The 461,373-nt window shown below is 67.3% G+C and carries 312 protein-coding genes, 2 tRNA genes, 16 pseudogenes and 1 riboswitch (1 of these 331 cut by a window edge); of the genes and pseudogenes, 120 read left to right on the top strand and 210 right to left on the bottom strand.

Features of this window, described 5'->3' with window-relative positions:
• Positions 1–30,077 carry the 5' portion of a non-ribosomal peptide synthetase gene (locus tag G6N50_RS04865; protein ID WP_083095265.1) on the bottom strand. The gene continues 1,222 nt to the left of window position 1, outside the view, so only the first 30,077 of its 31,299 coding nucleotides appear in the window; the start codon lies at positions 30,075–30,077; its stop codon lies beyond the left edge, outside the window.
• Between the two features lie 53 nt (positions 30,078–30,130).
• The gene (locus G6N50_RS04860) at positions 30,131–30,358 is read right to left on the bottom strand and encodes an MbtH family protein (protein WP_083095266.1); all 228 of its coding nucleotides are present in this window, start codon (positions 30,356–30,358) and stop codon (positions 30,131–30,133) included.
• A 1,208-nt stretch (positions 30,359–31,566) separates the two neighbouring features.
• On the opposite strand from G6N50_RS04860, the gene G6N50_RS04855 reads away from it, so the two are divergent.
• Positions 31,567–32,355: a GAP family protein gene (locus G6N50_RS04855; protein ID WP_083095267.1), complete on the top strand. Its 789-nt coding sequence runs from the start codon at positions 31,567–31,569 to the stop codon at positions 32,353–32,355.
• 34 nt (positions 32,356–32,389) lie between these two features.
• On the opposite strand, the gene G6N50_RS04850 is transcribed toward G6N50_RS04855, so the two are convergent.
• On the bottom strand, positions 32,390–33,136 hold the full coding sequence (locus tag G6N50_RS04850; protein ID WP_083095268.1) for an ANTAR domain-containing protein: 747 nt from the start codon (positions 33,134–33,136) through the stop codon (positions 32,390–32,392).
• Between the two features lie 91 nt (positions 33,137–33,227).
• Complete coding sequence (locus G6N50_RS04845) at positions 33,228–33,686, bottom strand: hypothetical protein (protein ID WP_083095269.1); 459 nt, start codon at positions 33,684–33,686, stop codon at positions 33,228–33,230.
• A 207-nt stretch (positions 33,687–33,893) separates the two neighbouring features.
• Here G6N50_RS04845 and G6N50_RS04840 point away from each other — a divergent pair, with 207 nt between their 5' ends.
• The 4 genes from G6N50_RS04840 to G6N50_RS04825 all read left to right on the top strand — a co-directional run bounded on the left by G6N50_RS04840 (position 33,894) and on the right by G6N50_RS04825 (position 37,225).
• Positions 33,894–34,253, top strand: a complete 360-nt coding sequence (locus G6N50_RS04840; protein ID WP_083095270.1) for a hypothetical protein — start codon at positions 33,894–33,896, stop codon at positions 34,251–34,253.
• 228 nt (positions 34,254–34,481) lie between these two features.
• The gene (locus tag G6N50_RS04835; RefSeq protein WP_083095271.1) at positions 34,482–36,038 is read left to right on the top strand and encodes a succinic semialdehyde dehydrogenase; all 1,557 of its coding nucleotides are present in this window, start codon (positions 34,482–34,484) and stop codon (positions 36,036–36,038) included.
• 97 nt (positions 36,039–36,135) lie between these two features.
• Complete coding sequence (locus G6N50_RS04830) at positions 36,136–36,714, top strand: cyclic nucleotide-binding domain-containing protein (RefSeq protein ID WP_083095272.1); 579 nt, start codon at positions 36,136–36,138, stop codon at positions 36,712–36,714.
• 76 nt (positions 36,715–36,790) lie between these two features.
• Positions 36,791–37,225, top strand: a complete 435-nt coding sequence (locus G6N50_RS04825) for a DUF4383 domain-containing protein (RefSeq protein WP_083095273.1) — start codon at positions 36,791–36,793, stop codon at positions 37,223–37,225.
• Between the two features lie 26 nt (positions 37,226–37,251).
• Here the strand turns inward: G6N50_RS04825 and G6N50_RS04820 are convergent, their stop codons facing one another.
• Complete coding sequence (locus tag G6N50_RS04820) at positions 37,252–37,551, bottom strand: hypothetical protein (protein WP_083095274.1); 300 nt, start codon at positions 37,549–37,551, stop codon at positions 37,252–37,254.
• 315 nt (positions 37,552–37,866) lie between these two features.
• Here G6N50_RS04820 and G6N50_RS04815 point away from each other — a divergent pair, with 315 nt between their 5' ends.
• The gene (locus G6N50_RS04815) at positions 37,867–38,541 is read left to right on the top strand and encodes a DUF2510 domain-containing protein (RefSeq protein ID WP_083095275.1); all 675 of its coding nucleotides are present in this window, start codon (positions 37,867–37,869) and stop codon (positions 38,539–38,541) included.
• Between the two features lie 17 nt (positions 38,542–38,558).
• Here the strand turns inward: G6N50_RS04815 and G6N50_RS04810 are convergent, their stop codons facing one another.
• Together G6N50_RS04810 and G6N50_RS04805 are read right to left on the bottom strand one after the other, a co-directional pair.
• Positions 38,559–38,894, bottom strand: a complete 336-nt coding sequence (locus G6N50_RS04810; protein ID WP_232068886.1) for a hypothetical protein — start codon at positions 38,892–38,894, stop codon at positions 38,559–38,561.
• Between the two features lie 116 nt (positions 38,895–39,010).
• A complete protein-coding gene (locus tag G6N50_RS04805) occupies positions 39,011–39,979 on the bottom strand; it encodes a hypothetical protein (RefSeq protein ID WP_142275563.1) in 969 nt (322 codons plus the stop codon).
• A 299-nt stretch (positions 39,980–40,278) separates the two neighbouring features.
• Here G6N50_RS04805 and G6N50_RS29695 point away from each other — a divergent pair, with 299 nt between their 5' ends.
• The 6 genes and pseudogenes from G6N50_RS29695 to G6N50_RS29215 all read left to right on the top strand — a co-directional run bounded on the left by G6N50_RS29695 (position 40,279) and on the right by G6N50_RS29215 (position 43,035).
• Positions 40,279–40,407, top strand: coding sequence for a hypothetical protein (locus tag G6N50_RS29695; protein ID WP_264028746.1), 129 nt, complete (start codon positions 40,279–40,281; stop codon positions 40,405–40,407).
• Positions 40,408–40,539: 132 nt separating this feature from the next.
• Entirely contained in the window at positions 40,540–41,088 is a 549-nt protein-coding gene (locus tag G6N50_RS04800) for a helix-turn-helix domain-containing protein (RefSeq protein WP_232068885.1), read from the top strand.
• Entirely contained in the window at positions 41,085–41,312 is a 228-nt protein-coding gene (locus tag G6N50_RS29225) for a hypothetical protein (protein ID WP_232068884.1), read from the top strand. The genes G6N50_RS04800 and G6N50_RS29225 overlap by 4 nt, the downstream gene beginning before the upstream one ends.
• A gap of 192 nt (positions 41,313–41,504) precedes the next feature.
• Complete coding sequence (locus G6N50_RS04795; RefSeq protein ID WP_083100310.1) at positions 41,505–42,617, top strand: IS110 family RNA-guided transposase; 1,113 nt, start codon at positions 41,505–41,507, stop codon at positions 42,615–42,617.
• Positions 42,556–42,762: pseudogene (locus G6N50_RS29875) on the top strand (integrase core domain-containing protein); the annotation flags it as partial. The gene G6N50_RS04795 and the pseudogene G6N50_RS29875, both read left to right, overlap by 62 nt.
• A 57-nt stretch (positions 42,763–42,819) precedes the next feature.
• On the top strand, positions 42,820–43,035 hold the full coding sequence (locus tag G6N50_RS29215; protein WP_232068883.1) for a hypothetical protein: 216 nt from the start codon (positions 42,820–42,822) through the stop codon (positions 43,033–43,035).
• Between the two features lie 226 nt (positions 43,036–43,261).
• Here G6N50_RS29215 and G6N50_RS04785 read toward each other — a convergent pair whose 3' ends face one another.
• From G6N50_RS04785 to G6N50_RS04775, 3 genes are all read right to left on the bottom strand, one after another.
• Complete coding sequence (locus G6N50_RS04785) at positions 43,262–43,579, bottom strand: DUF732 domain-containing protein (protein ID WP_158086047.1); 318 nt, start codon at positions 43,577–43,579, stop codon at positions 43,262–43,264.
• A 1,353-nt stretch (positions 43,580–44,932) separates the two neighbouring features.
• Entirely contained in the window at positions 44,933–45,499 is a 567-nt protein-coding gene (locus G6N50_RS04780; protein ID WP_083093995.1) for a hypothetical protein, read from the bottom strand.
• Positions 45,500–46,268: 769 nt separating this feature from the next.
• Positions 46,269–46,748, bottom strand: coding sequence for a hypothetical protein (locus G6N50_RS04775; protein ID WP_142275465.1), 480 nt, complete (start codon positions 46,746–46,748; stop codon positions 46,269–46,271).
• A 1,143-nt stretch (positions 46,749–47,891) separates the two neighbouring features.
• On the opposite strand from G6N50_RS04775, the gene G6N50_RS04770 reads away from it, so the two are divergent.
• Positions 47,892–49,082 carry a hypothetical protein gene (locus tag G6N50_RS04770; RefSeq protein WP_142275466.1) on the top strand — a complete coding sequence of 397 codons (1,191 nt, stop codon included), beginning with the start codon at positions 47,892–47,894 and terminating at the stop codon, positions 49,080–49,082.
• Positions 49,083–49,120: 38 nt separating this feature from the next.
• Here the strand turns inward: G6N50_RS04770 and G6N50_RS29210 are convergent, their stop codons facing one another.
• Together G6N50_RS29210 and G6N50_RS04760 are read right to left on the bottom strand one after the other, a co-directional pair.
• Positions 49,121–49,786 carry a DUF6338 family protein gene (locus G6N50_RS29210; protein ID WP_264028757.1) on the bottom strand — a complete coding sequence of 222 codons (666 nt, stop codon included), beginning with the start codon at positions 49,784–49,786 and terminating at the stop codon, positions 49,121–49,123.
• A 501-nt stretch (positions 49,787–50,287) separates the two neighbouring features.
• Positions 50,288–51,016, bottom strand: a complete 729-nt coding sequence (locus G6N50_RS04760) for a S1 family peptidase (RefSeq protein ID WP_083093999.1) — start codon at positions 51,014–51,016, stop codon at positions 50,288–50,290.
• Positions 51,017–51,282: 266 nt separating this feature from the next.
• Between G6N50_RS04760 and G6N50_RS29205 the strand changes: the two are divergent.
• The 5 genes and pseudogenes from G6N50_RS29205 to G6N50_RS04740 all read left to right on the top strand — a co-directional run.
• Positions 51,283–51,582: pseudogene (locus tag G6N50_RS29205) on the top strand (transposase); the annotation flags it as partial.
• A 319-nt stretch (positions 51,583–51,901) separates the two neighbouring features.
• Complete coding sequence (locus G6N50_RS29200) at positions 51,902–52,357, top strand: IS110 family transposase (protein WP_232068882.1); 456 nt, start codon at positions 51,902–51,904, stop codon at positions 52,355–52,357.
• 129 nt (positions 52,358–52,486) lie between these two features.
• The gene (locus G6N50_RS29195) at positions 52,487–52,819 is read left to right on the top strand and encodes an IS110 family transposase (RefSeq protein WP_232068881.1); all 333 of its coding nucleotides are present in this window, start codon (positions 52,487–52,489) and stop codon (positions 52,817–52,819) included.
• A gap of 132 nt (positions 52,820–52,951) precedes the next feature.
• Positions 52,952–53,830: pseudogene (locus tag G6N50_RS04745) on the top strand (IS3 family transposase); the annotation flags it as partial.
• 468 nt (positions 53,831–54,298) lie between these two features.
• Positions 54,299–56,368: a DUF262 domain-containing protein gene (locus G6N50_RS04740; RefSeq protein ID WP_142275468.1), complete on the top strand. Its 2,070-nt coding sequence runs from the start codon at positions 54,299–54,301 to the stop codon at positions 56,366–56,368.
• A gap of 9 nt (positions 56,369–56,377) precedes the next feature.
• Here G6N50_RS04740 and G6N50_RS04735 read toward each other — a convergent pair whose 3' ends face one another.
• The 13 genes from G6N50_RS04735 to G6N50_RS04680 all read right to left on the bottom strand — a co-directional run bounded on the left by G6N50_RS04735 (position 56,378) and on the right by G6N50_RS04680 (position 85,763).
• Positions 56,378–61,372: a DEAD/DEAH box helicase gene (locus tag G6N50_RS04735; RefSeq protein WP_083094003.1), complete on the bottom strand. Its 4,995-nt coding sequence runs from the start codon at positions 61,370–61,372 to the stop codon at positions 56,378–56,380.
• On the bottom strand, positions 61,369–64,692 hold the full coding sequence (locus G6N50_RS04730) for a hypothetical protein (protein ID WP_083094004.1): 3,324 nt from the start codon (positions 64,690–64,692) through the stop codon (positions 61,369–61,371). Before G6N50_RS04730 ends, G6N50_RS04735 begins: the two co-directional genes overlap by 4 nt.
• A 102-nt stretch (positions 64,693–64,794) precedes the next feature.
• Positions 64,795–66,996, bottom strand: coding sequence for a 3'-5' exonuclease (locus G6N50_RS04725; RefSeq protein ID WP_083094005.1), 2,202 nt, complete (start codon positions 66,994–66,996; stop codon positions 64,795–64,797).
• Positions 66,996–73,334 carry a DEAD/DEAH box helicase gene (locus G6N50_RS04720; protein ID WP_083094006.1) on the bottom strand — a complete coding sequence of 2,113 codons (6,339 nt, stop codon included), beginning with the start codon at positions 73,332–73,334 and terminating at the stop codon, positions 66,996–66,998. The genes G6N50_RS04725 and G6N50_RS04720 overlap by 1 nt, the downstream gene beginning before the upstream one ends.
• 2 nt (positions 73,335–73,336) lie before the next feature.
• Entirely contained in the window at positions 73,337–77,998 is a 4,662-nt protein-coding gene (locus tag G6N50_RS04715; protein ID WP_083094007.1) for a DNA methyltransferase, read from the bottom strand.
• A 10-nt stretch (positions 77,999–78,008) separates the two neighbouring features.
• On the bottom strand, positions 78,009–80,876 hold the full coding sequence (locus G6N50_RS04710) for a helicase-related protein (RefSeq protein WP_083094156.1): 2,868 nt from the start codon (positions 80,874–80,876) through the stop codon (positions 78,009–78,011).
• Between the two features lie 996 nt (positions 80,877–81,872).
• Positions 81,873–82,181: a hypothetical protein gene (locus G6N50_RS04705; RefSeq protein ID WP_083094157.1), complete on the bottom strand. Its 309-nt coding sequence runs from the start codon at positions 82,179–82,181 to the stop codon at positions 81,873–81,875.
• A gap of 307 nt (positions 82,182–82,488) precedes the next feature.
• A complete protein-coding gene (locus G6N50_RS04700; protein ID WP_083094009.1) occupies positions 82,489–83,124 on the bottom strand; it encodes a hypothetical protein in 636 nt (211 codons plus the stop codon).
• A 107-nt stretch (positions 83,125–83,231) separates the two neighbouring features.
• Entirely contained in the window at positions 83,232–83,366 is a 135-nt protein-coding gene (locus tag G6N50_RS29690; protein ID WP_269473846.1) for a hypothetical protein, read from the bottom strand.
• Positions 83,363–83,632 carry a hypothetical protein gene (locus G6N50_RS04695; RefSeq protein WP_083094010.1) on the bottom strand — a complete coding sequence of 90 codons (270 nt, stop codon included), beginning with the start codon at positions 83,630–83,632 and terminating at the stop codon, positions 83,363–83,365. The genes G6N50_RS29690 and G6N50_RS04695 overlap by 4 nt, the downstream gene beginning before the upstream one ends.
• 474 nt (positions 83,633–84,106) lie before the next feature.
• On the bottom strand, positions 84,107–85,195 hold the full coding sequence (locus G6N50_RS04690; protein WP_083094011.1) for an AAA family ATPase: 1,089 nt from the start codon (positions 85,193–85,195) through the stop codon (positions 84,107–84,109).
• Entirely contained in the window at positions 85,192–85,554 is a 363-nt protein-coding gene (locus G6N50_RS04685; protein WP_083094012.1) for a hypothetical protein, read from the bottom strand. Before G6N50_RS04685 ends, G6N50_RS04690 begins: the two co-directional genes overlap by 4 nt.
• Complete coding sequence (locus tag G6N50_RS04680) at positions 85,554–85,763, bottom strand: helix-turn-helix domain-containing protein (RefSeq protein ID WP_197748053.1); 210 nt, start codon at positions 85,761–85,763, stop codon at positions 85,554–85,556. Before G6N50_RS04680 ends, G6N50_RS04685 begins: the two co-directional genes overlap by 1 nt.
• A 357-nt stretch (positions 85,764–86,120) precedes the next feature.
• Here G6N50_RS04680 and G6N50_RS04675 point away from each other — a divergent pair, with 357 nt between their 5' ends.
• Positions 86,121–87,263 (top strand): tyrosine-type recombinase/integrase, encoded by a 1,143-nt coding sequence (locus tag G6N50_RS04675; RefSeq protein WP_083094014.1) that lies wholly within the window; start codon positions 86,121–86,123, stop codon positions 87,261–87,263.
• 74 nt (positions 87,264–87,337) lie between these two features.
• Here G6N50_RS04675 and G6N50_RS04670 read toward each other — a convergent pair.
• The 10 genes from G6N50_RS04670 to G6N50_RS04625 form a co-directional block, all read right to left on the bottom strand.
• Positions 87,338–87,411: transfer RNA gene (locus G6N50_RS04670), tRNA-Pro, on the bottom strand.
• Positions 87,412–87,471: 60 nt separating this feature from the next.
• The gene (locus G6N50_RS04665) at positions 87,472–88,239 is read right to left on the bottom strand and encodes an IclR family transcriptional regulator (RefSeq protein ID WP_264028756.1); all 768 of its coding nucleotides are present in this window, start codon (positions 88,237–88,239) and stop codon (positions 87,472–87,474) included.
• The gene (locus tag G6N50_RS04660) at positions 88,236–89,066 is read right to left on the bottom strand and encodes a cyclase family protein (RefSeq protein ID WP_083094015.1); all 831 of its coding nucleotides are present in this window, start codon (positions 89,064–89,066) and stop codon (positions 88,236–88,238) included. Before G6N50_RS04660 ends, G6N50_RS04665 begins: the two co-directional genes overlap by 4 nt.
• Before the next feature lie 11 nt (positions 89,067–89,077).
• On the bottom strand, positions 89,078–89,878 hold the full coding sequence (locus G6N50_RS04655; RefSeq protein WP_083094016.1) for an SDR family NAD(P)-dependent oxidoreductase: 801 nt from the start codon (positions 89,876–89,878) through the stop codon (positions 89,078–89,080).
• A 269-nt stretch (positions 89,879–90,147) separates the two neighbouring features.
• Positions 90,148–91,548, bottom strand: a complete 1,401-nt coding sequence (der, locus tag G6N50_RS04650) for a ribosome biogenesis GTPase Der (RefSeq protein WP_083094017.1) — start codon at positions 91,546–91,548, stop codon at positions 90,148–90,150.
• Positions 91,545–92,228 (bottom strand): (d)CMP kinase, encoded by a 684-nt coding sequence (cmk, locus tag G6N50_RS04645; RefSeq protein WP_083094018.1) that lies wholly within the window; start codon positions 92,226–92,228, stop codon positions 91,545–91,547. Before cmk ends, der begins: the two co-directional genes overlap by 4 nt.
• A complete protein-coding gene (locus G6N50_RS04640; RefSeq protein ID WP_083094019.1) occupies positions 92,225–92,968 on the bottom strand; it encodes a pseudouridine synthase in 744 nt (247 codons plus the stop codon). Before G6N50_RS04640 ends, cmk begins: the two co-directional genes overlap by 4 nt.
• Positions 92,968–93,675, bottom strand: a complete 708-nt coding sequence (scpB, locus tag G6N50_RS04635; RefSeq protein ID WP_083094020.1) for an SMC-Scp complex subunit ScpB — start codon at positions 93,673–93,675, stop codon at positions 92,968–92,970. Before scpB ends, G6N50_RS04640 begins: the two co-directional genes overlap by 1 nt.
• Positions 93,676–94,491 (bottom strand): segregation/condensation protein A, encoded by an 816-nt coding sequence (locus tag G6N50_RS04630; protein WP_083094021.1) that lies wholly within the window; start codon positions 94,489–94,491, stop codon positions 93,676–93,678.
• Positions 94,488–95,351 carry a ParA family protein gene (locus G6N50_RS04625; protein WP_067908171.1) on the bottom strand — a complete coding sequence of 288 codons (864 nt, stop codon included), beginning with the start codon at positions 95,349–95,351 and terminating at the stop codon, positions 94,488–94,490. The genes G6N50_RS04630 and G6N50_RS04625 overlap by 4 nt, the downstream gene beginning before the upstream one ends.
• A 347-nt stretch (positions 95,352–95,698) precedes the next feature.
• On the opposite strand from G6N50_RS04625, the pseudogene G6N50_RS04620 reads away from it, so the two are divergent.
• Positions 95,699–96,190, top strand: a pseudogene (locus G6N50_RS04620) (hypothetical protein).
• A gap of 16 nt (positions 96,191–96,206) precedes the next feature.
• On the opposite strand, the gene xerD reads toward G6N50_RS04620, so the two are convergent.
• The 14 genes from xerD to G6N50_RS04550 all read right to left on the bottom strand — a co-directional run bounded on the left by xerD (position 96,207) and on the right by G6N50_RS04550 (position 109,891).
• Positions 96,207–97,151 carry a site-specific tyrosine recombinase XerD gene (gene xerD, locus G6N50_RS04615; protein ID WP_083094022.1) on the bottom strand — a complete coding sequence of 315 codons (945 nt, stop codon included), beginning with the start codon at positions 97,149–97,151 and terminating at the stop codon, positions 96,207–96,209.
• Positions 97,148–97,780: an NUDIX domain-containing protein gene (locus G6N50_RS04610; RefSeq protein WP_083094023.1), complete on the bottom strand. Its 633-nt coding sequence runs from the start codon at positions 97,778–97,780 to the stop codon at positions 97,148–97,150. Before G6N50_RS04610 ends, xerD begins: the two co-directional genes overlap by 4 nt.
• Entirely contained in the window at positions 97,773–99,524 is a 1,752-nt protein-coding gene (locus G6N50_RS04605; RefSeq protein ID WP_083094024.1) for a CTP synthase, read from the bottom strand. The genes G6N50_RS04610 and G6N50_RS04605 overlap by 8 nt, the downstream gene beginning before the upstream one ends.
• Before the next feature lie 122 nt (positions 99,525–99,646).
• The gene (locus tag G6N50_RS04600; protein WP_083094025.1) at positions 99,647–100,591 is read right to left on the bottom strand and encodes a copper transporter; all 945 of its coding nucleotides are present in this window, start codon (positions 100,589–100,591) and stop codon (positions 99,647–99,649) included.
• A 7-nt stretch (positions 100,592–100,598) separates the two neighbouring features.
• Complete coding sequence (gene steA / locus G6N50_RS04595; RefSeq protein ID WP_067828451.1) at positions 100,599–101,780, bottom strand: putative cytokinetic ring protein SteA; 1,182 nt, start codon at positions 101,778–101,780, stop codon at positions 100,599–100,601.
• 113 nt (positions 101,781–101,893) lie between these two features.
• On the bottom strand, positions 101,894–103,645 hold the full coding sequence (gene recN / locus G6N50_RS04590) for a DNA repair protein RecN (RefSeq protein WP_083094026.1): 1,752 nt from the start codon (positions 103,643–103,645) through the stop codon (positions 101,894–101,896).
• A gap of 25 nt (positions 103,646–103,670) precedes the next feature.
• Entirely contained in the window at positions 103,671–104,600 is a 930-nt protein-coding gene (locus tag G6N50_RS04585) for an NAD kinase (RefSeq protein ID WP_083094027.1), read from the bottom strand.
• Positions 104,597–105,406, bottom strand: coding sequence for a TlyA family RNA methyltransferase (locus G6N50_RS04580; protein ID WP_083094028.1), 810 nt, complete (start codon positions 105,404–105,406; stop codon positions 104,597–104,599). The genes G6N50_RS04585 and G6N50_RS04580 overlap by 4 nt, the downstream gene beginning before the upstream one ends.
• Before the next feature lie 8 nt (positions 105,407–105,414).
• Positions 105,415–105,600, bottom strand: coding sequence for a hypothetical protein (locus G6N50_RS04575; protein ID WP_083094029.1), 186 nt, complete (start codon positions 105,598–105,600; stop codon positions 105,415–105,417).
• Between the two features lie 23 nt (positions 105,601–105,623).
• A complete protein-coding gene (locus G6N50_RS04570; protein WP_083094030.1) occupies positions 105,624–106,649 on the bottom strand; it encodes an HAD-IIA family hydrolase in 1,026 nt (341 codons plus the stop codon).
• A gap of 1 nt (position 106,650) precedes the next feature.
• Complete coding sequence (locus tag G6N50_RS04565; RefSeq protein WP_142275469.1) at positions 106,651–107,451, bottom strand: tetratricopeptide repeat protein; 801 nt, start codon at positions 107,449–107,451, stop codon at positions 106,651–106,653.
• Positions 107,452–107,479: 28 nt separating this feature from the next.
• On the bottom strand, positions 107,480–107,842 hold the full coding sequence (locus tag G6N50_RS04560) for a DUF732 domain-containing protein (protein ID WP_179970093.1): 363 nt from the start codon (positions 107,840–107,842) through the stop codon (positions 107,480–107,482).
• A gap of 99 nt (positions 107,843–107,941) precedes the next feature.
• Positions 107,942–109,213, bottom strand: a complete 1,272-nt coding sequence (gene tyrS, locus G6N50_RS04555; RefSeq protein WP_142275470.1) for a tyrosine--tRNA ligase — start codon at positions 109,211–109,213, stop codon at positions 107,942–107,944.
• Positions 109,214–109,246: 33 nt separating this feature from the next.
• Complete coding sequence (locus G6N50_RS04550; protein ID WP_083094032.1) at positions 109,247–109,891, bottom strand: DNA-3-methyladenine glycosylase; 645 nt, start codon at positions 109,889–109,891, stop codon at positions 109,247–109,249.
• A gap of 108 nt (positions 109,892–109,999) precedes the next feature.
• Here G6N50_RS04550 and G6N50_RS04545 point away from each other — a divergent pair, with 108 nt between their 5' ends.
• The 4 genes from G6N50_RS04545 to G6N50_RS04530 all read left to right on the top strand — a co-directional run bounded on the left by G6N50_RS04545 (position 110,000) and on the right by G6N50_RS04530 (position 113,698).
• Entirely contained in the window at positions 110,000–111,277 is a 1,278-nt protein-coding gene (locus G6N50_RS04545; RefSeq protein ID WP_083094033.1) for an ammonium transporter, read from the top strand.
• 225 nt (positions 111,278–111,502) lie between these two features.
• Positions 111,503–112,267, top strand: a complete 765-nt coding sequence (locus tag G6N50_RS04540) for an ABC transporter ATP-binding protein (RefSeq protein WP_083094034.1) — start codon at positions 111,503–111,505, stop codon at positions 112,265–112,267.
• Positions 112,201–113,019 carry an ABC transporter permease gene (locus G6N50_RS04535; RefSeq protein WP_083094035.1) on the top strand — a complete coding sequence of 273 codons (819 nt, stop codon included), beginning with the start codon at positions 112,201–112,203 and terminating at the stop codon, positions 113,017–113,019. The genes G6N50_RS04540 and G6N50_RS04535 overlap by 67 nt, the downstream gene beginning before the upstream one ends.
• A gap of 55 nt (positions 113,020–113,074) precedes the next feature.
• Positions 113,075–113,698 (top strand): TetR/AcrR family transcriptional regulator, encoded by a 624-nt coding sequence (locus G6N50_RS04530; protein WP_083094036.1) that lies wholly within the window; start codon positions 113,075–113,077, stop codon positions 113,696–113,698.
• Here G6N50_RS04530 and G6N50_RS04525 read toward each other — a convergent pair.
• From G6N50_RS04525 to G6N50_RS04515, 3 genes are all read right to left on the bottom strand, one after another.
• A complete protein-coding gene (locus tag G6N50_RS04525) occupies positions 113,664–113,879 on the bottom strand; it encodes a Trm112 family protein (RefSeq protein WP_083094037.1) in 216 nt (71 codons plus the stop codon). The genes G6N50_RS04530 and G6N50_RS04525 overlap by 35 nt on opposite strands.
• A complete protein-coding gene (locus G6N50_RS04520; protein ID WP_142275471.1) occupies positions 113,876–116,902 on the bottom strand; it encodes an acyl-CoA synthetase in 3,027 nt (1,008 codons plus the stop codon). The genes G6N50_RS04525 and G6N50_RS04520 overlap by 4 nt, the downstream gene beginning before the upstream one ends.
• A gap of 212 nt (positions 116,903–117,114) precedes the next feature.
• Positions 117,115–118,635, bottom strand: coding sequence for an HNH endonuclease signature motif containing protein (locus tag G6N50_RS04515; protein ID WP_083094161.1), 1,521 nt, complete (start codon positions 118,633–118,635; stop codon positions 117,115–117,117).
• 137 nt (positions 118,636–118,772) lie between these two features.
• Here G6N50_RS04515 and G6N50_RS04510 point away from each other — a divergent pair, with 137 nt between their 5' ends.
• A complete protein-coding gene (locus tag G6N50_RS04510) occupies positions 118,773–119,513 on the top strand; it encodes an SDR family NAD(P)-dependent oxidoreductase (RefSeq protein WP_308204207.1) in 741 nt (246 codons plus the stop codon).
• 64 nt (positions 119,514–119,577) lie between these two features.
• On the opposite strand, the gene G6N50_RS04505 is transcribed toward G6N50_RS04510, so the two are convergent.
• The gene (locus G6N50_RS04505) at positions 119,578–119,838 is read right to left on the bottom strand and encodes a hypothetical protein (RefSeq protein WP_083094039.1); all 261 of its coding nucleotides are present in this window, start codon (positions 119,836–119,838) and stop codon (positions 119,578–119,580) included.
• 309 nt (positions 119,839–120,147) lie between these two features.
• Between G6N50_RS04505 and G6N50_RS29685 the strand changes: the two genes are divergently transcribed.
• The 9 genes from G6N50_RS29685 (at position 120,148) to G6N50_RS04465 (ending at position 129,756) form a co-directional block, all read left to right on the top strand.
• Positions 120,148–120,276 carry a hypothetical protein gene (locus G6N50_RS29685; protein WP_264028753.1) on the top strand — a complete coding sequence of 43 codons (129 nt, stop codon included), beginning with the start codon at positions 120,148–120,150 and terminating at the stop codon, positions 120,274–120,276.
• Between the two features lie 41 nt (positions 120,277–120,317).
• Complete coding sequence (locus tag G6N50_RS04500; protein WP_083094162.1) at positions 120,318–120,824, top strand: hypothetical protein; 507 nt, start codon at positions 120,318–120,320, stop codon at positions 120,822–120,824.
• A gap of 16 nt (positions 120,825–120,840) precedes the next feature.
• Complete coding sequence (locus G6N50_RS04495; protein ID WP_083094040.1) at positions 120,841–121,587, top strand: gluconate 2-dehydrogenase subunit 3 family protein; 747 nt, start codon at positions 120,841–120,843, stop codon at positions 121,585–121,587.
• Positions 121,587–123,284, top strand: coding sequence for a GMC family oxidoreductase (locus G6N50_RS04490; protein ID WP_083094041.1), 1,698 nt, complete (start codon positions 121,587–121,589; stop codon positions 123,282–123,284). Before G6N50_RS04495 ends, G6N50_RS04490 begins: the two co-directional genes overlap by 1 nt.
• Complete coding sequence (locus G6N50_RS04485) at positions 123,277–125,067, top strand: glycoside hydrolase family 15 protein (RefSeq protein ID WP_083094042.1); 1,791 nt, start codon at positions 123,277–123,279, stop codon at positions 125,065–125,067. The genes G6N50_RS04490 and G6N50_RS04485 overlap by 8 nt, the downstream gene beginning before the upstream one ends.
• Before the next feature lie 31 nt (positions 125,068–125,098).
• Positions 125,099–126,115 carry an SDR family oxidoreductase gene (locus tag G6N50_RS04480; RefSeq protein ID WP_083094043.1) on the top strand — a complete coding sequence of 339 codons (1,017 nt, stop codon included), beginning with the start codon at positions 125,099–125,101 and terminating at the stop codon, positions 126,113–126,115.
• The gene (locus tag G6N50_RS04475) at positions 126,103–127,218 is read left to right on the top strand and encodes an enolase C-terminal domain-like protein (RefSeq protein ID WP_083094163.1); all 1,116 of its coding nucleotides are present in this window, start codon (positions 126,103–126,105) and stop codon (positions 127,216–127,218) included. Before G6N50_RS04480 ends, G6N50_RS04475 begins: the two co-directional genes overlap by 13 nt.
• A 61-nt stretch (positions 127,219–127,279) precedes the next feature.
• On the top strand, positions 127,280–127,963 hold the full coding sequence (locus G6N50_RS04470) for a PAS and ANTAR domain-containing protein (protein WP_083094044.1): 684 nt from the start codon (positions 127,280–127,282) through the stop codon (positions 127,961–127,963).
• Positions 127,964–127,980: 17 nt separating this feature from the next.
• Positions 127,981–129,756, top strand: coding sequence for an ABC-F family ATP-binding cassette domain-containing protein (locus tag G6N50_RS04465; protein ID WP_083094045.1), 1,776 nt, complete (start codon positions 127,981–127,983; stop codon positions 129,754–129,756).
• Positions 129,757–129,796: 40 nt separating this feature from the next.
• Here G6N50_RS04465 and G6N50_RS04460 read toward each other — a convergent pair whose 3' ends face one another.
• From G6N50_RS04460 to G6N50_RS04380, 17 genes and pseudogenes are all read right to left on the bottom strand, one after another.
• The gene (locus tag G6N50_RS04460) at positions 129,797–130,858 is read right to left on the bottom strand and encodes a type III polyketide synthase (RefSeq protein WP_083094046.1); all 1,062 of its coding nucleotides are present in this window, start codon (positions 130,856–130,858) and stop codon (positions 129,797–129,799) included.
• A 157-nt stretch (positions 130,859–131,015) separates the two neighbouring features.
• On the bottom strand, positions 131,016–134,114 hold the full coding sequence (locus G6N50_RS04455) for a type I polyketide synthase (protein WP_083094047.1): 3,099 nt from the start codon (positions 134,112–134,114) through the stop codon (positions 131,016–131,018).
• Positions 134,115–134,116: 2 nt separating this feature from the next.
• Positions 134,117–140,479: an SDR family NAD(P)-dependent oxidoreductase gene (locus G6N50_RS04450; RefSeq protein ID WP_372509972.1), complete on the bottom strand. Its 6,363-nt coding sequence runs from the start codon at positions 140,477–140,479 to the stop codon at positions 134,117–134,119.
• 19 nt (positions 140,480–140,498) lie between these two features.
• Entirely contained in the window at positions 140,499–146,891 is a 6,393-nt protein-coding gene (locus G6N50_RS04445) for a type I polyketide synthase (RefSeq protein WP_083094049.1), read from the bottom strand.
• A 104-nt stretch (positions 146,892–146,995) separates the two neighbouring features.
• Positions 146,996–148,057: a type III polyketide synthase gene (locus tag G6N50_RS04440; protein ID WP_083094050.1), complete on the bottom strand. Its 1,062-nt coding sequence runs from the start codon at positions 148,055–148,057 to the stop codon at positions 146,996–146,998.
• A gap of 111 nt (positions 148,058–148,168) precedes the next feature.
• Complete coding sequence (gene argH, locus G6N50_RS04435; RefSeq protein ID WP_083094051.1) at positions 148,169–149,587, bottom strand: argininosuccinate lyase; 1,419 nt, start codon at positions 149,585–149,587, stop codon at positions 148,169–148,171.
• Positions 149,584–150,801 carry an argininosuccinate synthase gene (locus tag G6N50_RS04430; protein WP_083094052.1) on the bottom strand — a complete coding sequence of 406 codons (1,218 nt, stop codon included), beginning with the start codon at positions 150,799–150,801 and terminating at the stop codon, positions 149,584–149,586. Before G6N50_RS04430 ends, argH begins: the two co-directional genes overlap by 4 nt.
• Before the next feature lie 26 nt (positions 150,802–150,827).
• On the bottom strand, positions 150,828–151,322 hold the full coding sequence (locus G6N50_RS04425) for an arginine repressor (protein WP_083094053.1): 495 nt from the start codon (positions 151,320–151,322) through the stop codon (positions 150,828–150,830).
• A complete protein-coding gene (argF, locus tag G6N50_RS04420) occupies positions 151,319–152,245 on the bottom strand; it encodes an ornithine carbamoyltransferase (RefSeq protein WP_083094054.1) in 927 nt (308 codons plus the stop codon). Before argF ends, G6N50_RS04425 begins: the two co-directional genes overlap by 4 nt.
• Positions 152,242–153,435, bottom strand: coding sequence for an acetylornithine transaminase (locus tag G6N50_RS04415; RefSeq protein ID WP_083094055.1), 1,194 nt, complete (start codon positions 153,433–153,435; stop codon positions 152,242–152,244). The genes argF and G6N50_RS04415 overlap by 4 nt, the downstream gene beginning before the upstream one ends.
• Positions 153,432–154,319, bottom strand: a complete 888-nt coding sequence (gene argB, locus G6N50_RS04410) for an acetylglutamate kinase (RefSeq protein WP_083094056.1) — start codon at positions 154,317–154,319, stop codon at positions 153,432–153,434. Before argB ends, G6N50_RS04415 begins: the two co-directional genes overlap by 4 nt.
• Positions 154,316–155,530 carry a bifunctional glutamate N-acetyltransferase/amino-acid acetyltransferase ArgJ gene (argJ, locus tag G6N50_RS04405; RefSeq protein WP_083094057.1) on the bottom strand — a complete coding sequence of 405 codons (1,215 nt, stop codon included), beginning with the start codon at positions 155,528–155,530 and terminating at the stop codon, positions 154,316–154,318. Before argJ ends, argB begins: the two co-directional genes overlap by 4 nt.
• Positions 155,527–156,586, bottom strand: a pseudogene (argC, locus tag G6N50_RS04400) (N-acetyl-gamma-glutamyl-phosphate reductase). Before argC ends, argJ begins: the two are co-directional and overlap by 4 nt.
• 30 nt (positions 156,587–156,616) lie before the next feature.
• Positions 156,617–159,103 carry a phenylalanine--tRNA ligase subunit beta gene (pheT, locus tag G6N50_RS04395; RefSeq protein ID WP_083094059.1) on the bottom strand — a complete coding sequence of 829 codons (2,487 nt, stop codon included), beginning with the start codon at positions 159,101–159,103 and terminating at the stop codon, positions 156,617–156,619.
• A complete protein-coding gene (gene pheS / locus G6N50_RS04390; protein ID WP_083094060.1) occupies positions 159,103–160,146 on the bottom strand; it encodes a phenylalanine--tRNA ligase subunit alpha in 1,044 nt (347 codons plus the stop codon). Before pheS ends, pheT begins: the two co-directional genes overlap by 1 nt.
• Before the next feature lie 145 nt (positions 160,147–160,291).
• Positions 160,292–161,113, bottom strand: a complete 822-nt coding sequence (locus G6N50_RS04385; protein WP_083094061.1) for a rhomboid-like protein — start codon at positions 161,111–161,113, stop codon at positions 160,292–160,294.
• A 9-nt stretch (positions 161,114–161,122) separates the two neighbouring features.
• The gene (locus tag G6N50_RS04380; RefSeq protein ID WP_083094062.1) at positions 161,123–162,040 is read right to left on the bottom strand and encodes an adenylate/guanylate cyclase domain-containing protein; all 918 of its coding nucleotides are present in this window, start codon (positions 162,038–162,040) and stop codon (positions 161,123–161,125) included.
• A 223-nt stretch (positions 162,041–162,263) separates the two neighbouring features.
• Between G6N50_RS04380 and G6N50_RS04375 the strand changes: the two genes are divergently transcribed.
• Positions 162,264–163,331, top strand: a complete 1,068-nt coding sequence (locus G6N50_RS04375) for an oxygenase MpaB family protein (RefSeq protein ID WP_372509990.1) — start codon at positions 162,264–162,266, stop codon at positions 163,329–163,331.
• Here G6N50_RS04375 and G6N50_RS04370 read toward each other — a convergent pair.
• The 4 genes from G6N50_RS04370 to infC form a co-directional block, all read right to left on the bottom strand.
• The gene (locus tag G6N50_RS04370; RefSeq protein ID WP_083094063.1) at positions 163,318–164,118 is read right to left on the bottom strand and encodes a TrmH family RNA methyltransferase; all 801 of its coding nucleotides are present in this window, start codon (positions 164,116–164,118) and stop codon (positions 163,318–163,320) included. The two genes, G6N50_RS04375 and G6N50_RS04370, sit on opposite strands and share 14 nt — an antisense overlap.
• Positions 164,119–164,142: 24 nt before the next feature.
• Entirely contained in the window at positions 164,143–164,538 is a 396-nt protein-coding gene (gene rplT, locus G6N50_RS04365; protein ID WP_007776071.1) for a 50S ribosomal protein L20, read from the bottom strand.
• Between the two features lie 80 nt (positions 164,539–164,618).
• Positions 164,619–164,813, bottom strand: a complete 195-nt coding sequence (gene rpmI, locus G6N50_RS04360) for a 50S ribosomal protein L35 (protein WP_083094064.1) — start codon at positions 164,811–164,813, stop codon at positions 164,619–164,621.
• A 67-nt stretch (positions 164,814–164,880) separates the two neighbouring features.
• Positions 164,881–165,486 carry a translation initiation factor IF-3 gene (gene infC / locus G6N50_RS04355; RefSeq protein ID WP_083094165.1) on the bottom strand — a complete coding sequence of 202 codons (606 nt, stop codon included), beginning with the start codon at positions 165,484–165,486 and terminating at the stop codon, positions 164,881–164,883.
• Positions 165,487–165,923: 437 nt separating this feature from the next.
• Here infC and lysX point away from each other — a divergent pair, with 437 nt between their 5' ends.
• From lysX to G6N50_RS04340, 3 genes and pseudogenes are all read left to right on the top strand, one after another.
• Positions 165,924–169,304: a bifunctional lysylphosphatidylglycerol synthetase/lysine--tRNA ligase LysX gene (lysX, locus tag G6N50_RS04350; RefSeq protein WP_372509989.1), complete on the top strand. Its 3,381-nt coding sequence runs from the start codon at positions 165,924–165,926 to the stop codon at positions 169,302–169,304.
• A 67-nt stretch (positions 169,305–169,371) separates the two neighbouring features.
• On the top strand, positions 169,372–170,865 hold the full coding sequence (locus G6N50_RS04345; protein ID WP_142275473.1) for an alpha/beta hydrolase: 1,494 nt from the start codon (positions 169,372–169,374) through the stop codon (positions 170,863–170,865).
• Positions 170,866–170,907: 42 nt separating this feature from the next.
• Positions 170,908–171,288: pseudogene (locus G6N50_RS04340) on the top strand (DUF6653 family protein); the annotation flags it as partial.
• 57 nt (positions 171,289–171,345) lie between these two features.
• Here the strand turns inward: G6N50_RS04340 and G6N50_RS04335 are convergent.
• The 3 genes from G6N50_RS04335 to G6N50_RS04325 are packed head-to-tail and all read right to left on the bottom strand — an operon-like array spanning position 171,346 to position 176,076.
• Positions 171,346–173,205 carry a putative bifunctional diguanylate cyclase/phosphodiesterase gene (locus G6N50_RS04335; protein ID WP_083094067.1) on the bottom strand — a complete coding sequence of 620 codons (1,860 nt, stop codon included), beginning with the start codon at positions 173,203–173,205 and terminating at the stop codon, positions 171,346–171,348.
• A 5-nt stretch (positions 173,206–173,210) separates the two neighbouring features.
• Positions 173,211–175,328, bottom strand: a complete 2,118-nt coding sequence (locus G6N50_RS04330; protein WP_083094068.1) for an Rv1355c family protein — start codon at positions 175,326–175,328, stop codon at positions 173,211–173,213.
• Positions 175,329–175,359: 31 nt separating this feature from the next.
• Complete coding sequence (locus G6N50_RS04325) at positions 175,360–176,076, bottom strand: hypothetical protein (protein WP_083094069.1); 717 nt, start codon at positions 176,074–176,076, stop codon at positions 175,360–175,362.
• A 275-nt stretch (positions 176,077–176,351) separates the two neighbouring features.
• Between G6N50_RS04325 and G6N50_RS04320 the strand changes: the two genes are divergently transcribed.
• Positions 176,352–176,603 (top strand): hypothetical protein, encoded by a 252-nt coding sequence (locus tag G6N50_RS04320; RefSeq protein ID WP_083094070.1) that lies wholly within the window; start codon positions 176,352–176,354, stop codon positions 176,601–176,603.
• 6 nt (positions 176,604–176,609) lie between these two features.
• Here the strand turns inward: G6N50_RS04320 and uvrA are convergent, their stop codons facing one another.
• A complete protein-coding gene (uvrA, locus tag G6N50_RS04315; protein ID WP_083094071.1) occupies positions 176,610–179,522 on the bottom strand; it encodes an excinuclease ABC subunit UvrA in 2,913 nt (970 codons plus the stop codon).
• A gap of 110 nt (positions 179,523–179,632) precedes the next feature.
• On the opposite strand from uvrA, the gene G6N50_RS04310 reads away from it, so the two are divergent.
• Positions 179,633–180,310 carry an MBL fold metallo-hydrolase gene (locus tag G6N50_RS04310; protein ID WP_083094167.1) on the top strand — a complete coding sequence of 226 codons (678 nt, stop codon included), beginning with the start codon at positions 179,633–179,635 and terminating at the stop codon, positions 180,308–180,310.
• A 153-nt stretch (positions 180,311–180,463) separates the two neighbouring features.
• On the opposite strand, the gene G6N50_RS04305 is transcribed toward G6N50_RS04310, so the two are convergent.
• Complete coding sequence (locus G6N50_RS04305) at positions 180,464–180,907, bottom strand: universal stress protein (RefSeq protein ID WP_083094072.1); 444 nt, start codon at positions 180,905–180,907, stop codon at positions 180,464–180,466.
• 282 nt (positions 180,908–181,189) lie between these two features.
• Here G6N50_RS04305 and G6N50_RS04300 point away from each other — a divergent pair, with 282 nt between their 5' ends.
• Positions 181,190–182,773, top strand: coding sequence for a mannosyltransferase (locus G6N50_RS04300; protein ID WP_083094073.1), 1,584 nt, complete (start codon positions 181,190–181,192; stop codon positions 182,771–182,773).
• Positions 182,774–182,785: 12 nt separating this feature from the next.
• On the opposite strand, the gene G6N50_RS04295 is transcribed toward G6N50_RS04300, so the two are convergent.
• The 3 genes from G6N50_RS04295 to G6N50_RS04285 all read right to left on the bottom strand — a co-directional run bounded on the left by G6N50_RS04295 (position 182,786) and on the right by G6N50_RS04285 (position 188,703).
• Positions 182,786–184,204, bottom strand: a complete 1,419-nt coding sequence (locus tag G6N50_RS04295; protein ID WP_083094074.1) for an MFS transporter — start codon at positions 184,202–184,204, stop codon at positions 182,786–182,788.
• A 57-nt stretch (positions 184,205–184,261) separates the two neighbouring features.
• Entirely contained in the window at positions 184,262–186,421 is a 2,160-nt protein-coding gene (uvrB, locus tag G6N50_RS04290) for an excinuclease ABC subunit UvrB (protein WP_083094075.1), read from the bottom strand.
• A gap of 206 nt (positions 186,422–186,627) precedes the next feature.
• A complete protein-coding gene (locus G6N50_RS04285; protein WP_083094076.1) occupies positions 186,628–188,703 on the bottom strand; it encodes a serine/threonine-protein kinase in 2,076 nt (691 codons plus the stop codon).
• A 307-nt stretch (positions 188,704–189,010) separates the two neighbouring features.
• On the opposite strand from G6N50_RS04285, the gene G6N50_RS04280 reads away from it, so the two are divergent.
• The 5 genes and pseudogenes from G6N50_RS04280 to G6N50_RS30005 form a co-directional block, all read left to right on the top strand.
• Positions 189,011–191,758, top strand: a complete 2,748-nt coding sequence (locus G6N50_RS04280; RefSeq protein WP_179970092.1) for an FHA domain-containing protein — start codon at positions 189,011–189,013, stop codon at positions 191,756–191,758.
• Between the two features lie 96 nt (positions 191,759–191,854).
• A complete protein-coding gene (locus G6N50_RS04275; protein ID WP_083094077.1) occupies positions 191,855–192,295 on the top strand; it encodes a DUF402 domain-containing protein in 441 nt (146 codons plus the stop codon).
• A 36-nt stretch (positions 192,296–192,331) separates the two neighbouring features.
• Positions 192,332–193,222 carry a non-homologous end-joining DNA ligase gene (gene ligD / locus G6N50_RS04270; protein ID WP_083094078.1) on the top strand — a complete coding sequence of 297 codons (891 nt, stop codon included), beginning with the start codon at positions 192,332–192,334 and terminating at the stop codon, positions 193,220–193,222.
• Complete coding sequence (locus G6N50_RS04265) at positions 193,215–193,991, top strand: Fpg/Nei family DNA glycosylase (protein ID WP_083094079.1); 777 nt, start codon at positions 193,215–193,217, stop codon at positions 193,989–193,991. Before ligD ends, G6N50_RS04265 begins: the two co-directional genes overlap by 8 nt.
• Positions 193,992–194,292: 301 nt before the next feature.
• Positions 194,293–194,430, top strand: a pseudogene (locus G6N50_RS30005) (hypothetical protein); the annotation flags it as partial.
• On the opposite strand, the gene coaE reads toward G6N50_RS30005, so the two are convergent.
• The 3 genes from coaE to polA all read right to left on the bottom strand — a co-directional run bounded on the left by coaE (position 194,427) and on the right by polA (position 200,022).
• Positions 194,427–195,665, bottom strand: coding sequence for a dephospho-CoA kinase (coaE, locus tag G6N50_RS04255; RefSeq protein WP_083094081.1), 1,239 nt, complete (start codon positions 195,663–195,665; stop codon positions 194,427–194,429). The pseudogene G6N50_RS30005 and the gene coaE sit on opposite strands and share 4 nt — an antisense overlap.
• An 18-nt stretch (positions 195,666–195,683) precedes the next feature.
• Positions 195,684–197,123: a 30S ribosomal protein S1 gene (gene rpsA, locus G6N50_RS04250; protein ID WP_083094082.1), complete on the bottom strand. Its 1,440-nt coding sequence runs from the start codon at positions 197,121–197,123 to the stop codon at positions 195,684–195,686.
• Positions 197,124–197,361: 238 nt separating this feature from the next.
• Positions 197,362–200,022, bottom strand: a complete 2,661-nt coding sequence (gene polA / locus G6N50_RS04245; RefSeq protein WP_163650948.1) for a DNA polymerase I — start codon at positions 200,020–200,022, stop codon at positions 197,362–197,364.
• 164 nt (positions 200,023–200,186) lie between these two features.
• On the opposite strand from polA, the gene G6N50_RS04240 reads away from it, so the two are divergent.
• On the top strand, positions 200,187–200,669 hold the full coding sequence (locus G6N50_RS04240; RefSeq protein ID WP_083094084.1) for a Zn-ribbon domain-containing OB-fold protein: 483 nt from the start codon (positions 200,187–200,189) through the stop codon (positions 200,667–200,669).
• 8 nt (positions 200,670–200,677) lie between these two features.
• Positions 200,678–201,880: a lipid-transfer protein gene (locus tag G6N50_RS04235; protein WP_083094085.1), complete on the top strand. Its 1,203-nt coding sequence runs from the start codon at positions 200,678–200,680 to the stop codon at positions 201,878–201,880.
• 154 nt (positions 201,881–202,034) lie between these two features.
• Here G6N50_RS04235 and G6N50_RS04230 read toward each other — a convergent pair whose 3' ends face one another.
• A complete protein-coding gene (locus G6N50_RS04230; RefSeq protein ID WP_083094086.1) occupies positions 202,035–202,658 on the bottom strand; it encodes an ANTAR domain-containing response regulator in 624 nt (207 codons plus the stop codon).
• A gap of 112 nt (positions 202,659–202,770) precedes the next feature.
• Here G6N50_RS04230 and G6N50_RS04225 point away from each other — a divergent pair.
• The 7 genes and pseudogenes from G6N50_RS04225 (at position 202,771) to cydC (ending at position 211,741) form a co-directional block, all read left to right on the top strand.
• Positions 202,771–202,847 (top strand) — tRNA-Leu (locus G6N50_RS04225).
• Positions 202,848–203,695: 848 nt separating this feature from the next.
• On the top strand, positions 203,696–205,027 hold the full coding sequence (locus G6N50_RS04220) for an adenylate/guanylate cyclase domain-containing protein (RefSeq protein WP_083094088.1): 1,332 nt from the start codon (positions 203,696–203,698) through the stop codon (positions 205,025–205,027).
• 45 nt (positions 205,028–205,072) lie between these two features.
• The gene (locus G6N50_RS04215; protein WP_142275476.1) at positions 205,073–205,666 is read left to right on the top strand and encodes an HdeD family acid-resistance protein; all 594 of its coding nucleotides are present in this window, start codon (positions 205,073–205,075) and stop codon (positions 205,664–205,666) included.
• 88 nt (positions 205,667–205,754) lie between these two features.
• Positions 205,755–207,227, top strand: a complete 1,473-nt coding sequence (locus tag G6N50_RS04210; RefSeq protein WP_083094089.1) for a cytochrome ubiquinol oxidase subunit I — start codon at positions 205,755–205,757, stop codon at positions 207,225–207,227.
• 31 nt (positions 207,228–207,258) lie between these two features.
• Positions 207,259–208,299, top strand: a complete 1,041-nt coding sequence (cydB, locus tag G6N50_RS04205) for a cytochrome d ubiquinol oxidase subunit II (protein ID WP_083094090.1) — start codon at positions 207,259–207,261, stop codon at positions 208,297–208,299.
• 62 nt (positions 208,300–208,361) lie between these two features.
• Entirely contained in the window at positions 208,362–209,975 is a 1,614-nt protein-coding gene (gene cydD, locus G6N50_RS04200) for a thiol reductant ABC exporter subunit CydD (RefSeq protein ID WP_083094170.1), read from the top strand.
• Positions 209,962–211,741, top strand: a pseudogene (gene cydC / locus G6N50_RS04195) (thiol reductant ABC exporter subunit CydC). Before cydD ends, cydC begins: the two are co-directional and overlap by 14 nt.
• Here cydC and G6N50_RS30000 read toward each other — a convergent pair.
• From G6N50_RS30000 to G6N50_RS04145, 10 genes are all read right to left on the bottom strand, one after another.
• The gene (locus tag G6N50_RS30000; protein ID WP_083094171.1) at positions 211,675–213,075 is read right to left on the bottom strand and encodes a bifunctional lysylphosphatidylglycerol flippase/synthetase MprF; all 1,401 of its coding nucleotides are present in this window, start codon (positions 213,073–213,075) and stop codon (positions 211,675–211,677) included. The pseudogene cydC and the gene G6N50_RS30000 sit on opposite strands and share 67 nt — an antisense overlap.
• A 145-nt stretch (positions 213,076–213,220) precedes the next feature.
• Entirely contained in the window at positions 213,221–214,069 is an 849-nt protein-coding gene (locus tag G6N50_RS04185; RefSeq protein ID WP_142275478.1) for an acyl-CoA thioesterase II, read from the bottom strand.
• Between the two features lie 92 nt (positions 214,070–214,161).
• Positions 214,162–215,580: a pyruvate kinase gene (gene pyk, locus G6N50_RS04180; protein ID WP_083094093.1), complete on the bottom strand. Its 1,419-nt coding sequence runs from the start codon at positions 215,578–215,580 to the stop codon at positions 214,162–214,164.
• A 65-nt stretch (positions 215,581–215,645) separates the two neighbouring features.
• Complete coding sequence (locus G6N50_RS04175) at positions 215,646–215,999, bottom strand: DUF2752 domain-containing protein (protein WP_372509988.1); 354 nt, start codon at positions 215,997–215,999, stop codon at positions 215,646–215,648.
• 178 nt (positions 216,000–216,177) lie between these two features.
• Positions 216,178–217,542, bottom strand: a complete 1,365-nt coding sequence (locus G6N50_RS04170) for a prolipoprotein diacylglyceryl transferase (RefSeq protein WP_163650810.1) — start codon at positions 217,540–217,542, stop codon at positions 216,178–216,180.
• Positions 217,539–218,354 (bottom strand): tryptophan synthase subunit alpha, encoded by an 816-nt coding sequence (gene trpA / locus G6N50_RS04165; RefSeq protein WP_083094096.1) that lies wholly within the window; start codon positions 218,352–218,354, stop codon positions 217,539–217,541. The genes G6N50_RS04170 and trpA overlap by 4 nt, the downstream gene beginning before the upstream one ends.
• On the bottom strand, positions 218,351–219,613 hold the full coding sequence (trpB, locus tag G6N50_RS04160) for a tryptophan synthase subunit beta (RefSeq protein WP_179970091.1): 1,263 nt from the start codon (positions 219,611–219,613) through the stop codon (positions 218,351–218,353). Before trpB ends, trpA begins: the two co-directional genes overlap by 4 nt.
• 70 nt (positions 219,614–219,683) lie before the next feature.
• The gene (trpC, locus tag G6N50_RS04155; protein WP_067828672.1) at positions 219,684–220,502 is read right to left on the bottom strand and encodes an indole-3-glycerol phosphate synthase TrpC; all 819 of its coding nucleotides are present in this window, start codon (positions 220,500–220,502) and stop codon (positions 219,684–219,686) included.
• 113 nt (positions 220,503–220,615) lie between these two features.
• The gene (locus G6N50_RS04150) at positions 220,616–221,302 is read right to left on the bottom strand and encodes a TIGR02234 family membrane protein (RefSeq protein WP_083094098.1); all 687 of its coding nucleotides are present in this window, start codon (positions 221,300–221,302) and stop codon (positions 220,616–220,618) included.
• A complete protein-coding gene (locus tag G6N50_RS04145; RefSeq protein ID WP_083094099.1) occupies positions 221,295–222,827 on the bottom strand; it encodes an anthranilate synthase component I in 1,533 nt (510 codons plus the stop codon). Before G6N50_RS04145 ends, G6N50_RS04150 begins: the two co-directional genes overlap by 8 nt.
• Positions 222,828–222,921: 94 nt before the next feature.
• Here G6N50_RS04145 and G6N50_RS04140 point away from each other — a divergent pair, with 94 nt between their 5' ends.
• The gene (locus G6N50_RS04140) at positions 222,922–223,380 is read left to right on the top strand and encodes a peroxiredoxin (RefSeq protein WP_083094100.1); all 459 of its coding nucleotides are present in this window, start codon (positions 222,922–222,924) and stop codon (positions 223,378–223,380) included.
• A 3-nt stretch (positions 223,381–223,383) separates the two neighbouring features.
• On the opposite strand, the gene G6N50_RS04135 is transcribed toward G6N50_RS04140, so the two are convergent.
• From G6N50_RS04135 to hisD, 9 genes and pseudogenes are all read right to left on the bottom strand, one after another.
• Positions 223,384–224,475 (bottom strand): calcium:proton antiporter, encoded by a 1,092-nt coding sequence (locus tag G6N50_RS04135; RefSeq protein WP_083094101.1) that lies wholly within the window; start codon positions 224,473–224,475, stop codon positions 223,384–223,386.
• Between the two features lie 116 nt (positions 224,476–224,591).
• On the bottom strand, positions 224,592–224,939 hold the full coding sequence (gene hisI, locus G6N50_RS04130; RefSeq protein ID WP_083094102.1) for a phosphoribosyl-AMP cyclohydrolase: 348 nt from the start codon (positions 224,937–224,939) through the stop codon (positions 224,592–224,594).
• Positions 224,936–225,724, bottom strand: coding sequence for an imidazole glycerol phosphate synthase subunit HisF (gene hisF / locus G6N50_RS04125; RefSeq protein ID WP_083094103.1), 789 nt, complete (start codon positions 225,722–225,724; stop codon positions 224,936–224,938). Before hisF ends, hisI begins: the two co-directional genes overlap by 4 nt.
• A 1-nt stretch (position 225,725) precedes the next feature.
• A complete protein-coding gene (locus G6N50_RS04120) occupies positions 225,726–226,526 on the bottom strand; it encodes an inositol monophosphatase family protein (protein WP_083094104.1) in 801 nt (266 codons plus the stop codon).
• Positions 226,527–226,532: 6 nt separating this feature from the next.
• Positions 226,533–227,264 (bottom strand): bifunctional 1-(5-phosphoribosyl)-5-((5-phosphoribosylamino)methylideneamino)imidazole-4-carboxamide isomerase/phosphoribosylanthranilate isomerase PriA, encoded by a 732-nt coding sequence (gene priA / locus G6N50_RS04115; RefSeq protein ID WP_083094105.1) that lies wholly within the window; start codon positions 227,262–227,264, stop codon positions 226,533–226,535.
• Positions 227,265–227,346: 82 nt separating this feature from the next.
• Positions 227,347–227,979: an imidazole glycerol phosphate synthase subunit HisH gene (gene hisH, locus G6N50_RS04110; RefSeq protein ID WP_083094106.1), complete on the bottom strand. Its 633-nt coding sequence runs from the start codon at positions 227,977–227,979 to the stop codon at positions 227,347–227,349.
• The gene (hisB, locus tag G6N50_RS04105) at positions 227,976–228,596 is read right to left on the bottom strand and encodes an imidazoleglycerol-phosphate dehydratase HisB (RefSeq protein WP_083094107.1); all 621 of its coding nucleotides are present in this window, start codon (positions 228,594–228,596) and stop codon (positions 227,976–227,978) included. The genes hisH and hisB overlap by 4 nt, the downstream gene beginning before the upstream one ends.
• Positions 228,593–229,734: pseudogene (locus G6N50_RS04100) on the bottom strand (histidinol-phosphate transaminase). The gene hisB and the pseudogene G6N50_RS04100 overlap by 4 nt, the downstream one beginning before the upstream one ends.
• On the bottom strand, positions 229,731–231,077 hold the full coding sequence (gene hisD, locus G6N50_RS04095; RefSeq protein ID WP_083094109.1) for a histidinol dehydrogenase: 1,347 nt from the start codon (positions 231,075–231,077) through the stop codon (positions 229,731–229,733). The pseudogene G6N50_RS04100 and the gene hisD overlap by 4 nt, the downstream one beginning before the upstream one ends.
• Before the next feature lie 84 nt (positions 231,078–231,161).
• On the opposite strand from hisD, the gene G6N50_RS04090 reads away from it, so the two are divergent.
• On the top strand, positions 231,162–231,572 hold the full coding sequence (locus tag G6N50_RS04090; RefSeq protein WP_083094110.1) for a nitroreductase family deazaflavin-dependent oxidoreductase: 411 nt from the start codon (positions 231,162–231,164) through the stop codon (positions 231,570–231,572).
• Between the two features lie 89 nt (positions 231,573–231,661).
• On the opposite strand, the gene nadC is transcribed toward G6N50_RS04090, so the two are convergent.
• The 3 genes from nadC to nadA are packed head-to-tail and all read right to left on the bottom strand — an operon-like array spanning position 231,662 to position 235,148.
• Entirely contained in the window at positions 231,662–232,522 is an 861-nt protein-coding gene (gene nadC / locus G6N50_RS04085; RefSeq protein WP_083094111.1) for a carboxylating nicotinate-nucleotide diphosphorylase, read from the bottom strand.
• Positions 232,519–234,102 carry an L-aspartate oxidase gene (locus G6N50_RS04080; protein WP_083094112.1) on the bottom strand — a complete coding sequence of 528 codons (1,584 nt, stop codon included), beginning with the start codon at positions 234,100–234,102 and terminating at the stop codon, positions 232,519–232,521. The genes nadC and G6N50_RS04080 overlap by 4 nt, the downstream gene beginning before the upstream one ends.
• Positions 234,099–235,148: a quinolinate synthase NadA gene (nadA, locus tag G6N50_RS04075; RefSeq protein ID WP_083094113.1), complete on the bottom strand. Its 1,050-nt coding sequence runs from the start codon at positions 235,146–235,148 to the stop codon at positions 234,099–234,101. The genes G6N50_RS04080 and nadA overlap by 4 nt, the downstream gene beginning before the upstream one ends.
• A gap of 46 nt (positions 235,149–235,194) precedes the next feature.
• Here nadA and G6N50_RS04070 point away from each other — a divergent pair, with 46 nt between their 5' ends.
• Positions 235,195–235,920 (top strand): NUDIX hydrolase, encoded by a 726-nt coding sequence (locus tag G6N50_RS04070; protein WP_083094114.1) that lies wholly within the window; start codon positions 235,195–235,197, stop codon positions 235,918–235,920.
• 163 nt (positions 235,921–236,083) lie between these two features.
• Positions 236,084–237,424 carry a lipase family protein gene (locus tag G6N50_RS04065; RefSeq protein WP_083094172.1) on the top strand — a complete coding sequence of 447 codons (1,341 nt, stop codon included), beginning with the start codon at positions 236,084–236,086 and terminating at the stop codon, positions 237,422–237,424.
• Here the strand turns inward: G6N50_RS04065 and G6N50_RS04060 are convergent.
• From G6N50_RS04060 to bioB, 3 genes are read right to left on the bottom strand one after another with little or no spacing between them, the layout of a single operon-like run.
• Positions 237,419–238,087, bottom strand: coding sequence for a DUF2567 domain-containing protein (locus G6N50_RS04060; RefSeq protein ID WP_083094115.1), 669 nt, complete (start codon positions 238,085–238,087; stop codon positions 237,419–237,421). The two genes, G6N50_RS04065 and G6N50_RS04060, sit on opposite strands and share 6 nt — an antisense overlap.
• Positions 238,084–238,311: a biotin synthase auxiliary protein BsaP gene (gene bsaP, locus G6N50_RS04055; protein ID WP_067828719.1), complete on the bottom strand. Its 228-nt coding sequence runs from the start codon at positions 238,309–238,311 to the stop codon at positions 238,084–238,086. Before bsaP ends, G6N50_RS04060 begins: the two co-directional genes overlap by 4 nt.
• Positions 238,312–238,342: 31 nt before the next feature.
• Entirely contained in the window at positions 238,343–239,380 is a 1,038-nt protein-coding gene (gene bioB, locus G6N50_RS04050; protein WP_067828722.1) for a biotin synthase BioB, read from the bottom strand.
• 137 nt (positions 239,381–239,517) lie between these two features.
• Here bioB and G6N50_RS04045 point away from each other — a divergent pair, with 137 nt between their 5' ends.
• The 4 genes from G6N50_RS04045 (at position 239,518) to G6N50_RS04030 (ending at position 243,380) form a co-directional block, all read left to right on the top strand.
• Positions 239,518–239,706, top strand: a complete 189-nt coding sequence (locus tag G6N50_RS04045) for a hypothetical protein (protein WP_083094116.1) — start codon at positions 239,518–239,520, stop codon at positions 239,704–239,706.
• A 113-nt stretch (positions 239,707–239,819) separates the two neighbouring features.
• On the top strand, positions 239,820–241,652 hold the full coding sequence (locus G6N50_RS04040) for a hypothetical protein (protein WP_083094173.1): 1,833 nt from the start codon (positions 239,820–239,822) through the stop codon (positions 241,650–241,652).
• A 4-nt stretch (positions 241,653–241,656) separates the two neighbouring features.
• Complete coding sequence (locus tag G6N50_RS04035; RefSeq protein ID WP_083094117.1) at positions 241,657–242,019, top strand: hypothetical protein; 363 nt, start codon at positions 241,657–241,659, stop codon at positions 242,017–242,019.
• The gene (locus G6N50_RS04030; protein WP_083094118.1) at positions 242,016–243,380 is read left to right on the top strand and encodes a hypothetical protein; all 1,365 of its coding nucleotides are present in this window, start codon (positions 242,016–242,018) and stop codon (positions 243,378–243,380) included. Before G6N50_RS04035 ends, G6N50_RS04030 begins: the two co-directional genes overlap by 4 nt.
• Here the strand turns inward: G6N50_RS04030 and G6N50_RS04025 are convergent.
• From G6N50_RS04025 to G6N50_RS04010, 4 genes are read right to left on the bottom strand one after another with little or no spacing between them, the layout of a single operon-like run.
• The gene (locus G6N50_RS04025) at positions 243,377–243,889 is read right to left on the bottom strand and encodes a 2'-5' RNA ligase family protein (protein WP_083094119.1); all 513 of its coding nucleotides are present in this window, start codon (positions 243,887–243,889) and stop codon (positions 243,377–243,379) included. The two genes, G6N50_RS04030 and G6N50_RS04025, sit on opposite strands and share 4 nt — an antisense overlap.
• Positions 243,889–244,569, bottom strand: a complete 681-nt coding sequence (gene bioD, locus G6N50_RS04020; RefSeq protein WP_083094120.1) for a dethiobiotin synthase — start codon at positions 244,567–244,569, stop codon at positions 243,889–243,891. The genes G6N50_RS04025 and bioD overlap by 1 nt, the downstream gene beginning before the upstream one ends.
• Positions 244,570–244,578: 9 nt before the next feature.
• Positions 244,579–245,724: an 8-amino-7-oxononanoate synthase gene (locus tag G6N50_RS04015; RefSeq protein WP_083094121.1), complete on the bottom strand. Its 1,146-nt coding sequence runs from the start codon at positions 245,722–245,724 to the stop codon at positions 244,579–244,581.
• 6 nt (positions 245,725–245,730) lie between these two features.
• Positions 245,731–247,035, bottom strand: a complete 1,305-nt coding sequence (locus tag G6N50_RS04010; protein WP_083094122.1) for an adenosylmethionine--8-amino-7-oxononanoate transaminase — start codon at positions 247,033–247,035, stop codon at positions 245,731–245,733.
• A gap of 62 nt (positions 247,036–247,097) precedes the next feature.
• On the opposite strand from G6N50_RS04010, the gene G6N50_RS04005 reads away from it, so the two are divergent.
• From G6N50_RS04005 to G6N50_RS28795, 7 genes and pseudogenes are all read left to right on the top strand, one after another.
• A complete protein-coding gene (locus G6N50_RS04005) occupies positions 247,098–247,565 on the top strand; it encodes a hypothetical protein (RefSeq protein ID WP_083094123.1) in 468 nt (155 codons plus the stop codon).
• Between the two features lie 340 nt (positions 247,566–247,905).
• Positions 247,906–248,568 (top strand): annotated as a pseudogene (gene ripD / locus G6N50_RS04000) (NlpC/P60 family peptidoglycan-binding protein RipD); the annotation flags it as partial.
• A gap of 340 nt (positions 248,569–248,908) precedes the next feature.
• Positions 248,909–251,077, top strand: a complete 2,169-nt coding sequence (locus G6N50_RS03995; protein ID WP_083094125.1) for an acyltransferase family protein — start codon at positions 248,909–248,911, stop codon at positions 251,075–251,077.
• A gap of 62 nt (positions 251,078–251,139) precedes the next feature.
• Positions 251,140–253,341, top strand: coding sequence for a glycogen debranching protein GlgX (gene glgX, locus G6N50_RS03990; protein WP_083094126.1), 2,202 nt, complete (start codon positions 251,140–251,142; stop codon positions 253,339–253,341).
• Between the two features lie 3 nt (positions 253,342–253,344).
• Positions 253,345–255,645 (top strand): malto-oligosyltrehalose synthase, encoded by a 2,301-nt coding sequence (gene treY, locus G6N50_RS03985; RefSeq protein ID WP_083094127.1) that lies wholly within the window; start codon positions 253,345–253,347, stop codon positions 255,643–255,645.
• Positions 255,638–257,368, top strand: a complete 1,731-nt coding sequence (treZ, locus tag G6N50_RS03980; protein WP_083094128.1) for a malto-oligosyltrehalose trehalohydrolase — start codon at positions 255,638–255,640, stop codon at positions 257,366–257,368. Before treY ends, treZ begins: the two co-directional genes overlap by 8 nt.
• Before the next feature lie 57 nt (positions 257,369–257,425).
• Positions 257,426–257,602 (top strand): hypothetical protein, encoded by a 177-nt coding sequence (locus G6N50_RS28795; RefSeq protein WP_169926944.1) that lies wholly within the window; start codon positions 257,426–257,428, stop codon positions 257,600–257,602.
• An 8-nt stretch (positions 257,603–257,610) separates the two neighbouring features.
• Here G6N50_RS28795 and G6N50_RS03975 read toward each other — a convergent pair whose 3' ends face one another.
• Positions 257,611–258,939 (bottom strand): aminotransferase class I/II-fold pyridoxal phosphate-dependent enzyme, encoded by a 1,329-nt coding sequence (locus G6N50_RS03975; RefSeq protein ID WP_083094130.1) that lies wholly within the window; start codon positions 258,937–258,939, stop codon positions 257,611–257,613.
• A gap of 41 nt (positions 258,940–258,980) precedes the next feature.
• On the opposite strand from G6N50_RS03975, the gene G6N50_RS03970 reads away from it, so the two are divergent.
• Positions 258,981–259,652: a pyridoxamine 5'-phosphate oxidase family protein gene (locus G6N50_RS03970; RefSeq protein ID WP_083094131.1), complete on the top strand. Its 672-nt coding sequence runs from the start codon at positions 258,981–258,983 to the stop codon at positions 259,650–259,652.
• A gap of 27 nt (positions 259,653–259,679) precedes the next feature.
• Here G6N50_RS03970 and G6N50_RS03965 read toward each other — a convergent pair whose 3' ends face one another.
• The 4 genes from G6N50_RS03965 to G6N50_RS03950 all read right to left on the bottom strand — a co-directional run bounded on the left by G6N50_RS03965 (position 259,680) and on the right by G6N50_RS03950 (position 262,989).
• Positions 259,680–260,573 carry a phosphatase PAP2 family protein gene (locus tag G6N50_RS03965; protein ID WP_083094132.1) on the bottom strand — a complete coding sequence of 298 codons (894 nt, stop codon included), beginning with the start codon at positions 260,571–260,573 and terminating at the stop codon, positions 259,680–259,682.
• 18 nt (positions 260,574–260,591) lie between these two features.
• Positions 260,592–261,875, bottom strand: a complete 1,284-nt coding sequence (gene ilvA, locus G6N50_RS03960; protein ID WP_083094133.1) for a threonine ammonia-lyase — start codon at positions 261,873–261,875, stop codon at positions 260,592–260,594.
• A gap of 38 nt (positions 261,876–261,913) precedes the next feature.
• On the bottom strand, positions 261,914–262,351 hold the full coding sequence (locus tag G6N50_RS03955) for a nitroreductase family deazaflavin-dependent oxidoreductase (RefSeq protein WP_083094134.1): 438 nt from the start codon (positions 262,349–262,351) through the stop codon (positions 261,914–261,916).
• A gap of 80 nt (positions 262,352–262,431) precedes the next feature.
• On the bottom strand, positions 262,432–262,989 hold the full coding sequence (locus tag G6N50_RS03950; RefSeq protein WP_067908137.1) for a TetR/AcrR family transcriptional regulator: 558 nt from the start codon (positions 262,987–262,989) through the stop codon (positions 262,432–262,434).
• Positions 262,990–263,087: 98 nt separating this feature from the next.
• Between G6N50_RS03950 and G6N50_RS03945 the strand changes: the two genes are divergently transcribed.
• Both G6N50_RS03945 and G6N50_RS03940 read left to right on the top strand, forming a co-directional pair.
• A complete protein-coding gene (locus tag G6N50_RS03945; protein ID WP_083094135.1) occupies positions 263,088–263,495 on the top strand; it encodes a hypothetical protein in 408 nt (135 codons plus the stop codon).
• Positions 263,492–264,955: an FAD-dependent oxidoreductase gene (locus G6N50_RS03940; protein ID WP_083094136.1), complete on the top strand. Its 1,464-nt coding sequence runs from the start codon at positions 263,492–263,494 to the stop codon at positions 264,953–264,955. Before G6N50_RS03945 ends, G6N50_RS03940 begins: the two co-directional genes overlap by 4 nt.
• A 7-nt stretch (positions 264,956–264,962) precedes the next feature.
• Here the strand turns inward: G6N50_RS03940 and G6N50_RS03935 are convergent, their stop codons facing one another.
• The 9 genes and pseudogenes from G6N50_RS03935 to G6N50_RS03895 all read right to left on the bottom strand — a co-directional run bounded on the left by G6N50_RS03935 (position 264,963) and on the right by G6N50_RS03895 (position 276,675).
• Complete coding sequence (locus tag G6N50_RS03935; RefSeq protein ID WP_083094137.1) at positions 264,963–265,751, bottom strand: DUF6065 family protein; 789 nt, start codon at positions 265,749–265,751, stop codon at positions 264,963–264,965.
• Positions 265,752–265,870: 119 nt separating this feature from the next.
• Positions 265,871–267,772, bottom strand: coding sequence for a lysophospholipid acyltransferase (locus tag G6N50_RS03930; RefSeq protein WP_083094138.1), 1,902 nt, complete (start codon positions 267,770–267,772; stop codon positions 265,871–265,873).
• The gene (gene fadD11, locus G6N50_RS03925) at positions 267,769–269,595 is read right to left on the bottom strand and encodes a fatty acid--CoA ligase FadD11 (RefSeq protein WP_083094139.1); all 1,827 of its coding nucleotides are present in this window, start codon (positions 269,593–269,595) and stop codon (positions 267,769–267,771) included. Before fadD11 ends, G6N50_RS03930 begins: the two co-directional genes overlap by 4 nt.
• 100 nt (positions 269,596–269,695) lie before the next feature.
• Entirely contained in the window at positions 269,696–270,172 is a 477-nt protein-coding gene (locus G6N50_RS03920; RefSeq protein ID WP_083094140.1) for a VOC family protein, read from the bottom strand.
• Positions 270,169–270,563, bottom strand: a pseudogene (locus G6N50_RS03915) (MerR family transcriptional regulator). The gene G6N50_RS03920 and the pseudogene G6N50_RS03915 overlap by 4 nt, the downstream one beginning before the upstream one ends.
• A 139-nt stretch (positions 270,564–270,702) precedes the next feature.
• Complete coding sequence (dnaE, locus tag G6N50_RS03910; RefSeq protein ID WP_083094141.1) at positions 270,703–274,242, bottom strand: DNA polymerase III subunit alpha; 3,540 nt, start codon at positions 274,240–274,242, stop codon at positions 270,703–270,705.
• Between the two features lie 67 nt (positions 274,243–274,309).
• Positions 274,310–274,741 carry a type II toxin-antitoxin system Rv0910 family toxin gene (locus G6N50_RS03905; protein ID WP_083094142.1) on the bottom strand — a complete coding sequence of 144 codons (432 nt, stop codon included), beginning with the start codon at positions 274,739–274,741 and terminating at the stop codon, positions 274,310–274,312.
• A gap of 85 nt (positions 274,742–274,826) precedes the next feature.
• The gene (locus G6N50_RS03900; RefSeq protein ID WP_083094143.1) at positions 274,827–275,630 is read right to left on the bottom strand and encodes an SDR family NAD(P)-dependent oxidoreductase; all 804 of its coding nucleotides are present in this window, start codon (positions 275,628–275,630) and stop codon (positions 274,827–274,829) included.
• 4 nt (positions 275,631–275,634) lie between these two features.
• Complete coding sequence (locus tag G6N50_RS03895; protein ID WP_083094144.1) at positions 275,635–276,675, bottom strand: SDR family NAD(P)-dependent oxidoreductase; 1,041 nt, start codon at positions 276,673–276,675, stop codon at positions 275,635–275,637.
• Positions 276,676–276,959: 284 nt separating this feature from the next.
• On the opposite strand from G6N50_RS03895, the gene G6N50_RS03890 reads away from it, so the two are divergent.
• The gene (locus G6N50_RS03890) at positions 276,960–277,370 is read left to right on the top strand and encodes a group I truncated hemoglobin (protein ID WP_083094145.1); all 411 of its coding nucleotides are present in this window, start codon (positions 276,960–276,962) and stop codon (positions 277,368–277,370) included.
• 106 nt (positions 277,371–277,476) lie between these two features.
• A complete protein-coding gene (locus tag G6N50_RS03885; RefSeq protein ID WP_083094146.1) occupies positions 277,477–278,235 on the top strand; it encodes a methyltransferase domain-containing protein in 759 nt (252 codons plus the stop codon).
• A 1-nt stretch (position 278,236) separates the two neighbouring features.
• Here the strand turns inward: G6N50_RS03885 and G6N50_RS03880 are convergent, their stop codons facing one another.
• Positions 278,237–279,163 (bottom strand): RluA family pseudouridine synthase, encoded by a 927-nt coding sequence (locus tag G6N50_RS03880; protein ID WP_083094147.1) that lies wholly within the window; start codon positions 279,161–279,163, stop codon positions 278,237–278,239.
• Positions 279,156–279,794, bottom strand: a complete 639-nt coding sequence (gene lspA, locus G6N50_RS03875; protein WP_083094148.1) for a signal peptidase II — start codon at positions 279,792–279,794, stop codon at positions 279,156–279,158. Before lspA ends, G6N50_RS03880 begins: the two co-directional genes overlap by 8 nt.
• A 54-nt stretch (positions 279,795–279,848) precedes the next feature.
• On the opposite strand from lspA, the gene G6N50_RS03870 reads away from it, so the two are divergent.
• A complete protein-coding gene (locus G6N50_RS03870) occupies positions 279,849–280,808 on the top strand; it encodes an asparaginase (RefSeq protein WP_083094149.1) in 960 nt (319 codons plus the stop codon).
• Here G6N50_RS03870 and G6N50_RS03865 read toward each other — a convergent pair.
• Positions 280,770–282,170: a DNA polymerase IV gene (locus G6N50_RS03865; RefSeq protein ID WP_083094150.1), complete on the bottom strand. Its 1,401-nt coding sequence runs from the start codon at positions 282,168–282,170 to the stop codon at positions 280,770–280,772. The two genes, G6N50_RS03870 and G6N50_RS03865, sit on opposite strands and share 39 nt — an antisense overlap.
• A 51-nt stretch (positions 282,171–282,221) precedes the next feature.
• On the opposite strand from G6N50_RS03865, the gene G6N50_RS03860 reads away from it, so the two are divergent.
• Together G6N50_RS03860 and G6N50_RS03855 are read left to right on the top strand one after the other, a co-directional pair.
• Positions 282,222–282,785 (top strand): class I SAM-dependent methyltransferase, encoded by a 564-nt coding sequence (locus tag G6N50_RS03860; RefSeq protein ID WP_083094151.1) that lies wholly within the window; start codon positions 282,222–282,224, stop codon positions 282,783–282,785.
• Positions 282,785–283,300: a hypothetical protein gene (locus tag G6N50_RS03855; protein ID WP_179970135.1), complete on the top strand. Its 516-nt coding sequence runs from the start codon at positions 282,785–282,787 to the stop codon at positions 283,298–283,300. Before G6N50_RS03860 ends, G6N50_RS03855 begins: the two co-directional genes overlap by 1 nt.
• 89 nt (positions 283,301–283,389) lie before the next feature.
• Here G6N50_RS03855 and G6N50_RS03850 read toward each other — a convergent pair whose 3' ends face one another.
• From G6N50_RS03850 to G6N50_RS03810, 9 genes are all read right to left on the bottom strand, one after another.
• Positions 283,390–284,250 (bottom strand): DUF559 domain-containing protein, encoded by an 861-nt coding sequence (locus G6N50_RS03850; RefSeq protein ID WP_083094152.1) that lies wholly within the window; start codon positions 284,248–284,250, stop codon positions 283,390–283,392.
• Between the two features lie 94 nt (positions 284,251–284,344).
• Entirely contained in the window at positions 284,345–287,527 is a 3,183-nt protein-coding gene (gene ileS / locus G6N50_RS03845) for an isoleucine--tRNA ligase (RefSeq protein ID WP_083094153.1), read from the bottom strand.
• A 328-nt stretch (positions 287,528–287,855) separates the two neighbouring features.
• A complete protein-coding gene (locus G6N50_RS03840; RefSeq protein ID WP_083094175.1) occupies positions 287,856–288,104 on the bottom strand; it encodes an Rv1535 family protein in 249 nt (82 codons plus the stop codon).
• A gap of 286 nt (positions 288,105–288,390) precedes the next feature.
• Positions 288,391–288,560, bottom strand: a riboswitch (M-box (ykoK) riboswitch).
• Between the two features lie 184 nt (positions 288,561–288,744).
• Positions 288,745–289,869, bottom strand: coding sequence for an NAD(P)H-dependent flavin oxidoreductase (locus G6N50_RS03835; RefSeq protein WP_083094154.1), 1,125 nt, complete (start codon positions 289,867–289,869; stop codon positions 288,745–288,747).
• Between the two features lie 77 nt (positions 289,870–289,946).
• Positions 289,947–290,516 carry a carboxymuconolactone decarboxylase family protein gene (locus tag G6N50_RS03830; protein WP_083094155.1) on the bottom strand — a complete coding sequence of 190 codons (570 nt, stop codon included), beginning with the start codon at positions 290,514–290,516 and terminating at the stop codon, positions 289,947–289,949.
• A 120-nt stretch (positions 290,517–290,636) separates the two neighbouring features.
• Complete coding sequence (locus G6N50_RS03825) at positions 290,637–315,341, bottom strand: non-ribosomal peptide synthase/polyketide synthase (RefSeq protein ID WP_163650808.1); 24,705 nt, start codon at positions 315,339–315,341, stop codon at positions 290,637–290,639.
• 627 nt (positions 315,342–315,968) lie between these two features.
• Positions 315,969–323,618 (bottom strand): non-ribosomal peptide synthetase, encoded by a 7,650-nt coding sequence (locus G6N50_RS03820; protein ID WP_083097469.1) that lies wholly within the window; start codon positions 323,616–323,618, stop codon positions 315,969–315,971.
• The gene (locus G6N50_RS03815; RefSeq protein ID WP_163650807.1) at positions 323,615–333,853 is read right to left on the bottom strand and encodes a non-ribosomal peptide synthetase; all 10,239 of its coding nucleotides are present in this window, start codon (positions 333,851–333,853) and stop codon (positions 323,615–323,617) included. The genes G6N50_RS03820 and G6N50_RS03815 overlap by 4 nt, the downstream gene beginning before the upstream one ends.
• Before the next feature lie 43 nt (positions 333,854–333,896).
• Positions 333,897–334,127, bottom strand: a complete 231-nt coding sequence (locus G6N50_RS03810; RefSeq protein ID WP_083097474.1) for an MbtH family protein — start codon at positions 334,125–334,127, stop codon at positions 333,897–333,899.
• A gap of 871 nt (positions 334,128–334,998) precedes the next feature.
• Here G6N50_RS03810 and G6N50_RS03805 point away from each other — a divergent pair.
• The 8 genes from G6N50_RS03805 to G6N50_RS03770 all read left to right on the top strand — a co-directional run bounded on the left by G6N50_RS03805 (position 334,999) and on the right by G6N50_RS03770 (position 346,377).
• On the top strand, positions 334,999–335,418 hold the full coding sequence (locus G6N50_RS03805; protein WP_083097568.1) for an MmpS family protein: 420 nt from the start codon (positions 334,999–335,001) through the stop codon (positions 335,416–335,418).
• Complete coding sequence (locus G6N50_RS03800; protein ID WP_083097476.1) at positions 335,415–338,306, top strand: MMPL/RND family transporter; 2,892 nt, start codon at positions 335,415–335,417, stop codon at positions 338,304–338,306. Before G6N50_RS03805 ends, G6N50_RS03800 begins: the two co-directional genes overlap by 4 nt.
• A 102-nt stretch (positions 338,307–338,408) precedes the next feature.
• Positions 338,409–341,315: an MMPL/RND family transporter gene (locus G6N50_RS03795; RefSeq protein ID WP_083097478.1), complete on the top strand. Its 2,907-nt coding sequence runs from the start codon at positions 338,409–338,411 to the stop codon at positions 341,313–341,315.
• Positions 341,316–341,566: 251 nt separating this feature from the next.
• Positions 341,567–342,514 (top strand): ATP-binding cassette domain-containing protein, encoded by a 948-nt coding sequence (locus G6N50_RS03790; RefSeq protein ID WP_083097480.1) that lies wholly within the window; start codon positions 341,567–341,569, stop codon positions 342,512–342,514.
• Entirely contained in the window at positions 342,511–343,251 is a 741-nt protein-coding gene (locus tag G6N50_RS03785; protein WP_083097482.1) for an ABC transporter permease, read from the top strand. Before G6N50_RS03790 ends, G6N50_RS03785 begins: the two co-directional genes overlap by 4 nt.
• The gene (locus tag G6N50_RS03780) at positions 343,251–344,042 is read left to right on the top strand and encodes an ABC transporter permease (RefSeq protein ID WP_083097484.1); all 792 of its coding nucleotides are present in this window, start codon (positions 343,251–343,253) and stop codon (positions 344,040–344,042) included. Before G6N50_RS03785 ends, G6N50_RS03780 begins: the two co-directional genes overlap by 1 nt.
• Positions 344,039–344,992, top strand: a complete 954-nt coding sequence (locus G6N50_RS03775) for a glycosyltransferase family 2 protein (protein ID WP_264028655.1) — start codon at positions 344,039–344,041, stop codon at positions 344,990–344,992. The genes G6N50_RS03780 and G6N50_RS03775 overlap by 4 nt, the downstream gene beginning before the upstream one ends.
• A 401-nt stretch (positions 344,993–345,393) precedes the next feature.
• A complete protein-coding gene (locus G6N50_RS03770; protein WP_083097486.1) occupies positions 345,394–346,377 on the top strand; it encodes a glycosyltransferase family 2 protein in 984 nt (327 codons plus the stop codon).
• 12 nt (positions 346,378–346,389) lie between these two features.
• On the opposite strand, the gene G6N50_RS03765 is transcribed toward G6N50_RS03770, so the two are convergent.
• From G6N50_RS03765 to G6N50_RS03695, 15 genes are all read right to left on the bottom strand, one after another.
• A complete protein-coding gene (locus tag G6N50_RS03765) occupies positions 346,390–347,739 on the bottom strand; it encodes a class I adenylate-forming enzyme family protein (RefSeq protein ID WP_232068878.1) in 1,350 nt (449 codons plus the stop codon).
• Positions 347,740–347,766: 27 nt separating this feature from the next.
• Positions 347,767–348,000 (bottom strand): acyl carrier protein, encoded by a 234-nt coding sequence (locus G6N50_RS03760; protein ID WP_083097488.1) that lies wholly within the window; start codon positions 347,998–348,000, stop codon positions 347,767–347,769.
• A complete protein-coding gene (locus tag G6N50_RS03755) occupies positions 347,993–349,768 on the bottom strand; it encodes an HAD-IIIC family phosphatase (protein WP_083097490.1) in 1,776 nt (591 codons plus the stop codon). The genes G6N50_RS03760 and G6N50_RS03755 overlap by 8 nt, the downstream gene beginning before the upstream one ends.
• Positions 349,765–350,967, bottom strand: a complete 1,203-nt coding sequence (locus tag G6N50_RS03750) for an SDR family oxidoreductase (RefSeq protein ID WP_083097492.1) — start codon at positions 350,965–350,967, stop codon at positions 349,765–349,767. The genes G6N50_RS03755 and G6N50_RS03750 overlap by 4 nt, the downstream gene beginning before the upstream one ends.
• 85 nt (positions 350,968–351,052) lie before the next feature.
• A complete protein-coding gene (locus tag G6N50_RS03745) occupies positions 351,053–352,093 on the bottom strand; it encodes a 3-oxoacyl-ACP synthase III family protein (RefSeq protein ID WP_083097494.1) in 1,041 nt (346 codons plus the stop codon).
• Positions 352,094–352,154: 61 nt separating this feature from the next.
• Complete coding sequence (locus tag G6N50_RS03740; RefSeq protein WP_158086099.1) at positions 352,155–352,814, bottom strand: MBL fold metallo-hydrolase; 660 nt, start codon at positions 352,812–352,814, stop codon at positions 352,155–352,157.
• Between the two features lie 75 nt (positions 352,815–352,889).
• Positions 352,890–353,606, bottom strand: coding sequence for an SDR family NAD(P)-dependent oxidoreductase (locus tag G6N50_RS03735; RefSeq protein ID WP_083097498.1), 717 nt, complete (start codon positions 353,604–353,606; stop codon positions 352,890–352,892).
• A gap of 9 nt (positions 353,607–353,615) precedes the next feature.
• Positions 353,616–353,912, bottom strand: coding sequence for a hypothetical protein (locus G6N50_RS03730; RefSeq protein ID WP_083097500.1), 297 nt, complete (start codon positions 353,910–353,912; stop codon positions 353,616–353,618).
• Between the two features lie 101 nt (positions 353,913–354,013).
• Positions 354,014–354,592 (bottom strand): GNAT family N-acetyltransferase, encoded by a 579-nt coding sequence (locus tag G6N50_RS03725; RefSeq protein WP_232068877.1) that lies wholly within the window; start codon positions 354,590–354,592, stop codon positions 354,014–354,016.
• A 5-nt stretch (positions 354,593–354,597) separates the two neighbouring features.
• Positions 354,598–355,602 carry a class I SAM-dependent methyltransferase gene (locus tag G6N50_RS03720; protein WP_083097503.1) on the bottom strand — a complete coding sequence of 335 codons (1,005 nt, stop codon included), beginning with the start codon at positions 355,600–355,602 and terminating at the stop codon, positions 354,598–354,600.
• A 212-nt stretch (positions 355,603–355,814) separates the two neighbouring features.
• Positions 355,815–356,828, bottom strand: coding sequence for a sulfotransferase family protein (locus G6N50_RS03715; protein WP_142275670.1), 1,014 nt, complete (start codon positions 356,826–356,828; stop codon positions 355,815–355,817).
• 358 nt (positions 356,829–357,186) lie between these two features.
• Entirely contained in the window at positions 357,187–358,311 is a 1,125-nt protein-coding gene (locus tag G6N50_RS03710) for a DegT/DnrJ/EryC1/StrS family aminotransferase (RefSeq protein WP_142275671.1), read from the bottom strand.
• A gap of 44 nt (positions 358,312–358,355) precedes the next feature.
• Positions 358,356–358,790, bottom strand: coding sequence for a sugar 3,4-ketoisomerase (locus G6N50_RS03705; protein WP_083097505.1), 435 nt, complete (start codon positions 358,788–358,790; stop codon positions 358,356–358,358).
• A complete protein-coding gene (locus G6N50_RS03700; RefSeq protein WP_083097507.1) occupies positions 358,787–359,200 on the bottom strand; it encodes a sugar 3,4-ketoisomerase in 414 nt (137 codons plus the stop codon). The genes G6N50_RS03705 and G6N50_RS03700 overlap by 4 nt, the downstream gene beginning before the upstream one ends.
• Positions 359,201–359,461: 261 nt before the next feature.
• Positions 359,462–360,166 (bottom strand): hypothetical protein, encoded by a 705-nt coding sequence (locus G6N50_RS03695; protein ID WP_083097509.1) that lies wholly within the window; start codon positions 360,164–360,166, stop codon positions 359,462–359,464.
• Between the two features lie 424 nt (positions 360,167–360,590).
• Between G6N50_RS03695 and G6N50_RS03690 the strand changes: the two genes are divergently transcribed.
• The 6 genes from G6N50_RS03690 (at position 360,591) to G6N50_RS03665 (ending at position 369,138) form a co-directional block, all read left to right on the top strand.
• On the top strand, positions 360,591–362,822 hold the full coding sequence (locus tag G6N50_RS03690; RefSeq protein ID WP_083097578.1) for an acyltransferase family protein: 2,232 nt from the start codon (positions 360,591–360,593) through the stop codon (positions 362,820–362,822).
• Between the two features lie 585 nt (positions 362,823–363,407).
• On the top strand, positions 363,408–364,646 hold the full coding sequence (locus G6N50_RS03685; protein WP_083097511.1) for a glycosyltransferase: 1,239 nt from the start codon (positions 363,408–363,410) through the stop codon (positions 364,644–364,646).
• A 329-nt stretch (positions 364,647–364,975) separates the two neighbouring features.
• Entirely contained in the window at positions 364,976–366,040 is a 1,065-nt protein-coding gene (locus G6N50_RS03680; protein ID WP_232068875.1) for a glycosyltransferase, read from the top strand.
• A gap of 2 nt (positions 366,041–366,042) precedes the next feature.
• Positions 366,043–367,092, top strand: coding sequence for a polysaccharide pyruvyl transferase family protein (locus G6N50_RS03675; RefSeq protein WP_083097515.1), 1,050 nt, complete (start codon positions 366,043–366,045; stop codon positions 367,090–367,092).
• A gap of 143 nt (positions 367,093–367,235) precedes the next feature.
• Positions 367,236–367,766, top strand: coding sequence for an O-methyltransferase (locus tag G6N50_RS03670; RefSeq protein WP_232068874.1), 531 nt, complete (start codon positions 367,236–367,238; stop codon positions 367,764–367,766).
• A 115-nt stretch (positions 367,767–367,881) separates the two neighbouring features.
• Positions 367,882–369,138 (top strand): glycosyltransferase, encoded by a 1,257-nt coding sequence (locus tag G6N50_RS03665; RefSeq protein ID WP_083097520.1) that lies wholly within the window; start codon positions 367,882–367,884, stop codon positions 369,136–369,138.
• A 27-nt stretch (positions 369,139–369,165) separates the two neighbouring features.
• Here G6N50_RS03665 and G6N50_RS03660 read toward each other — a convergent pair whose 3' ends face one another.
• The 13 genes and pseudogenes from G6N50_RS03660 to mutA all read right to left on the bottom strand — a co-directional run bounded on the left by G6N50_RS03660 (position 369,166) and on the right by mutA (position 387,080).
• On the bottom strand, positions 369,166–369,969 hold the full coding sequence (locus tag G6N50_RS03660) for a class I SAM-dependent methyltransferase (protein WP_169926971.1): 804 nt from the start codon (positions 369,967–369,969) through the stop codon (positions 369,166–369,168).
• Between the two features lie 112 nt (positions 369,970–370,081).
• On the bottom strand, positions 370,082–370,888 hold the full coding sequence (locus G6N50_RS03655) for a TylF/MycF/NovP-related O-methyltransferase (protein ID WP_083097524.1): 807 nt from the start codon (positions 370,886–370,888) through the stop codon (positions 370,082–370,084).
• A 94-nt stretch (positions 370,889–370,982) separates the two neighbouring features.
• Positions 370,983–372,272 (bottom strand): glycosyltransferase, encoded by a 1,290-nt coding sequence (locus tag G6N50_RS03650; protein ID WP_083097526.1) that lies wholly within the window; start codon positions 372,270–372,272, stop codon positions 370,983–370,985.
• Between the two features lie 394 nt (positions 372,273–372,666).
• A complete protein-coding gene (locus G6N50_RS03645) occupies positions 372,667–373,944 on the bottom strand; it encodes a glycosyltransferase (RefSeq protein ID WP_083097580.1) in 1,278 nt (425 codons plus the stop codon).
• Between the two features lie 120 nt (positions 373,945–374,064).
• Positions 374,065–374,871: a TylF/MycF/NovP-related O-methyltransferase gene (locus G6N50_RS03640; RefSeq protein WP_083097582.1), complete on the bottom strand. Its 807-nt coding sequence runs from the start codon at positions 374,869–374,871 to the stop codon at positions 374,065–374,067.
• A gap of 284 nt (positions 374,872–375,155) precedes the next feature.
• A complete protein-coding gene (locus G6N50_RS03635) occupies positions 375,156–376,220 on the bottom strand; it encodes an NAD-dependent epimerase/dehydratase family protein (RefSeq protein WP_083097528.1) in 1,065 nt (354 codons plus the stop codon).
• A gap of 180 nt (positions 376,221–376,400) precedes the next feature.
• Positions 376,401–377,399, bottom strand: coding sequence for a sulfotransferase family protein (locus G6N50_RS03630; RefSeq protein WP_083097530.1), 999 nt, complete (start codon positions 377,397–377,399; stop codon positions 376,401–376,403).
• A gap of 428 nt (positions 377,400–377,827) precedes the next feature.
• Entirely contained in the window at positions 377,828–378,742 is a 915-nt protein-coding gene (locus G6N50_RS03625; RefSeq protein WP_083097584.1) for a sulfotransferase family protein, read from the bottom strand.
• A gap of 389 nt (positions 378,743–379,131) precedes the next feature.
• Entirely contained in the window at positions 379,132–380,304 is a 1,173-nt protein-coding gene (locus tag G6N50_RS03620) for an acyltransferase family protein (RefSeq protein ID WP_083097532.1), read from the bottom strand.
• A 221-nt stretch (positions 380,305–380,525) separates the two neighbouring features.
• Positions 380,526–381,812 carry an esterase/beta-lactamase LipL gene (lipL, locus tag G6N50_RS03615; protein WP_083097534.1) on the bottom strand — a complete coding sequence of 429 codons (1,287 nt, stop codon included), beginning with the start codon at positions 381,810–381,812 and terminating at the stop codon, positions 380,526–380,528.
• A gap of 51 nt (positions 381,813–381,863) precedes the next feature.
• Positions 381,864–382,846, bottom strand: a pseudogene (gene meaB, locus G6N50_RS03610) (methylmalonyl Co-A mutase-associated GTPase MeaB).
• A gap of 79 nt (positions 382,847–382,925) precedes the next feature.
• Complete coding sequence (gene scpA, locus G6N50_RS03605) at positions 382,926–385,196, bottom strand: methylmalonyl-CoA mutase (RefSeq protein ID WP_083097538.1); 2,271 nt, start codon at positions 385,194–385,196, stop codon at positions 382,926–382,928.
• 6 nt (positions 385,197–385,202) lie between these two features.
• A complete protein-coding gene (gene mutA / locus G6N50_RS03600) occupies positions 385,203–387,080 on the bottom strand; it encodes a methylmalonyl-CoA mutase small subunit (protein WP_083097540.1) in 1,878 nt (625 codons plus the stop codon).
• 182 nt (positions 387,081–387,262) lie between these two features.
• On the opposite strand from mutA, the gene G6N50_RS03595 reads away from it, so the two are divergent.
• Both G6N50_RS03595 and G6N50_RS03590 read left to right on the top strand, forming a co-directional pair.
• Positions 387,263–388,030 (top strand): TVP38/TMEM64 family protein, encoded by a 768-nt coding sequence (locus G6N50_RS03595; RefSeq protein WP_083097542.1) that lies wholly within the window; start codon positions 387,263–387,265, stop codon positions 388,028–388,030.
• Between the two features lie 48 nt (positions 388,031–388,078).
• The gene (locus G6N50_RS03590) at positions 388,079–389,074 is read left to right on the top strand and encodes a chymotrypsin family serine protease (protein ID WP_083097544.1); all 996 of its coding nucleotides are present in this window, start codon (positions 388,079–388,081) and stop codon (positions 389,072–389,074) included.
• A gap of 517 nt (positions 389,075–389,591) precedes the next feature.
• Here G6N50_RS03590 and G6N50_RS03585 read toward each other — a convergent pair.
• A pseudogene (locus G6N50_RS03585) lies at positions 389,592–391,053 on the bottom strand (sensor histidine kinase).
• Positions 391,050–391,784, bottom strand: a complete 735-nt coding sequence (locus tag G6N50_RS03580; protein WP_083097550.1) for a response regulator transcription factor — start codon at positions 391,782–391,784, stop codon at positions 391,050–391,052. Before G6N50_RS03580 ends, G6N50_RS03585 begins: the two are co-directional and overlap by 4 nt.
• 102 nt (positions 391,785–391,886) lie before the next feature.
• Here G6N50_RS03580 and G6N50_RS03575 point away from each other — a divergent pair, with 102 nt between their 5' ends.
• The 3 genes from G6N50_RS03575 (at position 391,887) to G6N50_RS03565 (ending at position 393,430) form a co-directional block, all read left to right on the top strand.
• Positions 391,887–392,240: a hypothetical protein gene (locus G6N50_RS03575; protein ID WP_163650806.1), complete on the top strand. Its 354-nt coding sequence runs from the start codon at positions 391,887–391,889 to the stop codon at positions 392,238–392,240.
• Between the two features lie 78 nt (positions 392,241–392,318).
• On the top strand, positions 392,319–392,936 hold the full coding sequence (locus G6N50_RS03570; protein ID WP_083097552.1) for a TetR/AcrR family transcriptional regulator: 618 nt from the start codon (positions 392,319–392,321) through the stop codon (positions 392,934–392,936).
• A gap of 77 nt (positions 392,937–393,013) precedes the next feature.
• Positions 393,014–393,430, top strand: a complete 417-nt coding sequence (locus G6N50_RS03565; RefSeq protein ID WP_083097587.1) for a nitroreductase family deazaflavin-dependent oxidoreductase — start codon at positions 393,014–393,016, stop codon at positions 393,428–393,430.
• Here the strand turns inward: G6N50_RS03565 and G6N50_RS03560 are convergent.
• From G6N50_RS03560 to G6N50_RS03550, 3 genes are read right to left on the bottom strand one after another with little or no spacing between them, the layout of a single operon-like run.
• Positions 393,427–393,783: a DoxX family protein gene (locus G6N50_RS03560; RefSeq protein ID WP_083097554.1), complete on the bottom strand. Its 357-nt coding sequence runs from the start codon at positions 393,781–393,783 to the stop codon at positions 393,427–393,429. The two genes, G6N50_RS03565 and G6N50_RS03560, sit on opposite strands and share 4 nt — an antisense overlap.
• A 9-nt stretch (positions 393,784–393,792) precedes the next feature.
• Complete coding sequence (locus G6N50_RS03555; protein WP_083097556.1) at positions 393,793–394,929, bottom strand: SPFH domain-containing protein; 1,137 nt, start codon at positions 394,927–394,929, stop codon at positions 393,793–393,795.
• A 44-nt stretch (positions 394,930–394,973) separates the two neighbouring features.
• A complete protein-coding gene (locus tag G6N50_RS03550) occupies positions 394,974–395,411 on the bottom strand; it encodes an NfeD family protein (protein ID WP_083097558.1) in 438 nt (145 codons plus the stop codon).
• 57 nt (positions 395,412–395,468) lie between these two features.
• Here G6N50_RS03550 and G6N50_RS03545 point away from each other — a divergent pair, with 57 nt between their 5' ends.
• Positions 395,469–396,413, top strand: a complete 945-nt coding sequence (locus tag G6N50_RS03545; RefSeq protein ID WP_083097589.1) for a hypothetical protein — start codon at positions 395,469–395,471, stop codon at positions 396,411–396,413.
• Here the strand turns inward: G6N50_RS03545 and G6N50_RS03540 are convergent.
• Genes G6N50_RS03540 through fabG1 form a run of 3 tightly spaced genes read right to left on the bottom strand, consistent with a single transcriptional unit; the run spans position 396,410 to position 399,063 of the window.
• Positions 396,410–397,450 (bottom strand): ferrochelatase, encoded by a 1,041-nt coding sequence (locus G6N50_RS03540; protein WP_083097560.1) that lies wholly within the window; start codon positions 397,448–397,450, stop codon positions 396,410–396,412. The two genes, G6N50_RS03545 and G6N50_RS03540, sit on opposite strands and share 4 nt — an antisense overlap.
• 6 nt (positions 397,451–397,456) lie before the next feature.
• Complete coding sequence (gene inhA / locus G6N50_RS03535) at positions 397,457–398,266, bottom strand: NADH-dependent enoyl-ACP reductase InhA (protein ID WP_083097562.1); 810 nt, start codon at positions 398,264–398,266, stop codon at positions 397,457–397,459.
• 29 nt (positions 398,267–398,295) lie between these two features.
• Positions 398,296–399,063 carry a 3-oxoacyl-ACP reductase FabG1 gene (fabG1, locus tag G6N50_RS03530; protein ID WP_083097564.1) on the bottom strand — a complete coding sequence of 256 codons (768 nt, stop codon included), beginning with the start codon at positions 399,061–399,063 and terminating at the stop codon, positions 398,296–398,298.
• 149 nt (positions 399,064–399,212) lie between these two features.
• Between fabG1 and G6N50_RS03525 the strand changes: the two genes are divergently transcribed.
• A complete protein-coding gene (locus tag G6N50_RS03525) occupies positions 399,213–400,052 on the top strand; it encodes a DUF559 domain-containing protein (RefSeq protein ID WP_083097566.1) in 840 nt (279 codons plus the stop codon).
• Positions 400,053–400,174: 122 nt separating this feature from the next.
• Here the strand turns inward: G6N50_RS03525 and G6N50_RS03520 are convergent, their stop codons facing one another.
• The 6 genes and pseudogenes from G6N50_RS03520 to G6N50_RS03495 form a co-directional block, all read right to left on the bottom strand.
• Positions 400,175–401,182 carry a VWA domain-containing protein gene (locus G6N50_RS03520; RefSeq protein WP_083098855.1) on the bottom strand — a complete coding sequence of 336 codons (1,008 nt, stop codon included), beginning with the start codon at positions 401,180–401,182 and terminating at the stop codon, positions 400,175–400,177.
• The gene (locus tag G6N50_RS03515; protein WP_083098856.1) at positions 401,179–402,129 is read right to left on the bottom strand and encodes a DUF58 domain-containing protein; all 951 of its coding nucleotides are present in this window, start codon (positions 402,127–402,129) and stop codon (positions 401,179–401,181) included. Before G6N50_RS03515 ends, G6N50_RS03520 begins: the two co-directional genes overlap by 4 nt.
• On the bottom strand, positions 402,126–403,253 hold the full coding sequence (moxR1, locus tag G6N50_RS03510) for a chaperone MoxR1 (RefSeq protein WP_083098858.1): 1,128 nt from the start codon (positions 403,251–403,253) through the stop codon (positions 402,126–402,128). Before moxR1 ends, G6N50_RS03515 begins: the two co-directional genes overlap by 4 nt.
• 161 nt (positions 403,254–403,414) lie before the next feature.
• Positions 403,415–404,152, bottom strand: a complete 738-nt coding sequence (gene ripB / locus G6N50_RS03505; protein WP_083098860.1) for an NlpC/P60 family peptidoglycan endopeptidase RipB — start codon at positions 404,150–404,152, stop codon at positions 403,415–403,417.
• A 25-nt stretch (positions 404,153–404,177) separates the two neighbouring features.
• Complete coding sequence (ripA, locus tag G6N50_RS03500) at positions 404,178–405,626, bottom strand: NlpC/P60 family peptidoglycan endopeptidase RipA (protein WP_083098861.1); 1,449 nt, start codon at positions 405,624–405,626, stop codon at positions 404,178–404,180.
• 250 nt (positions 405,627–405,876) lie between these two features.
• Positions 405,877–406,415: pseudogene (locus G6N50_RS03495) on the bottom strand (Rv1476 family membrane protein); the annotation flags it as partial.
• Between the two features lie 236 nt (positions 406,416–406,651).
• Between G6N50_RS03495 and G6N50_RS03490 the strand changes: the two are divergent.
• Together G6N50_RS03490 and G6N50_RS03485 are read left to right on the top strand one after the other, a co-directional pair.
• Positions 406,652–409,468, top strand: a complete 2,817-nt coding sequence (locus G6N50_RS03490) for an aconitate hydratase (protein ID WP_083098864.1) — start codon at positions 406,652–406,654, stop codon at positions 409,466–409,468.
• Positions 409,469–409,492: 24 nt separating this feature from the next.
• Entirely contained in the window at positions 409,493–410,074 is a 582-nt protein-coding gene (locus tag G6N50_RS03485) for a TetR/AcrR family transcriptional regulator (protein ID WP_083098866.1), read from the top strand.
• Between the two features lie 38 nt (positions 410,075–410,112).
• Here the strand turns inward: G6N50_RS03485 and G6N50_RS03480 are convergent, their stop codons facing one another.
• The 4 genes from G6N50_RS03480 to trxA form a co-directional block, all read right to left on the bottom strand.
• On the bottom strand, positions 410,113–410,310 hold the full coding sequence (locus G6N50_RS03480) for a helix-turn-helix domain-containing protein (RefSeq protein WP_083098928.1): 198 nt from the start codon (positions 410,308–410,310) through the stop codon (positions 410,113–410,115).
• Between the two features lie 116 nt (positions 410,311–410,426).
• Positions 410,427–412,064 carry an ABC-F family ATP-binding cassette domain-containing protein gene (locus G6N50_RS03475; protein WP_083098867.1) on the bottom strand — a complete coding sequence of 546 codons (1,638 nt, stop codon included), beginning with the start codon at positions 412,062–412,064 and terminating at the stop codon, positions 410,427–410,429.
• A gap of 24 nt (positions 412,065–412,088) precedes the next feature.
• Positions 412,089–412,898: an enoyl-CoA hydratase gene (locus G6N50_RS03470; RefSeq protein WP_083098869.1), complete on the bottom strand. Its 810-nt coding sequence runs from the start codon at positions 412,896–412,898 to the stop codon at positions 412,089–412,091.
• Positions 412,899–412,953: 55 nt separating this feature from the next.
• On the bottom strand, positions 412,954–413,307 hold the full coding sequence (trxA, locus tag G6N50_RS03465; protein ID WP_083098870.1) for a thioredoxin: 354 nt from the start codon (positions 413,305–413,307) through the stop codon (positions 412,954–412,956).
• 195 nt (positions 413,308–413,502) lie between these two features.
• Here trxA and G6N50_RS03460 point away from each other — a divergent pair, with 195 nt between their 5' ends.
• From G6N50_RS03460 to G6N50_RS03445, 3 genes are all read left to right on the top strand, one after another.
• Positions 413,503–415,329, top strand: a complete 1,827-nt coding sequence (locus G6N50_RS03460) for an acyl-CoA dehydrogenase (RefSeq protein ID WP_083098872.1) — start codon at positions 413,503–413,505, stop codon at positions 415,327–415,329.
• Positions 415,330–415,403: 74 nt separating this feature from the next.
• Positions 415,404–416,186 (top strand): DUF5666 domain-containing protein, encoded by a 783-nt coding sequence (locus G6N50_RS29870; protein ID WP_179970089.1) that lies wholly within the window; start codon positions 415,404–415,406, stop codon positions 416,184–416,186.
• Between the two features lie 129 nt (positions 416,187–416,315).
• On the top strand, positions 416,316–417,050 hold the full coding sequence (locus tag G6N50_RS03445; protein WP_083098877.1) for a DUF5666 domain-containing protein: 735 nt from the start codon (positions 416,316–416,318) through the stop codon (positions 417,048–417,050).
• 58 nt (positions 417,051–417,108) lie between these two features.
• On the opposite strand, the gene G6N50_RS03440 is transcribed toward G6N50_RS03445, so the two are convergent.
• The 7 genes from G6N50_RS03440 to G6N50_RS03410 are packed head-to-tail and all read right to left on the bottom strand — an operon-like array spanning position 417,109 to position 423,463.
• Positions 417,109–417,456, bottom strand: a complete 348-nt coding sequence (locus G6N50_RS03440; RefSeq protein ID WP_083098878.1) for a metal-sulfur cluster assembly factor — start codon at positions 417,454–417,456, stop codon at positions 417,109–417,111.
• Complete coding sequence (gene sufU / locus G6N50_RS03435) at positions 417,431–417,931, bottom strand: Fe-S cluster assembly sulfur transfer protein SufU (protein ID WP_120312420.1); 501 nt, start codon at positions 417,929–417,931, stop codon at positions 417,431–417,433. Before sufU ends, G6N50_RS03440 begins: the two co-directional genes overlap by 26 nt.
• Positions 417,928–419,190, bottom strand: coding sequence for a cysteine desulfurase (locus G6N50_RS03430; RefSeq protein ID WP_083098880.1), 1,263 nt, complete (start codon positions 419,188–419,190; stop codon positions 417,928–417,930). Before G6N50_RS03430 ends, sufU begins: the two co-directional genes overlap by 4 nt.
• A 1-nt stretch (position 419,191) precedes the next feature.
• Complete coding sequence (gene sufC, locus G6N50_RS03425; RefSeq protein ID WP_083098881.1) at positions 419,192–420,001, bottom strand: Fe-S cluster assembly ATPase SufC; 810 nt, start codon at positions 419,999–420,001, stop codon at positions 419,192–419,194.
• Positions 419,998–421,197: a Fe-S cluster assembly protein SufD gene (sufD, locus tag G6N50_RS03420; protein ID WP_083098883.1), complete on the bottom strand. Its 1,200-nt coding sequence runs from the start codon at positions 421,195–421,197 to the stop codon at positions 419,998–420,000. Before sufD ends, sufC begins: the two co-directional genes overlap by 4 nt.
• The gene (gene sufB, locus G6N50_RS03415; RefSeq protein ID WP_083098884.1) at positions 421,194–422,642 is read right to left on the bottom strand and encodes a Fe-S cluster assembly protein SufB; all 1,449 of its coding nucleotides are present in this window, start codon (positions 422,640–422,642) and stop codon (positions 421,194–421,196) included. Before sufB ends, sufD begins: the two co-directional genes overlap by 4 nt.
• Positions 422,639–423,463 (bottom strand): helix-turn-helix transcriptional regulator, encoded by an 825-nt coding sequence (locus G6N50_RS03410; protein WP_142275746.1) that lies wholly within the window; start codon positions 423,461–423,463, stop codon positions 422,639–422,641. Before G6N50_RS03410 ends, sufB begins: the two co-directional genes overlap by 4 nt.
• 108 nt (positions 423,464–423,571) lie before the next feature.
• On the opposite strand from G6N50_RS03410, the gene mptB reads away from it, so the two are divergent.
• The 4 genes from mptB (at position 423,572) to G6N50_RS03390 (ending at position 428,062) form a co-directional block, all read left to right on the top strand.
• Positions 423,572–425,278, top strand: a complete 1,707-nt coding sequence (mptB, locus tag G6N50_RS03405) for a polyprenol phosphomannose-dependent alpha 1,6 mannosyltransferase MptB (RefSeq protein ID WP_083098888.1) — start codon at positions 423,572–423,574, stop codon at positions 425,276–425,278.
• The gene (locus G6N50_RS03400) at positions 425,275–426,246 is read left to right on the top strand and encodes an ABC transporter ATP-binding protein (protein ID WP_142275747.1); all 972 of its coding nucleotides are present in this window, start codon (positions 425,275–425,277) and stop codon (positions 426,244–426,246) included. The genes mptB and G6N50_RS03400 overlap by 4 nt, the downstream gene beginning before the upstream one ends.
• Before the next feature lie 77 nt (positions 426,247–426,323).
• Entirely contained in the window at positions 426,324–427,034 is a 711-nt protein-coding gene (locus G6N50_RS03395; protein WP_232069041.1) for an ABC transporter permease, read from the top strand.
• Between the two features lie 86 nt (positions 427,035–427,120).
• Positions 427,121–428,062: a COX15/CtaA family protein gene (locus G6N50_RS03390; RefSeq protein WP_142275751.1), complete on the top strand. Its 942-nt coding sequence runs from the start codon at positions 427,121–427,123 to the stop codon at positions 428,060–428,062.
• On the opposite strand, the gene G6N50_RS03385 is transcribed toward G6N50_RS03390, so the two are convergent.
• Positions 428,012–428,686, bottom strand: a complete 675-nt coding sequence (locus G6N50_RS03385; RefSeq protein ID WP_083098894.1) for a hypothetical protein — start codon at positions 428,684–428,686, stop codon at positions 428,012–428,014. The two genes, G6N50_RS03390 and G6N50_RS03385, sit on opposite strands and share 51 nt — an antisense overlap.
• Positions 428,687–428,705: 19 nt before the next feature.
• Here G6N50_RS03385 and G6N50_RS03380 point away from each other — a divergent pair, with 19 nt between their 5' ends.
• The gene (locus G6N50_RS03380) at positions 428,706–429,680 is read left to right on the top strand and encodes a quinone oxidoreductase family protein (RefSeq protein ID WP_083098896.1); all 975 of its coding nucleotides are present in this window, start codon (positions 428,706–428,708) and stop codon (positions 429,678–429,680) included.
• A 123-nt stretch (positions 429,681–429,803) separates the two neighbouring features.
• On the opposite strand, the gene G6N50_RS03375 is transcribed toward G6N50_RS03380, so the two are convergent.
• Positions 429,804–430,730 (bottom strand): heme o synthase, encoded by a 927-nt coding sequence (locus G6N50_RS03375; RefSeq protein WP_083098897.1) that lies wholly within the window; start codon positions 430,728–430,730, stop codon positions 429,804–429,806.
• A 255-nt stretch (positions 430,731–430,985) separates the two neighbouring features.
• Between G6N50_RS03375 and tkt the strand changes: the two genes are divergently transcribed.
• The 7 genes from tkt to G6N50_RS03340 all read left to right on the top strand — a co-directional run bounded on the left by tkt (position 430,986) and on the right by G6N50_RS03340 (position 438,882).
• Positions 430,986–433,085, top strand: a complete 2,100-nt coding sequence (gene tkt, locus G6N50_RS03370) for a transketolase (protein WP_083098899.1) — start codon at positions 430,986–430,988, stop codon at positions 433,083–433,085.
• A gap of 16 nt (positions 433,086–433,101) precedes the next feature.
• Complete coding sequence (tal, locus tag G6N50_RS03365) at positions 433,102–434,223, top strand: transaldolase (RefSeq protein WP_083098900.1); 1,122 nt, start codon at positions 433,102–433,104, stop codon at positions 434,221–434,223.
• On the top strand, positions 434,220–435,764 hold the full coding sequence (zwf, locus tag G6N50_RS03360) for a glucose-6-phosphate dehydrogenase (protein WP_083098902.1): 1,545 nt from the start codon (positions 434,220–434,222) through the stop codon (positions 435,762–435,764). The genes tal and zwf overlap by 4 nt, the downstream gene beginning before the upstream one ends.
• A complete protein-coding gene (opcA, locus tag G6N50_RS03355; protein WP_083098929.1) occupies positions 435,761–436,672 on the top strand; it encodes a glucose-6-phosphate dehydrogenase assembly protein OpcA in 912 nt (303 codons plus the stop codon). Before zwf ends, opcA begins: the two co-directional genes overlap by 4 nt.
• Complete coding sequence (gene pgl, locus G6N50_RS03350) at positions 436,669–437,424, top strand: 6-phosphogluconolactonase (RefSeq protein ID WP_083098903.1); 756 nt, start codon at positions 436,669–436,671, stop codon at positions 437,422–437,424. The genes opcA and pgl overlap by 4 nt, the downstream gene beginning before the upstream one ends.
• Before the next feature lie 110 nt (positions 437,425–437,534).
• Positions 437,535–437,933, top strand: a complete 399-nt coding sequence (locus G6N50_RS03345) for an ATPase (protein ID WP_067836104.1) — start codon at positions 437,535–437,537, stop codon at positions 437,931–437,933.
• A 19-nt stretch (positions 437,934–437,952) separates the two neighbouring features.
• Positions 437,953–438,882: a histone deacetylase family protein gene (locus G6N50_RS03340; RefSeq protein WP_083098905.1), complete on the top strand. Its 930-nt coding sequence runs from the start codon at positions 437,953–437,955 to the stop codon at positions 438,880–438,882.
• A gap of 45 nt (positions 438,883–438,927) precedes the next feature.
• Here the strand turns inward: G6N50_RS03340 and G6N50_RS03335 are convergent, their stop codons facing one another.
• The 9 genes and pseudogenes from G6N50_RS03335 to G6N50_RS03295 all read right to left on the bottom strand — a co-directional run bounded on the left by G6N50_RS03335 (position 438,928) and on the right by G6N50_RS03295 (position 450,056).
• On the bottom strand, positions 438,928–439,719 hold the full coding sequence (locus G6N50_RS03335) for a bestrophin-like domain (protein WP_083098906.1): 792 nt from the start codon (positions 439,717–439,719) through the stop codon (positions 438,928–438,930).
• A 73-nt stretch (positions 439,720–439,792) separates the two neighbouring features.
• Positions 439,793–442,600, bottom strand: a complete 2,808-nt coding sequence (gene ppc / locus G6N50_RS03330) for a phosphoenolpyruvate carboxylase (protein WP_083098908.1) — start codon at positions 442,598–442,600, stop codon at positions 439,793–439,795.
• 52 nt (positions 442,601–442,652) lie between these two features.
• Positions 442,653–442,886 (bottom strand): preprotein translocase subunit SecG, encoded by a 234-nt coding sequence (secG, locus tag G6N50_RS03325; RefSeq protein WP_067132831.1) that lies wholly within the window; start codon positions 442,884–442,886, stop codon positions 442,653–442,655.
• A gap of 30 nt (positions 442,887–442,916) precedes the next feature.
• Positions 442,917–443,702, bottom strand: a complete 786-nt coding sequence (tpiA, locus tag G6N50_RS03320; RefSeq protein WP_083098909.1) for a triose-phosphate isomerase — start codon at positions 443,700–443,702, stop codon at positions 442,917–442,919.
• 14 nt (positions 443,703–443,716) lie between these two features.
• On the bottom strand, positions 443,717–444,946 hold the full coding sequence (locus tag G6N50_RS03315; protein ID WP_083098911.1) for a phosphoglycerate kinase: 1,230 nt from the start codon (positions 444,944–444,946) through the stop codon (positions 443,717–443,719).
• Positions 444,947–444,949: 3 nt separating this feature from the next.
• A complete protein-coding gene (gap, locus tag G6N50_RS03310; protein ID WP_083098912.1) occupies positions 444,950–445,969 on the bottom strand; it encodes a type I glyceraldehyde-3-phosphate dehydrogenase in 1,020 nt (339 codons plus the stop codon).
• A 124-nt stretch (positions 445,970–446,093) separates the two neighbouring features.
• The gene (locus G6N50_RS03305) at positions 446,094–447,518 is read right to left on the bottom strand and encodes a phytoene desaturase family protein (RefSeq protein ID WP_083098914.1); all 1,425 of its coding nucleotides are present in this window, start codon (positions 447,516–447,518) and stop codon (positions 446,094–446,096) included.
• A gap of 167 nt (positions 447,519–447,685) precedes the next feature.
• Positions 447,686–449,422: pseudogene (locus G6N50_RS03300) on the bottom strand (DUF3556 domain-containing protein); the annotation flags it as partial.
• A 148-nt stretch (positions 449,423–449,570) separates the two neighbouring features.
• Positions 449,571–450,056 (bottom strand): hypothetical protein, encoded by a 486-nt coding sequence (locus G6N50_RS03295; protein ID WP_232068873.1) that lies wholly within the window; start codon positions 450,054–450,056, stop codon positions 449,571–449,573.
• A 245-nt stretch (positions 450,057–450,301) separates the two neighbouring features.
• On the opposite strand from G6N50_RS03295, the gene G6N50_RS03290 reads away from it, so the two are divergent.
• The 4 genes and pseudogenes from G6N50_RS03290 (at position 450,302) to G6N50_RS03275 (ending at position 454,924) form a co-directional block, all read left to right on the top strand.
• On the top strand, positions 450,302–451,042 hold the full coding sequence (locus G6N50_RS03290; protein WP_232069040.1) for a lysophospholipid acyltransferase family protein: 741 nt from the start codon (positions 450,302–450,304) through the stop codon (positions 451,040–451,042).
• Between the two features lie 3 nt (positions 451,043–451,045).
• On the top strand, positions 451,046–452,677 hold the full coding sequence (gene fadD12 / locus G6N50_RS03285) for an acyl-CoA ligase FadD12 (RefSeq protein ID WP_083098917.1): 1,632 nt from the start codon (positions 451,046–451,048) through the stop codon (positions 452,675–452,677).
• The gene (locus G6N50_RS03280) at positions 452,677–453,948 is read left to right on the top strand and encodes an alpha/beta hydrolase (protein ID WP_083098918.1); all 1,272 of its coding nucleotides are present in this window, start codon (positions 452,677–452,679) and stop codon (positions 453,946–453,948) included. Before fadD12 ends, G6N50_RS03280 begins: the two co-directional genes overlap by 1 nt.
• 131 nt (positions 453,949–454,079) lie before the next feature.
• A pseudogene (locus G6N50_RS03275) lies at positions 454,080–454,924 on the top strand (hypothetical protein).
• 59 nt (positions 454,925–454,983) lie between these two features.
• Here G6N50_RS03275 and G6N50_RS03270 read toward each other — a convergent pair.
• From G6N50_RS03270 to uvrC, 5 genes are read right to left on the bottom strand one after another with little or no spacing between them, the layout of a single operon-like run.
• The gene (locus G6N50_RS03270) at positions 454,984–456,378 is read right to left on the bottom strand and encodes a WS/DGAT/MGAT family O-acyltransferase (RefSeq protein WP_083098920.1); all 1,395 of its coding nucleotides are present in this window, start codon (positions 456,376–456,378) and stop codon (positions 454,984–454,986) included.
• A gap of 53 nt (positions 456,379–456,431) precedes the next feature.
• The gene (gene whiA, locus G6N50_RS03265; protein WP_040631623.1) at positions 456,432–457,409 is read right to left on the bottom strand and encodes a DNA-binding protein WhiA; all 978 of its coding nucleotides are present in this window, start codon (positions 457,407–457,409) and stop codon (positions 456,432–456,434) included.
• Positions 457,406–458,470, bottom strand: coding sequence for a uridine diphosphate-N-acetylglucosamine-binding protein YvcK (gene yvcK, locus G6N50_RS03260; protein WP_142275752.1), 1,065 nt, complete (start codon positions 458,468–458,470; stop codon positions 457,406–457,408). The genes whiA and yvcK overlap by 4 nt, the downstream gene beginning before the upstream one ends.
• An 8-nt stretch (positions 458,471–458,478) precedes the next feature.
• Positions 458,479–459,399 (bottom strand): RNase adapter RapZ, encoded by a 921-nt coding sequence (gene rapZ, locus G6N50_RS03255; RefSeq protein WP_083098923.1) that lies wholly within the window; start codon positions 459,397–459,399, stop codon positions 458,479–458,481.
• Positions 459,396–461,351 carry an excinuclease ABC subunit UvrC gene (uvrC, locus tag G6N50_RS03250; RefSeq protein WP_083098925.1) on the bottom strand — a complete coding sequence of 652 codons (1,956 nt, stop codon included), beginning with the start codon at positions 461,349–461,351 and terminating at the stop codon, positions 459,396–459,398. Before uvrC ends, rapZ begins: the two co-directional genes overlap by 4 nt.
• Positions 461,352–461,373: the final 22 nt, after the last annotated feature.

Genomic DNA, 461,373 nt, shown 5'->3' with positions numbered 1-461,373 from the left:
GGCAGCCGCCCGGCCAGCGCGGTGCGCGCCTCGCCCGGGTCGGCCGTCCCGGTGATGTAGCCCACCAGGCGCTTGACGCCGGGCTGGTCCTCGCGGGCGATCACCACGGCCTGGTCGACGTCCTCGAGTGCGGCCAACGCGGCCTGGATTTCGCCGAGCTCGATGCGGTAGCCGCGGAGTTTGACCTGCTCGTCGGCGCGGCCGAAGTATTGCAGCTCACCGTCGCCGCCCCAGCGCACCAGGTCCCCGGTGCGATACATCCGCGCGCCCGGCCCGCCGAACGGGCAGGCCACGAACCGCGACGCCGTCAGCCCGGCCCGGCCGACATACCCGGCGGCCACGCCGTCGCCGGCCACATACAACTCACCGACGACACCGGCCGGCACCGGCCGCAGCCATTCGTCGAGGACGAACAGGGCCGCGCCGTCGACCGGCGACCCGATCGGCGGTGTCCCGGATCCGGGTGTCAGCGGCGCGCTGATCGCCACGCACATGGTGGTCTCGGTCGGGCCATAGGCGTTGACCATCACCCGTCCGGGCGCCCACCGGTCGACCACCTCGGCCGGACAGGCCTCGCCGGCCATCACCAGCGCCACCGAATCCAGCCCCTCGGGCGAGAGCATCGCCACCGCCGAGGGGGTCTGGGTCAACACGGTGACCCCTTCGTCGACCAGCAGGGTGTGGAAGTCCTGCGGTGAACGCGCCACCGACTCGGGCACCACGACGAGTCGCCCGCCGCGCAGCAGAGCGCCGAAGATCTCCCAGACCGACACGTCGAAGGCGTACGAGTGGCTCTGCGTCCACACCCCCACCCGCGGCAGGCCCGCGTCCAGCGACTCCAGCAGCTGGGTCACGTTGCGATGGGTGATCGCAACACCTTTGGGGACACCCGTGGTGCCCGAGGTGTAGATGACGTAGGCGAAGCCCTCGGCCGGGGGTGCCGGCAGCGGCGTGACGGGACGGTCCCCGATCCGCGGGTCCTCGATATCGATGACCGTCAGGTCGGAGCCGCTCAGCCGCGACCGCAGACCCTCGGTGGTGACGGCGGCGATCGGCGCGGCGTCGTCGAGCATGAAGCGGATCCGGGTGCCCGGTGCCGCCGGGTCGATCGGCAGGTAGGCCGCCCCGGTCTTGAGCACCGCCAGCATCGCGACGATCGCCTGCGCCGACCGCGAGAACAGCAGTGCCACCGACTCTCCCGGGCGCGCGCCCTGCTCGGCGAGCAGGTGAGCCAGCCGGGTGGCGGCCTGGTCGAGTTCCCGGTAGGTCAACGACATGCCGCTCCAGCTGACCGCCACCGCGTCGGGCCGGTCGGCGACCTGCGCGTCGAATATCGCGGGAATCGACGGCAGCACGGGCCGCGGCCGGCCCAGCACCGCGCGGTTGCCGATCTCGTCCAGCCGGGCGCGCTCCGGCGCGCCGAGCAGGTCCACCGACGAGAGCGGCCGACTTGGATCGGCGGTCATCGCGAGCAGCACCCGCTCCAACCGGTCGCTGAGCGCCTCGATGGTTGGCGTGTCGAAAACGCCGGTGTCGTACTCCACCCGCAGGCCGAGTTCCTCGCCGGACAGGGCGGCTTGCATCGTCAGCGGGTAGTGGTTGCGCTCGAACATGTTGACGTCGGAGATCGTCAGTTCGTAGTCGACCGCCATCGCCGAGGTGTCCAGCGGGTAGTTCTCGTACGCGAAGAGGGTGTCGAACAGCCGCTCCTGACCGGTGATCCGGTGGATCTCGCTGAGCGCCAGGTGCTGATGGTCGAGCGTCTCGGCGTGCCCGCGTTGCAGCTGGGCGAGCAGCTCGGTCGTGGTGGTCGCCGCCGTCATGCGGGCCCGCACCGGGACGGTGTTGATCATCAGGCCCACCATCGATTCGGCGCCGACGACCTCGGCCGGCCGGCCCGACACTGTAGTGCCGAAGGCGACGTCCTGCTGTCCGGTCAGCCAGGCCAGCAGCTGCGCCCACGCGGCCTGCAGCACGGTGCTGACCGTGGTGTGGCTGGAGCGGGCCAGCTCGCTGAGCGCCCGGGTGGTCTCCTCGGACAGCGCGAACGACTGGACGCCTCGACCGCCGAGCTCCAGTTGCTGCGGCGGCCCGACCAGCGTCGGGGTGTCGAAGCCGTCCAACACCTCGCCCCAGGCCGCGCGGGCGGCGTCCCGGTCGCGGTCGGCCAGCCAGTCGACGAACCTGCGATACGGCGCGGGTGCGGGCAGTCGCTGCCCGGTGTAAGCCGCGAACGTCTCGTTCAGCAGGATCGGCACCGACCAGCCGTCGAGCACGATGTGATGGATGGTCAGCACCAGCCGGTGCCGGTCGTCGCCCATGCGGACCAGCGCGGCGCGGACGGCCGGTTGGTCGGCCAGGTCGTAGACCGCGGCGCGCTCGGAGGCGCACAGCCGCTGGAGCTGTTCTTCGGGCCGACTGCCGTTGGTCTTGAGCTCGAGGTAACGCCAGGCCATGGCCGGATCCGCCGGGATGACCTGGACCGGCTCATCGAACTCGTCGCAGAATCGGGCCACCAGGTGCGGGTGCCGGCCGATCACGGTGTGCATCGCATCGCGCAGCCGGTCCGCGTCCAGCGGGCCGGTCAGGCTGAGGTCGAGCTGGACGACGTACAGGTGGTCCTCCAGCTGGCCCCTGCTGCCCCGCGTGGTGTCGGCGTGGAAGAGCAGCCCCTCCTGCAGCGGGGTCAGCGGCAGCACGTCGGCGATGCGCTGCCGCCGTTCGAGCTGGTCGATCTGCTGCTGGTTCAGGCGGGCAGGGACGATGTCCGACGGGGTCAGCCCGCCGCCGCCGTGACGGACGTGCGCGCAGATGCCGGCCAGGGCCTCGAACCACAACCGGCTCAGCCGGGCGACCTGCTCGCGGTCCAGCGCCGAGGCGGCCCACGTCCAGTTGGCGTGCAGCTGCGGACCGTCCGCGGTGTCCATGGTGCCGGCGTTGAGGTCCACGGTGTGCATCAGCGGCATGGGCACCGCCGTGCTGATGGCGGTGGCCGACGAGCCGTCCGGGCTGATGCGCCACAGCTCGTCGGAGAGCTCGGCCGCCGCGCCGCCCAACCGGCCCAGATAGTTGAACCCGATCGTCGGGTCGGCGCCGTCCAGGTCGACCTCGGTGTTCAGGTAGCGCAGCAAGCCGTAGGTGAGCGGATCCGGCAGCGCGCGCAGTTGCTCCTTGGCGTCCTTCACCAGGTCGCCCAGGATCGGTGCGCCGGCCGTGACCTGCGCCCAGGACAGCCCCCAGACGTTCAGTGCCACCGGGTATTTGGTGGTGAACCAGCCCACGGTGCGCGACAGGTCCACTCCAGCGGCCAGCTCCTCGTGGCGGCCGTGGCCTTCAACGTCGATGCCGATCGGCGAGCCGACTGCAACGTTGGGGCCCAGGAACTCGGCCCAGGCCAGGGCGAAGCCGACCAGCAGGATGTCGTTGACCCCGGCGTGGAATGCGGCCGGTGCCTCACCGAGCAGCGTGCGGGTGGTCTCGGCGTCCAGCGTCACCGACATGTTCTCGGCGGTCTCGTAGGTGTCGGCCTCGGGCCGCACCGCCGGTAGTGCCGGCGGCGTCGCGGCGACCCGCCGCCAGGCCTCGGCCTGCTCGAGCACGGCCGGCGACTGGGCGTGCTCGGCGAGCAGCGTGGCCCACCGGGCGAACGATGTCCCGCCCGCGGGCAGCGCGATCGGTTGCCCGTGATGGTGCTGGCCCCAGGCGATGTTGAGGTCTTCCAGCAGCACCCGCCAGGACACGCCGTCGACGGCCAGGTGGTGAACGATCAGCACCAGTTCGCGGGTGGCGGCCACCCACAGCGCGCTGAGCATCACCCCGGCGGTCGGGTTCAGCCGCGACCGCGCCTCGACGATCGCCGCGTCGGACAATTCGTCGACCGCGTGCATGCGCTGGGCCGCATCGACCGACCCCGGCTCGGGCACCTGAAGAGACCACTCGCCGGCGTCATCGTCGACCCGCAGCCGCAGCATGGCGTGCCGGTCCAGCAGGGCCTGCAACACCATCACCACGTCGGCCTCGGTGACGCCGGCGGGGGCCTGCAGCACCATCGTCTGGTTGAACTGGTCGACCGGGCCGTCGACGCTGCGCAGCCAGCGAATGATCGGGGTGGCGGAGATTTCGCCGACGCCCTCGTCGGCCGCGCCGTACTCACCGTCGGTCACGCCGGCCACAAGGGCCAGCCGGGCCACGGTCTGCTCGGTGAAGATGTCGCGCGTCCGCAGCACCAGGCCGGCCGCCCGCGCGCGGGTCACCACCTGCATCGAGGAAATGCTGTCGCCGCCGAGGTCGAAGAAGGAGTCGTCGATGCCGACCCGGTCGACGCCCAGGATCTGGGCGTAGATGCCGGCCAGGGTCTCCTCGACGGGCGTGCCGGGGGCGCGATACCGGTCGACGTCGCGGTATTCGGGTGCCGGCAGGGCCCGCGCGTCCAGCTTGCCGTTGGGCGTGAGCGGCAGGGCCTCGATCGCCACGACAGCGGCCGGGACCATGTAGGCGGGCAGGCGATCGGCCAGCCGGGCGCGGACCTCGACCGGGTCCGCTCCCCCAGTGATGTAGCCGACCAGGCGCTTGTCGCCGGGACGGTCCTCGCGGGCGATCACCGCGCCCTGCTCCACACCGTCCACGGCCGTCAGCGCCGAACGCACCTCGCCGAGCTCGATGCGGTAGCCGCGGATCTTGACCTGCTCGTCGGCGCGGCCCAGGTACCGCAGCTGACCGTCGGCGCCCCAGCGCACCAGGTCCCCGGTGCGATACATCCGCGAGCCGGGCGCCCCGAACGGGCAGGCCACGAACCGCGACGCGGTCAGCCCGGCCCGGCGCCAATAACCGACGCCGACGCCGCCGCCGGCCACATACAGCTCGCCGACCACGCCGTGCGGCACCGGCCGCAGGGACTCGTCCAGGACGAACACCCCCGCCGCGGGCACCGGCGAACCGATCGGCACCGTGGGCGATCCCGCTTGCAGCGGGGCGCTGACCGCCGCGTACACCGTCGCCTCGGTCGGGCCGTAGGCGTTGATCATCACGCGGCCGGGCGCCCACCGGTCGACCAGCTCGGTCGGGCACGCCTCGCCGGCCACTACCAGGGCCGCGGACTGCAGCCCCTCGGGCGACAGCACGTCCGCCGCGGACGGCGTCTGACTGATCACGGTGACCTCTTCGGCGACCAGCAACGCGTGGAAGTCGTCCGGCGACCGGACCACCGAGTCGGGGATGACCACCAGGCGCCCGCCCTGCAGCAGCGCGCCGAAGATCTCCCAGACCGAGACGTCGAAGGCCAGCGAGTGCCATTGCGACCACACGCCCTCGCGCGGCAGACCGGAGTCTCCGGATGCCAGCAGCGCGGCGACGTTGCGATGCGTGACCGCAACGCCTTTGGGGACACCGGTGGTGCCCGAGGTGTAGATCAGGTAGGCGATGTCGTCGGCGTTCGGCGTCGGCAACGCGGTGGACGGCTGGGTGTCGACGGCCGGATCGCCGACGTCGATGACGACGACGTGGTGTCCGTACAACCGCTCGGCCAGTTCGGCGGTGCTGATCGCGGCCATCGGCGCGGCGTCGGCGAGCATGAACCCGATCCGCTCCGCCGGCAGCCCCGGGTCGATCGGCAGGTACGCGGCCCCCGTCTTGAGCACCGCCAGCATGGCCACGATCGCCTCGGCCGACCGCGGGAACAGCAGCGCGACCCGCTCGCCGCGGCCGACGCCGAAGCCGGTCAGGCGGTGGGCCAGCCGGTTGGCGGCCTCGTCGAGTTCGCGGTAGGTCCACGAGCGGCCGTCGCATCGCAGCGCCACCGCGTCCGGGGTGCGCGCGACCTGCTCGGCGAACAACGCCGGGACCGACGCGTCGGTGGCCGGGGGCGCGGTCAGCACCGCGCGGTTGCCCAGGGCGTCCAGCCGGGCGTGCTCACGCCGGTCGAGCAGGTCGACGGTGGACAGCGCGCGGGTGGGATCGGCCGTCATCGCCTCCAGGACGCGCTGCAGCCGGTCGATCAGCGTGCGGATGGTGTCCGCGTCGAACACGTCGGTGCGGAACTCCACCCGCCCGCCGATCCCGGCGGGCTCGTTGTCCTCGGCCCAGCGTTCGGCCAGCGAGAAGGTCAGATCCATGCGGGCGACCTGGGTGTCCAGCGGCATCGACGTGACCTGGACGTCGCCCAGGGCCAGCCCGGCGCCGGGGTCGCTGTCCTGGCCGGCGAAGTTCTGCCAGGCCAGCATGACCTGGATCAGTGGGTGATGGGTCAGGCTCCGGGTCGGGTTGACCTTCTCCACCAGCACCTCGAACGGCACGTCCTGGTGCTCGAAGGCCTCCAGGCTGCGCGTGCGCACCCGGGTCAGCAGCTCGGTGAAGCTGGGGTCGCCGGCCAGGTCGACGCGCAGCACCAGGGTGTTGACGAAGAACCCGACCAGCTCGTCGAGAGCGGGGTCGCGCCGCCCGGCGATCGGGAAGCCGACCGCGACGTCGGTGCTGGCGCTGATCTTGGACAGCAGCACCGCCAGGGCGGCCTGCACCACCATGAAGCTGGTGGAGTTGTACTCCCGGGCCAGCCCGGCGACCTGCTGTTGCAGGTCGGCCGGCCAGTCCACCTCGACCGCGGCACCGCGCTGATCGGCGATCGGCGGGTAGGGCCGGTCGGTGGGGAGCTGCAACCGCTCGGGCATGCCGGCCAGCGCGTCCTGCCAGTAGGCCAGCTGCGCGGCGATGCGGCTGCCGCTGTCGGCGAGCTCGCCGAACTGGGCGCGCTGCCACAGCGTGTAGTCGACGTACTGCACGGCCAGCGGCTCCCAGTCCGGGGCCCGCCCGGCGCAGCGGCTGGCATACGCCATGCCCAGGTCGCGCACCAGCGGCCGCAGCGACCAGCCGTCGGCGGCGATGTGGTGCACCACGGCCACCAGCACGTACTCGTCGTCGGTGATGCGGAACAGCGAGGCGCGCAACGGGATCTGGGTGGCCAGGTCGAAGGTTTCGCCGGCAGCGGCGTCGATGGCCTCGCGCAGCCGGGTCGCCGACCAGCCGTGGGCGTTCACGGTCCGCCAGTCCAGATCGGCTTGCTCGACCGGGATCACCACCTGCTGGGGTGTTTCCTCGGTCGCGGCGAACACCGTGCGCAGGCTTTCGTGGCGGGCCACCACGTCGGCCAGCGCCGCGCCGAGCGCCGGCACGTCGAGGCGTCCGTGCATCCGCAACGCCGCCGCCATGTTGTAGACCGGGGACGGTCCCTGCAGCTGGTCCAGGAACCACAGCCGGCTCTGGGCGAAGGACAGCGGGATCACGGCCGGCCGCTCGCCCGCCACCAGCGGATCCAGCCGGCCGGTGTCCTCGCCGATGCGCGGGGCCAGCTGGGCGACGGTGGGCGACTCGAAGATCACGCGCACCGGGACGCCGACGTCCATGGCGCTGTTGACCGCCGCGATCACCCGCATCGCCGAGATGCTGTCGCCGCCGAGGTCGAAGAAGGAGTCGTCGACCCCGACGCGCTCGACGCCGAGCACGTGGGCGTAGATGCCGGCCAGGATCTCCTCGGTGGGGGTGGTCGGCGAGCGATACCCGGCCGCGGAGTACTCCGGTGCGGGCAGGGCGCGGATGTCGAGCTTGCCGTTGAGGGTCATCGGCAGCGCGTCGAGCACCACCACCGCCGCCGGGACCATGTAGGCCGGCAGGCGTTCGGCCAGCTGCGCGCGGGCCTCGGCCGGGTCCGCGGTGCCGGTGAGGTAGCCGACCAGGCGCTTGTCGCCGGGTCGGTCCTCGCGGGCGACGACGACCGCCTCGTCGACGCCGTCGAGCGCGGCCAGGGCCGAGCGCACCTCGCCGACCTCGATGCGGTAGCCGCGGATCTTGACCTGCTCGTCGGCGCGGCCGAAGTACTGCAGCTGCCCGTCGGGACCCCACCGCACCAGGTCCCCGGTGCGGTACATGCGCGCTCCGGGCTCACCGAACGGGCAGGCGAGGAATCGGGTCGCGGTCAGCCCGGCCCGGCGCGCGTAGCCGTAGCCGACGCCGCGGCCGGCGACATAGAGCTCGCCGACCACTCCGGCCGGCACCTGGCGCAGCCACCCGTCCAGGACGAACAACGCCGCGCCGGGCACCGCCGAGCCGATCGGCGGCGCGCCCGAGCCGGCGGCCAACGGTGTGCTCATCGACGAGAAGATCGTGGCTTCGGTCGGGCCGTAGACGTTGACCATCATCCGTCCGGGCGCCCAGCGGTCTACCAGCTCGGGCGGGCAGGGCTCGGCGCCGATAACCAGGGCCGCGGATTCCAGGCCCTGCGGTGACAGCATGCGCACCGCCGACGGGGTCTGGCTCAGCACGGTGACCTTCTCGGCGGCCAGCAGGGCGTGGAATTCCATGGGTGAGCGGGCCACCGAATCGGGCACCACGACGAGCCGCCCGCCGTGCAGCAGGGCGCCCCAAATCTCCCACACCGAGAAGTCGAAGGCATACGAGTGGAACTGGGTCCACACCTGGTCGGCCGAGAACTCCACCCCGACGGCCTGCGCGTCGAACAGCCGGGTCACGTTGTGGTGGCTGACCGCCACGCCCTTGGGCACACCGGTGGTGCCCGAGGTGTAGATGATGTGCGCGACGTGTTCCGGCGCCGGCGCGGGCACGGCCGTGCCGGGCTGGCGTGCCACCGCACGGTCGTCGATGTCGATGACGATCAGATCGTGGGCGTCTAGCTTGTCCGCCAGCGTCGCGACGGTGATCGCCGCCATCGGCGCGGAGTCGGTGAGCATGAAATCGATGCGCGCCGCCGGCAGCGCCGGGTCGATCGGCAGGTAGGCCGCACCGGTTTTCAGCACCGCCAGGATGGCCACGATCGCGTCGGCCGACTTCGGGAACAGCAGGGCCACGGACTCGCCCGGGCCGACCCCGCGGCCGATCAGCAAGTGCGCCAACCGGTTCGACTTCTCGTCGAGCTCCCGGTACGACATGGACCGACCCTCGAAGGTCACCGCGGCGGCCCGCGGGCTGCGCGCCGCCTGCGCGGCGAACAACGCGGGGATCGACGTGGCTTTTGAGGGCGTGCTGGGCCGGGTCAGCACGGCCCGGTCGCCCAAGTCGTCCAGCCGGTCGTGTTCAGCGGCGTCGAGCACGTCGATCGACGACAGCCGCCTCGCCGGGTCGGTGGTCATGGCGGTCAGCAGCTGCCGCAACCGCTCGATCAGCGTCCCGATTCGTGCCGCGTCGAAGACGTCGGTGTCGTATTCGACCTGGAGGCGCAGTTCCTTGCCGGGCTGGGCCTGCACAGTCAGCGGGTAGTGGGTGGATTCGCGGCTGGTGATGTCGGTGACGGCCAGCTCCTGGTCGGCCGACAGCGCGCTGGCGTCGATCGGATAGTTCTCGTACGCGAACAGAGTGTCGAACAGCTGGTCCTGGCCGGTGATGCGGTGAATCTCGTTGAGCGCCAGGTGCTGATGGTCGAGCGTGTGGTTGTACGCGCCCTGCAGTTGGTCGAGCAGTTCGGCGGTGGTGGTGGTCGCGGTGATGTTCGCCCGGACCGGCACGGTGTTGATCAGCAGGCCCACCATGGCGTCCGCGCCGACGACCTCTGCGGGACGGCCCGACACGGTGGTGCCGAAAACGACATCGCCGTGGCCGGTCAGCCCGCACAGCAGTTGCGCGAACGCGGCCTGCAGCACCGTGTTGACGGTGGTGTGGCAGGAGCGGGCCAGGTCGGTGGTGGCCTGGCTGAGCTCGGCCGGCAGCGTGTACGACTCGACGCTTTGCGCTCCGAACTCGGTCCGGTCCTGGGGGCCGACCAGGGTGGGGGTGTCGAAGCCGGCGAACACCTCGGCCCAGGCCGCGCGCGCGGCCTCGACGTCACGCTCGGCCAGCCAGGCGACGAAGCCGCGGTAGGGCGCCGCCGCCGGCAGGCGCTGCCCGTAGTAGGCGGCGAAGATCTCTCCGAGCAGGATCGGCATCGACCAGCCGTCGAGCACGATGTGGTGGTTGGTGAGCACCAGCCGGTACCGGTCGGCGGCGGTGCGGGCCAGCGCCACCCGGAAGGCGGGCTGCTCGGCGAGGTCGCCGCACACCGCGGCGCGCTCGGCGGCGCACAGCCGCCGAACCCGCGCGTCGGCGTCGGGGTCGCCGTCCAGTTCGAGGTACTGCCAGGACGCCGCGGGGTCGGCCGGGATGATCTGGACGGGCTCGTCGTACTGGTCGCAGAACCGTGCCACCAGGTTGGGATGCCGGCCGATCATCGTCTGCACCGCGTCGCGTAGGCGGTCGGGGTCCAGCGGGCCGGTGATGCTGATGTCCAGCTGTCCTGCGTAGAGGTCGTCGGTCGCCTGTGCGGTGTTGGCGTGGAAGAGCAACCCCTGCTGGACCGGGGTGAGCGCCAGCACGTCGGCGATGTGGTGTTGCCGCGCAAGCTGATCGATCTGCTGTTGGCTCAGGCGGGCGGGCGCGATGTCCGACGGCGTCAGACCGCCGCCGCCGTTGCGCACGTGGGCGCAGATTCCGGCCAGGGCCTCGAACCAGAGCCGGCCCAGCCGGTTGACCTGCTCGTCGTCCAGGGCCGAGGGCGCCCAGGTCCAGTTGGCGTGCAGCTGTGGTCCGGCGTCGGTGTCGATGGTGACGGCGTTCAACTCGACGGTGTGCATCAGCGGCATGGGTATGGCGGTCGCCGCGCGGGTGACCGACCAGCCGTCCGCGTCCGGCCGCCACATGTCGTCGGTGAGCTCGGCCGCACCGCCCTGGCGTCCCAGGTAGTTGAACCCGATCGTCGGGTCGGCGCCCTCGAGGTCGACGTCGGTGTTCAGGTAGCGCAGCAGCCCGTAGGTCAGCGGGTCCGGCAGGGCGCGCAGTTGTTCCTTGGCGTCTTTGAGCACCGCGCCCAGCGCGGTGCCGCCGGCGATCACCTGCGCCCAGGAAACACCTTGCACTGCAAGGGAAACCGGGTACTTGGTGGTGAACCAGCCCACGGTGTGGGAGAGGTCGACGTCGCGGCCCAGCTCCTCGTGGCGGCCGTGGCCCTCGACATCGATGCCGACCGGCGCGGCGGCGCCGCCGGCGAATTCGGCGCACGCCAGCCCGAACGCTATCAACAGGATGTCTTGCACCCCAGCGTGGTACGCCGCCGGCACGTCACCGAGCAGCATGCCGGTGGTCTCGCCGTCGAGTTCCATGGACAGGTGTCCGGCGGTGGCGAAGGTATCCACGTCGGGACGCAGCGCGGGAAGTGCGGGCGGCGTCGCGGCGACCTGCCGCCAGGCGTCGGCCTGCCTCACCACGTCGGGGTGGTGCGCGTGTTCAGCCAGCCGCGAGGCCCACCGGGCGAACGAGGTGCCCGCGGCGGGCAGCGTCACGGGCCGCCCGCTGTGATGCTGCGCCCAGGCGATGTTCAAGTCCTGCAACAGAATTCGCCAGGATACACCGTCGATGGACAGGTGGTGAACGATCACCACCAGTTGGCGGGTGGCGCTCGCCCACACCGCGCTGAGCATCACACCGGCGGCCGGGTTCAACCGTGACCGCGCCTCGATGACCGCCGCGTCGGACAGTTCGTCCACCGCATGCAGGCAGGCATGGGCATCCACCGAGCCCGGCTCGGGAACCGTCAGCGACCAGCCGGTGGCGGGGTCCTTGTCGACGATCAGCCGCAGCATGGCATGGCGATCCAGCACGGCCTGCAGCACCGCGACGACGTCGGGCTCGGTGACGGCGGCGGGGGCCTGCACCAGCATGGTCTGGTTGAACTGATCGACTTGGCCGCCGGCGTTTTCCACGTCCTGCAGCCAGCAGATGATCGGGGTGGCCTGCACCGGGCCGAGGCCCTCGTCGGCCACGGCGGCTTCGGCGTCGGCCACTTCGGCCACCCGGGCCAGCCGGGCCACGGTCTGCTCGACGAAGATGTCGCGCGTCTTGCACACCAGGCCGGCCGCCCGTGCGCGGGTCACCACTTGCATCGACGAAATGCTGTCGCCGCCAAGGTCGAAGAAGGAGTCGTCGACGCCGACGCGCTCGAGGCCGAGCACCTGGGCGTAGATTCCGGCCAGGATTTCTTCGATTGCGTTGTCGGGGGCGCGATACCGGTCGGCGTCCTGATAGTCCGGTGCGGGCAGGGCGCGGGTGTCGAGCTTGCCGTTGGCGGTGAGCGGCAGGGCCTGCATCACGATCACGGCGGTCGGGATCATGTAGCCCGGCAGCCGCTCGGCCAGCGCGGCGCGCACCGCAGCCGGGTCGGCGGTGCCGGTGACGTACCCGACGAGGCGCTTGTCCCCGGGGCGGTCCTCCCGGGCCACCACGACCGCCTGCTCGACGCCGTCGACCCAGGCCAGTGCCGTGCGCACCTCGCCGAGTTCGATGCGGTAGCCGCGGATCTTGACCTGCTCGTCGGCGCGGCCCAGGTAGTCCAGCTGCCCGTCGGTGCGCCAGCGCACCAGGTCACCGGTGCGGTACATGCGCGCCCCCGGCTCGCCGAAGGGGCAGGCCACGAAACGCGATGCGGTCAAGCCGGACCGCCGCCAGTAGCCGCAGGCGATGCCGGCGCCGGCGATATAGAGCTCGCCGACCACGCCCGGGGGCACCGGCCGCAGCCACTCGTCGAGCACGAACGACGCCGCGCCCGGCACCGGGGAGCCGATCGGCACCACACCGGGTGCCCCCGCTTCCAGCGGCGCGCTGATGGCGGCGTAGACCGTGGCTTCGGTCGGGCCGTAGGCGTTGATCATCGCCCGCCCCGGCGCCCACCGGTCGACCAGTTCGGACGGGCAGGCCTCACCGGCCACCACCAGCGTGACCGACTCCAGCCCCGACGGCGGGAGCGCGCCGGCCGCGGACGGGGTTTGGCTGAGCACGCTGACCTGTTCGGCCACCAGCAACGCGTGCAGGTCTTCCGGTGAGCGGGCCAGCGATTCGGGCACGACGACCAGTCGGCCGCCGTGCAGCAGGGCGCCGAAGATCTCCCACACCGAGACGTCGAAGGCCAGCGAATGCCATTGCGACCACACGCCCTCGCGCGGCAGTCCCGAATCCCCGGCCACCAGCAACTGGGTGACGTTGCGATGCGTCACCGCAACGCCTTTGGGGACACCGGTGGTGCCCGACGTGTAGATCAGGTAGGCGAGATCGTCGGGGCCCGGCGCCGGCAGTGCGGTAGCCGGCTGGGTGTCGATGGCGGGGGCCTCGATATCACCGACGTCGATGACCTCGACGTCGTGGCCGTGGAACCGGTCGGCCAGATCGGCGGTGGTGATCGCCGCGACCGGGGCGGCGTCGGTGAGCACGAAACCGATCCGCGACTCGGGCAGTGCCGGGTCGATCGGCAGGTAGGCCGCCCCCGATTTGAGCACCGCGAGGATGGCCACGATCGCCTCGGCCGACCGCGAAAGCAGCAGCGCCACAGTCTGTCCCGGGCCGGCGGCACCGGCCACCAGCAGATGCGCCAGCCGGTTCGACGCCTCGTCCAGCTCACGATAGGTCAGCGACCGGCCGTCGCACACCAGGGCAACTGCCTCGGGCGTGCGGGCTACCTGGGCGGCGAACAGCGCCGGGATCGACTCGGTGCGGGTTGCCGATCCGCTCAGCGCGGCCCGGTTTCCGACCTCGTCCAGCCAAGCGTGTTCGCTCTCGTCGAGCAGGTCGATCGACGAAACCGGTTGTGCGGGATCGTCGGTCATCGCCTCCAGCACCCGCTGCAATCGGTCGATCAGCGCCTCGATGGTGTCCGCGTCGAACACGTCGGTGCGGAATTCGAGGGTTCCGCCGATCCCGGCGGGCTCGTTGCCCTCGGCCCAGCGTTCGCCCAGTGAGAAGGTCAGGTCCATGCGGGCGGTCTGGGTGTCCACCGGCATCGGCGTGACGTCGACGTCGCCCAGGGACAGCCCCGCGGCCGGGCCGCCGTCCTGGCCGGCGAAGTTCTGCCAGGCCAGCATCACCTGCACCAGCGGGTGGTGGGTCAGGCTGCGGGTCGGGTTGAGCCGCTCGACGAGCACCTCGAAGGGCACGTCCTGGTGCTCGTAGGCGGCCAGGCTGCGCGTGCGCACCCGGTCCAGCACCTCGGCGAAGGTCGGGTCACCGGCGACGTCGACGCGCAGCACCAGGGTGTTGACGAAGAAGCCCACCAGCTCGTCGAGTGCGGGGTCGCGCCGCCCGGCGATCGGAAAGCCCACCGCCACATCGGGATTAGCGCTGAGCTTGGACAACAGCACCGTCAGCGCGGTCTGGATGACCATGAAGCTGGTGGCGTTGTGCCGGCGTGCCACCTCACCGACGCGCCGCTGCAGCTCGGTGGGCCAGTCGATTTCGACGGTGGCGCCGCGCTGGTCGGCCACCATCGGGTAGGGCCGATCGGTGGGCAGCTGCACTCGCTCGGGCATTCCGGCCAGCGCGTCCTGCCAGTAGGACAGCTGGGCGGCGATACGGCTGTCGCTATCGGTCAGGTCACCGAATTGCGCGCGCTGCCAAAGCGTGTAGTCGACGTACTGCACCGGCAACGGCGCCCAGTCCGGGGCCCGCCCGGCGCAGCGGCTGGCGTAGGCCACCCCCAGATCACGCACCAGCGGCGTGATGGACATGCCGTCGGCGGCGATGTGGTGCACGACTGCCACCAGCACATGCTGGTCGTCGGCCACGTGGAAAAGCTCTGCCCGCAAGGGGATTTGGGTGGCCAGGTCGAAGGTGTAGCGGGCCGTGTCGCCGATCGCCTCCTCCAGCTGGCTTGCCGACCAGCCGCTGGCGTCGACAACCTCCCAGCCGAAATCGGCCGCCTCCGCCGGTAAGACGACCTGCTGGGGTGTTCCCTCGGGCGCGGCGAACAGGGTGCGCAGGCTCTCGTGACGGGCGACCACATCGCCCAGCGCGGCCCCGAGTGCCTCGGCGTCGAGCCGACCGTCCAGCCGCAGCGCGGCCGACATGTTGTAGACCGGTGAGGGCCCTTGCAATTGGTCCAGGAACCACAACCGATTCTGCGCGAACGACAGCGGCACCACCGTAGGCCGCTCCCCCGCGATCAACGGCTCCAGCCCGCTTCCGCCCCCGCCGATCCGGGGCGCCAACTGGGCCACCGTGGGCGACTCGAACACGACGCGCACCGCCAGATCGGCACCCAGGCTCGCGTTGATCGCGGCGATCAGACGCATCGCCGAGATGCTGTCCCCGCCCAGATCGAAGAACGAGTCGTCGACTCCGACCCGCTCCACGTCGAGGATCTCGGCGAAGATGCCGGCCAGGATTTCTTCGGTGGGGGTCTCGGGGGCGCGGTACTCACCGGCGACGTAGTCGGGTGCCGGCAGGGCGCGGGTGTCGAGTTTGCCGTTGGCGGTCAACGGAAGTGCGTCGAGCGCCATCACCGCGGCGGGGACCATGTAGGCGGGCAGCCGTTCGGCCAGTGCGGTGCGCACCGACGTCGCGTCGGCGCTGCCGGTCAGGTAGCCGACCAGGCGCTTGTCGCCGGGGCGGTCCTCGCGGGCGATGACCACGGCCTGCTCGACGCCGTCGAGTCCGGCCAGCGCGGTTTGGATTTCGCCGAGTTCGATGCGGTATCCGCGAATCTTGACCTGCTCGTCGGCGCGGCCGAAGTACTGCAGCTGACCGTCGGCGGTCCAGCGCACCAGGTCGCCCGTGCGGTACATCCGCGTTCCGGCCCCGCCGAACGGGCAGGCCACAAACCGCGACGCGGTCAGCCCGGTCCGACCGAGATATCCCGCGGCCACACCGGATCCGGCCACATACAGCTCCCCGACCACACCTTCGGGCACCGGACGCAACGACTCGTCGAGTACGAACAGCGCCGCCCCGGGCACCGGGGACCCGATCGGCACCGGCCCGTGGGCCGCCGACCCCGGCGCCAGGGGCGCACTGATGGTCACACACATCGTCGTTTCGGTCGGCCCATAGGCGTTGACCATCACCCGTCCCGGCGCCCACCGGTCCACCACCTCGGCCGGGCAGGCCTCACCGGCCATCACCAGCGACACCGACTCCAGTCCCTCGGGCGAGAGCATTGCCACCGCCGACGGGGTCTGGGTCAACACGGTCACGCCCTGGGCGACCAACACCTCGTGCAGGTCTTGCGGTGAACGCGCCACCGACTCGGGCACCACGACCAGCCGCCCGCCGCGCAGCAGCGCGCCGAAGATCTCCCACACCGAGACGTCGAACGCCAGCGAGTGACTTTGCGACCACACCCCCGCGGACGGCAGGCCCGCATCCAGTGACCCCAGCAGCGCGGTGACGCTACGGTGCGTGATCGCAACGCCTTTGGGGACACCGGTGGTACCCGAGGTGTAGATCAGATAGGCGACACTGTCCGGCCGCGGCAGCGGCAGACCCGTGTCGGGCAAGGTGTCGAGGCGCCGATCGTTGACGTCGATGACGGGCACGCCCCGGCCCTCGAACCGCCCGGCCAGATCAGCGGTGCTGACCGCGACCACCGGCGTGGCGTCACCGAGCATGAACTCGATCCGGTTATCCGGGGAAGAAGGATCGATCGGCAGGTAAGCCGCCCCGGTCTTGAGCACCGCCACAATCGCCGCGACCGCCTCGGCCGACCGCGAAAACAGCAGCGCCACAGTCTGTCCCGGACCCGCACCGTGGGCCGCCAACAGGTGTGCCAACCGGTTCGACGCCTCGTCCAGCTCGCGGTAGGTCACCGACAAGCCCTCGCACACCAGCGCCACCGCCTCCGGCGCGCCGGCTACCCGCGCGGCGAACAACTCCGGCACCGACACCGGCGCACTCGCCGGCCCCGTCAAAACCGCCGTATTTCCAAGCTCTTTCAGACGCGCGTGCTCAGCCTCGTCGAGCAGGTCCACCGACGACAACGGGTGCGTGGGATCGGCCGTCATCGCCGTCAGCACCCGCTGTAGCCGCGCGATCAGCGTCTCGATGGTGGCCGCGTCGAACACGTCGGTGCGGAATTCCACCCGCCCGCCGATGCCGCCGGCCTCACCGTCCGCGGTCCAGCGCTCGGCGAGTGAGAACACCAGGTCCATACGGGCCGACTGGTCCTCCACCGGCACGGACTCGACCTCGAGGTCGCCCAGCGCCAGACCGGCGGCCGGGTCGTCATGCCCGCCGAAGTTCTGCCAGGCCAGCATCACCTGAACCAGCGGATGGTGTGTCAGGCTCCGGGTCGGGTTGACCCGCTCGACCAGCACCTCGAACGGCACGTCCTGGTGCTCGAACGCCGCCAGGCTGCTCGCCTGTACTCGCTCCAGCAGTTCGGTGCAGCTGGGGTCGCCGGTCAGGTCGACGCGCAGCACCAGCGTGTTGACGAAGAATCCGACCAGCTGGTCGAGGGCGGGGTCGCGTCGCCCGGCGATCGGGAAGCCCACCGCCACATCGGAACTCGCGGCGATCTTCGACAGCAACACGGCCAGGGCGGCCTGCACCACCATGAAGCTGGTCGCGTTGTGCTCGCGGGCCAGCCCGCGGACCTGCTCCTGCAGTTCCGCGGGCCAATCCACGACCACGTTGTCTCCGCGTTGGTCGGCCACCGGCGGGTAGGGCCGATCGGTGGGCAGCTGCAGCCGCTCGGGCATCCCGGCCAGCGCCTGCTCCCAGTAGGCCAGCTGCGTGCCGATGCGGCTGGTGCCGTCGTCGAGGTCACCGAACTGGGCACGCTGCCAGAGCGTGTAATCGATGTATTGGACCGGCAATTCGGCCCATCCGGGGGCCTGCCCGGCGCACCGGCTGGTGTAGGCCACACTCAGGTCGGCACCCAGCGGCGTGAGCGACAAACCATCCGCGGCGATGTGGTGCACGACGATGGCCAGCAGGTGCTCGTCCGCGGTTAGCTTGAAAAGCTTCGCCCGCATGGGGATTTCGCCCGATAAATCGAACGTGTAGCGGGTGGCGCCCTTGATGGCGTCGTCCAGCTGGTCTGGCGACCATGCCGCAGCATCGACGACCTCCCAGCCGAAGTCGGTGCGCTCGGCGGGCATCACGACCTGTTGGGGGGTTCCCTCGTGCGCCGGGAACAGGGTGCGCAGACTTTCGTGACGGCCCACCACGTCGGCCAGCGCCGCACCGAGGGCATCGGCATCGAGCTGTCCGCGCAGCCGCAACACAGCCGCCATGTTGTACAGGGGTGAGGGGCCCTGGAATTGGTCGACGAACCACAACCGGTTCTGCGCGAACGACAACGGGACGACCGCGGGCCGCTCACCGGCCACCAGCGGCTCCAGGCCGCCGGCGCTCTCGGCGATGCGCGGCGCCAACTGCGCGACCGTGGGTGCCTCGAAGACGACTCGCACCGGAAGGTCGCTTTCCAGCGCGGAATTGATGGCGGTGACCAGGCGCATGGTGGACAGCGAATCGCCGCCGAGGTCGAAGAAGGAGTCGTCGACCCCGACCCGCTCGACGCCCAAAACCTGGGCATAGATACCGGCCACGATTTCCTCGATCGCGGTGCTCGGGGCGCGGTAGTTGTCGACGGCCCGGTAGTCGGGCGCCGGCAGGGCGCGGGCGTCGAGCTTGCCGTTGACCGTGACGGGCAGCGCGTCGAGCACCACCACCGCGGCCGGGACCATGTAGGCCGGGAGGTGCTCGGCCAGCGCGGCGCGCGCCGCGCCGGGATCCGCCGACCCGGTGACGTATCCGACCAGGCGCAAGGCGGCGGGGCTGTCCTCGCGGGCGACGACGACGGCCTGCTCGACCCCGTCGAGCGCGGACAGCGCGGCCTGGATTTCGCCGAGTTCGATGCGGTAGCCGCGGATCTTGACCTGCTCGTCGGCGCGGCCGAAGTAGCGCAGCTGTCCGTCCCGGCCCCAGCAGACGAGGTCGCCGGTGCGGTACATGCGGGTGCCGGGTTCGCCGAACGGGCAGGCCATGAACCGCGACGCGGTCAGTCCGGGGCGACGCCAGTACCCGACGCCGACGCCCTGGCCGGCCAGGTACAGCTCGCCCACCACGCCGGCCGGCACCGGGCGCAGCCACTCGTCCAGCACGAAGAACGCCGCCCGGGTCACCGGCGAACCGATCGGGGGGAATCCCGACCCAGCCTGCAGCGGCCTGCTCTTGCAGGCCCACATCGTGGTCTCGGTCGGGCCGTAGACGTTGACCATCACCCGGTCCGGCGCCCACCGGTCGACCAGCTCGGGCGGGCAGGGTTCGGCGCCGATCACCAGCGACGTCCCGTCCAGGCCGTCGGTGGGCAGCAGCCCCACGGCCGAAGGGGTTTGGGTCAGCACCGTGACGCCCTCGCGGACCAGCAGAGCATGGAACTCTTCGGGTGAACGCGACACCGAATCGGGCACGACGACCAGCCGGCCGCCGTGCAGCAGCGCGCCCCAGATCTCCCACACCGAGAAGTCGAAGGCATACGAGTGGAACTGGGTCCACACCTGCTCGGCCGACAGGGCGAAACCGAGGCGCAGGTCGTCGAACAGCTGCGCGACGTTGTGTTGGGTTACCGCAACGCCTTTGGGCACGCCGGTGGTGCCGGAGGTGTAGATGATGTGGGCCAGGTCGGTGGGCGCCGGTGCGGGCGGCGCGGTGCTGGGCTGCGTCGCGACCGCGGGATCGGCGGCGTCGATGACGATCAGGTCGAAGCCATCGAACTTGCCGGCCAGGTCGGCGGTGGTGACCGCGGCCATCGGGGCGGCATCGGTCAGCATGAACTCGACGCGGGTGGCCGGCAGAGCGGGGTCGATCGGCAGGTACGCCGCCCCGGACTTGAGCACCGCAAGGATCGACACGATCGCCTCGGCCGACCGCGGAAACAGCAGCGCGACAAACTTTCCCGGGCCGGCCCCGCGGTCCACCAGCAGGTGCGCCAACCGGTTGGCGACCTCGTCGAGCTCCCGGTAGGTCATCGACCGGTCCTCGAATGTCAGCGCCACCGCGTCCGGGGTGCGGGCCGCCTGCGCGGCGAACAATCCCGCGACCGTTACGGGTTCCATCGGCTCGGCCAGGATGGCCTCGTTGCCCCACTTCGCCAGTTGGGCATGCTCGGTGGTGTCCAGCAGATCCACCGAGGACAGCCGCCGCTCGGGCTCGGCGGTGACGGCGGTCAAGAGCCGCTGCAGCCGCTCGATCATCGCCTGGACGGTGTCCGCGTTGTAGACGTCGGTGCGGTATTCGGCCGTCACGGCGATGCCGGCGCGCTGACCGGACTCAGTGAACCGTTCGGCCAGGGAGAACGTCAAGTCCATGCGGGCGGTGTCGGTGTGCAGAGGCATCGGGGTGACCTGCAGGTCGCCCAGGGCCAGCCCGGCCGCGGGGGTGCTGACCTCCCCGGGGAAGTTCTCCCAGCCCAACAGGACCTGGATCAACGGGTGGTGGGTCATGCTTCGGGTGGGGTTGAGCCGCTCCACCAGCAGTTCGAAGGGCACGTCCTGGTGCTCGAAGGCCGCCAGGCTGCGCCGGCGCACCTGGGCCAGCAGCTCGGCGAAGGTCGGGTCCCCGGCGACGTCGACGCGCAGCACCAGGGTGTTGACGAAGAATCCGATCAGCTCGTCGAGCGCGGGCTCGGGGCGCCCGGCGATCGGGAAGCCCACGGCCACATCGTCACTGGCGCTCATCTTGGACAGCAGCGCGGCGAACGCGGCCTGGATCACCATGAAGCTGGTCGCGTTGTGCTCGCGCGCCACCCGGCGCAGCTGCTGCTGTAGCTCGGCCGGCCAGTCCACCGCCAGCCGGGCGCCGCGGTGGTCGGCGACCGGCGGGTAGGGCCGGTCGGTGGGCAGCTGCAGGCATTCGGGCAACCCGGCCAGGGCGTCTGCCCAGAAGTCGAGCTGCGCGGCGATGCGGCTGCCGCTGTCTTCCACGTCGCCCAGATACGCGCGCTGCCAGAGCGTGTAGTCGACGTACTGCACCGCCAGCGGCGCCCAGTCGGGGGCGCGCCGCTCGCACCGGCTGGCGTATGCCACGCCCAGGTCACGTGCGAACGGCGTGATCGACCAGCCGTCGGCGGCGATGTGGTGCACCGCGACCACCAGCATGTGTTCGTCGTCGTCGATGGTGAAAAGCTCTGTGTGTAAAGGACTTTCGCTCGACAGGTCGAACGCGTACTGAGCCGCTGCCGCCATGCGCTCACGCACCTGGTCCTCCGGCCAGCCACGGGCATCGATGATCTGGCAGGCGAAGCCGATCTGCTCCGCGGGAACCACCACCTGCTGTGGGACTCCGTCGGCTGCCGCGAACACCGTGCGCAGGCTCTCGTGGCGGCCGACCACATCGGCCAGCGCCGCGGCCAGCGCGTCCGCGTCAAGCTCCCCGCGCAGCCGCAATGCAACGGTGACGTTGTAAATCGGTGAGGGCCCTTGGAATTGGTCGATGAACCACAGTCGCGTCTGGGCGAACGACAGCGGAATGACCGCGGGCCGCTCCCCCGCCACCAAGGGCTCCGGCCGATCGCCGTCGCCGCTTGCCAGGAGCGCCAGCTCGGCCGCGGTAGGCGCCTCGAACACGGCGCGCACGCTGAGATCCGAGTTCATGCTGGTGTTCACGGCGGCGATCAAGCGCATCGCCGACAGGGAATCGCCACCCAGGTCGAAGAACGAGTCGTCGACGCCCACCCGCTCCAGGCCGAGCACCTGGGCGTAGATGCCCACCAGGATCTCCTCGGCCGCGGTGGCCGGGGCGCGATAGCGGTCCACGTCCTGGTATTCCGGTTCCGGCAGGGCCTTGCGGTCGAGCTTGCCCGATGAGGTCATCGGGAATTCCTGCAGCGCCACGATGTGCGCCGGCACCATGTATTCCGGCAGCCACGCGCTCAGCCGCTCGCGCACCTCGCCGATCTTGGTGTTGGTGCGCGGGTCGTTGGCGTGGCTGGTGCGCCGCCGAATCCCGGTGGGCGGCAAGTAGAGATCCGTCAGGGGCGTGGTGTCGGCGGCATCGACGAATACGGCACTCAGAGTGCCGGATTGGGCGCCCCAGGTCACCGCGACGCGATATCCGAGCGACTCGCCGATGCGGTGCACCTCTTCGGCGACGGCGGTGTCGGAGACGGAGTCGGCTTGGGCGAGCGCGTCGGCCACGGGTTGCCCCTCGGCGAGCGCCGCTTCGACGCGGACGTCGGCGATGACGCCGGCGTGCGGGATGTCGGTGACGCGGACGACGGCGGGCCGTTGGGACGCCAACACGTCGCGCAGCCCTTCGGAGCCCGCGCATTCGGTCCACGACCAGGTGGGTGCGTCGGCGACGGAGCGCACGGGTGCCGGCGCTTTGCGGATGACGACGTCGTAGCGGTACCGGTTCAGCTCGTTGTCGGCGAATCCACGTTTGACTTGGATATCGACGCCACCGGCCGACGGGCAGTTGACAGCCCAGGTGGTGAAAAACTCAGGGGCCAAGAGCAATTCGGTCTCACCGAGCATGGCATGGCGCACTCGCTTGCGGAGTTCGGCGGCCTCGGTGGCGGCGGTGCCGCCGCGGGCCAGCGCGATCGCGGTCTGGAACGCGCCCTGCAGGCTGTGGTTGCGGACGTCACCGACGAACACGGCCCCGCCGGGGGCCAGCAGCTCCATGGCGTTATCGATGACCTCGGCCAGGTATCCCGCGTTGGGGAAGTACTGAACGACCGAGTTCAGGATGATCGTGTCGAAGTGACCGCGCGGCAGCCCGTCGGTGACGTGGGCCGGTTGGGTTCGCAGCTCAACCCGGTCGCGCCACGGCAACTGCAGCCGCTCCATCGAGCGGGCCAGGTTCTCGATCGCTACCGGCGAGAAATCGGTGGCCACATACTCATCGGACTGCGGGGCGATCTGCGACAGCAGCAACCCCGAGCCCGCACCGATCTCGAGGACACGCCGCGGCTGCAGGGCGGTGATCCGGTCCACGGTGGCGGCGCGCCACTCGACCATCTCCTCGCGCGGGATGGCGTCGCCGGTGTAGCTGCTGTTCCAGCCGCGGAAGTCCTCGCCGAAGCCGGACTCGAGGTCGGCGCCGTAGAGGTCGTCGTAAAGGTGCTGCCACTCTTCGACGTTGTCCTCGTCATGGTCGGCGCTGATGGTGTGGTCGAGCGTGACGTAGGCGACCAGGTGGGAACCGGTGCCGCCGTCGCGCACCGTGACGGCGGCCTGAGTGACCTGCGGGCAGGCCAGCAAGGTGTTCTCGATCTCGCCGAGCTCGATGCGCTGGCCGCGCAGCTTGATCTGGCTGTCGGCGCGACCGACGAAGTCCAAGTCACCCTCGCGCGTCCAGCGCACCAGGTCGCCGGTGCGGTACATCCGCTCACCTGGAGCGCCAAATGGGTTGGCCACGAATCGTTCCGCGGTCAGGTCCACCCGCCCCAGGTAGCCGTGCCCCAGTGCCGGCCCGCTCACATACAGGTCGCCCACCACGCCGACCGGAACCGGCTTCAGCCAGGCGTCGAGCACGACCGCGCACACCCCCGGAAGTGGGGTGCCGATGCGAACCGGGCCGTCGGCCGACAGCGGCGCGCTGGAGGTGACCCACACGGTGGTCTCGCTCGGGCCGTAGACGTTGAACATCCGCCGCCCGGGCGCCCAGGCCGCGACCAGTTCCTTGGGGCAGGCCTCGCCCCCGATCATCAGCTTGTCGAAGCCGGGCAGCCGGGCGCGATCCAGCGACGACAGCACCGTCGGGGTCAGGAATGCCGCGTTGACCCGCTGGCTCTGCAGCAAGGCGGTCAGCGGCTCGCCGGCGTACACCTGTGGCGGTGCCACCACCAGCGCGGCCCCCGACGCGGCGGCCATCGACATTTCGCCGACCGACGCGTCGAAGGTCGGCGAGGCCACCATCAACAGCCGCGTATCGGTGTCCAAGCCACACGACTTGCATTGCGCCGCAGCCCATCCCAGCAGACCGGCGTGGCTCACCAACACACCCTTGGGCGTGCCGGTGGAGCCCGATGTGAAGATCACGTAGGCGGAGTTGTGCGCGGTCAGGGGTGCCAGACGGTCGGCATTGGTGATCGCCGCGGCGCTGTGCGCGGACAGGTCCAGCCCGTCGATCCGCACGACCGGGCGCGACCCGGCGCCGGCGACCTCGTCGGTGCCACGCGTCAGCACGCACACCGCGTCAACGGAGTTCAGCACGGAGGCGACGCGGTCGACCGGATGGTCGAGGTCCACCGGGGCGTGGATGCCGCCGGCCTTGACCACTGCCCACCACGCGACCACGAGTTCGGTGCACCGGCCCATCGCCACGCCGACGGCGCGCTCGGGGCCGACGCCCGTGTCGATCAGCTTGCGCGCCAGCCGCGTCGACCATTCGTCGAGTTCGCGGTACGACAATTCCCGGTCACCGTCGACCACCGCGGTCGCATCCGGGGCGGTCGCCAGCGCGGTGGCCAACAGCTGCGGCGCCACCCCGATCGGCCCGGTGACACCGGCGCCCGACAACTGCGAGAGCACCAGCTCGCGCTCATTGCGAGCCAGCAGCTCGACCGTCGACAGGCGCTGGGTGGGATCGGTGGTCATCGCCACCAGTACGCGCTGGAATCGGTCCAGCAGCGAGGCGATTCCGGCGGTGTCGAACACCTCGGCGTCGTATTCGACGTGCAGGCCGAGCTCGCTGCCGGGCAGCGCCTCCACTGTCAGTGGGTAGTGGTTGTACTCGCGGTTGGTGATGTCGGCGATGGCCAGCCCGTCGGCGCCCAGCGTCATGCCGTCTTCGACAGGGTAGTTCTCGTACACGAACAGCGTGTCGAAGAGTTGGTCGTGACCGGTGACGCGGTGAATCTCGCTGAGCGCCAGGTGCTGATGCTCGAGCGCGTCGTTGTGGCTGTTCTGCAACTGGGCCAGCAGCTCCGCGGTGGTGGTCGTCGGGCTGATGTTGGCCCGGACCGGCACCGTGTTGATCAGCAATCCCACCATCGATTCGGCGTCGTCGACCTCCAGTTGGCCGACGCGGGACCGCGGGGTGCCGAAGACGACGTCGTGCTGACCGGTCAATGACGTCAGCACCACCGCCCAGGCGGCCTGCAGAACGGTGCTGACCGTGGTGTGGCAGGAGCGCGCCAGCTCGGTGAGCGCCTTGGTGGTTTGCTCAGGCACGCAAGACTTTTCGAAGCCGCGGCTGCCCTGTCCCAATCGGCCGTCCGGTGCGACCAGGCTGGGGGTTTCGAAGCCGTGCAGCACCTCACCCCAGGCCTCGCGGGCGGCATCGAGGTCGCGAGCGGCCAGCCAGGTGAGGAACGCCCGGTAGGAACCGGCGGCGGGCAGCCGCTCGCCGTAGTAACTGGTGAAGATCTCGCGCAGCAGGATCGGCAGCGACCAGCCGTCGAGCAGGATGTGGTGATTGGTCAGCAGGAACCGGTGCCGGCGGTCCGCGGTGCGGATCAGCGCCACCCGGAACGCCGGCTGGCCGGCGAGGTCGCGCACCGCGGTGCGCTCGGAAACGCACAGCTGCTCGATCAGCTGGCCTGCTTCGGCCTCGTCGGTGCCGCCGAGATCGAGATATCGCCATGCGACGACGGGATCGGCGGGGATGATCTGCACCGGCTCGTCGTATTGCTCGCAGAACAGGGCCGCCAGGTGCGGGTGCCGGTTGACGACGGTGTGCACCGCATCGCGCAGGCGGTCGGGTTCCAGCGGTCCGGTGAGCGTGAAATCCAGTTGCACCGCGTACATATCGTCGCTGCCCTGCGCGGTGCTGGAGTGGAACAGCAACCCCTGCTGCAGAGGGGTCAACGGCAGGATGTCGGCGATGTCGTGCTGCCGTTGCAGCTCGTCGATCTGCTGCTGGCTGAGGCGGGCCGGCGCGATGTCCGACGGGGTCAATCCGCCCCCACCGGCACGCACGTGCGCGCACACGCCGGCCAGCGCCTCGAACCACAGCCGGCTCAGCCGGGTGATCTGGCTTGCGTCGAGAACCGAAGTCGCCCAAGTCCATTCGGCATGCAGGTGTGGACCGGTGACGGTGTCGATAGTGCCGGCGTTGAGCTCGACGGTGTGCATCAGCGGCATGGGCACCGCCGCGGCGGCGCCGATCAGGGACAGTCCCTCCTGGCTGATCCGCCACCCCTCCCCCGCCGAATCGGACGCTGCGCCTTGACGTCCCAGGTAGTTGAAGGCGATCGACGGGTCGGGCCCGGTCAGCTCGACCTCGTTGTTGAGATAGCGCAGCAGCCCATAGGTCAGCGGATCCGGCAGGGCCCGCAGTTGCTCCTTGGCGTGTTTGATCACCGGGCCCAGCGCCGGGTCGCCGGCCGTCACCTGCGCCCAGCTCAGCCCGGCCACGCCCAGCGACACCGGGTACTTGGTGGTGAACCAGCCGACGGTGCGGGACAGGTCGACATCCGAGGCGAGTTCCTCGTGGCGCCCGTGGCCCTCGACGTCGATGCCGATCGAATCGGTTGCCTCACCCAGGAATTCGGCCCAGGCCAGGACGAACGCGATCAACAGGACGTCCTGGATGCCGGCGTGGAACGCGGTGGGCACGTCGCCGATCAGCGCCCCGGTGGTCTCGGCATCGAGCTGCAGCGACAAGCGCCCGGCGGAGGCGTAGGTATCCAGCTCGGGGTCGGCCGCGGGCAGGGCGGCGGGAGTCGCCGCCACCTTCTTCCAGGCGCCCAGCTGGCTCACGACGTTGGGGCGGTGGGCGTGGTCGGCCAGCAGCGTCGCCCACCGGGCGAAGGACGTGCCCGTCGGCGGCAGCTCCACCGGTTGCCCCGCGCTCTGCAGCGCCCAGGCAATGTTGAGGTCCTCCAACAGGATCCACCACGACACCGCGTCGACGGCCAGGTGGTGGATGATCACCGTCAGCTGGCCGGTGGACTCGACCCACAGGGCGCTCAGCATCGCCCCGGCGGCCGGGTTCAACCGCGACCGCGCTTCCAGCAACACCTTGTCGTTCAATTCATCCACCGATTGCAGGCAATCGGCGGCCCGCACCGACCCCGGCTCGGGCACCTGGAGAGACCAGCCGCCGGCTTCGTCGTCGTCGACTCGCAGCCGCAGCATGACGTGCCGATCCACCAAGGCTTGCAACACGATTGCCACGTCGGCCTCGGTCACCCCGGCGGGGGCCTGAACCATCACGGTCTGGTTGAACTCGTCGATCGGGCCGCCGGTGCTTTCGATGCCCTGCAGCCACCGCATGATGGGGGTGGCCAGCACCGGGCCGACACCCTCGTCGCTTTCACCGGCTGCCCCGTCCGCGACCCCGGCCACCCGGGCCAGCCGGGCCACGGTCTGTTCGACGAACACGTCTCGCGGCCGGCAGGTCAGGCCGGCGGCGCGCGCCCGCGCCACCACTTGCAGCGACAGGATGCTGTCGCCGCCGAGCTCGAAGAACGACTCGTCGACACCGACGCGGTCCACACCGAGCACCTCGGCGTAGATGCCGGCCAGGATCTCCTCGACCGCGTTGCCCGGGGCGCGATACTCGCGCGCGGTGTACTCGGGTGCCGGCAGCGCGCGGGTGTCCAGCTTGCCGTTGACCGTCAAGGGCAGCGCATCGAGCGCCACGACCGCGGTCGGCACCATGTGGGTCGGGAGTCGGTCGGCCAGCGCGGCGCGCGCCTCGGCCGGGTCGGCGGTCCCGGTGACGTAACCGACCAGACGTTTGTCGCCCGGACGGTCTTCGCGGACGATCGCCACGGCCTGGTCGACACCGTCGAGTGCGGCCAGCGCGGCCTGGACCTCGCCGAGTTCGATGCGGTACCCGCGGATTTTGACCTGCTCGTCGGCGCGGCCCAGATACTGCAGTTGGCCATCGGGGCCCCAGGACGCGAGGTCGCCGGTGCGGTACATGCGTGCGCCCGGCTCGCCGAACGGGCACGCCACGAACCGCGTCGCCGTCAGCCCGGATCGGCCGACATAGCCGCCGGCCACTCCGGTGCCGGCCACGTACAGCTCGCCGACCACTCCGGGTGGTAGCGGTCGCAGCCAGCCGTCGAGGACGAACAGGGCCGCGCCGGGCACCGGAGAACCGATGGGCGGCACGCCGGATCCCGCCGCCAGCGGCGCACTGATCGCGACACACATGGTGGTCTCGGTGGGGCCGTAGGCGTTGACCATCAGCCGTCCGGGCGCCCACTGGTCGACCACCTCGGCCGGGCAGGCCTCGCCGACCACCGCCAGTGACACGGACTCCAGGCCCTCGGGCGACAGCATCGCGACCGCCGACGGCGTCTGGGTCAGGACGCTGACTTCCTCGGCCACCAGGACGTCGTGGAGTTCTTCGGGCGATCGGGTTATGTCCTCAGGCACCACCACCACGCGTCCGCCGCGCAGCAGCGCGCCGAAGATCTCCCACACCGACACGTCGAATGCATACGAATGACACTGCGACCACACCCCTTCGGCCGGCAGACCCGCATCCAGCGAGCTCATCAGCTGAGTGACGTTGCGATGAGTTACCGCAACGCCTTTGGGCACACCGGTGGTCCCCGAGGTGTAGATCAGGTAGGCGATATCGGCAGGATTCGGCATGGGCAGTGCCGTGGCGGGCTGGGCATCGATGCGTGGATCGGCGGCGTCGATCACGGTCAGGCCGTGGCCGTCGAACCGTTCAGCCAGGTCCCCGGCCGTCACCGCGGCGACCGGCCGGGCATCGGCAAGCATGAATTCGATCCGCGCCTTGGGCGACGAGGGATCGACGGGCAGATACGCGGCCCCGGTCTTGAGCACCGCCAGGATCGACGCGACGGCCTCGGCCGACCTCGAAAACAGCAGCGCCACGGTCTGTCCCGGGCCCGCGCCATGGGTCAGCAGGCGATGCGCCATCCGGTTCGACGCCTCGTCCAGCTCCCGGTAGGTCACCGATACGCCCTCGCACACCAACGCGACGGCGTCGGGCACGCGGGCCACCTGCGTGGCGAACAACTCCGGCACCGACATCGGCGAATCCACCGGCTCGGTCAAAACCGCGGTGTTTCCAACCTCTTCCAGGCGGGCATGCTCATCTGCATGCAGCACGTCCAACGACGACAGGCGCCCTTCGGGATGGGCCACCATCGCCGCCAGGATCCGCTGCAGCCGCTCCCGCAGGTCCGCAACGTCGAAGTTCGAGAACGGTTGCCCGGTACCGACGGTGCTCAGGAACTGCTGGTCGCCGAATCCAAGGAAGAACAGCCCGAAGTGGCCCACCGGGCCATAGCTGGTGTATTTCGCCGTGGCCGGCACGCCGCCGAGACTGAGCGTGAGGCGGGCCGGGACGAAGTTGACGACGACGCGGTTGGGCGCCTGCCTCGGACCGCTGAAATCGCCTTCGCCGTCGAGCGTGCGTGTTGGAAATTGTTGGTGCCGCAACGCTTCTCGTGATCGTGTGTCGACGTGCTGGCAGAATTCGGCGAACGTCGTGTCCGGCGCGGCGTTCAACACAAGCGGCACAACTCCGGCAAGCATGCCGGGATGGGTCTTCGACTCCGGATCGACTCGCCGGCTGACCGGGAAGTCGAGCACGACCTCGTCCGAGCCGTCGGCGGACCAGCCGCGCACAAGAAGTGCGCAGGCGGCCGTCAGAACCGATGACCGACGGATGCCCAGCGCTTTGGACAGCTCTTTGAGCTTGCCGACAACCGACTGATCCAGTTGCACCGGCGGAGAGGGTGCATACGGGTCGCGGCCATCGTCGGCCGCGGTCGTCGGGTAGGCCGCCCCGTCGCCCTGGGGGCGGTGTGCGGTCCAATATTCTTGGTCCTCAGAGAATTTGGGCGATGCCGCGTATTCCAATTCGCCACTGACGAGGTCGTGCAGCGAGCCGAAGAAGGCGGGCGGAATCGGTTTCCCGGAGGCGAGCGCGGAGTAAATGGCCGCGATCCGCCGACCGATCAGCGCAATGCCCATCCCGTCGATGGCGATGTGGTGGAAGGTCGTGAACCAGTAGTACTCGTCGGGAGCTGTCCGGAATAAAGCGAATTTGATCATCGGGCCGGTGAGCGGCATCGGCGTGTTCTGAATCGATGCAGCCGTTTCACGAACTTCCCGCTCGGGATCACGTGACTCGGTCAGGTCGTAAAAGACGAGATCGACATCGTCGTATTCGACGACCCTCTGGAAGACCTGGCCATCGGCCTCGAAGAACGAAGCCCTTAGGCTCTCAGCCTCATTCACCACGTGTCGCATAGCTTGATGCAACAAATTGGTGTCTATTGCGCCTTCGATGTGTACGAGCACACCCAGCTGCCAGGCGGCGTCGAAATAACCCGTTTGCTGCGCCAGCCAGATGTCCAGCTGGCCTCGCGTCACCGGAAGTGCCCGGTCACCACGCTCCACTAACAGACCCCCACCAAAAGTTTGACCCCAGAATCCTTCATACCGACACCGGTCTACTGATCAGAAACCGACGCCCGGAGCGTGTCGCGCAAGCTTTTGGCCCGTATATCTGGCCAAGTTTCTTCGATGTATTGCAGGCAGCTGGCGCGGTTGGCTTCCCCAAAAACTACCCTCCAACCGGCGGGAATGTCGGTAAATGTCGGCCAAAGACTGTGTTGTTCTTCGTTATTGACTAAGACGAAAAAACGGCCATTGTCGTCATCGAACGGATTGAGCGGCAACGGATGGACCCCCTAACATCGAGACGCAGATTACAAGGTTACGCCGCACGCGCAGCACGAACTTGGTTGCGGCGCTTGAGGATTGAGCTGTCAGGCTCGGCCAGTATGTCAACGGGCCCAGGCGGCGGATTTTTGCACCGCTGGGCTCGGTCGTGAGGGGAAGCACCGCAACGCGGCAATCGCGGTACCCATCCCGACCCTTCGGCGACAGTCGCCGTTCACCCGGCTGTGCAGCCTTGGCGAACGGATTGCGCGACTCTCGCCGTCGCGACCCACGGTCGCGGGGTACCCACCCGCTCTTGCCCGAAACATGCGAATCCCGTTCTCACATAACCAATCAGCTTTCACACTAACTATTCCCCCGGATTTTTGCTACTTAGCGAAAGTAATGTGTCGCGCGGGCGGCCGGGTTCATCTCCACGTCCCGAACCCGCCACCGACCGCTCCCCACCTCCGAACACCGGCTGTCGCCGTTTGCCGTTGCCGCCAAGCGGAGTGATGCTTACGCAAACGCAAAATATTTGCCCGTGCTGCTGCCGCGGCCCCGACGCCGGCGATCGCAACGATGACGCAACCGGTTGAACTGGCCCAAGCGCGTGATTCATGCCCGTCTAGCTGCGTATCTCGAATTCACCACTGGCGCAGCAGGACTCCGGATCGGCCACGGCAACTACCATGCAAAAACGTACGGACGATTGCTAGCCCGAAGTCCAGCGTCATGCGATCGGCGATCGCCACTCAGCGCGATCCCGTAGCTGCGACCGGTTAAGCGTGGCCGGCGCAACCGGACCCCAAGATCCGTCCGCACATACGAATGCCGGCGAGCGGGATCCACCGTCGGCCCCACCCCGGCGCGATTTGCTAAGCGGGATCTGCCGTTTCGACACGCCCGCACGCAGGCAGTTTGTGATTGTTCTCACGCAGCTAAGGCATTGACGGCGTTCGCCGACGATGGGGCGTCGAGCCGGCCGGCTAACACTGGACTCCGAGAGCGTCCACCGCGGACGGGCGGTTTTCCGGCCTGCGGATCCAGTCTCTCACCAGGCCTGCAACGCGTCGCGCAGTGCTATTGAAAACTGTTGAACGAGATCATGATTAGGCACACACAGCTGATTCATAGCCGGCTTTGCCGAAAAGAATTTTCGCAGCGCTGATCCAGCTTTCGGGCGGCGTTTAGCCCCCAACGTTCGCGGGTAGAGCCGGGAACCATGTGGGGGTCAGTGCTGGGCTTGGGGATCTTGGCTGCGCTCAATCCGGTCCGTCTCGGTCTAGCCCTGCTGATGATTTCGCGTCCGCGGCCCGGGCCGAGCCTGCTCGCCTACTGGCTCGGCGGGTTGACGGTGTGCATACCCGAGCTGCTCATCCCGCTGATCCTGCTGAATTTCACGCCGATGTTCGGACATGTCGCGCACGGTTCGGCCGCCCAGTCGACGAGCTCGAACCTCGGGAAGATCCAAATCGGCCTTGGTGTGGTCGGCCTATCGATCGCCGCACTCATGACGGTGCGCTTCGTTACCCGGCGTTCCCAACCCGCACCCGACGACGACCGATCTCCCGCGTTGTCGACGGTCTCCGGGGCACCGATCGCGATGCCGCGGCTGCTGACCCGGGTGCGGGATGAGTCGACCGAGGACCCATCCCCGTTCCGGCGACTCCTCGCCCGCATGCACAACGCCTGGGACAGCGGCTCCTCATGGGTGGCATGGGTGATCGGCATCATCTCGGTGCCCATCGACGGCGTCCTTTTCATCGTCGCCATCATCGCGGCCTCGGGTGCCTCCGTCACCGCGCAGGCCAGCGCCTCCGTGGCGTTCATCCTCTTGATGTATGCCGTCGTCGAGGTCATCCTGGTCGGCTACGTCGCCACGCCGGCGAAAACTCAAGCCTTCTTGCTCGTGCTGCACAACTGGGTGCGGACCTATCACCGGCACATCCTGGTGGCCCTGTTCACGGTGGTCGGGATTTCCCAACTCGCCCAGGGCCTGCACGTCCTCTGACCGGCCGGCGAAGTCTGATCGGCCGGCGAACCGCTTAGCTCAAACGCGGCGGAAGGTCCGCGTGCACCAAGTTGCGGGCGATCTCCTCAACCCTGGTGTTCGTTTCCTGCGAGAGCCTGGTCAGCAGGCCGAAGGCCTCATCGGCGTCGATATTGAAGCGCTCCACGACCATGCCCTTGGCTTGGCCGATCATGTCTCGGGTCGCGATCGCGCGCATCAGTTGCTTGTTCTCCGTGGCCAACGCCCGCTGGCGCTGGAGGTGACGGCTGGTTTCCACGGCGCTCACGGCCTCGAGGGTGTGCAGCAGGTCTGCCGGATCCCAGGCGACACCGTGATCGATGTCGCGCGCCACCTCGTCGAGAAGTTGCCGGCTCTGCGCGACTTCCTCCACGCGGTGCACCACGCCGACCAGCTCGCCGTGATCGAGCAACGGAGAGTTGGTAGGACTCCACACCTTCGGCAGAAATTCGTCGGGCGCCGCGGGATCGGGAATGTCGTAGCGCTGCATCCGCATCGTGTGGGTGTGGCCGCTTTGCATCGCGGTCTCCAGCGACGACGCGAGCTTCGCCGTCCCGTCGGCGTGCGGATCCTTGGGATTGTCCGGGAAGGCGTCGAAGAGGTATTGCCCGGGAAGTTCGCCGTGCTGCCGCAGGGTGACGCGCTCGTAGTCCGTGCTGGCCGCGCGGATCCGCAGATCGCGATCGAGGAGCAGGCAACAACCGCCCGAAGCCCCCTGGACCATCTCTCGGGCGATCACATCGAACCGACCTTGGTTACGCACTGCCTATGCTCTTACCCCCTCGTCGCTGCGCCTAACCCGTCGAATCCGTTGAAGCTCAAGGCGGGCTGTGCCAGGTTCGTTTCACGCCGACCTAGTCACGCGAGACATGTTCGTCCCTCGTCGAACTCAACTCATGTAGCTCGGATTGACCGGATGCGGGTCCCCAGCCGACGTAGGTCAGATACAGTCCGAGCCCGCCGAGGATGGCGTAGATGGTGCGGTGCGCCCCCACGCCCGTCACCGAGCCGACGATCGACGAGAAAGCCCCGGGAAAGGCCAGCAGAGCGAACCCGCGCAGGGCCATCGACCAGCCCATGACCGAGATGATGACCGCCGCCGCGCTTTGCCAGTGTGGATGCAGGGCGATGACCACCAGACCGATCATCAGTATGGGCGCGGCCGTCGCCCACGGCCATATCCCGACATCAGAGAGCAGCGGCAACTCGGACGGCCTGCGCACCAATCCGGTGATGCAGACGATGGCGTAATACGGACCCAGCACCCGGGAGAAGATGCGCGTCGCGGTGTCGACCTTTGGCGAGAATTTCATCCGATTGCCTCCATCTGGTGCTGATCGTCCGACGAGGCACCGGCCGAGACTTTGTGTCGAGATGCTCGAATTTCCGTGATTGATGCAGTAATTCGACCATTTAGCAGAAACTCCCCGATAGGGACCGAAGTCCCCCATTAGACGACGGTCCGAGGAGGCGACGAAGGGTCCGACGCGGGAGGTCTTTGGCCCCTACCTCCCGTCGGAGTGCAGGACGACAGTGAGATCACCCGACTTCGTGGCAACCGGGAACAGGAGAAAGAAATGAATCGAGAAGCCTGCAAATTCTTCAGCGGAGCGTTCGCCGGAATTGCATACGCACACGCCGGCTACGCCATAGCCACATCGAGCGGCATCATCGACGAGCCGATCTTCCTGGGTAGGAAGTGGGGGGTCGGATTCATGTGGACCGAGGCCATTGTCTGCGCGGCGATAAGCGCGGCACTTGGGTATGCCGGCTGGCGCTCTCAGCCCGTGCAGCTCCGCGACGTGAGCGCCCCGGAAACGAATGGCCAGAGCACGCAAGCCGCGACCGCGGCACAGATGCCTCAGTCAACGTTGCGTTGACCGGCTCACCGGGCGGATGCACTCGAGAGCCGGATTCTTTATCGGCGCTTCGGTGGCAGCCTATTGCCCGCAACACAAAGACTCGATCGATCTTTCCCTGGTCTGGCTGCTGCCATTTCTCCCAATGATGTAAGCAGCGGTGCAGCGCGAGAGGCGGCGGAACAAGCCCGCCGGGAAGCACCATAGTCTGGTGTCCTGGACGCCTGCGATTCCTCGGGAGGTAACGAAATGCCCGCACCGTCAGCCGAAGTCTTCGACCGCCTGCGCCAGCTGGCCGCGATCAAGGACGCCGCAGCCCGCCAGACCAAGACGATCGACGAGGTCTTCACCGGCAAGCCGCTGACCACCATCCCCATCGCCACGGCCGAAGACGTCGAAGCCGCGTTCGCCGAAGCGCGCGCGGCCCAGGCCGACTGGGCGAACCGCCCGGTCACCGAGCGCGTCGAGATCATCAGCCGCTATCGCGACCTGGTCGTCCAGAATCGCGAGTTCCTGATGGATCTCCTGCAGGCGGAGGCGGGCAAGGCCCGCTGGGCCGCACAGGAGGAGATCGTCGACCTGGTGGCGAACGCGAATTACTACGCGCGCGTGTCGGAGGATCTGCTGAAGCCCCGCACGGTGCAGTCGCTGCTCCCGGGGATCGGCAAGACCACGGTGGGTTACCAGCCCAAGGGCGTGGTCGGGGTGATTTCGCCGTGGAACTATCCCATGACGCTGACGGCGTCCGACTCGGTGCCGGCCCTGCTGGCCGGCAACGCCGTGGTGCTCAAGCCGGACAGCCAGACGCCGTATTGCGCGCTGGCGTGTGCCGAGCTTCTGTACAAGGCCGGACTGCCGCGCGCGCTCTACGCGGTCGCGCCCGGGCCGGGCTCGGTGGTTGGCACAGCGATCATCGACAACTGCGACTACTTGATGTTCACCGGTTCGACGGCCACCGGCCGGCAGCTCGCGGAACACGCCGGCCGTCGGCTGATCGGATTCTCGGCCGAGCTCGGGGGCAAGAACGCGATGATCGTCACCCGGGGGGCGAACCTCGACAAAGCCGCCAAGGCGGCGACCCGCGCGTGCTTCTCCAACGCGGGCCAGCTATGCATCTCGATCGAGCGAATTTACGTCGAGAAGGACATCGCCGACGATTTCGCCGGCAAGTTCGGTGCCGCAGTGCGGAACATGAAGCTGGGCACCGCGTATGACTTCTCGGTCGACATGGGGAGCTTGATCTCCGCGGGCCAGCTGAACACCGTGACCGATCACGTGGACGACGCGAAAGCCAAGGGCGCCAAGGTGATTGCCGGCGGCAAGGCCCGGCCCGACATCGGGCCGCTGTTCTACGAGCCCACGGTGCTGACGGACGTCACGCCGGAAATGGAGTGCGCGGCCAACGAGACGTTCGGGCCCGTCGTCTCGATCTACCCCGTCGCCGACGTCGACGAAGCCGTCGAGAAGGCCAATGCCACCGAATACGGGCTCAACGCCAGCGTGTGGGCCGGCTCGTCGGCGGAAGGCCAGCAGATCGCCGCCCGGCTGCGGTCGGGGACGGTTAACGTCAACGAGGGCTACGCGTTCGCGTGGGGCAGCCTCAGCGCGCCGATGGGCGGCATGGGCCAGTCCGGCGTAGGCCGCCGGCACGGTCCCGAGGGCCTGCTGAAGTACACCGAATCGCAGACGATCGCGACGGCGCGCGTGTTCAATCTCGATCCGCCGCTTGGCATTCCGGGGACTCTCTGGCAGAAGTCGCTGTTGCCCATCGTGCGGACGGTGATGCGGCTTCCCGGCCGGAACTGACGCAGCCGGTCTAGACCGCATTTAGTTCTGTCGGCGACCCGGCTACCCGCGCTACGCTCTTCGATGTCAGGGGCACATCGCACGTCAGGGGTCCGCTATGAAGGCAGACGCGAAGCGATACGAGGAAGACGCTCGTCGGCTACGCCGGTACGTCACGTTCGAAAGCTTCTCGGATGCTGAACTTCAGCGCCTCGCCCGAGCAGCCCATCGAACGTCGACGTCGGCCCCGTTGCCGCTGATTCATGAGCAGACTCCGTCGGACTCGGTATACGTCCTGCTCAGCGGGGAGGTCGGCGTGTACGTCGGGCGAGACCGCGTCGCCGCGCTGGGGCCGGGCGAGGTGATCGGCGAGTCGGCGCTACACCGTGGGAGGCTGCGTTCCGCGACCGTGACGACGATGGGGCCGGCCGAGTTGTTACGTATCGAACGCGACGATCTCGCCGCGTTGCTCGACGAGATACCGGCACTTCGCCAAATCATCGACGCGTCTGTCGCGCGGCACGTCCCCGTCGACCTGCCGCCGAAGCCAAAACCGTCGCACGCCAGGTTGGGCGTCTCGGTCCGCACCGACCTGGTCGAGCGGTTCGAGCAGGCCGCTGACAGCGCCGGCGTGGACGTCGCGACCGCACTCGAAGATGCGCTCACCCACTGGATCGAACGGAACGGCACGGCGTAGTCACCGCCTTCATTGCCAATGACCTACTACAGAACGTAGTATTTGGGCCATCTTGCCGCGCACAAGGGGGTGCAATGTGAGGTGGAGTTTCGCCCAGATCGGGCTGCTGATCATCTGTGTTGTTCACGTCATTCAGGCGGTGGTCGGCTTCATCATCAATCCCAGCTTCGCGACCGGGCCCAACGCGCCGACCGTGCAGCTGTTAGGAATGGACTACAACGGCTGGCATGCCGTCGCGGGCGTCGCGCTATTCGCTCCCGGCCTGGTGTTTGCGATGCGCAAGTCGTGGGCCGTCCTGTACCTACTGCTGGCCGCGATAGCCGGCGCGCTGCCGGGCATTTGGGCCTTCTTCTCGCATCAGGTCGCGTTCGTGTTCACCTTCCCCAACAACGTCACCGACGCGGTGGTGCACCTGGTGACCGCCGCGATCATGGTGGCGGTGGCCGCCGTGCAGATCCGGATGGACGGCGGGCTTCGAAACTCGCTCGGTGATCTCCGAAAGGCGCCGTGAGAGTCAAGTCGTCGGGGTCCTCGCTGCTACTCGCTGCTACCGGGGGCACCAAGGCGCTCGCTTATTCGGGCCAGCGCCTCGTCGAAGATCTCCACCTTTTCGCCGCGCTTTTCGTTGGCAGGCTGGGCGGAGCCGCGGGCACCTTCGGCCGTCACCCGCGCCGCGCCCTGACGCCGCAACAGGCTGGAATTCTTCTCCCGCGCTTGCCGAAGCCGGCTCTGCAGGTTCTTCAGCGACTTCTCGTCCATGCGCGTCAGGGCCTCGGGATGACTCTCACCGATCAACGAGCTTTCCTGCGGGGTCAGGTTCACATGGTGGTTGCTCACTCCTAGATTCATAGCCCGCACCGGCCGCACCAACGCGGCGAACGCCGAACCGTCACGCCAGGGCCATCTCGAGTTCACGTCGCCGGACGCATTAGGCTTGGCGGTACGGCTTTTCGCAGTCCGGCTGCTGTCCTCGGGGCCTTCAGACCGTGCCGCTGCGGGTAGTCCTCCGGCGACGAAGGAGGTGGCGATGGCCAAGCATTCGGAGCGCGAGGATTGAACGGTTGCACATGACGGGCCACGGACCGGGATCCGTTTCGAGCGGTCACCGGGACAAAGTGGCCGGGATGTCTCCGTCGCGACGAAAATGGGCAGATGCCATCTGAACAGGCGCCGCTCCCGCCCAAATCAGCGCCGGGCTGGTACCCCGATCCCGCCGGGGTAGGCCACGGGCTGCAGCGGTACTTCGATGGCACCAGCTGGACCAGTGAGTGGGCGTTCTCCACCGAGCCGCCGAAAAAAGGCCTCTCCGCAAAGGCGGTCCTGGCCGTGGCGTCGCTGTGCGTCCTTGTTCTCCTCGTCGTCGTCGGCAAAAGCTGGATCTTCGACCCCACGAAGAACGGCCAATCGACTGCATCGAGCAGTTCGGCCACGGCGGCAGCGCCGACATCGACCGAGGCTGCTCCTGCCGGTCCCAAGAAGCCCGACGGAGTCACCTTCACCACCGCTCCTGGCCCGAACGGTGACGTGGTGGACGCCCGATTCGCGATTCGGGACAACTACACCGAGCAGCTGATCAGGGACGGTGCCCGGTTGGACACCATCGGCATTCTCAAATACGCAAGAGCGACCTACCCCGACGCGGCCGCGGTGAACGTGCAGGGCACGTTCCCGATGACCGACCCGTACGGCAACACCTCGACGCAGGTCGCCATCGACCTCACGTATTCGCGAGCGACGTTGGACAAGATCAACTTCGACGGCATCAGCAAAGCCAGCATCTGGGAGATCCGCGATTCCGGCAACGTTCTTCCGGCCTTTCAGCCGTAGGCCGGCGGTGTGTCGAATCACTTCGAGGAAGTCTGGGAATCCGCGAAGCGGATGGACGCCACCAAAGACACGGTGAGCAAAAACAGCAATGGCACGAACACCAATGGGTAGGCGGCGACTGCTGCCATGGCGATGAGCGCGCCCGGCACGATCAACGCCAACGCGGCCGTCGGATGCTTCTCGCTGAGGCTGACGATCCTCGCGGGCGCCGCGAATGCTACCGCGACCTGCTGATACCGATCGGGCCGATCTCCGTAGTACGAGCGGCGGGTCTCTAGGCCGCAACGCGTGCAGTTGCGCCCATAGGAGTAGCGGGTTTTCAGGCCGCAGCCCATGCAGGTGTGGATGGTCATCCGGCCCATGCTCTCATCGCGTCGAGCGGCCGTCGCGGGCGAGGGTTGCCCGCCCGCTGCTGGGATTTCTGCCTCAGTTTGCTCTTCGGTACCACGGGTCCGGAAGACCCACCTGGTCACCTGGCGCAGTTCTGCATCATCGGAAGCAACTTCTCGTATGGAGACGTGCCGCCCAGCGTGTTGCTGTTCGGGCTGGCGTTGTAGTTAAGGAAGGACAGCGGAACTTTGCAATCGGCACCTTGGCTGATCAGGTAATTGATTACCTGAATGTCCTGGTCGGTGGGACCCCACCCTGCAGCCCGCTGGACGATCCAGAACAGCAACGAGCCAACGAATACTCCGTCCTGGTATCCACCCGTGTAGCCCTTGGGCGTCAGGTCCGTGTGGAATGGCAACGGAAAGAGGTCGACAAGCTTATGCATGAGATAGCCGTCGTGCAGTTCATCATCGATCTTGAATCCGGCCGCCTGAAAGGTCTTGACTAAGGCAACAGGATCGCCGTTCTGGGAGGCGACGCCTTGAAATCCGTACAGGATGGCACTTGCGCCGTCCTGCAGGGTCGTCGCCTTCATGCCTGACTGCAGATACAGACCCACGATGCTGGTGTCGCGATCGACAATCGCAGTCACGAACCCTTTCGTGGACCAGGAGCCGGTGAGTTGGACGATCTGCGCGCGAGGGTCATTACTCAGGGGATTGGGCGCGCCCTGATTTACGGTGTGCGAGCAGTCAACTCTCACATTTGCACTGCCAGCCCCGTTCGCGCTGCAGTCGCTCACTTTGGTCTCGGCGGGCGGTCCGTCCGGCTTCGTCAACTGCATGATTGCAACGACGAGCGCCAAAATAGTTGCGATCGCTCCGATCCCCGCCCAGATCCCATGCGACAAAACCCAGCCAATACTTCGGCCCACCACGCCTTGCGGTGCCGGCGAGCCACCGGTTGGCAGGTCAGCCGGATCTGAAGAATTCCCCGAATTCGACGACATAACTTGGCGCTCCTCGAAAAGCAACGAATTGGCCACAGCTGTCTTTAGCGTGATGGACACGAGCATCAGATACCAGTGACCCAGCCTTGCGAAGATCATCCCGCACGACATTCACATCCGCAGGTCGTTCGCCAGAACAGGTCGACCCTCGCTCTCATGCACTCCGATCTGCGCTCGGGTGTGAGTAGCGCCGCCGTTTCCATCACTCAAGTTATTCGACGTCGTTGCCGCCGCAGCATCTCGCGGTGTGGAAAGTCGACGGGGTAGACGAGCACGGCGACGAGTAGTAATCCGAGGGCGAGCAAAAGTAGCTGCGCGCCTCCCAGCTGCTCGGGGATTTCTGCAGCTGGTGCGGAAACCACCGCCGGAAACCCCGGGCGGGCATACGCTTTTCAGTCATGACGAGGGGGAAGAAGGTCCTGTTTGTGCTGCTGCTCGCGTTCGCCGTCTCGACGACGTCCGTGAGCTGCCTACCGATTATCAACATACCCACCTGCCCAGCGGGCGGCGGCCCGGTCGGCTGCTGATCACAGCGGCTGGTGGCAAAACGATCTAACGTGCGTTGACCAACGGTCGGGCTGACAGTGTTTGATTCCAGGACATAGTTGGCAGCTGTCTCGCGACATAGTTGACACCTCTGCAAGCTGGGGAGGTCAGCCATGTCGAACGCGCAGCTCGTCATCACCGCTGTGGTACTGGAAGGACGCAGCAAAACCGAAGTCGCTCGCGACTACGGCGTCTCCCGGCAGTGGATCCAACAACTGTGCAAACGCTACGAGGCCGACGGCGACGCGGCCTACCTCCCGCGTTCACGGCGTCCGCACCACAGCCCTCAAGCCGTCACCGTAGAGGTCGAAGAGCGCATCGTACGGCTACGCAAGACCCTGACCAAACGCGGTCTAGATGCCGGCGCCGACACCATCGCCGCCCATCTCGCCACCAACCCCACTATCACGAATGTGCCTGCCGTCTCCACCATCTGGCGAATCTTAAAGCGTCGTGGCTTCGTCACACCCCAACCGCACAAACGGCCCCGCTCCTCCTGGAAGCGCTTCTGCGCCGACCTGCCCAACCAATGCTGGCAAGCCGACGTCACCGATTGGCACCTCGCCCACGGCGGCGGCGTGGAAATCCTCAACATCATCGATGACCACTCCCGTCTGGCCATCGCCAGCCTGGCCGCCGCAACATCAGTGGCCCCGACGTGACCGCAACCTTCACCACCGCCTTCACCACCTGGGGCCCACCCGCCTCGGTGCTCACCGACAACGGCGCCATCTTCACCGGAGCACCCCGACGCGGCGGCTGTACCGCCCTGGAAATCACCCTAGGCACACTGGGCATCACCTACCTGACCAGCCGGCCCTACCATCCACAGACCTGCGGAAAAGTCTGTGAAGACTTATCGACGACGCTGCACCGGTCGGCCTGACCCCGGCCAAGGTGTGACCAAGGTGTCCTGCGTTCGATTTGTCGGTCGACGCCGGTGCAGCGTCGCGGTGCGCACCGGCCAGACGGATCTGACCTGATAGGAGCTTGGACTAGAAGCCCCGTCACAGACCTGTCGCTCCGTCCGGCCGGTTCGCCCAACCGTCAGATTGGCCCTAACGGAGGAGCGAATTCCATGATCGCAACAGAAGTCGAGACTGTCATCGGTGGCGTTGACACGCATAAGCACACTCACTACGCCGCGGTCATCGACCAGCACGGTCGGTTGCTCGGTCATCAGGAGTTCCCTGCGACCGACGCTGGCTACCACGCGCTGCTGTCTTGGATGCGCACGCACGGAGCACTTGAGGCGATCGGCGTCGAAAGCACCGGATCATTCGGTGCAACGCTGACTCGCGCCCTGACGACCGCCGGCGAACGAGTCATCGAGGTAAACCGACCTAACCGCATCGCTCGACGAATGGACGGCAAGTCTGACCGTCTCGACGCCGAGCAGATCGCCCGTGCCGTACTCGGCCAAACCTCGACCGCGACACCAAAGTCCAAGTGCGGCATGGTCGAAGTGATCCGCACTTTACGTGTCACCCGCAGCAGCGCAGTCAAGGCCCGAACCCAAACTTTCAACACCTTGTTCGGGATCATGATCGGCGCCCCATCGCCGCTGCGCGACGAGCTCGTCACGCTGACCAAGCGAACCCTGATCAATCGTTGCCTCGGTCTTCGGCCCGAAACCACCGACTTCGCTCACCTGTGTGCTCACCCCGAGCGCCTGCTGATGGCCAGCATCAAGACCGCCCTTCGCGACCTGGCCCGCAGGTGGAAGGCTCTTGACGGCGAAATCAAAGCACTCAACAAACAAATTGAGGTCGTCGTTCGCGCCGCCGCACCTGATCTCGTTGAGCTCTTCGGCGTCGGTGTCGAGCTGGCCGGCCAGTTCCTCGTCACCACCGGAGACAATCCAGAACGCATCCACGACGAAGCCGCTTTCGCCAAACTCTGCGGCGTGGCACCACAGCCCGCCAGCAGCGGCCGCACGACCGGCCGACACCGGCTATCGCGCAGCGGCGACCGACAGGCCAACAGTGCCCTCTACATCGTTACGATCGTGCGACTGCGACACCACGAACCCACCCGCGCCTACGTAGAACGCCGCACCAACGAAGGACTCACCAAACGCGAGATCATCCGCTGCCTCAAGCGCTACATCGCCCGCGAAATCTACGCCAATCTCCCACGCCCACAGGCAACCTCAACGCCAGCAGCTGAACCCCACCAAACCGCCGCTTGACAAACATAGGAGCATCGAGCGCTTCCACCAAACTCAAAAGAAATGCCTAACTGCACATCCCGCGGCCACAATCGCTGAACTCCAACACCTTTGCGACCAATTCCGCGTCTACTACAACCAGCACCGACCACACCGTGCACTCCACAGACGCACTCCGACCCAGGCCTACACTCACCGCCCCAAAGCCACCCCAACCGGCTACGTGATCCCCGCCCACTGCCGCATACGCACCGACACCATCGACGCCGCCGGCGCCATCACCATCCGCTACAACAGCCGCCTGCACCACATTGGCCTGGGCAAGCGCCGCACCGGCACCAAAGTCACCGTGCTCATCGACGACCGCGACATCCGCGTCGTGCCGAGATCCTTCGCCACCAGATTCCTTGTTTCGGGGGCTGGCATAGCCGCCGCCTGACGCATGCCGTGGCCGGTCGCGTGGGGTCCGCCCCAGGAATCCCAGTTGATTTTGCGGATTGTGCTCATTGCGGTTGCTCCTAGTGAGAACACCGTTGGGCATACTGTGCCCAGCCCGTCCGCGTAGGGCGAGCCTGACGGGTGGGCGACGCCCAATGTCGGTGTCTGGTCGGCGTGGGCAGGCGGTGCCAAACCCAGCCCGGCGGCGATGCCCGCAAGTGCGTGTCTCAAGCTTTCGCTCCTGGGCAGTAGATCTTAATGGCGGCGTTGATGACGACATCGGTCTGCGCGGGAGACCCGTCGCCTGCGATTGTTCTGAGTTGTTCGCGTGTCGCTCCCGCATTCGCGTGAGCGCAGATGGCTTTGGCTGTGGCGACAGCTTGGCGAACACTGTCGGGCTGGATGCCGCCGCGACGCAACTCATTCATGAGGTACTGCGGTTGGCTTTCGCCGCAGTCCTCAGTGCATTGCGGTTCGGCGTGGGCTGCTGGTGGGCTCCCGGCCAGAACGATTCCTGCGGCCAATGCCGCGACAGCAATCTTCATCAAGACCTCGGTGGGTTGTAGATGCTGCGGCACTCCGGGGCTGGGCCTTCCCCACGTCGGTAGAGCTTCTTCGCCTTCGCAAATGAGGCAAAGCATTCGTGATTGACGTCCGTGTAAGGCACACACGCCACCCAGACACCGTCGTTGTGCGAACTCCACGACGTGTCGACATAGGCCGTTGTCTGGTTGGGGTCGGAGCACCCGGCTGGCTGGGCCGCTGCGTGCGGTGTGAAGGTAAGCAGGGAGAGGGCGGCTGCCGAAGCAGCTACCGCTCCCATTAGTGCGGCCCTCATCACCACGTTCCCGAGCGCAACGCGCCGGTATTGGGGTAATACTCTGCCCAATACCCACCGACTTTGCGACCTGGGGCAGCTAACCACTCACGCGTAATACCCTGTGTCAACTGGTCGCATTGGTGCCTATCTGAAACGCCAGGGCAACCTCCGTGGTAGTTCTGGTCATACCCACCAGTATGATTGGGATGAATATTCATTTCCTGGTAGCCAACTTTGATCCAAGCGTGTGGATTGCCATTGTGGTCAAAGCCGCCCTGGGCTGCAGTGGCTGGGGCTGCCGTAGCGATTGCGAGAGCCGCCGCGCCAGCGCCGATGATTGTTGCTATCTTCTTCACTCGTTTTCCTCCTAGTTATGTTGTTTCAGTAGTTCAGCACCAAGTGCGGTGCCCTAACGCAGTTCGACACGGGCGTCGGGTGGGCTTGCGCACCAGCTGCAACGGCCAGTGCCTCCACACGTCCAGGCAAGGGGTTCGCCCGTGATTGGATGCTGGACCGGAACGGTCATCACCATGCTGTGCCGCATTCGCTGGCGCGACAACGCCGGCCGGGGCTGCAGCCAGCGCAGCAATAGCGATGCCACGAGTGTTTTTTGCTTTCATTTTTCAGTACCTTTTCCCTCGGGGAGAGGGCATTTCTCCTGCCGCCGTAGCGATCAGCGTTTTCCTCATGGCCGTCTTTTTGGGTTTGGTCACGGTCAGTAACGGGCCTTGCGTCACCTGTCTGCACCATGGAGTCGATACGGCAAGGCTTTTAGCGGAGGCGCACCCCGTCGCGCTCCGCACCCAGCCATCTAATGGCTTCCCCCAAGAAACTGCTGTTTCGAGCAGAAACGTTTGCCGTGTCTAGCTTCTCGATCACACCCGACGTGATTGTCAGCAAAGTAACAGGTGGTATCTATCACTCGCACGAAAATCAGCAGATTTGCCCGTCCCCAACGGGTTAGTCGGCTCGGCTCGTATGTAGCTGTCACGATCGACGCCAGAATGAGATCAACCCCCGCCGATAGATCGATGGTAATCGGCGCCGCCCCTTCCGATTTGGGAGGGCGTGTCTGGGATTAGCACAGGTCGAACCCGACGATCTGCATGTAGGTCACTCTCTCTTGCTGCGTCTTTGCGTCGACGTCCATGGGCATCCCCACCTCCTCGTAGAAGGGATCGGTGGCCTGCTCGTAATGATGTGGATACCGAGCCAACACAGCGCACGCCTGGTAGACGTACTTGAGCACTGAGCCACCGGGCATCCACGCGGAAGGGTCGCCCATGTACGCACCGTGACTACCAGGAATCGTGGCGTAGGAGACGTGCTTCGGCCCCGATAGCGCCGCCGCCGCATCCAGCCCGGCCAGAAAACTCTTCTCACGGGCGGGATCGTGCGCCGGTGCTGACGCTGTCACCGTCACTGGCGGCGGGGCAGTAAAGGATAGTGCTGCCGTCGTGGTCCCGGCGGGGGTGGAGGTGGTCGGTGCGTTGCTCGATGAGGTGATCGTGGTGTTGGACTCCGGGTGCTGCCATGGCCGCCAAAGCAGCCCGACAACTGCGAATAACAGCAAGATCGCGACGACGGAGACGTCGGCCAGCCTCCGAAGCACCAAGTCGTTTTGCGGCTCGCCGCCTCCGGCCACGGCATGCTTGTCAGCATTGACAACGTCTCGTCTTTTTAGCCGACGCTGCGCAAGCGCACCTCGCCATCGCGACCCAGATGGATGCAAAGCAAGCGGAAAGCCCAACGATTATGGGGCGCTTCGCGATTGCCAAGTAGCCGGTCATCACTGCGATAGACCCGTCAGTTACCCATCCTGAACCCGCTCCCGGCTAGGTCGCATTCCCCATACGAGTCAGCATGTGTGCGGCCCGGAAGTATAGGAATCAAGCATTGCCACCCTTCGACCGTCGCTTCGGCACTCGACCCGTCGCTCTTCGGCACGGACGGATCGTGGAAGTAGCGGTTTGCGATGCGTATTGCTGTCGAGCAGTCGACATCACCTTTGAGCACAACCACTGGTTGTGTACGGCCGGGTACATCAGTAACCGTTCCGCATGTGGTGCCAGGCGGCGCGGCGGCGGCATTGGGCGCGAACCCAACAGTGCCCCAGAGCAATACGCCTAGGCCAGCGCACGCCAGCGTTGACGTCGTAACAAGGCAACTTCTGCGACCCGTCCGCGCGGACTGCTTCATCCGTGCGTAGCTAGCGACACGCGACATAACTCAACTCCGGTGTTGTCGTGCGGAAATCGTTCCCCATACCCGAGGCCATCAATGTATCCGCGTCGGCCGTCTGTGTAAGCGGTTTCGTTGGGACCGGTTCGCCTAGCCGACATCTAATACTTGGAATCGAATCAATCACCTTGGCAGAGGCCGGACGGGGCTAACCCATGACTGCCGCCTCCCATCTACCTCATTGGCCAGGTATCCGACCTGCCTGTGTTTTGGTCGGCGATTACCGCGGTGGTGTAGCGGAAGTCGGGAGGGGTAGCGCCGGTGAGCGTAACCGTCACCGGAGAGTAGGTCGGCGAGCCTTGCGCACAGTTCGGAACGCAGGTGACCTTAAATTCGATGCCGCTGCCGGTTGCGCCATCAGCTCCCCAGCTGCGCCAGACGAGGTTGTCGATTGCCCAGGTGTTGTCAGCGCAGGTCAAAATAATGTGTTCCGGCCTGACTTGCGGCTGACCGCAGTCAACCACCACTGGTGTGCCTTCATCGGCAACCGCGATAGGCAGGTCCCAACCGGCGGTCAGCAACGCGACCGACAGCAGAACCTCACCACCGAAAACTCCTCCTCGAAAACGGCGTGCTGATCGAGGGCTTCTTGTGCTCGACGCTGCCTTATGCCGCAAGAGAATTTTCACGGGTGATAAGACGATTGTCATCATTGCCCTGAGCACGCTGACGCGCTTGCGTTGGCCGGTAGCGGAATCGACGTAACTGAGCCGGGCTTCCCACCGTCCGTCTGGACGGTGCCGAATTGCTCCGCGACCATTTGCTGCCCGCTTTGCCATGGACTGATCTTACCGGCCAATTGGGGTAAGAATTGGGGTCAAAGCCTTTTCCAAGGCTATTTGCCAGAGGTGAAATACCCTCTGACCTGTTGTCGGGCTGACAGGATTTGAACCTGCGACCACTTGACCCCCAGGCTTAACGGCGGTATACGCAGGCGTCCGCGAATGTGTGCTATATCCCTTGCGGCACAGCGGATTACCGCACACAGACACAGCCGCGGACATCTACGGAAAGTCGCGGTCAATCGACCCTAATGGCGGTATGAATGGCGGTACGGACCGCGCTTTCATACCCGCCCGAGCCACGGTCGGCACTATGCTCACCGCGGCATTTGTGCGCGCTCGCCGACCTGCGTGGGGTGGACGCTCGGCTGGTCGCCGCCGCGGTGTCGTTCGATGCCCGCCGGCATCGCAGGTGCGCTCGACGTCGCCGCGGCCGCTCTGGACGTGATGTGAGCGGGCTGGCGCCGCGACCGCTCCCGCCGCATAGTCCAGCATGGTCGGGCCCTATCGCGGCGGTACCCCGCTGCCGAGCGGCCTCCGGTCGTTGGGCGAGACTTCGTCTGATTCAATCCCAGTATCGCGCACCAGTATTACCGCAGTTCAAAGGGTGTTTTTAGGAATCTGAACAGGTGCCATGCCCAATACGTGCTCAACTGATCTGAAGGGCTTGGCTACCGGATCGCGATACGAAAGGGTTAGCCATGACGGACACCGCCCATGACGACAACGCGACCACCTGGCGCGACCTCACCGATCAGCTGACCCCTACGCAGATTCGCCTTTCGAACAGATGACGCAATCGACTGGAACCGATCAGCGCTGACCCGCGTCCTACGGTGCTCGGCCCGCCCCTGCCGCTCCCCTGTGGCGGGCCGATCCATCGGTCCACCCCGTCAGCGGGCGGGCGCTCCAGTTGCGACGTGCGGACTTGATCACGACGGCCGTCGTTGCGTCGGGGCTTTATCGGTAGTTCGGCGGCGGCGACCGTGGCCTAGGTGCGACCATCGTTGATCGATGGCTGATGATTCGAAGAACAGCAAGCTTCCTGAGGAACGACAGTTTCAACTGGTGCTATGGGGCACATGCCTAGCGGCTTTGTTGTTCCTGTACTTGTTCGTAACACTGACGCTCTCAAAGGCGCGGCTCTCCCCGAGGGACATAACTGCGAACTGGTTTGCCGCCTGGGGCGCCTGGGCTGGCGGATTGGCCACTGGCGCAGCGTTTCTCATCGCGGCGTTCAGCATCTCGGTCGCAAGCGCACAAGCTCGAGCAGATCGACAAGAAGCCGCGCGCATCCGCGAAAACAATGACATGGCGCAGGCAAGGCTACTGGTGATCTTCAAAGTAGAGATGCCTGGCGGCCTTGAGTCGCTCGCAACGTTTAGAGTCGAAAACCGAAGCAAAGACTTGTTCTTCGATGTCACCGTGCCCTACGTCGATTCGCCAGACAACTCGGCCGCAGGCTTTGAACGGCGCACACCAGAACTGGTCGAGGCGGGGAACAGACTCCATGAATTCCTACCCTCTGGCGAGTTGCTCACGCCGTATCGAAGCAACACCGAACATGAGGCTTGGTTCACGTTGGTGACTGTTCACACAGCCAACTGGCGCGATATCAAGTTCGCCGTCGAGTACACGGATGCGGGTGGCCGACGATGGCGCCAGCACTTGGGCGGACAGATCGAACCGATATTCACCGCCGAGGCGATCCCTATCCGTGAGGCCGACCGGTTCCAGCCGAGCCAGCAGATCCGACGACTCACCCCCGTGGAGGCACGCCGACTTGGCGGTCAATTCGCCCGCGATTTACCGCCGCTCGAATCGGATGAGGAGTATCTGGAAGTTCTTGAGCCGATACGGGTGGCGCGTTGGAGTCGTATCCAACGGGTCGGAAATATCACCGAACGAACCCCGTCTGACAGCACCGGTCAGCCTCAGACGGCGGTGACTTTCACGCCGGCCGCACCTCCGTTTTGGGAGGACCACTTCAGGGCGAAAGTGGGCGAAGCCGGCATCACGATCGGGGGTGGGCAATCCGATGGCCGAAGCCAATCGATCTATTTACGATTGCCGGACGAGCATCCGCCCGCGGCGACCGTCGAACTCATTGATGCGGCAATCCAATACGCAAACGACCTATTCGAAGCGAATGAGCTAGCTGCTGCTCGACGAGCGCTGCAAGCCCGACGTGGCGGCCACACCTGAACGACGGACGTAGCTCAACGGGCCTATCAAGCGCGCTTCTAGGTATTCGTCGCCAAGTAAGCAATCTTTGCTACGCGGATTTCGTCCGCCGATACTGCGAGATAAGTCCAGCCCTTTCCAGGCTCCTTTAATTCACCGTTTGGGCTACCAATTTTCAACGGGCATAGCGAATTGTGCTCAAGCACGATCCAGTCCAGCTCAGAGTCCTTGTTAAAACCGTGTGTCTTCACTGCACCCATGACGCGCCCGCCCTCTTTTAGCTCGAGGAGGACACCGACCGCTTCGCCAACTTTGTCCCTCGCTTCTCCGATGAGAATTTCATACCAAACCGGGAAGGGAGTGACTGGGGCGCGGCGACGGAACAGCTGGAGTATCAAGTCCCAGATCGCCGCTATCCCCACCGCCACCGCCACGAACGCCACGATGAGTCCTACAACGCTGCCAAGATGATCGGGAGCATACTTCCCGGGACTCTCTGCCAACTTTTGCAGGTCGGGAAAGGGTCGTGGCTCAAATCCGTGGATCAGAAATAGAATTACAATCGCTGGCAGCGAAAATAGTACGCTCGCCGCGATTATTACACCAGTTTCCCGGAATGTGCTGTATGTCCGTGGTGGCCGACGCCGCTCGCGAAGTAATTCGAAAACCACACCCGGCGTGACAAAGCAAATGAAGATTATCAACGCGAGTAGAGATGTCGGCAATTCGCCCTCGCTAAATTGCTAGGTCTAAGTCGCGCTTACGCGGCGGGAGCTACTCGCCTTGTGTCGCTGGCTCCGTGGCGGGGGTCCCGGATGTGCTTGGCGGAGCAGTAGGGGCGCTGGACGGCGGATCTGTCAGCCCTGGCCCCGGCTCAAGCGTTGTGGTCGTGACTTTGGGCTGGATTGGACTTACCGCGGGGGTATAACCCCGCTGACCATCGGGATCAACTTGATACTGTGTGGTTTCGACTGGCTGTTGATACTGCGTGGTCTCTACTCGTTGTCCTACCTGCCCACTTGTCTCGTCGGCCATATTCATCCTCAGTCTTAAGGGTCGCGTGGGTCGCTTCCCCGGTGTACAACATCGTACCCACCACGCCCGCTGCAATCTGTTTGCTGGCTGAGAACTTCACCCCTGTGTAAAAAAATTCATGACGGGCACGGGGTCGCTTGGTGGCCGGGGCTGGTCCGATAATTATCGGTGGGGTGGCCTGGCTTGGAATCTCATCCTGTTCCGGTCTGCAATGCGGCTCGAAAAGTCAACTCGGCGATGACGACCCCGATGCCCGCTGGCGCTTCAGGGGGGTTGGGCTCGTTTGACGTTGGTTCACGTATTGGCGTAGTCATGTTCTTCACGACGACTCCCGCGAACTTCGCCTCACCTGTTCTCTTATCGATGAACATTAGTGGCCCACCCGAGAACCCACGATTGACGATCGTATCGACGTAGAAGAGGTCTATATCTTCGATTGTTGCCCTCCCTGCGATGACGCAACTCTTCACCAACGGCAGCGTCTGGAGATCCCCTTTCCCCTGCGTACCCCACCCGTGGGGGTATCCGATGACGAAGGCCGTCTGCGGGATAAACATGCCCCCGGTGACCAAAGGAATGTCGTCGCCAACATGGATGGGGTTCTGCATTCGGAACACCGCAAAATCGGCTTTCGATGCAACGTCTCTGCCCACTCGGATGAGCGTGGTTTGGTAAGCGAAACCCTTGTTGGTCCACGGGTGGCGTAGATAGACGACCTCTTCATGTTCGTCGTTACACAGATGTCTGGCTGTGATGAGGCGCTGATCAGCACCGGTTCCAATCACGAACGCTGTGCCTGGTCGTTCGCGCTCACCAGTGAATTGGAGGACTCGGCTGATGACGGACGTCGGAATCATGTCTAGCTGAGGCGTTGAAGTCATGCTTGTGATGATGCCCGCACCAGCGAGCGTTGCCTTCACAGGCGGACCTTCTTTTTAGTCGCGCCGAGATGAGTCCTTCTGCCTAGCGGAACCACTCGGTCGTGCCAACGGTCTCGCCACGCGCGGGGGGCTGGGGCGACTGGTCTCCGCGCCATCTTGCGGCGGTGCGCGTAGTTCTCGATGGCGAGATCGTCGCGCTCGAGAGCGAGGGCGTTCCGTCGTCCAGCCGTCTCCAACTGCGGTGGCCGCAGAACTGAACCGCCCCGGCATGTCCGGAGACTCCACTTCTTGGAAAGGATGGAATCATGCCAGCGAATTCGTCGAGGAGGTACCCGCCGGAGCTGCGTGAGCGGGCGGTGCGGATAGTCGTCGAGGTCCGCGAACAGCATGAGACCGAGTGGGCGGCCATGCGCGCGGTCTCGGAGCTGCTCGGGATCGGCACCACTGAGACAGTGCGCAAGTGGGTTCGCCGGGCAGAGATCGACGCTGGGTCGCGTCCCGGCGTATCGAGCGAAGAGTCCGCTGAACTCAAACGGTTGAAGCGGGAGAACGCAGAACTCAAGCGCGCCAACGCAATTCTGAAGTCGGCCTCGCTTTCTTTGCGTCAATGTCATCCTGATGAGGTCCGGTGGGGTTCGCTCGTTTCTTCGCTGCCCCAGTTTTGGCTGGTGGCCTTTCCGGCGATGTGCGGCCCCGCCGGGCCTGCTCTGAGCAGCGACGTGGCTTGATAGGAGCCTGCCTGCGCTCGATTGATGCGTGCCCGTGCTGCTCGGTGCAGAACCGCCTGCTGTCGGGAACAAGGGAGTTCTGCATGGTCGTGATTGGCGCGGATTCGCACAAACGCACCCACCGTGGTCGTGGTCGATGACGTCGGACGTCGCCTTGATGAGAAGACGGTGGCCGCGATCAGCGAAGGCGATTCTGTTGTTGGTCCAATGGGCCATGCAGTGGCCGGACGTGACCTTCGCGTTGGAGGACTGCCGGCGTCTGACCCGCCGCCTAAAGCGTGACCTGCTGTATGCCGGGCACCGGGTGGTGAGAGTTCCGACGCGGCTGATGGCCGGTGCCCGCCGTGGTGGCCGACAGCCCGGCAAGTCTGATCCCATCGACGCCCAGGCCGTCGCGGTGGCCGCGTTGCGGCATCCTGATCTACCGGTAGCAGCATTGGATGGACCGACACGCGAGGTCAAACTGATCGTGGATCATCGCCGCGATCTGGTCGCCGAGCGCACTCGTGTCCACAACCGATTGCGTTGGCATTTTCACGAACTGGACCCGACACTGCAGATACCCAGCCGCGGTCTGCGACGCTACTGCGTGCTCACCAAGCTGGCTACTGCCCTGGAGGGCAATCGCGGTGTGGTCGCCCGGCTGGCCTGAGAACTCGTCGATCGAGCTCGCCAGCTGACCGAACAGATCAACGCTTTGGAGGCGGAGTTGCGCCCACTGGTGCGCCGACTGGCGCCTACTCTGCTGGCTATCCCTGGCTGCGGAATCCTCAGTGCGGCCATGATCTTGGGCGAGACGGCAGGTGCGCACCGGTTCCGAAACAAAGATGCCTACGCTCGCTTCACGGGTACCGCTCCGATCCCCGTCTGGTCGGGCACCAGCAACGGAAAAGTGCGACTCAACCGCGGTGGCAACCGAACCATCAACTACGCGCTGCACATGATCGCTGTCACCCAGTCACGTGGATATGGGCCGGGCCGGGCTTATCTGGACAAACTCGCCGCCTCAGGCAAGGGCCCGCACCGAAGCGGTCCGGCTGCTGCGTCGCCGACTCTCGGATGCCGTGTTCAGCGCACTGCGCACCGACGAAAAGCGCTCTACGGCCCGAGCTGAATCCGCGGAGTCGGACCAGCCGGCGACCGCGGCTTGACATAGGAGCATCGCCGAGCTGGACCGGCCACACCACTAGTCTGCCGGTTCATCGCCGATCATCAGGGCCGCCGTGAGGGCCCTGATGGTTTGCGGTGGGGTGTCCAGTCGATCTGCGCTGTACTCATCGAACTCGGCGTCCAGATCGCCCCCTCGACCTACTACGACCAGGTCAACCGTGAGCCCAGCCGCTGCGACGTCCGTGATGAGGAACTCAAGCAGCACATCCGGCAGATCCACGCCGAGAACTACCGGATTTACGGCGCGCGCAAAGTGTGGCTGGCGCTCAACCGCACGGGCGTCGCGGTGGCCCGCTGCACTGTCGAGCGGCTGATGGCCGAGCTGGGCCTGACCGGGGCGGTGCGCGGCAAGGCTCGGCGCACCACGATCGCCGACCCGACGGCGGCCCGTCCAGCTGACCTCGTGGGCCGCCGCTTCGCCCCGCCAGCACCCAACCGACTGTGGGTGGCCGACCTGACGTATGTGTCGACCTGGTCGGGCGTTGCCTACGTAGCGTTTGTCACCGACGCCTACGCCCGGCAGATCCTGGGCTGGCGGGTCGCGGCGACGATGACCACCGCGACGGTGCTCGACTCCATCGAACAGGCCATCTGGACCCGGCAACGAGAAGGGATCTTCGATCTCAAAGATGTTGTGCATCATACGGATAGAGGGTCGCAGTACACCTCGATTCGGTTCACTGAGCGGCTCACCGAAGCGGGCATCCAGCCGTCAGTCGGCGCGGTCGGCAGCTCCTACGACAACGCCCTGGCCGAGACGATCAACGGCCTGTACAAGACCGAGCTGATCAAACCGCGAAAGCCCTGGCGCACCGTCGAGGAGGTCGAGCTGGCCACGGCGGAATGGGTGGACTGGTTCAACCACCGCGGACTCTGCGAGTACCGCGGCGACATTCCACCCGTCGACCTTGAGGCCGCCTACTACGCTCAACACCGGAGACCAGCCGCCGGCTGAGTCCTCAAATCACGAAGTCTCCGGACTCACCGGGGCGGTTCACACGGCACCGAGACTAGAGGTCACGCACTTGCCGCCGTCGAGACGCTCGATACCTACAGCCAGCTTTGGCCGCACTCCGATGACCGAACGCGGGACGCGATTGACTCGGTGCTCGGAACTGCTGCGGACGCGCTGCGGCGGCCGCCCAAACAAGCTGAACTTGCAGGTCAGGGGGTTAGGGCGGACGAGTTGGCCTGTGAGCCATCTGGGCGTTTGTACCGTCAAGCTGCTTTGGCTGTTCGACAAACAGCCTGTTCAGAACGTTGGTTGCGTTGGCCAACGAAAGCTGCCGCTAAATCTGCTGCGGACTGGTTGCCTACTGGCCAGGGTACGACCGACTGTCTGGACAGCCGCAGGCGCAACGCGCGCAAGCCAGTCGCGAGATTAGCGGCAAACTTGTTCGGTCGTCCGGCAGGATTACTCGTTGTGAAAGCCGTCGACGCCAACTTGCTGGACTTGTTGAAGAAGGCAACCCAGTTCGTGGTGCCGATCTACCAACGTGTCTACTCCTGGGACGATTCCGAGTGCGATCAGCTTTGGAGAGACATCGTTCGCGCAGGAAGCAGCGAAGTCATCGGCGCGCACTTCACCGGCTCGATCGTCTATGTCGAGAAGGATCAGGGAAACATCGCGCAAGCCGAGCCCGCCCTCATCATCGACGGCCAGCAGCGCACAACCACGGTGACTCTTTTGCTCGCGGCACTGGCAGCCCATCTCGACCTCCTGCCGATCGCCGAGCAGGAGCCGGTGGACAGCTTCGCACCGCGCAAGATTCGCGGCCTCTGGCTGACCAACGAGTACGAGAGCGGCGACAAGTTCTTCAAGTTGATTCTCTCCAAGGCCGATAAGGAAGCGCTCAAGGCGGTTGTCCGCAATGATCCGCTGCCGGCCGGAAATGCATCGCGGGTTCTCACCAACTTCCAATTTTTCGTTTCGAAGTTGAAGGATCCGGCAACGGACATTGTCGCCGTCTGCAAGGGCGTCTCAAAGCTCGTCGTGGTCGACGTACATCTTGCGCGTGGGGTCGACAATCCACAGCTGGTCTTCGAAGCGATGAACTCCACCGGCAAGAAATTGTCGCAGGCGGACCTTATTCGCAATTTCGTCCTCATGGACCTGGAGCCCAACCAGCAGACCAAACTCTATGAGGGTTATTGGTTCCCGATGGAGCAGGCCTTCAGAGGCGTCGACGAACGCCGCTTCGATGAGTTCGTGCGTCACTTCCTGACCGTGCGCACGGGAGCGATCCCACGGCTCGAAGACATCTACGACGCTTTCAAGGACTTCAGCTTTGCCCAGGCCGAGGTGGGAGTGAACCAAGAGGCCGTCGTCATGGACTTGAGTCGAAGCGCGAAATACTTCGTGGCAATGGCAATGGGCCAGGAGACGAACCCGAAACTGGCGACCCGATTCATCGAGATCGAGCAACTCAAAGCAACGGTGGCGTACCCGTTCCTACTGCGGGTGTATCAGGACTACGACAGCGGCAAGGTGTCCGACACTGAGTTCGCCCACATCCTCGACGTCGTCATCTCTTACCTGTTCCGTCGGACCATCTGCCGCATCCCGACAAATTCGCTTAACAAGACGTTCGTATCACTTGGCCTCCAGGTGAATCCGCTGAACTACGTCCAGAGCGTATTCGGACGATTCCTGACTCTCGACACCTACAAACGATTCCCCGATGACGAGGAGTTCGGGAAGTATCTATGCGAGGAAGATCTGTACCACCTCCAGCGTGCGCCCTACTTCCTCGCCAAGATGGAAAATGACAGCCATAAGGAGCCGATCAGCGTCGGCGATTACACCATCGAGCACGTCATGCCTCAGAACGAGAAGCTGTCGCAGTCATGGCAGGACATGATCGGCCCCGACTGGGTGAACGTGCAGGGCCGATGGCTTCATACTCTGGGCAATCTCACGCTGACCGGATACAACCCAGAACTGTCCGACCGGCCATTCCTCGAAAAGCGCGACATGGCAGGTGGATTCAAAGACAGCCATCTTCAACTCAACAAGAGCCTGGCCGCACTGGACACGTGGAACGAGGACGCCATCGTCGCCCGTGCCAAGGCGCTAGCCGATCAGGCCATCAAGCTGTGGAAGCGGCCGTCGCTACCGCCAGAGGTACTGGCCGACTACCGAAACCAGTTCAAGCAGGAGCAAGGGTTCGACTGGAGCCTCACCCATGAGATCCTGGCCAGGATTCCCCAGGGCAGGTGGACGGGCTACTACTATCTTGCCGAGGCCGTGGGCACATCCGCGCAGGCCGTCGCGAACCACGTATCCAAGTGTCCGACGTGTGTCAACGCCTACCGAGTGCTCACCTGGGATGGGCACGTCGCCGAGGGATTCGCCTGGACGGATCCAAACGACACCCGCAAACCCAAGGAAGTACTGGAGGCCGAAGGCGTTTCCTTCAGTACCGGCGCGGCCGACCCTGACGCCAAACTGGCTGCGGAGGACTTGCTCGCGCTCGTCGAATTGGGCGAGTAACTAGGCGGCTCAACTCGCTTTCACGGCACCGGCCAACAAAGCCAAGAGATCCGCCGTCGGCAGTACCGACCACCCCTCTGATCCAAGTTCGTCGCGATCCTCAGGTTCCAGACCGATCTCGGCCGCGATCAGACGATCGGGCCAGGCAACCGATATTGGCACACCGCCTGCACTCTCGAAACCTAGTTCCGGTCGAGGCGCTCCGGCCTCAGCAAGAGCCACCAGCAAGTCGCGTTCAGTGCCAAAAGCGTCCTTGTACAAGCCGATCCAGTCTCGTGGCAGGCATTCAGGGATCACTACCACCTTCTCGACGTGGACAGGAATGTCGATCTCGCCCCCGTTATTGATCAGCCGGCGCAAGACTTGCTCGGCGGCACCTCGCGACAAGTTGTCGTGGTCCCTTTGATTCTGGTAACTGCGCAGACAGCCGTAGCAGGAAGTCTCAGGGCCGCACTCGCATTCGCTCACTCGACGAAGAGCGGCGGCAAGAACCTGGCTGAGATTCTGTTCCACCTGCAGGACATGGCCTGCGCCACCCGGCACTGCGTCAAAGAGTGTGATCGACCAATGGTCAGCGCCAGCGGGCGTGAGCGAACCCCCGATATCCTCGCGGGCAATTTCGAGGGTCTCGGAGGCGGCTTCCACGATCGCGTACATGACTGACTGCCAAGCGGATTGGGTTGCGCGATATCCGAAGACATTCCCGTCGATCGACAATAAGTCGGTTTCGTAAACATGCCCTAGATCGAGGAGGCGCTGTGGCCCATTGCATGGCTGGTTCTTCAGCAAGTGACTATGCTTGGGCGGCCTTTGTGGATTCAGCACCCTGGGTGACCCGTGGCCGCACCAGTCGCACACCCAAAACCCCATCTTGCTGGGACCGTCGGCGAGGGCGATGAGCCTCCCGCGTGGACCGGCAGATACAGCGGCGGTTCCGCCGTTCATCTGGACGGTGTACGTGCGCGCCTCCGGCGGTTCCGCGAGGACATGGACAGCGCCGCTCCAGGAACGGCGGGGCGGTCGCGGGCCAGGTTTCTCAGGGTCCGGCGCCGCCACGAAGCCGAATTCGGGAATCGTGATCGTCCGCGCGGCACTTTGCGATACTTCGCCGCAGTGCTGGCACTGCTGTTCTGCTGATTCGATCCCATAGCGGAACCCGCCGCAACGCTTACAGACTTGGTACAGGTACTCCTGCAGTTCCCGCCCAGGAAGACGGTAGATGCCCCGTGAAGTCCAGAGATGACCGCCCGCAACGATTTCCGCTTCTGGGGCGTACTCATAGATAGCCTGTGACAGATCCCTGCTGAGATCCAGTAGTGCACCTGAAGTGGTGCCTCTGCCGAAGTTCGTCCGTAGCTCAACCGAGTCGACGGGGAAACCGTACTTCGGCAGCACATTGCGGTTGGCAAGGAATCCGAGTAGGTCGCGCTTACGGAGCGTGTTTCCCACCTTCTGATACCGCTGGGCGAGAGCATGTTTGCCTTCGTCGGAGGCTTTCTGTTCCAACTCCTTCATGGTGCCGACTTCGGTGCGTAGCTCGTCGCGAACACGGTCGATCAATTCGATCAGTACGCTGGCCCATTCTTCGCTCGCCAGGTTCAGCTCGGTAGCGACCTCGGTCGGCAGTATCCGTTCTAGTGCTTCCGTGACATCGTTGGGAACGGGCGTCAGAAATGTTTTCACCAGGTCTACAGAGGGTTCGTTTCCGTCCTGGTGAAGGAAGAACTCCCCCGCCTTCCGGTCGATTCGGCCGGTTGTTTCGAACAGCCAACGAAAGAATGCCGCGAGCGCCACCGAATGCGCATGCCTGCGGTCGATGCGGGTGTTCACGAGCGGTACGTAAGGGGCACGTACCTGGCCCGAGATCAGGATCTCAGGTTCGTTGAACCGCGTGAGGTCGTGTGAGCGTCGCATAGCGTAGGTGACTACAAGGGCGGCCGCGCCCGAACGACGCCCCGCTCGGCCGGCGCGCTGAAGATAGTTGGCGGTGCTCGGTGGCATGTTGCGCAACATCACTGCCTGCAGTTCTCCGACATCGACGCCGAGTTCGAAGGTGGTCGAACATGACAACGCGTTGATCTCACCTCGGACGAACTCATGTTGGATCTTCGCCGCTTCCGTATTGATCCACTGGGCGGTGTGCTCTTTGGTTTTCAACGGAACGGCGTTCATCGACCGGTACAGAGTCCGGTAGTGGTCGCGATCTTCATCCGGCGGTGGCGGTACGAATTCTTCAAGGGCTCCGTCGCACCCCAACGCAGGACACACTCCTCGGACAGAGAAAGGTGCTACGCGCCGACACACTCGGCACTGAAAGACGGGAGAGTCCTCATTCACCCAGGTGAGTTGTAAGCATTCATGGTCAAGCTGGTAGACCCGCCCCAGCCCTGTTTCGGTTGAGGATGTCAGCCAGTCCACTGGTGTCTCCGGGCGAGTGAGGTAACTCCACACCCCTTTGAGTAATTGTTCCACGTCCATCTCACGGCCGAGAGCCGCGAGGACGCGCCTGGCGTAGTCGACGCGCCGGTTCGTCCCTCTGCCGGGCAACCAGGACAAGACCTTTCGGATCGCTTCCGGACCCGATTCGCGCACGCGTATCGGACCGAGGCGAGGTGCGAAGATTTCGTCATTGGGAGGAACGTCCTCGGGCATGGTGACAGCGCCTTGCTGACGCAGTGTCCGCACAAGCTCCTGAAGAAACGACCAGGCTTCGTCCTCGGTTAGTCCCAGTTGCAGAAGTGGAGCAGGCGCGGGCCAGTGCGGGTCGCGGAACAGGCTGATACTGATGAGGCCGAGGCCTTCGAGCGACTGGCGGTCATCTGTCGCCAGAACCTCTGCCATCACCCACGGCGCCACGACGCGGCCGGCCTGTTGAGCGGTCATGCGGGCTGGGAAGTGTTTGACAGCCTGTGCTTTGGCGCGGGTTTTGAAGATGATGTCTTCCACTGCGACCGGCTCTTCGTCGGCGTGTGCCGCAATCATGCCCTGCGAAATTAGTCTGCGCCGTTGGAGTCGTGAGTAGGAGTCTTCGAGGTAAGGAGCAAAGTAGGCCGCTGCCTGGCGACTATCGCTGAATGCCAATAATTTCCGCCCCTCACCAGGCAACGTCGCGCCGTGCGGGCTATCCGCGACGGGGAGGTTCTGATAAAGAGCGGTGGTTATGACGGCACCGCTGGCGTCCGAACCTGTCTCGAAGACACGGACCGTGGCGGCCCCACGTGCACCGCATACCAAACACCCGGCGATCTCTTCACCGCGTTGCTTGAGCTTTCGCACTGAGCGCATGTCCGAGTTCCCACAGCCAGCGCAGGTCTGGGCGTCCTGGGTCGCCAAAGCACCGCAATTCGTGCATAGCTTTGCGGTGTCCGCCGAGATGTCATCGCCGTCGTCAACGGAGGCCGTTTCGTCCTCGTCGGTCAGACCGTCGTGGTCGCCGAGCACGAGCCAGATTCCTTTACTCATTGCCTTGCGAGGGCGCAGGTGTAGGACGCCCTCCTCCTGAGTGGGGGTGCCGTGGACGTGGACGGCGCCGCAACGCTTGCAAGAACCGATTTCGAATACCGGTGCATCGCAGTCCGGGCAGATCTCGTGGCGCGCGAGATGAACGTGCGGACCGCTTGGTGATAGGCAGGTGAAAGCGCCCTCCGTCGCCCGGAGGAACAGGTGGTAGCGCGCGGACAACGGAGTGGTTCCGTCGGCTTCGCGCAACGAACTGGCGAGGTCGACCATGGCGGCTAACCCTTCGCGGCTTCCATGGGATCTCCCGAAGGTTGCCGCCGCAACTCTGTCAAACGTCTGCGGGCCGTCTGCCAACGTTTCGCGCATCACCGCGAATGACTTTTCGTGCGATAAAGCTGTCGCCGCGGTGGTCTCAGCCGAGTCCGCCCGCACCCAGCCGGCCTCTCTCGCGGCTTCAAGAACCGCGTTTCCAGTTTCAGGTGCGTTGACAAGCGTCTCGTAATCGGCTGCAGACAGTGGGCCCCAGTAAGGACCGGGAGGGGCCTGCACCCTCTGGGCCATCACCACGTCCCGCCGAGCCGAATCGTCGGAACTCCATTCGAAGGGCTCACCGAACAGATTCGATGCGAATTTGGTGACCGCGCTCGGGTTGCTATCGCCGCCGACGGTGGCCGAGGTTGCGATGCACTGGATGGAACTGTTCGGCGCGACCCGGTCACGAACGCGCCGGAGCAGCATCGCGATCTCGGCGCCCTGTGTTCCGTCGTAGACGTGTGCTTCGTCGACGACAATGAAGCGCCACTTGGAATCAGCACCGCTCTGGAACAAGTCCATGTCGAGCGGCCGCAGTAGCAGGTATTCGAGCATGGCATAGTTGGTCAGCAGCAGATGCGGCGGGTTCTCCCGCATCTCCTGTCGGCTCAGAATCTCATTCGGCAACTCAGGCTCGTCGATATTCAACTCCGAGAAAAGCTCTCGTGCCCTCCGCGGGTCCGTCTCCGTCTCACCGGTATAGCGCCCGAAAGTGATCGCCGGATACTCGGCCAGTAGTTGCCGCAGCCTCTTCATCTGATCGTTGGCCAGTGCGTTCATCGGATAGAGCAGCAGCGCACGGACACCGAGTCCCAGCTCGCCTCTTTCCCGTTCTCGCACAAGGCTGTCCAGAATCGGGATCAGGAATGACTCGGTCTTACCTGAGCCTGTGCCGGTCGCCACTACGATGTTCCGGCCGTCGGCGACCCTTCTGATCGCCTGCTCCTGATGAACGTAGAGCGGGCGGTCGAGCGGGAGAGCCATACTTGTGAGCTCAGAAAATTCTTGTGTGATAACACCTTCCGATATGAGGTCCTGAATGGACTTTCCAGGCGCGTAGGGAGGGGTCGCCTCGAGATACGGCCCGCGATCGAGCATTTCGGTGTTGTCGATCGCTCCTCGAAGGGCGGCATCGATTTTCGGATCCCGCACGGCCAAAAGTGAGGAAAGGTAGCGCCGGTAGGTTCCCTTGATCGACTCTGAAGTCTCGACAGCGTCAATGCTGGAGTTCATTGTGAGATCCCCACCTCTTCGTCTACTCGTCGTCCGACCACCAATTCAGCGATGATCATGTCGATGGTGACCAGTTGCGGGGCCACCTCTGCAAGGGCCTCCCACGGCCGCTTTTCCCTGATGACCCAGCTGAGTGCTGCTTCGTGGCCACGCGAAGCATGGCGGGCCGCCAGCGCCAGAGCCATCGAGATTGCCGGCACGACACGCCAACCGCCTGTCGCCGAGTGATGGCAGCGGGCGTCGAAGACGGTCTGAGTCGCCGGGTCCCCGATGATCCGCACAAGCCTTTCGGCTTCATTGAGGACACTGCGAGCATGCTTCATCAGCCACTCAATGCGTGTATCACGACGCTGCCCGACGAACTCCATGGCGGCGAGCACCCGCGAATCTGCTGACAAAAGCCCTTGCGGCACGAGCCCAGCAGCGCGGATCAACTGCTCTCTGACAGCAGGCTCCCGGTCCAACAGTTCCGCCGACTCGTCTAGTCGACCGGCAGTGGGGTACGGGTCATGTCCGTCCAGAATTCCACCGACCGCATCACCGCAGATGCCGATGGCTGCCTCGATCTCCTCCTCCGACCACTGCGAGTCTGCCGCAGATAGCAATGCCGCCGGCAACGCACCACGTAGTGTCCACGGTGGGGCACTACTCTCATGCGCATCGGCCAAGTTCGCCCACGCGAGGCCAGAACGAATCATCAGGGCCGGAACAGCATTTGCCGGTATTTCGGAGCCTGATAGCGCGAGGAGCGCGGGGGCGGGACTCGCATAGATCCGGGCATCGATTTCCTTCGCCACTAAGGAGTTTCGTGGTCCGAGCCATAGTCCGGATAACAACGATCGCGCAGTCCACAACCGCGCGAAGTCTTCGATGCCTTCTGGCAGTTCGGCCTGACCAGCCAAGAATGCCGATACCGCAATCTCTTCCGGGTCACCCTGGTCGACCCATCCGTCCGCCTCGATCAAAGTTGAAGTCCCGGCCTGCGGCCACTCCGGCGCGGGAAGTGGCACCCACGGATCGTCGATACGTGCGACCACCCGCAGCGGACCGGCGTCTACCAATGAATCGGGCAATGCAGCACGGCCGTCAATGACCGGAATGGAAGTCGGATCTCGCCAGGGCGCGCGTGTGGGGAATACGTAGGCGGTGAGGCCGTCGACATCAACGCAGTCAACCAACCGAAGTTCGCCGCCCTCCAGGTAGATGCTGCTGAACAACGACCGAGGACGGACAGTAGCGATGACCAGCTCGCCGTCGGGGCTCAATGTCAGCGCGACCTGGGCTTGGCCTCGAAGGGTGTCGACAATCTCCGCCAAATTGAATCGGTAGACACCGGCCCGCCCGCCCTTTGACGCAACCGTCTGGACGATACGGTTGTTGACCATCACGTGCAGCAACGGCTCGGCCGCGGCACCTACATCGAGAATCAGCTCGCCGGGGCAATCGCGCACATCCTCGCGATACATGGGTAAGGGCCGAACAGATGGGCTGATCGCGGAGTCGGAAGCCTGGTAGGCAACGGTCATGTGAGGTGGAGACACGATGAGGGTCCGGGATTCCGACGGTGTACTGATACGAAGTCGCTGTTCGCGGTCGCGTTCGCTGAATTCAATCTGATCGCGCGGCAGTCTGATTCCGTCAGACGCCCGTACTTTTACTACGCATGGCTGCAGCCCTATGGCCACGAACCTGCGCCAAGCCGGCGTGAAGGAGAGCGAAAGGCCTTCGACCAAAGTGAATGATCTGGTGGCTCCGCGGCCCCACGGGCCGCGGACACGAATGGAGAATGTTCCGACCAGCGGCCGAGGAACACCTTTCCAGATGGTCTCCACATCGCCGGACCCGGTTATCCGTTCGCGCGAGATGACCGCACCGGCGCTGTCCTGCACCGTGATGTCCCAATCTGCATTGAGCATGTTGTCCGGAAGCACAACTCTGGGTAAGGCAGCGAGAACGGGAAGACCACTGGTTGTCCGAACCCCCTGAACCGGCGCGGCCGTTTCGATGCGCGCCGCTTGGAACAGGCGAACGGTGCGACGGCTGTTCCCAACCGAGATTGCAGTGGCCTCGGACAAGTCCACCTGAAGAAGGCAGTATCCCGACCACCGGGGCGGCAAAGCGCATTCTGCGACAACGTTGATCGAGCCAGATACCCGAAGCGAGTCCGGGTCACCTGGAAACAGCATCCACACCTTTTCAGCCGGCAGTGGTAGGCCTGCTGCAATCACCTCACAGTCATCCCCGAATACCAGCAACGGGTCGTTGTCGTCGACGACGAACATCGGGAACTGCAGGTGTTCGCGATCGGCAAGCGCCACCGATGCCGCACGGACCGGCCTGCTCACAGCAACATCGGTTTGTGGCGCCGGTTCGGTAGATCCTGGCCAGAGCGATTCAGTCGCAACACGCTGAATCTCGTCGTCTAGCGTCACTACCCAGACCGCTCTGCCGTCCGGCGCATCCCCGACGGGAGGAAGTCTCAAGAGCAGGCCCTGGCCGTATGGGTCGAGCACCAATCGCGGTCGGAGGACAACGCTCTGCCCATCAACAGAGCCTCGATCCGCAACAAGGTCGATTTTGTTCTGAACGTGCAACTTTCGGGCGACAGCCCAGAATCTCTCCGGCAACAAAACATCTTCGGCAGAGGCGCCGGCCGACACCGCGTCGAGCAGGTCGAAAGAGCGATCGACAACATCCACCGCGAACTCATCCGCGTAACGAAGAAACCTCTGGACCGGCATGTCGAGACTGCTAAACCCGGATGAGGCTGCTTTGGCTGCGGCCCAGGAAACGAAATCCTCCGGCGTCAACCCGGGTGTCCGACTCCGCTTCCACGACAGGATGCGGAAAAAGTCATCAAGACAATAGGTCGGCATGCCCGAATGAAGCAGGATTCGCCCAACATACCTCGACCCTGCGTCCTCGTCGCTGTCGAACGTGGGCATCTTGAGCGTCTGGAGGTTGTCAAGGAAGGCCTCGCCCCAGACCCGCTGAAAACCGGGGTCCGGCGATATGTTGATGACGTCGATCAGCTTCGGCCAGAAAGTCCCTTTCTCGTAATGCTCAGCGGCAACGCCCGCCGTGGCGAGCACATGTACCGCCGGCCAGCGCCGAAGGTATCGTTCACATTCCGGCCCTGGGCCCACCTGCTCGCAGACCCAACCGAGCGCGGCGAGTGCCTGTTCGCGGCGCGCCACCGGAATCTCGTCCAGCGTTTCCGCAGCGAGTGACGCCGCATCTGCCCGCGGCCGCCAGCTCCGCTCCCGGATGTCGAGCAATTCTCGTCTCGACACCTTCCTGACTTGCTGCGGCTCAGACATGGTCTTCGCGCCTCACGATCAACCACGGCATCATCGATCCTTCTCCCGTTTCACCAGCTCCGCACAAAAAACGTGGCACAGACCACCGGCAAAAGTGGCCATCTACGGCAACAATGCGCTCGGCTCCCCCACGTACATAACGACAAGTTCGTCCCGCGCTCGGGTGGCAGCCACGTAAAGCAGCGAACGCTCGCGTCGCAGGATGTCGGCGCGCTCCTCCTCTGGTACCGCATCGATTAGATAGCTTCGCGGCAGCGACTTCTCGCCGACTCCGACGAGCACCGCCTTAGCGAATTCCATACCCTTCGCGCGGTGCATGGTCATCACCACGGGGGTCTTAGGCGGGCCGGTTTTATCCCTGTCGACGAAGGCCACCGTCACGTCTCGGTCACCGAGTGCTCGAGGCAGGCTTTCGGCTTCCTTACGGGTCGGCACCAACAGTCCAATGCTCTCCGGGGCCGTACCGTCGTCGATCCAAGACTGTACGAGGTCGGCAACCTTCTGGTATTGGTCGGTCAGAGATTGCGCTTTGATGATGACGGGTTTGGGCCCGCGCCGAGCTGACCGGTAGCCGGTCGTGCTCTCGGGTTCTTCGTCGAGATCGGAGTACTGCTCGCCGGACAGGACGCCTAGCGCGTAGCGCAGGTTCTCCTGTGTGGTCCGGTAGTTCAGAGTCAGACGCCGGGACCGACCGACGATGTTGATTCCATAGCGGCTCAACGTGATTCGTTGGCCGTAGATGCGCTGGTGGGAATCCTCGGCAAGGAACAGGTCGTCAGGGCCAGCGGCGGCCAGCGCCCGCACCAACAGCAAGCGGCACGGAGTGAGATCCTGGGCCTCATCGACCAACACGTGATCCGCCGGCCGGTCGGCGCCGCCGTCAAGGACCTGCGCCGCGATCGCCGCTTTCTCGTCGAAATCGGTCGAACCTTCGGCCGCCGCACCCGCGCGGTAGGTCTCGATGATGTCCCACACCGAGTTTCGGCGTGTCCGATTGAGTGCCACACCACGGCCAGGCCGACGCACCTTTAGATACTGCTCTCGGGTGACGACGTGATTGGGCAGGACGACCGTCGCATACTCGGCCTCCAGGAAAGAAGCCGAACGCAGCGCGTCCGGTAGCTCACCGACATGCTGCTCGGCCGCGGAGTGCCAGGCTTGCGCCGGCGTCACCTTTAGCACCTCAGCGGTCCGTGGTCCCAGCGCCTCGGCGACCGGGCCGGGTTGTCCGTTGCCGCCGCCGAGTCCCGACGCGGTAGCCAGCACTCGGCGAGCGATGGTGTCGACGCCAGCCACGTAGACCCCGGGGCTGCCGAGGTCGTCCGCCACCACGATGTCGGCGTCGAGGATCCTGAGTTGCTCTGCGAGGCTCTGTGCCAGGGTCTGGTTGAAAGTGGTTAGTACGATCCGCGCTCCGGGGTTGCGGCGCTGCAGTTCTCGCGCGCGGTGCAGGAGCACGACGGTTTTTCCGGTGCCTGCGCCACCGGTCAGTCGGAAGGCACCGTTGGTGCGGTGGGTGGTGTAGTTGCGCTGCTCAGGATGTAGGAAGATGCGCCACGCCGCGAAGTCGGGATTCTCGATTGCCGCGCGCAGGTCGGCGTTGTCTTCGATGAACGCAAACTCCATCCGGGCAGCCGGGTGCTGCATCGCGGCGAGTACGGCGTCGTCGTTGGCGGTGTCCACGGAAACGGGTTCGGACAGTTGGTATTTCGCGCGTACATCGGCGAACGAGTCGCCGGTGTAGAGATCGATGAGTGCTCCGCCCTGCCATGACGCCGGGGCGGATTCGGCGTACTCGAGTACAGTGTCCTCGCCGAGGAGATCGAGCGCGCCCTCCGCGAAGGCGGCGTCGATACCGAGGTCGGTGAGGTCGTCGACGGTGTACTCACGCTGGCGCAGACTGTGTTCGGCGCGCTGAGACTCCATCGGTGAGCTTGGCGGCTCGACGATAGCTGCCGGGGGCGGGCTGAACTCGTCGACAGGGATGAGTTCGGCTACGCCGTTGCGGGGGTTGATGCTGATCTTGGATTTCTGGGCGACCGCGATCGCCTCGTCGTGCGGGTATGTCCCGGCGAAGACGTAGGAGGCGTCCTCCTGGCTGCCCTGCAGCTTGAAAAGGACTGCGCGGAAAGAAAGGTCCACGCGGCCGGTCCGGGCGCGCGGGTCGGCCGAATTGTTGATCGGTTCGATGTGCAGCCCTGGGGCGGTGTCGTCGGTGGCGAGTTTGGCCAGGAAACTGTAGGTAGCCTTCTGCAGGCTGCCGTCGAGTTTCTTGAGCCCGGGGCCGAGGATGATTTGGGGCACTAGGAACCTCCGTCCAGTAGAACCGCGCTCAGGTTGGGTACATCCGCGGCGCACACTGTCCAACCTGAGGAGGTGAGGTGGCGGCGTTCGTCGTCGTCCAGACCGAGATCGACGACGATTCTGCGGGTGGGCCAGGAGATCTCGACCGGTATGCCATCGACCTCCTCGCCGACGTCGGGTGCGGGGAGGGCCGTTTCGGCGAGCTTCCTGATCAGCTCTTGGCCGGCGGCGTCGGCCTGTTCGTAGGCGTCACGCCAAGCTCCCGCAAGTGAACCGGCCTCCAAACCTTCTGCGCGGACGGGCGTTGCCGGTTGCGATACGCCGTGGGCGGCATGGCGGCGGGTCGTGATGACAGGGGGCACCGACCGGAAGTTCAGCAGGTTCGACCAGCGCAGCCATTCTCGCCATCCGTCCCTGCTGTCGCTGTGCAGTGCCGCGTCGTTGTCGTCGATGACGATCGCGGCCTCGGCCGAGAACGGTTGTCCGGTCATACGAACCGCGAAGGCGAAACCACCAAACGCCCACACCGACGTGTTGCCCGACGGGTCCGCGACCGGCCCACCATCGAGCGATTGCACGGCCAGCGTCGTCAGTGGTTCAGTGTCGGTGGTGCGTGTGCCGGTCTGCATGGTGCTCATCAGGCCCATAGCTGGCAGCCAGTTCGCCAGCCGTTGACGGGCGTCACGTTGCGGTTGTTGGATCCACGCGACGAGCAGGTCGATCGCGGTTCTGAACACCAGATCGACCATCCCCCTGGATAGTTGGTCACCCGCGGTGGTCAGCAGTGTGGCCTGCATATCGGTACGCAACGCCGGCGACACGTGAGGTGTGTCGTTGACGTCGTCGTGGGTCACCGCGATGACCTGATAGCCGGCGTCGCGCAAGTTACGTCGTTTCTCCGCGTCGTCAGCGAGACGGTTATGGGCCGGGGAGGCGTGGTAGAGCCAACCGTCGGTGAACACCGCGGTCGGCGAGATCCCGCCCCCGGCGTAGGTGAGGATGAAGTCGGGTTGGCATCCCAGCACGTACTCCTGGGGCCGCAAGGTCCAGCGGTGGGCGGAGCCCAGCGCAATATCCCAGGCCACGCCGCTGTCGGTGGGTTTCTCGGTGATCGCCGCTCCAATCGCCTTCAGCCGTTTGGCGAGCGCGACGCGGAACCGCTTCTCCAGGTTGGATTCCGGGTCGTTGACACCGGGCTCTTCCATGGTGAGCATCCACGGCATCGAATCCGGAACTTCAACGTCCTCGCCGGGTTTGGGTTCACGACCGATGAGCAGGCCGGTGAGATGCCGTTCAGCCACCGAACGTGAGGTGTGGGTGACCTCAGGTGGTGCGGCGAAGGGCAGCAGGCAGCTTTCGCAGGCCAGTCGGCCGTCGTGGCGGCATTCGCAGTCCCGCAGGATTTTCCAGGCGCGGTGCAGCAGGTCCCACACCGTGGCCGGGTCGGTGAAGTCGCTGAGGTAGCCGGTGCCACCGGGAACAACGTCGTGCAGCAGCAAAGCTTGCTCGGTGTTGCCGCTGGGTGCGGGGTCGACGATGGTGATGATCTGCAGGTGGTCGGGATCGCCGCCGATCTGCTCCCGGAGCCCAAGCAAGACGGCGGCCGACAGCGACGGGATGGCGAACGCGTCGCCGAGGGTGATCGATTGCGGTAGGCGTAGCACCAGTCCCTCGGTCGTCAGGCGCCGCGCCAACGCTAAATCCGTGGTGGACTCCTCGTGGGTGGCCCGCCGCGAGCACCAGGGGCGGTGTTCACGGCGGTGGTTGACCCCGCTGGCGATGTCGAGCTTGCCGCACTCCGAGCACACCCGGAACAGGGCGGCGTCAACCTCGTCACCACTGATGAGCCGTTTCGCTCCGCCCCCAACACCCGCGCGGCCCAGGTTGACCCAGCGGATCGTCACGTTGCGCAAGTGCTTGGCGCCGAAACCGTGGGATTGGACGTACCAGTATTTGGTGACGTGGGCGTGGTCGATGTCGGCCAGGGGCTGCACAGTAAACCGCTCGCGCGCGCGTTCGTCGGAGCCATCATCGATGGTGGCTTCTTCGCGGCGGATGATCGCCGACACGCTGGTCAGTTCGGCGACCGGCAGGCGCTGGCTGACGTCGGCGATACCGTGGGAGCCGCACCGTGGGCACTGGGTGGGTGCATCGCCGCCGTCGGCGTCGATTTCCCGAACGTATCCGCACCGCGGGCAGCACACCCACGCGCGGACCTGTTCGCCTTCGGGGCCCAGATCGATCGCGTCGATGGCGATCGCGAATCCGTTGGAGTAGAAGGTGGATCCGGGGGCGAAGTCGCGCAGCGCCTGCGCTGAGCCTCGGGTGAGTTCGAACTCGGAGTGCTCGTACTCCTGGGTTTCGGGGTTCTGCCAGTTCACCGACACCGACAGCGTGACGGAGTCGTCGAGCAAGGTGTAGTTGGGCAGAAGTCCGCACGATTCCAGCGCGCTGATCCAGTATTCCGAGCGCAGGTTGGCCAGTTGCTTGCCGATGAGCCGAACCGACGCCTGCGCGGTACGCAACTCACGTTTGTCGTCGTCGGTGGCCGCCGGTGAGGTGGCCCGTTCCAGCAGGATCGGCAGCGCCTTCTCGGCGGCGGTCTTGCGGTGGGTCAGGGTTTCGATGCGCCGGTTCCACACCTGGCTGGCGACGTGGCAGCGCCAGGCGAACTCGCTGCTGCCGCCGTCGTCGGGGTTGGGTCGTGGGAAGCGGCGCAACCGGGCGACCACGTCGTCGTCCAGCGGCGGCATGCCGGACAGGAATTGGTCGACCAGTTCGTCGCAGCGGGTCTCGGCCTCAGCGATGAGTGCGCCGAGGTAACTCCCGGAGGTTGTGGTGCGCAACGCTTCCGGGGTGTTACGCGGGTGCGGGGCCCCAGGGCGGCGGGCGAGCACGTCGGCGACCGATGCGGTGAATTGGCGGCGAAGGATCTCCTCGGCGTCGAGGTAGGTGGCGGGCGGTCGGACTGCGCCGTTGATGATGCGCCCCGGGTGGTTGAACCGGGGCAGTTGGTCGCCGCGGCCGGTGACGAACGCCAGGGCCAGCGCATTGCCGGTCAACCGCCCTGCCCGGCCAACCCGCTGCAGGTAGGACGCCACCGAACGCGGCAGCGAGGACAGCATGACTGCCGACAGGTCGCCGATGTCGATGCCCATCTCGAGTGTCGGGGTGGCTACGAGCACGTTGGGCGCGTCGGGCGGCGGGTCAACTTGTTTGAATTGCGATTCGTAGAGCAGCCGGGTCTCGGCGGGAAGCAGGCTGGTGTGTTCTCGGGACACCACGCGGCGGATGTCGGTGGCCGCGTACATCTGTCGGTAGAAGTTGTCCTCGACGCGATGACGGCGCATGGTGCCCACACAGCGGGCCACCAGGCATGGCGCGGCGACGAGCTGGGCGATGGTCTCGGGATAGCTGTGCACCGTGTTTCGGCAGGTGTCGCAGATCAGCGCTAACCCGTCGGACCCGATCTCCGAGTTCTCAACCACTCGGGCGACGACCGCGCTGGCCGGCAGGTGAAACGTCTGCCCGCCGGAAGCGGTGACGACCTCGCCGAGGATCTCGCGGGCCCGCAGCCGGGCGAACACCAGCCGCGACAGCACCGTCGCCTCACCGGTCCCGACGCCGAGCACTTTGGCGGTCCAGGACGGGTACCAGCCCCGCGCGGCACTCACCGGCTCCAGGTCGGTGTCGCGCGCCGAACCGCCCAGCACGGGGAATCCCGGCGCGGAGTTGCCCCTCCCGAAGCCAGGCATACCCTGGTCACGGCGCCGACCGCCGGTGACCCACCACCGGTTGCCGTCCTCGCGCCGGAACTTGTCGAACCATTCGTGCTCGACGGCGCCGCGGCTGCGCATCCGTTCCAGCACACCGCGCACCCACGCGGTCAACACCGCGTCGTCGATGTCGTCGAAGCTCAGCTGAACCTCGGCGGCCAGCAGCGCTTCGGCGGCGCAGGCGCGCAGCACCGATGCCGCGACGTCGACGTGCGCGACGGCGCTGCCCGTGGTCTCCAGCGTGCGGCCGACGCCGGAGCGCAGGCCGAATTCGAGCTGGACGTCGAGCAGCAGGCGGCGGCGGACGAGGTTGCGGGTCTTCGCGGACACGGTGCGGGGCTGCCAGAACGCCGAAAACGCTTCGCGCTCTGCAAGTTCGGGAGGAAGTAGCCGGTAGCGGGCACCGGCGTCGTTGCCCGCGAGGTCGATCATCCGGTGAGCCAGCGAGGCGAGGTCGGTCTCGCCGCGGTCGAGTGCCTGCCGGGCCAGGGTGCGCAGGGTCAGCGCGTGGGAGCGCGCCTGCACGAATCCAGCGCGGTGGGCGGCGTCCTGCACGCTGTCGGTGAAGACCAGGGCGCGTTTCTCCGCCGGGTTGAGGTTGGGCGTGCCAAAGAGAGTGGACAGCGACACCGAGAGCATGGTGGCGATCGCCGAGCCGAGGAACCGGATGCCGTCGCGCTGCCGACATGACGGGCAGGTGTCGTTGACCGAATCGTCGCCGGCGGTATCAGAGCTGTGTACGAGCACCGGCAGCGCGGCGCCCTCGGCGAGTTTCTCCTCAGCGGGCATGGTGAAGGTGATGTGCCGTTCGGGCACCATCAGCCAGCCCAGCCGCGACGGCGCGTTGCGCTGCGACTCTTCGTCGGCGGGGTTGTACTTGTCGGCCTCGACCGGGGCGTGGATGAACGCGCGGAAGCGGTCGTCGTTGCGCAGTTTGCGTCGACGGATGGTGCTGTCGTCGGCGTCGAAGTCCCACCCCGTCGGGGCCAGGGTGACCGCCCAGCCCGAGCGGTTGCAGTGCCGGCAGTACAGGGCCGGCAGATAGGCGGCGGAGTGGTCGGTCTCGCCGACGTGGACGCCGTCGTCCTCCCAGATGAAGTGCGGTGAACCGGTCGCGGCTCGGGCGATGCGGGTGAGCTCGCGGATCCACAGATGCACGTCGACCGACAGCGCGCCGCGTCCGTGGCGAGCGCGCACATGGCTGAGGGTGTCGATGAGCGCGGTGGTAACCACGTGGCGGCGGGCGGTGTCGTCTGGGTCGTCGCGGCCGGGGTTGAACAGCCGATGGCTCAGGTCGTCGATTCCGGTTGCCGCCGAGGCATATTCGGCGAGTCGGCCGAACACCGGGTGCGCCTTGACCAGATCCAGCACCAACGCGCCGTCGTCGGTCATGGCCGCCGTCAGTGCGGTGTCGTCGCCCCCGTCGTGCAGCCCCCGCAGCATCGCCAGCGCGCGGACTGCCGGATCGGCTTGCGCAGGCACTGATTCGGCGAGGTCAGCGATGCGGGCCTCGTCCAGTTCGGCGGGCCGCCACCCGCCGGTTTGTAGCCGATCGGCCGCGTCACCTGCCCATTCGGCGACGGTGAACAGTGACTCGGTGATGACGGCGTCGGGGGTGAACATGTCGCCGAAGACGGTCGCGGCGAAATCCAACATGGCCGTCGGATCGCCGCCATCACCGAGCGTGGCCGACGTGGCAACCGGGGTGATACGGCCCAGCGGGCGCTGCCAGTCCTCGTCGGTGACAGCGGGATCGTTTGGCGTCCAATGGCTTTTCAGGGTGAGACCGAGGCGGCGCAGCAGCATCGACACGTCGGTGCCCTGCGCGCCGTCGTAGGTGTGAAACTCGTCGAGCACGAGGTACTGCAGGCTGTGCGCGCTCTGACGCCAGATGTCGGCGTCGGCGGAACGCAGCAGTAGTTGGTCGAGCATCTTGTAGTTAGTGAGCAAGATGTCGGGTGCGAGGTCGCGGATCACGGCGCGGTCGGTGATGAGCCCATCGGCCGTGACCTTGGTGCGCTGTGGGCCTGCCTCCCCGGTGTAGAGGGCGGCGGTCACCCCGGCCAGCGCGGCGTGTTCGGTGAGCAGGCTGGTCAACCGCAGGGCCTGATCGTTGGCCAGAGCATTCATCGGGTAGAGGATGAGCGCCTTCATACCGGTTACGCCTTCGCGTTTGGCGCGTTGGACGTGATCGAGGATCGGGTAGAGGAACGCCTCGGTCTTGCCGGATCCGGTGCCGGTGGTGACCAGGGTGGGCTGCGGGCGCGGCCGGTCAGCAGTCAGTCGGTAGCTGCTCAGACGGGCGAACGCCGCGGCTTGGTGACCATAGGGCGGGAAGCCCCCGTACCACTCGAGATGATCGCGCCAGCCTTCGGCAGCGGGCCGAAACGGTAACCGCACCCGTACGTACGGTCCACGGAACATCCCAGTCTCGGGGTGCTGCAGGAATTCGGCGAGCACGCGGCGCGCATCGGGGTCCGCAAGCGCGAACGTGGTACCCAGGTAGTCGAGGAGGCTGTGGGATATGGCGTCGGCCTGGGCCAGGGGAAGCAGTTCCGCCATAGTCAGCTCGAACCTGTTTTCCCGAGCCGTTGTTCGAATTCGGCGTAGGCGGCGCGCATGTCGGCCTCGCGGTCGAGGAACTGGAACGGTGGCTCGTAGGTGTAGGTGTTGCCGGCCTGGTTGGTGGCGGTGCGTTCGTCGACACTCAGACTGTCGCCTTCGGTGCGCCACAGTTTGAGGACCTCCTGCGGCGCAAGGCGGCCGTTGGCGTCGTACAGGTAGGTGTTCCGGTCATAGCCGTAGAGCACAGGGAACTGAGTGCGGTAGACCGTGCACAACTCATCGGCGGTCAGACCAAGCCCAAGGGCGACCAATGCGTCGATCTCTACGAGGGCTTGGCGACGATCGGCGGCGATGCGTAGCGGAGTGTCACGTGTCCACTCGGGCCCCACGTCACCGAGCGGGCGGCGGCGGGCGTGCTCGAAACCGCCGGCCCAGAAGTCGGATTGCATCGCCGTGTCGAAACATTCGACCCATAGGTCAGCAAAGGCATTAGTGACACAGTTAAGGCGAAGCGCCCGAAGCCTGAGCCATTGCTGCACGAGGGAATGCTCGACATAGGGCAGGCGATTAATGGTGAACAGTGGCACGCTCGACTTGGGTGCAACGCGCACCAGAAGGTCGGCAACCAGAGATGCTAACACCCCGGATACGAGCACCGTAGCTGCAGAATCTTCCGCTGCAGCCGAGTAGACCGATTGCTTGACGTGGGCCGGACCAGGTGGAATGAGTGCCGAAATCAGTGTTCTTTCACCGGTATTCGCTGCCATACTGCGCCACGAGACCCGATAGAAGTTCCGTGCCGAGACGAGATCGCCGTCAAGTTCCCACTTAGTGTAGGCGGCGTCATATCGGGCGCTGTCAGCAGCCGGCCGATATGTCGTCGCAGGTAAGGCGTGCGGATTGAGCCCTTCGAAGTCCGTCGTAGACCAATCGCGATTGCTTTGCATCGTCGAGTTCGGTGTCTTATACAACGGCGTAGCGACATGCATGTGCGGCCCTTGCAATATGACCTCATGCCATGAATCGGGTACACCCCATTGCTTCGTAAATAGGCCTCGTGCGAAATCTTCGGTTTCATTCCAGCCCATTGAGTACCGCAAGTCTAGGATTTTCAACCGTTCGGCATTGCAGAGCTTATTCAATACATGGGCCACCGACTGGTTGACTGAGTACACCATGCGAGTGTGTTCAATCGGCACATCCGGTGGTTCGAGTATGTCCTTCCACACGGAGAGAACCTGTGAATTGACGGACGTGAGCCGATTAGCGTGCGGACGGAAATCCCATTGGCCGTCAGAGTCTTTGAGACCTGGCGCAGGGCCGGAGCCATCGTGGTCGAATGACCGTACGACCGTGTCAGGATGGTAAAGTGATGCTGCCTGCAGAAAAGCAGGCAATCGCGGAATCCCATAAACATGAACGCCATACGAAACGTGGTTAGATATTTCGAACAGCTGCAGTTCATTAATGAACTGCCAGTGTCTGCGCAGACGCCGGTACGTAGTCTTTCGTAAGTGACCAGCCTTCTCGTCGGTGAAGTGTGTCTCAGGATGGATCAGGGATACAATGCCAAGCGAAGACATGTTTCGCCACGTGCATTCCATGAAGCACCGGTACAAATCGGGACGTAAGCCCACAAGACTTGGGTAATTACCAGCATCTGAGGCAAAGGCCCTCATGCCAACTGCCAAAGCGAGTTCGTCGACATAGAAGGGCCGCGCCGCCGGCCTCGCTAAAGTTTGTGCTTTTAGTGGCTTATAACGACTGGTTGCGATTTTGGTCTCCAGCGCCCACGCAACATCGAACTCTGCGAGAGCCGCGCTCTCGTCAAAATCCGGTCGCACCCACGGTGGGTTACCAACCTGTAGGTCGAATCCGCCTAGGGCGAATACCGGTGCAAGGTCGAGCTCCCAGTGAAAGAACCCATACCGGTCAGAGAGTCGCTCACACACCACCAGCCACGGGTGCGCTGCAAGCACCTCTGCGGGATCCTTTGCTTGCGCGAATGCGAGGTCATTGGCTTCTGCGACGTCGAGGTCGTGCCAGTCGTCGATGTCTGTGAGGCTGTGTTGGTCGGCGTCGCGGGCGCGCACCTTGAGTTCGATACCGAGCAGCTGCTGCAACGCATCAATCCACTGCTCGACGCTGGGCGGTCTGGCGAGTTGCCCATCCACAGTCGCGATCTCATCAGTCAACGGCCAGAACCACAACGCGCACCAGGCGTCCATCACGCGGCGGAGCCGACGGTAGGCGCCGCGCCCGTCGGCGAGCGACTCCTCGATCTGCTCGCGAGAGACCTTACCTCCGACAGGTAGGTCGTCGGCGCCCCAGACGTCAATGGGTCGTCGGATCTGAGACTCGGCGATGTGAAGGCGCCGCAGCGCCAGTTGCCAAACCCGGTCGGTGCGCCGCGCCAGCGCAGCAAGTGTGCCGATCTGTGTCTTGTTGAGCTTCGGCCGCAGCGCTTTCCGCCAATCCTGGACCCGTTCTAGCGCTTCCGGTGCGAGTTCCTTGGCTTCCTTCGCGTCGGCGGTGCTGCCCCAGCCGTCGGTAGGCAGCAGAAAGTGGTGCACACCGCCAGCGAGGTCGTCGCCGAGCGTAGAGAGCGGCTTGTCGACAGGAGTGGCTTGCAGCCAACCCTTTTCACGTAGCGAGGCAGCCGTGATCACGGCGCGTCGCGCTCCGACCAGCGAGTTACCGCGGCGCAGGTGCAGGCCGAACCACGGCGCTGAAAGGCCCTCGCCCATGGTCGCAAGCCACAGCGAGATCTCCGCAAACTCGACCGCTGTGGCATTGAGATCCACCCCGTAGACCTGATGCAGCGCGATATAGGCCTTGACCCGCTGCAGCTCGGTGGGATAGCGGTCGGGGTCGATGCGCTCACCGAGTTCGTCCTGGCGCCGTGACAGATACTCTTCGGCGAGTTGGCGCACCGCTTCGACGGCGAACGCTCCTGAACCCAAAGCGGGTTCGCACACCGTCAACTCGAGGATGTCACGGGCCGAGGTGCGCTGGCCGTCCTGGTCAAGCAGCTCGGCCAGAGCCTGGCCGACGACGAAGCGGGTCAGTACCTCCGGCGAGTAGTACGACGCCGACTGCTGGCGTTCCCGGCCGGCCAGCCGGTAGACGAAGGTGCCGCGTCGGTGTACGACGGGTTTGTTCTCTTTGGTGTCCTCGTCGAGGGTGCGCACGAAGTCGGTCTCGGAGATCCCTTCGATGCGGGTGGCCGGCACCACCCAGGATCCCTTGGACGCGTCACCGTTCTTGGCGACCTCGTAGAGGTCTTCGGTGGCGAAGAAGCCGGTGTAGCTCATCAAGCCCTCGTACACCGCGCCGAGCTGGTTGATGCCCAACTGCGCGTAGGAGATGAAGCCGCGGTCGCGGCTTCTGACCTCCTTGCTTAGCAGCAGGTGGCGGAACACCTGCTGCAGAGCGGCGTTTCCGAGCTTGGTCTCGTCGATGAGCGCGGTCGCCTCCGGTTTGAAGAGGTCGGCGCGCAAGGAACGGAATGTCAGGCCTTCGGCGGCGGCCGGATCGTCACCGCTGCCGTCGTGGCCGCGGTCCACCAACCCGAACAGCACATGCAGCGACTCGTAGAGGTGGGTGCCGCTGCGCCCGCGCGGGGTCACCAGCTCGGTGAGGGTCAGTTCGCGTAACCGGTCGAGGCTGTACCCGCGTTCGTAGGCGGGGTCGCCGACGGGCAGCACGCCGAGCTCGGGGGCGGCTTCGGCATAGAGGAGGAACAGGATTCGGTACAGGAACCGCAGCGACTGGCGCGCCAGTGGCTGGGCTTGCTCGGGCGGCAGCGCTGCCAGGTTCTGTTCCGCGCGGCGGGTCACCACCTCGTTGGCGATGATCTCGATGGACAGCCGCACACCCTCGCGCAGGTCCTCCGAGACGCCCACGGTGTGTTTGATCGACTCGTCGATCACCGTCGACCACCACAGGTTGCCTTCGGCGTCGGGGGCCAGCGAGTCAGCGGCCAGGCAGCTCAGCGCGTGGTCGATCTCACCGCCGCGTTTGTCGTCGTTGCGTTCGCCGATCAACTGCAGGTTGACCGCCAGATAGCGGCCTTCGAGCCACCGTTCCCGTTCGGTGATCAGCGCCAGTTCGCCGGCCAGTACCAGCGCGAACTGCGGTCCGTCGTCGGCGACGAAGAGATGGGAGAGCAGTCGCGCGGCCGAGACGATCTCCTCGTCGTCGGTGTGGAACGTGCGCAGCAGCGTCTTTTCGTCCTTGGCCAGCAGATCTTCGAGCGCCAAGGCGCCTCGGGCTTCGATGATGACCAGTGGCGCGGGGCCGGCGAGTCCGCGGGTGCGCACCGCGATCGCGGGGCCGGGTTCGTCGTCGCGGCCGCCGATACGGTGGGTCTCCCAGCGGACCGCGTTGTCGAATCCCAGAATCTTGCGCAGTCGGCCGTACAGCGGATCGAGGACATCAACTTCGGCGTTCTCAGCCAAGCCGATGAACGCGCGGCCGAGGTCGCCCCGGGCCTCGGTGTAGCGCGACCGCGGAGTGGGATGGCCCTGCTCACGTTCGGCGTCCCAGCCCTTACGGCGTTCAATCACCTTGGCTTGGAACGACTGGGAGCGTGCGTCGGTGGTGAAGTAGTGCTCGCTGAGGAAATCCTCGCCGAGGATCAGTGCGTCGGAAGTCGCCATCGTGGTTCTCTCAGTTTCCGCCGGTGAAGTGGGTGGGCACGACCACGATTAGTGGGCGTACCAGCCGACGGTCGGGGTTCATGTCCTGTGCCAGCGCCTGCTCGTCGTCGATGCGCCGCGTGCGCTGACGCAGTCCGCTGTGCTGGGTCATGCTCTGCGCCTGCTGTTTCCACTGCTGGGTGCGGTCCAGCCAGTCCTGAATCCGCTGAGCGGTGTCGGCGCGGATGGCCTCGGCGTGCTGCTCGGCCGCGGCGTCGGCAACCGTGACGGCGGTGGTCACCAGAGGTTGCAACCCTGCGGCGTCGGAGAAGTCTCCGGCGTTGATCGCGCTCAAGCTCAGCGTGTCGATGGCGGCGTGCGCGCTCGCATGCGGGGTGGCGAACCCGACTGCGGGTTGGTCTGGGTAGGGGAACTCGACGGTGTAGTAAGACGCGGCCACCACCTGTCCGCGCAGGTTGGACTGTGTGACCAGCACCAGCACCGTCGGCGAGGCCACCTCGCCGCGCACCGCGAAGATCTCGTCGCGGCTCAGTTCGGCCAGCGCCCGGTCGGCGGCCCACTCAATCACCGGATGCAACGGGGCAAGGAAGTGCGCCTCCGGCCAGCTGGACTGCGAGGTACCCGAGCGGGCCTGCACCAGTTCGTCGCGGCCACGTGCAGGGGTCAAGGCGAGCTTGAAGGATTCGACGACTTTGCGATCCCGTAGATAGGACTGGGGCAATACCTGCAGTCGCTGCCGCAGGTCGGGTGGCGGCACCAGCGAGGCGATCGAATGTAGTTGGTGGACTTGCCATTTGATGCCGTTAGGCGGGGCCTGATGCGGGGTCGTGACGAACTCCTCGACTGCATCGGCGAGGAACGCGAAATCGGTGTCGTAGACACCGTTGCCGTCTGGAGCGGGCGCAGCGACGGGTTCGGTGGCCGGCTGGCCGATGACCCCGGTGGACAGCCCAGCGAAGAAGGCGTCCATCCCGCCGGCCGTGCGAACCTCGTCGACGCTGCGCACCACCGCGTCGAGGTCCGCGCTGCCCTCGAGCACCCGGCGAACCGCCTCTTCCTCTGCCTTGACGTCGTAGGTGCCGATCAGCGACGCCGCGTCACCCAGGGCGGTGTGGGCCTCGTGTTCGCGTTCCACCAGGCGCGTCAGCACCCGGATGTCTCCGCTGAACCGATCGGTGGACGGGGTGAGCAGCAGCGCGGTGATCACCGGGCGGTGCCGCTGCCCGTACCGGTCGATGCGGCCGTTACGCTGCTCGATGCGGATCAGGCTCCATGGGATGTCGTAATGCACGAGGTGGTGGCAGTGGGTGTGCAGGTTCACGCCCTCGGAAGCGACGTCGCCGGTGACCAGTACCCGGATCGGGGAGGACTCAAGTTTGAACGACTCCACGATGTCCTGCTGATCCTTATCGCTGAGCCCCCCGTGCAGGACGGCCACCTGATCGGCGGCGAGCTGGAGGTCCCGCACCAGGGCTTTCGCCAGCCAGTGCAGGGTGGCCACCCGCTCGGCGAACACCACCACTCGGCGATCGCTGGTCCGTGCCACGCCGATCTCGCCGAGGTACTTCAGTAGCGCGTCGTACTTGGCTGACTTGGACCTGAGTGCTTTGTCGTTCAGTTCGGAGAGTCGTTGCAGAGCTTTGCGTTCCCGTGCCGCCTTGGGCTCGTGGTCGTCCAGGCGGCGCGTTCTTTCGCGGATCGACTCGGCCAGCGCGGCCGGCGAAGACAGGAACGCCTTGGCCAGTACCCATGGGAACAGCGCGCCGGTGCTGCCCGAGTAGGGCGACCCACCCGAGGTCGGCCACAGCCAGACGTCTTCGAGTTCGCGGGCAATGGCGTCTTCAGCGGCAGATGCCGGCACGGTGACGTTGCGAGGTGGCTGCCGTTCGGCCCAGTCCGAGCCCACCTCGGCGGCCACGTCGGGGTGATGGCGGTGTCGGCGGATCACCAGTTTGGCGACCTGGTCGAGGTCCAGTTCGCCTGCCGGGTTCACCGCGCTGGGGTCGAGCATGCGCACCAGCTCCGCGAACGACTCGGCCTTTCCGTTGTGTGGGGTTGCCGATGCCAGTAACAGCGCGTCGGTGCGTTCGGCCAACAACCGGGCCAGCCGGTTGTTCTGCGACGCGGTGTTGGTGACGTTGTGGGACTCGTCGACGACGACCGCATCCCACCACTGCTTCTGTAGGTGGGCGACGTAACGATCGCTCTTGAGGGTGTCGATCGAGATGATCACCCGCTTGTAGTAGGTGAACGGATTGCGGTTGCCGGGCAAGACCTGCCGGATCCGCTGGATGCCGGTCGAGTCCAGCCGCACGAACGGCAGCGCGAACCTGGTCCACAACTCCATTTGCATCTGCTCGAGCACATGTTTGGGCGTGACGATCAGGATCTGCTCGCCACGGCCGCGGCGTACCAGTTCGGCCAGGATCATGCCGATCTCAATGGTCTTGCCAAGCCCGACCGCGTCGGCCAGCAGGATCCGCGGGCGCAGCTTGTCCGGGTCGAGCGCCTTGCGTACCGCTTTGAACTGGTAGTCCAGCGGATCGCTCAAACCGCTGCGCGCGACGGAGAGGTCCGGATCGGAGGCCGCGATAGGCGTCTTGCGCAGTGTGGCCTCTAGCCACAGCCGCGACCGGCGGAAGTTCGACGACCTGTCTGCGACCAACCCGACGTTCGCCGGGTCCACGGTGACGACCTTTTCGATGCCGGTGGAGAAGGTGGCCTCGGTGTCACGCACCAACTCTGAAAGCCCGATGACGTGTACGAAGAAGCCGTCGGTGGCTTGCTCCACCTTGGTGACGAGCCATTCCGCGTCGCGCACCAGTACGACGGAGCCCGGAGCGGCGTTGAAGCCCTCAATGTCGGGGGCCGGCCTCATGACGGGGTGCTTCGCGAGCGTCACATCATTTCCGGGACTTGGTGTGCGTGTTTGTTGTGTCAGCTGTTTGGGAGAGTTGGGCGGGACTGCGCCTTGCGGTTTCGGTGCGCGATCGGCCTTCCTCGAATCGATTGGGGGAACAGTATCGCCGTCCGCTCCGACAACAGCTCGGATGGTGTCCTCGGATACACCGAAGAACTCCGCGGATTTCGTGACCATCTGGGCAACTACGCGGCGTCTCTGGTTGACGTCCGCGGTGGACACCGCCAAATCGAACTCTCTTCGGATCCGATTCCTTTGCCCGGAAGTCAGTAGCTCCTCGGGTAGCACCTCCGGCAGTTCGTTGTGAAGCAGGTGGTCAATGGTGTCGTAAGAGATCCCGTACTTCGCTGCCAGCTCAGCACAGGTGTTGCGCATCGCCCACTCAACGCCATGCTCGTCAACGGCATCCTGAACTGCCCGACGGATCGTTGAGCGCTGACCTGGTGACAGATGGTCGGCCTCTTCTTGCCGTGCGTCCCCCACGCGACCCCACGCTAGCCGTGCTGGTTCGCTGGCGCCCGAATTTGCCCCGCCGCGCTCTCGCATCAGCACCTTCCCACAGAGGTGATGCTCCTATTTCTGTCACGGGTCAAGCGGCGTCGATTTGGTGGGTGACGAGCCAGTTGCGGTACTAACGGCACTATTCCAGGGGGCGTGCCCAGTAGAAGGCAGCAGAGAGACACGGCAGTGGTGGAATGCCGAAATGCGTAGCGGACGCGTGCAGCCACATTGCGCAATGTCCGATGATCATCCGCTGGTACGACGACCCGTGGATTGGCACGTTCTGGCCGGCGCTGCGAATGTACCGCCTGATTATCCGGGAGACGGTGTACCCCGCCATCTCACCCGTCGCGGGAGGAGCGCGCGTGGGGACGATGGTCCCGAGTAAGCTCAAAGATCGAAATCGGGCGGTCCTCCAAACGGCGAAGGCCGGGGGGTCCCTTCTGTAGCGTTTCAGATTTGCGACTCGTCCCAAGGCTCGTCGGGTGTAGTGGCGATCGCCGACTTCGGCCCTGATGTCGACGAGCCTGCATCAGCGGCTAAGTCGATCGCCTGAATCCTGGCCGCAATACTCATCTGCTGCCGGATCAACGCCGCCAATGCCGGACCCGCTGTCTTCGGGTCGTCGATCGCCTGCGCAATCCGATTTCCCAACGCTACAAGCAGCTGGCGGCGATCGCCGCTCGCCGCAGCGGCAACAACCGACTTCGGCGCCGCCTTCCGCGGAGCCCGCTTCGCGGGCGCCTTCTCACCCGCCTTCACAGCGCGCAGCCTGCGCTCAGTCACGTTCGAAAGTCCCTTCTGCTCATTTGAAAAAATCCTGGCGGAGGGGGCGGTGCATATGCCATGGGGGGCGGCGTGACCCACCCCGGGGGAGCCTCCCCCTGGTCGACTTGTGGCCTGTCGCAACCGTGCGGTGCGGGTTGCAGGGTTTTGGTTCGATGACGGCAGCATGCCCCGGGACGCCTGATGTACAGCAGACAGTGTTGTGAAGCCCGATGGTTCGCTCGGTCGACACATCGCGTAGCCCTGCCATCCGGGTCGACATCATCGGCGCGGAATGCCTCGCTCATCGCGGAGTCTCGACGTTGGTCGTGGGGAAGGTGTTGTCATCAAGCGCTGTGGGGAGAGTCGCCGACGGCCCCTCTTCAGCGACGACGCACCACGTTCCCTCGACCAAGGTCGGGAAGCCGTGTTCCCTGAGCCAGTCGTTATGTTCACTTAGCCACGCTTCGAGTCGTCTCCGCCACGCGTATTCTTCCTCTACCTCTTGTAAGTAACGCTCGTGTTCGAATTGCTGCAGAAGGCCGCGGCGCCGCACAGCGAGGGCAAACACTATGCCCACCGCTGATGGTGCGACGCCGATGCCGCCCTGGGTTTCAGAGGCGAATTCTTCTCGCAGCCAGGCGAGGTTGTGCCAATCGTCAGAGGCGACGTCAGAGACGCCGCGGCTATGTGTCGCCGAGTCGACCTCAGAGCCGAGGACGAAACGTTCCTTCAGCCAAGCGAGGGCAACCGGCTCTGTCAATTGATGTGTGGCCAAGGCCTCAAGGCGCGGGTCGCACTCCGCTTCGAACAACAGTCGAGACTGCACGTGGGTTCGGCGGTGTTTGGCGTCATCGGCGGCTTCGGCGGCCTCCTTTGACTCCGCAAACCATGGTTCCGAGGGCGGTTCGAGGGAAGCGAAGGGGTTCGTTGGGGTCATGGGTGGTTCCTTTCAGTTGGGATGGAAGCTGATTGATGTTCAGGTGCACGTGAAGGGTGGACTCCGGCAGCAACATTCAGGTCGACCGATTAATCGAGGCGTATGGCTCACCGGTCGGGCTTGTCTCCGCAGTCGAGACAGACGCCGCGCCGACCGCGGGTGTTGTGTCCACAATTCGCGGCGCGCTCGGCTTCGTCGAGGTCACGGACAGCCGCCCGCCACTCGCCGACTTCAGCGGTCATGTGTGCTCGACCCGATCGGCGTCATCGTCGGTGCCCGTAGTCCTGGTCCGCGACCACCGACCGCGCGTGAAAGCCGGCTGGAGGTCGACGCGCACAACGCTGTGCACGCCTATGCACAGCGGGCCGCATGGAGTGAGTTCGGCTTCGGCCTGCCGTGCTTGCCCGGTGGTGTCCCAGTAGGTGCACTCGACCGCGATGGGCCCGGCATAGTTGCGGCGGTGGCAGACCAGCACGGCGTGGCCCGGTCGCGCGGTTGGCGGGCTCATCGGAGGTCTCGTTTCAATGCGGCGTACCAAGGGCAGCTGTCGTCGTGCTGCACGGCGCCGCGGAAGTGTCCGGGTGCGACCTCGACGACGGCCGAGACACTGTTGCAGTCCGGGCATTCGAGGGCTGCCCTGACGTCGATGCCCGGTTCGTGGCGACGGATTCGCACGCGCGCACGCCGACGCTCAGCTCGGTTCACTTGACACCGCCCGGACGGGCCACGGCGCCCGGCGCCCTGGGTCCGCGGGTGTCCCTTACGGGACACGCCCGCTGGGACACGTTGGGGCGCGCCGTGTCCCGGTGTGTCCCCGGCGCGATGGGGACACATCTGACCAGCGGAAATGTCGAACGGCCGATGCGCGGTTCGGGGACACGTTCGAGCGATGTGTCCCCGCGGAATCGGGGACACATCGACCTGCGGTTTTGGTGCTGGGACGGAGTGCTGCTTTCGAAGCTCGGGGGCACATGCGCAGCGATCACGTCAGTTCCTCTTGGACCGAACCGTCGGCCAGCGTCGCTGCTGCTTTCCGCGCCTTCACGGCGGCAGCCACTACGTCGTTGCGCACCTTGAACCCGCTTAGCCGCAGCGCGTCGCGCGCGCGGCGCGCTCCGGTGTCGACAGGCAGCAGAAGCTGGATCATGGCGTCGATGCACTCCCCGATTCGCCTGCGCTCGGCGTCGGGCATCGACTTCGGCCGGACGATGTGCCGTAGATGCGGGTCGTACTGGCGCAGTAGCAGCACTCGGTCGGGATGCGCATTGCCCCGCTGCCGTTCGAGGCCAAGGTTGACGAACATCTCGCCGTCCTCACCACCGGGTGCGGTGTCAAGAGTCCACACAGCGTCCACGTCGTCTGCCTTGGCGCTCGACCCCCGTGCGGTGGTCTTCACGCCGTGCCCGCGGTGGTCGAGCCGCACGACGGCGCGGCCGGCGCCTTTGAGTGGCGCCAGCGTGTGCCGATATAGCGCCCGATAGGTGTCGGCGCTGTTCTCCTCGCCGGCCACCACGCGGGCCACCGTGTCGATGACTATCAAGGCAGCATCGTGATAGTTGGCAACGTCGACAAGGTCCAGACCACCGGCGGGCCCATCAAGCGGTGGCATCGACGGAAACGACAGGAAGCGCAGGTTGCCCAGTTCGTCAGCCGTGTAACCCATGTCGCGTAGCCGTTCGATGAGGTCGAAATTGCTGTTCTCGTGGTCGACGTAGAGCACCCTGACCGGTGGCGATGGTCGGCAGCCCAGCGCAGGACGTCCTGTGGCGATTGCGGCGGCGACGTCGAGCATGAGCAAGCTCTTGCCGGCCTTCGCCGTCGACACGAGCGCGTAAGACTGCCCGCGAGCGATGAAGTCGGGGACCAGCCAGTCGACTTCCTCGCGCGCGCCGTCGAATGCTCGTTGCCAGTCGACGACCGGGTACCGCTTGTGGGCTGGCGTCGGGGCCGGGCCTGCCCCTCCAGCCGAGGCGCCGTCCCCAGGTGGGCCGGGGTGGTCGGACCTTTCGAAGTTGGCGACCGCGGCCATCTGCCGTGCCGAGACGAGGCCGGGATCGACGCGAGCGGTCACGCGAGGGCTCCGTCTGTCAGTGTGTACAGCAATTCGGCGAGCTCACGATCCTTGCCGCCGCGTCGCCAAAGTGCTTGCAGCACCTCATATTCAAGCAGTGGAACGTTGCCGGTGGCGAGGACGTGCAGCGCGGCATCTCGGCCGGCGTCGATCCGCTTGTCCGACAGCGGCGGTACGGTGCACCGGCACGGCCAGGGATCGCGGCAGCCACAATCGAGCGGGTTGAGGCGGCTCGCCGCGGCGTGGCGCCGGTGCCAGGTGGCGACTCCTCCGCCGCTATCCTCTGAGCAGTCCGCCGCTGTGGATTCTGATGAAGCCGCCTTGGTCTCCGACAGGCGGCTTTTTCTTTCGTAGATCATCAGGCCGGGGCGCCGTCGAGCAGGCTAGCAACGAACGCATCGACGTCAGCTTGCGGGATGAGCGCTCGCGCACCGACTTTCACGCGTCGCAGCGTGCCGCCGTCAATCAATCCGTACACGGTGCTGCGGCCGACGCTGAGTTGTCCGCAGACGTCACCGATGGTGCACAACTTGCGCTGAACGAGGGTTGGGGTCGCTTTCTTCAGCACAGGGACTTCCCTTCTGAAACGGGAACGCCGAGCAACAGACAAGACCATCTGGATCTTGTCCGTGCTCGGCTGCCGGTTCAGCAAGTCCCGGTTCGGGACTCAGCGGGTGGACCCCGGTTCGGGGGGTGCGCCGTTCGTCTCAGCTTCTACGATCTCGCCGGTCCGGGGTTCCCGGTGGGTACTGCGCCGGTCGAATCTGCCTGTCTAGCAGCGTGTCGCCTGTAAGCCTTGATTAGCGTTCGGAGTTCGGTAGCGGTCACTGTACCCGCCCGTCCCAATTTGTCGGTGCATGGCGTGGCTGCGCGTGTCCATCGCTATCCTGCGGTGTGCGACCACTTGACCTTGGAAGGACGGTTTATGGCTACGCGGCGTGCTGATGGCGAGGGTTCGTACCGGCAGCGACCCAACGGACTCTGGGAAGCGTCGACTCGCTACACCGCGGCCGACGGGGAGCGGAAACGGCTCAGCGTGTACGGGAAGACCCGCGCTGAGGCGCGCGGCAAGCTAAACGACGCGCGCAAGCGGATCGCTGAGGGCGCTCCCCCGCGCGACGACAAGCAGACGGTCGGGTCGTGGTTGGAGTCCTGGCGCACGACGGCGCTGCCGGCGTCGTCGCGCAAAGGAACCACTCAGGAGCTTTATGCGAATCTGTGTCGCAAGCACTTGGAAGGCGACGCCAAACTTGCCGCGCTGAGGCTCGACCAGATTCGGCCGACCCACATCGAATCGCTCGTAATGCGTCTGCGCGGCAGAGAGTTATCCGACAGCACCGTTCGACAGGTGTACACGGTGCTGCGGGCCGCGCTCGATATCGCTGTCCGCGACGGACTGCTGGCGGCCAATCCGACGGCGAAGGTGAAGCGTCCCGCTGTCACGCGGAAAGAAGCGCGCTATCTGTCCACCGAAGACGTGCGGCGACTCCTGAGCCATCTGGACGGGCTTCGGTACCGGCTAGCGGTGCTGGTCCTCGCGGCAACCGGAATGCGCCGCGGCGAAGTCGCCGGCCTGCGCTGGGCTGACGTCGACCTGACTAAGGGTGAGTTGACCGTGGCCGGCGTCGTCGTGCGCGTCTCTGGCGCGTTGGCGTGGACGGCGCCGAAGACTGATCGTTCGCGCCGGCGCATCCCGTTGACGACCGGGCTCATCGCCGAGTTGAAGAAGCACCGCAAGACGCAGATCGCCGAGCGCCTGAACGCTGGCGACCAGTGGGTCGAAACGGGCGCGGTGTTCGCCACCGAGCGCGGCGGGTGGCTCGACCCGCGCAACCTACTGCGCACTGTCGAAATTGCAGCGAGCAAGGCTGGGATCGAGAATGTCGGCGCGCACACGCTGCGCCACTCGGCGGCCGTCGGCTGGTTGGAGTCCGGCGTCCACATCAAAGCCGCGGCCGACTTGCTCGGACACGCGTCGATCAGCATCACAGGCGATCTGTACGGGCACACCAGCGATGACGCTGCGCGGGCCGCGGTGAAGGGACTCAGCGATGCGCTCGGACTGTGAAGGCGGTATGCAAAGGCGGTACGTAATAGAAAGAGGCACCTTCAGAACTCTCGGAAAGTGCCTCTGACCTGATGTCGGGCTGACAGGATTTGAACCTGCGACCACTTGACCCCCAGTCAAGTGCGCTACCAAACTGCGCCACAGCCCGCGCGCCGATGCGTGCACCGGCAGCAGGTCGAAAGCCTACCGTAAACGGCCCACCACCCCGCTAATCGACCTTCCCCGACGCGGCGCCCACCGTCTCGACCCAGTTCAGCAGGGCCGCGGCGAGTTCGGCCTCCCGGCCGTAGAACCGCTGCGCCGGCACGGGCACGCTCACCGCCATCATCTGGTCGGTCGGTCCGCCGAGCGCCGTGCCCACCGCGCAGATCCCTTCGGTCTGCTCCTCGCGGTCATAGGCGACGTCGTCGGCCTGAATCTGTTCCAGTTCGTCGCGCAGCGCGACCGGGGTCGTGATCGTGTTCGCGGTGAACGCAACCAGCCGGCTGGGCAACACCCGATCGCGCTCGGCGGGCGGCAGCTTGGCCAGCATGGCCTTCCCATTCGCGCAGCAGTGCAACGGGAACGATTCGCCCACGGCGCTGATCGCGCGCAGCCGGTGCGGTGAGACCACCTGGTCGACGAAGGTCGCGCGATCCCCGTCCAGGATCGACAGGTCGACGGTCTCCCCCAGCTCGCGGGACAGCTCCTCCAGGAACGGATGCATGTCGATCACCAGGCCGGCCCGCACGCTACCTGCCATCCGCGCGATCTCCGGCCCCAGCCGGTACCGTCCGCGCACGCCACGCGATGCCACCAGACCCTCGTCGTCGAGCGCGTTGAGGATGCGGCTGACGGTGGAGCGCGCCATGCCCAGCCCGTCACCGATCTCGGCCTGGCTGAGTCCACCGGGATGCGCCTGCAACAGCCGGAGCATCTCCGCCGCACGGGCGATGACCTGAATACCACCGCTGCGGGCATCAGATTCGGTTGTCACGCAACCTGTCCCGTCTCGATTCGGTAGTTGCCGGTAGGGTCCATGATCGCCACCAGACGCACGATGCAGCCGTCGCCGCCGACCCAGCGCCACGGGAAGGCGGCGAAGGTGACCCGCTTGCCGGTGACCTTGTCCAGCTCGCCGCCGACGTTCTCGAAGCCGTAGATGCCCCTCGACAGGATCGCCCGGTGACACGGTTCCCACTCCGGGAAGTCGTCGAGCACGCTGCGGCCGGTCTCCTGCTCGTATTCCTTTACCGCCCAAGGCAATAGGCCACCGGTGTGCTCGGCGGGTCCGTGCGGCCCGATCGACGTGGCCAGCGGATGATCGAGCGCCTGGGTGTCGGTGCCGACCGCCTTGACACCCTTGGCGGCGAACCACTCGCCGGCTTCCTTGTAGAAGCCCGGCGAGTAGGCGTAGTACGCGGCGCTGTCGGAGTACTTGTGGTGCCACCCGGTGTTGACGATGACGATGTCGCCGGGCCGGATCTGCGGACTGGCCTGCTCCAGGTCCTCGGCGGTGACGACGCCCCACTTGTCCTTCGGGATCGACACGACAACGCCGGTGCCGAAGAAGGCGCTAAGCGGGATTTCATGCAGGAACGGGGTGCCCTCGACGACGTGCGCGGGCGCATCGATGTGGGTGCCCGAATGCATTACGGTGGTGATCTTTTGGGTAAGCACGCGACTTCTGGCCATATTGTGCAGTCGCTCGATCTTGACGTCCTCGAAGTACGGCCAGGCCGGCACGCCGTGACCCCACGGGTGGGACAGATCGTAGAACTCCAACGTCGATTCGGCTTGGCCTAGTGGCCAGTTAAGGCTCATGTTGGTTCCTTTCAACACGCCGTGTATCCGCCGTCCAGGTACATCACCTGGCCGGTATAGAAGTTCGACGCGTCGCTGAGCAGATAGATCAGCGCGCCGACGAAGTCGTTGGGTTCGGCAAAGCGCCGCAACGGGATTCGTGCGAACATCGCCTCGCGGGTGGCGCGGCCCTTCTCGTCGTCGGTGTAGATCCATTCGGTCAGCTCGGAGCGGAAAACCGTTGGCGCGAGCGCATTTACCCGGATCCCGGCCGCACCCCATTCGGCGGCCAGGCTCTTGGCCAGCAGGTCGGTGGCCCCCTTCGACGGGCAGTACGCGCTGTAGCCGGCGGGATGGCCCAGCGCGCCGCGCACCGAGGACACCAGCACGACGCTGCCCCCACCGCGCTGCTTGAGCAGCACCCGTCCGGCCGCCTGACACACCAGCCAGGCGCCGCGCGCGTTGGCGTCCATTACCCGGTCGAAATCCTCGACGGCCATCTCGGTGATGGACGCGACGTGGTTCATGCCCGACGCGACCAGGACGCCATCGAGCCGGCCGTGCCGGGCGACGGCCGCCTCGACCATGGCCTGGGCGTCGGCGGGGGTATCCGGGCGGCGGCTGACCACCGCGGCATCGTTGAAGCCGGGCCCGTCGACCAGCCGGGCCAGTCCGTCCGCGTTGCCGCCGGCCAGGGTGAGGCGGGCTCCCGCGTCGGCCAGCGCCCGGGACGCAACGCTGCCCAGCGAGCCGGTCGCCCCGGTGATCAGGATCGACTTGTCTCGCACGCTGAAGCGCGCCGCGGTGTCCACTACTGCCTCCGCTATTTCCACAATGCGGTTATATCAACCCGTTATGCGAGAGACGTTAGGCGGGGCGGCCGCCCAATGTCAAGGCATTATCCTGTGATACAGCTTTCAGATTCCATATCGCGGGAACAGCTAGGCGGTCACTCGGGAAGCATGGTGTGACTCGCAAACTTGCTAGCGCATGCGCCAGCCGAATCGAGAAACACCGATTGGTTCCGGCGAGGCGAGGACCTTAAACCCCGGAGAGGCCGAGAACCCCCGGAGAGGCCGAGAATCCCGGAGAACCACGGCGCTCAGCGCCGCCTGGCGCCCCGCTTTTCACGCACCCGCACGTTGATCCGAATCGGCGATCCCTCAAACCCAAAGGTCTCACGCAGCCGGCGCTCCAGGAAACGCCGATACCCTGCCTCCAGAAAACCGGTGGTGAACAGCACGAACGTCGGGGGCCGGGCGGTGGCCTGGGTGGCGAACAGGATGCGCGGCTGCTTGCCACCGCGCACCGGGGGCGGCGTGGCCGCCACCACCTCTTTGAGCCACGAATTCAGCGGGCCGGTCGGAATCCGTGCGTCCCACGACGCCAATGCGGTCTCCATCGCGGGCACCAGCTTCTGCAACGCGCGGCCGGTCTTGGCCGAGATGTTGACCCGCGGCGCCCACCGCAGCTGCACCAGCTCGCGGTCGATCTCGCGCTCCAGCAGTTCGCGGCGGTCCTCGTCGACCAGATCCCACTTGTTGAAGGCCAGCACCAGGGCGCGGCCGGCCTCGATCACCATCGACAGCACCCGCTGGTCTTGCTCGGTGAGCGGTTCCGATCCATCGATCAGCACGACCACCACCTCGGCCGCGTCGATCGCCGAGCGCGTGCGCACCGAGGCGTAGAACTCGTGCCCGCTGGCCTGGCCGACCTTGCGCCGTAGACCTGCGGTGTCGACGAATCGCCACACCCTGTCGCCCAGCTCGATCAGCGAGTCCACCGGGTCCACGGTCGTCCCGGCGACATCGTGCACCACCGAGCGCTGATCCCCGGCCAGCTTGTTCAGCAGCGAGCTCTTGCCAACGTTGGGCTTGCCGACCAGCGCGACGCGCCGCGGGCCGCCGGGCGTGGGCGCGACCTCGGACACCTCGGGCAGCGCGGCCAGCACCGCGTCGAGCAGATCCGCGACGCCGCGGCCGTGCATTGCGCTGATCGCGTACGGTTCGCCGAGCCCCAGCGACCACAGCATCGCGGCGTCCGCTTCGGCCTTGTCGCTGTCAACCTTGTTGGCCGCCAAGAAGACTGGCTTGCCCGACCGCAGCAGGATCCGGGCGGCGGCCTCGTCGGCCGTGGTGGCGCCAACGACAGCGTCGACCACCAGGATCACCGCATCGGCGGTGCGCATGGCCACCGAGGCTTGATCGGCCACCAGTTGCTGCAATCCCTTGGCGTCGGGTTCCCATCCCCCGGTGTCCTGCACGATGAACCGGCGGCCGGTCCACAGCGCGTCGTAGGACACCCGGTCGCGGGTGACGCCGGGGACGTCCTGCACCACCGCCTCCCGTCGGCCCAGGATCCGGTTCACCAGTGTCGACTTGCCGACGTTGGGCCGGCCGACCACCGCCACCACGGGCGCCGGGCCGGCCTCCTGGAGTTCGTCCACACCGAGTTCGACGGAATCCCAGTCGCTTTCGTCGCTCCACGTGCCGTCTTGGCTCACCGCACCGCTCCGCTGCGCTGCTTGACCAGGTCCCGCAGGTGGGAAATCACCTGCGCCTCGGTCATTTCGCTGGTGTCGACGACCACGGCGTCCGGGGCCGCCCGCAGCGGTGACACCGCCCGGGTGGAATCCAGATGGTCGCGACGGCGGACGTCGGCCAGCACCGCCTCGTAGTCGTCGGTCAGCCCGGCCGCCACGTTCTGGTCGTTGCGCCGCCGCGCCCGCGTTTCGGCCGATGCGGTGAGGAAGATCTTCACGGGCGCATCGGGCAGGACAACGGTACCGATGTCCCGGCCCTCGACGACCACGCTGCCCGGGCCCTCGGCCATTTCGCGCTGCAGGCCGACCAGTTGGGTACGCACGGCGGGAACCGAGGACACCGCCGACACCGCGGCGGTGACCGGGTCGCCGCGGATCTCCGCCGAGACATCCTCTCCGCAGAGGAAATAACGGTCGCCGTCGGGGTGATAGTCGATCGACATCCGCACCGTCTCCGCCGTGTGCGCGACGGCCTCGGCGTCGGCCGGGTCGATGTCGCCGCGCAGCACGGCAAGCGTCACCATCCGATACATCCCGCCGGTGTCCAGGTAGCGCGCCCCCAACGCTTGAGCCAATCCCTTCGACACCGAGGACTTTCCGGTGCCCGCCGGGCCGTCGATGGCCACCACGACGTCAGTCACAGGCCCACCGCCTTGTACAGCTGGCCGACCTCGTGATGTGCCAGCGCCCGAATGGTGCCCGGCCGCTGCTTGCCCAGCGAGACCGGCCCGATGTCGGTGCGCACCAACGACTCCACCGGGAATCCCGCGGCGGCCAGCAGCCGTCGCACGATCCGTTTGCGCCCCTCGTGCAGCGTCACCCGCACCAGCGTCTTGCCCGGGATGGCGTCCACCACCGCGAACTCGTCGAGTTTGGCCACCCCGTCGTCCAATTCGATCCCGGCGCGCAGCTTCTTGCCCAGCCCCCGCGGCACCGATCCGGTCACCGTCGCCAAATATGTCTTGGGCACCTCGTGGGAAGGATGCATCAGCCGGTGCGCGAGCTCGCCATCGTTGGTCAGCAGGATCAGCCCTTCGGTGTCGGCGTCCAACCGCCCGACGTGAAACAGGTTCTTGTTGCCGCGAACCTTGCGCTCGACCAGATCGCCGATGCACGGCCGGCCGCGGTCGTCCGACATGGTGGAGTGCACACCGCGCGGCTTGTTCAGGGCCAGATACACCTGCGAGTCGTCGAGCACCACCCGGGCTCCGTCGACGCGGATCATCGCGGAGTCCGGGTCGACGCGGGTGCCCAGTTCGGTCACCACCTGCCCGTCGACCTCGACGCGGCCGTCGATGATCAACTTCTCGGCGGCCCGCCGCGACGCAATTCCGGCTTGGGACAACACCTTTTGCAGCCGGATCCCCTGAGCTTCGTCCATCAATCCTGGTCCACGTCGAACGTCAGCGACTGGTCGGACGATTGACCGCCGGAAAGTTTGATGAAACGTGGCTCGCTGTCCAGGGATTCGCTGAGGTCCTCGATCGTGTCGACGTCGGGGAGCAGCGGCGCGATGTCCGGCAGGTCGGCCAGCGACGTCAGGCCGAGCCGCTCCAAGAACAGGTCGGTGGTGGCGAACATCACCGCGCCGGTGTCCTCGTCGGCGCCGGCCTCGGTGATCAGGCCGCGCGCCAGCAGCGTGCGCATCACGGCGTCGACGTTGACCCCGCGGACCGCGCTCACCCGCGCGCGGGTCACGGGCTGGCGGTAGGCGACCACGGCCAGCGTCTCCAGCGCGGCCCGGGTGAGCTTGGATCGCGCGCCGTCCAGCAGCAGCTTCTCGACGTAGGGCGCGAACCGGGAGCGGGTGTACATCCGCCAGCCCTCGCTGTTCTGCCGCAGGTCGATGCCGCTGTCGCGGGCGGTGAGTTGTTCGGCCATCTCACCCAACTTGGTGACGATCCGGTACACCGGTTGCTGGGTGGCAGACGCCAGCGCCTCCGCGGTGACCGGGGTGTCGACCACCAGCAGCAGCGCCTCGAGCACGGAGCCGAGTTCCTCGGAATCCATGGGCGCGGCCTCGGCGATGTCCGGGATGCCCACGTCCAGATCCGTTTCCAGATCGACGTCCGGCAAATCTTCAGTCACTTATTCGTCCCGCACTTCTACCAAGGCTTCACTGGCCGGACGTTCGCCGGTCCACGAGATTTGGAGCACGCCAAGCGGCTCTGACTGGTCGAATGCTACCGCCCGCGACCGATACAGTTCGAGCAGCGCCAAGAAGCGCCCGACCACCTCCATCGACGCCTCACAGTCGGCGACCAGCTCGGAGAACGTGGCCCACGCGCCGCTGCCCCGCGCTTGAAGGATCGCCAGCAACTTCTTGGCCTGCTCGGGAACCGAGACCTGGACCTGGTGCAGGTGCCCGACGGACACGGTCGGGACGGGCCGCGGGCTGAACGCGATCGCGGCGATCTGGGCGAAGCGCTCGGCGTCGACGCCGATCATCACCTCGGGCAGCAGTTCGGTGAACCGGTCCTCCAGCGACACCGAGCGCGGGTAACTGCGCAGCGCGGTGGCCTCCAGTTCGGCGAACATCTCGGCGACGTGCTTGAACGCGCGGTACTGCAGCAGCCGGGCAAACAGGAGGTCGCGCACCTCCAGCAGCGCCAGGTCTTCGTCGTCGTCGACCTGTCCGGCGGGCAGCAGCCGGGCCGCCTTCAAGTCCAGCAGGGTCGCGGCAACCACCAGGAACGCGGTGGTCTCCTCCAGCTCCAGCTGCGGACCGATTTCGCGGGTGTAGGCGATGAAGTCATCGGTGACCTGGTGCAGCGCCACCTCGGTCACGTCGAGGCGATGGGCGAAGATCAGCTGCAGCAGCAGGTCGAACGGGCCCTCGAAATTGGTCAGGCGGACCTGGAAGCCGTTCTGCTGTGGCGCCTCACCGGTTTCGGTCGCGTTCACGCGCCGAATCGGTCGATGAACTCACGGGCCAGCGCGCGATAAGCGATGGCCCCGGTGGAGCGCGGGGCCCAGGTGGTGATGGGTTCGCCGGCAACGCTCGTCTCGGGGAATCGGACCGTTCGGGTGATAACGGTGTCGAACACCAGGTCACCGAACCGCTCCACCACCCGGGCCATCACCTCGCGCGAGTTGACCGTGCGGGGGTCGTACCGGGTGAGCAGGATCCCGCTGATCTCAAGCTTCGGGTTGAGCCGGTCGCGCACCTTGTCGACGGTGTCGGTGAGCAGCGCCAGGCCGCGTAGTGAGAAGTACTCGCACTCGGTGGGGATCACCACGCCGTCCGCGCAGGCCAGGCCGTTGACGGTGAGCAGCCCCAGCGACGGCTGGCAGTCGATCAGCACGTAGTCGTAGCGGTCCAGCACCGGGTGCAGCGCGCGGCCCAGCGTCTGTTCGCGTCCCACCTCGTTGACCAGCTGGATCTCGGCGGCCGACAGGTCGATGTTGCTGGGCACCAGGTCCATGTGCTTGACCCGGGTTTGCAGCAGCACGTCGTCGATGGACACGCGCGGCTCGACCAGGACGTTGTGGATGGTCTTGTCCAGCTCGTAGTGCGGGACACCCAGGCCCGCAGACAGCGCGCCCTGGGGATCCATGTCCACCAGCAGGACCCGGCGGCCGTATTCGGCCAGCGCGGCGCCGAGGTTGATGGTGGAGGTGGTCTTCCCGACGCCACCCTTTTGGTTGCACATGGCGACGACCTTGGCCGGGCCGTGCGAGGTGCGCGGCTGTGGCTCCGGGATCGCCCGCGGCGGCCGCCCGGTCAGACCGAGCTCGACGCCGCTGTCCGGCTGCTCGGTCATGGCGAGGGTGGTCGGGAGGTGAACATCGTCGGAAAGTCTAACGGGTTCGTCGCGCGAAACTCGGCGACCCGCAGGCAATTAACCAGCCAATATGGGCAAAAATCGGTGGTAGAACGCACATCCCGACAGCCTATTCACTTCAGTCACAGCAGCACCAATTTCTGAGGAGAGATGCGGACTCGAATCGCGCTAGCACCGGCGCTATCGCTTTCGTGAATGACCAATAGTCACCACAGCGGCCCCCACAAGGGATCGGCCACCGGCCTATCGTGACGTCTATAAACCTGAAGCGACGGATACCTCTACTGCGTTGGTCGGTCTGGCGCATGGCCGCCGGCGCTTAGGACATCGCCACCACCGGCCAGATCGATGACGGGCGGGAAGTGGCCGCCGTCGAGTACGCCCTGCAGAACGCGCGGGGCGGCGACATCGACGACATGCTGGCCAACATCGACAAGTTCGCCTACCAGAAATCGCTGCTGATCAACGTCGGCGACGAGAAAGGCTAGCTGCTCGACGCCGCCGTGCGGCGGGCCGATCCCGCGCTCGCGCTGGAACTGGGCACCTACGTCGGTTGCGGCGCGTTGCGCATCGCCCGGGCCGCCCCGAAGGCCAAGGTGTTCTCGGTCGAACTCGCCGAGGCCAACGCCGCCAATGCCCGCCGGATCTGGGCCTACGCCGGCGTCGCCGACAACGTCCGGGTGCCGGGCTCGCCGAAGTACCGCGAGTACATGCACCTGCAGCAGGGCAAGCGGTTCAAGACCGTGGCGCACAAGGCCCACCTCGAGTACCAGACGCTGCTGTCCGACCTGGTGCTGGAATCCGAGTACCTGGGCTGAGCGGGCCGGCGGGAAGCTACCGCGCCCGGGGGTGGGCTTCGGCCCACACCTCGCGCAGCGCGTGCACGGTGACCATGGTGTAGATCTGCGTCGTCGTCACCGAGGCGTGTCCCAGCAGCTCCTGCACCACCCGCACGTCGGCGCCGCCCTCCAGCAGGTGGGTGGCGAAGGAATGCCGCAGCATGTGCGGCGACACCCCCGAGGTGATCCCGGCGCGCTCGGCTGCGTCCTGCAGGACCTGCCAGGCGCTTTGCCGCGACAACCGCCCGCCGCGCACATTGAGGAAGATGCCCGGCGTTCCGCGCCCGCGCCGGGCCAGCTCCGAACGCCCCCGCACCAGGTAGGCGTCCAGCGCGGCGACGGCCGGACGCCCGATTGGCACCAGCCGCTGCTTGCCGCCCTTGCCGCGCAACAACACCGAGCGGGCGTGCGTGTCGACGTCGTCGACGTCGAGGCCGACGGCCTCGGAAATCCGTGCGCCGGTGGAGTACAGCAGCTCCAGCAGCGCCCGGTTGCGCAGCGTCAGCGGACCGTCGGCCGGGCTCTCGCCGCCGGCGCCCTCCAGCAGCGCCAGAACCTGGTCGATGGTCAGGCTTTTGGGCAGCCGGCGCCCGGGCGTCGGCGGGCGGACCGCGCGAGCCACGTCGAGTTCGGCCAGCCCTTCGGCGGCGGCGAAGCGATGCAGGCCGCGCACCGCGATCAGCGCCCGCGCCGCCGACACTGCGGACAGCGCGGCGGCCCCGGTGTCGGGATCCCCGCGGCGCAGCGCCACCAGGAATTCGCTCACGTCGTTCTCGCCCACCTTGGCCAGGTCGTGAATTCCCCGGTCCGACAGGTGTTTCGTGTAGCGGCGCAGGTCGCGGCGATACGAACTGAGAGTGTTCGCGGCGACGCCGCGCTCGATCGCGAGATGGTCAAAGTAGCCCTGCAACTGCGTGTCCAGCGTGAGTGCCGTTGTCATTGCGCGGCCCGCCCGCCTTTTCGCGCGGCGAACGCCGTCGGCCTGTCGACCCACGGGCTGTCCGCCGGCCGGGGGCGCGCGAACCCCTCGGTGACCGCATGAGCGGCCAGAATCCCGGCAATCGCAATGGAATTCACCACCTCGCCGCTGAACACCATCCGCGCCGCGTCGGCAACGGGGAACCAGCGCATGGTCATGTCGGCTTCCTCGTGATGCGCCTCGGGCCGATCCACCTCGCTGAGTCCGGTGGCCAGATAGATCCGCACCGACTCGTCGGAAAAGCCCGGGGCGGAGTTGAGATCGGCCAGCACCTGCCAGGTCGCCGCGCGCAGGCCGGCCTCCTCCTGGAGTTCGCGCGCGGCCGTCTGCTGCGGCGGCTCGCCGGCGATGTCGAGCAGTCCGGCGGGCAGCTCCCACAGCCGCCGGCCGAACGCATGCCGGTACTGGTAGATCAGCGGAAGGTTGTTCTCGGCATCCAGCGCCGCGATGGCGACCGCCCCGTAGTGCTCGACGACCTCACGCACCGCGGTGGCGCCGCCCGGCATCCGAACCCGGTCACTGCGTAACGCGAAAATCTTTCCGGTGTACAGCGTTTCGGATGACGCCGTCTCGAAGACGTGGTCAGCCACGGGTCGCGGGCTCTGGTATCGGCCGCGCAGCGCTGTCTCGGTGCTGGATGCCGTTCGATGACTGCTCCGGGATCTCCACCGGCAGCAGCTCGCCCGCCTTGTAGTCGATTGCCGCGCCCACGAATGCGACGAACAGCGGGTGCGGCCGGGTGGGCCGGCTCTTCAGCTCCGGGTGAGCCTGGGTGCCGACGATGAACGGGTGCACGTCCGGCGGGTATTCGACGAACTCCACCAGATGGCCGTCGGGAGACGTCCCGGAAAACCTCAGGCCGCTCTCCGCAATCTTGTCGCGGTAGGCGTTGTTGACCTCGTAGCGGTGGCGGTGCCGCTCGGAGACCTCCGTGGCGCCATAGGCCTGCGCCACAATCGAATCCGGCTCCAGCACCGCCGGATAGGCGCCCAGCCGCATGGTGCCGCCCAGGTCGGCTTCGCCGGCGACGATGTCGACCTGGTCGGCCATCGTGGAGATCACGGGATCCGGTGTATCGGGGTCGAATTCGGCCGAGTTCGCCTCGGCCAGACCGGCGGCGCGGGCGGCCTCGATCACGATGCATTGCAGCCCGAGGCACAGTCCCAGCACCGGCAGCCCCCGCGTGCGGGCGTGCCGGATCGCGCCGATCTTGCCCTCGATGCCGCGGATGCCGAACCCGCCGGGGATCAGCACGCCGTGCACGTCGCCCAGGGCCGACGCCGCACCGGCCGCGCTCTCGCAGTCGTCGGAGGCAACCCAGACCATCTCCACCTTGGCGTGGTGCTTGAACCCGCCGGCGCGCAGCGCCTCGGTGACCGACAAGTACGCGTCGGACAGCTCAACGTACTTGCCCACCAAGGCGATTCGCACGATCTCGTGCGGTTCGTGCACCCGGCGCAGCAGGTCGTCCCATTCGGTCCAGTCGACATCCCGGAACGGCAGGTTGAGCCGGCGCACCACATAGGCGTCGAGTTCCTCGCGGTGCAGCACCTTGGGGATGTCATAGATCGACGGCGCGTCCGGGGTGGAGATGACGCCGTCGATGTCGACGTCACACATCAGCGCGATCTTGTTCTTCAACGCCTCGGGAACGTCGCGGTCGGAGCGCAGGATCAGCGCGTCAGGGGTGATACCGATGCTGCGCAGCGCGGCCACCGAGTGCTGGGTGGGTTTGGTCTTGAGTTCCCCCGACGGGGCCAGGTAGGGCACCAGCGAGACGTGCAGGAAGAACACGTTCTCGCGGCCCAGGTCGTGACGCACCTGGCGGGCCGCCTCCAGGAAGGGCTGCGACTCGATGTCGCCGACGGTGCCGCCGATCTCGGTGATGACGACGTCGGGGCGGTTGCCCTGGGCGTCGGGCTGGGCCATCGACAGGATGCGCCCTTTGATCTCGTCGGTGATGTGCGGAATCACCTGGACCGTGTCGCCGAGGTATTCGCCGCGCCGCTCCTTGGCGATGACCGTCGAATACACCTGTCCCGTAGTGACATTCGCCGAGCCGGACAGATCGCGGTCCAGGAACCGCTCGTAATGGCCGACGTCGAGGTCGGTTTCGGCGCCGTCCTCGGTGACGAAGACCTCGCCGTGCTGGAACGGGTTCATGGTGCCCGGGTCGACGTTGAGGTACGGATCGAGCTTTTGCATCGTCACGTACAACCCGCGAGCCGTCAGGAGCTGACCAAGGCTGCTGGCGGTCAATCCCTTGCCCAACGAGGAAGCGACTCCCCCGCTGACGAAGAGGTGCTTGGTAACGGATTGCGGGTGCTTTCGCACAGGCGACCTCCGTGAAGACGGGCAGGGCGTGAAAAGTGTTCTAGCGAATAACTAGATGGGCCTGCCGACCCACGGAAACCCACCCTAACATCAGCCGCGCTGTGTCGCGGCTAACACGCCCGCTACTGGGGCACCGTGATTGACGTCGCCCCGTGACCGGTGCCGTACTGCCCGGCGTGACCGCCGTTGAGCAGGTCGTGCAGGCCCAGGACCGCGGTGATGCGACCGGGCGCGGCGTCGACGTCGTCGACGGTGCTGATCGCCGAGTTCATTCCGGCGTCGGCACGGGTGACGGCCACCGCCGCACCCCCGGTCGCCGAACCGTCGCGCCCGGCCAGCAGGGTGCCCGAGCCGTGCGGGGCCAGCGCCGCCGAGAACCGGGCCACGCTGACTCCCTTGTTGCCGGCGTCCTGGGGCAGCGACCCGCCCGTGACGACCAGAGCGGCGTTCGCCGCGCCCATGTGATCGGTTGCCTGGTAGGTGATGAAGCCGGTGTCGCGCAGCGCGGCCAGCACGGTGTTGCGCTGCGTGTCGTCCACCGGCGGGACCGCCGGGTTGGCGTTGGCCAACAGGGCGATGCCCATCAGGTCACCCGCCTGCGAACCCTGGTCGACGAGCTTGGTGCTCAGCTGCTGACCGGCGGGCAGCACCGACGAGTTCACCACCGTCTGCAGTTTCTCCGCCGAGTTGGCCTCGACGAACTCCTGCGTCAGCGACACCGTCCCGGTCACCGTCCCGCCGGCCTGACCGATGAACTTCGACACCGCGGCCACGTCGTCGTCCTTGGCGTCCGGGGTGCGGAACACCACCACCGACTTGCCGCCCAGCGCGTCGTGCACCATCCGGCCGACCAGTTGGGTGTCGAAATTGTTTGCCGCGCTGAGCTTTTCGTTCAGCACGTTCTTCTGGTCGTTGAGCCCGCTGATCTGGGTGTGCAGGTCCCGCTTTTCGTCACGCAGGCTGGATAGCAGGGTGTCGGACAGGAAGCCGGAACCGAGCACGACTCCCACGGCCAGCGCCAGGAAGACCGCGGCCAGCGACAGGGCATGTTGACGCAACGAGATCATGGCAGCCCTAGCTCACGAAGTGCTGAATCCAGAGGGTGAAGTGATTCCAGTAGTCGGTGACCCAGTGCAGCACCATGCCGTCGGTGCGCGACACCCACAGGGCGACGATGACCGCGATCAGCATGGTCAGCGCCAGCAGCGCGATGGCGCCCGCCGAGATGTGGTTGCGGTACAGGGTGGCCACGGCCTTGGCGTCCACCACCTTCTCCCCCACCCGCAGCCGGGTCAGGAAGGTCGACGGGTTGCTGTGCGCGCGGGTCCGGTCGAAGAACGTCTCGATGTTGGCGGTGTGGCCGGCCGTCACCAGCAGCGCGGCGCCGTGGTGGTCGGCCAGCAGCAGCGCCAGATCGATGGCCGAGCCCGCGGCCGGGAACGTCATCGCCCCGACGCCGAGATCCTGGATCCGTTCCAGGCCGGGCGCGTGCCCGTCGGCGTCGGCGGGCAACACGACCTGGGCACCGCACTTGAGCGCGTCGGTGCTGATCTGGTCGGGATCGCCGACAATGACCTGGGGGCGGTAGCCCGCCTTGCGCAACACGTCCGCGCCGCTGCCGACACCGATCAGCGCCGGCTGGTACTCCTTGATGAACGGCTTGAGAGACTTCAGGTCCTCCTCCGCGCTGGGCTCGTCGGCGACGATCACCACGTGCCGGCGGCGCAGGTCGACGTCGACGTCGGGGATGCCGATGCCGTCGATCAGCAGCGGGCTCTCGCTCTTGATGAACTCGATGGTGTTGCCGGCGAACGCCTCCAGATGCGCGGACAGTCCGCTCTTGGCCTCGCGCATCAGGTCGGCGATGTCATGGTCGGTGCGCTCGGTCCCGCGGACCAGCCTGCGGTCACCGGCGTACACCCCGCCCTCGTGCAGGCGGATCTTGGCGCCGTCCTTGACCTTCTTGAAGATGTCAGGTCCGGCCTCGTCGATCAGCGTCACCCCGTTGTTGACCAGCACCTCCGGTCCCATGTTCGGGTAGCGACCCGACACCGACGGCGACGCGTTGACGACCGCGGCGATGTCGGCCTCCACCAGCGCGTCCGCCGTGATGCGGTCCAGGTCCAGAACGTCGAGCACGACGATGTCGCCGGGGCAGACCCTGCGCAGCAAGCGGTCGATGTTCCGGTCAACGCGGGCGGTGCCGACGAGGCCCGGCCGGGCGGGGTTACGGGAGAGCAGGCCTGACATCTTCATGGGGGCGATTCTGTCCGCGATGCGTCGGCGAGGACGGGAGGCGCGCCGTAACATCAGCCTCAGAAGTTATCTAGAGTCCCATTAGTCACATCTGTATTAAGTGATGTCGGCGGTTAGATCTCATCCTTCTGCGCCGCATCCAGCAGCTCGCGGGCGTGCGCGCGGCCACTGTCGGATTCGCCCAGCCCGGCCAGCATCCGCGCCAACTCGGCCACCCGCTCGTCGTCGGCGACCCGCCGCACCACGCTGGTCCCCTTGGGCCCGGCGCCATGCACCACCAGGTGCACGTCGGCGTACGCCGCGACCTGCGGCAGATGCGTGACCACGATGACCTGGTGGGTGCGCGCCAGCCGCGCCAGCCGCCGGCCGATCTGCACCGCCGCCCGACCACCCACGCCCGCGTCGACCTCGTCGAACACCATGGTGGTGCCCGCCGCCGAGGCGGCCAGCACCACCTCCAGCGCCAGCATCACCCGGGACAGCTCGCCGCCGGAGGCGCTCTTGGCCAGCGGCAGCTGGTCCATTCCGCGGTGCGCGGCGAAGCCGAACTCGACCTGGTCGACGCCGTCGGCGCCGGCGCGGGCCAGCTCACCCGAGGGCAGCACGAGCGCGGCCGCGTCGTCGGCGGCCGAAGCGGTGTCGATGGCGACGTCGATGCCGAACTGCGCGTCGGCCATCGCCAGCCCGGACAGCTCGGCGGTGACCTCCTTGGCGAGCCGCTTGGCGGCCTTGCGCCGGATGTTGCTCAGATCGACCGCGGCCTCGGCCAATTCGCGCGCGAGCTCGTCGACGCGCGTCGCCAGCGCGGCCAGCCCTTCCTCCGAGACGTCGAGCTGGGCCAGTCGTTGCCGCGACTCGCGGGCCCAGGTGAGCACACCGTCGATGTCCGCGGCGTACTTGCGCGTCAGCGTGCGCAGCTCGGCCTGCCGGGACAGTTTGGATTCCAGCGCGCTGGCATCGACCGGCAGCTCCTCGAGGAAGCCACCCAGTTCGGCGGCCGCGTCGACGACCACGGTCAGCACCTCACCGAGCTGGCCGGCCAACGCCACCAGCTTGGCGTCGTCCGTCGATTCCAGTGCGGCCCTCGCCTTTCCCACACTGTCGGTCGCGCTGAACCCGGAGCCGTCCGCCTCATCCGAGGACAGGGCCGCGCGCGCGGTGGCCGCGGCTTCGCGCAGCGTGTCCAGCTCGGAGAGCCGCAGGATCTCGGCGACCAGGGCGTCGTCCTCGCCGGGTTGTGGGTCCACGGCGTCGATCTCGCCCAGCGCGAAGGTCAGGCGATCGGCCTCCAGCGCCAGTTCGCGCATCCGGTTGCGCCGGTCGAGCAGGTCGCGCCGCGCCGACAGCCAGGCGTCGCGCAGTTTGCAGTAGCGCTCCAGTGCCGGGCCGGCCTTCGCGAATCGGTCCAGCGCGCCGCATTGCTCCTCGGGCCGCATGAGCCGCAGCTGGTCGTTCTGCCCGTGCAGGGTCAGCAGCCCGGCGGTGAAGTCGCCCAGCGACTTGGCGGGCACGCTGCGGCCGCCCAGATAGGCCCGCGACGGCCCGTCCCGGCTGACCGAGCGCAGCGCGATCACGCTGCCGTCCTCGTCGCGCTCGGCGCCCGACGCGTCCAGCATCTCGTCCAGCTTGACCACCGTGGCCTCGTCGAGATCGGTTGTGGTGAAACGGCCTTCGACGACCGCCCGATCGGCCCCGGACCGCACCCGGGTCGCGTCGGCGCGCGCACCGCCCAGCAGGTGCAGGCCGGTCACCACCATGGTCTTGCCAGTGCCGGTCTCGCCGGTCAGCACGGTCAGGCCGCGGTCGAAGTCCCCGACGGCAGCGCTGATGGCACCGAGCGACTCGATGCGGATTTCCGTCAGCATTCAGTCAGCACCTGCGTTGGGGTCGTCAGTTCCCGCGCCACCCGGTCACCGGCAACCGGAATTTGCGTACCAACCGGTCGGTGAACGGCGCGCTGTCCAGGCGGGCCCATTTCACCGGTGTGTCGCAACGTTTTACCTCCAGCCGGCTGCCCGCCGGGATCAACATTTCGCGGCGACCGTCGCAGAACACCAGGGCGTCATGCCCGTCGGCCTCGATCTCGATCGCGATCGTGGCGTCCGGGCTGGTGACCATGGGGCGGCCGAACAGCGCGTGAGCGTTGTTGGGTACCACCAGGATTGCCTCGAGATCCGGCCACAACACCGGTCCGCCGGCGGAGAACGCGTAGGCGGTCGACCCGGTGGGCGTCGACACCAGGACCCCGTCGCAGCCGAACGCCGACACCGGGCGACCGTCGATCTCGAGGACCACCCCGAGCACGCCCAGCCGGGGACCCTTTTCCAGGCTGACTTCGTTGAGCGCCCAACCGTGTACGGAGACGTCGCCGCCGTGGCGCACGATCACGTCGAGCGTCAGGCGGTTCTCCACCCGATAGTCTTGTGCGACAACATGTTCCAGCACCCGGTCGATGGCTTCGGCTTCGGCCTCGGCCAGAAAGCCGATGCGGCCCAGGTTGACGCCCAGCACCGGAATGTTGGCGTTGCGGGCCAGTTCGGCGGCCCGTAGGAACGTGCCGTCGCCGCCCAGCGCCAGCACCAGTTCGCAGCCGTCGGCGGCCCGGGGGTCGGCGTTGACCACCTCGATTTCGACGCCCAGTGCGCGCATGTCGTCTGGGGCCAGGTGCAACGACCCCTTGTCGACCGCCTCGGCGGACAGCACACGAAGCCCGATGTCGTTGTCGCCCAGCACTTTCTGCACACGCCGCGCGGTCTCGGTGGCCTCGTCACGGCCGGTGTGGACCACCATCAACACGGTGCGGGGAGCGTGCTCGTTCACTGCGGCCCGCTTTCCACCGCGCGCCGCACCGCGGTCACCAGCTCATCGCCGGCCAGCGGCCGGTCGGTCTGGGCGCGTAGCCGCAGAAAGTATTCGACGTTGCCCGACGGCCCCGGCAGCGGGCTGGCGGTGACGCCGACGGTGTGCCAGCCCAGCTCGCCCGCGCGACCGGCGACCGCCAGCACGGCGTCGGCGCGCAGGCCCGGGTCGTGCACCACGCCCCCGGCGCCGACCAGGCCCTTGCCCACCTCAAACTGCGGCTTCACCATGGGAACGATATCCGCGTTCGGTGCGGCGCATCCAGCCAGCGCCGGCAACACCGTGGACAGCGAAATGAACGACAGGTCGGCCACCACGAGGTCGACTGGTCCGCCGATCGCCTCGGGCGTCAGGTCGCGGACGTTGGTCCGCTCGACGACGACCACCCGGGCGTCGCTGCGCAGCGACCACGCCAACTGCCCGTACCCCACGTCCACGGCGACCACTTCGGTGGCCCCGCGATCCAGCAGGACTTCGGTGAAGCCCCCGGTGGACGCGCCGGCATCCAGGCAGCGACGGCCCGCGACCGAGATCTCGAAGGCGTCCAGCGCCCCGATGAGTTTGTGCGCCCCGCGCGAGACCCAGCCGCGCTCGCCGTCCTCGGCGACGGTCAGGGCGGCGGTGACGGCGACGGCGGTGCCCGGCTTGCGCGCCGGCATCCCGTCGATGCTCACCTTCCCCGCGCCGATCAACTCCGCGGCCTGCTGACGAGACCGGGCCAGGCCGCGCCGGACCAGCTCGGCGTCAACGCGGGCGCGTCGCGACATCCGGGCACTCAGCCCTTCTCCGCCGACTCCAGCGCAGCCAGCAGCACGTCATGCGCCTCGGACAGGCGGCGTGCTATCTCTTCGAGCTCGTCGAGCGATGGCACCTTCTCGGGGTCTTCTCCGTCCCCGGGCTGAGGCAGCCGGGCGAGCAGGGTGTCGATTTCAGCGCGAATCTGATCGGGATCGATAGTCATCGCGTTACTACGCTAGTCACCCGTCAGTCGGTGTGCACCAAAGACCAGCGCTGCAGCGCGGCGCGGGCGTGGTCGTCGGCGGCCTCTATGCGCACCTCGCCGGCATTCCCGGCGCTCCAGACCGCGCCGGCCACCGCGCGCACGATCGACAGGCCGTCCCCGTCGTCCGGCCCGGCGCCGCTCACCGTGACCGCCCGGTCCGCGACGTCGACCCGCCAGCCCGGCTGCGGGCCGACCGCGAGCCGCTCGCCGTCGTCGTGCAGCGAGCGCAGGTCGTGGCCGATGTAGGTGGGGCGCTGGGCGGGCTTGGCGTACACCGCGTCCCGCGCGGAATTGACCCCGGTGAGCACCATCAGGCTGGGCAGCTCGGCGGCGTTGGCGCCCTCGATGTCGGTGTCGAGTCGGTCGCCGACCACCAACGGGGCGCGAAAGTCGCCGCGGGCCGCGGCATCTCGCAGCAGTCCGGGCGCCGGCTTGCCCGCGACCTGAGGCTCGCCGCCGGTGGCCGCCCGCAGCGCGGCCACGAACGATCCGTTGCCGGGCAGCAGCCCGCGCTCGGTGGGCAGGGTGAGGTCGACGTTGGCCGCCACCCACAGCGCGCCGGCCCGGATGGCCAGCGCCGCCTCGGCGAGCTCGGGCCAGCCGATGGTTTGGGACAGACCCTGCACAACCGCGGCCGGGTCGTCTTCGTAGCGGCGCACGGGGCGCAGCCCGACGGCGGTGATCTCGTTTGCCAGGGCCTCGGTGCCCACGATCAGCACCGGTGAGTCCGGCGCCAACTGCTCGGCCAGCAACCGCGCCGCGCTTTGCGCACTGGTGGCGATGTCGTCGGCGGTGGCGGTGAAGCCGAGGTCGGTCAGGTGCGCGGCGACCTCGTCGGCGCTGCGCGACGCGTTGTTGGTGACGAAATACGCGCGGCTGCGCACCTCGGCCAGCGCCTGCACCGCACCCTCGGTGGGCTGACGGCCGCGAAACGCCGTTCCGTCCAGGTCGATCAGCAGGCAGTCGTATTGCTGCGCAAGGGTTTCGGTGTGATTCGGGCCCGTCATGTCAGCCGAGTTCACTGACCCGATCCTCGGCGTCGGTGACACCGTCGACGTCGGCGGCCGCGGAGTGCAGGAACCATTGCAGCGCCTCGTCGTCGCGGCCGAGCGCCAGCAGCGTGTCCGCGTAGGCGTAGAACAGCCGCGCCGCCGTGCTGCCGGTGCGGCCGGGATCCAGTTGCGGCGTGGACAACACGGTGAGCGCCTGCGCCAGCTGACCGAGGTCCGCGCGCGCGCCGGCCGCGACGATGCGCAACTCGTCGGCGTCGTCGCCGCTGAGTTCGGCGGCCTCCGGCCCGCGCGCGAGTTCGATCGCCCGCTCCGGACGGCCAAGTCCGCGTTCGCAATCGGCGATCAGGGCCAACAGCGAGGACTTGCTGCCCATCCTGCGGGCCGCGCGAAATTCCGCCAGCGCCTGCGACCAGTCGCCGCAATGGTAGGCGGCGATGCCGACCGCTTCCCGGATGGTGGCGATCCGGCTGGACCGGGCGCGAGCCGCCCGGGCGTGGCGCAGGGCGGCCTCCGGGTCTTCGTCCAGCAGTTCGCCCGCGGCCACCAGGTGGCGCGCCACCGCGTCGGCGGTGGCGCGGTCCAGGGTGCTCAGTTCGCGGCGAACGTCGGGCGCCAGCTGCTTGGCCTCCACGCCGGGCGGTATCGGCGGCCCGTCCTGCGGCGCGCGATCGGCCTGGGCGTCCCGGCGCGCGGCGCCCTGCGGCTGGGCCGGCCGCGCACGACCCGGACCCGACCAGCCACTGGATGCCGGCCGCCCCCGCCGTTCGCCGCGGTGCCTTTGCCTGTCGTCGACCACGCTGCCGAGAATACGGGCAGCCCCGCGCCTAGCTTTGCGGCCGGTTGCTCAGCAGCGGCGCGATCACCGCCGGACAGTAGGTCGCGATCGCGACGATGGTGAACTTGCCGGCCATCTCGTAGGACATTCCGTTGCCCTCGGCCATCTTGGACGTCACCTCGTCGAACGACCCGCCGGGCTCGAACAGCATCGGGCACACCGACTGTCCCATCGCCGTGGTGCCGGTCGGCTGAGTGTAGGTGATCCCGGCGTTCGTCAGGGCCGACAGGAAGGCGTTGCCGACCATGTCGGCGCGGATCGGCGCCGACAGGACCGCGGCAAGCGCCACCAGGCCGGTGATCACCCCCAGAATCCGCAGGACGGTCAACCGCACACTCGTCGCGAAATTCACCGTGACAACAGTGGTCGCCCACGGTCACGTCAACAACACGGTGAGGTAAAGATCTGTGCACGCGCGCGTTTTGCGCGCGCGGTTCCGGCCCTGGCGGGGCTAGACCTTTTCGACCCCGGCGACGGTGCGTTTGCCGCGGCGCAGCACCAGCCATTTGCCGTGCAGGAAGTCGGACGGCTGCGGTGCCCATTCCTCGCTGTCGACGCGGATGTTGTTGACCGAGACGCCGCCTTCGCCGATGGTGCGCCGCGCGGCCTTCCGGCTCTCGGACAGCCCGCTGGCGACCAGCAGGTCGACGATCCCGTCCGGGCCACCGGGTTTGAGCTCGGCGACCGAGGTCTCGCGCAGCGCCGCCGCCAGCGTGGCCTCGTCCAGGCGGTCCAGTTCGCCCTGCCCGAACAGCGCGCGGCTGGCGTGCTCGACCGCTTCGGTGGCGCTCTCGCCGTGCACCAGCACGGTCAATTCGCGGGCCAGCCGCCGCTGGGCGGCGCGCTGCTGGGGACGCTCGGCCGTCGCCTGTTCCAGCTCGCCGAGCTCGTCGGCGGTCAAGAAGGTGAACCAGCGCAGGTACCGGATCACGTCGGCGTCGGCGGTGTTGAAGAAGTACTGGTACCAGGCGTACGGCGTGGTCAGCGCCGAGTCCAGCCACAGGCTGCCGCCGCCGGTGGACTTGCCGAACTTCGTGCCGTCGGTGGCCGTCACCAGCGGCACCGTCAGGGCATGCACGGAGGCGCCGAGCTGCTGGCGCACCAACCGGACCCCGGCGATGATGTTGCCCCACTGGTCGGAGCCGCCGATCTGCAGTGTGCAGCCGTAGCGCCGGTTCAACTCGACGTAATCGTTGGCCTGCAACAGCATGTAGCTGAACTCGGTGTAGGAGATGCCGTCGCCCTCGAGACGTCGCCGCACGGTGTCGCGGTCCAGCATGACGTTGACCGAGAAGTGCTTGCCGACGTCGCGCAGGAACTCGATGGCCGACATGGGGCCGGTCCAGTCCAGGTTGTTGACGACGACCGCGCCGGTGGGTGAGTCGTCGAAGTCGACGAAGCGGCGCAGCTGACCATCGATCCGCTCGGTCCACTCGGCGACGGTGTCCGCCTCGTTGAGTGTGCGCTCGCCGATGTCCCGCGGGTCGCCGATCATGCCGGTGGCCCCACCGGCGAGCACAATCGGGCGATGGCCGGCGCGCTGGAAGCGGCGCAGCGCCAGCAGCGGCACCAGGTGTCCGGCATGCAGGCTCGGCGCCGTGGGGTCGAAGCCGGCGTACACCGTCATCGGGCCGCGCCGGGCTTCGGCGGTCAGCGCATCGAGATCGGTGGACTGCGCGATCAGGCCGCGCCAGCCCAGCTCGTCGATGATCATGTCGCCCATGATCCAAGATCCTTTCACCCGAGATCGGTTCGGCTAGTCGCTGGCGCCCGGGGCCGCCGCGCGGGGGCTGCGGCGGTACGCCGACACCTCCGGGCGGCCGGGGAGCCACAACCGCCACGGCCGGTCGGCGGCCTGGCTGACACCGACCCGCGGGCCGTACGCCGCGGTCAGCGGTTCGTGCAGTTCGAGGGTCACCGCACCGTCGCCCGCGAAAAGGTCAATGCCGTTGTCGTCCATGGAGATTCCCATGGCGGCGCACAGGTTGCCCGGGCCGCGCGCCAGGGCCGCGGTGTGCACCAATTCACCGCGGCGGGCACGCGCGACATCGGTGCCGTCCTCGAGGGCCGCGGCGCGCAGCAGGACGGCGGCGGCGGTGCCGTCGGGTCCGCACGAGACGTTGGCGCAGACGTGGATGCCGTGGCTGCGGTAGGTGTAGAGCCGCCCGGGCGGCCCGAACATCACGAAGTTGCGGGCCCGCAGGCCCTTGTACGAGTGCGCGGCGGCGTCCGGCCACGGACCGTCGGGAACTCCCCCGTAGGCCTCGACCTCGACGACCGTCCCGCTGACACCCCGGGCGGTGAGGGTCGCGCCCAGCAACCGGCGTGCGGCCTCGACCGGGTCGACTAACAGCTGGGCCGCAGTCGTGCCTTCCCGAAATCGCCCTCGAGCCTCGGCCACATCAGATCCTGAATCCTCTTTTCTTAACCCAACGAACCTACCGGCAGGCCAAACGTGGCAGTATCCCGGTGTCCCGTGACCCCCGGGCCGCGAGAAGGAGCCCACCTCATGCATGCGATCGACCCCGCCGCCACGGCGTGGCTGCTGGCCAGCACCGCGCTGGTCTTGCTGATGACGCCCGGCCTGGCGATCTTCTACGGCGGCATGGTCCGCACCACCGGCGTGCTGAACATGATCATGATGAGCTTCATCTCCATACCGCTGGTGACGGTGGCTTGGTTGCTGGTCGGCTACACCATCGCGTTCTCCGAGGATGGGGTCAGCGGCCTCGCCGGCAATCTCAGGCATTTCGGCATGCTCGGCATCACCCCCGACACCATCCACGGCACCGTTCCCGAACTGCTCTTTGCCACCTTCCAGCTGACGTTCGCGATCGTCACCGCCGCCCTGGTCAGCGGTGCGATCGCCGACCGCGCCAAGTTCGCCGCCTGGATGGTGTTCGTCCCGGTATGGACGATTGCGGTGTATTCGATTGTCGCGCACTGGGTATGGGGGCCCGGCGGCTGGCTGGCCAAGCTGGGTGTGCTCGACTATGCGGGCGGGCTCGTCGTCGAGATCGTCTCCGGCTCCTCCGCCCTGGCGCTGGCGCTGGTGCTCGGGCCGCGCATCGGCTTCAAGAAGGACGCCATGCGGCCACACAATCTGCCGTTGCTGTTCGTTGGTCTCGGGCTGCTGTGGTTCGGCTGGTTCGGGTTCAACGCGGGTTCGGCCTTGGCCGCCAACGGAACCGCCGCGGCCATTTTCCTCAACACTTTGGTGGCCGGGTGTCTGGGCATGCTCGGCTGGCTCGCGGTCGAACAGATCCGCGACGGTCGGCCCACCACGTTCGGTGCGGCCTCGGGTGTGGTCGCCGGCCTGGTCGCCATCACCCCGTCGTGCGGGACCGTCAACACGCTCGGCGCGACGGTCGTCGGACTCGCGGCCGGCGTCGTGTGCGCTTTCGCCGTGGGCGCGAAATTGCGCTTCAACTATGACGATTCGCTCGACGTGGTGGGCGTGCATTTCGTCGGCGGCGTGGTGGGTGTGTCGTTGATCGGTTTGTTCGCCACGGCGGTCATGACGGCGGGCCCGCAGGGTCTGTTCTACGGGGGCGGTGCCGGCCAGCTGGGCAAGCAGGCGCTGGCGATCGGCGTCGTCGCGCTCTACGCGTTCGCCGTGACGTTCGTGCTGGGAAAGGTGATCGACCGGCTGATGGGCTTCCGGGTCAGCACCGAAGACGAGACCACCGGAGTCGACCTCACGCAGCACGCCGAAACCGCTTACGCCGAAGGCGTGCACGGGCATCTGCCGCAGCGCCGCCCTCCCATCGGCGAACGCTTCAATTAGGCCGTTGGGCACCTCTATGCCGTTGGGCACCCTTATGCCGTTGGGCACCTCCCGCGAGCCGTGACCTGACCACACGGCGATGCGAAGTCCGCTAGCGCCGGTGCCAGCGCTTGGGAACGTCACCACATAGGCCCCCGGGCGTCGCCGCCCAATGCCCCACCCGCGCGCCGCCGCCCGGAGATGCCGCCCTTGACATCCCCGCGCAGCGGGACGATTATTCATCGCATGATGAGTTCATCTCGTGATGAATTAATCGCCGGCCCACACGATCCGGCCGTGCACATCGATCGCCTGCGCGTGATCCGCGGCAAACTCACGGCTCTGCACGATTTCTCGGTGCGGATCGACAAGGGCAGCATCACCGGCCTGCTCGGCCCGTCCGGCTGCGGCAAGACCACCCTGATGCGGTGCATCGTCGGCACCCAGATCGTGACCTCGGGAACCGTCACCGTGCTCGGCCATCCGGCCGGGTCGCCGGCGCTGCACCGCCGGGTCGGGTACCTGCCGCAGGACCCGACCATCTACAACGACCTGCGGGTCGTCGACAACGTCCGCTACTTCGCCTCGCTGTACGGGTTCGACCGCCAGGCCGCCGAGGCAGCGGTCGAGCGGGTCGGGCTGTCCGATCACCGAACAGCCCTGTGCGCCAACCTTTCCGGCGGTCAGCGCATCCGGGTGTCGCTGGCGTGCGCGCTGGTCTGCCAGCCCGAACTGCTGGTGCTCGACGAGCCCACGGTAGGGCTGGACCCGGTGCTGCGCGCGGATCTGTGGGAGCAGTTCGCCGACCTCGCCCGCGCCGGGACCACGCTGCTGGTGTCCAGCCACGTGATGGACGAAGCCGACCACTGCGGCGATCTGCTGCTGATGCGCGACAGCCGGCTGGTCGCCCACACCAACCCGACCCAACTGCGAGAGGACACCGGATGCACGTCACTGGAAGACGCGTTTCTGTCCATCATCAAGCGCAGCACCATGCGCGAAGCCGGCTAGGGCTCAAGGGCTACACCGCGACCACTGCGCGGATCCTGCGTCAGCTGGCGGCCGACCACCGCAGCGTCGCGATGATCCTGCTCGTCCCGGTGCTGGTGATCACGTTGATGTACTTCATGTTTCAGAACGCCCCGCACCGGCCCGGCACACCGGCACCGTTCAACAATGCGTGCCTGATCCTGCTGGGCCTGTTCCCCCTGTTCGTGATGTTCATCATCACAGCGATCACGATGCAGCGCGAACGGGCATCCGGGACGCTGGAACGCATCCTGACCACTCCCCTGCGCCGCCTGGACCTGCTGATCGCCTACGGCACCGCCTTCTCCATCGCCGCTGCGGCGCAAGCCATCTTGGCGTGCATCGTGTCGTTCTGGCTGCTGGGTTTCGACACCGCGGGCAGCCCGATGTGGGTGTTCGTCATCGCGATCGTCAACGCCGTGCTGGGAGTCGGTTTGGGCCTGCTGTGTAGTGCGTTCGCCCGCACCGAGTTTCAGGCCGTGCAGTTCATCCCGCTGGTGATGGTGCCGCAACTGTTGCTGGCCGGCATCATCGTGCCGCGCGCGCTGATGCCACACTGGCTGCAATGGATCAGCAATGTGCTGCCGGCCAGCTACGCGCTGGAGGCCTTGCAGCAGGTGGGCGCGCACCCGGAACTGACGTTCATCGGGGTGCGCGACATCTTCGTGGTGCTGGGCTTCGCCCTGGCGGCGCTGTGCCTGGCCGCGGCGACGCTGCGGCGGCGGACGCCGTAGTGGCGATCGCAAGCTCGGCGCAGCCGGGCGCAGCGGGTCGCCGCGGAGGGGCCTGGTGACGACCACCAACGCCGGGCGCCGGCGGCGGGGGCGGCCGGCCGGGGTCTCCGACACCCGCAACCGCATCCTGGCCAGCGCGCGAGAGCTCTTCGCCAGCAAGGGGATTCGCAATACGTCGATTCGTGCGGTGGCCGCGGCCGCGGGAGTGGATTCGGCGCTGGTGCATCACTATTTCGGCACCAAGGAGAAGCTGTTCGCGGCGGCCGTGCACATCCCGATCGACCCGATGGACATCATCGGCCCGTTGCGCGAGGTGCCGGTCGAGGAGATCGGCTACCGGCTGCCCTCGATGTTGTTGCCGCTGTGGGATTCCGACCTGGGCACCGGGTTCATCGCCACCCTGCGGTCGGTGCTGGCCGGTTCGGAGGTCAACCTGTTCCGGACGTTCATCCAGGACGTGATCGCCGTCGAAGTCGGTCCGCGCGTGGACGATCCGCCGGGAAGCGGAATCATCCGCATCCAATTCGTCGCGTCGCAGCTGGTGGGCGTGGTGATGGCGCGCTACATCCTGCAACTGGAGCCGTTCGCGTCGCTGCCGCCGGACCAGATCGCGGAAACCATCGCGCCGAACCTACAGCACTACCTCACCGGGGATCTGCCGGACGGCCTTGTGCGATGAGCCGGGAGTGCTCGTCGTCGTCGACGTCGCGGGCCTCGTCGATGAGCAGCACCGGGATGCCGTCCTCGATGCGGTAGGCCCGCCGCAGCCGCGGGTTGTACAACAGTTCGTCGTCGACCAACAGCAGCGGGCCGCGATCGTCCGGGCACACCAGAATGCCCAACAGTGCATCGTCGATCATGACTGAGCTCCGCTCAGCTCGGAACGGACCCCGCTGGTCAGGCGGCGGTACTGACTTGTCTCGGCATCGAAATACCAGACGTGGCGTCCGGCCTTCGGTATCCCGGCGGCCCGCAAGGCGCTGACCGTCGGGCGGAACGTCGCGCTCAGGTTCATCTCCGGTGCCAGGCACACGATGTCGGGTCCCAGGCCGATGGGAATCTTGGCGAAGGCCTCGGTCAGGTCGGCCGCGGTGATGGAGGCCCCCGGCAACAAGGTCACCGCCGACACCGCCACCTCGTGGTCGCCCACCGGCACGTTGTAGGTCACCGCGAGGTCGACACCGTTGATGCATCCCAGCGCGTCGGTGACCGGCTCGGCGTAGACCAGACCGCGGACGGTGTGCACCACCGAGCCGCGCCGGCCCGCCAACCAGTAGTCGCCGTCGTCGTCGCGATAGAACAGGTACTCGGTCGATATCCAGGTGTCGCCGGCGGCGAAGACGCCGCGCTTGACCGAGGCGCTCGGATCGATCGGGCCGTTGGAGGCGGCGAGCAGGACCCCGACCTGTTTGGGTTCGGCGATCTGCACGAAGCCGCGCTCGTTCTCCAGGATCAGGTCGTGCTCGGCGTCGTAGGCGCCCAGCTCGATGCGCCCGGCGCCCGGCAGCGGGCGGCCCTTGCTGCCGACCTTGGCGCCCGACACATTGGCCAGCACCGCCTGCCCGTCGGTGGTGGCGAAGAATTCGACGACGTGGGCGGGCGCGAACGCGTCGACGACTCTCCCCCACAGCCCGGTCGGCATGCCGGAACCGATGAACAACCGCACCGGGTGATTGCCCTGCAGCACGAACGCCGGGTCGTCGACGATCTCACGCAGCATGGCCCAGGTGTAGGACACCACGGTGACGCCGTACTGGCGGACCTCCTGGACGAATCGGTCCCGGTCCAGGCCGCGCGACAGGGCGATGCGGGTGCCACCGACCACCGCACCGCCGAGACTGACCAGCAGCGCCGACTCGTGGTGCAGCGGCGTCAGGCAATAGACGGTGTCACGGCGGTCCAGGGCGGCCGTCGATGCGGTACCGAAGGCCGACACCGCCCAGCGGTAGTTGGTGATCTGCCTGGCCACCAGCTCGCCGCCGGCCGCGCTGAACGCGATGAACGCCAAATCCCGGGCCAGTCCCGGGTTGGGGCGGTACCACCCCGGCAGCTCCACGGCGTCCGGGTCGATCTTTTCCATGTCGATGACGTCGGAGTCCTCGGGCAGGTGCAGATCGCGCGACTCGCCGCCACCGAGCACCAGCACCTGCCGCAGCCCCTGGCGGTCGGAGCCCAATACCGCGTCGAGGTTGGCGGGGTCGGTCAGCAGTTCGGTGACTCCCCCGAGCCGCACCGATGCGGCGAGATCGGCGTCGGGTCGCATCACCACCGCGATCGCGCCGAGCCGGGACAGCGCGGCGATGGCCACCAGTGCGCTGGGCCGGGTCTCCATCAACACGCCGACCCGGTCGCCCTGCCGCACCCCGACGTCGATCAGTCCGCGAACAACGTTGTTGACACGCCGATTCACGGCCTCGTAGGTGTGCACCCGGCCGTCGAACAGGAGGAATTCGCCCTGCGGGGCGTCGTGCGCCTGTTCTTCAATGATGCGGCCCAGTGAGATTCGGGTGTGGTCGTTGATCTGGCCCAGGCGGACCAGGCGCGGCAGGGTCCGGGCCGTCTCGACGGCCAGGGTGCGTACGGACTTGTTGGCGGCGACGACGGTGTTGGCGGCGCCGCGCGCGATGCCCAGCGCCGCCTCGGAGGCCTCCCCCAGGCCGTGTGCGATCCGGGAGCTGAGCGCTACCCCGCTGTCGGTGTGCTCCGCGGGCTGGTCGGCCATCAAGTCGATGCTGGTGGGTTTGTCGCCGCCGGTGGACAGCCACTTCACCCATTCGGCGACAGTCGGCCAGCTATGTTGTGCCGCTTTGGATCCCACGACCAAGCCGAAATGTCCTGTGCGAATCGTGTATTCGTAGACTTCGGCGTTGGGCGCCGCCCGCCGGATGCCGCGCACCGACGCGGGCTGCCCGATGTCGTCCACCTCGCCGACGAAAGCCAGCACGGGACAGGTGATGTCGGTGAGCGTCACCATCTGGCCGTTGACGGCGAAGCCGCCGGTCATCATCCGGTTGTGGGCGATGAATTGTTTGAGCAGCTCCGAGATCGCCGGGCCCGACCAGGCGATCCACCCTTCGCGCTCGAGGAATCGGCGCTGCTGCTCGCGCGGCAGTAGCGCCTCGCGGTCGTGCAGCTGGCGCAGGAAGTCCACCCGCGCCTTCGCGGTCTTGAGCGGGTCGAGCATCTGAAAGCCGGTGCGCGCCATCCAGCTGGGGATGTCCAGCCGGCTGAAGACGTGGTCGGCCATGAAATTGGCCGCGGGCGCTGCGAAGTTCGCCGGGATGCCCATGGGCAGGGCGGCCAGGGTGTCCACCGGCGAACCGAAGGTGACGATGCTGGCAAGAGCCTTCGAACGCCGGTAGGCGGCGACCTGGTAGCACCACATACCGCCCTGGGAGTAACCGACCAGATGGATGTCGCTGCCGGTGACGTCCCTGACCGTGTCGATGGCCTGGCTGAGCGCGACAATGTGGTCGGCCAGCGTGCGCCGCATGCCGCCCTCGATCTTGTCGGGTTCGCCGAAGTCGATGACCCAGGGATCGATCCCGTGCGCGTGCAGGATCCCCACCGCGCCTTCCTCGCGGGTGACGTCCCACATGTCGGCCGACATCATCATCGGGTGCACCATCAGCACCGGCGGCCCGGCGGGCGACTGGCCGCGCCGGTTGTCCGGCGGGAAATACCGCCGGAGCTTGTACATCGGCACGCTCTCGACGGTCTGGGACGGCGACGGGACACTACCGGTTTCCAAGCCCCCCAGCCGCAAGACCTCCAGCCCGTTCTGTGCTGTGGCGATCAGCCGCTCGACCGGTCGTGTGACCATCGAAATATTGAGATCCACTGCTGCTCCCTGAGTCTTGACAGCTTGGACATCATGGCACATCAGGGCAGCTAGGAGGGCGGTGGTTATCCCGAATCGAGTATCAACCGCTGCACCCGTTGAGATCGATGGTGGACCCCGGCCCCGCGCCGTCCAGGGCGGCGGCATCCGCGGCCTCCTGGGTTAAGGCGTGCCGCGCCACCAGCGTTTTCCCGTCGCCGCTCTCCGCGATCGAGAGGCAGCTCGGTGGGAGGTGAGAACTGTCCTGAACCCCGTTAGAACGGCGGGGGGTCCTCGTCGGGCGGGTAGGTGGTGGTCCAGGTTCGAGCTGCCGGCGGGACAGCGCGGGCTGTGCGGGCCTCGCGATTGTGCTTGCGCTCGACCGCAATTCGCGCGGCCCGGTTTTGGGCGCGGGTGCGGGTGCGCAGCGGCATCATGGCGGTGCGCTCGGCGCACGCGTCGGGTTTCGGTCCGGTGGGTAGGGGCGGGTCGCCGGTCGGGGCGCACAGGCTGGGGAACAGCAGCGCGCTGCCCGGGGTGGTGACATAGGTGTGCCCGTCGGGCAGGGTCCAAATGACCGTGCCGTCGGGCAGTTGCTGATCGCGCCATCCCCAGAACGTCTTGACCAGGTGATGAGTGCGGCACAAGCACTTGAGGTTCGACGCGTGAGTGGGCCCGCCCGCGGCGTACGGGATCGTATGGTCGATGTCGCACTCGGTGGCCGGGCGGTCACAGCCGGGCGAGCGGCAGGTCAGGTCCCGGCACCGCACGAAATCGGCCAGTGCCTTCGAGGGCACATAGCCGGGCTCGGGGGCGGCATCACCTGGATGTGCCAGCGGGGTCAGTTTGGCCGAGGCTGCCAACTCGGCCACAAGCTCGGGGGCGATGAGTCCGTCGGCACCCACCTCTGACGCCGGCGTGGCGCCCGCCCCGTCCAAGCTGGACCGCTCGGCGATCACGTGGATCACCACCGGGCCTGGCGCGGGCCGTTTGCCGGCCGCGCAGTCCGGGCATCCGCAGCGACAGCCCAACCGGTCGGCTCCACCCGCCAGCGCCCCCAGCGCATCGGCGCGGCGCTGCTCACGGCTACGCGGATCGCGCTCGCATACCGTGGCGGCCAACGCATCGAGCCGTTTGTCCAGCGCGTGCGCGTCGGGGGCGAGCAGGCTGCCGTGAATTTCGGCGATACCCCCAACGCCGTCGGCGATCCACACCTGCCGGTCGGCTACGAACTTCTGACGTTGCCGCACCGCATCGACATCGGCCTTGGCCACGACCTTGTCCACTTGCGCGGCCAACCGTCCCCGAGTCATCGACGGCCAGCGCGCCACGTTGGCCGCCAACGCGGCATCCACCCTCGCCATTACCTCGGGGTCAACGATCAAATCAGTGCGGAACACGATCGTTTGGAACGTCGAGTACTCGATATCCCCGGCCACGAAGACCGCACCCACCTTCGGCAACCGCTCACGCATCGCGCGCGCATACCGCAACCGGCTCGCGGCCAGACCCTGACTCGTGCGCAGCGCCGCGGCCACCTCGGCGGCCACCGCCTCCTGCGTGTCGATCGCCCACTCCTCGGTCTCCGAGCACCGCGACAGCCGGTAGGCGAACAACTTCCCGATCGCCACCAACTGAGCGGCCGCGGCCCGGTTCTCCGCCCGCGCCGCCGCGCAGATCTCGCCAACCAACTCCGTGGACTCCGGCGTCCTCGACGGGTAACAGCGTTCGACAAGCTCGTCAAACCGGGCGATCACCTCCGGCGGAGATCCCGCATCCGATCCTGACTCGAACATGCGTTCGATCATGCCAGCGGCCACCGACATTGATTCTGTTCAACTGGTTCGGGTGAGGTCGCGTTCATCACCGGCGGTGCTTCGGGCATCGGCGCCGCACTGGCCACGAAGTTGGTCGCGGCGGCGCGGAGGTCTGGATCGCCGATCGCCAACTGGACGCGGCGCGGGAATTGGCGCAACGCCTCAACAGCGGCGCCGGGAAAGCGCACGCCCTCGAGCTCGACGTCCGCAGCTATCCCGCATTCGAGGAAGCCGTCGCCGAGGCGGTGCGGCAGTCCGGCCGGATCGATTACCTGTTCAACAACGCCGGCATCGGCGTCGGCGGTGAGGTCGACTCCTACACGCTCGACGACTGGAACGACGTGCTCGCCATGAATCTGCACGGCGTGGTGCACGGCATCCAGGCGGTGTATCCGCTCATGATCCGGCAGGGCTCGGGCCACATCGTGAACACGGCGTCGATGGCCGGCCTGCTTGCCGGTCCCGGTACCGCCAGCTATACGGCCTCCAAACACGCCGTCGTCGCCCTGTCGAAGGCGATGCGGATCGAGGCCGAGCGCCACAACGTCAAGGTGTCGGTGCTGTGCCCGGGCGCGATCCGGACCCCGATCCTCACCGGCGGCACCTACGGGCGGATGACCAATACCGGCGCCAGCGACGAGGACCTACTCAGGTTCTGGGAGCCGATGCGGCCGATGGCACCCGACAAATTCGCCGCCCGCGTCCTGCGTGCGGTGCTGCGAAACAAAGCGATCATCATCGTGCCGGCCTGGTGGAGGGCGCTGTGGTACCTGGACCGCCTGTCACCGACCATCTCAGCGCGGTTCGCAAGGCTCTCGCTCAAGCGCATACGTGAAATGCATTCCGCCCCATCGTAATCCGCGGAGGCCTGCGGGCGAGTATCTAGGTCCACCGGCTACACGATCGCCGGATCGCGCGAGCCTAGTGCCAGTTCGGATCCCAGGGACCGTTGTGCCAGTGGCCCTGATCGTGGGCTTCACCGTCGTACCAGTGGTCGCCGTGGCAACGGCCCTGATCCCAGTTGCCGCCCCAGCCCGGATCCCACCACTGGCCGGGGCACCAGTGGTACTGGGGAAAAGGCGCGGGATGGGCGTGGGCGACTGCAGCTGCCCCCGAACCAGCGAGCCCGAAACCGGCAGTCAAGAAGAGCGCTGACGCTGCGATGCGCACAATCTTTTTCATGATCGGCTATTTACCCACATAAGGGCGAAGCAATCCTGCTCAGCGGCAGCGACTTACCCACCGGACACTCCTAACGCTGAAAGCACGCTGAGAACCGGCCGCGAGCCCGTTTGCGCTGCAGGACGCCGGGTACACAGCCGATGCGCTTCGGTCGCGACGCGTCGTCGGGACTCCTTCGGTTGAAAGACACAGCTGGGCGCTTCCAGTTTTCTGGGCGGGTTTTTGGCGACCGGCACTGCACGGCAGTGCCGGGGCCGAGGCCTGCCAGACCGTGTTCGTTCCAACGCGAGGGCGAGGTGGCTCATGGGCATGATGGCGGCGGATTCGCTCGGCGAACAGTTCCGCGACATCTCCAGCACATTCATTCGGACACCCGGTGTCCGCGGCGCGCCACAGTTGGCCGCCCGGTTCGTCAACCACATCACACCCGGCCGGTGATCGCGCGGCCGCGCACGAGTGCGAGCGAGAAAGGGATGCACATGTTGTTGCTGGGTAACGGCGGACGGAGCAAAGACCGCACCGCCGGCGGCGACGGAATCGGCGAGGTCCAACATCTGGCCGGGCGAGCTCTGTATGACGTCGCACACGGTCGTTTCGAACGCTCACTGTCCGGACTGACGGCAGTGGCGGCACTGGTCACGACGGCCGAGATCTACTTCGAGCACTACAAAGCCAGCTTCGGTAACAAGTGGATGTGGAGCCCGATCGTGGTGACCCCGCCGGTGGTCGTCGCCGGAATCGGCGGGGTGTTCTCCCGACGCTGGGCCAAAGTCTGGCTGCCCATCACCGCGGGCATCTACACGGCCAACGGGCTGATGGGCGAATACCTGCACGCGCGTGGGGTCGCGCGCAAGCCGGGCGGGTGGAAGAACGCCTCCTACAACGTGCCGATGGGCCCGCCGATCGCGGCGCCGGGATTGATGTGCATGGTCGGCGGAATGGGGTTGCTGGCGTCGATCCTGCGCCGCGAACGGTTCCGGGATTAGGGGCTGGATTCCCGAGATGGCCGACACCTCACGCCCCGACCATTTGCCCAACCTGCGTCCCGACGGCAAGCCGCCGCACCCGTCCTGGCTGCCCAGGCAACGCCGCGGCATCACGCCGCAGATGATCGGGCGCTACCCCGATTACGACGTGCTGGAAACCGCCGACACGTGGGACGAGGCCACCAGAAAGGTGGTGCTGGCCCGGCTCGAACCACCGGGCCCACTGCGGTTTTTCACCCCCGAAGAGGAGCCGTGCCTGCGCGCGTTCTGCGACACGGTGCTCGCGCAAGACGTTGAGCCGCGGGTGCCGGTGGCCGAGTCCGTCGACTCCAAGCTCGCGGACGGGCGCCTCGACGGTTACCAGTACGCCGACATGCCCGACGACCGCGACACCTGGCGGCTGGTGCTGCGCGCGCTGAATGAGACGGCGTCGACCCACTACGGCGGATCCTCGTTCGCCGACGCCGACCTCATCACCCGCGAAGCGATCATCGACAAGTTCTCGCAAGGCGACCTGCAAGGCGGGGCGTGGGAGAGCCTGAACGTCAAGCGAGCGTGGTCGGTGTGCATGCGAATGACGTTGTCGGGCTTCTATTCCCACCCATGGGCGTGGAACGAGATCGGGTTCGGCGGCCCGGCCTACCCGCGCGGTTTCATGCGCCTCGGCGGCGCAACCGGGCCGGCCGCCGCGCGCGAACCCTACGAGACCCGCGGTGCCACCGACGAGGATCCGGTGCAGATCGTGCAGAACGGACAGGTGTGATGGGCGACTTCCTGCGGGGCCTGTTCAAGGGAGCGGTCGAACCCAAGGACAATGATTCGCGATTCCTGCTCGACGTGCACACGCGCGACCTGCCCGGCGAGAAGACGATGCGCCGCTACGCCGACGACGACGAGGTCGATCTGGTCGTGGTCGGCGCCGGGGCCGGCGGATCCGTGCTGGCGCAGCGGCTGGCGCGCGAGGGCTGGCGGGTCGTGATCCTCGAGGCCGGCCCGTTCTGGCACCCCGACGAGGACTGGGTGTCCGACGAGGCCGGCTCCCACGCGCTGTACTGGACACAGAAACGCATCATCGGCGGCGACGACCCGATCGAGCTGGGCAAGAACAATTCCGGGCGCGGCGTGGGCGGCTCCATGGTGCACTACGCCGGGTACACCCCGCGGTTTCACCCCAGCGATTTTCAGACCTACACCCTGGACGGGGTCGGGGCGGACTGGCCCATCCGCTACGAGGACATCCGCCGCCACTACGAGCGTGTCGAGCTGGAGCTGCCGGTGGCCGGCCAGAACTGGCCCTGGGGCGATCCGCATCGCTATCCCTTTGCCCCACATCCTATTTCAGGTGCGGCCGCCAAGATATGGCGGGGCGCGCTCAAGCTTGGCATCGAGATGCGTGTCGGGCCCGTCGGCATCGTCAACGGCACCTTCGGCAACCGCCCGCACTGCATCTACCGCGGCTACTGCCTGCAGGGCTGCAAGGTCAACGCCAAGGCCAGCCCGTACGTCACGCACCTGCCCGACGCGCTGGCCCACGCGGTGGAGATCCGCGCCAACTGCATGGCCGCCCGCGTCGAGCTCGACGAGAGCGGCGCGGCCCGCGGCGTGGTCTACTACGACGAGACGGGTGGCAAGGAGCGGCTGCAGCGCGCCAAGCTCGTTGCCATTGCCGGATATTCGATCGAGACGCCGCGTCTGCTGTTGAACTCGGTCAGCGACCGCTTCCCGAACGGGTTGGGCAACAACGACGATCAGGTCGGGCGCTACGTGATGGTGCAGGGCGCCACCCAGTCCGCCGGGCGGTGGTCCGAGGAGGTGCGGATGTATAAAGCGCCGCCCCCCGAGGTGACCTCCGAACAGTTCTACGAGACCGACCTTTCCCGTGGGTTCGCCCGCGGCTTCGCCATCCAGACGGTGTCGCCGATGCCCATCGGGTGGGCCGAACACGTTCTCGCGGAAGGGCATTGGGGCCGCGCCCTGCGGGAGTACATGCGCGACTACAACCACTGGGCGGCCGTCGGCGTGCTCAACGAGCTGTTGCCGCTGCCGGACAACCGCGTGACCCTGGCCGACGAGAAGGACCCGTACGGCATTCCGGTGGCCCGGTTCGACTACACGCTCTGCGACAACGACAAGGCCAACATGGCCTACTCCACCAAGGTGATCGGCGACATCCTGCACGCCGCCGACGCCCAGGACGTACTCACCATCGAGCGTTTCGCCCACCTGATCGGCGGCGCCCGCATGGGCACCAGTCCGGAGAATTCGGTCGTCGACTCCGATCAACGAGTGTGGGGCGTTCCGAACCTGTTCCTCGCTGACGGCTCGGTGTGTCCGACGCAGGGCTCGGCTAACCCCGCGCTGACGATCATGGCGCTGGCCTCGCGGCTGGCCGAGCGGCTGGCCGCCGGCAAGATCGATACCACCGCGGGACGGAGGTCGGAGGCGAGCGCCCGTGGCTGACCAGACGATTGACGTCGAGACGACCTTCGCGCCCCGGGTGCTGCGCGAGTACGCGCTGCTCGCCGACGGTGAACGCGGCGCGCTGGTCGGGCCGCAGGGCGACCTGGCCTGGATGTGCGCCCCGCACTGGGACTCCGACGCGGTCTTCGCCAACCTCATTGGCGGCGGGGGTGTTTACGCGATCACCCCGACCGATGTCCGGCACGTGTGGGGCGGCTATTACGAGCCCGGCACCCTGATCTGGCGCAACCGCTGGATCACCCGGGACGGCACCGTGGAATGCCGTGAGGCGCTGGCCTTTCCGGGCGACCGGGACCGGGTGGTGCTGCTGCGGCGCCTCACGGTGTGCCGCGGGACGGCGCGCGTACGGGTGCTGTTGGCGCCGAGTGCGGGCTTCGGCCGGCACGGCCTCGGCCAGCCCACCTCGGACGGCGGGGTGTGGAGCGGCCGCTCGGGCCGGTTGCGCTGGCGTTGGCTGGCCGGTTGCGACGTGCGCACCACCAAAGCCGCGCACGACAAAAGCGAACTGCTCACCTGTGAGATCACCCTCGAGGAGGGCCGGCAACACGACCTGGTGCTGGAGCTGTCCGAACGCACGCTGCCCGACCAGCCACCCGACCCCGACCTGGCCTGGGACGCCACCGCGGCCGCCTGGCAGCGCAGCGTGCCCCGGCTGAACTGCAGCATCGCCCCCCGCGACGGAAGCCACTCCTACGCGGTGCTGCGCGGGCTGACCAGCAGCGGCGGCGGCATGGTGGCCGCGGCCACGATGAGCCTGCCCGAACGCGCGCACACCAATCAAAACTACGACTACCGCTACGCCTGGATCCGCGATCAGGTGTACGCCGGCATGGCCGCCGCCGCCGTCGGCACCACCGAATTGCTGGACCGGGCGGTCGAATTCGTCGGCGCCCGGCTACTCGAGGACGGCCCGAACCTCAAGCCTGCCTACACCGTCACCGGCGGCGCCGTGCCCAGCGAGGAAACGCTCGACCTGCCCGGCTACCCCGGCGGCACCGACAAGGTCGGCAACTGGGTCAACCAGCAATTCCAGCTCGATGTCTTCGGCGAGGCGCTGCAGTTGCTGGCCAAGGCGGGCGCCGCCGACCGGCTCGACGCCGAGGGCTGGCGCGCCGCGCAGACGGCCATCAGGGCCATCGAAAAACGTTGGCGCGAACCGGATGCCGGCGTCTGGGAGGTCGACGACGAACACTGGACGCAGTCCCGCCTGGCCTGCGTGGCCGGGTTACGCGCCATCGCCCGGCTGGCCGGCGCCGGTCCCGAGGTGGCCACCTGCGCTTCGCTGGCCGATGCGATCCTGGCCGACACCGCGTCGAGCAGCCTGCACCCGCACGGCTATTGGCAACGCAGCCCGCGGCTGACCGGGGTCGACGCGTCGCTGCTGCTGCCGCCGGTGCGCGGCGCCGTTCCCGCCGACGACCCCCGCACCCGCGCCACCCTGGACGCCGTTCGCCGGGAACTCACCGACGACGGGTTCGTCTACCGCTTCCGGCACGACGAACGCGACCTCGGCGACGCCGAGGGCGCCTTCCTGCTCTGCGGATTCATGATGGCGTTGGCCGAAGACCAACTGGGCCACGGCCATTGCGCGATGCGCTGGTTCGAACGCAACCGCGCCGCGTGCGGCCCGCCCGGGCTGTTCTGCGAGGAGTACGACGTGCGGCAGCGCCAGCTGCGCGGCAACCTGCCGCAGGCGTTCGCGCACGCGCTGATGCTCGAATGCACGGCCACCCTCACCGACGACGCCGCCCACCATGAGTGACTACCGGATCCGAGCGAAAGGCAGTATTGCGATGACACAGACAGTGGTGATCACCGGAGCCAGCGCGGGCATCGGCCGCGCCACCGCCCAGCAGTTCGGCCGGCGCGGCGCCAACGTCGTCCTGCTCGCCCGCGGTGCCGCCGGGCTTGACGGCGCCGCCCGCGACGTCGAGGCCGGCGGCGGCAAGGCGCTGGCCATCGCGACCGACGTGGCCGACTACGCGGCCGTCGTCGCCGCCGCCGACGAGGCCGAAGCCGCGTTCGGTCCCATCGACGTCTGGGTCAACGTCGCGTTCACGTCCGTGTTCGCGCCGTTCAGCGAGATCAGCGCCGAGGAGTTCAAACGCGTGACCGAGGTGTCCTACCTCGGCTACGTGCACGGCACCATGGCGGCGCTGGCCAAGATGCGTCCCCGCAACCGCGGCACCATCGTGCAGGTGGGGTCGGCGCTCAGTCAGCGATCGATCCCGCTGCAGTCGGCCTACTGCGGCGCCAAACACGCCGTCAACGGCTTCACCGAATCGGTGCGCTGCGAGCTGTTCCACGAGGGCTCCAAGGTGCGGATCACCGTCGTGCAGATGCCCGCGGTCAACACCCCGCAATTCTCCTGGGTGCTGTCCCGGCTGCCCCGCCATCCCCAACCCGTGCCGCCGATCTATCAGCCCGAGGTCGCCGCCCGCGGCGTCCTGTATGCGGCCGATCATCCAGGGCGCAAACAATTTTGGGTCGGCGATTCCACCATGGTGACGCTGCTGGCGCAGAAGTTCGTCGCGCCGCTGCTGGACCGCTACCTCGGGCGCACCGGATACGACTCCCAGCAGACCGCGGAGCGCGTCGGCCCCGACCGGCCCCACAACCTGTGGCAGCCGCTGGACTCCGAGCCAGGCAGCGACCACGGCCCGCACGGCCAGTTCGACGACAAGTCGCACGCCCACAGCCCGCAACTGTGGGCGTCCCAGCATCCCGCCGTCAGCGGCGCCGGCGCGCTGAGCGCCGCCGGACTGGGCGCGTGGCTCGCGGCGCGGGCGGGCCGCCGGTGGACGCGATGACGCCCTCGGCGCGGATCGAGGCGGTCACCGCGCAAGTCTACGAAATCCCCACCGATACAACGGAAGCCGACGGCACCCTGTCCTGGTCGTCGACCACCCTGGTGTTGACCGAGGTCACGGCCGGCGGACGACGCGGAATCGGCTACACCTACGCCGACGGGGCATGCGCCAAGCTGATCGGCGGCAAGCTCGCCGGAGCGCTCACCGGACACAGCGCCGTGGACATTCCGGCACGGTGGGAGTCGATGGTCAGGGCGATGCGCAACAACGGGCGGCCCGGCCTGGCCGCCTGCGCGATCTCGGCGCTCGACACCGCGCTGTGGGACCTCAAGGGCAAGCTGCTGGGGCTACCGGTATGCCGATTGCTCGGCATGACGCGTGCCGAGGTACCGATTTACGGCAGCGGCGGCTTCACCACCTACGACGAGCGCACCACCCGCGCTCAACTCGAACGCTGGGTCGGCGAATGGCACATCCCCCGGGTGAAAATCAAGATCGGCGAGTCCTGGGGCTCCGACGTGGGCCGCGATCTGGATCGGATTACCCTGGCGCGCAAGGTGATCGGGCCTCACGTCGAACTGTACGTGGACGCCAACGGCGGCTACCGGCGCAAGCAGGCGATCCGGGTGGCGCACGCCATGGCCGACCACGGCGTCACGTGGTTCGAAGAACCCGTCTCCTCCGACGACCTGGACGGGCTTCGGGAGGTCCGTGACCAGGTCAGCCCGGACGTCACCGCCGGTGAGTACGGCTACGATCTGGCCTACTTCAACCGGATGCTCGCCGCCCAGGCGGTCGACTGCCTGCAGATCGACGTCACCCGCTGCGGGGGCATCACCGACTGGGTGCGCGCCGCGGCCGTGGCCGCCGCCTACAACGTGGACGTCTCCGGGCACTGCGCTCCCAACCTGCACGCCCACGTCGCCAGCACCATCCCGAATCTGCGGCACCTGGAGTACTTCCACGATCACCATCGCATCGAACAGACGCTGTTCGACGGCGCCCTGTCGCCGGAGGGCGGTGCGTTGCGGCCCGATCAACAACGGCCGGGTCTCGGCCTGGAATTCAAGCACCCGGACGCCGAGCGGTACCGGGTGGCGTGATGGGTATCCATGTGGACGAGCAACCCGGAGCTGTGGCCGTTGACTAGGAAGGCATTTCACGATGACGGTGAATTCCAAGGATGAAGCTGACCGCGAGACCCCGGTGTCGAACGTCATCGACGAGGAGGAACTCAGCGCGGTCGACCTGGTTCTCGGCCTCGGCGACCCGCAGAAGGTCGGCAGGTTCAGCTATCTTCTCGACGGCGACCGCTGGCAGTGGTCGGACGCCGTCGCGCGCATGCACGGCTACGCGCCCGGAACGGTGGAACCCACTACCGATCTGTTGCTGCAACACAAGCATCCCGAAGACCGCGAACACGTTGCGGCCGTCCTGGAACGAGTGTTGCAGGGAAAGCCGTTCAGCAGCCGGCACCGCATCGTCGATACCGGTGGGCGCACCCGCTGCGTTGTCGTCGTCGGCGACCGGATGCTCGACGACGACGGCGAGCTGATCGGCACGTCGGGGTTCTACGTCGACGTCACCGACTCGCTGCACTCCGACATAACCAAAGTGCTGGAGTCGGTGGCCAACGCCCGCGCACAGATCGAACAGGCCAAGGGCGTGTTGATGGCCGCCTACGGCATCTCCGCGGAAAAGGCGTTCGACATTCTGGTCTGGCGATCCCAGGAAGCCAACCTCAAGCTGCGCGACGTCGCCAGCCGCTTCCTGGACGCGCTGGTCCATCAGGCGGCATCGCCGGAGACCCGAAGCCAAATCGACCAGGCGCTGCTCACCCTCGACTAGGACGGTAGCTTTGCCCGGTGGCACACCTACTTGGAGCCGAGGCCGTACACCTCGAATATCCGACGCAGGTGGTCTTCGACTCGATCACGCTCGGGGTCAACGACGGCGCGCGCATCGGCATCGTCGGGCGAAACGGTGACGGCAAATCCAGCCTGCTGCGGCTGCTGACCGGCCAGCAGCGCCCCGATTCGGGCCGGGTCACCCGGCGCAGCGGGTTGCGGGTCGGCGCGCTGAGCCAAGCCGACACCCTGGACCCGGACCGCAGCGTGGGCTACACGCTGGTCGGCGACGCGGCCGAACACCAGTGGGCCGGTGACGCCCGGGTTCGCGACGTGGTCGCCGGCCTGGTCTCCGACATCGCCTGGGAGGCAGCGGTTTCCACACTGTCCGGAGGCCAACGCCGCCGGGTGCAGCTGGCCAGGCTGTTGGCCGGCGAATGGGACGTCATCGCGCTCGACGAGCCCACCAACCATCTGGACATCGAGGGCATCACCTGGCTGGCCGAGCACCTCAAAGGGCGCTGGGCGCGCAACACCGGCGGCCTGCTGCTGGTGACCCACGACCGCTGGTTCCTCGACGAAGTCGCCACCACGACATGGGAGGTGCACGACGGGATCGTCGAACCGTTCGACGGCGGCTACGCGGCGTACGTCCTGCAGCGCGTCGAGCGGGACCGGATGGCCGCTGCCACTGAGGCCAAGCGACAGAACCTGATGCGCAAGGAGCTGGCCTGGTTGCGTCGCGGCGCGCCGGCCCGCACCTCGAAGCCCAAGTTCCGCATCGAGGCCGCCAACCAGCTGATCGCCGACGTGCCGCCGCTGCGCAACACCGTCGAGCTGGCCAAGCTGGCCACCGCACGGCTGGGCAAGGACGTGATCGACCTGCTCGACGTGTCGGTGACGTTCGACGGCCGACCGGTGCTGCGCGATGTCGAGTGGCGGATCGCCCCCGGCGAGCGCACCGGCATCGTCGGCGCCAACGGCGCCGGGAAGTCGACCCTACTGGGGCTGATCGCCGGCACCGTCACGCCGGACACCGGACGCGTCAAGCGCGGCAAGACCGTTCAGCTGGCCGTGCTCGACCAGCAGGGCGACGCGCTGGCCGGCCTCAACGACGACCGGATCGCCGACGTGCTGGGCAGGCTGCGCGGTGGATACGAGGTCGAGGGTCGCGAGGTGACGCCCGCCCAGCTGCTGGAGCGGCTCGGGTTCGGCAAGGGCCACCTCTCCGCGCGGATCGGCGAACTCTCCGGCGGGCAGCGGCGGCGGCTGCAGCTGATGCTCACGCTGTTGTCCGAACCCAACGTGTTGCTGCTCGACGAGCCCACCAACGACGTCGACACCGACACGCTGACCGCGGTGGAGGATCTGCTCGACTCGTGGGCGGGCACGCTGATCGTCGTCTCGCACGACCGCTACCTGCTGGAGCGAGTCACCGATCAGCAATACGCGGTGCTCGACGGCCGGTTGCGGCATCTGCCCGGCGGGGTCGACGAGTATCTGCGGCTGGCCGCGCACCAGACCGCGCCGGCGGCCACCACGCCGGCGCCCGCCGAGCCGGAAGGGATGTCCGGGGCGCGGCGCCGGGCCGCCGAGAAGGAGCTGTCCGGCGTCGATCGCCAGCTCGCGCGCCTGTCCGGCCGAATCGAGGACAAACACAACGAACTCGCGGCACACGACCAGTCCGACCATGTCGGCGTCACGCGGCTCACCCAGGAGCTGCGTGCGCTCGAGGATGAGGTCGCCGCGACCGAGAGCCGCTGGCTGGAGCTCTCCGAGCTGCTCGACGAGTAATGACGTTGAGCGCCAACGGATCCGGGGTGCGGTTACCCGCTCAGTGCCAGCGCAGTAACACCAGTTCGGAGCCGAAACCGGGACCGATCGCGAGCATCAGCCCTGGGCTGCCGCCCGGCGGTGGTTTGGCGATGGTGTCCCGCAGGATGTGCAGCACCGACGCCGACGACAGGTTGGCGACTTCCCCGAGTGAGCGCCAGGTCAATTCCTGCGCCTCCGCGGGCAGGTCCAGGCTCTTGGCGATCGCGTTGATGACCTTGGGGCCACCGGGGTGAGTCACCCAGGCGCCGATGTCGTCCTTGGTCAGGCCGTGTCCGGCGAGGAAACTGTTCACGTCGTCGGCCACGTAGCGGTCGATGACCTTCGGCAGTTCAGGGGACATCACCAGCTGCATGCCGTCCGAGCCGATGTTCCAGCCCATGATGTGCAGCGATTCCGGGTATAGGCGGCTGCGTGAATCCAGGATGTCGGGCCCCGCGGAATTCAGCTGCTCGGCGCGACGGTCGCCGACGGCGACCACCGCGGCGGCGCCGTCACCGAACATCGCCGTCCCCACCAGTCCCGACACGGTCGGCCGGACCGTCGGGAAGGTGAGCGAACAGAGCTCGACCGACACCAGGGCGGCGACGCCGTCGGGCGCACCACGCAGGTAGTCGTGCAGCCGGCCCACGCCCGCGGCCCCGGCCGCGCAGCCCAGACCGAACAGCGGGACCCGGCGCACGTCCGGGCGCAGGCCGAGGCGCCCGACGATCCGGGCGTCGAGGGACGGCACCGCGATGCCGGTGACCGTCGTGGTCGCGATCATGTCGATGTCTTGCGGCTGCAGCCCGGCCTCGTCGAGAGCGCCCAGCAGTGCGTCGCAGCCCAGCTCCACGGCCTTGTCGATGAAGATCTCGTTGGTCGCGCCGAAGTCGGTCAGCGCGTGATACCGCTCCAGGGGCAACACGAAGTGGCGGCTGTTGACCTTGGCGGCGGCGTGCAGGCGCCGGACGACCTCTTCGTGTTCCTTCAGCGTGGGGAACTCGACGATCTGGTCGGTGATTTCGCGTTGGCTGTACCGATGCGGCGGCAACGCGCCGAATACACCCGCGATGACGCTCATGCTCTACCCTCTTGATTGCCAATTAGCAGAAACGCTCCCCGTGAACACGAAAGTTTATGCGGTGCGGTTCGGTCTTGCAAAAATTCTTCGTATTCAACATATGTCGTATTAGAGCGCCTCCGCGTTGGCGTAATCATTTCCGCCAGCGGGGAATTCATCATTCGGTGTCTTCCTCATCCGCCGAGCTTAGCGCCATTGCGATCAACGCATCGGGGCTCAACGAGTCGATGTCGTCGCCGCCCGCATTTGCGTCGGCGACGGGCGTTTCCGGGGCGCCGGCGAGCAATAAAAGTTTTTCCAGCAATCCCGTTCTTCGAAGCTCGCGCACCGGAATCTTGCGTAGGGTCGACCAGATTTCTTCCTCGTCGGATTCGGTGGGCTCGTCATGGAGCAGCTGCCGGCGAAGCTGATCGGCCAGCGCGGCCGGTGTCGGGTAGTCGAAGATTAACGTTCGCGACAACGCCAGTCCGGTATAGCTGGTGAGGCGGTTGCGCAGTTCGACCCCGATCATCGAGTCGAACCCGAGATCGATGAAGGCGCGGTCGTGGTCGATGGCGTGGCCGCCGGGGTGGCCCGACACCGCCGCCGCATGTTCGCAGACCAGATCGAGCAGCACCCGGCGCTGGTCGTCGGGCGTCAGTCCGTGCAGCCGGTGCGCCAGGTCGGGCGTTCGAGTGGCGGTGGCGGGCGGCGCCCCCGTCGTCCCGGCTTCCCCGCCTCCCAGCCAAAAGCTCTGCCGCGCAAAGCCATACGTCGGCAACTCGACCCGCCGGGCGTCCCGCCCGGTGAACACGCCGGCCCAGTCGAGGTCGAGGCCGCGGGTGAACAATTGGCCGGCGGCGCCCAGCACCGAGTCGGTCTCGGGGCGGTCCTTGGCCAGGGTGGGCACCGAGATGGCCTGCTCGGCGCTCAACGATTGGTCCACCGCCGCCGTCAACGCGGCACCCGGGCCCAGTTCCACGAAGATCGCGGCGCCGGCCGCCTCGGCGGCGCGCACGCCCTCGAAGAAGCGCACCGGCTGACGGACATGCGCCGCCCAGTACTGCGCCGACCCGTACCCGGCGCCGGCCAGCTGCCCGGTCACGTTCGACACCAGCCCGATCCGCGCCTGGCCCACCTCGATGTCGGCGACCGCGGCGGAAAGCTCTTCCACCATGGGCCGCATCAGCGGCGAATGGAACGCGTGTGACACCGCCAACCGATGCACGCGCCGACCGGCGCGAGCCAGGTGGTCCGCCAGCGCCTCCACCGGAGCCTGCGCGCCGGAAAGCACCACCGCGTTGGGGCCGTTGACCGCCGCGATGCTCACCCCGTCGTTCAGCAGCCGAGCCACTTCGGCCTCGGCGGCGCCGACCGCCACCATCACCCCGCCGGCCGGCAGCCCCGCCATCAACCGTCCGCGCGCCGCCACCACGCGCGACGCATCCGCCAGCGACAGCACACCGGCGACGCACGCCGCGGCGATCTCACCCACCGAGTGCCCCAGCACCAGATCCGGTGTCACACCGAAGGACTGCCACAACGACGCCAGTGCGATGCCCAGCACGAACAGCGCGGGTTGGGCAAACTCGGTGCTACGCAACAACTCCGGGTCCGTACCCCACATCACCTCGCGCAGCGGCAGCCGCAGATGAGCGTCCACGGCAGCGGCGGCGTCATCGAAGGCCCGGGCGAACGCGTCGAACCGGTCATACAGTTGCCGGCCCATCCCCAACGATTGCGACCCCTGGCCCGGGAACACGAAGACCGTCTTGCCCAGCGAGGCCGCGCGGTCCACGGCAACGCCGGGCCGTGACTCGCCCGTCGCGATGGCCGCCAGACCCGCTGCCAGCGCCGCACGATCGTCGCCCACCACCACAGCGCGGTGCTCGAAGCACGTGCGGGTGCTGACCAACGACCAGGCCACATCGAGGGTGCTGACGCCGTCGTTGTCGGCCACGTGGGCCGACAACCGTTGCGCCTGGTTGGCCAGCGCCTGTGCGGAACGGGCCGACAGCACCCACGGGACCGCCTCGTTCGGGTCGGCGGGCGATTGCGTTGGCGCCGTTGCCAACCGGGCGGGCGGCTGCTCGATGATCAGGTGTGCGTTGGTGCCGCCCATTCCGAACGAGGACACCCCGGCCCGCCGCGGATGATCTGCTCTCGGCCACGGCGCCAGGGTGGTGTTGAACTGCAGCCCAGGGTTTTTCGTGTCCACCTCGGGGCCGGTGTAGTTGAGGCTGGGCGGGATCTCGGCATGTTCGATCGCCAGCACGGCCTTGAGCAGGCCCGCGATTCCCGCGGCGCCGCCGGCATGGCCGATATTGGTCTTCACCGATCCCACCCGTACCGGATCGTGGGCGCGCCCTGCGAAAATCTCCCCCAGCGCCCGGGCTTCGATCTCGTCGCCGACCTTGGTGCCGGTGCCGTGCGCCTCGATGTAGTCGACGTCGCCGCCCGTGAGGCCCGCCTCGGCGAGCGCACGCCGGATCACGTCCGCCTCCCCGCGAGCCGATGGCACGGTCTGGGCGGTCGCGCTGTGCCCGGCGTTGCCCACGGCGCCGCCGCGAATGACCGCGCGGATGCGGTCGCCGTCTTCCAGCGCCGCCGGCAACGGCTTCAACAACACCAGGCCGCCGCCCTCACCGCGCACGTAGCCGTCGGCGCGCGGATCGAACGCGTAGGTGTGACCCGACACCGATACCGCGCCGAATTCGCGTTCGAGCATTGCGATTTCGTCGGCCAGGTTGAGATGTACCCCGCCGGCGACGGCCAGCGACGACTGCCCTGCGCGCAGGCTTTCGCAGCCGAGGTGCACCGCCGCCAGGGAGGACGACTGACCGGAGTCGACGGTCATGCTGGGTCCGTGCAGCCCGAAGGCGTACGAAATGCGGTTGGCGATCATCGCCCGGCTGATCCCGGTGAAGGTGTGGTGGTCCAGGTTCTCGGTGAGATCGCGCAGCGTCAATGCCGCGTAGTCATCCGTCATCGCCCCGAGGTACACCGAGACCCGTTCTCCCCGCAGCGTTTCCGGCACCACGAAGGCGTCTTCGAGCAATTCCCAGGCCAGCTCGAGGGCCAGGCGCTGCCGGGGATCCATCGCGCACGCCTCGCGTGGGGACAGGTTGAAGAAGTCGGCGTCGAATTCACCCCTGTCCGGAAAGGAGAACCGGGCTGCCTCACGCCCGTCGCCGATCAGGCGCCAGAACGCGCCCGGGCCGGCCGCGGCGGGGAACCTGCATGCCAGCCCGATGATCGCTACGTCTGTCGATGGCAAGGTCAGGGGCCGACTTCGTCGTCGAGGATGGCGAAAAGCTGACTGTCGGTGGCGGTGGCGATGTCGTCGTCGAACGCATCGTCGGGGTGTTCCAGGAACGGGGCGGGCGCCGGCGCCGTCACCGTGCTGAGCAGGCTTTCCAGCCGGCTGAGGATCGCCGCCTTGTCGCCGGCACCCAGATCGGGCGCCTTCAGCAGTGCTTGCAGTTCGGCGGCGATGTCGTCGAGGCGGGCCAGGCGATCGGACGGCGCGGCGGCCGCGGTGCCAGACGGCACGGAGGCGCTGGAGGCCAGCTGGGTGCCGAGGTGTTCGGCAAGCGCGGCCGGTGTGGGGTGGTCGAAAATCAGCGTGGGCGAAAGGGTAAGCCCGGTGGCGATTTTGAGCCGGTTGCGCAGTTCGACGGCGGTCAGCGAATCGAACCCGAGGTCGCCGAACGCATCGTCGGTGTTGACGTCGGCGGTGCTGTGGCCCAGTACCGTGGCCGCGTTGCTGCAGACGAGTTCCACCAGTTCGCCGTGCCGCTGCTCGGCGGTCATGCCCTCCAGCCGGGCCCGCAGGCCCGTCAGGGACACCATGTCGGTGTGCTCCAGGACCCGGCGGGCCGGGCGGGTGGCCAACTGGCCCAGCAGCGGGGGCAGCGTGGCGCTGTGGTGCGCCAGCGCTCCCCTGTCCAGCCGGGTGCCCACCACTATGGGGTTCTCGGTCAGCAACGCGACGTCCAGCAGTTCCAGCGCCTGGCGGGTGGACAACGCGCTCAGCCCGGCCCGGCTCATCCTGGCCTTGTCCGCCTCGCCCAGGTGTTGGGTCATCGTCGAGGTCTCTTCCCACATCCCCCAGGCCACCGACAGTCCCGGCAGTCCGTGCGCGTGGCGGTGCGCTGCCAGCGCGTCGAGGAAGCTGTTGGCCGCCGCATAGTTTCCCTGACCCGGCGCTCCGACGATTCCCGCCATCGACGAAAACATCATGAACGCCGACAGATCCAGCTCGCGGGTCAGCTCGTGCAGATTCCAGGCGCCGTCGACCTTGGCCCGCAACACCGCGTCGATGCGCGCCGGTGTCAATGACGCGATCACCGCATCGTCGAGCACGCCCGCGGCGTGGAACACCGAGCGCACCGGGTAGCGCGCCAGCAGCGCGGCGACCGCGTCCCGGTCGCCGACGTCGCAGGCCGCCACGTCCACCGATGCCCCCGCGCCACGCAATTCCGCGGCCAGCTCGGCCATTCCGTCGGCGTGTTCACCGCTGCGGCTGACCAGCACCACGTGCGGCACCCGATAGCGGTCGACGAGGTGCCGCGCCACCGCCGAACCCGCCATGCCGGTACCGCCGGTGATCAGCGCGGTGCCGCCGGCCAGCCCGCCGGGCCCGTCCGGCATGGTCAGCACGACCTTGCCGATGTGGCGCGCCTGGCTCACGAAACGGTAAGCGTCGGCCGCGCTGCGCGCGTCAAATGCCTTGACGGGCAACGGTGCCAGCACCCCGTCGGCGAACAACCGCATCAACTCCGCCAACATCTCGGCGATGCGGTCGGGGCCGGCCTCCATCAGATCGAACGCGCGATACGTCACCCCGGGGTGGGTCCGCGCGACGGTATCCGGGTCACGCAGATCGGTCTTGCCCATTTCGATGAAGCGACCGCCGGGCCCCAGCAGCCGCAGCGACGCGTCGTTGAACTCCCCCGCCAGCGAGTTGAGCACCACGTCCACGCCACCGGCGGCGAATTTCTGCTCGAAGTCCAGCGTGCGGGAATCCGCGATGTGCGCATCGTCAAACCCCATGGCGCGCAACGTGTCCCACTTTCCGCGGCTCGCCGTGGCGAAAACCTCCGCGCCCCAATGCCGGGCCAGCTGGACCGCGGCCATGCCCACGCCGCCGGTGGCGGCGTGCACCAGCACCCGCTGCCCGGCGCGCAATCCGGCCAGCACGGACAGCCCGTAATAGGCCGTCAGGAACACCACCGGCACGGCGGCGGCCTGGGTCATCGACCAGCCGTGCGGAACCCGGGTCACCAAGCGGCGATCGACGGCCGCCTGGGAGCCGGCCAGGCCGAAGATCCCCAGGACCGCATCCCCGACGGTCACATCGGTGACGCCGGCGCCGAGTTCGGTCACGATGCCCGCGCCCTCGGCGCCCAGCTGGGCGGCGCCCGGGTACATGCCCAGCGCCACCAACACATCGCGGAAGTTCACCCCGGCCGCGGCCACCGCCACCCGCACCTGACCGTCTTCCAGAGGCGCCGAAGGGCACTCCTGCACGGTCAGGTCCTCGAGCGTTCCGGCGTCACCGGCGGCCAGCCGCCACACCGACGGCGGGCCGGGCAGCCGCAGCAGGGGTCGCTGGGCGGCCGGTTTCAGTCGCGGGCTGTAGGCCACCCCGTCGCGCACCACCAATTGCGGCTCGCCACAACCGATCACCGTCGCGACGTCGAGCGTTCCGTCGCTATCGACCAGCACCACCCGGCCCGGGTGCTCGGCTTGCGCCGAACGCACCAATCCCCACACCGCCGCACCGGCCAGGTCCGCGACGTCTTCGCCGGCCAGACCCGCCGACCCGCGGGTCAGCACCACCAGGACCCCGCCCGCGGCACCGGTCAGCCAGGATTGCAGCACACCCAGCGCCTCGTGGGTCGCCGTCCGTACCGACATCACCGCGTCCGGATCCGCGGACGGTGACTCCCACACGGTGACGTTCTCGCCGATGTCGTTGCCCTCCAACGTGACCGGCGACCACACCACGTCGAGCAGCTCGCCGCTGCCGGAGCGGGCCGCCACGGCCGCAGTCAACTGGTCGGCCGAGACCGCGCGCGTCACCAGCTCGCGCACCGACAGCACCGGCAACCCCGACGAGTCGGCCAGCTCGACCGACACGGCGTCGGCACCGGCCGGCGCCAGCCTCACCCGGACCCGTGACGCGCCGGCCGCGTACAGGCTCACGCCCTGCCACGAGAACGGCAGGACGGTCTCGATCCGCTCGTCGGCCACCCCCAGCGCGTGCAGCGCCGCGTCCAGGACCACCGGATGGATGCCGAAGCCACCGGTCGAGACGCCGGCCGGCTGCGGGAGTTCGACCTCGGCGAAAGTCTCGGTCCCCCGCCGCCATACGGCCCGCAACCCCTGAAAGGCCGGTCCGTACCCATAGCCCCGGCCCGCCAGGCCGTCGTACGCGCCGGTCACGTCCACCACATCCGCACCCAGCGGCGGCCACATCGACAGGTCGGCGGCCGGTGCGGGTGCCTCGTCGCTCAGCACGCCCTCGGCGTGTAACACCCAATCGGATTGCGCGGCGCGCGAATACACGGCGACCGGCCGGCCACCCGTCTCGGCGGCCGCGTCCACCACGACCTGAAGCTGCACCACGCCGGTCGGCGGCACCGTCGGAACCACCAGTGGCGCCGACAGCGTCAATTCCTCGATCACCGAGCAGCCGACCTCGTCGCCGGCCCGCAACGCCAATTCCACGAAGCCGGCCCCGGGAAACAGCACCGTTCCAGCGACCGCGTGGTCGGCCAGCCAGGGCTGAGCGGCCAGCGACACCCGGCCCGTCAACACCACACCGCCGGAATCCGGCCGGTCCACCACCGCGCCCAACAGCGGATGCTCGGCCTCGGCCAGACCCAGACTGGCGATGTTGGCCGAACCCACCGAATCGCCAGACAGCCAGAACCGGCGTCGCACAAAGGCATACGTGGGCAGCTCGACCCGTCGGGCGTCAGAGACGGTGAAGGCCGCGGCCCACCGCACGTCGGCGCCGGCCGTGAACAGTTGCCCCGCCGCTCGCAGCAGCGAGTCGACTTCGGGCCGGCCCTTGGCCATCGTCACCACTGAGGACGCCCGGTCGGTCGTCAGGGATTGCTCCACCGCCGACGTCAACGCCGCGCCCGGACCCACCTCCAAAAACGCACCGGCGCCCAAGGATTCGGCCAGCCGCACACCGTCGACGAATCGAACCGGCTTGCGGACATGATCCACCCAGTAAGCGGCCGTTCCGTAGTCGGGGCCGGCGAGTTGCCCGGTCAGGTTGGACACCAAGGCGATCCGTGGTTCACCCGCCGACACGTCGGCGGCCACCGCCGCGAAGTCGTCCAGCATGGGCTCCATCAACTGGGAGTGAAACGCGTGCGAGACCGCCAGCGAGTGCACCCGCGCACCGCCGGCGGCCAGCCGGTCCGCGACCGCCGCCACCGCGGCCCGCTCACCGGAGAGCACCAGCGATCGCGGCCCGTTAACCGCCGCGATGCTCACGGAGCCGTTCAGCAATCCAGCCACCTCGTCCTCGGTCGCGGTCACCGCCACCATTACCCCCCCGGCCGGCAGCCCCGCCATCAACCGTCCCCGCGCCGCCACCAGCCGCGCCGCGTCGGGCAGCGACAGCGCCCCGGCCACGCACGCCGCGGCGATCTCGCCCACCGAATGGCCGACCACCACATCCGGTGTCACACCGAAGGACTGCCACAACGCGGCCAGCGCGATCTCCAGCACGAACAACGCCGGTTGGGCAAACTCCGTGCTCTGCAACAACTCCGCGTCGGTCCCCCACATCACCTCGCGCAACGGCAGCCGGGAATGAGCGTCCACCGCGGCGACGGCCTCATCGAAAGTCCGGGCGAACACCGGAAAACGTTCGTACATTCCGGCGCCCATCCCGAGGGACTGCGAGCCCTGGCCGGGGAAGACGAACACCCGCTTGCCAGCCGACCGGGTCCGGCCGACCACCACGGCGGGGTCCGGTCGTCCCGACGCCAGCCCGGCCAGCCCCGCCGTCAGCGCCTCGCGGTCGGCGCCGATCAGCACCGCGCGATGCTCGAAGGCCGCCCGGGTGGTCGCCAGCGACCAGCCCACGTCCACCGTCCGCACCCCCGCGTCGGCGTTCAGCCGGTCCAGCAGCCGTTGCGCCTGACCGGCCAACGCCTCGGGCGACCGAGCCGAAACCACCCACGGGATAACCGGATTGGTCACGGGCGGGGCCGGCTCGGCTTCGCTTTCGATTCGCGCGGGAGCCTGCTCCACGATCACGTGCGCGTTGGTGCCGCTGATCCCGAACGACGAGACGCCCGCCCGCCGTATCCCGCCGTGATCCGGCCACGGCCGCGGCTCGGTCAGCAACGCTACCGCGCCGGCCGACCAATCCACGTGCGGCGACGGCACGTCCACGTGCAGCGTCTTGGGCATCACCCCGTGCCGAATCGCCTGCACCATCTTGATCACCCCGGCCACCCCCGCCGCGGCCGACGTATGACCGATGTTGGACTTGATCGATCCCAACCACAGCGGGCGGTCCGCGGGGCGGTCCTGCCCGTAGGTCGCCAACAGCGCCTGCGCCTCGATGGGGTCCCCGAGCACCGTTCCGGTCCCATGGCCCTCGACCACGTCCACGTCCGCGGCCGTCAATCCGGCGTTGGCCAGCGCCGCCCGGATGACCCGCTGCTGTGACGGCCCGTTGGGCGCGGTCAAACCGTTCGACGCGCCATCCTGATTCACCGCCGTACCGCGCAGCACCGCCAGGACGGGGTGGCCCAGCCGCCGGGCATCGGCCAGCCGCTCCAGCACCAGGACACCCGCGCCCTCCGACCACGAAGTCCCGTCCGCCGCACCGGCGTACACCTTGCAGCGGCCATCGGGGGCCAGCGCACGCTGGCGGCTGAACTCGACGAACGCCGCGGGGGTGGCCATGACGGTCACGCCACCGGCCAGCGCCAGATCGCATTCGCCGGACCGCAACGACTGCGCGGCCAGATGCATGGAGACCAGCGAGGACGAGCACGCGGTGTCCACCGACACCGCCGGGCCTTCCAGCCCCAACACGTACGACACCCGGCCCGAAGTCACGCTCAGCGTCGAACCGGTGAGCCCGTAGCCCTCCAGCTCGCCCTTCACCTCGCCGCCGTAACCGGCGTGGATGACCCCGGCGAACACGCCGGTCGACGAACCGCGCAACGCGAATGGGTCAATGCCTGCCCGCTCCAACGCTTCCCAGCAGATCTCCAGCATCATCCGCTGCTGGGGATCCATGGCCAGCGCCTCGCTGGGCCCGATGCCGAAGAACCCGGCGTCGAAGTCACCTGCCTGCTGCAGGAAGCTGCCCTGCCGGGTGTACATCTTTCCCTTGGCGTCGGGGTCGGGGTCGTACAGCCCCTCGACGTCCCAGCCGCGGTCGGCCGGGAAGTCCGACACCGTGTCGCGGCCCTCAATCACCAAGTTCCACAGATCTTCCGGCGATTCGACTCCACCGGCGTAGCGGCACGCCATGCCCACCACCGCGACCGGCTCGGAAAGCCGGCCCTCCAGCTCCGCGACGCGCCGCCGGGTCCGCCGCAGATCCGCCGTGAGGCGTTTCAGGTAGTCGACGTGCTGCGTGGTGCCCGGCATCGTGGCTCCTTGTGGGGTGTCAGCGGCCGAGTTCGTCATCGAGGATCGCAAAGAGTTGGCTTTCGCTGGCGGCCTCGAGGTCGTCGTCGAGGTGTTCGGAATCGGTGAGGTCGGCCGGCGGAAGGGCGGCGAGCAGGCGGTGAATGCGGGCCCGCAGCACCGATTTGTCGTCGGAACTCCAGCTGGGCGCGCCGAGCAGGGCCTGCAGTTCGCGGGTGATGTCGTTGACACGCCCCATCAGGTCCGGCTGCTGATCGTCGCCGGACGCACCGGTCAGTTGGGTATCCAGGTGCGCGGCCAGCACCGTGGGCGTCGGATAGTCGAAGATCAGCGTCGGCGAAAGGGTAAGTCCCGTAGCATTTTTGAGCCGGTTACGCAGTTCGACCGCGGTCAGCGAATCGAAGCCGAGCTCCTGGAATGCGCGGCCGGCGTCGATGTCCGCCGGATTGGGCACGCCCAACACCATCGCCGCGTTGCCGCAGACCAGGTCGACCAGCTCGCGCTGTCGCGCCTCGGGACTCAGGCCGTGCAGGCGCGCCGACAGCCCGGTGGTCGACACCGTGACGTCGGTGTCGTCGATGACGCGCCGCGTCGGGCCGGTCACGAGTTCGCGCAGCAGCGGCGGCAGTGCGGCAATGTTGTCGGACAAGGCGGCCCGGTCCACCCGGGCGGCCACCAGCACAGGGCTGTCGACCAGCATCGCGGCGTCGAACGCCGCCAGCGCCTGCGCGGTGGACAACGGCGCCAGGCCGATCCTGCTCATCCGGGCCTTGTCCCGATCCCCGAGGTGCGCGGTCATCGCCGAGGCCTGTTCCCACAGACCCCAGGCCAGCGACAGGCCGGGAAGCCCGTGGGCGCGCCGCTCCGCGGCCAGCCCGTCGAGGAAACTGTTGGCCGCCGCATAGTTGGCCTGACCCGGGGTTCCCACGATCCCGGCCATCGACGAAAACACCACGAACGCAGACAAATCCAGGTGCCGGGTCAGCTCGTGCAGATTCCAGGCCCCGTCGACCTTGGCGCGCAATACCGCGTCCACCCGATCCGGCGTCAGCGAGGAGATCAACCCGTCGTCGAGAATGCCCGCGGCGTGGACGACTCCACGCAGCGGGTACTGCGCCGGTACCTCGGCCAGCATCGCCGATGCCGCCTCGCGATCGGCGACGTCACAGGCCACCACCGACACCTGCGCGCCGGCCTCTTGCAACGCGGCCACCAGGTCGGCGACCCCGGCGGCCTGGTTGCCGGACCGGCTGACCAGCACCACGTGCGCCACCCGGTAGCGGTCGACGAGATGGCGGGCCAGCGCCGAACCCGCCATCCCGGTGCCGCCGGTGATCACCACCGTGGACCCCGCCAGCCCACCGCCGCACCCGCTGAGCACCTCGCCGGGCCCCGACGGGATGGTCAGCGCGACCTTGCCGATGTGGCGTGCCTGGCTGACGTACCGATAGGCCGCCGAGGCGCACCGGACGTCAAAGGTCTTCAGCGGCAACGGTTTCAAGACCCCGTCCGTCAACAACCCCACGATCTCGGCCAGCATGGCCGCGGTCCGGTCGGCCCCGGCCTCCATCAGGTCGAACGCTTGATATCGGGCGCCCCGATACTGTTCGGCGACGGCATCCGGATCGCGCACGTCGGTCTTGCCCATCTCGATGAATCGACCCCCGGGAGCCAGCAGCCGTAACGACGCGTCGGTGAACTCGCCGGCCAGGGAATTGAGCACCACGTCGAACCCGGCCCCGCCGGTGGCCGCGATGAACTCAGCGAATCTCGGCTCGAACTCGGTCGTGCGCGAATCGCCGATGTGGTCGTCGTCGAACCCCATCGCGCGCAGGATGTCCCACTTGCCGCGGCTGGCGGTGACGAACACCTCGGCGCCCCAGTGCCGCGCCAGCTGCACCGCGGCCATGCCCACCCCGCCGGTGGCGGTGTGCACCAGGACCCGCTCGCCGGCGCGCACCCCACCGAGCACCGACAGCCCGTACAGCGCCGTCAGGAACACCACCGGCACGCCGGCGGCCGCAACCAACGACAGCCCCGGCGGCACCGGTGTCACCGCCCGCTGATCCACCACCGCTTCGGAACCGACGACGCCCAGCAACCCCATCACCGCGTCGCCGACGGCCAGGCCGGTCACGTCGGGCCCCACCTCGACGACCACGCCGGAGCCCTCGGCGCCCAGCCGGCCCCCGCCGGGATAGATCCGCAGCGCCACCAGGACATCGCGGAAGTTGACCCCGACCGCGGCGACCGCCACCCGCACCTGCCCGGCGGTCAATTCGGCTGGCGGGCAAGGGCTCACGACCAGATCCTCCAGCGTGCCCTCACCGCCGGCGTCCAACCGCCAGCCCGCCGGCGGCAACTCGATCGCCGAGCCGGTGCGCACCGGTCGCAGCCGCGCCGCATAAGCAACACCCTGACGGATCACCACCTGCGGCTCGCCACAATCGATGACCGCGTTGGCGTCGACGGAGCCGTCGGAGTCGATCAGCACCATCCGGCCCGGATGCTCGGCCTGCGCCGACCGCACCAGGCCCCACACCGCCGCGCCCGCCAGGTGCGCAACGTCTTCACCCGCAAGGGCGACCGCCCCCCGGGTCTGCACGGCCAGCACCCCGGCGCTGTCGTCGCGCAACCAGGACTGCAGCACCGCCAATGTCTCGGTGGTCGCGGCGTGCACAGACTTGACCACGTCGCCGCCGTGATCGCCCAGCTCCCACACCGTGACGTCGGCGCTGCCGTCGCCCAGCGCGATCGGCGACCACGTCACGTCCAGCAATCCCTCGGCGACAGAGCGCCGTGCGGGGGCCGCCGCAAGCTGTTCGGCCGCGACCGGGCGCATGGCCAACGATCGCACCGAGAGCACCGGCAGCCCGGTCCCGTCGGCCAATTCCACCGAGACCGCCCCGGGGCCGGCCGGCGCGATCCGCACCCGCGCCCGCAAAGCACCCGATGCGTGCAGCGACACACCTTGCCAGGAGAACGGCAAGACCGTCTGATCGTGCTCGGCGGCGACGCCGATCGCGTGCAGCGCGGCATCCAGCAGCACCGGATGCATGCCGAATCCGCCGTCCTGGGCGGCGGCGTCGTCGGGCACGGCGACTTCGGCGAAGATCTCGTCCCCACGCTGCCACATCGCCCGCAGACCCCGGAAGGCGCCGCCGTATTCGTAGCCCCGCTCCGCCAGCCGCACGTAAGCGTCGGTGACGTCGACCGCGGTCGCCCCGACGGGCGGCCAGATCGAGAAGTCCGCGGCCGGTGTCACCGCGCCCGGCCGCAACAGGCCCTCGGCATGCAACACCCACTCCGAATCCTGCTGCCCGCCAGCCGAGTACACCGACAACCGGCGGAGTCCGGATTCATCGGGTGCGCCGACCACCAGCTGCACCCGCACCGCCTCGCCCGCGGGCAGCAGCAACGGAGCCGACACAGTCAGCTCCTCGAGCACCCCGCATCCGACCTCATCGCCCGCGCGGATGGCCAACTCGACGAATCCCGCAGCCGGGAACAACACCGTCTCGCCCACCGCATGATCGGCCAGCCAGGGGTGGGCGGCCGTCGACAACCGGCCGGTCAGCACCACACCACCGGAGTCGGGCCGCGGCACCACCGCACCGAGTAGACCGTGCTCGGCACCGGCCAGCCCCAGCGTGGCGACATCGTGCAATCCCGTCGACCCGACCGGAAGCCAAAAGTGTTGCCGGACAAACCCGTATGTCGGCAGGTCGACGCGCCGGCCACCGCGGGCGGCCAGCGCGGCGCGCCAGTCCACAGCCACGCCCGCGACGTAGGCCTGGGCGGCCGAGAGCCAGAACCGGTCCAGGCCGCCGTCGTCGCGGCCCAGCGACGGGATAACGCAGGCGTGCTCGCTGTCGGGCATCGTTTCTTCGATGGCGGCCATCAGCACGGGATGCGGGCTCGATTCGATGTACACCCGATAGCCCGCGTCGCACGCGCTGCGCACCGCTCGCTCGAATTGCACGGTGTGCCGAATGCTTTGGAACCAGTAGTCGGCGTTCAACCCCGTGGTGTCCATCGGCTCGCCGGTGACGGTGGAGAAGAAGGCGACCGCGGACGACCGCGGCGCCAGGCCGTGCAGCGCGTCGGCGAGGGGCTCGCGAATCGCGTCTACCTGCGCGGAATGCGAGGCGTAGTCGACGTCGATTCTGCGGGCCCGGATGCCGTCGGCGTCGCACCGTCGCATCAGTTCCGCCAGCGCGTCCACCTCGCCGGACACCACCACCGCCGAAACACCGTTGACCGTGGCGATATTCAGTCGCTCGCCCCAGGCGGCGATGAGCTGCTCGGCGCGCGGCAGGCTGCAGGCCAACGAGACCATGCCGCCGCGGCCGGACAACCGCACCAGCAGCCGGCTGCGCAGCGCGACCACCCGGGCGGCGTCTTCCAGCGACAGGGCCCCCGCCACATAGGCCGCCGCGATTTCGCCCTGCGAATGACCGATCACCGCGTCGGGCAGCACGCCCACCGAGCGCCACAATTCGGCCAGCGACACCATCACCGCCCACAGCGCCGGCTGCACCACGTCCACCCGGTCCAATCCGGGAGCCCCCGGCACACCGCGGATGACGTCGATCAGCGACCAGTCGACGAATTCGGCGAGCGCCTTTTCGCAGCGTTGCAGGTTATCGGCGAACACCGTTGAACTGTCCAGCAATTGGGCGCCCATGCCGGCCCATTGCGAGCCCTGGCCGGGAAACACGAACACCGTCTTGCCCACCGGTTGTGCCCGGCCCACCACCAGGCCCGCGCCCTGCTCACCGGCCGCCAGCGCCGCCAGTCCCCGCAACAACTGCGCGCCGTCGGCGCCGACGACCACCGCCCGGTGCTCGAAGCGCGACCGCGTCGAGACCAGCGACCAGCCCACGTCCAGCACTCGCACGCCCGGATCGGCCTTCACGCGGGCCAGCAGCCGCGCCGCCTGGTTCGCCAGCGCCGGCCCCGAGCGGGCCGAGAGCACCCACGGCACCACCACGTCATCACCTGGGCGCGAGGCGGTTTCCGGCTCCGGGGAGTACTGCTCCACGATGACGTGCGCGTTGGTGCCGCTGATGCCGAACGACGAGACACCCGCGCGACGCGGCCGGTCCACCGCCGGCCAGGGCCGCTGGTCGGTCAGCAGCGAAACCGCGCCGGCCGACCAATCCACGTGCGGCGTCGGCTCATCCACGTGCAGCGTCTTGGGCATCACCCCGTGGCGGACCGCCTGCACCATCTTGATCACCCCGCCCACCCCCGCGGCGGCCGAGGTATGACCCATGTTCGATTTGATCGAGCCCAGCCACAGCGGCCGATCCGCCGGCCGGTCCTGCCCGTAGGTCGCCAAAACCGCTTGGGCCTCAATGGGATCGCCGAGCATGGTGCCCGTCCCGTGCCCTTCGACCAGATCGACGTCGGCCGTGCCCAGCCGCGCGTTGGCCAGCGCCGCCCGGATCACCCGTTGCTGCGACGGCCCGTTGGGCGTCGCCAGCCCGTTGGACGCGCCGTCCTGATTCACCGCGGACCCGCGCACCACCGCGAGCACGGGATGCCTGTGCCGCCGGGCATCGGCCAGCCGTTCCAGCACCAATACCCCGACGCCTTCGGAGAACCCGGTGCCGTCGGCGGCGCCCGCGTAAGCCTTGCACCGACCGTCGGCGGCCAGCGCGCGCTGCCGGCTGAACTCGATGAACATCGCCGGCGTGGCCATCACCGTCACGCCGCCGGCCAGCGCCAGATCGCACTCGCCGGACCGCAACGACTGCGCCGCCAGGTGCAGGGCCACCAACGACGACGAACACGCCGTGTCCACCGAGACGGCCGGGCCCTCGAAACCCAGCGAATAGGCCACCCGGCCCGAGGCCACGCTGAGCGTCGAGCCGCGCAGGCCGTATCGCTCCAGGTGTCCCGGCACCCGGCCCTGCCCCCCGTAGGAGCCGTGGAATATCCCGGCGAACACACCGGTCGGCGAGCCGCGCAGGGTGGCGGGGTCAATCCCGGCCCGCTCCAACGCCTCCCAGGACACCTCGAGCAGCAAGCGCTGCTGCGGGTCCATCGCCAGCGCCTCGCTGGGGGCGATCCCGAAAAACGCGGCGTCGAAATCGGCGACATCCGAGAGGAACCCGCCGCACCGCGCGTACGACTTGCCCACCGCGTCGGGATCCGCGTCGAACAGACCCGTCAGGTCCCAGCCGCGGTCCGCGGGAAACTCCGAGACCACATCGCGGCCGTCAACCACCATCTGCCACAACGCCTCTGGCGAGTTCACACCGCCCGGGTAGCGGCAGCCCATGCCGACCACCGCCACCGGTTCGGTCGCCGCGGCAAGGTACTGGCGGTTCTCGCGCTTGAGCCGCTCGTTTTCCTTCAGGGATTGGCGAAGAGCGTTGATCAGCTCTTCTGTGTTGCCGTTCATCGAACGCGGCCTCTCGTGTTACTCACAGCGCTACTTCCGCTTCCGCAAAATTCAAGCCCAAAAAGCGACGCTTTACGATAGGGACGGAAGTGCACGGGCGAGGATCAATGCCAACGCAACAGCACCAGCTCGGAACAGAATCCCGGACCCATCGCGAGCATCAGACCGGGGCTTCCACTCGGCGGCGGCTTGGCCATGGTGTCGCGCAGCACATGCAACACCGACGCCGACGAGAGGTTGCCGATCTCGCCGAGCGAACGCCAGGTGAGTTCGAGCGCCTCGGGCGGCAGGCTGAGCGCCGCGTTGATCGCCTCGATGACCTTGGGGCCACCCGGGTGGCTGACGAAGGCGCCGATGTCGGCCGTGGTCAAGCCGTGCGCTCCGAGGAACTGGGTGACGTCCGCTTCGAGGTATTGCTCGACGACGGCCGCGACGTCCTTGGACAGCACCAGCTCGAAGCCGGTGGCGCCCACGTCGAAGCCCATGGTGCGCAGCGAGTCCGGGTACAGATGGCTGCGCGAGTCGAGGATGCTGGGCCCGCCGGCCGCCAGCTGTTCGGCGCGTCGCTCGCCGACGGCCACCACCGCCGCGGCCCCGTCGGCGAACAGGGCACTGCCGACCAGCCCGGCCAGCGATGGCTTGTATCCCGGATAGGTCAGCGAGCACAGTTCGACGGAGATCAGGGCGGCCACGGCGTCCGGTGCGCCGCGCAGGTAGTCGTTCACCCGGGCCACCCCGGCGGCGCCGGCCACACAGCCCAGCCCGAACAGCGGCACCCGTCGGACGTCGTCGCGCAGGCCGAGCTGCGCGGCGATCCGGGCGTCCACCGACGGCACGGCGAGCCCGGTGACGGTGGTGGTGATGAGCACGTCGACGTCGTGCGGCCGCAGTCCCGCCTCGTCGAGCGCGCCGGACAGGGCTTCGCACCCCAGCTTCACGGCGTGCTCGGCGAAGATCCGGTTCGCCATGCCGAAGTCGGTCAGCGCGGAATAGTGCTCGAGCGGCAGCACCAGGTGACGGCTGCCGACCTTGGCGCTGGCGTGCAGCTGGCGGACGATGTCCTCGTAGCCCTCGAACTCCGGGATGCTGACGAAGAAGTCGGTGAGCTCACGCTGGGAGTATCGGTGCGGCGGTAGCGCACCGAAGACGCCGGCGACGACGCTCATTGTTCTCCCACCCCTTGGTGACGAGGACCCGGCGCGAAATGTTCAACCGGATCTCTTTGAGGCCGAAGTCTAGTCTGCTTGTCACGGCCCGTCAGGGAAACCAAGCTCATCTCAACCGTCGCCGCGCAGCTGGCTTTTGAGCCTATCGGCGCTGGCCAGGACGGTTTCGATCTGCTCGGCGACCCGAACCGGCGCGGTGCCGCCACGCGCGTCACGCGAGGACACCGAGCCCTCGATCGTCAAAACCTCACGGACTTCCGGCGTGAGATCGGGGCTGATCGCGGCCAATTCGTCGTCGGTCAGCTCGTCGAGTCCGACGGCCCGCTGCTCGGCGGCGCGCACCGCGGCCCCGGCGGCCTCGTGCGCCGACCGGAACGGCACCCCCTGGCGCACCAGCCATTCGGCGATATCGGTGGCCAGCGTGTAGCCGGCCGGAGCCAGCGCGGCCATCCGGTCGACGTCGAACGTCAGGCTGCCCACCAGCCCGGCCATCGCGGGCAGCACCAGCTCCAGCTGGGCGACCGAATCGAACACCGGTTCCTTGTCTTCCTGCAGGTCACGGTTGTAGGCCAGCGGCTGGGCCTTCAGCGTGGCCAGCAGGCCGGCAAGGTTCCCGATCAGGCGGCCGGACTTGCCGCGCGCCAGCTCGGCGATGTCGGGGTTCTTCTTCTGCGGCATGATCGAGCTGCCGGTCGACCACGAATCGTGCAGGGTGACGTAGCCGAATTCCGTCGAGCTCCACAGGATGATGTCCTCGGCCAGCCGGGACAGGTCGACCCCGATCATGGCGAACACGAAGGCGGCCTCCGCCGCGAAATCCCGGGATGCGGTCGCGTCGATGGAGTTGTCGGCGGCGGCGGCGAAACCCAGCTCCGCGGCGATCGCGTCGGGGTCCAGGCCCAGCGACGACCCGGCCAGCGCCCCCGAGCCGTACGGGGAGACCGCGGCGCGCCTATCGAAGTCGACGATCCGGTCGACGTCGCGCAGCAGCGGATGGGCGTGCGCCAGCAGATGGTGGGCCAGCAGCACCGGCTGGGCGGACTGCATGTGGGTCTTGCCCGGCATGATGGCGCCGGGGTGGGCGGCGGCCTGGGCGGCCAGCGCGCCGACGACGTCGAGCGCCCCGGCGGCGACCCGCCGCACCGCGTCGCGCAGCCACATCCGGAACAGGGTGGCCACCTGGTCGTTACGCGACCGCCCGGCCCGCAGCCGCCCGCCCAGGTCGGCGCCGACCCGGTCGATCAGTCCGCGTTCCAGCGCCCCGTGCACGTCCTCGTCGGTGACCAGCGGCGAGAAGCTGCCGTCGGCGACGTCGGAGGCCAGTTGGTCCAGGCCGGCCAGCAGCCCGTCGCGCTGCTCCTCGTCGAGCAACCCGGCGCGGAACAGGATCACGGTATGGGCCCGCGAGGCGACGATGTCGTAGGGGGCCAGCACCCAGTCGAAGTGGGTGGACTTGCTCAGCGCGACCAGCGCATCCGACGGGCCGTCGGCGAACCGCCCGCCCCACAAGGACCCCTCGCGAGTGCTCACGCTTCGGCCGGGCCCTCTACGGTCTGGTCGCGGCGGGAGGCGATCTTGGACGACAACCCGTGCACGTAGACGAAACCCTTTGCGGCCGACTGGTCGAAGCTGTCGCCCTCGTCGTAGGTGGCCAGGTTGAAGTCGTACAGGGATTCCGCGCTGCGCCGGCCGTTGACCGCAATGTGGCCGCCGTGCAACACCATTCGCACCTCACCGGTCACGTGCTCCTGGGTCTTGGCGACGAAGGTCTCCAGGGCCTCCCTGAGCGGTGAATACCACAGCCCGTCGTACACCAGCTCGGCCCACCGCTGGTCGGTGTGCCGCTTGAACCGGCCCAGTTCCCGCTCCAGCGTGACGTGTTCAAGTTCAGTGTGCGCGGTGATGAGCACCATCGCGCCGGGCGCCTCGTAGATCTCGCGGCTCTTGATGCCGACCAGCCGGTCCTCGACGACGTCGAGCCGGCCCACACCCTGGGCGCCCGCCCGGGTGTTGAGTTCCTCGATGGCAGCCAGCACCGACACCGACTTGCCGTCGATCGTCACCGGCACGCCGCGCTCGAACCCGACGATCACCTCGTCGGGAGTGCTCCAGTTCAGCGTGGGGTCCTCGGTATAGGCGTAGACGTCCTTGGTGGGGGCATTCCAAAGGTGTTCCAGGAAGCCGGTTTCCACCGCGCGGCCCCAGACGTTCTGGTCGATGGAGAACGGCGAACGCTTGGTCACGTTGATCGGGATGGCGTTTTCCTCGGCGAACGCGATCGCCTTCTCCCGCGTCCAGGCGTAGTCGCGGACCGGCGCCAGCACCTCGAGATCGGGCGCCAGCGAACCGAATCCGACCTCGAACCGGACCTGGTCGTTGCCCTTGCCGGTGCAGCCGTGCGCGACGATGGTGCCGCCGTGCTCGCGGGCAGCCGCCACCAGGTGCTTGACGATCAGCGGCCGGCTGATCGCCGACACCAGCGGGTAACGATCCATGTAGAGGGCGTTGGACAGGATGGTGGGCAGACAGTAGCCCTCGGCGAACTCGTCGCGGGCATCGACGACGACGGCTTCCACCGCGCCGCAGTCCAGGGCCCGCTGGCGAATGACCTCCATGTCTTCGCCGCCCTGGCCGAGGTCGATCGCCACCGCTACGACCTCACGGCCGGTCTCCTTGCCGATCCAGCTGATGGCCACCGAGGTGTCCAGACCGCCGGAATACGCCAGGATGACGCGTTCTGACATGAACCAATCTCCTTTAGTTGAAACGCTTACGTGAGTTTTTCCAGGGTGCTGGCCAACTCGGCGCCGGTCATCGGCTCGCGAGCGGCCACGAAGACGGTGTCATCGCCGGCGATGGTGCCGACGACGTACGGTAGCGCCGCGCGGTCGATCGCGCTGGCCAGATAGTTGGCGCCGCCGGGCGGGGTGCGCAGCACCGCGAGGTTGGCGCTGGCGTCGGCGGACACCAGCAGTTCGCCCAGCAGCCGGGACAGCCGGGCCGTGCCGCCCGACACCCCACGCACCGGGCTGCCGTCCTCGGGAACGATGTAGACCCCGACGCCCCCGTCGGCGCCGCGCAGCTTCACCGCACCCAGTTCTTCAAGGTCGCGCGAGAGCGTGGCCTGGGTGACGTCGATGCCCTCACCGGCCAGCCGTGCCGCCAGCTCGCTCTGGCTGCTGATCGACGCCGACGACAGGATCGCTACGATGCGGTCCTGGCGCCCGGCCCGGGTGGTTTCGGGCGTGGCCTTCGAGCGGGTCATCGCGACCGCTCCAGTAACCACACCAGCAGCGCTTTTTGGGCGTGCAACCGGTTTTCGGCCTCATCAAAGACCACGCTGGCCGGCCCGTCCATCACCTCGTCGGTGATCTCGTCGCCGCGGTGAGCCGGAAGACAGTGCAGCACAATGCCTTCCGGGTCGGCCAGGGACAGCAGGCGGGCGTTGATCTGGTAGGGCCGGAATGGGGTGAGGCGGTCCAGCCCGTCGTCCTCCTGCCCCATCGACGTCCAGGTGTCGGTGACCAGGACGTCGGCGCCGCGCGCGGCGGCGTCGGCGTCGGCGGTGACGGTGACCGAGGCGCCGGTGTCCTCGGCGCGCCGCCGGGCCGCGGTCACAAACGCCTCGGCGGGCGCGAAGCCGTCCGGGGCGGCGATGGTGACGTGGATGCCGGCGGTGACCCCACCGAGCATCAGCGAGTGGGCCATGTTGTTGGCGCCGTCGCCGAAATAGGCCATCCGCAAGCCGGTGAGCGCCCCCTTGCGCTCGGCGATGGTCTGCAGATCGGCGAGCACCTGGCAGGGATGGAATTCGTCGGACAGCGCGTTGACCACCGGCACCGTCGCCGTCGCGGCCATCGCTTCGAGGCGTTCCTGCCCGAAGGTCCGCCAGACGATGGCCTCGACGTAGCGCGACAGCACCCGCGCGGTGTCCTCCAGCGTTTCGTCGCGCCCCAGCTGGGTGCTGCGGGCGTCGACGACGACGGCGTGCCCGCCGAGCTGGGCGATGCCCACCTCGAACGAGAACCGGGTGCGGGTGGAGTTCTTGTCGAACAGGACCGCGACCCCGCGCGGGCCCTCCAGCGGGCGGGCGCGCAGCGGGTCCTTCTTCAGCTCGGCGGCCAGCTGCAGCACCTCGGCCTGCTCGGCGGGCGACAGGTCGTCGTCGCGCAGGAAATGGCGCGTCATGCCGCGACCCCGGCTGCTTCGTCGAGGATGCCCGGCAGGGCCGCAATGAAGGTATCGACCTGGGCTTCGGTGATGATCAGCGGCGGCGCCAGCCGGATGACGTCGGGTGCGGCCGCGTTCACCAGGAACCCCGCCCGGCGGGCCGCCGCCTCGGCGTCCTTGGCGCGCGGCGCGGTGAGCGCCACGCCGCAGAGCAGCCCGCGGCCGCGCACGTGATCGATCAGCGGGTGGGCGAGCGCCTCGATGCCGTGCCGCAGCGACTTGCCCAGCACCTCGGCGTGACGAACCAGGTTCTCCTCGGCGAGCACCCGCAGCACCGCGAGGGCCGCCGCGGCGCAGATCGGGTTGCCGCCGAACGTGCTGCCGTGCAGGCCGGGTGTCATCAGGTCGGCGGCCGGGCCGATGGCCAGGCAGGCGCCGATCGGCAGGCCGCCGCCCAGCCCCTTGGCCATGGTCACCACGTCCGGGGTGATGCCGTCATGCTGGTGGGCGAAAAACGTTCCGGTGCGGCCCATTCCGGTCTGCACCTCGTCGAGCACCAGCAGCGTGCCGTGCCGCGCGGTGATGTCGCGCGCGGCGGCCAGGTATCCCTCGGGCGGGACGACGACGCCGCTCTCCCCCATGATCGGTTCCAGAAAAACGGCGGCGGTGGCGTCATCGACCGCGGCGGCCAGGGCGGCGGTGTCGCCGTAGGGCACGTGCGTGACCTCGCCGGGCAGCGGCGCGAACGGCGCCTGCTTGCTCGGCTGACCGGTCAGCGCCAGCGAGCCCATGGTCCGCCCATGGAAAGCCTCTTGTGCGGCAACGAGTTTAGTGCGCCCGGTGAGCCGCGACAGCTTGAATGCCACCTCGTTGGCCTCGGTCCCGGAGTTGCAGAAGAACACCCGCGCCGGGGAATCGGCGCCCAGCAGGCTCACCAGTTCCTCGGCCAGCGCGAGGCCCGGTTCGGTGGCATACAGGTTGGAGGTGTGGCCCAGCGTCGACATCTGGTGGGTGACGGCCTCGATGATCGCGGGGTGGCGGTGGCCCAGGATGTTGACCGCGATGCCGCCGAGCAGGTCGAGGTAGGCCTTCCCGTCCACGTCGTTGACCACGGCGCCGTCGCCGCCGGCCAGGGCCATCGCGGGGGTGCCGTAGTTGTTCATCATCACGGCTTCCCACCGCCGCTTGACGTCATCCGTATTGGTCACGCGCTCACCACCTTGGTGCCGGTGCCCTCGTCGGTGAAAAGCTCGACCAGGACACAATGTTCGACCCGCCCGTCGATGACGTGCGCGCTGGGCACGCCCGCGGTCACGGCCCGCAGACAGGCTTCGACTTTGGGAATCATGCCCGCCTCCAGCGTGGGTAGCAGTTGCGACAAGGTGGCCGTGTCGATTTCGCTGACCAGCGAACCGCGGTCCGGCCAGCTGGTGTACAGGCCTTCGACATCGGTGAGCATCAACAGCTTCTCGGCGCGCAGCGCCTCGGCCAGCGCCGCGGCGGCAGTGTCGGCGTTGATGTTGTGCACCACGCCTTCGGCGTCCGGCGCCAACGTCGACACCACCGGAATGCGCCGCGCGGCAATCAGATCCAGGACCGCCGCGGTGTTCACCCGTTCGACGTCTCCCACCAGGCCGATGTCGGTGGCCACGCCGTCCACGGTGACGCTGCGCCGCACGGCGGTGAACAGCTGGGCGTCCTCGCCGGTGATGCCGACGGCGTAGGGTCCGTGCGCGTTGATCAGGTTGACCAGTTCGCGGCCGACCTGACCGAACAACACCATGCGCGCCACGTCGAGCACTTCCGGTGTGGTGACTCGGAATCCGCCCTTGAAGTCGCCCGGGATGCCGAGCCGGCGCAGCATCGCGGTGATCTGCGGGCCGCCGCCGTGCACGACGACGGGATGGACGCCGCAGTTACGCAGAAACGCCATGTCGGAGGCGAAGGCGTGCCGCAGCGTGTCGTCGGTCATGGCGTTGCCGCCGTACTTGATCACGACGATCTTGCCGTGCAGCTGCTTGAGCCAGGGCAGGGCTTCGGCGAGCACCTGCGCCTTGAGCGGGGTGGACAACCCCTCGGTGGCGGGCCTCATGAGCTGTAGGCCGAATTCTCTTCGACGTAGCCGTGCGACAGGTCGGTGGTCCGGACGGTGGCCCGGCCGTCGCCGAGCCGCAGATCGACCGCGATGTCGATGTCGGCCCCCGAGAGGTCCACCTCGCGCGCGCCCGCGGCTCCGGCACCGTCGACGAAGACCGCAAAACCGTTGAACGACACCGTGATCCGGTCGGGATCCAGGGCGATGGGCGCCATGCCGACGGCGGCGAGCACCCGGCCCCAGTTAGGGTCCGAGCCGAACACCGCCGTCTTGACCAGGGAGTCGCGGGCGATCGTCCGCGCGGCGACCAGCGCGTCGTCCTCGCAGGCCGCCCCCTGCACGGTGACGTTGACGCGCTTGGTGACGCCCTCGGCGTCGGCTTGCAGCTGGGCGCACAGGTCGTCGCACACCCGCAGCACCGCGTCGTCGAGGTCATCCTGGCTGGGCGCGATCCCGCTGGCCCCCGAACCCAGCAGCAGCACCGTGTCGTTGGTCGAGCAGGCGCCGTCGATGTCGAGCCGGTCGAAGGTGCGGGCGGTGGCGCGGCGCAGCGCCGAGTCCAACGCCGCCGCGTCGACGGCCGCGTCGGTGGTGAGCACGCAGAGCATCGTTGCCAGCGACGGCGCGAGCATGCCCGCGCCCTTGGCCATCCCGCCGACCGTCCAGTTGCCCGGATGGTGCAGCGCAACCTGTTTGGGCACGGTGTCGGTGGTCATGATCGCCTGCGCCGCCTCGTCGCCGCCGGACAGGCCACCGGCCATGTCCTGCACGATCGCGCGCACCCCTGCGAGCACCCTGTCCATCGGCAGCCGGTCACCGATCAGCCCGGTGGAGCACACCGCGACCTCGATGGCGCCGGTCTCGGTGCCCCAGTCCGACAGCGCGGCCGCGACGGCCTCGGCGGTGGCGTGGGTGTCCTGGAATCCGACCGGTCCGGTGCAGGCGTTGGCGCCGCCGGAGTTGAGGATCACTGCACGCAGCGCGCCGGTGGTCAGCACCTGCTGGCTCCACAGCACCGGCGCGGCTTTGACCTTGTTGCGGGTGAACACCCCGGCCGCGGCGTAGTCGGGTCCTTCGTTGAAAACCAGCGCCAGGTCGCGATTGCCCGAGGTTTTGATGCCGGCGGCGATGCCGGCGGCCCGGAATCCGGCCGGCGCCGTGACGCCCTGTTCGCGCAGCAACCGCGCTTGCGCGCCGGCGCGCGTCATGGCGCCACCCCGATCACCGAAAGGCCTTCTGTCTCCGGCCAGCCCAGCGCCAGGTTCATCGACTGCACGGCGGCGCCCGCGGTTCCCTTGACCAGGTTGTCGATCGCCGCGATCGCGACGAACGTGCTCGCCGCCTCGTCCACCGCGACGGCGATGTGTGCCGCGTTGCTGCCGATCACCGCCCCGGTGCGGGGCAGCTGCCCCTCGGGCAGCAGATAGATGAAAGGCTCTGTATGGTAAGCCTTTTCGTAGGCTTCCCGCAGCTGCGACAGCGGCGCCCGGGTGTGCGCGGTGCAGGTGGCCAGTATGCCGCGGGACGTCGGGATGAGCACCGGGGTGAACGACACGGTGACGTCGCGGCCGGTGACGGCGCCCAGGCCCTGGGCGATTTCGGGAGTGTGCCGGTGTGCCCCGGCGATGTTGTAGGCCCGCGCCGAGCCGATGACCTCCGAGCCCAGCAGGTCGGTCTTGGCGGCGCGGCCGGCCCCGGAGGTACCGCTGACGGCGACGACGGTGACGGCGGGCTCGATGAGGTCCTCGGCCACCGCGGGCAGCAACGCCAGCAGCGCCGCGGTCGGGTAGCAGCCCGGCACCGCGATCCGGCGGGCGCCGCGCAGCCGCTCGCGAGCGCCGGGCAGCTCGGGCAGCCCGTAGGGCCAGCTGCCGGCGTGCGGGGATCCGTAGAACCGCTCCCACGCGGCGGCGTCGGTGAGCCGGAAGTCGGCGCCGCAGTCGATGATCAGGGTGTCGGGGCCGAGCTGTTCGGCCAGCGCGGCCGAATGACCGTGCGGCAGGGCCAGGAACACCACGTCGTGGCCTGCGAGCACGTCGAGCTCGGTCGGCTCGACCACGCGCTGGGCCAGCGGCGTCAGGTGTGGGTGGTGCTCGCCGAGCGCGCTGCCGACGCTGGCGGCGGCTGTCACCGCGCCGATCGTGAGGCGCCCGTGCGCGCAGGCCGGGTGCCCGAGCAGCAGGCGCAGGATTTCACCGCCGGCGTAGCCGCTGGCACCGGCAACCGCCACCTTCATTCCGTCGGCCATTCCGCCGATTCTGCATGGTTATGCAGTGCTTTGCAAATCCATTCCACTAGGCGCGCAGCTCCGCGCCGACCGCCTCGGCGGCACGGCGGACCGCGGCGTCGCGAGCCGCGGTGGCGTCGTCCTCGGTGAGCGTGCGGTCCGGCGCCCGGAACCGCAGCGCGAAGGTCAGCGATTTGCGGTCCTCGCCGATCTGCGGGCCGGTGAACACGTCGAACAGCTGCAGGTTTTCGAGCAACTCCCCCGCACCCTCGCGGACGGCATCGGCCACCGCCTGAGCCGGAATGTCTGCGGCGACCACCAAACTGACGTCCTGGAAGACGGCCGGGAACGGCGACACCCGGGGCGCGGGCAGCGCCGCGGGTATGGGCAGCGCGTCGAGGTTGAGCTCGACGGCGCAGGTGCCCTTGGGCAGCCCGGAGCGCTCGATCACCGCGGGATGCAGCTGGCCGGCGTAGCCCACCGGGGTGTCGCCGACGAGGACTTCGGCGCACCGCCCCGGATGCCACGGCAGGTATTGCGCCGCCCGCAACCGCACGTCGATTCCGCTGGCGCGGGCGATGACGCGCACCGCCTCGAACGCGTCGGCGGCTTCGGCCCGGCGGCCGGGGCCCCAGGGCCCGCGGTGTTCACGCATGCCGCTCAGCACCGCCGCAACGTGTTGCGGTTGCCGTGGCAGTGACGCGTCGAGCACGGCGATCTCGTCGTCGGTGGGCCGGCGGTGCACGGGAATGAGCTCCACCGCGCGGGTGTGCTCCGTCGGCTGGACCACCTGCGCCAGCGCATACAGCGAGACGTCGACCAGACCGCGAGAGACGTTGCGCACCAGAGCTTCCAGCAACGCGGGGAGCAGCGTGGTGGCCAGCTGCGGACGGTCGGCCTCCAGCGGGTTGAGCACATTGGTGGTGGCGCGCCGCGGGTCGTCGGCCGGCAGGCCCCACAGGTCGAACACGCCCGCGGGCAGAAACGGGGTCGGCAGGATCTCGACGTAGCCGGACTGGGCCAGCGACCTGCCGATGGCGCGGCGGCGCTTCTGCACGGCGGACAGACCCCGGCCGGCGGGCGCCGCCGGCAACACAGACGGGATGGCCTGAAGCCCCTCGAGCCGCAGCACCTCTTCGACGAGGTCGGCGGGCTGCACCAGGTCGGGCCGCCAGCTGGGCGGGGTCACCGTCAGCGTGTCTCCACGCTCCGCCACCCCGGCGCCGATCTGGACGAGCCGCTTGGCGGTGGTGCCCGGGGCATAGCCCACCCCGGCGAGGCGATCCGGCAGGTCGACGGCGATGTCGATGGGCGGGAGTGACCAGTCATCGCGCGGCGGGTCGCCGCGCCAGTCGGTCAGACCGTCGGAGACCACCCCGCCGGCGATGTCGGCGAGGAGGGCGGCGCAGCGGTCCAGCGCGGCCACCGAGATGGCCGGATCGACTCCCCGTTCGTAGCGGCGGGCGGCTTCGCTGGGCAGGTGCAGTCTGCGCTGGGTGCGCGAGACCGCGGCGGGGTCCCAGACGGCGGCCTCGAGCAGCACGTCGGTCGAGTCGGCACGCACCTCGGTGCTCGCCGCGCCCATCACGCCGCCGATCGCGGTGGTCGCCGCGTCGTCGACGATGAGGACGTCGGCCGGCTCGAGCCTGCGCTCGATGTCGTCGAGGGTGACCACGGTCTCGCCGGGCCGGGCGAATCGCACGCCGAAGCTTCCCGTGATGCGGTTGCGGTCGTGGGCGTGCATGGGGTGACCGAGCTCGAGCATCACGTAGTTGGTCACGTCGACCGCCGGGGAGGTCGCGCGGATGCCGGACAACAGCAGCCGGCGCTGCAGCCACCACGGCGACACCGCCGCGGAGTCGATGCCGGTGACCGGGCGCAGCGCGAATCGCCGCACGCCGGTGTCGGGCTGCACGGTCAGCGGCCAGGCCTCGCCGTCGACCGGCAACGGTTTCACGTCCGCCGGGTCGACGTAATCCAGGTCGTAGGCGCAGGCGATCTCGCGGGCCAGGCCCCGCAGCGACATGCAGTAGCCGCGGTCCGGCGTGATCGCCAGGTGGAAGACCACGTCGTCGAGTCCGAGTACCGCGGCGCCGTCGGCTCCAGGGGCGGCGGTGCCCGGCGGCAGCACCAGGATCCCGGAGTGGTCGGCGCCCAAGCCGAGTTCTGCCGCCGAGCAGATCATGCCGTCGGAGTTGCGGCCGTAGGTCTTGCGGGCCGCGATGGTGAAGTTTCCGGGCAGCGTGGCGCCGGGCAGCGCCGCCACGATGAGGTCTCCGACGGCGAAGTTGGTCGCGCCGCAAACGATCTCGCGGTCTTTTCCGTCGCCGACGTCGACGTGGCAGAACCGGATCGGCTTTTTGAAGCCGCTGAGTTCTTCGATGGCGGTGACCCGGCCCACCTTCAGCGGACCCTCGACCGGGCCCAGGGTGGTGACCTCTTCGACCTCGTGGCCGATGCGCACCAGCGCCTGCTCGAGTTCGTCGGGGGTGACGTCCCAGTCCGGCGCGCCGGCCGCCACGATCTCACGTAGCCAGCTGTACGGAACGCGCATCAGGCACCCACCCCGAACGGCAGCGAGAACCGGATGTCGCCCTCGACCATGTCGCGCATGTCCGGAATCCCGTTGCGGAACTGCAGCGTTCGTTCCAGCCCCATGCCGAATGCGAAGCCGGAGTGGACGTCTGGGTCAATCCCCGCGGCGCGTAACACGTTTGGATGCACCATGCCGCAGCCACCCCACTCCACCCAGCCGGCACCGCCCTTCTTGCCGACGAACCACACGTCGACCTCGGCGGACGGCTCGGTGAACGGGAAGAAATGCGGACGGATCCGGGTGCGCGCCTCGGGGCCGAACTCGGCGCGCGCGAACGCGTCCAGCGTTCCCCGCAGATGGGCCATGGTCAGGCCGCGGTCCACCGCCAAACCCTCGACCTGATGGAAGACCGGCGTGTGGGTGGAGTCGAGTTCGTCGGTGCGAAACGTGCGGCCGATCGAGATGACGTAGACGGGCAGCTCGCGCGCGAGCAGGGTGCGCACCTGCACCGGCGAGGTGTGGGTACGCAGCAGTTGCCGGGAATCGTCGGGTGCGACGTAGAAGGTGTCCTGTTCGCTGCGCGCGGGGTGGTCGGCCGGGAAGTTGAGCGCGTCGAAGTTGAACTGCTCGGTCTCGACCTCGGGCCCCTCCGCCAGTTCCCAGCCCATGGCGATGAAGGTGTCGGCGATGTGTTCGGCCAGGATCGTGATCGGGTGCCGCGCGCCGATCGGCTGCCGGGTCGAGGGCAGCGTGACGTCGATGCCTTCGGCCACCAGCACGGCGGCGTCGCGGTCGGCGCGCAGCACCGCGAGCCGTTCGTCGTAGCCCTGCTGGGCTTCGGTGCGGGCCGCGTTGACCCGCTTCCCGGCATCGGCACGCTCGTCCTTGGGGACGCCGCCCAGCGCCTGGCGCGCCAGCGCCAGCGGTGAGCGGTCGCCGAGGTGCTCGGTCTTGACCCGCGCCAGTGCGTCGAGGTCGCCGGCCCGCGTGAAGGCCTCCCGGGCGGTGCTGACCGCTTGGGCCAGGGCTTCCGGCGACAGGTCCACGGGTTGATCACCCACGCGGCGACACTCTCCTTGCTGAGGGTTGGCTGCACTTGCCCAGCGGCAAGTGCTGATCATAGTGATTCGGCGCGTGGGGCCCGGCGGGCGCTTGGCAGTTGGGCGGCCGGGGGCCGACGAAGCACGGCGGTGGCCGTGGAGTGGCTTAGCCGGCGGCGACGGCCGGCTGCGGACCGGCCAGCGCGTCGTCGCCTCCGACCGGCATGGCCGGAAGGCTCCGACCGCGGGCGAACTTCGCCACCCGGTAGGCCACAAAGGCGCCCACGAGGCCGAACACCGGCGTCGCCGCCAGGGTCCCCCAGTGGTGGGCCAGCATCAGGAAGCCGAAGCCCGAGGACGCCGCCAGCATCAGGTACCGGGCCGGCGTCCAGTGGATCGGCTGCCGGAACCGGGCCGAGACCAGCACGCCCAAGATCACGGCGACGGTGTGGCCGGCATCGGTGAAGTCGCCGCCGATGATCGCCGAAGCGATGCCCGCCGCCACCCACCAGCCGACCCAGGCGGCCCGCCAGCGCGAGGGGATCACGGCAGTCATCGCGCCGAGCACCGCCAGCGCGCCGTAGCTCATGCCGACGTCGCTGGCCCGGGTGATCGACAGGGGCAGCCAGCCGAACTCGACCGACGCGGCGAGGGCCGCGGCCACCAGCAGTGTGGCGCCGATGTGGCCGACGACGAAGGCCACCACCAGCCGGATGGTGCGCAGATGCAGCTCGGCCAGCGCGAGCAGACAGGTCAGGAAGGGCAGCCAGAAGTAGAGCGGACCGGCGTCGACGACCAGCGCGCTGCCCAGCAGCGTGCCCACGTGGCCGTGGGCCAGGTTGTGCACGTTAGTGCTGGCACGCTGCACGATGACGTCATGCGCGTGTGGGCCCAGGGCCAGGATGGCGCAGCTGATGGCAAGCAGCAGCACCGCATACCCCACAGTGAATTGGACCCGGGCGAGCCGGGACACTATGCCCCCTACCATTGGCATCCATTATGGCTGCGGTTTCGCTTCGGCTGTGTCATCGGGGCCTGACAACTCCTTAAGAGTCTTGATGCGATATATCGCCAGATCGTCGGGAATGCCGGCGGGCTTCGGCCCGAAGACCGGCTTCCTCGTGCGTTTGGCCTCGACGCCCAACGCGTCCAACTCGCTTTGCGGTATCAGATCCAACGTTGAACTCGACACCATAATTCCACCCTTGGTGGCTCTTTCCATAACTCGTGCGGCGATGTTCACATCGACGCCGAGCCAGTCCGAGGCCAGGCGCTGCGGGCGCCCGGTGTGGATCCCGACCCGCATCCGGGGCGTGTAGCCGCCGACCTCGACCGATTTCACTGCCTCCTTGGCGGCCAGCACGGCCCGCACGGCGACCGTCGGATCGCCGAACACCGCCATGAGGCCGTCGCCCATCCGCTTGACGATGTGTCCGCCGGCGTCGAGCAGGGGTGGCTCGAGGGCCCGGGCCACCTGCCGGAGCAGCGCCAGCGCCGCGTCGTCGCCGGCCTTCAGCGACCACGTCGAGAAGCCGACCAGGTCGGTGAAGACCAGCGTTACCTCCGGATTGGCCGGCCGCCGGGAAACGCCTTCGGTCAGCGCCTGCCACACCTGCAGCACCCCGAGGCCGAACTCGCGCGACACCGCGTCGCGATCCCCCAGCAGCCGGTCGGCCGCGCGCGCCGCCGCGCGCGGACCGCCATCGCCCGCGGTGGACAGCGGATCGCCGAACTCGGGGTCGCCGGGCAGCAGCCGGCGCGCACGCCGAATGAAGGCAACCGCCCCGGGGCTGCGGTTGCGGCTGTGCAGCCATTCAGTCGCGGTGTGCACCGACAGTGGAGAACGTTGCGGAGCGGATTGCGCCTGCATCTCTTCGGGCTCGCCCGGGTCCAGATCGCGACGCGCGAGTTCCACCTGGCCAGGTTATTTGGTTTCGCCAGAGGCAGGCAACGACTGTTCAGGACAGGTTGGGCCAGATGTGTCGCATCTCGCACCAAACCGCCTGATCACGGTGGTGCCACACTGATGTGGAAGCTCGATAACACCCCTGCCGACACATCCCCGAAAACACAGACAACGCGCGTTGTCAAAGTTATCGTGAGCGCAATTGGAGCAGGAGGCCGCGATGACTGGCACTGTGAGCGCGTGCGGGACTGAGCCCGCCGATCCACTCGGACCAGATTCCCTGACCTGGAAGTATTTTGGCGATCTGCGCACCGGGATGATGGGGGTGTGGATCGGGGCGATCCAGAACATGTATCCCGAACTCGGCGCGGCCGTCGAGGAGCACTCGATCCTACTGCGGGAGCCGCTGCAGCGGGTGGCCCGGTCCGTGTACCCGATCATGGGTGTCGTCTACGACGGCGACCGCGCATCCCAGACCGGCCAGCAGATCACCAGCTACCACCACACCATCAAGGGAACCGACGCCACCGGGCGGCGCTATCACGCACTCAATCCCGAGACGTTCTACTGGGCGCACGCCACATTTTTCATGCTGATCGTCAAGGTGGCCGAATACTTCTGCGGCGGCCTGACCGAGGCCGAGAAGCGGCAGCTCTTCGCCGAGCACGTGCAGTGGTACCGGATGTACGGGATGAGCATGCGGCCGGTGCCCGAATCGTGGGAAGACTTCCAGGAGTACTGGGAGCGCACCGGCCGCGACACCCTGGAGATCAACCGGGCGACGCTGGACATCTTCCAGATGCGAATCCCGAAGCCGAAATTCGTGTTGATGCCGACACCGATCTGGGACCAGATATTCAAACCCCTGGTCGCCGGCCAGCGCTGGATCGCCGCGGGACTGTTCGAGCCCGCGGTGCGCGAGAAGGCCGGAATGCACTGGACACCCGGCGACGAGGTGTTGCTGCGCCTGTTCGGCAAGGTCGTCGAACTGGCCTTCCTGGCGGTCCCCGACGAAATCCGGCTGCACCCGCGCGCGCTGGCCGCCTACCGCCGCGCCGAGGGACGGCTGCCCAGCGACGCGCCGCTGGTCGAGGCCCCGCCGTTCATGGCGCCGCCGCGGGACCGCCGCGGGCTTCCGATGCATTACTTCCCCCCGCCGCCCAGGTCGCCGTTGGACCCCGCATTGCAACCCGCCCGAGCCCTGATGGAACGCGCCGGCTCTCTGGTGCACACGACGCTGTCGCTGGCCGGCTTGCGCGCCGGGCGGGGCCGCCCGAAACGGCCGGCTAGGGCCGCGTAGGCAGGTTCAGCGCCCGCGCGCTCTGATACAGACAGATGGCCGCGGCGGAGGCCACATTCAGGCTCTCCGCACCGCCGGCCATCGGGATGCGCATGCGGTGGTCGGCCGCCGCCGCGATTTCGCTTGGCAGGCCATGTGATTCGGGTCCGAACAGCCACGCCGTCGGCGCGCCGAGCAGTTCGGTAGCCTCGTCGAGCCGGGTCTCGCCGTCCACGGTGGTGGCGAGCAGCTGCAGGCCCGCGGCACGCAACGCGTCGACGGCGGCGAGCGTGTCCGGCGCGACGACCACCGGGACCGAGAAGATGCTGCCCGCCGATGCGCGCAGGCACTTGCCGTTGTACGGGTCGACGCTGTGGCCGCCGAGGATGACACCGGCCGCGCCCATCGCGTCGGCGAGGCGGATGAGGGTGCCCGCGTTGCCCGGTTCGCCGATTTCGACGGCGACCGCGACCAGCCGCGGCGAGCCGGCCAGCACGTCCCGAAGCCGCGTCTCCGGCGTTTCGCACACGGCGACCAGCCCCGCCGGGGTGACGGTGTCGGACAACGCTTTCGCGGCGCGCTCGGTGACGGGGTGGACCGGGCATCGCGCGGCATCCAGAGTCGCCAGCAGCGACGCGTGACGCTGCCGGGCGACTTCGGTGACGAAGACGTCGCGAATCAGGCCGCGGCGGGCGGCGGCCTCGACGAGGTTGGGGCCTTCGGCGAGGAAGCGGCCGGCCCGCCCGCGGCCGACGTGGCGATGCAACTTGACCGCCGCGGCGACCCTGGCCGAGCGTTCGGTCAGCACCTGCGCGGTCCGCAGCGTCGCCGGTTAGGCCGCTTCTCCCGAATCGGAGGGGGCGTTGACGTCCTCGGGCAGTGCCGCCCGTGCGATGTCGACCAGCGCCGTGAATGCGGCCGGGTCGGCAATCGCGATGTCGGACAGGTTCTTCCGGTCCACCTCCACACCGGCGGCCTTGAGGCCCTGGATCAGCCGGTTGTAGGTGATGTCGTTGGCGCGGGCGGCCGCGTTGATCCGCGAGATCCACAGCTTGCGGAACTCGCCCTTGCGCGCACGACGGTCGCGGTAGGCGTAGTTCAGTGAATGAAGTTGCTGCTCTTTGGCCTTACGGTAGAGCCGGGATCGCTGGCCGCGATAGCCCTTCGAGGCCTTCAGGATGCTGCGCCTCTTCTTGTGGGCGTTGACCGCCCGCTTCACGCGTGCCATCAGATGTTCCTACTCTCGTTCACAATTAATTGGTCGGGTCGCCGTGCCAGCTCGCGATGCGGGTCTGGCCGGCGCGGTGGTCAGCCGTTCAGCAGGCTGTTAACTCGCTTGGTGTCGTTGGCCGACACCGTGGTTCGGCCGTCGAGGCGCCGGGTCCGCTTGCTCGGCTTGTGTTCGAGCAGATGCCGGCGGTTGGTCTGCTGGCGGACGATCTTGCCGGTTCCGGTGCGCCGGAACCGCTTTGACGCCCCGCTGTGGGTCTTGGCTTTGGGCATGTTTCCTCTGTTCGTTGTGCTCGGGTGCTCGGTGAAGCACCCGGGCGCTCGGGAGTCTCGCGTTAGGTCAGTTCGACGAAGGTTCGGCTTCGGCGGCCGCATCGGAATCCGGCGCGCCGCCCCCGGGTCCTTCCGGATGCCGCGCCTTGGCGCGAGTCTTCGCGCCGCGATGCGGTGCCAGCACCATCGTCATGTTGCGGCCGTCCTGCTTGGCGGACGTTTCGACGAAACCGTATTCGGCCACGTCCGCACCCAGGCGCTGGAGCAACCGGTAGCCCAGCTCGGGCCGCGACTGCTCGCGTCCGCGGAACATGATGGTGACCTTCACCTTCGATCCCGCCTCCAGGAAGCGGATGACGTGACCCTTTTTGGTCTCGTAGTCGTGATCGTCGATCTTCGGTCGCAGCTTTTGTTCTTTGACGACGGTCTGCTGCTGGTTCCGGCGGGATTCGCGCGCCTTCTGCGCCGCTTCGTATTTGAACTTGCCGTAGTCCATGATCTTGCAGACCGGTGGTCTGGCGTTCGGGGCAACTTCGACAAGGTCGAGATCGGCGTCCGCAGCGACGCGCAGTGCGTCTTCGATGCGCACTATGCCTACCTGCTCTCCCCCTGGGCCGATCAATCTGACTTCAGGTACGCGAATGCGCTCGTTGACGCGGGTCTCAGTGCTGATGGGGCCTCCCTTGTTGGGCTTCTGGGTCCGGTGCGGCCGATGTCCGGCTCGGTCCGGGAACCAGCAGCGGAGACACCACACCACTAGCAAAAAAGCCCTGCACAAGCAGGGCCCAATGCCGACCGATCGCGGCTGGGAACTACCCGAGCCGCCCGCGTCACTCGCGGAACAGGCATCCGCGATGCCTGTGACCGGACCGCTGAACCTTGGCGGATCCGCACGGGGATCTCATCGGCTCGCGGTGGGAGTGGGACTCCACTTAACTGTTCCTGGCGTTCGCCGGGATGGTCGCAGGCGCCAGTTTAGCAGCCTTGAGGTGCCTTTTAGCACTTCGCCCGGACGGCCGCGCTGCAACGGGCCAACCCGGCCCGCAAAACATGTGCAAACTGGTGTCCGCCACACCTGGCGCTTCCGCAAGCATTTCACGGATTGAGGGCATATCCTCGCGGTCTGTGACACTCGCTACGCCTAATCCGGGGCCCAATTCGGGCCCTCGTTCGGGGCCGCGTCTGGGGCCGCGCGGACGGTCGAACTCGCGGTATCGCTGGGTGCCGGCGGCGGCCGGGTGGACCGTGGGCGTCATCGCCACCGTGTCACTGCTGGGCAGCGTGTCGCCGTTGATCAGGTACCTGATCAAGGTCCCCCGCGAGTTCATCAACGACTATCTGTTCAACTTCCCGGACACCAGCATCGCGTGGTCGTTCATCCTGGCTCTGCTGGCCGCGGCCCTGACCGCGCGTAAGCGCATCGCCTGGCTGCTTTTGCTGGCCAACATGATCCTGGCCGCGGCGCTGAACGCCGCCGACATCGCCGCGGGCGACAACACCCCCGCCGAGATCTTCGGCGAGAACCTCGGCTTCGCCGTGCACATCGTGGCGATCGTCCTGCTGCTGCTGGCCTATCGGGAGTTCTGGGCCAAGGTCCGCAAGGGCGCACTGGTCAAGGCGGCCGCGGTGCTGGTCGCCGGCGACGTGGTGGGGATCCTGGTGTCCTGGGGCCTGGTCGAGTTGTTCCCGGGAACCCTCACCCGCCAGGACCGCCTGCCGTATGTGGCCAACCGGGTGGTCGGCTTCGCGCTGGCGGATCCGGATCTGTTCACCGGCCGGCCGCACGTGTTCCTCAACGCGATCTTCGGGTTGTTCGGCGCGCTGGCGCTGATCTTGGCGACGATCGTGCTCTTCCAATCCCAGCGCGCGGAGAACGCGCTGACCGGCGAGGACGAATCGGCCATCCGCGGGCTGCTCGAGCTCTACGGCAGAAACGATTCCCTGGGCTACTTCGCCACCCGCCGGGACAAGTCGGTGGTCTTCGCCCAGAGCGGGCGCGCGGCCATCACCTACCGGGTCGAGATCGGCGTCTGCCTGGCCAGCGGCGACCCGATCGGTGATCCCCGGGCCTGGCCGCAGGCCGTCGACGCCTGGCTGGGCCTGTGCCAGGCCTACGGCTGGGCACCCGGCGTGATGGGCGCCAGCACCCAGGGTGCGCGGGCGTACCGCGAAGGCGGTCTGAACGCGCTCGAGCTCGGCGACGAGGCCATCCTGCGCACCTCCGATTTCAAGCTGTCCGGCCCCGATATGCGCGGGGTCCGCCAGGCCGTGACCCGGGCGCGCCGGGCGGGACTGACTGTGCGGATCCGGCGCCACCGCGACATCACCGCCGATGAGATGGCCGACACCATCGCCCGCGCCGACGCCTGGCGCGACACCCAGACCGAGCGCGGTTTTTCCATGGCGCTGGGCCGGCTCGGCGACCCCGCCGACGGGGATTGCCTGCTGGTCGAGGCGCTGGACCGCGACGGCAGCGTCGTGGCCATGCTGTCGCTGGTTCCGTGGGGCACCACCGGAGTTTCCCTGGACCTGATGCGCCGTTCACCGCAGTCCCCCAACGGCACCATCGAGCTGATGGTCAGCGACCTGGCGCTCAACGCCGAAACCCTTGGCATCACCCGTATTTCGCTGAACTTTGCGATGTTTCGCTCGGCGTTCGAACAGGGCGCCCAGCTGGGCGCCGGTCCCGTCGCCCGGCTGTGGCGGGGGCTGCTGCTGTTCTTCTCGCGGTGGTGGCAGCTGGAGACCCTGTACCGCTCCAACATGAAGTATCAGCCCGAGTGGGTGCCGCGCTACGCCTGCTACGAGGACGCCCGGCTCATTCCGCGGGTCGGCGTCGCCTCGGCGCTTGCCGAGGGGTTCCTGGTGTTGCCCTTCGGCCGCCGCAAAACGCACACCGGCCACTACCCCGCCGTCCCGGCGCGACTGGCGGAATCCGGACTCCTGCATCACGACGGCAGCACCCCGGACGTCAGCGGGTTGCGGGAGCGCCGGGAGTCCGCCGACGAGGAAGAGTCCAGATCGCGCCTGCCCGAACAGGTTCGGGTGCGCCTGGCCAAGCTGAAGACCTTGCAGCGCGACGGTGTCGACGCGTATCCGGTGGGGTCTCCGCCCAGCCACAGCGTCGCGACGGCGCAAGACGCGGACGACCGGGACACCATCACCGTCTCGGGACGGATATTGCGGATCCGCGACTACGGCGGGGTGCTGTTCGCCCACCTGCGCGACTGGTCGGGCGAAATGCAAGTGCTGCTGGACAATTCGCAGCTGCAGCGTCGACGAACCGCCGACTTCACCGCGGCCATCGACCTGGGGGACCTGGTCGAGGTGACCGGGCACATGGGCTTTTCCAAGAAGGGAAGCCGCTCGCTGATCGTGGCCGACTGGCGAATGATTGGTAAGTGCTTGCGGCCGTTGCCGAACAAGTGGAAGGGGCTGACCGATCCCGAGGCGCGGGTGCGGACCCGCTACGTCGACCTGGCCGTCAATCCCGAGTCGCGCGAGTTGATCAAGGCGCGCAGTGAGGTGTTGCGTTCGGTGCGGCAGACGCTGTTCGCCAAGGATTTCATCGAAGTCGAGACCCCGATCCTGCAGCAGATCCACGGCGGGGCCACCGCCCGGCCCTTCGTCACGCACATCAACACCTACGACCTGGACCTGTTCCTGCGCATCGCGCCGGAGCTCTACCTGAAGCGGCTGTGTGTCGGCGGCGTGGAGCGGGTCTTCGAACTGGGCCGGGCCTTCCGAAACGAGGGCGTCGACTTCAGCCACAACCCGGAATTCACCCTGCTGGAGGCCTACCAGGCCCACGCCGACTACAAGGTGTGGATCGACGGCTGCCGCGAGCTCATCCAGAACGCCGCCCAGGCCGCGCACGGCGAGCAGATCGTGATGCGGCACGGCGCGGGCGGCCCCGACGGCCGGCTGGAGCCGGTCGACATCTCCGGGGTCTGGGCGGTCAAGACCGTGCATGACGCCGTGTCCGAAGCGCTCGGCGAGCGCATCGACCCCGCGACGCCGCTGTCGGTCCTGCGCAAGCTGTCCGACGCCGCACACGTTCCCTATCGGGCGCACTGGGATGTCGGCGCGGTGGTGCTGGAACTGTACGAGCACCTGGTCGAGGACCGGACCGAGGAGCCGACGTTCTACATCGACTTTCCGACATCCGTGTCGCCGCTGACCCGGCCGCACCGCAGCGAACCCGGCGTCGCCGAGCGGTGGGACCTGGTGGCCTGGGGTGTGGAGCTGGCCACCGCCTACAGCGAGCTCACCGACCCGGTCGAGCAGCGTCGGCGCCTGCAGGAGCAGTCGCTGTTAGCTGCCGGCGGGGATCCCGAGGCGATGGAGCTCGACGAGGATTTCCTGCAGGCGATGGAGTACGCGATGCCGCCGACCGGCGGGCTGGGCATGGGCATCGATCGGCTCGTCATGCTCATAACGGGTCGCAGCATCCGCGAGACACTGCCATTTCCGCTGGCCAAGCCGCATTAGCGGAGGTCCGGAACGTCCAGCGAGCCCAGGGCGAACATTCGGTGAATACGTTCCAGGCCGGTTACCAATAGATCACAATGAGTCAGTGACAGACCCGACGGACAGCGCTCCCGCGCAGTTCCTGGCAAGTAGCCACACCTCGTTGATGCATGGCTGGGTGCCTACGACGATCCAGGTGCTCGCCGCGGTCGTGCTGACGTCGGCAATCGGCTGGCGGTCGCGCCGCTGGCGCACGGTGTGGATGCCGGCGACCGTGCTGGCCGGTGGGGCCGCGGCCTACCTGACGCACTGGTACGTCGTCGACCACGGGCTCTCCGACGATCCCGCCCCGGCGGCGCTGTGGCTCTGGGTCGCGCTGACGGGTATGGCGGCGGCGGTCCTGGTCCTGGGTTGGCGCACCGCGCGCCGCTGGCGCCGGGGTGCCGCGGTGCTGGCCGTGCCCCTGTGCCTGCTCAGCGCGGCGCTGGTGCTCAATCTCTGGGTCGGCTACTTCCCCACCGTGCAGTCCGCGTGGAACCAGCTGACGTCGGGCCCGCTGCCCGACCAGACCGACCGGGCCACCGTTACCGCGATGGCCGCCAGCCGAATCCGGCCATCGCACGGCACCGTCGTGCCGGTGGCGATTCCCTCGGACGGATCGCACTTCAAACACCGCGGTGAGCTCGTTTACCTGCCGCCCGAATGGTTCACCACCACCCCGCCCCCGCCGTTGCCGACCGTGATGATGATCGGTGGGCAATTCAACACACCCGCGGACTGGACGCGTGCGGGCAACGCGGTCAAGACGATCGACGACTTCGCGGCCGCGCACAACGGCAAGGCCCCGGTGCTGGTGTTCGTGGATTCCGGCGGCGCATTCAACAACGACACCGAGTGCGTGAACGGGGTGCGGGGCAACGCCGCCGATCATCTGACCAAAGATGTTGTGCCATTCATGGTTTCGGCTTTCGGGGTCAGCCCGCACCGGACGAACTGGGGCATCGCCGGCTGGTCCATGGGCGGAACCTGCGCCGTGGATTTGACGGTCATGCACCCCGATCTGTTCAGCGCGTTCGTCGACGTCGCCGGTGATTTCTTCCCGAACGCCGGCAACAAGGCCCAGACCATCGCCCGGCTGTTCGGTGGAAACGCCGACGCCTGGGCGGCATTCGATCCGACCACGGTGATCAACCGCCACGGGCCATACCGCGACGTGGCCGGCTGGTTCGCGATTTCGTCCGACGCGCCGCCGGCGCCGCGCCGTGACATTCAGTTGACCGACAACGGCGCCATCCGCCTCGCCGGACGCGACGCGGCCGCCAATCCCGGCAACCAGACCGCCGCCGCCTATTCACTGTGTGCGCTCGGCCGCGCCAACGGAATCGACTGCGCGGTGGTTCCGCAGCCCGGCAAGCACGACTGGCCATTCGCTGACCGCGTGTTCGCGGCCTCGCTGCCCTGGCTGGCCGGGCAGCTGGGCACGCCGGGAATCCCGCGGACGCCGTTGCCCGCCGCATCCGCGCCCGCCGCCGGCACCCCGGTGGTCGTCCCGGCCGAGCATTCCAACTCCGCCAAGCGATAGCGCCGGTGCTGTCCGTCGCGCGTCCGGCGGGCGGTCTTCGCGCGGCACTGCCATCCGTGGAGCGCGTGGACGCGGTGGGCCAGCACGCCGCTGATCCTGGTCCCGGTGTGGACGCGGGGACGGGCCCAGGCGGTGTGGATTGCGTTGTGGCTGGCCGTGAATCCCGTGGTATTCGGCGAGCCGGCGCAACATCGCGCGTGGTCGACGTGGGCCATGCTGGGCGAGGAGCTGTGGATCAGCCGCCGGCCCCGCGATGGGGCGATGCTGGTCAGCGCGATGACGTCGGCGGCCGCGGTGGGGGCGGTTTACGCTGCTCGACGGCATCGGCTGCGGCAGGCGTTGATCGCCGTCGCGGTGCAGATGGCCCTGACGCTGGTGTACTGGCAACAGATGGTTCGGTATCTCGAGCGCCACTCGGGGTAGACCGGCCTGTCTTGCCCTGCGCGGCAACGGCTTTCAGCGTCGCCGTTCTGCGTGCGGTCAGGGCTGCGTGGGGGTGATCCGGACCGGAACCGAGCCTTCGGCCAGGAGCCGCCTGGTCGCGTCGGCCGGAATGGGTTGGCAGAACAGGAAACCCTGTGCGCGCGAACACCCCTCGTTGAGGAGCACGCGCGCCGCACTCTCGGATTCGACGCCTTCGGCGACGACGTCGAGACCGAGCGCCTGGGACAGGCCGATGATCGCCCGCACGATCGCGAGGCCGTCAGCGGAGGTGGCGAGATCCGAGACGAACCCGCGGTCGATTTTCAACGTTCCCACCGGCAGCGTCCGCAGCAGACCCATCCCGCTGAAGCCGGTGCCGAAATCATCGATGGCGATGTTGATGCCAAGCTCCGTCAGTCCCAACAACGTGGCGCGCGTGTTCACCAGGTCTTGGATGAGCAGGCTTTCGGTGACTTCCAGTCCGATCGACGAGCCGTCGAGCCCGAACCTTTCCAGCGTGCCGGCAACGGTGTTGACCAAGTCGTGCGCGACGAGTTGGGCCGGCGAGACGTTGACACGCAACATGATGTCGCGCCCCACGCCCTGTGCCCGCCACTGGCCCAAGTGGGCACATGCCGCGTTCAGCATCCAGTTGCCGAGTTCCGCGGCGAGATTGATGGATTCGGCCACCGGCACGAATTCGTCCGGATGCAGCAGCCCCCGAGTGGGGTGGTGCCAGCGCACCAGCGCCTCGACCGCCAAGATCTTCCCCGTCGGCATGTCGACCTCGGGCAGGTAGGCGACGGTCAGCGCATCCGATTCGATACCGGCCTGCAAATGCAGCTCGATGTCGTTGCGCAGCTCGCGACGGGTGAGCATCTCGGCGGAGAACACCCCGATGCTGTCTCCGCCGCTGCCCTTGGCGGCGATCAGCGCTTCATCGGCACGCCGCAGCAGGTCCAGGCTCGAGTCCGTCCCGGGGACACCCGTTGCGACACCGACGCTTACGGTGCGGTTGAGGACCACACCGTCGATGGTCACGTGATCTTTTACCTGGCTTCTCAGCGTCTCGGCGAGCCGTCGGGCGGCGTCGAGGTCCATCGCCGATGCGGGAACGACCACGAACTTGTCGCCGCCGAGCCGGGCGATCATGCCTTTGCCTTGCATGGCTTCGGTAGTGCGGGTGGCGAAGTCACAGATGAATTGGTCACCGGCGGCATGGCCGAGGTAATCGTTGATCGCCTTGAGCCGGTCGAGATTGAACACCAGCACCGCGACCGGGCCGGGTTGCCCATGGATGAAGCGAGAATCCAGATGCGCCAACAGGGTTCGACGGTTGGGCAATGTGGTGAGATCATCGTGCTGAGCCTGATAGTGCAGCCGGTCCTCGACGATCAGGCGGGCCTGCACCTGGGCGAACATCGTGGCGACCACCGTGAGCGTGTTGAGCTCGTCCTGGGTCCAGGCCCGGTCGCCGTACTTGACGAAACCAAGCGCTCCGGTGGTGACGTCGCCGGATAACAGCGGAACCGATGACATGGAGATCGACGGAACTCCGCTCGCCTCCGAGATGGTGCGCTGGTAGTCCTCGTTCGCGGATTCGGGACGCAACACAATCGGTTCTTTGGCATGTTCACACATCGCGAAGATGGGGTCCGCGTCGGCGAAGTAAATCGTGTGCAGCGGGTCGGGGTCGGGTATGTCCGGGCGCGGTGGCCATTCGGCCACCAAGACCGTGGCGTGGATGCTGTGATCGTTGTACCGCAGGAAGCTCACGTCCACGTCGAGGATCGCCACCAGTTCGGCCAGGATCTTCGTACTGATGTCCGCGGCGGTTGCCGCGGTTGCCCCCATCAGCTTGGTCGCCACGGAGGTGACGATATTGGCCAGAGTCTTTGGCGCAGCGCCGTTTTCCATGCCCGCTACCTTTCCGCGCGCAGACTGGCGCTCAGCGGACGGCGCCTCGCCGGCACCGATGGCGGCGGGCCGGAAACGAGGCGCAGCACGAGGATCGCGTGTTCGCCGGGGCCGAGCCCGGCGCACGCCCGAAAGGCCTTCTGCAGCCTCTTCAGCTCGCCGGCATAAGCGGGTGACAAGGTCTGGAAGTCGTTGTCGTCGTGCGCATAGAGGAACACCGGCGACACCGGATGCACGCCAAAGCCGTTCCGTTCGGCGGCGATCCAGAAGGCCTCCAGCGCCGCGCCCCCGCGGGCGTAATCGGTGAGCGAGGAGCCCGCCACGGCGATGACCGCCAACGCGGCGCTGGTCGTCACCCGTTGGCGGGTGACGTCGCCCAGCACTCCACCGGCATCCCAGCGCGCCAACTCGGCCATGACGTCGGGACGCCGGACCAGTTCCAGGGCCGCCAACTCACCGGCATCCAATTCCAGGCCGCGGACGTCGATTCCCGTCTCCGGTGAGGGGTCGGCCGGGAAACGCAGCTCCGACACCATCTCCGTGTGCAGCCGGGGGGTGAGATAACGGATGCGGTCGGCTTCGGCCAATATGTTTGAGACGGTGGTGATTTGGTCACGATGGGTGATGAGTCTCAGCCGCGCGCCCGCACCGGCGGTGGTGGCCGCCAAGCTGTCGGCGACGGCCGGTGGCACCGCCACGGCGCGGCCCGGGTGACGATTGGTCTGCCGCGCCAGCATCGCCCGATATTGCTGCGCCAGTTCGGGGTCATCGCCATCACCCCACACCATCTCACCGTGAAGTGCGGTGAGCGGGTGGTCTTCACGAAAGCGGACCGGGCCCAGCGCGCCGTGCGCGGCCGCCGCGACGCGCGCGTTGAACATGGCCGCGCCCAGTGCGACCGCGCTGGCCCGAAATTCGACGTCCATGGTGGCCGAATCCTCGGCGGCCAGCAGCAGCTGAATCGAGTTGTCGTCCAAGGCGACCCGCCAAGGCTGGACATTGCCGCCGGACGGTGCGCGAATCGCCGCACTCGCAACGACTTCGGCGATCCCGGCCTTCGTCGCGTCCGCGACGGTTACCCCGGCCGCATCATCAGCCGGGGGCGGCTGGGCATCCTGCGGGGCGGGCGGGACGAGGCCGTCGAGAGCATCCGCGATGTCGATCTGAACCCGTCCGGACCGCAGCGGCTCGCCCAGTCCGATCCGGCGCACCGCCTCGGCCACGGCTGCCGCACCCACCCAGATGTCGGCGGCGAGCTGGGGCCACCCGCCCAACGTCTGTCCGACCTCGACCAGCGAGGCCGCCCCGCGCGCGGACAAATGCCGAGCGTCCAGGAGACGCAACAGGTATGGCAGCTTGTCCCGGGTCGACAACCCGCCCAGCGCCGTCGTGTCCATGTCCCCGAGCAACCCGTGCATCACCGACGGTTGTGGCTGCAGGTCGAAGCGCTCGACGTCGAGCAGCCCCCGATCGCTGGTGGCCATGAGCACCGGGATACCACGGTCGCGGGCCACCTCGCGCAGCAACACCTTGATGTCGAGCGAATCCGCTTGGTCGATCAGCACATCCAGACCGTCCAGGAACCCGTCGACGAGTTCGGCGGTCACCTCGGAGGTGACGACCTCCAGGCTCAGATACGGATCGAGTTCCGCGATTCGGCGTGCGGCGACGACGGCCTTGTTGAGGCCGAGATCGAGCACCGCGGCCGGGACGCGATTCAGGTTGGACAGCTCGAGCGTGTCACCGTCGGCCAACCGCAACGCTCCGCAAAGACCTTGCGCCGCCAGACAGTACGCGATCGCGTGACCCGAACTCAGCCCGACGATGCCGATGTGCAGACGTTGCAGCCGTTCCTGCTCGGCGGAGGTGATGAGGTGCCGGTTGCGGTCGAGCCGGGCAGCATTGAACGCCCGCGGGCCGACGATCCGCGCGACGGCGTTGCGCCACGGGTAGTACGCCCACCGCAAGCCCTCATCGGCGCCCGCGGCATCGGGGCCCAACCGGTCGATGAAGTCGATGCCCGGGGTCGCTCTGAGCCGTTCCAGTACGTCGCGGTCCGCGGCGACGTGGTCAGCGAGAATCACTGCACCGCTGGCCTCGTGGCGCTCATAGCTGTAACCCATCCAACTCCCAACGGCGTAGACCCGCGTTCACCTAAGCCGAGATGCGGCTGAGGATTTCGGCGTTTTCGGCGCACATCAGCTTAAATTGTCCCGGATCGGCATGTGTGGCAAGGGTGCGACGATCCCACCACATCACCTTGGTCCGATAGTCCTCGTTGGGATAGGCCGCTGCCGGCACCCGGTTGGCGACGACGCCTCCGGAGGACTGCCACTGCTCCAGCACGTGCGCCGCCGCGGTGGCCATGACGAACTGGGCACCCAACAGCGTCATCGTCGGCAACGCGGTGCGGGCCAGCACTGTGGACAATGCACGATTGCCGTATTCACGGGAATTGGCCCAGGCGCTTTTCACCTCTACGACGCCAAACGGAAGCCGGTTGGAAATCATATGGCGCAGCAGGGGAAGACCGGGGTTGCCTTTCCATTCCTCGAGGGCGTGGGAGTCCTCCGGCGTGCGCAACGGCCCCACGACGCGCGTACCGCCGACGACCCGCCCGCGTGGGTCGAGCGCGGCGAAAAACAGGGCCGTGTCGGCGCCATCCCGAATCTGGTCGAGGTCGAGCACCCAATCCAGTCCATGCCGCCGATAGCTGTTCAGCGCGCCGTTCAGGTACTGATTCCACAGATCGGGCTCCGCCGCCGGCGTGGACGCGGTGACCCAGCACCCCGACGCGTGATCACGCCAACCGAACCCGGTGTCCGACCACGGGCCGTCGATCCCGGTCTCCGTGAGTTGCGCAGCTTCCATATGTGACCTCCACCTATTCACCGTTACTAACGAGTAATTTCTCAAAACGCGTCGTAAACCGTGTGCTAATTTGACTCGCGGCAAATTAGCCAAAGGGATTGTGACATATAAGGACAATTTCGACTGCCGCCTGAGGGGAATGGTTCGCAAAAGCACTGTGTGCCGCATTTGATTTGGCGGGCGGGGGCCGCCGGTGCGTCGCGACGCGGATATCGACGGCGCCGTACTCGTGCGACCGCGGGAATTTCGATCAGCCGCCGCAGTACCGTGACTGCATGCACGACGAACCAGGCAGTCCCACCCCTACGGGGGCGGGCCCGGAATACGACGACGACGGTGTGCCGACGTTTGAGTCGGTGCGCGACCGGATCGAGGCCCGGTACGCGACGGCGCAGGGCGCCGCCGAACTCGACGCGGAATCACCCGAGGGCCGGTCGGTCGAGGAACAGTACGACGAGCGCCGGCGGGCCGCGGCCGAGCGGCTGGCCCAGATCCGGGAGTCGGTGCGGCCCGACGAGAAGGGTTGAACGAACTCAGGCGGTGGCTTTGCGCCGCCGGGTGGATCGTCGCGGCGCGCTGGATGCCGCCGGGCTACGACCGATCACCTCGGCGAGGAATTTGCCGGTGTAGCTCTCCGGCACCGCGGCGACGTCCTCCGGAGTGCCTTCCGCGACAACGGTTCCGCCCTCGGCGCCGCCTTCGGGTCCCATGTCGATGATCCAGTCCGAGGTCTTGATGACGTCCAGGTTGTGTTCGATGACGATGACCGTATTGCCTTTGTCGACAAGGCCGTTGATCACCTTCAGCAGTTTGCGGATGTCGTCGAAATGCAAACCAGTGGTGGGCTCGTCGAGGATGTAGATCGTCCGCCCGGTCGAGCGCTTCTGCAGTTCCGCGGCCAGCTTGACGCGCTGCGCCTCGCCACCGGACAGCGTCGGCGCCGGCTGGCCGAGCCGCACATACCCCAGCCCCACGTCGACCAGGGTGCGCAGGTAGCGGTGGATGCCGGTGATCGGCTCGAAGAAGTCCGCCGCCTCCTCGATGGACATGTCCAGCACCTCGGAGATGGTTTTGCCCTTGTAGTGCACCTCGAGGGTTTCCCGGTTGTAGCGGGCGCCGTGACAGACCTCGCACGGCACATACACGTCGGGCAGGAAGTTCATCTCGATCTTGATGGTGCCGTCGCCGGTGCACGCCTCGCAGCGGCCGCCCTTGACGTTGAACGAGAACCGGCCCGGTTGATAGCCACGCACTTTGGCCTCAGTGGTGGCGGCAAACAGGGTGCGGATCTTGTCGAACACCCCGGTGTAGGTGGCCGGATTGGACCGCGGCGTGCGGCCGATCGGTGATTGGTCCACCCGCACCAGCTTGTCCAGGTGGTCCAGCCCGGTGACCCGGGTGTGGCGGCCGGGGACTTGGCGGGCGCCGTTGAGCCGGTTGGCCAGGACCGCCGCCAGGATGTCGTTGACCAATGTCGATTTGCCGGATCCGGACACCCCGGTCACCGACGTGAGGACGCCGAGCGGGAACGAGATATCGATGCCGCGCAGGTTGTGCTCGCGGGCGCCGACGACGGTCAGCCGCCGCTTGTCGACGGGACGGCGCTTTGCCGGCATCTCGATGCTTTCCTTGCCAGACAGGTAGGCGCCGGTGATCGAGTTCTCATTCGCCAGCAGCTCGGCGTAGGTGCCGCTGTGCACGATCTCGCCCCCGTGCTCACCGGCGCGCGGGCCGATGTCGACGATCCAGTCGGCGTGCGCGATGGTGTCCTCGTCGTGTTCGACGACAATCAGCGTGTTGCCCAAACCCCTTAGCCGCGTGAGGGTTTCGATGAGCCGGCGGTTGTCTCGCTGATGCAGGCCGATGGACGGCTCGTCGAGCACGTAGAGCACGCCGACCAGACCGGACCCGATCTGGGTGGCCAGCCGAATGCGTTGCGCCTCACCGCCGGACAGCGTGGCCGCGGCGCGGGACAGCGACAGATACTCCAGCCCGACGTCGAGCAGAAAGCCGAGCCGCGACTGGATTTCCTTGAGCACCTGCCCGGCGATCGCCTTCTCGCGGGGGCCGAGGGTGAGCCCGTTCAGAAAGTCCGCGCAGTCCGAGATCGACAATTCGCAGACCTCGGCGATGGACATCGCGCCCCGACCGCCCGCGGCGAGCGTCACGGCCAGAATCTCCGGCTTGAGCCGGGTGCCCTCACACTCCGGGCAGGGCACGTCGCGCATGAACCCTTCGTAGCGTTCCTTCATCTGCTCGGACTCGGTCTGCGCCATCTTGCGCTGCAGGAACGCCAGCACGCCCTCGAAATCGGCGTAGTAGGAGCGGGTTCGGCCGTACCGGTTGCGGTACCGCACATGCACCTGGTGGTCGGAGCCCTCGAGAATCGCCTTGCGGGCCTTGGCCGGCAGCTTGCGCCACGGCGTGTCGACGTCGAAGCCCAGCTCGTCGCCGAGCCCGGCCATCATCCGGATGAAGTACTCCGCGGTGTGGCCCGTCGACCACGGCGCCACCGCGCCCTCGGCCAAGGTGCGCTCGGGGTCGGGCACCACCAGGTCGGGGTCGACCTCCTTGCGGATGCCCAGGCCGCTGCACTCGGGGCAGGCGCCGTAGGGCGAGTTGAACGAGAACGACCGCGGTTCCAAGTCGTCGACCGCCAGCGCGTGCCCGTTGGGGCAGGCCAACTTCTCGGAGAACCGCTGCTCGCGGTTGTGCGCGTCGTGTTCGTGGTCGACGAACTCGAGCACCACGATGCCGTCGGCCAGGTTCAGCGCGGTCTCCACCGAATCGGTGAGCCGCTGCTTGGCGGAGGCCTTGACCGTCAACCGGTCGACCACCACCTCGATGTCGTGCTTTTCCTGCTTTTTCAGCTTCGGCGGGTCGGTCAACGGGTGCACGACACCGTCGACCCGCACCCGGCTGTAGCCCTGGGCGTTGAGCTTCTCGAAAAGGTCGGCGAACTCGCCCTTGCGGGTGCGCACCACCGGGGCGAGCACCAGGAACCGGTTGCCCTCCGGCATCGCAAGCACCTGATCGACGATTTGCTGCGGGGTCTGCCGGGCGATCCGCTCGCCACAGATCGGGCAGTGCGGCGTGCCCGCCCGCGCGTAGAGCAGCCGCAGGTAGTCGTACACCTCGGTAATGGTGCCGACGGTCGATCGCGGGTTGCGGTTGGTGGACTTCTGGTCGATGGACACCGCCGGTGACAGGCCCTCGATGAAGTCGACGTCCGGCTTGTCCATCTGCCCGAGGAACTGGCGGGCGTAGGCGGACAGGGACTCCACGTAGCGGCGCTGCCCCTCGGCGAAGATCGTGTCGAAGGCCAGCGACGATTTACCCGAACCCGACAGCCCGGTGAAGACGATCAGCGCGTCGCGGGGCAAGTCGAGATCGACGCCGCGCAGGTTGTGCTCGCGGGCGCCCTTGATGATCAGACGGTCAGCCACGCTGCCCTCTCTCAGTGAATCTCTACGTGCTGCAGCCGTTGATGCGCACGGCGCATTCCATGCTATGTGCCCATACCGACAAGCAACGTTTGACCAGTAACGTGGCCGCTATGACTGCGTTGGACGACAACTACACCGGACACGTCGACCCCGGTACCGCGGCCCGCCGGACCCTACCCGGCGCCACGATCCTAAAGGCTTCGGTCGGCCCCATGGACAACAACGCATATCTGATCACTTGTTCCGCTACCGGGGAAACCCTGCTGATCGACGCCGCCAACGACGCGGACGTCCTGATCGACCTGATCCGGCAGCACGCGCCCAAGGTGTCGCTGATCGTGACCAGCCACCAGCACTTCGATCACTGGCAGGCGCTGGAGGCGGTGGCCGCCGCCACCGGCGCGCCGACCGCCGCCAACGAGATCGACGCGGAGCCGCTTCCGGTCAAACCGGACCGTTTGCTGTCCGGCGGTGACACCGTGCAGATCGGCGAGCTGACCTTCGACGTCATCCATTTGCGCGGGCACACCCCTGGATCGATCGCCCTGGCCCTGGACGGACCCGCGACCGGCGGGGTCACGCAGTTGTTCACCGGCGACTGCCTGTTCCCGGGCGGCGTCGGCAAGACTTGGCAACCCGGCGATTTCGCCCAGTTGATCGAGGATGTCAGCACCCGGGTGTTCGACGTGTATGACGATTCCACCGTCATCTATCCGGGGCACGGTGACGACACGGCGCTGGGCGCCGAGCGCCCCCACCTGGGCGAATGGCGCGAGCGGGGCTGGTAAACCCGACCCGCTGCGCCCGGCTACGCCGCGCTTGCGATCACCACAAGTTCGATGGTGGCGACCCGCTGCGCCCGGCTACGCCGCGCTTGCGATCACCACAAGTTCGATGGTGGCGACCCGCTGCGCCCGGCTACGCCGCGCTTGCGATCACCACTAGTTCGTGGTGTGCACGATCAGGACGTCGACCTTGGCCCGGCGCGAGACGTTGGCCGGCACCGAACCGAGCAGCCGGCCCGCGATCGTGCTCAGGCCGACGTTGCCGACCACGAGCAGATCGGCCTTCTCCTCCTCGGCGAGGTGCACCAGCGCGTCGACCGGAGCGCCGACGATGGGTCGCTCCTCGATGTTCTTCGCGCCGGCGGCGTGGGCGCGGTCCTTGGCGTCGCGCAGGATCGCGTAAATCGGCGCGGTGCCCGAAACCTTGTAGCTTTCGTCCCGCAGGACGTCAGCGGCCCGGGCGTCCTCGTGTTGGGGCAAGTATGCCGATGCCACGATCAGCTTGGTGTCCGGCCCGGCGATCTGCGCCGCCCTCTCCACCGCGCGCATCGACGAATCCGAGCCATCGGTTCCTACCACCACAGTCCGATAGGCGCCCATTTACCCTCCCAGTTTCGGTTGGTCAGCCAATCCAAGACAGTAGCGCGTTTGCTCGACGCTGAGGAGGCACATTAACGACACGGTGCGGCGTGGCGTCTCCCCCAATTTGCGGGTTCTGGCTGCGCCAACGGACAATATCGGCAATGGCAAATCAGTCAATTGCGCGCGGCCCACGCGGAAGGCATTGCATTACGCCGCTTTTCGTGAATGTCGGCACGAGTGAATGCGCCGGCCGCGATTTGTGATCCGCTCCCCGAACCGCGCCTTAAAGTAACAAGCATCATGTGCATGCCCACCCTCGAGCCCGCCCTCAAGCCACGCGCCGGGGGTGTCGGTGCCGGGACCGCGCCCAGCCGGGCGCCGGGCAGGTTGCTCGATCCGTGGGCCATCGCCGTGTTCGCCACCATAGTCAGCGCCGCCTGGGCCTGTCGGCCCTCGCTCTGGTTCGACGAAGGGGCGACGATATCGGCTTCCTCGAGCCGGACCTTGCCGGAGCTGTGGCGGTTGCTGGGCCACATCGATGCCGTCCACGGGGCGTATTACCTGCTGATGCACGGCTGGTTCGCGCTGTTCCCGCCCACCGAGTTCTGGTCGCGTTTCCCCAGTTCCCTGGCCGTCGGGGCCGCCGCGGCGGGGGTTACGGTGTTCACCAGGCAGTTCTCGACGCGGCCCACGGCGGTGTGCGCGGGCGTGATCTTCGCGATCCTGCCGCGCACGACCTGGGCGGGTATGGAGGCGCGACCCTACGCGTTCGTGGCGGCAGCAGCCGTCTGGCTGACGGTGTTGTTCGTTGTCACCGTCCGGCGTAACAGGCGGCGCGGGTGGGTTTGGTACGCGCTGGGATTGATGCTGTCGATACTGCTCAACCTCAACCTGGTGCTGTTGCTGCCGGTGTACGGCGCGATGCTGCCGCTGCTCGCCCCGAAGGGCGCCCGCAGATCGCCGGTGCTCTGGTGGTCGGGCAGCTCGACCGTCGCGGTCGGGGCCATGACGCCGTTCATCGTGTTTGCCCACAACCAGGTGTGGCAGGTCAACTGGATCTACCCCGTCAGCTGGCATTACGCGTTCGACATCATCCTGCGCCAGTACTTCGACCACGGCGTTGCCTTCGCGATCGCGAGCGGGGTCCTGATCATCGCGGCGGTGGTGGCCCGGCTGGCCGGCATTCCGGCTCCGGCCGGGGACGTGCGCCGGTTGTCGATCATCGCCGCGGCGTGGATGGTGCTTCCGACCGCCCTGGTCGTCGTGTATTCGGCCGTCGTCGAGCCCATCTACTACCCGCGCTACCTGATCTTCACCGCACCCGCGATGGCCGTCGTCCTGGCCCTCTGCATCGTGACGCTCGCCCGCCGACCGTGGCCCATCGCCGGCGCGGTCGTGCTGTTGGCCGTCGCCGCGGTGCCCAATTACCTGTTCGTCCAACGCTGGCCATATGCCAAGGAGGGTTGGGATTACAGCCAGGTCGCCGATCTGATCAGCAGCCACGCCGCCCCCGGCGACTGTCTCATGGTGGACAACACCGTGCCCTGGCGGCCCGGACCGATTCGTGCGCTACTGGCCACCCGCCCGGCGGCCTTCCGGTCGTTGATCGACGTCGAACGCGGCGCGTACGGCCCGAAGGTCGGATCGTTGTGGGACGGGCACGTCGCCGTGTGGCTCACGACGGCCAAAATCAACAAGTGCCCGGCGATCTGGACCATCACCAATAAAGACAACTCGCTGCCCGATCACCAATCGGGCCAATCGCTGCCGCCGGGAAGCGCATTCGGGCGCGCCCCGGCGTACCGATTCCCGGGCTACCTCGGCTTCCACATCGTCGAGCGTTGGCAGTTTCACTACTCGCAGGTCGTCAAGTCCACGCGCTGACCCGGACCGAGCTCAGTCGCCAACGCCGACCGCCTGGGCCTGCCAGGTGGCGCGCGTCGCCGCGTAAGACACCGCCACACCGGCGGCGCTCAATGCGGTGAACACCGTGAACAGCAGGTGTGCTGCCATCCCCTCGCCGCCGGTGGCGGTGTTGACCACGACGCCGGCCAATCCGGCCCCGATTGCCGCGGACGTCAGCTGGACGGTGTTGATCGCTGCGGAGGCGGCGCCGCCCTCGGCCGGGTCGGCGACGGACGCCATCGCGCGGGCCGACAGGTGCGGCCAGGCCATCCCGATCCCGATCCCGGCGACCAGCAGGGCCACCGCCCACAGCGCGGCGGTCCCGCCCGACCCGTCACCGCGCCTGGCCACGGCACCCAGTGCCAGGCCTGACGCGGCCACCAGCGGCGCCACCATGACCACCCGCCCGACCGTCCGCGGGTTCTCCAGCGATGCGCTGACGATCTCGCTGACGGTCCAGCCGAGTGCGAGCGCCGCCCCCAGGAAACCGGCCGCGATCGGCGTCAGGTGGGCCAACCGCTGCCCGAACAGCGGCACGTAGGTGTTCACCATCGCGGCGCCCATCAGCACGCCCATGGTGAGGTAGATCCACTTCAGGGGCCCGGACGAGAACACGCTCGGCGGCAAGATCGCCGCGTGCATGCGCCAATCGACGACCACGAACACGCCGACCAGCACGATGCCCAGTGCGAGCAGCCCAAACGTGGCGACGACGTTGCGCGGAATCTGCGCGACGCTGACTGCCAGCGCGGCCACCCCGATGATCAGCAGCGACCACACCGGCACCTTCATCCTCGGGATGCCTTTGGTCGGGTTGACGCGGGCCAGCGCGACCGGAACCAGCAAGGCCATCAGCACGGTCAGAACGGCCATCGCGACAAAAGCCCATCGCCAGATCCCGAACTGCGCGAACAGGCCGCCCGTCGTGGGCCCGACCACGGTCGCGACCCCCCACATGGCCGACACCAGCGCCGAGCCCCGCGTCCACAACCAGCGGGGCAGCGCGGAGTTGATGACCGCATAGCCCAGGCCGGCCAGCAAGCCCCCGGCCACCCCCTGCATGGCCCGCCCAGCAATCAAAACATGCATGGTGGGCGCGGCAGCGCAAACCAGGCTGGCGATGCCGAAGACGGCGAGTCCCATCAGATATGACGCCCGCGCCCCGATGCGGAGCAGCATCGGATTGACCATCGTGGCCGCGACCACGGACCCCACCAGATACAGGGTCGTCGCCCACGCATAGAGCCGGCTGCCGCCGATTTCGGCAATGGTGTTGGGCAACAAGCTGGTGGTCAGGAATTCATTCGTGGCGTAGAGCGCCACCCCACCGGCCAGCAGGATGGAAGTCCTCAGATACCTCGCGCCCAGCAGCTCACGCCAGCCGCCGGTGATAGTCGCCGCGTCGGTCACTCCTCCACCGTATGGGGTCGCGAGGCGATCAGAGCCGGAGATCGGTTGCCAGCAAACTCATTTCAGGCCGGCGGCGTCCATCCCCCGCAGTTCCTTCTTCAGGTCGGCGATCTCGTCCCGGAACCGCGCGGCCAGCTCGAACTGCAGGTCGCGCGCCGCGGCCATCATCTGCGCGGTGAGGTCCTTGATCAGGTCGGCCAGCTCGGCGCGCGGCATGCTGGCCGTATCGCGGCCCTCGAACACCCCGGCGCTGACGGCGCGACCCGGCTCACCCTGTGCGCGCCGGCCACGGGACGCGTTGCGCCCCGAGCCGCCGATCTCCACCGTCTCGCTGTCGTCGGCCTCGCGGTAGACCTGGTCGAGGATGTCGGCGATCTTCTTGCGCAGCGGCTGCGGGTCGATGCCGTGCTCCTCGTTGTACGCGATCTGCTTCGCCCGACGCCGTTCGGTCTCGTCGATTGCCTCTTTCATCGAATCGGTGATGGTGTCGGCGTACATGTGCACTTCACCGGAGACGTTGCGGGCGGCGCGGCCGATGGTTTGGATCAGGCTGCGCGATGACCGCAGGAAACCCTCCTTGTCGGCGTCCAGGATCGCGACGAGTGCCACTTCGGGAAGATCCAGGCCCTCGCGCAGCAGGTTGATGCCGACCAGCACGTCGTACTCGCCCAGCCGCAGCTGGCGCAGCAGCTCCACCCGGCGCAGGGTGTCGACCTCGGAGTGCAGGTAGCGCACGCGGATGCCCATCTCGAGCAGGTAGTCGGTGAGGTCCTCGGCCATCTTCTTGGTCAGCGTCGTGACCAGCACCCGTTGGTCGGCCTCGGTGCGCTTCCGGATCTCCCCGATCAGGTCGTCGATCTGTCCCTTGGTCGGTTTGACCACGACCTTCGGGTCCACCAAGCCGGTGGGCCGGATCACCTGTTCGACGAACTCGCCACCGGATTGACTGAGTTCGTAGGGGCCGGGGGTGGCCGACAGGTACACCGTCTGCCCGATCCGGTCGGCGAACTCCTCCCAGGTCAACGGGCGGTTATCGCACGCCGACGGCAACCGGAACCCGTATTCGACCAGGTTGCGTTTGCGCGACATGTCACCCTCGTACATGCCGCCGATCTGGGGCACGGTGACGTGTGACTCGTCGATGACCATCAGAAAGTCTTCGGGGAAGTAATCCAGCAGTGTCGCCGGCGGCGAGCCCGGACCCCGGCCGTCGATGTGGCGGGAGTAGTTCTCGATGCCCGAGCAGAACCCGACCTGGCGCATCATCTCGATGTCGTAATTGGTGCGCATCCGCAACCGCTGCGCCTCGAGCAGCTTGCCCTGGCCCTCCAGCTCGGCGAGCCGCTCCGCCAGCTCCGCCTCGATCGTCGAGATCGCGTGGGCCATCCGCTCGGGGCCGGCCACGTAGTGAGTGGCCGGGAAGATTCGCAGCGAGTCCACCTGACGGATCACGTCGCCGGTCAGCGGGTGCAGGTAGTACAGCGCCTCGATCTCGTCGCCGAAGAACTCGATCCGCACCGCCAGCTCTTCGTAGGACGGGATGATCTCCACCGTGTCGCCGCGCACCCGGAACGAGCCGCGGGTGAACGACAGGTCGTTGCGGGTGTACTGGACGTCGACCAGCAGCCGCAACAGCCCGTCCCGCGGCACCTCCATGCCCACCTGTAGCTCGACCGAGCGGTCCAGATACGACTGCGGCGTGCCCAGGCCGTAGATGCACGACACCGACGCCACCACGACCACGTCGCGGCGCGACAGCAGGCTCGACGTCGCCGAGTGCCGCAGCCGCTCCACGTCGTCGTTGATCGAGCTGTCCTTTTCGATGTAGGTGTCGGTCTGCGCGATGTACGCCTCGGGCTGGTAGTAGTCGTAGTACGAAACGAAGTATTCGACCGCGTTGTGCGGCAACATCTCTCGCAGCTCATTGGCCAGCTGGGCGGCCAGCGTCTTGTTAGGCGCCATCACCAGGGTGGGCCGCTGCAGCCGCTCGATGAGCCAGGCGGTGGTGGCCGACTTCCCGGTTCCGGTGGCACCGAGCAGCACCACGTCGCGCTCCCCCGCCCTGATCCGGCGTTCCAGCTCGTCGATGGCCGCCGGCTGGTCCCCGGCGGGGTCGTGCGGGCTGACCACCTCGAAGTCGCCGCCGACGCGCACGACGTCGTCGACGGCGCGGTACTCCGAATGCGCTACTACGGGATGTTCCGTGGCGAATGCCATGCCACCAGGGTAGAACCCATCACCGACAAGTGTCGTGGAGCTGGTCTTACCAGGTCAGGGCCGTGATACCGTGGCGCCCGGCCACATCCGTCACATCAGTACCTGTCCGGAAGGACAGAGCTTTTCCCAGACGTGCTGGCGCATGCGCTAGCGAGTTTGAAACTCGCCTCTTGGTAGCCGGAGAGACCGCCCCGCCAGGCCGCCGGCTATCCCGCCGGCCGCGTCCACGTCCGGGTGACCGGATCGCACTGCAGCAGGTAGCCGTCACTCGAGGTGCTCATGGCGAACACCGACGTGCCCGGCCGGTCGCATGAGCTGCCGGCGGCGTGCACGCCCATCGTGATCGGCGCCTTGGCCCAGCTGCTGCCCTCGCAGACGATCTGCTCGCTGTTGGTCGGGTCGTAGGCGACCTTGCCGACGTCGCTGCACAACCCGCCGAGCACCGGGGGCGCCGGGGCGGACGCGGTGGCCGAGGCGTTGATGATCTGGGCGGGATCGCCCAACGTCACCTTCGCGGGCGCATCGCCGACCCGGGTGGCCACCACGGGCACCCGCACCACCGCCCCCTGGGCGCCGCATTCGTTGCTCAGCGCGGTCTCGGTTTCCGTGCCGCGCAGCGTGCCGTCGGCCTGCGGCGCCAACGACCAAGCGATGGTCTCCTGCTGGGTGGCCCTGACCTGTCCATTGGGCTGGGTGCAGCCCACCCGCTGCTGTGCCGGAGCGCCCTGCCAATAGCCACCGACGAAGCGCAGCGTGTCGGTCTGGCCCCCGTCGGTGGTGTTCGCCACCTGATGGGTGGCATCGTCCAGCTGGGTCCCGGTGGCCGCACATCCGTTGGTGGTGCACACCGACCGGAAGGCCCACCAGCTGGTGGCGGCCCCGGCGTGCCGGATCGAGATGCCGTTGGTGGTGCGCTTGGTCTGGTCGTAGTCGAGCTTGTACGTCCCGTTCAGCACCGGTCCCCCCGCGGTGGGTGCGGCGCTGGGGGCCGGGACGGACGGTTTCGACGCGAGCGCGGGGTTGGCCGGCGGCGTGTCGGGCTGGAAGGAGTAGAGCAGCGACCAGGTCGCCGCGACTGCGATGAGCACGGCACACACCAGCGCGGTTGCCCACCGGGTTTTTGACGAAAACCGATGACTCAGAACGACAATGACGCCCCCGGGTCCGCGCCGGCGATGCGGCGGCGATACGGCGGCGCGCGGCCCAGCACCGCGACCGGCTTCGGGGACTCCGCCGAACGGCTCGCTGACGGCGGCGGCGAATGCGCGGCAGCGCTCGAATCGGTCCTCGGGCCGCTTGGAAAGGGCCCGGCAGAACACCTCGTCGAGCTCGGCCAGATCCGGACGAAAGTCGCTGAGCCGGGGCGGGTCCTCGTGCAGGTGCTGGCTGATCACCGCGATCGGATTCGAGTGCTGAAACGGCGGCGCCCCGGTGAGAAGGTGGAAAGCGGTTGCGGCCAAAGCGTATTGGTCCGCCCGGCCGTCGATGGGGGAACCCGTCAGCTGCTCGGGCGCGGCGTAGGCCACCGTTCCGACCGCGACGTTGGTTTCGGTGATCCCGCTGATGTCGCCCAGGTGGCGCGCCACACCGAAGTCCGCCAACAGGATTCGACGCTCCCCCTCTTCGGGGTGGGTGAGCAGGATATTGGCGGGCTTGACGTCACGGTGCAGCAGACCGCGGTCGTGGGCGTAGTCCAGCGCGCCCGCCACCGCTTGCACGATGGCGCACACCTCGTGGATCGGCATCCCCTCGGCGTAGTTCTCCTTGACCAGCCGCGAGGCATCCGTGCCCTCGACATAGTCCATCGAGATCCACAGATGCCCGTTGAACTCACCCCGGTCGTGCACACCGACGATGTGCGGGTGCCACAGCGTGGCCGCGAGATCGGCCTCCCGGTTGAACCTTTCGCGAAACTCGGGGTCGGTGGTCACCGCCTCGGCGAGGACCTTGATCACGTCGCGGCGCGGCAGCCGGGGATGCAGCGCCAGATACACCTCGGCCATGCCGCCGGCGCCCAGCTGCCGCAAAATCGTGTAGCCGGCGAATGACGCACCGTTGCCTACCGCGAGGCGTGACCCACTGGGCTCGCTGTGCTGTTGCGCCACAGCGGGTTCCATGCTCGGGGCGGAATCGACCGGTGGTATCCGGCGGAAGAGCTGCCCGATGGGCATGGCGGGCAACGAGTGAAAACCCGCGCGCAACGCCGCACGGGCTTGTCGCGGATTGCTCAGCAGTCGTCGCCCGGCGCCGATGCGTCGGGTAGTTCCCTTGTGCTCGTTCATCAATGCCTTGCCCCCTCGTTTCCCGGCACCGCCCAGGTGTCGCCGCAATGTGATGCGGATCGCACACCGCGGGCAGGCGCATCGCGATTGGGCCCTCTGCTCGTCTCGCCGTCCGCCGGCACAACGCTGTGCTCGGCGCGCGGACACAATCGAAGATTGCACTCCTCCCGTTCGAATAATGCCGCACCGCAGTAGGCGATTCGTCGCAGCAGGCTATGAAAGCGTTATGAGTGGCCGAATCGAAACAAAGCGAAGTCACAGCTGGGTCCAATAGAGCGCACTGCCTACGCGGGCCGATACTTGAGTAGTGACTCGACCCGCCCCGCCCATCCTGACAATTCGGCATGACGGGTCCCAACGATCCTTCGCGGCCGGCCACGAGGTGGTCGTCGGACGCGACGCGCAGGCCGATGTGCACATCGCCGATCCGCGAATCTCACGCGCGCATCTGATCCTGCGGTTCGATCAAGGCCGTTGGCTGGCAATCGACAATGGCTCGCTGAACGGGACCTACCTCAACGGCTACCGGATGCCCGTCGTCGACATTCACGACGGCCAGAGCATTCACATTGGGAACCCTCAGGGTCCCCGCCTGACCTTTGCGATCGGACCCCAGCAGGGGCATGCCGGCCATCCGCCCCGGCCCCGGCCAAGCCACGATTCCGGACCGCCGACCGTGGTGTGGTCCGCGCTTGCCGAGCAAACCAATCCGACACGGCCCCCGCAGGGCCGCCCCGGCAACCAGAACAGGGGCCCGGCCCGCGGCGGTCCGCAGGCGGCGCCGTCGCGCCCCGTGCCACCCCGGCAGCCGGCGAGACCGCCGAACGCACCGCCGCGACAGCCCGCGGTGCCGCCCCGCCAGGCGCCGCCGCCCCGCACGCCGCCACCGCCGGCGCCGCGAGGCACGCCACCCGAGCCGCTGACCGTTATCGACCCCGGCTCGCCGGCAAGGTTGCAGGTCACACCGCCCGCCCCGAGCGAAACCGGTGCACCGGCCCAGCCATCGCCAACGCCCGCAGCCGAATTCACCGTGATCGACGCCAAGACGGCCGACGTGTCGAACCTGGCGACACGTTTTGTGAAATTGCTCTCGCCGCGCGCGTCGTCGGCAGCGGGCACGGCCGGCGCCATGACGATCGGCCGTGCCGCCGAGAACGACATCGTCGTCTCCGACGTCCTGGCGTCACGCCAGCACGCCACCCTGGTGCCCACCCAGCTAGGCGCGGAGATCCGGGACAACAGCGTCAACGGAACGTTCGTCAACGGCACCCGGGTCGGGTCGGCCATCCTGTCCGAGAACGACATCGTCACCATCGGCAACGTCGACCTGGTGTTCCGCGACGGCACCCTGACCGAGCACGGCGACGCCGCCACCCGCACCGGCGGTCTCGAGGTGCGCAACGTCTCCTACGTCGTCGACAATGGCAAACAGCTGCTGGACGACATCTCGCTGACCGCGCGCCCCGGCACGCTGACCGCCGTGATCGGCGGCTCGGGCGCCGGGAAGAGCACGCTAGCCCGGCTCATCGCCGGCTACACCACCCCGACCTCGGGCTCGGTGACGTTCGAGGGCCACAACATTCACGCCGAGTACGCGTCGCTGCGCAGCAGGATCGGCATCGTGCCGCAAGACGACGTGGTGCATCGCCAGCTGACCATCAACCAGGCGCTGGGCTACGCCGCCGAGCTGCGGCTGCCGCCCGACACCGGCAAAGCGGACCGCGCGAGGGTCGTCGCCCAGGTGCTCGAGGAACTCGACCTGACCAAGCATGCCGACACCCGGGTCGAGAAGCTGTCCGGCGGGCAGCGCAAACGCGCCTCGGTGGCGCTCGAGCTGTTGACCGGGCCGTCGCTGCTGATCCTCGACGAGCCGACCTCGGGTTTGGATCCGGCGCTGGACTTGCAGGTCATGACGATGCTGCGCCAGCTGGCCGACGCCGGTCGTGTCGTGCTGGTGGTGACGCACTCGCTGTCCTACCTGGACGTGTGCGACCAGGTGTTGCTGATGGCCCCCGGGGGCAAGACGGCCTACTGCGGCTCGCCCGACCGGATCGGTGGGGCGATGGGCACCACCAACTGGGCGAAGATCTTCACCCAGGTCGGTGCCGACCCGGAGGAAGCCAACCGCCGCTTCCTGGAACAAAACGAGGCCCAGAAGCGGCCCCAGAAGTACCTGCCGGACAAGACAGACGCGCCGAGCAGCCTCGGCGAACCGGTGCACACCAGCGTGCGGCGCCAGATCTCGACGATCGCCCGCCGCCAGGTCCGGCTGGTGATCGCCGACCGCGCCTACTTCGTCTTTCTGGCGCTGCTGCCGTTCATCCTGGGCTCGCTGTCCCTGACGGTTCCGGGCAGCAATGGATTTCACGTTCCGGCGCCCAACGCGGGCACACCCGACGAGGCCGCGCAGATACTGGCCCTGCTGATGCCGGCCGCGGCATTCATGGGCACCGCCTTGACAATTCGCGACCTGGTCGGCGAGCGTGCCATCTTCCAGCGCGAGCAGGCGGTGGGCTTGTCCACCACCGCCTACCTGCTCGCCAAGAGCGCGGTGTTCTGCGGGTTCGCGATACTGCAGTCGGCGATCGTCACCGCGATCGTGGTGATCGGCAAGAGCGCCCCGACGCGCGGCGGTGTGCTGTTCGGCCACTCGACCGTCGGGGCCACCGTCGAACTGTTCGCCACCGTGGCGGCGACGTGCGTCGCCTCGGCCATTCTGGGCCTGGCGATTTCGTCGCTGGTTCGGTCCAGCGAGCAGATCATGCCACTGTTCGTGGTGACGGTGATGGCGCAGCTGGTGCTGTGCGGCGGGATGGTCCCGGTCACCGGCCGGCTCGGTTTGAACCAGTTGTCGTGGGCGATGCCGGCGCGCTGGGGCTACGCCGCGGCATCGTCGACGGTGGACCTGCGGCACCTGGTGCCCGATTCTCTGCTCTCCCAGGATCGGTTCTGGCAACACACCTCGAAGATCTGGCTGCTCGACATGGGCATGCTGGCCGCGCTGTCGCTCTTCTACGCCGGCTTCGTGCGATGGAAGATCCGGTTGCGCCGTTAAGGAATAGCCCGGCAGCGGTAGGGTGACCTCATTCACCCGCCCAAGCACGAGACGTTCCACCTGCTGGCCCGCACGAACACCGATCCCAAGGGCATCGTGCGGGCCGTCGACGAGTACGCGGTGCATCCGTGGGGCCTCTACGTCGCCCGCCCCACTCCCGGTCGCGCGCAGTTCCACTACCTCGAGTCGTGGCTGCTGCCGTCGCTGGGCTTGCGCGCCACGGTCTTTCACTTCAATCCCGGGCACGAGCGCGACCATGACCAGTATCTGGATGTGGGCGAATACCTACCCGGTCCCGACGTGTGGCATTCCGAAGACCATTACCTGGATATCGAAGTGCGCACCGGCGCCGGAGCGGAACTCACCGATGTCGACGAGCTGCTGGATGCCGTGCGCCACGGCCTGCTGAGTCCGGAGGCCGCCGAGCGGGCGGTCCGACGCGCCGTCGCCGCGGTCGACGGGTTGGCCCGCAACGGCTATGACCTGTCGCGGTGGCTGGCGCACCACGGCATCGAGCTGACGTGGCGCGAACGCTAGCAGTTTCCTCGATCCGACGGCGGGTATGCCCTTCGCATGCCCTCGAGCGGCGTCGAGATCACCCACCCGGACCGGGTCCTGTTTCCGGCCGATGGGACCACAAAGGCCGATCTGGTCGCCTACTACACCGAAGTGGCCGACACCATGCTGCCGCACCTGCGGGGCCGACCGCTCAACGTGCAGAGGTTTCCCCGCGGCATCGGTGAAACCGGGTTCCTCCAGCAGGATTACGCCGACGCGCTGCCGGAGTGGATGGGCCGTGTCCAGGTCACCAAAGAGGGCGGAACCGTGGTGCACGCGGTGGCAGAACGCCGGGAGGCGTTGCGGTGGCTGGCCAGTCAGAACGCCATCACGCTGCATGCGTGGCAGTCGCGGCGAGAGCATCTCGACAAGCCGGACCGGCTGGTCTTCGACCTCGACCCGTCCGACAGCGACTTCGCGGTGGTGCGGGCGACGGCTCGCGCCACCGCCGGGGTGCTGCACGACCTCGGGCTGGCACATTACCTTCAGACCACCGGATCGCGCGGGCTGCACGTCGTGGTGCCGCTGCGGGCCGACACCGACTTCGACAGCGCGCGCCAATTCGCCCGGGGCGTAGCCGAAGTGGTGGTCGCCGACGACCCCGGACACCGCACCGTAGAGGCGCGCAAGGACAAGCGCGGCGGGCGGGTGTATCTGGACATCATGCGAAACGCGTACGCGCAGACCGCGGTGGCACCGTATTCGGTGCGGGCCCGCGCGGGCGCCCCGGTGGCGACGCCGCTGGAGTGGGAGGAGCTGGACACTCGGCGACTGCGCGCCGACCGGTTCACCATCCGCGATATTTCCAAACGACTTGCCGGACAACCCGATCCGTGGGCAAACATGTCTCGGCATGCCCGCTCGCTGACGGGTCCGATGAAGCGGCTGGCGGCATCCCGTGCCTGAACTTCCCGACGTGGAAGGATTCCGGCGTCAGTTGGCGAACACACTGCCACGACGCCGGATTGAGCGGGTGCGGGTTCACGACCCGGGAATTCTGCGCAACGCCTCCGCCACCACGCTCACCCGTCGCCTCACCGGCCGCCGCTTCAGGGCACCGCGCCGGCACGGCAAATGGCTGATCCTGCCCACCGACGGTCCGGCGCTGGTGATTCACAGCGGCATGACCGGGCACCCGTACTTCGCCGCCGCGGGCGCCCAGCCGGAGAAGTATGAACGGCTGGTGGTGTCGCTCGACAAAGGCGAACTGCGCTACGCCGACCTGCGCAAGCTGCGCGGGGTGTGGTTGGCCGGCAACGAGGACGACCTCGCACAGATCACCGGCCCACAGGGGCCCGACGCGCTGGGGCTTGGCCTGCGAGACTTCCGCGACGCCCTCACTGGGCGGAAGGGTCGGCTGAAGCCGACGCTCACGGACCAGTCGGTGATCGCCGGGCTGGGCAATCTGCTGGCTGACGAAATCTGCTGGCGGGCCAGGATACGGCCCACCCGCACGGTTGCGGAATTGGACGACGACGACGTGAAGGGCTTGCATCGGGCGATGACGCAGGTGCTGGGCACCGCGGTGCGACACGGCCGGGTGCCGGGTTTGGCGCGCTGGCTCACCGGGGCGCGTGACGAACCGGACCCGCACTGCCCACGCTGCGGCACCCGCCTTCAACACTCCGCGGTGAATGGCCGCACGACGCTGTGGTGTCCACGCTGCCAGCCGTAACGCAAACCACCTGGTTCGAAAATAACGCTGGTTGTAATGTCAGCGACTATGAGCTGCACAGGCCGCAGGCTACTGCCGATCGTCGCGGTGATGGTCGTCGCCGCCGGCTTCCTGCCGAATCCGGCGCCGGCACGGGCGGATCTGCACAACATCACCTACCGCGCCCGGATCGACGCGCTGACGACCGGCAGCCAGGCCGCCTTCATCATCAACGGCGGCCAGACGAACACCACCAACCTGCCTTCCATGCCCGGCAACGTTTTCGAGGCCAACACCGTGCTACCCGACCCCGCGCAAGCCGGCCTGCGGATCGTGCTTCATTTCCCGTACGCGGCCAATGTGCACTGCGAGATCGACGCCGACGACAACGTTTTCGTCCAGTCCGACCAGATGGTCAGACCGGTGGCCGGTAACACCGATCCTAACAACGGGGCGCTAACCTGCGGCGCGCCGATGCCCTAGGGGCTTCCAGCCGGTCGAGTCGGCCCACTCCCAGGCCCGCCGGTAGGCGTCGAGCACCCACGGCTCTTTGACCTCGAGGTAGGCCGCGGTGTCTCCGCCACCGCTCTTTTCGGCGGCGCGCTTGACGTTCAGATAGTCGGCGCGGGCGTCGGGGTTGGCCGTCAGCCAGTCCACGAACAGCAGGGCGAACTGCTGGTTGGGCCAACCGTCAACGCGGATATGCACATTGGTGGGCCGACCGGGATCGGCCGAAGCGTGAATCCGCTTGAACCACAACGCCGGATCATCCTTGTGGTCGTAGCCGTCGACGGTACTGCGGGCATCGTCCTTGGCGACGTCTTCGGCGATGTGCTCGATGCGAGGGTAACCGGCGGACAGCAGCGGCTCGGCGAGTTCGTCGGCGACGGCCAGGGATTCGACGGTGATCTGCATGTCGATGACATCCTTGGCCGGAAGGTCCGGCACCGCCGTCGAGCCGATGTGGTCGACGCGCAACGCCCGGTGACCGCAGCTTGTCTTGAGGCGGTTGAGGATTCGCTGCGCCTGATCCGCCCAACTCGGGTCGGGCGGCACCAGCCGGGCCGGGGCCGGGGCGGTGCGCCGCGCGCTCAGGTTGCGCGCGAACGGCAGTATCCGGTTGTCCCACAGATCGTGGGCCCGTTGCACCAACTCCTCCGGGCTGCCGGAGTTGTCCACCCAGATGTCGGCGACGGCGCGGCGCTGCTCATCGCTGGCCTGCGCGGCGATCCTGGCGCGGGCGTCCTCTTCGGGCATGCCGCGTTGATCGACCAGCCGCCGCAGCCGCACCTCGACGTCGGCGTAGACGATGACGACGAGCGGGAACAGCGGCGCCATCCCGGACTCCACCAGCAGCGGAATGTCCTCGACCACAACGGAATCCTCGGGCACCGAGGCGATGATCTCCGAACGGCGATTGCCCACCAGCGGGTGGACAATCCCGTTTAGCGTCTTGCGTGCCTCGTCGTCGCGAAAAGCCTTGGCGGCCAATGCTGGTCGATCCAGCGATCCGTCCGGCAGCAGGATATCGCTGCCGAACGCCTCCACCAGCGCCGCCAGCCCCTCGGTGCCCGGCTGAACCACCTCGCGCGCGATGACGTCCCCGTCGACGATGACGGCGCCGCATTGCGCGAATGTGGACGACAGCGCCGACTTGCCGGCGCCGATGCCACCAGTCAGCCCGATCCGCAGCATGACGTGGTCAGGAAAACGTCACGCGTTGCCGGCGAGTTTCTCCCGCAGAGCGGCCAATTGGGCATCGCTGGCCAGCGATCCGCCCGCCTTCTCCTCACGCGCACCGCCGTTGCCCGGCGACTGCTCGGCGTGCCCGGCAGCCTCGGCCGCGGCGAACTTCTCCATCTGCGCGGTGTGCATCTTGTGCCGGCGCTCGGCCTCGGCGTAGCGGGCCTCCCACTCGGCGCGCTGCTTCTCGAAGCCCTCGAGCCATTCATTGGTCTCGGAGTCGAAGCCCTCGGGGAAGATGTAGTTGCCCTGCTCGTCGTAGCTGTCGGCCATGCCGTACTTCGCCGGGTCGAACTCGTCGGTGTAATCCTCGTTGGCCTGCTTGAGCGACAACGAGATCCGGCGACGCTCCAGGTCGATGTCGATCACCTTGACCATCGCGTCGTCGCCGACGGCGACCACCTGATCGGGGACCTCCACGTGGCGCTCGGCCAGCTCGGAGATGTGCACCAGGCCCTCGATGCCCTCCTCGACGCGCACGAACGCACCGAACGGAACCAGCTTGGTGACCTTGCCCGGCACGATCTGGCCGATGGCGTGGGTGCGGGCGAAGTGGCGCCACGGGTCTTCCTGAGTCGCCTTCAGCGACAACGAAACCCGTTCGCGGTCCATGTCGACGTCGAGCACCTCGACGGTGACCTCGTCGCCGACCTGCACGACCTCGGACGGGTGGTCGATGTGCTTCCAGGACAGCTCGGAGACGTGCACCAGGCCGTCCACACCGCCGAGGTCGACGAACGCGCCGAAGTTGACGATGGAGGAGACGACACCCTTGCGGATGGCGCCCTTCTGCAGCTGGTTGAGGAACTCGCTGCGCACCTCGGACTGGGTCTGCTCGAGCCAGGCGCGCCGTGACAGCACCACGTTGTTGCGGTTCTTGTCCAGCTCGATGATCTTGGCCTCGATCTCCTTGCCGATGTACGGCTGCAGATCGCGGACGCGGCGCATCTCGACCAGCGAGGCGGGCAGGAAGCCGCGCAACCCGATATCGAGGATCAGGCCACCCTTGACCACCTCGATGACGGTCCCCTTGACGGCCTCGTCCTTCTCCTTGAGCGCCTCGATGGTGCCCCAGGCGCGCTCGTACTGCGCGCGCTTCTTGGACAGGATCAGGCGGCCCTCTTTGTCCTCCTTGGTGAGAACCAGGGCTTCGACCTCATCACCGACGGAAACGACCTCGTTGGGGTCGACATCGTGCTTGATGGAGAGCTCGCGGGCGGGGATGACCCCTTCGGTCTTGTAGCCGATATCGAGGAGCACCTCGTCCCGGTCCACTTTGACGATCGTGCCCTCGACGATGTCGCCATCGTTGAAGTACTTGATCGTTTTGTCTATTGCGGCGAGAAAATCCTCGCTCGAGCCAATGTCGTTGACGGCTACTTGCGGCGAGGTGACGGCGGGACTCGGCATATTGTTGGGTTGCTCCGGACAGGTTGGGTCGTAGGGACAATTCTTGGATTTACCTGTCGAGGCTACTCGACTAGGCACACGCTGGCCAAACTCAGCGCCGTCGACTCTGGCATACCGGTTGCCGCGTGGGTGACGCCACGGCGACTTTCCGGTGACTTTTTGCCGCGCCGCCTCCCCCGGCGACCGTGTGAGCAGCCGATACACCCCCGCGGTGCGCGGCACCGGCCGGATCGCGACGCTAATGCGCGGCGGCGTCCCACGAGCGGCCGTAGCCCACCGACACCTCCAGCGGCACGTCGAGCGGGTAGGCGCCGCCCATCTTGTCGCGTGCCAGCGCTTCGAGCTGTTCCCGCTCGCCGGGCGCGACCTCGAACAGCAGCTCGTCGTGCACCTGCAGCAGCATCCGGGACGAAAGCCCGGCGTCTTTGATCGCCTTGTCGACTTCGAGCATCGCCACCTTGATGATGTCGGCCGCGCTGCCCTGGATCGGCGCGTTGAGCGCGGCCCGCTCGGCGGCCTCGCGCACCTGACGGTTGCTGCTGTCGAGTTCGGGGAGGTAGCGCCGACGCCCGAAGACCGTCGACGTATAGCCGTCCTTGCGGGCCTGGTCCACGACGTTCATCAGATAGTCGCGCACGCCGCCGAACCGGGCGAAGTAGGCCTCCATCTGCTCCTTGGCTTCCTCGGTGGAGATCTTCAGCTGCTGCGACAGCCCGTACGCGCTCAACCCGTACGCCAGCCCGTAGGACATGGCTTTGACCCGGCGGCGCAGCTCCGAGGTGACCTCCTCGATTGGCACGCCGAACGCCCGCGACGCGACGAACGAGTGCAGGTCCTCCCCGGTGTTGAACGCCTCGATCAGGCCCTCGTCCTTGGACAGGTGGGCCATGATCCGCATCTCGATCTGGCTGTAGTCGGCGGTCATCAGCTCGCTGTAGCCGTCGCCGACGACAAACGCGTCGCGGATCCGCCGGCCCGCCTCGGTGCGGATCGGGATGTTCTGCAGGTTCGGCTCGGTCGACGACAGCCGGCCCGTCGCCGCGATGGTTTGGTTGAACGTGGTGTGGATGCGCCCGTCCGAGGCCACCGAATTCAGCAATCCGTCGACGGTGACTTTGAGCCGGGTCGCGTCGCGGTGGGCCAGCAGATGCTGCAGGAACGGATGGCCGGTCTTGTCGAACAGCGACTGCAGGGCGTCCGCGTCGGTGGTGTAACCGGTCTTGGTGCGCTTGGTCTTCGGCATCTCCAGCTCGTCGAAAAGCACCGCCTGCAACTGTTTTGGCGAGCCAAGGTTGATTTGCTTGCCGATCACCGCGTACGCCGCCTCGGCCGCGTCGCGGATCTGATGGGCGAAATCGCTTTGCAACTCGCCCAGCAAGTCCAAATCGACTGCGATGCCGGCGTTTTCCATGCCTGCCAGCACCGCCTGCACCGGCAGCTCCATGCCGCCCAACAGCGACGTGGAGTTGATGCGGGCCAGCTCCTCGTCCAGCGCGTCGGCCAGATCCAGCACCGCCACAGCGCGCAGGATCAGCGTCTGCACCGCCTGGTCGTCGGTGCCCTCGGTGTCGTCGAGCAGCGAAAGCTGTTGTTGCTCAGGGTTTTCGGCGCGCAATTCGCGGCGCAGGTAGCGCAGCGAAAGGTCGTCGAGGGAGAAGCTGCGCTGACCGGGGCGCACCAGGTAGGCCGCCAGTGCGGTGTCGGAGGTGACGCCGGCCAGCGTCCAGCCCCGCCCGGCCAGGTCGTGCATCGCGAGCTTGGCTTCGTGCAGCGCCTTGGGCGGGCCGGGGTCGGCCAGCCACGACGCCAGCGCCGCTTCGTCTTCGGGATCCAGCGTCGCGGTGTCGATGTAGCGGCCCTCGCCGTCGGCGGACACGATGGCCAGCGCGGTGGCGTCGGCGTCGTAGGCCAGATGGGTACCGACGACGGCCAGGCCGAACCGCTTTCCCGAGCTGTGCTCGGCCAGCCACACCGCCAGCTCGCCGGCTTGCAGGGCCCCGCCGCGCACGTCGAAACCCTCGTCGACCTCGGGCTCCACCGCGGCAAGGGTCTCGAACAGGCGGTCCCGCAGCACCCGGAACTCCAGGTCATCGAAGAGCCGGTGGATCTGGTCGCGATCCCACGGCTGCAGCCGCAGCGTGTCCGGGGTTTGGGCCAGCGGCACGTCTTTGACGAGATCGGTCAGCTCGCGGTTGCGGATGACGCTGGCCAGATGCTCGCGCAGCGCGTCGCCGACCTTGCCGCGCACCGAGTCGACGTTGTCGACCAGCCCCTGCAGCGACCCGTATTCGCCGATCCACTTGGAGGCTGTCTTCTCCCCCACGCCCGGGATGCCGGGCAGGTTGTCGCTGGGGTCGCCGCGCAGGGCGGCGAAGTCGGGGTACTGCCGGGGCGTCAGCCCGTACTTCTCGACGACCGCATCCGGGGTGAAGCGGGTCAATTCGCTGACCCCCTTGCGGGGATACAGCACCGTCACACTGTCGCTGACCAACTGCAGCGAGTCGCGGTCTCCGGTGACCACCAGTACGCGGTAGCCCTCCTTTTCGGCCTGCGTGGCCAGGGTGGCGATGAGATCGTCGGCCTCGAAACCCTCCTCGGCGAGCACGGTGATGCCCAGCGCCGCCAGGACTTCCTTGGTGATGTCGATCTGGCCACGAAACTCGTCCGGCGTCGCCGACCGATTGGCCTTGTACTCCGGATAGCGCTCGGAGCGGAAGGTCTGCCGAGACACGTCGAACGCCGCGGCAATGTGGGTCGGGGCCTCGTCGCGCAGCAGGTTGATCAACATGGCGGTGAAGCCGTAGACCGCGTTGGTGGTCAGCCCGCTGCGGGTCTTGAAGTTCTCGGCGGGCAGCGCATAGAACGCCCGGAACGCCAGCGAGTTGCCGTCGAGCAGCATGAGCGTCGGCGCGGTCTGTCCCTCGCTGGGCTTGGTAGGGGTCTTCGTGGCGGGCACGGATCTCACTCTAGGCACCCGGTGTGACGAACCGGGCGGCCCAACCGTGCCACCAGCAGAACTGCAACACGTTTCAGTTTTGGGTTTGGGCTGGGTAGTCTGGCCCAGTGCCAGAGGTCACCAGTCAAGAACCCGCGATCGATGGATGGTTCGCCACCGATGACGCCGGAAATCCCCGTCTGATCGGCAGCAAGTGCCCCGAGTGCGGGACCTACGTCTTTCCGCCGCGGGAGAACAACTGCCCCAACCCGGCCTGCGCCAGCGACACCTTAGAGTCCGTCGCTTTGTCGACCCGCGGAACGCTGTGGAGCTACACCGAAAACCGGTACCCGCCACCTGCGCCCTACCCGGCGGCGGACCCGTTCGAGCCGTTCGCCATTGCCGCGGTGGAATTGGCCCATGAGGGCATCATCGTGCTCGGCAAGGTGGTCGAGGGCACGCTGGCAGCAGACCTGAAGGTCGGCATGGAGATGGAACTGACCACGATGCCACTGTTCACCGACGACGACGGCGTCGAGCGCATCGTGCACGCCTGGAGGCGCGCCGGCGACGATGCAGCGCGAAGCAATGAGGAGGAGTGGCGCAAATGAGGAGCCTCATGAGCACGCCCGAACCGCTCTACATCCTTGGGGCCGGGATGCACCCGTGGGGCAAATGGGGACGCGACTTCACCGAATACGGCGTGGTCGCCGCGCGCGCCGCGCTGGCCGAGGCGGGGCTGGACTGGCAGCAGATCCAGCTGGTCGCCGGCGCCGACACCATCCGCAACGGCTACCCGGGCTTCATCGCGGGGTCCACGTTCGCGCAGAAGCTGGGCTGGAACGGCGTGCCGGTCAGCTCCAGCTACGCCGCGTGTGCCAGCGGTTCGCAGGCGCTGCAGAGCGCCCGCGCCCACATCCTGGCCGGCTTCTGCGACGTCGCACTGGTGATCGGCGCCGACACCACGCCGAAGGGGGCGTTCGCCCCGGTCGGCGGTGAGCGCAAGAACGACCCGGACTGGCAGCGGTTCCACTTGATCGGCGCGATGAACCCGGTGTACTTCGCGCTGCTCGCGCGGCGCCGGATGGACCTGTACGGCGCGACGTCCGAGGACTTCGCTGCGGTGAAGGTGAAGAACTCCCAGCACGGTCTGCAGAATCCGAATGCCCGCTACCGCAAGGAATCTTCGGTCGAGGACGTGTTGGCCAGCCCGGTGGTGTCCGACCCGCTGCGGCAGCTCGACATCTGCGCCACCTCCGACGGCGCCGCGGCGCTGATCGTGGCCAGCGCCGAGTTCGCCCGCAGGCACCTGGGCTCGCTCGAGGGTGTGCCGTCGGTGCGCGCGGTCAGCACGGTCACGCCGCAGTACCCGCAGCACCTGCCCGAATTACCGGACATCGCAACGGATTCCACCGCGGTGGTGCCCGGGCCCGATCGGGTGTTCAAGGATCAGATCCTCGACGCGGCCTACGCCGAGGCGGGCATCGGGCCCGAGGACGTGAGCATGGCCGAGGTCTACGATCTGTCCACCGCGCTGGAGCTCGACTGGTACGAGCACCTGGGGTTGTGCCCCAAAGGTGAAGCCGAGCAGCTGTTGCGCAGCGGTGCGACCGCGATCGGCGGCCGGGTTCCGGTCAACCCGTCGGGCGGTCTGGCGTGCTTCGGTGAGGCGATTCCCGCGCAGGCGATCGCCCAGGTCTGCGAGTTGACCTGGCAGCTACGCGGTCAGGCCACCGGCCGGCAGGTGGAGAACGCGACCGTGGGCGTCACCGCCAACCAGGGCTTGTTCGGCCACGGCTCGTCGGTGATCGTCGCCCGCTAGGGCCTACGGCCTCACGCGATTACGGCCGTCTTGGCCGCCACTGTGACGCCGCGGCTTTGAGTGTGAAGCCACGGCGGCTGTCGTCGGCGTGTCGTCGCACTCAGTTCACACTCAACGCCGCGGGTTCACACTCGACCGGCTCAACGGTCGACGGCTAGGCGTCCTTCTGCGGGTCCAGGGTCTCCAGGACGACTTCGGCCACCCGCTTCATCGTGGTCCTGCGGTCCATCGCGGCCCGTTGAATCCACTTGAAGGCCTCGGGCTCGGTCATCCCCTGTTCGCTTTGCAGCAGGCCTTTCGCGCGCTCGACGAGCTTGCGGGTCTCCAGCCGGTCGGACAACGAGGCCACCTCGCGTTCGAGCTCGGCGATCTCACCGAAGCGGCTGACGGCCAATTCGATGGCCGGAATGAGGTCGCTGATGGTGAACGGCTTCACCAGATAGGCCATCGCCCCGGCGTCGCGCGCCCGCTCCACCAAATCGCGCTGGCTGAACGCGGTCAGCACGACGATCGGGGCGATGCGCTTGCTGGCTATCTCCGAGGCCGCGTCGATGCCGTCGCGGCGCGGCATCTTCACATCCATGATCACCAGATCCGGCTGATGGAGCTCGGCCAGCTCGACGGCTTCCTGTCCGTCGCCGGCCTCCCCGACGATCTCGTACCCCTCCTCTCGGAGCATCTCGGCGAGATCCATGCGGATGAGCGCTTCGTCTTCAGCGATCAGGACCCGGCGCGGCACAGCGGCGTCGGTATCGGTGTCGGTCGTGGGGCCTGTCATGACGCATATTGTGTCGTGAACGCCTCAGACCAGCGACCTCGGGGGCGGTGAGGCAGTTGAGCACTCCTGATCCTCTATGGTGGGAGGCTGCCTCTAAGGTAAGAGGCCGCACGCCCTCGTATCCCAACTGGCAGAGGAAACGGATTCAAAACCCGTCCAGTGTGAGTTCGAATCTCACCGAGGGCACCACGCACCCCTGAAGGTTGGCAAACGCCTGCCCTGTCGGGCCTACGGCGATACGGGACCTGATGCGTGTCACTTCGAAGCCGTGCGCGGTGTCCCGGCCCAGCATCCCGAGCGGCCATGTCGACGCCCCAGACGGACGTGTTTCGGTACCGAAGTTGACACACCAGGGGCACGGACAAACCCAGCGGTCTGCTATTCGCCTAAAACACGTTCTGACGGTATGGATTATCCCCTTTTAATAAACTGCACGCAATTAAGCTGCAACATCGCATTAGCAAAAGCGCAATAGATGCCGATGAATTCATCCAATTTTCCGGCACGCGCGCAGACCGCGACAAAAAAGCAGCCGGCAACGGCGTCCATCAAGTGGGTAAAAGAGCCCGACGCCCCGTCCATACCCCGACCCCGGGTGAACTCTCGAACCGAGCGAGGCCACCGCCCGACAGATGTAGCCGGATCAGTCGCTGAATGATCGGGTGATGCAGACCTGGTCTGACGCAGAGACATTCAGCCCCGTTGCATCGTTGCCGATGGAGTCGCCGGCGACCCGGAGTAGCCAACTCGGCTCGCTACAGGCGGCACTACAGCCGTCCATGAGCACGGCGGCGAGAGCCAGGATTAACGCAAGCAGGAATCTTTTAAGACCCGCCATCAGGCACCCCTTAGTCGAGGCGAACACGTATCCAGCAGCCCCGCCGAACACGTGTTAAATAACCAAATCGAACCATGCGCAAACCCGATTACAACCCGATAACAAAGTTGTTATCAGACTTGCGAACTTACGGAAGCGAAAACGGCAATTTGATGCCGCACTCGACAAAGTTCCCTGCCCAGCGGTTAGGCTTACTCCCGTGGCGGCCAAGAAGTGTGGTGCCCCACCGAGATGGCCAGACGGCTCGTCGAAGCGCCCGGACTGCGTGGCCGCGGCGCGCGCGCAGTCACGCGCCCGCAGTCAGCACTACGCCGACAGCGCGGCGCGCCGGGCCCGGATACTCACCATCGCCGCATGGCTGGCCGTGATGGTGAGCGTGAGCTTTGTCGTCGTGCAGATCGTCAGCGGAACGTGGTTGTGGCAGGTCAGCACGATCAACGTGGTCGGCGCCATGGTCTTCGCCGCGGTTCCCTGGTTGCAGCGATTCGGGGAACTCATTGCTCCGCTCACCTTTTTGGTCGCGGCCTACGTCTCGGTCTTCGCCAGCTGCCTGGACGTGGGTACCGGCGCGGGCGCTCAGTTCTTCTTCCTGGTGGGCGCCTGCATAGTCGTGCTGTTGCTGGGGATCGAACACATCGTGTTGGCATCTGCGCTGGCGGCCGTCGCCGCCGGCCTGATCATCGCCGTTGAGTTCCTGGTCCCCCGCAACACCGGATTGCAGCCCGCCTGGGTCCAGTCGACCGGCTTTGTCGTCACCGCGATCTCCAGCGTCGTGATGGTGGTTGTGACGCTGTGGTTCGCCCTGCGCGACACCGCCCGCGCCGAGGCGGTGATGGAATCCGAGTACCAGCGCTCTGAGGCGCTGCTGGCCAATATGTTGCCGGGCAGCATCGCCGAGCGTCTCAAGAGTGCCGAGCGAAACGTCATCGCCGACAAGTACGACGAGGCCTCCGTCCTGTTCGCCGACATCGTCGGTTTCACCGAACGCGCCAGCAGCACGGCGCCGGCAGACCTGGTGCGGTTCCTGGACCGGCTGTACAGCGCCTTCGACGAGCTGGTGGACAAACACGGCCTGGAGAAGATCAAGGTCAGCGGCGACTCCTACATGGTGGTCAGCGGGGTTCCGCGGGCACGGCCGGATCACGCCTTCGCTCTGGCCGACTTCGCGCTCGACATGTCCAATGTTGCAGCGGCACTTAGTGATCCGCACGGCCACGCCGTCCCGCTGCGGATAGGCATGGCGTGCGGACCTGTCGTCGCCGGCGTCGTGGGTTCGCGCCGCTTCTTCTACGACGTGTGGGGCGACGCCGTCAACGTCGCGTCGCGGATGGAGTCCACCGATTCAGTGGGCCGAATTCAGGTGCCCGAGGCGATGTACGAGCGCCTCAAACACGAATTCGTCCTGCAGGAGCGCGGCCGCATCGAAATAAAGGGCAAGGGCGTGATGCGCACCTGGTATCTCATCGGCCGCAAGGCGGGCGAAGAACCCACCGACCTGCGTTCCGAAGACCCACGCACGGTCCACGTCTGACCAAAGTCCCTGTACCGCGGCCCGCGTTTGTGCCAGACTTCGGCCATGACTATCTCCCCTGGCTCTCCTGGAACCCATCCCCATCCCGTTCCAAGCCTGCTGCCGCATCTGTGGAAATCCGCTCTGCTGTCGGGAATTCTGTCTCTTGCCCTCGGTGTCCTGGTGCTGGCGTGGCCGGGAATTTCCATCCTGGTCGCCGCCGTCGCCTTTGGTGTTTATCTGTTGATAACCGGTGTCGCGCAGGTCATCTTCGCGTTCTCGCTTCATGTCTCGGCGGGCAGCCGGGTCCTGCTGTTCATCAGTGGCGCGGCGTCGTTGATCCTGGCGTTGCTGGCGTTCCGCCATTTCGGTCAGGGATACGCAATCCTGCTGCTGGCCATCTGGATTGGCATCGGGTTCATCTTCCGCGGTGTCGCCACAACGATTTCGGCCGTCAGCGACCCACACCTGCCGGGGCGGGGCTGGAACATCTTCATCGGCGTCATCAGCCTGCTCGCCGGCATCGTCGTCCTGGCGTCACCGTTCCAATCGATCGTCACCCTCGCGATCGTGGTCGGCGCCTGGTTCGTGGTCATCGGGGTGTTCGAGATCATTTCGTCGTTCGGAATCCGCAAGGCGTCCAAAACCCTCACCAGCTGAGGAGGACGCCGGTAGCGCGGGCGCCGACTCATCTACTACACTCTGTCGTAGCCGTTGATCGGGCCTCCGCAGTCTCGGGAGATGACAGATGAATGTCGTCGATATTTCGCGGTGGCAGTTCGGTATCACTACCGTCTACCACTTCATCTTCGTGCCGCTCACGATCGGCTTGGCGCCGCTGCTCGCCATCATGCAAACGGTATGGGTGGCAACCGGTAACACCGCCTGGTACCGGCTGACCAAATTCTTCGGCAAGCTGTTTCTGATCAACTTCGCCATCGGCGTGGCGACCGGGATCGTCCAGGAATTTCAGTTCGGGATGAACTGGAGTGAGTACTCCAAGTTCGTCGGCGACATCTTCGGTGCGCCACTAGCGATGGAGGGGCTGTTCGCCTTCTTCTTCGAATCCACGTTCATCGGCCTGTGGATCTTCGGCTGGAGCCGGCTGCCGAAACTCATCCACCTGGCCTGCATCTGGATCGTGGCGTTCGGCGTCAACGCATCGGCGTTCTTCATCATCGCGGCGAACTCGTTCATGCAGCACCCGGTCGGCGCGCACTACAACCCGGCGACGCGGCGCGCCGAGCTGAACGACATCTTCGCCCTGCTGTCGAATAATACTGCGCAAGCGGCGTTTTCACACACCGTGATGGGAGCGCTGCTGGTTGCGGGCACCTTCGTCGCCGCGGTCAGCGCATGGTGGCTGGTGCGCTCAGGCAAGCCTGGGTCCACCACCCCCGAAGCACAAGCCGATGCCCGCACCATGTTTCGCCCCGCGGCCATCCTCGGATGCGGGGTGGTGCTGATCGCCACGGTCGGCTTGTTCTTCACCGGTGACCGGCAGGGCAAGCTGATGTTCGTCCAGCAGCCGATGAAGATGGCCTCGGCGGAGGCCTTGTGCCACACGCAGACCGACCCCGACTTCTCGGTGCTGACGATCGGCACGCACAACAACTGCGGCAGCGTCGCCGAAGTGATCAAGGTGCATTACGTGCTGCCGTTCCTGGCCGAAGGCAAACTCAGCGGCGTGACGCTGCGCGGGGTGGACGAGCTACAGCAGGAGTACCAGCAGCGCTTCGGAACCGACGACTACCGGCCCAACCTGTTCGTCACCTACTGGTCCTTCCGCGCGATGATCGGATTCCTGGCGATCCCGGTGTTGTTCGCCCTGACCGTGTTGTGGGTGACCCGTCGCGGGCGAACTCCCAAGAGCCGCTGGGTGTCCTGGTTCGCCCTGCTCACCATCCCCACGCCATTTCTGGCCAACATCTCGGGTTGGGTTTTCACCGAGATGGGCCGCCAGCCATGGGTGGTGGCACCCAATCCCAATGGGGACCAATTGATTCGGATGACGGTCCGCGAGGGGGTGTCGCATCACGTGCCCGGCATGGTCATCACGTCCCTGGTGACCTTCACGCTCGTCTACGCGGTGCTCGCGGTCCTCTGGTTCTTCCTGCTCAAGCGCTACGTCGTCGAGGGGCCGCTGGAGCACGACGCGGAACCGGCTCCCCCGCAGGCGCCCAGCGATGACGAGGTGGCACCGCTGTCGTTCGCCTACTAACGGCTAACCGACACCGAAAGGAGTTGACACGGTGGGACTGCAGGAGTTGTGGTTTTGCATCATCGGTGTGCTGTTCCTGGGTTTCTTCATCCTCGAGGGCTTCGACTTCGGTGTGGGCATGTTGATGGAGCCGTTCGCGCGCGTCGGCATCGGTGAGGCCGAACCGTTGCGCCGTACGGCCCTCAACACCATCGGACCGGTCTGGGATGGCAACGAGGTCTGGCTGATCGTCGGCGGCGCAGCCATGTTCGCCGCCTTCCCCGGCTGGTACGCGTCCGTGTTCTCGACGCTGTACCTGCCGCTGCTGGCGATCCTGTTCGGCATGATCGTGCGCGCCGTGGCGATCGAGTGGCGCGGCAAGATCGATGACACGAAATGGCGCGGCTGGGCCGATGTCGGCATCGCGGCGGGGTCGTGGCTGCCGGCCGTCTTGTGGGGTGTCGCGTTCGCGATCCTGGTGCGAGGGCTCCCGGTGGACGCCGACGGCCACATTCACCTGTCGATCACCGATGTGCTCAACGCGTACACGATCTTGGGCGGCCTGGCCACCGCCGGGTTGTTCCTGTTTTACGGAGCGGCGTTCGTCGCGCTGAAGACCTCCGGCGCCATCCGTGACGACGCGTACCGATTCGGGGTTTGGTTGTCGTTACCGGTCACCGGATTGGTTGCCGGCTTTGGACTTTGGACGCAACTGGCTTATGGCAAAGACTGGACATGGCTGGTGCTGGCCGCGGCGGTGCTGGCGCAGCTGGCGGCGGTGCTTCTGGTGTGGCGACGCGGGTCCGACGGCTGGGCGTTCACCTGCGTCGCGCTGGTGGTCGCGGCCGTGGTGATCCTGCTCTTCGGCTCGCTGTATCCCAACCTGGTGCCTTCGACGCTGAACAGGCAATGGAGCCTGACCATCTACAACGTCTCCTCCACCCACTACACCCTCAAGGTGATGACCTGGGTGACGGCGTTCATGGCCCCGCTCACGGTGGTGTACCAAGCCTGGTCGTATTGGATTTTCCGGCAACGGATCTCGGCCGACCGGATACCGGCGCCGATCGGTCTGGCAAGGCGCGCGTCCTGAGCGGTAGGGACCGCACCAGCCGTGCGCCACTGGACCCCAGACTGTGGCGAGTTTCGCCGGCACTGCGCCGCTATCTGGTCGCCGCGGTGGGCTGCGGTGTGCTGATCTCCGGCTGCGCGATCGGCTCGGCGATCGCGTTGGCGGGCATCGTCGCCCGCGTGGTCGGCGATCCGTCGGCCCGGAGTCTGCACGTCTGGCTGAGGCCGTTGTCAATCCTGTTGGCGCTCTGGATCGTCCGCGCGGTGACGCAGTGGCTTCAGGCCCGGCTGGGCCAGCGGGGCGCCAGCGCCGTCATCGCCGACCTGTCGGGTCAGGTGCTGGCGGCAGTGACCGCCAGGCAGCCCGGTGAGCTCGCCGCGCAACGCGACGCCGCCGCCGTCGTGGTCACCCGCGGACTGGACGGCTTGCGCCCCTACTTCACCGGCTACCTGCCGACGTTGCTGCTCGCCGCCGTCCTGACCCCGGCCACGGTCGCCGTGATCGCGGCATACGACGTGAAATCGGTGCTGGTCGTGGCGATCACGCTGCCACTGATACCGATCTTCATGGTGCTGATCGGGCTGGCTACCGCTGACCGATCGGCGGCGGCGCTTTCCGCGATGACGACCCTGCAGGCCCGGTTGCTGGACCTGATCGCCGGCATCCCCACGCTGCGGGCGCTGGGGCGCAGCTCGGGCCCGGAACACCGCATCGCCGAACTGGCTGCCGCGCACCGGCGCTCGACCATGGCGACATTGCGGATCGCGTTCTTGTCGGCGTTGGTGCTGGAATTGCTGGCCACGCTGGGAGTGGCGTTGATCGCCGTCGGGATAGGCCTTCGTCTGGTGTTCGGTGAGATGACTTTGACCGCCGGTTTGACGGTCCTGTTGCTGGCGCCGGACGTGTACTGGCCGCTGCGCCGCGTCGGCGTGGAATTCCATGCCTCTCAGGACGGCAAGACCGCCGCCGATGCGGCGTTCGCCCTGATCGGCGAGCCGACCGCGTCGAAGGCCAAAACCCGGACGGTCACCGCGCGCGGTGCGCGGATGCGCCTTGACCACCTGACCGTGCATGGCCGCGACGGCGAGGCGCCACGTGATCTCAGCGCGGTCATCGTGCCCGGCACGGTGACGGTACTGACAGGGCGTAACGGCGCCGGCAAGAGCACCACCCTGCAGGCGATTGCCGGCATCAGCGTGCCTTCGTCGGGCCGGGTCATCGTGGACGGCGTGGACGTCGCCGACCTGGAGCCGAACGGGTGGTGGGCGCAGCTGTCCTGGCTGCCGCAACGCCCAGTGCTGGTGCCGGGCACCGTCGACGACAACCTGATGCTGTTCGGGAACCTCGACGACGTCGAAAAGGCTTGTGCTGATTCCGGATTCGACGTGGTCTTGACGGGGCTGCCCGGTGGGGGCGCAACCGTGCTGGGGCGCGGCGGTGTCGGGTTGTCGCTGGGACAACGGCAACGGCTGGGCCTCGCCCGAGCGCTCGGCTCGACGGCCGGCGTGCTGTTGCTCGACGAGCCGACCGCACACCTGGACGCGGCCACCGAGCAACGCGTCCTGCGGGCCATCGTCGAGCGAGCCCGGGCCGGTGCGACGGTGATCGTCGTCGGCCACCGTGCGCCGGTCCTGGCCATCGGCGACCAGGTCGTCGAGGTGGTCGCCGAGCGGGGGATGCGGTATGCCCCGGCCTGATCCCGCGGCGATCGCAAGCGCGGCGAAGCCGGGCGCGGCGGGTCGCCGCCACGACCTGCTGCTGGCCGGCGCCGAGCTGCTGCGCCCGCGGTGGCCGCGGGTCCTGGCGGCGATTGCGCTCGGCGTGCTCTCGCTGGGCAGCGCGCTCGCCCTGGCCGGTGTGGCGGCGTGGTTGATCACGCGCGCCTGGCAGATGCCGCCCGTGCTGGACCTGTCGGTCGCGGCGGTCGCGGTCCGGCTGTTCGCGATCTCGCGGGCCGTGCTGCACTACTGCGAGCGACTGGCCACCCACGACACGGCCCTACGCGCGGCCGGCACCGCGCGGGTACAGATCTACCGACGGCTGGCGCGCGGTCCGGCGGCGGCCGCCGTCCGGCTGCACAGCGGTGAACTGGTGGCCCGGGTGGGTGCGGACGTCGACGAACTGGCCAACGTTCTGGTGCGGGCCCTGGTGCCGATCGGCGTCGCGGTGGTGCTGGCCCTGGCGGCGACCGCGGTCGTCGCCGCCATTTCACCGTCGGCGGCCGTGGTGCTGGCCATCTGCCTGCTGATCGCCGGCTTTGTCGCTCCCCGGCTTGCGGGCCGGGCCGCCGCGAACCAGGAAAACCTTGCGCGCCAGCATCATTCCGAACGCGACACGTCGGCGATGTTCGCTCTCGAACATGCCCCCGAACTCCGGGTCGCGGGCCTGCTCCCCAATATCATCGCGGAATCACAACGCCGTCAACGCGTTTGGGGCGACGCTCTGGATGCCGCCGCCAGACCGGCGGCCATTGCCGAGGCGATGCCCACCGCGGCGATCGGGGCCAGCGTGCTGGGCGCGGTGATGTCCGGGATCGGGTTGGCGCACGCGGTCGCGCCCACCACGCTGGCCGTGCTCATGCTGCTGCCACTGTCCGCCTTCGAGGCGATGACGCCGTTGCCGGCGGCCGCCGTCCAGTTGACGCGGTCACGGATCGCCGCGCGTCGATTGCTCGAACTGACCCCGCCCGAACCCGAACGGGCACCGACGAACGCGCCCGCACCGGCAGGCACCGGCAGGTTGTCCGCCGACGTCCGTTGCGGCCACGACGACGCGGCACCCTCAACCCCGATTGTGATGGACCTGCCGCCGGGCGCTCGACTGGCCATCACCGGCGCCAGCGGTTCGGGGAAGACGACCCTGCTGATGACGCTCGCCGGCCTGCTGCCGCCCCTGGGCGGGCGGATCACGCTGAACGGCAGCGCCCTGCACGAGTTCGATGAGGGCGATTTGCGCAGGGCTATCGGGTTTTTCGCCGAGGACGCACACATCTTTGCCACCACCGTCCGGGACAACCTGCTGGTCGCACGCGGGGATTGCTCAGACAACGAACTGACGACCGCACTGGACGCGGTCGGCCTGGGTGCGTGGCTCGCCGGTCTGCCCGACGGTTTGTCCACGGTGCTCACCGGTGGCGCGCAAGCCCTTTCGGCCGGCCAACGCAGAAGACTGTTGCTGGCCCGGGCGGTGATATCGCCCGCCCGGATCGTGCTGCTCGACGAGCCCACCGAACACCTCGACGTCAGCGACGCCGAAGCGGTCCTGCCGGATCTGCTGGCCCCGGATTCGCGGTTGATGTCCCCGGAGCGGACGGTGGTGGTGGCGACACACCACCTACCCGAGGGGATTGATGTTCGGGAACTGAAGATCGAGGAGAGTCGACAGGCTGCTGCGCACTCAGAGGTGCCGCCGGCGTGGCATGAACTCCAGCGACAACAGCACGAACAATAGCGGGACGATCTGAGTCATGGAGATCAGCGCGTAGCGCCGGGCGTCAAGGGCATGCCACTTACGCACGTACCGATACAACGACTCCAGGGCGATCAACGGGTCCAGAACGTGGGTCAACCCGTAGAAGATGCGCTGCATCCAACCGCGGTTCTTATCGTCGAAAATCTCGGGGAACGCGGCGAACGCCAGCGATACCCGCTGCGCCCCAACCTCTTTGCCGGCCATGATCATGTCGACGCTGAGCCGCTCATCGAGCCCGTTGGGAGCACCGCGCCGGCGCCATGGCACGTCGAGGGTGATGTCGCTACCGCCGCCCGCGGTGGCGTAGCGGTGAAACGCTTGGACCTTGCCCGTCGCATCCCTGGCGATGATGAGCTGTATTCCGGGGAATCGGCCTTCCAGAACGCCGTCGAGGTTCATGTGGAATCCGCGATCGGCGTCGGCCCCCTTGGATGACTCCCGCACCACCTCGGTCAGCTCGGCCAGCAGCTTGTCGTCGAGCTCCTGCTCGGACACGATTTCGGTTGTCACACCACAGTTGTGGGTGCGCTTCACCGCCTGACGCAGGTTACGGAACTTGCGGCCGACCATGTCGAAGCTGGACACGTCGACGACCACATCGCGGCCAATCGGTATGGGCCGCAACGATTGTCCCAACACGGTCGAGTCGTTCCACAGGTTGAGCCGGCGCTCGCCGCACCCCACCACGGCGATGCGCCATCCGTGCGCGTGGCAGGTGGCGGCGAAATCGGCGACCAGTTCTGGGAAATGCGCCTCATCCCCGATCGGGTCGCCGCTGACCACGGCGATTCCCATCCGCGTCCGGTAGGCCAGAGCCGCGGTTCCATCGGCGGTGAAGTGATAGCTCTTGCCGGTCTGCATGGCGAACGGCGCCAGCGCGTCGCCACCGGTTGCGTTGACCAGTTTCCACACGCGCGGCAGGTCGCCGGGCCGAGGATACGAGGTCGTCGGCCACATCAATGCCATGCCCGAACTGGCGATCACCAGGTCACCGAGCAGATCGAAGGACAACACATGCAGTCCCAATCCCGCCAGCACGAACAAGGCGGCGGCCACCGCGTGCATCGTCGTCACCGGGCGGCCCAGGAAAATGCCGCGGGCTATCCACGCCACCGCCACCAGAACCGTCAGCGACCAGGCCAACCGATCGGTGTAGTCCCAGTCCGGATGCCTGTGGTGCCGAGCGAGAATTTCGATGAACCAGCAAGCCGCAACGAACACCGCCAATGCGCCGAGCAGGCGGACCGCCAGTGAATCCACCGACACGACAACGCGTTCGCGCGCGCGGGGTCTTGCTACTGTGACGTCCACCACTGGCCCGTTCACATTCACCTCCCGATGCGCTGACAACAGCTTGGCGACTTTCACCACCGCCTCCGCACCGATTACCCGGCTACGTCAAAGTTACGCCCGATCGCGGCCGCACAGGACCCGAATGCGGGGGGATTATTCGCGGCTATCGGGTAACGATTTAGCGGCTCGAAGATGGGAAATACTTCAGGACGCCCTCTTGGACCACGGTGGCCAGCGGCTGCCCGGACCGGTCGAAGAAATGCCCGGTACCCAGCCCTCGCGAATCCGCCGCCACCGGCGACGATGTGGAGTACAACACCCAGTCGTTGAAGTTGACCTGCCGGTGAAACCAAATGGAATGATTCGCTGAAGCGGCGAATATGCGGTCGAATCCCCAGGAAAGACCGTGCGTCGTGATAACCGAGTCCAATACCGTCGTATCCGACGAATAGACCATTGTTGCCGTGTGCAACATCGGGTCGTCGGGCACTTCTCCCAGCGCCTTCACCCAGACCCGATTGTGCGGAAGCCGGTCGCCTTTCGTGCGCATCACCCACGCCGGATCGTTGGTGTAGCGCCATTCGATGGGCTGCAGGGCCTTGACGAAGTGAGGGACGGTCTCCTCGTAGCCGCGCAGCAGTTCGCCGATCGTGGGCTGGGTGTGCGGCTCGGCCACCTCCGGGGGCGCGATGCCGTGTTCCAGGCCGCGGCCACCTGCCATATAGGAGACCAGCGCCGAGCACAGCAGCGTGCCGTCCTGCATCGCATCCACCCGCCGATTGGCAAACCGGCGCTCGTCACGCAACCGCGTCACGCGGAACTCGATGTCCCTTGCGGTGTCTCCCCCGTTGATGAAGTGCACCGACAGCGCACTCGGCGGCAGGTCCTCGCGCAGGAGGCTGCGACTGCTCGCGACGAACGCCTGCGACATGAGCTGGCCACCGAAGGTTCGCATCGGGTTCTTGCTGGGATGCGACCCGATGAACAGGTCGTCGTCGACGCGATCGAGGTCGAGCGTCGCCAGCAGCTCCGCGAAATCGGGATGGGACTGTGGCGCGGCCGCTGCTACCGCATTCGGCTCTTCAGACTCACAGCCGGCCGGCACACGCTCTCCTCTAGTTAGACGTCGTCCTCCCCGATCCGGTGCACATGGATGAGGTTTGTTGACCCTACTGTGCCAGGTGGCGCGCCGGCGACGATGACCACCAGGTCGCCACGCCGGTAGCGGCCGAGTTCCAGTAGCGACTTGTCGACCTGGCGGATCATGCCGTCGGTAGAGGTCATCATCGGGACGATGAACGTTTCGGTGCCCCAGGTCATGGCCAACTGGCTACGCACCTCGGGCCAGGCGGTGAAGGCCAGCAGCGGCAGCGGAGTGTGCAGGCGGGCGAGGCGCTTGACCGTGTCGCCGGACTGGGTGAAAGCGACCAGCGCCTTGGCATCGAGCCGTTCGCCGATGTCGCGGGCCGCATACGAGATCACCCCGCGTTTGGTGCGGGGCACATGCGTCAGCGGCGGCGCGGCCGTGGAATTGTCCTCGACCGCGCAGATGATGCGGGACATGGTCCGAACGGCCGCCAGCGGATACTTCCCCACCGAGGTCTCCCCGGACAGCATCACCGCGTCGGCGCCGTCGAGGACCGCGTTCGCGACGTCGGAGGCCTCGGCCCGGGTCGGCCGTGAGCTCTCGATCATCGAATCGAGCATCTGGGTCGCCACGATCACCGGTTTCGCGTTCTCCCGGGCCATCTGGATGGCCCGCTTCTGCACCAGCGGGACCTCTTCCAGGGGTAGCTCGACGCCCAGGTCGCCCCGGGCCACCATGATCGCGTCGAAGGCCAGCACTATGGCTTCCAGATTGTCGACGGCCTCCGGCTTTTCCAGCTTCGCAATCACTGGCACGCGCCGCCCCACCCGGTCCATCACCTCGTGCACCAACTCGACGTCGGAGGGCGAACGCACGAAGGAGAGCGCGATCAGGTCGACGCCGAGTTCCAGCGCGAAGGTGAGATCCTCGACGTCCTTCTCCGACAAGGCCGGTGCGGACACGTTCATGCCGGGCAGCGAAATGCCCTTGTTGTTGCTCACCGGGCCGCCCTCGACGACCGTGCAGATGACGTCGTCACCCTCGATGCCGTCGATGGTCAGGCCGACCTTGCCGTCGTCGACCAGAATCCGGTCACCAACGGTGGCGTCCTCGGCCAGGTTTTTGTAGGTGGTCGACACCCGGTCGTGGTCGCCGTCGCAGTCGGCGACGGTGATCCGTACCGTTTCACCGTCGGCCCAGTAGGTGGGCCCGGTGGCGAAACGCCCCAGCCGGATCTTGGGGCCCTGCAAGTCGGCCAGCACGCCGACGGCACGGCCGGTGGCGTCGGACGCGGACCGGACGCGCTCGTACGCGGCTTTGTGGTCGGCGTAGTCGCCGTGGCTGAAGTTCAGCCGGGCAACGTCCATTCCGGCTTCAACCAGGGCCAGGATCGACTCATACGAATTTGTCGCAGGGCCAAGGGTGCAGACGATCTTTCCGCGTCTACTCACGCCGACCCAGCATAGTCGTGTGTAACCCCCACGGCCCGCACTTGCCGCCGCCGCGCGGTGTGCTCTTACCCACCAAGAACGGTGGGAAACAAGGGGAAGGCGGGCAGGTTACGCACGACGGTCCACGCGATCGTGGCGACCACGACCGTCAGCAACGCCGATCTGGACAGCAATACCTTGCCGCGGGCGCGGCGCAGCAGCACCCACGCTGCCAGCAGCGGGATTCCCACCAGCAGGAAAACGTTGTCGTGGATGGCCGCCGTCAGGCCGCCGTGCAACAGGTCATGCGTCATCCGCAATCCACCGCAAAACGGGCAATTCCAGCCCGTGAGCCACTTGAATGGGCACAGCGGATAGATCGAACTCGGGCTGTGCGGATCGGCCAGCGCTACGTAGCCGAGCGCGCCACCCAGCATCACGCCGGTACCGGCCGCGATGTAGAGGCGATGACGCCGCGTGCCGTGCGGATGAGACCGTCCCGGAACGTGCGCGGATGGATGAGGTTGCATCACCTGGTGGCTGACCTCGCGTTGGTCACGCTTTTCAGCATGCCAGATCCAGTGCGGCCCGCCCCGTGAAATCGGAGTAGCTCGGCGACTAGCGGCCCGACAGCCGGTTCCTCAGTCGCGAGCCCCATCGCCGACGGGTTTCCGGCTGAGCCGGAGTCGTCTTTGCGGTCTCTTCCGCGGAATTTGCGGGTTCGGGTTCAGCGGGCGCCTCCGAGTCCGCGTCGGACGTGTCGGCTGTTTCGGCGACGGGCTCGTCGTCCAAATCCTCGGTGGCTGGTTCGTCTTCCGCTTCGGCTTCGGGCTCTTCGGCTTCGGGCTCTTCCGCTTCAGGCTCTTCGGCTTCGGGCTCTTCGGCTTCGGGCTCTTCCGCTTCGGGCTCTTCGGCTTCGGGCTCTTCGGCTTCGGGCTCTTCGGCTTCGGGCTCTTCGGCTTCCGCGTCGAGGGCGGTAGTTTCGCCAGATTCCGCGGTCTCCGCCGAGCCGGCCGGGGCATCGGCCGCGGCGACGGCTGCAGCGCCCGCCGCAGTTGTCGCCGCGGTGACCGTCGCGGGCTCCTCGTCCGACTCGGCTTCGGCCGCTTCCTCTTCGAGGTTGCCGCGCAGGCTCTCGGGATCTTCGCGTCCCTTTGGCGCCGCCATGAGATACACCACGGCCCCGATGAACACGAATGTGGAGGTGAACGAGTTGATCCGGATGCCGGCGATGTGGGTGGCGGTGTCGTCGCGCAGCAACTCGACACAGAATCGTCCAACGCAGTAACCCGCCACGTATAGCGCGAACAGCCGCCCGTGGCCGAGTGTGAAGCGCCGGTCCGCGTAGATCAACACGACGAAAATCAGGACGTTCCAGAGCAATTCGTAGAGAAACGTCGGCTGCACAACGAATGCGATCTGTCCCGTCGAGACGCCGTCCAGCGAATGGGGGTCGATGTATCCCGAGGGGTCGCGACGGTAGAAGATCTCCAGACCCCACGGCAGGGTGGTTTCACGGCCGTAGAGCTCCTGGTTGAAATAGTTACCGAACCGGCCGATGGCCTGCGCCAGAATGATTCCCGGGGCCAGCGCATCGGCGAAGGCTGGCAGTGGAATCCCGCGCCGGCGGCAGCCGATCCATGCGCCGACGGCGCCGAGAGCCACCGCGCCCCAAATGCCCAAGCCGCCGTCCCAGATCCGCACGGCCGCCCCGAGTCCCGCGCCGCCGGGACCCCAATAGGTTCGCCAGTCGGTGGCCAGGTGGTAGAGCCGACCACCAATCAATCCGAAAGGCACGGTCCACAGCGCGATGTCGTAGATCACGCCGCGTTCGCCGCCGCGCGCCTCCCAGCGCCGGTCACCGATCAGCAGCGCGGCCACGATGCCGGCGATGATGAACAGCGCGTAGGCCCGAATGGGCAGCGGCCCGAGGTGCCACACACCCTGCGGTGGGCTCGGGAAATAGGCCAGGAGTTTCGTCATGAGGCATCCGGCCTCTCACGAACACCGGCGGCGAGTTCCTCAGTCAGTGCATGCAATGCAGTCAACCCCCCGTCCCCCAGTGCCGACACCAGCGCGGACCCCACAATGACCCCGTCGGCGTAGCTGCCGATCTGGGCGGCCTGCTCCCGTGACCGCACCCCCAGGCCGACCCCGACGGGTATGTCCGATAACTCTTTGACCCTGCTCACCAACTCGGGCGCGGCGTTGGACACCACGTCACGTGCCCCCGTGACGCCCATCGTCGAAGCCGCATAGACGAATCCGCGCGACGCCTCGACCGTCATCGCCAACCGTTGCGGTGTCGACGACGGCGCCACCAGGAATATCCGGTCCAACCGGTGCTCGTCGGATGCCGCCAGCCACTGCCCGGCTTCGTCAGGGATGAGATCGGGCGTGATCAGGCCGTACCCGCCCGCCGCTGCCAGATCCCGAGCGAACGCGTCAACCCCGTAGCGCAACACGGGGTTCCAGTAGGTCATCACCACGGCGCGTCCACCGGCCGCGCTGATCGCCTCGACCGCGGCGAGGGTGTCGCGGACGCGTACTCCTCCGCGCAACGCGAGCTCGGTGGCCTTGGCGATGGTCGGGCCGTCCATGCCCGGATCCGAATAGGGGACTCCGACTTCGATGATGTCGCAACCCGATTCGACCAGTGCGATCATTGCGTTCACGGACGTCGACACGTCGGGGTAACCGGTGGGCAGGTAGCCGATCAGCGCCGCGCGATTGTCGTTGCGGCAGCCGGCGAAGACCGACTCGAGCCTGCTCGCCTCGCTCTGTTTCACTGTCATCGATCGCTTGACCCCAGCAGCCCGAACCACTTCGCGGCCGTCTCGACGTCCTTGTCGCCGCGCCCGGACAGGTTCACCACGATGATCGCTCCCCGCCCCAATTCGGGGCCCAACTTCAGTGCGCCGGCCACGGCGTGCGCGGATTCGATGGCCGGAATGATCCCTTCCGTGCGGCACAGGATGCGGAACGCGTCCATCGCCTCCGAGTCGGTGATCGGACGGTACTCGGCACGCCCGGTCTCGCGCAGATACGCATGTTCTGGACCCACCCCCGGATAATCCAGACCCGCTGAGATGGAATGGGATTCGATGGTCTGCCCGTCCTCGTCCTGCAGCAGGTAGGAGAACGATCCCTGAAACGCTCCGGGCGATCCACCGCTGAAAGTCGCGGCGTGCCTTCCGGTTTCGACGCCATCGCCGGCGGCCTCGAATCCGACCAGCCGTACGTTTGGATCGTCGATGAACGGGTGAAAGATGCCGATGGCGTTGGACCCACCGCCGATACAGGCCACCACGGCGTCGGGCAACCGGCCCGCCTGGGCCTGGATCTGGACGCGCGCCTCGAGGCCGATGATCCGCTGAAAATCGCGCACCATGGCCGGGAAGGGATGCGGGCCGGCCGCGGTGCCGAAACAGTAGAACGTGTTGTCGGCGTTGGTAACCCAATCCCGAAACGCCTCATTGATAGCGTCTTTGAGCGTCCTGGAACCGCTCTCGACCGAGACGACCGTCGCTCCCAGCAACCGCATCCGGGCCACGTTGAGCGCCTGGCGCTCGGTGTCCACGGCGCCCATGTAGATCACGCACTCCAGGCCGAGCAAGGCACACGCGGTGGCGGTCGCCACGCCGTGCTGACCGGCCCCGGTCTCGGCGATCACTCGCTTCTTGCCCATGCGCTGGGCCAGCAATGCCTGACCGAGCACGTTGTTGATCTTGTGGGAACCGGTGTGGTTCAGGTCTTCTCGCTTGAGGAAGATCCGCGCGCCCGCCTGTTCGGACAGGCGGGGCGCCTCGTACAGGGGCGAGGGACGGCCGGCGTAGTGCGCTTGCAGGTAATCCAGGGTGTCCAGGAAATCCTGGTTGACGCGTTCCTTCTCATAGGCGGCGGTGACCTCTTCGATCACGGCCATCAACGCCTCGGCGACGTAGCGGCCGCCGTACACGCCGAAATGGCCACCGGCGTCGGGTTCGTGACGGGTGGGTTCGGCGATGGCTGCGCTCGGCAGCGGAAAGTCCGGGCGGGACAGGTCCACCATCACCAGGGCTCTACGCGCGGATGGCTCATCTGGTTCAACGTTTCAGCGCAGGGGCTTTTCAGCGGCGTAGTGACTAGCGAGCCGGTTTCGGACAGGACGGATGGGTGCCCGCGGTCACCAGGTCGGCAACCGCGGCGCGCGGGTCACCGCTTTTGACCAGACCCTCGCCGACCAGGACGGCGTCGGCACCCGCACCGGCGTACGCCAGCAGGTCCCCGGTGCCCCGCACACCGGATTCGGCGATCCTGATCACCTTGCTGGGCAGCCCGGGAGCGATGCGCGCGAAGCAATCCCGGTCCACCTCGAGCGTCGCCAGATCGCGGGCGTTGACGCCGATTACGTTGGCCCCGGCCTTGAGCGCCCGGTCGGCCTCTTCCTCGGTGTGCACCTCGACGAGCGCCGTCATGCCCAGCGATTCGGTGCGGTCCAGCATCGAGACCAGCGCCGACTGCTCCAGCGCGGCGACGATGAGCAGCAGCATGTCGGCGCCGTGCGCACGCGCTTCGTGGATCTGATAGGGCTGCACGACAAAGTCTTTGCGCAGAATCGGTATCGAGACCGCCGCGCGGACCGCGTCGAGGTCGTCCAGCGAGCCGTGGAAGCGTCGCTCCTCGGTCAACACGCTGATGATGCGGGCACCGCCGTCTTCGTAGGCGCGGGCCAGCTTGGCCGGATCGGCAATGGTCGCCAGGGAACCCGCCGACGGGCTGGCACGCTTGACTTCGGCGATGACGCCGATTCCGGGCTCGCGCAGGGCGGCCATCACGTCGCGTGGCGGTGGCGCGGCCGCCGCGGCGGCCTTGATCTCGGACAGACTGATGAGCGCTTCGCGCGCGGCGACGTCGGCCCGAACTCCCTCGAGGATGGAGTCAAGCACGGTTGCCGGACTCATGCCTGTCGTTTCCCTTCGCCCTGTCGCCCGCTGTCATGCCACGGCCACTTTGTCGTTCCACGGCCGATTGCGACGACGTGAATGAAGGGTAGCGGCCCATGGCTTGCGGCCCATCACCGACCCTCGGTGTCAGACTCACCTGCCCGATCGGTCGGGTCGCGTCCCTCGTCAAGCGCGTCCCAGATCATCCGCTCCGACATTCCCGGCGTCTCCGGCTCCTCCAGCATCGCCTCGTCGGCGCCTTTGCGTCGCGAAATGGACCGGCGCGTCGCCGGTGTCGTGTACTTTGTCGCGCTCGAGCGGGCCGCTGCCGAATCCGACGCGGATCGCATGAGTAGGACGGCGGCGACCAGCGTGCACGCCGCGGCGGCCACCGTCACGCCCGCGCCCCAATACCGGCGCTCGCTTCCGACCAGCGACATCACCGAGACGTGCGCCAGCTCGGCACCGCGGACCGCGACATCGGGCAGCGCCCACAGGCTGACCCCGAGGTAGCCCACCGCCAGGCTGACCACCGCAAGCAGGCCCGCCAGCGCGCGCAGCAGCCAGCCACGCACAGCGATGGCGGCGACGGCCGCGGCCAACAGGAGCAACGCCAGCGGCAGCAGCGCCGTCGACCACGTCGCGCCGGCCAGGGTCACCTGCTTGGGCGGCCCCAGCCCGTCGAACGACCGGATGACGACCCACGGCAGGCGCGAGGCCACCCACAACGTCCCCGCGGCAACCACCAAGACCGCCTGAGCGATCCGGATCAGCCACCGGCTGTTCGGCCGGCCGGTATCCGCGCCGGCCTCACTCATCGGTCGCGGGTTCGGTCAGCGTCTCGGCGGCGGCGATCGCGTTGAGCACCGCGCGGGCCTTGTTGGCCGCCTCGGTGTACTCGTAGGGACCGTTGGAGTCCGCCACGACCCCACCACCGGATTGCACGTAGGCGGTGCCGTTGCGCATCAGGGCGGTGCGGATGGCGATCGCGAAGTCGGCGTTGCCGGCGAAGTCCAGGTAGCCGACCACACCGCCGTACAGGCCGCGGCGCGTCTTCTCCACCTCTTCGATGAGCTCCATGGCCCGGACCTTCGGTGCACCCGACAGGGTGCCGGCCGGGAAACAGGCCGTCACCGCATCCAGCGCGGTCCGGCCCTCGTCGAGCGTGCCGGTCACCGTGGACACCAGGTGCATGACGTGGCTATAGCGTTCGATGTGGCTGTAGTCCTCGACGCGCACGGTGCCCGGCGCGCAGACCCGGCCCAGGTCGTTGCGGCCCAGATCGACCAGCATCAGGTGCTCGGCGCGTTCCTTCTCGTCGGCCAGCAACTCCTTTTCCAGCAACTGGTCCTCTTCGTCGGTGTCGCCCCGCCACCGGGTCCCGGCGATCGGATGGGTGGTCGCGACGCCGTCGGCAACGGTGACCAACGCCTCGGGACTGGATCCGACAATCGAAAAATCAGTTCCCCCAGTGCTATTGGGTACATGCAACAGGTACATGTAGGGGCTCGGGTTGGTGACCCGCAACATCCGGTAGACGTCGATCGGATCGACCGCGGTATCCATTTCGAAGCGTTGCGAGGGCACCACCTGGAAGGCTTCGCCCGCGGCGATCTGCTCGACGAGGTAGTCGACGATCTTTCCGTATTCCTCGACGCTGCGCTGCGCGCGGTAGCGCGGCTCGGGCCGCTCGAATGTGGCGACCGTGGACGACAACGGCTGACCCAGCGCAGCGGTCATCACGTCGAGCCGGGCGATCGCGTCGTCGTAGGCCTCATCGACCCGCTCGTCGGTCCCGTTCCAGTTCACGGCGTTGGCGATCAGCGTGATCGTGCCCTCGTGGTGATCGACCGCGGCCACATCGGTGGCCAGCAGCAGCAGCATGTCGGGCAGCCTGAGGTCGTCGACGGCCAGCTCGGGCAGCCGTTCCAGGCGCCGCACCATGTCGTAGGCGAAGAAACCGACCATGCCGCCCGACAGCGGCGGCAGCCCCTCGAGCGGACCGGTGGCCAGCAACTCCACCGTGGCCCGCAGGGCCCGAAGCGGGTCACCCCCGGTCGGTGCGTCCTGTGGCACCACACCCAGCCAGACGGCTTCACCGTCGCGCACGGTCAGCGCCGACGGCGCCCCCGCGCCGATGAACGACCACCGCGACCAGGAACGGCCGTGCTCGGCCGACTCCAGCAGAAACGTGCCGGGGCGGTCGGCGGCGAGTTTGCGGTAGGCCGACAGCGGCGTCTCACTGTCGGCCAACACCTTGCGGGTCACCGGAACCACCCGGTGCTCGGCTGCCAGCTGGCGGAAGTCCTCTCGTGAGGTCGTCGCGGCGAGGTGGGCGTGCACCGAACCATCCTCCCAGATGGGGGTCGCGGGTTCGCGGGCGTAACGCCCTGGCGGGTATCGAGGCGGTTTCCCGCCAGGGCGTTACGCTCGCGACATGAAACCTGGTGACACCGTCGCGGACTTCGAGTTGCCCGATCAGAGCGGGGCGCTGCGCAAGCTCAGCGAACTGCTTTCCAGCGGACCCGTCGTGCTGTTCTTCTACCCGGCCGCGATGACACCCGGCTGCACCAAGGAGGCGTGTCACTTCCGCGACCTGGCCGCCGAATTCGCCGCGGTCGGGGCCAACCGGGTCGGGATCAGCGCCGACGCCGTGTCCAAACAGGCCAAGTTCGCCGACATGCAGAAGTTCGACTACCCCCTGTTGTCGGACACCGACGGCGCCGTGGCCACCCAGTTCGGCGTCAAGCGCGGCCTGCTGGGCAAGCTGATGCCGGTTAAGCGCACGACGTTCGTCATCGACACCGACCGCACGGTGCTCGAGGTGATCTCCAGCGAGTTCAACATGGACAGCCACGCCGACAAGGCGCTGGCAACGCTGCGCGCCCGGGCGTGACCGTCAGGGGCTGATCGCCAGGAACACGTAGGCGGCCAGCATCACCAGGTGCACCTCACCCTGCAGGCGGGTGGCCCGGCCGGGAACCACCGTCAGCACACTGATCACGACGGTCAGGGCGAGCAACACCAGTTGGATGGCGCCGAGGCCGAGCACCAGCGGCCCTTTGAGCCAGATCGACGCCAGCGCGATCGCCGGGATGGTGAGGCCGATGCTGGCCATCGCCGAGCCGTACGCCAGGTTCAGGCTGATCTGGATGCGGCCCTGCCGCGCCGCGCGGACCGCCGCGATCGTCTCGGGCAGCAGCACCAGCGCCGCGATGATCACGCCGACGAACGACTGCGGGAAGCCGACCGCGGTCACCGCCTCCTCGACGGCCGGTGACTCCTCCTCAGCCAGGCCCACCACGGCCACCAGGGCGCCGATCATCAGCCCCAGGCTGGTCAGCGCCGCGCGGGTGGTCGGCGGTTCGGCATGGCTTTCGTCCGCGAAGAGGCCCTTCTGGCCTTTCTGCGCGACCGGCAGGAAGAAGTCGCGGTGCCGCACCGTCTGCGTGAACACGAACACCAGATAGAGCAGCAGCGAGGCGACCGCGGCGAAGGTGAGCTGCCCGGGTGAGAACTCCTTGCCGACGGTCGTGGTGGTGAACGCGGGCAACACCAAGCTCAGCGTCGCCAGGGTGGTCACGGTGGCAAGCGCGGCGCCGCTGCCTTCGGCGTTGAACAACGTCACGCCGTAGCGCCGGGAACCGAGCAGCAGCGACAATCCGGCGATTCCGTTGGTGGTGATCATCAGCGCGGCGAACGCCGTGTCCCTGGCCAGGGTCGCCGTCTCGTTACCCCCGGATGCCATCAGCTCGACGATCAGGGCCACTTCGATGACGGTCACCGCCGCCGCGAGCACCAACGACCCGAATGGCTCGCCGACCCGGGCCGCGACCACCTCCGCGTGGTGCACCGCGGCGACCACCGCACCGATGAGGAACAGCGCCGTCAGACCCACCAGCACGGGACCGAGCCGCTCGCCCCAGATCAATGCCAGCACGACGACGGAGAGCACCGGCACAACGACGTTCCAGGACAACCATTTCGACATTGACTGCCATTCTTGTCGAAGTCGTGCGCGTTCGCGTACGGAACGTGATCGCGGACACGACCGGCCGCGTGCCGCCGGCTCGCGCGCCGGCCGCGTTGGCGGGCTAGTGCGGCAGGTCAGCGCTCCGGTGGCAGCAACAGATCGGCGTCGAAGCAGCTGTGGTCGCCGGTGTGGCAGGCCCCACCGACCTGGTCGACCGTCAGCAGCACGGTATCGCCATCGCAGTCCAGTCGCACCGAGTGGACGTACTGGGTGTGACCGGACGTAGCCCCCTTGATCCACTGCTGGCCACGTGACCGCGAAAAGTAAGTCGCCTCACGGGTTTCCAGCGTTCGGGCCAGCGCCGCGTCGTCCATCCAGGCGACCATCAGCACGTCACCGGTGCCGCGCTCCTGCACGACGGCGGCGAACAGGCCGTCGGCGTTGCGCTTCAGCCGCGCGGCGATCTTGGGGTCGAGCGTCATCGCACGGTGATCCCTTCCGCGGCCATGGCGGCCTTCACCTGCCCGATGGTCAACTCCCGAAAGTGGAACACGCTGGCCGCCAGCACGGCATCGGCGCCCGCCGCGATCGCGGGCGCGAAGTGTTCGGCCGCACCGGCTCCGCCGCTGGCGATGACCGGCACCGTGACCGCCGAGCGCACCGCCTGCAGCATCTCCAAGTCGAATCCGGCCTTGGTGCCGTCGGCGTCCATCGAGTTCAGCAGGATCTCGCCCACCCCCAAATCGGCTCCGCGCGACGCCCATTCGACCGCGTCAAGCCCGGTGCCGCGGCGCCCGCCATGGGTGGTGACCTCCCAGCCCGACGCTGTGGGCACCGCGCCCGGGGGCACCGTGCGGGCATCGACGGACAGCACGATGCACTGGGAACCGAACTGCCGCGCCATCTCGGCCAGCAGCTCGGGCCGGGCGATCGCGGCGGTGTTGATGGAGACCTTGTCGGCGCCCGCCCGCAGCAATACGTCGACGTCGGCCACGGTGCGCACCCCGCCGCCGACGGTCAGCGGGATGAAGACCTGCTCCGCCGTGCGGCGCACCACATCGAGCATGGTGGTCCGCCCCGACGATGACGCGGTCACGTCGAGAAAGGTGAGCTCGTCCGCACCCTCGGCGTCATAGGCGGCCGCAAGTTCCACGGGATCGCCTGCGTCCCGAAGGTTTTCGAAATTGACTCCCTTGACCACCCGGCCGTTGTCGACGTCCAGGCACGGGATCACGCGCACGGCCAGGCCGCTGGGATTCGGGGCCATCTCAGTAGTCCTCCGGTCGGCCTGTGCTGCGCAGGATTTCGAGGATCTCGGCGTGTGCGGCGGGACCGGCCGCCAGCGCGGAATCCGACGCCGGAGTCCACGGCTCACCGGCCAGGTCGGTCACCACGCCGCCGGCAGCCTGGACCAGCGCGACGCCGGCGGCGTGGTCCCACACGTGACCGCCGAAACTTATTGCCGCACCGAGTATTCCGTCGGCGACGAATGCGAGGTCGAGCCCGGTGGAGCCGTGGATGCGCAATCGCGACGAGACCCGGCTGAGGTTCTCCAGCACCGCCATCCGGTAGCGTCCCGGGAACCGGCCCCGCGCGTCCGCGCTGAACGATCCGGCGCCGACGAGAGCGTCGGCCAGGTCGACCGAGGTCAGCGGGGGCTGCGGCACCCCGTTCTTACGCAACGGCCCCCCCGCCACCGCCGTGTAGCGCTGGTCGATGAACGGCAGCCAGGTCAGTCCGGCCACCGGGTCACCATGGTGCAACAGACCCAGCAGGATGCCGGCCATCGGCGACCCGGCCGCGTAGTTGAACGTGCCGTCGACCGGATCGAGCACCCACACCCAGGGCGAGTCGACCGCCGAACCGCCGAATTCCTCACCGTGCACCCCGATCCCGGTCGCCTCGACGAGCGCGGCGACCACCTGCCGCTCGATCGCGAGGTCCACGTCGGTGGCAAAGTCGTTGCCCTTCTTGCGGACCGCGGAATCGGCGCGGTGACCGGCAAGAAAGGGCTCGGCCGCGTCGTCGAGGATCGCCGACGCCTGCGCCACCAGCGTGTGCACGTCCATGCGGTGCTACTCCGCCACCGCGGCCAGCGCCTGCGGCAAGGTGAATCGCCCCGCGTAGAGGGCCTTGCCCACGATGGCGCCCTCGACCCCGCGGCCGGTGAGGGTGGCGATGGCGCGCAGGTCGTCGAGGCTGGACACGCCGCCGGAAGCGATCACCGGGGCGTTGGTGCGGTCGGCGACCGATGCCAGCAGGTCCAGGTTGGGACCGCCCAGCGTGCCGTCCTTGGTCACGTCGGTCACCACGAACCGCGAACACCCTTGCCCGTCAAGGCGTTCCAGTACCTCCCACAGGTCGCCGCCGTCGGTCTCCCAGCCCCGCCCGCGCAGCCGATGCGCACCGTCGACGATCTGCACGTCCAGACCCACGGCGACCTTGTCGCCGTGCTCGCCGATCGCCCGGGCGCACCACTGCGGGTTCTCGAGGGCCGCCGTGCCCAGGTTCACCCGGGCGCAGCCGGTGGCCAGGGCGGCGGCCAGCGAATCGTCGTCGCGGATCCCGCCGGACAGCTCCACCTGCACATCGAGCTTGCCGACTACCTCGGCCAGCAGTTCGCGGTTGGAGCCGCGCCCGAATGCCGCGTCCAGGTCGACCAGATGGATCCATTCGGCGCCGTCGCGCTGCCAGGTCAGCGCGGCGTCCAGCGCCGAGCCGTATTCGGTTTCACTGCCCGCCTTGCCCTGCACCAGGCGCACGGCGCGCCCGTCGACCACGTCGACCGCGGGCAACAAGATCAACACATTTCCTCCTGTGTGCCGGGGCTGCAACGGGTTACGTGCACTCCCGGTGGTTGCTTAGCAGAAAGCGCTTCCGCCTGGTCCTTCACAATCCCTGGACCCAATTGCTCAACACGGCCGCGCCGGCATCCCCGCTCTTTTCCGGGTGGAATTGAGTGGCCGACAGCGGCCCGTCCTCGACCGCGGCCAGAAACGGGCCCTCATGGGTGGCCCAAGTCAGCACCGCGTCGGGCGAACCCTCCCACTGCTGGGCGGCGTAGGAGTGCACGAAGTAGAACCGGGTGTCGGCATCGAGTCCCTTGAACAGCACAGTGCCGGGCCCGGATTCGACGACGTTCCAGCCCATGTGCGGAATGACCGGCGCCTGCAGTCGCGTCACGTACCCCGGCCACTGACCGCATCCCTCGGTTTCCACACTGAATTCGACGCCGCGGGCGAACAGGATCTGCATCCCGACGCAGACGCCCAGCACCGGGCGGCCGGCGGCGACCCGTTCGGTGATGATGCGGTCCCCGCCGATGTTGCGCAGCCCCGTCATGCAGGCCTCGTAGGCACCGACGCCGGGCACCACCAGTCCGTCGGCGGCGGCCGCGGCGCCCGCGTCGCCGGTCACCTCGACCGACGCGCCGACCCGCTCGAGCGCACGCTGCGCCGACCGCAGGTTGCCCGAGCCGTAATCGAGGACAACTACTTTTTTTGGGCGGTTAGATGCCGTCACAGAACCCCTTTGGTGGACGGCACGTCCGAGACCCGAGGGTCGGACTCGACCGCCTGACGCAGCGCGCGGGCAACCGCCTTGTACTGCGCTTCGGTGATGTGGTGCGGGTCGCGCCCGTACAGCACCCGCACGTGCAGCGCGATGCGCGCGTTCATGGCCAGCGATTCGAACACGTGCCGGTTGATGACGGTGTGATACGGCACCGAGTTGCCGGCAATAGTGGTGTGCTGCAAGTGATCCGGCTCCCCGCTGTGCACACAGTAGGGACGGCCGGACACGTCGACCGCCGCGTGGGCCAGCGTTTCGTCCATCGGGATGAAGGCGTCGCCGAACCGGCGGATGCCCCGTTTGTCGCCCAGGGCCTGGCCGAGCGCCTGACCCAGAGCGATCGCGGTGTCCTCGATGGTGTGGTGGCCCTCGATTTCGACGTCGCCCCTGGTGCGCACGGTCAGGTCGAAACTGGCGTGACTGCCCAGGGCCGTGAGCATGTGGTCGTAGAACGGCACACCGGTGTCGATGTCGACCTGGCCGGTGCCGTCGAGGTCGAGTTCGATGACGATGTCGGATTCCTTGGTGCGGCGCTCGATGCGCGCACGGCGGGTGGCGGTCGTTGTCACGGTGCTCCTACGGGGCTGGGGAAACGGAGGCCAATTGGGTGGCGGCGACCTGGGCGCTGGCGCGCAGGAAGGCGTCGTTCTCCTCGGCCAGCCCGGTCGTGGCGCGCAGGTAGCCGGGGATTCCGACGTCGCGGATCAACACCCCGGCGTCCAGATAGCGTTGCCAGGCGGCCGGTGCATCGGCGAATTCGCCGAACAGCACGAAGTTCGCGTCGCTTGGAATCACCCGAAAACCCATGCCGGCCAAGGCCGCTGAGACCCGCTCGCGTTCGGCGATCAGTGTCGCCACGCTGCCCAGCGTGTCATCGGCATGCCGCAGCGCGGCGCGTGCGGCGGCCTGGGTGAGCGACGACAGGTGATACGGCAACCGCACCAGCAGCATCGCGTCGATCATCGCCGGGGTAGCGATCAGGTAGCCCAGCCGGCCCCCGGCGAAGGCGAACGCCTTGCTCATGGTGCGCGAGACGATGAGCTTGGTCGGATACTCCCCCACCAGCTCGACCGCGCTGGGCTGCGAGGAGAATTCGCCGTAGGCCTCATCGACGATCAGGATGCCGGGCACCACGTCGAGCAGCCGCCGCAGGTCCGGCAGCGAAACGCTCTGCCCGGACGGGTTGTTCGGGCTGGCGATGAACACCACGTCGGGGTTGCGGTCGGTGATGGCGGCCACCGCGGTGTCGACGTCCAGGCTGAAGTCCTCGGCCCGGGCGGCGTGCAGCCATTCGGTGCGGGTGGCGTCGGAGATGATCGGGTGCATCGAGTAGGACGGAACGAACCCGATCGCGGTGCGTCCCGGCCCGCCGAACGCTTGCAGCAGCTGCTGCAGGATCTCGTTGGAACCGTTTGCTGCCCAGAGGTTTTCGACTCCGAGTTGGACCCCGGTCTGGGTGCTCAGGTAGGCGGCCAGGGCGGTGCGCAGGGCGACCGCGTCGCGGTCGGGGTAGCGGTGCAGGTCCGCGGCCGCCTCGCCCACCGAGCGCACCACGTCGTCCACCAGCGCCTGGCTGGGCGGGTGCGGGTTCTCGTTGGTGTTCAGCCGGACCGGGACTTCCAATTGCGGTGCGCCGTAGGGCGATTTGCCGCGCAGGTCGTCGCGCAGCGGCAGGTCATCGAGTGTGGGCTCGAATTGTCCGGTCATCGCTCGAACCTCCGCCGCACCGCTTCGCCGTGTGACGGCAGGTCTTCGGCCTCGGCCAGCGCGATCACGTGTCCGGACACGTCTTTCAGGGCCGCCTCGGTGTAGTCGACGACGTGGATGCCGCGCAGGAAGGTCTGCACGGACAGGCCGCTGGAATGCCGGGCGCTGCCCGCGGTCGGCAGCACGTGGTTTGATCCGGCGCAGTAGTCGCCGAGGCTGACCGGTGCATACGGGCCGACGAAAATGGCCCCGGCCGAACGGATTCGGCCCGCCACGGCGGCCGCATCGACGGTCTGGATCTCCAGATGCTCGGCCGCGTAGGCGTTGACGACCTTCACGCCGGCGTCCAGGTCGTCGACCAGGATGATCGCCGACTGGCGTCCACCGAGCGCGGCCGTCACCCGCTCGCGGTGCACCGTCGTCTGCAGCTGGGCGGCCAGCTCCGCGTCGGTGGCGGCGGCCAGGTCCGCGCTGGGGGTGACCAGCACGCTGCCCGCCATCTCGTCGTGCTCGGCCTGGCTGATCAGGTCGGCGGCCACGTGCGCCGGGTCGGCGGTGTGGTCGGCCAGGATGGCGATCTCCGTCGGCCCGGCTTCGGCGTCGATCCCGACCCGCGACCGGCACAGCCGCTTGGCGGCGGTGACGTAGATGTTGCCGGGCCCGGTGATCATGTCGACGGGTGCCAGCTCGGCGCCGTCGAGGTCGCTGCCGCCGTAGGCCAGCAGTGCCACCGCCTGCGCGCCGCCCACGGCCCACACCTCGTCGACCCCCAGCAGCCGGGCCGCGGCCAGGATCGTCGGGTGCGGCAGGCCGTCGAATTGGACCTGCGGTGGGCTGGCCACCACCAGCGAGGCGACGCCGGCGGCCTGGGCCGGCACCACGTTCATCACCACGCTGGACGGGTAGACGGCGTTGCCGCCCGGCACGTAGAGGCCCACCCGCTCGACCGGGACCCATCGCTCGGTGACCGTCGCGCCCGGGCCCAGGGTGGTCGTGACGTCGGCGCGACGCTGGTCGGCGTGCACCGCGCGGGTGCGTTCGATCATCACCCGCAGCGCGTCGGCCACGCCCGCGTCCAGTTCGGCCAGGGCCCTCTCCAGCGCGGCCTGGGGCACCCGGACGGCCGGCGGCCGGACCCCGTCGAAGGTGGCGCCGAACTCGCACGCGGCTTCGGCGCCGCGCTCGGCGACGGCCTGCACGATCGGCCGCACCTTGGGCAGCACCGTCTCCACGTCGGCGCCGCCGCGGGGCAACGCGGCCCGCAATCGGGCAGCCGTCAGCTCGGTGCCCCGCAGATCGATACGGGCCATCGGTGACGGTCGGGCGGCGCTCACGGTGTCCATTGTCCCAGAGGAACTCAAGTCAATATCCGACCGGTACAGTGCCGGTAAGCACACTCGTCCTCACCTCTGAGCAGGGAGCGCGCCATGTCCACCAAGGATCACCCGAATAACGCCCCGGGCATTCCGATGGTGTATCCGACCTGGTTCGAGAACATTCAGGTCAAATACCTCAACCCGGCGCTGAAACCGATCGCGCGCTACCTGCCCGGGACCGGGACCATCGAGCATCGCGGTCGCACGTCGGGCAAGCGATACAACACCATCGTGGCCACGTACCGCAAAGACAACACGCTGGCGATCGCGCTCGGACATGGGAAGACCGATTGGGTGAAGAACGTGCTGGCCGCCGGGGAGGCGGACCTGCGTTTTGCCCGCCATCGGGTGCACATCACCAATCCCCGGATTTTGCCGGCCGGATCGGACGGCGCGGGGCTGCCCAGGCTGGCGCGGCTGCAGCTGCGCCGCATGGCGGTGTTGGTCGCCGACATCGCCTGAGCCCGATCGCCTTCGGACGCCATTCCCACGGCCGTCGAGCGTGCGCTGGTGGCGGCGACACAAGAGAAGCCGCTCAGGCGCCGATGCCGCTACATATCGAGGCCGATGTCGAGCACCCGGACCGAATGGGTCAGCGCGCCGACGGCCAGATAGTCCACCCCGGTCCCGGCGTAGGCGGCCGCGTTCTCCAGGCTGAGCCCGCCCGAGGACTCCAGCAGCACGCCGGGTGCCCGCGCGTCGCGGCGCTGCACGGCCATCTGCGTCTGCCACACCGGGAAGTTGTCCAGCAGGATCAGTTCGGGCTTCTCGGGCAGCACCTCATCCAGCTGCTCGAGTGAATCCACTTCCACCTCGCACGGCAGGTCCGGCGCCGCGTCGCGCACCGCCCGCAGCGCGTCGACGACCGATCCCGCGGCCACCACGTGGTTGTCCTTGATCAGGGCCGCGTCGCCGAGCCCGAGGCGGTGGTTGACGCCGCCACCGACCCGCACCGCGTATTTCTGCAGCACGCGCAGGCCGGGCAGGGTTTTGCGGGTGTCGCGCACCTGGGCCTTGGTGCCGTGCACGGCGGCCACCCAGTGCGCGGTCGTGGTGGCGATCCCCGACAGATGGCAGATCAGGTTCAGCATGGTCCGCTCGGCGGTCAGCAGGCCGCGCGTCTCGGCCCGCAGGGTCAGTACCGACTCGCCCGGCTCCACGTGGGCCCCATCCTCGACGCGGTCGACCACCTCGTAGCCGCGGGCGCCGAGCACCTCGTCGAGCACCAGCAACGCGATGTCGATGCCGGCGATCACGCCGGGCTGGCGGGGCACCAGCGCGGCGGTCGCCACCGCCTCGGCGGGCACCGTCGCCAGGGTGGTGATGTCGGGCCCGTAGCGCAGGTCCTCGACCAGGCCGCGCCGAATGGTTTCCCGCGCGGCGGTCAGTTCACAGTCGGACATCGTGCTCATACGACCGCAGCCAAGCCCTCCACCAGCACCGCATTCTGGTCGTCGCCAACCAGGCGCAGCACGTTGCTGCGCCCCAGCTCGGACGCGGTCTGCGGATACTCCTCGCGATGGTGGCAGCCCCGGCTCTCGTTGCGGGCCAGGGCGGCGGCCGTGACCGCGCGGGCGGCGACGGCCAGCGCGACGTCCTCGAAGTCGCGGCGACCGGACAACGCCCGGGTCTTCGCCTGCGACAGCATGCTGGACAACCGGTTCAGTCCGGCGGCGTCGCGCACCACCGAAGCGTCCCGGCTCATCGCGCGTTGCAGTTCAGCGCGCTCCGGCGCGGTGTGGACGACCGGTTCGGGCGCGACCGCGTGAACACGTCCGGTCGCCGCCGCATGCGCGGCCGCCAATTTGCCGGCCCGCCCGCCGACCACCAGACCTTCCAGCAGGCTGTTGGAGGCCAGCCGGTTGGCGCCATGCAGTCCGGTGCGCGCGACCTCGCCCGCGGCGAACAACCCGGGCAGCTCGGTTTGGCCGTACACATCGGTGACGATGCCGCCGCAGCTGTAGTGCGCCCCGGGGACAACGGGAATGGGTTGCCGGACGGGATCGACGCCCGCGGCCCGGCAGGCGGCCGTCACGGTCGGGAACCGGCGGGCGAAGTCGCCGATGTGGCGCGCGTCGAGGAAGACGCAGGCGTCGCCGGTGGCCTTCAGCCGGGCGTCGATGGCCGCGGCGACGACGTCGCGCGGCGCCAGATCCCCCATCGGGTGAACGCCGGCGGTCACCGAATCACCTTGCCGATCAATCAGTCTCGCCCCCTCACCGCGGATGGCCTCGGTGACCAGCGGGCGCCGCCCACCGATGGCATCGGCGGCGAAGAGCATGGTGGGATGGAACTGGATGAACTCGAGATCGCTGACCGCGACGCCGGCCCACAGGCCCAGCGCGATGCCGTCGCCGGTGGAGCCCTCGGGGTTGGTGGTCGCGCCGTACAGGTGCCCGAGGCCGCCGGAGGCCAGGATCACCGAAGGCGCGCTGATAATTCCGTATCCGTCCGGGGTGCCCACCAGGACGCCGGTCACGGCCGCGTCGTCGTGCAGGATCCGCAGCGCCACATGGCCGGTGCGGATGTCCAGCCTGCGCGCCGCGTGATCGAGGGCCCGCTGCACCTCTGCACCGGTGGCGTCGCCACCGGCGTGCACGATGCGGCGCCGCGAGTGTCCACCTTCGCGCGTCAGCGCCCACCTGCCCGGGGCGGCTTCGTCGAATCGCGCTCCGTCACCGACCAATTCGGCGACGCCCGCGTAGCCGTCGGCGACGATGGAGTAGACCGCCTGGGGATCGCACAGACCCGCGCCCGCGACCACGGTGTCGGCGACATGGGCCTCCACCGAGTCGTCGTTGTCCGGCAGCACCACCGCGATGCCGCCCTGCGCGTAGTGCGTCGCGGTCGCCCCGCGAGCCTGATCGGCCTTGCTCAGCACGACGACCCCGCTGCCGGCGCGATGGGCGGCCAGCGCGGCGGCCAATCCCGCAACACCGGTGCCGATGACGACGACGTCGGCGCTGTGCGTCCACTGGGGACGGGCGATCATTCGCCACCGCCCGGCTGCCCGATCGCGATCATTCGCTGAACGCTGCGCCGGCCGGCGGCGGCGACGTCGGGGTCGACATGGACCTCGTCGGCACCGTCGACCAGGCAGCGCAGCAGGGCCGCCGGGGTGATCATCTTCATGAACTTGCAGGACGCGCGGTCGTTGACCGCGCGGAAGTCGACTTGCGGTGCGGCCCGGCGCAATTGATACAACATGCCGACCTCGGTGGCCACCAGGACCTTGCGTGCGTTGGTCTGGGTGGCGGCGTCCAGCATGCCGCCGGTGGACAGGATCTTCACCCGGTCCGGCGGAAAGGCCCCTTCGCCCGCGAGATACAGGGCCGAAGTGGCGCAACCGCATTCGGGGTGCACGAACAGCTCGGCGTCCGGATTCGCGCGGGCCTGGTCGTTGAGCTCGTCGCCGTTGATCCCGGCGTGCACATGGCATTCGCCGGCCCACACGTGCAGGTTCTCGCGACCCGTCATCCGGCGGACGTGGGCGCCGAGGAACTGATCCGGGCAGAACAACACCTCGCGGTCCGGGTCGATGGACTCGACGACCTCGACGGCGTTGGACGAGGTGCAGCAGATGTCGGTGAGCGCCTTCACCGCGGCCGTCGTGTTGACGTAGGAGACGACGACCGCGCCGGGGTGTTCGTCCTTCCAGGCGCGCAGTTCGTCGGCGGTGATGGAATCGGCCAGCGAGCATCCGGCGCGCTGATCCGGGATGAGCACGGTCTTGTCGGGACTCAGGATTTTGGCGGTCTCGGCCATGAAGTGCACCCCGCAGAACACGATGGTGTCCTCGGGCGCCTCGGCCGCGATCCGCGACAGCGCCAGGGAGTCGCCCACGTGGTCGGCGACGTCCTGGACCTCGGGCAACTGATAGTTGTGCGCCAGCACGGTGGCGCCGCGCAGCTTCGCCAGGCGGCGAACCTCGGCGGCCCATTGCTCATCACCGGCCACACCGGCGTAGCCGGTGGGTGAATTCGTGATGTCGGCGACCATGCTTTCGGCGAGCGTGTCCATGCGATTGATAACCGTCATGGCGGCTCCTTTCAGCCCAGGAGGTTTTCGACTTATAATCGAAAACATGGCCCATGGTAGCACCGCCCACGAAGTGCTCGCGGTCGTGTTCCAGGTTCGCGACGTGACCGGCCAGGTTACGAAGGGACACCACACGGCGAAACCGCAACTGAACGTGCTGTTATGGCAACGCGCCAAAAATCCGCAACAGGGCACGTGGTCGCTGCCCGGCGGGCAGCTGCGCAACGACGAGGACATGATCACCTCGGTCCGGCGCCAGCTCGCCGAGAAAGTCGATCTCAAGGAGCTGGCTCACCTGGAACAGCTCGCGGTGTTCTCCGACCCGCAGCGGGTGCCCGACACCCGCATGATCGCCTCCACCTTCCTGGGCCTGGTGCCCTCCCCCGCCAGCCCCGAGCTGCCGCCGGACACCCGCTGGCATCCGGTGAACTCCCTGCCCCCGATGGCCTTCGACCACGGTCAGATGGTCGACAACGCCCGCACCAGGCTGATCGCCAAACTGTCCTACACCAACATCGGCTTCGCCTTGGCACCAAGGGAATTCGCGCTTTCCACGCTGCGCGACATCTACGGCGCCGCGCTGGGGTATCAGGTCGACGCGACGAACCTACAGCGAGTCCTGGCGCGGCGCGGGGTCATCACGGCGACCGGCACCATCGCGCAATCCGGCCGCAGCGGCGGACGCCCGGCCGCGTTGTACCGGTTCACCGAGGCGGCGCTGCGCGTCACCGACGAGTTCGCCGCGCTCAAGCCGCCGGGGCTGGCAGGCTAGGCTTGGCGAACTGCGTCTTCGGGTAGACACGTAGGGCGACTCGTTTTTAGTGGCGCATCTGACCCGCCTGTTGTGACAAGAAATCGCTCACAGTGCGGCGATTACGTTTTGGTTACCTGCCGTTCGTGCGCGAGAATGCCGGGTGGCCACGAAGGGAGCCTCAATGGCTGAGCTCGGCAACCTGGCAGGCACGCAGGGCGCGGAATGGATCGCCCGCCCGCCGCACGAGGAACTGCAGCGCAAGGTGCGTCCGCTGCTGCCCTCGGACGACCCGTTCTACCAGCCGCCGCTGGGCTTCCAGCACGCCGAGCCGGGGACGGTGCTGCGTTCGCGCGACGTCGAGCTGGCGTTCCTCGGCCTGATTCCGCAGCCCGTCAAGGCCGTCCAGCTGCTGTACCGGACCATGGACATGCACGGCGAGCCGGAGGCCACCGCCACGACGGTGATCGTCCCCGCCGAAATCGCTTCGGGGCGGCCGTGCCCGCTGCTGTCGTACCAATGCGCGATCGACGCCGTCTCCTCGCGCTGTTTCCCGTCCTACGCGCTGCGGCGCAGGGCGAAGGCGCTGGGCGCCATCGGACAGTTCGAGTTCTTCCTGGTCGCCGCGGCCGTCGCCGAGGGGTGGGCCGTCTCGGTGCCCGACCATGAAGGTCTGCGCGGCCTGTGGGGCGCCCCGTACGAGCCCGGCTACCGCGTCCTGGACGGCATCCGGGCCGCGCGGAACTCGGAGCGTCTCGGGATTTCGGACTCCGCCCCCGTCGGGCTGTGGGGGTACTCCGGCGGCGGGCTGGCCAGCGCGTGGGCCGCGGAAATGTGCGCCAAGTACGCGCCCGAACTCGACATCGTCGGGGCGGTGCTGGGCTCACCCGTCGGGGACCTGGGCAACACCTTCCGCCGACTCAACGGCGGCTTCCTGTCGGGGCTTCCCGCACTGGTGGTGGCCGCGCTCGCGCACATCTATCCCGACCTGGACCGGCTGATCAGGGAGCACTCCAACGAGGAGGGGCGGGCCCTGCTCGACTCGCTGGAGAAGATGACGACGGTGGAGGCCGTCGTGCGGATGGCCGGCAAGAACATGGGCGACTACCTCGACCAGCCGCTCGAGCAGATCCTGTCCACCCCGGAGATCACCTACGTCTTCGACCACATCAAGCTGGGTGCCGCCGTCCCGACGCCGCCGGTGCTGATCGTCCAGGCCGTGCACGACTACCTGATCGACGTCCACGACATCGACGTGCTCGCCCACGCGTATTCGTCCGGCGGCGCGCAGGTCACCTACCACCGCGACGCCTTCAACGAGCACATGATGCTGCATCCGCTGTCGGCCCCGATGACGCTGCGCTGGCTGACAGATCGCTTCGAGGGCCGCCCGCTGACCGAGCACCTGGTGCGAACCACCTGGCCGACGATGTTCAACCCGATGACCTACGTCGGCATGGCCCGGCTGCTGAAGATCGCGGCCAAGGTCGTCACGGGCCGCAAGGTCGGCCGCCGTCCGCTATGACACGGGCGCTTCCGCGGCGCCGCCCTGCACCGGCAGCGCATCGGAGGGCCTAGGCTCGCGCGGAAGCGCACCCAGGTCGTCACGGGCGTCCGCGGCCGCACGCACCGCATAGACCAGGGCCGCGATACCGGCCGGCCACAACAGGCCCACCGCGATCTGCAGCGGACCCTGCGAGAAGAACACCGGCGGCGCCTGCGTGACGTACGCGACGGACGGGCTTTTCGTCAGCGGTACCGCATCGAAGTCCAGGGCGCCGTAGCTCAGCCGGACCAGCCCCGCGCCCACCGCGGCGGCCGCGGCGGCGGCCGCCGCCATGCCGCTCGACAGGGCGACGACCATTCCCGGCCCGCGGTGCTCACGCCACTGCCACACCCCCACCGACGCCACCACCGCCAGCACGGTCAGCAGCCCCAGCATCAGTGCCGGTGCGACGAAGAAGTGCTCGGACTCGTTGCCCAGGTAGTCATGAACCCGCTCGCCCGAGCGGGTGAGCGCCACCACGGCGCGAATCGGCGGCGCGATCCACGCCCACAGCCCGCCGATCACCAGGCCGGTCGCCGCCGATCCCAATGCCACGATCAGGAGCGCGCGGGTACGCGTCCGGCGCAAGGCGGCGTCCGGGGCGGAGGAATCCGCGGCGGCGGTCTTAGGTTGCTCGGTCAACGCTGCGTCTCCAGATCCGCGGAATCGGCCTCACCGTGCCTCGAGCAGCGCGCCCGCCAGCCGTCGGGGCGGACCTGAACCACCATCCGGCGGCCGCACGCCGCGCAGAACCGGGGAGGCTCCAGACCCAACTGAGCGGCTGTCGGCACTGCGGTGCCCCCTAATTCCCCGGTGTAGACGTTGTAGACGCCGGCGCTGACCACAGCGCCCAGATCGCCAACCACCAATCTCCAACCCTAGCCGCGGCCAGCCGGTCTACAAGCTGGCGTTGAGCCCCTTGAGGGGCATCTGCAGGTCGTCCAGCAACTCCAGGTCGGACTCAGCCGGACGGCCCAGGGTGGTCAGGTAGTTACCGACGATCACGGCGTTGATGCCGCCCAGGATGCCCTTCTTGGCACCCAGATCGCCCAGGGTGATCTCGCGGCCGCCGGCGAAGCGCAACATGGTGCGCGGCAGCGCCAGGCGGAATGCGGCCACCGACTTCAGCGCCTCGGTCGCCGGCATCACCTCCAGGTCGCCGAACGGGGTGCCCGGCCGCGGGTTGAGGAAGTTCAGCGGCACCTCGTCGGGGCCGAGTTCGGCCAGTTCGGCGGCGAATTCCGCCCGCTGCTCGAGCGTCTCGCCCATGCCGAGGATGCCGCCGCAGCAGACTTCCATGCCGGCGTCGCGGACCATCGACAGCGTCTCCCAACGCTCCTCCCAGCTGTGGGTGGTGACGACGTTGGTGAAGAACGAGCGCGCGGTCTCGAGGTTGTGGTTGTAGCGGTGCACACCCATCTCGGAAAGCTGCTCGACCTGCTCGGCCGTCAGCATGCCCAGCGAGCAGGCGATGTTGATCTCGACCTCGTTGCGGATCGCTTCAATGCCCGCCGCGACCTGGGCCAGCAGCCGCTCGTCGGGCCCGCGCACCGCGGCCACGATGCAGAATTCGGTGGCGCCGGACTTGGCGGTCTGTTTGGCCGCCTCAACCAGGCTGGGAATGTCCAGCCGGGCGCTGCGCACCGGCGACGCGAACAGGCCCGACTGCGAGCAGAAGTGGCAGTCCTCCGGGCAGCCGCCGGTCTTCAGGCTGATGATGCCCTCGACCTCGACCTCGGGACCGCACCAGCGCATTCGCACCTCGTGGGCCAGCGCCAGCAGCTCGTCGAGCCGGTCGTCGGGCAGCTGCAGCACCCGCAGCACCTGGTCCCGGCTCAATCCCTGGCCGCCCTCCAATACCTGCTGCCGGGCCACCGCCAAGATGTCCTCGTCGTTGCCGGTGTCGGCCGTCGGTCGAGTTGCCGCTTGAGTCACCAGGTGCTCCCCTGCCTCTTTTTCGTGCCCGCGCGTGGGGACACACCTGCCACGTAGTGATGGCAGCCCGAATGAAAAGGTGTTCAAAGAAGGGTAACGGCCGAAGGACACGGCCTGTCTATGGGTATACGACCACAGTGACTCCGCACGTCGAATTCCTGGCGCACCACTACCTCCTGCTGGCGGCGCCGGCGTTCCTGCCTGCGGTGATCGTCGTCGGGGTGGTCTTGTACATCGCGCTGCGCGACCGCCGTGAGGGCCGCGACGCCGCGGGTTCGCGCACCGACGCTTCCCGGTCCGACACGCCCGACAAAGAGCGTGATTGACGAGCCCTCGATCGGGGCATTAAACAAACGATCACGAACCTACTTGACAGTAATAAGCGGTTGACATCAATCGGATCCTCCGGGGCAGCCCGGCGCGGTTGGGAGGCACGACGATGCGGTCGAATGAACTGACGTTTATTGCCGAGGCACCGGCACGCGGTGCGGGGCTCAATCAGGTGATCGGGCTTTCGATCGCCGCGGTGGTGATCACCCTGCTGTTGCTGTGGGTGGGTCATGCCCACCGCACCCATCGCATCCAGTGGTTGACCCGCGCCGCCGACAAGATGGGCGAAAAATTCCACCGGCCCGGTTGGGTCGCTTTGCCGATTCTGGTCTTCACCACATCGATCATCTGCGCGTTGTTCGGGTTCATCTGGGACGTCAGCTGGCACATCGGCAACGGCCGCGACCCGGGCCCGTTGGCCAACCCGGCGCACTACTTCATCATCATCGGATTGTTCGGCATCTTCCTCGGCGGCATGACGGCGGTCGTGCTGCCGTTCGACAAGCCCGGCCCGGCGGCGGTGCGGATCACGCAGAACTGGCACGCACCGGTCGGCGGCGTGCTGATGGCCGGCTGCGGGCTGTACGCGATGATCGGCTTCCCGCTCGACGACATCTGGCACCGCATCTTCGGCCAGGATGTAACCCTCTGGGGCCCAACACATTTGATGATGATCGGCGGCGCCTGCTTTTCGCTGTTCGCGGTGCTGATGCTGGAGCGCGAGGGTGAGGCCGAGGAAGGCGAGGACGTCTACCACGGCGTCTTCATCACCTTCCTGCGCTACCTGTCCTTCGGCGGGTTGTTCATCGGCTTGTCGGTCTATCAGATCGAGTTCGACTTCGGCGTCCCGCAATTCCGCCTGGTGCTGCAGCCCATGCTGATCGCCGGCGCGGCGGCCCTGGCGGCGGTCGCCGCCCGCACCACCATGGGGCGAGGGGCGGCCGTCATCGCTGCCGTCTTCGCTATCGCCCTGCGCGGCGGTGTCGCCCTGCTGGTCGGCCCGATCCTCGGGGCCCCCATCAACTGGTTCCCGTTGTACCTCGGCCCCGCGCTGGCGGTCGAACTGGTCGCCTTGACCCCGATTTTCAAGCGCCCCATTGTGTTCGGCGCCGTCGCGGGCCTGGGCGTGGGCACCGTCGGACTGTGGCTGGAGTCGCTGTGGATCGCGACGGTCTACCACTACCCCTGGCCGATGCGCATGTGGGGCGAGGCCCTGGCCATGGCGGTGCCGGTGGCGGTGCTGATGGGTGTGTGCGGCGCACTGTTCGGAATGGTGCTCACCGGCCAACGCCTGCCAGCCCGCCGGGTCGGCATCTCCGTGGTGGCGTTGACGGTGCTGGTGATCGGCGGCGCGGTGGCCAACGGCCTCCATATCGTGGTGCCGGGCCAGAACAACGCCACCATCACGTTGACCGATCTGCCCAGTGCACCGGGGCAGCGCATGGTGTCGGCCGACGTCCAGTTACAACCCGCCGACATGGTCAGCGATCACCCGGACTGGTTGACGATCCTGTCATGGCAGGGGCGCATGAATAACGAGCGCGGCCTGGTCATCGACCGGCTCGCCAAGGTCGGGCCGGGGCACTACCGGTCCACTCAGCCGGTCCCGGTGTGGGGCGATTGGAAGACCCTGCTGCGGGTGCAGGACGGCCGCACGATGACTGCGGTGCCGATCTGGGAACCGGCGGACGCCGCCATTCCGGCCCCCGAGGTCCCCGCGCTGGCATCGAGCACGCGGCCGTTCGTCCTGGAAGTCACCATTCTGCAGCGCGAGCGCGACCAGGGCGCGCCGACCTGGTTGTTCACCGCCGGCGGCATCGTTGTGCTGTTCCTGACGCTGATGGTGATCGCCGGTTTGACGTGGGGTGCGGGCCGGCTCAATAACTCCATCGCCGAGCCCGAACCCGTCGAGGACAAGCGACCGATCCCCCGGGCGGCGTGAGCCCATGGCAGTTCGCGGCACTCTGCTTGCGGCGTGGGTGGCGGTGCTGGTCTGCGGCCTGGTCGGCTGCGGCGGTTCCACCGGTAAGTCCCCGGCCGCACCGTTGACGATCGACGTGACCATCGCCAACGGGCAGGTCACGCCGACCAACGCGACGCTGCAGGCCAAGGTGCATCAGCAGATCACCCTGCACGTGACCAGCGACGCCACCGACGAGCTGCACGTGCATTCGACGCCCGATCACAAGTTCCAGGTCGCGGCCGAGCCCAACCAGACGTTCGGATTCGCCGTCGACGTGCCCGGCAACGTCGCGGTGGAGCTGCACCATCTGGACCGCACCGTCGCCACCATCCAAGTGCAGCCGTGAGCTCCGCCGCCGCGGCGGTGGTGCTCGCGCACGGGCTCGGTGGGTCGGGTGACCTTCCGGTGCCCTACGCCTACGCGATGGTCGGGGCGGCCTGGGCACTGACATTCACGTTCGCCCTGGTGGCGTTCGCCTGGCGGCGGGCCCGGTTTGATCCGCTCAAGCCGGGCCGGCCCCTGCCGACCGCCCTGACGACGTTCGTCGACTCCCGGGTGACCCGCTGGTCGGCCGCCGCGCTGGCCCTGGCGGTTGCGGCGTGGGCGGTGGCCGCCGGAATCTGGGGTCCCCAATCGGAGTCCAACGCGCTGCTCGGCGCGTTCTACGTGCTGCTCTGGGTGGGGCTGGTGGCGCTGTCGCTGGTGATCGGGCCGGTGTGGCGGGTGATTTCGCCGATGCGCACGCTCTATCTGCTGTTGCGGCGCATCACCCCGGAGCAGCTCGGCCGGCCACGGCTGTCCTACCCCGAAGGCTGGGGCTATCGGCCCGCCGCGGCGGGACTGTTCGCCTTCGTCTGGATGGAGCTGGCCAGCCCGAACCCAGCGGCACTGCCCTGGGTCAGGACATGGATAGCCGGCTACGCCGTGCTGATGCTGGTCGGCGCGTGGCTGTGCGGACAGCGCTGGCTGGCCCGCGCCGATCCGTTCGGCGTGTACAGCATGGCCGTGTCCCGGCTCTCGCCGTTTCGACGCAACCCGCAGACCGGGAAGATCGTGGCCGGAAACCCGCTCGACCATCTGCCGTCGCTGCCGGTGCGGCCGGGCCTCGTGCTGCTGCTGGCGGTGCTGCTCGGGTCAACGGCCTTCGACAGTTTCTCGTCGTCGCCGACGTGGCGCGGGTTCTCCGATCAGCTCGCCCGCGAATTCGGCGCGCCCCCGGCGGCGGCCTCGTCGGCGCTGCGCACCGTCGGCCTGATGGTCTTCATTGGCGTTGTGGCAGTAACCTTTTCACTCGCGGCCCGCGCGACTGGAGGCGTCAGCCCCGAGCAGCGCCGCGCATTGCCCGGCGAGATGGCACATTCGCTGATACCGATCGTGGTGGGCTACATCTTCGCGCACTACCTGTCCTACCTGGTGGAGCGCGGCCAGCAGGCGGTGTTCGCGCTGGCCGACCCGTTCGGCCACGGGTGGAACCTGCTCGGCCTGGCACATCTGCACGTCGCCTACATCTTGTCCATGCATCCGCCCGTGCTGGCCGCGGTCAAGGTGACCTGCGTGGTCACCGGGCACATCGTCGCGGTGATCGCGGCCCACGACAAAGCCCTGCGGTTGCTGCCCGCCGGCCATCAGCTCACCGGGCAGCTGACGATGATGCTGGTGATGGTCGGCTACACCTTCACCGGCTTGTATCTGCTCTTCGGGGGCTAACCCGCGATCGGGTGCTCGACCTTCTTGTTGCCGTCCCAACGGCGCAAGCCCGCGAAGCTGCCGTCGATCTGGGCTGGCCGGCCCGCGATGCGCAGCGCCCGACCGAGTTGGGCGCCGCCGACGCGCCGCGCCATCGTGACGTGCGCGGTCCACTGACCAGGCAGGCTGTTGGGCATCGGGCCCGGGATAAAATGCGGGCCGCACACGCGATGCACCTGGGCGTGCAGCGCCAACAGCTCGCCGGTCGGCACCACCAGCCGCGCGAAAACCGGGCTGGCGCGGCCGAACAGCACCGGCGCACCGAGGAGGCAGCGCAGCGGCAGCCGCTCGCTCACCGGGCTCAGCAGTTCGTCGACGTCGGCGGCGATGCCTTCGGCCACGGCCAGCGTCACGTGGGGCCGGCTGGCCGGTGCCTGACTGGGAATTCCGGCCGCGGCCAACGCTTTCCAGATGCCCCGGATCGCCGCCTCGGTGTCGCGGTCGAAGACCAGCTCGATGGAGTGGACCATCAGCCGACCAGCGAGGCGACCCAGTCGCGGTCGAATGCCTGGGCACACAGCGTCGCGAACTCGGCGGCGCCCAGCGACGCCGCCCCGGCCGGCAGCGCGGCGCGCACCGCGGCGAGCCGGGCCAGCGCGGATCGATTCGTCGTCTCCACCACCCCCGGCCGCCGGGGCCAGCTGCCGATGACCAGTCCTGCACACGAAACCCATTGCACGGCAAGCGATTCCAGGGTAAGCGCGGTGTGGTTGAGGGTACCCAACGACGGACTAACCACGACCAGGACTTCGGCGGCCAGCGCGGCGGCGAGATCGCGTGCGGTGACACCGTTCTCGCCGAGTTCGACCAGCAGTCCCCCGGCGCCCTCGACCAGCGTCAGTCGCCCCGGCCGGTCCAGCTCCCCGATGAGCGCCAGCAGCTGCTCGCGGGTGGGCAGCGGCATTCCGGCCACCTCCGCGGCGGCCACCGGCGCCAGCGGCTGCGGATATCGGCCTAGCCCGGCCAGCTCGGTCACCCCGGACAGCCGGGCCACCTCGGCGAGGTCGTCGTCACCGTCGTCGGTGCCGGTCTGGACGGGTTTACACACCGCCACGTCGATACCGGCCTGACGGGCGTGACAGGCCAGCGCCGCGGTGACGACCGTCTTGCCGACCCCGGTGTCGGTGCCGGTGACGACGAGAACCGTCACCGGCGTGCCTCAACCAAGCCGGGCGAGCACATCGGTCAGCACCCGGCGCGCGACCTCCAGCTCGGCGCCGTCCAGCGACGCGCGCGCCGTCAGCCGCAGCCGCGACGTCCCGGCGGGCACGGTCGGGGGCCGGAAGCAGCCCACCCGCACACCGGCGTCCAGGCAGGCCGTCGCGGCGGCCACCGCCATGTCCGGGTCGCCCAGGATCACCGAGACCACCGCCGACTGCGGCGTTTCGGGCACGCCGCAGGCCTCGGCCAGGCTGGCGGCGTGGCGCAACACCGCGTCTGCCCGCCGGGGCTCGGCCCGCAGCACGGTCAGCGCGGCCCGCGCGGCGCCCACCGCCGCCGGGGCCAGGCCGGTGTCGAAGATGAACGTGCGCGCGGCGTCGATGAGATGCGCCCGCACCGAGGCCGGCCCGAGCACCGCACCGCCCTGACTGCCCAGCGCCTTTGACAGCGTGGTGGTCATGACCACGTCGGGTGCGCCGGCCAGCCCGGCCTCGTGCAGGAGCCCGCGCCCGCCGCCGCGCACCCCCAGACCGTGCGCCTCGTCGACAATGAGCAGGGCGCGGTGCCGACGGCACACCTCGTGCAATTCCTGCAGCGGTGCCAGCGCGCCGTCGGTGCTGAACACCGACTCGGTGAGGACGACCGCGCGCTCCTCGTCGCGCGCCCGCAGCGCCGCCTCGACGGCACCGACGTCGCGATGCGGCGTGACCGCCACCCGCGCCCGCGACAGCCGGCATGCGTCCACCAGCGAGGCGTGCGAGTACTCGTCGGAGACCAGCAGCGCACCCCGGCCCGACAGGCCGACGACGACCCCCAGGTTGGCCGCGTAGCCGGAGGAGAACAGCAGCCCCGAGGCCGCGCCGACGTACTCGGCCAGCTCGGACTCGAACTGCTGGTGCAACTCGGTGTCGCCGGTGACCAGTCGGGACCCGGTCGCCCCGGCGCCCCACATACGCAGCGCGGCGACCCCGCCGTCGATCACGTCCGGGTGTTGTGACAGGCCGAGGTAGTCGTTGGAGGCCAGGTCCAGCTCGGTGGCGACGGCGGGACGCGGCCGCAGTGAGCGGCGCAGCCCGGCCTCGCGGCGCTGCCGTTCCACCGCTTCCAGCCACGCCAGCGGAGACGTCTCGATCGGTGCCCTCATGGGCGATCAGCCTACGAGGCGGGCGACCTGCACCATCGCCGAGGTGATCTGCGAGATCTCAGCGGGCGTGCAGATGTAGGGCGGCATCGCGTAGACCAGGTTGCGAAACGGGCGCAGCCAGACGCCGTGATCCAGTGCCGCCGGAGTGGCGACGGCCAGGTCGACCGGGCGTTCGCATTCGATGACACCGATCGCGCCGCACACCCGCACGTCGCTCACGCCGGGCAGTGCCCGGGCCGGCTCGAGCCCGGCCGCCAGGCCGGCGCCGATCTCGGCGACCCGCGAGCGCCAGTCCTGGCCGAGCAGGACCTCCACGCTGGCCACCGACACCGCGCAGGCCAGCGCGTTGGCCATGAACGTGGGGCCGTGCATCAGCGCTCCGGCCTCACCGGAGCTGATGGTGTGGGCGATGCCGGTCGTGCACAAGGTGGCGGCCAGGGTGAGGTATCCCCCGGTCAGCGCCTTGCCGACGCACATGATGTCCGGGCTCACGCCGGCGTGGTCGGCGGCGAACAGCTCGCCGGTGCGGCCGAAGCCGGTGGCGATCTCGTCGAAAATCAGCAGCACCTCGTGGCGCCGGCAGATGTCGCGCAGGTCGCGCAGGTATCGCGGGTCGTGGAAGCGCATGCCGCCGGCGCCCTGGACGACGGGCTCGACGATGACCGCGGCCAGCTCGGCGGCGTGCCGGGCCAGCTGTTCCTCGAACGCCGCGCTGTAGCCGGGGTCGTAGTCGCGGGGCACCTGCGGCGCGAACACCTGCCGGGCCAGGATGTCGGCCCACAGCGAGTGCATGCCGCCGTCGGGGTCGCAGACGCTCATCGGCGTGAAGGTGTCGCCGTGGTAGCCGCCGCGCCAGGTCATCAGCCGGTGCTTGCCGGGCCGCCCGCGGCTGCGCCAGTACTGCAGCGCCATCTTGACGGCCACCTCGACCGACACCGATCCGGAGTCGCTGAAAAACACCGTCTCCAGCCCCGCCGGGGTGATGTCCACCAGCAGTTGGGCCAGCCGCGCCGCCGGTTCGTGGGTCAACCCGCCGAACATGACGTGGTTCATCACGCCGAGCTGCGCGGACAGGGCCGCGTCCAACACCGGGTGGCCGTGCCCGTGGATCGCGGTCCACCAGGAGCTCATGGCGTCGAGCGCCTCGATGGGCTTGCCGTCGCGGACCAGGGTGAGCCAGGCGCCGCGGGCGCCGACCGCCACCACGGGGGCGACGGATTCGGCGCCGATGGTGCTGTAGGGATGCCACAGGTGCGCGGCGTCGATCGCGCTGATCTGCTCGGGCGTCAGCCCGGCCTTGGCCGCTGGCATAGTGATCGAGGGTAAAGCAGCCGATTCGCGCAAAACTCCGACGTCGGGAAGCATGGGACATCATGGCCCCGCCGCAGCAGTCCGACAGCGCAGCACCGGGACCCGAGGCGGGGCCCGGCTGGTCCAGGGACACGCACTATCCGCTGGTGGAGTACGACGACGAGGCGCCCCGGGTGATTCGGGTGCGGGTGGCGCCCTGGGACATCGCCTGCACCGTCGCGCTGCTGATCCTGCTGGCGGTGCTGGCCACGGCGACGACCTGGCCGACGCGGCTTTTCGGCTTCCTGGCGAACGTCTGCGAAGACGAAACCTGCGGGCCGGTCCCCTACGGCCTGGACCTGTACATCCACCCGGTGGTGTGGGGCGGCATCGGTGCGGCCATGACCGCCGCCATCATCGGACCGGTCGTTTCCCTGCTGAAGGGCTGGTACATGTCCTTCTGGCCGGTGCTGGCGCTGGCGCTGGTCATGGTCAGCTCGGTGGCCGGCTCGATGCTGACCATGTTCAGCGAACGCTATTGGCTGCTCTGAACGCACCGCTGCCGCCGCCCTGGCGGACGTGCGATTTCGTAGCCGACTGAGACCGAAATCACAACTGCGCATACGGGATTCGGCGCGCCAGTCACCGTCCGGTCACGGTACGACAAAAAATCTCGCGCGGCCCTGGCGGCTAACAAGTTCTGTTGTCAAAGTGGCTTGTGTGACTGATGTGAATACAGCGGCTGACCGCTGATTCACCTCGCATGTGCCATGGACGGCGTTGTGCCCCAGCGTGGAGGCCTTCGCCCGGCCATGAACCGGGGGCGGACGCGCGAGGTCACCGCGCCGAGGCCCATTGAGCGCCTGGAGAGGCCAGGGAAAGGCCAGAAACATGAAACGCATCTACGCCTTCGCGATCGGTTTGGCCCTGTTGGGGGCGCCGATGGTGGTTCCCACCATCGCGACCGCCGACCCGGGCGCCAGGTCGATGGACTATCAGCAGGCCACCGACGTGGTGATCGCCCGCGGTCTGTCGCAGCGCGGTGTGCCGTTCTCCTGGGCCGGTGGCGGCATCAACGGGCCCACCCGCGGCACCGGCACCGGCATCAACACCGTGGGTTTCGACGCCTCGGGCCTGATGCAGTACGCCTACGCCGGCGCCGGCATCAAGCTGCCGCGGTCGTCGGGCGCGATCTACCGGGTCGGGCAGAAGATCACGCCGCAGCAGGCCCGCAAGGGTGACCTGATCTTCTACGGTCCCGAGGGCACCCAGAGCGTCGCGATGTACCTGGGCAACAACCAGATGCTCGAGGTCGGCGACGTCGTGCAGGTTTCGCCGGTGCGCGCCAACGGCATGACGCCGTACATGGTCCGGGTCCTGGGGGCCTCCGCGCCGGCGCAGCAGGCGCCGCTGCAGCAGGCGCCGCAGCAGCTCCCTAACCAACAGGCACCACTGCAGCAGGCACCCACGCAGCAAGCCCCGCTGCAACAGTCGCCCTACCAGCAGACGCCGCAACAGCTCCCCACCCAACAGGCACCACTGCAGCAGGCACCCACGCAGCAAGCCCCGCTGCAACAGTCGCCCTACCAGCAGACGCCGCAACAGCTCCCCACCCAACAGGCGCCGCTGCAGCAGGCACCAACGCAGCAGGCCCCGCTGCAGCAGTCGCCGTTCCAGCAAGCGCCCGTGCAGCAACTGCCCACCCAGCAGTCGCCGTTGCAGCCGACCGCCGCCGGCATCGGCAGGTAACTCCCGGCCGTTTTCCCGCCGTCCGACACACCCGCCACTCGCTCCCCCGCCGCCCGGCGCGGCTGCTCGGCAACCCGTCGAGCCGTCTCCCCGCCGCGAGCTGACGGGAGCGGGTGGCGGGTCTTCGGTAAATTGACTGTCGATCATGCAGACCCTGTCACCGTCTCCTGCGCCGGACGCCACCGCCGATCCGGACGGCGCGGGGATGCGTAAAACGGGGTCCCAGGGGTTCTATCGCTACGACCTGGACGGCCTGCGCGGCATCGCGATTGCTCTGGTCGCGGTGTTCCATATCTGGTTCGGCCGGGTCTCCGGCGGCGTGGACGTGTTCCTGGCGCTGTCCGGATTCTTCTTCGGCGGCAAGGTCATTCGCGCCGCCCTGAACCCGGGCGTGACGCTGTCGCCGGTGTCCGAGGTGATCCGGCTCATCCGACGGCTGGTTCCCGCCCTGGTCGTGGTGCTGGCCGGTTGCGCGGTGCTGACCATCCTGGTTCAGCCCGAGACGCGTTGGGAGACGTTCGCCGACCAGAGCCTGGCCAGCCTCGGCTACTACCAGAACTGGGAGCTGGCCAACACGGCGTCGGACTACCTGCGGGCGGGCGAGGCCGTCAGCCCGTTGCAGCACATCTGGTCGATGTCGGTGCAGGGCCAGTTCTACGTCAGCTTTTTGGTGTTGATCGCCGGCCTCGCCTACCTGTTCCGGCGCCCGCTGGGTGCCCGGCTGCGGACCTTGTTCCTGGGGGTGCTGACCGCGTTGACGGTGGCGTCGTTCGTCTACGCGATCATCGCGCACCAGCACAACCAGGCGGCCGCCTACTACGACAGCTTCGCGCGGGGCTGGGAGTTGTTGCTGGGCGCGCTGGTTGGCGCGCTGGTGACCCGCATCCACTGGCCCATGTGGTTGCGCACGGTGTTGGCCACGGTGGCGCTGGGCGCGGTGCTGTCCTGCGGGGCCCTGATCGACGGCGTGCAGCAGTTCCCCGGCCCGTGGGCCCTGGTGCCGGTCGGCGCCGCCATGCTGATGATCCTCGTCGGCGCCAACCTGCAGGGCGGTCGCGGCAGCGGTGACCGGTTGCCGCTGCCCAATCGGCTGTTGGCGACGCGCCCGCTGGTGGAGCTGGGCGCGATGGCGTACGCGCTATACCTGTGGCACTGGCCGTTGCTCATCTTTTGGCTGTCCTACAGCGGCCACAAGCACGCCAGCTTCGTCGAGGGCGCGGTGCTGCTGCTGGTGTCCGGGGTGCTGGCCTATCTGACCAACCGGCTCGTCGAGGATCCGCTGCGCTACCGCGCATCCTCGAAACCGGCGCCCGCGCCGACCGTTCCGCGGTTCACCCGCCTGGCCCGGCCGACGATGGCGCTGGGATCGGCCGTCGTGCTGCTGGGCGTGACGCTGACCGCGACCTCGTTCACCTGGCGTCAGCACGTCACGGTCCTGCGGTCGGCCGGCAAGGAACTCAGCGTCCTCAACCCGCAGGACTACCCCGGCGCGCGGGCCCTCACCGAACACGTGCGGGTGCCCGCGTTGCCCATGCGGCCCTCGGTCCTGGAGGTCAAGCAAGACCTGCCCGCCACGACCCGGGACGGGTGCATCAGTGACTTCGTCAACCCGACGGTGGTCAACTGCACCTACGGCGATGTGGCCGCCGACCGGACCGTCGCGCTGGCGGGTGGGTCACACGCCGAGCACTGGCTGCCCGCGCTGGACATCCTGGGCAAGCTGCACCACTTCAAGGTCGTGACGTACCTCAAGATGGGCTGCCCGCTGTCGACCGAGCAGGTCCCGCTGATCATGGGCAACAACGCCGCATACCCGCAGTGCCGGGAGTGGGTGGAGCAGACGATGACCAAACTGGTCACCGACCGGCCCGACTACGTCTTCACCACCACCACCCGGCCGTGGAACATCAAACCCGGGGACGTGATGCCCGCCACCTACATCGGGATCTGGCAAACGTTGTCCGACAACAACATTCCCATTCTCGGCATGCGGGACACGCCGTGGCTGGTGAAGAACGGCCAACCGTTCGACCCGGCGGACTGCCTTGCCAAACGGGGCGGCACCGCGCAGTCCTGCGCGATCAAGCGCTCCGACATGCTCTCCGACCGCAACCAGACGCTCGACTTCGTCGCGCAGTTCCCTCAGCTCAAGGTGCTCGACATGTCGGACGCGATCTGCCGCACCGACGTGTGCCGCCCGGTCGAGGGAAACATCCTGATCTATCACGGCGCCCATCACCTGACCCCCACCTACGTGCGGACCATGGCACCCGAATTGGGCCGCCAGATCGCCGAGGCCACCGGCTGGTGGTGACCCTTCTTACTACCTGACCGCTAACCCGCGTGAGCGCAACCGCTCGCGGATAAGGTCGATAGGTGTCAACCAACAGTCCCGCTTCAGCAGCAGGCGGTAACCACCAACCCAAGCTCGCCACCGTGTGGCCGGGAAACCCGTATCCACTGGGCGCCTCGTACGACGGCGCGGGAACCAACTTCTCGCTGTTCTCCGAAATCGCCGAGAAGGTCGAGCTGTGCCTGATCGACGGCCAAGGCAACGAGTCACGGATTCCCCTGGACGAGGTGGACGGCTTCGTCTGGCACGCCTATCTGCCCAACATCACCCCGGGCCAGCGCTACGGCTTTCGCGTCTACGGCCCCTTCGACCCGGCCGCCGGTCACCGCTGTGACCCCAGCAAGTTGTTGCTGGACCCGTACGGCAAGGCTTTTCATGGCGACTTCACCTTCAGCCAGGCGCTGTTCTCCTACGACATGAAGGCCGTCGACCCCGACGGGCCCAACGCCGATGGCGCCGACCCGGGGATTCCCCCGATGGTCGATTCGCTGGGCCACACCATGACCAGCGTGGTGAGCAACCCGTTCTTCGACTGGGGATCCGACCGCGCGCCGCTGACCCCCTATCACGAGACCGTCATCTACGAGGCGCACGTCAAGGGGATGACGCAAACCCATCCGGGCGTCCCAGGGGAGCTGCGGGGCACCTATGCCGGCCTGGCCCACCCGGTGATCATCGACCACCTCAAGTCGCTGCGGGTCACGGCCATCGAGCTGATGCCGGTGCACCAGTTCATGCACGATTCGCGGCTGCTGGACTTGGGCCTGCGAAACTACTGGGGCTACAACACTTTCGGGTTCTTCGCGCCGAACAACGAGTACGCCGCCAACCGCACGTCCAGCGTCGCCGAGTTCAAATCCATGGTGCGCAGCTTCCACGAAGCGGGCATCGAGGTGATCCTCGATGTGGTGTACAACCACACCGCCGAGGGCAACCACCTCGGCCCGACCATCAATTTCCGCGGCATCGACAACGCCGCGTACTACCGGCTCATGGACACCGACCTGCGGTTGTACAAGGACTACACCGGCACCGGCAACAGCCTGAACCCGCGCCACCCGCACGTGCTGCAGCTGATCATGGACTCGCTGCGCTACTGGGTGACCGAGATGCACGTGGACGGGTTCCGCTTCGACCTGGCCGCCACACTGGCCCGCGAACTGCACGACGTCGACCGATTGAGCGCGTTCTTCGATCTGGTGCAGCAGGATCCGATCGTCAGCCAGGTCAAATTGATCGCCGAACCCTGGGACGTCGGCGAGGGCGGCTACCAAGTCGGGAATTTCCCGGGTTTGTGGACCGAGTGGAACGGGAAGTATCGCGATACTGTGCGCGACTACTGGCGGGGCGAGCCCGCAACCCTGGGCGAGTTCGCTTCCCGGCTGACCGGGTCGTCGGACCTGTACGAGGTGACCGGTCGGCGTCCCAGCGCCAGCATCAACTTCGTCACCGCGCACGACGGGTTCACGCTCAACGACCTGGTGTCCTACAACGAGAAACACAACATGGCCAACGGGGAGGACAACCGGGATGGTGAAAGCCACAACCGATCGTGGAACTGTGGCGTCGAAGGCCCCACCGACGACCCCGACATCATCGAGCTGCGCTGCCGCCAGATGCGCAATTTCTGGGCGACCCTGATGCTCAGCCAGGGCACGCCGATGATCGCCCACGGTGACGAGTTCGGGCGCACGCAGAACGGCAACAACAACGTGTACTGCCAGGACTCCGAATTATCTTGGATGGATTGGTCTTTGGTTGACAAGAACGCCGACCTGCTGGCGTTCGCGCGCAAAGTGAGCACACTGCGCAGGCGGCATCCGGTGTTTCGTCGGCGCCGATTTTTCGAGGGCGAACCGATCCGAAGCGGCGACGAGGTGCGCGACATCGCCTGGTTGAATCCCAGTAGCCGCGAGATGACGCACGAGGACTGGGGCGAAAGCATCCACAAGTGCGTGGCGGTGTTCCTCAACGGCGACGCCATCACCGCGCCGAACGCCCGCGGCGAGCGGGTGGTCGACGACTCGTTCCTGTTGTGTTTCAACGCCGGTGAGGATCCGGTGCAGTTCGTGACGCCAAACAGCGACTATGCGAAAGAGTGGACCGTGGAACTGGACACCAACGAACCGACGGGTCGCAAAGAGGGGGCTGATCAGGTGGTGACCGCCGAAGAGAAGGTGTCACTGCCGTCACGCTCGCTGCTGGTCCTGCGTAAGACGCAGTGACGCATGGCCTTACCCGTCATCTCCACCTATCGGCTGCAACTGCGTGGTGAATCCAGTGGGTTCGCGTTCACCTTCGCCGACGCGGAAAACCTGTTGGACTACTTGAACGACTTCGGGGTGTCGCACCTGTACCTGTCCCCGATCATGACCGCGGCCGCCGGATCGAGTCACGGCTACGACGTCACCGACCCCACGACGGTCTCCCCCGAGATCGGCGGCGCCGACGGCCTGGCGCGGCTGTCGGCGGCGGCCCGAGAGCGCGGCATGGGGCTGGTCGTCGACATCGTGCCCAACCATGTGGGCATCGATGTGCCCCAGCAGAACCCGTGGTGGTGGGACGTGCTGCGCAACGGCCGTTCTTCGCCCTACGCAACGTATTTCGACATCGACTGGGACCTCGACGACGAGGGCCGCATCGTGCTGCCGGTGCTGGGCTCCGACGACGACGCCGCCGACCTCACCGTCGACGGGGACCTGTTGCGACTTGGCGATCTGGCGCTGCCGATCGCGCCCGGCACCGCGGGGGGCACCGGTCCCGAGGTGCACGACCGCCAGCACTACCGGCTGGTGGGCTGGCGAAACGGCGTGTGCGGCTACCGCCGCTTCTTCTCGATCACCTCGCTGGCCGGGTTGCGTCAGGAGGATCGCGCGGTCTTCGACGCCACCCACGCCGAAGTCGGCCGGTGGTTCGCCGAGGGACTCGTCGACGGCATCCGCATCGACCATCCCGACGGCCTGTCCGATCCGTGCGGGTACCTGGCCTGGCTGCGCGAGCTGACCGGTCCGGCGGCCTGGATCGTGATCGAGAAGATCCTGGCCGTCGACGAGGCGCTCGAGCCCACCCTGCCGGTCGACGGCACCACGGGTTATGACGCGTTGCGCGAAATCGGCGGCGTTCTGGTGGATCCGAAGGGCGCCCCCGCGCTGACCGCGCTGGTGGAATCCGCCGGGGTGGACTACCAGGCGATGCCGGAGATGCTGACGGAACTCAAGATTCGTTCGGCCACCGACACGCTGGTCAGCGAGCTGCGCAGGCTGCGCCGCAGCATCGTCGCGGCGGCCGGCGTCGATCACCCGCAGCTGCCCGAGGCAGTAGCCGCGCTGCTCACCCACATCGGGGTCTACCGCTGCGATTATCCCGGCCTGGTCGCGCTGCTGCCCACCGCGCTGGCCGAAACCGAGTCGGCCGCGCCGCAATTGGGTCCGGCGCTGCAGGTGCTGGCCGCGGCCCTGGCCCGCGGCGGGGAGCCGGCCACCCGGCTGCAGCAGCTCTGCGGGGCCGTCACCGCCAAGGCGGTCGAGGACTGCCTGTTCTACCGTGACGCCCGGCTGGTTTCGCTGAACGAGGTGGGCGGCGAGCCGCACCGCTTCGGTGTCGGTGCGGCCGAATTTCACCACAGTGCCGCCACTCGCGCCCGGCTGTGGTCGCAGACGATGACGACGCTGACCACTCATGACACCAAGCGCGGCGAGGACGTGCGGGCCCGGATCTCGGTGCTGTCGCAGGTGCCGTCGCTGTGGACCGAGTTCCTGGCCCGCTGGGAGATCGCCGCGCCCTCCCCCGATCCGGCAACCGGACAATTCCTGTGGCAGAATATCTTCGGCGTATGGCCGGTCGACGGCGAGGTCACCGCCGAGCTGCGCGACCGCCTGCACGGCTACACCGAGAAGGCCACCCGGGAAGCCGCCTGGCACACCTCGTGGAACGACCCGGACGCCGCGTTCGAGGAATCGGTGCACCGGTGGCTGGATACCGTGCTCGACGGCCCGGTCGCCGGCCAGCTGACCGAGCTTGTCGCCCAACTCAATCCGCATGCCGCCAGCGACTCGCTGGCCCAGAAGCTGCTGGCGCTGACGGTGCCCGGGATTCCGGATGTGTACCAGGGCACCGAACTGTGGGACGACAGCCTGGTCGACCCGGACAATCGCCGTGCCGTCGATTACGCCGCCCGGCGCGCCGCCCTGCGGGCGTTGGAACATCCGAAGATCCGGGTCGTCACCACGGCGCTGCGTGTGCGCCGTCAGCATCCGGACACCTTCCTGCACGGCGACTACGTCCCGGTACTGGCCAACGGCGATGCCAGCGATCACGTGCTGGCCTTCCGCCGGGGCGAGGACATCGTGGTGGCGGTGACCCGCTGGACGGTGCGACTAACCGAAAAAGGCTGGGGCAACACGGTTTTACCGCTCCCCAACGGGACCTGGAAGGACGCGCTCACCGGGGTGATCGCCGACGGTCCGACGTCGGCGGCCCAATTGTTCGCCGACCTGCCCGTCGTCCTGCTGGAGCGCCACCATGACTGAGTTCCGGGTCTGGGCACCCAAACCGGCGCTGGTTCGGCTCGACGTCGACGGCCGGGCGCACGCCATGACGCGCTCGGATGACGGCTGGTGGCACGCCACCGTGGACACCGGGCCGGACGCCCGCTACGGCTATCTGCTCGACGACGACCCCACAGTGTTGCCCGACCCGCGCTCGGCCCGTCAGCCCGAGGGTGTGCACGAGCGCTCGCAATTGTGGGATCCGGGCGCCGCGACGTGGACCGATTCGGCCTGGACCGGCCGCGCGGTCGAGGGCGCGGTGATCTACGAGCTGCACCCGGGTACGTTCACCGAGGCCGGCACCTTCGATTCCGCGATCGAGAAGCTGGACTATCTGGTCGATCTCGGCGTGGACTTCGTCGAGCTGATGCCGGTGAATTCCTTTGCCGGTACTCACGGTTGGGGATACGACGGTGTGCTGTGGTACAGCGTGCACGAGCCCTACGGTGGACCCGATGGCCTGGTGCGCTTCGTCGACGCCTGCCACGCCAAGGGTTTGGGCGTGCTGATCGACGCGGTCTTCAATCACCTCGGCCCGTCGGGCAACTACCTACCGCGATACGGGCCCTACCTGTCGTCGGCGAGCAACCCGTGGGGTGAAGGCATCAACATCGCCGACGCCGATTCCGACGAGGTGCGCCGCTACATCATCGGGTGCGCGCTGCGCTGGATGCGCGATTTCCATGCCGACGGCCTACGGCTGGACGCGGTCCACGCGCTGGTGGACACCACAGCGATCCACATCCTCGAGGAGCTGGCCACCGAAACGGATTGGCTGGCACAGCAGTTGGGGCGCCCGCTGTCGCTGATCGCCGAGAGCGACCTGAACGACCCTCGGCTGATCACCCCGCGCGATCGCGGTGGCTACGGTCTGACCGGGCAATGGGCCGACGACATTCATCACGCCATCCACACCGCGGTGTCCGGCGAGCGTCAGGGTTACTACGGCGACTTCGGCAGCCTGGCCACCCTGGCGCAGACGCTGCGCCACGGCTTCTTCCACGCCGCCACCTATTCGTCGTTCCGGCACCGCCGCCATGGGCGGCCGCTGGACACCAGCGAGAGATCCGGCATCCCCGCCACCCGGCTGGTGGCCTACACCTGCACGCACGATCAGGTCGGCAACCGGGCTCTGGGAGATCGCCCGTCGCAGAACCTGACCGGCGGCCAGCTGGCCATCAAGGCGGCGCTGGTGCTCGGATCTCCTTACACCACCATGCTTTTCATGGGCGAGGAATATTCGGCCTCGACCCCGTTCCAGTTCTTCAGCTCCCACCCCGAACCGGAACTGGCCCGGGCCACCGCCGAGGGGCGCAAGGCCGAGTTCGCCGAACACGGCTGGGACGCCAACGAGATCCCCGACCCGCAGGACCCCCGGACATTCGCGCGCTCCAAACTGAACTGGAGCGAGGTCGACACCGGCGAACACGCCCGGCTGCACCGCGTGTACCGCGATCTGATCGCGCTGCGCCGCGCCCACCCCGACATGGCCGATCCGTGGCTGGACCACCTCACGGTCGACTACGACGAGGACGAACGCTGGATCACCGTCTCGCGCGGCCGGTTACGCATCGTGTGCAACCTCGGCGCCGAGCCGGTGCGGATCCCGGTCAGCGGGGAGGTGGTGCTGGCCTGGGACGATCCGACGGTCGACGGCGACGGCACTGTGCTGCAAGGCCATTCGTTCGCCATCCTGTCGGCCTGAGCGGCCTGTGGATAACTGATTGGCGGCCCGACGGGCTTACCCCCGATGATGCCGACCATGAATCAATCTGAATTCGGTCACCCACTGCGGCGGATCTGCCTGCGCAAGCACGGTCGCCGCGCCGCGAACCCGGCGTCGGGCCCACGCACCGCGTGCCACGACCTGCCGCCGCATCCCAGCGTCGAGCTGTTGTGGCGCGGCCCGGGGCCGGGTACCGACGACGACGGCGCCTGAGCCGGCGGCTACACGATGGCCCGGCCGGCGGGGTGCACCGCCCGGGCGACCGCGTCGGCGAGCGGTTCGATCTCGTCGGGGGTCAGGTCGGAGATCGTGATGCGAATGCCGGCCGGCGTGTTCATCCGAAACCGGCTGCCCGGCGCCACCGCCCAGCCCGCGCCCAGCAGCCGGGAAACCGCGACCGCCTCGTCGGGAACCGGAACCCACACGTTGAGCCCGGAGCGCCCGTGCGCCGGCAGACCGCCTTCGGCCAGGGCGCCGCATAGCCGTTGACGACTGATGGCGTAGTGCCGCTCGGCCGTCGCGACCAGCTCGGCCGCCGCCCGGTCGGACCACAGGCCGACGGCGAGCCGCTGCAGGATGTGGCTCACCCAGCCCGGTCCGAGCCGCAACCGGCCGTGCACCCGCTCGACGGTGCGCTGGTCACCCGCGAGGACGGCCACCCGCAGATCCGCGCCGTAGGCCTTGGACGCCGAGCGCACGAACGCCCAATGGGTGGTGGCACCGGCCAGGGTGTGCAGCGACGCACCGGCAATGCCCGCGCAGTGGTCGTCTTCGACCAGCAGCAGATCGTCGGCCCGCCGCACCAGCAGCTCACGCAGCGCCTCGGCGCGATCCGCCGAAAGCGCTGCGCCCGTGGGGTTTTGCGCGCGGTTGGTGAGCACCAGCGCACGTACCCCGCTCCCCAGCGCCCTAGACAGGTCGGCGGTCAGCGGGCCGTCGTCGTCGACCCGCACTGGTACGGCCGAAAGCCCCAGTGCGGCAAGGAGATCGAGGAGATTGGCCCAGCCCGGATCCTCGACCGCGACGCGATCGCCCGGGCGCAGATGCGCGGTGAGCGCGCGTTCGATGCCGTCCAGCGCACCGCTGGTCACCGCCAGGTGATCGGCGGGGATCCCGTCCGCGGACAGCGCACGGCGGGCGAAGTCCCCCAGCGCCGGCGAAAGGGCGGGCTCGCCGTAGAGCACCGGCCGGCCCTCGCCCCACGCGGGCAGCGAGACGCGCGCGATGGGCAACATGTCCGCGCACGGGTTTCCGGTCGACAGGTCGCGGACGCCGGCGGGCACGTCGAGGCCGAGTAGCGAGCGCGGGGTGGTCGCCGGGCGCTGGCGCACCCGGGTGCCGCGCCGGCCGCCGGTTTCGACGGCCCCGCGGTGACGGAGCAGGCGGTAGGCCGCGGCCGCGGTGTTGGCGTTCACGCCGAGCTGGCCGGCCAGCTCCCGCACCGGCGGGAGCGCGTCACCGGGCTCCAGGGTGCCGGCCGAGATCGCCGCCTCGATGCTGGCGGCTATGGATTCCGCGCCCGTTCCGGTTATGCTGTTTTGTACTGGCACGCAACTGATTATGTTCTAGGACAAACTAAAGGGCAATTCCGATGGACACCGCATACCAGCCGACAGCACGCACCACCCCGACCCGCTACCGGGAGCGCGCTCGCTACGACCGCCGCGCCGTGCACGACATCCTCGACGAGGCGCTGATCTGCCATCTGGGATACCTCAACGCCGACCGGCCGGTGGTGTTGCCCACGACGCACGCCCGGCTCGACGAGACGCTCTACCTGCACGGTTCCACCGGCAGCGGCCCGCTGCTGGCGGCCAGGGCGGCCGAGGCATCGGGGGCGGGCCTTCCGGTCTGCGTCACCGTCACCCTGCTGGACGGCCTGGTGCTGGCACGGTCCGCGATGCACCACTCGGTCAACTTCCGCTCGGTCGTCGTGTTCGGTGAGGCGCGCGTCGTCGACGATCCGGCCGAGAAGTCACGGGGGCTGAACTGCCTGCTCGACCACATCGCGCCGGGGCGCGCCGCGGACTGCCGGGCCCCCGATGCCCGCGAGCTCGCCGCGACCGGGGTGCTCGCGCTCGACCTCGTCGAGGTCTCGGCGAAGGTGCGCAGCGGTCCCCCGGCCGACGATCCGGAGGACCTTCCGCTGCACCACTGGGCGGGCGTGGTGCCGCTGAGCCTGACGGCCGGAAGCCCGGTGCCGGCCGACGACCTGACTCCCGGCACTCCGGTGCCGGCGTACCTAGGGGAAAGCCGGCGCTGAACAACACGATGCTCACGGGGCATCGGGTCACCGGACGCCTGCACGCCGGGTGTTGTCCCACCAGGATCCAACGAGCATGACGGCGCCGGCCCAGGCCATGCCCAGCATCCAGCCGGACAGCACATCGCTGACGTAATGGACTCCCAGATAGACACGCGAGAACCCGACCACGGACGCCGCGCCGACCGCGATGGCCCACACCGTCACCCGTCCGGTCCACCAGGGGATCAGCCAGCGGGTCAACATCCACGCGGAGATGACCATGATCGCGGCGGTGCCCGTCGCGTGTCCCGAGGGAAACGAATAGCCGTCCGCGTCGACAAGGGCGAACGGCAGGGGCGGGCGGTTCCGGCCCACCAGGGCTTTGGCGGTGAAGAGCACCAGTGGAACTCCACCGCCACACACCACGGCGAGCACCACCGGCCGCCACGACCGGCACCGCCAGCCGGCCGCAACGGAAATCGGGAGGGCGAGCGTCACCAGAAACAGGGGCCCGCCCGCGACGGTGACCACCCGCAGGACCGTCGTCAGCCAGAGATCACGGTGGGTCGCAAGCCACCTGGTCATCGGGTGGTCGATGGCGGCGATGCCGTCGCCCTCGAGCACGTCATCGAGCACTTCGGTGAAGCCGACCGCCAGCGCCACGACCATGACCAGCCCGAAAAGCAGTGCGACACCGGCGACCTCGCTCGGGGGCAACCGACGGGCCAGTGCCCGCCCCCTGGCGCCGATCCGGTCGCGCACCCATGTCAGCACCTCGCCGATCACGGCGGCGTTGGACACCTTCTCCCAGAGCTCGCGTAACGGCCGGCCGCGCCGGGCAATCCAGATCGCCGCCGACGCGAGCAAGGCGAGCCAGGCCACCACCCCCGCGCTGACCAGGCCGAAACCGCCAGTGCCGGGTCCGTACGGCGGGTCCATGTATCGGGGCCCCGGGGTCTAGAGCAGCAGGTAGCGGTATGCCGGCGAGCCCGGTTTCAGGATCTCGACGTGCAACTCCGTCGCATGTATCCGGGCCAGCAGGCCGTCCAGGTCGGCCGAGGATCCCAACTGGATGCCGACCAGCGCCTCGCCGATCTCCCGGTTGTTGCGCTTGACGTACTCGAACAGGGTGATGTCGTCGTTCGGTCCGAGCACCGTGTCCAGGAAGCGGCGCAACGTGCCGGGCTCCTGCGGGAAGTCCACCAGGAAGTAGTGCTTGAGGCCGAGGTGGACCAGCGAACGCTCCAGCACCTCGCCGTAGCGCGACACGTCGTTGTTGCCGCCCGAAATCAGGCAGATCACCGTCGAACCGGGCTCAAGGTCGGTGTCCAGCAAGCCGGTGACCGCCAGCGCGCCGGCGGGCTCGGCGATGATGCCCTCGTTCTGATAGAGCTCGAGCATCGCGGTGCACACCGCTCCCTCGTCGACCGCGGTGATCGAGACCATGTCGCCGGCGGCCGCCAGTGCGGCGTAGGTCAGGTTTCCGGCGCGGCGCACCGCGGCGCCGTCGACGAACTGGTCGACGTGGTCGAGCGTCACCGGCTCCCCCGCGGCCAGCGCGGCCATCATCGCCGCGGCGCCGGCCGGCTCGATGCCCAGCACCGAGGTGTTGTTCGTCCGCTCGGCGAGATAGGTGGTGATGCCGGCGATGCAGCCGCCGCCGCCCACCGGGACCACCACCAGATCCGGCTCGGTATCGAGCTGATCGAGCAGTTCGACGGCGATGGTGCCCTGGCCCGCAATGGTGCGAGGATCGTCATAGGGCGGTACCAGGGTGGCGCCGGTGCTTTCCGCGTCGGCCAGTGCCGCCTCGGCGGCGAGGTCGTAGGTGCTGCCGCCGACGATCAGGTCGATGAAGTCGCCGCCGTGGTAGCGGATCCGGTCGCGCTTCTGCATGGGCGTCTTGGCCGGCACATAGACGCGGCCGTGTACCTGCAGCGTCCGGCATGCGTAGGCGAAACCCTGCGCATGATTGCCCGCCGACGAGCACACCACGCCGGCGGCCAGCTCCGCCTCGGACAGCTGGACCAGCAGGTTGTAGGCGCCGCGCAGCTTGTAGGAGCGCACGATCTGCAGGTCCTCGCGCTTGAGGTAGACCTGCGCGCCGGTGATCGCCGACAATCGGTCACTGAACTGCAATGGGGTCGGCGTGACCACCGTTGCGATCCGCTTGGCCGCGCTGTCGATGTCAGCCGCGGATACCGGCGCGACGGTCGGGCTCTGGCTCAATTCGGCGGACACTGATCAATGGTGCCACGACAGCCGGTCAACTCCGGAATTCAGCCGACCGGGGTCAGCACGAACACCGGGATCTGGCGGTCGGTCTTGGTCTGATACTCGGCGTAGTCCGGCCATGCGTCGACGGCACGCTCCCACCAGCTCGCCTTCTCGTCGCCGAAGACCTCCCGGGCGTCGTAATCGCGGGTCACCGAGCCGTCCTGCAGCTCGACGCGGGGGTTCTTCTTGATGTTGTGGTACCAGACCGGGTTCTTCGGCGCCCCTCCCAGCGAGGCGACGACCGCGTACTCGCCGTCATGCTCGACCCGCATCAGCGGCGTCTTGCGGAGTTTGCCGGTCTTGGCGCCGACCGTGGTCAGCAGAATGATCGGCTTGCCCTTCATGTCGGCGGCCTCGGCTCCCCCCGACTCGGCGTATTTGTCAGCTTGCTCGCGCGACCAGTCCCATGGGCTCGGGAGGTACTCCCCTTCTAACGGCATGCCCCAACTCTAGGCGCGGTCTTCGCCCCCGGGGCGCGGTTTCCGCCGCACGTCGCTTCGCCGCACGGGCCGCCGGGCAATCACGGCGCCGAGCCGGTGAGGTAGTGGGCCAGCACCGGGCGCAGCCATTCGGTCAACGTCGCGTCGTCCATCGAGGCCAGGGCGGGCACCCCAACGACGTTGCGCGCCATGGCAATTCCCAGCACCTGCGACCCCACCATCGCGGTCCGCTCGGCGGCGCGGTCGGGAGTGACGGCGGTCAGCGCCGGCGCCACCTTGTCGACGAAGACTTCCAGTAGCGCATCGGCGGCGACCCGGTTGGTTGCCGCCGCGCGCAGCAGCGGCAGAAACGATCCGCCCGGATCCCACACCCGGATGAGAAACGGCACCAGCACGTCGGCGATGCGTTCCGGGGCGACACCGGTGAGGTCGGGGAAGGTGATGTCGAGCCGCGAGACCGCGGCGAACAGATCGGCCTTGTTGCCGAAGTAGTGCATGACCAGCGCGGGATCGACGCCGGCCTCAGCCGCGATCGACCGGATGGTGGTCCGCTCGAAGCCATGAGTGGAGAACAGCGTGCGAGCAGCACTCAGGATCGTCGCGCGGGTGACTTTGCCGTCACGGGTCTTACCGGGCATGCCGAAGATTGTAGTTCAACGACTGTTGACATCGCCAGCAACCGGGCTTACGTTGATCTCAACAACTGTTGAATCGATGTGGTCGAGGAGGCCCCGTCATGATCGTCACCGTCATCCAGATCGGCCTGGACCCCGACGGGATCGACTACTCGTCAGCGGAGTTCGCCCAGTTCGCAGGCCTGTCGAAGGAGGTGCTGCGGGCCGCCAACGACGACAACGTCGCGGGGTTGCGCGCCGCGGGCTACCAGGTCGACAACTGCCTGATCGACTTCGGCACCGCCGGCGCCGAGAAGGCCGGCGAGTGGCTGCGCGCGAAGCGCTACGACGCGGTGCTGATCGGCGCCGGGATTCGCCTGGTCGCCCGCAACACGCTGCTGTTCGAGTTGATCGTCAACATCGCCCACACCACGCAACCCGGCTGCCGCTTCGTCTTCAACCGGGCCGCGCAAGCCACCCCCGGCGACATCCGTCGCTGGTACCCCGAACCGGAAGGAGCGATCCGATGAGTGCGACCGCTGTTCACGACGTCGACATCCTGGTGGTCGGAGCAGGCCCCACGGGCCTGACCGCCGCGGGCGACCTGGCCCGCGCCGGACGGTCGGTGACCGTGCTGGAGCGCTGGCCCGACGAAAACCCGACCAGCCGCGCGTTCGCCGTCATGCCCCGCACCCTGGAGGTCCTCGACGCGCGTGACGCCGCCGACGACCTGCTGGCGCTGGGGCAGCGCGGACCGGACGTGACACTGTTCGCGAAGGCCCGCCTCGACCTGACCCGGCTCGACTCGGCCTACCCGTTCGTCTTGATCACCCCGCAGACCAATGTCGATGCGGCACTGCGCCGATACGCCGTGGGCGAAGGGGCCGACCTCCAGCGTGGCGTCGAGGTGGTCGCGCTCCAGCAGGACGCCGACGGCGTCACGGTCACCGCGCGCCCCTTCGACGACGACGACCCCGCACACCGGCAGGCGTGGCGGGCCCGGTACGTGATCGGCGCCGACGGCGCGCACAGCACCGTCCGAACGTTGCTGGGCGTCGACTTTCCCGGCAAGACGGTGCTGACCTCGCTGATGCTGGCCGACGTCAAGCTGGCCCACGGCCCGTCTGACGGCGGGTTGGTGGTGGGCACCACCGGGGACGTGTTGGGGTTCTTGGCCCCCTACAACCGTCACGACGAGGACGGCTCGTGGTACCGGACCCTGGTATGGGATCGCGACCACCAGCTGCCCGATGACGCCCCCGTCGACGACGCCGAGATCATCGACGTCCTGGCCCGCGCCATGCGGACCGACTTCGGGGTGATCGAGATCGGCTGGAAGTCGCGCTTCCACAGCGACGAAAGGCAGGTCGCGCGGTACCGGCACGGGCGGGTGTTCTTGGCCGGCGACGCCGCGCACGTGCACTCACCGATGGGCGGCCAGGGCATGAACACCGGCATCCAGGACGCCGCGAACCTGGCCTGGAAGCTCGATGCCGTGCTCGGCGGTGCCGACGACCGCCTGCTGGACACTTACCAGCACGAGCGCCACCCGATCGGCAAACGGGTGCTGTTGCAGTCCGGGATGATCGCCCGCGGCGCGACGCTGCATCGGCGCCCGGCGATTTGGCTGCGTAATCTGTTGGCTCCCAACCTGCTTCGGATATCCGCGGTACAGGACTTCGTGGCCGGCAGTTTCGCGGGCACGGCGTTGCGCTACGGCCGGCGCGGACTGATCGGCACCCGCGCCGCCGCGATCCCCCTCGTCGACGAACGGTTGACGCACCTGCAGCGCGGCGGCGGCTTCGTCTTCATCCGGGAATATGGCGCCGCCCCTTTCGAGGCACCCGGGGTCCTGCAGGCCGAGCGGGCCGACCGCGGCCCGGCCGTGCTGGTGCGCCCCGACGGGTACATCGCGTGGGCCGGCGCGTCGGCTCAGGCGCCGGACCGGATCCGGAACATGGCCGCGGCGACCATCGTGCGCGCGCGGTGATGTCGCCCTAGTCCGTGTTCTCGGCCTGGGGCTCGGGTTGGTGCGCGACGAACGACCGGAGATGACGGCGGGTCTGGTGGTCTTCCGCGCCGGGCTCGCCGTCGCTGTGCCGGCCCCGCGCGTAGTCGCCTTGTTTTTCGTTCGCGGCGCCGGCCGCGGCTTCTGTTTCGCGGCCCAGTGCGGCGCGTGAACCGAGGAAGAACTCGTGCTTGCCGTGCAGCTCCTCGTCGGATTCGATGGGCCGAAGCTCGGGGGCGAATTCCTCCAGCTCGGCCCGGCGTTGCGGCACGATCATGCAGATCGGCTCGTCGACCTCGAACCGCACCGGCATGAACTCGCGGGTGAATTTCCAATTCATGCTGAAACTCGAACTGGACCAATCGGTTTCGACGATCCCTTCCAACGGCGAGATGGCGTCCTTGGGATAGTTGGCCGGCCCGCGCACCAGCAGGTTGTAGCCCGGCGGGGTGCGGAACAGCATCGGCAGGTGCCAGGTCAAGATGCCGAAGCCGAAGTGGCTCGACGGCAGGAACTGGCCGCTTTCGCGGGTGTCGGGCGCGATCATCAAGTTCGTGCGGTCGTTGCCGCCCATCCACGTCGCGGTGAAGGCGTTCCGGTTGCGCACCTCCCAGCCGCTCTGGTTGGCGATCATCATCGGCAGACACCGGTGCGGCCGGCCTTCCCGCATCTCCGTCATCCACGTCCGGCCGATCGGCGCGGGGCTGATCGGCGGCGCGATGTCATGGGTGACGTAGGCGATCAGTGGGCGGGACTGCCCACCGGATTTCTCACTCATCAGATCCTCGCTTCACCGGCCCCCATCGAACACCGCCGACCATCACCGACGTCGCCACCGCACTATCGCGACCAAACGTTAACGGTTCGTGAACCCGGCCGCCCGCCGCGAACCGGCGATCAGCGCGTTCTGGCCAGTTCCGCAATGGTATTCACCCGCCGGATCGCGGTGGCGATCTCGTCGGCGAACTCACGTCGCCGGCGGGCCATCTCCGGCTCCCCGAAGCCGTCGACCAGCTCACGATGCCGCGCCAGCCGCAGCGCGGTCTTGAACAGCTCCATCGACCGCGATTCGGCGCTGGCGATCCTGCGCTGCAGCTCCCACTGCTTGCCGACCTGCAGGCACTCGGTGAGGAAGGCGTTTTCGTCGAAGGATTCGTCCTCGTAGGCGGCAAGCCGGTCCGCGACGATGTGATAGGCGTCCAGGAACGGCCGCAACACCAGATGCGCCAGCAGCAGATCGGCCCGTTCCAGCAGCCCCCGCACGAAGACGGCACTGGTCGCCTTGCTGGTGTCCACGGGGTTGGCCGCCGGTCCGATCAGGCGGACTTCGTCGGCGAGGTCTTTCTCGAATTGCGCTCGTGCGGAGAACAAGAACTCGAATTTCAGCAATTCCCGCAGTTCGAGCGCCTCGTCGCGCACGGTCGCCGGCAGCACCGATCCGTCCGCGGCCTTTTCGGCGTCCTCGGCCGCGGCCAGCAACGCCGTCTCGGCGATGGCGCGGTCGACCAGGATGTGGATGGCGGTGTTGCGGTAAAAGGCCGCGACCAGATGTTGGTCGGTGCCGATGCCCCACACCGCCTCCGTTCCGGCGTCGTAGACGCTGACCACGCCGGAGGCGACGAGCTGGTGCAGGGTCCAGCGGATCGTGGAGCGATTGGTCAGGTCGGCCGCCCCGGCCACCGCCCAGTTTCGCGCGGCGATGTAGCTCGCCAGCGGTTGCACCGTGGCCAGCACCTCGCTGATGGACAGGGAGCGGTCGGCGCCCAACAGCGCCAGGCTGACCACCGCGGTCGGGGTGACCGCCGTCGCGCGATTGATGCGGTGCTCGACGTCCAGCGCGATGCGTTCGATCTCGGTCCCGACGCCCGACTCCTCGGACCGCAACTCCTCGAGGCGCTTGCGCAGCGGCAGCGGCTCGCCGAAGTCCAAGTAGGCCCGGCCCAGCCGGGTGCCCTGCTGGCGCGCGAGCCGGATCAGGAAGCGAAAATCCTCGGGCCGTTTCACCGCGCCGTAGGCCTCGGTGGTCATGGCCTCCACCTCGTGCAGCTGGTCGTACACGATCGAGGTGGGCACCAAATACACTTCGGGGCCGTCGATTTCGTCGACCGCGTCGGCGATGTAGCGCAGGATCCCGAACACCGGGGGCCGTAACTTGCCGGTCCTGGTCCGGCCCCCCTCGATGGACCAGGTCATATTCGCGTGGGTTTGCACCAGCTGCGCGGCATAAGCGCGCAGGACGAAGCGGTAGATCGGAATGACCTTGGTCTGCCGCCGGATGAAGATGGTCCCGGTGCGCTTGGCCCAGGCGCCCATCGGGAAGAAGTTTAGATTGGCGCCGCCGAAGGTCAGCGCGGGTGAGAGCCGGCTGGCCTGGATGACCTCGGGCAGCAACAGGCCATCCAGGTAGGAGCGATGCGAAAAGGCAAACGCCAGTGTGGCTTTGCGATCCAGCTTGCGCAGCTGGGCGATCTGATCCTCGTCGGTCAGCACGTCGTAGGCGCGCATCAGCCAGCGGCTGAAGCCGCGCCAGGCGGCCATGGCCGACTCGTCGAGCGAGGGTGCCATCTCGCGCAGGTAGCAGGCGGCCTCGGCGCGCACGCTGTCCGGCTCGCGGCCGAGCTCGTGGGCCAGCTTTTTCAGCCGCTCGTCATACCATGGCGCGCCCAGCAATTCGACGACCTCGGCCGGGTCCGTCGACAACGGTGACGTCGACTCCTCGACGATTCCGCTGCGCTGCAACAGCTTTCGCACCCCGACCCGGCCGATTTCTCGGGCGGTCCCCGCCGGTCCCCCGCTCATGCCGGTTGCACCGTGGCGGCTTCGGAGGGCTCGTGCACCTCCGGATGCGGTTCGGGCGTGTAGAGCTGCTCGATCTCGTCGGCGTATTTCGCCATGATCGGCTTGCGTTTGAGCTTCATCGTCAGCGTGATCTCGTCGCCGCCGGGCTCCCACAACGTGGGCAGGATGCGAAACCGTTTGATCTGTTCCACCCGGGAGAGTCTGTCGTTGCCCGCGGCCACCCCGGCCGCAATCCGCGCGACCACCTCCGGGTCGGCCGCCAGCGCAGCCGGCGAGGCGTCGGGCAAGCCGCGCTGGGCCGCGTACGGGCCGACCGAGTCGGCGTCGAAGACCATCAGCGCGGTGTTGTACGGCCGCCCATCGCCGATGGTGATCATCACCCCGACCATCGGGCACGCGGCCAGGATGGCGTTCTCGATGTTGGCCGGGGACATGTTCTTTCCGGCCGCATTGATGATCAGCTCCTTCTTGCGGTCCACCACGCGCAGATAGCCTTCGGCGTCCGCCTCCAGGATGTCGCCGGTGTGCAGCCAGCCCTCGGCGTCGATCGCCTCGGCGGTCTTCGCCGGCTCCTTGCGGTAGCCCCTCATCACCAGCGGACCGCGCACCAGAAACTCGCCGTCGTCGGCGATCTTGCCTTCGAGCCCGGGCAACAGTTTGCCGACCGAACCCAGCCGCGCGTCGCCTGGATGACTCACGGCCGCAACGCAGCTCAGCTCCGACATCCCCCACACCTCGGCGATCGGAATGCCGATGCCGGCGAAGAAGGCCAGCGTCTCCTTGGGGATGGGCGCCGCGCCGGAGACCGCCCAGCGCAGTTCGCCGAACCCGAGCCGCTCGCGCAGCTTCGACAACACCAGCTCGTCGGCGTGAGCCCATTCGGCGGCCAGCTCATCCGGGATCCGGCCACCGGCCACCAGCGCGTCGGCGCGCCTGGCCGCCACCGACATCGCCCACTGCAACGCCTGCCGCTTGACGTCGTCGGCCTCGTTGGCGACGGTGAATTCGATTCCCGCCTTGAGCTTTTCCCAGACCCGCGGCACCGCGGCCCAGACCGTGGGGCGCACGTCGGGCAGCGCGGCGGCGATGGCGCGGGGATCGTCGACGACGGTGACCTGAGCGCCGAACACCTCCAGGGCGTAGAGCCCCATCACCCGGTCGGCCATGTGCGCCGTCGGCAGATACGAGGTGACCCGGTCACCGAACTCCGAAGGAAGCACGGCGTTGAGGGCTTGGGACTCGAACAGCAGGTTCGCGTGGGTCATCTCCACACCCTTGGGGTTACCGGTGGTTCCCGAGGTGTAGACGAGCGTGACGATATCGTCGGGTTGTACTGCCCGCCAGGTCGATTCGAAGTCGAAGTCGTCTGCGGCCGCCGCGTACAGCTGCTCGACCGAAAGTGTGCCCGGCGGTGCGCCGTCGATGCAGACGATATGCTCGATCGGCACCCCACTGGCGCGGATCCGCTCCACGTACTGCTCCTCGCAGATCGCGACCTTGGTGCCCGCGTTGCCGAACAGGTACGTCAGCTGCTCGGCCGGCAACGTGTTGTACACCGAAAACGATGTCGCCCCAAGGTGTTGCGCACCGATCTCGAGCGGATAGAACTCGATCCGGTTGGCCATCATCAGCGAGACGGCGTCGCCGCGCCGAACCCCCAGCCCCGCCAGGCCCGCGGCGACCTTGCGCACCTGGTCGGCGCACTCGCGCCACGTCAGCGTCCGGGTTGCGCCGGGTGTGCGCAGCACGACCGCGTCGGGGTCGATCGCGGCGTTGCGCTGAAACGCCTCGCACAAGGTGGCCGGATCCTGGGCCGTCGTCATTTCCGTCCTCCTCGGCGCCACATCAGCACTGTTTTCGTGAGCCTACGTCCGGGCATCCGGGGCAGGGAACATATCGCGTGACTTCCCCGGCGGGGCCGATCTACGCCCCGGGACGCCAGAGCTGCACCGTGCTCGTCGCGCCGCCGGGCAGTTCCAGCAGCTCGATCGGCGTGCCGTCGGGGTCACGGATGAAGAACATCCGCACTCCGCCGATGTCGACGGGCGGGTCGGCCCGGACGCCGGGGTGGTCGCGCGCCACGGTTTCGTAGGCGGCGTCGAGATCGTCGACGCGAAACGAGATGTTGGTGTAGCCCAGGTGCGGGCCGCTCGGGCACTCGGGCACCGCGCCCAACGACAACAGCTCCACCATCGCCGCCCCGATCAGCCCGCCGACCATCCGTCCCCGCTGGGCGGCACCGCCGGTGACCGAATCCAGTCCGGCGCCCTCGAGTTCGATGTCGAACACCACGTCCATGCCCAGCACGGCGGTGTAGAAGGCCAGCGACGCCTCGATGTCGGAGACACCGATGCAGATGTGGGAGAAGTTCTGTACGGCGATGGGGTGCTGCTGGGTCATGCGGTCTCCTTGTCGGCGTGGGGTGGGTGAATGCCACAGGTGCAGGCGTCGATTGAGGGACAGGTGCAGCGCATCCCCCACTCGATGACGGCCCGGGCCAGCGACTCCATCTGCGCGTCGATCTCGGCCAGTTTGGCCTCGGCCAGGGCGCGGCTGACCGGGCGTCCGGGGGCGTCGTCGGCGAACAGCAGCTGGATCTCTTCCAGCGAGAACCCGGCCGCCTTGCACGGCGCATCACCTCGAGACGGGCCAGAACCGAGTCGTCATAGCGGCGCCGGCCGCCCATCCGCGCCGGCTCCGGCACCAGGCCGATCTGCTCGTAGTAGCGCAACGCGGTCGCGGCCACCCCGGCCCGTCGGGCCACCTCCCCGATGGTCAGGCTCGGCGCCATCGCACCTCCCGCGAATTTGATGCTTGACTTCGAGCCAACTCTAAATCCTTTAGCCGTTCGAACGTGAAGTTAGCTTCACGTTCGAACGCGAGCGTGCGGATAGCTTCACACTCGCGGAGAGCGGCGAAGCGCGGTGGGGCTAGCCGCCGAGGCAGCCGGGGCCGAGCAGCGCCTTGAGGTCTCCCATCAGCGCCGGCGACGGCGTAACCCGAAGGGAGGCATCGAGTTCCAGCGTGGTGATGCGGTCCCCGCTGATCAGCCGCAGATGCACCTGGGAGGTGCCGGGGTGGCGAGCCAGCACCTGCTTGAGCGCGGTGACCTTGTCGATGGTGCACTGCCGGGTCGGCAGGCTGACCGCCAGCGGCCGGTTCGACTGGGCGTTGGAAAAGTCGGGCACCACAAGCTCATTGGCGATCAGCGCGACGCGGTCGTCGCGCAGCGAGACCTTCGCCTTGATCAGCACCACGACGTCGTCGGCGATGTCGGCCCCGTGCACGGAGTACGCCTGCGGGAAGAACATCACCTCGATGCCACCGGTGAGATCCTCCAATTGGGCCGACGCCCACGGCATTCCGTTCTTGTTGACCCGGCGGTTGACCGACGCGAGGATGCCGCCCACCCGCACCTGGGTGTCGTTGGGGACATCGCCGTCGAGGATGGCCGGGATCTGGGTGTCCACCTGGGTGGTCAGCAGATGCGCCACCTGGTTGAGCGGATGCCCGGATACATACAGTCCCAACATCTCCCGCTCCAGGGCGAGTTTGTGCTTGTCCTCCCACTCGTCGTCGGGCACCTTGATGTTGAACACAGAGTCGGTGACGCTGCCGTCACTGCCGCCGCCGAACAGGTCGAACTGGCCCATCGCCTCGGCCTTCTTGGTGCCCAGCACCGAATCGACCGCGTCGGTGTGCACCAGGAACAGGCCCTTGCGGGCGTGGCCCAGCGAGTCGAAGGCGCCGGCCTTGATCAACGATTCGGTGACCTTCTTGTTGCAGGCCGCGACGTCGATCTTGTTCAGGTAATCCGAGAAGTCGGTGAACTTGCCCTTGCCGTTGCGGGTGCCGATCAGCGAGCCGACCACGTTGGCACCGACATTGCGCACCGCACCCAGCCCGAAGCGGATGTCCTTGCCGACCGAGGCGAAGTTCACCAGCGACTCGTTGACGTCCGGCGGCAGCACCGTGATGCCCAGCTTGCGACAGTCGGCCAGGTAGACCGCGGCCTTGTCCTTGTCGTCGCCCACCGACGTCAGCAGGCCGGCCATGTATTCGGCGGGATAGTTGGCCTTCAGGTAGGCGGTCCAATACGAGACCAGGCCGTAGCCCGCCGCGTGTGACTTGTTGAAGGCGTACCCGGCGAACGGAAGGATGGTGTCCCACAACGCTTTCACCGCTTTTTCGGAGAAGCCGTTGGCGGTCATGCCCTCGTAGAAGCCCTTGTACTCGGCCTCGAGCACCTCGAGCTTCTTCTTACCCATCGCCTTGCGCAGCGCGTCGGCCTTGCCCATCGTGTAGGAGGCGACCTTCTGGGCGATGAGCATGATCTGCTCTTGGTAGACGATCAGGCCGTGTGTCTCGGCGAGGATCTCGCGCAGCGGCTCCTCGAGCTCCGGGTGGATCGGCTTGACCGCCTGACGGCCGTTCTTGCGGTCGGCGTAGTCGTTGTGGGCGTTCATGCCCATCGGGCCGGGACGGTACAGCGCCAGCACCGCGACGATGTCGTTGAACTCGGTGGGCTGCATGCGGCGCAACAGATCTCGCATCGGCCCGCCGTCGAGCTGGAACACGCCCAGGGTGTCGCCGCGGCCGAGCAGCTCGTAGGTGGGTTTGTCGTCCAGCGGCACCGACTCCAGGTCGAGGTCGATGCCCCTGTTGGTCTTGATGTTCTCCAGCGCGTCGCCGATGATCGTCAGGTTCCGCAGGCCCAGGAAGTCCATCTTCAACAGGCCGATGGCCTCACACGACGGGTAGTCCCAGCCGGTGATGACGGCCCCGTCCTGGGGCCGCTTCCACAGCGGGATGGCCTCGGTCAGCGGCTCGCTGCTCATGATCACCGCGCAGGCGTGCACACCGGCGTTGCGGATCAGGCCCTCCAGGCCGCGGGCCGTCTGGTAGATGGTGCGCACGTCGGGGTCGGTTTCGATCAGACCGCGGACCTCGGCGGCCTCCTTGAACCGCTCATGGCCCGGGTCGGTGATGCCCGACAGCGGAATGTCTTTGGCCATGATGGGCGGCGGCAGCGCCTTGGTGATCCGGTCGGCGATCGCGAAGCCGGGCTGGCCGTAGTGGATGCGCGCCGAATCCTTCAGCGCCGCTTTGGTTTTAATGGTGCCGAAGGTGATCACCTGGGCGACGCGGTCCGAACCCCACTTCTCGGCGGCGTAGCGCACCATCTCGCCGCGACGACGGTCGTCGAAGTCGATATCGATGTCGGGTGCCGACGGGCGTTCCGGGTTGAGGAAGCGCTCGAACAGCAGGCCGTGCGGAATCGGGTCGATGTTGGTGATGCCCAGCGCGTAGGCCACCAGCGAGCCCGCCGCCGAGCCACGCCCCGGCCCCACCCGGATGTCGACCGATCGCGCGTAGTTGATCAGGTCGGCGACGATCAGGAAGTACGACGGAAAGCCCTTGTCGCAGATGACCTTGATCTCGTACTCGGCCCGGTCGATGTAGTCCTGCCCGACGCCGGACGGGAAGCGGCGCTGCAGCCCCGCCAGCACCTCGTGGTGCAGCCAGCTGGCCTGGTCGTGGCCCTCGGGCACCGGGAAGATCGGCATCCGGTCGCGTGGCGCCCAGACCTCGTCGTAGGACTGCACCCGTTCGGCGATCAGCAGGGTGGAATCACAGGCGCCGGGCACCTCGCCGTCCCAGATCTGGCGCATCTCGGCGGCCGACTTCAGGTAGTAGCCGTCGCCGTCGAACTTGAACCGGTTGGGGTCCGAGAGCGTCTTGCCGGTCTGCACGCACAGCAGCGCCTCGTGGTTGTGGGCGGCGTCGCGGGTGACGTAGTGGCAGTCGTTGGTGGCCAGCGGCGGGATGCCCAGCTTGCGGCCGATCTCGAGCAGCCCCTCGCGGACCCGTTGCTCGATGGACAGGCCGTGGTCCATCAGCTCCAGGAAGTAGTTGTCGGCGCCGAAGATCTCGCGCCACTTGGCGGCCGACTCCAGCGCCTCGCGCTCATGCCCCAGCCGCAGGCGGGTCTGCACCTCGCCCGACGGGCAGCCGGTGGTGGCGATGATGCCCTCGGCGTGTTCGGCGATGATCTCGGCGTCCATCCGCGACCACTTGCCGAGCTGGCCCTCGAACGACGCCAGCGAGGACAGCTTGAACAGGTTGCGCAGGCCGGCGGCGGTCTCGGCCACCATCGTCATGTGCGTGTAGGAGCCGCTGCCCGACACGTCGTCGGACTTCTGGCCGGGATCGCCCCACAGGATGCGCCGGGTGTCGAAGCGCGAGGCCGGCGCGATGTAGGCCTCGACACCGATGATCGGCTTGATCCCGGCCTTGGTCGCCGCGTTGTAGAACTCGCTGGCGCCGAACATGTTTCCGTGGTCGGTCATCCCGACTGCGGGCATTTGCAGCCGGTCCACCTCGGCCAGCATCGGCGCGATCTTCGCGGCACCGTCCAACATCGAGTACTCGGTGTGGTTATGCAGGTGCACGAAGGACGACTGGTTCATAGGGACGCCAGTCTATGACCGCAGGGCGACACTTCCCCGGCGTGTCGCGCGAGTGTGTCTGGGCGAATTATCCGTAGAGCTCGACGAAGTTCTCCAGCGACTTCTGGACGTCGCCTTTGACGGCGCGCGCGGCCGCCGAGCCCACCGGACCGAACAACGCCCGTCCGCCCAGTTCGAGGCGCAGACCCAGCGTCGATCCGTTGTCGGTGGCCCGCACGGTGAGCGTGACGGCGTATTTGGCCCCGCCCTTGCCGGAGCCCGACATCGCCACCTCGTGCGGCGGGTCCCACGTGGTCACCGTCCACGTCACCCGGTTGCGGAAGCCCTTGGCCCGCGCCACGCCGATGACCTGGGTGCCCTCGGCGATCTCGTCGGGCAGGTCGCTGCGCCATCCCTCGTGCATGATCAGCCAGTCGCCCAGGTCCGACAGGTCGGAGACGCGTTCCCACATGTCCTGTGGGGTCATCGGGACGTCGGCGGTCAGGTCCACAGCTGCCATGCGATTCCTCCTCGCTCCCCCGCGAACGCCACGCTGGCGTGACGCTCGGCGCTCAATGCCACGCTGGCGTGACGCTGGGCAAACGTCAGTTCTTGGGCCCGCCGCGGAGTCGGTTGCCGATCCGGATGCCGGGCAGCAGCAGGCTGCGCGGCGCGAACCGGCCGCCGGTGCTGACCACCTTGGGCACCACGCCGGGCACCACGGTCCGCCGGCCGGACAGCATGCCGCCGATGGCCGCCTCGGCCACGTCGCGCGGCGAGACCTGCGCGATGGGAATGCTGAACCGCTCGGCGTTGGCGATCTCGGCCCACTCCGTCGGCACCGGCCCCGGGCACAGGCAGGTGACCGACACCCCCGTTCCGTGCAACTCCTCGTGCACCGCTTCGGAGAACGTCTGCACGAACGCCTTGGTCGCCGAATACACCGCCATGTAGGGAACCGGCTGGAACCCCGCGATCGACGCGATGTTCATCACCGCGCCCGCGCCGCGCTCGACCATGCCGGGCAGGACCGCGTGGGTGAGTTCCATCAGCGCCAGCGCGTTGAGGGTGACCTCTTCGCTCTCGCGTTCCACCGGCAGCTCGTGAAACACCCCGCTGGTGCCGAAACCTGCGCTGTTGCACAGGCCGGCGATGGGTTCGTTGCGCAGCCGGGTCGTCAGCTGGGCGCGGCCCTTGCTGTCGCTGAGGTCCAGCGGCAACACCTCGACGGCGACCGAGTACTCATGGCCCACCTCGTTGGCCAGGTCGTCGAGGCGGTCGCGGCGCCGCGCGACCAGCAGCAGCGGGAAGCCGCGGCGGGCCAATCCGCGAGCGAGTTCGGCGCCGATGCCGGACGAGGCCCCGGTGATGACGACGGTGGTCTGGATGGCAGGTTTTGGAAGGCTCATGGTGTTACCAATGTATCCCTCGGGTCGCCCGCACAAACGTTTCGCTGCGTCTATCGAATTGTGTTGTATCGGTTGATGATTCATCGCCCTTTGCGGCGTCGGAGTCGCCGAACATGGCAAACGCCCTGTTGCGCACCCGGTCCATCACCGCAGGGTTGACCGCATCGGCGACCGCGGCGAACTGCCCGAACGGTGAGCTGGCCCGGCGGGGCCGGTGCACGATCGCGTCGGTGATCACCCCGGCCGCCTGCTCGGGCGTCAGCGCCGGGAACTTGTCGTAAAGCGTGGTCGGGCTGATCATCGGCGTGCGCACCAGCGCCATGTGCACCGTGGTGAACCGCACGTCGTCGTTCACGGTTTCGGCCTGCAACGCGTCGCACAAACTGTCCAGGGCGGCCTTGCTGGCGATGTAGGCCCCGAAGCGTGGCGCGCGGGTCTGCACGCCGACCGAGGACACGTTGATCACGTGCCCGTATCCCCGCTCCCGCATCCCGGGGATGAACTTGAGGATCAGCTGCACGGCGCCCAGGTAGTTCAGCTGCATGGTCCGCTGGTAGTCGTGAATCCGGTCATAGGACAACTCGAGTGAGCGCCGGATCGAGCGTCCCGCGTTGTTGATCAAGATGTCGACACCGCCGAGATCGTCGAGCACCCGATCGGCCATCCCCGCGATGGCGTCCATCTCGGACAAGTCGCACGGGTAGACGTGGGCCGTCCCGCCATTGCCGCGGATCTCCTCGGCGACCTTTTCCAGGTTCTCCCGGGTGCGCGCGACCAGCGCCACCGTGCCGCCGGCTTCCGCGATCTTCTTCGCGGCGGCCTCGCCGATGCCGGAGGATCCCCCGGTGATCAGGGCGGTCTTGCCTGCGACGGCGTCCTCGAGGGTGCGGCCCTGCACGGCGTCGAGCAGATTCCTCAGATAGAACGGCCGATACCGGCCGGCCGAGTTGGGGGTGTTGACGATGTGGGACACCGCCGCCAGTGGCTTTTCCACCAGGTTCCCGATCGAGTTCTCCACCAAGTTCGTTATGTCACCAAGATTCATCGGCTTTCGCTCCTGATGATGTGAGCCCCCCGACCGCAATTGGCCTGCCCGTTGACCACGACCGCCTTACGGGGCTGCGCGAGTGATGTGACGTGCATCATTAAGCCAACCTAGGACATCGGGCGACCACCTCGGTGCAGATTGCGGTCATGTAACCCGTCGCGCACCCTCACGGCCAGCCGAGAACCACCGTCAGCAATGGGCAATCCGCCTGTTACACAGGGCAATCCGGGTGTGATCGCGCACTAACTGACGAGCAACGCCGAGATGTTCCAATCGTGCTTATGAAAATTCTGGCGCGCTTCCGCAAGTCCGCACCGGCACCCATCTACGACCGGATCGGTGGGCACGAGGCGATCGAAGTCGTGGTCGAGGACTTCTACGTTCGGGTGCTTGCCGACGATCAACTGTCCGGCTTTTTCACCGGCACGAACATGAACCGCCTCAAGGGCAAACAGGTGGAGTTCTTCGCCGCCGCCCTGGGCGGCCCGGAGCCCTATATCGGCGCGCCGATGAAGCAGGTGCACCAGGGTCGCGGGATCACGATGCACCACTTCAGTTTGGTGGCCGGGCATTTGGCCGACGCGCTGGCCGCCGCCGGCGTGCCGTCCGAGACGGTGACCGAGATACTCGGCGCGATCGCGCCGTTGGCCCCCGAGATCGCCACGAGCGACGCCGGCAAGGTCAAGGTCTGACGCCAGGGGCCGGAGTACTGGGAGCATCAGGGCGAGGTCAAGCTCGAATTCAACCGGCACGAAATTTCTGTGCCATTCGTCGTGAACGGTGCCTAGCATGCCTGACATGCGGCGCACATTTGACGACCTGATCGCCGAGGCGGACGCCGCCCCGGTCGAGGGCTGGGACTTCTCGTGGCTGGACGGCCGGGCGACCGAGGAACGCCCGTCGTGGGGCTACCAGCGCTTGCTGAGCGGCAGGTTGGCGACGGTGTCGGCAGCGCTCGACATCCATACCGGCGGCGGTGAGGTGCTCTCCGGGGCGGGACCGTTCCCGCCCACCATGGCGGCCATCGAGACGTGGCCCCCGAACGCGGCGCTGGCCACCCGGCGCCTGCATCCGCTCGGCGTGGTGGTCGTCGCGACTCGCGACGAGCCGCCGCTGCCGTTCGCCGATGAGGCGTTCGACCTGGTGACCACGCGGCATCCGATCTCCGTCTGGTGGACCGAGATCCTGCGGGTGCTCCGGCCGGGCGGTACCTATTTCGCGCAGCACATCGGGCCCGCCACGATGGGCGAGCTGGTCGAGTTCTTCATCGGCCCGCAGCCGCAGAAGTGGGCCGAGTTCCACCCGGACGCGGTGCGCGCGCAGGCCGAGGCCGCCGGGCTGCAGATCGTGGACGTGCGGATGGAGCGTATGCGGGCCGAGTTTTTCGACGTCGGCGCCGTCGTGTACTTCCTGCGCAAGGTGATCTGGACGGTGCCCGACTTCACCGTGGCGCGCTACCGCGACCGGCTGGCCGAGCTGCACCAGCGCATCGAAAGGGGCGGGCCGTTCGTCGCGCACTCGGTGCGGCTACTGGTCGAGGCCCGCAAGCCCGGGTGAGTCAGCCCTCGTCGCGCAACACATCCAGCGCGTGTTGCAGATCGGCCGGGTAGGGGCTGACGATCTCGATCCGCCTGCCGTCGGCCGGATGGGCGAACGACAGCGAGCGGGCATGCAGCCATTGGCGTTCCAGGCCAAGCTTTTTCGCGAGCTTGGGGTCGGCGCCGTAGACGAGGTCACCGCAGCACGGGTGGTGCAGCGCGGCGAAATGCACCCGGATCTGGTGGGTGCGGCCGGTTTCCAGGTGCACGTCGAGCAGGCTGGCCGCGTGAAACGCCTCCACGGTGTCGTAGTGGGTGAGGCTGTGCCGGCCTTCCTTGGTGACGGCGAACTTCCATTCGCCGCCGCGGTGACGTCCGATCGGCGCGTCGATGGTCCCGCTGGACGGGTCCGGGTGTCCTTGCACCAGCGCGTGATAGCGCTTGTCGACGGTGCGCTGCTTGAACGCGCGCTTGAGCACCGTGTAGGCGCGCTCGGAGAGCGCCACCACCATCACCCCGGAGGTGCCGACGTCGAGCCGGTGCACGATGCCCTGCCGCTCGGGCACGCCCGACGTGGTGATTCGGTAACCGGCCGCGGCCAGGCCACCGAGCACGGTCGGCCCCGTCCAGCCGACCGACGCGTGCGCCGCCACCGCCGCCGGCTTGTCGACCGCGACGATGTCGTCGTCGGAATACAGGATCGTCATGCCCTCGATGTCGACGGGCGTGTTGACGATCGGCGCCGGCGCCTCGGGCAGGCGCACCTGCAGCCAGGCGCCGCCGGTCAGCCGGTCGGATTTGCCGGCCGGGACGCCGTCGAGTTCCACCCCGCCGTCCTCGGCGAGCGCGGCCGCCGCGCTGCGCGACAGCCCCAGCAGCCGCGCGATCCCGGCGTCGACGCGCATGCCCGCCAGCCCCTCCGGGACGGGCATCGAGCGCTCACTCACCCGCGCGGTCTCCGGCGTCGCCGCCCTCGTCCTTACGCGCGGTGCGCCGACCAACTGAGTCAAAGTCGAACCCGAAGATCGACAGCACCACCAGCAGGATGGCCCCGCCGACCACCGAGGGATCGGCGACGTTGAACACCGGCCACCAGCCGACTGACAGAAAGTCCACGACGTGCCCGCGAAGCGGTCCGGGGGCGCGGAAGAAGCGATCGACCAGATTGCCCATGGCGCCGCCGAGGATCATGCCCAGGCCCACCGCCCACCAGGGGGACACCAGTCGCCGGCCCATCCAGAAGATGCCCACCACCACACCGGTCGCGATCAGCGTCAGCATCCAGGTGTATCCGGTCGCCATCGAGAACGCCGCACCCGAATTGCGCACCAGGGTCCAGGTCACTGTGTCGCCGATGATCGGCACCGGCTGACCGGGCGGCAGCAGTTTGACGGCGAGGACCTTGGTGACAACGTCGAGGGCCAGGACGATCGCCGCGATCGACAGCAGCAGCCGCAGCCGTCTCGGGGCGGGTTTGGGCGCCGCGACGGTTTCAGGCTCCCGCTCGACCGGGGCGCCCTCACCAGCCTCTTCGGCTGAGGTCACCGGCTCAGTCGAGTTCGTTGGTTCTTCAGGCACGTCCCCATCATCCCCTACCGTCCCGCGCAGGCTAGCCGTGTTCGCGCGGCGGCGATGCGCAATGATGCCAGCATGGCCCGCCTCACCGTGATCGCCACCGGAGGCACGATATCGACCGGCACCGGCGCCGACGGGGTGCACCGGCCCTCCTACAACGGGGCGGACCTGACGGCGCCCTTTCGCGCGGAACACGACGTCGACGTCGTTGACCTGCTGGCGGTCGACAGCTCGGAGCTGACGCTGGCCGACTGGGACCGGATCCGCGACGCGGTGACGTCCGCGGTCGACGGCGGCGCCGACGGTGTGGTCGTCCTGCATGGCACCGACACCATGGAGGAAACCGCGCTGTGGCTCGACCTCACCTACGCGGGCCAGGCCCCAGTCGTGCTGACCGGCGCCATGCGCAGCGCCGACGCCCCCGACGCGGACGGCCCGGCCAATGTGCGCGACGCCCTGACCGTGGCGGCCAGCCCGGCCGCCCGTGACCTGGGCGTGGTGATGTGCTTCGCCGGCCGGGTGCTGCAACCGCTGGGCATGAGCAAGGTGGCCACCGAGGACCTGAGCGGCTTCACCGGCCGACTGCTCGGCACCGTGGCCGGCGACCTGACGCTGGCGGCTCCGAAGACGCGCCCGTACCTCGGCGACCTGCGGGCCACCACCGCGCCGCGCGTCGACATCGTCGCGGCGTACCTGGGCAGCGACGCGGTGGCGCTCGATGCGTGCGTGGCCGCCGGCGCGCGGGCCGTGGTGCTCGAGGCGCTGGGTTCGGGAAACGCCGGGCTCCCGGTGGTCGACGCGGTCCGCCGGCACTGCGGCAACGGGGTCGTCGTCGCGGTGTCCACCCGGGTACCCGGCGGACGGGTCGCCGCCGGCTACGGCCCCGGGCACGACATGGCGGCCGCCGGGGCGGTGCTGGTGCCGCGGCTGCGACCGTCGCAGGCGCGCGTCCTGCTGATCGCCGCGCTGGCCGCGAAGCTACCGGTCGCCGACGTCATCGCCCGGTGGGGCGGATAGCGCCTCGGCCTGCAGCACCCCGGCGTAGTCGGGCCAATCCAGGGAATCGACCGGGTTGGCGCGGACCAGGCCGCCGTCGTCGGCGGGAAACGTGCGGGCCGGACCGGGGCCGGAGCTCCGGGTTTCGAACCGGGCGGTGACCACGCCGTGGCCCGCGCCCTGCACCCAGCCGTGCCCGAGCTCGCGGTGGGCCAAATCGTCGCCCACCCGCCACCCGACATCGTTGGGCCCCGGGGCGAACATGGCCTCGGTCGCGGTTTCGACGGACGGTGAATCCGGTTGCGGCGCCGGCAGTTCCAGGTCCGGAAACAGCGACTCCTGACGGACATCGCTCAACCCCGAAAAGCCCACGCCGAGAAGGCGAATGGGCCCGATTTCGCGCGGATCGAGCAGCAGCCGCCGGGCCAGACCGAGCAGGGCGGCGACCTCGGTGGTCGCATACGGCAGCGTCGCCGACCGGGTCAGCGTGCTCATGTCGGACTTCTTCAGCTTGACCGTGACGGTGCGGGCGCCGCGGCCGTCGCGCAGCAGGCGGTGATGGGCGTGCTCGGCGATCGGCTCGATCGCCTCACGCAACTGCTCCAGGCTGGTCAGGTCGACGGCGAAAGTGGATTCGGAGCTGATCTGCTTGGCCTCGGCGCGCTCGGCGACCGGGCGGTCGTCGATGCCGCGGGCCAGCCGGTGCAGCGCCGGCCCGATCGTGGCGCCCAGGATGTTGGCCGCCTCGGCCTCGGTCAGCGCGGCCAGATCGCCGATGGTCTCGATGCCGAGCCGGTGCAGCCTCTCCTCGGCGACCGGGCCGATCCCCCACAGCCGGCGCACCGGCAACCCGCCCAACAGGGCGCGCTCCTCGGCGCGGCGCACCACCCGAATCCCGTCGGGTTTGGCCAGGCCGGAGGCGATCTTGGCGATCTGCTTACCCGAGCCGGCGCCCACCGAGGCGATCAGCCCGGTGTCGTCCCGAACCCGTCGCCGCAGGTCCTCGCAGAACGCCTCGACGTCCTCGGCGGGCGCCCCGGCGAGTTGGGCCGGCTCGCCGAACCCCTCGTCGAAGGACAACTGCTCGACGACCGGCATCACGGCGCGAATGGTGTCGAACACGCGCCTGCTGGCCAACCCGTACACCACGCCGCGCGGCGGCAGCACCACCGCACTGACGCCGACCAGCCGGCGGGCCTGATGCATGGGCATGGCCGAGCGCGCCCCGAACACGCGGGCCTCGTAGCTGGCCCCGGCCACCACGCCGCGCCCGCCCAGACCGCCGACCAGAACCGGACGCCCGCGCAGCGTCGGGCGGGTGAGTTGCTCGACGGAGGCGAAGAACGCATCCATGTCCAGGTGCAGCACCCACCGCGACTCCACACGGTCGATGCTAGGGCCCACCGAAGGGCCAGTTGGACTAACGTTTCGGCCATGACCATGAACCTCGCGCACCGCCGGATCTGCAGCTCGGAGCGCTGGGCCAAGTCGGTCAAGGACGACCTGTTGCCCTGGGCGCTCGCCGATGTGGACCTGGGCGACAACACGCTCGAGATCGGGCCCGGTTACGGCGCGATCCTGCGGGTGCTCGTGGACAAGACGCCGCGGCTCACCTCGGTGGAGATCGACACGCCGATGGCCGAGCGCCTGCAGCGGCTTTACGGCGACCGGGCGCGCATCATCAACGGCGACGCCACCGCCACGGGGTTGCCGTCCGACGAGTTCAGCTCGGTGGTGTCGTTCACCATGCTGCACCACGTCCCGACTGCCGAGCTGCAGGACAAGTTGTTCGCCGAGGCGTTCCGGGTGCTTCGCCCCGGCGGTGTGTTCGCCGGCAGCGACAGCGTGACCTCGCTGCGGTTCCGGATCCTGCATTTTCGAGACACCTGCAATACGGTCTCGCCGGATACCCTGCCGGATCGGTTGCGCGCGGCGGGGTTTGGCGACGTCGAGGTCGAGGCTCGCGGTGGCAGGCTGCGCTGGCGCGCGGTCAAATGATGGACATCGGGCCCGCCGACGCCGCCGCTGTGCCCGGGGACGCGCCGCCCCCGACGCGATGGGCGCGGCTGCGCCATCAATGGGACGAGCGCTTGCAACCCGGCGAGCAGGCCACGTTGCTGGCCTGGGCATCGTTCACCCTCACCTTCGCCGGCCTGCGCGGGCTGACCCACTGGATCCGGGCCGGCCATGGGCCTTCCGGTGGCGGTATGTCGTTGGGCGGCAGGCACTTCCATCATTACAACATCGGCATCGGGATGCTGGCGACGGTGGCCGGTGTGGGGCTGCGCGGAACCGACAAGCAACGGCGGCATCCCGCTGCGGCGGTGGCTTACGGCGCCGCCAACGCGATGATCGTCGACGAGCTGGCGCTGCTGCTGGACCTCAAGGATGTGTACTGGGCCTCCGATGGCCGCGAGAGCGTCGACGTCGCGGTCGGAGTCATCGCCACCGGCGCGACCGTGGTGGCGGGCATGCCGTTCTGGCCGCATGCCCACCGGGCGCTGCGGTCCTAGACCGCTGCGGTCCTAGACCGCCTCCTCCGCGAGGCTGTAAGTGGCAACCGCTCTTCTCGAGAAACATGTCGCCAGTTGCAGTCTCGCGGTCAAAGCGGGCAGCCGGCGGCTGCCAAAGCACGCCGGGTTCGGTCCACGACGACCTCCGGTCGGTGACGCAACAGGTCGGCGCTGACCCGGATCAAGCGCCACCCCCGTCGCTCCAGTTCGGCGGTGCGGTCGATGTCATCGGCGCGGATGCGCGGATCTGTCCAGTGCTGCGCGCCGTCGTATTCCACCCCGACCAGCCACTCCTCCCAGCCCATATCGATCCTGGCCAACACCGCGCCCCAGACGTTGCGCACCTCGATCTGGGTCTGCGGCCTGGGCAGCCCCCCGCGCATCAGCACTAGCCGTGTCCTGGTCTCTTGCGGCGATTCGGCGCCCGCGTCGATGAGCGGCAGCACGCGCCGCAACTGCTTCATGCCGCGGGCGCCACGGCGGGAGTGCACCAACGGATATACGTCTTCGGCGGTAACACCCGTGGCTCGCGCCAGGGCGTCGATCCGAATCGTCGCGATCGTCAATCCCGGCCGCCGCCCCAGGTCGAACGCCGTACGCGCGGGCGAGGTGACCGGCACTCCGTAGACCGCTGTAACCTCGTCCTCGGTCAAAGTCTCGTTGCGGGTGATGATCAACGACGGCGGACGGGTGCGATCGCATACCAATTCTGCGGGCGTGTGGGGATCGATCCACTCGGCGCCGAGCAGTGCTGCTGCGGAGCAGCCTGCCACTACGGCTTCTCTCCCGGACCATAGCCACGCGGCGATCGCGCGATCCCGGGCAGTCAGCTCACTGCCGCGCCGTTGATACACATTGCGGTAGATCCGGCTGCAGGCGCCCCGAAGCTCACGTTCCGTATACGCTCCCGCGCGTACGGCTTCAGTGCCGACGAAGGGTTCTGCGCTCACGGCAGCAGGGTGCCACGCGACCCTGACATCTCGCGACACTGCAACTACCGACAGCTTTACTCGGGAAACACGTCGTGGAATACAGTTTCGCGCGTCAAACCTTGGCGATCCGCACCCGCACGCCGTCACCGATTTCGGCACCGTCGGCCGGCTCGCCGAATTCGAAGCTGGTGGCCAGGATTTCGCCCGCGATGAGGTCGCGGTGGGTGCGCGCCCAGTCAGCCCGGTCGCGCGGGACCGCCATCACCACGCTGATGCGATCGGAGACGTCCAGCCCGGTCGACTTGCGCAGCTCCTGCAATTCGCGGATCCGGTCTTTGGCCCAGCCTTCGGCCTCGAGTTCGGGGGTCACCGTGCCGTCCAGCACCACCAGGCCCGCCCCGTCGGGCAGGGCCGCGGTGAATTCCGGGTCGGCCGCGACCAGTCGTGAGCTGTATTCCTCGGGTTGCAGCACCGCGGGTCCGGCGGTCAGGGTGCCGTCCGGGTTGACGACGCCCTCCCCCGCCTTGACGGCCTTGATGGCCGCCTGCACGTCCTTGCCCAGCCGCGGCCCGGCGACCCGCGCATTCACGGTGAGCTCGAAGCGGCCGTAGGTGTCGATCGCGTCGGTGAGCTCGACGCTCTTGACGTTGAGTTCATCGGCGATCAGGTCGACGAACGGCTCCAGTCGCTGCGGATTGTCCACCGCCACCGTCAGTTTCGGCAGCGGCAACCGCACCCGAAGTTTCTTGGCCTTGCGCAACGAGGACGCGGCCGAACAGACTTCGCGGACCTGATCCATCGCGGCGACCAGGTCGGGGTCGGCGGGCACGTCGCCGGCCTGCGGCCAGTCGGTCAGGTGCACCGACCGCTGAAAAGTCAGGCCGCGCCAGACGATCTCGGTCACCGACGGAAGCAGCGGCGCGGCCAGCCGCGCCGTCACTTCCAGCACGGTGTGCAAGGTGTCGATGGCATCGACATCTTCCTCCCAGAACCGTGAACGCGACCGTCGCACATACCAATTGGTCAGCGCCTCGGTGAACTGGCGCAGCTGCTCGCACGCCCGGGAGATGTCACAGCTGTCCATTTCGCGGGTCAGGTCGTCGCGCAGCTGGGCGAGCTTGGCCAGGATGTAGCGGTCCAGCACCTGCGTCGAATCCGTGCGCCAGGTACCGACTTTCGGCGCGTAGAGGGCCAGGAAGCTGTAGGCGTTCCAGAACGGCAGCAGCACCTGGCGCACACCCTCGCGAATGCCCTGCTCGGTGACGATGAGATTGCCCCCGCGCAGGATCGGCGAGGCCATCAGGAACCAGCGCATGGCGTCGGAGCCGTCGCGGTCGAACACCTCGGACACATCGGGATAGTTGCGCAGCGACTTGCTCATCTTCTGGCCGTCGGAGCCCAGCACGATGCCATGTGCCACACAGGTTTTGAAGGCGGGCCGGTCGAACAGCGCGGTGGCCAGCACGTGCAGGGTGTAGAACCAGCCGCGGGTCTGCCCGATGTACTCGACGATGAAGTCGCCCGGGTAGTGCCCATCCTCTCCCGGCGCTCCGCCCGCGAACCACTCCTCGTTCTCAAACGGGTAGTGCACCTGGGCATACGGCATGGATCCCGAGTCGAACCACACGTCGAGCACGTCGGGGATGCGCCGCATCGTGCTGGCCCCGGTCGGGTCGTCGGGGTTGGGCCGGGTCAGCTCGTCGATGAAGGGGCGGTGCAGATTGGTGGGCCGCACCCCGAAGTCGCGTTCGAGTTCGTCGAGGCTGCCGTAGGCGTCGATTCTCGGGTACGCGGGGTCGTCGGACTTCCACACCGGAATCGGCGTGCCCCAGTAGCGGTTTCGTGAGATCGACCAGTCGCGGGCGCCCTGCAGCCACTTGCCGAACTGGCCGTCCTTGACGTGCTCGGGGTACCAGGTGATCTGCTGGTTGAGTTCGACCATGCGGTCCCGGAATTCGGTGACCGCCACGAACCACGACGACACCGCCCGGTAGATCAGCGGATTGCGGCAGCGCCAGCAGTGTGGATAGGGGTGCTCGTAGGTTTCGTGGCGCAGCAGCACCGCCCCGTTGGCCGCGGCGGGTCCGCTGCCGTTCTTCAGGTCGCGGATGATGTGCGGGTTGGCGTCAAAGACGTGCTGCCCCCGGTAATCCGGCACGCTGGCGTCGAATCGCCCCTTGGCGTCGACCGGCGTGACCGGCACGATGCCGACCCGGTCGGTGGTCGCCATGTCGTCCTCGCCGTAGGCCGGCGCCATGTGCACGATGCCGGTGCCGTCCTCGGTGGTGACGAACTCGCCGGGCAGCACCTGAAACGCGTTCTCGGTATCCATGAAATACGGGAACGGTGGCAGGTACCGGGTGCCGAGCAGGTCCGCGCCGCGGTAAGTGCCCAGGATCTCGGGTTCTTCGCCCAACTCGCGGGCGTAGGCGGCCAGCCGCGGCTGGGCCAGCACGAACCGATGCTGGCCGGCCTGGACCTCGACGTAGGTCACGTCGGGGTTGACGGCGACGGCGAGGTTGGACGGCAGGGTCCACGGTGTCGTGGTCCACACCAGCAGGTGGGCCCCGTCCAACCGGCCGCCGGTCACCTGGAAGCCCACCGTGAGCGCGGGGTCCTGACGGCTCTGATACACGTCGTCGTCCATCCGCAGTTCGTGGTTGGACAGCGGGGTTTCGTCGCGCCAGCAGTAGGGCAACACCCGGTAGCCCTCGTAGGCCAGGCCCTTGTCCCAGAGCTGTTTGAACGCCCAGATCACCGACTCCATGTAGGGCAGATCCAGCGTCTTGTAGTCGTTGTCGAAGTCGACCCAGCGCGCCTGGCGGGTGACGTAGGCCTGCCACTCGTCGGTGTAGCGCAGCACCGATGCGCGGCAGGCGTCGTTGAACGCGGCGATGCCCATGTCGTCGATCTGGGACTTGTCGGTGATGCCCAGCTGGCGCTCGACTTCGAGTTCGGCCGGCAGCCCGTGGGTGTCCCAGCCGAAGCGGCGCTCCACCTTGTAGCCGCGCATGGTGCGGTAGCGCGGCACGATGTCCTTGACGTAGCCGGTGAGCAGGTGCCCGTAGTGCGGCAGCCCGTTGGCGAACGGCGGCCCGTCGTAGAACACGTATTCCGGTGCGCCGTCCCGGCGGGCGATGCTGGCGCGGAAGGTGTCGTCGCGGGTCCAGTAGTCCAGCACCTCGAGCTCGAGGGCGGGAAAGTCGGGCGCCCCGCCGGCCGGCTTGGGGTAGGCCTGGACGGCGTCCGCGAGCTGAGCGTCGCGGTCAGCCTCGGGGCCGGATGTGTCGGTCACGATGCGCGTTTGTCTCCTGTGCCACGGTGCAAACCGGGGACGACGACGCGCTGGCTGCGCGAGCGCCGCGGTACCACCCCGCTTGCCGCGCTTTCGCGTGGCCACTCGATGACGGCTGTGACGGGCCTACCCGTTCGGGTCTACTGGGCCGGGACGGCTGTTCTTCCGAAGGCTCCCCGGTGATGGCCGGATCGACGCCAGTAAGACGATTCTACGAAGACCCGCAAATCCGGACGCACTCCAAGGGGTCGCCAAGGCGCAGAACTACGTCTGCGACCGAGCGACCCCTTGGAGCAGGAGTTGCTCGACGTCCATCGGAGTTCGGCTTTCAGGCCCGGACTTCGAGGACGCCCACGCGCCACAGCGCGGCGTACACGTGCCGCAGCGGGACGCTCAGCAGGCGAGCGGCGCCGTCGACCAGCGGGTCGCCACCGGCGCCGAACGGCGGGTTGTCGGTCCGGCGGGCCGTGGCCACGCGAGCCTGGGCGGGGGCCGGAATGGTGTCGCCGTCACGCACCACGGTCAGCGTGCGGGCGGGCGGCACGGTTACCACTTCGTCGGAGAAAGCTACGGTCATCATCGCCTCCTAGCGGGGAGATCCAACGGGGGACTTCATGGACTGACGTGTCCCATCCCGGGTCGGTTCCGATATCAGAACGCTTGGGCGATAACCACTTAGCGTTGCGACGACTCAGCCGAGGAGGTCGCGCCGGAGACCGGTTGGGGACGAAACACGGTTCGGACTTCGATCCGGACTATCGCTAGAACTCATGTGTCCCTCACCTCCTCGCGGTCACGACGCATGCGCGGGTCGCATGCAATCTATGCGCAGCAGAGGAGCAGAATCCGACGACCGTCGGAGATCCGCACCCCTCTCGTCAGAGATTCGGCACTACACGACGTGTCCGGTAGTCCGGAAGCCACCTGGGCTCAACCCTTAAGCCGGGAGGAGCTGTCCTGACCCGGGGCGTCTTTCGACGTTCGGGGTCAGTGGCCTGTATTCGTGTAGACGCCTCACCTAACGAGGTGCCAACCCGACCGATCATGCACGACGGGTATGACACGGTCAAATCCCCGGATCGCGTGTCGGAGATTCTGTACGCATTCGTTAGGGGCGCACACAGCATTCGGCCAGGTTCGCGAGGCTGAACTGGGCATGTGACCCGGCAGCGGCCGAAAGATTGTCAGGGCCGAACGGTTGCCGAGCGGCCCACGGATCACTTCTCGACCAGGCCGTCGAGCCGGCCGATGGTATCGATGAACTCTTCGACCATGTCGAGCACAACAGCGCGGGTCGGGCGGACCCGGTCGAGCGAGCCCACCACCTGTCCGACGAAGTAGGTGGCCAACTCGCGCGCCTTGGCACCCTGGTGGGCGGCCGCGGAGTTGATGCGCACCTGCGGCTCGGCGATCAGCGCGGTCTGCAGCGGCATGCCCAGCGGATCCGGGTTTTCCGGGCGCTCCCACTCGTCGGTCCAGGCGGTGCGCAGCATCCGCGCCGGCTTGCCCGTCATCGAGCGCGACCGCACCGTGTCCGACGAGCTGGCGGCCAGGAACTTCTCCTTGACCACGGGCACCGTCTCGGCCTCTTCGGTGGTAAGCCACACCGAGCCGCACCAGACGCCCTCGGCGCCCAGGGCCAGCGCCGCGGCGATCTGGCGGCCGCGGGCGATTCCGCCGGCGGCCAGGACGGGCACCGGCGCCACGGCGTCGACGACCTCGGGGACCAGGACCATGGTCGCCACCTCGCCGGTGTGGCCGCCCGCCTCGGTGCCTTGCGCGACGATCAGGTCGACGCCCGCGGCGGCGTGCCGCTGCGCGTGCCGGGTGGTCCCGGCCAGCGCCGCGACCAGCACGTCCTGATCGTGCGCGCGTTGGACGAGGTCCGGCGGGGGCGGCCCGAGCGCGCTGGCGATCAGCCGGATGTTGTTGGAGAACGCCACGTCGAGCAGCGGCTCGTAACCCTTGGGCGAGATGTTCAGGCCGCCGAGGGGTCGGCGCGGTTCCTCGGCGGCCGCCGCGATCCCGTACCGGGCCAGGAGGTCGTCGACGAACGCGCGATGCTCGTCGGGCAGCAGGGTGCGGGCCTGTGCGGTGTCGATGCCACCTTGCTCGGCGCCCACGTACTTGGGCGGCAGCAGCAGGTCCACGCCGTAGGGCTTGCCGCCGGTCTGCTCCTCGATCCAGGTCAGCTCGCTCTGCAGGCGCTGCGGGCTGTGCGCGGTAGCACCCAGGATCCCGAAGCCGCCCGCGTTGGTCACCGCCGCCACCACATCGCGGCAGTGGCTGAAGGCGCAGATCGGGAATTCGACTCCGAGCATCTCGGCGGCCCTGGTTCGCATTGACCGACGCTAAGAGTTATTGATTGCTAAGTCAATCGGCCACGGGGCGTGGGCAACTCGGGGTGTGAGCGCCGACGCTAAGAGCGGGGCGATCGGCCGTCCGGCGGCCAGCTCGACACGCCCTCCTCCAACGGCACCTCCAGGCTCTGCAGGATCGAGGCGATCATCCGCCAGGCGCCGATGACCGTGACGAGTTCGACGAGAACCGTTGTGTCACCTGCGAATTCGTGTTCGCATGCCGCCCAGCTCGCGGCGCTGACCGCGCCGTCGCGGACCACGTCGTCGGTGGCCGCGAGCACGGCCCGCTCGATGGACCCGAACCCGGCATGGTTCTGCCAATCCCGCACGCCCAGCAGATCCTCGGCCGGAACGCCGAGCCGGGATGCGACGCGCCAGTGCTGTGTCCATTCGTATTCGCAGGCGGTGAGCCAGCCGATCCGCATGATCACCAGCTCGCGTAGCCGCGGGTCGAGCACCCCGTGCCAGAGCATGGTGGCGAGCAAGTCGTTGATGCCGCGCGCCAGCGGCGGATGGTTGAGCAGCACCTGGAAGATGCTGAGTTCGGCCATGTAGTTGGGGACGGCCGCTTCGTCGGCGGCGGCCCGGGCTTCCTCGAGTGGCAGTTGGGGCAGGCGCGCTGTTGTCATCGGCTGAGCACTCCTTTGCGCTGGCGGGACCGTCGCGTTCTACCGTCATGGTAGTCAGCGGACGTCGCAGCGACCCGGCTTGTCGATCTCGCGGTGAAATCTATTACTGCTGAATGGATTTCACAGCAGACCGAGCAGCTGCAAGTCGGTGACGTACTTGACGATCACCGACGCGTCGATCTGCGGGATGTCGTTATCGGGGCCGATTTTGGCGTCCTGCACCGCGGCACGGAAGCGCTCCGTCGGCGCCAGGCACCCGCGGGCCGGGTCCGCCGGCGGCACGTGCTGGGCGTTGCGTAACTGCAGCAGCTGCAGCACCGACTGATGGCGCTGCCGTTCGGGCAGGGCGCGCAGGGCGGTCTCCATTCGTTGCAGCCAGTCCCCGAAGTCGTCGACGCGCTCGATCGGGTAGCGCGCCTCGATCAGCCAGTCGACGTACTCGTCGAGCCCGATCCCGTCGTCGTGCGGGTTCATCACGTGGTACGTCTCGAACCCATCCATCACCTGGGCGCCCAGCGTGGTGATCGCCTCGGCGACGAACTCGACGGGCAGGGCGTCGAAGTGCGCGCGTTGCCGGTCGCCGTGCGCGTCCAGCTCATAGAACGAGCGCGGCGCGACGCCGCTGGCCACCACGCTGTGCACCATCCGGGTGAACGTGTCCGACAGGTTCAGCTGGCCGCGGTAGGTGGTGTCGGCCAGGATCATGTCGCAGCGGAACACCGAAACCGGCAGGCCGCACAGGTCGTTCGCCTCGCGCAGCAGCACCTCGCCCGCCCACTTGCTGTTGCCGTAGCCGTTGCCGTAGCCGCCGTCGACCGTGCGGGTCGCGCCGACGGTCCGGACGTCGGCGTGCTCGGTGAACGCCGACGGCTCGATCTGGTCACCGACGTTGGCCGTCGACACGTAGGTGTAGGGCTTGAGTTTGGTGGTGAGCGCCAGCCGGATCAGCTCCGCGGTACCCGCGACGTTGGGGGTGAACAGCTCGCTGTAGGGCAGCACGCCGTTGACGACGGCCGCCGAGTCCACGATCAGGTCGACGGTGTCGGCCAGCCGCTGCCAGGTTTTTTCGTCCACACCGAGGTTGGGCCGTCCCTTGTCGCCGGCGACGACCTCGAGATGGTCCTCGGCCAGTTCGTGGAAGTACCGCAGCAGCGCCGGATCGCCGCTGTCGAAGGTCTTTTCGAGCCGGCGCCGCGCATCCTCATCCGAGGTGGCCCGCACCAGGCAGATCAATTTGCCGTCGGCCAGTTCCAGCCGTTCGAGCCACTGCAGGACCAGGTAACGGCCCAGGAATCCGGTCGCCCCGGTCAGCAGGACCGTGCGTACCTCGCCGCGCGGGCCCGGCAGTCCCTGCGCGGCCGACAGTGCCGGGGCGTCGATGAACTTGTCCAGCGTGAGATCGCTGGCGTACACCTCGGTCGCGTCACGGCCGTGCACGGACGCAAAATCTGCCCGAAGGTCTTCTGCCGCAACGTAATCACCGTTCAGCTGCTGACTGAGGCTGCGCACCGACGGCGCCTCGAAGACGGCGCGTACCGGCAGGTGGATATCGAGGGCGTTGTAGATCGCCGCGACCAGGCGCATCGCCGACAGCGAGTCGCCGCCCAGGTCGAAGAACGATTCCTGGACGCCCACCCGCTCCAAGCCCAGCACCTGGGCGTACAGCCACGCCAGGATCTCCTCGACCGCGGTGGCCGGGGCGAGGTAGTCGTCGGTGCCCTGGTAGTCGGGCGCCGGCAGCGCGCGGGTGTCCAGTTTGCCGCCGGGCGTCAACGGCAGCGCCGGCAGCACCACCACCGCGGCCGGCACCATGTAGGCGGGCAGCCGCTCGGCCAGCAGGGTGCGAAGCTCGGCCGGGTTGGCCGTTCCAATGATGTACCCCACCAGCCGCTTGTCGCCCGGGCGATCCTCGCGGGCGATCACCAACGCCTGCTCCACCCCGGCCAGCCCGGCCAGCGCGGCCTGGATCTCGCCGAGTTCGATGCGGTACCCGCGGATCTTGACCTGTTCGTCGGCGCGACCGACGTAGCGCAGTTGCCCGTCCGGACCCCACCACGCCAGGTCCCCGGTGCGGTACATGCGCGCACCGGTTCCGCCGAACGGGCACGCCACGAACCGCGCGGCGGTCAGGCCGGGCCGGCCCAGGTAGCCGGTCGACACGCCGGAACCGGCGACGTACAACTCGCCGACCACTCCCGCGGGCACCGGTTGCAGGCATCCGTCGAGCACGAACAGCGCGGCGCCGGACACCGGTGAACCGATCGGCGGTGCCTCGGGCCCGGGGGTGAGCGGCGCACTGATGGCCGCGACGATCGTGATCTCGGTGGGGCCGTAGACGTTGACCATCACACGGCCTGCCGCCCAGCGGTCCACCACGTCGACCGGGCATGCTTCGCCCGCGACGGCCAACACCGCCGAGCCCAGGCCCTCGGTGGAGAGCATCGCCACCTCGGACGGTGTCTGGGTCAGCATGTCGACGTTCTCCGCAACGAGCAAGGCGTGCAACTCTTTCGGCGAGCGCACCACCTCGTCGGGTACCACCAGCACCCGTCCGCCGTGCAGCAGCGCCCCGAAGATCTCCCATACCGAGAAGTCGAACGCCAGCGAATGACACTGGCTCCACACCTTGCCCGGCGCCGCCGGCAGCCCGGCAGCGCCCAGCGAGGCGAACAACCGGGTGGCGTTGTGGTGGCTGACCGCCACGCCCTTGGGAACCCCGGTGGTGCCCGAGGTGTAGATCGTGTAGGCGACGTCGTGCGGTCCCGGTGCCGGCGGCGCCGCAGTGGGCCGGTCCCGGATTGAGGGGTCCTCGATATCGATGACGATCGGTCCGGAATCGTCTATCCGAGAACGCAACTCGGCGGTGGTGAGCACCGCGGCCGGCGCGGCATCGGCGAGCATGAAGTCGATCCGGGCCGCGGGCAGGCCCGGGTCGATCGGCACATACGCGGCACCCGTCTTGAGCACCGCCAGGATCGCGGCCACCGCGCGGGCCGAGCGTTCGACGAGCAGGGCCACGCACTGCCCCGGTCCCGCCCCGTGCTCAACGAGCGAGTGCGCCAATCGGTTCGCGGATTCGTCGAGTTGGCGGTAGGTCCACGACTGTCCCGCGTAAGTGATCGCCACCGCCTCCGGGGTGCGTGCGACGTGGCCGGCGAACACCTCCGGGATCGACGCGGGTGTGCGCGACGGGCGCGTCAGCGCCGCCCGGTTGCCGATGGCATCCAGACGCGCATGCTCGCCGGCGCCGAGCACATCGATCGACGACAGTCTGCGGGTCGGGTCGGCGGTGATGGCCGTCAGCACCCGATGCAGCCGGCTGATCAGGGTTTCGATCGTCGCGGCGTCGAACGCGTCGGTGCGGAACTCGACCGCTCCGCCGATCCCGGCGGGCTGGCCGTCGGAGGTCCAGCGTTCGGCCAGCGACCACGCGAGATCCATTCGGGCGGTGCGCGTGTCGACGGGCAGCGGCGTGACGCGCACGTCACCGAGGCTCAGGTCGGCGGAATCGGTGTTCTGCCAGGCCAACATGACCTGCACCAGCGGATGGTGCGCCAGGCTGCGGGTGGGGTTGAGCCGTTCCACCAGCAGCTCGAAGGGCACGTCCTGATGTTCGTAGGCGGCCAGGCTGCGCGCGCGCACGTGCGCCAACACCTCGGCGATGGTGGGGTCACCGGCCAGGTCGACCCGCAGCACCAGGGTGTTGACGAAGAAACCCACCACGTCATTCAGGGCCGGATCGCGCCGCCCGGCGATCGGAAAGCCCACCGCCACATCTGAACTCGCGGTGATCTTGGCCAGCAGCACCGCCAGCGCGGCCTGCACCACCATGAAGCTGGTCGCGTTGTGCGCGCCGGCCACCGCACGCACCCGCTGCTGCAATTCCGCGGACCAATCCACCGCCACGCTGGCCCCGCCGAAATCGGCCACCAACGGATACGGCCGATCGGTGGGCAACTCCAGTCGCTCGGGCATTCCGGCCAGGGTGTGTTCCCAATACCGCAACTGCCCGGCGATCAGACTGTGCGGATCCTGCAACTCGCCGAATTGCGCACGCTGCCACAGCGTGTAGTCGACATACTGCACCGGCAACGGCGTCCACTCCGGTGCGTGCCCGGCCACGCGGCCGGCATACGCCTCCCCCAGGTCGCGCACCAGCGGGGTCAGCGACCAGCCATCGGCGGCGATGTGATGAAGCACGGCCACCAACAGGTACTCGTTGTCGTTGAGCCGGAAAAGCAGTGCCCGCAGGGGAAGCTCGGTGGCCAGGTCGAAGCGGTGGCCCACCGCGGTGTCGACGGCCTTGCCCAGCCGGGTGGGTGACCACCCGCGCGCATCGGTGATCTGCCAACCGAAGTCGGCGTCGTCGGCCTCGACCACCAGCTGCGCAGGGATGCCGTCGTGCGACGGGAACAGCGTGCGCAGGCTTTCGTGGCGGGCCACGACGTCGCCCAGCGCGGCGCCGAACGCCTCGCCATCCAGACGCCCGTGCAGCTGTAAGGCGATGGCCATGTTGTGCACCGGTGACGGCCCGTGCAGTTGGCCCATGAACCACAACCGCGACTGGGCGAACGACAACGGCACCACCGCCGGGCGCGGGCCGGCCACCAGCGGCAGGCGCCCTCCCCCGTCGTTACCCAGCCGCGCCGCCAAGCGGCGAATGGTGGGCGCTTCGAACAAAGCCCGAACACCAAGGTGAACATCGAGACTGGAGTTGATCTCCGCGACCAGCCGCATGGCCGACAGCGAATCTCCGCCGAGGTCGAAGAAGGAGTCGTCGATGCCGACGCGGTGGACGTCCAGGACGTGGGCGTAGATGTCGGCCATGGACCGCTCGACGTCGGTGGCCGGTGCGCTGTACTGATCGGCGCCGTGGTAATCCGGTGCGGGCAGGGCGCGGGTGTCGAGTTTGCCGTTGGCGGTCAGCGGCAATGCCTCGATGACCATCACCGCGGCCGGAACCATGTAGGCCGGTAACCGCTCGGCCAGCCGGGCGCGGACCTCGCCCCCATCGGCGGACCCGGTGAGATAGCCGACGAGACGCTTCTCGCCGGGCCGGTCCTCGCGCGCGATCACCACCGCCTGCGTTACCCCGTCCAATTCGGCGAGCGCGCTTTGTATTTCGCCCAGCTCGATGCGGTAGCCGCGGATCTTGACCTGCTCATCGGCGCGACCGACGTACTGCAGCTGCCCATCCGGGCCCCAGCGCACCAGGTCCCCGGTGCGATACATGCGCGCCCCGGCCCCACCGAACGGGCAGGCCACGAACCGCGATGCGGTCAGAGCGGGCCGGCCGAGATACCCGGCGGCCACCCCGGCGCCGGCCACATACAGCTCGCCCATCACGCCCGCGGGGACCGGGCGCAGCCACGCGTCCAGCACGAAGAAGCCGAGATGCGCCAATGGTTTCCCGATGGGGCTGACGTGGCCGTCGATGTCGGCGTCGACGATCTCCCGGAACGAGGCGTGCACCGTCGTCTCGGTGATGCCGTACATGTTGATCAAGCGGGGCCGTCGCGGGTGGTTGTGCAGCCACTTGCCCAGGCGTTGCGGAACCAGCGCCTCGCCGCCGAATACCACGGTGTGCGGGTTGAGCCGCCGTTCCGACCGTGACGCCTCGGCGCCCTGCAGCGCGAAGAACGCCGACGGGGTTTGGCTGAGCACGCTCACGTCCTCGGCAATCAGCAAGGCCCGCAGGTCTTCCGGTGAGCGCACCACGTCGTCGGGCACGACGAGCAGCCGTCCGCCGCCCAGCAGCGCACCGAAGATCTCCCACACCGAGAAGTCGAACGCCAGTGAATGGCACTGGCTCCACACCCCGGTCACCGAGGCCAGCCGACCGTGCACTGCGGTCAGCAGTTCGGTGACGTTGCGATGGGTGACCGCCACGCCCTTCGGGGTTCCGGTCGTCCCGGAGGTGTAGATGACATAGGCGATGTTCGCGGGAGCGGGTGCCCGCAAGGCGTTGCCGGGCCGAGTCCGCACGGCGGGATCGTCGATGTCGATGATCGCGAAGTCGAACCCGTCCAGCCGCGACCGCAGGGCCGCGGTGGTGATTGCGGCGGTGGGCGCGGCGTCGGCGAGCATGAACCCGACCCGATTCTGCGGCACGGCCGGGTCGATCGGCAGGTAAGCCGCCCCGGACTTCAGCACCGCAAGGATCGCGACCACCGCTTGCGCCGAGCGGTCCATCAGCAGCGCCACGCAGTCCCCCGGCCCCACACCGTCGTCAATAAGCAGGTGCGCCAACCGGTTCGCGCCCTCGTCGAGCTCGCGATAGGTCATCGAGCGTCCGTCAAACGTCAGCGCCACCGCCTGCGGGCTGCGCTCCATTTGGTCGGCGAACAACGCCGGGATCGACGACGTGTCGATGCGCGGGCGGGACAACACCGCGCGGTTGCCGATCGCATCGAGGCGCGCGTGTTCGTCGGCGCCGAGCACATCGATCGACGACAGACTGCGGGTCGGGTCGGCGGTGATGGCCTCCAGTACCCACCGCAGACGCTCGATCAGCGTCTTGATGGTGGCGGTGTCGAAGACGTCGGTACGGAATTCCACCGCCCCGCCTATCCCCGCGGGCAGGCCGTCGGAGGTCCAGCGTTCGGCCAGCGACCAGGCCAAGTCCGTTCGGGCGGTACGGGTATCGACCGGGAGCGCGGTGACCCGCAGATCACCGAGGCTCAGGTCGGTCGGCTCGGTGTTCTGCCAGGCCAGCATCACCTGCACCAGCGGATGATGCGCCAGGCTGCGGGCGGGGTTGAGCCGTTCCACGAGTGCCTCGAAGGGCACATCCTGGTGCTCATAAGCGGCCAGGCTGCGCGCGCGCACGTGCGCCAACACCTCGGCGATGGTGGGGTCACCGGCCAGGTCGACCCGCAGCACCAGGGTGTTGACGAAGAAACCCACCACGTCATTCAGGGCCGGATCGCGCCGCCCGGCGATCGGGAAGCCCACCGCCAGATCCGAACTCGCGGTGATCTTGGCCAGCAGCACCGCCAGCGCGGCCTGCACCACCATGAAGCTGGTCGCGTTGTGCGCGCCGGCCAGCGCGCGGACACGCTGCTGCAGCTCGGCGGGCCAAACCACGGCCACGCTGGCCCCGCGGTAATCGGCCACCAACGGATACGGCCGATCGGTGGGCAACTCCAGCCGCTCGGGCAGCCCGGCCAGCGCCCGTTCCCAGTACGCCAGCTGGCCCGCGATCGGGCTGTCCGGGTCTTCCAGATCGCCGAATTGCGCTCGCTGCCACAGCGTGTAGTCGACATACTGCACCGGCAGCGGCGCCCACTCCGGGGCGTCCCCGGCCGCACGACTGGCATAGGCCACCGCCAGATCGCGCACCAGCGGGGTCAGCGAACCCCCGTCGGCGGCGATGTGATGCACCACGGCCACCAGCACGTGTTCCTCGTCGTCGAGACGGAAAAGCTGGGCACGCAACGGAATTTCGGTGGCCAGGTCGAACGTGTGGCGCGCCGTGTCGCGGATGGCGTCTTCCAGCCGGGCGTGCGGCCAGCCGGTGGCGTCGATGGCCCGCCATGTCACGGCGGCCCGCTCGGGCGCCACCACGACCTGCCGGGGTATGCCATCGACGGCGGCGAACACCGTCCGCAGGCTTTCGTGGCGCGCCACGACGTCGCGCAGTGCGGCCCCCAAGGCGGTGGCATCCAGGCGTCCGCTCAGCCGCAACGCCGCCGCCATGTTGTACACCGGTGACGCGCCGTGCAACTGGTCGATGAACCACAACCGGGATTGGGCGAACGAGAGCGGCACCACCGCCGGCCGCTCGCGCGCCACCACGCCGCCGTGCCGGGCCCCGCCCGCGCCGACGCGTGCCGCCAGCTCGCCAATGGTGGGTGCCTCGAACAACATCCGCACCCCGAGGTGGGCGTCCAGGGTCGCGTTGATCGTGGCGATCACCCGCATTGCCGACAGCGAGTCGCCGCCCAGATCGAAGAACGAATCGTCGGCACCGACCTGCTCCAGCCCCAGCACCCGGGCGTAGATGCCGGCCAGGATCTCCTCGGTCGGGGTGCCCGGGGCCCGATACGCACCGGCGGTGTATTCGGGTGCGGGTAGGGCGCGGGTATCGAGTTTGCCGTTGGGGGTCAACGGCAATGCCTCGATGGCGACCACGGCGGCCGGGACCATGTAGGCGGGCAGCCGCTCGGCCAACCGGGCGCGGACCTCGGCCGGGTCGGCAACGCCGGTGAGATAGGCGACAAGTCGCTTGTCTTGAGGCCGGTGCTCGCGGGCGATCACCACCGCCTGCGTCACGCCGTCCAATTCGGCTATCGCGCTCTGTATTTCGCCGAGCTCGATGCGGTGGCCGCGGATCTTGACCTGCTCATCGGCGCGACCGACGTAGTGCAGCTGGCCGTCCGGGGCCCAGCGCACCATATCCCCGGTGCGATACATGCGCGCCCCGGCCCCGCCGAACGGGCAGGCCACGAACCTCGACGCGGTCAGGCCGGCCCGGCGCGCGTAACCGACGGCAACACCGCGGCCGGCCACGTACAGCTCGCCGACCACTCCGGCGGGCACCGGCCGCAGCCACGCGTCCAGCACGAACAGGGCCGCACCGGATACCGGCGACCCGATCGGTGGTGCTCCCCCGACCGCGGCCAGCGGCGGACTGATGACCGCGTCCACCGTGGTCTCGGTCGGGCCGTAGGCGTTGATCATCACGCGCCGCGGGGCCCACCGGTCGGCGAGTGCGGCCGGGCAGGGCTCGCCGCCGAGGATCAGCGCGGTGTCCAGATCCTGCGGTGACAGCGCGGCCAGCGCCGATGGGGTTTGGCTGAGCACGCTGACCTTTTCGGCGATCAGCAAGGCGTGCATTTCGTCCGGTGAGCGTGTCACCGGCTCGGGCACGATGACCAGGCGACCACCGCCGGCCAGGGCTCCCCAGATTTCCTGGATCGAGACGTCGAAGCCGTACGAATGGCACTGCGACCACACGCCCGCTTCGGGCAGCGGCGCGTGCAGCGATTCCAGGAGTTGGGTGACGTTCTGGTGGGTGACGGCGACGCCTTTGGGGACACCGGTGGTGCCCGAGGTGTAGATGACGTAGGCGATGTTGTCCGGGGCGGGCGCCGGCAGCGCGGTGCTGGGGTAGCCGTGCGCGGCGGTGTCGTCGACCTCGATAACCGGCAGGCCGAGTCCGGTGAGTCGCGACCGCATGTCTGTCGTGCTCAGTGCGACGGGCGGTGCGGCGTCATCGAGCATGAACTCCACCCGCGCCGCCGGCAGCGCCGGATCGATCGGCAGGTACGCCGCCCCGGCCTTCAAGACCGCCAGCATGGCCACGATGGCCTCGGGCGAGCGGGAAAACAGCAGCGCCACACAGTGTCCCGGGCCGGTGCCATGCTCGAGCAACAGGTGCGCCAAGCGGTTGGACGCCTGGTCGAGTTCGCGATACGTCATCGAGCGGTCCTCGAAGGTCACCGCGACCGCGTCGGGCGTGCGGGTCACCTGGATGGCGAACAGCGCCGGCAACGACGCCGGTGCGGCCGTCGGCTCGGCCAAGGCCGCCCGGTTTCCCCAGTACGCAAGCTGCGCATGCTCGGGACCGTCGACCGCGTCAAGTGATAACAGCGGTCGGGCCGGGTCGGCGGCCATCACCACCAGGAGCCGGTGCAACCGGGCGGTCAGCTCGTCGACTTCGGCGGCGTCGAACACGTCGGTATCGAATTCGACACGCAGGCTTAGCTCGTCGCCCGGAACGGCCTGCAGCGACAGCGGGTAATGGTTGTACTCGTGACTGGTGAATCCGGTGGCGGTCAAGTCACGGGCGGATGACAACGTCGCGGCATCGATCGGATAGTTCTCATACACCAGCAAGCTGTCGAACAACTGGTCGTGCCCGGTGACCCGGTGAATCTCGTTGAGCGACAGGTGCTGGTGTTCCAGGGTGTCGTTGTGGGCGCGTTGCAGCTGGTCCAGCAATTCGGCGACGGTGGTTGCCGGGGTGGCACGGGCGCGCACCGGCACGGTGTTGATGAGCAGGCCCACTATGGATTCCGCGCCAGGCAGATCGGCCGGCCGGCCCGAGACGGCGGTGCCGAAGGCGACGTCGCGTTGACCGGTCTGCCACATCAGCAGCTGCGCCCATGCGGCCTGCAGCACGGTGTTGACGGTGGTGTGGCAGAAACGCGCGAGTTTGCTTAGCGCACGGGTGGTTTCGGCGGTCAGTCGCAGTGCGGCCACGCCGCGCGGCCCGAGCTCGTTGCGGCTCGGCGGGCCCACCATCGTCGGGGCGTCGAACCCATCGAGCGCGTCGCGCCACGCCAGGCGGGCGGCGGGCACGTCTCGATCGGCCAGCCAGCTGACAAAGCTGCGGTAGGGCAGCACCGCGGGCAGCCGCGACCCGTAATAGCAGGCGAAGATTTCTTGCAGCAGGACCGGGAGCGACCAGCCGTCCATCACGATGTGGTGGACGGTGAGGACGAACCGGTATTCGTCGTCCGCGGTGCGGAGCAGCGCGGCCCGCAACGGCGGTTCGTCGCCGAGGTTTCGCGCCGCGACTCGTTCGGCGGCGCAGAGCCGTTGGACCCTCCGCTCGATGTCGCCGTCGTGGATCTCGATGTACTGACAGGCCAGGTCGGCGGCGGCGGGGATGATCTGCACCGGATCGCCGAAGTCGGAACAGAACCGGGCCGCGAGGTTGGGGTGGCGGGTGATGACGGTATGCACGGCTCGATGCAGTCGGTGCGAGTCGAGGGCACCGCGCAGCGTGATGTCGAGCTGCACCGCGTACACATCGGCGTCGCCGTGGGTGGCCGTCGCATGGAACAGCAGCCCCTGCTGCAGCGGGGTCAGCGGCAGGATATCGGCGACGTCGTATCGCCGTTCGAGTTGGTCGATCTGCGGCTGGCTCAGCCGGGCGGGGGTGATGTCGGACGGGGTCAGGCCGCCGCCACCGCGGCGCACGTGCGCGCAGATTCCGGCCAGTGCCTCAAACCACAACCGGCTCAACTGCGTTACCTGGTCGTGGGTCAGCGCCGAGGACGCCCATGTCCAGTTCGCCCGCAGCCGCGGCCCGTCCTCGGTGTCCATGGTGGCGGCGTTGAGCTCGATCGTGTGTGGTAGCGGCAGCTCCAGCGCCGCTGCGGCGACGGCGAACGACGCGTTGTTCGGGCTCAGCTGCCACAATTCGTCGGACAACTCGCCGACGCCGGCACCAAGCCGGCCCAGATAGTTGAATCCGATGACCGGATCCGAATTAGTCAGGGCCACTTCGGGATTCAGGTAGCACAGCAATCCGTAGGTCACACCGTCCGGCAGGGCGCGTAATTGTTCCTTGGTCTGCTTGATGACCGCACCCAGCGCGGCCGCACCGGCCACCACCCGTTCCCAGTCCAGCCCGGAAACGGCCAGGGCCACCGGGTGCTTGGCGGTGAACCAGCCCACCGTGCGCGACAGATTCACGTACGGACCCAACTCCTCGCTGCGCCCGTGACCCTCGATGTCGATGCCCAGGGGTGCTGCCGTCCCGAGGAATTCGGCGAAGGCCATCCCGAACGCGATCAGCAGGATGTCCTGCACCCCGGCGTGAAACGCGGCGGGCACCTCCCCCAGCAACAGCCGGGTCGTCTCGGCGTCCAGCGACGCGGACAACTGCCCGGCCGTCGCGTACGTGTCGTCGGGCTGCACCGCAGGCAGGAGCGGCGGAGTCTGCGCGATCCGCCGCCACGTATCTGCCTGGCCGAGCACCGCCGGATTCTGGGCGTGGTCGGCCAGCAGCGACGACCAGCGGGCGAACGAGGTTCCCTCCGCGGGCAGCTCGATGGGCTGGCCGCTGCGATGCTGCGCCCAGGCGATGTTGACGTCCTCGATCAAGGTCCGCCACGAGACGGAATCGACGGCCAAGTGGTGAATGATCAGCACCAGTTCGTTTGTCGCACTTGCCCATATCGCGCTCAAAAGCGCTCCGGCGCCGGGGTTGAGCCGGGACCGGGCCCGCGTCAGCGCCGCATCGGAGAGCACGTCGACGGTCCGCATGCAGGCGCGGGCGTCCACCGCGCCCACCTGGGGTACGTGCAGGGACCAGCCGCCGTCGCCGTCGTCGTCGACGCAGAGCCGCAGCATGGGATGCCGATCCAGCAATGCCTGCAGCACGGCCTGCACGTCGGCTTGGCCCACCCCGGCCGGAGCCGCCAGCACCATGGTCTGGTTGAACTGCTCGATGGGGCCGTCCATGTCGTGCAGCCACCGCATGATCGGGGTGGCCACGACGGGCCCGACTCCGTCGTCGGCCGCCTCGTCCTCGGCGGTGGTCAGCGTGACGATTCGGGCCAGCCGGGCCACCGTCTGCTCGACGAAAACATCACGCGGCCGGCATATTACGCCCGCGGCGCGGGCCCGGGCCACCACCTGCATGGACAAGATGCTGTCCCCGCCCAGATCGAAGAACGAATCGTCCACCCCGACCCGCTCGAGCCCGAGGACTTGGGCGTAGATGCCGGCCAGGATCTCCTCGATCGCGTCGGCCGGAGCCCGGTACTCGTTGCCGCCGAAATCCGGGGCGGGCAGGGCGCGGGTGTCGAGTTTGCCGTTGACCGTCAGGGGCAGCGCGTCGAGCGCCACGACCGCGGCCGGCACCATGTAGGCCGGCAACCGCTCGGCGAGGCGCGACCGTACCTGGGACGGCTCGGCCGTCCCGGTGACGTAGCCCACCAGTCGCACCGCGCCGGGCTGCTCCTCGCGGACGATCACCGCCGCCTGCTCGACACCGCCCAATTCGGTGAGCGCGGAATGTATTTCGCCGAGCTCGATGCGGTGGCCGCGGATCTTGACCTGTTCGTCCGCGCGCCCGAGGTATTCCAGCTGCTCGTCCGCGCCCCACCGGACCAGGTCGCCGGTGCGATACATCCGCGCACCGGCCCCGCCGTACGGGCAGGCGACGAACCGCGATGCCGTCAAACCGGCCCGGCCCGAATAGCCGGCGGCGACCCCACGGCCCGCGATGTACAACTCCCCCACCACGCCGGGCGGCACCTTACGCAAACATCGATCCAGCACGAACAGCGCGGCGCCGGGCACCGGCGAACCGATCGGCACCACCGCGGCACCCGCGCTGAGCGGCGCGGTCATCGCCGCATACATCGTGGTCTCGGTCGGGCCGTATTGGTTGATCATCACCCGCCCCGGCGCCCACCGATCCATCACCTCGACCGGGCACGGCTCGCCGCCGACGATCAGCGCCACCGGTTCCAGCCCGTCGGACGGCAGCGCCGCCACCGCGGACGGGGTCTGGCTCAAGACGTCGACGTTTTCGGCAATCAGCAAGGCGTGCAGGTCTTCCGGTGAGCGAACCACCTCGTCAGGGACGACGACGACGCGGCCGCCGCGCAGCAGCGCACCGAAGAGCTCCCAGACGGAGAAGTCGAAAGCCAGGGAATGGCAGTGGCTCCAGACCCGGCCCAGGCCCAGTTCTGCGTCCAGCGACTCCAGCAGCTGGGTGACGTTGTGGTGGGTGACCGCGACCCCTTTGGGGGTGCCCGTGGTCCCCGAGGTGTAGATGAGGTACGCGATGTTGTCCGCGGTCGGCGCCGGCAACCCGGTCGTGGGTTGGCTGCGCACGGCGGGGTCGTCGACCTCGATGACCGGGCCGGAGATGTGCGGACCCGCGCGCAGGCCGGCCGTGCTGATCGTTGCGATTGGCGCGGCGTCGGTGAGCATGAATTCGATGCGGGCCGACGGCAGGGCGGGGTCGATCGGCACGTACGCAGCGCCGGTCTTGAGCACCGCCAGGATCGCCACGATCGCCTCGGCCGACCGCGGGATCGCCACCGCCACCCGCCGGCCCGGGGCCGCGCCGTGGCCGACGAGCAAGTGCGCCAACTGGTTCGACGACGCCTGTACCTCGCGGTAGGTCCATGACCGGCGCCCGCAGGTGATCGCCACCGCCCCCGGCTCGCGACTCACCTGTGCGTCGAACAATGCGGGGATCGACACGGGGCCAGTCGCGGGCTGGGTCAACACCGCGCGGTTGCCGATCGCATCGAGGCGGGTGTGCTCGGCCTCGGCGAGGACGTCGAGCGTGGAAAGCGGTTGCGCCGGGTCGGCGGCCATGGCGGACAGCACCCGTTGCAATCGCGCAACCATGGTCTCGATGGTGGCCGCGTCGTAGACGTCGGTGCGGAATTCCACAGTTCCGGCGATGCCGGCGGGCCGGCCGTTTTCGTCCCGGCGTTCGGCCAGCGACCAGACCAGGTCCATGCGGGCGACCCGGGTGTCCAGCGGCAGCGGCGTGACCTGTACATCACCCAGGCTCAGGTCGACGGGATCGTTGTTCTGCCAGGCCAACATCACCTGGACCAGCGGGTGGTGGGCGAGGTCGCGGGTGGGGTTGAGCCGTTCGACGAGCACCTCGAAGGGCACGTCCTGGTGTTCGTAGGCCGCCAGGCTCCGTTGCCGTACCTGGGCCAGCAGGTCCGCGATGCGGGGGTCGCCGCTCAGGTCGACCCGCAGGATCAGGGTGTTGACGAAGAATCCGACCACATCGTCCAGGGCCGGGTCGCGCCGGCCCGCGATCGGGAACCCTACCGCGACATCGGAATTCGCGCTCATGGTGGACAGCAGCACCGCAAGGGCGGCCTGGACGACCATGAAACTGGTCGCGTTGTGCGCGCGCGCCAGGCGGGCCACGTGTTGCTGAAGTTCGGCCGGCCACTGCACGGCCACGCTCGCTCCGCGGTAGTCGGCGACCAGCGGGTACGGCCGATCCGTTGGCAGCTCAACGTGTTCGGGTAATCCGGACAGGGCCTGTTCCCAATAGGTGAGCTGTCTGGCGATGGGGCTGTCCGGATCCTCGAGGTCGCCGAACCGGGCGCGTTGCCACAGGGTGTAGTCGGCGTATTGCACCGGCAGTGGCGCCCACTGCGGCGGCCGCCCGGACGACCTGCTGGCATAGGCGGCCCCCAGGTCGCGCACCAGCGGGGTCAGTGACCACCCATCGGCGGCGATGTGGTGGACCACCGCCACCAAGACATGTTCATCGTCGCCGGTGTGGAAAAGCCATGCCCGCAAGGGTATTTCGTGTGCGAGATCGAAGGTGTAGCGCGCTGCCTCCTGGGTGGCCTCCGCCAGCCAGGACGCGGGCCACCGCGTGGCGTCGACGACCTGCCAGCTCACCTCGCTACGTTCGGGCGGGACAACCACTTGTTGGGGTGTTCCTTCGGGCGCGAGGAACAGGGTTCGCAGGCTTTCGTGGCGGGTCACCACGTCGTGCAGGGCGGCGCCCATCGCGTCGGTATCCAAGTGCCCGCTCAGCCGCAGGGCGACTGCCATGTTGTAGACGGGCGACGGACCCTGGAATTGATCGATGAACCACAACCGAGATTGGGCGAACGACAACGGCACCAGCGCCGGCCGTTCGGCCGCGGTCAAACCGGTCGCGCGCCCGGCAACCGCCTCCATGCGGGGCGCCAGCTGGGCGACGGTAGGCGCCTCGAACAGGGCTCGGACGGTGAGGCCGCCGTCCAGTTCGGCGTTGATCGCGGTGATGAGCCGCATTGCCGACAGTGAGTCGCCGCCGAGGTCGAAGAAGGAGTCGTCGACCCCGACGCGCTCGACACCCAGGACCTGGGCGTAGCTGCCGGCCAGGATCTCCTCGATCGCGTTTTCCGGAGCGCGGTGACCATCACCCCCGCGGTAGTCGGGCGCGGGCAGGGCGCGGGCGTCGAGCTTGCCGTTGACGGTCAATGGCAGCGCGTCGAGCACCACCACCGCGGACGGCACCATGTACGTGGGGAGCCGCTGACCCAACCGGGCCCGAACGTCGGCCGGGTCAGCGGCTCCGGTCACATAGCCGACGAGGCGCTTCTCGCCCGGTCGGTCTTCGCGGACGACGACCGCGACTTGCTCCACGTCGTCCAATTCGGTTAGCGCAGTGCGGATTTCCCCCAGCTCGATGCGATGTCCACGCACCTTGACCTGTTCGTCGGCGCGCCCCAGATAATGCAATCGACCGTCGGCGTCCCAGCGGACCAGGTCTCCGGTCCGGTACATGCGTTGGCCCGGGATTCCGAAGGGGCACGCCACGAACCGTGACGCCGACAGCCCCGCCTGGCCGAGATAGCCGACCCCCACCCCGGCGCCGGCCACATACAGCTCCCCCATCACGCCCACCGGTACCGGGCGCAGCCATGCATCGAGCACACACAGGGCGGCGCCCGATACGGGCGAGCCGATGGGTGGCACGCCCGTTCCCGCCTTCAGCGGTGAACTGTGCGACACCCACATGGTGGTTTCGGTCGGGCCGTAGACGTTGACCATCACCCGGCCCGGTGCCCAGCGGTCCACCAACTCCGGCGGACACGGCTCGGCACCGATCACCAACGCCGTGCCCTCCAGCCCCTCGGTGGGCAACAGACCGACCGCCGAGGGGGTTTGGGTCAACACCGTGACGCCCTCACCCACCAGCAGGGCGTGGAACTCCTCGGGCGAACGCGACACCGCATCGGGCACCACCACCAGGCACCCGCCGTGCAGCAGTGCCCCCCAGATCTCCCACACCGAGAAGTCGAACGCATACGAATGGAACTGGGTCCACACCTGCTCGCCCGACAACGCGAAACCGAGCCGCAAATCGTCGAAGAGTTGTGCGACGTTGTGTTGGGTGACCGCAACACCTTTGGGCACCCCGGTGGTGCCCGACGTGTAAATGATGTGCGCCAGATCAGACGGCGCCGGTGGCGCCAACGCCGTACTCGGCTGGGTCGCGATCGCCGGGTCGGCCACATCGATCACACTCAGCTCGAACCCCTCGAACCGCCCCGCCAGATCGGCGGTGGTGATCGCGACCCTCGGCGCGGCATCGCGCACCATGAACTCCACCCGCGCCGCGGGCAGTGCCGGGTCGATCGGCAGATACGCCGCCCCAGACTTCAGCACCGCCAGGATCGCCACGATCGCCTCGGCCGACCGCGAAAACAACAGCGCCACAACCCCACCCCGGCCCACCCCGCGACCGGCCAGCACACGCGCCAACCGGTTGGCCGCCTCATCGAGCTCCCGGTACGTCAACGACCGGCCCTCACACCGCACCGCCACCGCGCCCGGGGTCCGGGCCACCTGCGCGGCGAACAACCCCACAACCGACACCGGCCGCACCGACCGACCCAACGCCGAACCGTTACCCCACTCGCCCAGCCGGGCGCGCTCATTCTCATCGAGCACCTCGATCGACGAGAGTCGGCGGGTCGGATCGTTGGTCATCGCCACCAACACCCGGCGCAATCGTTCGGTCAGGGTGTGGATGCTGTCCGGGTCGAACACGTCGGTGCGAAACTCCACCGTTCCGGCGATCCCGGCGGGCCGGCCGTCGGCAGTCCAGCGGCCGGACAACGAAAACGTCAAATCCATCCGGGCGGTGCGGGTGTCGACGGGCTCCCTGGTGACTTGCAGCTCACCGAGAGTCAACTCCGTGTGGTCGTTGCCCTGCCAGGCGAGCATGACCTGGACCAGCGGGTGGTGTGCCAGGGAGCGGGTGGGGTGGAGCCGTTCGACGAGTACCTCGAAGGGCACGTCTTGGTGTTCGTAGGCCGCCAGGCTGCCCTGTCGCACCCGGGCCAACAGCTCGGCAACACTGGGATCACCGCCCAGATCCACCCGCAACACCAGGGTATTGACGAAAAAACCCACCACATCATCGAGCGCGGGATCACTGCGCCCCGCGATCGGAAAGCCCACCGCCACATCCGAACTCGCACCAAGCTTGGCCAACAACACCGCCAACGCCGCCTGCACCACCATGAACTCAGTCGCATTGTGCGCCCGCGCCACCGCCCGCACCCGCTGCTGCAACTGCGCCGACCACTCAATGTCCACACTGGCCCCGCGATAATCGGCCACCAACGGATACGGCCGATCCGTCGGCAACTCCACCCGCTCGGGCAACCCCGCCAAAGCCTCCTGCCAATAAGCCAGCTGCCCCGCAATCGGACTATCCGGATCCTCCAGATCACCAAACTGGACCCGCTGCCACAACGTGTAGTCCACGTACTGCACCGCCAACGGCGCCCACCCCGGTGCCCGACCCGCACACCGGCTGGCATACGCCACCCCCAAATCACGCACCAACGGCGTCAGCGACCAACCATCCGCAGCAATATGATGGACCACCGCCACCAACACATGCTCGTCATCGCCGAGACGGAATAGCTTTGTTTGTATGGGTATTTCGCTTCCCAGGTCGAATTGGTAGCTCGCTTCGGCATGCATCGCCTCCTCTATCCGTGCCGGTGACCAACCGGCTGCATCAATCACGTCCCCCCCGACAGCTGCCCGCTCAGCGGGTATCACCACCTGGTGCGGTATCCCCTCGGACACGGTGAATACCGTGCGCAAACTCTCATGGCGGGCCACCACGTCGACGAGTGCGGCACTCAGCGCGGGCACGTCCAGTCGGCCGCGGATCCGCAGCGCCGCCGGCATGTTGTACATCGGCGAGGGCCCCTGCAACTGGTCGATGAACCACAACCGGGACTGCCCGAATGACAACGGCACCGCCGCCGGTCGCGGACCTGCCAGCACCCGCGAAGGCCGATCCGCACCACCGCCGAGTCGCGGTGCCAACTCGGCCACGGTGGGCGCCTCGAACAGCGCCCGCACCGAAATACCCTTGGAAAGCGTGGTATTCACTGCGGCAATCACGCGCATCGCCGACAGCGAATCGCCGCCAAGATCGAAGAAGGAGTCGTCCACACCGACGCGCTCCACGCCCAGCACCTGGGCGTAGATGCCGGCCAGGATCTCCTCGATGGCGCTCACCGGGGCTCGGTAGCGATCGGCGTCCTGGTATTCCGGCGCCGGCAAAGCCCGGGTGTCCAGCTTGCCGTTGACGGTCAAGGGCAACGCGTCGAGCACCACCACCGCCGACGGCACCATGTACGTGGGGAGCCGCCGACCCAACCGGGCCCGAATGTCGGCCGGGTCAGCGGCTCCGGTCACATAGCCGACAAGACGCTTCTCGCCGGCAAGATCTTCGCGGGCGATCACCGCCGCGTGTTCCACGCCGTCCAATTCGCTTAGCGCGGCGCGGACTTCCCCCAATTCGATGCGATACCCACGCACCTTGACCTGTTCGTCGGCGCGGCCCATGTACTGCAGTTGGCCGTCGGAGCCCCAGCGGACCAGGTCCCCGGTGCGATACATCCGCGCCCCCGGCCCACCGAACGGACACGCCACAAACCGCGACGCCGACAGCCCCGCACGGCCCACATAACCGGTCGCCAAACCACCACCGGCCACATACAGCTCACCGACCACACCGGCCGGCACCGTACGCAACCAACCATCGAGCACAAAAAAGGCCAGGTTCGCCAGCGGCACCCCAATCGGGCTGACGTTGCCGTCCACGTCCCCATCGACGATCTCGCGAAACGACGCGTGCACCGTCGTCTCGGTGATGCCGTACATGTTGATCATCCGGGGCAGGCCCGGGTGACGGTGCAACCACGTCGACAACCGGTGCGGCTCAAGCGCCTCACCACCAAAGACGACCGTCTGCAACTTCAGCTGCTCACCCAGCTCGGGCGCCAACGCATCCGCACTCTGCAACGCATAAAACGCCGACGGCGTCTGACTCAACACACTGACCTGCTCACGCACCAACAACGCATGCAGGTCTTCCGGCGATCGGACGACGTCGTCGGGCACGATAACCAGACGCCCGCCCCTCAGCAGTGCGCCGAAGATCTCCCACACCGAGAAGTCGAAAGCCAGGGAATGGCACTGGGTCCAGACCCCGCCCAGATTCAGGTGGGCATCGATCGCATCCAGGAGTTGGGTGACGTTACGGTGGGTGACCGCCACTCCCTTGGGAATGCCGGTCGAGCCGGAGGTGTAGATGAGGTACGCGATGCTGTCCGCGGCCGGCACCGGCAGGCCGGTGGTGGGTTGGGTGCGCACGGCCGGGTCGTCGATGTCGACGATCACCCCGTCGAAGCCATCCAGCCGCTCGCGCACCTCGGCGCTGGTCACCGCCGCGATCGGCGCGGCATCACCGAGCACGAACTCCAACCGCGCCGCCGGCACACCCGGATCGATCGGCACATAGGCCGCCCCGGTCTTGAGCACCGCCAGGATCGCCATCACCGCTTCTGCCGAGCGTGGGATCACCACCGCCACCCGCTGCCCCGGCCCGGCGCCCCGCTCGGTCAGCAAGTGCGCCAACCGATTTGTGGACTCGTACAGCTCGCGGTAGGTAAACGATCGCTCGCCGGAGGTGATCGCCACGGCGCCCGGAGCGCAGGCCACCTGCGCGGCGAACAACGCCGGAATCGACACCAAAGCCATTGGCGGCGCGGTGGTTATCGCTCGGTTGCCGGCCGCGTCGAGCCATTCCCGTTCCGCCTCGGCGAGCAGGTCGATCGACGAAAGCCGTTGTGCGGGTTCGTCGGTCATGGCGGTCAGCACCCGATGAAACCGCTCGATCAGCGTTTCGATGCTCGCGGCGTCGAACACGTCGGCGCGGAATTCCACCGCTCCGCCGATCCCGGCGGGCCGGCCGTCCTCGGTCCAGCGTTCGGCGAGTGAGAACACCAGATCCATCCGGGCGACCCGGGTGTCCAGCGGCAGCGGAGTGACCTGCACGTCACCCAATTCCAGCCCGGCGGCGGGGCCGTCGTGCTGCCAGGGCAGGTTCTGCCAGGCCAACACCACCTGGACCAGCGGGTGATGCGCCAGGCTGCGGCTGGGGTGGAGCCGTTCGACGAGTACCTCGAAGGGCACGTCTTGGTGTTCGTAGGCCGCCAGGCTGCCCTGTCGCACCCGGGCCAACAGCTCGGCAACACTGGGATCACCGCCCAGATCCACCCGCAACACCAGGGTATTGACGAAAAAACCCACCACATCATCGAGCGCGGGATCACTGCGCCCCGCGATCGGAAAGCCCACCGCCACATCCGAACTCGCACCAAGCTTGGCCAACAACACCGCCAACGCCGCCTGCACCACCATGAACTCAGTCGCATTGTGCGCCCGCGCCACCGCCCGCACCCGCTGCTGCAACTGCGCCGACCACTCAATGTCCACACTGGCCCCGCGATAATCGGCCACCAACGGATACGGCCGATCCGTCGGCAACTCCACCCGCTCGGGCAACCCCGCCAAAGCCTCCTGCCAATAAGCCAGCTGCCCCGCAATCGGACTATCCGGATCCTCCAGATCACCAAACTGGACCCGCTGCCACAACGTGTAGTCCACGTACTGCACCGCCAACGGCGCCCACCCCGGTGCCCGACCCGCACACCGGCTGGCATACGCCACCCCCAAATCACGCACCAACGGCGTCAGCGACCAACCATCCGCAGCAATATGATGAGCCACCGCCACCAACACGTGGTCGTCGTCGGCGATGCGCAAAAGCATTGTCCGCAAGGGGGTTTCGCTGGACAAGTCGAATCGGTGCCGCGCCGCGGTATTGATGGCTTCACTGAGCCGGTGTATCGGCCAGTCACCGGCATCGATGACCGGCCAGGTGACGTCGACGCGCTCGGGCGGGATAATCACTTGCCGCGGTGTCCCCTGGTGTGCGGGGAATACCGTTCGCAGGCTTTCGTGGCGGGTCACCACGTCGTGCAGCGCGGCGCCCATCGCGTCGGTGTCCAAACGCCCACTCAGCCGCAGGGCGACCGCCATGTTGTGCACGGGAGATGGCCCGTGCAACTGGTCGAGGAACCAGAGCCGCGATTGGGCAAACGACAACGGCACGACGGCCGGCCGGTCGGCGGCCACCACCCGCGCGAGCTTGCTCCCCCCTCCGCACACACGCGGTGCCAACTCGGCGACGGTGGGCGCCTCGAACAGCACCCGCACTCCCAGATGGGCATCGAGGCCGGTGTTGACGGCGGAGACAAGCCGCATTGCCGACAGTGAGTCGCCGCCGAGGTCGAAGAAGGAGTCGTCGACCCCGACGCGCTCGACACCCAGGACCCGGGCGTAGATGCCGGCCAGGATCTCCTCGATGGCGTTTTCCGGAGCGCGGTAACCATCACCGCCCCGGTAGTCGGGCGCGGGCAGGGCCCGGGTGTCCAACTTGCCGTTGACGGTCAATGGCAGTGCGTCGAGCACCACCACCGCGGACGGCACCATGTACGTGGGGAGCCGCTGACCCAACCGGGCCCGAACGTCGGCCGGGTCAGCGGCTCCGGTCACATAGCCGACGAGATGCTTCTCGCCGACACGATCTTCACGAACCAGCACCGCCGCTTGTTCAACGCCATCCAAATCGGCGAGCGCGGTGCGGATTTCGCCGAGTTCGATGCGGTAGCCGCGGACTTTGACCTGTTCGTCGGCGCGGCCGAGGTAGCGCAGTTGTCCGTCGGGGCCCCAGCAGACCAGGTCGCCGGTGCGATACATGCGGGCGCCCGGTTCGCCGAACGGACACGCCATGAACCGTGACGCGGTCAGCCCGGGACGCCGCCAATACCCCACACCGACGCCCTGGCCGGCCAGATACAGCTCGCCGACCACCCCGGCAGGCACCGGGCGCAGCCACTCGTCGAGCACAAAGAACGCCGCCCGGGTCACCGGTGAGCCGATCGGCGGGAATCCCGACCCGGCCCGCAGTGGTGCGCTCTTGCAGGCCCACATGGTGGTTTCGGTCGGGCCGTAGACGTTGACCATCACCCGGCCCGGTGCCCAGCGGTCCACCAACTCCGGCGGACACGGCTCGGCACCGATCACCAACGCCGTGCCCTCCAGCCCCTCGGTGGGCAACAGACCAACCGCCGAAGGGGTTTGGGTCAACACCGTGACGCCCTCACCCACCAGCAGGGCGTGGAACTCCTCGGGCGAACGCGACACCGCATCGGGCACCACCACCAGGCACCCGCCGTGCAGCAGTGCCCCCCAGATCTCCCACACCGAGAAGTCGAACGCATACGAATGGAACTGGGTCCACACCTGCTCGCCCGACAACGCGAAACCGAGCCGCAAATCGTCGAAGAGTTGTGCGACGTTGTGTTGGGTGACCGCAACACCTTTGGGCACCCCGGTGGTGCCCGAGGTGTAAATGATGTGCGCCAGATCAGACGGCGCCGGCAGCTCCAACGCCGTACTCGGCTGGGTCGCGATCGCCGGGTCGGCCACATCGATCACACTCAGCTCGAACCCCTCGAACCGCCCCGCCAGATCGGCGGTGGTGATCGCGACCCTCGGCGCGGCATCGCGCACCATGAACTCCACCCGCGCCGCGGGCAGTGCCGGGTCGATCGGCAGATACGCCGCCCCAGACTTCAGCACCGCCAGGATCGCCACGATCGCCTCGGCCGACCGCGAAAACAACAGCGCCACAACCCCACCCCGGCCCACCCCGCGACCGGCCAGCACACGCGCCAACCGGTTGGCCGCCTCATCGAGCTCTTGGTACGTCAACGACCGGCCCTCACACCGCACCGCCACCGCGCCCGGGGTCCGGGCCACCTGCGCGGCGAACAACCCCACAACCGACACCGGCCGCACCGACCGACCCAACGCCGAACCGTTGTTACCCCACTCGCCCAGCCGGGCGCGCTCATTCTCATCGACCACCTCGATCGAGGAGAGCCGTCGGCGCGGATCGTCGGTCATCGCCACCAACACCCGCTGCAGCCGCACCGCCAAGTCGGAGGCGTTCAGGCCCGACCAGGGTTCCCACACGCCCGCGGTGCTCAGGAAAAGCTCATCACCGTCGGTGGTGAAGATGAGTCCGAAGCCGTCCGCCTGACCGGAATTCGTGTAGGACGCCGAGGCCGTGACAGCACCGAAGGGCAGGGTGAAGGCCGACGGAATGAAGTTGACGCTGACCCTTTCGGGCGATTTGGTCAGGCCGCGAACCTTGCGCTCCAGGGCGTGCACCGGGAATCGCTGGTGCGCCACCGCCTCTTCGATTCGCCTCTCCACGTGTTTGCAGAAATCGGTGACTGACGATCGCGGTGAGGCGGTGAACACCAGCGGCACGACGCCGGCGACCATGCCGGGAAGCGTCTTCAACTCCGGGCGTACTCGCCGGCTGACGGGGAAATCGAGCACCACTTCTGAGCCCTCGGCGCACCAGCCACGCACCAGCAGCGCGCAGGCCGCGGTAATGACCGACGTCTGGGAGACGCCCCAGACGTCGGAGAACCGGTGAACCCGCCGCACGATCGTGGGGTCCAGCGCCACCGGAGCGGACGGCCACGGGTCACGCTCCGCGGCGCTGCCGGGCACGCGGTGGTGGCTCCCGCGTTCCGGGGGCAGGTTGGCCATCCAGTAGGCCTCGTCGTCCCGGTAATCACTGGAGGCCTCGTAGTGCGATTCGCAGTCGATCAGCTCCTGCAGCGAGCCGAAGACGGCCGTCGGGACGGGTCCGGCGGAGACGATCGCGGAGTAGATGGAGGCGATGCGGTGACCGACCAGCCCAACCCCGGTGCCGTCGATCACGATGTGGTGGCAGCACGCGAACAGGAAAAATTCGTCTCGCCGGGTCTGGAAGAGGACGAACCTGAACAGCGGTCCGGTGAGCGGCATGGGCGTCCGCTGGATGGCCAGCGCTCGATCACGGGCTTCTTGCACGGGATCGGGCAAGTCGCTTAGGTTGTGGAACGCCAGCTCGATGTTCGGGTCGTCGATCGGTCGCTGGAAGACCTGGCCGTCGATCTCGAAGAAGGCGACCCTGGTCGGTTCTGCTTCGCGCACGGCTTGCCGGATCGCCCACTGCAGGGCGTCGCGCTGGACGGTGCCGCCGATCCGGACGAACAACCCAAGCTGCCACTCCGTGTCGGAGTGACCCGTTTCCTGCGCCAGCCAGATGTCCAGCTGCCCGCGCGTCAGCGGAAGTGCTTGATTCTCAAGCTCCATCCGACTCCCCAACCACAGGGTGTTCCTTTCAACCCCCCGGTTGATTTAGGCCGCTCGCGCAGACACCACCAGGCCGCAGCCTGGTCGGCTTCTGTTTGATGTAGCCCGGGCGCTCGGTGCGGTCGGCCTCGAGGCGCCCTACCCGGCATGGGGCGGAGCGTCGACGAAGACCGACCGCAACCTCGTTGCGGCTCGTCGTTGGCCGAGGCGACCGAGCCAGCAAGCGCGCCACCGAACGGTCGGCGCTCGCCCACTCCGAAGACCCCGTAGTCAACATGAGTGCAACAGTTCGGAACGTTAGTAGACGACCACCCCGCAGGTCTAGGGTTATTCAAACTTAATGTTCTATGAATCGCCCATTAGTATAGATATGTACTCAGTAACGACGTTCTATACGTACTAAAAGTACTGATCAGTAACATTACGGCTGCACACAGTATGGATCGATTCGGATGGACTTCAACGCTCGATAGCCTGCACCCCGGTATCGACCGTTATCGCCGGGTTATAGGCGGCAACCACGGCCAGCCATCGAGCAAATCGAGCGAATAATGCCTTCCGCGCATTTACGAACGCGGCGCGGTCCTGTGTGGACCGCGCCGCGTGTTCGTAACTCGTCGAGAGGGCTTACAACAAACCGAGCAGTTGCAGGTCGGTGACGTACTTGACGATCACCGGCGCGCTCACGTGCGGGATGTCGTTGTCGGGGCCGACTTTCGCTTCCTGCACCGCGGCACGGAATCGATCCGTCGGCGCGAAGGCGCCGCGAGCCGGCTCGGCGGGCTGCAGGTTCTTCGGGTCCCGCAGCAGCAGTAACAGCATCTGCAGCACCGAGTTCTGCCGCTGCCGTTCCGGCAGGCCACGCAGTCCGGTCTCGAAGCGTTGCAGCCACTCACCGAAGTCGTCGACGCGCTCGATCGGGTAACCCGCCTCGATCAGCCAGTCGACGTACTCGTCGAGCCCGATCCCGTCGTCGTGCGGGTTCATCACGTGGTACGTCTCGAACCCGTCCATCACCTGGGCGCCCAGTTTGGCGATCGCCTCGGCGACGAACTCGACGGGCAGGCCGTCGAAGTGCGCGCTCTGCCGGTTGCCTTCGGCGTCGAGCCGGTAGAACGACGCGGGGGCGGTGCCGGTGGCCACGATGCTCAGGATCATCCGGGTGAAGATGTCCGCCACGTTGAGCTGGCCGGCGTAGGTGGTGTCGGCCAGGATCATGTCGGAGCGGAACACCGAGACCGGCAGGCCGCACAGGTCGTGTGCCTCACGCAGCAGGACCTCGCCCGCCCACTTGCTGTTGCCATATCCGTTGGCGTAGCCGCCGTCGATGACGCGGGTGGCGCTGATGACCCGGATGTCGGCGTCCTCGGTGAACTCCGACGGCTCGATCTGGCGGCCCACGTCCGAAGTCGACACGTACGCGTATGGCTTCTTCTTCGTGGTGAGCGCCAGCCGGATCAGCTCCGCGGTGCCCCCCACGTTGGGGGTGAACAGCTCGTTGTAGGGCAGGACGCCGTTGACGACGGCCGCCGAGTCGACGATCAGGTCGACGGTGTCGGCCAGCTGCTGCCAGGTCTCCCCGGCGAGGCCGAGGTTGGCCTGGCCCTTGTCGCCGGCGACGACCTGCAGGTGCTCTTCGGCCAGTTCCTGGAAGTGCCGCAGCAGTTCCGGGTCACCGCTGTCGAAGGTCTTCTCCAGCCGGCGCCACGCGTCCTCGTCGGACTTGGCCCGCACCAGGCAGACCAGCTTGCCGTCGACCTGCTCCATCCGCTCGAGCCATTCCAGCACCAGGTAGCGGCCCAGGAAACCGGTCGCCCCGGTCAGCAGGACGGTCCGCACCTCGGGGCTCGGTCCGGGCAGCGTCGGCGCGGTCGACAACGTCGTCGCGTCGATGAACTTGTCCAGGGTGAGGTCGCGAGCGTACACCTCCTTGGCGTCGGCGCCGTGCACCGCCGCGAAGCCGGGGCCCGCGGCGCCCTCGGTGTCCGCACCGCTGGTGATCCGGTGGCTCAGGGCACGCACCGACTGCGAGTCGAACAGGGTGCGCACCGACAGGGCGCCATCGAGAGCGGTGTTGATCTCGGCGATCACCCGCATGGCGGACAACGAGTCCCCGCCCAGCTCGAAGAAGGAGTCCTCGACCGAGACGCGTTCCATTCCGAGGACCCGGGCGAAGATGTCGGCGACGATCTCCTCGGTGGAGTCGGACGGCGCTATGTACTCGCCGCCGCGCTTCTGGTATTCCGGTGCCGGCAGGGCGCGCTTGTCGAGCTTGCCGTTGACCGTCAGCGGCAGCGCGTCCAGCACCACCACCGCGGCCGGCACCATGTAGGCCGGCAGCCGGTCGGCCAGCTGGATGCGGATCCCGACCGGGTCGGCGGTTCCGGTGATGTAGCCGACCAGGCGCTTGTCGCCGGGGCGGTCCTCGCGGGCGATCACCACCGCCTGCTCGACGCCGTCCAGCGCGGCAAGGGCCGACTGCACCTCACCGAGTTCGATGCGGTAGCCGCGCAGCTTGACCTGCTCGTCGGCCCGGCCCAGGTATTCGAGCTGACCGTCGCGGCCCCACCGGACCAGGTCGCCGGTGCGGTACATCCGCCCACCGGGGCTGCCGAACGGGCAGGCGACGAAGCGTCCCGCCGTCAGGCCCGGTCGGCGCGAGTAGCCCGTGGCCACCCCATGACCGGCGATGTACAACTCGCCGACGACGCCCTCGGGTGCCGGGCGCAGCCACCGGTCCAGCACGAACAGCGCGGCACGCGGCACCGGCGAACCGATCGGCGCGGATCCCGCACCGCTCTGCAGCGGCGAGCTCATCGCCGCGTAGACCGTGGCCTCGGTCGGGCCGTAGGCGTTGATCATCACCCGTCCGGGCGCCCACCGGTCGACCACCTCGACCGGGCACGCTTCCCCGGCCACCACCAGCGCCGCCGACTCCAGACCCTCCGGCGAGAGCATGCCCAGCGCCGACGGGGTCTGGCTCAACACGGTGACCTGCTCGGCGACCAGCAGCGCGTGCAGCTCGTCCGGCGCGGCCGCGACCGACTCGGGCACCACCACCAGGCGCCCGCCGTGCAGCAGTGCGCCCCAGATTTCGTGCACCGAGACGTCGAACACCAGTGAGTGCCACTGCGCCCACACCCCCGCCTCCGGCAGGTCGGCGTGCAGCGTGTCGACCAGCTGTGCGACGTTTTCGTGGGTCACCGCCACGCCCTTGGGGACGCCGGTGGTGCCCGAGGTGTAGATGAGGTAGGCGATGTTGTCCGACGACGGCGTCGGCAGCGCCGTGCTGGGCTGGGTGGCCAGCGCCGGGTCGTCGACGTCGATGACCGTCGGGCTGTACCCGGCCAGCCGCTCCCGCAGACCCGCGGTGGTGACCACGGCGACGGGCTCGGCGTCGGTGAGCAGGAACTCGATCCGCGCGGCCGGCAGCGCCGGGTCGATCGGCAGGTACGCCGCCCCGGTCTTGAGCACCGCGAGGATCGAGACGATCGCGTCGGCGGACCGGCTGAATAGCAGCGCGACCCGCTCGCCCGGACCGGCGCCCTCCTCGGTCAGCAGGTGCGCCATCCGGTTGGCGGCCTCGTCGAGCTCGCGATACGTCATCGTGCGGCCGTCGAAGGTCAGCGCCGGGGCGCCGGGCGTGCTGGCCACCTGCGCGGCGAACATCGCCGGGATCGACTTCCCGGTGGCCGGCTGGCTCAACACCGCGCGGTTGCCCCGCTCGTCGAGCCACACCTGCTCGCGCTCGTCGACGACGTCCAGGGACCTCAGCCGTCGGGTGGGGTCGGCGGTCATCTCCGACAGCACCCGCTGGAACCGCTCGGTCAGCTTCTCGATGCCGGTCGCGTCGAACACGTCGGTGTCGAACTCCACGCGGAGGCCGAGTTCACGGCCCGGAAGCGCCATCACCGACAGCGGGTAGTGGTTGTACTCGCGGTTGGTGACATCGGTGATGGCCAGCTCGTGGAAGCCCATCGGCACGCTGGTGTCGATCGGGTAGTTCTCGTACAGGAACAAGGTGTCGAACAGCGCGTCATGACCGGTCACGTGGTGGATGTCGCTCAGCGCCAGGTGCTCGTGCTCGAGGGTGTCGTTGTGGTGCTGTTGCAGCTGGCCCAGCACGTCGGCAACGGTGGTCTCCGCGGTGATGCTGGCCCGCACCGGAACGGTGTTGATCAGCAGACCCACCATGGACTCCGCACCGGCCAGGTCGGCCGGCCGGCCCGACACCGCGGTGCCGAACGCGACATCGTGCTGGCCGGTCAGGCGCATCAGCAGCTGGGCCCAGGCGGCCTGCAGCACGGTGTTGACGGTGGTGTGGCACGAGCGGGCCAGCTCGCCGACGGCGCGCGTGGTCTCCGCGGACAGCCGATAGGACTCCACGGCCCGCCGGCCGAGCCGCATCCGGCCGGCCGGGCCCACCAGGGTGGGGGTCTCGAATCCGTCGAGGACCTGGCGCCACGCCGCTTGCGCGGAGGCGCGATCCTGGCCGGCCAGCCAGGTCAGGTAGCTGCGGTAGGTCGCCGGTGCGGGCAACTGGTCCCCGTAGTAGTTGGCGAGGATCTCCCGCAGCAGGATGGGCAGCGACCAGCCGTCCATCACGATGTGGTGGTTGGTGAGCACGAACCGGTACCGGTTGTCCGCGGTGCGGATCAGCGCGGCCCGGAATGCCGGCCGGTTGGCCAGATCGCTCACCGCGGCGCGCTCGGCGGCGCACAGCTCTTCGACCCGCTGCTCGGGGTCGAGATCCTCGGCGCCCAGCTGGATGTACCGCCACGCCATGACCGGGTCGGCCGGGATGACCTGGACGGGCTCGCCGAACTGCGCGCAGAACCGGGCCGCCAGGTTCGGGTGGCGGTTGATCACGTTGTGCACCGCGTCGTGCAGCCGGTGCGAGTCCAGCTCACCGGTCACCGTGATACCGAGCTGCACCGCATAGACATCGTCGCCCGGGTCTTGGGCGTAGCTCGCGTGGAACAGCAAACCCTGCTGCAGCGGGGTCAGCGGCAGGATGTCGGCGACCTGATGCTCCTTGCTCAGCTCGTCGATCTGCCGCTGGTTCAGGCGCGCGGGCGCGATGTCGGACGGGGTCAACCCGCCGCCGCCGGCCTGCACGTGGGCGCAGATGCCGGTCAGCGCCTCGAACCACAACTGGCTGAGCCGGTTGATCTGCTCGCGGTCCATCGCCGAGGCCGCCCACGTCCAGTTGGCGTGCAGGTGGGGACCTTCCTCGGTGTCCATGGTTCCGGCGTTGAGGTCGACGGTGTGCATGAGCGGCATCGCCACCGCCGCGGCCGCGCCGCTCAGCGACAGGCTGTCGGGGCTCAGCCGCCACAGCTCACCGGGCAGGTCTGCGGCCGCGCCCAGCCGTCCCAGGTAGTTGAACCCGATCACCGGGTCGGATCCACCCAGATCGATGTCGGGGTTCAGGTAGCGCAGCAGGCCGTAGGTCAGTCCGTCCGGCAGGGCGCGCAGCTGCTCCTTGGTGGCCTTGACCACCGCGCCCAGCGCGTCGTCGCCGGCGACCACGTTGGCCCAGTCCAGCCCGTCGAGTGTCAGCGCCACCGGGTATTTGGTGGTGAACCAGCCCACGGTGCGCGACAGGTCGACGCGCGGATCCAGCTCTTCCTGACGGCCGTGGCCCTCGACGTCGATGCCGATCGGCTTGCCGCTACCCAGGAACTGTGTCCAGGCCATCCCGAACGCGATCAACAGGATGTCCTGCACCCCGGCGTTGAACGCCGCGGGCACCGCGCCCAGCAGCAGGCGGGTCGTCTCGACGTCCAGCGAGACCGACAACTGCTCGGCGGTCTGATAGGTGTCTTCCTCGGGGCGCACCGCCGGCAGCACGGCCGGGGTCGCCACCACCTCGCGCCATGCGTCGGCCTGCTCGACCACCGCCGGGCTCAGCGCGTGCTCGGCCAGCAGCGAGGACCATCGGGCGAACGAGGTGCCGCCCGTGGGCAGCGCCACCGGCTGGCCGCTGTGATGCTGCGCCCAGGCGATGTTGAGGTCTTCGATCAGGGTCCGCCACGACACGCCGTCGACGGCGACGTGGTGGATGATCAACGCCAATTGGCTTGACTCGCCTGCCCAGACGGCGCTCACCATCACCCCCGCGCCCGGGTTCAGCCGTGACCGGGCCGCCACCAGTGTCGCGTCGGACAGCTCGTCGACCGACTGCAGGCAGTCGCCGGCCTGCACCGAGCCAGCCTCGGGCGCTTCCAGCGACCAGCCGCCGTTGCCGTCGTCCTCCACGCGCAGCCGCAGCATGGGGTGCCGGTCCAGCAAGGCCTGCAGCACGACGACCACGTCGTCTTTGCCGACGCCCGCGGGCGCCGCCAGCACCATCGTCTGGTTGAAGTCGTCGATCGGCCCCTGCACGGTTTGCAGCCAGTGCATGATCGGGGTGGCCAGCACCGGCCCGATCCCCTCGTCGACCAGGTCGTCCTCGTCCGCGCCGTCGGTGGCCACCCGGGCCAGCCGGGCGACCGTCTGCTCGACGAAGACGTCGCGCGGGCGGCACATCACGCCGGCCGCCCGGGCCCGCGCCACCACCTGCATCGACAGGATGCTGTCGCCGCCGAGGTCGAAGAAGGAGTCGTCCACACCGACGCGCTCCACGCCCAGCACCTGGGCGTAGATGCCGGTCAGGATCTCCTCGGTGTGGTTGCTGGGGGCGCGGTATTGGCCGCCGCGCTTGTGGTACTCGGGCGCGGGCAGGGCGCGCTTGTCCAGCTTGCCGTTGACCGTCAGCGGCAGGGTCTCCAGCACGACGACCGCGGCCGGGACCATGTAGGCCGGCAGCCGCTTGCCCAGCTGGGTGCGCAGCTCGGTCGGGTCGGCGGTGCCGGTGATGTAACCCACCAGGCGCTTGTCGCCGGGGCGGTCCTCGCGGGCGATCACCGCCGCCTGGTCGACGCCGTCCAGCGCGGCGAGGGCCGACTGGATCTCGCCGAGTTCGATGCGGTAGCCGCGGATCTTGACCTGCTCGTCGGCGCGGCCCAGGTACTGCAGCTGACCGTCGGCGCCCCAGCGGACCAGGTCCCCGGTGCGGTACATCCGCGCCCCCGGCCCGCCGAACGGGCAGGCCACGAAGCGCGACGCCGTCAGCCCGGCCCGGCGGGCATACCCGGTGGCGACGCCACGGCCGGCCACATACAGCTCACCGACCACGCCTTCCGGCGCGGGCCGCAGCCACTTGTCCAGCACGAACAGCGCCGCGCCGGGAACCGGCGACCCGATCGGCGGTGCCCCCGAGTCGCCCGCGAGCGGCGTGCTCATCGCGGCGTACACGGTGGCCTCGGTCGGGCCGTAGGCGTTGATCATCACCCGTCCGGGCGCCCACCGGTCGACCACTTCGGCCGGGCAGGCTTCACCGGCCACCACCAGCGCCGTGTCGTCCAAGCCCTCCGGCGAGAGCATGCTCACCGCGGACGGGGTCTGGCTCAGGACGTTGACCTGCTCGGCGATCAGCAGGGCGTGCAGGTCATCGGGCGAACCCGCGACGGACTCGGGCACGACCACCAGGCGTCCGCCGGACAGCAGCGCGCCCCAGATCTCCCAGACGGAGACGTCGAAGACCAGCGAGTGCCACTGTGACCAGACCTTCCCCGGCCCGGTCGGCAGATCGGCGTGCAGCGTGCGGACGAACTCGGTCACGTTGCGGTGGGTGACCGCGACGCCCTTGGGGTTTCCCGTGGTGCCCGAGGTGTAGATCATGTAGGCGATGTCGTCGGGCCGCGGCCCCGGCAGCGCGCTGCTGGGCTGGGTGTCCGCATCGGCTTCGTCGACGTCGATGACGGGCAGGTCGAACCCGTCCAGCCGGGTGCGCAGGCTGGCCGTGGTCACCACCGCGATCGGGGTGGCGTCGCTGAGCATGAATTCCATCCGCGCCGACGGCAGCGCGGGATCGATCGGCAGGTACGCCGCCCCGGTCTTCAGGACCGCGAGGATCGAGATGATCGCCTCGGCGGAGCGGGAAAACAGCAGCGCAACGCATTCGCCCGGGCGGGCGCCCTGCTCGGCCAACAGGTGCGCCAGCCGGTTCGCGGCCTGATCCAGGTCGCGGTAGGTCATCGAGCGATCGCCGAAGCTCAGCGCGACAGCCTGGGGTGCGCGCGCCACCTGGGTGGCGAACACCTCGGGGATCGACGCCGCAGCCTTGATCGGCTTGGTCAGCACCGCACGGTTGCCCCACTCGTCGAGTCGATCGTGCTCGCCGCCATCCAGCAGATCGATCGACAACAATCGCCGTCCCGCACCGACGGTCATGACTGCTCCTCCAAGTCCACGGTCATGGCTTCCAACACCCGCTTAAACCGCTCTACGAGCTTCTCGATCCTTGCCTCGCCGAAAACGTCGGTATCGAACTCGACGCGAAGGCCTATTTCGTGGCCCGGCACAGCTTGAACCGAAAGCGGGTAGTGGTTGTATTCCCGATTCGTGAATCCATTAATAGTTAACTCGTCCACGGCCGATAGCGCGGCGGTATCGATGGGATAGTTCTCGTACACGAACATTGTGTCGAAAATTTGGTCATGTCCCGTTACACGATGGATATCGTTCAGTGCTAAATGCTGGTGATCGAGCGTGTTTGTGTAGGTGCGTTGTAGCTGTTCAAGCAGGTCGGCGATGGTGGTTTCGGCGCCGATGGTCGCCCGCACCGGCACGGTGTTGATCAAAAGGCCAACCATGGCGTCGGATCCGGTCAATTCGGTCGGCCGACCAGAAACTGCTGTGCCGAACGCCACATCGTGCTGTCCGGTAAGCCACATCAACAGCTGCGCCCAGGCCGCTTGCAGCACGGTGCTAACGGTGGTGCGGCACGAACGGGCCAATTCGCCCAACAGGCGACTGGTCTCCGCGGACACGTGGAACTCGGCGACGCCGCGCGGGCCGAGCCCCATGCGGCCCGTCGGGCCCACCAGCGTCGGGGTTTCGAAACCCTCGAGCACCTCGCGCCACGCCTCCTGAGCGGCAGCTCGATCCTGGTCGGACAGCCAGGTGATGAAGCTGCGGTACGGCACCGGCGCGGGGAGCCGCACACCGAAGTAGCTGGCGAAGATCTCCTGCAGCAGGACCGGCTTGGACCAGCCGTCGAGCACGATGTGGTGGTTGGTGAGCACGAATCGGTAGTTGTTCTCCGCGGTGCGGATCAGCAGGCCCCGGAACGGGGGCTGCCCGGCCAGGTCACAGACGGCGACACGTTCCGCGGTGGACAACCGCTCGATTTGCTCGTCGATGTCGCCGTCGGCGTTCAGCTCGACGTATTGCCAGGCCAGTTCCGGATCGGTCGACATGATCTGCACCGGCTCCCCGAAGTCCTCGGAGAAGCTGGCCACCACGTTGGGATGGCGGCTGATGACGGTGTGCACCGCCTCGCGCAGCCGGTCCGGATCGACGGCGCCGGTCACGGAGATGTCGAGCTGCACTGCGTAGAGGTCTTCGCCGCCCTGGGCGGTGCCGGTGTGGAACAGCAGTCCCTGCTGCAGCGGGGTCAGCGGCAACACGTCGGCGACTTGGTACCGCTGCTGCAGTTCGTCGAGGTCGCGCTGGCTCATGCGGGCGGGCGCGATGTCGGAGGGGGTCAGGCCGCCGCCGCCGTTGCGCACGTGCGCGGTGATGCCGGCCAGCGCGTCGAACCACAGCTCGCTGAGTCGGCTGATCTGCTTCTCGTCGAGGGCCGAGAGCGCCCACGTCCAGTTCGCCTGCAGGTGCGGGCCGTCGGCGGTGTCCATGGTGCCGGCGTTGAGTTCCACCGTGTGCGGCAGCGGCAGCGCCACCGCGCCGGCCGCACCGGCCAACGCGAAGCTGTCCTGGTCCAGCTGCCACAGATCGGCCGACAAATCGGCGGCCCCACCGCCGAGCCGGCCCAGGTAGTTGAACCCGATGACCGGATCCGAAACATCCAGTCCCGCTTCGGGATTCAGGTAGCGCAGCATCCCGTAGGTGACACCGTCCGGTAGGGCGCGTAGTTGTTCCTTGGCGTCCTTGACCAGACCGCCTAGGGCCTCGTCACCGCCGACCACCTGGCCCCAGGACAGTCCACCGATCCGCAACGACACCGGGTACTTCGCGGTGAACCAGCCGACCGTGCGCGACAGGTCCACCTGCGGGCCCAGCTCTTCGTTGCGACCGTGGCCTTCCACGTCGATGGCGATCGGCGCGCCGGTGCCCACGAACTGGGTCCAGGCCAAACCGAACGCGATCAGCAGAATGTCCTGCACGCCGGCGTGGAACGCCGCGGGCACCTCGCTGAGCAGCAGCCGGGTGGTCTCGACGTCCAGCGACGCCGAGTACTGCCCGGCCGTCACGTAGGTGTCCTCGGGCTGCGCCTGCGGCAAAACGGCCGGGACGGTGGCCACCTGCCGCCACTCCTCCAGCCGCTCGACCACCTCGGGGCGGCGCGCGTACTCATCCAGCAGCGACGACCATCGAGCGAACGACGTGCCGCCCACCGGCAGTGCCACCGGCTGGCCGCTGTGGTGCTGCGCCCAGGCGATGTTGAGGTCTTCGATCAGCGTGCGCCACGACACGCCGTCGACGGCCAGGTGGTGAATGATCAACGCCAATTGGTTTGTCGCGCTTGCCCATACGGCACGCATCAGCACACCGTCGGCGAGATTCAGCCGCGACCGGGCGTCGACCAGCGCCGCTTCGGACAGCACGTCGACCGACTCCAGGCAGTCGCCCGCCTGCACCGAGCCAGCCTCGGGCACGTCGAGCGACCAACCGCCGATGCCGTCGTCCTCGACGCGCAGCCGCAGCATCGCGTGCCGATCCAGCAGGGCCTGCAGCACCACCGGCACGTCGTCGAGGGTGACCTCCGCGGGTGCCGCCAGCACCATGGTCTGGTTGAACTGCTCGACGGGGCCGTCCATGTTCTGCAGCCAGCGCATGATCGGGGTGGCCACCACGGGTCCGAGGCCCTCGTCGACCACGTTGTCGTCGTCGCTGGCGACCGTGGCGACGCGCGCCAGCCGGGCGACCGTCTGTTCGACGAAGACGTCCCGCGGGCGGCACACCACTCCGGCGGCCCGGGCACGGGCCACCACCTGCATCGACAGGATGCTGTCGCCGCCGAGGTCGAAGAAGGAGTCGTCGACACCGACGCGCTCCACGCCCAGCACCTGGGCGTAGATGCCGGCCAGGATCTCCTCGATGGCGCTCACCGGGGCCCGGTAGCGATCGGCGTCCTGGTATTCCGGCGCCGGCAGGGCCCGGGTGTCCAGCTTGCCGTTGACGGTCAAGGGCAACGCGTCGAGCACCACCACCGCCGACGGCACCATGTAGCCCGGCAATCGCTCGCCGAGCTGGGCCCGAACCTCGGCCGGGTCGGCCGTTCCGGTCACGTAGCCCACCAGCCGCTTGTCGCCGGGCCGGTCCTCGCGGGCGATCACCGCCGCGTGCTCGACCCCGGACAGCGCGGCGAGGGCGGCCTGGATTTCGCCGAGCTCGATGCGGTAGCCGCGGATCTTGACCTGTTCGTCGGCGCGGCCCATGTACTGCAGTTGGCCGTCGGAGCCCCAGCGGACCAGGTCCCCGGTGCGATACATCCGCGCCCCCGGCCCACCGAACGGACACGCCACAAACCGCGACGCCGACAGCCCCGCACGGCCCACATAACCGGTCGCCAAACCACCACCGGCCACATACAGCTCACCGACCACACCGGCCGGCACCGGACGCAACCAACCATCGAGCACAAAGAAGGCCAGGTTCGCCAGCGGCACCCCGATCGGGCTGACGTTGCCGTCCACGTCCCCATCGACGATCTCGCGAAACGACGCGTGCACCGTCGTCTCGGTGATGCCGTACATGTTGATCATCCGGGGCAGGCCCGGGTGACGGTGCAACCACGTCGACAACCGGTGCGGCTCAAGCGCCTCACCACCAAAGACGACCGTCTGCAACTTCAGCTGCTCACCCAGCTCGGGCGCCAACGCATCCGCACTCTGCAACGCATAAAACGCCGACGGCGTCTGACTCAACACACTGACCTGCTCACGCACCAACAACGCATGCAGGTCTTCGGCCGAGCGCACCACCGCATCCGGCACCACCACCAGGCGTCCGCCATACAGCAAGGAGCCGAAGACTTCCCACACCGAGAAGTCAAACGCCAGCGAATGACATTGGGTCCACACCTGGCCCAACCCGAGCTGAGCATCCAGTGTCTCCAGCAACAACGTCACGTTGTGGTGCGGGATGGCCACGCCCTTGGGGGTTCCGGTGGTCCCCGAGGTGTAGATGATGTACGCGATGTTCTCCGGGGCCGGCATCGGCAGGGCCGTCGTCGGTTGGCTGCGCACGGCCGGGTCGTCGATGTCGACGATCACCCCGTCGAAGCCATCCAGCCGCTCGCGCACCTCGGCGCTGGTCACCGCCGCGATCGGCGCGGCATCACCGAGCACGAACTCCAACCGCGCCGCCGGCACACCCGGATCGAGCGGCACATAGGCCGCCCCGGTCTTGAGCACCGCGAAGATCGCCACGATCGCTTCGGCCGAGCGTGGGATCACCACCGCCACCCGCTGCCCCGGCCCGGCGCCCCGCTCGGTCAGCAAGTGCGCCAACCGATTTGCCGACTCTTCGACCTCGCGGTAGGTCCAGGACCGCTCGCCGCAGGTGATCGCCACCGCGTCGGCGGCGCGGGCCACCTGCGCGGCGAACAACGCCGGAATCGACGACTGCGCGCGCGGCCGCCGCGCCAACATCGCGCGGTTGCCCCAGGCGTCGAGCCGCTCGCGCTCGGCGGCGTCGAGCAGATCGATCGACGAAAGCCGTTGTGCAGCATCGGTGGTCATGGCCGCCATCACCTGGCGCAGCCGCTCGATCAGCGTTTCGATGCCGGACGCGTCGAAGACCTCGGTGTCGTATTCGACGCGCAGGCTCAGTTCGTGTCCGGGCGTGGCCACCACGGAGAGCGGGTAGTGGTTGAACTCGCGGCTGCTGAACTCGGTGACGGCCAGCTCATGAACGCCCAGCAGTGCACCGGCATCGATCGGGTAGTTCTCGTAGAGGAAGAGCGTGTCGAAGAGTTGGTCGTGTCCGGTGACGCGGTGAATCTCGTTGAGCGCCAAGTGTTCGTGCTCGAGGGTCTCGGCGTGGACGCGTTGCAGCTGGCCCAGCAGGTCGACGACGGTGGTGGCGGCGGTGATGTTGGCGCGCACCGGCACGGTGTTGATCAACAAGCCGACCATGGCGTCCGCGCCGGGCAGCTCGGTGGGCCGGCCCGAGACCGCGGTTCCGAAGGCGACGTCGTGCTGGCCGGTCAGCCAGGTCAGCAGTTGGGCCCAGGCACCCTGCAGCACGGTGCTCACGGTGGTGCGGCTGGCGCGGGCCAGTTCGCTCAGGGCGCGGGTGGTGTCCGCCGAAACCGTGTAGGTGGCCACCGCGCGCCGTCCGATCTTGCCCGGCGGGGCCACCAGCGTGGGTGCTTCGAATCCGGCGAGCGCCTCCCGCCAGGCGGCCTGGGCGCCGGCGCGGTCCTGGGCGGCCAGCCACATCAGGTAGCTGCGGTACGACGGGGGCGCGGGCAGCCGTTCGCCGTAGTAGCCGGCGAACACTTCCCGCATCAGCACCGGCAGCGACCAGCCGTCGATGACGATGTGGTGGATGGTGAGCACGAACCGGTGCCGGTCGGGGGCGGTGCGGATCAACGCGGCCCTAAAGGCGGGTTGGCCGGCCAGGTCGCAGACGGCGGTGCGTTCGGCCGCGGCCAGCTGCTCGACCTGTTGGTCGATGTCACCGCCGGTCAACTCGACGTAGTTCCACGCCATCACCGGCTCGGCCGGGATGATCTGCACCGGCTCCCCGAATTCGTCGAGGAATCGTGCAGCCAGGTTGGGGTGGCGGTTGACGACGGTCTGCACCGCGTCGCGAAGCCGTTGCGCGTCAAGGGAACCGTTCACGGTGATGCCCAGCTGCACGGCGTAGAGGTCTTCGAGTTCCTGCGCGAAGCTGCTGTGGAAGAGCAGCCCCTGCTGGACGGGGCTGAGCGGCAGCACGTCGGCGATCCGGTGCTGCCGGCAGAGCTCGTCGATCTGCTGCTGGTCCAGGCGGGCGGGGGCGATATCGGACGGGGTCAGCCCGCCGCCACCGTTGCGCACGTGCGCGCAGATACCGGCCAGGGCCTCAAACCACAACTGGCTCAACCGGTTTACTTGCTCCTCGGTCAGCGCCGACGGCGCCCACCTCCAGTTGGCGTGCAGATTCGGGCCGGCCGCGGTGTCCATGGTGCCGGCGTTGAGTTCCACGGTGTGCGCCAACGGCATTGCCACCGCCGTCGCCACGGCCGCCGACGACAGGCTGTCCTCGCTGACCCGCCACAGCTCCTCGGAGAGATCGGCTCCTGCGGCCAGCCGGCCCAGGTAGTTGAACCCGATCGCCGGGTCTGCGCCGTCCAGGTCGACTTCGGTGTTCAGGTAACGCAACAACCCGTAGGTCAGGCCGTCGGGCAGGGCGCGCAGTTGCTCCTTGGCGTCCTTGATCACCGCACCCAGTGCGGTCTCGCCGGCGACCACCTGCGACCAGGTCAGCGTGCCGTTGATCTTCAGCGCTGCAGGGTATTTCGTGGTGAACCAGCCGACGGTGCGCGACAGGTCCACGTGGGAGGCCACCTCTTCCTGGCGACCGTGTCCTTCGATGTCGATGCCGATCGGCGCGGCTTCACCCAGGAATTCGGTGAACGCCAGCCCGAACGCGATCAACAGGATGTCTTGCACCCCAGCGTGAAACGCCGCGGGCACCTCCCCCAACAGCAGCCGGGTCGTGTCGACGTCCAGTGCCGCCGACAGCTGTCCGGCCGTCGCGTAGGTGTCCTCGGGCTGGACCGCCGGCAGCGCCGCCGGGGTGGCGGCCACCTGCCGCCACGCGTCGGCCTGCGCGGCCACCGCCGGACTCTGCGCGTATTCGGCCAACAGCGAAGACCAACGGGCAAAAGACGTTCCAGGTGCCTGCAATGCCACCGGCTGGGCGTTGTGGTGCTGCACCCAGGCGATGTTGAGGTCCTCGATCAACGTCCGCCACGACACGCCGTCGACGGCCAGGTGGTGGATGACCAACGCCAATTGGTTTGTCGTACTTGCCCATACCGCGCTCAGCAGCTTCCCCTCGGCGACGCTGAGCCGGCCGCGGGCCTCGATGAGCGCCGCGTCGGACAACGCGTCGACCACTTCAAGGCAGTCGGCGGCCTGCACCGAGCCCACCTCGGGGGCCTCGAGGGCCCAGTCGCCGGCGCCGTCGTCCTGCACGCGCAGCCGCAGCATGGGATGGCGATCCAGTACCGCCTGCAGCACCACGGCCACGTCGGCTTCGCTCACGCCGGCCGGCGCGGCCAGCACCATGGTCTGGTTGAATTCGTCGATCGGGCCGTCGATGGTCTGCAGCCAACGCATGATCGGGGTGGCCACCACCGGGCCGATCCCCTCGTCGGCCACACCGAACTCGCCGTCGGCAGCCACCTCGGACACCCGCGCCAGGCGGGCCACGGTCTGCTCGACGAAAATGTCTCGCGGTCGGCAGATCACGCCCGCCGCGCGGGCCCGGGACACCACCTGCATCGACAGGATGCTGTCGCCGCCCAGGTCGAAGAAGGAGTCGTCGACGCCGACCCGCTCCACCCCCAGCACCTGGGCGTAGATGTCGGCCAGGATCTCCTCGATCGCGTCGGCCGGTGCCCGGTACTCACTCGCGGCGTATTCGGGCGAGGGCAGGGCGCGCTTGTCCAGCTTGCCGTTGCCGGTCAGCGGCAGGGCGTCGAGCACCATCACCGCGGTCGGGACCATGTAGGGCGGAAGCTTGTCGGCCAGCGCGGTGCGCAGTGCGGCCGGGTCGGCGGTGCCGGTGACGTAGCCGACCAGCCGCTTGTCGCCTGGGCGGTCTTCGCGGGCGATCACCGCGGCCTGGTCCACCCCGTCCAGGCCGGCCAGAACCGCCTGAATTTCACCGAGTTCGATGCGGTAGCCGCGAATCTTGACCTGCTCGTCGGCGCGGCCCAGGTATTGCAGCTGCCCGTCGGGGCCCCAGCACACCAGGTCTCCGGTGCGGTACATCCGCGATCCCGGACCACCAAAGGGGTTGGCCACGAACCGCGATGCCGACAGCCCGGGCCGGCGCACATATCCGTGCCCGACGCCGCGACCCGCCAGGTACAACTCGCCGACCACACCGGCGGGCACCGGCTGCAGCCACTTGTCGAGCACGAACATCGCCGCGCCGGCTATCGGGGAGCCGATCGGCACCACCGGGGAGCCGGGCGTCAGGGGGGTGCTGATCGACGCGCACACCGTGGTCTCGGTCGGGCCGTAGGCGTCGAGCATCACCCGCCCGGGCGCCGCCCACCGATCCACCACGTCGGTCGGGCAGGCCTCACCGGCCACCACCAGCGCGGTGGACTCCAGACCCTCGGCCGACAGCATCGCCACGGCCGACGGGGTCTGGGTCAGCACGCTGACCTTTTCCGCGACCAGCAAGGCGTGCAGGTCCTCCGGGGAGGACGCCACCGATTCGGGCACCACCAGCAGCCGCCTGCCGCGCAGCAGGGCGCCGAAGATCTCCCACACCGAGAAGTCGAAGGCCGCGGAGTGGCACTGCGTCCAGACCCGCCCGGGAGGCAGGCCCGCGTCGAGCGACTCGATCAGCCACGTGACGTTAAGATGAGGAATCGCAACGCCTTTGGGGGTTCCAGTGGTCCCGGAGGTATAGATGATGTACGCGGTGTGCTCCGGTGCCGGCAGCGGCAGGGCGGTGTTGGGCTGGGTGTCGATAGCCGGGTCGTGCACATCGACGATCAGGACGTCATGGGTGTGCAGCCGCGAGCTGAGCTCCGCCGTGGTGATCACCGCGCGGGGTGCCGCGTCGGCGATCACGAAATCCATCCGCGACGACGCGTGTGCCGGGTCGATCGGCACATAGGCCGCCCCGGTCTTGAGCACCGCCAGCATCGAGACGATGGCGTCGGCGCACCGCGGGAACATCACCGCGACGCAGTCGCCGGGGCCGATACCATGGCCGGCGAGCAGATGGCCCAGCCGGTTGGAGGCCTCGTCGAGTTCCGCGAAGGTGAGGGACTTGGCGTCGCAGGTCACCGCCACGGCCTCGGGCGTGGCCTGCACGTGTTCGGCGAATGCCGCCGGGATCGAGACGGGGGCGGGGACCGGCTCGTGCAGTGCCGGCCGGTTGCTCCATTCGTCGATCAGGGCGGGCTCGTCGGGGGTCAGCAGGTCGATCGACGACAGCGGCCGCTCCGGGTCGGCTGTCATCTCTTCCAAGATCTGCTGCAACCGGCCGGCCAGGTCGGCGACGCCGAAGCTGGCGAACGGTTGGCCCGGGCCCGCGGTGCTGAGGTGCAGCTGGTCGCCGGCTCCGAGGAAGAACAGCCCGAAGTGCCCGACCGGCCCGTGGTTGGTGTACGACGCGGTCGCGGGAGCGCCGGCGAGGTCCAGCGTCAGCCGGGACGGGATGAAGTTGATCCCGACGCGATTCGGCGCCTGGCGCAGGCCATCGCCCTCGAGGGTGTGCACCGGAAAGCGCTGATGCTGCAGAAGTTCGCGGATGCGCTTGTCGACGTGCTTGCAGAAATCGGCGACGGTCGACTGCGGCTCCGTCGTCAGGACCAGCGGCACCACACCGGCGAGCATCGCGGGCAGCGTCTTGGACTCGGGACGCACGCGCCGGCTGACCGGGAAGTCGAGCGCCACCTCCGAGCCGCTACCCGACCAGCCGCGCACCAGGAGCGCGCACGCGGCCGTGGTGACCGAAAACCGACGGATGGCCAGCTTCTTGGACAGCTCCTTGATCCTGTTGGCAACCGAGGGGTCCAACTGGACTGACGCGGACGGCGAGTAGTGATCGCGCTCTCCGGCCGCCTCGGGCAGACGATCGACCGGTCCGCTCTCCGGCGGCAGGTGCTCGCTCCAATAGGCCTTGTCTTCTGCGTAGTCGTCGGAGGCTTCGTATCCCGACTCGAGATCGATCAAGTCCTGCACCGAGCCGAAGTAGGCGTCGGGAATCGGCTTTCCGGCCACCATCGCCGAGTAAATGGTGGCAACCCGGCGGCAGACCAGGGCCATGCCCAGGCCGTCGATCGCTATGTGGTGGCAGCAACCAAACAGATAGAATTCCTCGTGCTCAGTTTGAAAGAGCACGAATTTGAACATTTGTCCGTTCAGCGGCATCGGCGTGCGCTGAATGGCGGAAGACTTCTCCCGGGCTTCCTGCACCGGGTCGGGTGCTGCCCTGAGGTCTTCGAACGTCAGCTCGACGTGCGGGTAGTCGACCGGCTTCTGCACAACCTGGCCGTCGACCTCGAAAAACGAGACCCTGCCGGGCTCCGCCTCGGCGACCGCCTGGGTGATCGCCTGCTCCAGGGCATCACGATGCACCGTGCCGTCGATTTTGACCAGAAGACCGAGCTGCCATTGCGTGCCGGCGAATCCGGCCTCTTGGGACAACCAGATGTCGAGCTGTCCACGCGTTAACGGCAGTGCTCGATCTTCCTCCATCGACTCCCCCAAGTCTTCGCCACCCGCCCCATACCCCGACTTGTTACTGGTCAAAACCCTTACCCGTTGCGAGCTTGTCCCGCAGGCTCTTTGGCCGAATGTCCGGCCAGTGCTGTTCGATGTACTCCAAGCACGCGGCTCGGTCGGCTTCCCCGTAAACCACTTTCCAGCCGGCTGGAACATCGGCGAAGGCCGGCCACAAGCTGTGTTGTTCCTCGTCGTTCACCAGGACGAAAAAGCTGCCGTTGTCGTCGTCGAATGGATTGATGCTCACAATTCTCCAGGGTGCATAAATGGACATGAGTGGAACAGGTCCAAACCATAGTTGAGCCCCAGAGCGCTCGCCCGTGGTTTGGACAAAGTTCCCGTTGTGACCTAGAAGGCTGTTGAAACGGTCATTCGATTGGTGCGGAGGGGCCCCGATGCCCCTCTATTCGCCTCGGTGACCTGCATCAATGGCGTTAGCTGCGAGACGTCATTACTGAGCAGGCATCGCCCTTCAGGCCGATGAAGTTATGGTGCTTGTCGCTCCACAGCTTAGCCGAACTGGCGGGGGGCCGGAAAATCACCAAGGGGCGAAACCCGTCAAGATCCTGCTATGACTCGGTCGGGTCGCCCACCCGGTGACACCGGCCATCCGCTGTGCTTAGGTAAGTGGACGGCCCCCTGCGAAGAAGAGAAGCGGGCGAGGAGCATTCCGTCGGCTCAGCAAAATACCGTTTACGCACGCGGTTAGGCATTACGATCCCGCATCGCGTTGTCAAAGGACTGATACAGAAGCGACTGCCGTGGTTTACTCGACAAGACTTGGTCGCGCTCCCTCGAGGGTGGGGCTCGTATGAGGTGCCGGAGGCTCGGCTGGTCTGCCACGGGCACCACATTCGAAGCGCTGCAGTCTGGCGTGCCGCGATCGGTGTGTAGTTGCATGTTCGGGCCGCCGGGTCCGCGCGGGCATTGGCACGGCTGAAGGGGGTGTAGTGGTCGATTCGGACTTACGGGCCCGGCCCGACGACACCATCGGGGAAGGACGAGACATTAGCCAACGCGGTTTCCTGGGCTTACGTCGGCGATCCTCGGCTGAACCCACGCAGCAAAGCGGCGCGCGAACGACTCGTACGAAGAGGGGACCCGGGCTTCTCGGTGTCCTGGGTCGGCTGTGGATCCCGCTGGTCATCGTGGGCGTCGTCGTCGCGGGCGGCATGACGGTCTCGCGGCTGCATGGCATTTTCGGCTCCGAGAAGCGCCCGTCGTATGCCGACACCCGACAGCAAGACACCAAACCGTTCAACCCCAAGCACATCCAGTACGAGGTGTTCGGGCCCGCCGGGTCGACGGCCGACATCAGCTACTTTGACGCCAACGGCGAGCCGAACCACATCAACGGCATCGAGCTGCCGTGGACGTTCGAGATTTCGACGACGTTGCCGTCGATCGTGGGAAATGTGGTCGCTCAGGGCAACAGCGATAGCCTCGGCTGCCGCATCGTGGTGGACGGTGTCGTCAAAGCCGAGAGGATCTCGCACGAGTTGAACGCATTCACCTACTGCGTCTTGACCGCCACATGAGCGCGCCGCAACTGGAGACCCAGTCTGCGCCGCGACCACGGGTGGCGCGGATCATCCATCGCCTGTCCGTTCCCATCATTTTGGGCTGGCTCGCGATCGCGGTCCTCATCAGCGTCGGCGTTCCGTCGCTGGAGAAGGTCGAGGCGGAGCATGCGGTATCGCTGAGCCCATTGGGCGCACCGTCCTTCAAGGCCATGGAGCGCCTGGGCCAGGACTTCAAGGAGACCAACACCGGCGCGTTGGCGATGATCCTGCTGGAGGGCCAGCAGCAACTCGGCGACGACGCGCACGAGTACTACGACCGCTTGGTCAAGCTTTTAGAAGGCGATCAGAAACATGTGCAGCACGTCCAGAATTTCTGGGGTGATCCGCTAACCCGCGGCGCCGCGCAGAGCCAGGACGGCAAGGCCGCATTTGTTCAGGTGAACCTGAACGGCAACGCAGGCGCGGCCGCCGGCGACGAATCCGTGAAGGCCGTTCGAAAGATCGTGCAGGAGGCTTCGCCCCCACCGGGGCTGAAGGTCTACGTGACCGGGCCGGCGCCCATCGTCGCGGACATGAACATTGCCGGTCAGAAGACCATCATGCTGGTGACGCTCGCCAGCCTTGCCGTGATCTTCCTGACGTTGTTGCTCGTTTATCGGTCGATTGTCACGGTCGTTCTGTTGTTGTTGATCGTCGGCCTGGAATTGGTGATCGCGCGTGGAATGGTCGCGCTACTCGGCCACCTCGGGCTGGTCGGTCTGACGACTTTCGCCGTCAACCTATTGGTCGCCGCCGTCATCGCGACGGGAACCGACTACGGCATTTTCTTCGTCGGCCGATATCAGGAGGCGCGGCAGGCGGGTGAAGGCCGGGAGGAGGCCTTCTACACCACGTTCAACGGGGTCGCCAAGGTGGTGTTGGCGTCTGGATTGACCATCGCCGGCGCGGTGCTCTGCCTCAGCTTCACCCGGCTGCCCTATTTCCAGCCGCTCGGTATCCCTTGTGCCGTCGGCATCCTGATCGCGGTGCTCGTCGCGATAACGCTGGGACCGGCGCTGCTTGCCGCCGGCGCCCGGTTCGGGTTGTTCGAGCCACGGCGGACCCTCTCCGCCCGCAGATGGCGACGCATCGGTACGGCGATCGTCCGATGGCCGGGACCCATTCTCGTTGCCTCGCTGGCCGTCGCACTGATCGGGCTATTGGCCTTGCCGAACTATCGACCCAGCTACGACGACTATAAATTCATTCCGCAGAACATCCCCGCGAACGTGGGGTATGCGGCGGCGGCACGCCACTTTCCCGGCCAGCGCATGCAGATGCCCGAGATTTTGTTGATCGAGACCGATCATGATCTGCGCAATCCGACCGACATGCTGGTCCTCAACAAACTCGCCAAGGGTGTCCTGGCGGTTCCCGGAATCGCCTCCGTGCAGACCGTGACCCGCCCTGAGGGTACGCCGCTGCAGCACACCACGATTCCGTGGATCATCAGCATGAGCCAGGCAAGCCAGATGCAGAACATGGCTTTCCAAAAAGACCGCATGAACGACATGCTCACCCAGGCCAATGAGCTGGGGAAGATGATCGGCATCATGCAGCACATGCTCGACCTGATGCGGGAGCTCGTCGCCACCACGCACCACATGGTCAAGACAACGCATGAAATGCAGGACATCACATCGGATTTGCGCGATAAGGTGTCGGATTTCGAGGATTTCTGGCGTCCGATCCGAAGCTACTTCTATTGGGAAAAGCACTGCTACGACATTCCGATCTGCTTCTCCCTGCGGTCCATCTTCGACGCGATCGACGGCGTCGACGAGATCACCGACAAACTGGGCGACCTGGTGAAGAACCTGGACGAGCTGGATGCCCTGCTGCCGCAATTGGTCATGCAGATCCCGCCCATGATCGAAACCATGTCCGGCATGCGCACCATGATGCTGACCATGCACAGCACCATGTCGGGCGTCATGGGCCAAATGGATTCGAGCTCAAAGGATCCGAGCATCATGGGGCAGGCTTTCGATGCCTCCAGGAACGACGACTCGTTCTACCTGCCGCCGGGCATCATCAACGGCTCCGAATCCTTCAAGCGTGTCGAGAAGATCTTCATGTCGCCGGACGGAAGGGACGTCCGTCTGCTCATCTCGCAACGGGGTGACCCGGCGACACCCGAAGGCCTCTCCAGGGTCGAACAGATCAAGACGGCTGCCGAGGAATCGCTCAAGGGCACTCCCCTGGAAAACGCCAAGATCTATCTGACCGGCACCGCGGCGATCACCAAAGATCTGGTGGACGGATCCAAATTCGACCTCTTGATCGCGGGCGTCTCCGCAATCTGCCTCATTTTCATCATCATGCTGATCATGACGCGGAGCTTTATCGCCGCGATGGTCATCGTTGGCACCGTTCTGCTTTCGCTCGGCGCGTCCTTCGGGCTGTCCGTGCTGGTGTGGCAGTACTTGCTGCACATGCAGCTGCACTGGACGGTGCTATCCACTTCGGTCATCGTGCTGTTGGCGGTGGGTTCTGACTACAACTTGCTGCTGGTCTCCCGCATGAGAGAGGAATTGGGGGCCGGGCTCCACACGGGCATCATCCGCGCGATGGGCGGCACCGGAAAGGTCGTGACGAACGCCGGTCTGGTGTTCGCCTTCACCATGGCCTCGATGGTGGTCAGCGACCTGCGCAGCATCGGCCAGGTGGGCACGACGATCGGCCTGGGCTTGCTGTTCGACACGTTGATCGTGCGGGCGTTCATGACGCCGGCCGTCGCCGCGTTGCTGGGACGTTGGTTCTGGTGGCCACAGCGAGTGCGCCCCCGCCCGGCCAGCACGATGCTGCGGCCCACCGGACCCCGCCCGTTGGTGCGTTCACTGCTCCTGAAGCAGCCGCAATAAGTGCGGCATGCCACTTCAGGAGGGAACAGCGACCGTGGGGAACACTGTGACACAGGGCAATAGCGTCAGCTGCGTCGTCGTCACCTGCCTGCCGAGGGCCTCATGACCACGCAACATACCCAGCCTTCCCGCTTGGCGCGGAATATCCGCCGGTTTTCGGTGCTCATCATCCTCGGCTGGGTGGCGCTGACCCTGCTGGTGACGTTCGGGGTGCCACGGCTTGAGGTTGTGGGTCAACAGCATTCGGTGCCATTGGCCCCTCAGGACGCGCCGGCGGTTCAGGCCATGCAGCGCATGGGACACGACTTCAAGGAATCCGATTCGGACAGCTTCGCGATGCTGGTCCTCGAGGGGCAGCAGCAGCTTGGCGACCAGGCACACGCTTACTACGACAAACTTGTTGCTGAATTAAAGGCCGACACAAAGCATATCGAGCATGTGCAGGACCTGTGGGGCGATCGCCTCACAGCGGCCGGCGCGCAGAGCCCGGACGGCAAGGCCGTCTATGTGCAGTTGAATCTGGCGGGCAACCAAGGCACCACCCTGGGCCAGGAATCGGTGGCGTCAATCCGGGACATCATCGCGCGCACGCCACCGCCCCCCGGGATCAAGGCCTACGTCACCGGCCCCTCGGCGCTGTTCTCCGATATGCAGCTCGCCGGTGACCGATCCATTCTGAAAATGACCATGATCGGCGCGTTGATCATCTTCATCGTGCTGCTCCTCGTATACCGCTCGATCACCACCGTGATTCTGCTATTGCTCACCGTCGGGATCGAGGTCTTTGCCGCGCGAGGCGTCATCGCCTTTATCGCCAATAACAATTGGATGGCATTGTCGACGTTCGCCGTCAACCTGCTGGTGGCCCTGGCGATGGCAGCCGGCACCGACTATGCGATCTTCTTCTTCGGTCGCTATCAAGAGGCGCGGCAGGCCGGCGAAGACCGGCACACGGCGTACTTCACCACCTATCGCAGCGTCGCTCCCGTCGTGTTGGGTTCCGGTTTGACCATCGCCGGCGCGATGCTGTGCCTGAGCTTCACCCGTATGCCCATCTTCCAGACCATGGGCATGCCCTGCTCCGTCGGCATGCTCATCTCTGTGCTGATCGCCCTGACGCTGGTTCCGGCGGTGCTGACCATCGGAAGCGGCTTCGGGTTGTTCGACCCGAAACGCACCATCGGATTCGGTCGGTGGCGCCGGATCGGCACGGCGATCGCCCGCTGGCCCGCGCCCATTCTGTGCGCGACGATCGCAGTCGCCCTGGTCGGCCTGGTGACCTTGCCCGGCTACGAGACGAGCTACAACAACCGCCTTTACATGCCCGACAACGTGCCCGCCAACGTCGGCTACGCGGCCGCAGACCGCCACTTCAACCAATCGCGCATGATGCCCGAGATTTTGATGATCGAAGCCGATCACGACATGCGGAACTCGGCAGATTTCCTGGTGCTGCACCGACTTGCCAAGGCAGTCTTCGGAGTTCACGGCATCTCTCGCGTGCAGGGCATCACGCGGCCCGAGGGAACGCCGATCCAGCACACCTCGATCCCGTTCCTGCTGAGCATGCAGCAGGCGACCATGCATCAAGACATCCAGTACATGAAGGCGCGCATGGACGACATGCTCGTCCAAGCGGACATGATGGCCAAGCAAATCGAGATCATGAAGCGCCTCTACTCGCTGCAGAAGCGCCTCACCGAAATCACGCACGATTCGATCCAGAAGACCAAAGAAATGGCCGCCGTTCTTTATGAGTTGAACGGCAAGATGGCCGATTTCGAGGATTTCTTCCGGCCACTGCGTAGCTACTTCTACTGGGAAAAGCACTGCTACGACATCCCGATCTGCTGGTCGCTGCGGCAGATCTTCGAAATCCTCGACGGTGTCGACACGCTCAGCGACAAGATGGTGACCCTGCTCCAAGATCTCGATCACATGGACAAGCTGATGCCCCAGCTGCTCGAGCAGTATCCGCCGATGATCGCGATGTCCGAGGACATGCGGAACATGATGCTGACGAACCACAGCACCATGTCCGGGATCATCGGCCAGATGGATAGCAACGACAAGGACGCCACCGCCATGGGGCAGGCGTTCGACGACTCCAAGAATGACGACTCGTTCTATCTGCCGCCCGAAATCTTCGACAACGCGGACTTCAAGAAGGCGATGAGCCAGTTCCTGTCGCCGGACGGCAAGGCCGCTCGCTTCATCATCTCGCACCGCGGCGACCCCGCCACCTCCGAAAGCCTCGACCGCATCGCCAAGATCCGGGGAGCGGCCGAAGAAGCGCTCAAGAACACGCCGCTGGAATCGTCGCGCATCTTCCTGGCCGGTACCGCGTCGACATTCAAGGACTTCCGGGACGGCTCCACCTACGACCTCTTCATCGCGGGCGTTGGTGCGCTGTGTCTGATTTTCATCATCATGCTCATCCTCACCCGAAGTTTTATCGCCGCCTTGGTGATCATCGGCACGGTGACGCTTTCATTGGGCGCCTCGTTCGGGCTCTCGGTGCTGATCTGGCAGTACATCTTTGGCATCAAGTTGTACTGGATGGTGCTGCCCATGTCCGTGATCGTCTTGTTGGCGGTCGGATCGGACTACAACCTGCTGCTGGTATCCCGAATGAAAGAGGAACTGGCCGGCGGCATCAATACGGGCATCATCCGCGCGATGGGCGGTACCGGAAAGGTCGTGACGAATGCCGGCCTGGTGTTCGCATTCACCATGGCCTCGATGGTGTTCAGTGACCTGCGCATCATCGGCCAGGTGGGTACCACCATCGGTCTGGGCCTGATCTTCGACACCTTGATCGTGCGTTCGTTCATGACACCCACCATCGCCGCCCTGCTCGGACGCTGGTTCTGGTGGCCGCAATTGGTGCGGCCGCGGCCGGCCAGCCTGCTACTTCGCTCCGTGGGTACGCGCCCGGCGGTGCGTACCCTGCTCCACCACGACGACGACGCGGACGCCCCCACGGCCGAGATCCCGATCCACAGATAGACCTCTAGGTGCTGCTGGTCGATTCAAGCCCCGGATAGCGTGGCGGCCAGCGGCCGCCCCGAAGAAGCGCGGCGAGAAAGATTGGACGCCAATGATTTTGCTTGGAACACTCCGAACTCCCCCGCTGCAAATGGCATTGGTCCGCGCCGGCGGAGTTCACGGTGACCATAAGGAAAGGCCTGCGCTATCCTCCATATCGCTATCCACCTATACCGCCACCTGGCCGCTACGCCTCATGAAATACTCCTAGGGTGAGCCCACTGGCGATTGAGGTTGTCGGCCTCACAAAGACATTCGGGCGAAACACGGTCGCTCTCAATGGCGTGGACTTCTCGGTTCCGGCCGGAACCGTGTGCGGGGTGCTGGGCCACAACGGCGCCGGCAAGACCACCACGATCAACATCCTGTCCACACTGATCCGCCCCACCTCGGGCCGCGCCAGCGTCGCCGGACACGACATCCTCCGCCAGCCCGCCGAGGTGCGTGCCAGCATCGGGATGGCCGGGCAGTTCACCGGGATGGACCCGATGCTGACGGGGCGGGAAAACCTTGTCTTGTTCGGCAGGCTGCGCGGACTGAATCGCAAGCGGGCGAAGGCACGCGCCGACGAGCTGCTCGAACAGTTCGACCTCGTCGCCGCCGCCGATCGGCGGCTGTCGACCTATTCCGGAGGCATGTTCCGGCGCGTCGACCTGGCTAGTGCCCTGGTGGTACCGCCGCAGGTGCTTTTCCTCGACGAGCCGACCACCGGGCTGGACCCACGCAGCCGCCGCGACGTCTGGGCCCTGGTGAGTTCGCTTGCCGCGCAAGGCATCACCGTGCTGCTGACCACGCAGTACCTGGAAGAGGCCGACGTGCTCAGCGACTCGATCGTCGTCATCGATCACGGGCAGGTGATCGCCAGCGGCACCGCCGAGGAGCTCAAGCGTGCGGTGGGTACCAGCTACTGCCAGGTGACCCCGGCCAACCCCGCCGACCTGCCTCAGGTTGCGGCGGCGTTGAACGGGCTCGACGGGGTGGACATCGACGGCGATACGAATTCGGTGTCGGTGTTCGCGCCCGACGGGGTCGCCACGCTGGTCGACGTGTTCCGACGGGTCGACGCGCTGGGCCTCGAACTGGCCGACATTTCGCTGCGCAAGCCGTCGCTCGACGAAGCTTTCCTGCACCTGACCGAGCGGACCGTCTCGCGGTCATGAGCGCTTTGACCGCCCTCACCGAGCGTTCGCTGATGTCGGCGGCCCGCGACGGTGAGATGATTTTCGAAATCCTCTCGCCGGCAGCATATTTGGCGGGGTTCAGTGTGGCGCTGCACGGCCTGGTCGACACCGGCCGCATCAGTTATACCCAGTATTTCGTACCCGCGGTGGTCGCCCAGTCGATGATCTTCGTCGGGTTGCTCACCGCGGACCGCGCGGCGCGTGACCACGTGTCCGGGTTCGGCGAGCGGATGCGGACGCTTCCCGTCGCCGCGGCAGCCACGGTGACCGCCCGCACGGTGGCCACCCAGATGCGCGCCGTGCTCTCCCTGGTGGTGGCGCTGATTGCCGGCTACGCCTTCGGTTTTCGGATCACCGGCGGACTCGGTTACGCGGCGGCCTTTTTGGTAATTTCCTTGCTGCTGTGCCTTGCCGTGGGCCTGGGTGCCGACGCGCTGGGATCGCGCGCCAATAGTGTCCAAGGGGCCAGCCACCTCTTGTTCGTCCCCCAGTTGCTGCTGTTCATGCTGTCCACCGGCATCGCCCCCGAAAAGACCTTCCCGGAGTGGTTGCGCCCCTACGTCCGCAACCAGCCGGTCTCACAGTTCGCCGAAACCCTGCGCGGCCTGGCCACCGGCCACGTGATCCTCAGCAATCTGGCGGCCACCCTGGCCTGGTGTCTGGGAATGGTGCTGGTCTTCGGCGCGATAACGTTGCGGATGCAGAGGCGCGGCTAGTGTCGCATCGCCTCGAGCCACAGGGTTCCCTGCTGACCCAAAGCTGGGTGCAGGCCGGCCGACTCCTGCTGCGGTGGCGGCGTGACCAAGCGGTGCTGCTGGGATCGCTGCTGTTACCCGTCTTCCTGCTGGTCATCTACAAAATCGTGCTGGGCGAGCAGGTGCACAAGGTCACCGGTGCGGACGCCGTTTACGGCATAGTCCCCATGTGCGCGGTGATATCGGCGCTCTTCGGATCCCTGGGCAACTCGGTGGGCATCACCATGGATCGCGAGTCGCGCGTCCTCAGTCGGATGTGGGTGCTGCCGATCCACCGGGCGAGCGCGGTCACCGGTTGGGTTATGGCAGAGGTAGTGCGCGCATTCATCGGCACCATCCTGATCACTGTGCTCGGGCTGGCAATGGGGCTGCGCTTCATGCAGGGCTGGCCCGCGGCACTGCTTTTCGTTTTGATCCCGTCGATCGTGGTGACCGGTTTCACCGCCCTGGTGATGGCGATGGCCATCCGCAACAACGGCCGGACTGCGATGACCTGGGTTTTGGGCGTTACCTTCGCGCTGGCGTTCGTGAATCCCGGTGCCACACCCCTCAAGCTGTTTCCGGCTTGGGCTCAGCCCTTGATCCGCATGCAACCGATCTCGCCACCCATCGAGACCATGCGGTCCCTCGCCCACGGCGGCCCGATCGCGGCGCCTCTAGTGATCACGTTGATCTGGGCGGTCGGGCTACTCGCGGTGTTCATCCCGGTCGCCGTTCGCGGCTACCGATTGGCAGCCGAGGCCAACGCGTGACCCAGCCGGCCACACCACTGGTCTCGGTGTGTGTCCCGATGTACAACAACAGCGCGACGATCGAGCGTTGCCTGCGCAGCATCCTGGATCAGGACGGCGTCGAGTTCGAGATCGTCATCGTCGACGACCAGTCGACCGACGATGGCGCAGCCATTGCCGATAAATTGGTCCGCGCGGGAGATCGACTGATACGCAACGAGTCTCGGCTGGGTCTGAACGGAAACCACAACAAATGCCTGGAAGTCGCCCGTGGCGACTATATCCAATTCCTGCACGGCGATGACTGGTTGCTTCCGGGAGCCCTGCGGACGCTCGCCCACTGTTTCGAGGATCGCGAGGTGGCGCTGGCCTTCGCGCCCCGGCAGGTGCAAACCGACGACCTCCCCTGGAGTGAGCGACGGCGGGCCCCGAGCAAACTCCATGTCTACTTTGCCAAGCTCCGCGAACACAACCGCGGATCGTCGTTGGTGCTACAGATCGTGGCCTTGTGGGGCGCGAGCGCGAATTTGATCGGTGAACCCAGCTGCGTGATGTTCCGGCGCTGCCTGGCACTGCAGGCGGGAGGCCTGCGGGACGACGTCTATCAAACGGTCGACTTGGACTTCTGGCTGCGGCTCATGCTGCGGGGAGCGGTTTGCTTTGTGCCACAGGAACTCTCGGTAAGGCATCACACCGGTAGCACCGAGTCGTCGAATATCACCAAGGCTCAACGGCACTGGCTCGACCAGCTACGCATTCTCACTTGGATGATTGTGGATCCGGCGTCTACCTTTGGCGTCCGCGCCGCTGCGACGCCGTGGTGGTTACTTGTGTGGCTGGGGCTGCTCTTCAAGGTGACGGTGTTCGGGCCCCAGCGAACCTCGCGCCTGAAGACCTTGCTAGCGGCACCCGTTAGCGAGTTCGTGCGGGCGAGACGGTTTCGTGCCGAGCTGCGGCCTGTACCGAGGTGAGCCACCGTACTGGATGAGCACGATCGCGGACCCGCCACGCTCCAAGCGACATGTGCTGCTCGCCTGTTCAGGGAATCGTCGAAAGCTGGAACCGCCGTACTGAATAGTCGACGACGGCTGCAAGCACCGGTGTACGCTCACCGCGTGCCTGTCCTGATGATGGTTGGCGGCAGTAGGTCGATGCGCTCGGCGCCGCCTGGGACCATCAGAGATCGACGAATTCTGTCAAGGAGAACCGGCTCGGCCGTTCCACGAGACGCGATGGCTGAGTGTCTGCGTTCAGCGGACGTGCATGCCGTGCCGGCGCCGCGGCGTGGAGACTCGACACAGGTTGTCAGCGAACTTCTTCCAGAAGAAACACCCTGCAAGAACGTCTACGTCTGGGAAGGGATGTCACCACATTGCCTGACGATGTGTCGACTGCACTATCGGTGAACTTTCACGCCGAGGATTCGTCGGCGACGCCGCTTATTTCGGTGTGCGTGCCGATGTACAACAACGGTGCGACCATCGAGCGTTGTTTACGCAGTATCCTGGATCAGGATGCGAAGTACGAACTCATCATCGTCGACGACAATTCCCCGGACGACAGCGTCGCCATTGCCGAAAAAATGCTGAGACCGGGAGACCGGCTGATACGGAACGAATCGAACCTCGGCGCCCATAGAAACCACGTCAAACTATTAGAACTCGCGCGCGGCAGCTACATCCAATACGTACACGGCGATGACTACTTGCTTCCGGGAGCACTGCGGACACTCGTCGCCTATTTCGACGATCCGACTGTCGGACTGGTTTTCGCGCCTCGACGTGTACTGACTGACGACCTCGTCTGGCTACGTCAATGTGGCACGCTGCATACCCGCTTTCGAAAGCTCGAAGAGCATAACCGCGGCTCCTCGCTGGTCTTGCAGATGACGCTGCAAGGCTTAGGCACCAATTGGATCGGAGAGCCGACCAATGTGATGTTTCGGCGCCAATTGGCAATCGATGCGGGCGGGATCCGCGATGACATCGCCCATCTCTCCGACCTTGATCTCTGGTTACGTTTGCTACTCAGGTCGACAGCTTGTTTTGTCCCGCAGGAACTTTCGGTACGGGAGCACACACCGTTTACCGGAGAAGCCTTCGCAGCAAGAACCTGGTGGCTAGACCGCCTGCGTCTCCTCACATGGGTGATCGTGGATCCCGCATCGCCAGCAGTCATTCGCTTCATCGCAGCGGTGTGGTGGTCGCCCGTATGGGTGCTGCGATTCCTGGAAGTCGTGCTCTACGGGCCGGACCGACGCTCGCGCATAAAAACGTTGATGCTCGCGCCGTTCCGCGAATTCGCCCGGGCCTGGCGTTTGCGCGCCAACCTAAATCCGGTCGGATCTCAGCCGTAGAATATTTGTCGCTTACTGGCGCACTTTCTTAAACCTTGCCGAATACATTTCGGCCTCCATCAACACCACCTTGGCCGGCACCTTATAGTCCGTGAGCTTAGACAGGCATGCCAGACGGATCCTGGCTCGCAGCTCAGGCAACGGTTCGGGCTCGCTCAGCGCAACATGCGCCACCACGATCTGGCCCAGCAGCGTGTGTTTCTCCCCCTTCACCACCACATCGGTCACGTTGGGCAATTGCAGGATGACGTCTTCTACCTCGGCCGGGTAGACCTTTTGCCCCGCCACATTTATAAGGTCGGTGACGCGACCCAAGATTTTAAACCATTCGCCATCGACTTCCACGCGGTCCTGTGTGTTGAACCACCCCTCATCGTCGAAGCCCGAGGGCGCGTTCAGGTATCCCAACATTCGGAACTCCGAGCGGATCCACAGAATGCCGTCGCGCACTTGCGTCTCGAAGCCCTGGCCACCGATCCTTAACCAAAGCGAGCCATCGGGGCGTGACTGAGAGCGCAGCACACCCACCTCCGACAGCCCGTAGGTTTGTTGCAACTCCGCATTCGGGAAACGCTCACGGATGCGATCAAGCGTCGCCTGAGGCATGGTCTCTGTGCCATAGGTGATCCGTTTCAATGAACTCAAGTCGTAACGCGCCGGCAAGTCGGTCGCGGCCAGCATGGTCAGAAAAGACGGCGTGGTAGGCAGCAAGTCGACTTTGTACTTCTCGATTGCCGCACAAATGGTCGGCAAGAGACGGTCCTCGGTGGTGACTACTGTGCCCAGGCTGCTGGTGATGGCGAGAATGGTGTTAATGCCGCCAAAGTGGTCAAGTAGAAGAAATGGTACGGCCACCACCGGCACGCGCTGCATCTTGAACCTGTCCGTGACGCGCCAGAAGTCGTATAGCATGCCTTTAGGCTTGCCGGTAGATCCGGATGAGAACAGCACCAAGCCTGGGCTTTCCGTCTGGCGGAACTCAGACATCAGCGGATTGATGACCTCCACGGAATGCGTCTCCATCTCCCAGGTGATGCCGTCCGGCGCGAAGGCGATCCGTCGGGTACAGCCCGAAATGCCCAGAACCTCACTCTCTTCGATCACCGAGCCGCGAGTCATGGGCACAACGGTGGCTCGGAGCCGCGCTAATGCCAGCAGCATGCACACGACCTCTGGCGCGTAGTCAGCCAATACCACCACGGTGTCGTGGTAGCCGACACCGGCCTTCTGAAGCTGGGACTCCAGCACGGAGATTCGGTCCACCATCTGGCCATAGCTGAACGGCGTTCCGTGGTGGATAAAAGCGGTTTTATTGCGTGCGCTGGCGAAGCGCTCGATGAGCCAGTCCATGCCGACCTCCACGATGGATCTTTAGAGGGGCTTTCGCACTCAGGCGACCTGCTCTTGCAGCACCAGCGACAGGAGCTTGAACGAGGTGGCGTTGGCTGCATCTTCATCCGGAAAGGACACCCCGAACTCTTCTTCGAGCGCGAGCACCAAGCTCATCTGGCGCAGCGAGTTCCAGCTCTCAATGCTGTCCATACTGGCGTCCTCGCTGATCGTGGACGGATCTACCTCCAAAACCGCGGCCATCACTTCCTTGATCTTTGTCGGGTCAACCATTGATCAACTTCACCCAATCGCTATCTGCCAGCCGGACGCTGTCCAGCTGGGCTTCGTAACGGCGCGCACCGTCGTCGGATTCTTCCACTTTTGAGAGGCCGAGCCGGTCAAAAAAGTCCGCCACTTGCGCGTTTTTTGCGGAGGGCAGGTACCTGGCCGTCAACCCGTGATTGCCGCGCTCTCGTATATCGTCCAGTACTGCGGGCCATACAGCAAACTCAACGCCGCGCCCTATCACGCGGCAGCTCATCAAGAAGGCGTCGATAATCGCGTGCTCGGCTGCGAAGTCCACGACGATCACGCCCGTTATGCCACAGTCTCCAAACCGATCACGGACGTCGAACGAGTACACCGTGCTGTCCGGGCGGTCCATCAGCGTCACAATTTCGCCTGGCGTATAACGGCGCGTCGTCAGATTGAACTGGTTGGACTTCTGCGTCAGCTCAGCGATGCGGGCGATCTGCTCGCGCGCGTCGCGGTAGATATGCACCTTCAGGTCGAGCGATCGTAGGTAATCCTCTTGACTCGCAAAGGTTTCCTGCCCGGTAGCCGCCAAGGCGAGCTGTTTATATTGCTGGGTTCTACTCTTGCTCTCGGCGCTCAACCCGCCGGCCAAGCAGAGCGAGGCTATGTCCCGCAGCATCGCGGGGTAGTCGCTCAGCTTCTTCGGCACTTGAAACACCTTGACTTGCGGCAACTGCGTGCGCACAGCTTCTAATTCGAAATCGGAGTCGTCGACGAAGATGAAGCTCTCCTGGCCAAGGTTCAGCTCTTCGGCAAGGGCTCGCAGGCTCGCGACCTTCGGGTCCCAATTCACTTTTTTGGCAGCAAAGTGCTCATCCTTCAGGACTGCGTTAGGGTGCTTCGCAAACACCTCGTCGGCGTCTTCAACGTTGTTCTTGGTGCACAGGCAGAGCAAGATGCCTCGGGATTCGAGCTGGCGAAGTTGCTGCTGCACAGTCCAGTAGACATTGCCTGGATAGTCGTATGGATCGAGCGCGATTCCGTTCAGGCCGTCTTCGCCGACGATACCGCCCCAAAGCGTGTTGTCACAGTCCAGTGCCAGCACCTTGTAGAAGTATGAACCGAAGCCGCGTGTGGCGAGTGCAAAGCGGCGCGCGAACTCATCAAAGAAGGTTGGCGTGTACGGGGCCTTGCCCGCGTAGTAGAAGCGCGCATCTAATGCGACCTTCTCGCCCAAATAACTCACAATCCCCACGGTGTCGAGAAACTGTGCGTTTGCGTGCGCGTCCGCCAGCGCCTTCATTGCGCCGTTGAATTCGAGCAGCAGGTCAGCTGCGGCTCCATACGGCATGTGGTTCCATAGGTGAGCACCAGCGAGCGTCAATCGGCCCACCGATGCTGCTTGACCTAATGCAAGCTGGAGCTTCGACAGCCACGTCTGCATCCTTGCCTGCCGCTCATCGGCGGCGAGCGCGTCAAGTTGAGATTCCCACGCGGCGTAAAGATTATCGAAGAAAGGGATTATCAGTAGCTGGTCAACGTCCTGCGCGACAAAATCCGCCACGTCATTTAGCAGGTCATCGTAAGAACCGTTGATGACCTCAAGCCGCACGTCCTCGAGGTAGGCATGGCGGCGGAGATAATTACCCAGCAGGTCTACCGAAATATTGGCGGCGATTCCGAGCTTGATCGTACGGCCTTTGTGTTCTGCTTTATCAAGCGTGGACAACGCCTTCAGCACGTCGGTCATTGGTGCGTTGGAGTTGCGCAGGATCTCCAAGGCTTCGGCATGCGCGTCACTCACGACATCGTTCCCCCGCCGTTCACCCTCAGGCTTTGGCCGGTGATGTAAGAAGCCTGGTCAGACAACAAGAAAGCAACTGCTCCCGCGATGTCGCCCGGTGTACCCAAGCGGCGCAAGGGTTTTAGGCGCGCGGTCATCAATTGCTGCTTTTCAGAGATGCCGCTGATGAACCGGGTATCTGTCATGCCCGGCGACACACAGTTGACTGTTATACCCTTCGGGCCAAATTCCGCCGCAAGGTAGCGCGCCATCGTCGCAAGCGCGCCCTTGCCGGTGGCATAGGCTGTCCAGCCACTGACCGGTGTGCCGTCGATCGATTCCGATGTTATGCAGACAATGCGCCCTCCCCCGTTGGCCACCATGGGCGGCGTCACGGCTTGGATCGCTAGGAAGGCGCTCTTGACTTGTACATCAAGGTGCTCTTGCATATCGGCCCAGCACATTTCAGTTAGCGGTTTGGCGATGATGCGCGGCGAGGCGGCGTTGATCAACGCACTCACGCCGCCGAATTGCTCTCTCGCAGCATCTTTTAAGCGCGCACACCCCTCTACGGTCGAGACATCCGCCTGTACTGCTAGGGCGCGTGTCTTTGCAGGTTCGATTGCGTTCAACTGACGTACCAGCGCATCCGCGCGATTGCGGTTATTTAAATAATTGACGACGACCGAGTACCCGCCGGCGCCGAGGTGTTTGCAAATCGCACTGCCAATGCCCCCAGCCCCGCCAGTGACGATGGCTACCTTGAGCGCGGACTTAGGCGCTACAACCGTGGCTTTGGGCGCTTCAAGCAGCTTGACTTTGCCCTGACCTTGTAAGACAGTCTGGCCATGTTGGTTGGTGATCTGCATTTGCAGCTCTAGCAAGCGGTCACGTGCGTGCTTGCGTACTACGGTGCAGGCCACCGTAAGCGTGTCGGCCAGGCGCACTGGCAAGTTGAAGTCGAATGACTGCGATACCCACAGCGCACCGGGACCCGGGAGCTTGGTGCCGATAACGGTCGAGATGAACGAAGCGCCCAGCATGCCGTGGACGACGATCTCTTTGAACGGCGTGTGATTCGCGTACTCGGCGTCAACGTGCAGCGGGTTATTGTCACCCGTTAGCTCAACAAACCTGAGGATGTCGGCCTCGGTGATGGTTTTGACAAGGGAGGCAGTATCGCCTTCCTTGACGTCATCAAAATCAGTGAACACGGTCATGGCAATCCTCGGTCGATGATCACATCGCCCGAACCCAAAGAACGGACGCAGTTCAACACGGCGGCGGCCAAGCGCTCAGTCCACTTCACTGTGGCATCTCCAGAGTCCAATCCCATACGCTCGCTGCGAAGTTGAACCCTGCGCCCACGCCTGCCAACACCACGCGCTGGCCTCGCCGCATCTTGCCTTTCGTTACTGCTTCACTCAATGCGATGGCGAGCGATGCTGAGCCGGTGTTGCCCACTTCGGCTACGTTGGCATATGTCTTCTCCAAGCCGAATCCCATTTTTTTCACGAGGTATTCGATCAACCGCAGGTTGGCCTGGTGAAAGATTACGAAGTCAATGTCGCTGACTTCGTAACTTGACTTAGCGATCGCCTTCCGAATAGTGGGCGGAAGATGTGTGATGGCCTGCTTCCACGTGGCGATACCGTTCATCTCCATCAAGTCCACCGTGCGATCGAACGGGCGGCCGTTCGTGGGAAACATCGAGCCCCCGCCGCGCTGGCGCACTGCATCGAAATTAGAGCTGTCGGTATGGAAAGCGGAGTGGCGAATACCGCCCTCCGCCACTCGGCTTAGTACAGCTGCACCGGCGCCGTCACTGAGGTATATCGCGGTGTTGACGTCGCTGCCGTCGATGTAGCGGCTGAGCATTTCGACGCCGATGACGAGCGCGTAGCGCAAGGTGTCGTCCACCCTGATGCGGTCAGACGCTGCGGTCAACCCGGTAACAAAGCCCGAGCAGTTGGCTTGCACATCGTAGATTTGTGCATGCTCGGCCTCTAGCTGTTGCTGCACTTTGGCTGAGACCGGAGGGTAGATGTAGTCACCGGAAAAGGTGCAGCAAATGATGATATCGAGCTGCTCAGCGGTGATTTGCGCCATAGCCATCGCGCGCTTGGCAGCCTCCACCGCGAAGCTCCAGGCGGTATCGTCCGGGGCGGCAATACGGCGCTGACGGATGCCCGTTTTTTCTTCGATCCAGGCGGGTGTGACGGCTTGTGCCGGGTCCAGCTTCTGGCACAGTTCGTCGTTAGCGACCACTCGCGCAGGCAGGTGATGGCCCACGCCGATGATGGACACGGCGGGCAGGGACACGGCTGAAGTTGACACGTCGATCATGGCGTAAGAGCTTGCAACCCTCTCAATGACAGGCCTGCGCTACGTCGGCATACGGAGCGGATCAATCGGGCTCCGCCATGAACTCACGCAGCGGATGGTTGTTTTCGCGAATGTTTTTCAGCGTGGCGCTGCCTCCGTGCCCCGGTAGTACGAGTACCTCGCCTCCCACGCGGCTGAACAGGCGGCGCAGCGAGCGGCGAAGCGTCGGCGAGTCTTCGCCGGGCAATTGAGACAGACCGACACGTTTGGCATAGAGCGAGTCTCCCGAGAACAAAAATCCGTCCACTTCGATCACGGCGCTGCCCGGCGTATGACCTGGCGCTGAGTGAAACAGGAAAGATCGCCCCGCGCACTCCAGACGTGAATCCTCGCCCTCCAACAGCTGAAATTCCGGCAGCTTGATGCGCTGTTCGACCTTGAAGGCAGCCATCAAGAAGTTGGACATCTTGGCCGCTTTCACATCGGCCGCGTGCAGATATACAGGGATGTGATGGTGCGATTGCAACTCAGCCGCTCCGCCCACGTGGTCGAAGTGACCGTGGGTGCACAACACGGCCTCGGGGACCCAGCCGGCATCATTCAGCATCTGCTTCAACGAAGCAGAATCCAGGCCGGGGTCGACGACCACGCAGTGACCTGGGGTTCCCGAAGCCAAGAGGTAGGTATTGGAAGGAAAGCCCTGATTCGCGACAACACGCAGGGTGTCGGTATCAATGGTCATTTCTCTGTCATGCTGCCTCGGCGCAGCCATTCGACATGCTCCCCGTCAATCGTGTTCGAGCGCGACGCAACCATCTCAATGCACCCCGCCCAAGTACACCGTTTGTGCGGTGATGCACTCGCTGCCGGGTCCGCAGAAGAAATCGAGCACATGCGCCACATCTTGACGTGTGGCCATGCGCGCAAGCGGCAGAGCGGCGATCACGGCATCGACCTTATCGCGAGGCAGCTGCCTCAACATGTCAGTTTCGAAGGCCGTGATGCCCATCGTGTTGCAAGTGATGTTCGTTGTGGCCAGTTCCTTCGCCATGACGTTGGCGAGGGTGGTGATTGCAGCCTTAGTCGCAGCATAGACCGAGTCGCCCATGGGCTCGAGGCTCACAGCCATCGAGCTGACGCCGACGATGCGGCCCCATTTACCTTTGCGCATGAGCTTCGCAGCCTCGCGCGAAACCAGGAACGCACCTACGAGGTTGGTGTCCACCATCGCTCTGGCTGAAGCGGCCGGCAATATCATCGCGTACTGCGAAGTCAGCACAGCGGCGTTGTTGACGCAGATATCCAGCTTGCCGAAGCGTTTGCGGATTTGTTCGAAACCACCGCTGACTGAACCCGGATCGCCTACGTCCACCGCCACGTCGAAGCGGCGGTCCGACCTAGGCACGTCATCGACATGACGACTGAAGCCCACTACCTGGGCCCCCCGCTGCTCGAAGTGATCGGCAATCACCGCGCCTAGGCCCCGGCGTGCGCCAGTCACCAGCACCACCTTGTCGTCGTACCGCACTGACATCGTCGTTGCTCAATCGCCCAGCAGTTCGAGCATGTAGGCAGTCAGGGTCGATACGCTGACAAAAGGAACCGGATCGCGCTCCATAGCCTTATCGTCGGTCAGACTCACGGGCTGGCTGAACTCATCGGCGGACAGGGTCTCGATATCGACCATGACCGACACCAACTCCAGTGAATTCAAGAGCGCATCGGGACCGAAGAGGGGCGTGTCAGGGCCGATGTCGATCTGCTCGTCGGGGGCACGCTCCTTGTTCAGCGTTTGCAGGGCCTGAAAGATGATGCTTTCGACTGCGTCTTGCTTGCTCATACTTGGACTCCATGGATCTCATGTTCTTACCGGTGAACTGCCCACACTGCCCAGCCGGGGCCCGGAGCGAGGACTTCCAGGAAGGCGCTACCAAGTGCAACTCAGTTCGTCTTCCTCGCCGCCTTGATAAAGACGTCCATCTTGGGTTTCGCTCTTACTCGGTACTCCTCGGCCAGCAAACCGAAAATTACCGCGTCCTGGAACTTGCCATTAATGAAATAGTGATTTCGCAACCGTCCCTCTTCGGTCATACCCATGAATTTCTGCCACTTGATCATGAGCACGTTGTCGGACGCGACGGACCCATGTACTCGTTGTAACCCCAGCTTGACGAAGGCCAACTCGTAGACGAGCTTCATAGCCTCGACCGCTACCGGCACCCCGCGGACTGCCTCTTCATCCCCGATCAAGAAGCGTCCGGGCTCAGCACGCCCGTGAGTGATGTCGATGCCGGTTAGTGAGACCATACCTACGGGACGACCATCTTTTAGCTCAATGACGAAGTTATATTCCGAGTCTGGTCGCGTGGAGATCCATTTCGCTTGTTGCTCCAGGCACTGCGGAGCGGCATTCAAGTTGGCCGCGCGCGCACTTTGACGCCACGCAAGTGTGAGCGATGCATCGTCCACGGATAATGGCCGCAGGGTGACGAACTCGCCCTCAAGGATGACATCGGCCATGGGGCTCAGCGCTCCGGAGTACACACCATGGCCATCGCGCCCGGCACGGGCACACCCCGATTCGGGGCTGGGTAGGCGTTGGCGAAGTAGTAGTGCTCCACGTGGAGGCCTGCGTCTGCGGCCTGAACCAGTACCTCCTCGGCATTTCTGTAGAGGTAGATGTGGTCGGCATTGGCCGCATTGAGCGCGGCCGTGATGAAGAGCTTGCCGTCGGAGTTAGTCATGTTTTTCAGGGCTCGCATCAGGGCCACAGGGTCTTCGAGGTGTTCGAGCACCTCCACACAGATCACGTGGCCCAGTTGGTCTTCTGGCGGATGCTCGATGACGTCGCGCAAGTTCGTGTTGTAGCGACCTAGCAGCCCAAAGGCCTCGAGGTGAGCGCGGGTGAAGCGCACCGAGACCGGGCTCAAATCGTAGCCAAAGCCTTCCGCGGCCGGCACCGTCTGCAAGGCGATGCGCGAGTATACGCCGGTGCCGATGCCGACCTCGGCGAAACGCGGGTGGGCCTGCTTAGCCATCGATGGCAAGAAGAACCGATGAAAGTACTGTAATTGCAGATAGTGATGGGACCACAGGTAGTGAGACAGCAGGAGTCCCGGCAGGTATTGCGTCTGCATGTATTCGTCGTTCAGGTAAACCTCCTGCGCAGCTTCGGCGAAAGTCTTGGCAGGGTATTCGCGCTCCTTTTCGAAGCGACGTTGGCGGCGCATTGAGTCCACCGCGAAGGCTGCGTAACCCTTGACCGCATCGCCCATCGCGGCAGGGTCGGGGTAGACGTGAGCTAAGAGCTGCTCGAAGGCGGCGTCCCACACGGGGCCGAACTCGGCGCTCGCGCGCTCAATACTGCCGCGCGCGAAACGGGCCTGATCCTCGATAAGGGCCTGTGCGGCCTGGGTGTACTCGCGGGTCATCGGTTGAATCCCGTCCTCATCGATTCCAATCAGGCTGTTGCCCTTGGGCTCAGCGAGAGCCGGGCTCGTTGGGTCGTTGGCATCGTATAGCGTCTTCACGCTGGAAAGGCCGGCTATGTTGATCCCCCGCGTGGTCCATCATGTCAAATCAAGCGGCGCTTCTCGAAGAATCCGGCCGATGCACTCATCACCGCCGGGCCGCGTTGTCTAATCGACCCCGATCGCAGCCTCACCGTGTCACAACGCCTTCCAGAGCCGTCCTCGCCGAGGCGCGAACGGTGTTGCCGCCTCGTGAGACGATGTACCGGCTGTCAGCGAACACTGCCGCGACGGCGTACTTCGACACTCACCCCGCGAACACCGCGGCGACGCCGCAGCTCGATGATCACGTTACGACGCGGCAAGAGTCGGAGCAGTACGGCGTTAGGAGGGGGCATATGGTCCCGGAAATCCTCGCTGAAATCGTTGAATGCCGTCCGGAAAGCATGTTCGCTCGCGCGATACGCATCGTAGACACGATCTAGTGCAGACTCTTTCCAGGGCTCGTCCCGTGCGGCCGATTGCGTCACTTCATACACAGTGGACACCCAGTCTGTGCCGAATGGCTCGGCTACTGGGCCGTAGGCTCGATTGCGATGGAGATTTTTCGTGAGAAAGTTGTCCACTGCGCACTCATCCCGGTTAGCGAGGTTGATTTTAAGTGCGGCGGAAATGCGTTTTACTTCGCGACGCCAGTCCTGGAGGAGATTGGCGTACTCGACAAACACGCGCGGCATTCCACGCGTGTTCCTCTCGGCCAGCAGGTTGTACTTGAGCCACATGGCGCTCGGAAGTGCATTCGGAAGCTCAGGCGAAACTCTACGGCTCGCCGCAACCGAGGCGATGACCTCTTGGGGATGCCGTAAGGCGATCACGGCCGCGATGTCGAATCCTGTCTGACGCGCTGCGTCGAACCACATCTCTGACAATGCAGTTATGTAGAGGTCTTTGATGACCACGAGCGACGAGTACGGCAGCGTGGTGAGAAACGCCTTGACTTCCTCGATGAAGGCAGTCTTCTCTTCGACATCGAGTGCGCCCTCTTCCTGCAGACGCAGTGACGGGTCAGCGTCAGTGCTGTAGTGGCGACGCAGCATGCGGCCGTTGAGATGATGGGTTTCGCGCGGCTCCCAATAGCCACGCGGATTGAAGGAGTCGGCTAACTCGAGCTGCCCCGGCAGCGCACCGCCGCACAGCGAGAGAACCCGCGTGAGCGCCGACGTTCCAGACCGAGGCATGCCCAGAACGAAGAGAGCGACCGGTCGGCGCGCGGTCCCAGTCGGCATAACAGGGATGGTCACGAGTACGTCCGTGCAAGCGAAATCGCATGCGAGGCTATGATGCGAGACCGACCGTGGAACGCTTCAAAAGGTATTTCGCGCAGAACGAACGGCACAGCGCAAAACGGTGGGACGTGCGCAAGTGTGGCCGCGTGGATTTGATCGAACTTCAAACCCGCCCAACAAGACGAATGAGACAGTGCGGCACGGCATGAAGCAGTGGGTCGACGCATGCTCATCGGTGAATTATGTTACGCGAGCGTCAGATACAAACGCAAGAGAGGGCCTTCGTTTAGGAGCGACCGGAACGTCACGCCCGCAATGCATTACGCGTAAAGTGCGAGATCAAAGCGCCTTGTCTTTGTCAGACTGAAGACGAAAACGATCTGCAGGCGTCGACCACGCGGGAAACATCCTCGTCCGATAGATGAGGACCTATAGGGAGGCTGAGGTGAGTCCGCGCCGCTTCTTCCGTGATGGGAAAGGCCCCCTCTCCAAGTTCTAGTTGAGCAAACGCACCCGATCTGTGCGGCGGGATCGGATAATGGACCAAAGTCTGAATCCCTCTGGCAGCCAGATGCTTTTGCAATTCATCACGAGATGCATGGTCGACGACGTAGAGATGCCAGACGTGCTCCCGGTCGGGGCCGACTTCGGGCAAACGGAGGCCGGGGACATCGGCGAGCTCGTCGCTGTAACGCGCTGCGATCGCTTGACGGCGAGCATTCCATCTATCGAGATGCTGCAATTTGATGCGCAGCGTCGCGGACTGAATCTCGTCGAGTCGCGAGTTTGCCCCCAGAAGGTCGTGTACATATTTTTGGCTGCTGCCATAGTTGCCGAGTGACCTAACACGAGCAGCGATTGTTGCATCGTCGGTGGTCACCGCACCCCCATCACCAAGGGCCCCAAGGTTTTTGCCGGGGTAGAAACTCCAGGCCACTGCATTGCTGTGAGCGCCGATGCGCCGACCACCATAGCGTGCCCCATGCGCCTGTGCCGCATCCTCTACTACCGCCAGCCCGTGTTTCTTCGCCGCTTCCAGCAGCTCTGAGAGGTCTGCCGGCTGGCCAAAGAGGTGCACCGGGACAAGCGCACGAGTACGGGAAGTAATCGCGTCCGCTACCCGAGCCGGATCAATGTTCCATTGGCCAACAACCGGCTCCACGCCTATCGGACGCGCGCCGGTGCGCGCCACCGCGATCCATGTCGCGACAAAAGTGTGTGCCGGAACGATGACTTCATCGCCGGCGCCAATTCCGAGCGCTTGTAGGGCAAGGGTAATAGCGTCCAAGCCATTGCCAACCCCAACCGCATGTTGGGCGCCGGTGAAGGCGGCGAACTCGTGTTCAAAAGCACTTGTCTCATCGCCGAGTACGTACCAGCCGCTGCGCACGACGCGGTCCACAGCTTCCAGCAATGGCGCTTCGAGCTCGCGCGTCGCCGCGCGAACATCGAGAAAGGGCACGGCAGCAGGAGCGTTAGTCATGGGGTTTCCTTGCTTGAACATTCGAGGCACATTCGATGCGCCGCTCAACCGACGTCCCTCCCGTTCCCCGGACTACGGGCGGCGGACAAAAAGTCTTCGTAGTCGCGGATGTAGTCGCCTTCGTCGTAAGGAAGCGAGGCGAACACCAGACATATCGCTCCGGTGCAGAACCCGGTGATCTCTCTCCAAATCATGCTTGGTAGGTAGAGGCCATAATACGAACGGTCGAGCGAAACCGTTCGCTGGTTCTCGCCGTCATCAAGGGTGACCGCAAACGAACCCGAGGCCGCAACGATGAGCTGTTGCAGCTCTCGATGCGCGTGACCCCCACGCTCGGCTCCGCCGGGGACGTCGTACAGGTAGTAAACGCGTTTGATCGCGAAAGGCACGTGGACCCCACCATAGAGGGGCGAGAGGTTGCCGCTGGAACTTTCGATCCTTTCAAGATCTACCAGCTTGCATTCGTCAACGCGGCTCATTGGGTGTTCCGGAGTCGCAGAAAGTCTTCGTAATCCCGCACGTAATCCCCGGGCTCGTAGGGAACAGAGGCAAGGACGAGTGCCACCGAATTTGTTGAGAAGTTGATCATTTCTCGCCAGATGAGATTTGGTACCAACAACGCGTGGTAGGAGCGATTCAAGGTATACCGAACTTGATGAGATCCATCGTCCAGCATGACTTCAAAACTCCCAGAGAGCGCAACGATCAGCTCTTGACCAGTTCGATAAGCGTGCCCCCCTCGGAGCGAACCGCCTGGGACGTCGTAGATCCAGAAAGCTCTCTCTATCTCGAACGGCAGATGGCTGCTCGATTCGATGAAGGTGAGGTTTCCGCGCGGATCGTGGATCTTGGGTAGGTCGATCAATTTGCAGTCGTGAGCGCTGATCATGGGCGACCTGGGAGGAGTGCGTCCAATCCGCGGGCAGAAGCGGGAGCAAGTGTTGCGCGGGGGCACCCGTCAGGGGTGCAGCCTAGACTGCATAAGCTGCCCAACGTTCGCCTTTGCAGTTCGCCCGCTTTTGCCCCACAGCGTTGAGGCGAAATCATTTGCGCTACGTCCTCCCGCAAAGCGACCGACTTGTGCCGTGATACCGCGAGCTCAAGAAATAAGCTTCGAAATAAGGGGGTTCCGCAAATCCACTTCCGTCCGCTATCTACGCGAAAAAATGAAAGCGTGGTTCTCAAAATTTTGAAGCCTGTCGAACCTGCCGCAATTCTTTTTGTACTTCAGCTTAAAGCCAAGCTGCGCAGCCTTTGACTCGAGCTCGGCGTCGGTAATACCCCATTGCCAGATACCTGGGAAGTCACGCCATGTCCTATCCATTTCCGGGTGCATCTCATCGATTTTTTGGAAGAGGTTGGCGTACTCCTCGACACGGCGGCTATGAGGAACATTACGAAAATATTCTTTCTCACCCAAATCCAACAATCTGACTGTCTTTCTAGAGCCTGTCCATTGTTGGTTGTAAATCAATAATGAGTTCGCCTTTTCGGCGTACATCTCCAGGACGGCGTCCCAGTCGGGCGAAACCTGGTGCAGCAGTACGTCAAACAGAAAAACGGCATCCACATCACCGACTTTGTCGGCGACCGCTTGATCGCCGAAATTACCGCTGATCAAACGCAGTTGCGGATATGACTTCGCTCGCGCGCTGACAGTCGGTGTCACATTCAGGTCAACCAGTGCCGCGTCCTTTATCTGATGCTTGTCGAGCGCATGGAACGTATATGCACCCTCCACTCTCCAAACAGCTCCCAAATCCGCGAATGATTCGATGCGAAGGGACGTGAATGCTCGATCTATAAGTTCGATTTTGTCTTTATTAACTACCCGTCGAGCAAGTTGAAACACTATCTAGCCTCCCAAAACGATCGCCTACTGGTAGATAGACGCAATACGTCTCATCCGAGCGGCCGCATTGCACTAACCACGGGCTCACCCTACAGGCCAAGTGGTGCGATCTCCGGCTTTTGGTTCAACGGGTCCTGCGCATGGTGGATGCGAGAGCGCAGCCTGCACATCGTCGACGTACAAGCGATTCTTTTTCTACGCGTTGAAAGCAGAGACCGAGATCGCACGGGTTGACCGGCGCCCGGCTCGCGCACGTACGCGGGTTCGCTCGCCATCCCGGACACATTGGGCCATTCGGTGCTGTCGCTGTACTGCTGCTGGTAAGCGGCCTGGACACCCCAGACGCGCCCACGAGTGCCAGTAAACGATAACGGACGGCTGTCGACTCCCCTTGGGGCACAATACGCAGACGACCAGAAGGGTGAGCATGGCCTCCACAGACGACGACACCTATGAGCAAGCTCCACCACTGACCGCCGCCACACAATCTCCCGCAATCGAGTCGGGGTCGGTTGCTGGCGATGCCGCGGCTGGTGATCAACGCCCGCAGAAGGGATTTCGCCCAGACATCGAGGGCTTACGTGCTGTTGCGGTGTTGGCCGTTGTCCTCTTTCATTGCAGTGCGCCTGGAGTCGGCGGCGGGTTCGTCGGTGTGGACGTGTTCTTCGTCATCTCGGGCTTCTTGATTACCGGGATGCTCTGGCGCGAGGCGAGCACCGCCGGGACCGTCCGACTGCTCCGCTTCTATGGGGCGCGGGCCCGCCGGCTACTGCCGGCGTCGGCCACGGTCGGCGTCGTTACTGCGATTGCCTCGGCTGTGCTGTTATCCCCGCTAGAGGTCAAGGACGTTATCCGTGACGGCATTGCGAGCGCGCTCTATGTCGGCAACTATCGATTCGCGCTGCAAGGTATCGACTACTTTCACATAAGTAACCTGTCGCTCTCGCCCTTCCAGCATTACTGGTCTCTGGGCGTCGAGGAGCAGTTCTACATCCTTTGGCCAGCGTTGATTATCGGTACGGCCTGGCTCATCCGGCGTTCGCGCCAGCGCGCCGGGGCCGCACACGCCGCGTCCTCGGTAACTCCGTACGTGGTGACTCTTGCCCTCGTCGCCGCCGTATCGTTTGCCATGTCGTGGGTTACTACCCAGACGGCGCCTCCTGTGGCGTTCTTTTCGTTGCACACCCGGGCGTGGGAGTTGGCCATGGGCGGTCTGGTGGCCCTCACGACCGCGAGATGGCGGCGACTACCGGCATTCCCAGCCGTGATCGTGGGATGGGTGGGCCTAGCCTTAATCTTGTTCGCCTGCAACCAATTAGACGGGACCACGCCCTATCCGGGTAGCGCCGCGCTGCTGCCAGTGCTCGGCACCACGTTGGTGATCGGCGCCGGCTGTGCCGCAGCTTCTCGAGGATGCGGCCGCGTCCTGGCGTTGCGACCGATGCGAGCGATCGGCCGGTTGTCGTATTCGTGGTATCTGTGGCACTGGCCGGTGCTGTTGCTCGCAACGCCGTTGCTGGGCCGTCCGTTGGGCCCGATAGATGGCCTGGCAGCGGTTCTCGTCTCCTTGGGGCTGGCTGTGCTCACACTGCGCCTCATCGAGAATCCGTTCCGGTACGCCGCTTCGTTCCGCCAGTCGGCCGGCCGCAGTCTTGCGCTGGGCGGTGTCGCCACCGCGGTGGCGGTCTGTGTGGGCGTGGTGTTGCTGATGGTCATTCCGACCCCGGTCGGCCACGGCCCGGCGGCCCCGGCCCTGCGGCTGACCGCAGGGCCTCCACCCACAGGTCGAAACATTGAGCCCTATGACGCAGCGGTTCAGCAGGTTTTTGCGCAAGTTCAGGCTGCCGTGTCGGCATCCGTCAACCTGAGGGCCGTGCCGTCAAACCTCGATCCGTCGCTCGTAGGCGCAACACACGAAAAAGCACCGGCCGGCTTAGAGAACTGCCTTCGCAACCTGTTAGAAGTCGACCAGCCTGAGTGTGCGACGGGCGACACTGCTTCGAAGACCACGGTGGCCCTGGTCGGCGACTCGAATGCCTACAGTTGGAGTCCGGCGTTCCAGCAGGTCGCCTCGGAGCGGCACTGGCGGCTGGAGGTCCTGACCAAGGGCGCCTGCCCCATGCTGGACCTGCCCATCCAGATTTTCGGTCAACGAAACTACACCGAGTGCGAGCAGTGGCGTAGTCGTATCATCGCCCGGTTGCGGAGCGAGCATCCGCGGCTGGTGGTGCTAGGTATGTTGCGCCACGGCGGCACGGGTTCTCCGCCCTACGGCCCGGCGTGGACGGACAGCTTGAAGCGCCTGGTGGAGCAGCTGCGGGAAACCGGCGCGGACGTGTTGGTGGTCGGGCCAACCCCGGATCTGCACTCGAAGGTGCCCGACTGCCTGTCCGTCCACCTCGACGACGCGACGGCTTGCTCGTCGGCAAGGTCGACGGCGGTTAATCAAACTGGGATCGCAGCTGAGAGCACCGCCTCCATAGCCGGCGGTGGGCAATACGCCGAAGTCACCGAATTGTTCTGCGCTGCCAACCGTTGCCCGCCCATTGTGGGCAACACTCTTGTATACGAGGACGAATTCCATCTGACGCCCGAATACGCCCGGCTCATGGCGCCGGCCATGGGTGCGCTGGCCGACCGCACACTTGCCCTTGGCTGACACGCTGCGCTCTTGAGCGGGTCGGACCGCGGGCAGGGCATGGGGGTTCTGTCCAGTCGGGGCACCGACTTGGTCGCGTGCCGCCGACGTGGGTGCTCTGTCGCGGGTTAGCCGGCCAAATTTCTGCCGAGGGACGTTCTGCAAAGGCTGAATAGACCGCTGTCGGTAGGCGCGCAGAATGCTTTTTCCCCGGTATCGCGAGCTAGTTCACGAGGTTGACAATAACCACCGCCGCCGTGGCGTGAACCGGCGGCGAGTGGCATCGCATTCGCGTCTTGTCCGGGGCGGCCACGATGCGCGACGTCGTTGCGCGCCAAGGTGCGCAGTGCTCGCCCGGATTCTCGGATTCAGTATGGAGTAGTTGCATCAAGTGACTTGGCCGGTGTCAAGAAAAATCACGTTGGGCCAGTATCCGCACCGCGGTCCTTAACCCACGGCGCGCGACTCATCCCTCCGTAGTACGCGACTTATACACCCGAAAACGCCACGAACCAGCTGACGAATTAGAAATACTCGAGTAGAGATACTCGAGTAGAGATACCGTCTCCGCCATCGCCTACGCAGTGATCACGGAAAGGACTCGTCGTGAAGTTCGCCCTAGCCAGCTATGGAACTCGCGGCGATGCCGAACCCTGCACCGCGATCGGCCGCGAACTGCAGCGCCGGGGGCATGACGTGCGCATGGCCGTCCCGCCCAACCTGGTGCCCCTCGTCGAGTCGGCCGGACTGTCCGCGGTCGCGTACGGGCCGGATCAGCAGGACGGCTTTTGGGACACCGACTTCCTCGGCAAGTTCTGGGACTTCCCGGAGGTCAGAAGGCGGTGGCGGAAAGCCCAAGATTTGCTGGCCGAGTCCTGGGCGGAGATGAGTGCAACCCTGACATCGCTCTGCGACGGCGCCCACCTGGTGTTTACCGGCCCGGGTTTCCCGGGGGTCGCGGCGAACGTGGCCGAATACCTCAACGTCCCGTTGGCCACGATGCATTACTTCCCGATGCGACCCAACGGCCAACTCTCGCCCAATCTGCCGGCGCCGCTGGTGCGCACGGCAATGACGGCACTGGATTGGACGCAGTGGCGGGTGACCAAGAAGGCCGAAGACTCACAGCGCCGTGAATTCGGCCTGCCGCAGGCGAAAGGACCTGCGCCCCAACGGATGGCAGCCCGCGGCGCACTCGAGATCCAAGCCTACGACGAGGTGTGTTTCCCGGGGCTGGCCCACGAATGGGCGGATTGGAATGGCCAACGGCCGTTTGTCGGGACGCTGACGATGGAGTTGACGACGGACGCCGACGACGACGTCTCGTCGTGGATCGCGGCTGGAACGCCCCCGATCTGTTTCGGCTTCGGCAGCACGGCGGTAGCGTCTCCGGCCGACACGATCAACATGATCGCAAAGGCTTGCACGCAGCTGGGCGAGCGGGCGCTGGTGTGCTCGGGCAAAACCGACTTCAGCGCTGCCGCACAGTTCGACCACGTCAAGGTGGTGGGCCCGGTGAATTACGCAACGGTCTTTCCCGCCTGCCGTGCGGTTGTGCACCACAGCGGCGCGGGCACCACGGCCGCCGGCCTGCGCGCCGGCGTCCCCACGTTGAGCCTCTGGAGTTTGAGCGATCAAAAGATCTGGGCCGGCCAGATCCAACGATTGAAAGTTGGCCTGGCCCGGCCCTTTTCGGAGACGACCCAGGAATCGCTGATCGCCGACCTGGCACAGATCCTCACTCCGGAATACGCCACCCGCGCCCGCGCGATCTCAGCGCGAATGACCAGACCTGCCGAAAGCGTTGAGAACGCCGCCAACCTCTTGGAGAAGTTCGCCGGGTAAGCTGCGCGGACTGGTTGCCGAAGACAGTCTTTACAAACGGTAATCCAGATTTCACAACGCATTACGGAAGCCGAAGTACGCTCACCTCAATTGCTGGTTCCCCTGCACTTCAAACCCGGCGCACCTCAACGCTTGCTCGATGTGCGGTCAGATTCCGCCATGGCTATAATTGACCAAAGCGTCAGTAACGTACCTCGTCGCATCCCCCTGGGTCGCCCGGTACGTAACCGCTGTGGGAACGGCATCGTTTCGCAAATATTTTGTTCGCTGCTCAACGGCAGGGTGCCGTTCGACCGCGGCGCAGCCGCCGCGCAACAGAGAGGCTCCCAGTGACCGCACGGCAAACAACCGGCCGGCCCAGGGTCAGCGTGGTGTCGACCACCCACAACCAGCAGGCCTACGTCCGCGACGCATTGGACAGCTTCCTCGCCCAGCAGACCGAATTTCCGGTGGAGGTCATCGTTGCCGACGACGCCTCGACCGACGCCACACCACACATAATCCAGGGCTACGCCGACCGCCACCCGCACCTGTTCCGGCCGATCCTGCGGTCCACCAACCTCGGCCTCAACGCGAACCTGACCGGCGCCCTATCGGCCGCACGTGGTGAATACATCGCGCTGTGCGAGGGGGACGACTACTGGGTCGACCCGCTGAAACTAAGCAAACAAGTGGCGTTACTCGACCAGAACCCGGACACGGCAGTGTGTTTCCATCCGGTTCAGGTCGTCTGGACTGACGACCGCGCCGAGGACGAGAAGCTTGTGCACGCCATGTACCGCAAGTTCGAAGAGGTGTTCATGCCGAAATTTCCGCCGCCTTTTCGGGCCGGCGACCTCAGCCTCGAGACGTTGCTCTCCCGCAACTTCATCCAGACCAATTCGGTGATGTACCGCCGCCTCCCCCGCTACGACGACATTCCGACCGACGTCATGCCCCTGGACTGGTACCTGCACGTCCGTCACGCCGCCGAAGGCGAAATCGCCATGCTGCCGGAGACCATGGCCGTCTACCGTCGCCACCCGCGCGGCATGTGGTACAAGTCCGTCACCGACCCCGCAACATTCTGGCGGACGCAAGGTCTCGCGCACGCGGCGACTTTGGACGCCATGCTCGAGGTCGTCTCCGGCGACCCACTGCGCGAAGAGATCGTGGCCAAAAACGCCAACTGGGTGCTCCGCGCGATCGCCAAACAGGTTCCAGATCCCGAAGGCCAAGCACTCCTGGTGCAAACCACCGCCGAGTACCCGCGGATCGCCACGCTGGCCCTGCAGAACCGCTGGACCAAAACGCCCGGCGGCCGCCTCAAGAAGTTGCGACGCAAGCTCACCGGCCGTGCCGCTGCCACCGAAACCGGCGCGGGACGCGGAGATGACGAGCGGCTGAGCGCCTGACGATGACCGCCACCAAAGATCCGACGGTCGCTTACCTCGGCTGGCACGGGCTGGGCAATCTCGGCGACGACGCGATCTATGACGCGGTTCGGGGCCAGCTGGTCGGGGCGACCTTCCTCGATCTACCGCGCCTTCCGCACCAGTTGATGTATGCAACCGCAACGGCCGCAATGGGTTTGAACCGATCGCTGCGGCGCAGCCGGCAAGTCGTGGGTGGCGGCACGCTCGTCGGACGGAGCCAGTGGCGGCTGCTGGTCAATCGCGGTTTGGCGCTCACCAAAGACAAGGGGAGCTACGCGATCGGTGTTGGCGTCGAAGATCCGGTCTTCGGCGGACGCAATAGCGGCTCGGGCAAAAACGAGCTCCAGCGCTGGGCGCCGATACTCTCCAAATTCCGTACCGTGTCCGTGCGGGGGCCGCGAAGCGCTGAGCTGTTGTGCGATATCGGGCTGAACGTCGAGGTATCCGGCGACCCGGCGCTGCTTCTCCCCCGACCCGACGTCACTCCCGAAGACGGCCTGATCGGAGTGAATCTCGGCTTCGGCGACGACCTTTGGGGACACGACCCGGTGCAGCTGGCGGACGAGATAGCCGTCGCCGCCAAGCACCTGTCATCGCACGGCTACCGCCTCGTCGGGATACTGATGAATCCGGAAGACAGACGCTGGACCGAACTGGCGCTGCGAGATATTCCGGGCGCACAGCTGGTGGTCCCGACCGACGCCGGTGCTGCCGCGAGAGAACTGGCCCGCTGTTCTGCGGCCATCGTCACGCGACTTCACGCGAGCGTTTTGGCGTCTCTGTCCGATACACCTGTCGTTTCGCTTGAGTATCAACCGAAGTGCCGGGACTTCGCGCTCGCTATCGATGATGAACGGTCACTGATTCGAACCGATGAAGTCAGTAGCGCCGCCGTGGTCGACCGGGTACTCGACGCGATCGCGAACTCATCGGACATCCGACGCAGGAAGCGCGCCGCGGTCGCGGGCCTGAAACAACGCCTTCACAACGAGTACGGCGCTCTCGCAGCGGAGTTGGGTCTCGCGTCGTGATGCCGCTACGAAAAGCGTTGAAAATCAATTGGGTCAAACGCGGCGGCCGCATCGCGGACCTCCCCCGACGATTACCACCCGCGGCGCGCAAAGCCGAGATCGAATCATCGGCGCTGTCAACAAACAAGATTGGTGCCCTGCCCTTGGCTGAGGCCTACGGCCAGCCGGGTGCCACCCGGAAACCCAAACAGGTCCGGGCCGCGTCGTGGCAGGGCGACCTGTACGCCTACCTGGTGGGGTGGCACGACCCCGGGGTCGTGGTGGAGTTCGGATCGGCGTTCGGGGTGTCCGGGATGTACTTGTCCTCGGCGCTTCGGCGGGGCCGGATGTATTCGTTCGAGATCAACCCGGCCTGGGCCGACATCGCGGAACGAAACATCAGTTCCGTCACCGACCGCTACACGCTGACCCGGGGTGCCTTCGAAGACCACGTGGACGACATTCCCGCCCCGATCGACGTGGCCCTGGTGGACGGCATCCACACCCATGATTTCGTGACGCGGCAATGGCAGATCCTCAAGCCGCGAATGGCGCCGGGAGGGTGGGTGCTGTTCGATGACATCGACTTCAACCCCGGTATGCGTCAAGCCTGGCTGGAGATATGTGCCGCGCCCGGCTTGGTGGGGGCGGTCGAGGTGTCAAAACGATTGGGCCTCATCGAGTTGGCCTCTTAGCGGCATCCGGCGCCGCGCCGTTGTGCGCATCGGCCCCGTGCCGCGGCCAGGGCCGGCGATAAGGGTCGATATCCTTGACGTCGCCAACGCTCGGCGACTGTAGGTTAGGACCCTGATGAAGTTTGCCCTGGCGAGTTACGGAACTCGCGGCGACATCGAACCGTCTGCTGCCGTTGGCCTCGAACTGCTGCGCCGGGGGCATGAAGTTCGCATGGCCGTCCCGCCCGAACTCGTCGGCTTCGTCGAGTCAGCCGGGCTGACTGCCGTTCCGTACGGGCCGAAAGTCCAGGAGTTCTTGCACGAGGAATTCCTTCGCAACATGTGGACGGACTTCTTCCGCAATCCGGTCGGGCTGGTGCTCAAAGTTTGGGATCCCCTGATCAAGTACTGGGGCGACGTGAGCGCCACCTTGAAGTCGCTGGCGGACGACGCCGACCTGCTTTCCACGGGCCTGAATTTCGAGCAGGCCGCGGCCAACGTCGCCGAGTATTACGGCATTCCTCTGGCCTCGCTGCATCACTTCCCCATGCGCGCCAACGGCCGGCTCGTGCCGAGTGTGCCTGCGCCGCTGATGCGCTCCACGATGACGACGATCGAATGGCTGTTTTGGCGCGCGACGAAGGACGTCGACAACGCACAGCGCGGTGAACTCGGCCTGCCGAAGGCAACGCATCGCTCGCAGCGACGAATCGCCGAACGCCGATCGCTGGAAATCCAGGCGTACGACGAGATCTTCTTTCCCGGACTGGCGGCCGAATGGGCTCGCTGGGGTGACCGGCGCCCGTTCGTCGGGGCGCTGACCATGGAGTTGCCGACGAACGCCGATGAGGACGTCGCATCGTGGATCGCCTCGGGAACACCGCCGATTTGCTTCGGATCGGGCAGCATCGCGCTCGAATCTGCGGCCGACACGGTCAACATGATCGGCGCGGCCTGCGCACAGTTGGGCGAGCGGGCGCTAATTTGCTTCGGCGGCACCGACTTCAGCGACGTGCCGAGTTTCGACCACGTCAAAGCGGTCGGTGTGGTGAACTACGCGGCGATCTTTCCCGCCTGCCGGGTGATCGTTCACCACGGTGGTTCGGGCACCACGGCGGCAAGCCTGCGCGCGGGAATCCCGACCCTGGCCCTGTGGAGCTCGGCCGATCAACCGTATTGGGCCGCTGCGATCAAACGGCTGAAATTGGGTACGGCCCGGCGTTTTTCGGCCACCTCCGAGAAAACTCTGGTCGCGGACCTGCGCCAGATCCTCGCCCCGGAATACGCCATCCAAGCCCGGGAGTTCGCCGCTCGGATGACCAAACCCGCCGCAGCCATCGAGCGCACCGCCGACCTGTTGGAAACCGCAGTCCGGCGCAAAGTGGCTGACTGAGGCGGGTTTACGTGTCGCCGGCGGCTATCAGCGCGCCGGTTTGATCAGCAGGCCCTGCCCGGTGGGCAGCGAGCAGATCTTCACGCCCAGCTCGCGGGCGACCTCGTCCATGGCGGCGAGTTGCTCGCCACGTCCCCGATTCGCATAGTCGTCCAGCAGCACAAATGCCCCAGGTGTCAGGCGCGGCCAAAAGAAGCGCAGCGCAGCGACTTCGGGAGGAGCGCAGTTCATGTCGATGTGCAGGTATGCCACCGACGGCGCCTCCACCTGCTCGAGCGTTTCCGGCACCGCGCCTACGATGATGCGCTTGTTCTGCCACTGCGCGAAATTGGCGCGGACGCTGTCAACGCCGTTGGCGTACATCCCGTTGCGCAGGTGCCCCTCGCTCGTCTCCAGCGCGCCGGCCTTGCGTTCGTTCTCGGTAACGAACCGCGGGTCGATTCCGGCGAACGTGTCGAGCAGGTAGAACGTCTTGCCCAAGCGATCCCAGTCCAGGTACTCCATGATGGCGCTGCTCAAAAAGCCGTAACTCACACCGCACTCGACGAAATCACCCTCCAGCTGGCTGGCACTCGCGGCAGCCCACAGCCCGACGTGCACGCGCCACTGCCACTGGTACCAATCCTCGTTGCCCAAAGATTTGGCACCCCGCTGGTAGGCGCGCTGGAAATCGGGATCATCAAGGAAGCCGTGAAAGTTGTTGAACGTGATCAGCGCGTCGTTGGCGTAGACGTCCGGCAGCAGCGTGCGCGCGAGCCAGTATTCGGTGCGCACCCACCACATCCTGAGGCGAGTGCCTGTTGTCAGCCCTGTTGCCACGGCGGCAACCATAACATCGGCGCACACAGCGTCCGCGGAGAACGCGATGGTTGCGCCGTGATCGTGTTTCGACCATCCCTCCCAGGAGGGCAAACCATTTCGGACACTTAGGGTTTCAGCTATCTCACGACTTGCGCCACAGCACGCCGGTGCCGTCGATCTCGATGATCTCGTCGGTCACGCCGTGTTGTGTGCGGTAGTCGGTCACGGCCTGCGCGCACGCCTTGATCGCGTGGTAGTCGTCGACGATGCAAAACCCTCCGGGTGACAGCCGCGGGTAGAGCGCGTCGAGCGCCTGGATCGTCGATTCATAAAGGTCGCCGTCCAGCCGCAACACCGAGATGTGATCGATCGGGGCGTCCTGCAGGGTGTCCTTGAACCACCCCGGGAGGAAACGAACCTGATCGTCGAGCAACCCGTAGCGCTCGAAATTCGCCTTGACATGTTCCTGCGGCACGCCCAGGATGCGCGCGTGGCGGTGCAGCCTAATCCCTTTGTCCGCCTTGTAATTGACGGTGTCCGGGGGCGGCACGCCGGCGAAGGAATCGCACAGCCACACGGCCCGCTTCTCGTCCCCGTGGGCCGCCAGCACGGCGCGCATCAGGATCGAGGCGCCACCGCGCCACACACCGCACTCGACCAGGTCGCCGGGGACGTCCTCTTCCAGAACCTTTTCCACGCAGTTCTGCAAACTGGTCAACCGCTGCATGCCGATCATCGTCAGGGCGTCCGCCGGCCAGTCCAGACCGAGATCGCGAGCTTGCCTGTTGAACGGACGTTTCCGCACGAGCATCAGGTTGCGGGTATTGAAGAGGGGACGGCCCAGCCGGTACAACCCCACCGGCACCAGCTCGTCGCTGCCATACCTGGTGAGGTCGCGCCGGAGCAGGTCGAGGTATGCAAACCGCGTGTCGTGATCGGTCACGGCCAAAACTGCCCCTAACTCCGCATCTCAGTGGTACCGCTAGAGAGCCTAGACTCCCATCGACGCCGTCAAAGCGTTTCGCAGTGTATCCGTCCCCGGCTCAGCGACTGCGCTCTGCTGGAAAACCGGGAACGCATCGCCCCGCGCGGGCGAACTCCTCCAGCAAATCGACTGCGTGACCCGCGCTCTCGGCGGGTTTGCTCATCCTGGTGGAAAGCTCACGCGCACGAGTGAGGTACTCCGGCGCGAGGATCTTCCGCAGATCCGACACCAGCGTTTCGGGCGTCGAGGCCGCGAACCGCCGGGACGTGCCCACCTTGAGGTGTTTGACGTGAGACCCCCACATCGGCTGATCGCCCGCCGTCCAGAGGATCAGCGTGGGAACGCCGGCGCGCAGGCCTGCCGCCGTGGTGCCCGATCCGCCGTGATGCACGACGGCACGGCAGGAGGGGAAGATCTTCGTGTAGTTGACCACGCCGACGACCTTGACGTGTTCCAACTGGGGGACGTCGGTGAAGTCGCTCCAGCCCGAGCAGATCAACGCCCGCTCCCCCAACTCCGCGCAGGCGGCGCCGATCATCCGGACCGTGTCGGCGGGGGTTTCGGCGACCGGCATGCTGCCGAAACCGAAACAGATCGGCGGCGTTCCCTGGGCGATCCACGCCAAGACCTCGTCGTCGCAGTCCGTGGTCAGTTCCATGGTCAGGGAACCCACGAACGGCCGCTGGCTGCCCCACTTCTTCTTCCATTCGTCAGCAAGACCGGGGAAGCACACGTCGTCATACGCCTGGATTTCCAGCGAGCCACGTTCGGCGATCCGTCGCGGTGAGGCAACCGTGGCGGTCGCTAGGCCGAGCTCACGGCGCTGCCGATCCTCGGCCTTCTTGTTCATCCGCCAGCACATCCAGTCGTATATCGACATTCCGGTGCGGACCAGGGGCGCGGGCACTCTGGGCAGCAGCTCGCCGTTGGGGCGCATCGGGATGTAATGCAGCGTGGCCATCGGAATGTCGTAATAGTCCGCGACGTTGATGGCCAAGTCCTGGTAAAGCTGGCCGGTGAACAGCAAATCGGCACCCGCGCCCACCGACATCAGTGCCGCGCTCATTTCCTGCCAGTTCCGCAGCACCGGTTCCCAGGCTTCGCGCATCAAGCTGATCGGTCCCTTGCGGAAATTTTTCCAGAAGTCCCGGATGAATTCGTCGCTCCAAAAGTCGTGCATGTCTGGGCCATAGCCGATCGCCGGAAGGCCGGCCGACTCGGCCAGTTCGACGAGATTGGGCGGAACGGCCATGCGTACCGAATGACCCCTGCGCATCAGTTCACGACCGATGGTGAGGCAAGGTTCGATATCCCCACGCGTTCCATAGCTTGCCACAGCAAATTTCATCGCGAGTGTTACCTTAATCAATCTCCGACGGCGTCGACAACGTTGGCCGCGGCGTTTCCGCTCGGTGATCCGCGGCTCGCCGTTGGCGCTGCAATCTGCTCAGAGACATCTTCTGTAGTTGTTTCGCAACGGATTTGGCAGCCCGAGGCCAAACTTGCCCGTAAGAGTGCATCGGTGTTATCAGCGGCGACAAAGCCAACCTCACCGGCCCTCCCCCCGACCGTATAAGTATGACAACCCTGGTTCGGTATAGCTGTACTCCAAGGCGTCGTCGCTGATCTTACGTGAGTCTGCCAGACGATCGAAATCGTGTCTGCGAAAGCGGCAACTCGGCCGGCATGCCCTATTCGATAACTAAATCGGCTATTTTCCCTGCGCAATGGTTATAGCGAACCTAGCTGGATCGGGTATGACTGCGCGAGTTGACGAAGTTCTCCACGACATCGGCTGCTTTGACCACGCTGTCGGCCGGCTTGGTCATCCGGGCCGCGATCTCGCGGGCGCGCTGAGCGTAATCCGGGGCCAGGATCCGGCGCAGGTCCGATACCAGTGATTCGCGGTCGGTTGCCGAAAACCGCCGTGTGGTACCGACTTTCAGCCGTTTGAGCTGGGCACCCCAGATTGTCTGATTAGCGTCCATCGACAAGATCAGCGTGGGAACTCCGGCGCGCAGGCTCGCGGCCGTGGTGCCCGAGCCACCGTGGTGAACCACCGCGCGGCAGACGGGAAATATGGCCGCGTAGTTCACCGGACCCACCACCTTGACGTGATCGGCAAGGGGGACGCCGCTGAAGTCGCTGCGGCCGGCGGCAATCAACGCCCGCTCGCCCAGCTGCGCGGAGGCCGTGCTGATCATCTCGACTGTTTCGGCCGGAGATTCGACCGGCATACTGCCGAAACCGAAGCAGATCGGCGGTGTTCCGCTGCGAATCCACCACATCACTTCGTCGTCGGCTTCCGTGGTCAGCTCCATCGTCAGCGTGCCGACAAAGGGCCGCAAGCCATCCCATCTCGCCCACTCGGCCGCCAGACCCGGAAAGCAAACCTCGTCGTAGGCCTGAATTTCCAGCGAGCCGCGGTCGGCGATCCGCCGCGGTGACGGTCCCGTCGCCTTCGGCAGCCCCAATTCTCGGCGCTGGCTGTCTTCGACCTTCTTATTCAGGCGCCAACAGAACCAGTCGAACCCCGTCATCGCCGAGCGGGCCAGTGGCGCTGGCAGGATCGAAACGACCTGGCCGTTGGGCCGCATGGGAACGTGATGCAGGGTGGCCAACGGAAGGTCGTAGTACTCGGCGACGTTGGCGGCCGGCTCCTGGTAGCTCTGGCCGGCGAACACCAGGTCGGCTCCATCGGCCAGCGACAGCAGCGTGGTGTTCATCTGCGCCCAGCACTGGTCGCTGAGATCCCACATCTCGCGCCACATGCCGCGCATCTCCTGGATCTTCCAGAACCCGCGGAAGAATGCCGTCCAGAAGTCGCGGTACACGTCGAGCCAGGCCTGCGATTCCAGCCCGTACGGCACCGCCGTCAGCCCGGCGGCCTCGGTGAAGCTGACCGAGTCGGGCGGGACGGCCATGACCATGTCATGGCCCCGGCGTTGCAGTTCGCGTGCGACAACCAGGGAAGGCTCGATATCACCGCGCGTTCCATAGCTGGCCAGCACACATTTCATCGCGAATCCATGCCCTTCGGTTGCGCCTTCCATGGTGGTGAACCACCGATATCACTGTAAATATCGACGCATCTCCACAGCACCGGTTTGCGCGACTGCATAACTAGAGGCGGGTGCGCCTCACGGCTTGCGCCACAGCACGCCGGTGCCGTCGATCTCCTGGATCTCTGCGGTCACCCCATGTTGCGTACGGTAGTCCGTCACCGCCCGACGACATGCATCGATGGCGTGATAGTCGTCGACAATGCAAAAGCCGCCGGACGACAGCCGCGGATAGAGCGCATCGAGCGCCTGAATCGTCGATTCGTAGAGATCGCCGTCCAGCCGCAGCACGGAAATGCGTTCGATCGGGGCGTCCTGCAGGGTGTCCTTGAACCAACCGGGCACAAAGCGAACCTGATCGTCGAGCAATCCATACCGCTCGAAATTCGCTTTCACTTGCGCCTGAGGAATTGCCAGAACACCGGCGGCACGATGCAAGTTGATGCCCTTGTCCGCCTGGTAGTTCGCGGCATCCGGTGGCGGCACCCCTTCGAACGAATCGCACAGCCACACCGACCGCGTCTTGTCGCCGTACGCGGACAGCACGGCGCGCATCAAGATGGACGCCCCTCCCCGCCACACGCCGCACTCGACGAGATCACCCGGGACGTCGTCTTTCAGGATCGTCTCCACGCACTGCTGCAAGCTGGTCAGCCGCTGCATGCCGATCATCGTCAAGGCATCCGCCGGCCAGTCCAGGCCGAGGTCACGCGCGTTTTTGTTGAATGGACGCTTGCGCACAAGCATCAGGTTGCGGGTTTTGAAAAGTGGACGGCCCAGGCGGTACAAGCCAACCGGTATCAGCTCGTCGCTGCCGTATTGGGTGAGGTTGCGTCGTAGTAACTCGAGGTACGCGGATCGGGTGTCCAGAAATGGTGATCGCATGTCACGATCGGTGACGGTCAAAGCTGCCCCTTAGTTCAGAGAAGTACTGGCATTGATGTCCCCGACAGCGTCGGGGACATCAATGCGTCGCGCATTTGTCCCACTAACTCGCCTGACCGGCCTCCTTGGCGTGCCCCCCGCTCCTACCGGTGCCTCATACGTGCCCTACCCGAGTAGTGCCACCCATCATAGGCTTAACGGGGCGTTATCTTTACCAACGAATTCGCGGGACCCCACGCTTCAACGGCGTACGACGTGTTCAACGACGGGACGGCCCGCGTCGTTCACCGGGCCGACACTTCGGCCTGCCCGCCGATCCACTCGAGTAGGGCGCCCAGACCGTCGTCGAGCGTGGAATTCGGATGCCAGCCGAGCTCGGTTTGCGCCGGCTCGATGTCGCAACTCGCTGCGCGAACGTCGCCGTCGCGGAATTTCGGGACGACGACGGGTTCGGGCGCGTCACACATCGCGGCGATCTTGTTGGCCAGCTCATGGATGGTGGTGGCGTTTCCGGACCCGATGTCCAGGCAGCGCGGCTGGGTTGCGGGCCGCTGGATGGCCGCGAACAGCGCGTCGACGACGGCGTCGATGTAGACGAAGTCGCGCACGATCCGGCCGTCCTCGTAGACCTCCAGCGCAAGCCCCTGACGCGCCAACCGCGCGAACAGCGCGACGATCCCGGTATACGAGTTGGTCAGGGACTGGCCGGGGCCGTAGACATTCTGCAGTCGCAGCACGCTGAGGTTGGTGTCGTGCGCCGCCGTCCAGGCGCCCAGCAGGTGCTCCTGGGCGAGCTTGGTCGCCGCGTAGACGTTGGTGGGCCGGGGCTCTGTCCGGTCGGCGCGGCTGGGCAGCGGCACCGCCTGCCCGCCCGCCGGTCCCTGCGGATCCCACACGCCCGCCACGAGCTGCGCGTGGCTGCGGGGTTTCGGATAGAAAACCTGCGCGCCGGACTGCCACGCGCCCTCGCCGTACACCGCCCTGGACGACGCCAGGACCAGTTGTTCGGGCACGATTCCCGAGCGGCTCAAGGCGTCGAGAAGCTGGGTGGTTCCCACCACGTTCACCGAACCGTGGCGGGTCGCCTCGGAGAGCGATTGTGCGGTTCCGGTCTCGGCCGCCAGATGCACGACCTGGGAAGGGCGGAACAGCCGCAACACCGCGTCCCAATCGGGTGCATGCGTGACGTCGCCGGTGAAAAGCCGCACGGCCGGCGGCAGCTCGAGCGGCCGATTCCCGCCGTGCACCTGCGGATGCAAGACGTCCATGACGGCGACGTCGTAGCCGTTCTCGACGAGACGGTGTGAGAGCGCCGACCCGATGAATCCTGCCCCACCACTGATGAGCACGGACGCTGACAAGAATCGACGCCTTTCTTTCGTGTACTCCGGATTTAAGCGACCGGCACGCATCGCCGCGCGGTCCGGTCGATCATATCGGGGACTTCCCGCGGCATCAGAGAATTCTGCGAAGCGGCTCGACCGGCGCGCGGAACCCGCACGACGTGCGCGACCGCGGCCCGCGGCGAACTAGGCCCAAGTCCCCTTGTGCCGATGCGCCATTGCGATGGCCTCCATCACCGGCCGAGCGACGACGGGCCGGAAGATGCGGAAGAGCACGCTGTTCGATAAACCGTGAAAGTCCTCGAAAGCCTTGCGGAAATCCCGCTCACTCGCGCGGTAGGACGCGAAAACGCGGTCCAGCGTTGAAATGTCGAGAGGGTCGTCCTGGGCTGCCTCGCGCAGCCCATCGTAGACCAGGGAGATCCAATCCGCGCCAAAGAGATCCGTCACCGGCCCGCAGTGCCGCTGCCGATGCAGACCGGGAGTAAGGAACGCTTCGACGGCGTCCTCGTCCTGGGTGTCCAGTTCGATCGGCAGCTCGGTGGAAATTCGCTTCATTTCGCGACGCCAGTCATCGAGGAGGTTCGCGTAGTCGACGAAGACGCGCGGCACGTCGCGAGTGTTTCGTTCTGCGAGGATGTTGCATTTCAACCACAACGCACTCGCGAGCGCGGGAGAGACGTGCCAGGACTTCACGATCGACGAAATGACCTCTTGCGGATGGCGTACCGCGATGACCGACGCGACGTCGAATCCAGCCTGACGTGCCGCTTTGAACCACAGGTCAGACAGCGTGGTGATCCTGGGCTCCTTGATCACCACGAGCGGCGCCGCAGGCAGACTGGACAAATACGCGGCGATCTTCGCGGTGCACGCCTCGCTCTCGTCGCGAGCGACTGCACCATTGTCCAAAAAGCGCAATGACGGGTCGTACCAATTGGTTCCGAGCCGGCGCAGGATCGTTTCGTTGAGCGAGATGGCTGCCCGCGGCTCCCAATAACCGAGCGGATTGTTCGCGTCGGCGCCCAGCAGCCCAGCCGGGAGGGTGCCTCCGGATAGCGAGAGAACCCGGGTGAGCGCCGAAGTCCCGGACCGTTGCGGCCCCAGCACGAACAGCACGACCGGGCGAGTGCCGACGGAGCTGGCGGTGTCTTCGGTTGGTTTGCTCGTGCGGGCCAATTTCATCGCGAATCCACACCTTTCACTCGTCGTGCGCCTGGCCGACTTCCGGAATTCGGTTGTTGTCTATGCCGTTCCGGTTTGCTGCAAGGCCTCTCGACGGGAGGGCAGCAATCCACCGGAGCCAGCGTCTTCACGTACGCTGCGAAGTCCGAGGCTGAATCTCAGCGCTCTCAACATCTTTGGCGAAAGAGGAGATACTTGAACCGAACTCCCCATGCGGAGTCAGGTCTGACTTGCGACCGCCAACTTCGCCCCCGGTTTCATCGGATATTGTGCCCGTCAGAACTATAACCGGACCCGATGGATCAGCACACAGATTTTACGAATTTGTTTCGCTTACTTAATGTTTGGATGGACGCCGCGGGGGTGCATATCTCACTCCAGGCCAACGTTTCACGGAGAGGACGTCGCTGACCAGCGCGAAACGGCGTCTAGGCCCAGGCTCCCCTGCGCCTGTGCACCATCGCGGCGATCTCCAGGATCGGCTTCACGAGGAACGGCCTGAACACCCGGCGAACCACGCTGTTGGTTCGACTGTGGAATTCCGTGAAGGCCAACCGGAAATCCCGCTCGCTGGCCTGATACGACTCGAACACCCGATCCAGTGTCGATGCGTTCAAAGGGTCGTCCTGGGCGGCCCCGCGCAGCGCTTCGTAGACCGCGGAGATCCAGTCCGTGCCGAAATGATCTGCCACCGGGCCGCAGGATCTCTGGCGACGAAGATCCGGAGTGAGAAACTCCTCGATTGCACCCTCTTCGGCGGTGTCCAGATCGATTTCGAGCGTCGTCGCAATGCGCTTCATCTCGCGGTGCCAGTCGTCGAGCAGGTTCGCGTAGTCGACGAATACCCGCGGTATGCCGCGGGTGTGCCGCTCGGCGAGCAGGTTGTATTTGAGCCATAGGGCGCTCGAGAGCTCCGGTGAGGTCTGCACGTACTTGGCCGCCGAGGCGATCACCTCTTGCGGGTGGCGCACCGCAATCACTGCGGCGACGTCGAAGCCGACCTGGCGCGCCGCCTCGAACCACAGTTCGGACAGCGCGGTGATCCGCGGTTCCTTGATGACCACCAGCGGCGCGGCCGGCAGCGTGCCCAGGTAAGCGCCGATCTCCGCGATGCAGGCGGCCTTCTCCCCGGCGCCGAACGCACACTCTTCCTGCAGGCGCATAGTCGGGTCGTACCAATTGCTGTCGTGGCGTCGCAAAATCGTCTCGTTGAGCATGATCGCCGCGCGCGGCTCCCAATAGCCGCGCGGGTTGTTCCCGTCGGCGCCGCACATCCCGGCCGGCAGGGTGCTCCCGCAGAGCGACAGGACCCGGGTGAGCGCCGATGTCCCCGACCGTGCCATGCCCATCACGAACAGCGCGACGGGGCGAACTTCGCATCGGGAGCGGGCGGCAGGCGCCGGAAAATCGCCGCCAGTGGCGACGCTATCGGCGGACTTGGTCGTGGGGGCAGGCGTCATCGCGAAACCCATACCTTTCAGTTCGCGTCTGTCAGGCCCCCGGGATCTGGTCATTATGCATGACTTTGCAATTTCTCGCGCGGTGTTCAATTACTCCCCTTTGGCCACCACGCGACCGGTCACGAAGCGTCTTCGGCCACGTAAATCAGTGCGCCAAAGACGCCGAATAGGCGGCGCTTTTCCCGGGTTCGGCGCCGGGATTCTTAGATCAGCGGCGAATCACACGAGCCGGGCACCGCAGTGCAAACGCAGCCCAAGAACTCGTCAGGCGCTCATTCGGCCGAGACGGCGTCCGCGGCGGGTTGTTCCCCGATATCCGCGGCACCCCATCCGCGCGCTTTGCGCTTGAAGCGCGATTTGAGCGACAGCGCACGCTTTTCCACCAGGAACCAGCTGAGTGCGGCCAGCGGGAGGGTCGCGGCGGCGGCGACGAACGCGAACGCCAGCGGATGCAAGAAGGCGAGCCCGCAGATCACCAGCAACTGCTGCATCGGCCACGCGTAGATGTAGACGCCATAGGAAAGGTCGGTGCGCAACCGCAAGCGCTCGTTGTGGATCAGCGCGCCCGAAACGACGACGGCGTAAGCCAGCGGAAGCGCGGCCAGTATCCGGTAGTTGGGCACCAGCAGGCCGGCCGCCACGACGATGACGGCGCTCAAGGCCACGAGTGACCATCGAGCGGGAATTTTGTCCCGAAACTCGTGCAGCACTGCACCCGCAGCGAACACCAGCGCGAACCGCGTCACCATCTGCGGGAACGTCGGCACCGCGTCGACCGGGTAGGAGACCAGCACCGCGGCGACAAGAAAGAGTGTGAACACCACAGGAGCGGGCCACCGGCGATTGAAGAGGCCGGCTATGCCGGCAATGGCGACGGCGATGTAGCAGAACAATTCGAAGATGAGCGTCCACAGCACCCCGTCCCACACGCCCGGGAAGGGGACATTCTTCGGCGTTCCATCGATGCCGGCGTGGTACACGTTCAATACGGCGTTGTTCAGTACATAGGTAATCGGCGCGGGAGACAGCAATAGCCGCACGGCAGAACCTTTTTGGATCAGCACGCCGATTGGGGCGATGACGAACGCGACCACCACCAGGCAGACCCACAGGCCCGGAAAGATCCGAAGGCCACGGGCGACGAAGTACTCGCGGAGGCGCGGGTTGCGCACCCAGCTCGACGTGATGAGGAAGCCCGAGATGACGAAGAACCCGTCCACCCACCCCTGTGTGAGCAACTGGTCGACCGGAGTATGCAGCTTGCGGCCGGTCAGCGGCCAGGAGTGTTCCAGGATGACGCCCGACGCCAGCACCAAGCGCCAAACGTTCAGCGCATTATGTCGCGGGTCGAATACCTGCGCGAGCCTCGGACTTGCCGCACCTCGCCACTGTGGCCGGCGGCCGGCGGTGGCATCGCGGCCGGAAACTTCGGGGTTCGCACTCATGTGGGGGTTCCGATGCGTTCGACCAGGCGACCTGAGTTTGCCGTTCTCCTGGATGCCGATATCGCCGTCCGGCCATCAGCGCGCCCCCAACGCGCCGATCACCGACCGTGCTTTCTCCGGCAACGCCGCGAGCATGCACGGAATTCGACGGGGCAAACATCGGGTCAGAGTACATCGTCCACAAAACACCCCCGCGGGGGTGCGGCCGACGACGAAGGTGGCTAGCCGGCGACGGCCCCCGGCTCGTAGAACGGTGCCCCGTATTCGGTGACCGGTTGAAAGCCGCGTTCGCGTGCCTTCTCGGCGGCCTTGCGAATCAGCGCATAGATGCCGACGAACGCCGCGTGATCGGTCATCACGAATGGTGTCAGCAGCCGGTTGTGCACCAGCGAGAAGGCGACCCCGCTCGCCGGGTCGGTCCAGCCGAGCGAACCACCGAGCCCGACATGGCCGAAGCCGGGCATCACGTTGCCGATGGGCAGGCTGTGGTAGCCCAGATGGAACGCCAACGGCACGAACAGGTTTCGGTCCGGGCGCAGGCTGCGTCGGCCGGTCAGGCCGGCGACCAGCTCGCGGGACAGGAACCGGGTGCCGTCGACCTCGCCGCCGTTGGCGATGGCGCCGTACATCCGTGCCAGGCCGCGGGCCGTCGTCACCCCGTTGGCCGCTGGGATCTCGGCGTCCAGCAATGGGGTGTCGCCCTGAACCGCGGCGATCATGCCCGGGAAGTACATGGACCGGAATCCGCCGGAGAGCTCGTTGACGACCTTGCGCGTCACGCAGTTGACGAGCGAATTGCTCACGATGTTCTGCGGGGCGACGATCTGGGCGACACGCGTCGGCGCCCCGGCCGGCGGGCGTCCCAAATACAACCCATCGGTGCCCAACGGCTCGGCGAGCTCCTCGCGGATCAGCGTGCCCATGCCTTTGCCGGTCACGGCCCGGCCGATGCCCGACATCAGCCAGCCGAAAGTCAGCGCGTGATACGCCGACTTGCCCAGCAGCCGCCCGGGAGCCGCCGCGGCCAGCTTCTCCTCCATCACAACGTGATCGAGCAGTTCGTCCTTGGTGGCGCCCCGCAGGCCCGACAGGCCGGCAGCATGCCGCATGACGTCGCGCACGGTCATGTCGGCCTTGCCGTTGGCCGCGAACGCCGGCCAGTACTCGGCGACGGGGGCGTCGTAGTCGATCAGCCCCCGATCGGCGAGCCGGTGAATGACTGTGGCGGCCATCCCTTTCGTTGCCGAGAACACCATCGTCGCGCTGTCGGCCGACCACGGCGTATGGCCACCCCGATCTGACCAACCCGTCCAGACGTCGACAACGGGCTGGCCGTCGAGATACACGGCCAGCGCCCCACCACCGAACCGGCGGGCCGGGAACATGCTGGCGAAACTACGAACGACGCAACCGAAGTGTGAGTCCGCCGCGCCGGACACACGATGACCTGCGTCAGGGTCATCGTGGACACGGACCGCGCGTCGATCGACTCGGGTATCCACCGTCACACTTTGAATTTACTTCGATTTCACAACCGGCAGGAGCGGAATCCCGATTATTTACCTATCCGTTAGCCTGACGCGGCCGTCAATATTTGCTGGGCCGCCAGCGCGGGAGTTAGCTCCCCCGCCTTGACCTTTCGCTCCACGTCAGCACGGATCTTGCGCACCGCGGGGCTGGACATCAGCCGGTCCAGCACCGTGTCGCGCACCATCTGCCAGGTCCAGTCGACCAACTGGGCCCGGCGGCGCGCCTCGAACTCCCCCGCCTCGCTGAGCACCTGCCGGTGACGTTCGATGGTGTCCCACAATTCCTTGAGGCCGGTCCCCTCGGCCGCGCTCATGGTGAGGACGGGCGGCCGCCACAGCGTTTCACGCGGATGTATCAACCTGATCGCCCCGGACAGCTCACGCGCGGCCGACCGGGCCTCGGCGACGTGATCCCCGTCGGCCTTGTTCACCACGACGATGTCGGCCAGCTCCAGCACACCCTTTTTGATGCCCTGCAACTGATCTCCGCCGCGCGCCAGCGTCAGCAGTACGAAGGTGTCGACCATGTTGGCCACCGTCACCTCGGACTGACCGACCCCCACGGTCTCGATCAGGATCACGTCGAAGCCGGCCGCCTCCAGCAGCACCGCCGTTTCGCGGGTGGCCTTGGCCACCCCGCCCAGGGTGCCCGACGTGGGCGACGGCCGAATGTATGCATCCGGATGCATAGCCAGGCGCGACATCCGGGTCTTGTCACCGAGGATCGAGCCGCCGGTGCGGGTGGACGACGGGTCGACGGCCAACACCGCCACCCGATGGCCCAGTTCGATCAGATGCATGCCGAGGGCCTCGATGCTGGTGGACTTTCCCACCCCGGGGATCCCGGTGATGCCGACGCGATGCGCCTTACCCGAATCCGGCGTCAACTCCAACAGCAGCCGCTGCGCCTTCTCGTGATGGTCGGCGCGGGTGGACTCCAGCAGCGTGATGGCCCGCGGCAGCGCCGTGCGATCACCGTTGCGGATCGCCTCGGCCAATTGTTCCGGGTTCATCTTTCCCACACCGCGAGACTGCAACTGGCGACGCATTTCCCGAGTAACACCGTCGGTAGTTGCAGTGTCGCGGCGATCATTACAGGTCGTAACCCAGCCGCTCGGCGAGCTTGTGCAGCAAACCGATTGCGGCGTCGGCGATCACCGTCCCGGGCGGGAAGATGGCAGCGGCCCCGGCCTTATACAGCTCGTCGAAGTCGCCCGGCGGAATGACGCCCCCGACCACGATCATGATGTCGGGCCGCCCCACTGCGGCCATCGCCTCGCGCAGCGCGGGCACCAGCGTCAGATGGCCGGCGGCGAGCGAGGACACCCCGACCACGTGCACGTCGTTGTCGGCGGCCTGGCGGGCCACCTCCTCGGGGGTGGAGAACAGCGAACCGACGTCCACGTCGAAACCGATGTCGGCGAACGCCGTCGCGATCACCTTCTGACCGCGGTCGTGGCCGTCCTGGCCCATCTTCGCGACCAGAATTCTGGGGCGGCGACCGTCGGCTTCCGCGAACTTCTCGACAAGTTCGGTGGCGTCCGAGAAGGAAGTCATGTTTCCGCCCCCCCGTGCTTCGTCGCGGTAGACCCCGGCGATGGTACGGATCTCCGCCTGGTGACGGCCATACACCTTCTCCAGCGCGTCGGAGATCTCGCCGACGGTGGCCTTGGCGCGGGCCGCGTCGATGGCCAGCGCCAGCAGGTTGTTGCCCAGCCCGTCTCGATCCCCCTTGCCGGCTCCGCCGGATTGCGCGGCCGCCGCACGCGAAAGTTCCGCCAGCGCCGCGTCCACCGCCGCCTGGTCACGGCTTTCCCGCAGCTCCTTGAGCTTGGCCAGCTGCTCGGCGCGCACCCGGCTGTTCTCGACCTTGAGGACCTCGACCTCTTGGTCCTCTTCGACCTGGTACTTGTTGATCCCGATCACCGGCTGGATCCCGGAGTCGATGCGGGCCTGAGTGCGGGCCGCCGCCTCCTCGATGCGCAGCTTGGGGATGCCGTCGCTGATGGCCTGCGCCATGCCGCCGTGCTCGGTGACCTCGGCGATGTGGGCGCGGGCGCGTTGCGCGAGCTGATGAGTCAGCCATTCGACGTAGTACGAGCCGCCCCACGGGTCGATCGGCCGCGTGGTGCCCGACTCCTGCTGCAACACCAGCTGGGTGTTGCGGGCGATGCGGGCCGAGAAGTCGGTGGGCAGCGCCAGCGCCTCGTCGAGCGCGTTGGTGTGCAGCGACTGCGTGTGCCCCTGCGTCGCGGCCATCGCCTCGATGCAGGTGCGGGCGACGTTGTTGAAGGCGTCCTGCGCGGTTAGCGACCAGCCCGAGGTCTGCGAATGTGTGCGCAGCGACAGCGATTTGGCGTTCTTCGGGCCGAACTGAGAAACCAGCTCGCTCCACAGCAGCCGGCCCGCCCGCAACTTGGCGACTTCCATGAAGAAGTTCATCCCGATGCCCCAGAAGAACGACAGCCGGGGCGCGAACTTGTCGATGTCCAACTCGGCGTCCAGCCCGGCCTTGATGTAGTCGACCCCGTCGGCAAGCGTGTAGGCCAACTCCAAATCCGCTGTGGCCCCGGCCTCCTGGATGTGGTAGCCGGAGATCGAGATCGAGTTGAACTTCGGCATTTTCGCGCTGGTGTAGGCGAAGATGTCGGAGATGATGCGCATCGACGGCTTGGGCGGATAGATGTAGGTGTTGCGCACCATGAACTCTTTGAGGATGTCGTTCTGAATGGTGCCGGCCAGCTTCTCCGGCGGAACACCCTGCTCCTCGGCGGCCACCACGTACAGCGCCAGGATCGGCAGCACCGCGCCGTTCATGGTCATCGAGACCGACACCGTCGACAGGTCGATGCCGTCGAACAGCTGTCGCATGTCGAGGATGGAATCAATTGCCACGCCAGCCATTCCGACGTCACCCTGCACGCGCGGGTGGTCGGAGTCATACCCGCGGTGGGTGGCCAGGTCGAAGGCCACCGACAGACCCTTCTGGCCCGCGGCCAGGTTGCGCCGGTAGAACGCGTTGGACTCCGCGGCGGTGGAGAACCCGGCGTATTGCCGAATGGTCCACGGCTGATTGACATACATCGTCGGGTAGGGCCCGCGCACGAACGGCGGTTCGCCGGGGAAGCTGTGCAGTGGATACCCGTCGGCTTCCACGGCCGCGCGGTCCGCGCCGATGTAGACCGGTTTGACGTCGATGTCTTCCGGTGTCTGCCATTGCAGTTGCTCGGGTGTGTACGAATGCGCGGCCGCGGCGGCGGCCACGTGTTCTTCGACCGCGGCTTCGGTCGCCGGTGCAACAGTCCGCTCGCTGTGCAGCGGCACATCGGCGAAGCTGCCAACAGCAGGTGCAGTGGTCGTCATCAGTAACTACGCCCCCAGCCTCGTGAGCAGATCCGACAGAGCTTGGACCGCATTGATTTTCGCGGTCAGGAATTGGTCCGGTTGGTGCTCGGCGTCGGCCACGGCCTTTTCCGGCCCGGCCAGATAGACGCGTGATATGCCGGCGCGCTGCGCGGCCTGCACGACGCCCGAGGCCTCGTCCTGGTATCGCTTGTCGGTGCCGCAGATGACCGCCACGGTCGGCGACCCCGCGTCCGTCACCGCCGACGCGACACCGTCGGCGTCGATCGTCCCGGGGTTGATCGCCTCGATGCCACCGGAGGCCAGCAGGTTCGAGGCGAACGTTGCGCGAATGTTGTTCTCGGCCAACGGGCCCAGCGGCAGCAACAGCACCTGCGGGCGCGATCCGGTGCGGGCCAGGTAGGCGTCCGAGCGGTCCCGCAACGCCTCGAACTCCGCGGCGTAACGCACCAGGTTTCCGGCGGCGAGCGGCGAATACGCCGAGTCGCTTTGCGGCAGCGGCGCTTCGGTGAGGTTCGGGAATTCGTTGACACCGGTGATCGCCGTCCGGCGGTGCGCGATGTCGTCACGACGGCGGGCGGCCACCTCGGCGATCTGGCCGGCGATGAAGTCGCGGGCCTCGGTGAATCCGCCGTGCGCCTCGATGGCCTGGAACTGCTCCCAAGCCTGCTCGGCCAGGCGGCCGGTCAGGTCCTCCACGAACCACGAACCACCGGCCGGGTCCAGGACGCGACCCACATGCGACTCCTCGAGCAGCAGCAGCTGCGTGTTGCGCGCGATGCGGCGAGCGAAACTCGTTGCTATGTCCGGGAATCCGCCGTCGATCGCGACGTCGAACGGGAAGACCAGCAGGGAGTCGGCGCCACCGACCCCGGCGCCGAAGGCGGCCAGGGTGCAGCGCAGCATGTTCACCCACGGGTCGCGCTGGGTCATCATCGGCAGCGAGGTCTCGGCGTGGATGACGGCCGCACCGCCATCCGGCTCGCCGACAACCTCGGCGACCCGCGCCCACAGGTTGCGCGCCGCGCGGAACTTGGCGATCGTCATGAACTGGTCGTCATCGGCGGCGAACCGGAAGCTGATCTGCCGCAACGCCTCACCGATCGACAACCCCGATTCGGTGAGCACCCGCAGGTAACTCACCGCGGCCGCGACGCTGGCCGCGAGCTCCCACGTCGCGTTGGCACCGAGGTTGTGGAAGGCGGGCCCGTCGACGGTGATCGCGCGCACGCCGGTGTTTCCGGCGGCCCGCTTGGCCACCGCGATCACGTCCTGGACGTTCGGCGCGGGCCGCTCACTCAGCGCCGCGCTCAGCGGGTCGCCGCTCAGGTCGATCGACACGGTGGCGCGCTGGTCGGGTTCCACCCCCTCGGCCATCCCCAGCACCACGTCGCTGGCCGCCGGGTAGTCGGCGCCGGCTTCGAGGATCAGCGGCGCCATGCTCAGATAGACGCCCTCGAGCGCCTCTTCCAGCTGGTCGGGCGCCACGCCCGATTCCCCGATCCGCAGGACCAGGGCGCTGGCCCCATTGTTGAGCGCGTCCAGCACCGCGGAGTTGACGTCTTTTGCCGCGACGCCGGGCACGGGGGTGGCCGGGAAGGCCTCGGCGACCTTCCAGCCGGACTGGACGTCGCGCAGCGCGTCGCCGCCGCGAACATAGGGCCACTCGCCGGGCAGCGGCGGTTCCGGCACTTCGTCGAGTGCGGTGTAGAGCGCGCGGATCGCGATCCCGTCATACGTCGGGGTTTCCAGCAGCCGCTCGGGCGCGTCCCCCAACTGCTCGGGGTCCTTCCGGGTGCTTTTCGCCAGCACACCGGCGACCGCACTGCGCCAACGCCCGCGAACCTGTTCTAGGTCTGCGCGTTCGGGTACATCAATGGACACCGATTGCTCCCTTTTCCCAGCATTTGGGGCTACAGCTCTGGGGATACCACTTAGCTACTGAGGCTAATTGATGACCGCTGGTCGCCAAAAACCGCCAGGTGCGGCCAGTCGTGTGCGATCCACGATGAAACGCCAGCCTCGGGAAACGCCTTATTCATCCGCGCCCCGTACCCTAGGAAGCCGTGACGGGTTCCGCCACCAGCAAAATCACCGAAACGCTTCGCGATCTCGGCGGCGCGATCGGCGTCGCCGCCCGAGGCGTGTCGCGGTCGCGGATCGTCTGGACAGTGGTGGGCATCACAGCGCTGTTGGTGCTGGCATCGTTGCTCCCGCTGCCCTCGCCGGTGCAGATGCGCGACTGGGCGCAGTCCGTCGGGCCGTGGTTTCCGCTGGCGTTCTTGATCGCTCACATCGTCGCGACGGTGGTGCCCTTTCCGCGCACGGCGTTCACCCTGGCGGCCGGGCTGCTGTTCGGTCCGCTGCTGGGCGTCGCCATCGCGGTGGTGGCCAGCACCGCGAGCGCGATGATCGCCATGCTGCTGGTGCGCGCGGCCGGGTGGCGGCTGAACCGCCTGGTGCGCCACCGGTCGATCGACACGGTGGAAGAGCGCCTGCGGCAACGCGGGTGGCTGGCCATCGTGTCGCTGCGGCTGATTCCCGCGGTGCCGTTCTCGGTGCTCAACTACGCGGCGGGCGCGTCGAGCGTGCGGGTGCTGCCCTACGCGGTGGCAACGCTGGCCGGGTTGCTGCCCGGCACCACCGCCGTGGTGGTTCTCGGCGACGCGCTGGCGGGTCACGTCAGCGCACTGCTGTATCTGGTGTCGGGCGTCACGAGCGCGCTGGGGCTAACCGGGCTGATCGTCGAGATTCGCCACTTTCGACGGCACCATCGCCGTGCTCGCCGCCCCCTTGACGGCGAGCCCTCCCCGGAGCCGGCCACCATCAGCTGATCACCAACTTCGGTCAGACCGCCGCGCGGCGCGCCAAAGATCGATCTAATGGTCAGGATGTATGCGGTGGAGGTGGCGAGCTGGGGGGCCTCGTACTCGCCGGCCCGGACCGTCGCGCTGCCGCTGAGCGCCCTGGCGTTGGCGGTGATTGCGGTGATGGGTTTCGTACCCGGCCGCGGCGAGCGGCGCCCTAAGCCCGAGAAGAGCGCCTCCGCCGCAACGGACGTGCCGCCACAGCGGGCCAAAATTCACACCTCGTTGCTCGTCGTTGCCGTGGTGTGCAGCATCGCCGCCCTCGTGGCGGCCGTCTGCCTGTTTCCCAGGACCGCCTCCGCACCGGCGCAGCAGCCGGCACCGCCGCAGCCCGTCCTGGTGCCGATCGATCTGCCCGCCGCCAGCGCCGTGGGTCCGGGCGCCGGGATCTACGTCGACTACGCCGACGGCTCGGGTGGAATGGGTTGCACCGCAGGGTTTTTGGTGCACACCAGCGCCGGCAAGACCGCGATCCTCACCGCAGGGCATTGCAACCGCCCCGGGGGACCCAGCAAGGTGACGATGAACCTCGGCGGCGTCCTTCCCTACGCGACGCTGGGCACGTTCAGCCAGACGGTCAGCGAAGGTGTGCACAACGAACAGCACGACATCGGCCTGATCACGCTGGACGGCGACAACATTCCCCAGTCCCCCGCGGTCGCCTCGACGCTGCCGGTCACCGGTGTCGCCACCAACCTGCAGATTGGTCAGCAGTTGTGCAAATTCGGCATGGGCTCCGGCGCGGACTCCTGCGGGCAGATCGTGAGGATCACGGGCAGCAAAGTCGTGTTCTTGGCGAGCGGCCAGTGCGGCGATTCGGGCGGCCCGGTGTATCTGTACGAAAAGGACGGCACCGTCAGCGCCGTCGGCATCCTCATCCGCGGCGGTGACCCCGTCATCCCCAAAGCCGGGTGCGCGGCGCGGGCCAAGTTCTCCGTCGCCGAGTTGGTGCGGCCCTGGCTGGACAAGTGGCGCCTGACGGCCGTGACCGCGCCGTCTTCCCCGCGCTGACGCGCGATCACTGAGCGCCCCGAGGCGCAGGTTCCTTTCATCTTCAGGTCGGCTTCAGGCTGCCTGTCTACCGTCGCGGCATCGCCTCCGAGTCGGCCACGAGGGGGGCAGGGACCGGTAAATGCGGTGCGAGAAGGTCGATTTCGCGCCTGCCGGGTGAAGGAACCGTCAACAGAGAGGATGGATTGCCCAGTGAAGATCAGGCAAGTGATCGCTGGTTCGTTGATCGCGGGAACCCTCGGGGTGGCCGCGGCCGGGATCGGTGCCGCGGTGGCGAGCGCGGATCCGCCGCCCCCGCCGCCGTGGCCGGGACAACCCTGGGGACCGGGGCCGGGTGGACCAGGCGGGCCAGGCGGGCCAGGCGGGCCGCCCCCTCCGCCGGGTGGACCGCTTGCACCGCCGCCGCCGGGCGGTCCGGGTGGACCGTTCCGTCCGCCGCCACCGCCGGGATTCTGATCCGGCCGTGCGTTAGCGTGCCGAGCGGTGGCCGCCTCACCCGGGTGGCCGCCGCTCGGTTTCATGTTCGCGGCAGCGTGAGCCGGAATCGAGCGCCGCCCCGATGCGGCAGGCACGCCAGGTCGCCGCCGTGGGCACGCGCCAGCGCCCGCGCGATCGCCAGGCCCAACCCGGCGCCGCCGTGGTCGCGGGCACGGCCGGGGTCCAGGCGCACCAGTCGCTCGAAGACGTTGTCCCGCTGGTCATCCGGGATGCCCGGGCCGGTGTCGGTGAGGGTGATTTCCGCGACACCCTCGGGCGCGCGAAGGTCGACGGTGATGGCTCCCCCGGCCGGTGTGTACCGGCGGGCGTTGTCGAGCAGGTTCGACACGATCTGCGCCAGCCGGGTCGCGTCGGCATTCAGGTGCAGCGTGGCCAAACCGGTGCGGCTGACGCTGACCTGCGGCGCCAGCATGGCCGCCCGGTCGGCTTCGCAGTCGAGCACGGCGGCCACGTCGACGTCGTGCAGCTCGAGCGCGAGCCCCGCGTCGATGCGGCTCAGGTCCAACATGTCGGAGACGAGCCGCCCGGCGCGGCTGGCGTCGGAGAGCAACAGGCTCGCCCGGCGGTATTGCCCGTCGTCTTGGTGTTCGGAGGCGCCGTGCGCGAGCTGCTCGGCGGCGACCTGAATGCCGGCGATCGGGGTGCGCAACTCGTGGGCGGCGTCGACGAGAAATCGCCGGGTTGCCGTCTCCGCGCGCTGCGCGGCGTCGGCGGCGTGGCGTGCCCGCTGCTCGGACAATTCCAGCGCGTCCAGCATGCCGTCGAAAGCCCTTGCGGCACAGCCGAGTTCGGTGTCGGTGCGGTCCGGGCGCAGACGCCGCCCGCGGTCGCCGGTGGTGATGGCGTTGGCCAGGGCGGTAAGCCGATCCAGCGGCCGCAGCGCCGCCCGGCTGACCGCGATCAGCAGCAGCGCCGCGAGCAGCAGGGTCACCAGGCCAGCTCCGATCATCAAGCCGCGCAGCTGATGAGCGACCTGTGTGGTTTGCGTGGTGTCGGCGACCAGGATCACCCGGCTGCCATTCGGCAGCGGGTGCACGACGGCCGTCGCGGTGGCGTCCGGCGGAGGACCGGGCGGCGGCGGAAGTGCGTACGGCGGTGGCGGATACGGCGCGGGTGGCGGTGGCGGATACGGCGGGGTGGCGGATAGGGCGGGGTGGCGGATCGACCGCCCCGTCGCTCAGCTCAGGACTGATCCCGCGGTCACCGTAGGCGGTGCCGTCGGCGGTGACGACGAGCGCCCGGATCCCGCCGCCGTTGAGCTCGGCGGCGAGCAGATCGGGTGAGGTGTGCGCGGCGCTCAGCGCGTCCGCGCGCGATGTCGCGGCCAGCAGCCGGTCGTGCAGATTGCGTTGGGCGAGAACGCCCATGGTGATATCGATGGTGACGCCGAGCACCACCAGCAGAACGGCGAGCAGCGCCAGCACCACCAGCGTCACGCGCCGCTGCAGCGACGGCGTCGGCGTGGACGACGCGGCCGTCATGACCGCTCGGCTTGCAGGCGGTAGCCGATGCCCCGCGCGGTGTGCAGGATCCGCGGCCCGTGCGCCTCGAGCTTGCGCCGCAGCCCGCTGACATGAACCTGCACCAGGTTGGGGTCGTACGCGTCGTAACCCCACACGCCGTTGAGGATCTGGCCCGCGCTGACGATCCGGCCGCGCTGCTCCACCAGAAAAGCCAGCACGCGCAGCTCGGTTGCGGTCAGGTCCAGCCGGTGGCCGCCGCGCGCGGCCACGCCCGCGCCGAGGTCCAGCGTGACGTCGCCCACCTGAATCACCTGGGACAGCCGTCCGCGACGGCGCAGCAGCGCGCCGACCCGCGACATCAGTTCGGCCAACTCGAACGGCTTGATGACGTAATCGTCGGCCCCGCCGTCAAGTCCGCGCAGCCGATCCGGCAGCCCGTCGCGGGCGGTGATCAGGACGATCCCGATGTCACCCCATTCGCGGATGACGTCGATGAGCGCGAACCCGTCGCGTCCGGGCAGCATCACGTCGAGCACCACCAGGTCGGGCCGCATCCCGTCGAGAACCTCTTCCAGGCCGTCGCCGTCGCAGCGGGCATCGGTGTGATAGCCGGCATCGGCGAGCGCTTCGCTGACCATCTCACGGATGGTCTCGGAGTCTTCAACGACCAGTACCCGCGGCGTGCCGATGCTGAACTGATCGGACCGGCGCGCGGGCGAACAACCGTCGGCATGCCGCGAATCCGTCATACCCCCTATTGTCGGCACCGGTTCTGAGATGAACCTGAAGCCCGTCGAGGGCCGGCCGATTTCTTAAGGCCCACTTCAGCTCCGGCTCCTAGCGTCCGAAACATGACCACGAACGACGAAATCAACACCAACCCACCCGAGCCGCCGGTGACCTACCAGGCACCCGAACGGCGCCGTCACTCCACCGGCGTGGTGATCGGCGCCGGGGTGGCGGGTGCGCTGCTCGGCGCGGTCGGCACCGTCGCGGCGATCGCCTTCGCCTGGATCGTCAGCGTCGGGCCGCCCCCGCCCCCGCCGCCCGGCCCGCCGCCGATGATGGGCGCGTCGTTCCACGGGCCCCCGCCTCCCCCGATGGCCGGACCCATGCCGGGTGGATTCGGATTTGCTCCGCCGCCCGGGCCGCCGGGACCCCCGCGTGACTTCGTGCCGCCGCTGCCGCCCCCGCCGCACTCCTGAGGTCGGGGCGACCGGTGATCATCGCCCGTCGACCGGGACCCTGCCGCCGCTTGTAAACATCTGTTTATAATTGTAAACGTGCATTCACCACCGCCGGACGACCGCACGGCCCGGGCGCGGATCCGCGACGAAGCGCTGCGACTGTTCGCCGAGCGCGGCCCCGACGCGGTCACCCTGCGCGACATCGCGAACGCGGCCGGCGTTTCACCGGCCCTGCTCATCAGGCATTACGGCTCGAAAGACGGGCTCGTCGAGATCGTCGACAATCACGTCGTCACCACCTTCGAAGCGCTGCTGACGAGGATGACCGAGCAGACCGCGGTGGTCGGACTCGAGCCCACTGCAATGCCGAGCCTCCTCGACGGCCTGGCCGCCTACCTGCCACCCGACTCGCCGATCCCGGCATACCTGAGCCGGCTGCTGATCAACGGACGGAAAGCCGGGTCGGCACTGTTCGACACACTATTCCGCCTCAGCCAAACCACTCTCGACGCTATGGTCGCGGCCGGCACCGCCGGCCCCGGCATGGATGCAGCGGTGCGGGCGGCGTTTTTGCTTGTCAACGACCTCGCGGTGCTGACGCTGCGGCCCCGCCTGACCGAGGTGCTCGGAGTGGATCCGCTCTCGGATGAGGGAATGCGGCGGTGGGCCGGCGAAGTGTTCTCGATCTATCGCGACGGGCTTATCGGCCGGTGAAAGAAATGGAGGTAAAGGTGTCCAACACAACCTTTTTCGTCAATACCAGCGCACGCGTGCTGCGGTCGCGACGCCTGATGCGCGCACCGATCTGGATCTATAAGGCCCGCGCCGGCGCGCTGTTCGGCTCGCGGCTCCTGATGCTCGAGCACATCGGCCGCAAATCCGGTGAACCGCGCTATGTGGTGCTGGAAGTTCTCGATCACCCTTCGCCGGGCACCTACGTCGTCGCGTCGGGCTTCGGCCGAAAGGCGCAGTGGTTCCGCAACATTGAGGCCAACCCGCGGGTGCGCGTCTACGCGGGCAGCCACGCGCCCCGGCGTGCCACGGCGCGGGTCCTCGACCAACAGGAGGCCGACCGTGCGCTGGCCGCCTACCTGAGCCGTCATCGCAAAGCCTGGGACAAGATGCGGCCGGTGCTCGAGGAGACGCTCGGCGTCCCGATCACCGAGACCGATACCCCGCTGCCGCTGGTCGAGTTGCGCCTCGACTAGTTCTCGTCGGGTCCCTTGATCGTCATCCCGGCGACCAGCGCCAAGAACAGTGCCGCCGGAAGGCCGTTGATGACTTTGTCGCGCACCCGGACATGCGCACCGACCGCCAACACGAAGTACAACGTGAGCATCGCCGTCGTCACCCGGGCCAGGGCGGGAAAACGATAGACCGACAACAAGCCGACCGCGGCGGCCGCTTTCACCGCCGGCAGCGCGGGCCGGACGTTCTCCGGCAGCCCCACGTCATCGAGCACCTTCTTGATGGGAGCCACCTGAACGCCGCACAACACCGCGTCGACGGCGTGGAACGCGGCGAGCGCCGTGTACGTCTTCGGGGAAGTCAACACACTCATTCCGCAATCCTAGGGAGTCAGCTCCCCGGTCGAGCCATCCGCCGGCTTGCCGGCGATGGCCTCGGCTTTGGCCACCGCCCGGGCGACCGAGGGATCTGTTTCGGTGGAGAACCAATCCGCGACCTCGGCGTCGTCACCGTCGGTGGCATGCCTGGGCGCATCGTCAACCGGAGACGGCTCGAACCGGAACACGCCGTCCTCGCCGGGCGCGCCCAGCAGCCGCGTGAACCCTTGCAACGCGGCGCTGAAATCGCTGGGCACCACCCACACCTTGTTCGCGTCGCCACGCGCCATCTCGGGCAGTGTCTGCAAGTACTGGTAGGCCAGCATTTCCGGAGTGGGACGGCCGGCCTTGATCGCGGCGAACGTCTTTTCAATGGCCTTGGCCTGCCCCTGCGCCCGCAGGTAGGCGGCTGCTCGCTCACCCTGGGCGCGCAGTACCCGCGACTGGCGGTCGGCTTCGGCAGTCAGGATCGCCGCCTGTTTGGCGCCTTCGGCCGCGAGGATCTGCGCAGCCTTTTGTCCCTCCGCCTGCATGATCGCCGCTTGGCGGGTGCCTTCGGCGGTCAGGATCATCGCGCGCTTTTCCCGGTCCGCCTTCATCTGCTTTTCCATCGAGGCCTGGATCGAGGGCGGCGGATCGATGCTGCGCAACTCCACCCGCGCGACCCGCAAGCCCCAGCGGTTGGTCGCCTCGTCGAGCACGCCGCGCAACTGGCCGTTGATCATGTCGCGCGAGGTCAGCGTCTGCTCCAGGGTCATGCCGCCGACGACGTTGCGCAGCGTGGTGGTGGTGAGCTGCTCGACGCCCACGATGTAGTTGCTGATCTCGTAGACGGCCGCCTGGGGAACGGTGACCTGGAAGTAGACCACGGTGTCGATGTTGAGGGTCAAGTTGTCCTCGGTGATCACCGGTTGCGGCGGGAACGACACCACCCGCTCACGCAGGTCCACCCTGGCGCGGACACGATCGATGAAGGGCACCAACAACGTCAGTTGCCCGCTGACCGTGCGACTGTATCGTCCCAGCCGTTCGATCACCGCGGCCTCTGCCTGAGGGATCAGCGCCACCGACTTCGCCACCACGACGATGGCGAAGATCACCAAGACGGCCAGCAGCACCAAACCAGCAACCGCACCTTGCATCGGAATTCCTCTCTATCCCAGTCCTTGGCAGCTTCGTCTCGCCGCTAAAGACTGCTCTTGAAGACCACGGCGGTCGCGCCGTCGATCTGCATGACGGTGACCGGCTCGCCGGGTTCGTAGACATCGGCGTCGTTGAGCGGGCGCGCGGACCACACCTGGCCGTCGAGTTTGACCTGACCCTCGTCACGCGCGACCCGTTCGAGCACCAGCGCGGTTTTGCCCTGCAGCGCCTCGATGCCCAGGCGCGGCGCCGCGATCGGCGTCAGCCGGCGCTTCAGCGGCGGGCGAACCAGCACCAGCAGCAGCACCGAGACGACCAGGAACACCGCCCCGTTCGTCCACACCGGAAAGTCGGTCAGCCAACTGGTGAGCGCCGCGGCCAGGGCGCCGCCACCGAGCATCACCAAAAACAAATGGCCGGTGAGTGCCTCCGCACCGGCCAGCACCAGCGCGAATATTAGCCAAAGCACCGCGGCGTGCATGCGGCAAGAATACGCGTGATCCGCCTTTGCCGGGCGAAACAACTACACTGCGTGATCGTGTGGTGTCCCAGTGTTTCGCTGTCCCTGTGGGCCAATGCCTGGCTCGCCGGAAAGGCCGCGCCCGACGACGTCCTGGACGCGTTATCCGTTTGGGCGCCAAAGCAATCGGTGACCGCGTATGATGCCGTCGCCGCGGGCCACACCGGGCTGCCCTGGCCCGACGTGCACGACGCCGGAACGGTCACGCTGCTGCAGACAATGCGTGCCGCGATCGGCCGGCCGGCGCCGACGTCCGCCGGTGCCGGGTTGATGCGCGGGACGATCAGCGTGGTTTTGCCGGTGCCGGGCGACGTGCGCGGGCTGGCGCCCGGAACGCAGTTCGGGCGGGACGCCCTGGCCGCCGGCGAGGCGGTCATCATCGCCAACCCCCGCAACCCGGGCACCGCCGTCGGCCTGGTGCCCGAATTCTCCTACGAGGATGACGAGGACGCGCCCGAGGACTACGAGACACGGCTGGCGGAGTTGTGCGCGCTGACGTGGACGGTGTACTCGCTGCCCGGCGCTCCGGAGCTGGACCATTACGAGCTCGGCGACGCCGAATACACGCTGCGGTCGGCGGTGCGCTCGGCCGCCGACGCGCTGGGCGCCATCGGGCTGGGTGCCGCGGCGGCCGACGTCGACGATCCGCGTGGACTGGTCGAGCAACTACTGGAATCCGCACGGCAACACCGTATTCCCGACCATGCGCCGACGCGCGCGCTGCGGGTGCTGGAAAACGCCGCGCACGTCGACGCCATCATCGCGGTCAGCGCGGGGCTGAGTCGATCCGACTCGCCGGAGCGTTTCACCGCGCCCGTCGCCGCCGGACTGGAACCGCTCGGCACGCAGTCATCCTCGGAGGCTCGCATCGCCAGCGACGCGCTGCGACCGCTGACCGCCGTTGTGCGTTCGGCGCGGATGGCGGCCGTGACCGCGATCCTGCATTCGGCGTGGGGCGACTAATCCTGGTGGCGGCCGGCCGCGCAATGCGGCGGGCGGCACGGCGCGCCGTTGACGCTGGCCAGGCAACCGGGCACCGGGTCTGACCCGGCGACCCGCTCGGGCGTCCGGTCGTAGCGCAGTTCGTCGATCAGGTCCGCGGCCATCTGCGCAAAACGCAGGTGGGCGTTGGGCGTCGAGGCCCGCACCATGGTGATGCCGGCCGCCTCGGCCTGGGCCGCCAACTCATTGTCCAGATCCCACACCACCTCGATGTGGTCGGCGACGAACCCGATCGGGCAGACGATGACGGCCGTGGTGCCGGCCTCCGCCAGGGTGGCCAGGTGGTCGGCGACGTCGGGTTCCAGCCACGGCACCTGGGGCGGTCCCGACCGGGACTGCCACGCCAGGTCGTACTCGGAGTATCCGGCGGCAGCCGCCACAAGGCTTGCGGCGTAGGCGACTTGGCGGCTGTACAGCCGCGGGCCCAGGCGCTCGTCGGCGGCCACCGGAATGGAATGCGCAGTGAACACCAGCCGCGCACCGGCCTGCTGTTCGGCCGTCAGCGCACCCGATGCCGCCCCGATGGTGTCGGCGAAGATCTGCACGAACCGCGGGTGGTCGAAATAGGGCCGCAGCTTGACCAATTCGGGCGCATCCGGCCCGGCCGCCGCGCGGGCCCGGGCGATGTCCTCGACGTACTGCGTGCAGCTGGAATAGCCGCTCCAGGCCGACGTGGTGAATACCGCGGCCCGACGAATTCCGTTGTCCCGCATCGTCGCTACGGTGTCTTCGACGTATGGCCCCCAGTTGCGGTTGCCGAAATAGACCGGCACGCCCAGGCCGCGATCATGCAGCTCGGCTTCCAGCTGTGCTATCAACGCACGGTTGATGCCGTTGATCGGTGACACCCCGCCGAAATGCAGGTAGTGCTCGGCGACCTCGTCGAGACGTTCCGGCGGCACGTTACGGCCCCGGGTGACGTTCTCCAAGAACGGCCGAACCTGTTCGGGGCCCTCCGGCCCGCCGAAGGACAGCAGCAGGACGGCATCGAATTCCATTGCCGTCTACAACAATTGGGTGCTTGCGCCACCGTCGGCGAAGATGATCGTTCCCGTCGTCGCCGGCAGCCAATCCGAGAGCAATGCGCACACCGTCTTGGCGACCGGCGTCGGGTCCTTCATGTTCCAGCCGATGGGAGCGCGCTGGTCCCAGCCCTCTTCGAGCAGCTGCATCTGCGCGCCGGCCTCTTCGCCGAGTGCGCCTCCGACGATCGCGCTCATGGCCAGCGTCCGGATCGGGCCCGCGGCAACGAGATTGGAGCGCACACCGAACTTGCCCGCCTCGCGCGCCACGAACCGGTTGACCGATTCCAGCGCGCTCTTGGCCACCGTCATCCAGTTGTAGGCCGGCATCGCCCGACTGGGGTCGAAGTCCATACCCACGATGGAGCCGCCCGGGTTCATGATCGGCAGCGTCGCCTTGGCCAGCGAGGCATACGAATACGCCGAGATGTGAATCCCTTTGGAGACATCCTCATACGGTGCGTCGAAGAACGGGTTGATGCCCATCCCCGTCTGCGGCATGAAACCGATCGAGTGCACCACACCGTCGAGCTTGTTGCCCGCGCCGATCTCGGCGGTCACCCGCTCGGCCAGCGAGTCTAGGTGCTCCTGGTTCTGCACGTCGAGTTCGATCAGCGGCGCCTTCTCCGGCAGCCGGTCCGCGATGCGCTGAATCAGACGCAACCGGTCGAACCCGGTCAGCACCAACTGCGCGCCCGCCTCCTGGGCCGCCTTGGCGATGTGAAACGCGATCGACGAATCGGTGATGATCCCCGAGATCAGGATCCGTTTGCCGTCGAGCAGTCCTGCCATGTCCGTCCTTAATCAAGTCGTGGTTGAACTCAGTGACCCATGCCCATGCCGCCGTCGACCGGGATGACCGCGCCGGCAATGTAAGTCGCGTCCTCGGACGCCAAGAAGCTGACCGCCCCGGCCACCTCGGCGGCGGTGCCGACCCGTTTGGCCGGGATGAATTCCAGCGCCCCCGCCTGGATCCGCTCGTCCAGCGCGCGGGTCATCTCGGTGTCGATGTAGCCGGGGGCCACCACATTCGCGGTCACCCCGGCCTTGGACAGCTCCCGGGAAATCGAGCGGGCCATGCCGATCAGGCCGGCCTTGGCCGCGGCGTAGTTGGCCTGGTTGCCGATGCCCCACATGCCGGACACCGACCCGATGAAGATGATGCGGCCGAACCGCTTGCGCTGCATGCTGCGCGACGCGCGCTGGGCCACCCGGAACGCCCCGGTGAGATTCGCGTTGATGACCTCCTCGAAGCGGTCCTCGGTCATCCGGATGAGGAAGGCGTCTTTGGAGATGCCGGCGTTGGACACCAGCACCTCGACCGGGCCCTGGTGCTCCTCGACCTCTTTGAAGGCGCGGTCGACGGCGTCGTTGTCGGTGACGTCGCACTCGACGCCGAACAGCCCCTCGGGCGCCCCGGATCCGCGGTGCGTGACGGCCACCTTGTGGCCGTCGGCGGCCAGCCGCTGCGCGATCGCCAGCCCGATCCCCCGGTTTCCGCCGGTGACCAGGACTGAACGGGATACGAATGCCGGTTTGCCGCTGCTGGTGGGGGGCTCGGCGGCTTGCTCGGTGGCTGTGTCAGTCACCCGGTCAACTTATCGCCTCGGCTCGCAGGCTCGGACACCTCCCCCATTTCGCACCACGAGCGTAAGCGGGCTGCGATTTTCGGACCGGATTTCCACAGTGGGCTTACGCTCGCGGAGATTTTGTCGGTGTGGCTGAGCACACTTCGCCCATGACAGGCCCTTTTCTGGGCAGCGAGGCCCTGGCTGTCGGCGCATTGACTCCCCATGAGCTGCGCAGCCGGTACACAGCGCTGCACAAAGATGTGTACGTGCGTAGAGATGCCGAGCTGAATGCCGTGCTGCGGGCGAAGGCATGCTGGCTGCGGTCTCGGCGGCGCGGCATACTCGCCGGGCTTTCCGCCTCAGCGCTGCACGGCTCGAAGTGGATCGACCCGGCATTGCCCGCCGCGATCATCGACACCAACCGCTGCCCCGCCGCGGGCGTGCAAGTCTGGGAAGAGCGGATCGAGGCCGACGAGATCACCATCGTCGACGGCATGCGAGTCACGACGCCGGCCCGCACGGCGCTCGACTTGGCCAGGAGATGCCGGCCGAGTGCCGCGGTCGCTGCGGTCGACGCCCTTGCGCAAGCGACCGATCTGAAAATGGCCGACGTCGAGTCTTTGGCCGACCGGTACCGCGGACGGCGAGGCATGAAGGCCGCTCGTGCCGCTCTCGAACTGGTCGACGGTGGGGCTCAGTCGCCCAAGGAAACATGGCTGCGCCTGCTACTACTGCGGGCCGGCTTTCCCCGCCCGCAGACGCAGATTGTCGTGCGCAACGAATGGGGTTGGGCCGAGGCCTATTTGGACATGGGCTGGGAGGACATCAAGGTTGCCGTCGAGTACGACGGCGATCAGCATCGAGCCAGTCGCTATCAGTACGTCAAGGACATCCGCCGGCTCGAGATGCTGGAGCGCCACGGGTGGATCGTCGTCCGGGTCATCGCGGAAGACCATCCCGACGACATCATCCGCCGGGTTCACGACGCACGCGCTGCGCGAGCGTAAGCACACTGCGAAAATCTGGGTCGAAAATCGCAGTGTGCTTACGCTCGCGGGGAGGGGGCGGGCGGGAGAAGCCGGAGGGGGCGGGCGGGAGAAGCCGGAGGGGGCTGGCGGGATGCGCCCGGTCAGGTCGGTAGGCGGCGGTTGATCAGCAACGCGGCCAGCGCCGCCAGCGCCAACACCACCGCACCCAGCCGCACCCAGCCCACGCTGGCGTCGCCCTTGATCGTCTCGTAGCCGATCTGCTGCTGCAGCGTCGCGTACACGGATTTCAGTTCCTGCAATGACGCCGCGTTGTAGGCGTTCCCGCCGGAAAGCTGGGCCACCTTCTTCAGCGTCTCGTCGTCGACGGGCACCGGCTGGCGCTGATCGTTGATCTCGACGAAGCCGTACGGCGTGCCGAAAGAGATGGTCGAGATCGGCACGCCCTGGTCCTTCGCGGTGCGCGCGGCGGTGAAGGCGCCCTTCGGGTTGTCCGGGTTGGTCGGCATCGTCTCCTTGCCATCGGAGAACAACACGATGCGCGCCGGCGGCGGCTTGTCGCCGCCCCCGATCACGGCGCCCACCGTCGCGATGGCCTGCAGGGCGGTGAAAATGCCCTCCCCGGTGGCGGTGCGGTCGGCGAACTGCAGCTTGTCCAGCGCGGTCTTGGTCGATTCCCGGTTGGTGGTCGGCGAGACCAACACCGTCGCGGTCCCCGCGTAAGCGATCAGCCCGAGGTTGATGCCCGGCGTCAGTTCGTTGGCGAACTGCTTGGCGGCCTCTTGCGCGGCCGCCATCCGGTTGGGCTGCACGTCGGTGGCGCGCATGGACTGCGAGACATCGATGACCAGCATCACCACCGCGCGGTTGCGGGGAATGCGCACGTCGTTGGTCGGGCCCGCCATCGCGATGGTGAACAGCACCAGCGACGCGACGAGCAGGATTGCCGGAACGTGGCGCCAGGTCGAAGGCCGTTTCGGGGCGACGCTTTCCAGCAGCTCCATGTTGGCGAATCGCAGCATGCGTCGCTGCCGCGCCAGCTGCATCAGGATGTAGAGCGCGGCCAGCCCGAACACCACGAGCAGGAACAGGAAGAACCACGAATGTTCGAAGCCCGACAACGACATTGGGCCGAGGAGCGGCAGTGTCACTGCCGCCCTGCCAATGCGCCGCGCCGGCGGGATTCGACGAACCGCACGATGTCGGCGATCCAGTCCCGGTCGGTGCGCAGCGTCAGGATCGGGGCCCCGCAACTGCGGATGGTGCGCGCCACATCGGCGCGGTGCGCCGCGGCGGCCTTGGCGAAATCATCACGCAGCTGCGCGTCGATGGTGAACTCGCGGGTGACGCCGGACTCGGCGTCCTGCAGCACTACGTCGCCGATGTCGGGCAGCTCGACGTCGCGCGGGTCAAGCACCTCGATGGCCAGCACCTCGTGCCGGGCGGCGACCGCCCGCAGCGGCCGCATCCAGTTGATCGGCCCGAGAAAGTCGCTGATGATCACCGCCATGCCGCGGCGGCGTTCCGGACGGCGCAACGCGTCGATCGCCGTCGCCAGATCCCCGCGCACCCCGACCGGAGCCCGGGGCGTGGTGGCGATGGTGCGCAACAGCGTCTGCTCGTGCTGACGGCCGGAGCGGGCGGGCACTCGAGAAATGGTGGCGCCGGTGGAGACGATCGCGCCCAGCCGGTTGCCGCCGCCGCTGTTGAGGAACGTGATCGCGGCCGCGGCCGCGACGGCCAGGTCCCGCTTCTCGCACCCCACCGTGCCGAAGTCCAGGCTGGCCGACATGTCGACCACGAGCCAGGTTTCCAGCTCGCGGTCGGCGATCATCTGCCGGACGTGCGGGTGCATCGTGCGCGCGGTGACGGCCCAGTCCATCCGCCGCACGTCGTCGCCGGGTTGATACTCGCGCGACTCCCCCGGCTCCGAGCCCGGGCCCGGGATCAGTCCGAGGTGGTCGCCGTGCAGGACGCCATCGAGCTTGCGTTTGACCGTGAGCTCGAGCTGCCGCAGCGCCGCCGACAGCTTCGGGTCGTCGATCTGCCCGCGCTCAAACGATGGCGGATGACGCACCGCCGGCTTGTCATCGGTCACCGACCGCTGGCCGCCACGGTCTGCATCACCGGGGGAACGGAATGACCTTGCTGCGGAACGGCATTCACCTGCGGCAGGGCCACCGTCTGCAGGATCCGGTTGATGACGATCTCCGGGGAGATCTCGTCGGCGAGCGCGTCGTAGGTGAGTATCAACCGGTGCCGCAGCACGTCGGGGATGACCTCGACGACGTCCTGCGGGATGACGTAATCGCGGCCGCGCACCAGCGCCAGCGAACGGGCGCCGGCGATGATGCCCAGCGAGGCGCGTGGGGACGCGCCGAACGAGACCCAGGTCTTGACGTCGTTCATGCCGAGTTGTTCGGGGTTACGGGTGGCGGTGACGACCCGCACCACGTAGTCCACGAGCGCGTGGTGGACGAAGACGTTGGACGCGATGTCCTGCAACCGCAGCAGATCCTCGGTGTTCAGGATCTGCTTGGGCACCGGCGGCTTGACGCCCATCCGGTAGATGATCTCGCGCTCCTCCTCCGGTGAGGGGTAGCCGACGTTGATCTTGAACAGGAAGCGGTCGCGCTGGGCTTCGGGCAGCGGGTAGACGCCCTCGTGCTCGATCGGGTTTTGCGTCGCCATGACCAGGAACGGGTTGGGCAGCGAGAAGGTCTTGCCGCCGATCGACACGTGGCGTTCCTGCATGACCTCGAGCAGCGCCGACTGCACCTTGGCCGGCGCACGGTTGATCTCGTCGGCGAGCAGGAAGTTGACCACCACGGGGCCGAGTTCGGTGTCGAACTCCTCCTTGCCCTGCCGGTAGATGCGGGTACCGATGATGTCGGTGGGCACCAGGTCGGGCGTGAACTGGATACGGGCGAACGTCCCGCCAACCACCTTGGCGAACGTCTCGACGGCCAGCGTCTTGGCCACCCCGGGGACACCCTCGAGCAGCACGTGTCCCTTGGACAACAGGCCGACCAGCATGCGCTCCACCAGCTGGTCCTGGCCGACGATGATGCGTTTGACCTCGAAGATGGCGCGTTCCAGGGTCTGAACCTCGGCGGCCAGTCCATTGCCGCCACCCGCCGGCGCTTCGTGAGCCGGGACGGATTGCCCGCCCGGACCCGAGTAACCGCTGGCGCCTGGCGGCGGCCCACCTGCTGCTGTCATGAACTGCTACCTTCCACCGCTCTACCAATCGGACACGACTGCTGGCACGACCAATGTCGTGGGGCAGCGACGTGCCCGCGTCCAACTATTCCAGGCCCGCCGAGTTCCGTCGACGCTGGTGCACCCGCCGCGGGCCCGCGCCCGCCCGACCGCACCCGGCGTCAGTACTCGATGATCCTGGTCAGGAACGGCGTCATGCCGGGCTTACGCACCGGGCTGACCGTCACCTTGGCGGCGCTGCCCGATGCCTCCAGCATCTGGCCGTTGCCCAGGTACATCGTGACGTGCTGGCTGCCGCCCGGGCCGTAGAAGATCAGGTCGCCGCGCCTGGCCTGATCCGGTGGGATGTGGCGCCCGGCGTTGTATTGGTCACCGGAGAACCGCGGGATCAGCACGCCGACCCCGGCGAAGCCGTAGCGCATCAGACCAGAACAGTCGAAACCGGTGATGTTGGCGCCGTCGCCGACGCCCTTGCTGGGACCGTCCAGCGAGCCACCACCCCACGAGTACGGCACGCCCATTTGCGATCCCATCCGCTTGATCACGTATTCGATCGCCTGCCGGCCGTAGACCCGCGGGATCTTGCCGCCGGGGTTGGTGGGCGTGGCGGCGGTGGGAGCCGGGTCGCCACCGATGTTGATCCCGAGTCCGCCGAGGAACTGCCTACCCAGGTCGAATGTGGTCTGGGTGGCCTGGGCGGTGGCCTGCAGCGAGGCGTTGGCGACGGCGAGCGGATCTCCCGGCGCGCCGGCACTGATCTGGGCCGGCAGAGTGGGATCCCACGCGCCGGGGTCGGCGGTGGCGGGGGCGGGGGCGTAATAGGCCACAGAAAACATCAGCCCGGTCACCACAGCGGTGATCCAGGCGAAGTTGATGAGACGAAACCGATTGCGGCGCATGGCTCCTCGTTCAATGCTCACTCGATCACCACTCGATGTATCGGACCACGTAGGGCGTCATGCCGCTGGTGCGCACTGGAGCGACACGGACCTTCAACCCGATGTCCGGGGCCTCGAGCATCTGGCCGTCGCCGAGGTAGATCGTCACGTGCTGGGACCCGCCCGGTCCGTAGAAGATGACGTCGCCGCGGCGCATCTGCGAGGACGGGATCTTGCGGCCCAGGTTGTACTGCGAACCCGAGTAGTGCGGCAGCTTGATGCCCACCCCGGCGAACGAGTACAGGACCAGACCCGAACAGTCGAAGCCGGTGATGCCGGCCCCGGAGTCGATGCCCTTGCTCGGGCCAGCCGCGTTGCCGCCGCCCCAGGAGTAGGGCACGCCGATCTGCGACATGCCGCGCCGGATCACGTACTCGGAGGCCTGCCGCCCGTACACCCGGGGAATGCGTCCCCCGACCCCACCCGGGGCCGCGTTGGTGATGCCGGTGTCGTCGGGCTTGAGGATGCCCATCTGCTGCAGGAAGTTGCGGCCCAGGCCGGCGGTGACCTGTGTCGAGGTGGCCGAGATGCCCAGCACCTGGTTGATCACCGCGATGGGGTCGCCGGGGACGTTGGCGCTCGGGATCATCGGCAACGTGGGGTCCCAGGCGCCATCCCACTGGCGGCCGCCGCCCGACGACGCCGGCGCGCCCGGCGATCCGGTCTCCCACCGGTCACCCGACGCCGGGGCCGCGGGCCCACCCGGACCCGTGGACCATCGCCGTGCGGCCTCGCGCTTGGCCGCCTCCAGCTTTATCTGAGCCTGATCCCGTTCGGCGGCAAGGCGAATGATGTCTTCGCGTTGCTGGTCGAACTTCTGCTTGGAGTTGGTCAGCGCCGCGACGGCGGCGTCCTGGCTGGACTTGGCGTCGGCGGCGGCCTTGTCGGCGTTCTGCTTGGCCAGCCGCGCCGCCGACTCCTTGTTGACCTGCTCGGTGCGGGCCTGCCGGAGCTTGGCCATCACGGTCTGCGAGCTCGTGGTCAGGTTCTTGGCGGCTGCTTCGGTGGCGATGATGTCGTCGGGGCTGCTCGCCATGAGGTAACTGTTCGACGGACCATTCATATAGGTGGCGGCCGCGAACGTGTCGAAGCGGCGCTGCGCCCCGGCGATGGCGATGTTGGCGTCCTTGACGGCCTGCTGGCTGGCCTCCAGGTCGTGTTGGGCGGTGGCCGCGTTGTCCCTCGCGGTCTCCACGTCGACCAGGGCCTTGTTGACGCTTTCCTGCTCGGTCTGGATTTCGGCGCTCAGGTTCTGCAGTCGCTGGTTGGCCTTGGCGACGTTGGCGATGAGTCCGGCCAGGTTGTCAGCGGTGGGATCGGCCTCCGCAAGCCCGGGCGTTCCGATCAGCAGGGCCAGGCTCAAAACGGATGGGACGACGGGCCGCATCAGCCTTGCGGCCGGTCGCGCAGAAGACCCCCAGCGTGTGCGTCTCATTCGACTCAGGTCTCCTACGGCTCAACACGACGGGTAGCGCCAGCCACAGAATCCTCGAAAGGCGCCAAAGACAACACCAGCATCATTTGCACCGTACGTCACACCGATGGGCGTGCAAACGCTCCACCGAAATCGCACTCTCTACGTGCGTTTAATGTGACCGAACGGTGACCTGCCGTGTTTGCCGCGAAGCCGGAGTGTAACCGCCCGCGGGCACGCGAAGGTTGGGATGCCGCGTGGCTAGGCCGTGTTGGTGGGCGTCACTTCCTGCGCCCCCGCCGACTCGGTCGAGGTTGCTGCGCGCTTACTGCGCAACTGCAACAGCCGGGTACCGACGGCCGCCGCGAAGACGGCGATCAACAGGAGAATCGTCAGTCCGGTCCAGGGAAATTCGGGCGTGTCCAGCTCGTGCAGGAAGTGCTGCGCGGAGACCACCGGGTTGCCCGTCTTGGCGATGTCCTCGCCGGCCTCGAGCGTGACACGCGGGAATTGCGTGCTGTAACTCCCGACGTAGCTCGGGCTGAGCGTCAGCACCGTCGCGTCGTGATAGTCGGCGCCGACCACCGTGGAGATGTCGCGCAGCGGGGTGTCGTTCGGCGGGTTGTGGTCGAGCAGCACGATCTTGAGGTTGATGCCCTCGGCGTGCGCCTGGTTGACCACGTCGAGCAGTCCCGGCATCGCCGCCGGCGGCGCGCTGACTCCGGTGGCGGCCACCTGTGCCTTGATCACGGACACGTCGACGTCCTGCGGAATGTAGAGCGGCAGGACGAACGAGTCGTGCCCGGTCATTTGGCGGTCCTTCCTGCTGCGCGGTCACGCTGGCGTGACGCTCGGCCACGGCGGTCACTCTAGCGTGACTGCCGGCGCGCATTCGGGGTACGCGAGGGGTTTAATCCGGCAGCCACCGCGATAAGACTGACACCAGGAGTGCCCGCCGTAATGCAGGACAAGCGTACTGTTAAAGTTGGTACCGCACCGCCGACACGGCCCGTCGCGGTGGAGAACTAAAGACTCTGGGAGTTGAAGTGACTGATTCTGTGAATTCGTTCGGAGCCCGCGACACCCTCAAGGTCGGCGACCAGAGTTACCAGATCTATCGTCTCGACGCCGTCCCGAACACCGAGAAACTCCCTTACAGCCTCAAGGTGCTGGCCGAGAACCTGTTGCGCAACGAGGACGGCAGCAACATCACCAAGGACCACATCGAGGCCATCGCCAACTGGGATCCCAAGGCGGAACCCAGCATTGAGATCCAGTACACCCCCGCCCGCGTGGTGATGCAGGACTTCACCGGTGTGCCGTGCATCGTCGACCTGGCCACCATGCGCGAGGCCATCGGCGACCTGGGCGGCAAGCCGGACAAGGTCAACCCGCTCGCGCCCGCCGACCTGGTGATCGACCACTCGGTGATCGCCGACCTGTTCGGCACCGCCGACGCGTTCGAGCGCAACGTCGAGATCGAGTACCAGCGCAACGGCGAGCGCTACCAGTTCCTGCGCTGGGGCCAGGGAGCGTTCCAGGACTTCAAGGTGGTGCCGCCGGGCACCGGCATCGTGCACCAGGTCAACATCGAGTACCTGGCCAGCGTGGTGATGGAACGCGACGGCGTCGCGTACCCCGACACCTGTGTGGGCACCGACTCGCACACCACCATGGTCAACGGCCTGGGCGTGCTGGGCTGGGGCGTCGGCGGCATCGAGGCCGAGGCCGCGATGCTGGGCCAGCCGGTGTCGATGCTGATCCCCCGCGTCGTCGGCTTCAAGCTGACCGGCGAGATCCAGGCCGGCGTCACGGCCACCGACGTCGTGCTGACCGTGACCGAGATGCTGCGCAAACACGGCGTGGTCGGCAAGTTCGTCGAGTTCTACGGCAAGGGCGTGTCGGAGGTGCCGCTGGCCAACCGCGCCACGCTGGGCAACATGAGCCCCGAATTCGGTTCCACCGCAGCGATTTTCCCGATCGACGAGGAGACCATCTCCTACCTGAAGTTCACCGGCCGCACGGACGAGCAACTGGCCCTGGTGGAGGCCTACGCCAAGGAACAGGGCATGTGGCACAACCCCGACCACGAGCCGGCGTTCTCCGAGTACCTGGAGCTCGACCTGTCCACGGTGGTGCCGTCGATCGCCGGGCCCAAGCGTCCGCAGGACCGAATCCAGTTGTCGGAAGCCAAGTCTACGTTCCGTGATCAGATCCTGAGCTACGTCGAGGGCGACGACGACGGCCAGCAGGGGTATTCGAAACTGGACGAGTCGGTAGACGAGACCTTCCCGGCCAGCGATCCGGGGGCGGTGTCGAACGGACACGCCGACGACCGGCCCGTCGTGCAGTCGGCCGCCGCACACGCCAACGGCCGGCCGAGCAATCCGGTGACGGTGCGCTCCGACGAGCGTGGCGAGTTCGTGATCGACCACGGCGCCGTCGTGATCGCCGCGATCACCTCGTGCACCAACACCTCCAACCCCGAGGTCATGCTGGGCGCGGCGCTGTTGGCCCGCAACGCCGTTGAGAAGGGTCTGGCGTCCAAGCCGTGGGTGAAGACCACCATGGCTCCCGGCTCGCAGGTGGTCAACGACTACTACGACAAGGCCGGCCTGTGGCCCTACCTGGAGAAGCTCGGCTTCTATCTGGTCGGCTACGGCTGCACCACCTGCATCGGCAACTCCGGTCCGCTGCCCGACGAAATCTCGAAAGCGATTAACGACAACGACCTTTCGGTGACGGCCGTGCTGTCGGGCAACCGGAACTTCGAGGGCCGCATCAACCCGGACGTGAAGATGAATTACCTGGCGTCGCCGCCGCTGGTGGTGGCCTACGCGCTGGCCGGGACCATGGACTTCGACTTCGACGAGCAGCCCCTGGGCAAGGACAAGGACGGCAACGACGTCTTCCTCAAAGACATCTGGCCGTCGCAGAAGGATGTCTCCGACACCATCGCCTCGGCGATCAACCAGGAGATGTTCACCAAGAACTACGCCGACGTGTTCAAGGGCGACGAGCGGTGGCGCAACCTGCCGACGCCGAGCGGCAACACCTTCGAGTGGAATGCGGATTCGACGTATGTCCGCAAGCCCCCGTATTTCGAGGGCATGCCGGCCGAGCCGGAGCCGGTCGCCGACATCACCGGCGCCCGGGTGCTGGCGCTGCTGGGCGATTCGGTGACCACCGACCACATCTCCCCCGCCTCCAGCATCAAGCCGGGCACCCCGGCGGCGCAGTACCTCGACGAGCACGGGGTGGAGCGCAAGGACTACAACTCCTTTGGCTCGCGGCGCGGCAACCACGAGGTGATGATCCGTGGCACGTTCGCCAACATCAGGCTGCGCAACTTGTTGCTCGACGACGTGTCCGGCGGCTACACCCGCGACTTCACCCAGGACGACGCGCCGCAGGCGTTCATCTACGACGCGGCGCAAAACTATGCGGCACAAGACATTCCGCTGGTGGTGCTGGGCGGTAAGGAGTACGGGTCGGGCTCGTCACGCGACTGGGCCGCCAAGGGAACGCGGCTGCTGGGCGTTCGCGCGGTGATCGCCGAGTCGTTCGAACGAATCCACCGCTCCAACCTGATCGGCATGGGCGTCATCCCGTTGCAGTTCCCCGACGGCAAGTCGGCCAAGGATCTAGGACTGGACGGCACCGAGGTGTTCGACATCACCGGGATCGAAGAGCTCAACGACGGCAAGACGCCGAAGACGGTGCACGTCAAGGCAAGCAAGGACGGCAAGGACGCCATAGAATTCGACGCCGTGGTGCGCATCGACACACCGGGTGAGGCCGACTACTACCGCAACGGCGGCATCCTGCAGTACGTGCTGCGCAACATGCTCAAGTCCGGCTAGTCGCGGCCCGAATCCAGTCAGCCCGTGCCCAAGGTCAGCGAGGACCATCTGGCGGCTCGACGCCGCCAGATCCTCGACGGCGCCCGCCGTTGCTTTGCCGAATACGGTTACGACAAAGCCACGGTGCGCCGGTTGGAGAAGGCGATCGGGATGTCGCGCGGCGCAATCTTTCACCACTTCCGGGACAAGGACGCGCTGTTCTTCGCCCTCGCCCACGAGGACGCCGAGCGGATGGCCGACGTGGCTTCCCGCGAGGGACTCATCCAGGTGATGCGCGACATGCTGGCCGCGCCCGAGCAGTTCGACTGGCTGGCCACCAGATTGGAGATCGCCCGCAAGCTGCGCAACGATCCCGCGTTCAGCCAGGGATGGGCGGAGCGGTCGGCGGAGTTGGCGGCGGCAACCACCGATCGGTTGCGCCGGCAGAAGGAGGCGCATCGGGTGCGTGACGACGTGCCCGGCGACGTTCTGCAGTGCTATCTGGAATTGGTGCTCGACGGCCTGGTGGCCCGGTCGGCATCCGGCGAGGACCCGCAGCGGCTATCCGCGGTTCTCGATCTGGTGGAAAACTCGGTGCGCCGCAACGACTCTGAGGAGCGATCGTAACGTCACTGCGAACAAGGGGACGTGATTTCGCAGTGACGCTACGCCCGCGCGGTTTTGGCGGTCCGGTTCGGGCCGCCGCGGCTGCGCATCGTGGTGCCCGACTCCCGCAGCAAGCTATGAATCGACCCGTACGACCTGCCGGTCGCGGCGACCAGACTGCGGATGCTGGCGCCGCCTTCGTAGGCGTGGCGCAGCTCGTTCAACATCTGGTCGCGTGTCTTGGCCGACCTTTGCAGTGTTCTCTTCATGGTTCCTCCGACACCGGGACACGATCGCAAGCACCCAGAGTAAGAAGCCGCTGTCGGCCGCGGGCCGATTTCGCCAAATCGCCTGCGGCCAATCGCCTGCGAACTCAGGCGAGCTCGATGAGGTCCCGGTACTCGTCGGACCAGAAGTCCTCGGTGCCGTCGGGCAACAGCACGACGCGCTGCGGGTCGAGCGCCTCGGCGGCGCCGGGGTCGTGCGTCACCAAGACCACCGCTCCCTGGTAACTGCGCAGCGCGTCGAGCACCTGCTCGCGCGAGGCCGGGTCGAGGTTGTTGGTCGGTTCGTCGAGCAGCAGCACGTTGGCGGTGGAGGCCACCAGACCGGCCAGCGCGAGCCGGGTCTTCTCGCCGCCGGACAGCGTGCCCGCCGGCTGGTCGAGCTGGGGACCGCTGAACATGAACGCGCCCAGCAGGCCACGCAGATCCTGCTCGCCCGAATCCGGTGCGGCGTGGCGGATGTTCTCCCACACGGTCGAATCGTTGTCGAGCGTGTCGTGCTCCTGGGCGAAGTAGCCGATCCGCAGCCCGTGCCCGGGCTCGAGCCCTCCGGTGTCGGGGGCCTCGGTGCCGGCCAGAATCCTCAGCAGCGTGGTCTTGCCGGCGCCGTTGAGGCCCAGCACCACCACCCGCGAGCCGCGGTCGATCGCCAGGTCGACGCCGGTGAACACCTCCAGCGACCCGTAGGACTTGCTCAACCCCGTGGCCACCAGCGGCGTGCGCCCGCACGGGGCCGGGTTGGGGAACTTGATGCGGGCCACCTTGTCGGCCACCCGCTCGTCGTCGAGGGCGGCCATCATCCGGTCGGCGCGGCGCAACATGTTCTGCGCGGCAACGGCTTTGGTGGCTTTCGCACCGAGCTTGGCGGCCTGCGAGCGGAGCGCGGTGGCCTTGCGTTCGGCGTTCGCGCGTTCCCTCCGGCGGCGTTGCTCGTCGGTGGCGCGGGCGTCGAGATACTTCTGCCACGTCATGTTGTAGACGTCGACCTCACCGCGCACGGCATCCAGGAACCATACCCGGTTGACGACGTCGGCGAGCAGCTCGACGTTGTGGCTGATGATCACCAGCCCGCCGGTGTGCGCCCGCAGGAAATCCCGCAGCCAGCCGATGGAATCCGCGTCCAGGTGGTTGGTCGGCTCGTCGAGCAGCAGTGTGGTCGACGAACCCGACATGCCCGCGCCGCCCTCCGACGCGGCGAACAGGATGCGGGCCAGTTCCACCCGCCGCCGCTGCCCGCCGGACAGGGTGCGCAGCTTCTGCGTCAGCACCCGTTCCGGCAGGCCAAGACTCGCGCAGATACGGCTGGCTTCGCTTTCCGCGCCGTAGCCGCCCAGCGCGACGAAACGCTCCTCCAGCTGCCCGTACCGACGGATCGCGCGGTCGCGGGCGTCGTCGTCGGCGACCTCAGCCATCAGCGCCTGCTGCTTTTCCAGATCCGTCAGCAATACGTCGAGCCCGCGGGCCGACAGGACCCGGTCGCGGGCCAGCACCTCGAGGTCGCCCTCTTTGGGATCCTGTGGCAGATAACCGATTTCGCCGCCGCGGTTGATCGCGCCGGCATAGGGTTCGGTCTCCCCCGCCAGGATGCGCAGGGTGGTGGTCTTACCGGCGCCGTTGCGGCCCACCAGCCCGATCCGGTCGCCGGGCTGGATGCGCAGGTCGGGACCGTCCGGCGAGAGCAGGATGCGCGCACCAGCGCGGACCTCGAGGTCCGTGGCCGTGATCACGATCGCTCTCCTTTGAAAAGACGCCTATTTGTCGTCGGTGAACACCGGTGGTCGTCGTTCTGCGCGCGCGGCAACCGCTTCTTCGAAGTTGGCGGTGAGCAGGCGGACGAAAAGCTGTCCCAAGCCCTCGGCTTGCATGTGCCCTTCCAGGCTACCGGCGTCCAGTCCACTCCATAGCGTGCGCTTGGTCAACTCGATGCCCGGCCGTGAGAACGCCGCGATCCGCGCCGCGATGGCGTAGCAGGTGTCCAACAGCTGCTCCTCGGGCACCTGGCAGGACACCAGCCCGAAGCGCTCGGCCTCCTCCGCGGTGATGTCGCGACCGGTCAGCATGATCTCGAACGCGCGTGACGAGCCGATCGCCCGCGGCAGCAGGTAGGACAGGCCCAGTTCGCTGGCGGTCAGCCCGTTGTTGATGCCCGCGGCGCGAAAGTACGCGCTGGTGGAGGCCACCCGGATGTCGGCGGCCAGGGCCAGGCACAACCCGCCGCCGATGGCGGGGCCGTTGACCGCGGCGATCACCGGTTGGTGCAGCCTGCGCAGCGCCAGGATGACCTCGTCGAGGATCTCCATGGAGCGCAGCGCGTAGGTGGGGCGGGTCAGCCCCTCGACGTGGGGCACCGAGCCCGCGGACTTGTGGTCAGCGCCGGAGGAAAAGCCCCGACCGGCCCCGGTCAGCACCACCACCCGCACCGAATTGTCGTAGGTGACCTTGTCCAGGGCCTCCTTGAGCGGGAGCATGATGTCGAACGCCATCGAGTTCATCCGCTCGGGGCGATTCAGGGTTATCAGCGCGACGCCGGGCCGCGGGTGGTCTACCAGTACCAAACTCACCCATGCAACCTAGCGCGTGCCCAACCGAGGCTTTGCGGGCAGCGCGGCGCGGGGCTTATTCGGCCTGCCCGGCCTCGGCGGCGTCGACGTCGAATGCGCGGACTTGCTGGACCAGGTCCTCGAGGGCCGCCGGCGGCAGGGCTCCGGGCTGGTTGAACAGCAGTTTGCCCTTCTTGAAGGCCATCAGCGTGGGGATGGACCGGATCTGCGCGGCCGCCGCCAACTGTTGTTCGGCCTCGGTGTCGACCTTGGCGTGCACGATGTCGGGGTGCTTGTCCGACGACGCCTGGAATGTAGGACCGAACTGGCGGCACGGACCACACCAGGACGCCCAGAAGTCGACGAGCACGATGTCGTTGCCCTCGACGGTTTCGTTGAACTTCTCAGCGGTGAGATCAAGTGTTGTCACATTTTGCCCAACGCCCGGCGCCGACGCGATGTTCCCCGATCCGCAAGCGGTTCGCCCCGGGGCTATCGGCGGACGGGTTCGCGTTCGCTGTCGCGTCCGTCCCGACCGTCGCTGGTTACGGTTGCGTACGTTTTCCCGCGTCCGACAGACTGTGCCTGACGATCCGCCGCCTCGAGGACCAGTGAGGGAATCGCGTTGGGCCACTACATCGCTAACGTCCGTGATATCGAGTTCAACCTTTTCGAAGTTCTCGATGTCGGCGCCGTCCTGAGCACTGGCGGCTACAGCGACCTCGACGAGGACACGGTCCGAACGATCCTGGCCGAAGCCGCCCGCCTCGCCGAAGGTCCGGTGGCCGAATCCTTCGCCTTCGCCGACCGCAATCCGCCGGTATTCGACCCGGCCGAGCACAAAATCAGCGTGCCCGACGAACTGGCCAAGACGGTGGCGGCGCTCAAGGAGGCCGGCTGGTGGCGGCTGGGCATGGCCGAGGAGATCGGCGGCATGCCCGCCCCGCCGCCGCTGGCGTGGGCGGTCAACGAAATGCTCATCTGCGCCAACCCCTCGGCCAACTTCTTCTGCCTGGGCCCGTTCATGTCTCAGGCGTTGTTCGTCGAGGGCAACGAGCAACAGCGGCGGTGGGCCGCCGAGGGTGTGGAGCGGGGCTGGGCGGCCACCATGGTGCTCACCGAACCCGACGCGGGCTCCGACGTCGGTGCCGGCCGCGCCAAGGCCATCGAACAGCCCGACGGCACCTGGCACATCGAGGGCGTCAAGCGCTTCATCTCCGGTGGCGACGTGGGCGACACCGCCGAGAACATCTTCCATCTCGTGTTGGCCCGCCCCGAGGGCGCCGGACCGGGCACCAAGGGATTGAGCCTGTTCTACGTGCCGAACTTCTTGTTCGATCCGGACACCTTCGAGCTCGGCCCGCGCAACGGCGTCTTCGTCACCGGGGTGGAGCACAAGATGGGAATCAAGTCCTCCCCCACATGCGAATTGACTTTCGGCGCAACGGATGTACCCGCCGTCGGGTATCTGGTCGGCGACGTGCACCGCGGTATCGCGCAGATGTTCACGGTGATCGAGCAGGCGCGCATGACGATTGGCGTCAAAGCCGCCGGCACGCTGTCCACGGGCTACCTGAACGCACTGGCCTTCGCCAAGGAGCGAGTGCAGGGTGCGGACCTGACGCAGATGTCCGACAAGACCGCGCCGCGCGTCACGATCATCCATCACCCCGACGTGCGTCGCAGCCTGATGACCCAGAAGGCCTACGCGGAGGGTCTTCGCGCGCTCTACATGTATGCCGCCGCGCATCAGGATAACGCTGTGGCTCAACGGGTTTCGGGCGCCGACCCCGAGATGGCGCATCGGATCGACGATCTGCTGTTGCCGATCGTCAAAGGGGTGAGCTCGGAGCGGGCCTACGAGGTGCTGACCGAGTCGCTGCAGACGCTGGGCGGTTCCGGCTTCCTGGCCGACTATCCGCTCGAGCAGTACATCCGCGATTCCAAGATCGATTCGCTGTATGAGGGCACCACCGCGATCCAGGCGCTCGACTTCTTCTTCCGCAAGATCGTGCGCGACCGGGGTCAGGCGCTGCAGTTCTTGACGACGCAGATCACGGCGACCATCGACGACTGTGACGAGGCGCTCAAGCCCGTCGCCCAACTGGTGCAGACCGCGTACGACGACGTCACAACGATGACCGGTGCGCTGACCGGCTACCTGATGTCCGCGGCGCAGCATCCGACCGAGATCTACAAGGTGGGGCTGGGATCGGTCCGTTACCTGCTCGCGGTCGGCGATCTGCTGATCGGGTGGCGGCTGCTGGTCCAGGCCGTCATCGCGCACCGAGCGCTGGCCGATGGAGCGGGCGACGACGAACCGTTCTACCGGGGCAAGATCGCGACCGCGGGATTCTTCGCCAAGAACATGCTGCCGAAGCTGACCTCGCTGCGCGGGGTCCTCGAGGCCCTCGACGACGACATCATGAAGGTGCCCGAACAGGCGTTCTGAGAACACACAGGTTGGACACAGTTTAAACGGGTAAACCATGACGTTGGCTTTAACCGACGAATGGAGAAACGTTGATGTCTGCCAGCGTGCCCCGGCTCACTCGCTTAGCGGTATTCGCCGTCGCGGGAGCCACCGCTTTGTCCCTGTCTGCCTGTGGCTCTTCGAACAAATCCAGCCCCACGTCCACCTCGACCTCAACCTCGACGTCGGTCGTGACGTCGACGAAGACATCGTCCACCCCTAACGCCGAAGCGCGGGGCAGCGGTCTGATCGCCTCGGTGGCGGGCAATTCCATTCAGGTCACCAAAGAGGACAACGCGACCGCGTCGGTGAACTTCACCTCGACCACCAAGATCACCGAGGCCGTTCCGGCCGGGCTGCCGGACGTCACGCCCGGCAGCTGCGTCAGCGTGAAGCCGACGGAGGGATCGGCGCCCGGGCAGGCCGTGACCGCCGCGTCGGTGAAGATCAGCGAGTCCGTCAACGGCGCCTGCCCGAAGCCGCCGCAATCCGCGCCGGGCGCTTCGACCACCACGCCGCCGTCGCTCCCGCCGTCGCAGGCGCCCGCGAAGCCGGCCTGGGTCCGGGGCTCGGTGGCGTCGGTTTCCGGTAACACGATCAACCTGACGAACACGGATCCCAGCGGCAACACCACGCAAACGACCGTGACGGTCGATGACAAGACCAAGTACAGCAAGCAGACGTCCGCCAACACCGACGCGATCACGCCGGGCAAATGCCTGTGGGCACGCGGAACCCAGGACAACGGCGGCGCGCTGCAGGCGACGAGCATCAAGCTACGACAGGCCGTCGACGGCAAGTGCGGCAAGCCCAAGCAGCCTGGCCAGGGTGGCTGACCCCGGCTGGGGCTGACTGAGATTGCCGTCACTCCCGTGGGGCGCGGCGTGAAAACCGTGCCCGGCGGGGGTATTTGCTGGGGACGGCGAAGCGTTTGATCGGAGATGAGTTCTGTGCCTGCCTTATCGTTGAAGACCCGGCGGACACAGATCGCGCTCGGCGCGGTGGTCGCCTTCATCGCACTGTGCGTCGCCATGTGCGGCTCCTCGCATGACGCCTCGAACAGCAGCGCGCCACGCGCCGTCACGGCGGTCCCGCCCAGCGCGGCACCCAGCGCGGCGCCACCACCGGTACCCCCGCCACCTCCGGTCGGCAAGGACTACGTCGAGGGCATGGTGCAGTCGAATTCGGATGGCACGATCGCACTTCGAACGCGGACCGGCTCGGCGACGGTGGACTACACACCCCAAACCAGGGTCGTCGACGTCACCCCGGCGAAGCTGACCGATGTGACGCCCGGCAGTTGCGTAAATGTCCGCGCCACCCCGCAGAGCGCGCCACCTCCCGGTGCGATCACCGCGCAGGCGGTGACCGTCACCCAGTCCGCGGACGGCAAGTGTCCGCCGCCCGCCGGGTTCTACGGCACTGTCGCCTCGGTCTCGGGCAACACCATCGCCGTCAACGGTCTGGGCCCCGGCGGACCGGGCGCCGCCACCAACGTGACCGTCGCCGACTCGACCTCATACCAGCGGCAGACGCCCTCGGACGCCCAGGACATCACGAACGGCAAATGCATTGGGGCACAGGGAACTCAAGACGGCGGCGTCCTGCATGCGACGATGATCAGCGTGGAGACGTGCCCGCCGATGGGGCACCCGCACCACCACCTGCAGCTGCCCCATCTCCCCCACATCCACCTCTAGTGGCGATCGCCAGCGCGGCGGGTCGCCACCGTCTGGTCTGGGGGATGCGGGCTCAGGCTCAGACGGTGAAACCGAGGGCGCGCAATTGCTCGCGGCCGTCCTCGGTGATCTTGTCCGGGCCCCACGGCGGGTTCCACACCCAGTTGATCCGCAGGTCGTCGACCAGGCCGGCGCCCACCAGCGCGCTGCGTGACTGGTCTTCGATGACATCGGTCAGCGGGCAAGCCGCCGAGGTCAGCGTCATGTCGATCAGGGCGACCGTCCCGTCGTCGCCCGCCTCGACGTTCAGCCCGTAGACGAGCCCCAGATCGACGACGTTGATCCCGAGTTCGGGGTCGACCACGTCGCGCATCGCCTCCTCGAGGTCGGCGAGGAATTCTTCATCCTGCGCGGTGGTTTCGCTCATCTGTAGCCTCCTCGAAGTCCGCTTCTTTGCCCGAATAAGCCTTGGCCAAAGCATCTTTGAACGCCATCCAGCCCAACAGCGCGCATTTGACCCGTGCCGGGTACTTGGCCACCCCGGCGAAGGCGATCCCGTCACCCAGCACGTCCTCGTCGCCTTCGACGGTCCCGCGCGAGGACACCATTTCGGTGAACGCGGTGATGGTCTCGAGCGCCTCGCCGACGCTTTGGCCGATCACCTGCTGCGTGAGCACCGAGGTCGCCGCCTGGCTGATCGAGCAGCCCTGCCCGTCGTAGGACACGTCGGCGACGGTCTCGCCGTCCTCGGACAGCGCGACCCGCAGGGTCACCTCGTCACCGCAGACCGGGTTGACATGAAAAACCTCGGCGCCGAACGGCTCCCGCAGCCCGCGGTGCTGCGGGTGCTTGTAATGGTCCAGGATCACGTCCTGGTACATCTGCTCGAGACGCAATGTCAGCCTCTCCCAAAGAAATCCAGGGCGCGGCGTACGCCGGCCACCAACCGTTCGACCTCTTCGGCGGTGTTGTACACCCCGAAGGACGCCCGAGCGGTGGCCGCCAGACCGAACCGGCGGTGCAGCGGCATGGCGCAGTGGTGGCCCACTCGCACCGCGACCCCCGCGTCATCGAGTACCTGCCCGACGTCGTGCGCGTGCACGCCGTCGACGACGAAAGACACCGGCGAGGCGCGGTTCTCCATGGACGTCGGTCCGATGATGCGCACGGCATCGATGCCGGACAGCCCGTCGATGGCCGCGGCCACCAGCGCATGCTCGTGGGCCTGCGCGGCTTCCATGCCGATGGCGCCGAGATAGCGGGTGGCCGCGCCCAATCCGACCACCTGGGACGTCATCGGAGTGCCCGCCTCGAACCGCTGCGGCACCGATGCGTAGCTGGATGCCTCCATGGTCACGGTCTCGATCATCGAGCCGCCGGTCAAGAACGGCGGCAGCGCCGACAACACCTCGCGGCGTCCGTACAGGACACCGATACCGTTGGGGCCCAACATCTTATGTCCCGAGAACGCGGCGAAGTCCACGTCGAGCGCGTGGAAGTCGACGGGCTGGTGCGGCACCGACTGGCAGGCGTCCAGCACGGTGAGCGCGCCCACGGCCCGGGCTCGGCCGACCAGTTCGGCCACCGGGGCGACCGCGCCGGTCACGTTTGAATGATGGGTGAAGGCGACGATTTTGACGCGTTCGTCGAGCTCGAGCGAGTCCAGGTCGATGCGCCCGTCGTCGGTGACGCCGTACCAGCGCAGGGTCGCCCCGGTGCGCCGGGACAGTTCCTGCCAGGGCACCAGGTTGGCGTGGTGTTCGAGCTCGGTGGTGACGATGACGTCGCCCGGTCCGACGGCACGCTCGAAACGCTTGTCCCCCAGCACATATGACACCAGGTTGAGCGCCTCGGTGGCATTCTTGGTGAACACCAGTTCGTCGGGGTCGGCCCCGACGAACGCAGCGACGTCGGCACGCCCCTGCTCGTAGGCGTCGGTGGCCTCCTCCATCAGCTGGTGCGCACCGCGGTGCACGGCGCCGTTGGAGGTCAGCAGGAACTCCCGCTCGGCGTCGAGTACCTGCAGCGGCCGCTGCGAGGTCGCGCCGGAATCCAGGTACGCCAACGGGTTTCCGCTGCGCATGACGCGCTTGAGGATCGGGAAGTCGGCGCGGATGGCCGCGACATCCAGGGTAGAAACCGCCGCCGAAGGTGTAGCCATGTCAGGCCCCGGTTGCCGCCGCTTGGGAGAAGCGGACGTAGCCGTTCTGCTCGAGTTCGTCGGCCAGCTCCGACCCGCCGGACTCGGCGATCCGCCCGCCGACGAACACGTGCACGTATTCGGGGTGGATGTAGCGCAGGATGCGGGTGTAGTGCGTGATCAGCAGGATGCCGCCCCGCACCGGCTGGCCGGTGCCATCGTCCCAGCCGGCCTCGGCGTAGCGGTTCACGCCCTCGCTGACCACCCGCAGCGCGTCGACGTCCAGCCCGGAGTCGGTCTCGTCGAGGATGGCGATTTTGGGCTTGAGCAGTTCCAGCTGCAGGATCTCGTGGCGCTTCTTCTCACCACCGGAGAAACCCTCGTTGACGCTGCGCTCGGCGAACGCCGGGTCGATTTCCAGCGAGCCCATCGCCGCCTTGACCTCTTTGACCCAGTGCCGCAGTTTCGGGGCCTCACCGCGCACGGCGGTCGCCGCCGAGCGCAGAAAGTTCGACACCGAGACGCCGGGCACCTCGACGGGATACTGCATGGCCAAAAAGATTCCGGCGCGGGCGCGCTCGTCGATGCTCATCGCCAGCACGTCCTCGCCGTCCAGCGTGATGGAGCCCGAGGTCACCGTGTACTTGGGGTGGCCGGCGATGGCGTATGACAGCGTCGACTTGCCCGAACCGTTGGGCCCCATCAAGGCGTGCGTCTCACCGGATTTCACCGTCAGGTCGACCCCGTTGAGAATGGGGATCTCGCGCTCGGACTCGGCGGCGTTCGGGTTTACGACGCTGACGTGGAGGTCTTTGATTTCGAGAGTGGTCATGAGGCTGTTGTTTCCGTCTTTTCGGTTAAGGCCAGTTCGTGTTCGATGGCTGCGGTCAGGCGTTCCCGTATGTCGGGCACCGCGATCTTGGAGATGATTTCGGCGAAGAAGCCGCGGATCACCAGGCGGCGCGCCTGCTCCTCGGGGATGCCGCGGGAGCGTAGGTAGAACAGTTGCTCGTCGTCGAAACGGCCGGTGGCACTGGCGTGCCCGGCGCCGACGATCTCGCCCGTCTCGATCTCCAAGTTGGGCACCGAGTCGGCTCGCGCACCGTCGGTGAGCACCAGGTTGCGGTTCACCTCGAAGGTGTCGGTGCCGGTGGCTTCGGCGCGGATCAAGACGTCGCCGATCCAGACGGTGTGCGCGTCGGGCAGCGCGGAGTCCGAATCGCCTTGCAGCGCACCCTTGTACAGCACATACGACTTGCAGTCGGGCTGTGCGTGATCCACCAGCAGCCGCGACTCCAGGTGCTGTCCGTCGTCGGCGAAGTACAGGCCCAGCAGCTCGGCGTCGCCGCCCGGGCGTAGGTAGCGCACGTTGGCGGTCATCCGGACCACCTCGCCGCCGAGCGTGACGGCCACGTGGCGCAGCACCGCGTCCTTGCCCAGCTTGGCGTGGTGCATGCTGACGTGCACGGCGTCGTCGGCCCAGTCGGCGAGCCACACCACGGTGAGCCGGGCGGCGTCGTCGACGACGAATTCGACGTTGTCGGCCAGGGTTCCGCTGCCCCGGTGGTCGATCACCACGACCGCCTCGGCGAGCTCGGCGACCCGGATCTGCAGGTGCCCGTAGGCCACCGCGCCCGCACCGGGGCCGGTGACGGTGACGGCGATCGGCTCGGCGATGCGGGTGTCGCGCTCGACGGTGATCAGGGTTGCGGAGTTGAATGACGAAAATGCTTGCGCGGCAACACGGTCGGTCGGCACGCCGCCCTGACCGAGACGCTCGTCGCCGCGGCGGACGGTCTCGACGCACAGGCCGGGCTGCTCGCTGACGCTGATCTCGGTCTTGCCGGTGGCGCGCGCTGACCCGTCGTGCAGGCCACGCAGCCGGCGCAACGGGGTGAACCGCCATATTTCGTCACGACCGTGCGGGACCTCGAACGCGTCCACATCGAACGAGGAGAACAGCTCCCCCTTATTCAATGCGGTAAGCGAACTCCCCTCGACGGCCGAAGTCAGATTGTGGGCGGTCATCCGACAGCGCCCTCCATCTGCAGCTCGATCAGCCGGTTGAGCTCCAGCGCATACTCCATCGGCAGCTCTTTGGCGATCGGCTCGACGAAGCCGCGCACCACCATGGCCATCGCCTCATCCTCGGTCAGGCCCCGGCTCATCAGGTAGAACAGCTGATTCTCGCTGACCTTGGACACGGTGGCCTCGTGGCCCATGGTGACGTCGTCCTCGCGGATGTCGACGTAGGGGTAGGTGTCGCTGCGGCTGATCGTATCGACCAGCAGCGCATCACATTTCACACTGGAACGCGATCCGTGCGCGCCCTTGTTCACCTGCACCAGGCCGCGGTAGGAGGTGCGGCCGCCGCCACGAGCCACCGACTTGGACACGATGTTGCTCGACGTGTTCGGCGCCAGGTGCAGCATCTTCGCGCCGGTGTCCTGGTGCTGGCCCTCGCCGGCGAACGCCACCGACAGCACCTCACCCTTGGCGTACTCGCCGGTCATCCAGACCGCCGGATACTTCATCGTCACCTTGGACCCGATGTTGCCGTCGACCCACTCCATGGTGGCGCCGGCCTCGGCGCGGGCACGCTTGGTGACCAGGTTGTACACGTTGTTCGACCAGTTCTGGATCGTCGTGTAACGGCAACGGCCACCGGGCTTCACGATGATCTCGACCACCGCGGAGTGCAGCGAATCACTCTTGTAGATCGGCGCGGTACAGCCCTCGACGTAGTGCACGTAGGCACCCTCGTCGACGATGATCAGCGTCCGCTCGAACTGCCCCATGTTTTCGGTGTTGATCCGGAAGTAGGCCTGCAGCGGAATATCGACGTGCACGCCCGGCGGGACGTAGATGAACGAACCGCCCGACCACACAGCGGTGTTCAGCGCGGAGAACTTGTTGTCCCCGGCCGGGATCACGGTGGCGAAGTACTGCCGGAAGATCTCGGGGTGCTCGCGCAGCGCCGTATCGGTGTCCAGGAAGATGACGCCCAGTTTCTCCAGATCCTCACGGATGGAGTGGTAGACCACCTCCGACTCGTACTGGGCAGCGACACCGGACACCAGCCGCTGCTTCTCGGCTTCCGGGATGCCCAGCCTGTCGTAGGTGTTCTTGATATCCGCGGGCAGATCGTCCCAGGTCGCTGCCTGCTTCTCGCTGGAGCGCACGAAGTACTTGATGTTGTCGAAGTGGATGCCCTCGAGGTTGGAGCCCCAGCTCGGCATCGGCTTCTTGTCGAAGATGCGCAGCGCCTTCAGTCGGGTCTCCAGCATCCACTCCGGCTCGTTCTTCTTCGCCGAGATGTCGCGGACCACCGCCTCCGACAGCCCGCGCTGGGCGCTGGCGCCCGCGACGTCGGAATCGGACCAGCCGTAGCCGTATTTGCCCAGCGAGGCGATCGCCTCTTCCTGGGTCAACGGTGCGGTAACCGTCTTGCTGGCCTCGGGTGTGAGGGTCATCGAGACGCTCCTTTGATGCTCGTGGTGTCGCGGCGCGGGCTGGGCGCCGTGCTGGTTGCCTGAGTCAGGGGTACGTGCGTGGTGCAGGCGCAGTTGCCGTTGACGATGGTCGCCAACCGCTGGACGTGGGTGCCCAGCACCTCGGCCATGGCCTGCTGTTCGGCGTCGCACAGCTCGGGGAATTCCTCGGCGACGTGGGACACCGGGCAGTGGTGCTGGCAGATCTGCACGCCGTGGATCGGCCCGCCGACCTGCGTGGTGGTGGTGACATAGCCGGCCTTGGTCAACGCGGTGGCGATCCGGCCGGCGGCCGCCTCGACGTCTTCGTCGGCCGCACTGTCGGCCGCGGGAACGTCGGCCAAAATGGTGTCGATGCGCTGCCGGGCGAACGCCCGCACCGCCTCTTCACCGCCGATTTCGCGCAGCTGCCGCATGGCCGCCGCCGCCAGGTCGTCGTAGGCGTGGTCGAGCTTGGCGCGGCCGGCCGCGGTCAACCGATAGCGCTTGGCGGGACGTCCGCGGCCTACCTGTTGCCACGCCGCGGGCGCCGTGGACTCGGCATCGCCGGCCTCGATCAGTGCGTCGAGATGGCGTCGCACACCGGCGGCCGCCAGCCCCAGCCGGTCACCGATCTCGCCGGCGGTGATCGATCCGGACTCCAGCAGCAGCCGCACGATCGCGCGGCGGGTGTGACCATCCGGCACCGGCGCGCCGACGTCCGCCACGCCGGCAACTGCGACGCCGCCCGCGGTGGCCTCATCGAGGCTGGTTCGGATTTTCACAACACCAGTGTGACGCAATTCCGGGGATCGGTCTACCAAGGGTCCCCTGTCTAGGCGTTGCGCTGCTCACACTCGGTGGAACGCGCGGACCCGCTGCGCCGCGCTTGCGATCGCCGCTGGCTCGGGCCGGGCGGCTACGCTGCTCTGATGGCAGCCCGCCACCACACGCTGAGCTCATCGATCGCGAGTCTGCACGGCGACGAGCAAGCAGTGGGCTCGCCGCTGAACGATACCGAGCTCACCGCGCTGCGTCGCATCCGCCTGTTCGGCGCCACCGGCACCGTGGTGATGGCGATCGGCGCGCTGGGCGCCGGCGCCCGGCCCGTTGTACAGGACCCCACCTTCGGGGTGCGGCTGCTCAACCTGCCGTCACGGATCCAGACCGTGTCGTTAACCATGACGACGACCGGCGCGGTCATGATGGCGCTGGCCTGGTTGATGCTCGGCCGGTTCGCGCTGGGAAACCGGCGGATGTCGCGCGGCGACCTGGACCGCACCCTGCTGCTGTGGGTGCTGCCGCTGCTGATCGCCCCGCCGATGTACAGCAAGGACGTCTACTCCTATCTGGCGCAAAGCCAGATCTCCCTGGAGGGTCTCGACCCGTACCGGGTGGGCCCGGCCTCGGGGCTGGGCCTGTCCCACATCTTCACGCTGTCGGTGCCGACGCTGTGGCGCGAGACGCCCGCACCGTACGGGCCGCTGTTCTTGTGGATCGGACGCGGCATCTCGGCGATCACCGGGGAGAACATCGTCGCCGCCGTGCTGTGTCACCGGCTGGTGGAGCTGCTGGGCGTGGGACTGATCGTGTGGGCGACACCGCGGCTGGCCCGGCGCTGCGGCGTCGCCGAGGTCAGCGCGTTGTGGCTGGGGGCGGCCAATCCGCTGCTGATCATGCATCTGGTGGCCGGCGTGCACAACGAGGCGCTGATGCTGGGCTTGATGCTGGCCGGGGCGGAATTCGCGCTCCGCGGCATCGACGCACCCCGGCTGGTGCCCGCGTCGTGGAAGCGGCCGGGGCCGGACTGGGAACCGCTGGGGATGCTGGTCGCGGGAGCCGTGCTGATCGTGTTGTCGTCGCAGGTGAAGCTGCCGTCGCTGCTGGCGCTGGGCTTCGTGACGATGGCGCTCGCCTACCGCTGCGGTGGCACCCTGCGTGCCCTGCTGCTGACCGGCGGCGGCATGGCGGCGTTGTCGCTGGCGGTGATGGCGCTGGTGGGCTGGGCCAGCGGCCTCGGCTTCGGCTGGATCTTCACCCTGGGCACCGCCAACGTGGTGCGCAGCTGGATGTCACCGCCTACCCTGCTGGCGCTCGGCACCGGCCAGGTTGGCATCCTGCTGGGCCTGGGTGATCACACCACCGCGGTGCTGGGGCTGACCCGCGCGATCGGTGTGCTGATCATCACGGTCATGGTGGCGTGGCTGCTCCTCGCCGTCTTCCGCGGCCGGCTGCACCCGATCGGCGGCCTGGGTGTCGCGCTGGGCATCACGGTGCTGCTGTTCCCCGTCGTGCAGCCCTGGTATCTGCTGTGGGCCATCATCCCGCTGGCCGCCTGGGCGACCCGTACCGGCTTCCGGGTGGCCGCCATCGTCATCAGCCTGGTCGTCGGGATCTTCGGCCCGACGGCCAACGGCGACCGCTTCGCGCTGTTCCAGATTATCGACGCCACCTTGGCCAGCACCGTCATCGTCGTCGCGCTCATCGCGTTGACCTACACCCGCCTGCCGTGGCGCCGCCCGCCGGTCCAGGCCACCGAATCCAACGGCCAACCGGTCGCCGATCCGGCGGCAACGCCGCAGACTCCGCCGACCCCCCGGCCGGCGCCGGCACATGACGCCTACGCTGATTCCACGTGAGCTCGGCCTTTCCCGCCCGCGAATCGCGCGAATCCCCTAACACAGTTGTGCGGCTGCGCGGGGTCACCAAGAAGTACGGGTCCGGCGCGACCGCCGTCGAAGCCGTTTCCAACCTCGATCTCGAGGTGCATGCCGCCGAGGTGCTGGCCCTGCTCGGACCCAACGGCGCCGGGAAGACGACGACGGTCGAGATGTGCGAGGGCTTCACCCGCCCGGACGCGGGCACCATCGAGGTGCTCGGCCTGGACCCGATCGCCGACAACGCGCGGTTGCGGGCGCGGATCGGGGTGATGCTGCAGGGCGGAGGCGGCTACCCCGCGGCCCGGGCGGGAGAAATGCTGAACCTGGTGGCCGCCTACGCCGCCGATCCGCTGGACCCGGCGTGGCTGCTGGACACGCTGGGTCTCACCGACGCCGCCCGCACTACCTACCGGCGACTCTCCGGCGGCCAGCAGCAGCGGCTGGCGCTGGCCTGTGCGCTGGTCGGCCGCCCCGAACTGGTGTTCCTCGACGAGCCCACCGCGGGCATGGACGCACACGCCCGGCTGCTGGTGTGGGAGCTGATCGACGCCCTGCGCCGCGACGGCGTGACGGTGGTGCTGACCACGCATCAGCTCAAGGAGGCCGAGGAGCTCGCCGACCGGCTGGTGATCATCGACCACGGGGTCACGGTGGCCTCGGGCACGCCGGCCGAGCTGATGCGCAGCGGGGCCAAGGACCAGTTGCGGTTCAGCGCACCGCCGCGCCTCGATCTGTCCCTGCTGTCCTCCGCCCTGCCGGAGGACTACAAGGCCACCGAGGTGACGCCGGGCGAATACCTGGTCGAGGGGCCCGTCGACCCTCAGGTACTGGCAACCGTCACGGCGTGGTGCGCGCGGATCGACGTGCTGGCCACCGACATGCGCGTCGAGCAACGCAGCCTCGAGGATGTGTTCCTCGACCTCACCGGCAGGAAGTTACGGCCTTGACGGACAACGAGATTCAATCGAGCGTCTTCCCCGCGGGTACTTTCGCTCCCGATCCGCGGCCCAGCGCGGTGCCGAAAATGCTTGCCGCGCAATTCGGCTTGGAGCTCAAGCTGCTGCTGCGCAACGGCGAACAACTGCTGCTGACCATGTTCATCCCGATCACGCTGCTGGTCGGGCTGACGCTGCTGCCGCTCGGCTCGTTCGGCCAGCACCGCGCCGCCACGTTCACCCCGGTCATCATGGCGCTGGCGGTGATCTCGACGGCGTTCACCGGGCAGGCGATCGCGGTGGCCTTCGATCGGCGCTACGGCGCGCTCAAGCGACTCGGGGCAACCCCGCTTCCGGTGTGGGGCATCATCGCGGGCAAGTCCCTGGCCGTGGTCACCGTGGTGTTCTTGCAGGCAATCCTGTTGGGCGCCATAGGTTTTGCGCTCGGCTGGCGACCGACGCCGGCGGCCCTGGTGCTGGGCGCGGCGGTCATCGCGCTGGGCACCGTGGTGTTCGCGGCGCTGGGGCTGCTGCTCGGCGGGACGCTGCGCGCCGAGATCGTGCTAGCGGTCGCCAACCTGATGTGGTTCGTCTTCGCCGGGCTGGGCGCGCTCACCCTGGAAACCGGCATAACGCCGACGGCGGTCAAGCTGGCGGCCCGGCTGACGCCGTCGGGCGCGCTCACCGAGGCGCTCTCGCAGGCCATGACCATGTCGGTGGACTGGTTCGGGGTCGTCGTTCTGGCGGCGTGGGGCGCGGTGGGCGCGCTGAGCGCGCTGCGCTGGTTCCGCTTCACCTGACGGGTGTTCCGCCGCCGACACGGCGCGACCAGCCGTACTACGGGCCGTAGTTTTCGGTGCCTTAGGATCGGGCCGTGGTTGGACGGATGCTGTTGCGAGTGGTGGACCTGCTCCCCAACCCCAGCCCGGGCGTGCAGCGCCTGATCGCCGCGGCCGTCATCCTCACCCAGGGCGGCATCGCCATCACCGGCGCGATCGTTCGCGTCACCGCCTCGGGGCTGGGGTGCCCGACCTGGCCGCAGTGTTTCCCGGGCAGCTTCGTCCCGGTGGCCCACGCCGAGGTGCCGCGCATCCATCAGGCCGTCGAATTCGGCAACCGGATGGTCACCTTTGCCGTGGTGATCACCGCCGCGCTGGCCGTGCTGGCCGTGACGCGGGCGCGGCGACGCCGCGAGGTACTGGTCTACGCCTGGCTGATGCCGGTGTCGACCGTCGTGCAGGCGGTGATCGGTGGCATCACCGTGCGCACCGGGCTGCTGTGGTGGACGGTGGCCATCCACCTGCTGACGTCCATGACGATGGTGTGGCTGTCGGTGCTGCTCTACGTGAAGGTCGGCGAGCCCGACGACGGGGTAGTGCGCCGGCGCGTGGTCAGGCCGCTGCGCGCCTTGACGGCCCTGTCCGGCCTGAACCTGGCCGCGGTGCTGATCACCGGCACGCTGGTAACGGCCGCCGGCCCGCACGCGGGTGATCGCAGCCCCACCCGGACGGTGCCGCGGCTGAAGGTCGAGGTCGACACCCTGGTGCACATGCACTCGTCGCTGCTGATCGCCTACCTGGCGCTGCTGGTGGGGCTGGGCTTCGGGCTGCTCGCGGTCCGTGCCGCCCGGCCCGTCCTGGTGCGGCTGGCGGTGCTGCTGGTGCTGGTGTTCGCGCAGGCCGCCGTTGGCACCGCCCAGTACTACACCGGGGTGCCCGCCGTGCTGGTCGCCCTGCACGTGGCCGGGGCCGCGGCGTGCACGGCGGCCACCGCGGCGCTATGGGCGTCCATGCGAGAGCGGGCCGAGCCCGAACCGCTCGCAGGCTGACTCCACCGCCACGGCGAACCGCCGCTGGGCGAGTTCGCGGGCCGCGGGGTCCAGTCGCCGCCAGCCCAGCACCGGCGCGACCAGGTCGAGCCCCACCAGCCGCTCCCCTGCCACGTCGGCCCGGGCATAGAGCAGCTCGCGGGCGGGGATGCCGGCGCGGCCGGCGGCCGAGGCCAGCGCGGCGTACCCGACGTCCCACGCCTCGAACTCCGGCTCGACCGGCCAGGCGTGCGACCGCTCTCCGCCCAGAAAGATCAACGCCGCCTCGGGCGTTGCGTCCGGCGCGGTCGGCACCCCGTCGTCCTCGAGGTCGCGCAAGTACCGCTCATCGAGGTTCCAAGCGAGCGCGTCGGGTGGGTTGAGCAGGCGGCGCACGCGCCGGGTCCAGGCCAGGAATTCGTCGCGCCGATCCGGGTCGTCGGCGACGGCGCGCAGTATCACCAGATCGGCGTCAAGGGTGTCCGGATCGTCCCAGGACAACCGGCGCGCATGCAGACCGCGCGTGCGCAGCGCGGCCACCAGACCGGCACCCCGACCGGCATCGTCGGCTGTCGGGGCGGCGTCGTCGCCGGACCCCGCCAGCACGATGCGGGGATGGAAGACGTCCGGGCGAGCGAGTTTCATGCCCGGGCATGATAAGCAGATGCACGCAATCGAAGTCAGCGAAACCGGCGGCCCCGAGGTGCTGCGCTACATCGAGACGGCTACGCCCAAGCCCGGCCCGGGCGAGGTGCTGATCAAGGCCGAAGCCATCGGCGTCAACTACATCGACACCTATTTCCGCACCGGACAGTACCCGCGTGAGTTGCCCTTCATCATCGGGCAGGAAGCCTGCGGCACCGTCGCCGCCACGGGTGACGGAGTGTCGGGGTTTGACGTCGGCGACCGGGTGGTCAGCGCTGCGACAACCGGTGGGTATGCCGAATTCTCTACTGCGCCAGCATCATTGACCGCGAAGGTGCCGGACGTGGTGGCATCCGAGGTCGCGGCGTCGGTGCTGCTGAAAGGCTTGACCGCGCACTACCTGCTCAAATCGGTCTATCCGGTGCAACGCGGCGACACGGTGCTGGTGCACGCCGGCGCGGGCGGCGTCGGACTGATTTTGACGCCGTGGGCTCATCTGCTCGGCGCGCGGGTGATCAGCACCGTCTCCACCCCGGAGAAGGAACGGTTGTCCAGGCAAGCGGGTGCCGACGAGGTGCTCCCCTATCCCGACGACGCGGCCGAATTCGGTGCACGGATCCGCGCGTTGACCGGGGGTGCCGGGGTGGCGGCGGTGTACGACGGCGTGGGCGCCACCACCTTCGACGCCAGCCTGGCCAGCCTGGCCGTCCGCGGAACGCTGGCGCTGTTCGGCGCGGCAAGCGGACCCGTTCCGCCGGTCGACCCGCAGCGCCTCAACGCCGCCGGCTCGGTGTATCTGACCCGGCCGTCGCTGGCGCACTTCATCCGCACCGGCGACGAGTTCAGTTGGCGGGCCGGGGAATTGTTCGACGCGATCGCCGGCGGTTCCATCACCGTGGAGGTCGGCGGACGCTATCCCCTGGCCGAAGCGGCCCGCGCCCACCAGGATCTGCAGGGCCGCAAGACCACCGGCTCGATCGTGCTGCTGCCCTAGGCGATTCGAGCCCGTTATGCATGAGGACAAAAGATTCCGAGAATCTGCTCGCAATTGTCTCTGTTGATCAGGCCCGGCGGCGGTGGTGGTGGCGGCGCCGAGGTGAACGAGTCGGCGACCGGCTCAGAACAGGTGCGGCAGCCCGATGGCCGAGTCGACGGCCAGCGCGCAGAACACCACCGCCAGATAGTTGTTCGACTGCAGGAACAACCGCAGCGGCTTGACCGGTTCGCCGGCGCGGACCCCGGCGTACAGCTGGTGGGCCATCGCCAGGAACCACGCCCCGGCCACCACGGCGACCGCGGCGTACAGCCAGCCGGTCGCCAGCGCCAGCGCCAGCGTGGCCAGCACGGTCAGCCAGGTGTAGATCAGGATCTGCTTGGTCACCTGACGTTCGGTCGCCACGGCAGGCAGCATCGGGACGCCCGCCGCCTTGTAGTCGTCCTTGTAGCGCATCGCCAGCGCCCAGGTGTGCGGCGGCGTCCAGAAGAAAATGATGGCGAACATCACCAGCGCCGGCCAGGCAATGGTGCCGGTGACGGCCGACCAGCCGATCATCACCGGCATGCAGCCGGCCGCGCCGCCCCACACCACGTTCTGCGAGGTGCGGCGCTTGAGCAGCAGTGTGTAGACGAACACGTAGAACGCGATCGTCGCCAGGGCCAGCAGCCCGGAGAGCAGGTTCGTCGTCCACCACAGCCAGAAGAACGACGCCACCGTCAGCACCAGACCGAGCACCAGGGCGTTGCGGGTGGACACCGCGGCCCGGGCCAGCGGCCGGCGCGCCGTGCGCTTCATCACTTTGTCGATGTCCGCGTCGGCCACGCAATTGAGGGTGTTGGCGCCGCCGGCGGCCAGCATTCCGCCGATCAGGGTGTTGACGATCAGCAGCGGGTGCACCGTGCCGCGCTGGGCCAGCAGCATCGCCGGGATCGCGGTGACGAGCAGCAGTTCGATGACCCGCGGCTTGGTCAGCGCTAGATACGCCAGCACCGTGCCTTGCACTCGGCTTGGCAGTTGGCTCGGCGCGGCGCGCCCGCGAACGCTCACGCAATAACTCCTTGGGGTCGCAGCGGCGCGCAGCATCTACTACACACGATGGTAGACCGCGTCGTGACAATGGCCCGCCCGCGGGTCCATTCCCGCAGATTTTTCCCAGCTTTCCGAACTGAATGTTAAGCGCATTCCACCGGCGCGTATTTTTCACATCTGCCGGCGGTGGGTACCCGAAATCCTGCGCTGCAAGAGCCGGCCCTCCCGCACTAGGGTGGGATTGATCAGCTCGATGACCCAAGGACTGAGTCTGTGACGACACTCGAAGAGATCTCCACGCTGACCCAACCGCACCTGCCCGACGACTGGTCCGAGATCGACTCGGCCGCCGTCGACACCATTCGGGTGCTTGCCGCCGATGCGGTGCAAAAGGTCGGCAACGGCCATCCCGGGACGGCGATGAGCCTGGCGCCCCTGGCCTACACCCTCTTCCAGCGGGCGATGCGCCACGACCCCAGCGACACCCACTGGCTGGGCCGCGACCGGTTCGTCCTGTCCTGCGGGCACAGCAGCCTGACGCTGTACATCCAGCTCTACCTGGGTGGCTTCGGGCTGGAGCTGTCCGACATCGAGTCGCTGCGCACCTGGGGATCCAAGACACCCGGGCACCCGGAGTTCCGGCACACCAAGGGCGTTGAGATCACCACCGGCCCGCTCGGGCAGGGCCTGGCCTCGGCGGTGGGCATGGCGATGGCCGCGCGCTACGAGCGCGGGCTGTTCGATCCCGACGCCGCCCCGGGCACCAGCCCGTTCGATCACTTCATCTACGTGATCGCCTCCGACGGCGACATCGAGGAGGGCGTCACCTCGGAGGCCTCGTCACTGGCCGCCGTGCAGCAGCTGGGCAACCTCATCGTTTTCTACGACCACAACGAGATCTCGATCGAGGACGACACCAACATCGCCCTGTGCGAGGACACCGCCGCGCGCTACGAGGCCTACGGCTGGCACGTGCAGAGGGTCGAAGGCGGCGAGAACGTCGTCGGCATCGAAGACGCCATCGCCAACGCCAAGGCCGTCACCGACCGGCCGTCGTTCATCGAGTTGCGCACGATCATCGGCTATCCCGCACCCAAACTGATGAACACCGGTAAGGCGCACGGCGCGGCGCTGGGCGACGAGGAAGTTGCGGCCGTCAAGAAGGAACTCGGCTTCGACCCCGACAAGACCTTCGAGGTGCGCGACGAGGTGATCGCCCACACCCGCAAGCTGGTGGACCGCGGCAAGGAAGCGCACGAGAAGTGGCAGGCGGACTTCGACGCCTGGGCACAGGGCCAGCCCGAACGCAAGGAGCTGCTGGACCGGTTGACGGCAGAGGAGCTGCCCGACGGCTGGGACGCCGACATCCCGGTCTGGAAAACCGACGACAAGGCGCTGGCCACCCGCGCCGCGTCCGGCAAGGTGCTCAACGCGGTCGGCCCGAAGCTCCCCGAGTTGTGGGGCGGCTCGGCCGACCTGGCGGGCAGCAACAACACCACCATGGACAATGTCAAATCCTTTGGTCCGCCGTCGATTTCGACCAAGGACTACACGGCGGACTGGTACGGCCGCACGCTGCACTTCGGCGTTCGCGAGCACGCGATGGGCGCCATCCTGTCCGGCATCGTGCTGCACGGGCCGACCCGGGCCTACGGCGGCACGTTCCTGCAGTTCTCGGACTACATGCGCCCGGCGGTCCGGCTCGCCTCGCTGATGGACATCGACACCATCTACGTGTGGACGCACGATTCCATCGGGCTCGGCGAGGACGGCCCGACCCACCAGCCGATCGAACACCTCGCGGCACTGCGAGCCATCCCGAATCTGTCGGTGGTGCGCCCAGCCGACGCCAACGAGACCGCCTACGCCTGGCGCACGATCCTGGCCCGCGGCAACGGCAGCGGCCCGGTCGGACTAATCCTGACCCGCCAGGGCGTGCCGATACTCGAAGGCACCGACTACGACGGCGTGACCCGGGGCGGATACATCCTGGGCTCGGACGGCGAGGATGCCGGTCAAGACCCCGACGTGGTGCTGATCGCCACCGGCTCGGAGGTCCAACTCGCGGTCGACGCACAGAAGTTGTTGGCGGACAAGGACATTGTGGCGCGGGTGGTTTCCATGCCGTGCGTCGAATGGTTCGAGTCCCAGCCCGCCGACTACCGCGACAGCGTGCTGCCGCCGACCGTGTCGGCCCGGGTGGCCGTCGAGGCCGGCGTCGCGCAGAGCTGGCACAAGCTGGTCGGTGACACCGGCAAGATCGTCTCGATCGAGCACTACGGCGAATCCGCCGATTACAAAACCTTATTCCGTGAATTCGGCTTCACCGCCGAAGCCGTCGCTGCCGCCGCGGAAGAAGTAGTGGATAACTGAGGAAAGGGTAATTCACATGACCGCTCAGAACCCGAATCTGGCGGCGCTGTCCGCCGCAGGCGTATCCGTCTGGCTCGACGACCTGTCGCGCCAGCGACTGCAGTCGGGCAACCTGCAAGAGCTGATCGACACCAAGAGCGTCGTCGGCGTGACCACCAACCCGTCGATCTTCCAGAAGGCGTTGGCGGAGGGCGATGCCTACGACGGCCAGATCACCGAGCTGGCCGAGCGCGGCGCCGACGTGGACGCGACCATCCGCACCGTCACCACCGACGACGTCCGCAACGGGTGCGACGTGCTCAAGCGCGAGTGGGAGGCCTCCGACGGCGTGGACGGCCGGGTGTCCATCGAGGTCGACCCGCGGCTGGCCGCCGAGACCGACAAGACCATCGCGCAGGCCGTCGAGCTGTGGAAGATCGTCGACCGGCCCAACCTGTTCATCAAGATCCCGGCAACCAAGGCCGGCATCCCGGCCATCACGGCCGTTCTCGCGGAGGGCATCTCGGTCAACGTCACGCTCATCTTCTCCGTCGAGCGGCACCGTCAGGTGATGGACGCCTACCTGGCCGGCCTGGAGAAGGCGCGCGAGGCGGGGCACGACCTGTCCAAGATCCATTCCGTGGCATCGTTTTTCGTGTCCCGGGTGGACACCGAAGTCGACAAGCGGCTGGAAAAGATCGGGTCGGAGGATGCGAAGGCGCTGCTGGGGCAGGCGGGGGTGGCCAACGCCCGGCTCGCCTACGCGGCTTACCAGGAGGTGTTCGAGGGCGGCGATCGCTACGAGTCGCTCAAGGCCGACGGGGCCCGCGTGCAGCGTCCGCTCTGGGCGTCCACGGGCGTCAAGAATCCCGATTATTCCGACACCCTGTATGTCACCGAACTGGTGGCGCCCAACACGGTGAATACCATGCCGGAGAAGACGATCGACGCGGTCGCCGACCACGGTGAGATCAAGGGCGACACGGTCACCGGCACCGCCGGGGCCGCCCAGGAGGTGTTCGACAAACTGGAGCGGATCGGCATCGACCTGACCGACGTCTTCAAAGTGCTGGAAAACGAGGGCGTGGAGAAGTTCGTGGATTCCTGGACCGAGCTGCTGGAGGAAACGCAGAAGCAGCTGGATTCCGCCTCGAAATGAGCCCAGTCCGCACCCCGCAACAATGGCATAACCCGTTGCGGGACAAGCGCGATAAGCGGCTCCCGCGCATCGCGGGGCCATGTGGGATGGTGATCTTCGGCGTCACCGGCGACCTCGCCCGCAAGAAGGTCATGCCGGCGATTTACGACCTGGCCAACCGCGGGCTGTTGCCACCCAGCTTCTCCCTGGTGGGTTTCGCCCGCCGGGATTGGAGCACCCAGGATTTCGGCGAGGTGGTGCACGACGCGGTCAAGGAACACTGCCGCACGCCCTTCCGTCAGGAGAACTGGGATCGGCTGGCCGAGGGATTCCGTTTCGTGCCAGGCGCTTTCGACGATGATGAGGCGTTCGGCAGGCTGGCCGAGACCCTGGACAAGCTGGACGCCGAGCGTGGGACCGGCGGCAACCACGCCTTCTATCTGGCCATCCCACCCAAGTCCTTCCCGGTGGTGTGCGACCAGCTGCACAAGTCCGGGTTGGCGCGCCCGCAGGGCGAGCGGTGGAGCCGGGTGGTCATCGAGAAGCCGTTCGGTCACGACCTGGAGAGCGCGCAAGCCCTGAACAAGGCAGTCAACGCAGTCATTCCGGAGGAGTCGGTGTTCCGGATCGACCACTACCTGGGCAAGGAGACGGTCCGCAACATCCTGGCGCTGCGGTTCGCCAATCAGTTGTTCGACCCGATCTGGAACGCGCACTACGTCGATCACGTGCAGATCACCATGGCCGAGGACATCGGTCTGGGCGGGCGGGCCGGCTACTACGACGGCATCGGCGCCGCACGCGACGTAATCCAGAACCATCTGATGCAGCTGCTCGCGCTGACCGCGATGGAGGAGCCGGTCAGCTTCAGCCCGTCGGCGCTGCAGGCCGAGAAGATCAAGGTGCTCTCGGCCACCCAGCTCGCCGAGCCCCTCGACGAGACCACCAGCCGCGGCCAGTACACCGGCGGCTGGCAGGGCGGCGAGAAGGTAGTCGGGCTGCTCGACGAGGAAGGGTTCGCCAAGGACTCGACCACCGAGACGTTCGCGGCGATCACGCTCGAGGTGGACACCCGCCGCTGGGCGGGTGTGCCCTTCTACCTGCGGACCGGAAAACGGTTGGGCCGCAGGGTGACCGAGATCGCCTTGGTGTTCAAGCGCGCGCCGCATCTGCCGTTCGACGCGACCATGACCGACGAGCTGGGCACCAACGCCATGGTGATCCGGGTGCAGCCGGACGAAGGCGTCACGCTGCGCTTCGGCTCCAAGGTGCCGGGCACCGCGATGGAGGTCCGCGACGTCAACATGGACTTCTCCTACGGCTCAGCGTTCGCCGAGGAGTCGCCGGAAGCCTACGAACAGCTGATCCTCGACGTGCTGCTGGGCGAGCCGTCTTTGTTCCCGGTCAACGAAGAGGTCGAATTGGCTTGGGAGATACTCGATCCCGTGCTCGATAACTGGGCGGCCGACGGCAAGCCCGAGCCCTACGACGCGGGCACCTGGGGCCCGGATTCCGCGTTCGAGATGCTGCGCCGTACTGGTCGCGAATGGCGGCGCCCGTGATCATTGACATGCCGGACGCCACCACCACTGCCGTCAACAAGAAGCTCGACGAACTGCGGGAGAAGGTCGGCGCTGTCGCAATGGGCCGGGTGCTGACGCTGATCATCGCGCCGGACAGCGAGGAGATCCTCGAGGAGTCGCTGGACGCGGCGAACAACGCCAGCCATGAGCACCCCAGCCGGATCATCGTGACGATGAGGGGCAATCCGTATGCGGACAAACCGCGCCTGGATGCGCAGTTGCGCGCCGGCGGTGACACCGGCGCCAGCGAGGTCGTGGTGCTGCGGCTGTCCGGACCATTGTCGGGTCACGCCGCCAGCGTGGTCACCCCCTTCCTGCTGCCCGACATTCCGGTGGTGGTCTGGTGGCCCGATGTCGCGCCCGCGGTTCCCGCACAGGACCCGTTGGGCCGGTTGGCCATTCGGCGCATCACCGATGCGACCAACGGGGTTGACCCGTTGGCCGCCATCAAGAGCCGGCTGCCCGGATACACCGCGGGCGACACCGACCTCGCCTGGGCGCGCATCACCTACTGGCGCGCGCTGCTCACCTCCGCCGTAGACCTGACGCCGCACGAACCGATCGAGTCGGCGCTGGTGTCCGGTCTGGGGACCGAGCCCGCCCTGGACATCCTGGCGGGGTGGCTGGCGAGCCGGATCGACGGTCCGGTGCGCCGAGCCGTCGGCGAGCTCAAGATCGAACTGGTACGCAAGAGCGAGACCATCGTCTTGAGCCGGCCGCAGGAAGGAAGGACGGCCACGTTGAGCCGGACGTCCCGGCCGGACGCCCTACTCCCCTTGGCGCGCAGGGAAACCGGTGAGTGCCTCGCCGAAGACCTGCGTCGACTGGATCCCGACGAGATCTATCAATCAGCGCTCGAAGGCATCGAGAAAGTGCAATACGTGTGAGCATCAGCATCGAAGTTTTCCCGCACAGCCAGACCATGGTCGAAGCCGCCGCCACGCGACTGACCGATACCATCGCCAACGCCGTCGCGGCGCGGGGCCGAGCGCTCGTCGTGCTGACCGGCGGCGGCAACGGCATCAGACTGCTGGAGTCGCTGGTGGAACGCGAGATCGAGTGGTCCAAGGTGCATCTTTTCTGGGGCGACGAGCGCTACGTCCCGGAGGACGATGACGAACGCAACGAAAAGCAGGCGCGGGCCGCGTTGCTCTCCCACGTCGACATTCCGTCCAGCCAGGTGCACCCGATGCCGGCCAGCGACGGTGAGTTCGGCAATGACCTGGCCGCGGCGGCGCTGGCTTATGAACAGTTGCTGGCCGCCAACGCCGCACCCGGGCAACCGGTTCCGAATTTCGATGTGCACCTGCTCGGCATGGGCCCCGAGGGACACATCAATTCGCTGTTCCCCGACACACCGGCCGTGCTGGAGACCACCCGCATGGTGGTCCCCGTCGACGACTCCCCCAAACCGCCGCCGGAGCGAATCACCTTGACACTGCCCGCTATTGCGCGTTCGCGCGAGGTCTGGCTGATGGTATCCGGCGCCGGCAAGGCCGATGCGGTGGCCGCCGCCATCGGTGGCGCCGCACCCGTTTCGGTGCCGGCCGCCGGGGCGGTCGGGCTGGACACCACGCTGTGGCTGCTCGACGAGGACGCCGCCGCCAAGCTGCCGTCGCGGACCGGCGAGCAAGGCTGACCGTCACGTCCGGCTCGGCGCGAGGCGTTTGCGCACTTCGCTTGCACATTTGCTAGCGCTTTCGACGTCGTGGGTCCCTTCGGACTCCCGCCGGCCCGGGCCGGGTCATAATGACGGTCATGGCAGACAGAACCGTGCGCGGGGGGCAAGAGCGAAGCCGGATCAAGACGCTCACCCAGGCCGCGTTGAACGCCGACAAGACGGTGGAGCAGGTCGAAGACGTACTCGACGGTCTGAGCAACACCATGAAGGAGCTCAGCAGTTCCCTGTCCAGCCTGAACGCCACGGTGGAACGCCTGGAAACCGGTTTGGACCACCTGGATGGCACCATGGCCAGCCTGGACGATCTGGCCAAGCGGTTGATCGCGCTGGTCGAGCCGGTGGAGGCCATCGTCGTCCGGGTCGACGAGATGGTGAAGGTGGGCGAGACCATGATGTCGCCGCTGGCGATCACCGAGCACGCGGTGCGCGGCCTGGTGGACAGGCTGCGCAATCGGACGGCGCAGTAGGCGGGTCGGGAGGACCCCGATGGCCACCTTGCTGCTGCACCATTCCGCGTTCGCAGCGCATCGCACCGCGCCGGGTCATCCGGAGCGGCCGGACCGCTACCGCGCGGTGGAGGCGGCGCTGAGCGTGCCGCAGTTCGACGCCCTGATGCGCGAGGAGGCCGAACCGGCCGAACTGGTGACGACGCGCTACGTGCACTCCAATCGCTATGTGGACGCGCTGGAAGCGGCGCGACCCGAACACGGGTACGTGTACCTCGACGGCGGCGACACCATGATGGAGCCCTCGACCTGGGAGACGGCGCTGCGCGGGGTGGGCGCCACGCTGCAGGCCGTGGACCGGGTGCTGGCCGGTGACGTGCAGAACGCGTTCGTCGCGTGCCGCCCGCCGGGACACCACGCCGAGACAGAGCGGGCCATGGGCTTCTGCCTGTTCAACAACATCAGCATCGGCGCGCGTCATGCGCAGCGCAAACACGGGCTGATGCGGGTCGCCATCGTCGATTTCGACGTGCATCACGGCAACGGAACCCAGCAGGTCTTCTACTCCGACCCGAGCGTGCTGTATGCGTCCACGCATCAGATGCCGCTGTTCCCCGGCACCGGTGCGGCGCGGGAGACCGGAGTCGGCAACATATTCAATTCGCCGCTGGCGCCCGGTGACGGCGGCGCCGAGCTGCGCGCCGCCTTCCAGGATCGGATAGTGCCTGCGTTGCAAGCATTTTCGCCCGAGCTGATCATCGTGTCCGCCGGTTTCGACGCCCACGAACGCGACCCGCTCGGTTCGCTGACCATGACGGCCGCCGACTTCGCTTGGGTCACCAGGGAATTGATGAAATCGGCGGAGACATTGTCCGACGGCAGGTTGGTGGCGGTGCTCGAAGGCGGTTATGACCTGCAGGGCCTCACCGATTCGGTCACCGCGCACGTCGGCGAGCTGCTGAAGGGCTGAACTAACGGGGTACCGGGCCGGCGCCACGGCCCGCACCGTCAATGCTCAGCGCGGGAAGTAGCGGCTGTCGTTGTCGACCGAATCGAAAATGTCCAATGCGTGCCGAAACGGCCCGGACGTGATCCGTTGATCGGTCGCATACGAGCGGTCGAGTTGGTACACGACGCACAGCAGCAGGCCCAGCAGAACCGCGACGGTGCTCGACACGATCACGTGGCCGACGGGACTGCCCATCCGCAGGAAGCCCGTAAACGCAACCAGCACAACCGCGCCGAAGATCAGGCCCGCCCACATCAACGGCGGTATCCGCGGCTTGGTGCCCACGATGCGCTCGTTACGGTCGGAGGCCAGCTCGCTCAACTGGTGGAGAAATTGCTGATTGATCGGCTTGGCCGCGACATTGGGCTGCTGACGGCCGACGGTGCGGTACATCCGGGTGATCGCGGCCCGCGCGCCGTCGTTGTTCTGCTTGTTCCACTCCGGGCCCGCCACGGCGCTCGCGTACTTGCGCAACAACTCCTGAACTTCGGTTCGCTCCGGTTCGGGCATCGCGACGGTCTGGCGATACATCGTCGTCAGCGCCGACGCCTCGCCGGAGACGACGACCTGAGTGGACGAGAAGTGTTCCCAGGTGGTCACCACCGTAAAGCCCAGCAGTGCACCGTAGATGAATCCGACGACGGTGAGGAACGAGGCGATCGCCGGATTGTGCTCCTTCCCATACCGCTCGGCGGGCAGGATGCGGGTGCCCAGCCAGATGGAGCCCACCGCGATCGCGATCGCGACCGCGATGACCGAACCCAGAAACAGCCACAGGGGTAGTCCGGATGCGCTCACTGGTCTCCTCGATCGACTCGCGTCGATTCAGGGTATTCGCGACCGGGCCGGCCCGGTGACCAATTCGCCGTAATCAGCCGCTGTTTCGCAGTGCGCTGGCCAGCCCGTTCATCGTCAGCAAAATGCCGCGCTGCACCAATTCGTCGTCGTCGCCGGAACGGTAACGACGGAGCAGCTCCACCTGCAGGTGGTTGAGCGGCTCGAGGTACGGGAAACGGTTGAACACCGAACGCGCCAGCGCCGGGTTGTCGGCGAGCAGGTTGTCCTGGCCGGTGATGAGCTTGTGCATGGCGATGGTCCGCCGGTGCTCGTCGACGATCTTGTCGAAGACCCGGCGCCGCAACTCCTCGTCGTCCACCAATTCCGCGTAGCGCGCCGCCAGGCCGAGGTCGCTCTTGGCCAGCACCTGAGCCAGATTCGACAGCACGCTGCGGAAAAACGGCCAGCGCTGGTACAAGTCGTGCAAAACATCCACCCGCTCGTCTTCGCTTTCCGGGCCCGCCGCGATCCACTGCTCGAACGCCGACCCGGTGCCATACCAGCCGGGCAGCATGACCCGCGACTGACTCCACGCCAGCACCCACGGGATAGCGCGCAGGTCCGAGATGGACTGGGTGGGCTTGCGCGAGCTGGGCCGGCTGCCGATATTCAGCGAGCCGATCTCGCTGACCGGCGTGGAGGCCATGAAGTAGTCGACGAAACCCGGTGTGTCGTGCACCAGTTCGGCGTACGCGCGCTGCGCCAGCACGGCCACTTCATCGAGCACCGCATACGCCGGTTCCGCGGCGTCGCCCAGCCCCTCCACATCCAGCAGCGTGGATTCCAGCGTGGCAGCCAGGAGGCTCTCCAGATTACGTTGCGCCGCTTGCGGTTCGGCATACTTGGCGGCAATCACCTCGCCCTGCTCGGTGAGCCGCAGCGAACCGTTCACCGCTCCGGGCGGCTGCGCCAGGATGGCTTCGTAGCTCGGCCCGCCGCCACGGCCGACGGTGCCGCCGCGACCGTGGAAGAGCCGCAACCGGATTCCGGTCTTGCGGGCCACTTCGACCAGGGCCAGCTCCGCCCGGTACACCGCCCAGCTGGACGCCAGATACCCGCCGTCCTTGTTGGAGTCGGAATACCCGAGCATCACCTCCTGGCTGTCGTCGCGCGCGGCCACCAGCGCACGATAGATCGGGAGTTCGAGCATCGCGTGCAGGATCGTCGCGCCGTTGTGCAGATCGTCGATGGTCTCGAACAGCGGTGAGATGCCCACCGGGCAGTACGGCGCGTCCCCGGACGCGTCGATCAGGCCCGCCTCCTTGAGCAGGATCGCTGCTTCCAGCACGTCGGAGACCGAGCGGCACATGGAAATCACGTAGTTGGGTACGGCGGCCGGTCCGTAACGCTTGATGGCGTGCGTGGCCGCGCGCACCACACCCAGCTCTTTGTGCGCCAGCTCCGACAGTTCCGCGCGGTCGCCGACCAGCGGACGACGGGTACCGAGCTCGGCGGCCAACAGCTCGATCCGCTCGTCTTCGGGCAGCGAAGCGTAATCCGGGTGCACCCCGGCCCACGCCAGCAGCTCGGCGACCACTTCTTCGTGCACGTCGGAGTTTTGCCGCATGTCCAGGCCACACAGATGAAACCCGAAGACCCGCACGCCTTCTCGCAGCAGCGCCAGGCGGTCGTCGGCGAGCAGTGCGCTGCCGTGCGCGCGCAGCGACGCGTCGATGGTGTCCAGGTCTGCCAGCAGCTCGGCCGGGGCGTCGTACGGCGGCAACCCCAGGTCGAGCTCGTGCTGCGGTCGCCGGTCCAGAATCTCGGCGCTCGTCGCGGTGAGCCGGGCCCGGACCACCCGCACCGCGCGTCGGTACGGCTCGTCGGTGCGCGCCTTCTCGCCGCAACCCTCGGCCAGTTCGGTCAGCTCGGGGGTGACCGCGACCAGGCGCGCCGACATCGACAACTCCTGCTCGCACGCCGTCAGCTCGGCCAGGTAATGCTGCAGCGCGGTGAACGCGGCGTTGCCGGTGGCCTGGCGCACCACGTCGCCCGTCACATTCGGATTGCCGTCGCGGTCACCGCCGATCCACGAGCCGGGCTGCAGGATCGGCTGATTCAGCAGGTCGGCGTCGGGCCAACGGGTCCGCAGCGCGTCGCGCAGGCCGGCGTTCACCTGCGGAATCACCCTGAAGAATGCGGCGGCGTAATAGCGCAGCCCCACCTCGATCTCATCGGTGATCTGCAGCCGGGACAACCGGATCAGCGCCGTCTGCCACAGCGTGAGGACCTGCCGGCGCAGCTCAAGTTCGATGTCGCGGCCGTCGTCGGTCTCCCGATGCCCCTCGGCGTGCAGCCGCATCAGTTCGGTGATCCGGTGCTGGGTGACGAAGACGGTGCGCCGGCGGGTTTCGGTGGGGTGCGCGGTGATCACCGGGGCCACTACGGCGCCCTTCAGCGCGTCGGCGACGGTGGACGAATCCAGTTGCGCCCGATCGAGTTTGGCGTAGGTCGCGGCCAGGCTGCTGTCCTGCGGTGCTTCGCCGGCGGCGACGTGAATCGCCCGGCGCCGCTCCCGGTGGATGTCCTCGGCGACGTTGGCCAGCAACGCGAAGTGGCTGAACGCCCGGATGACCGGGATCGCCTGGTGAATGTCGATGCCGTCGAACATCCGCGCCAGGTCAGCCCGGTCGATCTCGGAGCGCCGCACGCGAAACGATTCCACCCGGGCACGTTCGACGAGCTCGAACACCCCGTGTCCGTTCTGCTCGCGAACCGTGTCGCCCAGGATGGTGCCCAACAGCCTGATGTCGGCCCGCATCGGCTCCGTCGCCTCACGACCCACCAGGGTGCGCTGCACGGCGCCGATCGGTTCCAGCGTGCTATCGGAAGCCTCAACCATGGGACCCAGTATCGATGCGGATGTCAGCGTCCGCTCGTCGACAGGTCAGCCGTCAGCGGTACTTGATCATCAGCGCGATGCCGATGATGCACACCAGCCAGATGGCGGTGATGAAATACGTCAGCCGGTCCAGGTTCTTTTCCACCACTGTGGACCCGGACAGGCTGGACTGCACGCCGCCACCGAACAGCGTGGACAGGCCGCCACCCTTGGCGCGGTGCAGCAGCACCAGCAGCACCACCAGGATGCTGGTGACGACCAGGGTGATCTGCAAAGCCAACTGCATGGGGGCCAGCCTACCGGGGTCGACCCGCCCTCAGGGCAGCGGCCCACCGGCGGCGATCGCCGCCAGCGTGGCGAACTGCTCGCCGTCCAGGGACGCACCGCCGACCAGACCGCCATCGATGTCGTCGCGGGCGATCAGGTCGCCGACGTTCTTGGCGTTCACCGATCCGCCGTAGAGCACGCGCACGCTCTCGGCGAGCTGCGGTGAGGCCAGCGCCCCCAGTTCTTTGCGAATCGCCGAGCACACCTCCTGGGCGTCGCCCGCGCTGGCCACCCGCCCGGTGCCGATCGCCCACACCGGCTCGTAGGCGATGACGACCTTGCCGATCTGTTCGGCGGACAGCCCGGCCAGCGACCCGCGCAGCTGCTCCTCACAGTGAATGACGTGGTTTCCCGCCTCGCGGACATCGAGGTGCTCACCGATGCACACGATCGGGGTCAATTCATGCTTGAGCGCCGCGGCGGTCTTGGCGGCCACCACCGCGTCGTCCTCGTGGTGATAGGTCCGCCGCTCGGAGTGCCCGACCACGACGAACGTGCAACCCAGCTTGGCCAGGAAGGCCCCGCTGATGTCGCCGGTGTAGGCACCCGAGTCGTGCTGGGACAGATCCTGCCCGCCGTAGGTCAGCCGCAGCTTGTCGCCGTCGACCAGGGTTTGCACGCTGCGCAGATCTGTGAACGGCGGCAGCACCGTGACGTCCACCTTGTCGTAGTACTTGTCCGGCAACGCGAACGCGATCTTCTGCACCAGCGCGATCGCCTCGAAGTGGTTGAGGTTCATCTTCCAGTTGCCGGCGATCAGCGGTTTGCGGCTCACGACTCTGGGCCTCCCTAGTTGTGGTCGGGCTGGGGTCGGCTCAACACCTCGATACCCGGAAGCGTCTTGCCCTCAAGGTATTCCAGCGAGGCTCCCCCGCCGGTCGAGATGTGCGAGAAGTCGCCCTCGGGGATGCCCAGCGCGCGCACCGCGGCCGCGGAGTCCCCGCCGCCCACCACGCTGAACGCGCCCTTGCCGGTGGCCGCGGCGATCGCCTGGGCGACGCCCTTGGTGCCCGCCGCGTACGCCGGGAACTCGAACACGCCCATCGGGCCGTTCCAGAACACGGTCTGCGCGTTGGACAGCAATGTGGCGAACCGCTTGACCGAACCCGGACCGATATCCAGCCCCATCAGGTCGTCCGGAATCGCGTTGGCGGCCACGAACTGTGGTGGCGAATCGGCGGCGAAGTTCTCGGTCACCACGATGTCGCCGGGCAGCCGCAAGACGTCGGCGTAGGTGTCGAGCAGGTTGCGGCAGGTTTCCACCATGTCGGTTTCAAGCAGCGACTTGCCGACCGAGAAGCCCTGCGCGGCAAGGAAAGTGAAGCACATGCCGCCGCCGATGACGATGCTGTCGGCCTTGGTGGCCAGCGACTCGATGACACCGAGCTTGTCGGACACCTTGGACCCGCCGAGCACCACCGCGTAGGGGCGCTTGGTGGAGCTGGTCAACTGCTCGAGCACCTGGATCTCCTCGGCCACCAGCGTGCCGGCGTAGTGCGGCAACAGGGTGGCGATGTCGTACACCGAGGCCTGTTTGCGGTGCACCACACCGAAGCCGTCGGAGACGAAAGCGCCTGTCGGCCCGACCAGTTCGGCCAGTTGCCGGGCCAGCGCCAGCCGCTCGCCGTCGTCCTTGCTGGTTTCGCGGGCGTCGAAGCGGATGTTCTCCAGCAGCAGGACATCGCCGTCGGTGAGCCCCTCGGCACGGGCCAAAGCGTCGGTGCCCACGACGTCGCCGGCCAGCTGGACGTGCCGGCCGAGTTGTTCACCGAGCGCCGCCGCGACGGGCGCCAGCGACAGCTTCGGGTCGGCCCCGCCCTTGGGGCGTCCGAGGTGCGCGGCGATCACCACCTTGGCGCCCGCCTCGACCAGCGCCCTCAGCGTCGGCACCGACGCGGTAATGCGGCCGGGATCGGTGATCTTCCCGTCGTCGAGCGGCACATTCAGATCGGAGCGCACCAGGACGCCGCGCCCGGAAACCCCCTCGGAGAGAAGGTCTTTCAGGTTGTGGATAGCCACGGTTTACAGCGACTTGCCGACCAGGGCGACCAGGTCGATGAGGCGGTTGGAGTAGCCCCATTCGTTGTCGTACCAGGAGACCACCTTGGCCTGGTTGTCGATCACCTTGGTCAGGCCGGAGTCGAAGATCGAGCTGTGCGGGTCGGTGACGATGTCGCTGGACACGATCGGCGCGTCGTAGTACTTCAGGATGCCCTTCATCGGCCCCTCGGCGGCGGCCTTCATCGCGGCGTTGATCTCGTCGGCAGTGGCGGACTTCTTCAACTCGGCGGTGAGGTCGGTGACCGAGCCGGTGGGGATCGGCACCCGCAGCGCGTAGCCGTCCAGCTTGCCCTTGAGCTCGGGCAGCACCAGGCCGATCGCCTTGGCCGCGCCGGTCGACGTCGGCACGATGTTCAGCGCCGCGGCGCGGGCCCGGCGCAGGTCCTTATGCGGCCCGTCCTGCAGGTTCTGGTCCTGGGTGTAGGCGTGGATGGTGGTCATCAGGCCCTTGACGATGCCGAACTCGTCGTTGAGCACCTTGGCCAGCGGCCCGAGGCAGTTCGTGGTGCACGAGGCGTTGGAGATGATGTTCTGGCTGCCGTCGTACTTGTCGTCATTGACGCCCAGCACGATGGTGATGTCCTCGTCGGTGGCGGGCGCGGAGATGATCACCTTCTTGGCGCCGGCGTCCAGGTGGCCCTTGGCCTTGGCGGCGTTGGTGAAGATGCCGGTGGACTCGACGACGACGTCGACGCCCAGGTCACCCCACGGCAGCGCCGCCGGGCCCTCCTTGACCTCGAGCGCCTTGATCTTCTTGCTGCCGACGACGATGATGTCGTCACCCTCGAGGCTTACGTCGTAAGGCAGGCGGCCCAGGATGGAGTCGAATTTCAGCAGGTGCGCCAGGGTGGCGTTGTCGGTGAGGTCGTTGACCGCGACCACCTCGATATCAGCGCTACCTTGCTCCTGTTGAGCCAGTAGGGCCCGGTAGAAGTTCCGCCCGATTCGACCGAAGCCGTTGATACCTACTCGGACCGTCACTTGTCTCTCCTCTGTCTTCTTTCCTGTGTCCGCTGTTTGCGCTCGTCGCCAGCCTAGATCAGGGACGTCCGCCGTTGCCGCGCTGGTACAACGGCCGTGACGTCGGCCACACGCGACCCGGTGGCTATCGGCGACCCTTGCGCGCCCAGCCCAGCGCCGCCTCGGCGGCGTAGTAGCCGCACAGGCCGTGGATGCCGGCTCCTGGCGGCGTGGACTGCGAACACAGGTACACCCCCGGCACGCCGGTCGCATACGGGTTGACCGAGATGCGCGGCCGCAGGATGACCTGGAGCCCGTCGTTGGCGCCGCCGATGATGTCGCCGCCGATGTAGTTGGGGTTGTAGGCCTCCAGATCGGCGGTGCCCAAGCTGGCGGTCGCGACGATGTGGTCGCGGAATCCCGGGGCGAACCGCTCGATCTGCTCGATGATGACCGCGGTGGCGTCGCCGGTGTAGCCGAACGGCACGTGCGCATACGCCCAGATCGGATTGACGCCGCCGGCCGAGCGGGTCGGGTCGGCCAGGTACTGCTGCCCGACGAGAATGAACGGCCGCTGCGCCATGTTGCCCTGCGCGCGTTGGCGTTCGGTGTCGGCGATCTCGGCGAAGCTGCCGCCGAGGTGGACGCTGCCGGCGCGCCGGCAGTCGGGGTTGGTCCAGGGGATGTCGCCCCGGACGGCGAAGTCGACCTTGAACGCCGAGGACCCCTGGCGGTAGCGCCGGTAGGAGCGTTTGATGCGGCCGGGCATGGCGTCGCCGTAGATCTGCAGTGCCGCGGCCGGGCTCAGGTCGAGCATGACGATGTCGGCGTCGGGGATGTCGCGGCGGCCGGTGACGGTCACGCCGGTGGCGATGGCGCCGCCATGCGCTTCCAGGGCCGCGGCCAGGGCTCGGGTGATCGATCCGGAACCGCCTTCGGCAACGGGCCATCCGTAGCGGTGCCCGCCGGCCAGGAAGAGCAGCCCCATGGATGCGGTCAGCGGACGGTCCAGCCGGGTGTAGATGTGCGCGGCGGCGCCGCCGTACAGCGCGCGGGCCTGCTCGGTGCGGAACCACCGGGCCATCACGGTCGCCGGCAGCAGCGCGCGCGGACCGAAGCCGGCCAGGCGGACCGGGTGCCGCGGAATGTGCAGCACCGGGCGCAGCAGATCCTGCGCCAGCTGATCGAATCCGGCGGCGAGGTCCCCGACGGCGCGGCGCCACCGGCTGGCGTCGGGGCCCATGCCGGCCACCGTCCGGTCGATCGATTGGTACAACACCCCGGCGGTGCCATCGTCGAGCGGATGCGCGCAGTCGATCTCCGGCCACTTCCAGACCAGCCCATAGCGCGGCAGGTCGATCTCCTGCCAGAACGGCGAGCCGACACCGAACGGGTGGGTGGCCGAGCAGACATCGTGGATCACCCCGGGCACCGTCAGCTCGGCCGATCGCGCTCCCCCGCCGACGGTCTCGCGGGCCTCCAGCACCTGCACGTCGACACCGTGGCGGGCCAGCTGGATCGCCGCGGCCAGGCCGTTGGGCCCGGCACCGACGACGACCGCGGTGGTCATCGAGCGCTGCGCCGAGTCATCCGCGGCGAAGCCGGGCGCGGCGGGTCGCCGCCATCGATCCGCGGCGATCGCAAGCGCGGCGAAGCCGGGCGCGGCGGGTCGCCGCCATCGATCCGCGGCGATCGCAAGGGCGGCGAAGCCGGGCGCGGCGGGTCGCCGCCATCGATGACGTGAACGGGGTAATCGTCGCCGGGCTCGGGCCAGGGCTGACGACTGAGCATGCCCGCGACGTCGACGTAGCCCTCCTCGATCAGGCCGGTCTTGGCGTCGACGATGCGGTAGGCCTGCGTCTGGCGCTGGATAGGTTGGGCTTCCAGGATGATCACCCGCACCTCGCCCTCATCGAAGCCGCAGCGCCGCTGCACGGCGGCCAGCAGCTGTTCGTTGTGCAGGTGGCCTTCGCCGAAGTTCCACCCGATCAGCGGCCCGGCGATGATCTCGCCGTCCCGCAACAGGTAATCGGCCTCGTCGGCGCCGGCGGGCAGGGCGCGGGGCACCAGCCCGCCCAGCGTGCGCCCATGGGTGTGCATGGATCGCCACGCCATCAACTTGTCGATCATGAGTTCGGCCGTCTGCGGATCGTAAAGCCGGGCAAGCTGATTGGGCGCCAGCGCCGACGCCTTGGTGATGCCGGCCTCGATCTTGTCCTCGGCGCCCTTACGCAGGCACCAGGTACTGGTGGCCCAGTTGCCCGCGTAGTAGCGCATCGCCGGCAGAAACGAAATTTGTTGCGGGAAGAGGTTTCCCATGATCGGCACCACCGCGAGTGCGGCGATCAGGATGATCAGCAGCAGCGGTGAGCGCAGCCCGGTGGCCGTGACGCCGGCGTAGTGCCCGAACAGATAGAACAGCGAAAAGATGAAGAAGACGTTCCACTCCAACGGAACTCCCATCGGAATGGTGGACGTGATGTTGAGGTGGAACAGCACCATGAAGGCGATCAGGAACCACGCCCACCGGTGGCCGTCGGCGACGAACACCAGAACCAGCGGCACCAGGAACTCTGCCGTCGTGCCGCCGACGTGGGCCATGACCTTCGGTATCCACGACGGGCGCAGGTCGTTGACCGGGTCGAGGTAGAGCCGGCGCTTGAACCAATTGAATGCGCGGCTGCGCAGCACCGGGCTGTTGCTCATCATGACCGCCACCACATACGGGAAGTGATGGTTCACCTTGGAGGTCGCCGCGCCCCACCACAGCGCCAGCATGATGATCTTGAAGGCGGCGATCTGGTCGGTGAACCCGAAGAAGAACACCAGCAGGGTCAGCCCGTAGTGTTCGCCGCGCGCCGCCAGGAAGATGGTCTTGTCGCGCAGCCCCAGCAGTGCCAGCGCGACGATGGCGGGCACGACCAGCATGGGATCGATCAGGCCGACGTCGCCTGCCGGGGTGACCGGCCCGCCCCGCCCCGGTGAGAGCAGCGCCCAGACGCCGGAGCCCAGCACGACGAGGTACAACGCCACGTCGACGACGGTGCGGTTGTCGCCACGGGTGAACGGGACCTTGTCCGGCCAGGCCGGCAGGCGAATGGTGTTGGGCCGCAACCAATACAGGAAGCCGCCGAACGGCGGCCAGAACCGCGCGGTCAGCGGGCCGGATCCGCAGCCCAGGCCCAGGATCTCGAACAGCAGCGTGAAGACGACCAGCTTCTGGTACACGATCGGCTGGGTCCACCACTCGGTGAGGTGACCGAGCCCGCCCAGTCCGGGCGTAAGCGAGATCAGAACAGCGGCGCCGGCGACGTAGCCGGCGATCTTGAAGACGTAGAACAGGTAGACGGCGTACGGGGACCCGAAGCCGTGTTCGACCCAGTGCCGGGTCATGATCTGGCGTCTGGTCGAACGCGGCAAGGTGAGCCACGTTTGCGGGTCGACGTCGGGAAACTCCGGAGCCATGAATCCCATGGGCGGCCTCGTTCCTATCTAGAAACCAGCTGGCCCATTGAATGTATCGGCACCGTCGTTCCGGTGTGCGCGTTTGTGCGCCCTAACGAAGCGGGCCGGCCACCCCGCCGGTCAAGCCCGGCCGAAAACCGTTGTTGGAAACGATGATTCAGCGCGGCGCCCGGGCTGCCCGGCGGCCCACTGGGTGCGCCTGCGGGGATGCCGCCGGGGCCGCACCCGGAGCCGGGTGCACAAAGCGCCGGCACAGCTTGTCGATCAGGGCGTCCAGGGTCTGCCGGTCCTGCTCGGCGATGCGCAGCTGGCGGCGTAAGTTCACCACGGCGTCGACGTCGCCCTTGACTTCCGCGGTCGCGATCTTGCGCTGACACTCGCCGATGCGCAGATCGATGAGGCCGCGCCGCCCGGTGAGCAGGCGCACGAAGTAGTCGGCCTGCAGTTGATCCGCCGTATCCGGAGCGGCCGCACCGGCGGCACACTCGACGGCCGGCGCGGGCCGGGACGGTCCTTGACGGGTCGCCTCCGCGCGGACCGAACCGGTCGGGGAACGCCGCCCGCGCCGGTCCCGGGTGGTGGCCGATCTGTGGGTAGCGCTCGAGCGGGCGCCACGCTCGGGTGACAGACCGGCTACGTCCATCGGGTCCCCTTCGCTCGCGGATCACTTAGGGCGCCGTAACAATAGCGTCCCCCACCGCGTCGCACCACATGCCTAAACGAAATAGGGTGAAACACCGTGACAGCCACGGGTGTCCGGTCGCTACCATCGAGGGACTCGACTGGGCAAAGCCGCCTCGCGAGCGTCAAGGGAGGAACGTGACCGACAACGGCAACCCCGACGGCGGGGACATCGGCAAATTCGACCCCCGCCTGACCCAGCGCCTGATGGCGGTGATGCGCCCGTTCCTCAAGACCTACTTCCGGTCCGAGGTGCACGGCCTGGATGCATTCCCGCCCGGCGGAGCGCTGGTGGTCGGAAACCACTCCGGCGGCATGTTCCCCATGGACGTCCCGATCTTCACCGTCCACTTCTACGACAAACTCGGCTACGACCGGCCGGTCTACACGCTGAGCCACGACATCCTCATGACCGGCCCCACCGGAGAGTTCTTCCGGCGCACCGGGTACATCCGCGCCAACCGGGAGAACGCGGCCGCGGCGTTGCGGTCCGGCGGGGTGGTGATCGTGTTCCCCGGCGGCGACTACGACGTCTACCGGCCCACGCTCTCGGAGAATGTCATCGACTTCAACGGCCGCAAGGGGTACATCCGCACGGCGATCGACGCCGACGTCCCGATCGTGCCGGCGGTGTCCATCGGCGGACAGGAAACCCAGCTGTATCTGACCCGCGGCACCTGGCTGGCCGAGCGGCTGGGGATCAAGCGCCTGCTGCGCAGCGCGATCCTGCCGTTGTCGTTCGGCTTCCCCTTCGGCCTGAGTGCGGTCATCCCGCCGAACCTGCCACTGCCCACCAAGATCGTGACCCAGGTGCTCGAACCGATCGACATCGCCAAGCAGTTCGGCGACGACCCGGACGTCGACGAGGTCGACGAGCACGTGCGGTCGGTGATGCAGCAGGCCCTGACCGAACTCGCCGCCAAGCGTCGCTTCCCGATTCTGGGCTGAGCCATGGCGAATCCCTTGAGCGAGACCCTCGGCCTGATCACCACGCTGCGCCGCGCCGGCATGATCGCGCCGATGCGGCCCGACCGTTACCTCAAGATGGCGGCGGCCATGCGCCGCGAAGGCATGGGCATGACCGTCGGCTTCGCCAGTGCGGCGCAGCGCTGCCCCGACCGCCCCGGGCTGATCGACGAACTCGGCATGCTGACCTGGCGCGAACTCGACGAACGGATCAACGCGTTCGGCGCCGCGCTGCAAAACCTGCCCGCGGGTCAACCGAAGGTGGTGGGCATCATGTGCCGCAACCACCGCGGCTTCGTCGAGGCGGTGGTTGCCGTGAACCGGATCGGCTCCGACGTGGTGCTGCTCAACACGTCGTTCGCCGGGCCCGCGCTGGCCGAGGTGGTCAACCGCGAGGGCGTCGACGCCGTGGTCTACGACGAGGAATTCACCCCGACCGTGGACCGCGCGCTGGCCGACAAGCCGGACGCCAGCCGCATCGTGGCCTGGACCGACAGGCCGCACGAACTCACCGTCGAGAAGATGATCGCCGACCACGCCGGGCAACAGCCCCGGCGCCCCGGCCGCAAGGGCAGAATGATCCTGCTCACCTCCGGTACTACCGGAACACCCAAGGGCGCCAACCAAACCGGTGGCAACGCCGGGATAGGCACGCTCAAGGCGATTCTGGACCGCACGCCGTGGCGGGCCGAGGAGAACATCGTTATCGTCGCGCCGATGTTCCACGCCTGGGGTTTCTCCCAGTTGATCTTCGCCGCCTCCATGGCCTGCACGGTGATCACCCGGCGCAAGTTCGACCCCGAGGCCACGCTGGATCTCATCGACCGGCACAAGGCCACCGGGCTCGCCGTGGTGCCGGTGATGTTCGACCGCATCATGGAGCTGCCCGCCGAGGTGCGCCGCCGCTACAGCGGACGGTCCCTGAGATTCGCCGCGGCATCGGGTTCGCGGATGCGGCCCGACGTCGTCATCGCGTTCATGGACGCCTTCGGTGACGTGATCTACAACAACTACAACGCCACCGAGGCCGGCATGATCGCGACCGCCACACCCCAGGACTTGCGGGCCGCCCCCGACACCGCGGGCCGGCCGGCGGGTGGAACCGAAATCCGAATCCTGGACCCGGAATTCAACGAGCTGCCCACCGGTGAGGTCGGCAGCATCTACGTGCGCAACAACACCCAGTTCGACGGCTACACCTCGGGCAGCACGAAAGACTTCCACGCCGGATTCATGTCGTCGGGCGATGTGGGGTATCTCGACGAGGCCGGGCGCCTGTTCGTCGTCGGCCGCGACGACGAGATGATCGTCTCCGGTGGCGAGAACGTGTACCCGATCGAAGTGGAGAAGACTCTGGCGGCACATTCCGACGTGGCGGAGGCGGCGGTGATCGGCGTGGAAGACGAACAATACGGGCAGCGGCTGGCCGCCTTCGTGGTGCTCGAGCCCGGCGCCGCGCTCGACGCGGGCGCCGCCCCCGAGGCGCTCAGGCAGCACGTGCGGGAGAACCTGGCCAACTACAAGATCCCCCGCGAAATCACCGTGCTGGACGAACTCCCCCGCAGCAGCACCGGCAAGATCCTGCGCGCCGACCTGCAAGCGCGGGTGAACGGCTGATGCGGCTGCCCCGGACGATCCGAAAGCCCCGTCCGCTGGCCCGGGCCGCACTCGAATTGGCCAACGCCGCCAACGGATTACGCCCGCTGGCCCGCAAGGGCTACAGCACCGTGCTGGTCTTCTGGTTCGGCTGGCCCGCCTCCGAGGTGCCGGGGGTCTACTTCTCCGCCTCGCTGCTCGACGCGTTGCGGCGGGGTCGCCGCGGCGACTTCGCCGGACGGCGCGGAAAGGCCGCGCTGGCCCTGACGGCGGCGTCCTGGGCCATCCTGGGCGCGATCCGCTATCGCGGCGTCACCACTCCCGGTCCGGTGCTGGAGGCGGGGCTGCGCGACCAACTCGGCGACGACTACCAGGAGGCGCTGAACAAGCTGCCCCAGGGCGAACCCACGCGCAGCGGCCGGCGCACCCTGCCGCTGGGCAACACCGTGGCGCGCCGCCGCTACGTCGAGAAGACCAACGTGGTTTCCTACGGTCCGCACGGCCGCGCCAACCTGGCCGACATCTGGCGCCGCCAGGACCTGCCGCGCGACGGTAAGGCGCCGGTGCTGCTGCAAGTGCCCGGCGGTGCCTGGATGATCGGAATGCGCCGCCCCCAGGCCTATCCGCTGATGAGCCACCTGGCCGCGCGCGGCTGGGTGTGCGTGTCGATCGGCTACCGGGTGTCGCCGCGGCACACCTGGCCCGACCACATCGTCGACGTCAAACGCGCGCTGGCCTGGGTCAAGGAGAACATCTCCCGATACGGCGGTGATCCGGACTTCGTGGCGATCACCGGCGGATCGGCCGGCGGTCACCTGTGTTCGCTGGCGGCGCTGACTCCCAACGACCCGAAATTCCAACCCGGCTTCGAGGATGCAGACACCTCGGTGGTCGCCGCGGTACCGGTGTACGGGCGCTACGACTGGTTCTCTACCCACGGCGAGGGGCGTCCCGAGTTCATCGGGTTGCTCGAAAAGTTCGTCGTCAAAAGGAAATTCGCCACCCACCGGCACGTTTACCTCGACGCCTCGCCGATCCGGGAGCTGAGGGCCGACGCGCCGCCGTTCTTCGTCCTGCACGGCCGCGACGATTCACTCATCCCGGTCGGCGAGGCCGTCGAGTTCGTCGAGGAACTGCGCACCGTGTCCAAGTCCCCGGTCGCCTACGCCGAATTGCCGCACGCCCAACACGCTTTCGACATCTTCAGTTCCCCGCGCGCGCACCGGTCCGCGGAGGCCGTGGCGCGATTCCTGTCGTGGGTGTACGCGACGAATAGGCCCGAGCGCGACTAGGCCGCTGGTACATCGCGCGAGCGTCACGCTGGCGTGACTCTGGGGCGCGAGCGTCACGCTGGCGTGACTGGTTGTGGATAGTCAGGCCGCACTGAACTGACGTTCGCTGCGGTTCATGCGACGCTGCCACGATGGCGGAGCCATTCATCGGCAGTGAGGCCGTCGCGAACGGAGAACTCGTCAGAAGCGCTTTGCGAACGCACTACAGGAAGTTGTTCCGCGATGTATATGTCGACCCTGGCGCCGAGCTCACGCCGCTGATTCGAGCCCGTGCAGCATGGCTGTGGTCGCGTCGGCGAGGCATTATCGCGGGGCTGTCCGCCGCCGCTGTTCATGGTGCCCAGTGGGTGGACGCCACGGCACCGCTTGAGATTCTCCATAGCAACAGAAACCCGTTGCCGGGATTGCGGATTCACAGTGACCGCCTAGAAGACGACGAGTTCACCATGATCGACGGTGTCCCCGTGACGACGCCGGCGCGGACTGCTGTCGACCTGGGATGCTGGCATTTGATAAACGACGCTGTTGCCGCCATCGACGACCTACTTCGCGCAACCAACTGCAAGGTGGCTGAGTGTCAGATGCTCGCCGAACGGTATCCGGGCCGATGCGGCATTCAGTCGACGCGTAAGGCAATTGATCTCGCGGATGCCGGCGCGCAGTCGCCGAAGGAACTTGGGTGCGACTGTTACTGATACGGGCGGGGCTGCCCCGACCACAAACGCAGATCCGGGTCAGTGACGAGTTCGGCGACTTCACTTACTACCTCGACATGGGTTGGGAGGACTTCAAAGTCGCCGCCGAGTACGACGGCGAGCAACATCGTCGGGACCGCTGGCAATACACATCGGACATCAGGCGGCGCGAAAGGCTCGAACGCCTGGGCTGGATCGTCATTCGAGTGGTCGTGGGAGATCGCCCCGCAGACATCGTCAGCCGGGTACGAGCCGCCTTGGCCTTGCGGCAGTCACATTAGCGTGACGCTCGCTTGCGGCAGTCACACTAGCGTGACGCTCGCCAGAGGACACCAGGCCGCTAGCCGCTCTCTCGCGCGGCGGCCTTTTCCAAATCGGTCAACGCCGGCTCGATGCGATCGGCCATGTCGTCGATGTCGTTGGCCACCTCGGGTGTCGTCACGAAACCGAAGTCCAGGTAATCGGTGTAGGAGAAGCAGGTGATGTTCAGCGCGACGTCCATTACCGGAGGACCCAGCGGCACGAGCGAATCCAGTTTGGCGCCGGCCATGTACAACGGGAACGGCGGACCGGGCACGTTGGAGACAACGAGGTTGATGGGGGCCAGGTTTCGCGATAGCCCGCTGGCGGTGTAGGCCCGCGCGGCCAGCCCCAGCAGCCCCGGCGGCGTCGTTTCGGTCAGCCCCATGATCTGGTGCGCCGACAACGCCTTGGCCATCAGCTTGGCGTCCTGGGTGCTTTCGTGGATGGCCCGCAGCCGCTCCCCCGGATCTTCGACATCGGTTGCCAACGAGACGGTCATCGAACTCACTTGGTTGCCGACGTCGTCCTTGTTGTCGTCGGTGCGGGTGGAAACCGGGATCTGGGCGATCAGCGGTTTGGCGGGCAGCTCACCGCGTTTCTGCAAATAGTCGCGCGCGGCGCCGGCCACCAACGCCAGCACGACGTCATTGAGCTTGACGCCGTACGCGTCCTTGACGGCCTTGGCGCGGGTCAGTTCGACGCGGCAGCCGGTGATCCGCCGGTGCGGCGAGACCGGCGCGTTGAAGCGGGTTTTGGGCGCTTCGAAGTAGCGCGGCGGCCGGCCGCGCACGCCCAGCGCAGCGATCTGTTGGCGCACGGTCTGCTCCATGAGCCTCGCGATGCGGAACGGCGTCTTGACGCCGACGTTGATGAGCGCGCCCACCGCCTGCCGTTCGATTCCCGGAATCCGCGATCCCACCAGGGATCCCACCGTTTCCTGTTGCGGCGGACGCGGTTCCGGCGTGACGTCCAACAGAATCTCACCCAGGCCGGCGCCCGAGACGCCGTCGACGATGGCGTGGTGCATCTTGGTCAGCGACGCGATCCGGCCGCCCTCGACGCCCTCGATCACCCACATCTCCCACAGCGGCCGGGCGCGGTCCAGCTTGTAGGACATCAGCCGGCCCACCAGCTCCTCGAGCTCGCGGCGACCGCCCGGCGCCGGAACGGCGATGCGCCGGATGTGGAAGTCGATGTCCAGGTCCTCGTCTTCGACGAACCAGGGTCGGTCCAGCCCGAGCGGCGCCCCGGTGACCCGCCATCGCAGCTGCGGCAGCTCCGGCAACCGCTCGATGATCAATTCGCGGAGTCGCTGAAAATTGTATTCGGGTGACTCCTTCGGGTCGCAGATCGCCAATGCCCCCACATGCATGTGCCAGCCCGCAGTTTCGGCCGACCAAAACGCCGCATCAACGCTCGAAAGCCGCTTCATCCCCCGACCGTATCCCCCGCCTACCCGCTGCGAACAGCGATTCGCAGCACCAGTTATGCGTCTTCGAGCAGGTCCGGCGTCACCGCCGACTCGGTGTCGGGAATGCCCTCGACCTTCGCCTTGCGGTCGGCCATCGACAGCAGGCGCCGAATACGGCCCGCCACAGCATCTTTCGTCATCGGAGGATCCGCGAGCCGTCCGAGCTCCTCAAGTGAGGCCTGCCGGTGCTCGACGCGCAGCTTCCCGGCCGAGGCCAGGTGGTCCGGCACGGTGTCGCCCAGGATCTCCAGCGCCCGCTCCACCCGGGCCGCGGCCGCGACCGCCGCGCGCGCCGAGCGGCGCAGGTTGGCGTCGTCGAAGTTGGCGAGCCGGTTGGCCGTGGCCCGGACCTCGCGCCGCATCCGACGCTCCTCCCACACCAGCCGGGTGTCCTGGGCGCCCATCCGGGTCAGCAATGCGCCGATGGCCTCGCCGTCGCGCACCACGACCCGGTCGGCGCCACGCACCTCGCGGGCTTTCGCGCTGACACCGAGCCGGCGCGCGGCACCCACCAACGCCAGCGCCGCCTCCGGGCCGGGGCAGCTGACTTCCAGCGCCGACGACCGGCCCGGCTCGGTCAGCGACCCGTGCGCCAGGAAAGCTCCCCGCCACGCGGCCTCGGCGTCGCCGACGCTGCCGCCCACCACCTGGGCCGGCAACCCGCGCACCGGACGGCCGCGGTTGTCGAGCAGGCCGGTTTGGCGTGCCAGCGCCTCGCCGTCGTTGGCGACCCGCAGCACATACCGGGTGCTCTTGCGAATCCCGCTGGCCGACAACACATGCACGACGGCGTTGTACCCGTAGAGCTCGAAAATGTCCTTGCGCAACCGCCGCGCGACGTTGCCCAGGTCCACCTCGGCCTCGACCACCACGCGGCCGCCGACGATGTGCAGCCCGCCGGCGAACCTCAACAGGGACGTGACCTCCGCCCGGCGCGCGCTGACCGATTTCACGATGAGGCGGCTTAGTTCGTCCTTGACTTCGGTCGTCATCGCCACGCGTCGTCACCCCTTGGTCCGCTGCCGGCCGGTCCACTCCCACCGGCTGGTGGGTTTGCACCGTCGACCCGAATATCCGCGGTGGCCGTGACCGAAGACGGTCCCGGAGCCTTACGGGCCGCCCGGACCCCGTCCAGGGCCGCCGCGAGCTTGCCTGGATCATGTAAAGGTGTACCAGGTCTGGCCACGTCGGCGAAGTGGACCTCGGCCGAAAGCAGTGTGGCGGTGCGGCGCAATTGATCGCGTTCGCGCTCACTGGGCACCCGTTCGGCGTCGATGATGATGTCGTGCACGCTGAAGTCCGGTGCGTGCTGGGCCAGCACGTGCAGATGACGCTCGACGGAGAAGCCGGCCGTCTCCCCCGGCTCGGCCACCAGATTGAGCACCAGGGCACGCCGTGCGGTGGTCGCCCGTAGCGCCGCGGCCAGTCCCGGCACCAGCACATGCGGGATCACGCTGGTGAACCACGACCCGGGGCCCAGCACCACCAGATCTGCGGACATGATGGCGTCGACGGCCTGTCGCGTCGCCGGGGGGTTGTCGGGCAGCAGCCGCACGCGGCGCACCTTGCCCGGCGTGCTCGCGATCGCCACCTGGCCGCGGATCAGCCGAAACATCCGCGGGTCGCTTTCCAGACCGGAGACGTCGGCCTCGATCTGCAGCGCGATCGGGCACATCGGCAGCACCCTGCCCTTGACGCCGAGGATGCGCCCCAGCTCGTCGAGCGCGGCCACCGGATCGGCCAGCACCTCGGACAGCCCGGCCAACATCAGGTTGCCGATCGGATGCCCGGCCAGGGCCCCGCTGCCGCCGAACCGGTGCTGCAGGATGGTCGCCCACAGTCGCCCGTGCGGACTGTCAGATGCCAAGGCCGCCAATGCCATTCGCAGATCACCCGGGGGCACCACGTCCAGTTCGCTGCGCAACCGGCCGGAAGAACCGCCGTCGTCGGAGACGGTCACCACCGCGGTGACGTGGGGAGTCAGCCGACGGGCCGCCGACAGCGTCGCGTACAGGCCGTGTCCGCCGCCCAGCGCGACGATGCCCCGGTTCAACGGCTCGGTCATTCGCGGCCCAGATCCCGGTGCAGCACCCGCACCGACAGTTGCGCCTCACCCTTCTGAGCCTCCAGCAACTGCACCAGGGCCTCGGCGATCGCGACGCTGCGATGCTTGCCCCCGGTGCAGCCGATGGCGACCGTCATGTAGCGCTTGCCCTCCCGGCGGTAGCCGTCGACGACCAGGGACAGCAATCGATGGTAGGCGTCGAGAAACTCGGCCGCGCCGGGCTGGCTCAACACGTAATCGCGAACCGCCGGGTCCTGCCCGGTGCGCGGCCGCAATTCGTCGACCCAGTGCGGGTTCGGCAAAAAGCGCACGTCCATCACCATGTCGGCGTCCATCGGCAGGCCGTACTTGAAGCCGAACGACTCGACCGTGACGCTGGTGGTCGCGCTGGCGGCGCCGCCGAATGCCCGCTCGATGCTCTCGCGCAGGCCGCGCACCGACAGCGTCGAGGTGTCGATGATCAGGTCGGCGGTGGCGCGAACCGAGGCCAGCATCCGGCGCTCGGCGGCGATGCCCTCGGCCAGGGTCTGATCACCCTGCAGCGGGTGGCTGCGACGATTCTGTTCGTAGCGGCGCACCAACATGTCGTCGGATGCTTCCATGAACACCACGCGCGGCGCGATGTTTCGGGTTGCCAGCTCGGTGCGGACCGAATCCAGGTCACCGGTGAAGCCGCGCGACCGCACGTCCATCACCACCGCCAGCTGGGTGATCCGTGAGCCGGCGGCCAGACCGAAATCGACCATCCGGGTGATCAGCTGCGGGGGCAGGTTGTCCGCCACATACCAGCCGAGGTCTTCGAGCACCTTGGCTGCGGTACCCCGTCCGGCGCCGGATAATCCGGTCACCAGGACGACGTCGATACCGGCCGGGGACTCCACCGAGCGGCCGCCCGCGAATTCCTCTGGGCCCGTCACCGCGCGGCCTCGGACTGATCGGGTCGCAGCGCCTCCAGGACGGCGGTGGCGGTTGCCACACCGATGCCGGGAACGGCGGTGATCTGGTCGACGGTGGCCTCCTTGAGGCGGGCTATCGATCCGAAATGGCTTACCAATGCCTTGCGGCGATGTTCTCCCAATCCTGGCACCGAATCCAGCACCGATGCCGTCATTCGCTTGGATCGCTTGCTGCGATGGTAGGTGATCGCGAATCGGTGCGCTTCGTCGCGGACACGTTGCAGCAGATATAGCCCCTCGCTGTTGCGCGGCATGATGACGGGATCGGGCTCCGAGGGCACCCACACCTCTTCCAGCCGCTTGGCCAGGCCGATCACCGCGACATCGGTGACGCCGAGTTCCTCGAGCACCGCACTGGCCGCGTTGACTTGTGGGGCACCGCCGTCGACGACGTACAGGTTCGGCGGGTAGGCGAACCGGCGAGACTTTCCTTCCGGTGAAAGCATATTCGGATCGTTTTGTTCACTGAGGTGCCGCGCGAAGCGGCGGCGGGTCACCTCGGCGATGGAGGCGACGTCGTCGGAGCGCCCCTGCCCGGCGGCTTCCCGGATCCCGAAGTGCCGGTAGTCCGATTTGCGCGGCAGACCGTCCTCGAACACCACCAGCGAGCCCACCACGTCGGTGCCCTGCACATGGCTGATGTCCACACACTCGATGCGCAGCGGCGCGTCGGACAAGCCGAGGGCCTCCTGGATGTTCTGCAGCGCAGCGGATCTGGCGTTGAAGTCGCCGGCACGCTTCAATTTGTGTTGCTGCAGTGCCTCTTTGGCGTTGCGCTGCACGGTTTCGGCCAGCGCGCGTTTGTCGCCGCGCTGCGGCACCCGCAGGGCCACCCGGGATCCACGCAAGCCGGAAAGCCAACTGGTCAACTCGCCGGCATTGGAAGGCAGGCAGGGCACCAGCACCTCGCGCGGCACCGGGTTCACCGATTCGTCTGCGGCTTGGTCGGTTTGGAAGCCCAATTCGGCCTGCTCGCCGTAGAACTGCGTCAAGAACTGTTCGACCAGTTGTTCCTCACCGGAATCACCAGGGTCGGCGGACTTTTCGACGATCCAGCCGCGCTGACCGCGAACCCGGCCGCCGCGGACGTGGAACACCTGGACGGCGGCCTCGAGCTCGTCGTCGGCGAACGCCACCACGTCGGCGTCGGTGCCGTCGCCCAGGACGACGGCCTGTTTTTCCATCGCCCTCTTGACCGCGCCCAGGTCGTCGCGCAGCCGCGCGGCCCGCTCGAAATCGAGTTGCTCGGCCGCGGCGTTCATCTGATGTTCCAGCTCGCGGGCGAACCGGTCGGTCTTGCCGGACAGGAAGTCGCAGAAATCGTCCACGATCTGGCGATGCTGCTCCGCGCTGACCCTGCCGATGCACGGCGCCGAGCACTTGTCGATGTAGCCGAGCAGGCAAGGACGGTCGATTTGCTTGTGCCGCTTGAACACTCCCGCCGAGCAGGTGCGCGCCGGAAACACCCGGGTAAGCAGATCCAGCGTCTCCCGGATGGCCCACGCGTGCGAGTAGGGCCCGAAATACCGCACCCCCTTGCGGCGGGGGCCGCGGTAGACCATCAGCCGCGGGAACTCCTCGTTGAGGGTCACCGCCAGCACCGGATAGGTCTTGTCGTCCCGATAGCGGACGTTGAATCGCGGGTCGAACTCTTTGATCCAGTTGTACTCGAGCTGCAGCGCCTCGACTTCGGTGTTGACCACCGTCCACTCGACCTTGGCCGCGGTGGTCACCATCTGCCGGGTTCGCGGGTGCAGGCCGGCGATGTCGGCGAAGTAAGACGTCAGCCGGCTGCGCAGGCTCTTGGCCTTGCCGACGTAGATGACTCGCCCGTGCGGATCCCGGAATCGGTAGACGCCGGGCTCGACCGGGATGGACCCGGGGGCGGGGCGGTAGGTGGCGGGATCGGGCACGGATCCAGGCTAGTAGCCGCCG

Source organism: Mycobacterium mantenii, assembly GCF_010731775.1.
Classification (GTDB): Bacteria; Actinomycetota; Actinomycetes; order Mycobacteriales; family Mycobacteriaceae; genus Mycobacterium; species Mycobacterium mantenii.
Note: the sequence above shows the minus strand (reverse complement) of the source record. Positions and strands in the feature narration are given on the sequence as shown.

What these genes read in the sequence shown, in the direction of transcription:
- G6N50_RS04855 (WP_083095267.1), top strand. Translation starts at nt 31,567, where the DNA reads ATGTGGGGGTCAGTGCTGGGCTTGGGGATCTTGGCTGCGCTCAATCCG.
- G6N50_RS04845 (WP_083095269.1), bottom strand. Translation starts at nt 33,686, where the DNA reads ATGAAATTCTCGCCAAAGGTCGACACCGCGACGCGCATCTTCTCCCGG.
- G6N50_RS04835 (WP_083095271.1), top strand. Translation starts at nt 34,482, where the DNA reads ATGCCCGCACCGTCAGCCGAAGTCTTCGACCGCCTGCGCCAGCTGGCC.
- G6N50_RS04830 (WP_083095272.1), top strand. Translation starts at nt 36,136, where the DNA reads ATGAAGGCAGACGCGAAGCGATACGAGGAAGACGCTCGTCGGCTACGC.
- G6N50_RS04815 (WP_083095275.1), top strand. Translation starts at nt 37,867, where the DNA reads ATGCCATCTGAACAGGCGCCGCTCCCGCCCAAATCAGCGCCGGGCTGG.
- G6N50_RS04810 (WP_232068886.1), bottom strand. Translation starts at nt 38,894, where the DNA reads ATGACCATCCACACCTGCATGGGCTGCGGCCTGAAAACCCGCTACTCC.
- G6N50_RS04805 (WP_142275563.1), bottom strand. Translation starts at nt 39,979, where the DNA reads ATGATCTTCGCAAGGCTGGGTCACTGGTATCTGATGCTCGTGTCCATC.
- G6N50_RS29695 (WP_264028746.1), top strand. Translation starts at nt 40,279, where the DNA reads ATGACGAGGGGGAAGAAGGTCCTGTTTGTGCTGCTGCTCGCGTTCGCC.
- G6N50_RS04800 (WP_232068885.1), top strand. Translation starts at nt 40,540, where the DNA reads ATGTCGAACGCGCAGCTCGTCATCACCGCTGTGGTACTGGAAGGACGC.
- G6N50_RS04795 (WP_083100310.1), top strand. Translation starts at nt 41,505, where the DNA reads ATGATCGCAACAGAAGTCGAGACTGTCATCGGTGGCGTTGACACGCAT.
- G6N50_RS04785 (WP_158086047.1), bottom strand. Translation starts at nt 43,579, where the DNA reads ATGAAGATTGCTGTCGCGGCATTGGCCGCAGGAATCGTTCTGGCCGGG.
- G6N50_RS04775 (WP_142275465.1), bottom strand. Translation starts at nt 46,748, where the DNA reads ATGATGACAATCGTCTTATCACCCGTGAAAATTCTCTTGCGGCATAAG.
- G6N50_RS04770 (WP_142275466.1), top strand. Translation starts at nt 47,892, where the DNA reads ATGGCTGATGATTCGAAGAACAGCAAGCTTCCTGAGGAACGACAGTTT.
- G6N50_RS29195 (WP_232068881.1), top strand. Translation starts at nt 52,487, where the DNA reads ATGATCTTGGGCGAGACGGCAGGTGCGCACCGGTTCCGAAACAAAGAT.
- G6N50_RS04735 (WP_083094003.1), bottom strand. Translation starts at nt 61,372, where the DNA reads ATGAACTCCAGCATTGACGCTGTCGAGACTTCAGAGTCGATCAAGGGA.
- G6N50_RS04730 (WP_083094004.1), bottom strand. Translation starts at nt 64,692, where the DNA reads ATGTCTGAGCCGCAGCAAGTCAGGAAGGTGTCGAGACGAGAATTGCTC.
- G6N50_RS04720 (WP_083094006.1), bottom strand. Translation starts at nt 73,334, where the DNA reads ATGGCGGAACTGCTTCCCCTGGCCCAGGCCGACGCCATATCCCACAGC.
- G6N50_RS04715 (WP_083094007.1), bottom strand. Translation starts at nt 77,998, where the DNA reads ATGGCGACTTCCGACGCACTGATCCTCGGCGAGGATTTCCTCAGCGAG.
- G6N50_RS04710 (WP_083094156.1), bottom strand. Translation starts at nt 80,876, where the DNA reads ATGAGGCCGGCCCCCGACATTGAGGGCTTCAACGCCGCTCCGGGCTCC.
- G6N50_RS04700 (WP_083094009.1), bottom strand. Translation starts at nt 83,124, where the DNA reads ATGACCCCAACGAACCCCTTCGCTTCCCTCGAACCGCCCTCGGAACCA.
- G6N50_RS29690 (WP_269473846.1), bottom strand. Translation starts at nt 83,366, where the DNA reads ATGACCGCTGAAGTCGGCGAGTGGCGGGCGGCTGTCCGTGACCTCGAC.
- G6N50_RS04695 (WP_083094010.1), bottom strand. Translation starts at nt 83,632, where the DNA reads ATGAGCCCGCCAACCGCGCGACCGGGCCACGCCGTGCTGGTCTGCCAC.
- G6N50_RS04685 (WP_083094012.1), bottom strand. Translation starts at nt 85,554, where the DNA reads ATGATCTACGAAAGAAAAAGCCGCCTGTCGGAGACCAAGGCGGCTTCA.
- G6N50_RS04675 (WP_083094014.1), top strand. Translation starts at nt 86,121, where the DNA reads ATGGCTACGCGGCGTGCTGATGGCGAGGGTTCGTACCGGCAGCGACCC.
- G6N50_RS04660 (WP_083094015.1), bottom strand. Translation starts at nt 89,066, where the DNA reads ATGAGCCTTAACTGGCCACTAGGCCAAGCCGAATCGACGTTGGAGTTC.
- G6N50_RS04640 (WP_083094019.1), bottom strand. Translation starts at nt 92,968, where the DNA reads ATGGACGAAGCTCAGGGGATCCGGCTGCAAAAGGTGTTGTCCCAAGCC.
- G6N50_RS04625 (WP_067908171.1), bottom strand. Translation starts at nt 95,351, where the DNA reads ATGACCGAGCAGCCGGACAGCGGCGTCGAGCTCGGTCTGACCGGGCGG.
- xerD (WP_083094022.1), bottom strand. Translation starts at nt 97,151, where the DNA reads ATGACAACGGCACTCACGCTGGACACGCAGTTGCAGGGCTACTTTGAC.
- G6N50_RS04600 (WP_083094025.1), bottom strand. Translation starts at nt 100,591, where the DNA reads ATGATCTCGTTGCGTCAACATGCCCTGTCGCTGGCCGCGGTCTTCCTG.
- steA (WP_067828451.1), bottom strand. Translation starts at nt 101,780, where the DNA reads ATGAAGATGTCAGGCCTGCTCTCCCGTAACCCCGCCCGGCCGGGCCTC.
- recN (WP_083094026.1), bottom strand. Translation starts at nt 103,645, where the DNA reads ATGCTGACGGAAATCCGCATCGAGTCGCTCGGTGCCATCAGCGCTGCC.
- G6N50_RS04580 (WP_083094028.1), bottom strand. Translation starts at nt 105,406, where the DNA reads ATGTCGCGACGCGCCCGCGTTGACGCCGAGCTGGTCCGGCGCGGCCTG.
- G6N50_RS04575 (WP_083094029.1), bottom strand. Translation starts at nt 105,600, where the DNA reads ATGACTATCGATCCCGATCAGATTCGCGCTGAAATCGACACCCTGCTC.
- G6N50_RS04570 (WP_083094030.1), bottom strand. Translation starts at nt 106,649, where the DNA reads ATGACGGGCCCGAATCACACCGAAACCCTTGCGCAGCAATACGACTGC.
- tyrS (WP_142275470.1), bottom strand. Translation starts at nt 109,213, where the DNA reads ATGGGCGACATGATCATCGACGAGCTGGGCTGGCGCGGCCTGATCGCG.
- G6N50_RS04545 (WP_083094033.1), top strand. Translation starts at nt 110,000, where the DNA reads ATGCATGCGATCGACCCCGCCGCCACGGCGTGGCTGCTGGCCAGCACC.
- G6N50_RS04540 (WP_083094034.1), top strand. Translation starts at nt 111,503, where the DNA reads ATGATGAGTTCATCTCGTGATGAATTAATCGCCGGCCCACACGATCCG.
- G6N50_RS04535 (WP_083094035.1), top strand. Translation starts at nt 112,201, where the DNA reads ATGCACGTCACTGGAAGACGCGTTTCTGTCCATCATCAAGCGCAGCAC.
- G6N50_RS04525 (WP_083094037.1), bottom strand. Translation starts at nt 113,879, where the DNA reads ATGATCGACGATGCACTGTTGGGCATTCTGGTGTGCCCGGACGATCGC.
- G6N50_RS04520 (WP_142275471.1), bottom strand. Translation starts at nt 116,902, where the DNA reads ATGTGCCATGATGTCCAAGCTGTCAAGACTCAGGGAGCAGCAGTGGAT.
- G6N50_RS04515 (WP_083094161.1), bottom strand. Translation starts at nt 118,635, where the DNA reads ATGTTCGAGTCAGGATCGGATGCGGGATCTCCGCCGGAGGTGATCGCC.
- G6N50_RS04505 (WP_083094039.1), bottom strand. Translation starts at nt 119,838, where the DNA reads ATGAAAAAGATTGTGCGCATCGCAGCGTCAGCGCTCTTCTTGACTGCC.
- G6N50_RS29685 (WP_264028753.1), top strand. Translation starts at nt 120,148, where the DNA reads ATGATGGCGGCGGATTCGCTCGGCGAACAGTTCCGCGACATCTCCAGC.
- G6N50_RS04500 (WP_083094162.1), top strand. Translation starts at nt 120,318, where the DNA reads ATGTTGTTGCTGGGTAACGGCGGACGGAGCAAAGACCGCACCGCCGGC.
- G6N50_RS04495 (WP_083094040.1), top strand. Translation starts at nt 120,841, where the DNA reads ATGGCCGACACCTCACGCCCCGACCATTTGCCCAACCTGCGTCCCGAC.
- G6N50_RS04490 (WP_083094041.1), top strand. Translation starts at nt 121,587, where the DNA reads ATGGGCGACTTCCTGCGGGGCCTGTTCAAGGGAGCGGTCGAACCCAAG.
- G6N50_RS04480 (WP_083094043.1), top strand. Translation starts at nt 125,099, where the DNA reads ATGACACAGACAGTGGTGATCACCGGAGCCAGCGCGGGCATCGGCCGC.
- G6N50_RS04470 (WP_083094044.1), top strand. Translation starts at nt 127,280, where the DNA reads ATGACGGTGAATTCCAAGGATGAAGCTGACCGCGAGACCCCGGTGTCG.
- G6N50_RS04460 (WP_083094046.1), bottom strand. Translation starts at nt 130,858, where the DNA reads ATGAGCGTCATCGCGGGTGTATTCGGCGCGTTGCCGCCGCATCGGTAC.
- G6N50_RS04450 (WP_372509972.1), bottom strand. Translation starts at nt 140,479, where the DNA reads ATGCCGGGCACCACGCAGCACGTCGACTACCTGAAACGCCTCACGGCG.
- G6N50_RS04445 (WP_083094049.1), bottom strand. Translation starts at nt 146,891, where the DNA reads ATGAACGGCAACACAGAAGAGCTGATCAACGCTCTTCGCCAATCCCTG.
- G6N50_RS04440 (WP_083094050.1), bottom strand. Translation starts at nt 148,057, where the DNA reads ATGAGCGTCGTCGCCGGCGTCTTCGGTGCGCTACCGCCGCACCGATAC.
- G6N50_RS04430 (WP_083094052.1), bottom strand. Translation starts at nt 150,801, where the DNA reads ATGTCAGAACGCGTCATCCTGGCGTATTCCGGCGGTCTGGACACCTCG.
- G6N50_RS04425 (WP_083094053.1), bottom strand. Translation starts at nt 151,322, where the DNA reads ATGACCCGCTCGAAGGCCACGCCCGAAACCACCCGGGCCGGGCGCCAG.
- argF (WP_083094054.1), bottom strand. Translation starts at nt 152,245, where the DNA reads ATGACGCGCCATTTCCTGCGCGACGACGACCTGTCGCCCGCCGAGCAG.
- argB (WP_083094056.1), bottom strand. Translation starts at nt 154,319, where the DNA reads ATGAGGCCCGCCACCGAGGGGTTGTCCACCCCGCTCAAGGCGCAGGTG.
- argJ (WP_083094057.1), bottom strand. Translation starts at nt 155,530, where the DNA reads ATGACGCGCGCCGGCGCGCAAGCGCGGTTGCTGCGCGAACAGGGCGTC.
- pheT (WP_083094059.1), bottom strand. Translation starts at nt 159,103, where the DNA reads ATGCGCGTTCCGTACAGCTGGCTACGTGAGATCGTGGCGGCCGGCGCG.
- G6N50_RS04385 (WP_083094061.1), bottom strand. Translation starts at nt 161,113, where the DNA reads ATGGTAGGGGGCATAGTGTCCCGGCTCGCCCGGGTCCAATTCACTGTG.
- rplT (WP_007776071.1), bottom strand. Translation starts at nt 164,538, where the DNA reads ATGGCACGCGTGAAGCGGGCGGTCAACGCCCACAAGAAGAGGCGCAGC.
- rpmI (WP_083094064.1), bottom strand. Translation starts at nt 164,813, where the DNA reads ATGCCCAAAGCCAAGACCCACAGCGGGGCGTCAAAGCGGTTCCGGCGC.
- G6N50_RS04335 (WP_083094067.1), bottom strand. Translation starts at nt 173,205, where the DNA reads ATGGAAAACGGCGCTGCGCCAAAGACTCTGGCCAATATCGTCACCTCC.
- G6N50_RS04330 (WP_083094068.1), bottom strand. Translation starts at nt 175,328, where the DNA reads ATGGGTTACAGCTATGAGCGCCACGAGGCCAGCGGTGCAGTGATTCTC.
- G6N50_RS04325 (WP_083094069.1), bottom strand. Translation starts at nt 176,076, where the DNA reads ATGGAAGCTGCGCAACTCACGGAGACCGGGATCGACGGCCCGTGGTCG.
- G6N50_RS04320 (WP_083094070.1), top strand. Translation starts at nt 176,352, where the DNA reads ATGCACGACGAACCAGGCAGTCCCACCCCTACGGGGGCGGGCCCGGAA.
- G6N50_RS04310 (WP_083094167.1), top strand. Translation starts at nt 179,633, where the DNA reads ATGACTGCGTTGGACGACAACTACACCGGACACGTCGACCCCGGTACC.
- G6N50_RS04305 (WP_083094072.1), bottom strand. Translation starts at nt 180,907, where the DNA reads ATGGGCGCCTATCGGACTGTGGTGGTAGGAACCGATGGCTCGGATTCG.
- G6N50_RS04300 (WP_083094073.1), top strand. Translation starts at nt 181,190, where the DNA reads ATGTGCATGCCCACCCTCGAGCCCGCCCTCAAGCCACGCGCCGGGGGT.
- uvrB (WP_083094075.1), bottom strand. Translation starts at nt 186,421, where the DNA reads ATGGCATTCGCCACGGAACATCCCGTAGTAGCGCATTCGGAGTACCGC.
- G6N50_RS04285 (WP_083094076.1), bottom strand. Translation starts at nt 188,703, where the DNA reads ATGAACGAGCACAAGGGAACTACCCGACGCATCGGCGCCGGGCGACGA.
- ligD (WP_083094078.1), top strand. Translation starts at nt 192,332, where the DNA reads ATGCCCTCGAGCGGCGTCGAGATCACCCACCCGGACCGGGTCCTGTTT.
- coaE (WP_083094081.1), bottom strand. Translation starts at nt 195,665, where the DNA reads ATGCTGCGGATCGGGCTGACTGGTGGCATCGGCGCCGGCAAGTCGGCG.
- rpsA (WP_083094082.1), bottom strand. Translation starts at nt 197,123, where the DNA reads ATGCCGAGTCCCGCCGTCACCTCGCCGCAAGTAGCCGTCAACGACATT.
- polA (WP_163650948.1), bottom strand. Translation starts at nt 200,022, where the DNA reads ATGCTGCTCGACGGCAACTCGCTGGCGTTCCGGGCGTTCTATGCGCTG.
- G6N50_RS04235 (WP_083094085.1), top strand. Translation starts at nt 200,678, where the DNA reads ATGAGCACGCCCGAACCGCTCTACATCCTTGGGGCCGGGATGCACCCG.
- G6N50_RS04230 (WP_083094086.1), bottom strand. Translation starts at nt 202,658, where the DNA reads ATGACAGGCCCCACGACCGACACCGATACCGACGCCGCTGTGCCGCGC.
- G6N50_RS04215 (WP_142275476.1), top strand. Translation starts at nt 205,073, where the DNA reads ATGACTATCTCCCCTGGCTCTCCTGGAACCCATCCCCATCCCGTTCCA.
- G6N50_RS04210 (WP_083094089.1), top strand. Translation starts at nt 205,755, where the DNA reads ATGAATGTCGTCGATATTTCGCGGTGGCAGTTCGGTATCACTACCGTC.
- G6N50_RS04170 (WP_163650810.1), bottom strand. Translation starts at nt 217,542, where the DNA reads ATGACGAAACTCCTGGCCTATTTCCCGAGCCCACCGCAGGGTGTGTGG.
- trpA (WP_083094096.1), bottom strand. Translation starts at nt 218,354, where the DNA reads ATGACAGTGAAACAGAGCGAGGCGAGCAGGCTCGAGTCGGTCTTCGCC.
- trpC (WP_067828672.1), bottom strand. Translation starts at nt 220,502, where the DNA reads ATGAGTCCGGCAACCGTGCTTGACTCCATCCTCGAGGGAGTTCGGGCC.
- G6N50_RS04150 (WP_083094098.1), bottom strand. Translation starts at nt 221,302, where the DNA reads ATGAGTGAGGCCGGCGCGGATACCGGCCGGCCGAACAGCCGGTGGCTG.
- G6N50_RS04140 (WP_083094100.1), top strand. Translation starts at nt 222,922, where the DNA reads ATGAAACCTGGTGACACCGTCGCGGACTTCGAGTTGCCCGATCAGAGC.
- G6N50_RS04135 (WP_083094101.1), bottom strand. Translation starts at nt 224,475, where the DNA reads ATGTCGAAATGGTTGTCCTGGAACGTCGTTGTGCCGGTGCTCTCCGTC.
- hisI (WP_083094102.1), bottom strand. Translation starts at nt 224,939, where the DNA reads ATGACGCTCGACCCCAAGATCGCCGCGCGGCTGAAGCGCAACGCCGAC.
- hisF (WP_083094103.1), bottom strand. Translation starts at nt 225,724, where the DNA reads ATGGCCCCGAATCCCAGCGGCCTGGCCGTGCGCGTGATCCCGTGCCTG.
- G6N50_RS04120 (WP_083094104.1), bottom strand. Translation starts at nt 226,526, where the DNA reads ATGGACGTGCACACGCTGGTGGCGCAGGCGTCGGCGATCCTCGACGAC.
- hisD (WP_083094109.1), bottom strand. Translation starts at nt 231,077, where the DNA reads ATGGACACCGTGAGCGCCGCCCGACCGTCACCGATGGCCCGTATCGAT.
- G6N50_RS04090 (WP_083094110.1), top strand. Translation starts at nt 231,162, where the DNA reads ATGTCCACCAAGGATCACCCGAATAACGCCCCGGGCATTCCGATGGTG.
- nadC (WP_083094111.1), bottom strand. Translation starts at nt 232,522, where the DNA reads ATGAGCACGATGTCCGACTGTGAACTGACCGCCGCGCGGGAAACCATT.
- G6N50_RS04080 (WP_083094112.1), bottom strand. Translation starts at nt 234,102, where the DNA reads ATGATCGCCCGTCCCCAGTGGACGCACAGCGCCGACGTCGTCGTCATC.
- nadA (WP_083094113.1), bottom strand. Translation starts at nt 235,148, where the DNA reads ATGACGGTTATCAATCGCATGGACACGCTCGCCGAAAGCATGGTCGCC.
- G6N50_RS04070 (WP_083094114.1), top strand. Translation starts at nt 235,195, where the DNA reads ATGGCCCATGGTAGCACCGCCCACGAAGTGCTCGCGGTCGTGTTCCAG.
- G6N50_RS04065 (WP_083094172.1), top strand. Translation starts at nt 236,084, where the DNA reads ATGGCTGAGCTCGGCAACCTGGCAGGCACGCAGGGCGCGGAATGGATC.
- G6N50_RS04040 (WP_083094173.1), top strand. Translation starts at nt 239,820, where the DNA reads ATGCGGTCGAATGAACTGACGTTTATTGCCGAGGCACCGGCACGCGGT.
- G6N50_RS04035 (WP_083094117.1), top strand. Translation starts at nt 241,657, where the DNA reads ATGGCAGTTCGCGGCACTCTGCTTGCGGCGTGGGTGGCGGTGCTGGTC.
- G6N50_RS04025 (WP_083094119.1), bottom strand. Translation starts at nt 243,889, where the DNA reads ATGGTCCACTCCATCGAGCTGGTCTTCGACCGCGACACCGAGGCGGCG.
- G6N50_RS04015 (WP_083094121.1), bottom strand. Translation starts at nt 245,724, where the DNA reads ATGAGGGCACCGATCGAGACGTCTCCGCTGGCGTGGCTGGAAGCGGTG.
- G6N50_RS04010 (WP_083094122.1), bottom strand. Translation starts at nt 247,035, where the DNA reads ATGCCAGCGGCCAAGGCCGGGCTGACGCCCGAGCAGATCAGCGCGATC.
- G6N50_RS04005 (WP_083094123.1), top strand. Translation starts at nt 247,098, where the DNA reads ATGGCCCCGCCGCAGCAGTCCGACAGCGCAGCACCGGGACCCGAGGCG.
- G6N50_RS03995 (WP_083094125.1), top strand. Translation starts at nt 248,909, where the DNA reads ATGCAGACCCTGTCACCGTCTCCTGCGCCGGACGCCACCGCCGATCCG.
- treY (WP_083094127.1), top strand. Translation starts at nt 253,345, where the DNA reads ATGGCCTTACCCGTCATCTCCACCTATCGGCTGCAACTGCGTGGTGAA.
- treZ (WP_083094128.1), top strand. Translation starts at nt 255,638, where the DNA reads ATGACTGAGTTCCGGGTCTGGGCACCCAAACCGGCGCTGGTTCGGCTC.
- G6N50_RS28795 (WP_169926944.1), top strand. Translation starts at nt 257,426, where the DNA reads ATGAATCAATCTGAATTCGGTCACCCACTGCGGCGGATCTGCCTGCGC.
- G6N50_RS03970 (WP_083094131.1), top strand. Translation starts at nt 258,981, where the DNA reads ATGGACACCGCATACCAGCCGACAGCACGCACCACCCCGACCCGCTAC.
- G6N50_RS03965 (WP_083094132.1), bottom strand. Translation starts at nt 260,573, where the DNA reads ATGGACCCGCCGTACGGACCCGGCACTGGCGGTTTCGGCCTGGTCAGC.
- G6N50_RS03955 (WP_083094134.1), bottom strand. Translation starts at nt 262,351, where the DNA reads ATGCCGTTAGAAGGGGAGTACCTCCCGAGCCCATGGGACTGGTCGCGC.
- G6N50_RS03950 (WP_067908137.1), bottom strand. Translation starts at nt 262,989, where the DNA reads ATGCCCGGTAAGACCCGTGACGGCAAAGTCACCCGCGCGACGATCCTG.
- G6N50_RS03945 (WP_083094135.1), top strand. Translation starts at nt 263,088, where the DNA reads ATGATCGTCACCGTCATCCAGATCGGCCTGGACCCCGACGGGATCGAC.
- G6N50_RS03940 (WP_083094136.1), top strand. Translation starts at nt 263,492, where the DNA reads ATGAGTGCGACCGCTGTTCACGACGTCGACATCCTGGTGGTCGGAGCA.
- G6N50_RS03935 (WP_083094137.1), bottom strand. Translation starts at nt 265,751, where the DNA reads ATGAGTGAGAAATCCGGTGGGCAGTCCCGCCCACTGATCGCCTACGTC.
- G6N50_RS03930 (WP_083094138.1), bottom strand. Translation starts at nt 267,772, where the DNA reads ATGAGCGGGGGACCGGCGGGGACCGCCCGAGAAATCGGCCGGGTCGGG.
- fadD11 (WP_083094139.1), bottom strand. Translation starts at nt 269,595, where the DNA reads ATGACGACGGCCCAGGATCCGGCCACCTTGTGCGAGGCGTTTCAGCGC.
- G6N50_RS03920 (WP_083094140.1), bottom strand. Translation starts at nt 270,172, where the DNA reads ATGACCCAGCAGCACCCCATCGCCGTACAGAACTTCTCCCACATCTGC.
- dnaE (WP_083094141.1), bottom strand. Translation starts at nt 274,242, where the DNA reads ATGAACCAGTCGTCCTTCGTGCACCTGCATAACCACACCGAGTACTCG.
- G6N50_RS03905 (WP_083094142.1), bottom strand. Translation starts at nt 274,741, where the DNA reads ATGGCAGCTGTGGACCTGACCGCCGACGTCCCGATGACCCCACAGGAC.
- G6N50_RS03900 (WP_083094143.1), bottom strand. Translation starts at nt 275,630, where the DNA reads ATGAGCCTTCCAAAACCTGCCATCCAGACCACCGTCGTCATCACCGGG.
- G6N50_RS03895 (WP_083094144.1), bottom strand. Translation starts at nt 276,675, where the DNA reads ATGAATCTTGGTGACATAACGAACTTGGTGGAGAACTCGATCGGGAAC.
- G6N50_RS03890 (WP_083094145.1), top strand. Translation starts at nt 276,960, where the DNA reads ATGAAAATTCTGGCGCGCTTCCGCAAGTCCGCACCGGCACCCATCTAC.
- G6N50_RS03885 (WP_083094146.1), top strand. Translation starts at nt 277,477, where the DNA reads ATGCGGCGCACATTTGACGACCTGATCGCCGAGGCGGACGCCGCCCCG.
- G6N50_RS03870 (WP_083094149.1), top strand. Translation starts at nt 279,849, where the DNA reads ATGCGCAATGATGCCAGCATGGCCCGCCTCACCGTGATCGCCACCGGA.
- G6N50_RS03860 (WP_083094151.1), top strand. Translation starts at nt 282,222, where the DNA reads ATGACCATGAACCTCGCGCACCGCCGGATCTGCAGCTCGGAGCGCTGG.
- G6N50_RS03855 (WP_179970135.1), top strand. Translation starts at nt 282,785, where the DNA reads ATGGACATCGGGCCCGCCGACGCCGCCGCTGTGCCCGGGGACGCGCCG.
- G6N50_RS03840 (WP_083094175.1), bottom strand. Translation starts at nt 288,104, where the DNA reads ATGACCGTAGCTTTCTCCGACGAAGTGGTAACCGTGCCGCCCGCCCGC.
- G6N50_RS03835 (WP_083094154.1), bottom strand. Translation starts at nt 289,869, where the DNA reads ATGCGAACCAGGGCCGCCGAGATGCTCGGAGTCGAATTCCCGATCTGC.
- G6N50_RS03830 (WP_083094155.1), bottom strand. Translation starts at nt 290,516, where the DNA reads ATGACAACAGCGCGCCTGCCCCAACTGCCACTCGAGGAAGCCCGGGCC.
- G6N50_RS03825 (WP_163650808.1), bottom strand. Translation starts at nt 315,341, where the DNA reads ATGGAGCTTGAGAATCAAGCACTTCCGCTGACGCGCGGGCAGCTGGAC.
- G6N50_RS03820 (WP_083097469.1), bottom strand. Translation starts at nt 323,618, where the DNA reads ATGACCGTCGGTGCGGGACGGCGATTGTTGTCGATCGATCTGCTGGAT.
- G6N50_RS03815 (WP_163650807.1), bottom strand. Translation starts at nt 333,853, where the DNA reads ATGGAGGAAGATCGAGCACTGCCGTTAACGCGTGGACAGCTCGACATC.
- G6N50_RS03800 (WP_083097476.1), top strand. Translation starts at nt 335,415, where the DNA reads ATGAGCGCGCCGCAACTGGAGACCCAGTCTGCGCCGCGACCACGGGTG.
- G6N50_RS03795 (WP_083097478.1), top strand. Translation starts at nt 338,409, where the DNA reads ATGACCACGCAACATACCCAGCCTTCCCGCTTGGCGCGGAATATCCGC.
- G6N50_RS03785 (WP_083097482.1), top strand. Translation starts at nt 342,511, where the DNA reads ATGAGCGCTTTGACCGCCCTCACCGAGCGTTCGCTGATGTCGGCGGCC.
- G6N50_RS03760 (WP_083097488.1), bottom strand. Translation starts at nt 348,000, where the DNA reads ATGGTTGACCCGACAAAGATCAAGGAAGTGATGGCCGCGGTTTTGGAG.
- G6N50_RS03750 (WP_083097492.1), bottom strand. Translation starts at nt 350,967, where the DNA reads ATGACCGTGTTCACTGATTTTGATGACGTCAAGGAAGGCGATACTGCC.
- G6N50_RS03745 (WP_083097494.1), bottom strand. Translation starts at nt 352,093, where the DNA reads ATGATCGACGTGTCAACTTCAGCCGTGTCCCTGCCCGCCGTGTCCATC.
- G6N50_RS03740 (WP_158086099.1), bottom strand. Translation starts at nt 352,814, where the DNA reads ATGACCATTGATACCGACACCCTGCGTGTTGTCGCGAATCAGGGCTTT.
- G6N50_RS03735 (WP_083097498.1), bottom strand. Translation starts at nt 353,606, where the DNA reads ATGTCAGTGCGGTACGACGACAAGGTGGTGCTGGTGACTGGCGCACGC.
- G6N50_RS03730 (WP_083097500.1), bottom strand. Translation starts at nt 353,912, where the DNA reads ATGAGCAAGCAAGACGCAGTCGAAAGCATCATCTTTCAGGCCCTGCAA.
- G6N50_RS03725 (WP_232068877.1), bottom strand. Translation starts at nt 354,592, where the DNA reads ATGGCCGATGTCATCCTTGAGGGCGAGTTCGTCACCCTGCGGCCATTA.
- G6N50_RS03715 (WP_142275670.1), bottom strand. Translation starts at nt 356,828, where the DNA reads ATGCCGACTGGGACCGCGCGCCGACCGGTCGCTCTCTTCGTTCTGGGC.
- G6N50_RS03710 (WP_142275671.1), bottom strand. Translation starts at nt 358,311, where the DNA reads ATGACTAACGCTCCTGCTGCCGTGCCCTTTCTCGATGTTCGCGCGGCG.
- G6N50_RS03705 (WP_083097505.1), bottom strand. Translation starts at nt 358,790, where the DNA reads ATGAGCCGCGTTGACGAATGCAAGCTGGTAGATCTTGAAAGGATCGAA.
- G6N50_RS03700 (WP_083097507.1), bottom strand. Translation starts at nt 359,200, where the DNA reads ATGATCAGCGCTCACGACTGCAAATTGATCGACCTACCCAAGATCCAC.
- G6N50_RS03690 (WP_083097578.1), top strand. Translation starts at nt 360,591, where the DNA reads ATGGCCTCCACAGACGACGACACCTATGAGCAAGCTCCACCACTGACC.
- G6N50_RS03675 (WP_083097515.1), top strand. Translation starts at nt 366,043, where the DNA reads ATGACCGCCACCAAAGATCCGACGGTCGCTTACCTCGGCTGGCACGGG.
- G6N50_RS03665 (WP_083097520.1), top strand. Translation starts at nt 367,882, where the DNA reads ATGAAGTTTGCCCTGGCGAGTTACGGAACTCGCGGCGACATCGAACCG.
- G6N50_RS03660 (WP_169926971.1), bottom strand. Translation starts at nt 369,969, where the DNA reads ATGGTTGCCGCCGTGGCAACAGGGCTGACAACAGGCACTCGCCTCAGG.
- G6N50_RS03650 (WP_083097526.1), bottom strand. Translation starts at nt 372,272, where the DNA reads ATGAAATTTGCTGTGGCAAGCTATGGAACGCGTGGGGATATCGAACCT.
- G6N50_RS03645 (WP_083097580.1), bottom strand. Translation starts at nt 373,944, where the DNA reads ATGAAATGTGTGCTGGCCAGCTATGGAACGCGCGGTGATATCGAGCCT.
- G6N50_RS03640 (WP_083097582.1), bottom strand. Translation starts at nt 374,871, where the DNA reads ATGCGATCACCATTTCTGGACACCCGATCCGCGTACCTCGAGTTACTA.
- G6N50_RS03630 (WP_083097530.1), bottom strand. Translation starts at nt 377,399, where the DNA reads ATGAAATTGGCCCGCACGAGCAAACCAACCGAAGACACCGCCAGCTCC.
- G6N50_RS03625 (WP_083097584.1), bottom strand. Translation starts at nt 378,742, where the DNA reads ATGGCACGGTCGGGGACATCGGCGCTCACCCGGGTCCTGTCGCTCTGC.
- G6N50_RS03620 (WP_083097532.1), bottom strand. Translation starts at nt 380,304, where the DNA reads ATGAGTGCGAACCCCGAAGTTTCCGGCCGCGATGCCACCGCCGGCCGC.
- scpA (WP_083097538.1), bottom strand. Translation starts at nt 385,196, where the DNA reads ATGACGACCACTGCACCTGCTGTTGGCAGCTTCGCCGATGTGCCGCTG.
- G6N50_RS03590 (WP_083097544.1), top strand. Translation starts at nt 388,079, where the DNA reads ATGGTCAGGATGTATGCGGTGGAGGTGGCGAGCTGGGGGGCCTCGTAC.
- G6N50_RS03580 (WP_083097550.1), bottom strand. Translation starts at nt 391,784, where the DNA reads ATGACGGATTCGCGGCATGCCGACGGTTGTTCGCCCGCGCGCCGGTCC.
- G6N50_RS03575 (WP_163650806.1), top strand. Translation starts at nt 391,887, where the DNA reads ATGACCACGAACGACGAAATCAACACCAACCCACCCGAGCCGCCGGTG.
- G6N50_RS03565 (WP_083097587.1), top strand. Translation starts at nt 393,014, where the DNA reads ATGCGCGCACCGATCTGGATCTATAAGGCCCGCGCCGGCGCGCTGTTC.
- G6N50_RS03560 (WP_083097554.1), bottom strand. Translation starts at nt 393,783, where the DNA reads ATGAGTGTGTTGACTTCCCCGAAGACGTACACGGCGCTCGCCGCGTTC.
- G6N50_RS03555 (WP_083097556.1), bottom strand. Translation starts at nt 394,929, where the DNA reads ATGCAAGGTGCGGTTGCTGGTTTGGTGCTGCTGGCCGTCTTGGTGATC.
- G6N50_RS03550 (WP_083097558.1), bottom strand. Translation starts at nt 395,411, where the DNA reads ATGCACGCCGCGGTGCTTTGGCTAATATTCGCGCTGGTGCTGGCCGGT.
- G6N50_RS03540 (WP_083097560.1), bottom strand. Translation starts at nt 397,450, where the DNA reads ATGGAATTCGATGCCGTCCTGCTGCTGTCCTTCGGCGGGCCGGAGGGC.
- inhA (WP_083097562.1), bottom strand. Translation starts at nt 398,266, where the DNA reads ATGGCAGGACTGCTCGACGGCAAACGGATCCTGATCTCGGGGATCATC.
- G6N50_RS03525 (WP_083097566.1), top strand. Translation starts at nt 399,213, where the DNA reads ATGACAGGCCCTTTTCTGGGCAGCGAGGCCCTGGCTGTCGGCGCATTG.
- moxR1 (WP_083098858.1), bottom strand. Translation starts at nt 403,253, where the DNA reads ATGACAGCAGCAGGTGGGCCGCCGCCAGGCGCCAGCGGTTACTCGGGT.
- ripB (WP_083098860.1), bottom strand. Translation starts at nt 404,152, where the DNA reads ATGCGCCGCAATCGGTTTCGTCTCATCAACTTCGCCTGGATCACCGCT.
- ripA (WP_083098861.1), bottom strand. Translation starts at nt 405,626, where the DNA reads ATGAGACGCACACGCTGGGGGTCTTCTGCGCGACCGGCCGCAAGGCTG.
- G6N50_RS29870 (WP_179970089.1), top strand. Translation starts at nt 415,404, where the DNA reads ATGTCTGCCAGCGTGCCCCGGCTCACTCGCTTAGCGGTATTCGCCGTC.
- G6N50_RS03440 (WP_083098878.1), bottom strand. Translation starts at nt 417,456, where the DNA reads ATGAGCGAAACCACCGCGCAGGATGAAGAATTCCTCGCCGACCTCGAG.
- G6N50_RS03430 (WP_083098880.1), bottom strand. Translation starts at nt 419,190, where the DNA reads ATGGCTACACCTTCGGCGGCGGTTTCTACCCTGGATGTCGCGGCCATC.
- sufC (WP_083098881.1), bottom strand. Translation starts at nt 420,001, where the DNA reads ATGACCACTCTCGAAATCAAAGACCTCCACGTCAGCGTCGTAAACCCG.
- sufD (WP_083098883.1), bottom strand. Translation starts at nt 421,197, where the DNA reads ATGACCGCCCACAATCTGACTTCGGCCGTCGAGGGGAGTTCGCTTACC.
- sufB (WP_083098884.1), bottom strand. Translation starts at nt 422,642, where the DNA reads ATGACCCTCACACCCGAGGCCAGCAAGACGGTTACCGCACCGTTGACC.
- mptB (WP_083098888.1), top strand. Translation starts at nt 423,572, where the DNA reads ATGGCAGCCCGCCACCACACGCTGAGCTCATCGATCGCGAGTCTGCAC.
- G6N50_RS03395 (WP_232069041.1), top strand. Translation starts at nt 426,324, where the DNA reads ATGCTTGCCGCGCAATTCGGCTTGGAGCTCAAGCTGCTGCTGCGCAAC.
- G6N50_RS03390 (WP_142275751.1), top strand. Translation starts at nt 427,121, where the DNA reads ATGCTGTTGCGAGTGGTGGACCTGCTCCCCAACCCCAGCCCGGGCGTG.
- G6N50_RS03385 (WP_083098894.1), bottom strand. Translation starts at nt 428,686, where the DNA reads ATGAAACTCGCTCGCCCGGACGTCTTCCATCCCCGCATCGTGCTGGCG.
- G6N50_RS03380 (WP_083098896.1), top strand. Translation starts at nt 428,706, where the DNA reads ATGCACGCAATCGAAGTCAGCGAAACCGGCGGCCCCGAGGTGCTGCGC.
- tal (WP_083098900.1), top strand. Translation starts at nt 433,102, where the DNA reads ATGACCGCTCAGAACCCGAATCTGGCGGCGCTGTCCGCCGCAGGCGTA.
- zwf (WP_083098902.1), top strand. Translation starts at nt 434,220, where the DNA reads ATGAGCCCAGTCCGCACCCCGCAACAATGGCATAACCCGTTGCGGGAC.
- G6N50_RS03345 (WP_067836104.1), top strand. Translation starts at nt 437,535, where the DNA reads ATGACGGTCATGGCAGACAGAACCGTGCGCGGGGGGCAAGAGCGAAGC.
- G6N50_RS03340 (WP_083098905.1), top strand. Translation starts at nt 437,953, where the DNA reads ATGGCCACCTTGCTGCTGCACCATTCCGCGTTCGCAGCGCATCGCACC.
- ppc (WP_083098908.1), bottom strand. Translation starts at nt 442,600, where the DNA reads ATGGTTGAGGCTTCCGATAGCACGCTGGAACCGATCGGCGCCGTGCAG.
- secG (WP_067132831.1), bottom strand. Translation starts at nt 442,886, where the DNA reads ATGCAGTTGGCTTTGCAGATCACCCTGGTCGTCACCAGCATCCTGGTG.
- G6N50_RS03305 (WP_083098914.1), bottom strand. Translation starts at nt 447,518, where the DNA reads ATGACCACCGCGGTCGTCGTCGGTGCCGGGCCCAACGGCCTGGCCGCG.
- G6N50_RS03295 (WP_232068873.1), bottom strand. Translation starts at nt 450,056, where the DNA reads ATGGACGTAGCCGGTCTGTCACCCGAGCGTGGCGCCCGCTCGAGCGCT.
- G6N50_RS03290 (WP_232069040.1), top strand. Translation starts at nt 450,302, where the DNA reads ATGGCGGTGATGCGCCCGTTCCTCAAGACCTACTTCCGGTCCGAGGTG.
- fadD12 (WP_083098917.1), top strand. Translation starts at nt 451,046, where the DNA reads ATGGCGAATCCCTTGAGCGAGACCCTCGGCCTGATCACCACGCTGCGC.
- G6N50_RS03280 (WP_083098918.1), top strand. Translation starts at nt 452,677, where the DNA reads ATGCGGCTGCCCCGGACGATCCGAAAGCCCCGTCCGCTGGCCCGGGCC.
- G6N50_RS03270 (WP_083098920.1), bottom strand. Translation starts at nt 456,378, where the DNA reads ATGAAGCGGCTTTCGAGCGTTGATGCGGCGTTTTGGTCGGCCGAAACT.
- whiA (WP_040631623.1), bottom strand. Translation starts at nt 457,409, where the DNA reads ATGACGACCGAAGTCAAGGACGAACTAAGCCGCCTCATCGTGAAATCG.